The sequence below is a fragment of the Candidatus Poriferisodalis sp. genome (assembly GCF_965198245.1).
In the GTDB taxonomy this organism is placed as follows: Bacteria; Actinomycetota; Acidimicrobiia; order Acidimicrobiales; family Poriferisodalaceae; genus Poriferisodalis.
In genome coordinates this window covers 55,440-515,620 of sequence record NZ_OZ240249.1, presented here as the reverse complement: position 1 = coordinate 515,620, position 460,181 = coordinate 55,440, and the positions used below count along the sequence as shown (strand labels likewise).

Here is a 460,181-nt window from a genome sequence, read left to right as displayed (position 1 = left end):
GAAAGCCGCCCTTGCTGACACCTGCTGCCATCGCGACTCGATCGAGCGTGAGATTGGCAGCTCCGTCGGTTCGGATGACCTCGATGGCGGCCTGCAGGATTCGCTCGCGGGTCTGCACGGCGCGTTCCTGCACCGGACCCGATCGCGATCCGACCCGATCGGCAGCGGGTTCCGAGGCAGTGCTGCCGGCGGTTGCCGCATCACGGGGGCGAGATCGTGCCACAGTCAGCACAGCGTATCGACACCCCGAACCCGTCCGGCTGGACGGTAACGCGGCTAGCGGAGGCGCCCATGGATCGAATTGTCTCGGTCAGTGGTCTCTGGAAGATCTTCGGCAAGAAGGTCGATGCAGCGCGCGACCTGGCCTCCACCGGCGCTGAGCGAGAGCAGATCCAGTCCGAGACAGGCTGCCTCGTGGCGGTACGCGACGTGAGCTTCGAGGTGTCCGCCGGCGAGACCTTCGTGGTCATGGGCCTGTCAGGCTCCGGCAAGTCCACGCTGGTGCGCTGCATATCGCGCCTCATCGAGCCCACCTACGGCGACATGGAGGTGTGCGGAACGGTGCTGGCCGACGCCGGCGAGGCGGAATTGCGCGAGCTGCGCCGGAGCAAGATGGCCATGGTCTTCCAGCACTTCGGCTTGTTCGGGCACCGGCGGGTCATCGACAACGTCGCGTACGGGCTTGAGGTGCAGGGCGTCGGGCGTGACGAGCGCCATGAGCGGGCACGGGAGGTGCTCGCCACCGTGGGCCTCGACGGCTGGGGCGACCACTATCCACAGCAGCTCAGCGGCGGGATGCAGCAACGCGTCGGACTGGCGCGGGCCCTCGCAGTCGAGCCCGAAGTGCTGTTCTTCGACGAGCCGTTCTCGGCGCTCGACCCGCTCATCCGGCGAGACATGCAGGACGAGCTGGTGGCCCTGCAGCACGAGCTGCAGCGCACGATCGTCTTCATCACTCACGATTTCGCGGAAGCGCTCCGCCTCGCGGACCGGATTGCCATCATGAGGGACGGGGCGTTCACCCAGGTCGGCACTCCGCTCGAGATCCTGACCCAGCCGGCCGACGACTACGTCCGGGCGTTCACGCAGGATGCGCCGATCGCGAAAGTGCTTCCGGCAAGCTCGCTGATGCGACCGCTGGACGACGCTGTGGTGGAAGACGACTGGCCGCGCACCACCGAGACCGCCACGCTCGAGACGGCACTGCCGCACCTGCTTTCGGAGCACCGACCGGTCTTGGTGTGCAACGCCGCTGGTGACCCCGTTGGGGTACTGCACCAGGACGACGTGGCAGCCATCTTGGAGCGGAACTTGAGATGAGTCAGACGGCCGAGGCTGCCACGCCTGCGGGGGCTGCGACGCCGCCCGTTCGGCGTCGATCGCCAGTCGCTGTCGCCATGGCCGCAGCATCTGTCGCGCTGGTGATCGTCGGCTTCGCCGCCTCAGTGGGGGCCTTCCCAGAGTCGTGGAATCTCGGGCTGGCCGACCCGATCGATCGAACCCGGCGCTGGCTCATCAACAACCAGACCTCGCACTGGCTGTACTCGGTGCTGCTGAACCCCGTCACCGATCTGGCCGACGCCGGCATCCGGCGACTCGAAGCGATCCTGCGGTGGTTCCCCTGGTACGTGTACCCGGTCTTCTGCGGCCTCGGTCTGTGGCGCGTGCGCGGCCGGGTGGCTGGGGCACTCGGCTTCTGCGGCGTGGTGCTCATCGGCATGACCGAGCTGTGGCAGCAGGGCTTCGCCACTCTGGCGCTGATGGGCGTGGCGGTGTTCCTGTCGTTGCTGGCGGGCATCCCGCTGGGCATCGCCGCTTGGCGTAACGACCGGTTCGCAAGCGTGCTGCGTCCCACGCTCGACGCCATGCAGACCATGCCCGGGTTCGTCTACCTCATCCCGTTCGTGCTGCTGTTCGGCATCGGGCGGGTGCCCGCGCTGGTTGCGACGGTCATCTTTGCCCTGCCGCCAGTGGTACGGCTGACCGATGTCGGGCTGCGCAACGTGCCCCACCCGATGGTCGAGGCGTCGGAGGTGTTCGGTGCGACCGAGCGTCAGACGCTGCGTCTGGTGCAGATCCCTGCCGCCCGCCCTGCCATCTTGGCCGGTGTCAATCAGACGACGATGCTGGCGATGAGCATGGTGGTGATCGCCGCCTTCATCGGGTCCGGCGGTCTCGGCCAGGACGTGCTGCGAGCCATGCGCGACATCGACGTCGGCGAGGCCTCGGAGGCAGGCATCGCCATCGTCATCATGGCGATCATCCTGGATCGCTTCTCTCGAGGCGTTGCAACACTGGGTGAGCGCGGCCGCGGCCACGGAACCATCGCTGTGCGCGCTGCAGATCTGCAGGCAATCCGCTGGCTGGCTGTGGCAGCAGCACTGGTGGCAGTGGTCGGCGGGCTCGTCGGCCACAACAAGTTCCCCGAGTGGCTGCACTGGCACTTCTCGCCGTACGTGAATGACATCACGGCGTGGGCCCGCGACAACCTCTACGACATCGGCTCGTCGGGCATTGGCACCGGGCCGCTCAGCGACTTCATCACCTTGTACATGGTGACGCCGCTGCGCGAGCTGCTCTCATCACAGATCCCATGGCCGGCCATGATCGGCCTCGGCGTGTTGGCGGGCCTGATGGCGCGTGGGGTGACGCTGGGCCTGGGCATTGGCATCGCGTTGTTGGGCATCGGCTGGTTGGGCATGTGGGAACTGTCGATGGACACGCTGGCCCAGACGGTGGTGGCGGTAGCGGCCACGCTGGCGATCGGCATTCCGCTGGGCATCTGGGCCTCGCACAGCGACCGGTTCCAGAAGCTGGCAGACCCGGTGCTGGACTTCCTGCAAACGATTCCCAGCTTCGTCCTGCTGGTGCCGGTCATCACGCTGTTCCACGTGGGGCGCATTCCGGGCATCATCGCCTCGGTGGTGTACGCGCTGCCGTCTGCGGTGCACTACACCGACCTCGGCCTCCGGCGAGTGCCTGCAGAAGTTCATGAGGCTGCAACCAGTTTTGGCGCGACCCGCGGGCAGCGCTTGCGTCGCGTCGAGCTGCCCTTGGCTGCGCCCGAGCTGATGGTGGCGGTCAACCAGGTGATCATGCTGGTGCTGGCCATGGTGGTGATCGCCGGGCTGGTCGGCGGCGGCGGCCTCGGCCTCGAGACCGTGAACGCACTGCGCCGCAGCGATGCGGTGGGGCGCGGCTTCGAGGCCGGCATCGCGATCGTGCTACTGGCGGGCATCTTGGACCGACTCACCCGCGGCGTCGCCGATCGCCTCCGCCCACCCGCTGCCACCTGAATCGGCTGCTTGCGAGACTGCCGAAACTTGAAGTCCGAGTGCCGGGCCGGATCTGGGCAAACCGTGGCAAGCCCCCACTCGGAAAGGGCTACGGTGCCGTCATGACCGGTTCGCGTCCACGTCCTCGCAACGCCTCACGCTGGCGATCGATGATGCGGAGGGCGATGGCCGCATGCGTGCTGGCCCTGCTGGCGACGGCCTGTGTCGACATCGAGATGGATTTCGTCTTCCGGGACGACAAGTCGGGCTCGTCGGGTATGTCGATGCGCGTCGACGAGGCAGTTCTTGGCTTTGCGGCCCTCGGCGAGGGCGGCAGTTCCGAGGACCTCTGCCAGCAGATGGCGGACGATGCCGGTTTCGACAACCCGCTGGGCTTGAGCGACATCGACGTGGAGCAGAGCGTTGACGTCGGCATCGAGGACGGGGACTGCGTCATCACTGCCCTCGCCACCTGGACGGCCGATGCAGGCGACGCCGTCCTAGCTGAATTGACCGAGGAGGACGGCCCGAGCGTGCGTCGCTTCGACGGCGGCGGATGGCGCTTCGAACTCGACATGGGCACATTCGAGGAGGAAACCAGCGCGGCGGACTTGTCCCAGATCACGGCGATGGGCTTCGACGCGCCCACGATGACGTTCTCGGTGACGCTGCCCGGCGATGCCGTCGAGCACAACGCCGACACGGTGAGCCAGTCCAAGTACACGTGGGAACTCCCCTTCGACGCACTGGATGAGCTCCCCGAGTCGCTCTATGTCGAGACGGCACCCGGCGGGGGTGGGCTCGGTCCAGCGGCGATCGGCGGGATCATTGCCGGCGTGGTGCTGGCCCTCGCGGCGCTCGTCACGCTGCGCAGGCACCGTGAGGCCGGAGCGGCCGAATCAGTAGATGCCGAACCGGATTCCGAACCGACCGACGGCCAGGATCCCGAGACCGCAGACGAGGCCTCCGATTCTGACGAAGCCAGTGACGACGCAGCCAATGGCGACAGCCTCGAACCCGACGACGGGGACGATGACCCCGCGGGGCGCCCGACGGAGACCTAGACGACCTGCACACCGATGTCGTCATAGTTCATTTCTATTGTGACTACATGACTTGCTAATGTAGTCACATGAGCACTGACATCGGCATTCGAGAGCTGAAGGCGAAGCTGTCGGAATGCGTGCGGCGGGCCGCCGGTGGTGAGCACATCATCGTCACCGATCGGGGGCGACCCGTCGCTCAGCTGACTGCACTGGACGATGCGACGCTGGACGACATGGCCCGCATCGAACAAGGCGTCGCCGAAGGCTGGATCACTCCTGCCAAGCGGCGCGGAGGGCTCGGACCAGTAAGACCCGTTCCGTCCAGTTCCGGACTCACCATCGCCGAGATATTTGATGAGGACCGCGGCGACTGATGCTCTACGTGGAGTCCAGCGCGCTGGCGAAGCGCTACGTCGCTGAACGAGACTCTGATGTCGCTGTTCGGTTGATGAACGCCGAACAGGTACTGCTCACCTCGCGTCTCGCCGAGATCGAAGTACGACGCAACCTTGCGCGCCTTCTTGGTGGAGCAGACCTCACATCAAAGCGCCAAGAATTTCAAGTCGATCTTCAGGCCTTCGAAATCGTCGAGCTTGATGGCGCGACGTTCGATGATGCTGCGCACATCGCTGAGGAAACGCTGTGCCGGTCGCTCGACGCCATCCACCTGGCCGCTGCCCGTCGAGCGAGCCCTGCTGCAACCATGCTGACGTTCGACCGGCGCCAGGCCCAAGCAGCCCGCACCATCGGCATGGCCGTCCTCGGCGCCTGAATCCGACCTGGCGCTGGCTGGTCTCGCGCAGGATGACGAACCAAGCTTGCGCAGCGTGAGCCCGTTGCTGTCGCAGCGTTACTTCGTGACCGCAGGAGGGACGTAGCGGGCATCGGGGCTGAGGCGGGATGCCAGCACGACCGCCACGAGAGCGAGCGGCAGCAGCCACGCCAGTGCAACCCGGATGTCGCCGGTGATGTCGCCCAGGATTCCCACGGCGGGTTTCGCAACGGCGGTCATCAAGCCAGAGACGCCGAATATCACGCCGATGCCGGCCCCGGTCTGCGTAGGCGGCGCCAGCCGGCTGGCCATTGCCATCGAGACCGGGAACAGGCTGAACGTGCAAAACGAGATGCCGCCGAGGGCGACCAGCGAGAGTGCGCCGCCGGTGAGCGCGAACAGCGCCACGAACAGCGTGGTGCCCGACGCGGCGATGATCAGCACTGTGCGGCCGCCGGCTCGGTCGAACGCCAAGCCCCCCAGCGGTTGGGCGACAACGCCGACCAGCAGGATGACGGTCAGGATGACTCCGGCATCGTTGGTGTCCCAACCCTCGTCGACGAGCATCTTCACCGAGAAGTTGATGAAGCTCATGCCCACCATGGCCACTGCCCCGAACGACATCGACAGCACGAGCAGCGGTTTGTTGAAGGCACCGCGCAGCCGTACCGCCGGTGCGGCCGGAATCTCGCGAAGTCGCCATTGCAAGGTCGCGGCCGCGATCACCATCGGTATGGCCAGTGCCACCATGGTCAGCCGCCAGTTCAAGACCGAGACCGCCAGCACCACCGCCGCCGGCGCCGCGAAGTGCCCGAACGATCCGCCCCAGCCGTGGATACCCAGCATGCGACCACGCTTGTCGGGGTAGGCCGAGACGATGAACGCCGTGGCCTGCGGGTGGTAGGCGGCGCCGCCGAGGCCGCAGAACAGGCTCAGCATCACGATCAACCAGAAGCTCGGCGACGCTGCCATCCCCAAGAACCCCACGGCCCCGATCACGAAGCCGAAGACCAAGATCCACCGCCGCCTGCCCCGGCGGTCAGCCTCGCCTCCCAGCACCGGCGAGAGCACACCAGTCAGCAGGGTGAACGCGAACGACAGCACGCCGAGGTCCGTGTAGCTCAAGCCGAACTCGTCGGCCAGGGCGGGAAGGAACGCGGGCAGCACCGTGACGTAGAAGTCGTTGATGGCATGCACCCCGACCAACACCATCAACACAGTCCGAGGCCGAACGGCAACCTCCTCGACTGCTACGTCACGCACGATCGCGGACGCTACGCCACGGTTCGGCGGTATGTGCCCGAGCGCGATGCAGAGGTCGGGCTCGCGGAACTTGCCGAATCCGCGTGGCGGTTAGAGGAAGGCGGGGACGAAGACCAGGCTGACGATGGTCATCACCTTGATGAGGATGTTCATCGCCGGGCCTGAGGTGTCCTTGAATGGGTCGCCGATGGTGTCGCCGACCACGGCCGCCGCATGGGCATCGGTGCCCTTGCCGCCGTGGGCGCCCGCCTCGATGTACTTCTTGGCGTTGTCCCAGGCGCCGCCCGAATTCGCCATGTAGATGGCGATGAGGAAGCCGGTCACGACCGCGCCCGCCAGGAAACCGCCGAGTGCGTTGACGTCGATGAAGCCGATGACGAGCGGGAGCACGACCGCCAGGCCGCCCGGCAGGAGCATCTCGCGCAGTGCCGCCTGGGTGGAGATGTCGACGCAGCGGCGGCTGTCGGGCTTCACGCCGGGCTCGCCCTCCCGCAGACCCGGGATCTCGGCGAACTGGCGACGGACTTCCACGATCATCGCCTGAGCGGCCCGCCCCACCGAGGACATGGTGAGCGCCGCAAAGATGAACGGTGTCATGGCGCCCAGGAACAGGCCGATCGTGACCGCAGTGTCGTTGATGTCCAGGAAGACCTGATCGCCGGCGGTCAGGCTGAACGACTTGAACAGCGCCAGTGCTGTGACGGCGGCCGAGCCGACGGCGAAGCCCTTAGCGACCGCAGCGGTCGTGTTGCCCAGCGAATCGAGGCTGTCGGTGACGCCACGCACCTCGGGCGGCAGCTCGGCCATCTCCGCGATGCCGCCGGCGTTGTCGGCAATGGGGCCGTAGGCGTCCACGGCCACGATCACGCCGGTCACTGACAGCATGCCGATGGCTGCCAACGCCACGCCGTACAGCCCGATTTCGTTGCCGGCGTCGCCGAAGGCGAGCCCGCCGAACCAGTACGACAGGCCGATCATCGTCACCACGAGCGCGACTGCGGGCAGCGTGGAGAGCTTGCCCTGTGCAATGCCCTCGATGGCGACGGTGGCTGGGCCCGTCTCGGACTGCTTCGCGATGCCCTTCACGGGCCTGTAGTGCTCGGAGGTGAAGTACTCCGAGGTGAAGCCGATCGCCCAACCGCCGAGCAGCCCGACGATGATCGTCAGCGCCAGGAAGATCGGGGCGCTGAGTTCGGGGGCACCGGCGCTGGTGCCGAAGGTCGGGTTGCCGCTGAACAGCACCAGTGTGCCGACGATGGCGAACACCACCGTGAGCGCCATCGCCACGTATTGGCCGGTGTGCAACTGACCCGACAGGCTGCGGCCCTCACGCCCGCGCACGAACAGCGCGCCGACGATCGAGGCGATCATGCCGAGCGCTCCGATGAGGATCGGGTACATGAGAAGCGCTTCGGCATCGCCGAAGCTGCCCACCAAGCTGTCGCCGTCGAGGAAGACCGGCACCAGCAGCGAGGCAAGTACCACCGGCGCCACGATCGACCCGGCGTAGGACTCGAACAGGTCCGCACCCATGCCGGCCACGTCGCCCACGTTGTCGCCGACCGCATCGGCAATGGTTGCGGGGTTGCGGGGGTCGTCCTCGGGAATGCCGGCCTCGACCTTGCCCACGAGGTCGCCGCCGATGTCAGCGGCCTTTGTGTAGATGCCGCCGCCGATACGGGCAAACAGCGCGATCGAGCTGGCGCCCAGTCCGAACGCGGCCACCACCTGGAAGGCCTGGTCGACCCCCAGCCACTTCACCCACAGCAGGTAGTTGAACGAGATGCCCAGCAACGCCAGGCCGGCCACGCTGAAGCCCATGACCGCGCCGCCCTTGAACGCCAGCGGCAGCGCCTTGGCGGCCCCTTGGCGGGCCGCGTTGGCCGTGCGGGTGTTGGCCGCCGTGGCGATGCGCATGCCGACAAAGCCCGCAACCGACGACAGCACCGCACCCATGAGGTAGGCGAAGCTCGCCGCCGGGCGACCGTCGATCGGCACCACGAGCAACAGCACGAACATGGCGGCCACGAAGACCGAGACCCACTTGTACTCCCGACGCAGGAACGCCATGGCGCCCTCGCGGATGGCGCCGCCGATCTCGCGCATCAGATCGGTGCCTGGGTCCGCCCTCAGCACGACCTTGGCGAAGTAGTAGGCCAGCAGCAGCGCCAGCCCGGAGGCGATCAAGGCCAGATACGGAACAGCAGTCACAGAGACCTCACGGTGTCGCGTCGGGTTTGGGGCAACAAGGGCGATCGAAGCACGATGGGCGAGGCTAGCTATTGGCGGCTGGAGACTCCGGCGGCGCGCTGCGGTCGCTGAGCATGCCGGGCGGCGCCTCGTCGGGATGATCGCCGGCCTTGCCCGACAGAGCCAGCAAGATGAGTGCCGCAATGCCCGCGCAGGCCGACGCGGCCAGGATGCCGATCTTGGCGAGATCGGTGATGCCATTCTCGTCGAACGCCAAGCCCGTGATGAAGATCGACACGGTGAAGCCGATGCCCGCGGCGAAACCCATGCCGATGAACTGCGGCCAGTTCATCCCTTCGGGCAGGTTGAAGCCGAATCGAGTTGCCACCCAGGTGAAGGCTGTGATCCCCACCGGCTTGCCGATGACCAGGCCCGCCGCTACGCCCCAGGTGACCGGCGAGCCCGCAGCATCGGAGATCGTGTCGCCTGACAACGGCACGCCAGCGTTCGCGAGGGCGAACAGCGGCACGATGAGAAATGCCGTGAACGGGTGGAACAGCGTCTCCAGCCGTTCGGTCATCGGCACTGATTCCTGCACCAGGAACGATGCCTGGTGGACTTGCTCGATGCTGGGATGTTCCGGCAGATCGTCCACCACGTCCTGGGCCTGCCCCCGTCCGAGCAGCGGCCTCGCGGGCGTCAGCAGGCCCAGCGCCACCCCTGCGATGGTGGCATGGATACCGGACTCGAGCGTGGCGTACCAGACCACCAGGCCGATCACCCAGTAGACCTCGAGGGCCCAAACCTTCATCGCCGTCAGCAGCCTGATAACCACCAAGAGCGCAACGGCGAACAGCAGCCACCTGAGGTTCAGGTCGCTCGTGTAGAAGATCGCGATGACGGCGATGGCCCCGATGTCGTCCACGATGGCCAGCGTCAGCAGGAACAGCTTGAGCATCGGCGGAATCCGCGAGCCCAGCAGCGCCACCACGCCCACCGCGAAGGCGATGTCGGTGGCCATCGGGATGCCCCACCCAGAGGCCGCTTCGCCGGACGGATTCAGCATGAAGTACAGCAACGCCGGCACGACCATCCCGCCGATGGCGGCAATCGCCGGCAGCGTCGCGGCTCGCACGCTGGCGAGGTAGCCAGTAACCAGCTCCCGCTTGATCTCCAGGCCGACCACGAAGAAGAACAACGCCATGAGTGCGTCGTTCACGAGCTCCTCGAACGTCAGCGGGTGCAGCTGAAAGCTGCCGATCGTGATGTCGATGTGGGTGTGCCAGAAGTCGAAGTACGTGTCGCTCGCGGATGAATTCGCCCAGATGAGTGCTGCCGCGGTGGCCAGCAACAACAGCACGCTGCCGGCTACCTCGCGGTGGACGAATTTCAGGATCGGCCGCGCCAGGAAGCGGGCAAGCCGGCTGTTTCCGCCTGCGAAGGTTTCTCGCTGGTACAGGTACTCCGGTCCAGCCATACGGGCGCTCAGGATACGGCCGCCGCGACGGGGGGTTTGCCGCCGATCCGCCCAATCGGTGTCTCGTTTGCCGATGTTCAGCCGACGGAAAGACGTTGCATGGCGTCCTGTAGCTCGGCGGCCACCTCGAACAGTGTCTCGACCCCGGTGTCGGCCAGCGTGGCGCCGATTTCAGGGCTCGTCACGACCAGCAACAAACTGCCCCCAGCGCCCTGACAGCGCCGCTGAGCGTCGAGCAGCACGCCGAGGACCACTGGTGCCAGCACGTCCACATCGGACAGGTCGATGATGAGCCTCGGTGGCGATCCCGCGGCGGCCAGCGCCGAACGCACGGCACTGTCCAATGACCCAATGGCCCCCAGATCGAGTTCGCCACGCGGGGTCACGACGACGGCACATGAACCGTCTGGCGCGCTGACTGTGCGCTGCGAGATGCCGGGGATCAACCCAGCCCTCCAAGCCGTCCGCCCGGAGGCGGCTGGGTCATGGGCCCTCGGTCCAGCTCACGCAAAGCGAGGCATCACCTTGTCGCTGATGAGTTCGAGCGACGCGTTGATCTGATCGGCCGAGTGGATGCCCTGTGGAACCAGGAAGAACGCCTCGTCGATGCCGAGCAGCGTCTGCGCTTCTTCGATTTGGCGGCTGATCGTGTCGGGGCTGCCGACGAGCTGCAACGGCATGCCCTGACCGAACTGGATGGCCCACTGATTCCAGAACCACTCCATGTCAGCGAACTGGCGCCACGCCTCCTCGTCGGTGGGCGCGCACACCGCCACACCGCCCCAGCCGCACTCGTGCCCGCGGGGCTTCTCGACTCCGTGGCGGGCGGCCTCTTCCCGGTACGCCTTCCAGAGCGCCTCGCAGAAGTCCATCTTGTCGCTCAGCACGATCGGTGTGCCGCCGTAACGCGCCCAGAACACGGCCGAGCTCATCGACATCGTGAAGCCGCCGTACAGCGGCGGGTGCGGTGACTGCAGTGGGCGCGGGGCGATGCCGATCTCACGGATGGTCATGTCGGTATCCACGCCGGCGCCGTAGTCGGAATACACGGTGTGGGTGTGCGGGTTGAGGTTGTCGTTGGGGAAGCGCCAGAACTCGCCCTCATAGGAGAACGTGTCGTTGCGGAGCGCCGTCAGCACCACATCGACGAACTCCTCGAAGTACCGGCGGTTGTACTCGTCCTCGTAGGTGCCGCGGTTCCACTTGCCGACCGCGGCGAGGTCGGGACGGATCTTGAACTGGTCCACCCAGCGGTGCTGGTAGCCGCGCACCGCCCCGAAGCACAGCCGCCCGCCGGTCATGTGGTCGAGCGTTGCCACCTGCTCCGCCACCCGCAGCGGGTTGTGAGTGGTCGACACGTACCCGCAGGCAATTGGCCGCAGCCGGCTGGTGTGCTGGGCGATCCAGCTGGCCATCAGATTCAAGTCGTTGGAGATCTCGAAGCCCTCGATCTGCAAATGGTGCTCGGGGTGGCCGAAGCCGTACCAGCCGGTCTCGTCGGCGAAGTGTGCGATCTCGGCAATCTCGCCGAGCATGCGCTGGTAGTAGTCGTTGTTGAGCCCTGCGAGGCCGGCTTCCAGCTCGTGGCGGCGGCCGATCGTGCAGTACATGAACAAGCTGAACTTCACCCCGGCCCCCGTCGGCTCGACCCGCAGCCGCCCTGCGCGACCGCTTCGCGGAGTGTAGGTGAGCGCACTTCGGCACGGCCCGGCGTATGCCCCCTGGAGGTGTCAAGACACTGCTGCGTGTTCGGCCACTGCATGAGCGCTCGTTCAGGACTAAGTTCTTCTTCGGTTATGGACAGCACCGACGCAGCCTCCGGCGGTCTAGGCGCAGCCGCCGGCAGCTCTGCCGAGTCGGGCCCCACAGACAGCACCGTCGCCACTGAAGCCGACGAGAACAACGGCAACGGCAATGGCCGTCGGATCCGCAAGGGCGAGCGCAGTCGGATGCGCATTCTGGATGCTGCCGCGCGCCTGCTCTCGTGCCACGGCTACGCCGCCACCACCCTCACCGACATCGCCGGCGCCGCCGAGATGCAGGCAGGCAGCCTCTACTACCACTTCGACTCGAAGGACGCGATCGTCGAGGAGGTGCTGCGTGTCGGCATCGACCACGCCCGCGAGGCCATCGATGCAGCGCTTGAAGCCCTAGGCCCCGAGGCGAGGGGCTCGGAACGACTGGCGGAAGCCATCGTTGCCTATGTCAACTGCATCGTCGCCGAGAGCAGCTTCACGGTGGCCAACATCCGCTGCTACAACGAATCGCCCCCGCACACCCGCGACCAGCTGACCAGCGCCCTACGCGAGTTCACGAACCTCTGGGTGGGCCTGCTCGCCGAAGGTCAGTCCGACGGCTCCCTGCGCGCCGACACGAACGCCAAAGTTCTGGCCCGGATCATGATCTCGGGCCTCAACTCCCTGGCCAACTGGTACCGCCCCGGCGGCGAACTCCGCCTAGAGGACCTAGCCCGCCAATTTGCCGACATGGTCCTGGGCGGCCTCACCCCGGCACGCGCCTGAACTCCGAGTACTCGCTCACACCAGTAGCGTCCGCTGGTGCAATTCCCCATCCGGCTCGCGCTGCTGCTGCGACCGACGGTCAAGATCGGCATCCTGCTCGCGGTCGGCTTCAGCGTCCTCGCCTTCGTTTCGACGCCGTTCCTGTTGCCGGAGATCACTGATCACTACGGCATCAGCCTCGGCGTGGCCTCCTTGATCGGCGTGTTCCAACTGGGCGGATTCGTGGTGACCTCATGGGGCGCCGGTCGCTGGCTGCAGCCACGCGGGTGGGTGTTCGTCACCAGTCTCGGGGCAGCCGCGGCGGCCAATCTGGCTTCGGCCGCCCTGCCCGCGTTCGCGATGCTCGTGGCGTTGCGGCTCCTCAGCGGTCTCGCACTGGGGCTTGTGGCCTGGTACGGATGGGTGCAGGCCTTCGGCGACACGCGCCGAATGGACGATGTGGCGGTGACGGGCCCCATGGTCGGGCTGATCGCGGCACCGCTCATCTCGGTGCTCCTCACCGCTGGCGGCGCTCGGCTCGTGTTCGGGGCGCTGGCGGTTGTGTCACTCGTCCCTCTGGCGTTCGGTTACCGAAGCGAAGTGGACCATCTCCCCAGAACGGCCAAGCGCAACCGTGCCGTGCCCGCCGCCCGGATCCTGCTGATCTGTCTGGGTCTGTTCACCCTCGGCGGCTCTTCGGTCTTCGTGTTCGCCGTGGTCCTGGGAACCGCCAACACATCAATGTCAGTGACGGTGATCGCCGTCGGCTTCAGTCTCAACGCCCTGGTTGCGATCCCGGCGGTTCGATGGAAGGCCCCCCGCAAGTTCCCCAGCCCCCCGATGGCAGCCGCGGCGGCGTGCGTGATCCTCATCGCGACATCAGCGCATTCGTGGTTGTTCTTCGGTGCGCTCGTGGCGTGGGGCTTCTTTTTCTGGCTGGCGATACCGGGAGTGTTCGAAGTCCTGGCCAGCCGGTCCCGCTATCCCGAAGAACGTGCCGGCGACGCCCAAGCAGTCATGGCCGCAGGCCGCGCCGGCGGACCGCTGCTGGGCGGCCTGCTGATCGACGGCCTCGGCACCACCGCGCTGGGCGTCGTGGGCGCAGGGCTCGTCCTGATCGCTGCCATCGGTGTCTTCACCGTTCGCAACGTCGCCCCACCCCTGCCGACCCCAGACGACACCCAAACAACGCTCGGCTCAAAGACATAAGGGGGCGCGGGGGCGGCGGTGTCCGCGCGCAGTCATGCAGCGCCCCTGCGACCCCGCGCCCCAGCAAAGGCGCTGCGTCTGTTTGAAGCACGGACGCCGCCGTCGCCGTGCCCCCGGGAGAACGGCCGCTAGAGCCGGCCGCTGGTAATCAATCGACGACGGTGCTCAAGAAAATCCACCAGCACGTAATCACCAAGATTCTGAGGACTGGTGAAGAAAGCCCGCCCCCCGTTCATCTCGGTCATCTTCTCCACGAACGCCCGCAAGTAGCTGTTCGGGTCGAGCATGAACACATTGATGCGAATGTCCTCACGGGTCGCCCGCGTTACCTCCAGCAGCGTGGCCTCGATGGTCTCGCGCACCGGCGGGTAGGCGAAGTATGGCCGGCCGTCGCGGGCGAGGTGGGCGGTCGGCTCGCCGTCGGTGATCATGATGATCTGCTTCGAACCGGTCTGGCGGGCCAGCAGGCGTCGGGCGATCATGAAGCCGTGCTGCATGTTGGTGCCGTAGGCGAAATCCCACGACACCTCCGGCAACTGGGCGGCCGTCAGCTCCTTCGCCGATTCGGCGAAGCCCACGATCCCCAAGTAGTCGCGCGGGAACTGCGTCGAGATCAGCGAGTGCAGCGCCATCGTGACCTTCTTGGCCGGCAGGAAGTTGTCGCGCATCGGCATCGACAGCGACAGGTCCAGCATCAGCACGGTTGAGGCTCGCGAAAGCAGCTCGGAGCGTTCGATCTCGAAGTCGTCCGGTGTGAGCTGCACCGGCGTGCCGGTCCCCTGCCGGGCGACGGCATTGCGCACGGTTCGCTCGATGTTCAGGTTGAACGTGTCACCGAACTCGTACTGCTTGGTCTCGTAGGCGAATTCGTGGCCGACGCCCGACTTGCGCACCTGGTGGCTGCCCACCTTGTCGTCCATGAGGCGGTTGAACAGGTCGCCGAGCGCGTTCTGCCCGATGCGGCGAAGCGCCCGCGGCGTCAGCTCCAAGCGACCCTCGGTGTGCTGCGCAAGGCCTGACTCCTCAAGCATCCGGGCCATCTCGCTGAGTCGTTCCAGCGCCTCGGCGGACTGGTTCCCCAGCAGCTCGCGGACCCGCTCGGGATCCACCTCTGCAAGCGCAGACGGGCTGACAGCACCCTGCAGCATCTCCGACAGCGCGTCCAGATCTCCGAGCTGGCCCATCACGTCGGCCGCCTGGGACATCGACAGCGGATCGTCGCCGCCGAATTGGTAGTTGCGATCCCAGCCCATGTCGGGAAACGCCTGCTGGAGGTTCTGCGCGAGTTGCTGGGCCTGCCATTGCAGATCCATGTCGTCCATGAGCTGGGCGGCCAGGTCGGCGAGCTGCTGCCGCTGGGCCGGGGTCATCGAGTTCAGCATCGAGGCCATGGCTGCCATGCGCCTGGCCATGATCTCCAGCAGCTCGTCAAGGCTCCGGGGATTCTCGGGAAAGAAGTCGCCGTAGCGGTCCATGAAGCCCTCGAAGTCGGGCTCGGTGCCGCGGGCACGCTGTTCGAGCATCTGGTTGAGCTCGGCCATCATGTCCTTGGTGCGGGCCAGGTCTTCGGGGCTCATATTGCCCATCGCCCCGGTCATCTGGTCGAAATAGCTCTGGGCGACTTCCTGGCGCAGCCGCTCGACCAACTCGTTGAATTGCTCGCGGGCCTCCGGTGAGACGAAGTCGTAGTTCTGCAAGCCGCGCATCTTCCCGGCCAGGTCCGGGGGAAGCATGTCGAGCTGCAGGTTGCGCCCGGCTGCGCTGGACTCGGCGATCTCTTGCCGGCGCTCATCGCCGCTGTCGGCTGCGTCCTGTGAGAATTCCTCCAGCGCTTCGCGCTCGGTGTCGGTGATCTCGTCGAGCTCGCGAGCGATGTCGTCGTACACCCCGCCGAGATCGAATTGCTCCAGCATTTCCTTGCGGCGTTCGCGCAGGCGCTCGATCATCTCGCGCAGGCCTTCGAGCCGGTTGCCCTCGGCGTCGGTGAAGCCCTGCTGCATGAGCCGGCGCAGGGCGGCGTTCAGATCGCCGTGATACAGCAGGTCGTCGGTCATCTCGGCGAACAAGCTGTCCGCGTCGAAATCGAAGCCGGTCTGGGTGCCGTCCCACGCGGAGTAGCGGAACCGGGCGCCCTCGCGACGGGCCCGGCGCCAGCGGATCTTCACTGCCTTGCCCCGTCGGCCGCAAGCGCAGCCACGCGCCTCGGGAATGCAGAACTCCCCGGCATGAGCATCACTCTGTCACGGTCGCAGCCCTCGCAGCGACTCAGCCCCGCGAGCGGTATGTCGCCCGGGCGCCCACGTGCTCCTTGTTGAGCCGCTTGGACAGGTGCAGTCCCTCCAGCACCAGCTCCACGGCCGAGGCGAGCACGGCGGGGCCGGCTCCTTCACCCGACGGCGGATCGGTGGCCGCAGCAACCAGCGATTCCGCAGCGACGGCCAGCGCTTGGTTGCCGGCGAGCAGCTCCATGTAGGCCTCTGAGCCGAGGTCGTCGCCGGTGTGCACCACCTTCCCCTCGCCGAAGCTGGCCACTACGTCGCTCAGCTCGTCGGGCGAGAAGCGGTTCTTGAAGACCTCCAGCACCGCTGCACGGAGCATGGTCTCGACGATCTTGCCGTCTCGGCCTTCCTCCATCGACTCGATCTCGATCTTGCCCGCGGTCGAGCTCATGAGCGATTCCAAGTCGCTGACTCGGGGCACCACGTGGCGCTCGCCTCGCTGCAGCGCCCGGCGGGTGGCGTTCGCAACCAGCGTCTCGCTGTTGGTAACCGTCATGCGCACCGACACGCCCGAGCGCTGGTTGACGTGGCTGCTGGAACGAGCCACATGGCTGAACGTGGCCACGATCTCCGACATGAAGTCGGGCAGGGTGACCTTGACGCCGCCATCGAAGTCCGCGAGGTCCAAGGGGCGGGCCTCCGCCGCCGCGATGTCCATCTCGGTGTCCACATCAAGGGGGTAGTGGGTGCGGATCTGCGCACCGAAGCGGTCCTTGAGCGGCGTGATGATGCGGCCACGGTTCGTGTAGTCCTCAGGATTGGCCGTCGCCAGCAGCAGTACATCCAGTGGCAGGCGGATCTTGTAACCCCGGATCTGCACGTCACGTTCCTCGAGCACGTTGAGCAGGCCCACCTGGATGCGTTCGGCAAGGTCGGGCAGCTCGTTGATGGCGAAGATGCCGCGGTTGGTGCGCGGCACCAGTCCGTAGTGCAGCGTCAACTCGTCGGACAGGTACCGGCCCTCGGCCACCTTGATGGGATCGACCTCACCGATGAGGTCGGCGATCGAGGTGTCGGGAGTGGCCAGCTTCTCGCCATAGCGGATGCTGCGGTGCGCCCACGCAATCGGAGTGTCGTCGCCGTGCTCGGCAACGAGGTCGCGGGCGTGACGGGAAACCGGGTTGTAGGGGTCGTCGAAGATCTCCGAGCCCTCGATGTAGGGCATCCACTCGTCCAGCAGGTCCACCAGTGAGCGGATCATGCGGGTCTTGGCTTGGCCCCGCTCGCCTAGAAACACCACGTCGTGACCAGCCAGCATGGCGTTCTCGAGTTGGGGCAGCACCGTGTTCTCGTAGCCCAGCACGCCCTCGAACAGCGGCTCGCCCGCTGCGACGGCCTTCGCGGCGTTCGCACGCATCTCGTCTTTGACCGGTCGGGAGACCCAGCCGATCTTGCGCAGTTCGCCGAGCGTCGTGGGTTGGGTCATGGCGGCAACCTAGTGGTCTGCTGATGGACAGGCGCGGGGACTGTCGCGCCAAGAGCTCCGGCAACGACCGGTACCGTCACGACGTGAGCGTCGAATGGTCGCTGGACGGCGACTGGCTGGTGCGAGCAGCGGGGCACGGCGAGTGGCGCACGGTGGCCGACCGCACGCTCGACGAGTCCGGCTGGCAGAAAACTGCCACTCCCGGCCGGTGGTGGCTCGATCCCGGCCTCGGCGGAAAGAGCGCAGTTCTGTACCGGCGGCGCTTCGATCTGTCGCCAGATCTCGAGTCTCAACTCCGCAGCGATGCGAACTCCGACGCTCGCTGGTGGTTCGTTGTGAGCGGCTTGTGCGAGCTCGGCCACCTGTGGCTCGACGGCACGTACCTGGGCGACCTCAGTGGGCGCCACGCCGAACACGCCTTCGAGGTGAATCAACTGCTGCGCACCGGCCAAGAGCATCTGCTAGCCGTTGAGGCTGCGCGCGGAAATGTTCAAGTGCCCCAGGGCGCGGACGCGCAGGTGTGGATCGAACAGACCGGCCCGGCGCGCATCGAACGCGTCCGTGCGCTGGTGATCGAAGCCAACTACGACAGGGCAGTGCTGCGCATCGCCGCCAACGTGGACAGCTCCGGCACTCACAGATGCGAAGTCACGACCGCCGTGCTCCCGATCGGCGTCCGGCGTGCCGGCGCCCCAGGTGCTGACGCAGCAGGTAACAGTGCGGCGTTGGGCAACGGCCTGGCCAAGTCGGAACCGGTCCTGGCCCGCGGGCGCAACGAGCTGGAGTGGCTGGTGGCTTTGGAACGACCGACGTTGTGGTGGCCGGCGGGCATGGGCGCCCAACCGCAGTACCGCATCGACATCGACGTCGCTGTCGACGGGTGCTCCAGCCACGCCGTGCAGCGCTCAACCGGCATCCGGACGGTGGCAGTTCGAAGGGGCGAGTGGTTCGTCAACGGAGAGCCGTACCGGCGAGAAGCCCCCGCACTGGTAACGGTGGAACACGACGTCGCCCATCGCAGTACCTACGAAGCTGCAGATGCCGCCGGCACGCTGCTGTGCCAGCAGTTCACGCTCGAGCCCAACGTGTTTGTCGGCGCAGAGCGTGGTCTGCGCGCGCTCGCCATGCGGGGATCTGCGGCCGCTGTCGAGGGGGTCGGCCACCATCCCAGCGTGGCCGCCTGGCAGCCGGTGCAACCCTCCGGCGGGCGGCGCCGTGCACCGTGGATCCGTCCATGGGTCGAACGCACCCTGCGCCACGTCATGCGTTCCGCTGATCCCACCCGCCCGGTGCACTCGGGGTCGGGCCCGTAGCTCCCCGCTGTGTCCCCAGCAGGGCGAACCTGGCGCGCTCGGCGGGGCCGGCCAACTCCAGCCCGCCGACAGTGAGCACTGCAGCAGGCGCGCAAGTACCGTACGGCGTTGGCGCGTCCGGCCAGCGGGTCGCGCCCTGCAACCTCAGCCGCGCTGACCGGCTGGTTGCACGCAATACTGGGTCGCCGCACCACGCCACCCCCAGGAGGAGCACATGGCGCCGACTGCCACGCAGGCCGCCGGGTCTGCACCGGTGTTCAAGACCAAGCGCCCGCTGCCGTTCCCGCTGAACATCTACCAATCAGCAGTCGGCCGCAAGTGGGTGATGGCGTTGACGGGCATCGGGCTGCTGGGCTTCGTGATCGTCCACATGATCGGCAACCTGCACCTCTACGAGGGCCCCTCGCGGATGTACGAGTACGCCGAGACGCTGCGGGACCTCGGCGGCGGTCTGCTGCCTCGCACGCTGCTGCTGTGGATCATGCGGGTCGGGCTGCTGGCCATGTTCCTGGTGCACCTGCACTCGGCGTACACGCTGAAGGAACGCAGTCGGCTGGCCTCCGACCGGGCCAGCTTCGTAGGGGGCACCAAGAAATACGAGTCCAAGCGTGACTACATCGCCGCCAACTACGCCTCGCGCACCATGCGCTGGACGGGTCCGATCGTGGGCCTGTACGTGCTGTTCCACGTTGCCGATCTCACGTGGGGTTGGTGGTTGGGTGACGCCTACGTGCGGGGCAACCCGTACCACAACGTGGTCGAATCGCTCTCGTCCATCCCCGTGGCGATCATCTATGTCGTGGCCAACTTGGCGCTGGCCATCCACATCTTCCATGGCACCTGGAGCATGTTCCAGAGCCTCGGCGTGAACAATCCGCGCTACAACGGTTTGCGCCGCAACCTGGCGACGGTGCTGGCCGGCGTGATCCTCGTCGGCAACATGTCATTCCCGATTCTCGTCCAAGCGGGCCTCGTCGACGAGGACAACGCCAAGTGCAGCAGCGTCGATCTTGAGTGCTTGGCCGACAAGGCGGAGGCACATTAGATGCAGCGAAGAGGCGGAGGCTCACTGGGATGGCTTCTGAGAGGGCTGACGCGGCGATGAACGGTTCATCGAACGGCGTGCTCGACGACCAGGTGCCCGATGGGCCCATGGCAGACAAGTGGCAGAACCACAAGTTCTCCATGAAGTTGGTCAACCCGAACAACAAGCGCCGCTTCGAGATCATCGTGGTGGGCACCGGACTGGCGGGCGCCTCAGCGGCAGCGTCGCTGTCTGAGCTGGGCTACCGGGTGAAGGCGTTCACCTTCCACGATTCGCCCCGCCGGGCGCATTCGATCGCTGCACAGGGCGGCATCAACGCAGCGAAGAACTACGCCAACGACGGCGACTCGGTTCACCGACTCTTCTACGACACCGTCAAAGGCGGCGACTACCGCAGCCGCGAGGCGAACGTGCACCGCCTGGCCGAGGTGTCGCTGAACATCATCGACCAGTGCGCCGCTCAGGGCGTGCCGTTCGCACGCGAGTACGGCGGGCTGCTCGACAACCGCAGCTTCGGCGGCGCGCAGGTCAGCCGCACCTTCTACGCCCGGGGCCAGACCGGCCAGCAGCTCCTGCTGGGCGCCTATCAGGCACTCGCCAAGCAGGTCGCAGCCGGTGCGGTCGAGCTCTACACCCGCAGCGAGATGCTGGACCTGGTGACCAAGGACGGTCGGGCCTGCGGCATCGTGACTCGCGACCTGGTCTCCGGAGAGATCGAGGCCCACTCCGCGCACGCGGTGGTGCTGGCGACCGGCGGGTACGGCAACGTCTATTACCTGTCCACCAACGCCATGGCGTGCAATGTCACCGCCGCTTGGCGGGCGCACCGGCGCGGGGCGTACTTCGCGAACGCCTGCTACACGCAGATCCATCCCACCTGCATCCCGGTCAGCGACGAGTTCCAGTCGAAGCTGACGCTGATGTCGGAGTCGCTGCGCAACGACGGCCGTATCTGGGTGCCCGAGACGATGGACGACGCTCGCTCACCCGACCAGATCCCCGAGTCCGACCGCGACTACTACCTCGAGCGCAAGTACCCGGCCTTCGGGAACCTGGTGCCGCGCGACGTGGCGAGCCGCAATGCCAAGACCGTCGTGGACCAGGGCAAGGGCGTCGGACCGCTGCGCAACGGCGTCTATCTCGATTTCGCCGGGGTCATAGCCCGCGAGGGCAAAGCGGCGGTGGCGGCGAAGTACGGGAACCTCTTCGACATGTACGAGCGCATCACCGGGGAGAACCCCTACGAGGGGCCCATGCGCATCTACCCGGCCACGCACTACACGATGGGCGGTCTGTGGGTCGACTACCACCTCATGACCACGGTTCCGGGCTGCTACTCCATTGGCGAGGCCAACTTCTCCGACCACGGGGCCAACCGGCTCGGGGCTTCGGCGCTGATGCAGGGCCTGGCGGACGGCTACTTCGTGCTGCCCTACACCATCGGCGACGACCTGGCTGGGAGGCTCGGCGAGTCGGTGGTGCCGCTGGGCGACCCGGCGTTCACCCAGGCGGTTGCCGGGGTCACCGATGCCACCCAACGGTTCCTGTCGATCGGCGGCACTCGCTCGGTGGACTGGTTCCACCGGGAGCTGGGCAAGATCGTGTGGGACTGCATCGGTATGGAACGCACCCGGGAAGGCTTGCAGAAGGCCTTGTCCGAGATCCCAGCGCTCGAGGCCGAGTTCTGGGCGGATCTGCGGGTACCGGGATCGGGCGCAACTTTGAATTCGGGTTTGGAGAAGGCCGGCCGGGTCGCCGACTTCTTCGAGCTGGCCAAGCTGATGGCCCGCGACGCGCTCGTTCGCGCGGAGAGCTGCGGCGGGCACTTCCGGACCGAGCACCAGACTCCCGAGGGCGAGGCGCAGCGCGATGACGAGAACTTCGCGCACGTCGCCGCGTGGGAATGGAACGGGCCCGACGAGACGCAGACCCGTCACACCGAGGAGCTGGACTTCGAAGTGGTGGCACTGACACAGCGGAGCTACAAGTGAGCGGGACCAACGGCCAGCCCAGCCAGTCCGGCCAGCAGAGCCACGGCGGCACTCTGAACCTCAAGTTGCGCATCTGGCGGCAGGACGGGCCAGACGCCGCAGGTCGGTTCGAGGCCTTCGATGCGCCAGACGTCAGCGAGGACATGTCGTTCCTAGAGCTGCTCGACATCATCAACGAGCGGCTCATCGACGAGGGCGGTGTGCCGATCGAGTTCGACCACGACTGCCGTGAGGGCATCTGCGGAACGTGCAGCCTGATGATCAACGGCCGGGCGCACGGTCACGAGGCCGCCACCACGGCGTGCCAGTTGCACATGCGGAGGTTCTCCGACGGCGATGTCATCACCGTGGAGCCATTCCGGGCGAAGGCGTTTCCGGTGGTGCGCGACCTGGTAGTGGACCGCAGTTCCTTCGACCGCATCATCGAGGCGGGCGGCTACATCTCGGTCAACACCGGCGCAGCCGGCGACGCCAACCTCACCCCCGTTCCCAAGGAGGCCTCGGACACATCGTTCGACGCTGCGGCGTGCATCGGCTGCGGCGCCTGTGTGGCCGCGTGCCCCAACTCGGCGGCGCAGCTGTTCACATCAGCGAAGCTGGCACATCTCAACCTGATTCCCCAAGGCCAGCCCCAGCGATGGGAGCGCACCGAGGCCATGGTCGAGACGATGGAGCGGTACTTCGGCTCGTGTACCAACCACGGCGAGTGCACCGAAGCCTGTCCGAAGGAGATCAGCCTCGACTTCATTGCGTTCATGAATCGCGACTACGTCAAGGCCAAGATCAAGAACCGCAAACTGGACGGCCAGAGCTGAGCCCGGCCACCGCGGTCCGGTGCGACGCATCGGGCTGACTAGCGTTCCGCATTCGTGAAGAGAGATCGCGGTCCCGCAATTCCGACTTCGACGGCAAAGCGTCGCAATCGGCGTTTCAAGCCAGCAGCGAAGGTAGTGATGGCCCTGGCGGTCTCGCTAGGCGTCCTTGCACCAGCGGTGCCGTCGGGCGCGGCAAGTTCGCCATCGAATCTTGCACGCAATGGGCCCAACCTGACGCTCGTCGTGGCCGGTTGCCCGGGCCCAGCCGACAACGCGGTCGCCGAGGCGCTAGCTCATCACGCCCGCAACGCAGCGAAAGTGTGCATCGATCCCGGCGGCCTGTCGCCCGAGACCGCCGCCCTCATAGCCGACTTCGCGCCAGACCGCGTGCAGGTCGTGGGCGGCGAGGTTGCGGTGCTGCCGGCGGCGATGGATGAGTTGACCACAGCGGCGCGTGCGGCATACCGCTGGAGCGTGGTCGAGCGCCTCGGCGGTGCCACCCGGATCGAGACCGCAGCGTTGGCTGCCCGCGTTGCACTGGAGCGCCCTGAGGTCGTCGGGCTGGACACGGCCACCCTGATTGTGGCGAACGGCTGGAACGGGACCGATGTCCGCACTGCAGCAGACGTGGCCACCCAGACCGCAGATGCAGCCGTCGCATACGCATCGCCGCGCACGATCGCAGACGGCTTGCCGGACGCAACCGCCTCCGTGATCGCCGACTACCGCCCTGCGCGTGTCGTGATCGTGGGCCGTGCCGATGACGTGGGCTCATCCATCGAAACGGCGGTTAAGGCGACGCTGGATGCCATCGGATCGACGATCGAGATCGAGCGGATCGCCGAAGCAGGAGAGCCTCGCGTCGCGATCCCCGAAGCCTCCCCGTCAGATGAGCAGGCGCGCGCGATCTTCACTGCCATCCAGCGAGGAGTGCCGCGCCCCGCTCCCGTGAGTGGAACGTCGCTGCCGGTCCTGGCAATGAGCAAGGCGCGAGGCCCCTCCGGCGAGGGCGAACGCCTCTGGACGGCGCGCGCCGACGGATCGGAACGGCAGCTGCAATCCGAAGACCATCGCGGCTGGGCATGGCATCCGAATGACGGTCGTTTGAGTTGGTCCAATGTCGACGGCCATCTGAGGGTCGCCGGGCTCGCCGGTGACGAGCAGGTGCTCTTCGAACCGGGCGGATACCCGACGTGGTCGCCCGACGGCCGCCACGTGGTCGCCTTCAGGTTCATCGACACCGATGGCGACGGTCGTTCCGACAGCATCGAAGCGCACCTCGCCGCGGCCGATGGCAGCCGACTCCGCCGCATCGGCCACGTCGATTACCGCACCTTCCTCTTCTCGGATCTATCGCTCGCGAACTGGTCGCCCGACGGGCGACGCCTCGCGTACGTGGAGCTGTCCACCGATCCCGAATCGGGGGAAGAGACATCGCACGCGCGTATCGACACGGTGGATGCACGCACTTCCCCCGTCACTCTCGGGGAGGACGTCACGTTCCTGGGCTGGTCACCTGATGGTCAGCGCATCGCGTATGCCACGCCAAGCGACTGTGACGGCAACGAGCGGAACGAGAGCCAGAACCTCTGGATCGCGAGCAGTGATGGCAGCGACGCCCGCGATCTGGGCTTCATCGACCGCATCCAATGGCGCCTCCTGCATCTCTGGTCGCCGGACGGCAGCCACCTCGCGTACGAGTCGCTCGATCCGACGGACTGCTCGATGCGACTCAGGGTGCAGACCGCAAACGGCGACACCAACGTGCTCGAGCTGCCGGTCGGTAGCCGGTTCATGGGCTGGTCACCCAACAGCACCCACTTCGCCTACGGCATCACAGTCGGCACGGCCGGCCGGGGCGTCCCGCTGCGGGAGCACGCCTGGGTGGTGCGACGCGACGGGAGCGACCTGCGTGAGCTGGGCGAGATCCGGTCAAACGTGAACGGGGCGCTGCTGTGGTCGCGCGACGGTAACCATGTCGCGTACACGCAGGTGCTGCGCGATGCGGACGGCAACGTCCTCGGCACCCGGCCCATGGTCCAGCAGTCCAACGGAATCGGCGGTGCTGCGGCCATCGAGGGGAACGGCAACGTCCTCGGATGGTCTCCGGTGGACAACCGCCTCGCCTACGTCGCGCACTATGACGAGCACGGCGACGGCGTGATCGATCGCCGGGCACTTCAGTTGCACACCGCCGGATCACTGGGTGCCGAGCTCACGCTTGTCCACGAACTGCCTGATCTCACGCTCGGGGCGCGCTGGTCGCCCGACGGCGCCTACCTCGGCTACGGGTCAGGCCCGACGGAACTCATCTTGGACTGGTTCATCAACCGCCGGCGAGGCTCTGATGGGTGGGTCGTGTCCACCACTGAGCCGCGTTGGACGCTCCGAGTGGTCACCGACCTCGCTTGGGGCGCTTGGCAACCCAGCTGAGGGCGGCATGTTGCCGGGAGCCTTTACGGCGTGACTGATTCGAGGCGGAAAACGGTGCCCGCTGCGCTGAGCACGTAGAGCTCGCCGCCGGCGTCTTCGCCGAAGGACACCAGCGAGTTGCGCGGTACCGACACGCCCAGCTCGATCCGCTCTGGTTCGCCGCCGGGTCCCCGTACCAGGCCCCACACCTCACCCGTGCAGTAATCGCCGAACACGTAGGTGCCCCACAGGGCCCCGAGGGCGTGTCCCCGGTAGACGTAGCCGCCAGTGACTGAGCAGCCCTCGTCGTGGCTGTAGGTGTAGACGGGGAAGACGATGTCGGCGGGAGTGTCGGTACCGGCACCGTTCCCACTGAACTGCTCGTTGCCTTCGAACAGCGGCCAGCCCAGGTTGGCGCCCGGTGACCATCCGTCGTCGGCTGGCAGCACATGGATTTCCTCGATGCGGTCCTGGCCGACGTCGCCGATCCACAGGTCGCCGCTCTCGCGATCGAACGAGAACCGCCACGGGTTGCGCGCGCCGTAGGCCCACACCTCGGGCGCTCCCCCGCTGGTGGCGAACGGGTTGCGGTTACCAATGCCGTAACCCCTCCCCGAGGCAGGGCTCGGATCGATGCGCACGATGGTGCCGAGGAGCGTGTCGCGATCCTGGCCCTGCCCGAAGACGTCATTCGCGCCGCCGCCGTCGCCGAAGCCGATCCACAGCTGCCCGTCGGGTCCAAACGTCAGGTCGCCGCCGTTGTGGTTGCACGCAGGTTGATCCAGCGCCAGCAGCACCTTGCTGCGGTCGGTCTGGGGGATCTCGCCCTCCATCGGCATCACCGCGATCCGGCTGTTGCGAGCCGTGTCGGTATAGCTGAGGTACAGGAGCGAGCCGTCGGGAGCAAACGCAAGGCCCAGCAGCCCGTTCTCGCAGCCCTGGCTGACCCACGTGCTGACGTCTGCGGCCAGTTGCGGTGCGGCGCTGGCATCGGCAGGGTCCAACAGCCACACCTGCCCAGTCAGCGTGGCCACGTACCGCTGGTCGGTGCCGGGCCTGGCGACCAGCGCGATCGGCGAGACGATCTCGGCAACGGGCACCAGTTCGAACCGGGTTTCGGCGAGGGATCGCGTCGTCGGAGCAGCGCTAGTTGGTGCGCTCGAAGTCGCACTCGGTTCCGTGCCGGACGCTGCAGGCGCAGTGCTGGTTGCTGCAGGCGCAGTGCTGGTCGCCGGCGCCGGGACCGTGCGCAGGGCGGGAGGCGCAGTCACCGCAACGCTCGGGTCGCCTGCAACACCCGGCTGCTGCTGATCGGCCGAGCCGCCAGGATCGTCGGCTCCGGAGCCGCATGCTGCGGCCAGAAGCACCATCACCGCAACCATCGCTGCTGCACGCACCGGCCTCACGACCGCGACGGTACCGACGCCGTCCTCTTAGCCTCACGGCGAGACGCATCGAGTCGTGAACGAGGCGGAATTCGGATGAGCACGACGAGCAACGTGATGAGCTGGGCAGCCTTCGCCGAGGCCTGCGGTGAGCTGGCCGGGCGGGTGCAGGAGCGTTTTGAGAATCACCAACACGCCGTGATGGCGACCATCCGTCGCGATGGCTCGCCTCGCATGTCGGGCATGGAAGCGCCGATCCGTGACGGGCATCTGTGGCTGGGCATGGAGCAGACCTCGGCAAAGGCCGCCGACTTGCGACGCGACCCGCGCCTCGGCCTGCATTCAACGCCCGATGACGAGGACTTGGCGGCAGGAGATGCGCGGATCGAGGGCAGCGCTGTGCCGGCGGACACGGACCAGCTCGTGGTCTTCGTGCGTGGGCATCACCACGAGATCGATGACTCGGTCCGCTTGGCGCTCTTCACCATCAACATCGCCCGAGTGGTGCTGGTACGCGTTGAGGACAGGCACCTGGTGGTCGAGACCTGGACGCCGTCCGGTGGCCTGACCGAGCGCAGGATCAGCTAAGCCAGTCCAGCTAGGCCAGTCCTGTTTCGGAGGCAGGTTCGCTCGCGGTCTTCCGCGCAGACGGGCCACTCGCAGCGACGCGTAGAGTTCCAGCGAGGAGGCAGTTCATGGGTGACTGGTGGCAGGCTCTGACCGGCGATCTGCAGATCTTCTACGCGATCGCCTTCATCGCCAGCTTCTTCCTGCTGTTGCAGATCGCGCTGCTGGCATTCGGCATCGGAGGTGACGTCGAATTCGACGTTGGCGACGAGGACCCGGGCAGCGGGTTCCTGTCTGTGCGGACGTTGACCGCATTCTCGTTTGCGTTCGGCTGGACGGGCGTCCTCATGAAGCAGGCAGACCGCTCCACAGCCCTGTCAGTGGGCGTCGCCATCGCCGCCGGCTTCGCAGTGTTCATTGCCGTGGGCTTGCTGTGGCGCTCGTTCGCGAAGCTCGGCGAGAGCGGTTCGATCGACTACCAGTCCGCAGTAGGCGCGCACGGCACCGTCTATCTCACGGTTGCCGCGAACCGTGCCAAGCCAGGCAAAGTCGAAGTGATGGTGCAGGGTCGACTGCGGGTCATCAACGCCCTGACAGAGTCCGACGAAAGCCTGCCGGCGCAGACTGCCGTCACCGTCATCGGCGTCGTCGACCCTTCGACGGTCCTCGTAGCGCCTCACTAGCCTGACCTTCCACACCAAGCAGACATAGAGGTAGCTATGGCCGTCATCGCACTCGCAAGTGGCCTGTTCGCCATCCTGCTGATCGCCCTGCTGTGGATCTCATCGCGCTTCAAGCGCTGTCCATCCGACCGGATCCTCGTGATCTATGGACGCGTCGGAGGGGAAGGTGAGTCGGCGAAGTGCCTGCATGGCGGCGGCAGAATGGTGTGGCCAATCCTGCAGGGCTGGTCCTTCTTGGACCTCACGCCGATTCCCATCGAGATCAAGCTGCAAGGCGCTCTCTCGCAGCAGAACATTCGGGTCAACACGCCAGCCACGTTCACGGTCGGGGTCTCCACCGAGCCAGGCGTCATGCAGAATGCCGCCGAGCGGCTGCTCGGTCTGACTCTGCTGGAAATCGAGAACCTGGCCCGCGACATCATCTTCGGTCAGATGCGCGTGGTGATCGCCACCATGCCGATCGAACAGATCAACACCGACCGCGAGCAGCTCATCGTCAACATCACCGAATCGCTCGAGCTCGAACTGCGCAAGGTCGGGCTGCGCCTCATCAACGTCAACATCCAGGACATCACCGACGAATCTGGATACATCGACGCCCTCGGTCGCGAAGCCGCGGCCCGCGCCATTAGCGAGGCCAAGGTCAAGGTGGCCGAGCAGGAGCGCGACGGCGACATCGGCGCCGCCGAGGCGCAACGCGAGCAGCGCATCCGAGTGGCACAAGCCAACGCCACGGCTACCGAAGGCGAGAACGAATCGCACGTGGTGATTGCTGAATCGGCCAGCGAGCGGCGCCAAGCCGAAGCCGAAGCTGAACGCGCCGCCAACGCCGCTGAACGCGTCAGCCAGGCCCAGGCCGAGCAGGAATCGTTCATGGCTGAGGCAGAAGCCGAGCGGGTGCGAGCAGAGCGCGACAAGGCCGCGCAGGACGCCGACATCGTGGTGCCGGCCCAGGTGGAACGCGAGCGGGTGCGGACGCTTGCCGAAGCCGAGGCTGACCGGATCAGGCTGGTGAAGGCCGGCGAGGCCGACGGTCAGCGGCTGCTCATGGAGGCTGAGGCGCTGGGCTTGCTGGCATTGCTCAGCCGCCGCGCCGAGGGCTTCGGTGCCCTGGTGGCCGCCAGCGGCGGCGCGGCGCCCCAAGCAGCGCTGCTGATGATTGCCGAGCAACTGCCGAACCTCGTGGCCGAGCAGGTGAAGGCCATCTCGAACCTCAAGATCGACAAGATCACCGTGTGGGACTCGGGCTCGGGCGGCGACGGCCAAGCCGGTACAACCGCCAACTTCGTATCCGGCCTCGTGGGCGCTCTGCCGCCGTTGCACGAGGTGGCAAGCCAAGCGGGTATCAAGCTGCCGCAGTTCCTCGGCGAGATCGACGATGCCGATGCACTCGATCGGCTGCGCGAGCTGGCCGACCGGCTGCGTCAAGATTCAGACGACGAGGGCGCCGAGTAGTACGTCGCGGCCCGTCGCCCGGCGCCGCTAGGCGCGGTCGGCTCAGTGAGCGGGAGTGTCGGCTTCGGGCAGGCGGCGCTCGTGCAGCTCCACGGGCGGCTTGCGTGACGCGCGATTGCGCTTCATTCGCAGGTTGAGCGCCTCCACCATCACTGCGAAGCCCATGGCGAAGTAGATGTAGCCCTTGGGAATGTGGAAGTCGGCGCCCTCAGCCACGAGCGACATGCCGATGAGCAGCAGGAAGCTGAGCGCCAGCATCTTGACGGTGGGATGGCGGCTCACGAAGCGCATCACCGGACCTGAGGACCACAGCATCACGCCGACGGCGATGACGACGGCTGCGATCATCACGCCGACACGGTCGGCCATGCCGACAGCGGTAATGACCGAGTCCAGGCTGAACACCAAGTCGAGCAGCAGGATCTGCACGATCACCCGAGCGAACGACCCCGCTGCGCTGGCCTCGGGGCCGTGGTCGTCGTCGCCTTCGAGCTTGTGGTGGATCTCGAACGTGGACTTGCCGAGCAGGAACAACCCGCCGCCCAGCAGGATCAGGTCGCGCCCCGAGAGCTCGTGGCCGAACACCGAGAACAGGGGCGTCGTCAGCCGGACGATCCACGAGATGCCCAGCAGCAGCAGCACCCGCATCCCCATCGCCAGCGACAGTCCCACAACCCGCGCACGGTCGGCCTGTGAACTCTTTCCGCCGCCCGCTGTGTCTGATTGAGAGCCGTCAAGACGGCTCGCCAAGATCGAGATGAAGATCACGTTGTCGATGCCGAGCACGATCTCGAGCACCGTCAACGTGACCAGCGAGATCCAGATCTCAGGATTCGACACCCATTCCACGGGCGCCCACGCTAGGGCGAGGGCGCGACGCGCCTGTCGCACTCAGCGTGTGCGGGGCGGGTGGCGACGCTGCGGAATTGTCCGGCAATGTCCTCGGTGCCCAACTGCAAGCCCGCAGCGCTGGCCGGTCGAGCGCACGCGCAGTGGGCATCGCTCCCACCACGCCCCGAGATCGACGCTCTCGACGGCGCCCGAGAAGTCGTTGCTGTCTTTGGTCGGCAGAAACGGATCTTCTGCGATCTGGCCGAGGAGTTGACGTGCGCTGTGCGGATCACACATTGTCGAGGACATGACGTCGTACATTTCGAAGATGCGGTCGGCGTCGTAGGCACGCAAGCGCGTACCGACGCGGCGGCTCCGTGTAATGCCAGCTTCGGTCAGGCGACGAAGCGCGTCTGCGCACCGCCGCTGCGAGAAGCCGGATTCCGACGCGAGGATCTCTGGCGTCAGCGAGGGTTGCGACGCCAGCAGACTCACTGCAGCCAGTGCCGCAGAGCGCCCGGTGCGCTGCCCCACACGTTCGCGCCAACGGTTCTGCAGGCGTGATACGACGTCCGAATAGGAATTCGCCGCTTGGCACGACTGGTTCACAGCAGTACTGACCACCTCGAGCAGCGGGATCACGGCTGCGGATCTGCGCACGTCATCGGGCGCCCCGACGTAGCTCTGATACGCGGCGAGCGACCGCAGGTAAGCATCACGGTTCTGCGACAGCGCCAAGCTGACAGGCGGCATGAACCCCTCCGCGGCGCACCGATGCTTCAACGCTGCGTACAAGAGGGCTCGGCCTGCACGGCCGTTGCCGTCGCCGAATGGATGAATCGTCTCGAATTGAGCGTGCGCCACCACAGCTTGCAGAACCGGCGAATGATCGCCGGTTCTGAGGTAGGCAACCAGGTCTTCCATGAGCGGTCGGCATTCATCGGGCGGAGGCGGCACGAATTCGCCATCGAGCGGATGCCAGTCATTGCCCCCGATCCAGTTCTGCGTCGTCTTCAGGACGCCGCCGAGTCCCGGATTCGGGGACGAGTTCATCAGCACGCGATGGGCATCGCAGAGCAGCTCGACGGTCAATGCCGCCGGCTGGGCCAGGATGCGCAGTGCTTCTGCCGTTGCTTCGATGTTGCCAATCGCCTCGCCGACATGGCCCCGACGATGAGGTGGGGCTGGGGACGCCTCGGCGATCAATGCGTGCACGACCCGCCGGGCCTGCGGTGTCACTCCCTCGATTCGCGACGAGCCGAGCGACTCCGCCCAGAAGAACATGCTGACCGAAGCAGAATCCGGTGCAAGTATTGAGGCGGTCGCAACCAGTTGCCGTTCGGCATCTGCAACGAGTGCCGCCACATCGGCTGGCAGCAACGGATGCCAGCAGGTCAGGCGGTGAGGGACATAGGCGCGAAATGTTCCCGGCCGCTGGTCGACAACCCGGGGCGCCGCCGGATTTCCTGGCCACGACTCTGTGCGAAGAAGGCCCATGATGGCGACTCGCTCCCGCTGCTGGACATGCCGCTTACCGCGCCAGTCCTATATGTGTTTGACGCGTAAAAGAGCTTATCGTGTCATATGCAGCAGGAATGTGGCGCAACAACGGCGGTCGCCACAACGGATCAGTTTCGTTGCTCGCTCCCATACTCGACAGGAGCTTGGGCGGCCCACCACCCATGGAGGCGGCGGCGGACCTCGTCGTCGCCCAGCTCGCCTTCAGTCCGGCGCAGCTCCATCAGGAAGTTCATGGCCTGGCCCACCTCGGGCCCGGGTTCCAAGCCCAAGTGGGCCATCACCTCGTCGCCGTTCATCTCGGGACGCACCTCGGCGACGGCCTGCTCCCGGGCCAGCCGGGCGATGCGAACCTCGAATCGGTCGAGCGCATCGTGCAGCGCCTGGATCCGCTTCACATTGCGCGATGTGCAGTCGCTGCGCACCATGTCGTTCAGGTCGCCGAGCAGCGGCCCGGCGTCACGGACGTAGCGTCGCACCGCCGCATCGGTCCAGCCGGTGTCGTAGCCCTTGAAGCGGCCCGACAGGTGCACCAGCCGGGCCACCTCGTCGGTGAGCTCGCGGCTGTAGCCCATCTGCGGCATGCGGCGGCGAGTCATCTTGGCGCCCACGGCCTCGTGGTTGCGGAACGTCACACCACCGTGGGAGAACGAGCGCGTCAGCGGCTTGCCGATGTCGTGAAAGAGCGCCCCGAGGCGCACCCGCAGCCGCGGCGGGCTCTGGGCCACGACGGCGATCGTGTGCGCCAACACGTCCTTGTGGAGATGGATCGGGTCCTGCTCGAGCGCCAACGCCGGCAGCTCGGGCAGGTGCTGATCGGCCCAGCCGCTGTCGACCAGCTCCCACAAGCCCTGGCGCGGATCGTCGACCACCAGGACGCTGTTGAGTTCGTCGCAGGGCAGCACGGCACCGTCGTCGAACTCCAGCTCGTCGGCAGCGAGCTCGTCGACGCTGTTCTGGTCGTCAGCGCCCGGCGCGCTGTGCGGCGCGCGGTCCGGTGTGCTCATCCCTCCATGATGCAGTGCTGCGAGCGCCCGTCCAACCATGTTTTCCGGGGGTTTTGCCACCTTGCCTCGCGAACGCTTCGGCGATACCGGGATCGCGCCTGCGACGGGTCTATGTTCGACAAACGGGTCGCTTCGGACAACATCAAGGAGCAGCGTGGCAGCGTCGTTCGTTCACCTGCACACCCACACCGAGTACTCCCTGCTCGACGGCGCGGCGCGCATCCACGAAGTCGTGGCTGCAGCGGTCGCCGACGGCCAGCCGGCGCTTGGCATCACCGACCACGGCAACATGTACGGAGTCCTGGACTTCTACCGCTCAGCCAAGTCGGCGGGCATCAAGCCGATCATCGGCACCGAGGCCTACATGGCGCTCGACAGCCGCCACGAACGGCCCAGCCGAAACCGGGCCAAGAACAGCAAGGTCGACGACTCGGGCGACGACGGCGAGGGCGAGAAGCTCTACTACCACCTGACGCTGCTGGCCCACAGTGACGCCGGCTACCGCAACCTGCTCAAGCTGGCCAGCCGGGCCTTCCTCGAGGGCTACTACTACAAGCCCCGGATGGACTGGGAGATGTTCGCCGAACACGCCGACGGTCTGATCGCCACCACCGGATGCCTCGGCAGTGTGGTGCAGCAGGCGCTGCTGGGCGGCGACTACGACGAGGCCCTCCGCCGTGCTGGCCGCCTGCAGGACATCTTCGGGCGCGATTCGCTCTATGTCGAGCTGCAGGACCACGGCATCGGTGCCCAGCGCGACTGCAACCCCCAGCTGCTGCAGATCGCCCACGATCTCGGTGCACCCCTGCTCGCCACCAACGACCTGCACTACACCCAACAGGGCGATGCGCTGGCCCACGATGCGCTGCTGTGCGTGCAGACCGGGGCGCTGCGCAGCGACCCGGACCGCTTCAAGTTCCACGGCGACCAGCACTATCTCAAGTCCGCCGCGGAGATGCGTGCGCTGTTCGGCGAGCACCCCGAGGCCTGCGACAACACACTGGCAATCGCCGAGCGTGCCGAAGTGAACATCGAGTTCGGGCGGATGCTGCTGCCCCACTTCGAGGTGCCCGAACCGCACGCAGATGCCGACGCCTTCTTGAAGCACCTGGCGTTCGAGGGAGCGAAGCGGCGTTGGGGCGCCAACGTGTCTGAAGACACCGCCGCTCGCATCGCGTACGAGCTGAAGGTCATCTCCGACATGGGCTTCAGCAGCTACTTCCTGATCACCTGGGATCTCATCCGCCATGCCCGCGAGAACGGCATCCGGGTGGGGCCTGGACGCGGCTCAGCGGCTGGCTGCGCCGTTGCCTACTGCTTGGGCATCACCGATCTCGACCCCATCCAATACGGTCTGCTCTTCGAGCGATTCTTGAACCCGGCGCGCATCTCGATGCCCGACATCGACATCGACTTCGACGACCGTTACCGCGACGAGATGATCCACTACGCGGCCCAGAAGTACGGCCACGACCACGTCGCGCAGATCATCACCTTCTCCACCATCAAGGCGAGGGCGGCGGTGCGCGACGCCGCTCGGGTGCTGGGCAAGCCGTACGCGCTCGGCGATCGCATCTCCAAGGCGATGCCGCCGCTGATCATGGGCCGAGACACCCCGCTGGGCGCCTGCCTCGAACGCGACGACAAGCACACTGACGGCTACGCAGCGGCGGCTGAGCTGCGCACCATGTACACCCACGAGGACGAGGTGCGTGAGGTGGTCGACGTGGCCCGCGGACTCGAGGGCCTCATCCGGCAGGACTCGGTGCATGCCGCCGCCGTAGTGATCAGCCCCGAGCCGCTGACCACGTACCTGCCGATTCAGCGCAAGCCCGAAGCGGGGACCGACCCCGACGAGGCACCCATCGTCACCCAGTTCGACATGGGCGGCGTCGAAGACCTGGGCCTGCTGAAGATGGACTTCCTCGGTTTGCGAACCCTGTCGATCATCGACGAGGCCTTGCGACTGGTCGAGCGCACCACGGGTGAGCATCTCGACATCGACTCGGTGCCGCTCGACGACTCGGCCGCCTTCGAGCTGCTACGGGCCGGCGACACGATGGGCGTGTTCCAGCTGGAGTCCACGCCGGTTCGCTCGCTGCTGCGGTCGATGCAGCCCAACCGGTTCGAGGACATCTGCGCGCTGGTGGCGCTGTACCGGCCCGGCCCCATGGCGGCCGACATGCACAACAGCTACGCCCACCGCAAGAACGGCCGCCAGCCGGCTTCGCCTCCTCATCCCGACCTGGCCGAGCTGCTGCATGAGACCTACGGGCTGATGATCTACCAAGAGTCGATGATGCGGGTGGCCCAGGAGATCGCCGGGTATTCCATGGCCGAAGCGGACGACCTGCGCAAGGCCTGCGGCAAGAAGAACCGCGAGCAGATTGCCGAGCACCGCGCCAAGTTCGTGGAAGGCAGCGTGGCGAAGGGCTACACGGCCAACCTCGGCAAGCAGCTGTTCGACATCATCGAGCCGTTCGCCGACTACGCGTTCAACAAGAGCCACGCGTTCGCCTATGGGCTCATCGCCTACCAGACGGCGTACTTGAAGGCCAACCACCGCACCGAGTTCCTGGCCGCCGTGCTGACGGGCTCCAAGCGCAACATCGACAAGGCGGGCGTGTACCTGGCCGACTGCCGCCAGCACGACATCGACGTGCTCGTACCCGACATCAACCGCTCCGAGCTGGACTTCGCGGCCGACGGGAGCACGATCCCGTTCGGGCTGTCGGCAGTGCGCAACGTGGGCGAGAAGGTGGCGACGCCGATCATCACCGAGCGCACCGCCAACGGACCATTCGTCGACTTCGAGGACTTCTGTATGCGGATGCCTCGCGAGGTGCTGAACCGCCGGTTCACCGAGTCGCTGATCAAGGCGGGTGCATTCGAGTCGTGCGGACACTCCCGGACCGGGCTGCTGCGGGTGTTCGAGCAGATCATCGAGGCGACTCAGCGACGGCGGGAAGAGGCTGCCGCGGGTGTTCAGTCGCTGTTCGGCGGCGGGAACGGCTCGTCGGATGCGACTGATGGCCCGAGCTTCGATGAGCGCATCGAGGTTCCTGATATCGAGGCCTCCGAGCGCGAGACGCTGGCGTGGGAGAAGGAGTTGCTGGGGCTGTACGTGTCGGATCATCCGCTGCGCGGCGGTGAGGCGCAGCTGCGGCGCGTCGTGACGTGCTCGGTGGGCGGTCTCGGCGAGCTGCCGCCCAACCCAGACGGCGGGCAGCAGTGGGTGACGCTCGGCGGTGTCGTGCAGAGCCTGCAGCGTCGCTATACGCGGGGCGGCGAGCCGATGGCCCGCTTCATGCTCGAGGATCTCTCCGATTCGGTGGAGGTGACGCTGTTCCCCAAGGGATTCGCCGCTGCGGGCGAGGCGCTTGCCGAGGACGCCGTGGTGCTGGTGCGCGGCCGGCCGGACCGTCGCGGTGAGGGCGAGACAGCGTTTCTGGCGACCGAGGTGGAGACCTTCGATTTGCGCAAGGGACCAGTGCCCTTGTGGCTGAACGTCGAGCGCGTCGACATCGACGACCGCTGGCTGGCGTCGTTCGAGCGGATGCTGTCGGAATACCCCGGCGACCAGCCCGTGCACATACGCGTCGGCGACTCGGTGGTGAAACTGCCGGAGTCGCGTTGGGTGGATGCGAGCACCCTGGCTGGACCGATGCGCGAACTGCTCGGCGCCGACGCCGTACGCACCTAGCCGGCACAGCCAGCCAGACCTGCTGAGGGCTAGATCCACTCGGCAAAATCCCTCAGCCATGACGAAGTCAGACCACTAGCCTTGCCCGGTGGCTGCGCTTGCGGCCTGCCCCCGACCGCGGCATCGGCCGCCCAACAGTTTCTTCAGGAGAGCTCATGAGCGACGCCGATACCCGCAAGGTCGACGAAACGTCGCTCCAGGATCCGTCGAAGATGATGGTCCCGTTCGCGAAGTTCAAGAGCTTCCAGTTCGCGGACAAGCTCTGGGTGCTTGGTGGGTTGCTCTTCCTGATCGTCCTGATCAACATCGTGTTCTCCGGCGGGGGCGGGGGCTAGCCGCAGCCCCGTGTTGCCTGCCCGATGAGGCTGGTCCAGTGAGCCCAGTTCCAGTGAGCCCAGTCCCAGTGAGCCCAGTCCCAGTGAGCCCAGTCCCAGTGAGCCCAGTCCAATGAGCGCCGGCAGCGAGGCCCCCTCCGCAGCGATCACCGTGGTGCTGCCCGACGGGCAATCCCACGAACTTCCCGGCGGTGCCACTGGTGCTGATCTCGCCGCGTCACTGGGGCGGCGGGCTGCGAAGGATGCGCTGATCGCGGTCGCCGACGGCGAGCAGCTTGATCTGAACCGGCCCTTGCCTGATGGTGCTTCGGTGTCGCTGGTGTTCCCGTCCTCCGACGACGGACTTGAGGTGCTGCGCCACTCCACCGCGCATGTGCTGGCCCAGGCGGTGCTGCGGCTCTACCCGGGCGCGACGTTCTCGATCGGGCCGCCGATTGCCGACGGCTTCTACTACGACTTCGACCTGGGTGTCGACGAGGTTGGCCGGCCGCGGACATTCTCCGACGACGACCTCGAAGCGATCGAGGCTGAGATGCGTGCCATCGTGGCGGCGCGCCAGCCCTTCATTCGCGCCGAGGTGGACCGGGCCGCTGCCGATGAGCTGTTCGCCCAGCACCCCTACAAGATCGAGATCCTCGACGGCGAGGCCGACGACCCGACCTCTGGGCCCCAGGGCGGGGTGATCACCACCTACCGCAACACCGACGAGTTCGTGGACCTGTGCCGCGGCCCGCACGTGCCCGACACCGGACGGCTCGGCCACTTCAAGCTGATGCGGGTAGCGGGCGCGTACTGGCGGGGTGACGAGAACCGCCAGATGCTGCAGCGCATCTACGGCACAGCGTGGGGCTCTGCTGGTGAGCTGGCTGCTCACTTGGAACGGCTGGAAGAAGCCGCCAAGCGTGACCATCGGCGGCTCGTGACCGAGCTGGATCTGCTGAGCTTCCCCCCCGAGCTGGGCGGCGGGCTGGCCGTGTGGCATCCCAAGGGCTCGGTGATCCGCAAGATCATGGAGGACTACAGCCGGGATCGGCACGAAGCGGGCGGCTACGAGTTCGTGTACACGCCGCACTTGGCCCACGCCCGGCTATTCGAGACCTCCGGGCACCTGGACTTCTACGCCGAGGGCATGTATCCGCCGATGGAGATGGACAACGGCGCCTACTACCCCAAACCGATGAACTGCCCGATGCACTGCTTGATCTTCGGGCAACGCCAACGTTCGTACCGGGAGCTGCCGCTGCGGCTGTTCGAGCTGGGCACCGTGTATCGCTACGAGCGGTCGGGGACGCTGCACGGGCTGATGCGGATTCGTGGATTCACCCAGGACGACAGCCACCTGTACATGGCGCCCGAGCATTTGGGCGACGAGATCGAACGGTTGCTGGATTTCGTGCTGTCGGTCTTCGGCGCGTTCGGCTTCGAGGATTTCACCTTCAAGCTGTCGACGCAGGATCCCGACAAGTTCGTGGGCACCGACGAGGGCTGGGATCGGGCGACGGCAGCGCTGCGGGAGGCCTTGGACCGGCGCGGCCACGACTATGTCGAGGCCGAGGGAGAGGCGGCGTTCTACGGGCCGAAGATTGACATCGACGTGCTGGACGCCATCGGGCGGTCATGGCAGCTGTCGACGATTCAGCTCGATTTCAACCTGCCGGAACGTTTCGATCTGCGATACACCGGCGCCGACGGTGAACTCCACCGGCCGATCATGATCCACCGGGCGCTCTTCGGCGCAATCGAGCGGTTCTTCGGTGTGATGGTGGAGCACTACGGGGGTGCGTTCCCGCCGTGGCTGTCGCCGGTGCAGGCAGTGGTGCTGGGCGTGCGGGCGGACCACGATGCGTTTGCCTCGGAGGTGGTCGCGCAGCTGGGTGAAGCCGGATTCCGGGCCGAGATGGTGCCGGCGGACGATCCGTTGGGGGCGCGGATTCGTCGGGCGAAGCTGGAGAAAGTGCCGTATGTGCTGGTGGTTGGTGACGACGATGTGGCGGCGGGCACAGTGGGCGTGAATCCGCGTGGCCAGCCGGTGCGGCGCGATGTGCCGCTGGGCGAGTTTGTCGCGAAGCTGGCCGACGTGGTGGAGCGCAAGGCTGCTGATGTGAGTTCGGCGGCCGCTGCGGCCGGTGGCTGAGGCTCGGGCGGGCTGAGGTGCAGGCACTGGTCTTCGAGCGCAAGGAGCTGCGGTTCGCGGCGGCCATGGCGGCGGGCAAGCTGAAGCCTGGCTCGGGTGCGGGCGTTGGTCCGCTGAGTTTGACCGAGATGGATCCCCCGGAATTGCCCGGCGGTGACTGGCAGTACGTGCGCACGGCGCTGTCAGGCATCTGCGGTTCGGATCTTGCGACGGTGGACGGGAAGGTGTCGCGCTATTTCGAGTCGCTGGTGTCGTTCCCGTTCGTGCCAGGCCATGAAGTGGTGGGTCACATCGACGACGGCACCCGGGTGGTGCTGGAACCGGTGCTGGGGCCTGAAGCTCACGGTGTTGCACCGCCGTGGCCCGATGCGGCGCCTGCCGACGGCAACGACTACGGCCACCTCATCGGCGGCGACATCGAAGCCGGGTTGCAGACAGGTTCGTGCGCGTCGACGGGCGGCGGCTGGTCCGAGACGTTCGCCGCACACCAGTCGCAGCTGCATTCGCTTGGTTCGCTGGAACCTGCGGAACTGTCGGACGAGGCGGCGGTGATGATCGAGCCGACCGCTGCGGGCGTTCATGCTGCGCTGCGGTCGGGAGTGACCGAGGGCGGGACGGCGGCCGTGATCGGTGCCGGCACGATGGGTCTGGTTGCGGTGGCCGCGCTGCGGCAGCTGACCGGCGTGGCGGCGATCGTGGTGGGCGCTCGCTACAGCCATCAGCGCCGGCTGGCGCGTGAGCTAGGGGCCGACCTGGCGGTGTCGCCCGACGAGCTGGGGCGGGCCGTGCGCCGGGCCGCTGGCACCAGGGTGATCGGTGAGACGCTGGGCTCTGGGACGCACGTGACGATCGACGCGGTGGCCTCGTCGTCGTCGCTGACCGATGCCATTGCGATCACCCGACCGCGGGGTCGGGTGGTGGTGCTGGGCATGCCGGCTTCGGTGGAGCTGAACTTGTCGGCGCTGTGGCACCGCGAGACCGAGATGGTGGGGGCCTACTGCTACGGCACCGAGCCGTCGCTGGACGGGGGTCACACTTTCGAGGCTGCGATCAAGCTGGTGCGCGACAGCGACCTGGGCCGGCTGGTCTCCGAGCTGTACCCGCTGGAGGAATACCGGGCTGCGCTGGAGCACGCCGCGAGTGCTGGTTCCCGCGGCTCGACCAAGATCGCCTTCGATTTGCGCGAGCACTGAGCTGGGCGCCGTTCAAACGGCTTGAGGCCTGTACTCGTTTGTAAAACAGTCAGCTCAGTGGAGCACTTGCTCGACTTGGACCTACTCGACAACGATGATCCGTTCGAAATCACTGATCAACTGCCGCACTTGTTCAAGCACGGAACGCTGAAGCCATGACTCCCGCCGAGGAGTACCAGTTCTATGCCCGACCGGAGAATCAGGTGCCCCAGGGGCCGCCACAGCGACGCACGGCGACACTGTCCGACCCTGTAGCCGTGCGCTTTTCTCCACAGGTGCTCGAACAGGTGAAGGCAGCGGCAGCGGCTGAGGATCGTTCGGTGTCCTCGTGGGTGCGTCGAGCGGTCAATAGCGCTCTGGAAGCTTCATCCACCTTGTATTCGCAGGTTGCGACCGGGGATCCGGCAGGCCGCATCGAGCATCGCTGTGGTGAGCTCGACCAAGTGCGTCTCGGCCAGCAAGCGTTCGCAGCGACGACGCGCCTCTACGTCTTCCTCAGCGACCGCTCGTTTGGCCTCGGTGCGCAACAAGGCGCTTGATACCAGGTGCCGCTGTGATGGCCATCGGCGCAGAGCATCGGATTCTGCTTCGGTCCTGATCAGTTTGACGAAGGCCGACGCGTCGAGGACCCAATCCTCACCGTTCATCTCGGCGCAACTCTTCGAGACGCTCGCTAAACGCTGGCTCGCCTGCAGGCGCAGCCGGCAGCGGTGGAAGATCCTCGATTGCAGCTGACAATCCCTTTGCGCTCCGGGTGATGAGCCCTCGTGCCGCCAAGCGGCCCAAGGGGTCGTCACGGTGCGGCAACGGCGTTGATCGCTCAAGCACGCTCAACCATTGAATGAGCAAGTCAGCCTTCGGATTCCTCAGAGTTCTATTGGTAAACCCTCAGCGCGGTATCGGTCCCGCTGCACGAAGGCACCGTTAGCGTGCGCCGCTCAGCCTTCGATTGCAGCTTGGGGAATTCGCAACCCCGCTGCGGCGGAGGCTGATCACGTTGAAGACCACCACCACCAACCTGGGCTACGGCCCTCCATTTTGAGGAGCGCCGCCCCCGTGCGAGACACAGTCCCCTTACGTCGCCTCCTGGTGTTGGCCGCGGGCTTGGCCGTCCTGCTCACACTGGCAGCGCCACCTCCGCACAGCCTGGCTCTCAGCGCCGACTCGCAGGACAGCACCACCCCGCAGTGGGTGACCACCGGGGGCAGCGTGCTGTGGGAAGCCGATCTGACGGTGGGAGGCGACGGAGATTCCGTCGGGTACAGCGAGACCGTGGGCGGCTCACTCACCGATACCGATTTCTCGTGGGGGGAAACGGACTACGCGGTGACGAGCGTCTTGCTTGTCCAGCCGGGATCGGACTCGGGCACCGCAAGCGTGAGCATGAGCTTCGATCCTGAGCTTCCAGAGGGATCCGGCTCGTTGCGGCTGCAGATCGGCGATGTGGGGTTCAACCTCGCGGACGGAAGCGTCGACGCTGGCGAATTCACATGGCCCGACGTCGATGCCGACTGGGAGAGCGGCGACATCGTTGCTCTCAGCCTTAACGAGCTTCCCGAGAATCTCGAGCCGCGGGCACTGGATGGCCGGCGAAACAACCTGGTCAACCCCACGTGGGGAATGGCGGGCACGACTCTTCTCAAGAAGGCATCCAATTCCTACGCCGACGGTGTGTCGACGCCGACGACATCGCGACCGAACGCTCGCACCATCAGCAACCTCGTGTTCGCCCAGCACACCTCGGTGCCGAACTTTTCACAGGCCAGCGACATCGTGTGGCAGTGGGGCCAGTTCCTGGACCACGACATCACGCTGAGCCTCGACAACACCGCTGAGCCGCTCCCGATCGCTGTCCCTGCGGACGACCCGGTGTTCGATCCCCTTGGGACCGGCGAGGCCACCATCGGTCTCAGCCGCTCGGTCTCCGATCCCGAGACTGGGACAAACGCAGAGAATCCTCGAAGGCAGGTCAACGCGATCACCGCGTTCATTGACGGCTCGCAGGTGTACGGCTCCGACAGAGTTCGAGCTTCCGCTCTGCGCACCAACGACGGCACGGGCAAGCTCAAGACGTCAAGCGACGGCCGATTCTTGCCGTACAACGACCAGGGTCTCGGCAATGAAGGCGGCGCGCACCGCCCGACGCTCTTTGTTGCAGGCGATGTGCGAGTCAACGAGCAGATCGGTCTCACGGCGATGCACACGCTGTTCGTCCGCGAGCACAATCGCCTCGCGGGCATCATCGCCACCCAGAATCCTGACCTGAGCGGCGATGAGACCTACGAACTGGCCCGCAAGATCGTCGGCGCTCAGATCCAGAACATCACCTTCAGCGAGTTCTTGCCGTTGCTGTTGGGGCCCGACGCCTTCGACGCCTACTCGGGCTACGACCCAGACGTAGATCCGACTATCGCCAGCGAGTTCTCGGCGGCGGCGTACCGGGTCGGCCACACCTTGCTGTCGCCCAAACTCAATCTCCTTGACGCCGACGGGGAGTCAGAGAAGATCAGTCTGGCAAGTTCGTTCTTCAGCCCTTCGTTCTACAACGGTCATGGCATCTCCGAAGTCCTGCGCGGCTTCGCTGCTCAACAGGCCCAAGATGTCGACTCGCAGGTCATCAACGAAGTCCGGAACTTCCTCCAGCGCGAGCCACACGGCATCGCCTTCGACCTGGTAGCGCTGAATATTCAGCGGGGTCGCGATCACGGCGTCGGCGACTACAACACGGTGCGCAGCGCCTACGGCTTGACTGCAGTGGAGAGCTTCGCCGACATCTCGTCGGACCCAGATGTCCAACAAGCGCTCGAAGACGCCTACGCAGACGTCGGCGACTTGGACCTCTGGCCCGCTGCGCTGGCAGAAGACCACGTGCCCGCAGCAGCGGTCGGCGAGACGCTCCGTGCCGTCATCTCCGACCAGTTCCGCCGCCTCCGCGACGGCGACCGTTTCTGGTTCGAGAATGACGCCTACTTCACGGCGAACGCCGATCTCTTGGCGGAGGTTCGCAGCACCACCCTGGCGGACATCATCCGCCGGAACACCCCCATCGACGACGAACTCGACGACAACGTCTTTGTCGTCGCAAGCGACACGGCACCCGAAAGCGACACTGAGTCCGACACCAACGCGGCGCCCGAGAGCAAGACAGAGTCCGACACCAACGCGGCACTCGACATCAATACGGGATCCAACACCAACACGGGCTCCCAACGCAACACGGCGCCGCGACCTGCCCCGACGGTCGCCGCCTATGTTCCGCCGCTCTGCTTCTACTAGGAGACAGCCGAACGGGGCCCATGAGTTCACCGCGCCGTTGACGCTCGTTTGCTCGTAGCTGCGAGGCTGTCCCGGTGACGGCGCTGCGACAGACGACGGCCAGCCGGTTGACCTCGGAGTTCGTGGGCACCGGGTTCCTGCTGCTGAGCGTGGTCGGCTCGGGGATCATGGCCGAGCGGCTGAGCCCGAATGACGTCGGGCTGCAGCTGCTGGAAAACTCGATCGCGACTGCGGGTGCATTGGCGTGCCTGATCCTGCTGTTCGGGTCGACGTCAGGAGCGCATTTCAACCCCGCGGTGACGCTGTGGGCGCGGCTCGCAGGCGACCTGGACAACCGGATGGCCGGGTTGTACGTGGTGGTGCAGACCGTCGGCGGGATCCTGGGCGCCATCGCGGCCAACGTGATCTTCGAGCTCGACGCCGTGTTCTGGTCGACCCAGGACCGGATCAGTCCTGAGGCGTTCCTGTCGGAGATCATCGCCACGTTCGGGTTGGTGATCGTGATCATCGGCGTGGTTCGCTCGGGCAAGGAGCAGTTCGTTGCCTTCGCGGTGGCCGCCTACATCGGCGGCGCCTACTTCTTCACCTCATCGACCAGCTTCGCCAACCCGGCCGTGACCGTGGCCCGCATGTTCTCCGACACGTTCGCCGGCATCGCACCTGCCAGTGCTCCGTTGTTCATCGTGGCGCAGTTCATCGGAGCGCTGTGCGCCATCGGGGTGGCGCGGGTGACACACCCGGCGCGCTGAGCCTGCGGACGTTCGGGCCGGTCGCTACTGCAGCGTCTCGGTGAATTCGCGTGCGAGGTAGGTGAGGATGATGTCGGCGCCGGCTCGCTTGATGGCGGTGAGGTGCTCGACCGCAGTGGCGTCGCCGTCGATCCAGCCGTTGGCAGCTGCGGCCTTGAGCATCGCGTATTCGCCCGACACGTGATACGCCGCCAGCGGCAGGTCGAAACGGGCCCGGGCGGCGGCGATCACATCGAGGTATGCCAGCGCCGGTTTCACCATGACGATGTCGGCGCCCTCGGCAATATCCAACTCGATCTCGGCCATGGCCTCGCGGGCGTTGGAGGGGTCCTGCTGGTAGCCCTTGCGGTTCCCGCCACCGCGGATGGTCACGTCGACGGCGTCGCGGAACGGCCCGTACTCGGCCGACGCGTACTTCGCCGAGTAGGCCATGATCGGCAGGTTCTCGTGGCCGTTGCGGTCAAGGGCCTGGCGGATCGCCCCTACCTGCCCGTCCATCATCCCCGAGGGTCCCACCATGTCAGCGCCCGCTTCGGCCTGGGCCAGCGCCACCCGCTGGTACAGCTCGAGCGTGGCGTCGTTGTCAACCTCGCCGTCGTCGGTCAGCACGCCGCAGTGTCCGTGGTCGGTGTACTCGTCGAGGCACAGGTCGGCGATGATCGCCAGTTCCGGACCGTGGTCGTCTCGCAGGTTGGACAGTGCCACTTGCACGACACCGTCGGGGTTCCAGGCTTGCGAACCCACAGCGTCCTTGCGGGCGGGCAGCCCGAACAGGATGACGCCGCTGATGCCGAGGCCCGCCAGCTCGTTGACTTCCTTGCGCAGCGATTCCTGGGTGTGCTGCACCACGCCCGGCAGCGACACGATGGGCTGCGGCTCGGTGGCGTCCTCGCGCACGAACAGCGGAGCGATGAGATCGGTGGGGGTGACGGTGGTCTCGGCGACGAGGCGGCGCAGTGCTGGGGTGCGGCGCAGGCGGCGCAAACGGCGAGCCGGAAAGGTCACCCCGTCATGCTATTGGCCGATGATGGGCGTAGGTTCGGGAGCGTGGAGATCGGGTCCGAGGACTGGTGTGAGGCGATGTCCGGGGTGCTCGCGGAGGTGGAGCTGCCGGAGGTTCAGGCCACAGTGGAGCAGCGGATCGGCGACGGCAATGGCGGACCGGTCGTTGCCTACCGGCTGGTGATCGACGGCGGGCGAGCGCACTTGGAGCCAGCGCAGGGTCTTGACGACGGCGACGACGGCGTTGTGGTGATGAGCCAGTCACGAACCACCGCTGAGGCCGTGCGGCGAGGCGAGCTGGGCGCGTTGGCTGCGCTTCAGGCGGGGCTGATCAAGGTGAGCGGCGATGTGCGGGTGCTGATCGCGGCCGCTGAGGCGTTGGCAGCGGTGGATGCTGCGTTGGGGCAGACGTTGGCTGGCGGCGACGGGAACGGCGCAGCCGACGGACGCGACGGCGGCGACAGGAATGGCGCTGCGGATGGACGCAGTGATGGCGGCGGCGGCCCGCCCGATGACGCCGGCGGCGACGGGAGCTGAGACGCCGTGCCGGAGATCCCCGAGATCCGGGCGCACGCAGAACGATTGGAAGCGCTGGCCGCCGGCGAGGTACTGCAGCGCGTCGAGCCGCTGTCGTTCACGGCGTTCAAGACCGCCAGCCCGCAACCCAGCGCGGCGCTGGGACGGCCGCTGCGCAGCGTCGGCCAGCGAGCCAAGTACTTGCTGCTGCGGTTCGCTCCCCCGATGCAGGATCCGGCCAGCGGGGGAACCGGCGGTGGCGCGGGTCTCGGCGACGACGGGGACGACAGCGACGACAGCGACGACAGGGGCGACGGGGGCGATGGTCTGACGTTCGTGGTGCATCTGATGCAGGGTGGCCGTCTGCGGGTGCTCGAACCGGGTGCGAAGCGGCCGCGCCGTCCCCGCGACGGCTTGGCGCGGTTCGAGTTCGACAGCGGCCTGGGGCTGATGCTCACCGAACCAGGCACGCAGAAGCGGGCCGGCGTGTGGGTGCTTGAGGGGGATGTGGCCAACGCCGAGCCGATCGCCGGTCTGGGGCCCGAGGCCACCGAGGTGGACCCGGCGGGCATGGCCAAGCTCATGGCGACCCATTCGGGTCGCCTGCACAACTTCCTGCGGGATCAGCGGGTGATCTCGGGGCTGGGGCGGTGGCTCGCGAACGAGATCTGCCATCGGGCGAAGCTCTCGCCATTCGCCGCGGTGGGACGGCTTGACGCCGACGCCGTGGGGCGGGTGGTGGCGGCCATCGAAGCGGTAGTCGAGGAGTCTCTGGCCTTCGAACGAGGGCGCCCGGAGATGAGCCGTTCGGCCGAGCGGCCCTCGGCAGTGCACGGCCGCACGGGGGAACCCTGCATGGCCTGCGGTGACGTAGTGCGGGCCGTCGAGTACCGCGACTACTCGGTCCACTACTGCGCCGGCTGCCAGACGGGCGGGCGGGTGCTGGCCGACAACACCACCAGCAAGTTCCTGCGCTGACGGCAGACCGCTCGGGCCCCGGTGTGTATCACGGTGCCGGTTACGCTCCTGCGCCATGAGCGAACCTGACGTATCAAAGCTCGGCCTTGCGGCCGACGGACAAAGACTTGGACTGTCGGCCGATGAGGTGCTGCAGAGCACCCGCGCGGTGCGCAAGCGGCTTGACTTCGACCGGCCGGTGCCCGAATCGGTGCTGCGGGAATGTGTCGAGATCGCCGTGCAGGCGCCGACGGGCTCGAACATGCAGGGCTGGCACTTCGTGTTCGTCACCGAGCGAGACAAGATCGAGGCCATCTCCGCGCTGTACAAGAAAGGCTTCGACTCCTACCGCAACAGCCCCATGTATGCGGGCCGGGTGGCGTCGGGTCTGGGCGCCCAGCGCGAGGCGCAGCAGGCTCGGGTGACCTCGTCGGCTGAGTACCTGTCGCAGAACATGGGTCGCAGCCCGGTGCTGTTCATCCCGTGCATCACCGGCCGCACCGACGATCCGCGGATGATGGTGGGCCAGGCGGGCTCGATCATCCCCGCGACCTGGAGCTTCATGCTGGCCGCACGTGAGCGGGGTCTGGGCACCTGTTGGACCACGCTGCACCTCGGCTACGAACGCGAGGCGGCGGAGATCCTGGGCATCCCCTACGACACGGTGCGGCAGTACGCGCTCAGCCCGGTGGCGTACACCCTGGGCACCGACTTCAAGCTGGCCACCCGGACCGATCTTGACTCGGTGATGAGCTGGAACGCCTGGAGCCGCTGAGATGGCCGCGAAGTCGCCGTCAGAGCTGTTCGACCTGTCGGGTCGGGTGGCGGTGGTCACCGGCGGGTCGCGGGGCATGGGCCGCGAGATCGTGCTGGCGTACGCCCGCGCCGGCGCCGATGTGGTGATCGCATCGCGCAAGCTCGACAACTGCGAGGCGGTGGCCGAGGAGGTGCGTGCCGAGACCGGGCAGCGGGCGCTGGCGGTGGCGTGCCATGTCGGCTACTGGGAGCAGAATGATGCCCTGTGCGAACGCGTCTACGACGAGTTCGGCCACTGCGAAGTGCTGGTGAACAACGCCGGGCTGTCGCCGCTGTATCCGTCGCTGTACGAGGTGACCGAGGCACTGTTCGACAAGGTGATCGACGTGAACCTGAAGGGCCCGTTCCGGGCCTCGGCGGTGTTCGGCAAGCGCATGTTCGAAGCGGGCGGCGGCTCGATCATCAACGTCAGCTCGGTTGCTGCGGTGGCGCCGTCGCCGAACGAGACGGCGTACGGGGCAGCGAAGGCGGGCATTCACGCCATCACGCAGTCGTTCGCCCGGGAATACGCCCCGTACGTGCGGGTCAACTGCATCATGCCGGGGCCGTTCCTGACCGATATCTCGAAAGCCTGGGACATGGATGCGTTCAACGAGCGAGCCGCGACAGAAATCGCCTTGCAGCGAGGTGGCGAGGCCGACGAGGTGGTGGGTGCGGCGCTCTACTTCGCATCGGAGGCTTCGAGCTACACCACGGGCTCCGTCCTGAAGGTCGACGGCGGCACGGCTTGGGCGACCAGCTGATCGCAGCACTGGCCGAGCCGGCGACGGAACTGATCCGCCGCCGCGCAGTCCGCGACCAACAGACGAGCCGCAGCTTCAGGCCGCCGCTTCGAGGATGGCGGCGCAGTGGCCGACGCGGGCGGCAATCAGCTCGATGAGGCGTTGGGCGAAGTCTTCCGCTCCGCAGTCGGCGATGGCTGGATCAGCCGCTGCCTCAGCGACCGCAGCCGGTAGACGGCTGGCGAGGTCGGCAACGCGTGCGACAACGTCCTCTGCATCGAGACCGAGCCCGCTCGCAGTCTTCTGCCACGCGTCGGAGCGATCGGCCCGCGTGAGCCGGTAGCCGTCACCGATCTTCATGGCCAAGTTCACCTTGTGGCCCTTGGAATCGTCGTACGGCAGGAACGATGCGACGTCGAACAGCGGCGCCAGTCGCGCCCACGAACCGTGCAGGAGCAGCGCGTAGTTCTTGGCGTGGGCATCGGTGCCGGCAATCAGCCAGTTGAACGCGAGCGCATCGACGAAGCGCCACACGTCATCGGCGGCCAGCCGGCCCGGCACCACGGAGCGCAGCACGCCCGCAACGTCCTCAGGCCCTGGCCCGCCGTCGGATTGGTACTTGTGATCGGGGTGAACCGACAGAGCTTGGCAGAGGTCTTCCTGATGAAGGCGCTCCACATGCCCGCCACGCCAGACACGGTCGAATCGTTCAACCACTATCGCTGTCTCGTCTTCGAAGGTCACCAACGACGTCCGCACTGCTGGGAGATCCGCATGGGATGCCGCGGCGAGGCAGAGGTGCTCGTTGACCTGGCTCCAGCGATACTCGGCAATCGCGGGCTTGATGATGTGCGTGCTCGGCAACGAGCCGATCGCCCGGTACCACTGCCCGTCACTGCGGTGCAGCGCTGTCTTCGCCTGGGCCCCGCCGAGGCTGAACTGTCCGCGGAAATCACTGCCGAGCCACAGTGCGCGATTGGCATGCAGATCGCGCAGCCGCAGGGCGATGTCGGCATCGCTCATCAACTGCGCCTCGGCCACACGCTCCGACAGCGCGCCGATCTCCGATGGCGGGCACAGCTGCACGGCACCGGGACAGTCGCGGCCGATCGGCGTGCCCAACAGCGAGAACGGACTTGCACTCGACACCGAGAACTCGCGGCCCCAGCGGCGCAGCACTTCACGGTCATCGGGCAGCAGGCCCCATAGCCACGGCGTCACCACGTTGTTGTCGTGCTCGGCCGAGGTCAGCGGCATCGCCGCGGAGATTGGCGTGGCAGCAGGGTCGGCACGGTAGCTGTCGTCGTAGCGAAGCATCAGCTGGCCAGAGGCTGCGCGATGCAGTTCGGCAGCAATCTGCCCACGCAACAGCACAGCGAGAACGCTGTCAGTCATGGTGAACGGCTGACGGCTCGGAGGCGGAGCGGCTGGTACTCCAGTTATCGATGTACCGGTTGAGATCGAATCCGCCGCTATCAATGTCAGCACCGATACGAGCATCGGCATCGGCCGGAATGAGGCCGAAGCCCAGACCCAGTGCGATCGTCACGCGTAACACCCCGTCCAAAGACACCGTCGGCTTGCCGTTCTCGAAACTCGACAGCCACGGGCGGGCCACGCCAGCCTCGCCCGCCAAGGTGCGCTGCGACCAGCCGCGCTCCTTGCGCGCCGCCGCGATGGCTGCTCCGAGTTCTCGGCTGGTCAGCAGCGGGCGCGCTGCGTTCGTGGTCTCCATACAAGAACACTCCCGATTTGTCTTTGTTCGCTGACATAATATATATGTCTTCGTTCACAGACAAATACTCATTGTCACCGAGAAGGTGCTCCAATCCGCGCACCCTCTACGCTCTGCGCACGACATACAAGAGATGCATGACTGAATGGAGTTCCTGACATGACAACATCACACTTCGGTCTCCCCAGCCCGGAAAATGCCCAGATTGTGTTCACCGTGCTGAACACCCTGCGGAAGCTCCACCATGTGATGGGAGCGGACTACTCCCGCGAGTGGTGGTCCACGCGCAATGCGGAGCTGGATAGCCGAACACCGTCGGAGGCTGTCATCGCTGGCGACCACGAGGCTGTCGCCCGATTAGTCGATTCGTACCTCGATCCCAGCTTCGTCTAGCGGCCAAGCCACATCTGCACCCGAGGCATCGGTCGGCAGGCCAGCCGAAGTCGTTGCGGCTACGTTGAGCGCCGCCGCGGGCCGTGCGCGGGGAGCATTGGAGGATTGCTGTGGGGACGACGAAGCGACTGTCGACATTGAACCGGTCGATTGAGGGCCGGGTGGCGCTGATCACCGGCGCTGGCATGGGCCAGGGACGGGCGACGGCGCATCTGTTCGCCGACGAGGGCGCGCACGTTGCGGTGACCGACCTAGGCCAGGCCGAGGTGGACGCTGTGGTAGCCGAGATCAACGACGCCGGCGGCTCGGCCGCGGGCTGGACCATGGACGTGGCCAACCGCGACCGTGTCAACCAGGTAACGGCCGAGGTGGCCGAGCGTTTCGGCGGCATCGACCACGTCATCAACAACGCCGGCATCTCACGGTTCTCGCCGATCGATGCCCCCGAGTACGAGGACAACTGGGCGATCTCGCTCGAGGTGCTGCTGACAGCGCACACCTACACCGTGCGGGCGGCGCTGCCATACCTGCGCCAGTCCGACGCAGCGCGCATCGTGAACATTGCGTCCACCGAGGGCTGGGGCGCCACGAAGTTCGGCTCGCCGTACACGGCGGCCAAGCACGGCGTGATCGGGTTGACGAAGTCGCTGGCAGTGGAGCTCGGCCGTGAGGCCATCACGGTGAACTGCATCTGCCCCGGGCCCATCAACACGGCCATGACCGCAGAGATCTCAGAGGAACACAAGACGATTTTCGCCAAGCGCCGCACCGCACTGGGCCGCTACGCGGAGCCCGAGGAAGTGGCCCACGGCACGCTCAACTTCTGCCTGCCCGCCAGCCAATACATGACCGGCGCCGTGCTCCCCGTAGACGGCGGCCTGCTCATCAAGAACGCCTGAGGTCAACGCAAGCACCGTGGCTCGAGCTGTGGGTCTTGGTGACCCCGAGCTACTGGGTGAGGGTGACCGTCAGCGACTGAGGCATGCCGTCGGCGTCGAGCGTCAGCGTGCCCGACAGGGTGCCGCGTTCGGCGAGAGGCAGAGGCTCGGTGGGTGTGGCGGTGAAGACGCCGGTCATCGACAGCGACCCATCGCCGTTGTCGCTGCCACGGGCGGCCAACCGCATCTCGGCGGACACACCGTCATCGCCGGGGGCGAATACCAGCAAGGCGCTAAACCGCCGCTCGTCCACCGCAGGGTCGGCGGCCTGAAGCGAGGCGGTGCTGGGCACCACAACGGCCACCGACTTGCTCATCGTGTCGGTCTCGACGGTCTCACCGTCGTCGGTCGTCGTGGTTGTCGTGGTCGTCACCGTCAGTGACAACGTGCCTGAGACGTCGTAGCGGTCGGCACCGGATGGCGTGAAGGTCAGCTCGGCGCCTTCGACATTGCTCGTGGCGACGGCGGTCACGACGGGTTCGCTAGCGGTGCTGCTTTCGGTCTCGCTGGCAACCTGACCAACGGCGACGCTCGACGTCTCAGACTCGGTGACTGTTTGATCGACGACCTGGCTGCCGCCTTCCGACTCGGACACGTCCGGCGTAACCGCCGTAGCCACCGACGAATTGGAATCAGCCGAAGTGGAATCGGCAATCAAGGAGGTGTCGTCGTCCGTAACCGTTACGAGCGGAGCCTCCTCTTGCACGACAGCGACAACCGCAGTCTCCTGCGGCTCGACAGCGACAACCACGGCCTCCTGCGGCTCGACAGCGACAACCGCAGCCTCCTGCGGCTCGACAGCTGTGGCCGCGGCCTCCTCCTGCGTGACGGATGCGGCAGCGACGACGGCCGGAGTCACATCAGTCTTCGCAGCGGCAGGTGCCGACTCGACCACCGGGGGCTGTTCTGCGGCGGGCACGACGACTGGGGCGTCGGGCGGCGGCACCTCGACGGCGAGCGGGGTGAGCACTTCGATGACCGAGTCGGGCAGCACCCGCTCGGCCGCCTTGTGGACGGTTGAATCGGCCGTCGGTGAGATCACCGCTGTGGCAAGCCCAAGGCCCACCGCAGCTTTGGCAACCATCGGCACACCGACGGTTGCAGCGTTGGCGACGGCGGCGGCAGCACGCGACGCCACGGGCGCTGTTTCAGTCAACAGCGGCATCGCGGAACCGACTGACGACTGTGCGGCGCCGGACCCATGGCCCGCAACCGCCGAAGCAGCCCGTTCGCCGCGGCGAAGCAGCCCGACGAGTGCCACCGGAACAAACGCCGCAACACGCAGGGCAGCACGCAGCGCCGAGCGCGCACGTGATACTCGAGCACGGGCATTGTCTTCGCTCACGCCGGTGGCCTTCGCCATCTCGTCGTACGAGAGCTCTTCCACGAAGCGCAGCTCCAGCGCCTCGCGGTACGGCTCGGACAGGCCTTCCACCGCGTCGGCGATGTCGGAGAGATCGATGTCCAGCCCCAACTCGGTTTCGACGCTGGGTGTCGGCTGCAGCGCAGTGCCGTTGACGGCTGCGCGTTCGGTCTTCTCGCTCTCGCGGCGACGCCGGTTGCCTTCGTCAATGCAGACGTTGGCCAGGATCCGGTGCAGCCACGGCTTCACCCGGTAATTGCCGTTGAACCGCGGCATGGCCCGCAGGGCACGCACCAAGGTCTCCTGGACAGCGTCCTCGGCAGATTCGTGGCAGCTCAGGCGCCGGCGCGCGTGATTGAGAAGCTCCGGCCGGTACTCACGCACCAGTTCAGCAAACGCTTCGTCGTCGCCGGCCTGGTACGCGATGACCAAGTCTCGATCTTCGAGTCGAAGGGCCATGGCGGTTCTCAGGGTCGCTGGCAGAGGCCCGTACGGCCTCCTACAACTCGAATGCTACCGCAGCCCCCCCGCCTGGCTGCCGTCACATTTCGAGCGCGTCAGTCGTTGGAGTCGACCTGGATCGTGCAGCGGCGCAGCATCATCAAGCCGGTCAGCAGCCGCCGTCGCGGAACGGGTCGGAATCCGCCGCAGGGAAGAGTTCCGGGTCGAGCGGGAATCTGATCCATTCGTCGGAGCAGAGGCCGCCGAATTCAGGCGCAAGGTTGATGAGCGTGCGCAGAGACGGACCCTTCAGCCACGCAGCCCAGAACTCCTCGCCGGTGGTGATGTTCTTCGTGTACCAATCCGGCACACGGCCGGCCAGGCCGTCCAACACCACCTGTTCGTCTTCGAGCGACGGCCGCGCGCCCAGCGACGGGCAACCGGTGCCCGAGTAATACGTCAGCCAAGCATGCGGCACCATCAGATGGGTCACGGTGTCGGCCAGGATCTCGGTCCCCGGGTCACCCCAGTAACAGTCGGGATACTTGTTGGCGAAGTAGAGCTGCACCGCTCCCCACGCCTTGCCCGGCGCAAGACCGGTCTGATGGTCGTACACATGCACCAGTTCGTGGACGAGACCGCCGAGGGACATCTCGGACATGTTCATCTCGACCGCACTGCAGGTGAGGTTGGAAGTCCGGATGTCGCATTCGTGCCAGACGGTGCCGCCGAATCCCGATTCTGAGACTCGCGTCTTGTTTCGAATGGTGTCCCACGCCTTCTTGAGCCACGGATGGTCGGTCTGCCATTGCAGAGCGACCTGGTCCCCCCATGTCCGCAGAACCTCGAGCGACGTGATCGCCACGTCAGCGGCAGGAATCGGGGCGAATTGCTGGGCGCGGACCGGCCGCAGGCGCTTCGCGGTGGTGCCGTCGCCGAGCTGCCCGACGCTGTTGTCCCCCCAGCAGGACACACCGCCGTCACGATGCAGCGCGCAGGCATGCGCCGGAATCGGTTCCGAGCTCATGCTGATGCCCACGTCGACCGCGTCGTAGACGCCAGCGATGCGCCTCGGCGCCGACCGGCCGGCCGTGGTGCCGTCGCCGAGCTGCCCGACGCTGTTGTCCCCCCAGCAGGACACACCGCCGTCACGATGCAGCGCACATGCACTCGCATCTCCCACCGCCACCGAGACGACGCCCTGCAGGCCCTCGACTTTCTGGGTCTGGAACGTGTCGTGGTCGCGCCAGCAGAACACCTCGCCGGCGGTGGTGACCGCGCATGACTGGTTCAAGCCCACCGAGACCGATGTGGCCGGGGGGATACCCCTGACGTCGACCGGAGATGCGTGGCGCACGACACCCCAGCAGGACACGCCGCCGTCACGATGTACTGCGCAGAACGTCTGCCTGCCGGCAGAAATGGCAGCCACATCGGCCAACCTCGGGAATTGCGACGGCGTGAAGACGTTTTCGATATCCAATGAGGCGCCGGCCTCGCCCGCGAGATTGGAGCCCCAACACGACACCGAGTCGTCACGGTGCACCGCGCAGGTCGTATCAAGGCTCCCGGCAACGGCGACAGCATCGGTGATTCTCGGGACCTTGACCGGCACGTAGTGGTTGGCACTATTTCCTTGTCCGAGCTTTCCGCTGCGTCCATTGCCCCAGCATGAGACGGTCCCGTCGGCATGCACGGCGCACGAGTGGGTTGTGAGGTAGCCCGTGGTGTCAGCCGCGCCGAGAGCAACGACGTCGGAGAGCCCGGCCGTGGTCAAGCGCTCACGGAATCCATCGACGCCCCAGCAGGTCACGCTGCCGTCGAGGCGCACTACGCAGGTTCGGCCTCGCGAGACGTCCAGAAACGTGTTGTCACCCCGGGGTCCATCGGGAACCTGGTACGAGGCTGTGGAGACGGTGTCGGCGGGGCGGAGGTACGCGTCGATGGCTGCTTGGGAGACTGCTGACTCGCCGCCGAACACCCGCAGGTCCAGGGTGTCGGCGCTCGCAGAGGCCCGTGCGGCATCGAGGAACCCGGCCACCTCGAGCGGAATGGACCCCGGAGACGTGAGCAGCAGCGGAGCACACAGTCGTCCCAGCAACGGTGCCGCGCTGAACGAATCGAACGGCACGCGGGCTCTGGCCAGACCGATCTGCTCGGTAGCGAAGCATGGCTCGCCGGCCGCCTCGCTGTAGCGGCCCCGCACCAACTCCGCAGCCAGCACGGCGGTGTCGAAACGGGTGGCGCCCGCCAAGCGCGTCACCGAGATCCCCAGAGCCGTAATCGAATTCTCCACCGCTTCCGACAGCGCCCCGCGGCCGCCCATCAGCACCACATGATCGATTCCCGCCCCCGACAAGTGCGCTTCCACGCCGGGGTGCAATCGGTCCCGCGGCGTCAGCAGCACCGGATGGCGCCCACGTGCCGCGAACGGCCCCGCCACCAACGCATCAGCGAACACCTCGCCGCTGGCCACGATCGCCGTAGTGCCCTCGCCGGGCATGACCCCCGGCGTCACCCGCCGGGCCGCGACCACACCGGTGCCGTACCGGTCGGCACGGCCCACACGCTCCACCGAGACGTCCAAACCCTCCAGCGCGGAGGTCACCGCTGCACCCACCGCGTCGGCACCGCTGACAGTACCCACCACCACCACGCTCGACACACCGGTGCGCCTCAGGAACGCTGCCGCATCGGCACGCAACTCCCCCGGCGGCGTCATCAGCACCGGAGCGCCCAACGCACCCGCCACCGGTGCGGCCACAACCGCATCAGGCCAACTCCGGCCCGACACCATCACCACCGACTCCAGCTGCCCACCGGCCTCGCTGGCATACGCCTCTGCCACCAGCAGAGACGTGTCATAGCGATCGGCCCCGCCATAACGGGTCACCGCGACTTTCGCCAGCACCTCCTCCTGCGCGGACTGAGCCCCGACAGCAGATGGCAGCACCGGCAACACGACCGTCATGGCGGCCGCGCACACCGCGCCGACCACTTTCCGGAGCACGCGCGGCAGGCTAGTTCGTGTCAGATGCGCCGTGATCTCGCGTGAATCAGTCTTGGGGGGTGATGGTGACGGTGTGGGTGTCGCCGTCGTCGGCCACAACGGTGATGGTGTAGCCGCGCAGCGTCACCGACTCGCCGGCTTCGAGCACCGGGAAGTCGTCGACCTGGCCGCTTCCGGTGTCGCCTGCGATTTTCGCGGGCAGCTGCCCCGAACCGAGGCTGGTGTCGACCGTGTACACCAGCACACCTTCAGTGATCAGGGCCGGATAAGTCGTGCTCGCGCCCGTCTCAGGTACCTCGAAGAACCTGCCCGCGTCGTATCCCAGCTTGCGACGGCTCTCCACGACGATGACGTCGTGCGTGCTCAGCGGCACAGCAGCCATGGCCAATCCATTGCCTGGCTGGGCGATAGGGGTGAGCGTCACGACAGCCTCAGGTGAATTCATACAGCGCACCTGTGACTCGGTGAGCCATCCCAGTTGCCAGCGACTCCACGCCAGCATCTCTCGGACACGCAACTGCCAGAGAAATCCCGTCGATCGGACGCCATCCGGAGAACTCCACTCATGGGCCAAACGCGAGTCCTGCGGCGAGGTCAGAAAGAAGCCGTTCAGACCCATCAGCCCCAATGTGACGTCTACCCGCGCATCGTCGGAATCGGGGTTGACGTCAGGCTGAGGCCGTAGCTCCGGGTCGTACGCATACATGTCGAGCAGCCCGAGGTTGTGCGCAATTTCATGGGTTCCGACGCTCCCCCATTCCGAGGGCTCGCGGGGCTCACTGCTCTTGACCGTATTCACCCGCGTGGTTGTCACCGTCACGCCGTCGGCAGTGGCTGAACCCGTGGCATTGCCGCCGCCGAAATGACTGCTGGGGAACACGTTCAGTACGAGATCCACCGAAACAAAGTCGAACTCGTCGTCGGCGAGCGCAACCGCATGCGTCGAAGCTGCAAGGGTCAGCGCTGGCCCGAACACTGTTTCGCCCAGATATGCGGTCGAGGGCTGCTCGGCTCGTAGCCAGCGATGCAGTGGGACGAACTCGACATCGAGTTGACCGAGACTGCTCGATTCGAAATAGTCCTCGATGTACGGGAGGTTGAGTTCGGCTTCGACTTCGGTGCTGTGGTCAGCCTGCACGTCGGGGAAGTCCATGAAGAGGACAGCCACTCGCAGCGTGCCTGTCGACGGAGCGGCCCAGCTCGGAAGCGGAAATCCTGCCGTCGTACCGGGTGTTCCGCGGGGTCGACATGACTCGCTTCCGTCGGGAACAGGATCGCCGCGTGCGCCGATGGTGAAGACCCGGTGCTTGCCGGAGCGGTCGATCGTGTGAAAGGCGATCAGCTGTCCGTCGGGTGACCAGCGGGGCGCCAGGACCGCACTGCCCTCTTCGGACTCATAGACAGCCTCCTGCAGCCGACCCCTGACGTCGGCGGTGAACAGTGTCTGACGGTCATTTCCGCTGCGAACGAATGCGATCCGTCGGCCGTCGGGCGACCACGACAACCCGCCCCGCGTTACGACGCCGGAGACGATCAGAAGCGGATTCGAACCGTCGGCCTCGGCCACCACCACGGCGGAACCGGTGATGAAGGCCAGCTGCGAACCATCCGGCGAATACATGGGATCGTCGTTGTGTGCGCTTCCGCTGGTCAGCTGTTCGGCGTTCGTGCCGTCCGGGGCCATCCTCATCACATGCCTGCTGCCGTCGGAGAAACGATCGAAGACGATCAGCTCCCCAGTGGGCGACCACCGGGGAGAGGCGTCGATGACGTTTCCCTCGGTGAGCTGGGTTGCTCCTGTGCCGTCGGCGTTGACCTTCCAGATGTGTGCGACCCAATCGTCATCGTCTTGATACCCGCCTACATAGGCAATCTGAGTGCCGCGAGGCGACCATGCCGCTGAGTTCAGATAAACGCCGGCATAGGGCACCAGCCGCTGCTGGTTCGAGCCGCCGTTGTTCATGGTCCACAGGGAGCCATTCTGGGTATAGACGAACTGACCGCAGTCGGGTGACCAAGCAGGGTCCTCGGCATTGAGCGAGGTGACGAGTTGGCGGAGCTCGTCGGTGTCGGAACCGCCGCACGTACCGGCTGGCAGCACCGTGAGGCCGCTCCCAGCGGCGAGGTGTGCATAGAGGTACGAATCGACGGCGGAGCGGGAGACGGCTGCGTCGCCGCCGAAGATGCGCAGCCCGATCGTGTCGTGCTCATCGCGGGCCGCGTCCAATATGGCGGCGGTTTCTGCGCGCATCGCATGCGGCTCGGTGAGCAGCAGCGGAGCGCACAGCCGTCCCAGCAGCGGCGCCGCGCTGAACGAGTCGAACGGCACCCGCGCTCGGGCCAGGCCAACCGTGCTGCCGGAGAAACACGGCTCGCCCGCCTCGTCGCTATAGCGGCCCTGCACCAGCTCGGCGGCCATGACTGCCGTGTCGTAGCGGGTTGCGCCCGCCAAGCGGGTCACCGAGATCCCCAGGTCCGTGATGGAGGCTTCCACCGCCTCCGACAGCGCCCCGGTGCCGCCCATCAACACCACGTGCTCGATTCCCACGGCCGACAGGTGCGCCTCCACGCCCGCGTGCAGGCGGTCTGGCGGCGTCAGCAGCACCGGATGACGCCCACGCGCCGCGAACGGCCCCGCCACCAGCGCATCGGCGAACACCTCACCGCTGGCCACGATCGCCGTGGTGCCCAAACCGGGCATCACACCTGGGGTCACCCGCCGAGCCGCCACCACACCGGTGGCGTACCGATCCACCCGGCCCACACGCTCCACTGAAACACCCAAGCTCTCCAAGGCCGCGATCACCTCTGCACCGACCGCGTCGGCCCCATCAGTGGCTCCCACCACCACCACGCTCGTCACGCCTGTCCTTTGCAGGAACGCCGCCGCGTCGGCGCGCAGCTCCCCCGGCGGGGTCATCAGCACCGGCGCACCCAATGCGCCCGCCGTCGGCGCTGCCACCACCGCATCGCGCCAACTGAGGCCCGACACCATCACCACCGAGTCCAGTGAGCCTCCTGCATAGGCAGCCACCGCGTCAGCCACCAACAGGGACGTGGCATACCGATCGGCCCCGCCATAACGACCCACCCACACGCCCGAGTCCTCAGCCGCCGAGACGGTGGCCCCCGCCGGAGAGGGCAGAACCAGCACAGCAGCGGCCACGACGGTCGCACACACCGCCAGCGACCGTGCACGGATCACGTTCAGCAATGTAGTGGTCGCTGTTGACCAACCCATTTGGAACGCCGGTCGAGATGGCTTACGGTGCAGCCCAGCGGCGTCGACAATTTCGCCACCAAAGACGACATCGCCCATTTCGGAGTAGCGCTTCCAGTCGGCGCCGGGGTAGTGCGCGAGCGAACCCTGTGCGGCCATCATCAGCGCAGCGTGCTGGGTGGTTGACGAGAACCCGCTGTTCTCCGTGACGGTGGTCAGCCCCGCCCTGCGGCGGTACCAGTTGACGCGCTGGATCATGCCGTCGCGGAATTCCCGACTGATGGTTCCCGCAACGCAGTCCGCCACATCGCCGGTGTAGCCCCAGTCGGGCTTCTCACGGTCGAACTCGGCCTCATATGCCGCGAGCACCGCATCGCGATCCCACGTGTTGATCCCGACTGCGATGGTTTCCCAGTACCCGGTTCCCCAGTATCTGGTTCCGCGTTCTCGTGCCAAGTAGTTCGACAACGCGGCGGTTGACACCGCGGCCTCGCCGCCGAAGACGTGCATCTCGAGAGGCTCACCGCCTGAGGCGGCATGAAATCGAACCTGGTCGAGATGTACGGCGGTGGTCGCTGGCCCACCGCGGGATCGGCAAGCAACAGTGGTACGCACAGCCGGGCCAGCAGCGGCCCAGCGCTGAACGAGTCGAACGGCACACGGGCCCGGGCCACGCCGATCCTTCGAGTTGTACAGCACTCCTGCCCTGCAGCGTCGCTATAGCGATTCCGGACGAACCTTGCAGCTTCGATCGCTGGGTCGTAGCGCGTCGCTCCTGCGAGACGTGTTACCGGCAATCCCAAGTCGGTGATTGACTCCTTGATCTCCTCGCTGATTGCCGCGGTGCCGCCCATCACGACTATGTGCTCAACATCCCATTGGTACCGCAGACCGAGATGAACGCCACTGCTCAAGCCCTCCGGCGAGGTGAGGAGTATCGGGTGACCGCCACGAGCAGCAAATGCCCCGACCACGAGCGCGTCGGCGAACACCTCGCCGTTGGCGACAATGGCGGTACGACCGAAGCCAGACATGACGCCAGCGGAGCCGAGGCGACCGGCCACCGAGGCCGAGAGGCTGTACGGGTCAGGTTGAGTGACCAGGTGGATCTCGACATCGGGCAGGTACGGGCTGGCTTCATTCGGGTCATACAAAGCGGGAGTTTCGTTCGATAGGTCACTCAGCGCACCCCCCGGGAATGTGCATGCGCCTTATGGTTGTATTTCGGATGTACACAGCCTCGTCTGCTGGGGTGGATTGCTAAGAGGCCGCTCGGATCGGTGACGTCTCGGAATGTTGCTGTCACGCTTTCTTTGTGCAATTTTGCCGTCTGTGGCGGCATTTCTGCGCAAAGTCCGGGCCGTGGGGCTGCCGGACGTCGCCACCTATCCGCTCACGCTCTAAGTTGCCATTTTCTGGGGGCACGGTGAAATTGCGCGAAGGCACGTCACGCTTCAGACGGCTCAGACTTCGGCTGCTGGCGACCGTGACCGTGTGGGCGCTCTGCGCTGCTGTGTTCGGTCCAGCTGGCCTGGCGATGAAGGCGGCGTCGGCTTCCGAGGGCGGCTCGGACGGAGCCGGACCCGTGCTGGTGGTGGCGAATGCTGCGTCGCTGTCCGATGTTGGCACTGCTGCGTCGCTGGTAGCTGCAGGTTTGGGCGATGCCGTGGTGTTCTCCGAAGCAACGGACGCGCTCGGCAGCGGTCCCGCCGGCGTGGTGTCACAGCGGGCACCGGCGCGAGTGCTGCTGGTTGGTGGTGCTGCCGTGCTCTCTTCTTCTGTCGAGCAACAGGTGCGTGCGCTGGCGCCGGGCGTGGCCATCGAGCGGTTGGCGGGCGATGATCGGATTCACACGGCTGCGCTGGCCGCCGAGCGGATCTTGGACGGCAGGGACGCGGCGACGGTCGTGATGGCCAATGGCTGGTCGCTGTCAGATGTGGGCACTGCCGCCTCCGCAGTGGCGTCGGGCAGGGGCGACGCGGTGTTGTATGCGCAGGCCGACGCATTGGGCGAGCCGACTCGTGCCGTCTTGGAGGGGCACCGTCCATCAGCGGTGCTGATCGTTGGCGGCGCGGCGGCGCTGAGTGATGGGGTGGCCGCCGAAGCAGAACGCGCCGCAGGTGGCGTCTTGCCCCGGCGGCTGGGCGGCGCGACACGCGTCGAGACCGCTGCATTGTCGGCGCGTGAAGCGTTCGACGCAGGAGCGACGGTGGCGGTGATAGCTGACGGCTGGTCGCTCAACGACGTGGGGGTGGCTGCGGCGATATCCGCGTCGATGGACCGGAGCGCTGTGCTGTACGCAGCCGATGGCGACCTCGGTGATGCAGGCGCTGATCTCTTTGCCGACCGACCGCCGAGCGCTGTGCTGCTTGTCGATGTCAGCGGCAAGAACCCGTACGGCCTTCTGCTCGAAGTCGCCGGCTTGGTGCCCGATGCTGCAGTGGGAGTGATCGCGGACCGGGTGCAGTCCGCCGATTACCGCCGCGACGCTGTAGCGGACGCGTCGGCGTCAGTGACAGCGCTTGGGGGCGAGGCCGAGGCGGTGCCCTTGGCGGGACGCATCAGCGTGTCCTGGCCCGAAGGGGAAGCTGTGGCCGACTCTTCCCAGCCCGGTTACGAGGTTCAGTGGCGCACCGCTGTGACGACTTACAACAGCACTGACCGAGTGGTGGTTACCACCACCTCGTTCGACATCGACGGCCTGAACGACGGCACTGACTACACGGTGCGGGTCCGTCCCGCGGCGGTCGACGTGCTCAGCGTCGCCGGCGCGACGGTGACGGCTGCCGCAGAGGCCGCCCCGACCGCACGGGTCGTCGATGGCCCCGCTCCGGTCGATGAGTCCCTGGAGGTCTCCGCGCTCGACGGCCCATTGAGCGTCGAGCTCACCGGCGAGGAGGTGTGGCCGGTCACGGTCGAGATTCCTGTCGACGCTGCCAAGATCGAACCTGGCGATTCCGTCGGTCTGTACTACTACGACGAGAACCTCGAACTGTGGTTTCCCGAACCCAGCGCGACCTACGACCCGCAACGGTCGACGGTGACCGCGCAGGTGTATCACCTCACCATTTTTAATCCCTTCAAGATCCCTGCCAACTGGATCGCCGACCGATGGAACCAGCTGACGGGCTTTGCGCGGCAGAGCTGGGACACCACAACCGGATGGCTGCGCGCGGGCTGGCACCGCACCCAGGACTTCATCTTTTCCGATGTGCCCTCGCTGGCCGGGCAAGTGCTTGCGCACGCCGCCGCCGTGGGCCACCACCTGCCGCCCTGGGTCATTCGCGTTCTTGAGCAAGCTCGCGACCTCGGTGCAGAGGTCGTCGAGATATACGTGCAGGCGATCCAAGAGGTGTTTGAGACACGCATCGACCCGCCCAAATGCGACAGCGCGTCACCCGATTGGGTTCACGGCATCGATGTCGAAGCCGACGACGGCAGGAACGACCCAGAGGACATCCCGTTGCTCGTCTGCGGGGAGACGACGACTCCCATTCCGACGACACGCGACGACTTGCGCCTCAAAGTGGGAATGAATCGCGGATTTGCGATGACACTGTCTGCGTACGCGCCCGACGGAACACACCAGCCCATCCGCAGTCAGCACGCCGCGTCCGAAGTGCTCACGTTCGCCGGATATGAAGGAGGTGCATCATCTACCGGACTCTCGACATGGGCCATCAACCAACTCGTCGAGTTCTTCGACACCGGCGAGGTCATCCTGCCCGGCGGCGAAGTCGCCCTGATCCACGCCCCCCAAGCGGGATTCGGCGAACACGGCTCGCTCACATTCCGTGCCGAAGCCGATCACCTGCACGCAACACTCGACGCAATCGCATTCGGTCTCGACACGCTGGCGTCCACATTCGGCAATGAGCAACTGGTCAAATTCTTGGCTGACTTCAAGGACGGACTCTCGTGCATCAAGGACGGCATCCTCGCCGACAATGACGACGTGATCGCCAAAGTTCGCAGTTTGTTCTTCGACTGCCTCCCCATGTATGCCAAAGACGCTCTCGGCAGTACATTTGGGAAATTCTTGGATGCCGGATCGATCCTGTACAGCGGCGCCAGCCTGCTAGTGAACTACGCAGAAATGACCCGGTACACCTTTACTGGCGACACTGAAGACTTCACCGTCACACGCACCAGCGGTGCACCAGGAGAAGGATCGGAAACCGACACCGAATCCGATGACGACCCACTGGCCTCGTACCGCACGGTGTCCGCCGGAAGTGTAGGGAGCTTCTTTGGGCCAACGGGTGGAACAGACCTTGGGGGCGTTTGCATGCTCCGTGCCGACAGCCACGTCGATTGCCGCGCTATCGGGAACGACCTCGCTTCCCTCGACGAATCGGTCCGCACCCAATTTGTCGACATGTTCAACGCCCCCGATGGTCCTTTCACGGAGGTCGGTGTAGGCACCCTGACTGCGTGCGGCCTGCGGCTGAACGGCAGCATCGCATGCTGGGGCTCCCACCACCCCGGTCAAGTGCGAGGAATTCCCGATGGCACGTTCACGACCCTCGACATGGCCGGGTCTCAGGCTTGTGCAGTCCGAAGCGATAGAGAGATCAAGTGTTGGGGTGAATTCGCCATCCTGTCCAATGAGGATTACGGCCAAGCAGAACCGCCAGCAGGGGCGTTCACTGATATCGCTGTCGGCGCATACCACGCCTGCGGCATTCGCGTCGGCGGCTCAGTTGTGTGCTGGGGCGCCCCGCCGTCGCAGTCCGACGTCCTGCAAGTGCCGTCTGGCAGCTTCGAGGCGATTGCTGCCGGGCACTTCTATACCTGCGGTCTGCGCTCGGACAGTACTGCTGAGTGCTGGGGATCAGAAGACTCCGGCATGCTGACATCCCCACCGCCGGGGCCGTTCACGACGATTTCCGCAGGAGTGGGCCATGCCTGCGGTCTTCGACCGAACGGCGTCGCCGAATGCTGGGGCTACGGGTTCCATGGCGAACCGGACGCACCCGCGGGCCGGTTCATATCCGTCAGTTCAGGCGCCTCGTTCTCGTGCGGCATACGCGTCGACGGGACACTTCAGTGCTGGGGCCGCTTCCAAAGCTGAGTGGTGACTAGGTGTCGCGCTGAACGAAACCGCACTACGAATACCTGCCAGGGCTAGCTGCGTGGGAGCGTGGTGATTTCGGTGGCCACCCAATCGGTGCAGGGAACGTCGTCGCGCCAGCTACATGTGCGAATCGCGATTGTGTAACGAGTGCTTGGGTTGAGTCCGGTGATCACCCGATCGTCGCCGTAGCCAATGTCGCCTTGAACGAAGACGTCACCCCGCTCATCGGTCGGGTACCACTTGAACGCGTAGTAGGGGTATTCTTCTGGTGGATTCCATTCCAGCTGCACCTGTGTGTCGGTGATGCCGGATATGGACACCGGATACGACCTGGGCAGTGGCGTCAATGACGAGCGGGAAGTGAAGGCAGCGGTACCCCATTCACCGCATGGCTGCGTTGGATCACCGCACGCTCGGACCTGAACCGTGTACGTCGAGCCAGGCTCGACGCCGTAAGCAGCTTCTATATCGTGTTCGACATCACGGCCATAGACCCAAGATTTCTCACGACCGGCTTCTTGGTATCGCCAATAGTACGAACGCGCTCCTGGTACAGGATCCCAGGCAAACTCGAGCCAAACATCCCCAACATCTGCCAACCGGAGCGATGGCGGACCGAGCATTGACATCGCCGACGGATTCGAGAAGGTGATCACGGCCCACGCACTGCATACGTCGACGGCTTCAGGCTCTTCGCAGTAGCGCACCTTGAGCGTGTATGTCTTGCCGGTCATCACCGAGAGACTCAACAGCTGAAGATTCGATCGATGCAGGCGATCCGTGCGTAGGCCTGAACTCGTTTCTCCATCGGTGTATTCGTATTCAATCCTGTACTGCAGGTCAGGATCCAGGGTTGTCCACGGTTCCAGAGTGCCCAACATGACAGTGGCGGTTGACTCGTCGATTTCTTGAAGAGCGACGCTATAGGGGGGAGGGATGGCCGGCTCGGCGGCTGTTGTGAAAGTAACAGTTGTTTCCTCGCTGTCATCGCACGACAGCACGACAGAACTGCAGGAGCGGATCTTTATGGAGTACGTCGATCCTGGTTGCACGTTGAATCCGGTACCATAATCTGGCGCGATGTGCCTGTGCCATGCTCCGCTAGGCAATTCGAGCAGATAGCTCTTGGCCCCAGGAACGGGCTCCCAAGTGAGGAGATACCACCCGGCACCCGACGCTACAGAAACCGCCTCTGGTGGCGGAACCGTCGACGACGTAGATACGCTCAGGGTATTCCAACCCGCGCAATTCCTTGCACTCAACGTTCTTGAGCAGGCACGGACTTGAATCTCGTATTCGGTACCCTCATCGAGATCCGTCAAGACAGCACGAGTATCGAAATAGCGGTTGCGGCCCCATGCCCGCTGCACGAGCCTTAATCCGTTGGCAGTGTACGCAATCTCATATTCAACGTCGGCCGAGTGCTCTTCTCTGAAATTGGCGTGGCTCTCGGTATTCCAAGCGAGTTGTATTGTCGTGTTGGTGATGGTTTGTGTCCGTATAGGGCCGAAAGACGGCGGTACTGGACCGATATCGAAACTGTACGTGCTACGGTCTCCCTGTCCGTACTTCGTATTCGCGGTGACCGCAATTCCGTACTTGCCCGGCTCCGCTGCGGCTAAGTCGAATGTATGGAGTCTCGATTCTGGGCCCTTCTCGATGCGACAGTGATTGCTCGTCGAATGAGCGGGATTCCATCTGGTTCCAGTGCATGAAAAATCGCCTTCGGAACTGATCTCGACTGTGTATCCAGATATCGCAGCATCATCACTGAAGAGCGGCGGTTCCCACGCGACCTGGTACCCGTCGGCGTATTTCCGTCCGATGGACGTTGATCGCGGTGCGGAGGGAGTCAGGCGTTCGCAAGGTTCGGCATAGTCCGGCACGGGCCAGTCTAATTGATCGTATTGATAGCAAGCCAATCTGGGCTCCTCATAGAACACAGACCTTGCGCTTGAATCCTCATCAAGAAATACATCTCCTAGACGTACGAGCTTGAGGTGGTGAAGCCCCAAGATAGAGTGGCCCAATTCATGAACCACGCTTCTAAGAAAGCTAGCCTTTTCGGTCCAGCCATCGTATGTGGCGGCGAAAGCAGGACCAGATGAGAGCCTGGCGTAGCCAGCAATGAAGTCAACAGGTAGGTCTACAACAATCAAAACTTGACTCGTGCCGGACTGCTGTTTGGCCGCCTGTGCACATGGTTCTATGCCCTCGGTACGAGCATCAGCAATAGATAGCTCATCCCATGCAATATCGTCAGTCAGCACAGAACTAGTTCTGAACCTGAGTGTCATCTGCCGAGAAGAGAGGCGCTCAAAAAATCCATCCAATTCATCATTCAATCGTTGGACGAGTCGGTTCAGGTCCCCAGATTGATACTTGCCTTCCTCAGCACAGATGAAGGTTGGGATTGTCCAGTCGCCGTCGATCCGCATGGGCATGGGAAGAAACTGAGGAGACTCTAGGACATCAGAGTCTTCATTCGGTTCTGTTGCGTTCGAGTCAGTTGAGGCCGAATCGGCTGAGCCCGGATCGGACGGGTCCGCAATCCTGAGGGCCTCGGCACCGACGGCGTTGGCCGTGTTCCAGCGGTTTAAGCCTGAGATGCGGACCATGTTGCGCCCGAACAGTTTCTCGTTTGGCACTGCCTTTGTGCCACCGACGATGTAGCCCCCACCAGATGCTGCGTCGAGGCGCGCTCGCTGTTCTCCGGGCATGATCTTGTCGCGGTGTCCGGCGAGGATGATGCAGTCGGTGCCGATGACGCCTGCGAGGGTGACGGCGCTGTAGAGATCCGACTGGGCCGCAGCGTCGGACGCAACCACAATCGGCGTGTCGAAATGACAAGACGTCCGGGGGTTCTCGGCGCCGAGGGACGCGTCGGCTCGCGGTGGCTGACCGCCGGCTTGAGCGATGGCTTCTCGTCCGACGAGACGCGCGGTCTGCCACCGGTCGACGCCTGCGATGCGGACCATGGTACGACCCGCGAGCTTGGAGTCGGGTACTGCCGCAGTGCCGCCAACGATGTACCCCTCAGCGCTCGTGCGGTCGAGAAGGGCCTGCTGATCGGCGGGCATCGGCTCGTCACGCGGTCCGGCGAGGATGATGCAGGAGGTGCCGACGACGCCTGCGAGTGTGACGGCGCTGTAGAGATCCGACTGGGCCGCAGCGTCGGAGGCAACAACGACAGGGATGGCAGTTCTAGGGAAGGATGCGCCGCAGTGGACAAAAAATGACGGCGGCGGCACCACCGCAGCATGCGTCTGTGCTCCGGCGGGAGGACCCGCCAACAGGCCGACGATCACCACCGTTGCCGCGCCGAACCAGCGAAGCGAACCAGCCGATCGCACACCGGCCACCCGTCCTAGAAGACTGATCCTGCCGGCCATGCCGTGTCCCGCTCGGGTGGGTCCATTAGGCGGTGCCGATTCCTTGGCGCATCAACAGTAGTGCTTGGGTCGGCAACATCGCCTTGGCGAGAGTTTCGATCTGCAAGGCCGCCGTCAGCACGGCCGCGATGAGTCAGCATCAGCCTCGGCTCTCCGAACCGCCCCAGCATTCGAGCTCGCCGTTGGCGCGGATGGCGCACGAGAATGCTTCGCCCGCAGCTATGGAGATGAAGTGGCCCGCTGGCACGTCGAGTTCGGCGTAGATGCCGTAGCCCCAGCACTCCACGGTTCCGTTGAGGCGGATCCCGCAGGCATGAGACCGCCCCGAAGAGATGGCTGTGAAAGTTCCCGTCGGGGGAATTGTCACCTCGTGTCCCGCGACTCCAGGCCATCCCCAACAGTCGACGGTGCCCTCCGAACGCAGACCGCAGGTGTAGTCGTCTCCTGCGGCAATCCCCATGAAGCTGCCGGACGGCGGTCGCAGATACTCAAAGGGGTTCGGCTCGCCGCCCCAGCACTCGACGTTGCCGCTGACGCGGATGCCGCAGGTGTGGGACCAGCCGGCTGCTACATCGGTGAATGCTCCCGCCGGCGGGTCTGCTTGGCCATGTTCGTTGCCGAAGCTGTCGGCCCAGCACTTGATGGCACCGTCACTGCGAACGGCGCATGAGTGCCCGCGGCCCACGTCGAGCGACGTGAACGTGCCCTGCGGCACCTCTGGTATGCCGCCATACGTCTGACCACTGTAGAGGTCGCCCCAACACTCGATCGTGCCATCGGGGCGCAGGCCACATGACCCCAAAAAGCCAGCATCGACAGCGGTGAACGGACCATCGGGGATGTTCCTCGCCTGTCCTGGACCGCTGCATTCGACGAAGCCGTCGGATCGCAGCACGCAGATGCTGATGTTGCCCGAAGCATGGGCGGCGCTGACGGCGGTGTAGGAGGTCGACGACTGGCTGCCGTCTGCTGTGCCGCCGGAGGTCGAAGAGTGCAGGGCCGGGCGAGCGGAATAATTCTCACAGCCCCCGAGCCGCCTGAGCGGGACCGAGGCCGCCGAGGGTTCATACACGCCGAAGCACCACGTCAGCGACTGGCCCGTTCGGACGCGGAACGTCGCCTTCCACTCGCCAGGCTCCAGGGCTTCGTTGGCTATGAGGAAGATCCTGTTGCTCGCCGCGTGGACGGTGCACAGGTTGCCGTCGAGCGTGCGGAAGTGCTGGCCGCTGGCGCCTCGCAGTTCGGCCGTTGCTCCCGCAGCGAAACGAAAGCTCGTCGGGAACAGGATGATCAACGGCAGCCCAGCACTTGGCCGCTCCTGATAGCCAGGGCAGTGGTCCAACGGATTGGGGCGCTCGCCGGTGAAGCGTGTGAGCGGCACCCAGTTGCCAGCCCCGGGAAACACGACGGTTTCTGAATACGTGCTGCCGGATCGTCCGCGATTCACATCGAGTCCGTGGTCGAAGCGGCCATCAGGTCGTTCAGAACGACCGAGCGCAACCCTTTCCAACAGCGGATGCAGCATCGCTGCTCCGTGGAAAGGCGCTCGCATCCAACTGTCGATCCCGTCGGCGTCAGTCCGGTTCGCATACGAAAGATTCGAGCTCTGTCCAGCGCGATGCCCCTCGATGGTGAAGTGCAGGCTGGTGGGGTCCTCGCGATGATGGCTCGACGCCTGGGCAGGGTCTCCGAAGGGGCCTTCTATTCGAAGGTACTCAAGGTGCTTCACGATGCCCGCGGACCATTCGGAGTTCTCCGTGACCAGCAGCAGGCCCGACGCGGCGCGGTAGGCGTTGAGCCGATCGAGCCAATGCTCAGGCAGGGGCTCTGGCACATGAGTTCGGGCATCGGCGGTCGGCACGTCAGCCTCTGAGTCGGCCTGGATGAAACGGAACGCCGCATCGGCTGCTGCAAGCCCGGCCGAGACGGCGACGTCGAGGCTGCCCAGGCGTCGAACCTCCGCTTCCGGCGCAAGCCCGGCGATTTCGGTCTCGATAGCAGCCGCCAGAGCCTCGAGCGCCCCGACCAGCGTGACGGTGCTGGGTCGGTGCTCACGCAGCAGCTCCGCCGTGGCCGTTCCGAGGGCGTCGGAAGACGCCGCATAAAGCACAGCGCTGCTGCCGTCGGACGCAGCCAGTGCCGCCGCGATCCCGACGTCGGTCTCGGACCAGCCATAGGCCACGACCGCGTGGGTCGCTCCAGCCTCGAGCGCACGCTGAGCTGACAGCGCTGCGGTGTCGACGCGCGTCGCGCCCCCGAAGCGCTCCACCGTTGCCCCCGGCGCCAGGGCACGGATCTCTTCCGCGACGCTCTCAGCGAGCGCGGCCGCTCCGCCGACCAGAAGCACTCGACCCGGCTGCGACTCCCTCAGCAGCTCACGGGTCGGTGCTCCTAGGTCGTCGCTCTCTGCATAGAGCACAGCGTCGCCGCGGCCGGTCGCAACTGCCGACGCCGCAGTCCCCACATCGGACAGCGACCACCCGTTCGCGACCACGAGCGTCGGTGCGGTGGCGCTGGTGAGCGAGCCCGCAGCGGCACGGGCCGCTGTGTCGATCCGATCCGCACCGGCGTGACGCGAGGTCGCCACTCGTGGCACCAGACGCCTCAACTCGCCTTCGATGGCCGGAGCCAGTGCGGCGGTCCCGCCCACCATGACCACACGGTCAGGGGCGAACCTGGCCACCACAGCGGCGGACCGCTCACCCAGGGCGTGAGCGGATGCGGCGAACACCACGGCGTCGCCCCCACCAGCGGCTACGAGTGACGCAGCAGTGCCGACATCAGACAATGAACCGCCGTTGGCAACGATCAGGGTGGAGCCCGTGTTGGCTTGCGCCGCCGACGGCACCGCGAGCATGGATGCAGCCAAGGCGGTCGAACACACCGCCACGCAGAGCCCCCGAAGCACGCGTGGCACGTGACTAGGCCTCGGTATCGGGGTCTATGACGCAGGTCATGTACTCGTATGGGTCTTGGACGGTGCCCTCGACGCGCACGCCGCTGATGGTCACTGTGTAGCAGTGTTCCCCGTCGGCCGGCTCTTCGTGCTGGCCCGAGTTCGTGTCGCCTGCGACTGCCCACACGATCGTTGCGTCGGTCAGGAGATCCGCTCTCGCGATGATCTCGATATTCACGGGACCGGACTCATCGGCCATAGCAACCGTCGCCCCGGAGACATCAGGCTGGCACTGCCAAAGGGCTCGCTGGCTGCACTGCCATTCGAGCGCCGCCAGACCGAAGGACCACCGTCCCCACACTGACGTGTACGGGACATACCCGGGCGGAGGCCATGCGACAAATCCACGCTGCTCCCGAACCTCACGAGTCGACGACCGAGGCCCGAACACATACAGGGCATTGCTGGCCCTGTGGACGCCGCGCGCGTCGGGGACATCGCCAGTGCCGATCATCGTCTGCTGCGGCAGCAAGATCCACGTGCGGTGCCCCACCCTCAGGTTGTTGGCACCGGAGTCCTGGATGTAGCCGTCGATGGAGCGCACACCGGAGAGGCCGAGGAAGAGGTTGCTTGAACGAGCCCCCAACGCACCCGTTTCGGAGTAGCACTTCCAGTCGGCGCCGGGAAAATGCGAGAGCGAGCCCTGTGCGGCCATCATCAGCGCGGCGTGCTGGGCGGTTGACGAGAAACCGCTGTTCTCCGTGACGGTGGTCGCCCCGGCCATGCGGCGGAACCAGTTGATGCGCTGGATCATGCTGTCGCGGAATTCCTGGCTGGTGGATCCCGCTACGCAGTCCGCCACGTTGCCGGTGTAGCCCCAATCGGGCTCCTCACGCTCGTACTCGGCCTCATACGCGGCAAGCACGGCATCGCGATCCCACGTGTCCAATCCGACGGTGCCGGCCGACCGGCCGTCGGTCACCGTGACGGCCAGAGGCTGCGATCGCTCAGTGCCGTAGCCGAGCCGGTCATGGGCCACTTGTTCGGGCACGCGGACCACCACGGTTCCGGGCGACGTCGCAACCACCGTCACTCGATAACTCACGCCGGATCCCTCCAGCGCGGTCGCGTCGGCGTTGACGGCGTCGAAGTCGTCGACCTCCAGTCCGCTCACGGCGAGGGGGAACTTCACGTCCACCTCAATGGAAGTGCCGATGCCGACAACCCAAGCAGCGTCCGATGACAGCCACGGCGCAAGGCGCGGTGCGCCGTCGCGACGGGGCACCTCCAATTGCCCCCGGACGTTCTCGCCCCAGCACACAACGGTGCCGTCGAGGCGCAAGCCGCAGGTGTGCTGGTAACCAAGGCTGACCGCGCGGTAGGCACCGTGCGGTGCGTTCAGCTGACCGCTGTAGCTGGTGCCCCAGCACTCCACCGAGCTGTCCATCCGGATGCCGCAGGCATGATTCACGTTGGGAACGACAGAGCGGAACTCGCCGGACGGAACCTCAAATGGGTGGTCGCCTTCGTAGCGCCGGCCCCAGCATTCCACCGTGCCGTTCGGCCGAATGCCGCACGAGTCGTCACCGCTGGAGGCCGCAGCCACGGAGACGAACGCTCCCGCGGGTGCCACCGTCTCGCCGCCGTCGTCATCGCCCCAGCATTCGATGGTGCCGCCGGGTCTCAGGCCGCACGCATGGTCTCGCCCGACGGATATCTCGGTGAAGGACCCAGCGGGAACATCGTTCACGCCGCTGTATGTGCTGCCCCAGCACGCCACCGTGCCGTCGGGTCGCAGGCCGCACGAGTTGGAACTCCCGACTGAGACTGCGACAAACACGCCCGACGGTGCCGCCGGCCCGTCTCTGCCGTCGAACAACCAGCAGGTGACAGTGCCGTCTAGCCGCAACCCGCACGAATAATTCTGTCCAACAGAAAGCGAGGAAAACGTTCCGGCAGGGGCCACCGCGTTGTCCCGACCGTTGTTGCCCCAGCACTCCACCGTGCCATCGGGCCCGATGCCACACGCAAACGACGAAGCGGCACTGATCGCGACGAAGCGCGGTTGGCTCGCAGGCGCAGCCGCTCCCAGTGCGTGCAGCGACGCATGTGCGGCGGTGGTGATGCGGGTCAGCGGCAACTTCGACGGGACCAGCGACATCAGGTGCGTCGTGTCGGCGTCGACGGCTCCGACCAGGAAGACGTGCTTGATCGCGTGCTCGGTGAGCGCCGTCTCGGTCGCAGCACCAAGCGAATCCGGCTCGGTATACAGCACGACACTGTCCGGCAATGCCGCCGCCAGACCGGCTGCGACGCCGACGTCGGGCAGCGACCAGCCATTTGCGAGCACCGCCGTCGTGGCACCGCCGTCCAGGGCGTGCTGCGCGACGAGCGCCGCTGTCTCCACCCGGGTCGTGCCGCCGAGCCGCTCCGTCTGGACGACCCCCGCAGACCCGGTCGCGCTGGCCAGAACATCGGCCGACACCGCCGCGGCACCGCCGGCCACCAGTATGCGAACCGGCCGATGTGTGGCCAGCACCTGGCGGGTCGACTCGCCAAGTGCGTCCCGGCTGGAATACAGCACTGCGTCTGCAGCACCCGACGCCACCGCGGAAGCCGCCGCGCCCACATCGGGCAACGACCAGCCGTTCGCAAGCACCACCGTGACCGACCCAGAGCCCGGCAGCGCTCGCGCCGCCGCCAACGCGGCTGTATGTATGCGATCGCTGCCGGACAGCCGGTCGATGTCGACGCCTGCCGCCAGGGAGCGCAGCTCGCTCACGACTCTGGAGCCGACGGCACTGGCGCCGCCCACCACCAAGATGCGGTCCGGCTGCTGCTCCGCGATGATCGAAGCTCCGCCCGCGCCGAGTTCGTCCACCGCCTCGGCGAGAACCACGGCTTCGCCTTCGCCCGCAGCCGCCAGCGATGCCGCAGTGCCCACATCAGGCAGCGACGTTCCCAACGCCACCACCAAGACCGATCCGCCGACATTCTGTGCTGCTGCGGGATGCGTCGCAACCGGTGGCACCACGGCAAGTGCGCCGCTGACCACGAGGCATCCGACCGCCGCAACAGCGCTCCGGCGCAGCCGTTTCACATCACTTCGCCTCTGACCGGAACTCGGCCCCGAACGGGCCGCTTGCAGAACATCATCAGCTGTTGCGGGTGATCGTGACGGTATGGGTGTCGCCGTCGTCGGACACGACGGCGACGGTGTAGCCGCGCAGCGTCACCGACTCTCCGGCTTCCAGCAGCGGGTAGCGGTAGAGGTCGCCGGCAACGCGAATCGGCAAGTAGCCCGATATGCGCGCAGCGTCGACGGTGTAGACCAAGACGCCAAAGTCGCCAGATCCCTGATTGTGGCTGTCATATCCGGTCGGACGTCTGCTCTCGACGACAAGAGCCCCTTGAGCGTTGAGCGGAACTGCCGCCATCGCTACGCCGTCGCCGGGCCGCGCAACCGGGGACAGCGTCACCTCGGCCGACCCATCAACGATGCAGCGAACCTGCGAATCGAACAGCCATCCCATTTGCCAACGGCTCCACGCGAGCGGCTCAGGCCACCATCCCCTCACCTGTCCTCTCGCCTGCTCGGGTTCGCCGGTTGGATGCGTTTCACTGCTGCGAGAGACTGGGGCATATGACTGCAGACCCATCAGTCCGAATTCAACCTCTCTGAACTGCTCGTCGTCTGGCAGCGTTCGCGTCGGGCGGCGCCCGTAGGGGTAGAGGTCGACCAATCCGAGGTTGTGCGCGATCTCGTGGGCGGCAACATATCCCCAGTCGTCGAGCGGTTCACGACGCTCGGGCAGCGGAAACGTGTTAACCCGCGTAGTCGACACCGTCAAGCCGTCGGCTGTGGCTGAACCCAAGGCATTGCCGCCGCCGAAGTGGCTGCCGGGAAAGACCGTCAGTACGAGATCCACCTGGGTGAAGTCGAACTCTGGGTCGGCCACTTCCACCGCGTGCTCCGAGGCAGCCCCGACCAAGCCAGTTGAGACAGCTGTCGGGCCCATGTATGCCTCGAAGGGCTGCTCCGCCCGCAGCCAGCGATGCAGCGGCGCGAACTCTACGTCGAGCCTGCCGTAGCTGACCGCCTCCAGGTAGTTCTCCGCCCACTGCAATCCGAGCCGAGATTCACGCTGGGTGGAGTGCTCCGCCTGAGCGTCGGAGAAGTCCATGAACAGCACACCGATGCGAACGACTCCCGTGGTCGGCACGTCATCCTGGACCGGAAAACCTGCGGAGACGCCGCCAAACCCCCGGGGGCGGCATGTGCGCGCCGACGCCGGGACCGAAGTGCCCCGTGCACCCGTAACCGAGACGGTCCCTCCAGCCGAGTAGACGAGACGCTTACCGTCTGGTGACCAATCAGGCACCGAGGAAGCGCCGGCCGCGGACGTGACAACTTCTTCTTCGAGGCCTTCGATGTCGGCAAAGAAAACGGAGCCTCCTTGCGCGGTGTAGCGCATGAAGGCGAGCCGTTGACCGTCGGGCGCCCAAGAGAGGCCCCTATCTGCCCAAGCTTGATAGGCCACCGGACGCGCTTCTGAACCATCGGGCGCGATGACAGCCACGGTGCCGCTCTCGGCGATGAACCCAATCCAGTCTCCAGTCGGCGACCATCGAGGCGACCCATAGGTCAAGAACTCGCATCCCAACGATTCAAGATTCGCCCCTAACCCCGTCAATGGGACAGGTCGGAAGCCGGACGACGACATGACGAGGAGTTCGTATTCGTAGTCGAAGTCGGCTGCCGCAACAGTGCTGAGGTGCCTGATGCGCCTGAACGCGAGGTGCCCTGAGTCCGGCGACCAAGACGGCGAGTCGTCATAGACGGCACCGAACGTCAGTTGAGCAGCGCCGGTGCCATCGGTAGCGACCGACCAGATATGCGCGCCGCGGTCAAGACCCACTCCCACGGCGAAGCTGTACGCGATCTGGTCGCCGTCGGGCGACCACTCCAGATCGGTGATGCCGCCCTGCTCATGGCGGACGAGCATCTGCTGACCCGTGCCATCGGCGTTCATCGTCCATATCTGGTCGTAGGTGTGGTAACCGATCTTGGTGCAGTCCGGGGACCATACGGGTTTCGACGCCCGCCCATCAAGGACCTCGACGGGCCCATCAGTGATCTCGCCGCCACATCCGTCCACAGGCCGTGTCCCGACCACGATGCCGGTGAAGCTTGCAACACGCTCAGCCTCGAGATATCGCGTGAGACCTGTGGTGGAGACGGCCGCCTCACCACCGAAGACATACGCCTCAAACGATGAGGAACTGCCGGCGGCAGTCCGTCCTCGGGACCAGTCGAGATGGGCGGCCGTCGAGGCAGGAATGCCACTGGGGTCGGCGAGCACCAGCGGCGCGCAGAGGAGTCCCAAGAGCGGTCCAGCGCTGAACGAGTCGAACGGCACCTGTGCCCGAGCCACGCCGATGCGGCGTGACGTAAAGCACTCCTCGCCAGCCTTGTCGCTATAGCGATTGCGGATGAATCTTGCTGCCTCGATCGCTGTGCCGTACCGCGTCGCCCCCGCAATACGAGTCACGCCGATCCCGTCTTTGAGTACGGACTTCTCGACTTCCGCGCTGATCGCCGCTGTTCCGCCCATCACGATTACGTGCTCGACGCGTCCGGTGAGCAGCGCAGCACGAGCACCGCCATCCAGTTCGTCCCGCGGGGTCAGCAACACCGGATGGCCGCCTCGTGCGGCAAACGGTCCAGCTACGAGCGCGTCGGCGAACGCTTCGCCATTCGCAACTATGGCCGTGCGGCCAAAGCCCGGAATGATGCCGGCCTCGCCCATCTTCTTGGCCACCACGCCAGAGGTGTAGTACTGGTCGCCGCCGATGATGTACTCGACATCGATGCCCAGGTGGGCAGTGAGGGCTACGTCGACTTCGAAGCTGATGAAGCCGTCGGTTCTGTAGGTGCGCAGCAAGTGCACTGTCGACACGTCCACTCGTTGCAGGAACTCAGCTGCGTCATCCCGCAGCTGATCGGGCGGTGTCATGAGCAGCGGTGCCCCGAGCTTCGCGGCGTAAGGCGCTGCTACGACGGCAGATGTCCAACTCTCGCCGGACACCAGTACGACTGTGTCGAGCTTGCCACCCGCCTCGCGCGCATAGGCCTCGGCCACAAGCAACGACGTGGCGTAACGGTCAGCGCCGCCGTAGCGAGTGACCGTTACGTCGGCAATCGATGGCTGAGCGGCTCGTGCGGCTGCGGGTTCCGGCATCGCAAGCACGGTGGCGGCCACGACCATTGCGATCACTGCCGCGGCAGCGCCCCTGCGCAACTGTTGGCCGCTCTTGCCCCGGTGGCGAAACACTCCGGTCGCGCTCATCGTGTGCCGAACGCTGGTTCAGCTTGTGGGGTGAAGTGCGAACTGGGTTGATGCTGTGGCTGCGGTCACGTAGGTGACCGTGGCCTGGGGTGCGAGTTCGGCGATCCGTGTCCTCAAGGCGCGGTTGGCCGGCTCGACCGTGTTGACGAGCACGATGTGCGTCGGCTGGTGCTCGGTGAGCAGGCCAGCGGTGATGTCGCCCAGCTCGCTCTGTTCGGTATACAGAACAGCGGCGCCGTCGAGCGCTGCGGCCAGGGATGCGGCGATGCCGACATCGGGCAGCGACCAGCCATTCGCGATCACCGCGATGGCGGCGCCTTGTCCGAATGCGTGCCGGGCTGACCCAGCAGCAGTCTCGACCCGTGTGGCACCGCCCAGGCGCTCGGGTTGCGTACCGCCTGCAGCTTCCTGTGCGGCAGCGGCGACTTCGGCACTCAGCGCCCTGGCCCCGCCGACGATCAACACCTGCGTGGGCCGGTGCTCATCGAGAACGTCCCGGGTGGAGTCCCCCAGAGAGCCCGCCTGCGCATACAGCACCGCGTCGGCACGGCCCGCGGCCACAGCGGACGCCGCTGTGCCCACGTCGGACAAAGACCAGCCGTTCGCGATCACCACCGATGGGTCCGTCGCCTCAGCGAGCACACGCTGGGCGGCCAACGCAGCGGTGTGGATCCGGTCGGCGCCCGACAGGCGATCCACCTCGACCCCAGCAGCCAGACGGGAGATCTCATCCGCGACGCTCTGGGCGAGCGCGGCGGCTCCCCCGACGAGCAGGACCCGCCCGGGCTGCTGCTGAGCGACCACCTCGGCAGCGGCATTGCCCAGCGAGCCAGCCGACTCGGCGAACACCACCGCATCACCCAGTCCCGCGGCCACCAACGAGGCTGCTGTGCCGATATCGGACAGCGATCCGCCGTTGGCGACGACCAGCGAACTCTCCGAGGTGCCCTCGCATTCGAGCTCCAGCACCAAGCCCAGACGAGGCGGCGGAACCACCAACTCGGCCGTCTCGACGTACGCCGTCGCTGAATCCCCCGGGGCATGACAGCCCGGCGCTTGGGCACGCACCTTCCACAGCCCCGCTACCACGTCCCAGCGGAATTGCCCGTCAGCGCCGGTCACATCGGGGTTCGTGCTGTTGACCGTGGGATCCATCAGGGCCGAGCCATCGGCGACAGCCTCAAAGTCGGCCACCGCCGTGTCGGGATCTTCTCGCATCAAGGTGACGGTTGCGCCTTCGATCGGCTTGCCGTGCTGGTTCTGCACCACCCCCGACGGGTCGATATAGATGCTGAATTCGACCGTCTCCGTGGTTCCTGCACAGTTCATATTGATCGTCACGTGCCCTCGGCCCACTGCTTGAAGCTCGCTGGCGGACGCGATAGAGGCCACGTAGGTGCCTGATCCCGCGGGCTCTTCGCTCATCCCGTGCCACGTCGACTGGCCCGACTCGATGTCCGACACCCTCAATGACGCGTTGCCGTCCATGCAACCTTGATGGGTGATGGTGATCGCGTCGCTGGAGCGGAAGCTTGGAATGCCCCCTTGAGCCGATGATGCACCGGTGACGTCGGTGCCCACTGGAGGCGCCACGGCCCGCGGGATGGCCGTCAGGTTGGCATCGATGCCGCTCGTCGCAGCGGACACTGCGACGGTCACCGGACCGGCATCGCTCAGTTCTGCGCGTCCGTCATAGTACTGCGCTACATGCCAGGCAGATGAGAAGTGCACGGAGTACTCACCCGCAGCAGCGGCGAGTCGATACGTCCCGTCCAAAGCAGTCATCACAGACAATGCCTGCCCAGAACGGCCTGACGGTGCTACAGCGACCCGCGCATCACCCACGGGCGAGCCGCCGGAGGTGACCGTGCCGGTGATGTACCCGACGCTGAGACGGGCATCGACATCGGTTGTCATCGTGGCGTCGACAACCGATATGGATTCACGCGTTTCAATCCCTCCAGGCGGGAATCGGTTACGGACCCCGCCAAACGAGACCGAATAGTCGCTCGCACTCATCAGCGGCGAAACGTAGAAGCCGTCCCCATCTGTGACGGCATCGTACGAATATCCGGAGTTCCCACGGAAGATCACCGGGAAGCCCGAGATCGGTTCACCCGAGCTGTCAGTGACGACGCCGCTGATTCTGCCCCCGGCAGTGACGACAACGTCGACTTGTTCACGGCCGCCTTCGGGCAGGGTCAGCGACGCCGTGACGCTTCCGCCGCCGCGCGGGTAGACGATCACGTCATAATCGTCTGCGGGCACATCCACAACTTCGGTCGAACCCGACGAGGCCGTCCGCGACGACAGGCAATTCGGGATGGCGTCGGAGTCCTCGGAGTTCGATCTGCACACCGATACCGACGCGCCGGGAACCGGAAGACCCAGCGCATCCACCACTCGCACAGACACGGTGCTGGCAAGCGACAGCTGTGCGTCGACATCCGACCGGTGCTCACCAGGTCGACCGGACATGTAGGCCGCCCCTCGCCATGGACTGAGCCTGTCGTCGTACCACTCGGGCGCATAGCGTCCGTCAGCCGCGAAGAAGCGGATCTGGAATACGCCAGATGAGCCACTGCAGCGGCGGAAGCCATACGTCCCATCGTCCGAGGTCAGTGCTGCGAAACCACCGCTCGCAATACCGCCAGGACTTGTGGCGATGCGGATGCCCCCCAAGCCGGTACCCGAAGTGTCGGTGACTCGCCCTGACAGCGCAGCCCTCTTCGGCAATTCGAAATCTACGTTGACATCTTGGCCGTTCGAAATCGTCGCGAGCGTCGGAAAATCTCGATGCGCCTCGTCAATGAGGTCGTATAAGGGAGTGGAGTAACACGTCGCTCCGGCGTACGGTTCCGGAAGATCGCTGGGCAGTACCAGCATGACCTCTCCATCGGGCAGAGCGGGTGTGGCAAAGCTGCCGTCATCGCCGATCTCGAGCGGATAGCGCAAGAATCCGAACTTGCCCTGACTCAGGCTCTCCAGCTTGATTGAGATTCCGTAGACGCCGACAGGCGGCGCAGCGCCGTCCGCGAGGATGCGGCCCGACAACTTGCCGCCGTCAGCGAGCGTGCCATCCACTCCAGTGGTAGTGGCCCATTCGCTGTCAACGTTCAGGACTGCCGGTGCGACGTTGCCAGAAAGATCCCAGGCGAGGATGAGTGGTTGGTCCCAGCGGTCGGAAGGTTCAGCGACGGTGACCGACCAGCTGCCTGATGAATCAGTCACGTCCTCCCCCATGAGCTCGGAGCGTGAGATGCGGGGACGGAGCCGATTGCCCGTCAGATCGACTTGCTCATCACCGCAAGCAAAACAGAAGATGCTGACGGTGATCCCGCTGACCGCGCTGCCGTTCTCGCCGGTAATCGTGCCTGAGTAGGTGTGCATGTCCCCGGGCGCCGCGCCTGCCTGGGGCATACCTGCGGCGACCATCGCGACGATTGCCAGCACTGCGAGGAACCGACGGGAGCGCACCAATACAGACCAACTTGAATTGCGTGCCACGGCGTTTGCTCTCGTTGAGTTCATGACACTTCCTCGCTAGAGCAGGGTTGAAGCGCCGACCCTAATCGTGTGTACAGCGCGATTCGAATAACGCTCCGAATCCGCGGCCGGTCGAATCGCCGCAGCCCATGGATCGTCAGCTCGTGTCGATCACATCGAGAAACGCGCGGGATTCGGAACGTTCGGGCATCAAGTACTCAGCACGCTGCCAATCCGATCGGGCGGACTCGACATCGCCGAGGCGATGAAGAGCGATGCCTCGCCTGAGATATGCATCGCCGTTCGCAGGTTGGCTCGCGATCAGCTCAGAAAGCGCATCTCTCGCCTCAACCGCATGCGACTCCGACCCGGTGAGACTGTGAGCCTGCAGAAGAGCGTCGGCTAACGCCAACGACACCAGCTCGTTGCCCCGGCTTCGATCTGCTCCGTCGCGCAGCCGCTCCACACCGCGAAGCACGATGTGTGCGTCGGGCGTCTCCGCCACGAGTGCACCTATCAGCACATAGCTCGCGTCGTCAAACGGGCGATGCGACGCCGCTCGGTCGAGCGGTTCGAGTGCGCCCGCAAAGGTCGGCGATTTCAACGCCTCGCTGTACAGCCGGTCGTTGCGCAGCAATGAGCCCGCATTGACGATCAACGCAGCGCAGACTGCGCCCGCTGCCACAGCAACCGCCCGCGGCATGGAACGCACGGACACGCCGGTTCCCGCAGCAAGAAGCCCGATCAGCAGCCACCACGTCATGTCCACTGCAGGATGAGCGAAGAACACCTGCTGCTGCAGGGCGTACGCCGCAATGCCCGCGCCGAGCGCGGCGCTGAACACATTGCCGCCGCGAATCGCCTTGAGCGCCGCTGCGGCGATCAAGACCAATCCCGTCACGAGCAGCACAGCGGCGACTGCGCCGTATGAGACCCCGAAATCCAGGACGCCGCTGTGGGCGCGATCCACGGTGGCGGCGCGGCCAATCTCGCGGGCGGCCTCATCGCCGACATGCTCCCCGAAGGCGACGATGAACATCTCGGGGCCGACTCCGACAAGCCAATGCTCCCGGATCGCCGACAGCGCGACTTGCCAGATCGCTGCCCGCTCGCTCAAGTCTGCAAGCGCCGCCTGCCACCTGCCGGTGAAGAGCGACGCCAAGGCCCCAACAGCCACCGCCGCCGCCAATGTCCAGCGCAGATGACCCCGCAGCCGCAGCAGCGCCACAACCAGGGCGACGATCGCAGCCGAGACCCAAACGCCGCGGGTTTGAGACGTCCACGCACTCAGTACTGCCAGACCTGCCGCCGCTGCGCCGGCGATGCGCCACCGGCCAACCCGCGTCATGGCCACAGCGGCCACCGGCCCCAGGAGCACAACGAATCCGCCGAGCACTGCCGGATTGCCCAGCGTCGAACGCACGCGGCCCCGGAACTCGATCAGGTCGCTGTCAATCTCGAGGCCCGCGAACTCGAACGCCCCCAGCGTCCCCACTGCCAACACAGCCACCACGGCAACCTGGACCACAGACCCATCAGCGGCATCACCGAAGCTGCGCCGCAACGACAGTCCCACCACGAACGCCACAGCGAAGCCAAGCCACGCCAGCAATCCCTCCTGGCGCAGCGGAGCGCCCAGCATCGAACGCAACACTGAGTCGCTCGCGATGCTCGCGGCTACGACAAATCCTCCCAGCGCGACACCGCCCCACAGCAGGCACCCTCGAGGCACCACCAGCATCCCGCCGCGACCCAGTTGGACGACCAAGAGCAGGGTTCCGCCAGCGGCAATCAGCACCTTGGGAGACAGGTAACCGCTCCAGCCCCAAGGATCGAACGCCACCCCGCTGCCCACAACCACCAACGCCAGCCCAGCCACGAGCGACGCCGGCAAACGCTCTGCACGCTGCGAGCCGTGCCCGTCCGCAGCACTGTCGGGGGTCTGAGTGAGGCTCAGGGATTCGGGATTCCGGCGACGCCTCGTTCGTTCGCGCATCGAGCCGGACGTGCGGTCAGCCTGCGACGAGCGCGTCTGTAACGAGGTGTTCGGGGACGGCGCCGGCTACTCGTTCCTCGGTGCCGTCGGCACGAATCAGCACCCAAAAGCTGACGAACTTCACGTCGAACTTGTCCCACAAGCGGGCAGGGTCGTCGGGAAGATGGGGAATGTTCTCGAGGCCGAAGCCGCTGACGAATTGGACCATGTCGTCGCGACTGTCTTTGCCCGGTATGCCGATGAGGGTCAGGCTGTCCCCGTGCTGTGCTTTCAGCGCTGCGACCGCAGGCGCTTCTCCTTGGCACTCCGCTCAGAGCGGCGACCAGAACCACAGCAGGACATCACGACCGGCGAGCGACGAAACATCGAACAACTCGCCGTTGAGCCGATGCGCCGCCAGCTGAAGCACTTGCTCACGGTCCTCGACAAGGACCGCAGGTGTTTCCTCGGGCGAGTCGCTCGCCGTCTCGGACTCAGTTGACACCTCATCGTCGGACGGCGTGTCGTCGACTGCTGCTTCCTCCTCTGAATCCGGAAGCGAATCGTCGCTCGGGACCTCATCGTCGTCCGCAGGGCTGACGGCGACCATGTCTCCGTCGTCAACGTCGAAATCCTCGGCGTCCTCGACGTCGTCGGGCTCATCGACGATTGTCTCGACAACATCTGTCTCGACGCCATCGCCGAGATCATCGGAGTCTTCGGGTTCGGCGACACGCTCATCTGTGTCCGCTGTTTCGTCTTCCGATGCCTGATCGGGATCTGACTGATCCTCCACGCTGACCTCGCCAGTCACAGCGACACCTTCAACCGGCACCGTGTCGTCGGCACTCGTCGTCGGAACGTCATCACCCACATCGGAGGGCTCTCGCCCGTCACTACTGCCGCAGCTCAGGAGGACAGAGCCACAAGCCAAGATGCCCGCAGCGACCAAGGCTGAGCGCCTCAGCCGAGGCATTGGTCGCGCACTAGCGGCTGTCACCAGAGCAATCCCACGTATTCCACACCCCCGTCAGCGTTGATCGCGTACGAGTGAATCCAGTACAGCGATTGTGCAATGTGCGTGAACCGGCCCTGCGCCGGATACGTGAATTTTGCACCCCAGCAGGCGATGGTTCCGTTGCTCTTGATACCGCACGTATGAGCATTGCCAGCCGAGACCGCTGTGAACGTGCCCCCCGGCGCGTCGGACTGGCCCCAATCGTTGTTGCCCCAACAGGCGACGGTTCCGTCAGTCTTGATCCCGCACGATTGGGCGTGACCGGCGTAACTCGGCCCCCCGACCGAAAGCGCTGTGAACGTGCCCTCGGGCGCATCCAACTGATTCGATCGGACGTCAGTGCACTCCCATCCGTCGGCCCCCTGCTGGCACGAGCGGTGCTGATTGCTGCCCCAGCAAGCGACCGTCCCATCGGTCTTGATCCCGCAGGAGAGGTCTCTGCCGGCCGAGATCGCCCTGAACGTGCCATCCGGCGCGTCCGACCGGCCCTGAAAGTTGCTGCCCCAGCAGGCGACCGTCCCATCGGTCTTGATCCCGCAGGAGTGGTACTGACCCGTCGAGATCGCCGTGAACGTGCCGTCGGGTGCGTCGGACTGGCCTTGATAGTTGCGGCCCCAACAGGCGACCGTCCCATCGGTCTTGATCCCGCAGGAGTGGTACTGACCCGTCGAGATCGCCGTGAACGTGCCCTGAGGACCGAGTTTTCCAGATTCGCTGATCCCCCAGCATTCAGGGCTACTAGCCCCAGGAGGAGTCCAACACGTCGTCGAAATTGTGGTGAACGTGCCGTCAGGCCCGTCCAGCTGTCCGTACCGGTTGTTCCCCCAGCACGTGAGTACGCCGCCGGATTTGAGTGCACATGCGTGACTCTGCCCGCCTGAGATGGCGACGGTTCGGGTCGGGTGCCCCGTGCTGAGAGCGTCAGCAACCAGGAGCTCTGGTACAGGCGACCCGGGGAGACTTGGTGCCACAGTCCCGTCGGCGCGGATCAGTGCCCACGTATCCCAGCCGTACCGACCCCAGCTCTCGAAGAACAGGGGCAGGAGGCCCCCAGGGTTGATGATGTGGGGGATTTGTTCGAGGCCATGCTCGCTGATGAATCCTGTGAGATCGGCGTGGTCGAAGTAGCCGGTGACGCCGACGATGGCCAGGTTGTCTCCGTGCTGTGACTTGAGCGCTGCGACCGCAGGCGCGTGCTTCTGGCAGCCGCCTCAGAACGGCGACCAGAACCACACCAGCACGTCGCGGCCTGCGAACGCCGAAATGTCGAGCAGTTCACCGTTGATCTGCGTGGCGGCGAGCCGTCGCACCTTCGAGCGATCCTCCGCCGGATCGCTCTGGGTGTCGTAGCGGCTGAGCAGTATGCGGCCGTGTGCGAGCAGGGCGGCCTCGGAGGCGATCTCGATCCGGTCGGCACCGGTAATGCGGGTCTGGGGGGTGTCCAGCGGGAGCCGGCCCAAGTCCTCAGCGAGCCCATCGGTGAGCACGGAGTTGCCCACCAGCACCACCTCGGAAGGAACGAGCTGATCCAGCGCATGCGAGCGCGCTTCGTGCGCGTCGGCGGAAGAGAACAGCACGCTTCCGCCCAGCGCAGCCGCAAGCGGCGCGGCCACGCCGACGTCTGGCGTCGACCAGCCATCAGCGATCACCACAGGCCGCCCGGTGGGAGCGTTCCCGTACAACGCAGCCCGGACTGCGGTGTCTATGCGGTCGGCGCCAGCGAACCGCTGCGTGGGAACGTCGGGCAGCAGCTCCGACAGCTCCGTGTCGATGTCGCCCGACAGCGCCCCTTCGCCTCCGACGATGATGACCTGAGACGGAACGAGCCGCTCAAGGGCTGCGATCGTCGCCGCGCCGACCGTGTTCGTCGCTGAGTACAGGACGCTGCCGCCGAGCCTCGCCGCCAGCGGCGCGGCGGTGCCCACATCCGACGGCGACCAGCCATTGGCCAATATGACTGGTCGGTTCTGCGGCACCGCAGGGGCCAGCGCCGCAGCACGCGCAGCAGTATCAATCCGATCAGCGCCGCTGAGCCGCTCCACTGTCGCATCGGGCAGGTGGCTCTTGACCGCGGCCTCCACATCAGCGGACAACGCCGCAGCACCACCCACCAAGACAATCCGCGACGGCGCCAGCCTGCCCAGAGCATTCACCGTCGCAGCACCCAGCGACTCCGTCGACCCATACAGCATCACGCCATCAAGGCGACCAGCGAGCGGCGCAGCAGCACCCGCATCAGGAGCCGACCACCCATTCGCGATCACCACCACACCAGAACCGCTCGACTGCGCCGACACAGCACGAACCGGCGACAACCCGGCTGCCACCAGCACCGCGATGCACAACCCAGCCACCACCCGCCGCAACGACCTGGCACAGCGAGGCGAAGCGCCGCGGCCGTTCATCACCACCACACGACGTATTCCACGACTCCGTCAGCGCTGATCGAATACGAATGCCCGAAATACGTTGGCACCGCAACGTGCGTGAACTGGCCCGGCGGAATCCGCTTCACCGGCTGATAGCTGCGGTTGCCCCAGCAGGCGACGGTTCGGTCGGTCTTGATGCCGCACGAGTGCTTGTAGCCAGACGAAATGATCGTAAACGTGCCCTCGGGCGGGTCCGATTGACCTGTTTCGTTGTCGCCCCAGCAGGCGACGGTTCGGTCGGTCTTGATGCCGCACGAGTGCTTGTAGCCAGACGAGATCGTTGTGAAGGTGCCCTCGGGCGCATCCGATTGACCCGAGCCATTGCTGCCCCAACAAACGACGGACCCGCCGGACTTGACACCACACGAATGCTCATGGCCAGACGAAATTGTCGTGAACGTGCCCTCGGGCGCATCCGATCGGCCCTCGCCATTGCTGCCCCAGCAGGCGACGGACCCGCCGGACTTGACACCACACGAATGCTCATGGCCAGACGAAATTGTCGTGAACGTGCCCTCGGGCGCATCCGATTGACCCGAGCCATTGCTGCCCCAACAAACGACGGTTCTATCGGCCCTGATACCGCAGGAAAATTCGTTGCCGGCCGAGATCGCTGTGAACGTGCCGTCAGTTCCGAGCGGTCCCGACTGGCTCATGCTCATGCACTCGCGCCAGTACCCCCCGCCGGAACATGCGGGCGAGATCACGGTGGTGAATGTGCCCTCAGGCCCGTCCAGTACATCGCTCCCGGTTTCCCCCCAGCACTCGACGGTGCCGCCGGGCTTGAGGGCGCAAGCATGATTTCTCCCTGCCGCCAGGGCGACGGTTCGGGTCGGGCGCCCAGTGCTGAGGGCATCAAGGATCATGAAGATCGGCACCGCTGTCGTCACGGGTACTGTCACAGTCCCGTCAGCGCGGACAAGAACCAACGATCCTGAGTAGACGGAGGTGCCCCCCCTTGGGTGGGTGAAGAATGGGCCGCTCGCTCCCAGAAGGTGGGGGGTGTCTTCGACCCGTCGGCTGAAGCCCAAGAGGTCGTCGTGATCGACACCGCTGCTGAGGAACGGGGCACCGATGATGGCCAGATTGTCTCCGTGCTGTTTCTTGAGCGCTGCGACCACAGGCCTCTGACGAAGGCAAAGGCCTCAGAACGGTGACCACAGCCACAGCAGCACATCGCGTCCGGCAAACGCCGAGCGGTCGAACGGCTGGCCGTTGATCTGAAGCGGACCGACTCTGTTTCCTTCGTCGTCATATGTTGTGCGACCTATGTTCCTCAGGCTGGGGCGATCCTCGACTGGGTCGCTTGGGGGGTCGTAGCGGCTTACGAGTACGCGGCTGTGGGCGAGCAGGGCGGCCTCGGCGGCGATCTCGATCCGGTCAGCGCCGGTGATATGGGTCCGCGGCGTGTCCAGCGGGAGGCGGCTGAGGTCCTCGGCGAGCCCATCGGTAAGCACGGAGTTTCCGACCAGCACCACCTCGGAAGGAACGAGCTGATCCAACGCATGCGAGAGCGATTCGTGCGCGCCCTCGGACGAGAACAGCACGCTGCCGCCCAGCGCAGCCGCCAGCGGCGCCGCCACGCCGACGTCGGGCGTCGACCAGCCATCCGCGATCACCACAGGCCGTCCGGTGGGAGCGTTCCCGTACAACGCAGCCCGCGCCGCGGAGTCGATACGGTCCGTGCCCGCGAACCGCTGCGTGGGAACATCGGGCAGCAGCTCGGACAGCTCCGTGTCGATGTCGCCCGACAGCGCCGCGGTCCCTCCGACCAGGATCACCTGGGATGGCGCGAACTGCTCAAGCGCCGCGGCAGCCGGGCGCCCCAGCACATTCTTGGCTGCGTACAGGACACTGCCGCCAAGCCTCGCCGCCAACGGCGCCGCGGTGCCAACATCGGACGGCGACCAGCCGTTGGCCAAAATGACCGGACGGTTCTGCGGAACCGCCGGCTCAACCGACGCAGCACGCGCCGCGGTGTCGTATCGATCAGCGCCGCTGAGACGCTCCACCGTCGCATCGGGCACCAGCCGGCGGACCTCAGCCTCCACATCAGCGGACAACGCCGCAGCACCACCTACCAGAACCACCCGCGACGGCGCCAGCCTGCCCAGAGCATTCACCGTCGCCGAACCCAGCGACTCTGTCGAGGCATACAGCATCACGCCATCAAGGCGACCAGCGAGCGGCGCAGCAGCACCCGCATCAGGCGCCGACCACCCATTCGCAATCACCACCACATCACCCGAGCTGCTCGACTGCGCCGACGCCGGATGAGCCGGCACGAACACACTCGCCACCAGCACCGCGACACACAACCCGGTCGCAGCCCGTCGCAGCGATACGACGCGGCAACCCGACGCCGGCCGCATGCGCATCATCGCCACTCCCAGCTCGAAGCTGCACCTAGTGCCGCGCCGATCCTACGCCAGGACCGTGCTGAGGCTGTTGCCTGCCACATCTTCGCCAACAAGATCCGGCAAGTAAGTGCGAAGCCAGCCTGCTAGCTGTTACGGGTGATGGAGACCGTGTGCGTGTCATCGTCGTCCCCGGTGACGCTGATTGTGTAGCCCCGCAGCGTCACTGAATCGCCCTTGGTCAGCACCGGGAAGTCTTCGATCTGGCCGTTGCCGCTGTCGCCAACGAATTTGATCGGCAAGGTTCCCGTGTCGAGCAGCGTGTCGACCGTGTACACCAGCACCCCGGCCGTGATGAGCGTCGGGAATTCGGTACTTGCGCCGTCGGGCGCCGTGAAGCTCCGGGGAGCGTCGTAGCCGAGCTGCCGGCGGCTCTCCACCACGATCATCTCGTGGCCGTTCAGCGGCACCGCCGCCATCGCCGACCAGTCTCGTGGCGCAGCGACAGGCCCCAAGCGGACCGTTGCGATGTCCTCGGTGATGCAACTCACTTGGGAGTCCGCGAGCCATCCCAGCTGCCACCGGCTCCACGCCAGCATCTCCCTCGAACGCAGGGATGTCGCGAAGCTGGACCCCTCAGTGCCGTCGGGGATTCTCCAGGTGTGCCTCAGCCGCTCGTCCTCCAGCTCGGTCATGAAGTGGCTCTGCAAGCCCATCAACCCCACGTCGACAAACACCCACACGTTGTCGGAATCGATTTCGGGCAGTTCGTGAACCTCGTCGTCGTAGGGGTACATATCAAGCAAGCCCAAGTTGTGAGCAATCTCGTGGGCGCCCACATAGCCCCAGTCCTGCAGCTCGCCGGGCTCGTCCAACGGCTTGGTGTTCACCCTGGTCGTTGTCACCTCGACTTCGTCAGCAGTGACAGAACCGAGTGCATTGCCGCCGCCGAAGTGAGTGCCGGGGAACACAGTCAGTACCAGGTCCACCGTCGAGAAGTCGAACTCGGCGTCGGCCAGGGCAACAGCGTGCGCGGACGCTGTGCCCACGAGCGCGGGCCCGAATGGGGTGGGTCCGATGTACACCTCCGAGTCCTCCGCTGCACGCAGCCACCGATGCAATGGCACGAACTCGATGTCGATCTTCCCGTAGCCGACCGCCTCGAGGTAGGTCTCGGCCCGAGACAGCCCGAGTTCGGCTTCTTCTTGCGTGGTGTGCTCGGCCGGCGCGTCGGCGAAATCCATGAACAGCACGGCGACGCGCACAGCCCCGGCTGTCGGCACCAAACCGGGCAACGGGAATCCTGCCGTCGTTCCGCTGAGACCCAAGGGGCGGCACTGCGCAGCACTCGAGACCGTCGCCGTGCCATTTGCCCCGGTGACGTAGATGGATCGCTCGTTGTCGGCTCCGACCCGGGTGTAGGCGACGCGCTCCCCGTCCGGTGACCAGCGAGGAAGGATGCCTCGGTCAGCTTCGTCGACCAGCACCGCCTCGGTGGGATCGTCGAGCCTGACCACCACCACCGAACCGGTTCGGTCTGTGTCACCCTCAACGGTGCTGCGGCGGGCGAATGCGAGACGGGTGCCGTCGGGCGACCAGGCAAGGCCTCCGTCGGGATGCACGCCGCCAGCGACCCTGCGGTTGTCGGAACCGTCAGGCGCAACGACAGACGCAAAGCCGTCGCTCGCGAGATACCCGACCTTGGTGCCATCGGGCGACCACACCGGGGCGCTGTCCCACGCGTCGCCGGCGGTGAGCGCACGTCGACCCGAGCCGTCAGCCCCAATGACAGCGATGTAGCGATCGCTGTCAGTGCGATGACCGGCATCGCTGCGGCCGCTGCCCCAGTACCGGCTGAAGGTCAGCTTTGCGCCATCGGGCGACCACGACGGCTCGTCGTCCCACACGTCGCCACCAGTGAGCTGCGTGTGACCGGTGCCGTCGGAGTTCACCAGCCAGATGTGCGACACCCACCTGTCGTCCAGGTAGTCCGTCCGCGCATAGGCGATGCGTGTGCCATCAGGCGACCACGACGGCGCGTACGACGTACGGGCGTCATAGCGAGTGAGACGCCGCAGATCGGTGCCGTCGTTGCGCATCAGCCACAGCGATCGGTCATGAGCGAACACGACGTGGGTGCAGTTCGGCGACCAGGACGGGCTGCTGCCGCCCAGCGAGCCGAGTTGCTGCGATGCGTCGCTGGCGCTACCGCCGCAACCGCCCGGTGACGGAGCCGAGCCGCGCCCTACGAACTGTCCCGGCGCGATGCCAACCTGACGGCCCGACGCGCCTGCTGCCCATGCCTCGCGCGTGCCATCCTCAGTCGCGACGAAGAACAGGATCCGGTGCCCGTCGGGCGACCACCGCGGATGGCTTTCCCGCCCGGGAACGTCGGCAAGCACTTCTTCGCTGGCGGTGTCGACTTGAACCAGCCGGATGGACGCATCCTCCCCGTCACGGCGAGTGAACGCAATCTTCGAACCGTCCGGCGACCACGACAGGCCGCCGTCCCAGTAGGCGTTGCCCGCTATGGCTCTGCCGCCGGATCCGTTCGTGTTGTGCACCCAGACCGAGTCGTAGGCGATGTAACCGATCTGGCTGCCGTCGGGCGACCACGTGGGGGCGTGGTCCCATGCGCCGCCGACTGTCAGGAACCGCTTGTTCGTGCCGTTGGCGTTCATGGCCACGATGTAGCGGTCGCTGCTGATGCGATCGCCTTGCGCATCGCGTCCCGTCCCGCTGATGCGGCTGAACACGATCTCGGTGCTGTCGGGCGACCACGACGGGTCGCCGTCCCAGACGTCCCCACGGGTGACTTGAGTCTTGCCGGATCCGTCGGCGTTCACCACCCAGATGTGTGACTCCCAGTGTTCACCCTGGTAGACCTCGCGTGCATAGGCAATTCGAGTTCCGTCGGGTGACCAGAACGGTTCATGGGAATAGCCGCCGTCGCGTTGAGTCAGTTCGCTCGGTTCGCTTCCGTCGTTGCCAGCGATCCACAGGCGTGAACGGGCTCCGTAGACGATCTGGCTGCAGTCGGGCGACCAGGCAGGTTCTTCGGGGTCGTTCTCGGTGACGAGCTGCACCGGCGCGGCATCGATCGCTCCCCCGCAGGTGCCTGCGGGCAGTCCGGCGGGCTCGTCGGCGGGTTCGACGGTGGGCTCGCCGTCGAGGTAGGCGTCGATTGCTGTCTGGGACACGGCTGCGTCGCCGCCGAACACCCGCAGGTCCAGCGTGTCGACGCCCGCGGCGGCCGTCGTCGTCCGTGCAGCGTCAAGAAAGCCCGCTGTGTCCAGCGGAATGGCGTGGGGGCTGGCAAGCAGCAGCGGGGCGCACAGCCGTCCCAGCAGCGGGCCGGCACTGAACGAGTCGAATGGCACGCGCGCTCGGGCCAACCCGATGCGTTCAGTGGTGAAGCACCGCTCGGATCCTTGGGCGTAGAGGCCTTCCACAAATTCCGCAGCCTTCACCGCGGTGTCGAAGCGGGTTGCACCCGCCAGGCGCGTGACGGAAATGCCAAGGTCCGAGATCGACCAGTCCACCGCTTCGGCCAGCGCAGCGGTGCCGCCCATCAGCACCACATGGGAGATCCCCGCCTCGGACAGGTACCGGGCCACTCCGGCATGCAGTTCGTCACGCGGGGTCAGCAACACCGGATGCGGCCCCCGTGCTGCGAACGCACCCGCCACCAGAGCATCGGCAAACACGTCACCGTTGGCAACGATCGCCGTAGTGCCGAAACCGGGCATCTCGCCCACCGACTCAATCTGCCGCGCCGCAACCACACCTGTGGCGTAGCGATCCACGCGGCCCACACGCTCCACCGTGATGCCGAGGCCTTCCAGCGAAGTCACCACCGCGTCGCTGACGGCGTGCGCACCCCCCGTGGCGCCGACCACCACCACGTCGGTCACACCGGTGCGCTGCACGAACGCCGCCGCATCGTCGCGCAGCTCCCCGGGTGGGGTCATCAGCACCGGCGCACCCAACGCTCCCGCAACCGGCGCAGCCACCACCGCGTCAGGCCAGCTCAGGCCCGACACCATCACGACGTGCGTCAGCGAGCCGCCCGCATCGGCCGCGACCGCATCGGCCACCAGCAATGAGGTGGCATAGCGATCCGCGCCGCCGTAGCGGGAGACCGCAACCTTGGCCAACTGCTCTTCTTGGGCGGTTTGGGCCGCTGCAGACGTCGGCAACCCAAGCACGCCCCCCACGACTGCGACGACCAGCACCGCTCCGGTCAGTGCACGCCGCATCTGGCCGAACGTAGTGCCCAGCGACAGGACGCTGTCCCGCAGCCTGGCGGGACGGCGGTCAGGAGTTGCGGGTGATGACCACGGTGTGGGTGTCGCCGTCGTCGGCGGTAACCGTGACCGTGTAGCCCCGCAGGGTCACCGACTCGCCGACTTCGAGCACCGGAAAGTCGTCTAAGTGGCGGTTGCCATCGTCGCCGGCAACACGAATCGGCAGCTCGCCCGAGCCGATCGCCGAGTCGACTACGTACACGAGCACACCCTCGGTGATGAGCCGGGGGATCGTGGTGCTGGCGCCCGTGTCGGCCACTTCGAAGAACTGGCCGGCGTCTCTGCCCAACTTGCGGCGGCTCTCGATCACGATCATCTCGTGGGTGGTGAGCGGCACAGCAGCCATCGCTACACCGTCACCCGGCTGCGCGATCGGCGCCAGCTGCACGGTCGTGTCAGGCGCATCGACGCAACTCACCTGCGAGTCGCCCAGCCACCCGAGCTGCCACCTGCTCCAAGCCAGCACCTCGCCCAGACTGAGATGCCTCGCGTAACTCGTCGAAGTGCTGCCGTTGGAGTGCTTCCAGATCTGTCGCAGGCGCTCATCGTTCTGCACAGTGGCGAAGGTGCTCGCCAGACCCATCAATCCGATGTTGACAAAAACCAACACGTTGCCGGAAGCGATTTCGGGCGGCTTGCCGCGCTCGGGATCGTAGGGGTACATGTCGAGCAAGCCCAGGTTGTGCGTCATCTCATGGGCACCGACGTATCCCCAGGCTGTCAGCGACCCCGACTCGGCGCGCCGATGGGTGTTCACCCTCGTCGTCGAGACCTCGACGTCATCGGCGGCGGCAGAACCACCTGCGTTGCCGCCGCCGAAGTGACTCCTGGGAAACACCGTGAGAACCAGATCCACCGTTGAGAAGTCGAACTCGTCGTCGGCCAAGGCAACAGCGTGTGCAGAGGTTGGACTCGAGAGGCCCATCCCGACCGCCAAGCGCCCTATGTAGGCGGTCGAGTCCTGCTCGGCGCGCAGCCACCGATGCAACGGTACGAACTCAATGTCGATCTTTCCGTAGCTGGCCGTCTCGAGGAACGTCTCGGCCCACGGCAGACCGAGTTCTGCCTCTTCCTGCGTCGTGTGCTCAGCCTGCGCGTCGGAGAAATCCATGAAGAGCACAGCCACCCGCACCAATCCGGTCGAGGGAACCCCCCGATCCGGCAATGGGAATCCCGCTGTTGTGCCGCCCGAGCGACCCCGCGGTCGGCACTCGCGAGCGCCGTCTGGCACCGGCGTGCCTGCAGCCCCGGATACGCCCACGCGCCATATGTTGCTGTAGCGGGCGTTGTCAACGTCTGCATCGGTGGGAGCGGCGACTCCGTCATACGCAATTCGCTCGCCGTCAGGCGACCATCTGGGGTTCCTCTGCTTGAGCAACCCATGTCCGATGACGTCTTCGGAAGGGCCATCGACCTCGACTGCCACCACGTGACTCTCGCTCCAACTGCCTCGCACATAGGCGATGCGCGTGCCATCGGGTGACCAAGACAGACCGCCCGCCGCAAGCGCGCCGGCGGCTACAACGCGAGGGTTGAGGTCGTCGGGTGCGGTGACCCACACCGCACCGGCGGAGAGATAGGCGATGAGGCTGCCGTCGGGCGACCACGCAGGCAAGCGCGCCCCGACGGCGCCCTCGGTGAGCACGGTTTGATCGCTGCCGTCGGCGTCCATCAGGATGATGTAACTGTCCCCCCAACGGCCGCCTGCCTCGATTTCGTCGTGTCTCCAGCGTTCGAACGCGATCTGGCCGTTGTCTGGCGACCATGTCGGAAAGCTGTCGCTGACATCACCCTGGGTGAGCTGCATTCGTTGCGTCCCGTCGGTGTTGACCACCCAGATATGCGACTGCGACCTAGTCGGCTGGTCGTAAGTGACCGATCGGGCGTATGCGATGCGGCTTCCGTCAGGCGACCACGACGGTCCCGAGGCAGACTCGCCATCGAAGCGGGTGAGGGGACGAAGGCCCGAACCGTCATTGCGCATCAGCCACAGCGAACGGTCCCGGACGAACGCAACATGTGTGCAGTCGGGTGACCATGCGGGCTCGCTGGCAGCGTGGGCCATCTCGGTCAATTCCACAGGGCCGTCGCTGGAGGTTCCACCGCACCCGCCGGCGGTTGGAGCCGCACCGCCGCCCACGAACTGCCCCATCACGGTGCCGACTTGGGTTCCCGATGCGCCAGCCACCCAGATGTGCGTCTGGCGGTCGGCGTCCACCGCTTGGAACGCAAGGCGTTGCCCGTCGGGTGACCAGTGCGGGCTCGACGGTTGCCCAGTCACGCCTTCGATCTTGATGTCGCTGAGGCTGGCGAGCTCGATCAGGTGGAGGGCAGCTGCACCGTCATCGCTGCGGACAACCGCAATGCGAGAGCCGTCAGGGGACCACGACAGGCCGCTCAAGGAGACGCCGCCGGCGATGCCGCGTCGATGGGATCCGTCGGGCGTGACGACCCAGACGTTCTGTCCGGCGATGTACGCGATGAGGGTGCTGTCGGGCGACCACTCCGGCGAGCTCTCCCACAAGCCTCCCGCTGTCAGCGCTCGCCGGCCCGAGCCGTCAAGTCCCATGACGGCGATGTAGCGATCGCTGTCGGTGCGATGACCGTTCTCGTCGCGGCCGCTGCCCCAATAGCGGCTGAACGTCAGCTTCGAGCCGTCAGGCGACCACGACGGGTCGCTGTCCTGCACGTCGCCGCGTGTGAGCTGCGTGTGGCCGGTGCCGTCCGCGTTCACCACCCAGATGTGAGACATCCACCGCTCGTTCTCGTAGAGGAGGCGCGAGAAGGCGATCCGTGTGCCGTCGGGCGACCACGACGGTCCCGAGATGTGGCTGTCGTAGGTAGCGAGCCAGCGCAGGTCGGTGCCGTCGTTGCGCATCAGCCACAGCGACCTGTCCCGGACGAACACCACGTGTGTGCAGTTGGGTGACCATGACGGGCCGTTGCCGCCAAGCGGGCCGAGCTGGCGCAATGCGTCGCTGGAGGTTCCGCCGCAGCCGCCCACCGACGGAGCCGATCCGCGCCCCACGAACTGCCCCGGCGCGATGCCGATCTGGCGGCCTGACGCGCCCGCAACCCACACCTGGCGTGTGCCCTCTTCGGTGGAGACATAGAAGAGGATGCGCTGGCCGTCGGGCGACCACTGCGGATAGCTCTCGCGCCCGGGCACGTCGGCCAGCACTTCGGTGCCGGCGGTGTCGATCTGAACGAGACGTATGGACGCGTCGGTGCCGTCGACGCGGGTGAACGCAAGCTTCGTGCCGTCGGGCGACCACGACAGACCGCCATCTGAATAAGCGTTCCCAGCTACGGCCCTGCCGCCGGATCCGTCTGTGCTGCGGACCCAGACGGAGTTATTGGTGACATACGCGATCTGGCTGCCGTCGGGTGACCACCTGGGCGCATGCTCCCATGTACCGCCGACGGCCAAGAACCGCTCGTCGGTGCCGTCGGCGTTCATCGTCACGAGGTAACGATCGGGCTCGATGCGGTGGCCTTCGGCGTTGCGTCCCGTCCCGCTGGTGCGAGTGAACACGAGCTTGGTGCCGTCAGGCGACCACGACGGGTCGTCGTCCCAGACGTCCCCGCGGGTGATCTGCGCCTTGGCGGTGCCGTCAAGGTTGACCACCCAGATGTGGGACTCCCAATGGGTCTGCTGGTGGACTTGGCGGGCATATGCGATCCGGGTGCCATCGGGCGACCAAGCGGGTTCATAGAAAAAGCCGTCGTCGCGTTCGGTCAGCTCGCTCGGTTCGCTGCCGTCGCGGTTGGCGATCCACAGCCGCCAGACCGCCCCATAGACAATCTGGCTGCAGTCGGGCGACCAGGCTGGCTTCTCAGGGAAATCCTCGGCAATGAGCTGTACCGGGGCCGCATCGATCTGCCCGCCGCAGGTGCCAGCGGGCAACTCGGTGGGCTCGGCCTCGGGTTCGACGGCGGACTCGCCGCTGAGGTAGGCGTCGATCGCCGCCTGGGACACGGCTGCGTCGCCGCCGAACACCCGCAGGTCCAGCGCGTCGGCGCCCGCGGCAGCCGTTGCCGTTCGTGCAGCGTCCAAGAAGCCTGCCGTGTCGAGCGGAATGGCGTTGGGATCAGCAAGAAGCAGCGGGGCGCACAGCCGTCCCAACAGCGGACCGGCACTGAACGAGTCGAACGGCACACGCGCCCGGGCCAGGCCGATCCGTTCGGTGCTGAAGCACCGTTCGGTTCCACTGGCGTAGCGGCCGACAACGAAATCTGCTGCCTTCACTGCGGTGTCGAAGCGGGTCGCACCCGCCAGGCGCGTGACGGCGATGCCGCTCTGAGAGATCGACCAGTCCACCGATTCGGCCAGCGCACCGGTGCCGCCCATCAGCACCACATGTTCAATTCCGGCTTCGGACAGGTAAGCAGCCACGTCAGCGTTCAGTTCACCCGGAGGCGTCAACAGCACCGGATGCCGTCCGCGAGCAGCGAACGATCCTGCCACCAGCGCATCGGCAAACACCCAGCCGTTTGCCACGATCGCCGTGCGGCCCAATCCCGGAATGTCACCTACCGAGGAGAGATGGCGCGCAGCCGCCACCCCAGTCCTGTAGCGATCAGCTCCCCCGACGCGCTCGACCGACAGCCCCAGGTCTGCGAGCGAAGCCACGACAGCCTCGCTCACCGCGTGGGCATCACCGGTGCTGCCCACCACCACCACGTCGGACGCGCCGGTGCGCTGCACGAACGCCGCCGCATCGTCGCGCAGCTCCCCAGGCGGGGTCATCAGCACAGGCGCACCCAGCGCTCCCGCCACCGGCGCAGCCACCACCGCGTCAGGCCAGTTCAGGCCCGACACCATCACGACATGGCTCAGCGATCCGCCAGCATCGGCCGCGACCGCCTCGGCCACCAGCAATGAGGTGGCATAGCGATCGGCTCCGCCGTAGCGAGTGACGGCAGCTCTGGCCTGCCCGTCTTCGCCAGCAGTCTGGGCAGCGGCCGTCCCCGGCAGTGCGAGCATTCCCCCCACGAGCGCGACGACGAGCGTGGCCCCGCTCAGTGCCCGCCGCATGTGGCCGAACGTAGTGCCCAGCGCCAGGACGCCATCACGCGGGGGCCGAGCTGCGGTCAGGAATTGCGGGTGATGACCACGGTGTGGGTGTCGCCATCGTCGGCGATGACCGTGATGGTGTAGCCCCGCAGCGTCACCGACTCGCCGACTTCGAGGACCGGGAAGTCGAGGACTTGGCCGTTGCCGCCGTCGCCCGCAACCTTGAGCGGCAGTTGCCCGCCGCCGAGCCAGGAGTCGACCGTGTACACGAGCACACCCTCGGTGATGAGCCGGGGGAACGTGGTGCTGGTACCCGCATTGGCGTATTCGAAGAACCGGCCGGCGTCGTAACCCAGCTTGCGGCGGCTCTCCATCACGATCATCTCGTGGGTGTTGAGCGGCACGACGGCCATCGCAACGCCGTTGCCTGGCTGCGCGATCGGCGCCAGAGTCACCGTGGTCTCGGGCGCATCGGAGCAACTCACCTGCGATTCGCCTAGCCAGCCCAGCTGCCAACGGCTCCACGCCAGCATTTCCTCGGTGACCAAGTGCCGTTCGTAGCCGGTTGATCGGCCCCCGTCGGAGGACTGCCAATCGTGCGCCAGGCGGGGATCGTGCTCGGCGGCGAGATACCACGACCACATGTTCATGCGCCCCCACTCCACCGCGACCCAGGCCTGGCCGCTGGGCGCAGCGGCACGGGCATGTGCGCTGCCGTCAGCCGGATACAGGTCGAGCAAGCCGAAGTTGTGCACGAGTTCGTGTGCGACGACGTTCCCCCACTGCAACGGGGGTCGCTCGGCTTCGAGGTGCGAGAAGTTGATGACGGTCGGAGTCATCGACGCCCCGTCTGCGGTGATCGGCCCACTGGCGAAGCCATTTCCGAACCAGCTGCTCGGCAGCACGATCATGACGGCGCCGATCCCGGCAAAGTCAAAGTCGGGGTCTGCAGCCGCCACCACATCGCCGATGATCTCGATCGGAACCCCGGTCAAGTCCCGACCTCCGTAGCTCAAGTAGTCGTCGACATCGGTGGCTGATCGAAGCCACCCATGGCGCTGTACGAATTCGATGTCGAGCCAGCCGTAGCTCACGGCTTCGAGGTATGCCTCCATGTACGGCAATCCGAGCCCGGCTTCTTCTTCGGTGGTGTGATTCGCTGGCGCATCTTCGAAGTCCACATAGAGCACTGCGATCTGGAGCGTTCCCGTGGTGGGGGCTCCCCAGCTGGGCAATGGGAACCCAGCGGTGACTCCCGAGAAACCCCCCGGGCGGCATTGATTGGCGCCACCTTCGACCGGATCGCCGCTGGCGCCGGCGACATAGACGCGATGGACGCCGCCAGCTTCGATGGTGTGGAAGGCGAGCAGATCGCCATCGGGTGACCAGCGTGGCGATAGCACTTGGTCCGAAGATTCGAAGACGGATTCCTCGTTGAGCCCTGTGAGGTCAGCGATCGAGAGCGTCGCAACGCCGTCGCGACTGCGAATGAACGCAATCCGTTTGCCGTCGGGCGACCACGACAGCTCTTCGTGGTTGGAAACGGGGGTGATGATGTAGCGAGGATTCGTGCCATCGGCGTCGATGACCACGATGGTGTTGTTCGCGACGTAGGCCAACTCGGTGCCGTCGGGTGAGTAGACGGGACCAAAGTTCCACCGCCCTTCGGTCGTCAGCACTTCAACCTCGGTGCCCGTACGGGTCATCCGTGTCACCTGCTTACCGCTGTCGTCAAAGCGGTCGAAGACGATGAGTTCACCGTCAGGCGACCAGCGAGGGGACGCGTCCACGAGGGCTCCGGTGGAGAGCTGGGTTGGGCCCGTTCCGTCGGCATTGACGGTCCAGATGTGGGCGACCCAATGGTCGACGCCCTGGTAGCCCCGGACGTAGACGATCTGGGTGCCGTCGGGCGACCAAGCAGCGGAAAAGAGATGCGCCCCGACGTCGGGCAGGAGCTGCTGCTGGTCGGTGCCGTCGTTGTTCATCGTCCACAGCGAGCCGTTCTGGGTGTAGACGAGCCGGCTGCAGTCGGGGGACCACGCCGGGTCTTCGGCATTGGTCGAGGTGACGAGCTGACGCGGCTCATCGGTGATGGAACCGCCACAGGTTCCTGCAGGCAGCACCGTGGGTTGCGCGGCCTGCTCATCGACGAGGGCCTCTTCGTTGCTGAGGAAGGTGTTGAGGGCGGCTTGTGAGACGGCAGCCTCGCCGCCGAACACGCGCAGACCCACGGCGGCATGCGTGCTGCGCGCCGTGTCGAGAAATGCCGCTGTGTCGGCGGGCACTTCGGCGGGATCAACGAGCACCAGCGGGGCGCACCGCTGGCCCAGCAGCGGCGCAGCACTGAACGAATCGAACGGCACCCGTGCACGAGCCACACCGATCGTGCTCGTAGCGAAGCAGGGCTGCCCGGCAGCATCGTCGTAGCGGCCGGTCACCAACTGTGCGGTTTGTACCGCGGTGTCGTAGCGGGTTGCACCTGCCAACCGGGTCACCGATGCTCCAAGCTCGGTGACTGCGCTCTCCACGGCTTCGCTGAGCGCAGCGGGGCCGCCCATCAGCACCACATGGGCGATCTCGGCCTCGGTCAGGTAGGTGGCCACCTCGGCGTGCAGCCCGGCTTTGGGGCTCAACAGCACCGGGTGCTGCCCGCGGGCAGCGAACGGGCCTGCCACGAGGGCGTCGGCGAACACCTCGCCGCTGGCCACGATGGCAGTGCGCCCCAATCCACCCATGTCGCCAACGGAGGACAGGCGGCGTGCAGCCGCGGCCGCGGCCGCGTAGCGGTCCGAACCGCTGACCCGCTCGACGGTCACGCCCAATCCTTGGAGCGCTGTCACGACCTCGTCGCTCACCGTGTCGGGCTGACCTTCGGTGCCCACCACGATGACGCTCGACGCCCCCACTCGCTGCACGAAGGCTGCCGCGTCATCTCGCAGCTCACCCGGCGGCGTCATCAGCACCGGCGCTCCCAGCGCACCTGCGATGGGAGCAGCCACGACAGCGTCAGCCCAGCTGAGACCCGACACCATCACCACGGCATCGACCGAAATGCCGGCGTTGGCCGCAAACGCCTCGGCCACCAACAGCGATGTGGCGTACCGATCTGCACCTCCGTATCGAGTAACGAAGACCGCGCCCTGATCGTCGTCGCCAGAGGCCGCCGACGCCGCCGTGGGCAGCACCAGCACTGTCCCGACGAGCACTGTCGCCAGCAGTGCCGCTGTCAGCAACCGCCGCATTCGATCGACAGTACTGCCGGTTTCTGCCCCGGCAGCGAGCGGCCACTGCTGCATAGGGCCAGACGCAGCCTGAGTCAATTCTGGCCGTCGAGCCGTGTCTCGAGCCGAGTCAGCCGGCGGTGGCCGCGGCCTGTTCCTCGCCGACTCTGGGAATGCCCAGGTCGTGATAGGTGGCCATCGGGAAGTACGGCACCGAGCGCTGCGCGAACTCGCGGGCTGCGTCGTCGCCACGGTCGGCAAGTGTCACCGCAGCGACCACTTCGGCGCCGGTGGCCTGCACCACGTCGAAGGCTTGCAGGATCGACCCGCCGGTGGTCACGACGTCGTCCACCAGCAGCACATGATCGCCGTCGCCGATGCGCGCCCCCTCGATGCGACGGTCAGTGCCGCGCCCCTTGGGTGCCTTGCGCACGATGAACCAGTTGGTCTCGCTCACCAGCGCGATCGCAGCGGCGAGCGCATCGGCCCCAAGGGTCAAGCCACCGACCGCGTCGAAGCGGACCCCGGCCTCGGCCACTCGCTCCCAGATCGCTTCAGCAGCGAGCCGCAGGTCTGCCCCCGCTGCGAGCGCTTCCTTGCCGTCGATGAAGTACCGCGACCACTGTCCCGATGCCAGCTGGACCGGTGCCGGCAGTGTCGTGAGACCGCCGTCCCGCAGGATCTCCAGCAACTGGTCCGATTTGGCGCTGCTCATGGGTGTGGCTTCGCTCCCTCGCCCCTGCCGAGACTAGGGGGCGGGAGCGGGGAGGCTGTTGCGCAGCAACGCGTCGCGGCTCGAGATGCCCCGCAGCTTCCCGACTGGGTTCAGGCTCTCGTCGACGTCTTCAGTGGCGGGGTCGTCGGGCGTCTGGCCGCGAGCGATGCCTGCGGCGATCTCGATCGTTGCGCGCCGGAAACTGACGAGCTGCCCGATCGTGTGGTCCGGATCAGCAGTCGTGAAGCGGAACACCACCTGGTCGTTCGGCAGCCTTTTCGTGGTCTCGACGCGGTCAGGCGTCGGGGGCGGGTCGTCTGCAACTTCGCCATAATCCTCAATGAGAGCGCCGAGGATGTCGTCGATCACCTCGACCACCCCGTCGGCATCACCGACATCGGTGACAGAGACGACGTCAGGCTCGGTGTCGATGATGAATTCGCTGACGTAGTCGGTGAATTCCACCAGGAAACTGACCGAGCTCACGCCGCCTCCCAAGGTCGGCATGCCAAGGAAGTCACTGTCGTCATCGAGCGACACGGGCACACTCTCGTCAATGCACCCGTTGACCAACTCGGCCAGGAAGTGACGGGTGAACGCGCTGTTGCTGCTCAGCGCTCGCACGAAATCCCCGTACGTCAACTCGGGCGGCTCGCCGTCTTCAGAGTCGATGAACCGCAGCAGAATGACGCGGCCAGGAGTGTCGATCCACACTCGTATCGCCGGATGACTGGTGCGCGAGACAGCGCTCGCAGTCTCGCCGAGTCGTGCCGAGGCCCGGGCGCTGTCGAGCAGCCAGCCATTGCCAGCGGCGCCCCCAGCGCTACCGGTCCACTTGCCGACGATGTGTACCGAGTCGTCCAAAGTGACCTGGGCGCGTTCGCTGACCTCGGCAATCGCGTCGGGCGTCGTGGTGGTGGCACTGTCGTCGACGCCGGGATTTGCCGGCCCGATGCGCACTTCGGCAATGCCGAACGCTGCGGCGGGCGCCTTCACCCGTGCCCGGAGACGGCCGCTGCGCAGACTGTCAGGCCCGCTCACTGCGCCGCCGCGCAAGTCCACGACGTCGTTGAAGGCCAACTCGTACGCCGCGCCGGGAGCAATGGGCTCGGAGCTGCTGTCTCCGGCGTACCCGTTGGGCGCGGTGAGCGGCAGCTTATGAAAGGCGAGTCCGAGCAGACGCTCGGCGCCGACAAACTCTGGCTCCCCGACATCGACGTCGATGTCGCGGCTCGTCAAGATGCGAATACGACTCGGGTCCAACGAAATGTCGGTGCCGTCAGACTCAGCCGGGTCGTATTCGAGAGCGAAGCGGAGTTCGCTACGCCCCGCTAACGCGATGATCTCCATGTCCAGCATGGGGGCTCTGACTCGCGGCGTCGGCACCGTGTATCTCGTGCCTTGCAACGGGCGCCGATCTTCGTTGACCGCAAACCAGTCATCGGTGGATTGCATTTCGATGACATCGCCCGCTTGCAGCGGGTGGGGCAACCTGACAGTCAGCGATGACACCGCGTCGCACGCATCGGCGGGACGAGAGCTCGTCAATTTCTGTTCGACGATGAGCGCTGGTATGTCGTTGACATACAGCAGATCGCGCATCCGGCCCTCGAAATGCCCACCTTCGATGCGAATCGCTTCGGTGAAGGTGATGTGAAACGAGTTCTCTTCCGCGACGGCCGAGATCCGCCCGGTGAGCGTTCGAGACGTGGTCGCTGCTCGGATCGCCAGTCGCACCGACGCGTCGCTGATCGCCGACGTGCCCCCGATTGCAACGACTTCGACGTGCGTCTTGAGCTTGTCGACCGTTGTCTTGGTGGTGCGCAGGAAGCTCGAGATCGACGAGTTCAGACGGCTGCCGACGAACAGAAGCGGAACCGGACCCGATCCGTTGAGCCCGAGGCCCAGCAGCGGTGCAGCAGCTACGGCATCGATCGCTGAGCCGGTGCCGGCCAGCGCCACAAGGTACGTAGCAGGATCAAGCTCGGGGTCGCACGTCTTGGTCATCAGCCTGGCGACTGCAGCCGACATGGTCTCAGGGGAGTTTGCCGAGATCCGTTCGGTGGCATCCACGCCGGCGGCAACGAGTTGGCCGATCACGTCTTCGGACACGACGGTGGTGTTGCCCACAATCACGACCCGGTCAATGCGCAAGCTCTCAAGGGCTTGGGTGGTGGCGGCCGGCACGGATGCGCGCTCGGTGAGCAGCACCGGCAATTCGAGCGCATAGACCAACGGTCCGGTGGCGACGATCTCGCCGAGGCGCTCGTCGCTGGCGTTGGCGAGAAGCGCCACCGTGTCGTTGGTGCCACACCAGTTGGTGATGGCATCGAGTTCAGCGGCGATAGCCGCGGCCGTGGCGAATCGATCCTCGCCAGCAATGCGTCGAACGGTTGGCTCGGGCTCCAACACCGCCACTGCATCGAGCACCACCTCGGACACCGACGCGGGCCCGCCGAGCACGATCACCGCTGACACCTGATGGTCTTCGATGTAGTTGGCAACTCCGCGGTGCAGCTGCGTCGGCGGTGTCAGCAATATGGGGGCCGTGTTCCGGGCGGCAAGGCCAGCAGCAACTGCGCCGTCGATCGGCGCATCACCTGATGCCAGGATGACGGTAGGCACCGAGTCCAAGCCGCCTCGTTCGCGGGCATAGCGCTCGGCGAGGCGCAGTGCGGTCTGGTACCGGTTGGCGCCGGCGAACTCCCTCACGCCGTTTTCAGTTGCCGACGCGGTGCGATCGGCTGGGTCGACCAGCAGTTCCGCAGCAGTATTCGCCGCCTGTGCAGGCGCGGAAGTGACGAACGCCAGCGGGAGCGTCAACAGGCACCACGTCATGACGACGGCAGCGAAGCCGATGAACGGCCGACTGCGATTCTCCACCGTCCCCCATTCCTCATACGAGGTCGACCGGTCGCAATCGACAGCGGACTACTGCAAGTTACTCATTATAAGGTGAAAACGATGAACGTCGCCAAGATTCGCCAATGATCGTAACTGTGTGACAAACGTTGTGGTCACTGATCATCACCGCCGGGCGTCACGGCCGCGTGAAGCGGTCGAAGCGGTGTTCGAGCGAGTAATTGCCGTTGAGGTCGATGGCGGCTCCGTCGCCCGCGAGCAGTTCAGAGTTCAGCCCCGGCAACGCTGTGAGATCGTTTGATTGGACGCGGGCCACGAGCGTGCCGTCCCGCACGCCGGCGGCTGTGTCGCAGTTCGCTCCGCCAGCGATGATCGCCGGATTTCCGCCGGGCGCAGCCTCGAACGTCACACCAGCGGCGGCAGCACCGCGTCCGTCGAGGGCGTAGTCGGCGACGGCATCGTTGTCTGCGTCGATCTCCAATCGGCCGGGCACGACGAGCCCCTCGCCGGCATCGCAGTCGAGCACCGGCTCGGACCAGACCACGGTGATATCGACACTGCTCAAGCCGCCGCTCAATCGCGCCGGGTCGAAGTTGCCGTTCAACGTGAGCGGTTCGGTGTCGGTGGATTCGACCCCGTCGGCGAGCTCAGCGGTGAACCAGGCTCTGAAGCTCGGGTTTCGATTGAGATCGGCCACGATGGCCTCCACCGTGCGACGCTCGGCGGCTTGCACGCGCAGGCGCCCGCCGTTGTTGGTACGAGTGATGGTGACCACTGCAATGCGTGTCGGGAGCCAGCGCGGTTCCGACACGATCTCCAGGGTCCAGTTGTTGCCGGTCGCTCCCGAAGCCGCTCCGAACGACCTCGCCGTCACGGTGAGGGCGTCGCTCACGACGCTGCCGTCTCGCAGCACATCGACCGAGATCGCCGCCACGGCACGCCCGCGGGGTCGTGAGACCGTCACCGTGGCTACCTCGGGCGGGGTGTTGTCGCCGACCGCTCTGATGGAAGCGCGGTTGGCCGAGTTCCCCGCCAGGTCCTCTACTGCGCCAGCCTCGATGGTCAGGCGATCGCCCGCACGCAGCACGCCGCCAAATGATGCGGGCACTGGCACTTCGAAGCTTGTCGCGCCCTCGGTCACCTGCAGGATGACCGTCACAGTCTCCCCGCCGGGTCCTTCCCGCTTCAGCTCGGCAACTCCCGAACGCAGCCTCACTGCCTCGCTGGCCGTGACGAGCACCGCGGGAGCATTGTCATTGGCGACAAGCGAAATCGTCGGTGGAGTCCGGTCTGCATCGACGTTTGCGACCATCCGCCGAACCACGCGGCGGCCGTCTTTCTCGCCGATGAGGTCGGCGCGAATCTCAATCTCCTCTTCGGCCACCAGTGGACGCTCACAACCGACGGGTTCCACCGAATTCGGATACTGCTGCGCGCCCGTGAACACGATCGTCGCCGCCGTGGTGGTGGTGCCCGAACCCGCATCCACCTCGACATCAGAGGGTCCAAACGCCACGTGTGAACGGCGGTAGTTGGTCGGGTTCTCGGCGTGAGAGGTGCGCACCGGCTCATCAAAGCTCACCTCGAGGAAACAGCGGCCCTCCACGCCAGCGATGTCAGCCGAGATCTTCGGGAGCGTGCCGGCCGCGACGGCCAGCAAGGCAGTGAACGACGTCACAGCATTGGAACCGCCGAACACGGTGAGGTGCAGGTTCCCGTCGCTGTCGCCGGGAGCGAACTCGTCCGAGGCCAGCAGGCCAGCGACCGTCTCGGGCACGGAGTTCCGCTCGGTGAGCAGCAGGGCTGCGCAACGTTCGCCGAGCAGCGGACTGCTGACGAGGGCATCGGCTGCCCGCCAGCCATACGCGATCCCGAACTCGAATCCATTGAAACACCGTTGGGACGAATCGGGGCCCAGCAGCTCTTCAGCAATCCGGGTCGCCGTGGCGAACCGGTCTGGGCCATACAGCCGGCTGACGGTGATACCGAGATCGCCGATGTCGTACTCCACCCAGGGGCTGACCGCTTTGGGACCGCCGAGGATGACGACGTGCTCGGTCTTGCTGTCGATCAGGAACTGCTTCACGTCGGGATGCAGGTCGAGATTCGGCGTGAGCAGCACCGGATGGCGGCCTTGGTACGCCAGCGGCCCCGCTGCGAGGGCGTCGGCGAAGACCTCGCCGGTTGCGATCAGCGAGGTGCGCCCCAGGTTGCGGTATCTGCCAGGCGTACCTGCCGGCGAGCCGACGAGCGCCGCCACGGCCGTTGCCGTGCGGTAGACATCGTCGCCGGCAACGCGGCTGACGGTGAGGCCGAGCGCTCGCAGATCGGAAGCCACGTCGTCGGAGACCACCTCGGTGTCACCGAGGATGATCGCTTGCCCGAAGCTGTTCGAACTCAAGAACGTTGCCACCGCCTCGGGCAATTCCTCGGGCCGGGTGAGCAGCAGGGGTGCGCCGTGCTGCCTCGACAGCGGCGGTGCCGTCAGCGCATAGCCGAAGTGCTCGTCGGCTCCCGAGGTCACGATGACGGTATTCGGCCGTGCACCTGCGTCAGCGCGCTCGCTGACGTACACCCCGGCGATGGCGACTCCAGTCTCGTAACGGGTCAGGCCCGCCAGCCGGGAGAACGAAGCGTCGGTCGCTGCGGCGCCCACCGGCAAGTGAGGGGCAGTGCCGGCAAGCACCAAGGCGCACAGCAATGCGGACGCCCACCTGCGGCTGCGGCGCCGAGCCGCGCGCAGGCGTGCCGTGCCCGCACGGCGTAATCCTGCCGCGGGTACATCAGGCAAAGTTCTATCCACTCTCGGGCCTCCAGCGACACCGTCTCGTCAGCGCACGCCCACTCAACCACACCGGCCGTCTGGGGCGAGGGACTTGATGCAGGAGGCCTGGGCGCCTAGGGGCGGCGGAACTTCACACCCGTCTGGGTGGCGTTGTCATTGTTGGCGAAATCGGTAGCGGCGCCCAGCCGGACCGTGGCCTGTGACTCGGTGTTGGGCAGGTTGTCGACGCTGGATGACTCGATGCGGGCGACGAGCGTGCCCGAAGGGACGCCGGGCGTCTCGTCGCAGACGGCCCCCTCCTCACCGAGCGAGGCCGGATGCTCATCGTCGGGCACGATCATCACGTCGCTGTCGCTGAAGGCGTGACCGTCGAGCGAGAAATCGGCCTCGCCGTCGCCGTCGACGTCGATCTCGATGCTGCGTGGGGTGACAGCACGCCGGGTCGGGCCGCAGCCGTGCACCGGCTCGGTCCACAGCACCCCCAGGTCGACGATGCTGGCGCCGCCTTCGAATGACACCCGGCCGCGGGTGTCCGCCGGTCTGGCTGAACCCTCGCCGCTGTATGTCAGCGCACTGAACCGGGAGCTGAACGCCCGGTCGCCGTTGAGGTCGGCGACCAGATCGTCAGCGACGGCGTCAGCCAGCACCACCACCAGGATCCGGCGGCTCGACTCGGACACACGCACTGCGCTGAGCTGCGACGGCGACCAGCTCCGGGGATGCGCGTCACGCACATTGACGTCGATCTGCCACTGGTTGCCCGCAGCGCCGTCGACTGAGGTGCCGACATTCGCCGAGATCAGGATGGCATCGGCCGTCCGCCCGCCGGCGTCGACCGCACTCAGCGTCACCGCTGCCTGTCGCGTGGCCACGAACTCGGTCACCGTTATGCGTGCCACCTGCGGCGAGGTTTCGTCGTGCTCCACCGTTCGGCGAGTCGCGCGGCTCTCGTTGCCGGCCAGATCCGTGGCGGCCCGGCTGGCGATCGACACCCGGTCTCCGGCGCGTAGCTCTGCGTCGAGCTCCTGGGGAACTTCGACCGCGAACATGGCGACCCCGGATTCGACGGCAGCCGGGTAGGTGACCTCAGGGACCCGGTTGCGCTCGAACAGGATCTCGATGTCGGACGCCGACAGCGGCTCGCTGCTGTGGACCCAAACCATGCTGGCACCCTGCGGGGCACTGATCTTGAACGTCGGGCGGCTGTTGTCCGACAAGATCGAGTAACTGCCTTGCGCGACCGTGCGATCGCCGGCAGCCGAGCGAATCGCACGGCTGGCGACACCGATCCGTTCCCGCTCCTGCAGCGGAGCGAAACAATCGGCAGGCACCGCGCCGCCCGGGCTGACAATTGCCCCCGAGAAGGTCACGGTGGCGCGTGCGGTGGTGAACCCCGAGCCGGCGTCCACGCTGCCGAACCGACCCTGGCCGGTGGAGTAATTCGAGAAGTTCGCAGCATCGGAGGTCAGGACCGGTTCGCTGAACTCGACGGTGAAGTGGCAGCCGCCTTCCATCCCGCTCACGTTGGCACGTAGCTCGGGCAGCTGTACGGCCTCGACCGCCTCGGTCACCGCTTGGTCGGCCACTGCTCCCACGCCGCCGAACACGTTGAGACGGACATCGCCGTTGATGTCTCCGGTGACGTAGTCGTCCGATCTGAGCAGGTCTGCCACGCTGGAGGGCAGCTCGTCGAACTCGGTGAGCAGCAACGGTGCGCACAGCTCTCCGAGCAGCGGCCCGCTTACGATCGCATCGGGCGAGCGACGCCCGTACGCCAGACCCAGCTCGGCGCCGTCGAAGCACTCCGCCGGCGTGTCGACCCCCAGCAGTGCCTCCGCAATCCTCACTGCGGTGCCGAACCGATCCGCGCCGCCCCAGCGCGTGATCTCGATGCCCAATTCGATGATGGCCTGTTCCACGCCGGTGCTGACGGCCGCCGCGCCTCCCAGGATCACCACGTGCTCGATGCCGCTGGCCTCGAAATACAGCTCGGTGGCCTCCGGCAGCTCAGCGCTGCGCGTGAGCAGGATGGGGTGATTGCCCCGGTACGCGAGCGGTCCGGCTGCGAGCGCATCAGCGAAGTTCTCGCCGGTGGCCAGCAACGCCGTGCGTCCGTCCACCGAGAACTCCCCCGGCGTTGCGCTCTCGCCGACCTGTTCGGCGAGGGCGGCTGCGGTGCTGTAGGGATCCGCGCCGCCGATGCGGGAAACCTCGATGTCGCCGAGCAGACTTAACGATTCCTCCACCGAGCTGTTCACCACCGACTCGCCGCCCACGATGATCACCGTGGCGATGTCGTTGTCCTCGAGGAATGTCGCGACCGAATGGGGAAGTCGATTCGGCCGGGTCAGCAGCAGCGGTGCATGGTGCAGCCTCGACAGCACGGGAACCGGCACAGCATAGGCGAAGTGTTCGTCGGCACCCGATGTCAGGATGACCGTGTCTACGCTGGAGCCCTCCGCGAGGGTCTCGACGTCGTCGATGTACGCCTCCGCAATGTCGATGGCCGTCTCGAACCGCGTCAGGCCCTCGAGGCGCCGCGATTCTGCGTAGGTCGCAGCCCCTTGAGCAGGGCTGTGCGCAACGGCGAGCACGCCGGCAGCCACAATCAGCGCGACGAACGCACGTGCAGCCCTCATCGCGCGGTGAGGTGTTGGGGCGTCGTGAGCGAACATGATCGTTGCAGTGCTGCGGACCTCAGCGGAACTGCCCGCAGAGGGTTGCGGCGGCATGGCGCCCCGCAGCCTCTCGGCCACGGTACCGCGCCCTCGCGTTCAGGGGCCGCAACCCGCCGCGACCGAGTGAGGATGGCCGTTACGGGGCGGCGTTGATGAAGGCGTCGACACGCCAGGCGACCGTGTCGTCGTCGTTGGTGGGATTGTGGGTGTTGATCGACGCCATGAAGCCCCCTGCGCCGTAGCCCCCGTCGGCGGTTCCGGCCACCAGCACGCCTGCGGCGACCTCCGGTGACGCCTCGGGCTCGGGCCCGAACTCGTCGCGCAGCCAGGTCCCTGAGCGCAGCGTGCTCACCCCGCGCAGCTCCCAGGTGCCGACTACGAACAGGGCCTCGCCGTCGGCCACGCCAGTCACGGTGCCCAATGCCGTTTCCACCGACCACAGTGCAGTGAACTCATCGGGGGCTTCCTCGCCGATGCCCCGGGTGATCTCGACCGACAGGAACGCATCGGTCACATCCTCGCGCCGGGGCGGCAGGTGCGCATCCACGTTCATGTTGGTTGCACGAAACGACCACCGGGTTGTTCCGCCCAGTGACGGATCCACATCGCCCGGCAGGCCCACATGCAGCGGTTCGGCCCCTTCGATCACGTCGGTGAGCCGGAACCGCCGGTATTCGTCGGCCACCAGCGCCACCGGCAGCGACGACCGCCCGTACGGCCCCACCGCACGCACCATCACCGGATCGTTGCGGGGCAGCTCCACCGCCAGGCATCCGGGTGCCCCGTCGCCCTCTGTGCGGGGCACGCCGTCGTTGTCGAGGCGGTACCAGCCGAGCGCAGGCAGGTCGCCGACCATCGTGGGCGCTCGACCCTGTGCCGTCTCCACCACCAGCCAGCGGGCCTCCTCGTAGGTCGCCCGGGGCAGGCACAGCAGGTGCCGGCCCGTGGGCACCGCTGCCGAAGCCGAGCTCGACGCACTGCCCGCCGAACTGTGCCCGCCGATGTTGCCGGTCTCGTCAGCCCGGTAGTACACGGTGCCGTCGAATGAGAGTCCGGTCGCAAACGCCCCCACCCCGCGCCTGGCCCGAGACGCCTTCTCGATGCGGCTGGGATCGTCACGGTCGGCGACCTGGGAGCCCACCAGCACCGGCAGGGGCGGCTCGGTCGAAGGCGCTAAGCGGCCGCTGACCAGCGAGGATGCCTGGGCAAGCAGGCTGGGGCTGATCACCGATGGCCCTCCGAACGCCACCACGAAGCCGGGATCGAAACAGGCTCCAGAGTTCAGCGCTGCGCCGTACTGTTCGGGATCGGCCGCCCCGTTGCGGCCGAGGCCGCCCACGGCGTCGACGCATCGCCGGCGCTGGGCGAATGCCCGCAGCAGCAGCTCGTACACAGGCTCGGGCAGCTCGTCCGCGCCTACGGGCACCAGCAGGATCGGCACTGCCGAACGCTTCGGCCGTGGCGAGACCGTATCGCTGAGCCCACGCGAGGACGCCCGCGCCGCCTCCACCGATCCCGGCTCGAGCGCCGTCACCGGGCCTACGAAACGCTCGACCACGTACGGCGTCTGTTCGGGCGAGGGTGCCGACGCAGCACCGCACCAGGCGCTTGCTCCCAGCGCATCGGGCCAGCCTCGTGCGCCAGCACCGCTCCCGCTTGAAGCCACCAGACACACGGACGAGCGAGCGAAGTATTCCCCCACAAGGGTGGGCCACCACCCACCGAAGTGCTGGGCCATTGCGACGCTGGTGGCGTAGCGATCCGAGCCCGACACCCGCAGCTGCTCGGCCCTGGCGATCTGCGCGGCCAAGTTGGCCACCGATTCAGGGATCTGCGACGTGCCGCCGAGCACGATCAGGTTCTCGACGTCGAGCAGGCTGAGCGCCACGGCCGTCTCGTCGGGCAGCGTGTCGCTGCCGTCATGCAGCAGCACCGGCACTTGCCAGAAGCTCGTCCACCAGCCCGCCGCCAGCGCATCCACCCCACCGGTGAGCACCACCGTGCGTCCCAGCAGCTCGCAGTCTCGGGCTCTCGGCCGCCATTCGACCACCGAGTTCGCGTAGAAGGTCATGACGGCATGGCCATCGGCTGCCGAGGGGTCGGCACAGCCGTCGACGCCCGCGGGTATCGGCGCGGTGCCGAGCGACGTCGCCACCGCGGCTGCGGTGCCGTAGCGGGTTACGCCGCTCACCCGGAACACCTCGCTGTAGCCGATCGACACCAGCTCGGTCTCGACAGCGGCCGGCACCGCCGCCGGCCCGCCGACGATTATCGCTTGGCGGGCTGCATTGCAGCCTCCCCGGCGCAGATCCTGGACGGCCAGCCGGGTCGCATGGTTCAGCGTCGTGGCGCCTGAGCGGGCCGAACCGGTCAGCAGGATCGGCGCGGCAAAGGTGTCCACCCGGTTGAAGCCCCCGATGGGGTCGAAGAGCGGGTCGCTGGCGGCGACCCGGCGCAGGTACGGCTCACTGGATCCGCCCGTGGAATCGGACAATGCGGCGGCGGTGAGTGCATCGGCGGGCGAGTCCGAGGCCACCACGATCACGGCCCGCGGGCACACGCCCAGGCCCCACCAGCCGTCGGCTGCCGCCAGGCTGCGGCCGTCGCCGGAGGTGGCATCGGCGGAATCGAAGGGGAACCCGCCGCGGCCGCGCATCGTGAGCGACACGGCCAGGGCCGTCTGGAAGCGATCGGGGCCGAAAATGCGCATCGCATTCGGCCACGCTTCGATCTGGGGCGCTGCCAAGAACGAGCTGGGCCACTGGCTCGGCGCCACGGGCCCGTCTGTCGCCTCGGCGACATCGGTCTGACCGCTTGCGGGAGGCAGCGCCAGCAACGACGCCAGCATCAGGCCGGCAGCCAGCGCCGTCACCCAGCGAAACCTTCGGCGAGGAAGCATCATCACGAGACGACAGTCTGGCGCGGCGGTGTCATGAGCCCGTCCCGGCCAGAGTGAACGCGTTGCACGCTGCCCTACCGGGCGTCGCAGCTCTGCTGCAATTTGTCGTATGCGGCAACGAACCCGTCGATCTCTGGGAACACGATCGCCTGTACTTCCCCGTCGAAGTTCGTATAACCGAAGACAAGCTCGCCTGATCCGTTCAGTAGATCGCTGACGAACTCATACCCCTCGCTGCCGGAGACGATGGCCCGGTTGTCGTTCGTCGGCCACCACAAGGCATACGCGAACGGCGCGTTCTTGCCGCCAATGCGGTAGCCCACGGGCACCCGGCCGTGCAGTTCCCGGTTCGAGAAGTTGATCTGACCCGAAATGTACGGCCCACGGAACTCGTCGAACAGCGGGTTCCAAAAATCCACTCGTACCTCGTCGTGGCACCATACGACCAGGACGGGTACCAGGTCGTCCCATGGAGACGCGAGGGAGTGCCGTTCCGCAGTCGTCTCCAGGATGATGTAGGGGTTGCCGGAGTTGCTCCCGATTCCGTGGCTCCAACCGCCTTCGTCAGCGACGGGGTCGTCGCCTGGGTCGTCGCCTGGGTCGTCGCCGATGTCACCGGCCAGCAGGGCAGCCACGTCGACTACGGGAGCCAACAAGCCGAGGGTGCCGATGATGTTCGACCCGTCGTTTGTTTGGGCCAGGGCCAGCGCTGTTGCCACGCCGACGAGCTGGCGCTGATCGTTGAACGCTGGTCCTCCGCTGTTGCCGGGGGCGATCTGCGTGTCGGTCTTGATCCAGGTCACGCCCCTCTGCTGTGTGATTCCCGAATAGCGCCCGGTGGTGAGCGTCATCGTCTCACCCCCGATTACCGGGTACCCCAATGCAGTGATGAACTCTCCGGCTTGTAGCGGTTCCGTTGCGATTGCGACCGCCGGCAACGCCTCTGCGTCCGGCCCCAGCGCCAGCAGGGCCAGGTCGCGCGTCTGCACGGCGCGCTCAAGCGTCACGGTCACGTAGCGGGGTGGCGCCTGCTCGAATGTGCCGCCGACCCAGGCCCTGATACCGGTGCACGCTCGGTTCCGATCGTCGAACACCACGTGATGGTTGGTGACGATCTGGCGGCCGTCCCCCACGGCGAACCCCGAGCCCGATTTGGTCGGCTGGTCGGAGCTGTCGAGACACTGCACCAGCACCACCGAGGCGGCCACCTGCTCCCAAGCCTGTGTGCTGCCTGCCGAACCAGTCCCGGTCGACCCGGTCGAATCGCTCGACTCGGTCACGCGACCAGTCGCCACGGTGGCGAGCGCGCCATCGCTGACCGACGACGCCGAACCGATAGCGGTCACGGTCAATCGGGCTGAAGTGCCCACCGCGAGCAGCCAGTCCCGTCCGAACGCCGCAAGCGATTCCGGCACCGGGGTGCTAGCTGGAGGCGCAAGCAGCAGCGGCTGGCATCTGCCACGTACGGCTGAGGCTGCAAGCCCCCCGTAGGGCGACTTGCCGTTGGCCACGGCGACGTCGGTCACCGGATGGCACCCAGGCGTGCTGAACGACAGCCGAGCGATCATCGCCGCCGTGTCGTAGCGGGTTGCGCCGGCCACGCGTTGGGTTGCAATTCCGAGGCCCTGCACTTGTGATTCGACGCCGGCCGAGACAGCCGCGGTGCCGCCCAGGATCGTGACTGACGCGATATTCCGGTTCGGGTCGGACAGGAACCGCTGCGCCTCGGCATGCAATGCGTTGGGTGTGGTGAGGATGAGCGGGCTGCTCGCCGACACGCTCGGAGCAATCGCCACAGCGTCTGCGAAGTTGACGCCCGAGGCCAGATAGACGGTGCTGAGCGACATCGGGGCGAAGGCCCGAGCAGCACGCCGGGCGGTGTCGTAGCGGTCCGCGCCGACAATCCGATCCACCCGGTAGCCCAAGGCACGCAGCGACTCGGCCACCCCTTCGGACACGGCGGCAGGGCCGCCCAAGATGATGACTTTGGCGTTGGGATTACTGGCGCACGGCTCGAGGTACTCCCGAGTGGCCGCTGGCAGGAACGCCTGCTTGGTGAGCAGCAGCGGCCGGTCAAGCGCAGTCCCTGCCAGCGCGTCAGGCCAGTTCTCACCCGACGCCAGGGCCACGCTGTACGAGCCGCCCGACGAGTCGCACGTGCCGCCGGCAAGGGCCGCCGCAAGCTCGTAGTCGCTCGCAGCCTCTACCCGTACCTGCGCGACCTCAGCGCTCTGTGCACCCGACGGTCCTGGTGTGAGCAGGATGGATCCCAGCGTCGCGGCGCAGAGAATGCTGAGTGCCGCCGACCGCCGCAGGCGAGTCCATCGGACCGCTGCCATCACACCGCTCTCGCTCTCCACGGGACCACTTGCAGTGCCGGTTGCCGCTCAACCACGCGGATACGCCACTGCGTGCTGAGGCTAGGCCGGACCGCACCACGGCCCTGCATCGCGTCACGAGACGCGAAACCCCGCGAGACCGCCTTCAGCCAGGCGCCGGAGTCGAAGTCGATGCCGCCGCCCCTGATCCGCTCTCGGCATACATGAGCCTGGCGAATGCGATTTCACAAATTAGGACATGGGTACAGGGTGCGCTCGGCTACGATGTGTTTGCCTCGCTGCCCGGCTGATGCGGCGGTTGATCTGAACCGAAACGTGCGCTTTGTTGCGCCGCGGTGCCCAGCGAGGTCTGATGTCCGCACCAGTCGAAACGACTGCCGTTATGAGTTCACCGGCCGAGTCTCAGGGCGCATCCGCTCCCGAGCCCAGCGTCTCAGACGCGGACGCGTCGGCTTCGCCCACCGGCGGTCAGGCAAGTGTGGCGATGCAGCCTGACTGGCCACGATCGGAAGGCCGAGGGCGCAGGCCAGTGTCACCCAATGTGATCATCAGCGTGCTCGGCGGGCTGTTGACAGCGTTGCTGTCAGTGTTCGGAGGGCTGCTGGTATGGCAGCTCCACGCACTCGGGGACAGCATCAACAGCCTTCGTACCGAAATGCGAGCCGAGATCGGCAGCCTTCGCAACGAAATGCACACCGAGATCGACGGCCTACGCGCCGAGATCGGCAGCCTTCGCAACGAAATGCACACCGAGATCGACGGCCTACGCGCCGAGATCGGCAGCCTTCGCAACGAAATGCACACCGAGATCGGCGGCCTACGCGCCGAGATCGGCAGCCTTCGCAACGAAATGCACACCGAATTCGCCAGCGTGCGCGCCGAGATGCAGGCCGGCTTCCGTGAGGTCAATTCCACACTCCTCGAGCACACTGATCGCCTCGCCCGCCTCGAAGCCGCTCACGGTCTGCCACGGTCGACGACACAGCCCTGACCGGTCGAACGACGACCCACGGCGAACAAGCAGCGATGAAGGCCGCACCGAGCAGGAGCGCGGGGTTGCCGCCGGCTAACGAGTCAGGTCAGGCTTGGTGTGCCAGGCGCCGGCCAGGTCGACCAGGACGTATGTGCTCGAGAGCTTGTCCCAGATGTTCTGGTTTCGGCGGTCCCAGAACGGCATGAACAGCAGAACGCCCAACGTCAGCAGGATCGCAACCTCCGCGACAAGACCGGCGAGGACATAGCGCACCCAGAACATCCTTGCGAATCCAACGCCTGCGAGCAGCGGCAGTTCATCGCCGACTGTCTGCTGAGGAAGTGCGCGTGCGCTCGCCACATTCGGCACCAGGCTTGCGGCTGCAGCCAGCGATCACCAGATCGAAGTGTTGGGCACCGACCACTGATTCGGCTGACTGCGAACTCGGCATCGAGCAGCTGACTAGTTGCGGATCAAGCGATCGACCAGGGAATCCACCTGGAAGGATGCCCAGCAGGCTTGCGCGAGTTCGTGCCCATGGTTGCGCCATGTTGCGTTCACAACCTTGAGTCCCTTCTCTTGGATTCGCTCAACAGCAGGCACGAAATCCGAGTCGCCGGAGACGAGTACTGCGACCTGAAGCACACCTTCCCATGCCAACGAGAGAAGATCCGTAGCGATCGCGGCGTCGACTCCCTTCTCTGGAGCTCGCTTGAACGGAGTACCGCACTGCGGACACTCACCGGTTTGAGTCTTGCAAGAATTGCACCAGATACCGCCTGTTCGGATCCGACGCTCACGCACCTTTACCCGGAAGCTCGGTTGGCGATCAAGGAAGTTCGTGAGCCACTGGCTGAGTCTTGCGTCGCTCTCGCCCGACTTAACGCTTGCGTACACAAGGGTCTCGTCGAGCGCTAGGGAATCGGAACCACCAGCAGCTTCGAGGCGCCTAGCGGCCTCTTCCACCAGGACGCGTGGCAGCGCCGTCCAGTCGCACTGCGCCCTATTCGTGCGTTCGTTCCAATTGATCTGAAAGTTCCAGTAGTCGACGAAGAGACGAGTTCCGAGTCGCATCGTGGCTCCCAAGATTTGATGACCGGGCACCAAGAGAACCGCCACTGCGAGCAGCAGTGTGCCCAATGCCTGACAGTGAAACGAAATACGGGGAGCGGCAACTACCGCCCCCCGGGGGTTTCATACAGGCAACTCAGCAATAGCTGACTGCCTGGGGATCTAATGGCTGTTTACCCTACCATCGCCTGCTCCTAGCACGGAAGCCGTCCTTGGCGGGGCTACCCGGGGGGCTTGACGTTGCTGCTGCGGGCGATGCGGACTTGCGAGCGGCCGTTCTTCTCCTCGTCGTCCTCGGGCTGGGCGTAGCCGGTGGCGATGGCCGGCACCGGGTCGGCAGTCTCGTCGGCGTTCGTGTCCGGATCGTCAAAGACAGCGTCTCGGCCGGCGACCGTGGTCACCAGGTCACGCACCTGCGGGAGCATGGCCGCGTCGGTCGTGCGCGCCTCGTAGCGCACCACCATCCCCGGCCCTACGAACGGCTCCGGCGCGTCCAGGTCAAGCGCAGCCCGAACGACGAGGTCGCTGACGGCGCCGCTGCGCTCGACGGTGTCGGCCAGGATGTCCTCCAGCAGGCCGTCGTCGTCGACGCTCTCCAGGTACCCGTTGAAGCGTGCCTCGATGGCCACCTCGGTCACCCCGCCCACCAGAGATGCCGTGATCTGCCGGTCGTTGGTGCCGAGCGCCAACTCGGTGCTCAGGGCCGTCTCGCAGCCCCCTGCGGCATCGCGGGGCAGCTTCATCTCGAACATTGCGTCGGCGTCGAGGTTGGCTTCCATTGCGGCTTTGAGGTCTCCGTTGGTGGCTTTGCCATTGTTGAATCGCACGAACACGGTCGAGTCGCGCTCGACGACCCGCACCTCGATGTCCGAAGCCCCCGTTGCCGTCCACGTGCTGGCCACGTCGAACACGAACGACCAGTCATTGCCCGCAGCGCCGGCTGCGGCACCGCTGGCCTTGGCCACGATGTCGATGGTGTTGCGCGAGCCCCCGATCGTCCTCGGCACCGTGGCTGCGGCGTGGCTCGGGTACTTGGGGTTGCTCATGAGCACCGTCGTGATTCGTGGGTTCTTGTGCGCCGCAATGGCGACGAAGGAACGCTGCGCGTTCCGGTTGCCGTCGACATCTTCGACCGCTCCGCTGCGAATCGTGACGCGGTCGCCCCTCTCGAGCTCTTCGCTGAAGATCAAGTTGCCGGTCCCTGGTTCCACGGACACCGTGTTGGTGCTGCTCGAGCTACGCAAGACGACGCTCTCTTCGTTCACCGGGCCGCCGTCGGACACGGTCACTTCGGCGACGAACCGACCAGCGATCATAAAGACGTCAACTGTCGGTCGGATCCGGATCACCGGAGCTCGGGGCACGGTCACAGATGCCGTACCGAGCCGTCTTGCATCGGTGCCGGCACCGAGCTGAGCACCGGCCGCCACCGAGACGACGTCGCCCGTCTTCAGTTCGCTCGCGAAGCTCACCCTGACCTGATCGGGATTGCAGACGTCGTCGACACCTGTGTGCGTCACAGCGTTGGAAGCGGCAAGGAGTGCAGGAGCGCCGTTCAGTTCGATGATGTCGCGGATGATCTGCGTCAGCGAGGTGCCCTCGGGGTTGATGTCGTCGCTGAAGTAGAGGATCACGGCGCGGTCGCCGGGTTCGGGCACGTCGTTCGCGTCGACGACGCCGTCGTTGTTGCGGTCCGTGGTTGCGCCGATCTGCACGGTCAGATCCGGGGCAGCGGCGGCGGCAGCGACCGCCGCCTCGACCACGCTCGCGCTCACCGCGCCGGTGCCGCCGATGGCCACGATGTTGAGGTTGACTTTCGTGCCGTCGCTGTCTTCTTGGGGTGTTTCGGCCAGGTACTCGCTCACCGATGCGGGCAGCGTGTCGCCCACGAGCAGCATCGGCACCAGTGCGCCGTCGTCGAATGTGGCGGCCAGCACTGGGGCGGCCGCAACGCCGTCGGGCAGCGCGTCGCTGTGGACCAGAGCCACGGTGTCGCCGGAGACGGGTTCCAGGTCGTCGGCGCAGTCGTCGTGCGCCAACTCGGCGAGCGCCACGGAGGTTCCCGCTGCGCCGTCGCCGGCGACGCGGCCAACCGTGTCGACGCCGGCGTCGGTCAGCGCCTGCTGGACATCGGCGGACACTGCTTCGGTGCCGCCCACGATCACCACGTGTTCGATGTCCTCGGTGTCGATGAAGCCTGCTGTGGCCGTGGGCAAGGCATTGGCCTGGGTCATCAGCACCGGCAGCTGAAGGCGGTAGGCGACCGGGCCGACCATCATGGCGTAGGCCAGTGACACGTCGCCGCCGTTGACAAGGATTGCGCTGGCGGCGTCGCTGCCGCACCACGACGGGATCTCGTCGAGGGCCGATGCGATCGCTGCGGCGGTGGCGAACCGGTCAGCCCCCTGGATGCGGCCGACCGTGGGCTCGTTGGACAGCGCTGCCATGTCTTCGAGCACCGAATCAGCAACGGCACCTCGGCCGCCAAGAACGTGAATGGTGCCGACGCCATAGTCCTCGATAAAGGAAGCCACTTCGCTGTGCAGGGTGTCGCCAGGTGTCAGCAGCACCGGTGCGTCCCGGAAGCCGGCCAGGCCAGACACCGACACAGCATCCACCAACGTGACACCCGAGGCGACGAAGGCCACCGGCACCTGACCGCTGCCGCCCTTGCCGGTGGCGAAGTTCGTGGCGAGGCGCAACGCGGTGTCGTAGCGGTCGCGGCCGCCGAATTCTCGGGCGTCGCCTTCGCCGTCGTCGTCGGTGTCGACGAGCACCTCGCTCGCCGTATTGGCGGCATGGGCTGGGGCAGCGGCGACGACCGCCAGCACCGTGGCGCACAGCAGCGCGGCGGCGACCGCTGCGAGCGAGCGACGGCGAAGTCCTGAAGAGGGTTGGGTCACAGTTCCGAGCCTCCTGTTCGGCGCGGCTCCCGGTACGACCGCAGACCAAGGCCGTCGAATGGTTGGACGAGAAGTCCTGCTCGCGGGTTTCCGGCAATGCTACTTCCGCCCACGAACCCAGAACCATCGCCGGCCGAGCCTCAGAACTCGATTGTTCGCCGCGGAGGGGGTCAAGTACGGTTGGCCCATGGCACCGCAGTCAGGTACAGCTGCCGCGAAGCATAAGAAGACGGTCGCGGCACCCGTCAGCACATCCGAGTCCACCCCAGATCCCGACGGTGATCTGGAAGCAGACAGGTTCACGCGCTACGAGACGTCAGGGGCGTTCGTGGCATCGCTTGAAGAGCGTTCCTGACATTCCCCAGTGCCAACACATGACGTGGTGGCCTGCGACCTATGGTTTGTTCAATCCGGCTCGCCGACGCTTGATCTCTTGGCGAATCACGGACTGGGCGTTGAACCGGGTCTGAGGCTCCAACATCAGCTTCGTCGGGTGATCACTCGCTCGCCGTCTGGGCGATCAACGACCATCCAATCCGAGCGTGTCTCAGTCCGCCAGCTGGAACTCCAGCGGTCCAGCAGCTCTTCGACACTCAGATGTCCCTGCACGTGCTCGAGGATGTCTTCGCCAAGGCCAGCGCGAAAGAGATCGGCGGCAGTGACGGTGTGTTGCTCAACGAGAGGCATCATCAGCCAACCGACAGCTTCACCGACAGGTCCGACTTCCTCAAGAAGTTCGAGAAAAGCGGCGAGCTTGCTCAAGGACCTCAAACGTTCAGGTGCAAGCGCACCACCAGAACGCCACTTGCGTACAGCCGAGATCGAGACCCGGCACAGTCGGGCGATGTCCGTCCAGCCGAGACCACGATCGATCGCCAACTCTGCGAGCAGCGCCTCGCTGCCGTGCTGTGCCTTCGTGTTGGTCAGAAGGCCCAGAGCGGACAACGGCGGTGCACGCCGGATGGGTGCCTCACGAGAGCTGAGGATCCGTCTTGAACTCACATTTGTCCAACGCGTACACACCCAGTAGGCCTCATTCAGGTCGGCAATAGCCTCCGCTGCAGAAGCCGTGCCGATCCCGGGCATGAACCCTGAGCCAAGCTGCCGAGATCTCGCTGAGGTCTGATCGGTGATGAGCGTCATGGCTCCTCCCTGAACAATTCCCGCGCACGATCGGTGATCGAGCGCTGGAACAGCTTCCCTATCGGCTCGTGCAACTCGTCGAGCACCGTAGCGACAGGTTCAGTGTCGAAGTCGATCATTTCGGAACCGCTGGTGTCGCGATACGAGTCAACATCAATGACAAAAAAAGGTCCCTCGGGCGGCTGCGTTCGTCGGCGCAGTGGCTTGTCCCCGACGACTCCCGAACCGACCATCGCGGCATACCGGACGAGCATGTGGTGGTTGCCGTTGTGGAGCACGGCCGCGGTAGTGAAGCCGTCTGGTGACATATCGGGCACCATCTTCAAGTGGCTGAGGACGTCGGCTGCGACCCAGTCGCTCCACTGAGACGCATCGGTGATGGGTTCGGGAACGCGGATCTCATCGATGTAGCGGAGGCCGACGCGCTCGACACCCGCCACTCGCGCATCGCTGGCAACAACATCGATTGCATGCATGACCAAGGACCGAAACTCTGGCCACTCGCTGTACGAGGTGGTTTCGATCGACAGGGACGTTCGGGTGAGCACGACCGAGGACGTGCGGTCGCGGTTCGAGAATCGCAAGAAGCGTTGGGTCTCATCGCCATCATCTGTGTCCTCGTCTGCCCATTCCACCGTGCCCGTGGCGGGAAGGGGCAGTAAGTCCGCAAACTGCTCGACCAGACGGCTCAGTGTGTCCTCAGCCGTCAGGCGCGGCACTAACCCTGATTGTTCATGAGTCGGGCGGGTTTGGGTGTGTGAGTCCGCGGAAAAGCCTCTCTGATCTGCGACGATGCGTGTTGTCGACACACGCAGTGTGCAATTCAGAGAGGCATCTCCGAGGTGAAACTTAGCAGTGTGGCAAATGCGCGTCTGGCAGGCGGCGGAGATCGGGTGGCGTGGGGCGCGGGGCTGTTCGCTTTGGGCGGTTTCGCGGACCGCGTCGGGCTGACTTCGGCGCTGTCGGCGGCGGTTCCGCGGCGCGGCGAGCGCGCTCCGGTCTGAGGTGTTTCTGACTCTTCGCGACGGGTTGGGGTTGGGTTCAGACTGCGTCGGTGGGTTGCTGGCGGGTTGTGGTTGGTGAGAGTAGTGGTCTGGGTCATCGTTGGCTCCGGTGCCAGGCTCGGCGTTGTTGGTCGGCGGTGTGCATCCCGTGCTGGCGGGCGGCGCGGATGGTGTCGCCGCGGCCGTCGTGTTCGTCGTTGGGGGTGACGTAGCCGATGGCTTCGTGCAGCCGGACGCTGTTGTGGTGGGCTCGGATCCGTTCGAGTTCGGCGGTGAGCACGGTCGGGTCGGTGATCGTGGTCAGGTGGGGGTGCTCGCGTTTGGCGTGGCCCCACAGCGACTCGATCCAGGCCTGGTCGGTCGGTGTGGAGGGGCGGCCGAAGTGTTGAGCGATCGAGCACAGGGCCATGAACCGGCGGGTCTCGTTGGCGCGCATCTCGGTGCCGTTGTCCGAGATCGCCAGCAGCAACGGGATCGTGGTGTCGTCGGGCGGTTCGGCGTCGGGGTCGTCGAGGCGTGCCCGCAGCTCGTTGGTGAGCAGCCCTTCGTTGTCGAGACCGCGGCTGAACAGGACCCGGGCGGCGACCGAGTCGGGGTTGGCTGTGAGGTGGGTGGAGATCCATTTGCGGCTGACGAGGTCGACGATCGCGTACGCGTGCTTGGCGGCAGCGCAGCGTTCGAACTGGGAGCCGTCCCAGCACCACAGCTGGTTCGGGCGCCATTCATGCCAGGCCGGCCACGGCGTCTTCACGCTGCGCGCGGGCCGCGGATCTCCTTGCAGGGCAAGGCCGTGACGGGCCAGGACCCGATCCACTGTCGATGGCGATACCCACACTCGCTGTTCGTAGGAGCCGCGGTGGGCGAGCTTGCGGTGCGAGCGGTCGATGTCGCCCCAGTCATCGAACAGCGCCAAGATCTCGGCCTCTTCGCACTCGAGGAGCCCATGGATCGGGTTCCCGCCCGCAGCGAGATCCTCGAGGCGGCCGGCGGCTCGGCGTTGTCGCCAGCGCCACACCCTGGCCCGGTCGACCTCGAGGGCCGCGCAGGCCCGGGTGAGACTCCAGCCGGCGCGCACAGCGTCGTCGATCAAGCCGAGCAGCGCTGCTTTGGCGGCCCCGTCGACGCGGGCGGGGATCGGGCCGCTCATCCCCAGTGCGATTTTCCCCGCAGCACCGCCAACTCGACCGCCTGCTCGATCACCGTGGACTGGAGCCGTTCGACTTCGGCGCGCAACGCGGCCGCCTCCGACGCCTCGGCGCGGGACTGGCGCGGCCGGCCCGGCCTGGAGGCCTGCAAAGCGGCGATCGCCCCGTCGCGAGCCACAGCGCGCAGCCGAGCGACCACCGAGCGATCCACCCCCGCCTCGGCCGCGGCGTCCGCTTGGGAAATCTGCCCCGACAGCATCCGCACCCACAAGTCGTACTTCTGCTCCGCTGTCAGCATCCGCTTCGGCTCTCGCTGCATCGACGTCATCGTTGACGGCCTCCATGATCAAGGCCAGCCACCATCTCAGATGCAACCTGAAAGAACCAGAATCCCGTCGCGTTAAGTCAGACGCAACACAGGCGGTGAAGCCTTGTTGGTGCATCTGTTGTTGGTGCTGGCCGGAGGCGGGGAGGCGTGCACAGATATCGAGCATCTGCGGTCTCAGCGGGACCTGTTCGGGCCGGTGGGGTCGCACTCGACGCTGTATCGGGCACTGCGCGGCATCGACGGCTCGGGACTCGGGGCGCTGTGGGGCGCCGCGGCCACGGCGCGCGGCGAGGCGTGGTCGAAGCGCCGCGGCTCGGGTCCGTTGGTGCTCGACATCGACTCGACGCTGGTGGAGGTCCACTCGGAGAACAAGCAGGGCGCCGCGCCTCATTACAAGGGCGGGTTCGGTTTTCATCCGATGATGTGCTCGACCGGCGACGGGGAGCCGCTGTGGGTCAAGCTGCGCCCGGGCAACGCCGCCGCGAACGACATCGCCGATCACATAGAAGTGCTCGACGCTGCGATATCGGTGCTGCCCGCAGCCGACGCCGCGGGCCACCGCGCAGGCGACGCCGCGGCGCTGGGGGGACGCGAGACGGTGCTGCGGGTCGACGCCGGCGGCTGCTCGGCGCGTATCGCTGAGGCATGCCGGGACCGCAACATCACGTTTTTCATGTCGGCTCGGGCCACCGCGGGCATCGACGCCGCGATCGCGGCTGCCCGCTGTGATCCCCGACGCTGGAGCGCCGCGGTGGCGAACCCCAAACAGCGCCGCTCCAAGGCCCATGTCGCGGAGCTGACCGATCTGGTGGACCTATCGGGCTGGCCCGAGGGGACACGGCTGATCATCCGACGCGAACCGCTGCACCCGGGCGCGCAGCGCAGCCTGTTCGACAGCGACAACTTCCGCTACTGGGGATTCCTCACCGACGCCACAGCCGGCCCAGCGCGGCTCGACAAGCTCATGCGAAAACACGCCGACGTCGAAGACGCCGTCGCCCGTCTCAAGGACTCCGGGCTGGCGCGCATGCCCTTCACCGCCTGGGACGCCAACAGCGCATGGGCAGCACTGTGCACCATCAGCGCAGCGCTCGTGCACTGGTTCTGTGTTGCGTCTGACTTAACGCGACGGGATTCTGGTTCTTTCAGGTTGCATCTGAGATGGTGGCTGGCCTTGATCATGGAGGCCGTCAACGATGACGTCGATGCAGCGAGAGCCGAAGCGGATGCTGACAGCGGAGCAGAAGTACGACTTGTGGGTGCGGATGCTGTCGGGGCAGATTTCCCAAGCGGACGCCGCGGCCGAGGCGGGGGTGGATCGCTCGGTGGTCGCTCGGCTGCGCGCTGTGGCTCGCGACGGGGCGATCGCCGCTTTGCAGGCCTCCAGGCCGGGCCGGCCGCGCCAGTCCCGCGCCGAGGCGTCGGAGGCGGCCGCGTTGCGCGCCGAAGTCGAACGGCTCCAGTCCACGGTGATCGAGCAGGCGGTCGAGTTGGCGGTGCTGCGGGGAAAATCGCACTGGGGATGAGCGGCCCGATCCCCGCCCGCGTCGACGGGGCCGCCAAAGCAGCGCTGCTCGGCTTGATCGACGACGCTGTGCGCGCCGGCTGGAGTCTCACCCGGGCCTGCGCGGCCCTCGAGGTCGACCGGGCCAGGGTGTGGCGCTGGCGACAACGCCGAGCCGCCGGCCGCCTCGAGGATCTCGCTGCGGGCGGGAACCCGATCCATGGGCTCCTCGAGTGCGAAGAGGCCGAGATCTTGGCGCTGTTCGATGACTGGGGCGACATCGACCGCTCGCACCGCAAGCTCGCCCACCGCGGCTCCTACGAACAGCGAGTGTGGGTATCGCCATCGACAGTGGATCGGGTCCTGGCCCGTCACGGCCTTGCCCTGCAAGGAGATCCGCGGCCCGCGCGCAGCGTGAAGACGCCGTGGCCGGCCTGGCATGAATGGCGCCCGAACCAGCTGTGGTGCTGGGACGGCTCCCAGTTCGAACGCTGCGCTGCCGCCAAGCACGCGTACGCGATCGTCGACCTCGTCAGCCGCAAATGGATCTCCACCCACCTCACAGCCAACCCCGACTCGGTCGCCGCCCGGGTCCTGTTCAGCCGCGGTCTCGACAACGAAGGGCTGCTCACCAACGAGCTGCGGGCACGCCTCGACGACCCCGACGCCGAACCGCCCGACGACACCACGATCCCGTTGCTGCTGGCGATCTCGGACAACGGCACCGAGATGCGCGCCAACGAGACCCGCCGGTTCATGGCCCTGTGCTCGATCGCTCAACACTTCGGCCGCCCCTCCACACCGACCGACCAGGCCTGGATCGAGTCGCTGTGGGGCCACGCCAAACGCGAGCACCCCCACCTGACCACGATCACCGACCCGACCGTGCTCACCGCCGAACTCGAACGGATCCGAGCCCACCACAACAGCGTCCGGCTGCACGAAGCCATCGGCTACGTCACCCCCAACGACGAACACGACGGCCGCGGCGACACCATCCGCGCCGCCCGCCAGCACGGGATGCACACCGCCGACCAACAACGCCGAGCCTGGCACCGGAGCCAACGATGACCCAGACCACTACTCTCACCAACCACAACCCGCCAGCAACCCACCGACGCAGTCTGAACCCAACCCCAACCCGTCGCGAAGAGTCAGAAACACCTCAGTTCCAGACACAGCGCCTCACCGGGCCGCTCGCCAAAGCGGCACCCAAACGGCTCCGCTGGCAGCTGTGGCACCTGCCCGCGCTCGTGTGCGAAACCGGCCGACGCGTCAAGCTGCGGCTCCCCACCGCACACCCCGGCGCCAAAGCCCTGCTCGCCGCCCAGCACCCCAACTGAGCACCCCGCACCCCCAGCCGCCCACAGCGCCGCTCACCCAGCGGCCGGCCCGCCGCGCCCCCACACCCATGCCGGGGACCCCACACCCGCCCAGCGACCACCCCAACAGCGCCAAACAACACCCACCGGGTCCCGCCAAGCCGACAAACCCGCCCCGCACACCGAAAACACAACCCAAAACGCCGATCAGGCATTCTCATGAACAATCAGGGCTAACGGGAACCGGATTTCGCAGGTGACGTACACCAGCGGCGCGTTTGTGTACACCTCACGCGTGTAGCCCATCTGCCAGAAACTATAGACCGATACCCAAACTCGCACCAGAACATGTACTGAGACTGGCACCAAGCGTGACAGGACGACCTGCGGCCGCGAGATGCGTTCGAGAGGTGGGTGGGGACGCGAGGAGCCCCGGGGCCGAGACCCCGGGGCTCCTTCTCAGTTTTTGCTGTCCCGGTCGGGCGGGCAGGCCACCCGACCGTTCAGTTCAACTGTGCAGCTAGCTCCTAGCTGGCCAGCGGGTCGTCCGGAGCATCGACGCTGCTGCTGCGCCCGATACGGACCTGCGAGGAATCGTTCTTGTCCTCGTCCACGGTGTCGCGCTTGCCGTCCGGGTCGTGGCCTTCATCTGCCGCGTAGCCGATCGCGATCGCTACTACCGGATCAATGTCAGTATCAGAATCGAGTGCATCGCCAGCGGTGTCTGTTGTGCGCACGTCGCCAGCGTGGCCGGCATCCGTGTCCACGAGGTCACGCAGCTGCGGCAGCATGGCCGCACTGGTGGTGAGCGCCTCGTAGCGCACCGTCGTGCCAGGTGCATTGAATGTTCCCGCCGTCGCGTTGTCGGACAGTCCGAGCGCTGTTCGGACTCGACCAACTGCAACGGCCCGAACTTCTTCCAGCGGTACACCTTCACCCTTGCCCTGCACCCGGCTCGCAGTGCGGTCCAGCACGTCTGCGAGCAGTTCTGAATGATCAGTGGTGCCCGGTGTGTTGCCGATGGTCTCGACGTAGCCGTTGAAGCGGACTTGGATCGCAACCTGGGTCTGGCCCATGATGGCGGCATCGTCATCATCTAGGGCACGCAGTGCCGGCTCCTGCCTGCTGTTCGTGTCGATGCTCAGGTTGTTGTTCTCGGTGGCACCGCAGACGCCGTCCTCATCCGCGGGCAGACTCACCTCGAACATCGCATCGAATGCGCTGTTGTCCTCGAGTTCGGCCTTCAGATCGGCGAACTTGGCCTTGCCGTTGTTGAACCGCACGAACACGGTCGCATCACGGCTGTTGACCCGGACATCAATGTCGGTCGCCTTCTCGTCGTCATAGGTGCTGGCCACGTCGAACACGAAGCCCCAGTCGTTGCCGACAGCACCAGCCGCGGCACCATCCTTCTTGGCCGAGATCGTGATCAGCGTCTCGGCGCCCGTGAACACAGCGGGAACCGTGTACGCCGCCTGGGTGAGAGGCTTCAAGCTGCTCATCAGCACCGAGGTGATCCGCGGACTCTTCTGCGGGGTGACTGCAGTGAACGAACGCTGGAGGTTCTTGTTCTCGTTGTCGTCCTCAACCGAACCGCTCTTGATCGTCAGGCGATCGCCGGCGTGAATGAGGTTGGTTGCGTCAGCATCTTCATTGACGACTGCCACAGTGCCCGACTTCGCTCCAGCCGTCCAACCAACTGCTCCAAGTGTGCTGCCGCGCGAGGAGCTGAGCTCGAAGTCGTTTCCGTCAAGCACGAAGTCGAGCGCCAAGTTGTCCTCGGTAACGCTCACCAGGAAAGTTGTCTGGCCGACGATGCCGATGGCGCTCACGGCAGGACGTGTGCGGTCTACCACACGCGCAGGCACTGTCACCGACGTACCGCTAATGGAACGCAAGTCCACATTGGCGCCGAACTTCAGGCTGGTTGCAACGATCGAAATCGTGTCGCCGGGCTTCAGCTCGCGTGCGAGGTTCACGGTGACCGTGTCTGGATCGCAGTCCGCAATGCTGCTGTTGCCCCCAGCATGTGCGACCGGAGTTGCGGCGAGCCGTGCTGGAGCACCGTTGATCTCCAGGATGTCACGCACCATTGATTCGAGGGCTGTCAAATCGTCGATGACGTTGTCGCTGAAGTGCAGGTCAACGGACTTGTTGCCAGCCTGTGGGGGATCATCGGTCTCGTCACCGTCATCGTCGAGGTCGCCACCAGTAGCTGCGATCTTCACCGTGAGGTCATCCGAGGATGCAGCTGCGTCAAGCGCGGCGCTCATCACGCTTGCGCTCACCGCACCGGCGCCGCCGATGGCCACGATGGTCAGGTTGACCTTGTTGCCGTCGGAGTCGGCCTGCGGAGTGGCGGCCAGGTAGTCGCGCACCGCGGCGGGCAGCGTGTCGCCCACGACAAGCATCGGCACCAAGAAGCCATCAGCAAAGTCGCTACTGCTGGACAGCACAGGTGCTGCAGCAACGCCGTCAGGCAGTCCGTCCTGGCTCACCAGCGCCACCGTGGAGGGTGCCGTCGGAGTGAGGTCGTCCTTGCAGTCACCGGTCAGCAGCTCGGCCAGCAAGACCGAGGTGCCCGCCGGCGTATCGCCAGCGATGCGCTCCACGGTGTCAACACCGGAGTCGCTGAGGGCAGTGGCGACGTCGTCGGAGACGGCATCGGTGCCGCCCACGATGACGACATGCTCAATGTCCTCACCCTCGATGAAGTCCGCTGTACCCGCCGGCAGCTCGTCGGCTGTGGTCATCAGCAATGGCAGCTGCAAACGGTGAGCGATCGGGCCGACCATCATGGCGTCGACCAGCGACATGTCGCCGCCGTTGACCAGGATGGCCGCAGGATCCTCGCCACCGCACCAGGCAGCGCCGCCGCCCAGCTTCGACGCTGCAGCAGCAGCAGTCGCGTAACGGTCGGCGCCCTCGATGCGGGACACCGTGGGCTCGTTGGCGAGCGCTTCGATGTCTTCTGCGACCTCGTCGGACACCGCACCGGCGCCACCGAGGATGTAGACGTTATCGACGCCGTAGTCCTCGATGAAGTCGGCCACGCGGCCGTGCAGGCTGTCGCCGGGCGTCAGCAGGATCGGTACGTCAAGAAACCCGGCAAGACCGGCGACCGATACGGCATCGACCAGCTTGTGGCCAGACGCGACGAATGCAGTCGGGACGGTGTTGAGTCCGCCCTTGCCTTCAGCGAAGTCCTTCGCAAGGCGAAGTGCAGTGTCGTAACGATCACGGCCGCCGAACTCGCGCACAGGCGCAGTGTCAGCGTCGCTGTCGTGATCGACAAGCACCTCGCTAGATGTGTTTGCGGCTTGAGCAGGAGAGCCTGCAACGACCGCAAGCACCGATGCCATGAGCATCGCCGCCAGGATCGCTGCGAGAGAGCGCCTGCCCCGCCGCTTATGAGTAGTGTTCAAGGTTCTGTTGCTCCCTGTTCCACTCCGAGACGCCGAAATCGGGCCACGAAACGGGTGCAAAGCACAGGTCTAGGACTCAGAAACGCGAGGGCGTTCGGCGGGCGTTCCCCGACAATTGACCCGGGCCTTTTGAGGTCGGCCGGGGAACACCGCGGGAACGGCGCAGCGCCGCGTTGCGACAGTCGGAGCCCGGTCGGCTCAGCGCGTGCTGTGCGTGGCTGCGGCTATGGGTGCAGGGCGAACGGGTTGAGGAATTGGCGGCCCCACAAGCGTTCGCGGTCGGCCTGAGACAGTTGCGCGGCGTCGCAGACGTCTTGCCAGTGCTCGGTGATCGTGTCGATGTGGCTGTCGATGATGGCTTGGGCTTCGTGGGTGTCGAGGTGGAAGTTGTGGGCGTGCTCGGCGCAGCGGGCGGCTTGGCTGAGGCGTTCGCCGTTGGGGCCATAGGCCATTGCCTGGTGGGCCTCGCCTCCTGTGCGCTGTTGGGGGCAGATGTCGTATGCGGGTGTGAGGGTGAGCTCGCGGCCGTTCCAGAAGGCGGAGTGGTTCTTGGCGTGGTCGTCGGTGTTGCTGACGAGGATGTTGAACACGATCCGGGAGAACAGCTCCCGCAGGGTCGCGTCGGGGGAACCGAACCGGGCTCGGATCGAGTCGGCGAGTGCGGCATATGTCGCGTAGCGGCCGGCGATTCCGTGGGCGTCGTGGAGGTCCAAGATGGTCAGCGCAGAGATCATCATCCGGCGTTTGCGCGGCGGTGAGCGGTCGAAGCGGCGCACGAGCAGCACGTCACGGCCGGCGGCGGCGGCGAACTCGACCCGGGCGGTGTCGATCCCCGCGCGGCGGGCGAGTTCCATCGCGATGTACTCGGCCTTCACGACGGGGTAGGTGTCGCGAGAAGACGTGAACTTGGCGATCACGCCTGTGCGTTGGTCGCGCAGTGCGACCTTGGGACGCGCACCGCCGATCGAGGTGCCGTGCAGCAGCGCCCGCTCCAGTGCGGGCGGCAGCGGCTGGCCGTCTTCAACGCGCTGTGCGGCCTCGGCGAGCTGGCCGAGATCGGCGCCTTCGCCGCTTCGAGGGGTGTACTCGGTCGCGCTCGCCTGGAAGTCGAGCGCGCCGGCTCGGTCCGAGCCTGATTCGAGCAGGTACGCGAGCTCGGACAGATCGGTGTCCGACGCCCGCAGCCGGTACTCGATCACTCGACGTCCCCATGCGTCGGGCGCGGCATCGGCGATGCACCCCGGCAGCGTTCCCGAGGTGGGCGCGATCTCGCCGCTGCGCAAGGGCAGATCCGGCAGGTACAGCGCGATCGCGTCGGGATTGGCCAAGTAGCTGCGCCCGTAGGCGAAGGTCACCGCGGAGAGTGTCAGATCCTCTGTGTAAGGGGGTTGGTCTGAGAGTGTCGTGTCGGTGATGGATGCCGAGGCGACAGGAAGGACCGCAATGACTGAGAATTATCGAGAGAGGCTGCCGGCGAGGCCGGCGGCGGACACGACGCCGCTGGTGCCTGAGGGGGCGCTGGACGCGGTGATGGAACGCGTCCGCGCCGAGGGCGCCGAGCTGCTGGGCGCGGACGGGCTTTTGACCCAGCTCACCAAGGCGGTGCTCGAGCGGGCGCTGGCGGAGGAGCTGACCGATCATCTGGGCTATGAGAAGGGCGACCCTGCGGGAGCGGGGTCGGGCAACTCGCGCAACGGCGTCACGCCCAAGCGGGTGCACACCGGCGTCGGCACCGTGGATGTGGACGCTCCCCGGGACCGCAACGGCTCCTTTGAGCCTCGGATCGTGCCCAAGGGAACATCGCGCCTGGAAGGGTTCGACGACAAGATCATCGCCTTGTACGCCAGGGGCATGACCGTGCGCGACGTGGCGGCCCATCTGGCCGAGATCTACGGCGTGGAGGTGTCACATGACCTGATCAGCCGTGTCACCGACGGGGTGTTCGACGAGCTCGAGGCGTGGCGCAGCCGGCCCCTCGATGCTGTCTATCCGATCATCTTCATCGACGCGCTGAACGTGAAGATCCGCGACGGCCACGTCGCCAACCGGCCCGCCTATCTCGCCGTGGGCGTCGATCTCGACGGCCGCAAGCATGTGCTGGGCATCTGGATCGGCGACAGCGACGGCGAGGGCGCCAAGTACTGGCTGGGGGTGCTCACCGAGCTGCGCAACCGAGGCGTCCAAGACGTGCTGATCGTGTGCTGCGACGGCCTGCGAGGCCTCCCCGACGCGATCGAGGCGACCTGGCCCGCGGCCACCGTGCAGACCTGCGTGGTGCACCTGCTTCGAGCCTCGCACCGCTACGTCACCTGGAACGACCGCAAACAAGTCGCCAAGGAACTGCGGCCCGTGTACGCCGCCGTCGACGCCCAAGCCGCCGAGGCGGCGCTCGATGAGTTCGAAGCCGGCATCGGCGCCAGATACCCCGCCGTGGTCAGCCTGTGGCGGTCGAGCTGGGAACAGTTCATCCCGTTCCTGGACTACCCCCCAGAAGCCCGCCGGGTCATCTACACCACCAACATGATCGAGTCCATCAACCGCCAGCTCAGAAAGGTCACCAAGAACCGAGGGCACTTCCCCAACGAGCAAGCCGCCCTCAAACTGCTCTACCTCGCCGTGAGGAACATCACCACCAACAGAGGAGGACCACAAGGAACAGGAACCATCGGATGGAAACGCTGCTTGAACCAGCTCGCCGTCCGCTACCCAGGACGACTCCCGCTCACCTAAAATGACCAACCGACCGGCCCGCTTACACAGAACATCGGACACTCCCTCACCGCGCCGCTGCCGTGATCGTCGAGACGCCCGGCGACGACGGGCTCGTCTGCGTCCGGAAGCCATACCCAGACATACACCGTTGCGGGGTGCTGCATCGGTTCAGAAGTCGTCGTCGACTGCACGGCGGCGCGTTCGGGCGGGCAGCACAGCGAGACGCGCGTCGACCAGCTCTGCCTCCCGGGCACGCACCGACGCGTCATGGCTGAACAGACGCACGCCGACTAGCGCGGCCGCTTCGAACGCTGTCCCCAGCGCTACGGTCGGGTCGCCTCGCTCGACCTTTCGCATCGTGACCTCACTGGTGCCGACGCGCTCAGCGAGATCCGCGAGAGTCCACCTGCGCTCCCGCCGACCGAGCGCCACGCGGCGCCCGAGCAGTCGGGCAGCTTCCAAGGTGACCTTGCTCCGCGGCCTCTTTGCTTCCATGGTCGATATTATAATATCGTTTACAGGCATTTACCATCGGTAAATTACGTATTCTGCCAGCGACGGCCGACGTTCCCCGCCGGATCGGGGCTCAGCAGGTCCTGCGGGCTGATGGCGGGGATCGGCGATCGCTCGTAGTCCCTCAGGTTCCGTGTGACGATGCATCGGGCGCCGCACGCACGAGCGGCTGCCACCTGCAGAGCGTCCTCGAAGTCGTCCATCGGGAGCCCGGCGGCGTACCGAACCGAATCGGTGTCTGTAGTGGCGACGCTGACGAACGCAACGAGCTCAGTCACGAAGTCGCGCGTCCGGATATCTCCCTGCGCGGGCGCGACGAGGTAGCAGAGGTTCGATACCGAATGCCACGCGATGGCGGCCCGTTCGAAGCCCAGCTCGATCCGCTCGAGCACCTCGACTGCGGCCGCCGTGTGCGGATCGCGGTCGAGAGCGACATCGATGAGCACATCGGTGTCCAGCAGGATCATCGAAGATACTTGCCGGCCAAAGCCGCATAGCGGGCATCATCCCGCTCCGCTGGACTGAACCGGCCACGCCAACGCGACGCAAACGACGGCTCGCCTTCGTCAATGACCTCGCGCAAGGACATCTCGATCAGCGACGACAACGACACGCCCTGCGCACGCGCGTGGCGCTTCGCCGCGGGAACGAGGTTCGAATCGACAGTTATGGTGAGCTTCTGCTTCATTGCTGACGGCGCCTTGCCTGGATGTCGGCACAGCATATACGGCACCGTTGACTACGTACACGTATATCGCTCCTCGGCACATGATGCCGCGGCTTGCGCTGGAGCAGGGAACCAGCGTGCAGCGGACGTGGGATTCCAGCCCACAAGTGAGCACAGACGCGAGGAGCCCCGGGGCCGAGACCCCGGGGCTCCTTCTCAGTTTTTGCTGTCCCGATCGGGCGGGCAGGCCACCCGACCGTTCAGTTCAACTGTGCAGCTAACTCCTAAGCCTCAGGAGTCGGCGGGACCATCACCCCGCTGCTACGACCGATCCGAACCTGCGAGGCAGCGTTCTTCTCGTCGTTGTGTGTCTCGTCGGCTTCGGCTTCGGGTGCGTAGCCAGTGGCGATAGCCGCAACGGCATCGGCGGCCGTGTCCGCGTTGTCGGTCACGGCGTCGGCACCAGCCGCCGTGGTCACGAGGTCACGCACCTGCGGCAGCGCTGCTGCGTTGGATGTGATCGCTTCGTAGCGCACGGTGGTCTTCGGGCCGACGAACGTCGCCGGGCTGCCCAAGGTAAGGGCGCCGGTGACGTCGGCCGTGGCGGCCAGGCCGTTGTCACGGTCAACGACGTCCTTGAGGATGTCCTCGAGCAATCCAGTGTCGGTCACTTCCTCCACGTAGCCGTTGAAGCGAACCTCAATGGCAACCTGAGTCATGCCGCCATCCAGAAGGCCGGTACCGATCTGACGGTCGTCGTTGCCGATATCCAGCGGCTGGTTGAGGGTGGCGTTGCAGCCAGCATCATCAGCTTCGTTGGGCGGCAACTTCACGGCGAACATTGCGTCGAAGGCGCTGTTGCCCTCAAGGGCAGCCTTCAGATCGCCGAACTTGGCGTCGCCCGTGTTGAACCGAACGAACACGGCACGGTCACGGCTGTTGACCCTGACGTCGATGTCGACTTCAGCGTCTGGATCAGCCTCCCACGTGCTCGCCACGTCGAACACCATTGACCAGATGTTGCCAACAGCGCCAGCCGCAGGGCCGTCGGCCTTGGCGGTGATGCTGATGCCGGCATCGCCGGTGACAGCTGCTCCAGCAATCTCCGTCGGCACCTCAGTTGCAGCCTGAGCGCTGTGCTTCAGGTTGCTCATCGTGACCGCAGTGATCCGCGGGCTCTTGTGCGGGGCGATTGCCGTGAACGAACGCTGCAGGCTCTTGTTGCCCGCGGCGTCCTCGATTGCGCCACTCGGGATGGTGACCCGGTCGCCAGCTACCAGAGGATCAGTGAAGTCCAGGTTGCCGTCCGCGCCAACCGACGCCGTCTTGTCGTCGCCAGCGGTCCTGTTCCTGAGCGTGACTTCGGTGCCTACGGCCAGCTGTGGGTCGTCCATAGAGACGGTGACCTCAGCTGTCTCGCGGCCAGCAATCATGATGGCGCTGATCGTCGGACGGGTCCGGTCCGGAGCCGGAGCCGGAATCGTCAACGATGCCCCACCAACGGTCCGCTGGTCGCCAGAGGCGCCCAGCTTGAAGCCGCCAACCACCGACACGGTGTCACCGGCCTTCAGCTCACTCGCGAAGGTCACTGTCACCTGATCGGGGTTACAGGGGTCGTCACCACCTTCGCGCGTCACCTCATCGTCCTCGGCGAGCCGTGCAGGCGCACCGTTCAGCTCCATGGCGTCACGGATCTTGCCTTCCAGCGCATCCTCGCCAATCACGTCGTCGCTGAAGTACAGGTTCACGGCCGTATCGCCGGGTGCCGGTACGTCGTCGGCGTCGATGTCGCCGTCCTCGTTCTTGTCGGTGGTGGCACCGATCTGCACGGACAGGCCATCAGCCGAGGCTGCTGCTGCAAGCGCAGCGTCCACGACGCTCTGGCTCACCGCAGCAGCGCCGCCGATAGCCACGATCTTGAGGTTGACCTTTTCTCCTGCGTCATTCTCGTCAGGCGTGGCAGCCAGGTAGTCGCGGACCGAAGCGGGCAGCGTGTCGCCGACCACCAGCATCGGCACCAGATCCTGGTCAGCAAAGGTGCTGGTCAGAACCGGTGCGGCCGCAACGCCGTCAGGCAGGCCGTCCTGGCTCACCAGGGCAACCATGTCGGGCGAGACAACAGCGAGATCGTCCGAGCAGCCATCGTGGGCCAGCTCGGCCAGCGCGACCGAGGTGCCTGCCGGCGTGTCGCCAGCAATCCGCTCCACGGTGTCGACACCGGAATCGCTCAGCGCAGTGGCAACGGCGTCGGAGACGGAATCGGTGCCGCCCACGATCACGACGTGCTCGATGTCCTCAGCCTCAATGAAGTCCGCAGTTGCCATCGACAGCTCGTCGGCTGCAGTCAGCAACAGCGGCAGCTGCAGGCGGTGGGCGATCGGGCCGACGGCCATGGCCTCTACCAGCGACACATCGCCGCCGTTGGCCAGGATTGCCGCTGGGTCCTCAGCACCGCACCAGGCTGCGCCGCCGCCAAGCTTCGACGCTGCAGCAGCAGCGGTCGCGTAGCGGTCAGCGCCCTCGATGCGGGACACCGTGGGCTCATTGGCAAGGGCTTCGATGTCCTCTGCGACCTCGTCGGACACAGCACCGGCACCACCGAGGATGTAAACGGTTTGGACGCCGTAGTCCTCGATGAAGTCAGCCACGCCGCCGTGCAGGCTGTCGCCTGACGTCAGCAGAACCGGCGCATCCAAGAAGCCGGCAAGACCGGCAACCGACACGGCATCGACCAGAGCAAGGCCCGACGCCACGAAGGCGGTCGAGACATTGCCGAGACCCTTGGCCCTGCCGAAGTTGTTGGCAAGGCGAAGCGCAGTGTCGTAACGATCACGACCGCCGAACTCGCGTACTGCCGCGGTGGCAGCGTCGTCGTCGTGATCTACGAGCACTTCGCTAGATGTGTTTGCGGCTTGTGCAGGAGAACCCGCCACGACCGCAAGCACCGATGCCATAAGCATCGCCGCAAAGATCGCTGCGAGAGAGCGCCTACCGCGCCGCCTCGTTCGAATAGTCAAGGTGTTGTTTCTCCCTGTTCCACGCATTCATGAGCCATCTCGTGGAACGAGGCTCCTAAAGCCGCAGGTCGGTCGGCAGGGAAATTGATAGTTCGCGCGGGTTTGGACCCCCTTTGGGACTCTGGACCCCCTAGTTCTTGGGGTACCGAGGTGGGGAACAGTCAGGGCAACTCCGTGGCACAAACCGGGCGGCTCATCGCATCAGAGGTCGAACTTGCCGCTCCGGGCAAGCACGCCGATGGCGGCGGGCTCACGCTCGTGGTCAAGCCCTCAGGTCGGCGCTCGTGGATCGCCCGGATCTCCGTCGACGGCAAGCGCCGGGACATCGGTTTGGGCCCCTACCCGGCGGTCGGCCTCGAAGATGCCCGCGAGAAGGCCGCTCGGCTGCGTGCCGATGCTGCCGACGATCGCCCGGCGAAAGCGCCACGCGCCCGCGATGTGCTGACCTTCGCGGAGGCAGCGTCTGCGGTTCATGCGCTCAACGAGCCGAGCTGGCGCAACGCTCGTCATGCTCAGGAGTGGCTCGACTCGCTGCGGCGCCACGCCGCTCCGCTGCAGGATCTGCCTGTCGACCGCATCGCCCGCGCCGACGTCCTGGCGGTACTGCACCCCATCTGGCAGGACAAGCCCGCCACGGCTCGCCGAGTCCGCCAGCGGATTCGCAAAGTGCTGGCCTATGCCATGGCGCTGTATGAGCACATTCCCTCGAATCCCGCCGGCGACGGCATCGAAGCGGCCCTCCCGCCGATTCCCAGGATCCGCCGCCATCAGCGGGCACTCGACTACAGGGACGTTCCCCGCGCACTCGAGAAGTTGACCTCATCGGGCGCCAGCGAGGCTGCGAAGCTCTGTCTTCGGTTCCTTGCGCTCACCGCAACACGGTCAGGCGAAGCCCGCGGTGCCCGGTGGCCCGAGATCGACGAAGGCAACGCAGCATGGCGCATCCCCGACGAACGCATGAAATCAGGCACTGAGCACCGTGTCCCGCTGAGCCCCCAAGCGCTGGAGGCTCTCGACGGCGCCCGCCGACTGGACGACGGGTCTGGGCTGGTCTTCCCCTCACCGCTCAAGTCCGGACATCCGCTGAGCTGGCAGACACTGCTGAAGCTGCTGCGCACCAACGAGCTCGACTGCACCGTGCACGGCTTCCGGTCGTCGTTCAAGACCTGGGCCATCGAGGCCACCTCGACACCGTGGGCGGTGAGCGAGGCTGCACTCGCCCATGTCGTGGGCAACAGCACCGAGTCCGCGTATGTGCGCGGCGACCTGTTCGAACAGCGGCGTGTGCTCATGGCCGCCTGGGCCGACTTCATCGCGCCAAAGCGCGGCTCCTCTCGTGCGAAGAAATAGAGGGTGCTCTGCTGTCCCACGGCGGACGATCACGTTGAGAGCCACCCCATGCTCATGAGCCAGGAAATCGTCTGATCCGTTCGTGTTCATCGATGTAATGCAGAATGCGCAGCCACCGACAAGAGCGGGAGAAGATCGGCCAAAATACGCCCTATCACACCGGGCTGCCCGTCTGTACACTGCTTTGCACCGAGCGCTTGACTCAGAACGCGCGGGCTTCGCCACGCGGGATACCGCACCGCTGGGCCCACCGACGAGTCGGCGTTGTCACAAACTGCGGCGACGCAGGGTTTGACTAGGTAGACGGGAAAACTTCCCGTCTTGGAGAACCCAGAACAGGGAGAAACAGAACCTTGACTACCACTCAGAGGCGGCGGGGCAGGCGCTCTCTCGCAGCGATCCTGGCGGCGATGCTCATGGCATCGGTGCTTGCGGTCGTAGCGGGCTCCCCAGCCCACGCCGCAAACACATCTAGCGAAGCGCTCGTCGATCACGACGACGACGCCGATACCCCGATGGTGCGGGAGTTCGGCGGCCGTGATCGTTACGACACTTCGCTTCGTCTTGCGAACAACTTCGGCGATGCCACGGGCCTTGGCGGGGTTCCGAGCGTGTTCGTCGCATCGGGCCGGGCGCTGGTTGACGCAGTGTCGGTTGCCGGTCTTGCCGGTTTCCTTGATGCGCCGATCCTGCTGACGCCAAGCGACAGCCTGCACGGCGGCGTGGCCGACTTCATCGAGGACTACGGCGTCGGCACCGTCTACATCCTGGGCGGCGCTGGTGCAGTGTCCGACATGGTGGCCGAAGACATCGAGGCACTCGTGAATGAGCCTACGGTGTCCCGCATCGCGGGTTCGGACCGCTACGCGACCGCTGCTGCTGCAGCAGCGGAGCTGGGCGGCGGCGCCGCATGGTGCGGCGGCGAGGATCCGGCGGCATTGCTGACGAACGGCGGCGACGTGTCGCTGGTCGATGCCATGATGGTCGGCCCGATCGCTCACCGTCTCCAGCTGCCGCTGCTGCTGACCGCAGCCGAAGAGCTGCCGATGGCAACTGCGGACTTCATCGAGGCTGAGGACATCGAGCATGTCGTGATCGTGGGCGGCACCGATGCCGTCTCCGACGACGTCGCCAACGCGCTCAGCGACGCTGGCGTTGACACCGTGGACCGCATCGCTGGCGACACACCAGCAGGCACCTCGGTCGAGCTGGCCGGACTGCTGACCGGTGACTGCAAGGACGACCTTGCGCCGACGTCAGCTGACACGGTTGCGCTGGTGAGCCAGGACGGCCTGCCCGACGGCGTCGCAGCTGCACCGGTGCTTTCGAGCACCTCCGCCGGTTATGACGACGGCGACCTGGTCCCGATGCTGATTGTGGGCGACACACTGCCCGCAGCGGTGCGCGACTACCTGGCTGCCACGCCAGAAGCAACGGCCGCTGGCAAGCTGAACCTGGAAATCGTGGCGATCGGCGGCACTGCTGCTGTGAGCGACAGCGTGATGCAGGCCGCAGTTGCGGCAGCAGCTTCGGCTGATGCCCTGTCAGTGCAAATCGGCAACGGCGGCGAGGACTCCGATACTGCCCTCGACGATGACGTTACGCCCGACGACCGTATGGACGTCAACAAAGACAAGAAGATGAACGCGGACGACGCGCCTCAGGTCGACAACGACAAGATCGTCTTGTACTTCAGCGACAACGTCGACAACACCGATCTGGCAGACGCGATCCGCGACATTCTCGAGATCAACGGTGCCCCGGCACGGCTGGACGACGTCTATCACGGCGCGGGTGCCAGAAGCGCTTGCGACCCCGACACGGTGACTGTGAAGCTGTCGAACAAGCTGAAGGCCGGCGACACCGTCTCGGTAGTGGCCGGAGCGAAGCTCGGCTCTGATGCTGACCAGCGCAAGGTTGGTGCGACATCGGTGACGATCGCTGCGCCACCGGCAGACCGGACACGTCCGACGATCAGCGTCATCATGATTGCTGGCCGCGATACGGCTGAAGTCACCGTCTCTGAGGGTGACCCGCGGCTCGCTGCGCCAGCAACCGGCGAAGACCCGATCGTCACGATCCGGAATGCCACCGCAGGCGACACCAAGACTGTGGTCATCGGTGCCGACGGCCACCTGGACTTCCAGACCACCGATGCGAACGGCGACGCCACCGGCACAGCGGCCGATCTGGCTCCTGGTGACCGTGTGACCATTGCTGCTGGTGCGATCGTGGACACATCCCCGAACAAGAACAAGAACCTGCAGCGCTCGTTCACGGCCATCAAGGCGCAGGCGACCCCGCGCATCACATCGGTGCTGATGAGCAACCTGAACCACAGCAAGCAAGCTGCGGCTGCGGTGCCTCACAGCCTGACTGGTGGTGCTGGCACAGCGCCCGACGACGGCGATGCAACCACTCCCGACGACAGCTCGATCGACGCTCCGGACATCTGGATCGCTGCCAAGGCTGACGGTGCCGCTGCTGGTGCAGTCGGCAACCTGTGGTCGGTCGTGTTCGACAAGACCAGCAGCTACGACGACGAGAAGGACCTCGACATCGATGTTCGGGTCAACAGCCGCGATCGGACCGTGTTCGTGCGGTTCATCAACGGCAAGGCCACGTTCGGCGATCTGGCGGCTGAACTCGAGGCCAACAGTGCTTTCGCGGCGATGTTCGAGGTGAAGGTCGACACCGACCCTGACACCATCACCGGCGACAACGTTGGCAAGTGCGGTTCGGCTGCGACCAAGAAGGAGCTGAGCATCGAGACCCTCGTCCGCGGCGGTCCCGTGCGAGGTGATTTGGCCGATGACAGCGCCGCGTGGTCGATCAGTGCGTTGGCTGGCGGCGAGACCAAGGTTGCGATCCAGGTGACGTTCAACGCCTACATCAGCGCAACCGGCTTGAGTGGCACCGAGAACAACGAGCTGCTCGAAGACATTCTGGCTGCAACGGCTGAACGCGCCGGGAAGGCTGGAGTCGTCGACGCTCAAGCAGCTGACGCCACGTCCCCGAACCATGGCCTGACCGACGAGGTGCGAGCTGATCTCAATTTGGCAGCGCTGGATAACTCGCCCGATGACCCGGGTACGGCGGACACGGACGAGAGTGCCGACAACAACTATGTGTTCTCGGACCCTGGGACGACTGTCCGCTATGAGGCGACGACGAGTTCGGCGATCATGCTGCCGGCGTTGCGTGACCTCGTGACCACAGCGGCGGGCGCTTCGGAAGTCACCGACGACCCGAACACGACGGAGGTCGAGACTGACGCTCGTGCGGCAGTTGCGCCGGTCGCCCTTGGCTACGCAGACGACGCGACCACAACCATCAAGGTTGATGAGAGCATGAACACTCGCTCGCAGGTCCGTATCGGGCGCAGCAGCAGCGTGAAGGCTCCCCAGTAGGAGCTAGCTGCAGAGTTGAACTGAACGGTCGGGTGGCCTGCCCGCCCGATCGGGTCAGCAAGAACTGAGAAGGAGCCCCGGGGTTTCGGCCCCGGGGCTCCTCGCGACTCCGCCCTCGTCGCTGTTGGCACTTGACCCTGTGGAAGTTGAAGCCCATCAGCTAGGAACGCCGACACAAGCACTGAACCGCTGGCTGACTCCCTCAACCACCGTTGTGCTCGGTGCCGATCGGGTTCGCAAAGCGCGGCCTGGACAGCGGTCTCGTAGCATTTTGACCATGCGGTCACCGAATCGACAACGTCCCCGGCAACGCACTCGAATCGTCCCGCCAGGCACCGATCTGGACGCATTGGCAGACCGTGTTCGCTACGTCGGCAGCCCTGAGCACAAGGACATGCCGACATTCGCGGGCCACCCCCGTCCTCGCAGCGACGCGTCCATCTGCCCCCGGGAGCACAACGACGCCGAAGTGGTCACGGATTGGCTTCGTTCCGCCGTGCGCGCTGGCTCGACCGGTGGGCCATGGGAAGACGGCTACCCGCGCTATGCGTGGCACCGACTGGACGACACGGTTTTCGAAGCGCGGCTCGTCAACAAGGGCGACGGTTCGTACAAGGGCTACCCGCTCAGGCCAGACGAGTGGCCCCTGCACATGGAGAGGCCCCGATGAACGCACTGCGCTTCGATGTCGAATGGCTTGATGGCACCGGCATCAAGGGTCCGGAACTGGCAGCAACGTTCGCTTCATTACGCATTCAAGCCGACAATGCGGTGCTGACCCGGGTTGACGACAAGCGAGCGCGGACACTGCGTGACGCTGTCTATGTCCCTCTCTATCCCATGGCCGAATGGCTGGTGTCGAATTGGTGGTTCCTCGCCTATGAGGCAGAGAATCTCCTCAACCGAACTGATCGGGCGTTCGCTCAGCGCCACAGTCTGGTGACCGGTGCAGAGGGCTACGCCTTCCCCGATGTGCGATTCAGCTCGGCTGGCCGACTGACGCACATCGTATGGAGCGACCGGATGTCGGAGTGGAACGAGCTCGAGTTTCGAAGTCGCGGCTCGATAACGGTTGATCGTGACCAGTTCGTGCAGGACTGTTCTGATTTCGTTGACATGGTGGTGAGTCGACTCGCGGCATGCGGCATCACCGCCACGCATCTGCAGTCAGAGTGGGCGGCCATCGAGGCCACTGATGCCGACGAGCTGGCGTTCTGCGCGACCGCGGCAGGACTCGGCAGGGATCCCTACGACCTTGACGAGCCGCAGAAGAGCCTCGTGCTGCAGGTCGGAGAGTTGCTGGGCGATCTGCGAGAGGAAGCTCTGCCCGCGTTGGGTCCCGACGAGCCGCTGGCGGCGTGCACCGCGATCCACAAGGCCATGGAGCAGGCGGTGCCCAATGAGGTTCGGCTTGGGGCAAGTCTGCTGCATTCGGGCGACCTGCCTCACCATGCGAGCCGTCCGTGGCAGGCGGGATATGAGCTGGCGCGGCGGGCCCGTCAGGTGTTCGGCCTCAACGGTGAACTCATCGCCACGACAGCAGAGCTAGCGGAGGCAATTGGCCACGATGTCGCGACGCTGAACCGGGCCACCCGGCCCGTCCAATCTCTGGGTGCGCTGACGTCGATCGATGGAGTGGTGAGGCCCCGAGACTCGCAGACGGTGTCATTCGGGTTGAGGGCGGCCGGGGAGACCAGTCAACGATTTCTGTTTTGCCGTGCATTGGCCGAGGCGCTGACAACCAGCAACGACGCTCTGCTCACGAGAGCCAACACTGAGCGGCAGCAGCGGAACCGAGCCTTTGCAGCTGAGTTCCTGGCCCCATCCGCGAGCTTGGCGGAGAGGATTACCGTTCAGTTCGTCGATCAGGACCTCATCGCCGATCTTGCTGACGAGTTCGGCGTGTCCTCCTACGTGATCGGACACCAGATCGAGAACCACGGCATCGCCGAGCTCGTGGCGGCGTGACCGAAGTCGCGTTACAGATCGCGGCGGGCGGCGCTGACTTTTGCTGCGGTCGGGCGTGTGTTCGGCCGTTCAGGCGGTGATGGAGTCGCAGCGTTGAGTGATCGCTGCCAGCAGGCGGGTGGTGATGCCGCTGGACCTGTTGTCGGGGGACAGCGCGTCGATCTCGGCTTGTAGGCAAGCGGGTGTGTTTGCTGCGAAGCGCTGTATCTGTTCGGCGGCCCAGCGGGCGTCCACGCCGATGTCGCGGGCGAAGCTGCGCCAGTCCTCGCTGCGATCACGCTTGCCAAGGACCCTGCCGAGCGCACTGCCAACGCTGCCCGAGCCGCCATGGGCGCAGTCGACCGGCTTGTCACCGTTCGCATGCAAATCTCGAAATTCCACCGATCGTTTACAGCCCTCCCGCGTGCAACCGAACGCAAGGACCGTTCCCAGTCGGCAAGGACCAACATGCGTGTCATGTTCTTGGGGTGGCAGCGCCGGCGGGGATGGCTCGCACCGACGTGGCGCGGTTTTGGGCGCTTTCAGGGCATTTTTTGGGTGCGTACGGGGTACTCGTGGGCACGGACGGGTGCTGGCGGGACGCGAGGAGCCCCGGGGCCGAGATCGAGCTCGGCGGATTCGAGCTGCTGAACCGCGCCGCGGCGTGTCAGCCGTCGGCGTCGGGGAAGAGCGGGACGCCCATGGCGCGGGCTGTGTCGTTCATTCGGCGGCCGTAGCTGGCGAGTTCCACGGTTTGGCCTGCGTCGCGCAAGAACTCGCATGTTGCCAGGTGCAAGGCGTCGAGCGTGCGCACGCTCGACGGACCCGGGAATGCCTCCAGCGCGCGTGCGAGCACCGCAGGCACGAGCTCGACGAGTCCCAGCCGGCCCAGCAGCGCCCGAGCGGCCTCGCCGTGGGATTCGGCCAGTCCGCGCCCGTGCAGCTGGGTCCAGGTCTCGTACTCGGTCAGCCGGCTGGACACGAGCGTGTGGCCCCACAGCGATTCGGGCGGCACACGGTCCTCACTGAATAGCTGGGCGAGCACAACAGAGGTGTCAAGGTAGATCACCGGTCGGCTCTGGCCGAGTCGAGGTCCGTGAGGATCTCGCTCAGCGGCGCGGTCGGCTGCGAAGGCGGAGGCTCTGTCGCCGCCACCAGGCCTGGTCTCAGCACGCCGCTGCGGACGAGATCTGCCAGGAAAGCATCTGCTACCAGCGGGCTGCGGGTCGGCTGCGGCGGCCCCATCTCGGCGACGACGCGGTCGCGGTCGGTCACCAGGATGGTCTCGCCGCTGGCCGCCAGCCGTACGTACTCGCTGAGTCGGCTGTTGAGCACCTTGATGCCGACTGACCGCATGAAGACAAACATAACAGCCGATGAAGCAACATGTAGCTACTTTGTTCAAGCCCCGAGCGGAGCGTGGTTCAAGCTGTACGGCGAACAGAAGCTCGTCCTCGTCCCGCAGCGGAGCGGCCTACAGGAACGTCAGGTTCGCGACGAACAGCGCCACGATGAACCCGATCACGGTGTAGTGGTGCACCTTGACCGACCGCAGGTCTTCCTTGCGCTCGACGCGGTCCGCCTCGCGCAGTGCAGCCGCCTCCGCGCGGTCCGCTTCGCGCAGTGCGCCCAGGCTTGAGGCTGGGAGCTTTGCTCTGCTCATACAATGTGATTGACCAAAATATTTGTCATTGATATTCTTCGTGCATGCCAGGCGAACGAGACGTCCTGACGCCTGAGGCTCTCGGTTTGGCACTGCGTGACGCCAGACGCGCCGCCGGGCTGAGCCAGAGCGAAGCCGCTGAACGCGCTCAGACGACTCGTGCCACGATCAGCGCCGCCGAACGTGGCCAAGGCGGTCTCCTTGTCGCTGCCGGTCACGCAACGCCCCTATAGCGCTGCACGCAGTCAGCAGCACGTCACCTCGGCATTCCTGCCGCAAAGACCGAGTGGCTGTCCATCGGCGGCATCCAAACCGTCGTTGTGGAGCGGTATGACCGCACGTTCGTGAACGGTTCCGTTGAACGACTGCACCAAGAGGATTTCTGCCAAGCGCTCGGCGTGGAGCCGCGGAAGAAATACCAGGTCAAAGGCGGGCCGGGCATCCAGCAGGTATCAGCACTGCTGCGTTGGCACTCATCATCTCCCGACGAGGACGTCGAGGCGTACCGGGACGCGTTGATCTTCAACTGGGTGATCGCCGGCACCGATGCACACGCAAAGAACTACAGCGTGATGCTGGGCAACGACGGCGACATCCGGCTCGCCCCGCTGTACGACTTGGCCAGCGGGCTTCCGTACGCCGCGGACGACGAGGCGATCAAGACGCTTCGCCTTCCACAACGCATCGGCCGGGGATACACCCTGCAGCGCGCAGACCGCAGATCAGCGTGGGAAGCGACAGCCGACGCATTGCGGATGCCCGCCGAGGATGTGATCGAGCGCGCAGAACAACTCGCTGAGCTGATCCCGGCGGCGTTTGAGAAATCCGTCAGCGCGCTTCCGGCAGAGTCCCAAGACGGACCGACGGTCACCTCGCTGCTGCGGCGCCTGTACCTACGGTCGCGGACATGCAGCAAGGTCAGCACGGTGACTGAGGCTGACTCGGTGTAGGCCGAGATGAGGGCACAGCGCCGTCGTCACGTAGGGCGTTGAACTGCCACACCATCAGGCACCGAGGGCTGCGACGGTGATGGCGATTGTCAGGAACGCGACCGTGGCGGCGCCCTCAAGAGAGCACCGGTGCTCTACCCCGGTGATTCAGCCTGGGTCTTGCACGGATTGCGGCGCGGGCGCTGGCCGATTGGGGTCGCAGAAGGGAATGCCTAGGCGCTCGAGCGTCAGATCGTTGAGGTTCTCGCCGATGGCCTGCCCGGCTGTCCACGACGGCTGGCCGGCAGTCGCTTCTGTGTACGCCGAGATGAGGGCGCAGCGCACCGCATTGCCGCCTGGGGTGTCGTCCAGGTTGACCGCACTGAGCGAGGTGAGGCTGGTGAGCACAGCAACGGGATCGCGGCGGCTGACTTCGGCGAAGCGCCAGTTCGCAAGGAGTGTCAGCGACATGGCGAGGACCAGGGCGGCCGCAACGAGGCTGCGCACGATCCGGTTGGTGGCGTGGCCGCGCAGGGCAAGGTCGAGCACGGCCAGGCCGGCCGCTATGACCAGCGACCACGCAACCTGGGTGAGCAGCGTTTCCCGCCAGGCCTGACCGACGGGAGGCTGACGCTGCTGCGCCCACGCCGTCAGGCCGGCGACCGACGCTGAGAGCACCGCCAGCGATCCGCCAAGCAGCAGCAAGACACCAGCAAGCCGTCCCGAACTGCCAGCTCCTCCCCCTGCCGCCTCACTGCTGTGCAACGTGGCCAAGGTGTCCGGGACGGGACGCTGCCACGCTGCTGCCGCCGCCAGAACGACAATCCCGACAACCACGAGCGCCATCAGGGCATTGGCGGCCAGATCGGCCAACCCGAGTTCCACCCCGGCATCACGGGCGAGATCGGCGTTGAAGTCCCAGCCGACAGCCGGAAAACCGGTCAACAGCCGCGGCCAAGCAGTGCTGAAAGCGTCCGCAGACAGGCTGAGGTCCGAGCCCTCATAGCAGCCGCCATCGGAACACTGGAATGCGATGGCGATGCGGATCGGAACGAACACCGCCGCGAAGCCCGCCGCCTGAGCGACCCATCGCCTGGTTGCTGCCGTGGCAAGCGCTGCCCGAAGTGTCATTCGCGACGCGAAACAGCGCGCCGCCAAGAACACCGCAGCGATGAGCGGTGCCAGATAGGCCAGGTCGTAGAACATCGCGGCGAGCGCTCCCGCGCTGACCATGGCGGCGTACTCGTGCCAGCGAAGCGGTCTCGCTCGTAGATCGCGGTCGCGACTCGTCGCCACGGCGACCCACACAATGAGCACGGCCGAACCGATCAACGTGTGCGGAAACTGGGCGAGCGCCCCCGAGGTGCCGTTGGCGATCAGCACGGCGCCAAGCGCCAGCGGGTACAGCCCCACCAGCGAGGCGTGCTGCTGCACGCCGGCAGATCGCGCCAGTGCCGAGACCATCGCTGTGGCACCGAGAGCCATCACCGCCACCAAGGTGAGGCGCAGCGCGCCCAGGACGATGTGAGGCGCTACGGCGGTGGCCTCCCCGGCTTCGTAGACGAAGCCGTGGACGAGCATCTCCCAGAATCGCCCGACCGGCCGGAAGTTCCCCCCCGAGAAGAAGTTGTCGGTGCCGCGGGCGGCATCCATCGCCGCCCTGAAGGGGTTCGCGTCATTGGTGAGCACCCTCAAGTACACGCTGCGGCGCTCATCCGCGACGAATGCGAGCCCTGCGAGCGGAAGCACCACGAGCACACTCGGGACCCAGCGACAGCAGCGGCGGATGGTCCGGATCAGCGAGCTCATGTCAGCAGAATGCCGGGCCTACCGTGGGTGTGCCCGCGTGCTGGCCAGGCTGGGAGCAGCGATGAAGCGACCACGAGCGACGCTGATCATGGTGCTCGCCGTTGCCGCCGCTCTTGCAGCCTGCACGTTTCAGGCAGGCGCGAACGGTCCGAACAAGATGAGCTATGTGGTGGTGCCCCACCCCGATGACGAAATCCAAGCGTGGTCGCTCATCGAGAACTCCACTGGCAACTACAAGGTCTTCATTGTCCTGAACAGGGGTGAGCAGACGTTCTATTGCGGCTCGCCGGGATACGACGAAGGCACTGGCGAGATACCGCCGGATCCATGGCCGCAGGGCAAGTGGACACCGTCGTGCGAGTCCGCTCGCACGAACTCGTTCTTCGGCTTCATGGAAGCGATGGCACGCACCGACAGCGCGCTTCCGGCTTCCTTCACCTACGCAGGGGTGAAGGGCCCCTTCGACTCCTTGGGAACCGAGGTATGCCGCTTCGACGACGGCGACTGTGTCAGCGATCTCACTGCTGAGGTCTGGACATCGCACGTTGCCGCTGTGGTGTGGTTCAACCTCGGCGACGGCGATGTGACCGCCGACGAGGTGAAGTGGGCGATCACGACGGTCCGTGACAACCGGACCGCCCTGGGCATCAACGACACGTTGCGAAACCACAACCTGATCGGCGCTGGCTACTGGAACGGCACCTATCCCGGCTGTTCCGACTACGCCCATGCCGACCATGGCGCCATGCACGAAGCGCTGTGGAACACCGACTTCGACGTCGGATATCAGGCCGCTCCGACATGCGAGAACGACCCGAACGTGACTCGCATCGAAGAGGTGACCTACGAACACTTCCATGATGCGTTCGAGATCTCGGGAAACACGCGTGTCGGCTGGCACCCCGTCCACTACGGATGGCTGCTGAGCGGCGATCCGGGTTACTGGCCCGGCGACTACGAGAGCCAAGACATCGAGTTTCATCGCATTCAGCACTTCTGGATCCGGTTCCGCTAGGAGCCGGGCTCGGGAATTTCAATCGTCGGAGGGAAGCAGTACGCCAAGCCGTGGCGCCCGCCCATGAAGCGATCGAGTTCGTTGCGCATCCGCCAGCCGGTGATCCACACCTTCTCGGGCGTCACCTCGCGGTATCCGCCCGAGAGCGCACAGCGGATCTGGTCGCCCGTTTCGGTGGTGTCGACATGGATGGTCGACGTTGCGATCAGGCTGGTGAGTGCCGCTGTGGGATCGCGACGGTCGACTTCGGCGAACCTCCAATTCGCCAGCAGCGTGAACGCCACGCCGATGGCAAGCACAGCGGCTACGGCCGCCCGCAGCGCCCGGCGCGTGCGTTCAGATCGCGTTGCGAGGTCGAGCGCCGCGAGGCAACCCACAATGATCAGCGACCAGGCCACCTGGGCCAGCTGCGCCTCTCGCCATGCCTCGCCGATCGGGAGATCACGCCGTTGCATCGAGGCCGACAGCCCCGCGAGCGTTGCGGACAGGACCGCCATGAAGGCTCCGAGCCCGATGAGCGCAGCAGCGAGGCGCGCGTGGGTTCCGCGGGGTTGTTCGGGGGTGGGCTGGTCGGCGGCGGATGTCTCAACGGCCGGGACGGGGTCTGGGCGCCATCCGCGGGCCACAGCAGCGACCGCGAACCCCACGATTGCGGCCAGCATGAGGAACAGCAGCACGTTGGTGGCGAGGCTGGTGATTCCTGCATCGACGCCGAAGAGGCGGGCGAGCTCGGCGTTGTAGTCCCAGCCGACCGGCGGCAGCCCCGTCGCCAAGCGTGGCAGCGCCGTCTCGAACAGCTCGGGCGAGACGCTGAGGTCCGAAGCGGAGTAGCACTCACCCGGTGCGCAGCGCCGGGCGATGTCGATGCGGACGGGAATGAACACGGCCGCAAAGCCGCCGCTCAGTGCTGCCCAGCGGCGCACCGCCGCCGTGGCGAGAGCCGCTCGGAACGGCAGCTGCGCGACAGCCACTCGGGCGGCAAGAAAGCCGGCTGCGACGATGGGCGCCAAGTAGGCGACGTCGTAGTACAGGACGAGCAGGGCGCCGAACGCTGCCATCGAGGCGTATTCGCGTTTGCGCAGCGGACGCGGTTCGAGATCGCGGTCGCGAGCGGTTGCAAGCGCCGCCACCAGGATGAGCACGACCGACCCGATGAACGTATGCGGGAACTGTGCGAGTCCGCCGATGATGCCGTTCGCCACCACCACCGTGCCCACCACCAGCGGGTAGAGACTGACGAGTGACCGGTCGGCCGAGACGCCAGCCGAGCGAACCAGCGCACCGACCATCTTCGCCGCGAGCACCGCCAGCAGCGCGACCACGATCACACGGACCACGCCGAGGACGACGTGCGGGGTAAGGCCCGTCGCTTCGGCGGACTCAAAGACGAGTCCGTGGACCAGCACTTCGGTGAATCGCCCGATCGGCCGGAAGTTGCCGATATTCAAGAAGTTGAAGATGCGCTCTTCGACGTACTGCGCTACGCCGAACAGGTTGACGTCGGTGTAGAAGACCTGTTGGAAGAGGTGGAGGCGCTCGTCGGACTTGAGCGACATGCCGAGCAGGGGAAGCACGACCAGCACGGCTGGGCCCGCAGTGACGAGCAAGGTGCTGCGGCGGGTTGTCTGCGCGGTGCGGGTCTTCGTGAACGTCGTCATGAGGCGCTCGCTTCGGGGGTGGTGCTGGGTGGATCGTCTGCGGAGGCGACTGCCGGGTCGGCCGTGGGGTCGGCTGCTTGGTCGCAGTAGGGCACGCCGTTGCGTTCAGCCGTGATTCGGTTGAGGTCGGCTCGGAGTTGTTCCGCGGCGATGTGGCTTTCGGAAGCGGACGCCTCGCGGTCGGCGTAGACCTCCAGCAGCAGGCAGCGGACGGCACTCGGCGACGCTGGGTAGTCGACACCGTCGGTGCGCAGGGGCCAATCGTTCAGCTCTGCGATGCCGGCCGCGCTGTCGGCGAGGCCCATGTTCACCGTGGATGCTGAGATCAGGGTGGTGACCGACGCGGTCTCGTCGTACCGGTCGATCTGGGCGAGCTGCCAATTCGCGACAAGCGTGAAGCCCGCAGCTACTGCGAGTGCGAGCGCCGCAACTGGCTTCAGTACATGTGCGGCGCGGCGGCGCAAAAACAGGTCGAGGCATGCGAGGACTGCGGCTGCGATCAGCGACCATCCGACTTGGGCGAGCAGCGTGTCGCGCCATCCCTGCCTGACGGCGTGGCCGAACGGGAGCTGCTGCACCCTCCACGACAGACCTGCGTACAGCGCGGCGGCGCCTGTGATGGCCGCGCCGAACCCGCCGAGAGCCAGTGCGAGGCGGAGTTGGCGGGGCATGAGCTGGCGAGGCGAGGGGCCGGCAGTCGAGTCGCCCGGGGGCGTCTCGCGGCGCCCTTGCAGAACTGCTGCGATCGTCAGTGAGAGCAGAACCAGCAACGCGACGATGAGCATCGAGTTGGCCAGCACCTCCCCGAACCCGAGGTCCAGACCGGCGGCATCGGTGCGGTCGTTGTTGGCGATCCAACCTGCCAGTGGCAGCGCCGACCCCAGCCGTGCCGCGGCAGCTCCGATGGCGTCGGGCCCGAAACTGAGGATCCAGCCGTCGCTGCAGGCGTAGTCCGCCGCGCAGCGCTGTGCGATGGCAAAGCGGGCAGGGACGAAGACCACAGCGAATCCGGCCCACAGCGCAACCCACCGGCGAACTGCTGCGATACGCAGAGTTCTCCTCGGTGGCAACCCCGAGGCCACGCTGCGGGCGGCCAACAAGGCAGCCGCGACGAAGGGGGCCAGGTAGGCGAGCTCGTCGAACGCGGCTGCCGCTGCGCCCATGGCCGCCATGGAGGCGTACTCATGCCAGGCGACCGGTCGAGGGGCCATGTCCCGGTCGCGACTGGTTGCCAGCGCCACTGCCAACACGACCGCCACAGCGCCGATGGACGTGTGGGGGACTTGTGCGAGGCCCCCGCCGAGGCCGTTTGCCACCAGCGCAGCTGCGAGCGCCAGCGGGTACAGCCCGATGAACGATGGGTCGGCGTGTGTGTGCGCAGAGCGCTGCAGCGATTCGATCAGCTTGAACGCGAGCACGGCAACGAGGCCCACCATGGCCAGACGCACGGCGCCCAGAGCAGCGTGCGGTGCCAGGCTGAGGGCGTCGCCCGCTTCGATGGCGAGGCCGTGCACGAGGAACTCGACGAAGCGGCCGATGGGGCCGAAGCTGCCCTCGTCGAGGTAGTTCCCGGTAAGGCGCCAGGCCCGCCGTGCCGCCTCGAGCGGGTTGGCGCCAGTTGCGCCGGCATTGAGGTAGATGCTGAGCCGGTCTGCAGATTGCAGTGCGAGTCCGGCGAGCGGCAGGACAACGAGCACGGCCAGCCACGTCGGACGGAGCCATCGTCGGCGGCGCCTATTCGTGTCGAGTTCAGTTGCGGCCGATGAACGGGGACGAGTTGTTGACATCAGCCGATGTGTGACACGTTGTGCTTCACGGCTAGAGCGCCAGGTACAGCCGGCGGCGATGCAGGGTCCCGACCACCAGGAGAATGACGCACGCGATCACGGCGGCGTACGCCTCGTGCACCGCTGGCGCACCGACCGGCAAGATGTCCTCCATCAGCCGGGTCTCGATCGATCTGTCGCCGATGTGGATGGATCTGCCGGCGTGGAGCAGGACACGCTCGAACAGGTACACGATGATGGCGTTGCGGCCAAACGCGATGATCGGCCAAGTGATGCGGCGCCGGACCTTGTCGCCTGTGGGGCTGTTGCTGGTGTCGATCAGCAGATAGATGATGCAGACGACAGCGAGCGCTGTGCCTGACACCAGCAAGGCGAACGATGGGGTCAGCAGGCGCTTGTTGGCGGGCGCCCACGCAGATGCGGCGAGTCCAGCCAAGAAGCACAGTGAGGCGAGCGTGCCGATTCGCAGCAGCGTCCCCGACCGGTCGGTCTGGCCGATGCGCCGGATGACCATGCCGGCCGAATAGCCGTAGAGGACGAACGCCGACGATGCGACGGAGAGCACCAGGCCTTCGGGATCCCATCCGGCTTGACCAGTCCGATACACGTGGTTGGTGCTGAGAACGGCGGAGTCGAAGCTGAGGTACGGGCTGCAGCGACCTAGCGGCTCGCACGAGATGAGGTCGAGGCCGAGGCCGTACAGGAAGATGACGGTGGTTGCCACGGCGATGAGCAGCCACATCTTGTCTTCGCCGAACATCGCTCTGCTCGCGAGCACGACAGCCGCTCCGCAGGCTCCCGCGATGCCGATCATTTGCAGGACGCCGGTGAAGCGCAGGTCCGTGATGTCGAACCATGACGTGCCGTACGCGTTGTAGGCGATGCCGAGGACAACGAGGAGGATGAGGCGGCGGATCAGGCGGCGGTAGGTGGCTTGTTTGGATGGGTTTCGCAGCAGGAACGACAGGCTCAGGCCGCTGGTGACGAGGAACGCCGGGAAGATCCAGTCGTTCATCGTGATGCCGTCCCACTCGGCGTGGCGCAGGAAGGCGAAGTGGTCGCCGACGGCGGTGCTGGGCGTGAAGACCATGCCTATGAGGAGGAGGCCTCGGAAGGTGTCGACTGATGCGAACCGGGCGCGGCGTGGTGCTTGAGGGATGTCTGGTCGTTCCGGGCCCACCGGGTCTGCGGGTGCGGCTGTTCGGTCTGGTTCGGCGGGGGGCGGTTGCTCGCCTGTGGGCGGATGCTCGTCGGGATCTGTCTTCACGATGAGCCAAGCCTCATGATGAACCGAGTCGAAGAGGTCCCCATCTGGACAGTGCGACCGGAGATGCAGCCCGCGGCAGCATACCTGTGGCTCCACTAGGGGTGGTTGACGTGGCGCTGTTCGTGGCCAACCTGACGATCCTGTAGACCACCCTGCTCAGGCTCGGGCACGGTCAGGATTGATTGGCTTCGATCGCCGCGAGGGCGTCTTCGAGGGATTCGACGCCGACGACTGTGACTGAGGGCTCGGCAACGGCGACTGCTTCTTCGACTTGGGAGGCGGGCACCAGGAAGAGATCGGTGCCGGCTCGCACGACGGCATGGGATTTCTGGGGCACACCGCCGATGGGCCCGACCGTGCCGTCGTGGTGGATGGTGCCGGTGGCGGCCACATCGAGGTTGCCGGTGAGCGGTTCGGGCGTGAGCGCGTCGATGACCGACAGCGTGAATGCGAGGCCCGCTGAGGGGCCGCCGATGTTCTCGACGTTGAGGGTCACGTCGATGGGGAGCTCGGCGAACTCGACATGGGTGGTGACGATGACGCCGAGGAGTGCGACTCCGTCACGATCGGCCAGGGTGACGGTGACGGTGCGTGTTTCACCGTCGGGGTCGAGGGCGGTGAGTGCCGCTTGAGTGCCGGGTTCGTTGGCTTTGATGGTCTCGGACAGCTGCTGCGCCGTCATGATGGGTGTGTCGTCGACCGATTGGATGATGTCGCCTGTGCGGAGGGCGTCCTCGGCCGGGGCGTCGGACATGACCCGTTCGATTCGCGCGCCGACCGGCGTCATGATTTCGTAGCCGAGGTGCTCGAGCGCGATGGCCACGGCGACCTGTGTCGACTGGTCCATCTGGAGGCGGCCGTCTTCCCGGTTCTCGCCGATGGTGCGTTCGCCGAGGATGTCCTCGATGTCGACGACCTCGAGGGCGCCGTCGAGCCAGCCGCCGATCACTTCGAACAGCGACGGGCCGAAGCTGGTGCGGACGCTGACGAGGCTGATAGAGGCGTCGGAGGCGTAGGCGGGGTGGTCGTTGACATGGACGAACTCCTCGATGTCGGACGTGCCGCCGGGGGCGATGACTGCTTTGCTGAGCAGGCGGGTGGTGAAACCGCCGATGATCAGCAGCGCGAGAACGATCTGCACGATGACGACGGTGATGCTTGCGCGTGAGTACTGCCTGGGGCGCGGGTGGCCTGAGGGGGTGGGTTCAGGGTGGGGTTCGGGCTCGTCGGCGGCGTCGGGAGTCTTCGGGTCGGCGTCAGGGGCCGCAGGCGGTGGCGGCGAGGCGAAACCCGGGTCGTCGAGCGACCCGGCCAGTGCGCGCCAGCCGATATCTGCGTCGTCCTCTTGGGGATCGTCGCCAGGTTCGTCTGCCGGTTTACCGCCGGACGCATCGGTCACAGGCGCACAGCGTGCCATGCGCCCTTGTTGGGCCATGCGCGGTTCGGCCGGTCAATGGTGCATATTGGGCCCATGGAGTTCGGGCCCACGAAGTCGGGACGCTGGCCGTACAAGCCGACAGCGATCTGGCGCAGGCTGGTTGCGGTTGTCGGCTTGGCGGCGTTCACCGCTCTGTGCGCTATGGCGCTGGTGGCGTTGGTGGCCATTGGCGCGGCCGTGGGGGCGCTCGTGCTCGAAGCGCTCATCGGATGAGTGGCGGTGGGCTCGGCGAGGCGGCGGACGATGCCTATGCACGCCGGCTCGAGGCGGTAGTGGCCGGGCACCGGGGCGAGGCTGCGGTCGCCGAGCGGCTGCTTTCTGACAGCGCGGCGGCCGTGCGAGCGGCGGCGCTCGGGGCGCTGGCGCGCTGCGGTGAGCTGCAGGTCGCCCAGGTCAGGCGGGCGCTGGGGGATGAGGCAGCGGCGGTGCGGTGCCGTGCTGCGGAATTGGCACCGGTCGAGGTCGAGCTTGTGGGGCTGCTGAGCGATCCGGATGCGTCAGTCGTGGAGGCTGCGGCGGCTGCGCTCGGTGAGCGTGACCGGGATCCTAGGCCGGTTGAGGAGCTGTGCCAGGTTGCCCGTGGGCACGATGATCCGCTGTGCCGTGAGAGTGCTGTCGCGGCGCTGGGTGCGATTGCCGCGGGCTTGGATGCTGACGCAGGCCCCGATGCTGCCCAGGCGATGGCGCTCGAAGTCCTGTTGGCCGCCATGGAGGATCGTCCTCAGATCCGGCGCCGGGCGCTGCTAGGCCTGCACCAGTTCGACAATGACCGTGCCGTCGACGCCGTGCGAGCGGCGCTCGAGGACCGTGACCGCCAGGTGCGAGCCGTCGCCGGCGAATTGCTCGGCGTGCCTGTCCACTGACAGCGCTGCCGGATTCGTGCCCTGCCCTGCCCTGCCTGACCGCTGACCCGCCGACCCGCCAGCGCACGAAGCGCTGCATCTGTTTGAAGCACGGATGCCCCCACTCCCATGCACCGACATACGGGACACAAGCTCGTCTAGCCGCGGGTGCTGAGGCGGTCTCGCAGTTCCTCCACGAAGCGTGTTGCGTCGTAGAGGAGTACTTGGCGCAGTCCGCGGGCGTCTGCGCCGACGTCGCTGCGTCCGTAGAGACGGAGCGTGCGCAACGGACCGCCGCCGACCGGCTCGGAGATGTCCATGCCGAGGCGGGCCACGCCGGGCAGCGTGTTGCGATCGGGATCGACCGGCTCGACAAGTCCGGAGAGCTCCACCAGTAGCTCACGGCTCACGTCGCCGCCAGCGAATGCGTCCTCCAGCAGTGCGTGCAGGCGCAGCTGCGACAGCCATCCAGCCCGCGTGCCCGAGACAGGCTGCGAGCCAGAGGCGAAGCTTGCCCAGTCGGCGGCGAAAGCGTCCATCACAGCGGACTGGCCGGCCGTCCACGGCGGCGCCGGGTCGATGAACAGCTCTACCTGCGCCGGCAGTTCAAGTTCGCCAGCCAGGGTGGCGCGCCGCACCACGGTCAGGTTCGGTGGCAGCTGTTCAAGCACACCGGTCGCCCTCGGCTCGGCAACCTCGACCAAGACGTAGCGGCAACGTCGGTCGGCGACCGCATCGGCGACGTCGAACACAGATGCAGACAGGTCGAGCACCTCGATCTCGCCCACGTCGAGGTCGAGCATCGCCGGCACCGTCTCACGGGCCGCGCCCGCCACATGGGCCGCTGCCGCAACCTGACTGCCCAGGTGTGAGCCGTCCACCACGACGCACCAGGTCGCCCCCGGACCGCTCGCTCGGAATCGGTCCAGCAGGGCCACCGTGGTCAGCTCCACCGGCGTTGTCGATGTGAGCACCCAGGCCAGGTCCTCACCGCCGAGCGTGGCCACCGCGGGCACGGCCGGAAGGGGCAAGTGCGTGAGCGAGACGTCAGACGAGACTTCGGATGGAGCGCCGGACGAGGTGCGACCAGGCCTGGTGAGCTCGGCCGTGTCGACGCCCGCGCTCACGTAGGCCAGCGCTGCTATGTCCCACCCCTCGAGCGCGGCAGCGGCCGCTTCAACATCGCCTAGGTCCCTCACCGACAACTCGACCGAGTACAGCTGCGCCACCCCGCCACGAGCATTGACCCCAGCCCAGTAGGCCCGCACGCCGGCGAGCGCCGCACGATCCGCCTCGGCGGCTGGGCCCGACAGGTCAACCAACACACCCAAGGTCAACGTGCCTACGTCGAAGCCGTCGGCGGGAGCCGGTTGCGGCCGGAACGTTGGCTCTGGTTCAGAAGGCGATCCCGAGCAGCCCGCGACCGCCAGCAACATCAATGCGGTCGCCCAGAAGACAGCCCGACGCACCACCCCAGCGGACGCCACCGCTGCGGACGGTCCGCTACCGGCCGGGAATGGTGTGCGAGGCGTGCAGCGCTTCGAAGTTCTCGAGCGCTCGGCCCGCACCCAGCACCACCGTCTCAAGCGGCGACTCCGACCGCAGCACCGGCACCCGAGCCTCAGATGCGATGCGTTGGTCCAGCCCCCGAAGCAGAGACCCGCCGCCGACCATCAGGGCACCGGTGTGAATGAGGTCCTGTGCCAGCTCCGGCGGCGCCTCGCCCAAGCACTCCAGCACGGCCTCCACGATGAGCTCCACCGTGTCTGCCAGCGCCGATCGCACCTCGGTCGGTGTGATGAGGAACGTGCGGGGCAGCCCCGTCGTCAGGTCGCGCCCCTTCACTTCGGCGTCGAACTTGTCGTCGATCGGCCACGCCGACCCGATGCTGATCTTCAGTTCCTCGGCGGTGCGCTCGCCGATGGCGATGCCGTGCACACGTCGTGAGTAGTTCATCAATGCAGTGTCGAAGTCGAACGACCCCACCCGCACCGCACGCAGCGACACCATGCCGCCTAGCGACACCATCGCGATCTCGGCGGTGCCGCCACCGATGTCGATCACCAGCGAGCCGGTGGGCTCGTGGATCGGCAGGCCGGAGCCGATGGCCGCGGCGATCGGCTGCTCGATGAGCCGGACGTCGGACGCACCAGCTCGACGCGCAGCCTCGATCACCGCACGCCGTTCCACCGGCGTGATGAGCGACGGCACGCAGACAGCGACACGGGTCCGGCCGAAGCGGCCGACACCGACGCCTTGGAGGATGAGCCGGATCATCCGCTGGGTGATGTCGAAGTCAGTGATGGCACCGTTGCGCAGCGGTCGTGCAGCGATGATGTAGCTGGGCGTGCGCCCGATCATCTGCCACGCTTCGCGCCCGACCGACAGCACGTCGCCCGAACGCTCATTGAGAGCGATGACCGACGGCTCGTTGAACACGATGCCGCGTCCCCGCTCGTACACCAGCGTGTTCGCGGTGCCGAGATCGATCGCCAGGTCACGAGCCAGGACGACGCCTTTGATTGCGAGATGTGACCCGTTCGTTGCGTGGAGGCACGATTGGAGTCTGGACCTCCACGAGCCGCACTGTGCCCTTGAACTGGGGCGCAGCCTGCGGGGGCTCCGGAGCTGTGGGGGCGGTCAGAGCAGCGCCAACTGTGCTGGTTACGCGGCGGCCAGCATCACGACGCACGGCACCAGGACGGCCATCGGCTGCCGGGCTTGAGACGGGCCGTCGATTCTGATCTTGGTCTCGGCCGCTCCCCTGTGCGGGTAGGAGGCGAATACTGGAAGTCGGCGACCGTGCCGAGCGCGCCGAGGCCTGCGCCGCATCAGCCGGCGACCGTGCTGAACCAGCCGACGACAGTGCAGAGCCCGCCCCGGGCTGAGCCGAACCAGCCGACGACCGCTCCGAGCGCTGCGTCGCATCGGCCGGCGACTGTGCAGTACCGAAGCCTGGCTGGGTTGAACTGGCCGGAGGCTCCGTCGTTCGGGCCGGCGGTTGCACGGCTTCGGGTCGTCGGGCCGGTGCATGCCTGCGTGGATCCCGTCGCTGCCAAGCGGGATCGTCCAGTTCGTCGCTGAAGGGTGGCAGCAGCGGCAACGAGTACTCACGTTCGATCAGCCGGACGCTGGCAGTCGTGGCCCTGGGGCGAACTACGCCGATTGTTGTTGTCTCGGGCCGTTGGGTGCGCTGCCGCCGCCGACCGCGCCGGCGCCTTCTGCCCCTATCGTTCCCAGCCGTCCCAGCGTCAGACGCCGCGCTGTCCGCTGCGCCTCTTGTTCCCGCGTTGTCCGCCGCCGCTTCAACAGCCGAATCACTCGCGTCGGCCGGGTCAGCGCCTCGTGCGCCCCTCAGCCGCCGCATCATCTGCACCAGCCCCGGTGTGCCCAATGATCGCCCACCCGACGATCGGGGAGCAATCGACGCCAACCTCCGCCGGAACGGCTCGGTTTCGTCGTCGGTCACACGCTGGCTCTTCAAGCGGGCGCCCACACCCAGCACAGCCATTCCCAACAACGGCACCACTATGGCGATAGCCAGAAACAGCAGCGGGCTCATGACCCGGGCACTTGCGCGATCGGCTGCGACTGCAAACCCCAGTCGGTTCCGCCGTCGTGATGTTCTTGCTTCCAGATCGGCACCGTGGCCTTCAAGGTATCGATACCGAACCGGGCGGCTTCGAATGCTGCATCACGATGCGGAGCCGAAGCGGCCACCACCACCGAGCTCTCGGTCAGGCACAGCGTCCCCACCCGATGCAACAGCGCCGCCTTGCGCACGCTCGGCCACCGCTGCCGCATCTCGCCAGCGATGTCGGCAAGCCGCGCCCCAACCTCCGACTCGTACGCCTCATAGACCAACTGCGTAACACCCGTGCGGTGCTCGGCATGGTCACGGACTGTGCCCGAGAACAGCACCACCGCCCCAGCCTCCGGGTCGAGCGCCCAGTCATAGATGGCCGCGATCGGCAGCTCCTCGGGCGTCAATTCCACCCAAGTGTCGTGCTGCGGCGGCACCATCATCATCGCAAAGCGTAGGAGCGCCGGAGCCAGGCCGCGGCAGCCCACCCTCCGGCCACCACAGCAGCCCCTGCGCCGACCAACATGGCGTGCTGGCGCTGGCGCGCATTGAGGTCGTCCCAGGGCATTCCGACGTCGGCAATCACGTACGCCTGAGCACTGCTGTAGCGGGGCGTCCAGCCCTCCGCACGGAGCCGATCGTTGGCCACTACCCAGCTGTAGCGGGTGTACGGCAGCAGTCCTTCGGGGGCGGAATGGCCGACCCGGCTGGCCACGTAGCGGTCGAGCCGCTTGGGCAACGGCATGGGCAGGCGGATCTTGGGCCGAGCCCCCAGCAGGGCCCGCAGCTCACCGGGCGACAGCCAGCCGTCAGGGGCCACGTTGAACACGCCCGACAGGCGGCGCTGCGTGGCGAGCACCACGGCGGACGCCAGGTCGTCCAAGTGCAGGAACTGCACTGGCGGATCGTCGCTTCCAGTGCGAATGGGCGCTGCGGCAAGCATCGCCTCGCCGATCGGCCCCCCGATGCCGCTCGAAACCACAGGCGCCGGCCGCAGAATCGCCACCGTGCGGGCTGGATCAGCATCACGCCAGTCCAGGACCGTGCGTTCGGCATCGGCCTGGTGCACGGCGAACGACGACTCGAGATTCGGCCGCACCGGCACGTCCTCCGAGATCGGCGTCGGATGGTTCGGCCACGCCCCGTAGACGGCGGCGCTCGACACCAGCGTCAGATGTTTGACCTCGTCCGCAACTGCGAGCACCCGGCGCAGACGATCCGTGGTCACCTCACGTGTCAACCGCAAGTGCACCAGTACCTCGGCGCCGAACAGGTCATCCCCGCCAGCCGCGCCGGCCGCGCCGGCATCGTCGATATCCACGACTTCGTCGAACGACTCAGCCAACCACTGCAGCACCCGGGCGCCGATTACGCCGCCCGCGCCCGTCACCGCGATACGTGGGGTCATATCCCTACGATGCCCCAGCCGGTGCGCCCAGCCCTACCATGCCCGATCCCGGCGACGCCCTCGGCCTGTTCGCCCAGCCGTACCATGCCGTTGTGGCCCCTCCCGACGACGACGACAACCCGTTTTCGGGCATCCCGTTCCTCGGCGACATCGCCGCGCTCCTGGGCAATGACGCAAACCTCTGGGAAGGCGCCCGGCAGGCCGCCAACCAACTCGCCACCGGCGGCAAGATCGAACACAACGTCGACCCAGTCGTCCGGCACCGCCTCAGCGAGATCAGCCGGGTAGCAGAACTGCATGTGGCGCATGTCACCAACCTCGATCCCACATCCGGCGGCCGTCCCCCACGCACCGATCCTGTCACCCGCTCGGGGTGGGCCAACGACGCCCTCGAAACCATCCGCCCCCTCATGGATCGCCTGTCCGAACGCCTGGCCAGCGACCAAGACCGCGGCCAAGAACACAGTCAAGAACACAGCATGGACCCCTTCGCCGGCCTGCTCCGCATGATGAGCCCGATGACCGTGGCCATGACCGCCGGCATGATGGCCGGCCACCTCGCCGCCAAGGCATTCGGCAACTCGGACCTCGGTGTGCCCCGCCAGCACGACCGGGTGCTCATCGTGCCCGCCAACATCACCGACTTCGCCGGCGAATGGAGCCTCGATGTCGACGACGTGATGCTCTGGGTTGCCATCCGGGAGCACGCCATGCACTCGGTGCTGTCGGTGACACACGTCCATGCCGAGCTGGACAGGTTGCTGCACCGCTACGTGGATGGCTTCCGCCGCAGTGAGCCCACCCTTGACGACCTGGACCTCGACCTCACAGCACTCGCCGACGGCCCGGATGCATCCCAGCAGATGAACACCCAGTTCCAGCGCATCTTCGGCAACCCCGAGCTGCTGCTGGGCGTGTCACGAGATGACAGCCAGAACGACACCGTGCAACGGCTCGAGACGCTGCTGAGCGTCGTCCACGCCTATGTCGATGATGTGGTTATACAGGCGGGGCCCCGGCTCATCGGTGGCTTCGGCGCACTGAGCGAGGCCGTGCGGCGGCGCCAGGTTGCCGCGCAGGGAACCGACTTCGCCGACCGACTGCTGGGAGTGCGGCTGAGCGCCGAAGCCCGCGACCGGGGCGACAAATTCGTTGCCGGCGTGACCGAACGAGCGGGCCGGGAGGGCTTGGCCCGCCTGTGGGAACAAGGGGCGCTCCCGACACCCAACGAGCTTGCGGCGCCCGGCCTGTGGCTAGCCCGCCTCGATCTGCCGCTCTAGCCCGACGTTCTTGCGGCACCTCGCCTCTGGCTGGCCGGCCTGTGGCTGGCCCGCCTCAACCTGCCACTTGACCAGTTACCACGGCGAGTCACGACGTCTGATTCTTGCGGCGGATGCGGGTCCGCACGCGGGTGGCGATGACCTCCGAAGGAGGACGCCGGCCCCGAGCCAGCGCCCACAGCCCCCCGAGGTAGAGAACCACCGCCACGGTGGCGGCGATGCCCAGCAACATCACCCCGGCTCGCAGCGGCAGGATGCCGTTCGGCGCAACCACCGGCACCAGCGCGCCGATCACCCACATCAGCTGGAAGCGGGTCTCGAAGCGGGCAAACGTGCGGCCATGGTCCGCAGGCGCCTCGTCGCGCTGCACGATCGCGTCGAAGCACAGCTTCCCCAGAGCGGACATGAGTCCAATCACCATGGCCAGCCCCAGCACCGATACGCGATCGGGCGCCGTCACCACATAGAACGACACAACGGCTGCCAGCAGAAGGGTGCAGGCGAGCAGGACTTCTTCACGGATGCGGCGTCGCAACCAGGGCGCGGACACGGCGCCCACTAACTGGCCGACAGCACTCGCCGTGAACATGAAACCGAACCACCACGGCGCCGCATCGTTGGTACGCAGCCAGAACGCAATAAGAAACAGCGTGAAGCCGGTCATGGCACGCACGACGCCCATGGCCGAGCCCGCCAGCAGCATCCCGCCCCGTCGCGTCGCAGCGGGAGCCTGTCTCGGCACCGCCGGCGGGCCTGGCTTCCGCCGCCCGCCCGGCTCGTCACCTCCCTCGTCGCCCCACGGCCCGGTGTAGAGATCTGACGGCCTCCGCCGACGGGGACCGCGCGGCTCGGAATACGGGTCGCTGTGGGGACGGTCGTGACGAGGCACCGGTCCCGGTTGAGGCACCTGAGGCACATGGCCCGCCTCGCCGGGGTGCGACCGCGGCGGCCGCACAGCCGTGCGGGGCAGCCGGGCAGCGGGGAACGTCATCAGCACGAAGACCACCGACGCCAGCACCAGCACCCAGCGCGAAGAGATCAAGCTCAACAGCACGCCCGGCCCAGCGGCAAGCGCACCCCCCAGCCCGCTCAGCAACATCAGCTTCGAGTTCGCTTCCACCAGGTCGCGTTCTTCACGCACCAGCCCCGGCACCACCGCGCTCTTGGCCACGTGGTACGTCTTGCCCGCCACCAGCGCACCGAATGCCTCGGGGAACAGCAGCAGCGAGTCGAGGTGGCGCACCATCAGCAGCGCCAGGACTGCACGGGCAATGCCGGCACCAATGATCATGCTCCGGCGCCCGCCGCGGGCACGATCCACCATCGGCCCAATAAGCGGCCCGACCACGGCGAACGGCGCCATGGTCACCAGCAGGTACAACGCCACCTTGGGCCGCGCAGCAGCCGGATCCAAGTTGAAGAACAGCGACCCGGCCAGCGCAATCGCGATCAGCGCATCGCCTGCGGCGGACAGCAGGTGCGTGCGGGCGAGCCAGGTGAACGGTTGCATCAGCCCGCAGTCATAGGTGGCTCATGAGGTGTCGGGCCTCGCCGCACTCCGCTCGTAGCGATAGCCCAAGCCGCGAATGGTCGTGATCCGCTGCGGATTTGACGGATCGTCCTCGATCTTGGCCCGCAGCCGCTTCACATGAACGTCAATCGTCTTGGTGTCGCCGATGTACTCGTAGCCCCACACGTTTTGCATGAGGCTGTCGCGGGTCACCACCCGGCCGGCGTTCTGCAGCAGGTAGGCCAGCAGCTCGAATTCCTTCAGCGCCAGGGAAACCAGCTCGCCGCCCACCCGCAGCTCATGTCGATCGATGTCGAGCGTCACGTCGCCCTCGATCAGACAGATGGTGTCGCCCTCCGGCTCGACCGGCTGGTCCGAGGCGCGCCGCAGCACCGCCCGCATGCGAGCCACCAACTCACGCAGCCGGTACGGCTTGGTGACATAGTCGTCAGCACCCACCTCCAGGCCCACGACGGCATCGATCTCCTCGCCACGAGCGGTCACCATGATGAGCGGCACCCGTGACGACTTGCGGATCTCCCGGCAGACATCCAAGCCCGACATGCCGGGCAGCATCACGTCCAGCAACACCAGATCGGGCTCGGACTCGCTGATCTCAGCCAGGGCGGCCCGGCCGTCAGCGGCAGTGCGCACCTCGAAGCCCTCGCGCCGCAAGCCCACGGTGAGGGCCTCGGTGAAGGACGGCTCGTCGTCTACGACCAGTACCGATGTCGTCATTGTCCTGCCTGGTTGCCTCAAGAGTTCTGTCAAGAGTCTTCGGGAGCGGGGAATCTCAGTGTGAACGTGGTGCCGACGCCCTCACGCGTATGCAGCATCACCTCGCCGCCATGATTGGCAACCACGTGGCGCACGATGCTCAGGCCCAAACCGGTGCCGCCGGTGGCACGGGCACGAGCTTTGTCGACCCGGTAGAAGCGCTCGAACACCCGCTCGGTCTCATCGGCGGGAATGCCGATGCCCTCGTCGGCAACCACGATGTCCACCCATGTCTTGGCTGCCTCGGATGCGTGCGCTGTGTCAATCAGGTCATCCAGGTCATCCGACGAGTCAACCGCATCTAACGCCTTAAACGCATCCGAGGGTCCGATCCGAGCCACCGCCGCGTCCGCATCGGCCAGCACCGCTGACGGCGGCCCGTCGTCGACCGAACGGGGAGCCACGCTCAACCGCACCTCCGAGCCGGGGTCGCTGTACTTGATGGCGTTGTCGACCAGGTTGCCGACCGCTCGCAACAGCTGCCCCCGGTCGGCGTGCAGCACGATGCTCGGATCTTCGCCTTGATCGACCGCCGGCCGCGCCAGCGCCACGTCGTGCTTGCGGGCGTGCTCGGAGTACTGGTGCGCCACCTCGCTCAGCAGCGGCACAACCGGCACCGATTCCCGCCGCATGGAGCCCTCCAGCTCGACCCGGCTCAGCTCCAGCAGGTCGTCGATGATGAGTCGCACCCGCTCAGCCTCGGCGCTGATGCGGTCGACGAGCCGAGTGCGTACCTCCGCATCGCCCTCTTCGGCCAGCGTCTCAGACAGCAGCGCAATGGCGCCCACCGGCGTCCGCAGCTCATGGCTCAGGTTGGCCACGAAGTCACGGCGCACGTCGTCGACCCGCGCACCTTGAGTCCGGTCCGCAATCACCGCCACTGCGCCCAGAGCGTGGCGGTCGCTCGCCACGGGATGGGCGCTGATCTCGATCACCCGCGGCGGCGGACCGGTCAGCTTCACGATGCGGGAGCGAGCGTGCCCGTCCCGGGCCGCCTCGAGCAACTGGGTCACCCCTGCGCCCACCAGTGCCATCGCGTCGCGGGCCGACATCATTTCGTCGGCCCGCGCATTGCTGGCACACACGGTGCCGTCCTCGTCCACCAGCACCACGCCCACCGAGAGCTCGTTCATGGCCAGCTGCCAGCGCGCCCGGTCCCGCTCGGCCAGGTTGGCCGTCATGGCGGCTGTCGTGGCAACCGACTCCAGGTGGGTGATCCAGTCATCCAGGCCGTAGTCGTCGAGACGTGGTTCGCCGGGACGCAACCCGTCGGGCTCGCCCTCACCAGAAAAGCGGTGCGCCACACGGCCGAGCCGCTCGGAAGCCGACGTCCGCGCCCGCACGCCGATGATGACAACCAAGATCAGCGCAATCGCCAGCGCGGACGCAGCCGCCACCAGCGCAGCGATCACAGCGTCTCGCCCTGCTCCCGTCGGGCCCGGGCCCGGTTGGCCCCCGTATGCTCGGGCAGCTGGCCGGTCACCAGGAACTCGACGCGCTGAGCGATGTTGACGGCGTGGTCGCCGATGCGTTCGTAGAAGCGGCCCACCACGGCCAGCTGCACGGCCTGCTGGGTGTCGATCTGGCCCGCATTGCGTGATGCGAACACCGCGTCCAGGTACTGGCCGTGCAGGTCGTCGAGCACGTCGTCGACGTCGTTGAGCACTGAAGCCAATCCGGCGTCACGCTCGGCGAAGGCATCCATGGCCATGGCAGTGAGCCGCACCGCTTGCTCCCGCATCCGGTCGAGCAGGCCGCGCACCCGAGGCTCCAGCTCGGCGCCATGCAAGCGGGCAACCGCCTTGGCGATGTTGGTGACCAGGTCGCCGCTGCGCTCGATCTCTGAGATCATTCGCAGGTCGGTCAGGATCGTGCGCAGGTCGACCGCCACCGGCTGCTGCAGTGCCAGCAGCTGCACGCACTTCTCCTCGACCTCCAGGCTGAGCAGGTCGAGCTCGTCATCGGCGGTGATGATCTGGTCGGCCCCGCCGATGTCGCCCGCGAGAAGCGCTGCGGTCACCGCGGAGATGCCCTCGGCCACCATGCCGCCCATCTGCACGAGATCGGCACGAACCTCGTCCATCAACTGATGGAACTCGGTTCGTACTTCTTCGGTCATGGGTGCAGTGTGGCGTATCTGTGTCGCCTGGCTGGTGAGTGTCCCTAGCCGACCCGCCCGGTGATGTATGCCTCCGTGCGGGGGTCGTCAGGGTTGGTGAAGATCAGGCTGGTGGGTGCGTACTCGACAAGCAGGCCGGTGCGATGGCCCATTTCGTTGGCCTGCACCGAGAAAAACGCCGTCATGTCGCTGATGCGAGCGGCCTGCTGCATGTTGTGCGTCACGATGATGATCGTGTAGTCGGTCTTCAGCTCGGCGATGAGCTCCTCGATGCGGCCGGTGGCGATCGGATCGAGCGCAGAACAGGGCTCGTCCATGAGCACGACGTCGGGCTGCACCGCAATGGCCCGGGCAATGCACAGACGCTGCTGCTGGCCGCCCGACAGCCCGTAGGCGGACATCTTCAGACGATCTTTCACCTCGTCCCACAGTGCCGCCCGCGTGAGCGAACCCTCGACCACGTCGTCCAGATCGGACCGCTTGACGCCCGCAAGCCGCGGCCCGTACGCAATGTTGTCGTAGATCGACTTGGGGAACGGGTTCGGCTTCTGGAACACCATGCCGACCCGCCGACGCACCTCCACCGGGTCGACCTCGTCCTGGTACAGGTCGACGCCGTGGTAGTTGATGGTGCCGAGCACTCGGGCGCCCTCGATGAGGTCGTTCATGCGGTTGAAGCAGCGTAGGAACGTCGACTTGCCGCAGCCCGAAGGCCCGATCAGCGCCGTCACCTCATGTTCGGCAACATCGAGCGTGACGTCGCGCAGCGCCCGAAAATCGGTGTAGTACACGTCGACACCGGCGCACTCGAATACGGTGCTGGCCTCGAGGCGCTGGCCGGTCAACGCCGCCGTCGCCGCACCGCTCACGTCGATGCGCGTGGGGCGTGCCGGCGGTGCCATCACTTCGGGCACTGGTACGTCGGACTCGGGGGTCATCAAGGCCTTCTCGGGATTCACAGAATCATCGTCACTTCACGGGGGTCGTCAAGGAGGTTCTACTGCATCTACCACTGCTTTTCGAAGCGGTTGCGGAGGTAGATAGCGAGGCCGTTCACCGCCAGCACCAAGACCAAGATGACGACGCTGGCCGCAGCGGCGTTCACCCCCCAGTCTGCGCCGGGCAGGCGAGCGAAGCTGAAGATCTGCACCGGCAACGCCGTGTAGGGGCCGGTGAAGGTCTCGAGCATGTTGGCGTCGCCGAAGCGGAGGAAGCCGGTGGCGGCGCCGACCAGGATCAGCGGCGCTGCCTCGCCAAGGGCGCGCGCCAGCGCCAGCACCGTGCCAGTGAGGATTGTGGACAGCGCGGCCGGCAAAACCTGACGTGAGAGCACCTCCCACTTGGTGGCACCCACACCGTACGCGGCTTCGCGCAGCGAAGACGGCACGGCCTTGAGCGCCTCGACCGAGGTGATGACGATGATCGGCAGCACCATCGCGGCCAGCGTCATGCCGCCGGCGATGACCGACTTGCCCTGCGTGAAATCTTCGAGCGCCTTGACGAACACCGCGAGGCCCAGCAGGCCATAGACAATTGAGGGCACGCCGGCCAGGTTGCGGATGTTCAGCTCGACGATGCGGGCGAAACGGGAGCCCTGGGCGTACTCGACGAGATAGATGGCGGTGGCCACACCGGTCGGCACGGCGAAGACGCCCGTGACCAGCGCCACCTGCAAGCTGCCGATGATGCCCTGCCAGATGCCGGCCTCTCCAGCGGAGCGCTGCGAGAAACCGTGGGTCAGGAAGTACCAGAGGTTGCCCGACAGCACGTCCCAGCCGTCCACGATCATCACGGCGAGCAGCACCGCCAAGAAGGCCGTCGCGAACACGGTGGCGCCGATGAGCAGCCACTTGAAGACGGCCCCGGTGACATCGGCACCGCGGCGGCGGCGCAGTACGTCGGCTGCGTCGATGGCGATGCCAGCGGGGGTGGTCAGTACTGCCATGTCAGGGCCTGTGCTCTCAGTACCTGTTCTGCAGCCGGCGGACGATCACGTCGCCTGCCATGTTGAGCACCAGGGTTATGACGAACAGCAGGGCGCCCAGGAAGTAGAGGCTCTGGAACGCCAGGTCGTTGCCGGCGACCTGGTCGGTGCCGAGGCCCAGCGCAGCCATGGCCGAGGTGATGGTGCCGCCCGATTCGAGAATCGACATGTTGAACAGCGACGTGTCGCCGCCGCCCGAAGCGATGGTGACCACCATGGTCTCGCCGATCGCACGGCTGAAGCCGACGATGGTGGCGGCCATCAGGCCCGACATGGCCGCCGGCAGCACTACCCGGACCGAGGTGGTGACCTTGCGAGCGCCGAGACCGGCGGAGGCCTCCCGCAGCGCCACCGGCACGGCTCGCAGCGCGTCCTCAGCGATCGAGGCGATGAGCGGGATGACCAGCAAGCCGACTGCGATCCCGGCGGCAAGCTTGTTGAAGAAGTTGATCTGGTTGAAGAAGTTGCTGAGAATCGACGGGGTGATGAAGCTGATGGCGAACACGCCGAGCACCACGCTGGGGACGCTGGCCAGCAGCTCGAGCGTGGGCTTCATGACCTTGCGCACCTTGGGGTGCGCGTACTCGGACAGGTAGATCGCCGCGCCGAAACCCGAGGGCACCGCCACGGCCATGGCGATGACCGAGATCTGCAGCGAGTTGACCAACAGCGTGCTGAGGTCGAACAGGCCGCGGCGGGGGAACCAGCCGATGTCGGTGAGCTTGGTGAACTCCACCTGGCTGATGTAGGTCCACGCCTGCGAGGCCACTGTCCAGATGATGAGCGCGCTGACCAGCACCGTGACTGCGGCCGCGCCCATGAACAGCCAGCGGGCGGTTTGCGAGCGCAGCCGGCGCATCGGCGATGTCTGAAAATCTGCTGCGCTGAGCGTGAATCTGTCCGGCGTGGGACTCATGCGGCGGAGCTCATGCGGCGGGACTCATATGGCGGTGTCTTTGGTTCCCGGAGGTCTAGAAGTTCTTGCCCGTGGTCAGGTTGGTCCAGTTGCTGCGCGACTGTTCCAAGTCGGTCGAATCCAAGTTCACGTAGCCGGCCTCGACCACGTAGATCTGGCCCTCGTCGCTCAGCATGAAGTCGACAAATGCCTTGATAGCCGGGTCCGACGCCTGCGCGGCGTCAATGTAGGTGTAGAGGAAGCGGGCGATCGGGAATTCGGCCGAGGCGATGGTCTCGGGCGTCGGGGACACGCAGCCGTCGCCGTCATCGATCTCGAGCAGCTTGACCACGTCGCGGTTCTCGTCGGCGAACGCGAAGCCAACCCAACCCAGGCTGGAGTCGTTGCCGGCGATGCCGTCGATGATCACGTTGTCGTTGGCCGACGCGTTGTAGTCCGGACGCACGGCGAAGTTCTCATCGGCATGACCCTCTTCGACGCGGCTTTCCCAGACGTCTTCGAGGGCGATCTCGATGAAGCTGTCGAAGGTGCCCGACTCTTCGCCGGGGGCGAAGATCTCGAGTGCGCCGCCACTGAACGGACCGGTGCCGCCCAGCTCAGCGTTCAGGCTGTTGGCGTCGGTCCAGGAGCTGAAGCCGGTGGACTCGACGCCGACCAGGCTGTAGACGTCTGCGAAGTTCAGGCAGTCGACGGTGTCGTTGGCGGCTGCGGTGATGACCGAGATGCCGTCGATGCCGACGCGCAGCTCGATGAACCCGATGCCGGCCTCAGCAAGGCATTCGTCTTCGGAGTCCATGATCTGGCGCGAGCTGTTCCAGATCGGAACCTCGCCGGCGCAGGCGGCCTTGTGACCGTCACCTGAACCCGGGCCCGCCACCGAGAAGGCCACATTCGGGTTCTTCGCCGCGAAGGCCTCAGCGAGCAGGTTGGTGATCGGCTCGACCGTGGAGGATCCGGTGACGCTGATCGATCCGCTGCTTGACGCCGCGCCGTCTTGGCCCGACGAGTTTTCGGCTGACAGGTCGTCGTCGCTCGAGCTGCACCCGGCAGCGAACAAAGCAAATGCAATGAGCAGGGCCACGGCCAGCTTCATGCCGCGGCGCAGTGACGAGCAAGGGTCTGCCATGGCAGCGAAAGCTACGAAGACCCGGTGAAATCGACGGTGGCTGCCGGTGAACGACCGGAACGGATGCCGTGAACAACCCGTGAACGCGAGCGAGGGCTACAGATCTTCCTCGTCTTCTTCGGGCATGCCGAGGTCCCAGTGCAGCTCGTAGTTCTCGCGTTCGGCGTCGCGCACGACCCGCTCGCGGTTGCGGCGGAATTGCGGATCGTGGGGCGGGAGCAGCTGCAGGCGTGCGTTGGTGCGGCGGCGGAATTCCTCGACGGCCGCCTCTTCGCCGTAGATCCCCGCAATCTCCCAGTGCGGCGCGACAGGCCCCAGATAGATGATGCGTATGCCGACCTCGGGCGGGAGCTGTTCTGCTTCGGTGGCGATGTCGGACACAAGCTTCCTTGGGTGTGGATCGGCGCTCGACAAGGGTACCGACGTGGTTGTGGCAAACAGGTCATGAACACCACATGAAAATTCGATGAAAGTCGGCGATCTCCGGAACCAGACGCGCGTGTATGGCGTTGGTTCTCGTGATGAGGATGTATGACGATGGCCTCGCCAGCCGGGGCCTCAACAACGGAGCTTTTCTGGTCGGTTCGATCCGGGCGGCAAGGCAGAATCCCGAATCGAGCGATCTGCCGACATTGCAGGTTGCTTCTGTCCACGAGCCAAACGGCCCTGGCTCGGAGAGCCTGGCCTCCGACTGGGTCACTCGTCGCAGCTGTGCCGATACCGACCCGAACGTCTTCTTTCCCAGCGATGGGGCCGGCGTGATCGCCGCTCAGAAGGTGTGCGCAGAGTGCCCGGTGAAAGACCCGTGTCGGGAGTACGCACTCGCCAACAACATCACCCACGGAGTGTGGGGCGGGACTTCGGAGCGGCAGCGCCGCCGGATCCTGCGGGATCGTCGTCGTGCAGGCAAGTCCGCTCGCGCCGCCTGAGCGCGAGCTACGTCAAGAGTCTTTGGGCTTGGAGTCGCTCGACGAACTGCTCGACGAACTGCCGCCAGCCGCCTTTTCCTCGTCGCTCACGCCATCACGGAACTCGCGCTGAGCCTGGCCGAGCGAGCGAGCCAGCTTCGGCAGCTTGGCTCCCCCGAACAGCACCAGCACGATGATGAGCAGGATGAGCAGTTCAGGCGGTCCGAGCGCGATTGCCATCACGCTCGCAAGCGTACCAGCGCTCAGTCAAACCAATAACCGGGCTGGCAGGCCTCGACACGTCAGCCAGCTGCGGCGCGCCTCGTCAGGGCTCGTTGGCGGCGTACTCGGCGGCGCTCTCGCTCGCTCATGCCGCCCCAGATGCCGAACTTCTCGCTGTTGCGGAGTGCGTACTCGAGGCAGTCATCGCTGACAATGCAGCCGCGGCAGACGGCCTTGGCCTCGCGGGTGCTGGCCCCGCGCTCGGGAAAGAACAAATCCGGATCGACGCCGAGACAGTTGGCCTGATCCCACCAGTTCCCTTCTGGTGCTTCGAGCGCTTCTTCAGTTGCGAATGCCATCGTTCCTCCCGGCAGTCCCTCGACAGGCGTTCCCGACATCGGTTGCAGCTGCAATCTCGTCGCCGAGATTCCTGACCTGTAATTACAGCTGTGTGACTTGCCATTGAACCCCATGGGTGTGACATGCGCAAGCGGCAATTTCGCGCTAGCCCCCTCGGCGTTCGTCGGGCATGGCGGCCGATTCGGACAGATCGACGTCGCCGATCAGGACACCGACCAGCGGAACCTGCGTGGGTGAGCGGTAGCGCACGGTGACGCGCACCAGGTCGCGGGCGGTTTCTCGCTCGACGTCGAGCCGTCCCGAATCAAGCGGGGTTGCGGCGATCACCGCGCTGCGGACGGCGTTCAGCGACGGCTCTACCGCCGCAATGCGCGCGCCGACCCGGGCCGCATGTGACACCAGCACCGCGTCGCGCGCGACCAAGGCCGTCTGGACAATGCACATGAGCAGCAACACCAGGAACGGCATGAGCAGGGCCAACTCGACCGTGGCCTGCCCGTGCTGGTGGCGGCCTGGGGCGCGTGGGCTCAGGAGATGGCCTTGGTGAGGTAATTGAACACCGCGTCGAGCAGGCGGCCGATCTTGCCGGTGGTGGTGGCCCAGGCCGTGACCGCCGCCACCAGCAACGCGATGGCACCCGTGAGCAGGGCGTACTCGGCGGTGGTCTGACCGGCCTCGTCGGCTTGACCGACCGGCGTGAGCCGGTGGGTGCGACGCACCGGCGGCGGGCGGCGGGCCACAGCAGTCAGATGGGCGGTCGGATGAGAGGTCGAGAATTCCGTCATCGGAGCTCCTTTGGGTTTCTGGTTGGTTTGGGGGCGAAGCGGGTGGCGGGCATCAGGCACCGAACGCAGCGACAAGCACCGGCACGATCGCGATCAGCCCGAGCGCCGGGAGCACGCACAGCACGAGGGGGAACAGCAGCAGCACCGGCAGGCGCCGGACCCTGCGCTCGAGACGCCGGCGGACGTCGGAACGCAGCTCCCGCCCGAGGCGCTCCAACTCGGGTGCCAGCGGAATGCCAGTACGCATGGAGCCGGTGACCGCAGCGGCAAAGGCCCGCGCGCGGGGCCCACACGCGCGGCCGAACTCGTCCAGCGCTTCGTCAAGCGGCCGATGGGGCGCGGTCAGTGCGGCAAGCCAGCGGCCTGTCGGGCTCGCAGCGTCACGGTGGGCGAGCGCGAGCTGCAGCGATGCCATGATCGAGAGCCCCGACGCCAGGGCCACGTTCATCACGTCGACGATGGCTCCCAACTCCGCCGCCACGCGATCGGGGTGCGGAACGTCGCTACGGCGCGACCGCGCCAGGCCCAGCCAGCGGGCCGGGTGGCTGGCGAGGGAGTCCACCGTGATGAACGCGCCCCCGGTGTGCCGCGCCGTGGCTGCGAGCAGCATCGAGCGGCGGCGTGCCGGCTCGGGCCGGGTGATGAAGCCGCCCCAGCACACAGCCGCAGCAGCCAAACCGCCCACGACGACGGGATTGGTCAGCACGACGCTCTTGAAGATGGGGCTGTCCGCAAGCGGGCCGATGACAAATGCGGCATCGAGAACTGCCGTGCTCCATACCCCGGCCAAGTGGCCCGTCATCGCATGGCCCGTCATCGCATCGCCCGCGCGACCGTGGCGCGCATCCACGTCACGCCCGCCAGCTCTGCCAGCGCCGCCGCGCCGCTGCAGAACCAGCCCAGAGGTGTGGACGTGAGCACTCGGGCGGCAGAACCGCCTTCGGCCAGCAGTGCGAGCGCGACCGCCCACGGCAACGCCGCCACAACCCAGACCGAAGCGCGGGCCTGCGCTGCGTGGACGCGAGCCTCGGCGGCTATGTCGGCTCTCGCCCGGACCGTCGCAGCGACATGGTCGAAGAGCTGCGGCTGCGCCCCCACCCGGTCCGAGGCCAGCGTCACCGCCGTCGAGAGCAGCGCCGCCTCGGACGTCTGCTCGCGTACCGCCCATCGCTGCACGGCGCGGCTCAGCGTGACCCCACGCTCGTGCTCGGCCGAGACCTGATCCAACGGCGGCGACATCGGGCCATCCCCGGCGGCGGCGCGCAGCGCCTGCAGCAGCGTGTCTCCGCCTCCCAGCCGGCGCGACACCCCAGCGCAGTAGTCGCCCATGTGAGCCGACCGGGATGCGACCGCCGCCCGGTCGCGTCGCCGTTGCCGGCGCTTGCGGAGCCACTGGCGCAACGCCGGTGACGTGATCGCGCCCACGCATGCCAGCACCAGTACGAACAGCACGCTCAGCCGCTTTCATCACACGGCCGCAGCCACGCGCGCCGTCATGTCCAACCCAGCAGTTCGCTGCAGCGAGCCGTCGTTTCGCACCTCGTAGATGGCTATGACCGTCCGGCGCCCCTCGGGAGCGCGACTCATGTGAATGAGACCGTCGAGGACCGACGCGATGTGCGCGCCGACGTCGCCGACTGCGCCACCGGTTCGAGCAAGCTGTTCGAGCCGCCACAGCGCATGCGCGGGATCGTCGGCGTGCAGGGTTGACACCGAGCCGCGGTGGCCGGTCGTGAGGGCTTGCAGCAGCGCCGCTGCTTCGGGGCCGCGCACTTCGCCGATCACCAGACGGTCGGGTCGCATCCGCAGCGCCGCTGCCACCAACTCGGCCATCGTCACCGCTCCGACCCCGTCGACGTTCGGCGGCTGGCCTTCGAGGCGCACCGTGCTGACGCCCAGCCGGGGCAGCTCCGCTGCTTCCTCGACGACAACGAGGCGCTCCCGGTCGGCGACCGTGGCCAGCAAACTCGCCAGCAGAGAGGTCTTACCGGTGCTGGTGGGGCCGAAGACGATCAGATTGGCTCGTTCAGCCACAAGACGATGCAGATATTCGACATCAGCCGGACGTGCCAACTCGCTGAGGTGGCGGACGTCGGCGGGGAAACGGCGCAGCGTGATGTACGGGCCGTCCACCGCAACCGGCGGCACGGCGATGTGGCAGCGCGTGCGGTCGTCGAGCCGTACGTCCACCATGGGAAGGCGACGGTCGACGCGGCGCCCCGTCGGCCCCAGCAGGTACTCGACAAGGCGGTGCACCTCGGCGGCGCTGATCGAACCCAACGTCGACAGGCGGCCGCGCCGCTCGATGACGATCGGGCCGGGGCCGTTGATCATCACCTCGGTCACCTCGTCATCGCCCCAGATCTGCGCGAGCGGGCCGATGCCCGCAAGGCGGGCCAGCACTTCGGACACCAGCTCGGCAGCGTGGTTGCGGTCGAGCAGCGGTGCCGCGATGTCCACAGCGGCCGCGACGTCACGGGCCTCGGGCGCCGGCGTCGGCAGGAACCGTTCGTGGATCTCCTCCACAAAGGCTCTGCTCGACGGCGCCCTGCTTGCCGGATGTCGCCCCACAGTCCGCGCCATGCGATTCACAAGAACGCATCCAGCGATCGCGCCGACTTCGCGCAACGGTCGAGCAGCAGTCCCGCATCGGCCCAACGCGAGATCGAGCGATCGACCGCCACGACGGCATCGGCATGACGTCCCAATGCGGCCTCGATGTCGGCGAGGCCCAGCGCACGCTGCGTGTCGGTCAGCACGATCACGTCGTCAACCTCAGCCACGACATCGCGTGCACGGTGCAGCGCCTGGTAGCAGCAGGTCATCGTGAGCAGCCGCCGCACTCGCGGCCCCTCCACCCGGTCGAGCGCCGCCCGGCCGCGACCCGCGTCGATGATGTTGACCCGTGGCTTGCCAGCGAGCAGCGACCACAGGGTTCCGAGCCGAGCGTCGTCGATCTCGCCGCTGCCGCGCGGCAACAAGCTGACCCCGGGCGCGACATCGACCGCCAGCGCCGACGCCGCGCCCAATGACAGTTCTTCCGCCGCGGTCCACTCGGCGATTCCCGGCAAATCGGGCGCTGTGCCCAGCACCACACCGAAGTCGCCGGTGAGATCGACCAGCACGACATCGCGACCGGCGCGCTTGGCACTGCTCGCAGCCAGCAGGGCCGTCACGGTATTGCCGACACCGCCCTTCGCACCCACATAGGCATAGATCATTGATGCTCCTGAAAATCAGAGAAAACACATGAAATTCATAATGAGATATGACCTTGGCCGATACCCAGGGGCGCGATCAATTGATTTTCCGACGAGCACGAGTGGGCTTGGCCGCTGGCGCGGGGCGCGAAGGTGGGCAAAGATGACCGACGGAGGTGTCTGAGCGCCTGGTGGGCTCCCCCGCCTTCAAAGCGGGCGGGACGGGTGATCCCCGTCCGGCGGGTTCGATTCCCGTCCACCTCCGCCAATCGAGCCGCGCGCCGTGTTCGGAAAATGTGCGCGTAGCATTCGCTGAGCCGATGACTTCGGCCCACTCGTCACAGAGGACGATGCACCATGAAGAAGCTGTTGCTCGCCGTGATCGTCGGCGCCCTGATTGTCATCGTGGTTCGGCGCCTCAGCGAGGCCTGAGCCAACCGCCGCGCCCGTGGGGGCGCGTGCCGCAAGAACCAGACCGTCGCCGTGAGCTAGCGCTGCCGGCTTCCCGCGCCGTCAGGACCTGCTGATCGCACTTGCAGCGTCACTGGATCGAGCACGGCCAGGCTGCCCGGCTCGCCGTTCGCTGCCAGGCCCACCACCTCGGTCAGCTCCGTCCGCCCCGTGTCGAACAACGACAAGTGACCGACGTGCCAGTGGCCGTGCACGACCAGCCGGGCCCCGGTGCGCCGAGCTGCCGTGCGTACCTGGGTGCTGTTCGCCTCGCCGATCTGGGTATCGCCTCGGCGTGCGAACCCCGATCCCTCCCCGACGAGTTCGCGGGCGGGAACGTCGTGGCACACCAGCACGTCCAGCGGCTCGTCGCCCAACGCGTCGAGGTCTCGCCGGCTGATCGTCTCTCTCGGGAACCAACGCCAGCCCCGCTGGCGATAGTGCCAGCCGGGCGACCACGCACCGCCCAACGCGCCGAATCTCGTGCCGCGCCACGTCCAGCGTGAGCCTCGAGCAGCCCACCACAGCATGGGAGCAATCAGGATCGGTTCCGTCGGCCCCCACAGCCCGTCGGGATCGGGATCGAAGCCGCCTGGCGAGCGCTGGCTGCGGTGCGGCGCCGCCCGCGACGCCAAGTCCCCGAGGTGCTCATGATTCCCGTCAATGAAGACCCATGGCACGCCGCCGCCGGCCACCGCCTCGCACATCTCGGCACTGCGTTCGTCGCCTGGGCGCCACCCCAGGTCGCCGACCTGCAGCACAACCGCGCAGCCCTCGTCGAGCGCTGCGGCCGACACCCGAGCCGCGACCTCGGCATTGCTGTGGATGTCCCCGCAGAGCAGCACCTGATGCACGGGTGCCGCTGACAGGTTGTCGAATGCTGACAGGTTGTCGAATTCAGGGACTGCTTCGGCGCTTGCCATCGACAGCGGCGTCCGGTGCCGACGCTTCCGGTGCGGAAGCTGCGCTGCCTACACCGACAGCAGGTCGCGAGCGCCCGTGTCGGTGCTGGGATGGCGGAGCTTGGACATCGCCCGCGCCTCGATCTGGCGGATGCGCTCGCGGGTGAGCTGGAAATGCTCGCCCACCTCCTCGAGCGTGCGGGGCTCGCCCCGGTCGAGGCCGTAGCGCAGCTTGAGGATCTCGCGTTCGCGCTCGTCCAGCGGCGACAGCAGTCGCACGATCTCGCTGGGCAGCAGCGTGGTGGCCGCCACCTCGAACGGCGACTCGGCCGCGCGGTCCTCGACGACATCGCCCAGCTCGGCGTCGCTGTCTTCGCGCAGCGGCTCCGACAGCGACAGCGGCTCGGCAGCGAACCGCAGCGCCTCAGTCACCTTCTGCTCGGGCATGTCGACTTCGATCGCCAACTCGCCGAGCGTGGCGGGACGGCCGTACTTCAGCTCGAGCCGGGAACGGGCCTTCTGCAGGCGCGCCAGCGTGTCGCCCGCGTGCACCGGCAGCCGGATGGTGCGACCGGTGTTGGCAATGCCACGGGTGATCGCCTGGCGGATCCACCACGTCGCATAGGTCGAGAACTTGAAGCCCTTGCGCCAGTCGAACTTCTCGACCGCGTGCATGAGGCCCAAGTTGCCTTCCTGAATGAGATCGAGCAGCGGCAGCCCCGATGCCTGGTACTTCTTCGCGATCGACACCACCAGCCGCAGATTCGACTGGACGAACGTGCGCTCGGCGCGGGCGCCTTGCTGCTGGGAGCGGATCAGGCGGCGGCGCTGGGCGCTCGACAGCTTCGAATTCGCCAAGGCGCTGTCGGACTCGAGGGACTCCTTGGCGGCGATGCCCTTTTCGATCTGCTGGGCGAGCCGGACCTCGTCGTCCTTGTTCAGCAGGGGGTACTGGCCTATATCGGTCAGGTACAGGCGGACGAGATCTTCCTCGTCACGTTCGACCCTCTCTTTGGCCACTACACCACCTCGCTGGTCGTCCCCCGCTGCTACCAAGCCGGTAGCCGCCACAGCGTCCCCCGGTGACGGCGCAGCGTACCCACGTCCATCGCCGATACCTCCGCGCGACACGTCGCGCTCGAGTGGTGGGGTTGGGGGGTGAGCGTAGGGTTTGGCTTATGGCTCGGGTGCGTTTGGGGTTGGCGCAGTTGAACCTTCGGCTAGGGGACCTTGACGGGAACGCGGAGATGGTTCTGGCGGCCTACGACGAGGCTGTGGAGCTGGGCGCGCAGGTGGTGGTGTTCAGCGAGCTGACGGTGACTGGCTACCCGCCAGAAGACCTGTTGCTCAAGCCGGCATTCGTGGAGGGCGCTGCACGGGCGCTGGAGCGGATCGCTGAGGGCACGGGGAAGGTGCCCGCGGTAGTGGGCTTCCCTGAGGACAGCGGGCAGGCCGGCCCGGTGCGGTTGTGGAACTCCGCTGCGATGTGCTGGGACGGCGAGGTGCGCGGCGTGTTTCGCAAGCATCTGCTGCCCAACTACTCAGTGTTTGACGAGCAGCGCTACTTCGTGTCCGGCACCGAGGCGGGACCATTGCTGGAGATCGGCGATGTCCGTGTCGGTGTCTCGGTGTGCGAAGACCTGTGGGGGCCGCCGCGGACTGCTGACGCCGCCACCGACGACGGTGGGCTGCCCTCGATCATCGGGGGCGAGGCCGACACCAGTCCGGCGCTCGCGCAAGTTGCCATGGGCGCGCAGCTGTTGGTGAACCTGAACGGGTCGCCGTACCGGCGCGGCAAGCAAGCCGACCGGGAGGCGGTCGCTCGGACCCGTGCTTCGGCGCTTGGCGTTCCGGTCGTCTACGTCAACCAGGTGGGCGGGCAGGACGAGCTGGTCTTCGACGGCAGCTCGTTCGTGACCGACGCGGACGGCAGCGTCGTGTGCCGGCTTCCCGCCTTCGCCGAAAAGGTTGCCGTGTGCGATCTGGACATCGGAGATGCCCAGCGTTCCCCATCGCCCGGCGATGACGGGGCGCAGAGCGTGCTGGCGCCAACGCTGGACCCGCTGGAAGAGGTGTGGCTGGCGCTGGTGGTTGCGACGCGCGATTACGTCCGCAAGAACGGCTTCACCGACGTTGCCGTCGGACTGTCCGGCGGCATCGACTCGAGCGCTGTGGCTGCCATCGCCACCGACGCACTGGGCCCCGAACACGTCCACGGCGTCTCCATGCCGTCGCGCTATTCGAGCGACGGATCTCGCACGGACGCCGCCCAGCTCGCCGCCAACCTGGGCATCGACTTCAGAACCGTGCCAATCGAGCCCGCGCACGCAGCCCTGGCCGGGATGCTCGAGGGCGCCAACCCCGGCGACGACAGTTCAGCCGCCGACCGAGCTGCCGACGTCGGCTCAACCGCCGACCGAGCTGCCGACGTCGGCTCAACCGCCGACCGAGCTGCTGACGTCGGCTCAACCGCCGACCGAGCTGCCGCAGATCTCACCGATCAGAACCTTCAGAGCCGCATCCGCGGCGTGCTGCTGATGGCGCTGTCAAACCGGTTCGGCTGGCTGGTGCTGACAACCGGCAACAAGACCGAGACGTCGGTCGGCTACACGACGCTGTACGGGGACACCGCCGGCGCGTACGCCGTCATCTCCGACGTGCCCAAGCTGGTGGTGTACGAGCTGTGCGAATGGCGCAACCGACAGGGCGACGGCGAGCGCATCCCGCAGGCCTGCCTGACCAAGCCGCCGTCAGCGGAGCTGCGGCCCGACCAGCGCGACGACCAGAGCCTGCCGCCCTACGAGCTGCTGGACCCGCTGGTAGAGGCCTACGTGGAAGGCGACCTCAGCGCCGCCGAGTTGATCGACGTTGCCGAAGAGCTCAGCGCCGACGCCGAGCTCGTGCACCGCGTGACACGGCTCGTCGACATCGCCGAGTACAAGCGCCGTCAGTCGCCGCCTGGTCCTCGTATCACAGCGAAGAGCTTCGGCAAGGATCGGCGCATGCCGATCACGAACTTCTACCGCTAGGGCGTCAGATCAGGCGAGAACTTCGCCGATGGTCTGGCTCAGCAGCGCAGTCACCACGTAGGGATCGGCGTTGGCGTTCGGCCGGCGATCCTCGATGTAGCCCTTGCCTTCCTGATGGACCTGCCAGGGGATGCGCACCGAGGCGCCACGGTCGGACACGCCGTAGCTGAACGTGTCGTAGCGCTCGGTCTCGTGCTCGCCGGTCAGGCGCAGCTCGATGCCGTGGCCGTAGCCGACGATGTGCTCCTCGGGCTTGCCAGGGGCGCCCAGCGACTCGGCCGCCTTCACCACTGCCTCGTAGTTCTCGCGCATGGCCTTGGTGGACACGTTGGTGTGCATGCCGGCGCCGTTCCAGTCGCCCTGCATGGGCTTGGCAGCAAGGCTGATCTCGATCTGGTGCTCCTCACCGGCGCGGTACAGCAGGTAGCGAGCCAGCCAGATCTCATCGCCCACGGTGAGGGCGTCGACCGGGCCGATCTGGAACTCCCACTGCCCGGGCATGACCTCGGCGTTGGTGCCCGAGATGGCCAGGCCCGCGTCGATGCACCAGGTGGTGTGCTGCTCGACCACATCGCGGCCGTGGATGCGCAGCGCACCGACACCGCAGTAGTAGGGCCCTTGGGGACCGGGGAAGCCGTTCGGCGGAAAGCCAGAGGGCCACTTCGTGACCGGGTCGAGCATGGTGTATTCCTGCTCGAGTCCGAACCAGAAGTCTTGATCGCCGTACTTGTCGAGAATTGCCCGCAGCTTGGCCCGCATGTTGGTGGGGTGCGGCTCCAACGTCTCGGGCAGGAGGGTCTCGCACATCACCATGATGTCGTTGCCGCCGCGCAGCGGATCGGGGCAGGTGTAGACGGGCTGCAGCACGACGTCGGAGTCGCTGCCTTCAGCCTGGTTCGTACTGGAACCGTCAAATCCCCAGATGCCCGGCTCTTCGCCGTCGGCAAGGACCTTCGTCTTGGAACGCACTTCGACCGTGGGCTCGGTGCCGTCGGTCCAGATGTACTCAGCCCGGTAGGTCACAGCATGCTCCTTCGCTGAATGTGATGTGAACTGAATCGGATGTGAACTGAATCGGATGTGAATCAGGGGTGGATCGGGTGAGGCCGGTGAGCCTGGGAGCCCGCGCATAGCTGGCTCGGTCGGCGGCTGACACCAATATCCGTGCGCACGATACAAACGAGCCAGGGTTTCCGGGCCATTGCTCAATTGTGAACAACGCGTGAAGCTGGCTCTGGTGCCTGGTTTTGGCCTCATATCACCGCCGACAATGGGGGCTCAGCCACTGGGACCCTGCCGGTCCTCCACCGAGGACTCTGCGACCCACTGAGCCGAGCCGGAAGGGGAAGGCCGCCATGGAACGACCGCAGGACTACGTGCTGCGCCGCGTCACCGAACGGGGCGTGCGACTGATCCGTCTGTGGTTCACCGACGTGGCCGGGCAGCTCAAGTCATTCGCCATCTCGCCGGCAGAGCTGGAAACGGCCTTCGAGCAGGGCATGGTGTTCGACGGGTCATCCATCGAAGGCTTCAGCAGGATCGCTGAGGCCGACATGGTGGCCCAGCCCGATCCGGAGACGTTCGAGCTCATGCCGTCGCGGACCAGCGATGATGTCTCGGCCCGCATGTTCTGCGATATCACCGCTGCCGACGGCACGCCGTTCAGCGGCGACCCGCGCGGCGTGCTGCGACGGGTCATGGACCGGGCGCGCGCCGCCGGTTACACATTCTATGTCGCACCCGAAATGGAGTACTTCCTGTTCGAGCCCGAACGGGCCGACGGGCGCCCCGTGCCGCTGGACGGGGGCAGCTACTTCGACCTGACCACCGCCGACATCGCGTCGGACATCAGGCATCGCACGCTGAGTGCGCTCGAGGCGATGGGCATACCCGTCGAGTACTCGTTCCACGAGGACGCGCCGTCCCAGCACGAGATCGACCTGCGCTACGCCGATGCGCTCACCATGTCCGACAGCGTGATGACATTCCGGCTGCTGGTGCGCGAGATCGCTTTCGAGCACGGCGTGCATGCCACGTTCATGCCCAAGCCGCTGGCTGGGGTGCAGGGCTCGGGGATGCACACCCACCTGTCGCTGTTCTCCGAGGGGCGCAACGCCTTCAGCGACCCCAGCAGTGCGGACGGGCTGTCCGACGTGGCGCGGGGCTTTGTGGCGGGGTTGCTGGCCCACGCACGCGAGATCACCGCCGTCACGAACCAGCTCGTCAACAGCTACAAGCGGCTGATTGCGGGGTACGAGGCGCCGGTGGGGATCTCGTGGGCCCGCAGCAACCGGGCGGCGCTCATCCGGGTGCCGCCGACACGCAACGAGGCGGAGGAGGCGACGCGGGTCGAGTACCGGGCGCCGGACCCCGCGTGCAACCCGTACCTGGCGTTCGCCGTCATCTTGGCCGCGGGGCTGAAGGGCATACAAGAGGGGTACGAGCTGCCGCCCGAGACACCCCCGTCGATCACCGGCTACAGCGACCACGGCGGACCGGCCTACGGGCACAACCTGCCGGCCTCGCTGGACGAGGCGCTCGACGAGATGGAAGGCAGCACGCTCGTGGCCGAGACGCTGGGCCAGCACCTGTTCCGCTGGTTCTTGCGCAACAAACGGCGAGAATGGTCGGCGTACCAGACCCAGGTGACCCAATTCGAATTGGACAACTACTTTGCCGCTGTGTGAACTGTTGAGTGACCATGTACGCCGTCCACCCCGCCTCCGTGAGCGCCGAGCTAGCGCAGTTCCTGGATCTGGGCGGCTACGCCTGGAAGCCGGTGGCCAGTGCGGCCGACGTGACGGCGGCCGCGCCGTCGGAAGGTTGGACCGGAGCGATCATCCGGCTCGACAGCGGAACCGTGGACGGCGGGGGTGGCACCGATGCTGCCTGGGCGGTGGCGCGGGCGCTGCGTGAGAACGCGTCGGCCACGCTGGGAGTGCTGATGCTGGTGCGCGGAAACGCGCTTGACGAATTGACAATGCGCGACGAGCTGTTCGACGACTTCTGCCTGGACCCGTTCCACCCGCGCGAGCTGGAGGCCCGCCTGGCGCACTTGGCAGCCGCATCGAGTGGCCCCTCGACCGAGATCATCACCTACGAGTCGCTGCGCATCAATCTCGACACCTACGAAGCGGTGGTGGACGAGCGTCCGCTCGACCTCACCTACATGGAGTACGAGTTGCTGCGCTTCCTGGCTTCTCAGCCGGGGCGGGTGTTCACGCGTGAAGCGCTGCTGAACCAAGTGTGGGGATACGAGTACTACGGCGGTGCCCGCACGGTGGATGTTCATGTGCGGCGGCTGCGAGCCAAGCTGGGCGAGGAGAATGCCAACCTGATCCAGACCGTGCGATCGGTCGGCTACCGGCTCGGTACTTACCGCTGGCGCTAGCTGGCTAGAAGTTTGTTTCGACGAGGGAACTGCCTTCGTGGCGGGCTTCAGCATCGTCTCCGAGGAGCTTGCCCAACAGGGCAGCTACGGCGGCCAGTGAGATCGTGATGATGAACGGGCTCAGCAGGAGCACGATCACGATGAGGATGCCGCCGAACATGGGCCGCAGCGTAGTAGGCGGGCGGGCCGGGTCAGGGGGCTATTCGGGCAGGTGCGCGATGGCTTCGATCTCGACTTCGGCACCGAGCGGCAGGGCTGCCACGCCGATGGCGCTGCGGGCCGGGCGATGCTCGCCGAAAGCCTCGGCGTAGATCGAGTTGACCAGCGAGAAGTTGCCGATGTCGGTCATGAAAACCAGGCATTTGACGACATCGTTGAGCGTGCCTCCGGCCTCGGCGAGGGCCTCTTCGACGTTTGCAAGAACGGCGCGGGCCTGGGCCTCGACGCCATCGACGAGCGCGCCGTCCTGCAGGCCGATCTGGCCTGAGACGAACACGAAGTCGCCGGCTCGGTACCACTTCGAATAGTGAGCGATAGGTGCAGCCATCGGTATGCCTTCGTTCCCTGGTGATCAGTTCAAGAGATGCTGCCGGCGTTGGACGTGATGTGATCCAGCGTGATGAAGACGGCCAGGCGACGCTGGCGGGCCATCACCCGGTCGTACTCGTCCCAGTCCTCGTGGTTGCCGCCGGCCGAGCGGAACACCTCCCGCAGCAATTCGGGGATGTCGGCGTCGGTGACGCCGTCGGCGGGATCGTCGAGGCCGATCAGCTGCGCTTTGCCGTGGACAGCCACCCAATCCCAGCGGTGGCGGAACGCGACCGCTGCCCGGGGGTCTTCGCGCAGCAATCGAGCCTTGCGAGCCTTGCCCGCCACCACGCAGGCGACGCTGGTCTCACCGGTCACGGGGTCGTCCATGACCCCGGCGTTGATAATCGACACGTGCGGGTTCCCGCTCGCGTCGAGACAGACGAAGCTGCAGAGTCCGTCCTCGGCCGCGCTGAGGCGGCGGAGCTTGTCAATTGCTGATTCAGCCATCGCCGGGTGACGCTAGCGCGGCGCTGTCGCGTCCGGTGGGGAGGTGGGGCGGGACGCCCCGGCTGAGCCAGGTGGCTGCTGCTACTGCTGCGAATATTGCTTCGCCCGCTGGGACGGGGGGCTGGTTGGAGGGTTTGATCGTGACTTCGATGTTGGGGGTGTCGGCGGAGCGGGCTATTTCGAAGCTGCGGATGGTGAGGTCTTGGACTTCGCCTTTGGCGTCTACTGACAGGGACTCGGAGGTGACCCAGCTCCAGGCCATGTGGGTGGCGCCGATTGCGTAGCTGCGCAGGGTCACGTTGTCGAGGGGGTCTCCAGCTTCGATGTGCACTTCGATTCCGGTTGGACCGACCGTTGCCTGGGCTGTGGCTCCTGCGGGAGACGTGATCTTGATCGTGGCGGTGCCGCTCGTGTGGAGTGGTTCGCCGGATTGCAGCCGCTCTAGCGCTGTGGCCAGCATGTTTGCTTCGGCCCAGACTGCGGCGCGTAGTGCGAGCGAGGTTGGGGGGCCCGGCACTTCTACTTCTTCGATAGTTGCTGATGGCAGGACGGCTCGGAGGATGTCGGCGGCGCCGGGTGTTCTTGCTATTCGGATGATTCCGGTTCCGTCGGCTCTGAGGCCTGCAGCTAGCGGGGGGCGCTTGGGGCCTCGGCGTACTGCATCTTCTCGTGACCACAGCGCGCAGACTGGCTGGCCGAGTTGGGCTGCGAGCTGCCGTGCCTCGTCTTGGACCGGCGACGATGTCTTGCCTCCGAATGCACCGCCGTTTGCCAGCGGATCGGATGCTTCGCCGCCGGGCACGCACCATGCAGCGTCGGTTTCGAGGTAGCCGGGCTCGGTCCAGCAGGTTGCCAGGCGGACGTCCCATGCTTGGCCAGCCGGCGGGTCGGGGATCTCGATGGGCGGGGCAGGTTCAAGCGTGCTGCGGCGACCCTGCACTTTGGCGGCCTGGCGACGCGCCTCGGTCAGGGTCTCTGCCGCAAACCAGTTGCCGTCTGGTCTGGCAACCGCAGTGAGCGTGCCTGGGGGTGCTCCGTCGGCGCCGAAGTCGAGCCCGCCCAGCACACTGACCGGCACCGATCGCTGCGGGCCACCGGTCTCGATGCTGGCGCGACGGGCGGCGGCCTCTGGGTCACGTGCGGGGACCTCGGCGGGTGGGGACGCGGCATGGTTGGCGGCTTCGCGGATGGTCTGCCAGCCCGTGCATCGACACAGGTGCGCCGCCAGCGCTTTGTCGACCGTCGTGCGGTCCGACAGATCGGCGCCGCGCCGTTCGTGGCCCACGAAGCGACACACAATGCCTGGTGTGCAGAAGCCGCATTGGGTGGCGCCGCATGCAAGAAATGCCTCCGACCAGCGTTGTCGCTCTGCGGGGCTCAGTCCCGCGGCCGTGGTGATCTGCCGACCGGCCACCCGGCGCACCGGCGTGACGCAGGCCATGCGGGGCGCGTCGTCGACCAGCACCGTGCAGCAGCCGCACTGACCCTGAGGACTGCAACCGTCGAGGACCGCCTCAATGCCGAGACGGTCGCGCAGCACGCCGAGCAGCGTGTCGCCGTCGTCGGGAACTTCGACGGAGCGGCCGTCGACGACGAACTGGATCGTGTCGCTGACGCGCGCCTGGCCTGGAATCGCTCCAGGTTCGGGCTCAGTACGGCTCAGCTGAACGAGCTGCCGCAGCCGCAGGTGCGCTGCGCATTGGGATTGTCGATGGCGAAACCCGATCCCATCAGGCCGTCGGTGAAGTCGAGCGTGGCGCCTTCGAGCAGCTGCGCGCTCATCGGATCGGACACCACCTTGATGTCGCCGTACGACTTCGACATGTCGTCGGAGGCCGTCTCGGAATCGAAGAACATCTCGTAGCTGAAGCCCGAGCAGCCGCCCGGCCGCACCGCGACACGCAGCGCCAGCATCGGCTCGCCTCCCGACTCAGACAGCTCCTGAGTGATGAGTTCGTGGACCTTCTCAGCGGCGGTATCGGTCAGCGTGATCACAACAGCGACTCCCGGATCATCCCGGATCGGGCAAACCTTCTCAGGCCGATGCTAGTGCCATCGGGCCGAAGTGCACAGGTGTGGCTTGAAACTGCGTGCAGCAGGCCGAAGGAGCCATGCCCGCCGCAGCAGGCACCGGCCTGTGGGGCCACCCGCAGCGGCGTTACCCTGCCTCAGCGTGAGCACGTCCACCGATGCTCCCGCGAATGACGAGGCGATGATCGCCATCCTTCGCGGTGTCATGGACCCCGAACTGGGCGACAACATCGTCGACCTGGGCATGGTGCGCAACGCCTATCGCGAGGGCAGCACCGGGCATGTCACCGTGGCACTGACCACCGCCGGCTGCCCGTTGCGCGCAACGATCAAGCGGGACTGCGAGACGCGGGTCGCTGGACTGCCCGGCATCACCAACGTACGGCTGCACTGGGACGAGCTGAACGCCGCAGAGAAGGCGCGGGTGATGAAGCGTGCCCGGCGCACCGCCCGCGACAACGCCACACCGAGCCAGGTGCCCGCCAGCGCCCGGGTGCTGGCGGTGGCGTCGGGCAAGGGTGGCGTGGGCAAGTCGTCGGTAACGGTGAACCTGGCGACGGCGTTGGCTTCACGCGGCTTCGTCGTCGGGGTGATGGACGCCGACATCTGGGGCTTCAGCGTTCCCCGGATGCTGGGCATGGAGGGCCGCCTCGGCGCCCGCCCGCCCGCTGAGGGCGAAGAGCGGGGCAAGATTCTGCCCGAAGAACGGCCTGCCGGTGCCGGTCTGCTGAAGGTCGTCTCGACCGGGCTATTGGTGGAGACCGAGGAGACCGCCCTAATGTGGCGGGGTCTCATGCTCGCCAAGGCCGTCGAGCAGTTCTTGCACGACGTGGACTGGGGCGAGGTGGACTACCTGCTCATCGACATGCCGCCCGGCACCGGCGATGTTCAGATGGCGCTGGCCCGCCTGCTGCCTCAGGCCGAGATGCTGGTGGTGACCACCCCCGCGCTCAGCGCGCAGAAGGTGGCGGTGCGTGTGGCCGACATGGCTCGTCGCAGCCACATGCCGATCGTCGGCGTGGTGGAGAACATGAGTGCGTTCGTCGCACCTGACGGGCAGCGTTGGTCGTTCTTCGGCGAAGGCGGCGGCGAGCGCCTGGCCGCTGATCTTGGCGTGCCGTTGCTGGGTTCGATACCGCTGGAGCCCGCCGTGTCCGCTGGCGGTGATGCTGGTGAGCCTGTGACTGGCAATGGTGCTGGTGGGCCTGCCGCCGATGTGTTTGAGCGGATCACTGAGCGGTTGGTCAGCGAGGTTTGCCCGCCCGTGGACATGGGTACCTGCACTGCTCGTCTGGAAGGCCCGATCTCCGTCACGCTCAGCTCCCGCCGCAGCTAGGGCATGGGCAGACCCCACCCCTGGGAACTCATCGTCTAGCTGAGGGTTTTCTTCTTCCAGCGGGCCTGTTTGAGGCTGTTGTCGCCGGTGCAGATCACCTTGGGCGCTGTGGTGGTGCCATAGGTCCAGCAGGTGTGCCAGTAGCCCGCTGACACGGAGCGGGCGTTGTCGGGCTGTGCCCGGCGGGGCGCGTTGTACCGATCGCGCTGAGGATGATGATGGGCTTTGCCGGAGTCGTTGAACCATGCCCGGTTGCCCCAGCACACCAGCATCCCGTCATCGACCACCGCACAGGTATGCCATACCCCCGCATCCATCGACACATAGGACAGCATCGTGTCGCTGTGAGCACGATCCGCCGGCGCCTGCCCGTAGTCGTTGTTGCCCCAGCACTTCACCGCACCGTTGTCCAACAACCCGCACGAGTGAAACCCGCCCGCAGACACCAACTCGAAATGACGGCCGGTGCCCGCCGAAGGCACCGACGCGTCGCTGTCCGACAACGCGTAACCGCCCGAACAGCTCACCTCGGTATCCGAACCGCTGCCCCCCAAAGCGCACGAGTGATATCCACCAGCAGACACATGAGCCACACCCGGCGCCGGAACACCCGACACCACCACATCGCCGACGCGGTAGGTGTAGATCTTGGTGTCGGTCTCATCGACGACGAACATGGTGACCCCGTTGGACCAGATCCCTCTGGCGTTGTCGTTGTCTTCGTGGAGCTCGAACTCGAGCGCGGTGACGCGTTCGCCGCCGTCGAGGCTGACCGCCCTGGCGGTGGAGTCGCCGACCTCGACGCCCCACATCGTCTCCCCGTCGGTGAAGACCCCGTTCTCTGAGAATTCCCCGAAGCCCAGCCCGCGGTCGAGGTCGAGGGTGCCGTACTCGTTCACGTTGAGCGTGGCGGGGTCGTCGAACAGCCGGAACGCATGCACCGAGTCGCCCTCTCCCAGGCCGCTGCCGCTGCCCGAGACCCACAGATAGTTCCCGTCAGTCGCCAAGCCCCGGACCGACGTCACCCCGTCCGACCACAAACTCCGCGGAGCCGCATTATCCGAATGCAGCGACACATCGGAATAGCGGGTGCGGTCGAGATCGTCGACTGTCTGTGTGGAGTTCAGCAGCGGCGGGGGATCGATGGTGACGATGCTGCGGGCAGCGACCGGATCGTCGCCGGTGTGCTTGTCGGGGCTGTCGATCACCGTGACGGCCTGACGGGGGATCACATCGTCGGTGTTGCCGCCGTCATTGTTGTCGTCGTTGCTGTTGTCAGGTCCGGGTGGCGGGGGGGGGGGGGTTGATCGCTTTGACGCGGTACACGTAACGCGTGTCGGCAGTGACGTCGGTATCGGCGAAGGTCGTGTCCGCAGTGCCGGTGTTGTGTTCGATGACATCGAAGCGGCCTATCTCGTACACGTCGCGCAGGCGGCGCAACACCTGGTAGCCGCTGATCGACGCATCGCCGGGGTCGTCCCACCCGATCGTGACCTAATTGTGGGCAGCGGACACCACCCGAAGCCCGGTGGGCTTGCTTGGAACAGCCGGCGAGTCGGCCGCAGCGGGCACCGCCAAGGTGGTCGCCGCAAACACCAACACGACAACCGCGAGCGCGTTGCGCCGCAGCGGGCGTTTGTCGGGTTCTCGAGCAGCCACTGTCATCCCCTCTGACACCACCTGAGGTGACTCGCAGATCAACATGAACTGCGTTCATGTCATGAGGCCCCGCAGAGTACTCCCCCAACGGCCAAGAGGCCGTCGGCTGGGCGTACGGGTGAGTCGCTCGCACACACCAGTGGCTGCTTGGCTCTCACCTGAGCCCAGCCAGCCACCAGAACGCCGACACGCACCGATAATCGCTGGTCTCCGCCGCAACCCGGTGCCTACGGTCGCGCCGTGCCGGGAGCGGCCCGGCATGAACCAGTTCGACTGGCAACGATCGGAGGTCATGGTGTCTGAGCAGAATCGGTCCCGGCTCTACGCTTGGTTCTGTGAGCAAACCGACGAGCCGCTCGCGGAGTATCTGATGTCGTGCCTGGCGCCCGCGCCGCTCAGCGACCTCGCCACCAAGGCCGACTTGGAGCGCTACGCGACCAAGGACGACCAGGCGGCCGGGCTCGAAAGGCTCGGCGACCGGATCGACCAGAAAATCGATCGTCTCGACCAGAAATTCACTGCACTGCGCGAGCAAGACCGCGCCGAAGCCACTGCACTGCGCGAGCAAGACCGCGCCGAAGTCACTGCACTGCGCGAACAGGACTGCGCCGAGCGCATCAGTGATCTGCGCTCGCTCAAGGCCCACCACTACACAGTGATCGGCTTCATCGTGGCGCTGTTCGTGGCCAACCTGACCATCCTGTAGACCGCCCGCGGTGCATCGGGGCAGGGGCGACCCGCGCCCCCAGGCGCCACCCTCTTGGATGTGGCGGCGCTACGGCGTGGAGCCGGGTGGGGGCGGGTTGGCGAAGGCTTCTTCGTAACCCTCGTCGCCTGGTAGCAGTGTCAGGAATTCGCCATTGGGCCGCACGGCGATCGCTGGCAGCAAGGCTGGGATATCGATAAGGCCGTCGGCCCAGGCCAGGAGGTCCGCGACCGTGTCGACTTCGAGCATTGGCTCGAGGTTCTTGTAGGTCGGGAAGATCATCATGAACTTGCCTTCGGCGTGTTGGGCGAAGGCCTCGGCGGGGCGGATCCAGGTGCTCTCGACCGTTTCGCTGCCGTCGTGGAGCGGCTCTTGGCGCTCGGGAATGTGGGCCATGAAGAAGCAGGTGTCGAAGCGGCGCGTCGGGCCGACCGGCGTGATCCAATGGCTCACATAGCGGAGTTCGTCGAGTTCGAGCACGAGTCCTTCGTCTTCGCACATCTGCGCTAGCCGCAGTTCGCCGCTGTGGACTTGCCGACGCAGCGTCTCGAACCTCTGCGCTGTGGAAGGTTCGTCGAATGACACGTGGTCTTTGCCATTGCGGGCCAGCAGGACACCGGCTTCCTCGAAGCACTCTCGGACTGCGGCCACCCAGAACGCGAGGCCGCCATGATCGACGCCGATCATCGCTGAGGCCGTCGCATTGTCGAGGCCAAAGCAGACCGACTCCAGACCCGGGTCGTCGCGGTCTTCTACGTCGACAGCGCCACCTGGGAACACGAATTGGCCGGGGACGAACTCGCTGCGCGGGTTGCGCCGCGGCATGAACACCTCGAGACCGTCGGTGCCGTCGCGAACGAGCACCACGGTGGCCGCCTGCCGCAGCGGCGTCTCGGCGGGTGCAGCAGGATCAGTCATCTCGGCTCCAGTTCTCGCAAGGCCCCCGGGGACGTTACCGACGGGCGTGTGAGAGGGCGGCGGTAGTGTCCGGGCGATGAGGCCGCCGTCGGTGAACGACCTGGCGCTGCGGATCGCACATGTGGGCCTGCCGCACCCCTTGCTGGTGATCGCCGCCCGGGCAGCCATTGCCGCCGGCGATCCCGACTCGGCTGCTGACGAAGCGCACCGTCTGCGGCGCAGCCTGTTGGGGCCAGCGATCAACGCCACCGGTGTCTTGCTGCACACCAATCTCGGCCGGGCTCCGCTCGGTCAACAACACGGTGGGGCGTCGCTCGGGTTGGAACCTGACGAGGACGGACCGGTGCGGTTCAGCAACCTGGAATTCGATCTCGCGTCGGGACGCCGCGGTTCACGCACCTCACACGCCTCGCTGCTGCTCGCGACCCTGACCGGCGCCGAAGCGGCACTCGTGGTCAACAACTGCGCCGCAGCGGTGACGCTGGTGCTGGCGGCTCTGGCCCGTGACCGCGGCGTGGCGGTGTCACGGGGAGAGCTGGTCGAGATCGGCGGCGGATTCCGGGTACCCGAGGTAATGGAGCAGTCGGGCGCGCGGGTGGTGGAGGTGGGCACCACCAACCGCACCCGTGCAGCCGACTACCGGGCGGCCGTCGAGCGGGACGACATTGCGCTGCTGCTGAAGGTGCACCCCTCCAACTACCGCATCACCGGCTTCACCGAAGAGGCCGACGTGGCGGACCTGGCCAAGATCGGGCCACCGGTGGTGTCCGACCTGGGATCGGGCCTGCTGGACGAGCGCTGCCCGTGGCTGGGGACGCGGCCCGACTGGCTGGCCGGTGAGCCGGGTGCGCGCCAGACACTGGCAGCGGGCGCTGCGCTCGTCACGTTCTCCGGCGACAAGCTGATGGGCGGCCCGCAAGCCGGAATCATCTGCGGCAACGCCGATCTGGTGGCCGCCTGTGCGTCGCACCCACTGATGCGGGCTTTCCGGCCTGGCTCGCTGGTGCTGGATGCGTTGCAGTCGGTGGCGCTGGCGTACCTGCGTCGCGATGCCGATGCAATCCCGTTTTGGCGCATGGCCAAAGTGCCGGTCGACGAGTTGGCCCAGCGGGCCGAAGCGCTCGGCGTCGGCCAGCCAGCACGCACGACCGCACTGGCTGGCGCGGGTTCGCTGCCCGGTCAGGAGATCCCGTCTGCGGGCATCGAACTCGACGGCGACCACGCGGCTGCGCTGCGAGCGCACGATCCACCCGTCATTGCCCGCGTCAACGAGCAGACCACTGTCATCGACCTGCGCACCGTCGATCCCGCCGACGACGCCGTCGTAGCCGCCGCCGTCCGGCAAGCGCTCAGCCTGTAGCACCAGACCGCCTCAGGTGAGGTGCCTTCATTCGGCTTCAGGGAATCTGAACCGATTCTTGACGCCAATTGAACGCAGTTCTTACGCCGCCCCTTCAGCCTGACAAGAACGGCAGCCTGCAGAGACGCGATCAGCGTGTTGCGTGAGCGTTCAATGCGCGGGAATTCATGAAAGTGGCTGAAGCTCTGCATGCCAGCATGACGAGAGCCGCACTCCGGAGAGTGCGGCTCTCGTGGGCCTAGCGCTGGTGCGCCGAGCTGGTTTGATACCCCTGCCTCGGACGGTTCGATTCCGTCTAGGTCCACCAGCGACCTTACGGTCGCGCCAACAAGCTACACAAGCCGATTACCGCAGTCGGCCAACCGGCGCCCGCCCTCGCCGCGGCATTCGGCAACATCCGGCCTTGGCGGGGCATGCTGGCGGCGTGCACATTGTTGGCACCGCGGGGCACGTAGACCACGGCAAGTCGACGCTGGTGCGCGCCCTCACCGGCACCGACCCCGACCGGCTGGCCGAGGAGAAGGAGCGCGGGCTCACCATCGACCTGGGGTTCGCCTTCTGCACGCTGCCGTCAGGCAGGCAGGTCAGCTTCGTGGACGTGCCCGGGCACATCCGCTTCGTGAAAAACATGCTGGCCGGTGTCGGGGCGGTGGACGCCTCCCTGTTCGTCGTAGCTGCGCCCGAAGGCTGGAAGCCGCAATCGGCAGAGCACCTGGCGATCCTCGAACTGCTCGGCATCTCGCACGGCGTGGTGGTGCTCAGCCAGATCGGCCTCGTCGACGACGAGCTGGCCGAGCTGGCCCGGCTGGATGTTGCCGAACACGTCGAGGGCACGTTCCTCGAGGATGCACCGGTGGTCGCCACAGACGCCATCGACGGCACCGGGCTCGACGAGCTGCGGGCCGCGCTTGACGACCTGTGCGCTGCCACACCCACGGCAGCCGACCGGGACCGGCCCCGCCTGTGGATTGACCGCTCGTTCGCCGCAACCGGAGCGGGCCGGATCGTGACTGGCACCTTGGCGGGCGGTGGGGTGTCAGCCGGCGACGAGCTGCAGACCGCACCGGGCGGCCGGACGGCCCGGATCCGAGCAATCCAGACCCAGGGCGCTGCAGTCGAACGCATCGGACCGGGACATCGGGTGGCGCTCAACCTGACCGGTGTCGATGCCGACGATCTGGGCCGCGGCATCGCGCTCGTGCGGCCCGGTCAGTGGCACCGCACCCGCAGCATCGACGTGGAACTGAGGGTGCTGGACAGCCTCGGCAGCGATGTCACCCGTCGGGGCGCCTACGCCTTCTACCTCGGATCGGGTGAATGGCCCGTGCGGCTGCGAGTGCTCGGACCCGAACGCATCGCTCCCGGCGAGACCGGCTACGCCCGGTTGCACCTGCCGGTCGCGCTGCCGCTCGTGCTCGGCGACCGCTTCGTGCTGCGGGATTTCGGCCGGGGGCAGACCATCGGCGGCGGCACCGTGCTCGATCCCGATCCACAGCTGCGAGCTTCGATCGCCACGCCCGACGCCCGGCCCGAGCGCATGCTTGCCGAGCGCGGCTGGGTGGAGGCGGCGCAACTCGAGCGACTGACCGGCGAACGCGTTGAGCCCGTACTGGGCGATTGGGTGGCGCCGCCCGAACTGCTGGACGCATTGCTTGACGACCTGCGAGACCAGGTCGAGCGGGCCGGTCCCCTCGGGCTGGACCTGGCTGCACTCGACGAACGACAGCGTCTTGCCATCGACACCCTTGACCGGATCGTGATCGACGCCGGGCGCGCCCGGCGGGCGGACGCGGTAGATGTGCTCGCCGACCATCCCGTCATTGCCGAGCTTGCAGCGGCACCCTTCTCACCGCCGGAGCCGAGCGGTGTCACCCAGCAGGAGCTCTTGGCACTGTCGGGGCGCGGCGACCTGGTTCACACGGACGGGATCTGGTTTGCCAACTCTGCCATCAAGGCCGCAGCCGAGCGGATAGCGGGCCTGCTGAGCGCACAGCCGGACGGCATCACCGTGGCCGAGATCCGCGAAGAACTGGGCACGACACGCAAGTACGCGCTGCCACTGGTGGGGTACCTGGACCGGACGGGGGTGACGCGTCGACGGGGGGACCTTCGCATTGCCGGGCCGCGACTGCCCCCGGTATCTGATTGACGCCAGTGCAGGACTGAACCCGCGCTGGCGCGCAGCGCCAGCGGCTGGTGGCTGGTGGAACTGTGGGGGACTGCTAGCTGACGTCAGTGCGCACTAGCAGCATGTTGCGGCGCTCGATCTCATTGCGCCCGCCCCAGATGCCATGCGCCTCACCGACGTCCAGTGCGTGATCGAGACAGTTAGCGATCACCGAACACTGGTTGCAGATGGCTTTCGCTCGCGCCTCGCGCTCAGATTTCTCGTCGCGCCGCTCAGTGCGGGGCGGCGGGAAGAACACCGCCGCCTGAGGTCCTCGACAAGCTGCCCTGTCCTGCCACTCCTCGACCAACAAAGCGCTCATATGTCCCCCTTGTCGGGAGGGACACTAGAGGACAGAAATTCACTTGACAAGAGGGAAACGAAACCTCATTCGGTTTCGGAAACCGGCGCATCAGCCCGTTTCTTGCGCATCTCGCGGTAGTCCACCGCCGCACCTTCGAGCGGTTCCACCTGCAGCACCACCCCGCTGAAGCCGCTGACGCGCAACGGTTCACCCACCTGCAGCGGTGTCAGCCGGTTCACTCGGGCCCGCCACTGGGCACCGTGAACTTCGACAGTGCCGTCGGGATCGATGTCGGTCACCGCAGTGCCCTCAACTCCGACCAGCCAATCCCGGCCCACAGTGGCGGTGCCGTACCGGGTCCGGACCAGCGCAGGCATGCCCGACAGCACGAATACGCCGACCATCACGAGGCCCACGACCAGCGGGATCCAACTCATCGAGTACTGGCCGAACAGCAACAGCGAGCTGACGAGCAACGCCACGCCGCCCACGGCAGTCCAAAAGCGCGGCACGCCCGTCTGGACGTCCACAGCGAACGCCACAAAGGCTGCGATGAGCAGTGCAAGCGCCCATGGTCGAATGTCAAGTGTCCCCAAGCCGAAGGCCGAGAGCAGCCCGCACACAGCACCCACGACCGCGGCGACGCCGATGCCGCCGGTGTAGAAGTCGAGTAGCAGCAACGACAACCCGGCGAGCAGCAGCAAGTAGGCGACCGCCGGGCTAGCAGCGGTGTGGAACAGGCCGTCGAGCAGCGGCAGCTTGACGAACGACACGACCACATCCGGGGCCGGGGCCCGCCGCACCACACCGTCGTCGCCGGTGACGTTCTGCCCGATCGGCGGCAAGTAGCCCGCATCCGACATGGCGAAGATGAACTCGCCGATCGAGGGAGCCGTGCTGTGGGTGAGGCCCTCGCCCATGGCAGATTTGGCGTCGAAGTACCGGACGCTCGTGCCCGAGTGAAGCCCATCGTCGTCGTGACGGTGGAACCGCTCGGCATCGGGTCCATGGGCATGAATGAGGCCCTGCACTGCGGTGAAGTCGCCGATCCGACCGCCGGGCGCGATCGCGGCGAAATCGGCCATAGTGACCAGGTGGGCAGCGCCTCGGAGCGCCCGCGCGCCGCTGGGTCCGACCCATACCCCCACCGGCAGGTGCGCGAGGCGCACATTGTCGAGCAGTTCGACGAGCTCGGTGTCATCGAGCGTGGTTCCGGCACTGTCAACCTGCAGCACCACGCCGATCGCATGACGTCCTTGCGCGGTGACGATCTCCCGCTTGATGTACGACGCCATGATCGGATCGATGAGGCTGTTGACCTCGACCACGACGATCTGTCGGGAACCGTCGTCGCCCACGATCTGGGGGTTCTCGGTGTCGGGGCTATGGTCAGCCGGCTCGTCGTGAGCGGACGCCGGGGAGACGGCCAGGCCCAACACGCCAGACAGCAGCAGCGTCGCGGCCGCGAGGCGCGCGGACCAGCGGCGGCGATTCTGACGTGCGTTCACCCAGGCTCCCTGGATCGGCAACGGCCCGAACTCTAGGAGCGCTGCCCAGATGTGCGACGCAAGCCGGACCGGCCGCGACACGACGCCCAGCAGTGCAGACCCCATTACCCTGCGCCATCGTGACCGACGTGCTTCTGGCCACCGATGCAGACTGGGTCGTCGAAGAGGTGGCCGCCGCACTCTCCGGGGCCGACGTGACCTTCCGGGTCGTGCGATCAGGTCACGAGGTCCGGCCCGCGGTCGAGGCCAGCACACCTGACCTGGTGATCCTGGACTTCCAGATCGGCAACATGGGCGGCATGGCCACGTGCTTGGACTTGCGGCTCGAATCCGGCATGGGCAGGCTGCCGCGGGTGCCGGTGCTGATGCTGGCCGACCGGGAAGCCGATGTCTTTTTGGCCCGGCGTTCTGACGCCGATGCGTGGCTGATCAAGCCGCTCAACCCGTTGCAGCTGCGGCGCACCGCGCACCAACTGCTGGAGCGCGACGCCGCGAGCGCCACATAGACGACCGTACATTCCGGTAGCGCTTGCGCTTGCGAGACCGGTAACTTCGGCCGGAGCGATCAGCCAGCGGTGATCGCAAACGGGCAGTGGCGCAGGTTGGTAGCGCGCTTCGTTCGGGACGAAGAGGTCGTGGGTTCAAATCCCGCCTGCCCGACAGGTTTATGCGAGCGTGAAGCTACGCCACGCTCGCGACAATAGAAAGGCGTGATGCAATCGGACGCAGCGCGGCGGGTGGGCTTCCTCGGGCTGGGCAACGTGGGCGCCAAGCTGGCCGGCTCCCTGCAGCGCAACGGGTTCGAGCTGGTCGTGCGCGACCTGGATCCGGCTGCGATGGCGCCATTTCTCGATGCCGGTGCGAGCGAGGCCTCATCGGGAGCTGAGCTGGCCGAACGCTGCGACGTGGTGATCACCTGCCTGCCGACGCCCGCTGCGTCAGCAGCCGTGCTCGAAGCTCGCGATGGCGTGCTAGCTGGGTTCGCCTCGGCCGCGTCAGCGGCAGCCGGATCGGCCGGATCGGGTTCGAAGATCTGGGCCGAGATGAGCACCACCGATCACCACGAGGTCCGCCGACTGGGAGCGCTTGTGGAAGCCGCTGGTGGGGCCGCCATCGACTGCCCGGTATCGGGCGGCTGCCACCGGGCCGCCACCGGCAACATCTCGATCTTCGCCGGCGGCGAGCGGCACACCTTTGAGGCGATGCTGCCGCTGCTCACAACGATGGGGCGCCGCATCCTGCACACGGGAGCGTTGGGCTCCGCATCGATTCTCAAAGTGGTCACGAACTACCTGGCCACGGCCAACCTGGTCTCGCTGTGCGAGGCCTTGGTCACCTCCCAAGCGGCGGGAATGGACCTGGCTACCGCGTATGAGGCCATCCGCATCAGCTCGGGCAATTCGTTCGTTCACGAAACCGAGAGTCAGGTCATCCTGAATGGCTCGCGGGACATCAACTTCACCATGGACCTGGTGTGCAAGGACATCGGCCTGTTCGCCGACATTGCCGCTGAACAGGGCCTGCCGCTGGAGCTATCGCCGGTGTTGGTGGACATGTTCGCCGACGGTGCCGCTCGCTACGGTGACCGGGAGTGGTCGCCGAACATCATCCGACGGCTCGAGGAAGCCACGGGGCGGACCATCACGGCACCCGGCTTTCCAGCCGAGATCGTCGACGACGAGCCTGAGGTGCCCGGCGCCGAAGTGGTGGTGCGCCGCGGCGAATAGGCGTGCCCGCAGCGGAGGCGGCAGGGCCCTCTGCTCCGGGAATCCAGCAGGTTCCAACCTCGCAGAGTTCCCTGCCGCCTCCGCAGCTATGGCGTTTGTGCCTATCCGCTCGCGCCCTGGGCAGCGGCGAGGACCTCGGCGATCTGAATCGCGTTGAGCGCCGCTCCCTTGCGGAGATTGTCACCGACCACAAACAGTGCCAAGCCGTGTTCGACGGTGGGATCGCGGCGGATGCGACCCACGTAGGACGGGTCACGGCCCGCTGCGGTGAGCGGTGTGGGCAGATCGGCCAGCTCGACACCCGCCGCATCGGCCAGCAGCTCGGTGGCTCGCTCGGGCGAGATCGACCGCTCGAAGCGAAGGTTCAGCGCAAGCGAATGCCCGGTGAATACCGGCACCCGCACACAGGTGCCCGATACCGCCAGATCACCGATGCCCAGGATCTTCCGGCTCTCGTAGCGGAGCTTCTGCTCTTCATCGGTTTCGCCGCTGCCGTCGTCAACGAAGTTGCCTGCCTGTGCCAGCACGTTGTGAGCTATCGGGCCGGGGAACTTGTCCGGGGCCGGGTGGGTGGCGGCATCGCCGTCGAAGGTGAGCGCAGCGGCACCCTCGGTGGTTGCAGCCAAGGCACGGTCGAGCTCGTCGACGCCGGCGAGGCCCGCGCCCGACACCGCCTGGTAGGTGGCCGCCACCATTGACACCAAGCCGGCCTCAGCGTGCAGCGGCGCCAGCACGGGCATTGCCGCCATCGTCGTGCAGTTCGGATTGGCGATGATCCCCTTTGGCGCGTTGAACACCTCGGGGGCGTTCACCTCCGGCACCACCAGCGGGACATCGGGGTCCATGCGCCAGGCCGAAGAGTTGTCGATAACCGTTGGGCCCTGTGAGGCGACGTGCTCGGAGATTGCGAGCGATGTGGTCTTGCCTGCCGAGAGCAGGGCGATGTCGAGACCGGTGAAATCGGCTGCTGCAGCGTCCTCAACAGCGATCTCGGATCCGTTCCACGACAGCTTGCGGCCGGCTGAGCGGGCTGATGCGAACAGCCTCAGCTCGTCGATCGGGAAGTCCCGTTCGGCGAGGATGTCCCGCATGACGCCGCCTACCTGGCCGGTGGCTCCCACGATTCCTACGCGCATGGATCTGAGGCTACCGAGGTCGGTTCAGCGGGCTTCTGCGATTTTCTCGGCTGGTCAGTCGAGGCCGAAGGCTGTGTGCAGGGCCACTGTGGCTCGGTCTACGTCTGCTTCGGCTACTACGCAGGAGATGCGGATCGGCGAAGTGGAGATCATCTCGATGTTGATGTTCTGCGCTGCCAGCGTCTCGAACATGGTGGCGGCCACTCCCGGATGGCCGGCCATGCCGGCGCCGACGAGCGAGACACGGGCGATATCTGCATCAGTGTTCGTCGATGCGAAGCCCACCGTGTCCACCATGCCCTCGCAGATGGATCGCACCTCGTCGGCGCTCTCTGCTGGAACGGTGAACGAGATGTCCGTGCGGTCGTGGTCGCCCACGTTCTGCACGATCATGTCGACGTTGACCACAGCGTCGGCCAGCGTGCGGAACACCTTGGCGGCGATCCCCGGTTCGTCGCGGACGCCGACCAGTGTGACCTTGGCCTGCGACGTATCCGGCACGATGCCGGTCACAATCGGCTTTTCCATTTCTCTCGCGTCCATGTCTGACTCCGTGTCGACGACCCACGTTCCCGGTTCCCATGTGAATGCCGAGCGCACGTGCAGGGGAACGCCGTAAGTGCGGGCAACCTCGACCGAGCGGGCGGCCGGCTTGGGGCAGCCCATGGCGGTCATCTCGAGCAATTCATCGAAGCCGAGACGTGCCAGTTTCCGGGCACTGGGGCACACCCGTGGATCTGTGGTGAACACCCCCGACACATCGGTGTAGAGCTCGCAGGCGTCGGCGCCGAGACCGTGCGCCAGCGCCACCGCGGTGGTGTCGGAACCGCCGCGGCCCAGGAACGTCACGTCGTTGTCGGTGGACACCCCCTGGGCACCCGCCACGACCGCGACACGCCCGGCCTCGAGCGACTCGGTCACTCGCTTCGGGGTGACCGACAAGATCTTGGCGTTGCGGTGGTTCGTGTCGGTGAGAAACCCCGCTTGGCTGCCGGTGAACGAGTCCGCCGGGACGCCCACGTCATGCAGTGCCATGCACATGAGCGCGATCGCCTTGCGCTCGCCCGCCGTGATGAGCATGTCCATCTCACGGCCGGCTGGCTCATCGGAGATCTGCGTCGCCAGGGCGATGAGCTCGTCGGTCTCCGAACCCATGGCGCTGATGACCAGCACGATCTCGTCGCCGCGGCTGCGGCAGTGCTTCACGTGGTCGGCAATCTCACGCATGCGCGCGGCTCTGGCGACCGACGTTCCACCGAACTTCTGCACGACCAACGGCACGCCGAGCGAGGGTACCGGGGGGTCTTTCCGCGACCGCCTCTGCGGGCCACTGAGTGGGCATCGGTAGTGTGACCGCCGGTACTGGTCAGGGGCCACCTTGAGCCCCGAGATTGCGCCCGCCCTGTGCGGGCCGAGACGATTGCGCCCGCCCTGTGCGGGCCGAGGGCACGGAGAGCGCCGCTCATGAGCAGCGAGAAGAGACAGCGCCAGCGCGAGAACCGCATGCGTGCGGTGGCCCAAGCCGAACGCGTCAAGAAGCGTTCCACCGTGGCCCGCAAAGTGATGCGAATCGTGCTCATCGTGGCAGCCGTGCTGGTGGCGCTGTGGCTGTGGAGCAACTTCACCGGCGATGACCCCGACGACAGCGGTGACAGCGCAGTGGTCACTGACACCGAGGCGCCCGACGTCACCACGTTCGAGACTGACGAGCCGAGCGATGAAGCGCCGCCGGCCACCGAGGCTGAAGCTGAGACTGAGGTCGACGACAGCCCCGACGACACCGCGGCCGCTGCGCCAGAGCCGACGGGCTGCCCTGCTGTCGACGGCAGCGACGGCCCCCGCAACCAATTCGACGGGCCGCACCCGCTCTGCATCGACGTCGAGGCGATGTACGCCGCGACCTTCGAAACCAGCATGGGCGACTTGACGATGGTGCTCGACCCGGTGCTCGACCTCGACAGCGTCAACAACTTCGTGGTGCTGGGCCGCTGGGGAGCCTTCGACGGGACGCTGTTCCACCGGATCATCGCTGGCTTCGTGATTCAAGGCGGCGACGTCCAACTGCAGTACGGAACCGGCGGTCCCGGCTACCAATTCACCGGCGACTTCCCCGAAGAGGACTGGTACCGGATCGGCTCGGTTGCGATGGCCAACCGCGGGAATCCGGCCACCAACGGCTCCCAGTTCTTCGTCATCACCGGTCCCGACGGCGCTTCGCTACCGCCCCTGTACTCGCCGCTCGGCCACGTCGTCGACGGCATGGACGTCGTCTTGGCAATCGAGGGCGTCGAGACCGACCCAGCCGACGCCCCGATCGACGAAGTCGTGGTGCACAGCGTGACGATGTCCGAAGCGACCGACGCTCAGATCAACGCGTACATCGATGCGCGCAGCTAGCCCAGAGCGCAGTCGGCGCGCCAGCGCGTCAAGCGGCACTTCGACCAGATCACGCCTAGGCTCGCGCTGATGCAGCGCCAGTCAGAAGACGGCCCGACGGAGCCGGCTGCGTCGGGATGGTCATTCCCGCCAGCGTCGACAGCCGATGAGAACGGCCTTGTGGGAGCGGGTGCCGACCTCGGAGCCGGCACGCTGCTGGGCGCATACCGGACGGGCCTGTTCCCGATGCCGCTGGGTGACACCGTCGGATGGTGGTCGCCGGACCCACGCGGCATCCTGCCGCTCAGCTATCTCCGAGTCAGCCGCTCGCTGCGTCGGGCTTGCAGGCGCTTCGACATCCGCATCGACACCGCCTTCGAGCAGGTGCTGGAATCGTGCGCCGATCCCTCCCGTCCCCACGGTTGGATCAGCGACGACATGGGAAACGCCTACCGGGAGCTGCACGAGCTGGGGTGGGCGCACAGCGTGGAGACCTGGCTCGACGATGAGCTCGTAGGCGGCCTCTATGGGGTAGCGATCGGCGCCCTGTTCGCCGGCGAGTCGATGTTCCACACCGAGAGCGACGCCTCCAAGGTGGCACTGGTGGCACTGGTGGATGCGCTCAAGGTGACCGGCGGCGCGCTGCTGGACGTGCAGTGGACGACACCGCACCTGGCGGGGCTGGGATCCGTGGAAGTCGAGCGCGCGGCGTACCTGGAACTTCTGGCCGAGGCCATCACCCGGCCGCTGCCTGAGATCTGGCTGCGCCCGATGGTCTTCCGCATGCTCGACGGCTAAGGCCGATGACTGCCTCCGATTCGCCACGGCGCTCAAGGCCGTGGCTGATGCGCACGTACTCGGGGCACTCCACGGCACGGGCGTCCAACGAGCTGTACCGGTCGATGCTGGCCAAAGGCCAGACCGGACTGTCGGTGGCCTTCGACCTGCCGACACAGACCGGCTACGACCCTGACCATCCGATGGCACGCGGCGAGGTGGGCAAGGTCGGCGTGCCGGTGCTGCACCTGGGCCACATGGTCCAGCTGATGGACGGCATCCCGCCCGAGGCCATGAACACCTCGATGACCATCAACGCCACGGCGCCGTGGCTGCTGAGCCTGTACATCGCCAACGCGCAGAACGCCGGCGTGCCGTCCGAGGCCCTGCGAGGCACCACCCAGAACGACATCGTGAAGGAGTACCTCAGCCGGGGCACGTACATATACGGCCCCGAGGCCAGCCGGCGGTTGACCGTTGACGTCGTTGCGTACTGCTCGCAGCACGTGCCGCAATGGAACCCGATCAACGTGTGCAGCTACCACCTGCAGGAAGCCGGCGCCACGCCCACTCAGGAGATCGCCTACGCGCTGGCGACCGCCATCGACGTGCTCGATGCCGTGCGCGACAGCGGCAAGGTGCCGCCTGATCGCTTCGACGCCACCGTCGGCAGCATCTCGTTCTTTGTGAACTCGGGCATCCGGTTCGTGGAGGAGGTCTGCAAAGTGCGGGCCCTCACCCAGATGTGGGACCGGATCTGCTCTGAGCGCTACGGCGTGGCCGACCCGAAGCTGCGCCGGTTCCGCTATGGCGTGCAGGTGAATTCGCTGGGCCTCACCGAAGCCCAGCCAGAGAACAACGTGGCACGCATCACGCTTGAAGCTCTCGGCGTGACGCTGTCGCAGCGGGCACGGACCCGCTCATTGCAGCTACCCGCGTGGAATGAAGCGCTGGGGCTGCCGAGGCCATGGGACCAGCAGTGGTCGCTGCGAATCCAGCAGGTGCTGGCACACGAGACCGACCTGCTGGAGTACGGCGACATCTTTGACGGCTCGGTTGTGGTGGAGGGCCTGACGGCCGAGCTCGTGGCGTCTGCGCAGGCTGAGTTGGATGACGTGCTGGGCATGGGCGGCGCCTTTGCGGCCATCGAGGAACTGAAGCGGCGGTTGGTTGCGAGCCACACCGAGCGCGTACGGCAGATCGAGAGCGGCGAGCTGACCGTGGTGGGAGTGAACGAGTTCACCGAGACCGCCCCGTCGCCGCTGGAAGGCGACGAGTCGATCCTGCGGGTGGATCCCGAGGTGGAAGCCGAGCTCATCGCCGATCTCGAACGGTGGCGGGGCACCCGAGACTCGAACCGGGTGGTGGCAGCGCTCGACGACCTGCGGGTTGCCGCGTCGGGCGATGTCAACATCATGGGGCCGACCATCGAGGCCGCCCACGCCGGGGTGACGACCGGCGAGTGGGCGCAGGCGCTGCGCGAGGTGTTCGGGGAGTACCGGGCACCGACGGGCTTGGGTGGCGTCGGGGCCGGCAGCCCTGCTTCGGTGAGATCGGGGCTGGCATCGGTGGCGGAGCGTTGCGCCCAGATGGCGGGCGGGCCGCCACGGGTGCTGGTGGCCAAGCCGGGACTTGACGGCCATTCCAACGGCGCGGAACAGGTGGCGGTGGCAGCGCGCAACGCCGGCATGGAGGTGGTGTACGAGGGGATCCGCCTGACGCCGGCCCACATCGCTGCGACTGCCCGTGACGAGGACGTCGACGTGGTGGGGCTGTCGATCCTGTCAGGCAGCCATCTCGAGCTGGTGCCCGAAGTGCTGGCGTGTCTCGACGCCGAAGGCGTGAGTGCTCCAGTGGTGGTGGGCGGGATCATTCCGCCGGCCGATCATCAGATGCTGCGCGATGCCGGCGTGGCCGCCGTCTATACGCCGAAGGACTATGAGCTGTCGGCGATCATGGCTGACATCGCCGAATTGGCCGAACGAGCCCGCGCCAGCTCGGCCTGACCGCATCCTCACACGCGACCAGGACTGATTTCGATCAACCGCAGCACCGCAATTGTCTCCGTGCACATGTCTCGGTCGATGCGCTGGATCCGCATGGCTCTGCTGCAAGTTGGATCCGCAGAGCGCCGCTCTCCGGGGTCATACAGTCGGTGCCGATCGTCGGCATACCGTTTCGCGTTGTGAGGCGCCGTCAATTGTCACAACAGCCTCGGGAGACGAGTCAGGTCTGGCTGATCTACGACGGCGAATGTCCGATGTGCAACAACTACGCCCAATACCTGCGGCTGAAGCAATCAGTGGGAGAGTTTGTGCTGGTTGACGCCCGCCAAGGTGGCCCGATCGTCGACGAGGTCCGAAGGCTGCCGCACGATCTCAACGACGGCATGGTGGTCAAGATCGGCAACCGGCACTTTGCCGGTCACGAAGCGCTTCATGTGCTTGCGCTCCTGTCCGAGGACCGTGGTGCCTTCAACAAGTTCAACCGGTTGGCGTTCAGTTCGCCGTTGATCTCACGCGTCACGTATCCAATGCTGAAGTTCGGACGATGGGTGCTGCTGAAACTGAAGGGTGTGGCGCCGATCGCGCACGAACGCTGAGTGCTCGTTTCGCTCCCAGCGTTGCCGGGCGAACTCAGGGGTCCGGCCAGGGATCGGACGCGACGCAGCGGCTGATGTCGGCTGCGCGGTGTTGTGACTTGTCCAGCCCGGCTATTCCAGCGCGTTGCGGACCTGGCTGACGGCTGTTGAGGAAACAGCCGCCAATGGGGTTCGCACGTCGTGGCGTCAGCCGCTCGGTGACAGTCACCGCCACGGTGATCTCATCAGAGAACTCGCCGTCGGAGACCGCCACCACGATGTCGTACACATTGTCTGCGCCTGCATCTGCAGGCCGTTCGAAGCTGGGCGGTGCGACGAAACTCAGGCGGCCGTCGTCGATGCGGAACCGCTGCGCGTCGTCGCCTGCCAACGACCACACGATGGGGTCGCCCTCGGGGTCGGATATCTCGAATGAGGCGATCGGCGCTGTCGACCCTGCTCCGACATCGACTGCCCGAGGCCCGCTCACGATGGGAGGCTCGTCCACATCCACGATGTCGATATTCAGGTACGTCAGTGCAGCCGCGCCGGACGGGTCGGTGACCCTCACGGCGACGATGAGCCGGGCGAAGTACTCGTAGTCAAGCTCCAACGCTGTGCGCAATTGACCGGTCTGCTGGTCGATCGTGAAGGCGGCGCCGTGGAACAGTCTCCGCGGCCGCGTGTAACTCAGCACATCGCCGTCGGGATCGGTCGCCTGCACCGGATCGCCCACGAGCGTGCCGATCGGCGACCACGACACCTGAACGGGCTAAGAGGCCGCGCGGATAGGTGACGTCTCGGAAAGTTGCTGTCGCGCCTTCTTTGTGCAATTTTGCCGTCTGTGGCGGCATTTCTGCGCAAAGTCCAGGCCGTCGGGGCTGCCGGGCATCGCCGCCTATCCGCTGCGGCTCTAAATCTCCCAGTTCCACGTCACCGATGCCGTCTCGACGACGGCGTAGCGCGCAATCGTGCCCAACGTGTGCTCATCGACGACCAGCTCACTGTCGCCGCTCACCACCGGCGTCTCGTCCACGTCGGTCACCAGCACCGCGACGGCGAACGAGCCCGTCAGGTTGCCGTCGAAGGCTTCGATGACGAGGTCGTACGCGCTGTTGCGGTCCCGATCAGCGGGCATCTCGTGGTCCGGTGGGGAGAGGAAGCTCAGCGCGGCGCCGTGGATTGTGAACTCGGCAGCGTCTGCGCCCGACAGCCGCCACTCCACTGCAGCACCCACGGGACTTATGGGTCCGCAGGGTCGTTCGTGACGCGGATGCCCGACGCTGCGAGATTCAGGATCGCGTCTAGGGGTCGGGCCAGGGATCAGCGCCGTTGCGGCCAGCGTCATCGACGCCGGCAAGGCAGTCGTTGTCGGCGCCTTCGGGGCGGCCGGTCCAGCGGACTCGGCCGGGGGTCGCGCTGAGCCGGGCAACCACGTTCTGTTGCACCAGCCCGTCGACCTCCACGAACACGCCGCGTGCGGTGGCGTGCGGGTCGTCGGAGAGTTGGCTCATGTCGAGCACCGGTGCTGCTGCGGCCTGCGCTTCGTCGAAGGCTTCCACTGCTTCGGCGAGCGTCCGCTGGCACACCCACTCGGCCATTGCCGTGTCCAACTCGGCGCGGTGGGCCATGCGCCCTTCAAAGGTCGTGAAGCGCTCGTCGTCTCCCACGCCGATTATCGCCATGACCCGGGCGGCAACTGAGTCGCTCGAGGTGCTCACGGCCAGCCAGCCACCGTCGGACGCCTGGTAGGTGCCACGGGGGACGCTGTAGGGAATACCCGATCCCAGACGGGGCTGCAGGTAGCCCTCGGTGTGCCAGGCGGTCATGAGCGGGCCCATCACCTGCGACATGGACTCGAGCAGGTTGACATCGACAACCTGACCGACGCCGCTGCGGACGGCCGCCAGCGCGGCGAACGCGCCCGCGAGTCCTGCGATCTCATCGGTGAGCGCAACCGGCGGTAGCAACGGGGCGCCGTCGGCCTCGCCGTTTATCGAGGCGAAGCCGCTCATGGCTTCCGCAAGGGTGGCGAAGCCGGGACGGTCGCAATACGGCCCGTCTTGGCCGAAGCCGGTCAGCCGGACGATCACCAGTTTCGGATTGGCTTCAATCAGCTCGTCGGGAATCAGTCCGAGTGCTTCGAGCTTGCCGGGCCGGAAATTTTCCACCAGCACGTCGGCCACGCCGAGCAGGCGGCGCAGCAGCGCCAGGTCGTCGGCTGCCTTGAGGTCGAGGGTCACGCAGCGCTTGTTGCGGTTGACGAGCCGCCACCACAGCGTTCCGCCGTCGTGGTCGCGCCAGCCCATGTTGCGAACGGTGTCGCCTCCGGGTCGCTCCACCTTGACGACGTCCGCGCCGAAGTCGGCGAGGTAGCGGGCACAGTGCGGCCCTGCGAACACCGAGGAGAGATCGACCACCCGCAAGCCTTCGAGCGGCATCGACCCAGATTTCATCGGGCGATGCTGCCACGCATTGCTCGCGCCATGCCGACTGTCAGGGCTGCACACGCAAGAACAGAAGCTCTAGAGCCGCACCATCCAAATTTATTTTTTACTGAAAAAAACAAAAGCAGTGTTTCGATTCCTATTCAGAGTTATATTTTTCTACCTCAAAAGATAAGATCGAGACGATGTCTGATCGAGGCTTTTCTTTTCTCCCGCCTCCATCGCACGATGCTGAGATCGAATGTGTCCTGGCCGCACTCGCCGCAGGGGACGCTGATCCAGACGCCCTCGAAACCCAGGTCATCGACCTCAAAGAGGAAGCAGGACGACGCTCCGGGTCAAGCATCCTGCCAGGCGAGCCGCGGAGCGACATCGTGGCCAAGCAACTCGCCGCCGAGGCAGCGTGCTTCGCCAACACTCGAGGCGGTGGGGTCATCATCGTCGGGGTCGACGATGCGACCGGTGACCTCATCGGCGCCGCGAGTGACGTCAATTGGCTACGCACCCGCCTGTACCAGCTCACCGACCGCAAGGTCACCGTCGACATCCACGAAGTCGAAGTCTCGGGGGTGAGGCTGCTCGTCATTGCCGTTCCACAGGCAGTCGAGCCTGTGCCATTCGAACGCAGGTTCCAGCATCGGCGAGGAGCTTCCTGCGTGCCTGTCACTTCAACCGAGCTGTTGCAAGGGCTGTTCGCCGACGCGGCCGCCGACCCATCGCATCGCGAGTCGAGAATGACCTTGCGCGATGTGTCTGACGGCGCAGTGGCGTCGCTGCGAAGACGTCTCGCGGCTTCTGACCATAAGAAGTCATCGCTCGACTTGCGCGACTTGCTCGCGCGGCTCGGTCTTCTCTACGGGGATTCAGGCTCGCTCAACCTCGCAGGTGAGATCCTGCTCGGCCAACGAAGCTCGCCCGCCCTCGACTACACGCATCGACCGGTACCCGGTGGACCGTCCGATGTTCGGGTCCACCAGCCCGGCCTCTCGTTGCTCGAGGAACTCGATCTGGTCGAGGACGCATACACACATCACAACCCGTCTCGCGAGCTCACTATGGGTCTCGGCATCGTCCGCGTGCACGCCATACCAGAGCGATCATTGCGAGAGGCGATCCTCAACGGTGTTTGTCACCGTGACTGGAACCAATCGGATCCAACGGTGATCGAGCACATCGGCAACGAGCTTCGCGTCACCTCACCTGGCGGTTTCATCGGCGACGTGGTCGCTGAAAACATCATCACCCACCCTTCGCAGCCGCGCTATCGGACGCTCATGAGTGCTGTGCGACAGCTCGGCCTCGCGGAGCAGGAGGGCGTTGGAGTCGATCGGATGGTCGCCGATCTCATCCGAATTGGCAGCGATCCGCCTCTCATCGAGCTGACCGAACGGCCCGCCGTGCGTGTCGTCCTGCATGGACGCTCAGTGGACGCCTCCCGCTACCAGTTCTTCGCCGGCCTTCGGATGACGACGGCGGACAGCGCGCCGTCCCCCGAGACCGCAGGCGACGACGTCGATGTGGCGTTGCTCGTTTGGCGCGCATTGAATCCAGCGACTGCTTTCCTCACCGCCGAGTCATGCGCGCCTCTGCTGCAACGTTCACCCGCCGACGCAACCCAGGCTCTACGCCGCGTCGCCGGTTATCGAACCTCCCGCAAGCCACCGTTGCTATCGCCGATTCCGGTTCCCTCAAGTGCGCCCCCCGCATGGTGCCTCTCGCGTTCCGCACGTCGAGACTTGGGTGCTCGGGCGGCGCGCCACGCCGCAGCGACAGCGTGGGTTCGGGAACGCAAGCGCATCTCGTCGGCCGAGTACGAGGCAATTGCTCTGGTCAGTCAGCCAACGGCGAACACTCACCTCCGCGCTCTCGCCGAAACGGAGGGTTTGATCCCGAGTCGGCCCTCAGGTCGAGGACCTGGCTTTCACTACCACTATCCGGGCTAGCGGTAGTGGACGGCGGGCCAGGAAGAGGGGGCGTGCCACTGCCGGCCGCTGAAGCGCCACTTGCTGGGCGGGCCGCCGTGCGCTGGAGCCGGGGCGGGACGAGGCCACAGCAGCTCGAGCGCGGCGACAATGGCGGCGGCTTCCTCCGCGCTCGCCGTGGGTGTGATGGCCACGTGCGATGCGCTGATGACGGACCCTGTCACCCGTCCCTCGCTGTGGCCTCGTGTATCGCAGAGTTCGCTGTGTACATCTGTGACTCCGTCACAGTGGGATGTTGCCGTGCTTGCGGCGCGGCAGTTCCTCGCGCTTGGCACCGATCATGTCGTATGCGGAAATGACCTTCTGGCGGGTCTCCGCGGGATCGATGACCGCATCGATGATGCCGCGCTCGGCTGCGATGTAGGGGTTTGCGTACTTGCGGCTGTATTCCTCGACCAGCGCTGCCTTGCGGGCGTCCGGGTCGGCCGCCTGCTGCAGCTCGCGCCGGTTGAGGATCTCCACCGCTCCCTGCGGGCCCATCACGGCCAGCTCGGCGGTGGGCCAAGCGAAGCTGACGTCGCAGCCCACCGACTTGGAATCCATGACCACGTACGCGCCGCCATAGGCCTTGCGGGTGATGACCTGCACCCGCGGCACGGTCGCCTCGCAGTAGGCGTACAGCAGCTTGGCGCCGTGCCGGATGATGCCGCCGTGCTCCTGGTCGACACCGGGCAGGAAGCCGGGCACGTCCACGAACGTGAGCAGCGGGATATTGAAGGCATCGCAGAAGCGCACAAAGCGGGCGGCCTTCTCCGAGGACTCGATGTCGAGCACGCCGGCCATCACCATCGGCTGATTGCCGACGACGCCGATCGAACGGCCGTTGAGCCGAGCGAAACCGCACACGATCGAGCCGGCCCAAGCGGCGTGGTACTCGAAGAACTCGCCGTCGTCGACGACGCCGGCAATGATCTGCTTCATGTCGTAGGGCACGTTGGAGCTCTGCGGCATGAGGTCGCGCAGCTCCGAGCACAAGCGGTCGGCTTCGTCAGTGGGCTCGACGGTGGGCGGCGCATCCAGGTTGTTCGACGGCAGGAACGACAGCAGGTAGCGCACATCGTCGAGCACTGCCTTCTCGTCGGCGGCCACGAACGTCGCCACGCCCGACTTGGTGCTGTGGGAGCCGGCACCGCCGAGTTCCTCGAGGGTGACGTCCTCACCGGTGACGGTCTTCACCACGTCGGGTCCGGTGATGAACATGTGGCTGGAGTCGCGCACCATGAAGATGAAGTCGGTCATGGCGGGCGAATAGACGGCGCCGCCGGCGCATGGTCCCATGATCACGCTGATCTGCGGGATGACGCCCGAGGCCAGCACGTTGCGGCGGAAAATGCCGCCGTAGCCGGCGAGGGAGACCACGCCTTCCTGGATGCGGGCGCCCGCCCCGTCGTTCAGGCCGATGATGGGAGCGCCGACCGATTCGGCAAGGTCCATGACCTTGTGGGTCTTCTCGGCGTACACCTCGCCGAGGGCGCCGCCGAAGACGGTGAAGTCCTGGCTGGCAACGAAGACCTTGCGGCCATTGATGTTGCCCCAGCCGGTGATGATGCCGTCGGTGTAGGGGCGCTCTTCGAGGCCGACGTCGTGGGCCCGGTGGCGGGCGAGCATGTCGAGCTCGTGGAAGGTGCCCTGGTCGAAGAGGTACTCGATGCGCTCGCGGGCCAGCATCTTGCCCTTGTCGTGCTGCCGCTGGATGGCGCGCTCGGTGCCAGCGTTCAGCGCCTCGTCGCGACGGCGGGCCAGCTCTTCCAGCCGCTCGGCCATGGTCGGCTCAGACATCTGGCAGAGCCTACGAGAGCAAGCCGCTCCCTCGCCGCTGGTGCGACTTCAGGAGCAGGCGACAGCGACTTCCAGAGCCGTGCAGATCTGGCGCATGCGCTCGTCGCTGAGGCGGCCCAAGCGTTCCACGAGATGTGCTTGGGGAGTGCCTTCGATTGAATCCAGATTGACCGCTGACACTTTCGGTACCGGATCATCTCCGGGCTCGAGCACGACTTCGCTGGACAAACCTCGGATCGATGTCGTACACGGCGCAACAACTGCCGTAGCGAGGCGTTCCAATGCTGAATCACGCAAGAGCACTACGACCGGCCGGCGTCCGATGTGCGGCGATTCGAGCCACCAAACCTCGCCCCACTGAGGACGAACAACAGTCACGGCGTGGACTCGTCGATGTCAAGTTTCTCGCGACGGGGCGGGTCTCCCCACTTCGCCGTGATGAAAGATTCCAAGTCGCCCCACTCGTCCGGCGTATTCAGGGGAATACGGTCGTACACCTCGTACTCCGCGTCGATCTCGGCCTGCCGGTGACGGTCGGTCAGCGCTTTGAGGGCCGCGTCCATCATCGCTGCATCACTGTCCCAGGCTTGGAGCCCGCGAGCTTGGTCAAGAAGGGCATCATCGACGGTAGTGCTTACTCGCTGCCGCATGCCATGAACATAGCATTTCTATGGCATAAGCGAAGCCCGCCGAACGGCTCGACGTAGACGCCGCCATGACAACAGTCGAACCGGACGGGCCGCGCGGTCAGCAGACATGGATGTCGGGAGTGGGCCTAAGCTGCGGGCATGGAACTGGGGTCTGTTCATCACGTTTCGATCAACTGTGCCGACGTGGACGCCGCGGCGCCGTTCTACACCGACATCCTGGGCATGAAGCAGCTGGATCGGCCGGACCTCGGCTTCAACGGACGGTGGCTGCAAACGCCCGGCGGCGGCGAGGTGCACCTCATCGAGGTGCCCGACTGGGTGCCTCCCAAGGGCCAGCACTGGGCGTTCAAGGTGGACGACATCGACGCCACCGTGACAGAGCTGCGCGAAGCGGGCGTGAGGGTCAAGGACCCTGTGCCGCTGCCTGGAACCACCGCTCGCCAGACGTTCTTCTTCGACCCGGCCGGCAACATGATCGAGCTGAATCAGCCGGCCTGAGAGCCCGCTCGGATAGTTCGCTGCTCGGGAAACGACTGTCACGCTCTTTGCGCAAATTTGCCGTCTGTGGCGGCATTTCTGCACACAGTTGAGCCAGACGGGGCTGGCGAACATCGCCGCCAATCCGCTAGCGCTCTAGGTCACGGTCGCAATTCAGTCGGTGCGGTACGCCGCGAGATTCATCACGCGGTCGAAGAGTGCCCCGGCGCCGATCTGCTCGCAGAGGTCTTCGAAACCGCGGTGCGGGCCGCGCCATGCCAACTCGTCGACACTTTCTGACACCGGTGCATCGGTGCGGACGGTGGCGATGCGGCGGAACAGCAGGGCCAGATCACGCTCGGCAGCAAGCGTTGCCGCAAGGCCGGCGGCGCCTCGGACCTTGGGCACCCAGTCGGTGTGCGAGTCCGGAATCTCCCCGATGTGGCCGTAGTGCGACAGCATCACCGATGTCGACTTGGCGCCCCAGCCGCGCAGGCCCGGAAAACCGTCGGCGCTGTCGCCCACCAAGCCCAAATAATCAGGGATCGACCCGGGGCTGACGCCGAACTTCGCTTCGACGCCGGCCGTGTCGAAGACCTCATCGGCACGGCGATCCCACTGGACAACCCTGCCGCCCACGCACTGGCCCAAGTCCTTGTCCGGCGTGCAGATGAACACTTGCTGGACGCGGTCGTCGTCTGCGGCCATCGCAGCACCGGCGGCCATGGCGTCGTCGGCTTCGAACTCGATCATCGGCCACACAGCAACCCCCAGCAGGCGCAGCGCATCTTCGGTGGGATGGAACTGCGCCAGCAAGTCCGGCTCGATTCCTGAGCCGTCCTTGTAGCCGGGCCACAGATCGTTGCGGAACGACTCCACGACATGATCGGTGGCCACCGCAACGTGGGTGGCGCCTCCCTCCAGCAACATCACGATGTTGCCGAGCACACCCCGCAGTGCCCCAATCTCGGCGCCGTCGGCCGAATCGCGGCGGGGAACGGCGAAGAAGTGGCGGAACAGTTCGTAGGTGCCGTCGATCAGGTGAACGTCGAACTGACCCGCGGCGGGCGGCGGTCCGTGCGCTCCCTCCATGGACGCGACCCTAGGAGGCCACCAGCCAGGGCACTGCCGCCACAGCCCGCTCTAGAGTTGGCGCGGCCGACCGCCCAGGGGTGACCCCGGCGGCCAGCAGAGCAAACACACGAACACGGCCCACGACGACGCACAACACTGAGGGGACGACATGAAGGTTCCGTTTACTGTTTCCGACTTCCTGTACCGGGCCGAGAACGTCTACCCGGACCGGGTGGCGCTGGCTGACGAGCCCGAAGCGCCCGGCGGCGGGCTCGGCGAGATCACCTACGCACAATTCGGCGAGCTGGTGCGCGCCCAGGCTGCCAAGCTGGACCAGCTCGGCATCTCCCACGGCGAGCGGGTCGCGATGGTGTCCCAGAACGCCGGACGGCTCATGACGTCGTTCTATGGCGTGTCGGGCTACGGCCGTATCTTCGTGCCGATCAACTTCCGCCTCAGCCACGACGAGATCAGCTACATCGTCGATCACTGCGGCGCCACGATGCTGCTGGTGGACCCCTCAATGGAGGACACCTGCAAGGACATCGACATCGAGCACTTCGTCGTGATGGGCACCGACGCCGACGACCAGATGTACGCGACTGGGGTCGAGCCGGCGCCCTGGACGCCCGACGAGGACGCCACCGCAACGATCAACTACACCTCCGGCACCACCGCCCGCCCCAAGGGCGTGCAGCAGACGCACCGGGCGCTGTGGGTGAACGCCACCACGTTCGGCTGGCACTCGGGCGTCAGCGACCGTGACGTGTACCTGCACACGCTGCCGATGTTCCACTGCAACGGCTGGGGCATGCCCTACGCCGTGACCGGCATGGGCGGCAAGCATGTCGTGCAGCGCGAGGTGCGCGGCCCCGAGATCCTGCGCCGCATCGAAGAGCACGGCGTCACGCTCATGTGCGGCGCGCCGGCGGTGGTGGCCGCTGTGCTCGACGCAGCGGCCGACTGGGAGGGCCCAATCCCCGGCAGCGGACGCGTACGGATGGTGGTGGCGGGCGCCCCGCCCCCCACGCGCACCATCGCCCGGATGGAGACCGAGCTGGGCTGGGAGTTCATCCAGATCTACGGCCTCACCGAGACGGCGCCGCTGCTGACCATGAACCGCTGCCGGCACGAATGGGACGACTTCGATCCCGACGAGAAGGCCCGCAAGCTGAGCCGGGCGGGCGCCCCGGCGATCGGGGTCAAGATCGACGTCGACAACCAGGGCGAGATCCTGGCTCGGGCAAACGTCGTGCTCGAGGGCTACTGGGAGCAACCCGCGGCGACCGCCGAAGCCATCACCGACGGCTGGTTCCACACCGGTGACGGCGGCACGATGGACTCAGAGCACCACGTCACCATCTCGGACCGCAAGAAGGACGTGATCATCACCGGCGGCGAGAACGTGTCCTCCATCGAGGTGGAGGACGTGCTGTTCAACCATCCGGCGGTGACCGAAGTGGCCGTGATCGGCGTGCCCGACGAGAAGTGGGGCGAGACCATCAAAGCGCTCGTGGTGATCGACGCTGCAGTTGACACAGCGACCGAGCGCGAGCTCATCGATTTCTGCCGCGACCGGATGTCGCACTTCAAGTGCCCCACCAGCGTCGAGTTCCGCGAAGAGCTGGCCCGCACGGCCACCGGCAAGCTGCAAAAGTTCAAGCTCCGTGCCCCCTACTGGGAAGGCATGGAGAAGCTGATCAACTGATTTTCCGCTAGAGGGGCTCCACGCCGCCTTCAGCTCGGCGGCGCTCGACGAAGTCGGTGAGCTCAGCCCGGATGGCGTCGTCCATCGGAGGCTCTTCGTAGTCGGCGAGTAGCTGCTTCCAGATGCGGTTCGCCCGCTGGGTGGCGTCGAGCGCACCGTCCTCGTACCACGTCTCGAAGTTGCGCCAGTCCGACAGCATCGGCTCGTAGAAAGCGGTGTCGTAGCGCTCCAGCGTGTGGGCAGAGCCGAAGAAATGGTTGGCAGGTCCGACCTCGGCAATGGCGTCGATGGCGAGCGAAGCGTCGTCGATGGAGATGGGCCGCAGCACCGCTCGCAGCATCTGGATCATCTCGGCGTCGATGATCACCTTCTCATAGGAGGCACACAGACCGCCCTCGAGCCAGCCCAGGCCGTGCAGCACGTAGTTGATGCCGCCGACCACGCATGCCCACAGCGACATCTGCGACTCGTAGGTGGCCTGCGCATCGGGAGCGTTGGAAGCGTTCGCGTTGGAGGCACGCAGCGGCAGGCCGTAGCGGCGCGCCAACTGGCCGCTGATGATGGTGGCCTTTACGTACTCGGGCGTGCCGAACGCCGGCGCCCCTGACCGCATGTCGACATTCGAAGTGAAGCTGCCGTACACCACCGGCACGCCCGGGTTCACGCACTGCGCCAGCGTGATGCCCGCCAGCGCCTCGGCATTCTGCAAGGTGAGCGCTCCGGCAATCGTGATCGGCGCCATTGCACCCGCCAGCGTGAACGGCGTGTACACGACCGGCTGGCCGTGCCGGGCCAGCTCGATGGCTCCTTCGAGCATCGGCCTGTCGTACACGAGCGGCGAGTTTGCATTTACGACCGTATGGATGGACGGCTCTCGCAGCAGCGTGTCATGGTCGATGCCGCGGGCGATGCGAGCGATCTCGATGGCGTCGCTGACACGGGACCGGCCCAGCGAGTAGCAGAAGCCCGGCTTGGTCGACAGCGTGTACATGGCCGAGACCGCGTCCAGATGGCGGGTGCGCACTTCGAGATCGATCGGCTCGACGGAGTGGCCGGTGCAGGTGTCGGCCGCATCCAGCTGCTGCTGCAAGCGCAGCATGTTGCAGTAGTCGACGTAGTTGCCCGTGACCCGGCCACGATCCAAGTCCGACACGTTCGGCGGGCTCCCGACCATGCCGAACACGACCCAGTCGTCGCCGAAGATGACGCTGTTGGCGGGGTCGCGCGCATGCAGCGTGAAGGTCGACGGCGCCAATGCCACCGATTCGGTGACCATTTCGGGCGGGAAGCGGACCCGCACGCCATCATCGGACGTCGCGCCCGCCGTGCGAAGGATCTCCACCGCTTCAGGCAGCAGGAAGTTCATGCCGATCTCGGACAGCACCCGCAGCGATGCATTGTGGATGCGCTCGACTTCGTCGGCGCTGATGAGTTCCAGCGGCTTGAAAATGTTGCGTGCCTGCTGCCGGGGTGCCGCAGCAGCCGCGACCGAGTCCTGTCGCCTACGGCCTCGACGCGTCATGTCGCCTCGCCACTGTGTGGAAGCGCTCAGTGGAAGCGCTCAGTGGAGGCGCTCACTGTCGTGAGCCGAATTGCACAGCTCACCGTCTCGAACCGTACGGTCCTGTATGGAACGCGTCAAGGAAGTCTGCGCATCTCAGGAATGCAGTCCTGTGAGAATCGCTGTCCGCTCCTGCGTGGTTGGCGCGCGACCCACGTAGATCTCGAAGTAGTACGTGCAGGATTCGATCCGAGCGTCCATCGGCACGTCCACCTCGAGCTCGTACCAGCCCATCTGCAGGTAGTACATGGTGCGGGCCCGGTGCAGGGCCATCGTCGAGTCGGGAACCTCGGGAGCAAGCATCGCCATGAGCGCTTCGACCCGCCGCTGGTCGGCCTCGCGCAGGCGCTCCCACAAGTCGGTATTGCTGCGACCCCAGTGGCGCACCGCCACCTCGAGATGCGGGTCGAATCGTTCCATGGAAAGCCAGCAGCGCATCAAGGCGATGTAGCGCTCGATGATGCCGCCCTCGCGGGTCGCGGCCGCGATGATCGTCCCGGAGTTGGTCTCTTCCCACACTTCCAGCAAGCGGTCGAGCAGGGCCTCGTGATTCTCGAAGTGCCAGTAGAAGCTGCCCCGGGTGACACCGAGTTTCTTGGCGAGCGGCAGGACCTTCACGGCGCCGATGCCGTCGGTGATCAGCGTCTTCAATGCTGCCGCCACCCAGTCGTCAGCGCTCAAGCGCACCCGCTCAGCCATCGAGCCACCCTAGCCAGCGTCCAACCGTTCGATAGTGGGAGGCCTTACGGATCGACAAAGCGAGCACTCTTGGAGTCATCACTCTCACAATGCGTCTACGCTGGGACCGTGCGAGTCGAGGATCTGGCGATGGCGCATTCGGTGAGCGTCGACACCGTGCGCTATTACCAGAAGATCGGGGTGCTGCACCCGCCCGCCCGTCAGGGCCGCGTGGCACAGTACGACGAGAGCCACGAGCGACGGCTCGGTGAGATCCGACGCCTAGCTGAGGCGGGCTTCTCGCTGGCGCAGATTCGACGGCTCGGCGACGGCCACGACGACCCGATGCTGCTTGCGCTGGGCGGACGCCACGGTGACACCCTGGCCTTCGACGAGTTGGTGCAGCAGTCCGGGCTCGAGGAAGAACTCGTGCGGCTGGCGACCGACACCGGCCTGGTGCGACCGCTGCACCCCTCCGTGGGCGGCGATGACGCGTCCTCGACTGCCGATGCCGGCGGTGCCGCGGACGACGCGCTCTACAGCACAGGCGCGCTGACGATGCTGCGCGCGGCCGCAGAGCTGCTCGCCGCCGAAATGCCGCTCGACGATCTCATCGGCCTCGCGCTGCGGCACGCATCGAACATGGAAGCTGTCGCTGCGGACGCGGTCGGGCTGTTCGCTGACCGCTTCGCAGACGTGCCCGCGGCACAACGCGCCGATCTGGCCGCTCGCCTGATCCCGCTGGTCACCGATCTGGTGGCACAGCATTTCCGCGAAGCACTCGTCGAACACGCCACCGAACGGGTCCTGGCCGGCAGCGACCATGAGTCGGCGGGAAGTACCCCCTCGGTGGTGACGGTGGCAGGGCCGAGCGCACCCGCCGCAGCGGGGTTCCGCCGCGGCGCGTCAGCGGGCCTGCGCGGCACCCGCACCCTGACATTGGAATGCCGGGAGCTGCCCGGGGCGCCCGATCCGCTGGAGGTGTTCGCCGCAGCCGAGGGGTCGCAACGGGTGTACTGGGCATGTCCCGACGACGATCTGGAGTTCTGCGCCCTCGGCAGCGTCTTCGAAGCCAGCGCTGAGCCGGGCGCTGGACGCTGGGTCTCCGTTGCCGAGGCGCTGGGCCTGCTGGATGTCACCGTGACCGGCGACAGTGGTCATCCGATCGGACCACTGCTCGCCGGCGGCTTCTCGTTCAGCGCAGACCCGCCCGAGGCCCCTTCGGCGTGGGAGGCATTCGGCACAGGCGCCTTGACGCTGCCCGAGCTGCTCTTGGTGCGCCACGGCGGCCGGTCCTGGCTGACATCAGCGCCGGGTGCCAGCGTGTGGCCGGTCATGGCAGCCGTGCACAGCGCTGCGGACCCTGAACTCGCGGACACGGCAGCCAGCGATCTGAATGCGGCTGCACTTGCGTTGCTCGGCAGCAGCTATCAAGCCGACGACAGCTATGTCGCGCTCGTGCGGCGCGCACTGCGCAGGATCGCCGAGGGAGGGCTCGACAAGGTCGTGACGGCTCGCGAGCTGCGCATAGCGTCGCGCCTCGAGCCCATCGCAGTGCTCGACCGGCTGCGGACGCGATATCCGTCCTGCGCGTCGTTCGCATTCGGACGCGGGTCGCAGACATTCTTCGGCGCCACGCCTGAACGGCTGGTGCAATTCGACGGCACACGGCTGCACACCGACGCCCTGGCCGGCTCGCGGCCCCGCTACGGCGATCCGGCACGAGACCGGGAACTCGGGGCCGAAATGCAACGCGATCCCAAGGAGCTGACCGAGCACGCGATGGTGGTCACCGACGTGCGCGACACGCTGCGTGCGTGCGGTGTGGCGCTCGATCCTCCCTCGCCGACCGGCGTCATGGAGCTGGCGCGCATCATGCACCTCCATACGCCGATCACCGGACGTGTCACGGCGGGCTCAACGGTGCTGGAACTCGCCGGCGCACTGCATCCCACGGCGGCAGTCGCGGGACTTCCACGGCGCATTGCCCGCGACTGGATTGAGCAGCACGAAGGCTTCGACCGTGGCTGGTACGCAGCGCCGGTCGGCTGGACGACGCTGGACGGGCACGGCGAGTTTCGCGTTGCACTGCGCTGCGCGCTGACTAGTCCGACCGAATCCAGGTTGTTCGCGGGCGGTGGCATCGTGACTGGCGCAGATCCGAGCGCTGAACTGGCCGAGACCGCCACCAAGCTCGAAGCCCTCCTGTACGCGCTCGAAGGCGACTGAACCACAGCATGCAGATCTCCGAGCACGATTCGGCATACGTGGCTTGCCGCTCGCTGTGCGAGGGGCTGGTCACAGCCGGCGTCACCGATGCGGTGGTGTGCCCGGGTTCGCGGTCGATGCCGCTGGCGCTCACCGTCGACGCCACTGCCGGGTTGCAGACGTGGGTCAGGATCGACGAACGATCCGCTGGCTTCTTCGCACTCGGGCTGGCGAAGGGCTCCGGAAAACCGACGGTGCTGGTGTGCACGTCGGGCACCGCAGCCGCCAACTACCTGCCAGCAGTCGTCGAGGCGCACTACTCGGGCGTGCCGCTGGTAGTGCTGACTGCTGACCGGCCGCCGGAGCTGCGCGGCTGGGGCGCCGGCCAGGCCATCGACCAGCACTCGCTGTATGGCAGCCACGTGCGCTGGTTCTGCGAGACCCCGGTGCCATCGGAGCTGCCGCCTGATCGAGCGACACGGTGGTTCGCTGTCGCAGCGGCGCGGGCGGTCCAGCAGGCGGCTGGGCTCAATCCTGGACCGGTACATGTCAATTTGCCGTTTCGTGAGCCATTGGAACCGTTGGAGCCGAATGGCTTTGCTTCTTCGCCTGCCCCTCCCCTCCCTATGCGCACACGCGTCGACACAGGCGGTCTTGGCGAATCAGCGGGCGCTGTGAATGCGCTGGTGGAGTTCGCTGAGCGTCGCGGGCGAGGGGTGGTGGTCGCGGGTCCGATGCATGACGGTGATCGCTGGGTGGATGCGGTGGCGGAGTTTTGCCGGGCTACGGGGTGGCCGCTGTTGGCTGAGCCTTGCTCGCAGCTTCGGCGTGAGCTGGATGGAGTTGTGGTGACGGATCATCACGACGTGTTGCTCCGGACGGCATGGGCTGACGCCGAGCCGCCCGGAGCAGTGCTGCGCGTCGGCGGAGCGCCCACATGCAAGTCGTTGCGGCTCTGGATTGAGCGGCATCGTCCGGCGTTTGCACTGGTTGACCCGGCGCGCAGCTGGACCGATGCCAGCTTCAACGTCACGTTGCACCTGGGGGTGGGGCCCGACGTGCTGGCCGAAGCGGCCGGACAGCTGTCCGGGCCCGGTGCTGGATGGGCGCGGCGATGGGCCGAAGCCGATGCACGCGCAGGCGCAGCGATTGACGGCGTGCTCGATGCTGAACCCTTGCAGGAAGCGGGCGTGGCTCGGCAACTGGGACGCAGCCTGCCCGCGGGCCATGCGCTGTACGTGTCGAATTCGATGCCGGTTCGAGACGTCGACACTTACCTTCGTGCTCGCCCCGAACCGTTGGCAGCGCACGCCAGCCGGGGCGCCAGCGGCATCGACGGCGTGATCTCGGCAGCGGCCGGGGTGGCGGCGTCGGGCACACCTACCACCGTGCTGGTCGGGGATCTGGCATTCCGCCACGATCTCGGCGGCCTCGTGGGAGCGTTCGATCCAGCACCGGCGCCGATCGACCTCACGGTCGTCGTGGTCGACAACGGCGGCGGGACGATCTTTTCGTTCCTGCCCGCGTACGGGGTTGTCGACGCCGACGCATTTGATCGGCTGCTGACGACGCCGCCCGCTCGTCGCAGTGCAGAACTCGCCGGCGGGCTGGCAGCCGCCGTGGGCTTCGGGCACCACCACGTTGCGTCATGTGCGCAGCTGCATGACCTGTTGGCTGCGACCCACTCGGGCTGCGGCGTACGCGTCATCACGATCGACATCGACCCGGACGCCAACCGCGACCAGCACCGGCGCCTCGCTGCTGCCGTCGAGCTGGCTACAGCGGGCGCCGAACCGGGCTCGCAGTGACGTCTGCGCCCGCAGCGCTGCAGCTCGCCACCACGGTCACCGGCAGCGGGGCACCAGTCATCGTGATTCACGGATTTACCGGCAGTGCCGCTGCGATGGCGCCATTGGTGGACCGGCTGAAGGGCTACCGGCGCGTCGCGGTGGACCTCGTCGGGCACGGCCACAGCCCATCACCGCCAGATCTGGCGTCCTACAGCCTCGAGGCCACGGCCGAGTTGCTCGCCGAACTGGCGGCCGCGGCGCCTGATGGACCGTGCCACGTCGTCGGCTACTCGATGGGCGGCCGGGTGGCACTTGCCCTCGCCACGACGCACCCGGAGGTCTGCCGCTCGCTCAGCCTCATCAGCGCCACCGCCGGGCTGGCGGACGCCGCAGCGCGTGCGAAACGCCGCGAAGCCGACGAAGCGCTCGCCGATCAGATCGACGAGCTCGGCCTGGCGCGCTTCGTGGACGACTGGGTTGCCCTGCCGATGTGGGACACGCTGCGCGCTCGCCTCGACCCCGACGAGTGGGACGCCTCCATCCGCCAGCGCATGAAGTGCAATCCCGCGGGTCTGGCGAACTCGCTGCGTGCCGCGGGAACCGGCTCGATGACGCCGCTGTGGGATCAGCTGGTTGGCATTGCGGTACCGACACTGGTGGTGTGCGGTGAACTGGACGCCAAGTTCGTCACCACCGGCCGCAAGATGGCCAGCCTGCTCCCCGACAGTGAGCTCGTCGTGCCCGATGGCTCAGGTCATGCCGTCCATCTTGAAGACCCTGACAGGTGCGCAGCGGCTATCCGCCAGCACCTCGACGCTCACTGACCCCGGGCATTTCACGGGGAGCGGGCAAATCAAAGGCGCCGGGCAACAGCTCACTGACTGTGGTGTGCTCGTTCACGGCGCAATCCGGAACACCGGCCTCGTGCAACAGCTGCCGGCAGCGGCCGCAGGGGGCGAGCAAGTTGCCCTCAGGATCGGTCACCGCCACGGCCACAAGGCGACCGCCCCCGCTGCGATGCAGGTCGCTGACCATACCGCATTCGGCGCAGAGCGTCAGCCCATAGGACGCGTTCTCAACGTTGCATCCAGACACGATTCGCCCGTCGTCAACGAGACCGGCCGCTCCCACAGAGAAGTTGGAGTACGGCGCGTACGCCATGCGGGACGCGTCTTGGGCCGCGGCACGCAGCTCAGCCCACGGGATGTCGGCTTCTCTCGGCATCGGTGGTGCGTCTTCCCCCTCGGATGGTCGATGAGGGTATGCCCCGCACAAAGCAGAGGGGCAACGGTGCCGTCTGCCCAATAGCTTCAACCCGGTGCAGGCGACCTTGGGGGAATTCGAGCTGGCGCTCGCACAGCCGTTGCTGACGGCCCACGGCCCGATCACCGTTCGCCGTGGCATCGAGGTGCACGTGGGCGACCACGCCTGCGTGGGTCGAGGCGAGGCAGCGCCGCTGCCTGGATTCGGCGTAGAGACCTACGATGAGGCGCTCGCAGCGCTCGAGCGATGGGCGACCGATCCCGAGGGCGATCCGCCGAGTGAACCATGCGCTGCGGCTGCTGTCGAGTCTGCGCTGACGCAGCTCGATGCCGAGATCGAGGGCGTGACCTTGGCCACGCTTCTTGCCGGGAAGACGCCCGCCCAGCGGCGCATCGCCACGCACGCACTCGTCGCTGACCTGGATCCAGAAGCCGCCGCGCAGCGGGCCGCGCGCGCAGCAGCGGCTGGCCATGTGGCCGTGAAGCTCAAGGTTGCGGCGAGCGATCCGAGCGGTAACGGGGTGTCCGTCGCGTCGGCCGCGGACGAGTCTGCGCGCATCGCCGCCGTGCGCCGTGCGCTGCCGGCCGGCGTGGCGCTGCGATTGGATGCGAACGGGGGCTGGGACCGTTCAACCGCGATCAAAGTGCTGCGTCGCGTCGGCTACCTCGACATCGAGTTCGTGGAAGAACCCACGCCACAGCCTGCGGACTGGGCGCAGATCAGCCGCACCGTCGGGCTGCCCGTGGCGGCCGATGAACACCTGCGAGACCCGGATGCGCTCGACCGGCTCGTCGAGGTGGGCGCTATCGAGGTGGCGGTCCTCAAGCCTGCCGTGCTGGGTGGGCCGCACGCCACCTACGACCTGTCCCGCCGAGCGTCGATGCGCGGTGTGCGTTCGGTGGTGTCGTCGTTCATCTGCGGTCCTGCAGGTCTGCGGGTCGCCCGCGACACGGCGGTAGCTGTCGATCCACACGGCGTGCACGGCATTGGCACCGCGACGCTGTTCGCCGACCCGCTGCCCGAAGATGTCACGCCTGCTGGCGGCTACCTACCCGTGCCCACCGAAGCCTCGACCGGCGGCGCCTGAACCCTCGCTAGATGCGCCAGCGTTGGGTCTTCCCGAGCGGGGTCTTGGGCAGCGTGTCGACCAGCTCGATCGCGCGCGGTGCGCAGTAGGCGGGAAGGTGGGACTTGACGGCGTCGCGGAGCTCGTCGACCGATGGAGGATTGGTGGGGTCAGCGGGGACCATCACGGCAGTGACTGCTTGGCCCCATTCGGGGTCGGGACGGCCGACGACGGCGACTTCGGCGACACCGGGGTGCTGGGCCAGGATCCGCTCGACTGCGACCGGCCAGACCTTCTGCGCACCGCTGGTGATCATGTCGTCGACTCTGCCGAAGACTGAGAGGCGACCGTCGTCAGCGACGGCTCCGGCGTCGCCGGTGCTGAACCAGCCGTGGTCGGTGCGGGGATCGGTGCCGTCGCGGTAGCAGCGCAGCAGCATCGGGCATCGCAGTTGGACCTCGTCGCCGACGGCGCGCAGCTCGACGCCGCGTAGAGGCCAGCCCTCGTAGACCACGCCGCTGAACGTCTCGGTCAAGCCGTAGGTGGCGACGGTGTTCTGGGGTCGCTCGGCGGGCATGGCCGAACCGCCGAGCAAGATGGCTCGGAAGGCTGACGCTTCGGTGCGTTGCAGCGCTGTCGGCACGAGTGACGTCAGCGTTGCTCCCCGCCGGGCGGCGTCGGCGACTGCTGCAGCGTCGAAGCCGTCGTGGACTTCGCAGGGGGTGTCGGTCAGCAGTGCGCGAACCACAACGGACAGCCCGCCAACGTGCGCGAGCGGCAGGCATGCCAGCCAGCGGTCGGTGGTGGGATCCACCTCGAGCGCGGAGCTTGTGGCCATCGCGTTTGCTTCGATGGCTGCGTGGGTGAGGACCGCGCCCTTTGGTTCGCCGGTGCTTCCGCTGGTGACCACTACGAGCGCGTCGCCGGGCTCGACGGCCCAGCCGCCGCGGCGGCGGTGACGACCGGCGGCATCTACGACGATGCTGGCTCCCATGCGCTCGACGAGCGACTGCTGTGCTGCCGCTGGCAAGCGCTGGTCAACCGGCAATACGGCGTCGCTGGCGTCCCAGGCGCGCTGCAATTCGGTCACGAAGCGATCGCCTCCGCCCAGCGACAGGGCCACCAGTCGATGCACGGCGCGGACGCTACCGGCGGGTGTCGGGTGCGTCCGCCGGATTTCTCCCGCGAGACTGGTCCGCGACATGACTGGATCCGATGTCGGTGGGACAATCCCATCGCCGACGCCAACGCTGCGCTGGACCGGCGACAGCATCGAGATCATCGACCAGACGCGACTGCCCGCCGAGCTGGCCCTGATCGATGTGCGAGACACGGCGACCGCGATGGATGCCATGGAGCGGCTCGCAATCCGGGGCGCGCCCGCACTCGGTGCGTTCGGCGCTCTCGCCGTCGTCGTCGGATTCGACGAAGCGGCGCCTCGCTCGCTCGACGAGGCTCGATCGGTACTCGAGCGTCTGCGCACTCAGATCGGCGATGCCCGTCCGACGGCGGTCAACCTGCGCTGGGCGGTCGACCGTACGATCGACACAGCGCTCGGCACCCCCGCCGCGACAGACACAGCAACCTTGCGAGAGCGATTGCTTGCCGAAGCGCAGGCCGTCGGAGCCGAGGACGCCGAGGCGTGTGCAGAGATCGGACGCCTCGGGCGTCAGGTCCTCGCTGACGCGACCAACATCGCGACGCATTGCAACGCAGGCCGGCTGGCCACCGCTGGAATCGGCACTGCGCTGGCCACCGTGTACGCCAAGGCCGCAGCTGGCGAGCCGGTTCGGGTACTGGCGTCAGAGACACGGCCGCTGTTGCAGGGTGCACGACTGACGGCGTGGGAACTGACCGACGCTGGCATCGACGTGTCGGTGGTGGCGGACAGCGCGATGGCGTCGCTGATCGCCGCTGGCGAAGTGGATGCGGTGATGGTGGGAGCGGATCGCATCGCTGCGAATGGCGACACCGCCAACAAGGTCGGCACCTTCGTCCATGCGCTCGCCGCCGCCGATGCGGGCATCGGGTTCTACATCGCCGCCCCGACCACGACGATCGACCCGGAGGTGCCGTCAGGCGAGCGCATCGCCATCGAGCAGCGGGATCCCGACGAGGTGCACAGCGTCGGCGGGCGCCGACTCACGCCTGCGGGCGCGGGGGCGGTCAATCCGGCGTTCGATGTGACGCCGGCCCGCCTCATCACGGCGATCATCACCGATGCCGGAGTCCTGCGACCGCCGTATGGCCCCTCCATCGCCGCAGCCCTGGCAGCGACCCGGGGTCCCCGAGGGAGGGCCGATTGATGCAGAACCGTTGGGATGCTTCCGAAGCAGAGCGCTGGGCCGCATTGGGCGATCTCGGCGAAATCACTTTCGGGTCACGCTTGGTCGGTGCCGACCCGGCACTGGTGCTCCATGGCGGCGGCAACACGTCGATCAAGGGCACGAGCCGCGACGCCTGGGGTGAACCGGTGCCGACGCTGTGGGTGAAGGGCAGCGGCTGGGACCTCGGCACCATCGAACCGCCCGGCTTCGCGCCGTTGCGACTCGATCCTGTGCAGCGACTGGCGGAGCTGGAGCAGCTGAGCGATACCGAGATGGTGAACCAGCTGCGCATCCACTTACTCGATGCCAGCGCACCGAACCCGTCTGTGGAAGCCATCCTGCACGCGCTGCTGCCGCAGCGAGCGGTCCTGCACAGTCACGCCGACGCCGTTCTGGCGCTTACCAACACTGGCGCCGGCGATGCCCGCGTGCGCGATCTCTGGGGCGACCGGATCGTCGTGGTGCCATATGTCATGCCGGGGTTCGACCTTGCCCGTCGCTGCGCCGTCGAATGGGCCGCGCAGGCGCACGACGGCACCGAGGCCATGGTCCTGGCGAACCACGGGATCTTCACTTTCGGTGTGACGGTGCGCGCTGCCTACGACTCGATGATCGCCTTCATCAGCGAGGCCGAGCAGTGCCTCGCCGATGCCGGGGCGCCTTCGTTCGGCGGCAGCGATGCGGGCGAGACGGGTGCCAGCAGGGCGCGTGGCATCAGCCTTGACACGGTCGAGGCGGTAGCGGAGCTGCGAGCAGCGATCTCAGCTGCGGCCGGCACGCCGATGCTGCTGCGCGCCGTGCACGACGAACGAGCCGCGGCGTTCTGCGCCCGAGACGACGTGGCATCGGTGGCGCGCCGGGGACCGGCGACGCCCGATCACATCATCCGCACCAAGCAGTTCCCGATGGTGGGCCGCGACGTCGGCTCGTTCGCAGCCGACTATCGCGAGTACTTCGAACGCAACCGTGCACGGCATGACGAACCCGGCGCACACACGACACTCACGATGCTGGACCCTGCGCCGCGGGTGGTACTGGACCCTCGGCTCGGGCTGTGGACGGCGGGCCGGCGAGCCGGCGACTGCGACATTGCTGCCGACATCTACCTGCACACCATCGATGTGATCTGTGCCGCCGAAGCGCTGGGTGGCTACGTGGCGCTCAACGAAGCCGACCTGTTCGATGTCGAGTACTGGGAGCTCGAGCAGGCCAAGCTGGCTCGCTCCGGAACGCCGGCGGGGTTGGCGGGCCAAGTGGCGCTGGTGACGGGCGCTGCGTCGGGCATCGGGCGCGCTGCAGCGGACGCACTCGCGGCCGGCGGCGCTGCGGTGGTCGGCATCGACCTGGCCGAAGCACCGGACGCAAGCACCGGGACGGCGCGACATCACGCCGTCACCGACGTCACCGATCCTGGCGCTGTCGCGGCAGCGGTGACAGGCGCCGTGGAGCGTTTCGGGGGCATCGACATCGTCGTGGCAGCAGCCGGCATCTTCGGCCCTTCGGCACCGCTGGGCAGCCTCGCCGACGATGCGGGGCTGGGAACTGCCTGGCAGCAGACCTTCGACATCAACGTGAGCGGGACGGCGAACACGCTCGCAGCGGCACACCGCGTTCTGCGGCACTCGCCCGCTGGCGGCCGTGTCGTGATCGTCGGCTCGAAGAACGTGCCCGCGCCGGGCAAGGGAGCCGCGGCTTACTCGGCATCCAAGGCTGCGCTCACCCAGCTCGCCCGAGTCGCGGCACTCGAGTGGGCTGCCGACGGCATCACTGTCAACGTCGTGCATCCCGACGGCGTGTTCGATACGGGGCTGTGGTCCGATGAGCTCATCGCCGAGCGAGCTTCCGCCTACGGGTTGACGTCGGAGCAGTACCGGCGACGCAACCTGCTGGGCCGCGAGCTGGCCTCAGCCGATGTCGGCGCGCTCATTGCCCAGATGTGCGGTCCCGCCTTCGCCCACACCACCGGCGCCCAGATCCCCCAAGACGGCGGCAGCGACCGCGTCATCTAGCTGCCGGTTGCAGCGACCGCTGGGGTGGCGCCGGCCATGAGCAGGCCGATCTCCTCGCGGGTGGTGGTGCGGGGGTCGACGGTGGCCACAATGCGGCCCTCGTACATGACGGCAATCCGGTCGCTGAGGGCCATCACCTCGTCGAGCTCGGCTGACACCAGCAGCACCGCCGTGCCCTCGTCGCGGCGTTCGCGGATACGGCGCCAGATGAACTCGATGGCGCCGATGTCGATGCCGCGGGTGGGCTGAGCGGCGATCAACAGATCGATGTCGTCAGAGAACTCGCGGCCCACGATGAGCTTCTGCTTGTTGCCGCCCGAGAGGCTGTCCGCAGGCGTGTCCACACTCGGGGTGCGCACATCGAAGGTCGCGACGACATCTTGGGCATGTGCATCAATGCGGTCGCGGTGCAGCATGCCGCCTGCCGAGAACGGACGCCTGAAGTAGCGGTTCAGCACTGAGTTGTCGGCCACCGAGTAGGAGCCGATGAGACCGTGCTTGGCCCGGTCCTCGGGAATGTGACCCACGCCGATGACCGTGACCTGGCGCGGCCGCGCTCCTGAGGCATCCCGGTCGCTGATCGACACGTCGCCGGCAGTCGCGTGGCGCAGACCAGTGATGGCCTCCACCAATTCCCGTTGGCCGTTGCCCTCCACGCCGGCCACGCCGACGATCTCACCAGCACGCACCGTGAGCGACAACTCGTCGACGGCGCGCTGGCCGCGGTCGTCGTCGGCGCAGAGGCTGCGGATGTCGAGCACGACCGGTCGTGCGTCCTCAGAGGGCTCAACAGCGGGCGACTGCGTCCCGGCAGGCTCGGATTCTGGTGTTGCAGCGGCCGTCGCGATCGGGCCTGCGACCGCGACGACACCCGACTCGATGCGGTCGCCGCTCAGGTCCACAGCCCGACCGACCATCAACTCGGCCAGCGCTGCCTCGCTGGTCTCCGCCGGCGTGGTCGTGCCCACCACCTTGCCCTCGCGCAGCACGACGATGTCGTCGGCTGCAGCCATGACCTCGCGCAGCTTGTGGGTGATGAACACGATGCCGACCCCCTGGTCGGTCAAGCCGCGCAGCACGCCGAGCAGGTGGTCGGTCTCCTGCGGGGTGAGCACGGCCGTGGGCTCGTCGGCGATCAGCACGCGGGCGTCGCGGTACAGCGCCTTGAGAATCTCGACCCGTTGCTGCGCACCCACCGGCAGGTCCTCGACTGGGGCGTCTGGGTCGACGTGCAGGCCGAAGCGCTCCGCCAGCTCCAAGACGCGTCGCCGGGCCTGGGCCAGATCGATCATCCCGAACCGGTGTGGCTCAGCGCCGAGCACGATGTTGCGCACGACGCTCATCGGGGGCACAAGCTGGAAGTGCTGGTGCACCATGCCGACACCCCGGGCGATGGCGTCGTGCGGGCTCGACAGCTCCACCGTCTCGTCGGCAATCACCACCTCGCCCGCATCGGGCCGGTGCAGGCCGAACAGCACGTTCACGAGGGTGCTCTTGCCGGCGCCGTTCTCGCCCAGCAGCGCCAGGATGCGGCCCGGTCGCAGCTCGACCGACACGTCGTCGTTTGCCACCACGGCGCCGAATCGCTTGGTGATCCCCCGCCCTGCCAGCAGCACCTCGGGGGGGCGCTGCGCAGCAGCCGCATCAAACCCAGGCTGCGCGCCGTTCGCCGCAGATGCAGCCATCACCGAACCTCGTAGGGCTGACCGAGCGCGGCGGGGTCGCGCATGTGCCCGAACAGGCCTGCGGCGGCCACCACGATGATCGTCACCACAAACGGCAGCATCCCCACGAACTGCGCCGGAATATCGAAGGTGTCGTTCAGCTGGAACTGGTTCTGCAATGCCGTGGTAAAGCCGAAGAACAGGGCCGCGGCATAGGCGCCGAGCGGCGTGCGGCGGCCGAAGATCATCACGGCAAGCGCCAGGAAACCGCGGCCGCCCGACATCGCACGGCTGAACGTGCCGACGGCCTCGAGGGCAAGGTATGCGCCGCCGAGACCGGCCAGCCCTCCCGCCAGGGTCACGTTCAGATACCGCAGCCGGATGACGTCGACACCGACCGTGGCAGCGGCGCCGGGGTGCTCGCCGATGGCAGTGGTGCGCATCCCCCACACCGACCGCAGCAGCAGCACGTGCAGCACGACAACCAGCACGAGCGCGACGTAGGTGAGCGGCGGGCGGTTGAACAGCGCCCTGCCGACGACCGGCAGGTCGGCCAGCGGCCCGAGTTCGATCGCCTGGTACTTGAGCTGGCCGAGCGAGCGCCCGCGGTCGTAGAAGAACGACGTGAGGCCGAGCGCGGCGATGTTCAGCACCGTGCCGGCGATGATCTGGTCGGTGCGCAGCCCGATCGACATCGCGGCCAGCATCCAGCCCATCGCGAGCCCGGTGGCCACGCCGGCCACCACGCCCGCAGCGAGCGATCCGACGACCGACGCCACCGTGAACGCCGCGAACGCCGACATCAAGAACTGCCCCTCGATCCCGATGTTGACGATTCCTGAGCGCTCGCCGAGCATCCCGCACATCGCTCCGAGCACCAGCAGCGTGGCCGCACGCACGGTCCCCGACAGCACAGCAGTGGTCTGCGGACCGTTCCAGGCGTAGAAGCCCCACACGCATACGACGACCGCAACTGCTCCCGCCACAGTCCAGATGCGCGCCGGACTCCAGTGCCGCTGCACAGCGGCCCCCGACGACGCCTCGATCACCGTCATCGGCCCCAACCTGCGCCCAGGGTGAGACGGCGGTCATCCGCGTCGCGCAACCGCAGCAGCCAGCGCACAATCATCGGCGCAGCGACGAACAGCAGGATCAGCGCCTGAATGACATCGATGATCTCGGGTGCAACACCCGACTCGAACTGCATCTTGGCTGCACCGGCTTCCATCACCCCTACGAGCAGGCCCGCGGGGATCACGGCCACCGGATGTGTCCGCGCCAGCAGTGCGATGGTGATGCCCTCGAAGCCCAGGCCCACGTTCACGCCCGCTTCGAACCGCCCGTCCACACCCAGCGACTCGACAGCGCCGCCGAGGCCGGCCAACAGCCCCGACACCGCCATGACCGACGCGATGATCCACCCCACCGAGATGCCTGCGTACCGGGCAGCGTGACGGTTGGCCCCGACGCTGCGCACCTCGAAGCCGTACGTCGTGCGCTCCAGCAAGAACCAGCACACCACTGCGGCGGCCACGGCCAGCAAGAACCCCGCAGGCAGCCAGCCCCAGGTGGGGATGACGGCCGAGTCCTCCACGAGCGGGGTGCGGGCAATGATATTCGAACCCGACGTGTCCTGCCAAGGATTCGCCGCCAGCCAATCCGTGAGATTGCCGGCGACGAAGTTGAGCATGATCGTGACGATCACCTCGTGTGCTCCCGAGGTGGCCTTCAGCACGCCCGCGATCGCACCCCACGCCGCTCCCGCAGCGCCGCCGACGAGCAGCGCTAGGGGCAGGTGAATCACCAGCGGCAGACCGTCGATGCCAAAACCGACACCTGCCGCGAATGCAGCGCCGACCAGGAGCTGACCTTGCCCGCCGATGTTGAACAGGCCCGCCTTGAAGGCGAATGCGACCGCCAAGCCGCCGAAGATGAGCGGTGTGGCCTTCTGCAGAGTGCGCAGCACCGCATCGGCGTCACCCAGCCCGCCGAGAACCAGTGCCCCGTAGGCACTGAGAACCGAATGGCCCTGCACTTTGATGAGCATCGCGCCCAGCACGAGCCCGAGCACGACTGATGCCAGCGGTACTGCTGCGGCGCGCAGGACCGTGCGAGCCGTGACCCGGGAGGCTGGGGCCCGCCGGGTCGCGGCGGCCTCGGATCCGGTTGTCTGATCTGTCTCAGCGGGCGCCGATGAGCCAGCGGACGCGCTCACGGCGAGGTGAGGTGTCCGCGGCCCACGGCGACCGACTCAGTTCGTGCCTCGCTGGCTCAGCCCGGTGGCCAGCCGGTGTCGATGCTTCCGTCGTTCAGGCCCACCAGCACGTCGTCGAGCGTGGCACGCATGTCATCGGTGACGACATCGTCGAAGTCATGGAACGGAGCCAGTCCGACCTCGCCGAGGTAGTTGCCACCAGTGAACTCACCTGCGCTGGCTTGGGCGACCAGGTCGGCCACACCCGGGGTGATGAGCTTCATAGCGCTCGTCAACAAGCACGGCTGCGCTTCGGGCACGGTGTTCCACTGGTCGGTGTCGACGCCCACGCAGTACGCGCCGTCTTGCGAGGCGATCTCGATGAGCGCCCCGTTGCCGGTGGCACCGCCTGCGCCGAAGATGATGTCCGCGCCCTGATCAAGCGCCTGGCGTGCAGTGGCGGCACCCCAGTCGGGGTCGCCGAAGGCCACGTCAAGGCCGCCAGGGTGATACGTGGAAATCGTCTGCACGCCTGCGTTGGTGTAGCGCGCACCGTGCTCCCAGCCTTCCTTGAAGGCCACCACTGGCGGGACCAGGTCAGTGCCCAGCACGGCGCCCACGATGTCGGTCTCGGTGAGCATGCCTGCCAGCGCGCCCGCTAGGAAGCCCGACTTGTCCTCCGGGAAGATCAACCCCGCAAGGTTCGGCAGCGTTTCTCCCTGGAACTGGTCGACACCGATGAAGAAGATGTCCGGGTTTGCCTGTGCCGCAGCGATGGTGGCGTCACCGAGGCCGAAGCCGACGGTGATGATGACGTTCGCACCGTCCTCGACGAACAGGCCGATGTTGTTCTCGTAGTCCTTGGCCTCTTCGGTCTCGATGTAGTTCGCCTCGACACCCAGTGCAGCAGCGGCTTGCTGCGCGCCTTCCCATGCCGATTGGTTGAAGCTCTTGTCGTCGACCTTGCCGGTATCGGTGACGAGTCCGATCTTGAACGGCTCGGCGTCGTCCATATCGTCGGCAGGCTCTTCGGCCGCGGCCGTCGTCGCCGGTGCCGCAGCGGTTGTTGCCGCGGGCTCGTCGCTGCCCGTGCATGCTGCGGCGAATATCGCCAGTACAGCGAACACGATCGCGAATCGTTTGGTGAATACGGTCATGAGGTCCCTCCCGTGAGCGCAGGCGACGGAAACCGGTTCGTACGCCTGCGCCCCGTGTCGGGGAGCCTATTCCTCGACGAGTTCGACGAGCGTGCCCAGGTTCCCCTTGGGATGCACGAACGCAACGGTTGTGCCGCGCGAGCCCGGACGGGGGGCCGTGTCGATGGGCACGGCACCTGCGTCAATCATCGCCCCGAGGGCCGCTGCACAATCGTCCACCCGGTAGCCGATGTGGTGGAGGCCTTCGCCCCGGCGGTCGAGGAATCTGGCAATCGGCGAATCGGGACGGGTCGCGGCGGTGAGCTGGATGTAGCTGTCAGCCACCTTGATCAGGGCTTCTTCGACACCGTCAGAGTCCACGGTCTCACGGTGGGCGACCTCGGCTCCGAATGCCTCGGCGTAGTAGGCGACTGCCGCATCAAGGTCCTTCACGGCGATGGCGACATGGTCGATCTCGGTCAGGATCATCGGCTCGGCACTTTCTTGTCGGCGGCTTCGAGTGGCAGCGGCTTCAGGCGTTGGCGGCTTCCAGCGATGCAGCGTGGCGCGCGAACAGCGTGATCTTCTCTTCCCCGATCTGTTCGCGCTTGTCGGGATCGGTGATGCCTTGCCCGGGCCCGGACGCCAGGCACAGCACGCCGAGCTTGCCCTCGTGCAAGTTGCAATGCACCTGCCACGCCGCAAGACCGGTCTCGTCCAGCGTGTACGTCTTGGACAGGGTCGGTTGGATGCGGCCCTGTCCGATGAGACGGTTCATCGCCCATGCTTCGGCGTAGTTGGCGAAGTGGCTCGCGACGATCCGCTTGAGCCGCATCCACAGGTGACGGTTGTCGTACTCGATCATGTAGCCGCTGGTGGCGGCACACGTCACGATCTTGCCGCCGCGCTTGGCGACGAACACCGAAGCCCCCATCGTGGATCGGCCGGGATGCTCGAACACGATGTCGGGGTCGTCGCCGATGAGGCCCCGCACCGTCTTTCCGAGGCGGCGCCATTCGCGCTCGTCCTGGGTGTTCTCGTCGGCCCAGAAGCGGTAGCCGTCGGCGCTGCGGTCGATGACGTGGTCGACGCCGAGCTGGTGGAGCAACTCGACCTTGTCGGGTGAGCTGACCACGCCGATCGGCACGCCGCCGCCGTTGAGCACGAGCTGGCAGGCATAGCCGCCGAGCCCGCCCGAGGCGCCCCAGACGAGCACCGAGTCGCCCTGTTTCATGCGAGCAGCGTTGTCGCCGACCAGCATCCGGTACGAGGTGGATGCGCACAGCGCATTCACGGCCGCTTCTTCCCAGCTGAGATGCGTCGGCTTGGGCATGAGCTGGTTGGCCTTCACCACCGAGAGGTCGGCGAGACCGCCGAAGTTGCTCTCGAAGCCCCAGATCCGCTGGTTGGAGGCCATCATCGAGTCCTCGTGAGCGGCTGGGTCCTGGTCGTCGACGTAGTTGCAGTGCACGACGACCCGGTCGCCGGGACGCCAGTTGCGCACCGCCGAGCCGACCTGCAGCACCACGCCCGAGGCGTCGGAGCCCAGCACGTGGTAGTCGAGCGCGTGACGGGCGCCCCAAGGGCTCTCGCGGCCGAGACGGTCCAGGAAGCCGAACGTCGGCAGCGGTTCGAAGATCGAGCTCCACACGGTGTTGAAGTTGATCGAGCTGGCCATCACCGCCAGGTACACCTCGTCAGGAGCCAGCCCGGGCGTCGCGACCTCGCCGATGTGCATGGCCTCGCGCGGGTCCTTTTCGGCTGAGGCGCGGCCCTCAAACATCGTTTGCTCATTGCGCAGTACGTGCGCCGCCCTGAAGCTCTCCGGGATCGGCATGGCCTCGAGATCGGGACCGGACGCACCGGCGGCGATGGCATCAGCGAACTGCTTCACGAGCCCGAACGCTAACCGTGCGGCGCGACGTCGCGAGCCGCCGCCGGCTCCTCGCAACGGTAGCGTCGAGAGCCGTTTCGTATACTCGCCGTTCATACATCCGTGTCTCGGCGCAGGGGCTGTGGGCGCGGGCAGAAGCGAAGGGGTCGCGATGGCTGGTTCTGTGATCGTCGGGGGCGCTCGGACGCCGATCGGCAGGTTCAACGGCGCGTTGGCCGGCCTGACGGGCGCCCAGCTCGGCGGCGTTGCCATCGAAGGAGCGCTTGAACGCTCAGGCATTGCTGCTGGCGATGTCGACTACGTCGTGATGGGGCAGGTGTTGCAGGCGGGCCAAGGGCAGATCACGGCCCGGCAGGCGGCGACCGCAGCGGGCATTTCGATGGAGGTGCCGGCCATCACGGTCAACAAGGTCTGCCTGTCCGGCCTGAACGCCATCTACATGGCCGACCAGATGGTCGCGGCGGGCGACGCTGACGTCGTCGTGGCAGGCGGCATGGAATCGATGACGAATGCCCCGTACCTGCTGCCCGATGGTCGCAACGGCATGCGCATGGGATCAGGCACCGTGCTGGACGCGATGATCCACGATGGCCTGTGGTGTGCCTTCGACGACCGGCACATGGGCGACGGCACCGAGCGGGATGCCGCTGGTGCGGGGATCTCACGCAGCGCTATGGACGAGTTCTCGGCGCAGTCGCACGAGCGTGCCGCGTCGGCTCAGAAAGAAGGCCGCTTCGACGACGAGATCGTCGCGGTCAACATCCCTCAACGGCGGGGCGAGCCGCTGGCAGTGCTCGATGACGAAGGCATTCGGCCGGGGACGACCTCGGAGAGCTTGGCGGCGCTGCGTCCTGCGTTCGCAGCGCAGGGCGCGGTCACGGCCGGCAACGCATCACAGATCTCCGACGGCGGCTGCGCGGTCGTGGTCATGTCTGCCGAAGCAGCCGAAAGGCACGGCGTCGAGCCGCTGGCTGAGGTCCTCTCGTACGGCATGGTGGCTGGGCCTGACACCTGCCTGCTGAACCAGCCGGCGAATGCCATCCGTCGGGCGCTGCAGCGCACCGAACTGGGTGTCGAGGATCTGTCCTTGTTCGAGATCAACGAGGCCTTCGCCGCGGTAGCCGCGGCGTCAACGGCTGACCTGGGCGTGTCGCCCGAGATCGTGAACCCCAACGGCGGTGCGGTGGCGCTCGGACACCCCATTGGCATGTCGGGTGCCCGGCTGGCACTCACGCTCATCGGTGAGCTGCGCCGTCGTGGCGGCGGGCTCGGCGCCGCGGCGCTGTGCGGGGGCGGCGGCCAAGGCGACGCCGTCATCCTGCGGGCTGCCTAGAGGCTGAGCCGCGGTAGCACCTTGGTCGCGACGCACAGCGGCCACATAGCGGCTTCGACGGCATCGGTAACTGCCGGTGCATCCGCGCCGGGAACCTCGAGGTAGATGCGGCTGGCTCCGAGCAGTTCGGTGAGTCGGGCGAACGGGGCCGGGTCGACGAGCATCGCCCCCACGACGGCTGCGGGGGCGGTGGCAATGGCCAGCAGCACGCCGCACGGATCCACAAACACCGCAGCGACGCCCCCCGGGTTAGCGCCGGCGCTCAGGCACAGTGCTCGGGCGTGGCATGGTCCGGTCACCATCACGCGCTCATCGGGCGACGGTCGGAACACCGCCACGGGCAGGTCCGGGGCAACTCGGTCGTTGGGGTTGTGGGCAGCCATGACACTCCTCGAACGCGCAGTTCGAATGCGCAGGCCGCCGGGGAAGTGCCGCCCGGAACCTAGGCAGCTACCGCAAGCCCGTCCAGCGATTTACGCCGAGATCTACGGAGTGAGGGTGCGGCGGTTGCGCAGCGCTCGTTCGAGCGTGAGCTCGTCGGCGTACTCGAGGTCGCCGCCGACGGGCAGGCCGCTGGCGAGTCGGGTCACTTGGACGCCGAGCGGTTCGAGCTGTCGGGCGAGGTACATGGCGGTGGTGTCGCCCTCGATGTTGGGGTTGGTACACACGATCAACTCCGTGACCGACTCGCTGTCGAGACGTGCGAGCAGTTCGCGGATGCGCAGCTGCTCGGGGCCGACGCCTTCGAGCGGGTTGAGCGCCCCGCCGAGCACGTGGTAGCGGCCTCGGAAGCCGGCTTTCTCCATGGCAATCACGTCACGTGGTTCCTCCACCACGCAGACCATGCCGTTGCGTCGGGCCGGGTCCTCGCAATGGGCGCACGGGTCGGTCTCGCTGATATTCCAGCACTGACCGCAGAATCCGATACGGTCCTTGGCTGCGGTGATGGCTGCCGCCAGGCGGTGGGCGTCGGTCGCCGGTCGCTTCAGCAGCCAGAAGGTGATGCGCTGCGCACCCTTGGGACCGATGCCGGGCAGGCGGCTGAACTCGTCGATCAGGTCTTCGACCGCGTCGTCGTACACGTCAGTCCCTGCTGCCGGTGGTCTGTCGCTGGTGTGGTTCCCGTCGCTGTGCGCAATGGAGACGTCGCCCGCTGCCGGTCAAGGCTGTCAGGTTGTGCCCTCGTCAACGCGGACCACGACCGAGCCGGGGAAACGGTCCACGATCTGTTGCACCTTGGACTCCTGCGATGAGGCCGATGAGCCAGTCTCCTGCGACACGGACTCCTGCGACACGGACTCCTGCGACACGGACTCCTGCGATACCGCTGATGCGCTTGCGCTGCCGGTCTCGGACTGCTGCGCGGTGCCTCCCTCGGGTGCACTCGCAGCCGGAGCAGCGTCGTGTGAGGGCGGAGGCGAGGCGACCTCGGCCGGTGCCGTTGGCACGGGCGGAGGCGGAGGAGCGTCGTCGTGTGCCGTCGAGGCCGGACCAGCCACGTTGCCCGAACCGCTCACTTCGAGGCGGACCGTCTGGTCGAGCACTTCCGAGAGGACTGCTTCAACCTCGTTGCAGCGGCGTTGGGCCTGATCAACAGGCACGCCTTCGCTGAGCCGCACGGTCACCACGTTGCGGTCGTGGGCGAGGACGTTGGCCTCGCGGAACAGTCCCGCGGCGACGGGACGCAGCCGCTCAACGATCTGCGTCTCCCAGATGCGCTGCAGATCCGCAGTCGTCATCGCTGACGCAGGTGTGCGCTCAGCCGCTTCGGGTTGCGGTTCGGCTTCGGTGGGCGACGTGGGAGGTGCCGCGGCCGGCGGCACCGAAGCAGCGGGCGGCGGAGCGGGCGGCGGCGGCGGTTGTGCAGCGACCCGGGGGGCGTCCAGGGAAGGCGGCGCCTTGGTTGCCGCCATAGCCGCCCGGGCGGCCGCGGGACCGCCAGCGGGAGGGGCAACCCGACCCGTCGGGCCCCGCGCCGGTGCCGCAGACGCTGGCACAGCCGCCGATGGTGCGCCCGAACCCAGCACCTCGTCGGCGAGCAGGCCCACCAGCGCGGTCTCCAGCGTCAAGCGGCGGTCGGCTGATTGCGGCATCTGCGCCAGCGCACTGCCGAGGGCCTCAAGAGCCCGTACGTTGGCTCGGCGACCCATCGCGTCGCTCAGCTCACGCGCCGACGCGATATCGGCAGGAGTCAGCTCGGCGGGCTCCACACCGGCACCCGCCAGGAACATGTCGCGCAAGCGGCGCGCCGTGCGCTCGGCGAGGTCCCGGGCGTCGACACCCGCCGACGTCGCTTCGGCCACCGCGATCAGCGTCGCCGCGAGATCGGCATTCGCCAGTGCCTGCACCAGTGCGTTCACGTCGGTGCGGTCGTCGGGGATGCCACCGGCCGCCAGCACGGTGTCGAGCGCGGAGAGCGCGTCACGCACGGATCCGCCGCCGCGATCGGTCACGTAGTCCACGACCGCGTCGTCGACTGGCGCTCCAGCCGCCTCGGCGATGGCTCGCACGTGCGGGGCCATCTCGTCCGCTCCGACCAGCGAGAGCTCGAACTGCTGGGTGCGGCTGCGGATGGTGGGCAGCACCTTCTGCGGATCAGTCGTGGCCAGGATGAACACGACGTGGGGCGGCGGTTCCTCCAAGGTCTTGAGCAGCGCATTCGAGGCCGCCGCGGACAGCATGTGCACCTCGTCGAGCAGGTACACCTTGCGACGCCCGGAGCTGACCAGGGCTGCCTTCTCGGTCATGTCGCGGATGTGGTTGACCGAGTTGTTGGACGCTGCGTCAAGCTCGATGAGGTCCAACGAGGTGCCTGCGGCAACGGCGGTGCAGCTGTGACAAGTGCCGCACGGTTCGCCGTCGTCGCCGAGCGCTTCGCAGTTGAGCGCTTTGGCCAGGATGCGTGCGGTCGAGGTCTTGCCGGTGCCGCGGGGGCCGCTCAGCAGGTACGCGTGACCGACGCGGTCCTCGCGGACGGCATTGCTCAAGGCCCGGACCAGGTGAAGCTGTCCGACTACCTCTGCAAACCGCTGAGGTCGGAACCTCCGGTAGAGCGACTGGTGCGGCATCTCGCAGCGATCCTAAGAGCTACAGCGGAGACGTGACGAAGCGATTCGGACGGAGGATCTCTGAGGGTGGCGGATCAGCAGATTCATTGGTTAGCGTTTGGTGTGTGTCGCCGTCTGACGTGGCGGCCGGGTCCTGTGCAACGGCGACCCGTGAACCGAGTCAGGGCCGGGAGGCAGCAGCTCTCAGCGGACCTCGTTGTGTGCCGCAGATCACCTGGCCGCCTCGCCAGACGGCGACACGTCTTTTGTTGGAGAGTTGCCAGAGTGGACGAATGGGCTCGCTTGGAAAGCGTGTGAGGTCTTCATCGGCCTCCGTGGGTTCGAATCCCACACTCTCCGCGTGTCAGACTCAGAATTCATGACCGACAGCAGGTCGCGCGGCATCGAGACCAAGGGTTACGAGCCGGACTTGCCCATCTCGGTGTCGACGATTCTGGACTGGCCGCCGCGGCCGATAGCAACGCTGCGGCACATCGCCACGATGATGCTTCCGCAGGGAATGCTCTGGGTGGCGATGTCCGCGGTGGTGTGGAACTTCTTCACGCCGTCCCTCGAGCGCATGGAGAGCTTGAGCCCCAGGTGGATCGGTGAGATTTACCTCCGCAACGTGGTGGTGTTCACGCTGGTCGCGGGAACGCTGCATGTGGCCCTGTACGTCCGGCGGGTCCAGCAGCAGCGCTACAAGTACAACCGCCGATGGCTCAGCACCACGAACCGATCGTTCCTGTGGAATAACCAGACCCGGGACAACATGTTCTGGTGCTTGGTCAGCGGCTGTGGCGTCTGGTCGGCCTACGAGGCACTCACCTTGTGGTTCTACGCCAACGACTGGATCCCGTCGGTGTCCTGGGGCACATGGTGGCCGTACATCTGCGCGCTGACCGTGATTGCGTCTCTGTGGTCGGTGACTCACTTCTATGGCATCCACCGGGTGCTGCACATGCGCTGGGTCTATGACCACGTGCACTACCTGCACCACCACAATGTGAACACGGGTCCGTGGAGCGGGCTGTCGATGCACCCGGTCGAGCACATGATGTACCTCAGCATGATCGTGCTGTGGTGGGTGGTGCCCGCTCACCCGTTCATCCTGATCCTCACCTTGCTGTCCAACAGCGTCGCAACGGCGTTTTCCCACTCGGGTTTCGAGCGCTTCGAGATCGGCAAGCGCTCCGGGCCCACCATGGCTGGAGCCGACTACTTCCACCACCTGCATCATCGTTACTTCGAGTGCAACTACGGCAATCGGCCTGTGCCGCTCGACAGGCTGTTCGGCACCTTCCACGACGGCACGCCCGAGGCCCACGCCCGGATGCGCGAGCGAGCCAAAGCCCGCCGCGGCATAACGACTGCATGACGCCACGAAAGAGCGGCACACTCTCGGTGTGACAGACGAAGCAGCCATGGAACTGGCGTTGGAACAAGCCCGGCAGGCTGCGGCGGCTGGGGAGGTGCCCGTCGGCGCCGTGGTGATTGTCGATGGCGAAGTGCTCGCGGCACGCCACAACGAGCGCGAGACCACCAACGACCCCACCGCGCATGCTGAAGTGCTGGCGCTGCGCGACGCAGCCGCCGCCGTCGGAGACTGGCGACTGTCAGACGCAACGCTGGCGGTGACGCTCGAACCGTGCCCGATGTGCGCCGGGGCAGCCCTGTCAGCGCGGGTAGCCCGGGTGGTCTTCGGGGCCTATGACCCCAAGGCCGGCGCTGCTGCCACGCTCTACAACCTGCTCGTAGACCCGCGCTTCAACCACAACTCTGAGGTGATTGGCGGCGTGCTCGAAGCCGAGTGTGGCGGGCTGCTCAGCGAGTTCTTCAGCAACCACCGCTGAGTTCGCAGCACCATCCAGGAGTCCGAGGAACCCTTCCCCTCAAGTCACCCGGCGGTACCCGAAGCGAGCGTCGCGGCGGGCCTGCGGTTCTGCGTCACCCGATGGCTGGGTCAGAGTCCGAGCAGGTCAGCGATGAGTTCTCGAATCTGTTGCAGCGCGACGGGCCCGGTGTTGGCGCCCGTCGTCTCGACGACGCGGTCGACGCTGAGGGTGGTGGGCAGGTGCGCTTGGGCGACACCGAAGCCAGCGATGTCAACCTCGCTCAGCCATCCTCGTTTGGTCGTCGTGCACGGTACGACCACGATCGCGTGTTGACGGAACTCGAGCACATCATCGGAGGTGACGACGATGGCCGGTCGGACGAATCCGGGCTCGCCCCTCGCCGGCGTCCCGAAATCGCAGCGGACGACATCACCCGCTTGCATGCGCGACATCGCTCGCAGACGCATCGAGCACAGCCTCGTCGGCGGCATCGAGCGGGGCACTCGCGAGCTGAGCTCCGATGATGCGACGACGTTCGCGCCGGATCAGCTTCTCGATCTGCGCGTCGAACGTGAGCCCCTCACGATCGGCAAGCTGACGCAAGGCATCCCGGGTCCGGGCCGAGACCTTGATGGTAGTCGAATCAGGCATACCGCAAAGTATGCCTCCTCAAGCTCGTCATGCGCGCTCTGAAATCGCCTTGATTTCGGCTAGCAGCACCCGGGTCTCGGCTACTACGTCATCGGGGAGCTGACTGATGCGGACTCACCAACGCTCGAACGTTCCCATGTCGCTCTCGAAGGCGACGAGATCGTCGCGGCGCGCCACAACGAACGCGAGACCACAAACGACCCCACCGCCCATGCCGAAGTGCTGACCCGGCGAGACGCGGCGTCCGGCGCGGGTTCGCTCATGGACGGTCTGCTCGCGGGCGTGCTCTAGAGTATCTTGGCGTCTCATATTTGTGTGACGGTGCCTCACCATTGGCCGCGCGCTGAGCACAAGCGCTGCACGACGAAAAATCCGAAGGCGGTAGCAGCCGTGTCGCAGACCCCCCCCCCCCCGTAGATCGCGCCGTTCGGGCAGCCCCGGCGAACCCGGGCCGATGAGCCCGCCCGGCGCGGTGAGACGCGCCGTTGTGGTGGGCGCTGCGGTGGCGCTGGCGGCCTCCGTGGTCGTGGCTGTCCCCGCCTGGGCCCAGAACCACGAGGTGGCCGCGACTCCCGCAGCGGTCGGCGACAGCCCCCCGGCGAGGCCCCACAGCCTCGGGGCCTCCGCCGCCCACGACGAGGTCACCCTCACCTGGACGGCGTCAACGGACCCCGCCGTCACCCACTACGCGATCCTTCGCCGCGACCGCGACGCGGACGCAGTGGGCGTCTTCCGCGTGATCGAGGCCGACGCCGGCCCCGACACCAGCTACACCGACACCTCGGTATCGGCGTCGGGCAGCTATGTCTACCGGGCCAAGGCGGTCAGCCCCACCGGGGTCAGCCAGTGGTCCGGCTACGTCAGAGCCGACACCCCGCCCGCGCCGCAGCCCGAACCGGTGCCCGAACCGCCGCCGCCGGTACCCGACACGACGACACCCGATGAGGAATCGTCTCCCGACCTGGCTCCCAATGGACCAGACGACCAAGAGCAGGCAGCGGCGGAGCACCAAAAGGACGCAGACTTGGAGTCCGTGGAGGTGGCGCCCAGGGTCGCGGTGTTCACCGACGCCGACTCCGAAGTCCCCCGCAACTGGGCCCTGGCGCCCGCCGGACTGGCCGGCGGCGACCGGTTCCGGCTGCTGTTCGTCACCTACGCAGGCCACGCCCCGACCTCTGACGACATCGACGACTACAACACCTACGTCCAGTCCCAGGCCAACGCCTCCAACGCCCACTCCGCCATCAAGCCGTACAGCTCGGGGTTCCGCGTCGTGGGCAGCACCGCCGACGACGACGCCCGCGACAACGCCTCGACCGCCTACACCAATGCCGACAAGGGCGTGCCGATCTACTGGCTCAACGGCTCCAAGGTCGCCGACGACTACGAGGACTTCCACGACGGGGGCTGGGACGACGAGGCCAACCCCCGGGGCCGCAACGGCAACAGAGCGCGCTCCAACGTCCTTTGGATCTGGACCGGAAGCAACAACGACGGGACCGAAAAGCGTTTTACTGACGGCAGAGTTTTCTATTTCGGCGCGACCAACGTCTCCTTGGGACGGCTCAACGCTGCGGGTGGTCCCCTCGATGCGGGGGACCACCCCGAACTGGCGAGTCATGATTCCCGCAGCTCCACCCAGCAGCGCTATTACGCCCTTTCGGAGGTGTTCACGGTGGGCGGCAGCGTGCCGGTGTTCACCGATTCGGACCCCGCGTCGCGCAGTGTGCCGGAGAACTCCCGCGCGTTGACCAATGTGGGCGACCTGGTGGCGGCCACCGATGCGGATGTCGGCGACTCGCTGACCTACACGTTGGGCGGCGCCGATGCGGCATCGTTCGGCATCGGGTCGACCAGCGGGCGGATCCTGACCAAGGCGGGGGTGACCTATGACCACGAGACCCGGTCCCGCTATTCGGTGGTGGTGTCTGTCACCGACGGCACCTACAGCGCTTCGATCACGGTGATGATCACGGTGACCGATGTGGACGAGCCGCCGTCGGCCGCGCCGGGCGCGCCCACGGTGACAGCGACGGCAAGCACAAGCCATCTGAGGGTGTCCTGGGCGGCGCCGGCCAACACCAGCCACCCGATCAACGACTACGACGTGCAGTACCGCACCGACGGCACCGGTGCCTGGATCAACTGGCCCCACGACGGCACCGGGCTGGGCGCCACGATCGCGGGCCTGGCCGCCGGGACGGCCTATGAGGTGCAGGTGCGCGCGCGCAACGTCGAGGGCGTCACCGGGTGGTCGGCGTCGGGCCGTGCCACGACCGCCGCGGCGACCACTGTGCCGCTGAACTGGGAGCTCAAGCCCGACGGAGCGGCCGCGGGCGGCCAGTTCCGGCTGCTGTTCTTGACCCACCAGACCTTCCGTCCGACGTCGGGCGACATCGGCGACTACAACGCCGAGGCCCGGCGCAACGCCAGGGCGGGCCATCGGGCGATCAGGCCCTACGCGTCGGGGTTCACCGTGGTGGGCAGCACCGACGACGACGACGCCCGCGACAACACCGGTACCACCTACACCGCCACCGCCAAGGGCCTGGCGATCTACTGGCTCAACGGCAACAAGGCGGCCGACGACTACGAGGACTTCTACGACGGCACTTGGGACGACGAGGCCAACCCCACGGACCGCTCCGGCAGCGTCGCCTTCCCCACCAACGGCGTGGTGTGGACCGGCAGCGACAGCGACGGCACGGCGGCGAGCGCGGCGTTCGGCGACAGCAGCGTCGCTTACGGCCGCCTCAACGGCGCCGGCGACCCCCTCGACGCGAACGCGAGCTTTTCCAATGTCAACCACCAGAGCCGGCCCTACTACGCCCTGTCGGAGGTGTTCACCGTGGGCAGCACCGCGAACAGCGCGCCGGTGTTCGCCGACACCGCGCCCGCAGCGCGCAGCGTGGCCGAGAACCCCGGCGCCGGCGCAGACGTCGGCGCCCCGGTGGCGGCCAGCGACGCCGACGCCGACGACACGGTGCGCTACAGCCTGCGCGGCACCGACGCGAGGTCGTTCGCGATCGATCCGTCCAGCGGCCAGATCCGGACCAGGGCCGGGGTGGCCTACGACTTCGAGGCCAAGGCCGCCTACTCGGTGCAGGTGCGCGCCTCCGACGGCACCCACACCGCCACCAACACCACCGACATCGCAGTGACCATCACCATCACCGACGTGGCCGAGCCGCCCGCCGCGCCCCGGGCGCCCCGGGTGCGCACCGTCGCGGCGAACACCGACCGGCTGGCCGTTCACTGGACCGCCCCGGCCAACAGCGGCCCCCCGATCACCGACTACGACGTGCGATACCGGCTCGGCGACACCGGGGCGTGGACCGACGTGGCCCACACCGGCACCGGGCGCACCGCGACCGTCACCGGGCTCAGCGCCGCCAGCATCGACGACGTCGCAGTGCAGGTACGCGCCACCAACGAAGAGGGCACCGGCGCCTGGTCCAGGTCCGCCCGGCCGCTGTATGACATCTGCGGACGCACCGCGCAGGTGGCCGCGGCGATCCTGGCGGCCACGCCCGGCGGCGACACCTGCGAGTCGGTCTCATGGCAGGACATGGCCGCCATCACCGAGCTGCGCATCCGGGTGACCGGCACCCAGACGCTGAGACCAGCCGACCTCGACGGGCTCGCCAGCCTCGAGCGCCTCGACCTCAGCGGCAGCTACCTGGGCGCCCTGGCCGGCGACACATTCGACAACCTGCCGGGCCTGGTCGAGCTGGACCTCAGCGACGCCGGCCTCGACACCCTGCCCGACGGCATCTTCGACAGCCTCACCGGCCTGATCGAGCTGGATCTCAGCCACAACCGCCACCTGCGAGCCGGCAACTGGCACCCAGACATCTTCGGCCGCCTCCACAGCCTCGAGACCCTGCGCCTCAACAACATGTCCTACCGGGGACGAGGCATCAAATTCGTCAACAGCACCTTCTACAACAACCTCTTCGACGGCCTCGACAGCCTGACCGAGCTCGACGTGCGGCCCAGCACCCCGCACCTGGGCGCCCCCCTCGCGTTCGTGCCCCTGACCAGCCTGACCACCTACAACGGCGCCCCCTACGTCCGACCCGCCGACGCTCCCCGGAGCCTGACAGCCGCCATCAGCGACATCGCCGGATCGGTCATCGTCAGAGTCAGAGACGACAGAGGCCGCCTCACAGGCGAAAAAGCCAGCTTCTGCAAGACCGTCACCCTCACCTGGCAGCCCCCCGCCGGGACGAGCGGCATCACCGGCTACAAAATCATGCGCACCCACTACGGCCACCCCGTGATCAGCCAGCGCAAACCCAACACCGACCACCGCCGCTACGGCTACGACATCGCCACCACCGACGCCAACACCACCACCTATGTCCACGAACCCCTGCGGCCCGGCGCCGCAGGCCACAAATTCACCTACTACATCGGCGCCGTCACCCCCGACGGAGTCGGCTTCCCCGCGGTAGCGAAAGTCAGCGCCCCCATCAAGATCCGCTGGAACTCAACCGGGACCATGACCACAGGACCCGACGAACTCCCCTGCCCCATGCTCCAATAACACACCCACCCGCGACCCACCAACACGGCCGCCTCGCCCATAGGCGCGGGACGGTCGCAGCGCATCAACCTCCTCGTCAACTCTGCGGAATTCATGTGCCCCCTGCCGCAATGAGCAGTACCGCTGCTCACGAGTCGACGCTTCCACCCAGAATGGACTGGGGAGCGGCTGTAGCGTCACGGATCCGCGCGTTCGTTCGCAGTACCATTGATCCCGGACCACAGTTGTGTCGAAACCTCGACCGTGCCGTTCGGTCGAGCCTGGTTGGGGAATGCCGAGCGAGACATCCACCTGTCGAATGAGGAGCCGTGGTAGTCCGACAGTGATATTCAGTGGATTTGTCGGCATCCTGCGACAATGTGGATCGGGAGCGCACATGACTCGACTGGACAAATTTCTGCGTGCGCCGCGGCCAAGTGGCTCCTTCAGCCTTATGGCATGCTGAGCGCGGTGTCCCAAGTTTCCAGCCCACGCCCGGACTACAGACATCCACCGGTCACCGAAGTGGCATTGGCTGTCCAGTTCGCCGAACCTCTGCCGATTGAGGCTGATGGGATCGAGCACATGTCCGAGGTCTGGGCGGACATGGTGCCCGTCTCCTCAATACGCGAACCTCTGCCGCCATTGAACCCTTACGCCGGTTCGGAGGAAGACGCAATGGCGTCCCCTCCGACGGCGAGGCTGTGGCTGACTGACGACACCGGGAATCGAGTGGTGCAATTCCAATCCGATCGGCTGACGGTGAATTGGCAGAAGAGCGATGCGCGCGACGAGTACCCACGATTTGAGGCGATTCGGGAATTCTTCGTCACTGCTTGGCAGCGGCTCACGGTTCATTTGGAGGCAGACGGTCTTGGAGCACCCGAGCCGAACGTTTGCGACGTGCTGTACGTGAATCGACTGGGCGAAGCACAGGGTTGGTCTGGGGTCAGCGATACTGCTGCCCTGCTTGCCCCATGGAACGGATCGCACAGTGACGACTTCCTGCCCGAACCAGAGATGACCGCGATCTACCTCCACTATCATCTCCCGACCTTGGGCTGGCTCAACGTTGAGGCTTGGGAAGCCGTCGATGACGAAGAAAACGGACTACTCGCCTTGTACCTGCAGAGCCGCGGTCATCTTCCAATCGAGGACAGCAACTTGGATGGCGCTCTTGCGTTCATGGATACGGCGCGGGAGTGGATCGTTCGCGGTTTCACGTCCGTGACAACAGCGCACGGACACCGGATATGGGGAAGGTTTCAGTGACCTCTATCACGCAGGAACATATGCAGCAGCCCGCTGCGGGGGTCTGCAGCCACTGCTTGACGCCCGCCTGGAGCGTTCGTTCGGACAGTGAGACCGCAACACGGATCGAGCGCAGCATCCCGGCGTGGTTGCCCGCTGTCGAGCAGCGGCTGCGAGGATTCTTGGAATTGCCGGAGAATTGGAATGGATACGGCGAGCAACGCATCAACCATCGTGCTGTCAATGGGGCGCTCGGATTGCTGGAGTCGCTTGGTCCGCACATCGCCAAACCCATCGCCTCGCCACTGCCTGACGGCGGTGTGCAGATGGAGTGGATACGTGATCGCTTCGAACTGGAAGTTGAAGTCCGCGCAGGTATGCCACTGGCTCTGTTCTTCGTCGATGGCGATGGCAACGAAACTGACCAAGACGACGCGTCTAGAGAGGAACTGCGCCTCCACTTGGCGTCGATGGGGTACCAAACCCGTTGAACTGCTATGTCGATCTTGACGACGGCGAGGTCTTGTGGCGCAGAGTTCACGAAGACCACTATGAAGAAGGACGCGTCACCAGCGCGGCGTTCAAGGGCTTCGACTTGTCAGTTGATCGAGCCACGATTCAGGAAGACCGGTCTGCCACGTTGAAGGAAGGCGTGGGTGTGGCAGCGTTCACGGCGGCTGAGGCACGCCGCCACGATCAGCAACCTGTGGCGGCACCCAATCCGGGAGAGCCAGCACACGCTCTGGTGCGAGGAAACAAGACGAGGAACATAAGTCGCGCTCTCGCCAGACTTGCCCGGTTCATCCCACGTGACGAGTTCTTGCCCTAGCCGAGAAGCGTGTGCCCTGAGATTCGGACGTCGCCGGTCACGTCGAGCGTCTCGCAGATGACCTCACCTGCTGATGTGAGTCCTGCTCCGAACGATGCGGAATTGCAGCGAAGCTCTTTTTCGCCGAGCCGCACAGGTCCGGCGACTTCGACTCGTGAGAGCGGAACCAGTCGAAGGGATCGTGAATGCCGTTGCCATTAGGTGAAGACATGAGAACCTCCGTCGGTCAGTGATGTAGCTCGGTACGTGAGTCGCGTACCGGAGCTGGGGACCCTCTCGTCGACTTGGACGACGCGCAAGACCCAATTCCCGGACTCGTGCGCGGCAGATTCCGGGGTGCAGCGGAGCCGTGATCGCCCGGGATTACGACCGACTCGGCACCTCGCTCGTTAACGTCTCGGATAGGTCATCCGGATCGAGGCGGCTCGCGCCTAACGGGCGACACCCTCAAAGTTGGACCGAGAATCTGCCGAATTCATTTCTCCGCGATGCACGAATCTGATGACTCACCGCATAACAGAATAGTCAGTGACTATAAAACTGCTGGTCAGAGCCATTTTTCGGTGTTTGAATGGCGGAAGGTGTGGGATTCGAACCCACGGTGACCCGAGGGCCACAACGGTTTTCGAGACCGCCCCATTCGTCCGCTCTGGCAACCTTCCGCAGCGCACCCTATCGACGCTGACCACGGTGACCGCCTAGCCTGCGCCACGACTCTCAAGCTGTAAATCGGTCGCGGCGAGGGTGATTTCGTGACAGCCTCAGGGTCGTGAGCAGCGCTGTTGAAGGCTTCGAAGCCGTGGCCGGCGACGACGCCCCCCAGCCCGATGGCACCTGGTCGGTGTCGGACCTCGCGGCTGCCATCGAAGAGACGATCCGGCGGGCCTTCAGCTCCGAGGTTTGGGTGCGCGGCGAGATCATCGGCTACTCGCAGGCGGCGAGCGGCCACATCTACTTCAACCTCATCGAGCCGGGCATGGGCAAGGACCGCCGGGGCGCGCGCATGCGGGTGGCGCTGTTCAAGGGACGCCAACGATTCGTGAACCGGGATCTGGCTGCCGGAGGCGGGCTGACGCTCGACGACGGCATCGAGGTGCGGATCCGCGCCGAGGTCGAGTACTACGCAGGCAGCGGACAGGTGCAGCTCATCATGAGCGGCGTCGACCCGCACTTCACGCTCGGTGTGCTGGCCGCCGACCGCGAGCGCACGCTGGCCGAACTGGCTGCCTCGGGGCTGTTGCGGCGCAATGCCGCCGTGCCGCTGCCGCTGGTGCCGCTGCGCGTCGGCCTCATCACGGCGGCCGGAAGTGCAGCACACGCCGACTTCGTCCACGAGCTGACAGCGAGCGGCTACGCGTTCGAGGTGTTGCTGTGCGACGCCCGGGTGCAGGGCGTCACCGCCGAAGCCGACCTTGTCGCGGCACTGCGCACGCTCGGGAGCGCCGAGGTTGACGTCATTGCCGTTGTGCGCGGCGGCGGCGACCGCACCGACCTGCTGGCATTCGACCTGGCCAGCGTTGCGAAGGCCATCGCGACGTGCCCGCTGCCGGTGTTCTGCGGGATCGGCCATGAGATCGACACCTCGGTGGCGGACCAGGTGGCACACACGGCTGCCAAGACGCCGACCGCGTGTGCCGCCGCCCTCGTCGCCCATGTCGCCAGCTTTGACGCACGCCTGGTTCGGGCACGGCGCGAACTCCATCGGACTGCCCGCTCCCGGGCAGCCGCAGCAGCAGCTCGCTTGGCGGCAGCTCGTGGAGCCCTCGGTCTGCTGGCCGAGCGTCGCCTGGGCCGACCGCGTGCTCGCCTGGGCCAGGCACGGCTGCGGCTCGCACACCGTGCCGAACGGCGAGTATCGGAGGCGTACGCCCAACTGCGTTCAGCTGCGGCCGTGATTGCCGCACTCGCGCCACAGCGGACGTTGGCTCGCGGCTTTTCGATCACGCGTGCGGCCGACGGCACCGTCGTGCGTTCGATGCCCGCTGCCGGAGCCACGATCACCACCCAGACGCTGGATGCGGAGTTCGCCAGCACCGTGAACGCACCGGCTATCGACCCGACCGACCGGGGGACAGACAACCCATGACAGACCCTGTGACAGATGAAGGCGAGCTCGGCGGCTACGCCGAGTCCATAGCCGAGATCGAATCGATCCTGGCCAGCCTCGAGGACGACGATGTCGACATCGACACGCTGGCATCGAAGGTCGAACGAGCCTCGCTGCTGATCGCGCACTGCGAGCAGCGGTTGCGGGCCACCGAGCTGTCGTTGCAGACGATCCTGGCTCAGCACGAATCGACGCCGTCGGACAGCGACGGCCCTTGAACGGCCGCAAGGCGTTGCAGGCATGAGTGGACCGAGGGAGTTGGTGGGCGCTCCCCCGGTCCACCTGCGCGTCACGGGCCGGTGGAAGACCCGGAGCGCACGCTGGTGCCGCTGCGGAATCTGCTCAGAATGAGTGACCGCAGCGGCGTGTCCAAACCAACGAGGAACCTATGAGTTCACCATCGCATTGTCAAGATAACGGCGGCCGAAATTCCAGTAATTCCAGGGAATTTCGACATGGTGCGTGGCCGTCGCCGCTGCGGGCGGCTGACGTTGCCGCGGGTGCGGTGCGAAGGACCGAATCACGCATCGCTGGCGGCTGGGCCTATTGGGTGGAAGAACGGCCTCTCAAGCGCGGGCGAGGCACCGTGGTCCGCGTGCGGCTCGACGAACCCGGCGCTCAGCCCGCCGATGTGCCCCATACGGCGGAAGCGGACATCCGCACTTCTGTCCACGAATACGGCGGCGGGGCTTGGCTTGCGTTCACGGCACCTGATGGCGGCCATTTCGTGCTCGGCAGTTGCATGAGCGACCATCGGATCCGGCTGTTCGATGTGACAGGTCGCAGCGAGCCGCACGCGGTGACCCCTGAGCCTGACACTCCCAGGGGGCTGCGCTACGCCGATCCGGCACTCGTGCCAGATCCCCAGCGCAACGCTGACAGCGACAGCTTCGATCCGGTCAGCGTGTGGGTGCGTGAGGCCCACACCGACGGCGGCCATGAACCCCGCAACGAACTCGTCGCGGTCCGCCTCGACGGAACGGTGAGCGTTGTAGCGACGGGTGCCGACTTCTACTCCTCACCCCGGTCGGCGGCCGACGGCAACACGCTCGCGTATCTCAGCTGGGATCACCCGAACATGCCGTGGGACCACGTCCGCCTGCATCTCGTCGACCTCCGTGACGGCATGCCGGTGCCGGGCAGCGATCGGGTGCTGGTCGACGGCCCTGCACTGACCCAGCCGGCCTGGAGCCCCGACGGCGACCTCCATATCGTCACCGATGTCGATGGGTGGTGGTCGATTCACCGCGTGGATACCCGCACGGGTGCCACCGAACCGGTGCTGGGTGACGCAGCCCTCTGCGAGAGCAGCCGCGAATTCGGGGTGCCGGCGTGGGTGTTCGCGCAGGCCACCTACGGCTGGGATGGCGGCGGCACGCTGTGGTGCACCTGGACCTCGAGCGGTGTCGGGCACCTCGGCGTCATCCGCGACGGTCACCTCGAAGAGATCCCGAGCGGGTTCACAGAATTCGGGAGGCTGGCGGTGACTCCAGGCGGCACGGTCGTCACCGTGGCCGCCAGCTGGACCCGCCGAGCCGCGATCGTGGAAATCTCACCCGACGGCGGGCATCGTCAGCTCAGCGACGCCGAGCAGTCGGCGCTCGAACCCGGCGACGTCTCGGTTCCGCGGGCGTTCACCTTCGACAGCGACGATGGTCGCCGGGCGCACGCGTTCTTCTTCCCGCCCAAGAACTCGGCGGTCAGCGATCGAAAGGGTGAGCCGCCGCTCATGGTGTTGAGCCACGGCGGGCCAACGGGTTCGGCTCGCAGCTCGCTCGATCTGGGCATCCAGTACTGGACCACTCGCGGCATCGCCGTCGTGGACGTGAACTACGGCGGCAGCACTGGCTACGGCACCGGCTATCGCAACCTGCTGGCTGGCCAATGGGGCATCGTCGATACGCAGGACTGCATCGCTGCAGCGCTTCATCTTGCCGGCGAGGGCAACGTTGACCCGCAGCGCCTGGTCATCAAAGGCGGCTCGGCGGGCGGCTACACGACGCTGTGCGCGCTCACGGGCAGCGACGTGTTCGCTGCGGGCATCTCCCGGTACGGCGTGGCCGATCTCGAAGCGCTGGCTCGCGACACCCACAAGTTCGAGGCCCGCTACCTCGACGGGCTGATCGGCCCATACCCGCAGGAGGCCGAGCTGTACCGGGAACGCTCGCCGATCTGGCGAACTGGCCAGCTGCGTACTCCGATGATCGTGCTGCAGGGCACCGAGGACCGGGTTGTGCCCCAGAGCCAGTCCGAGCAGGTGGTGGCGGCCCTGGCAGACGCAGGCGTGCCGCACGCCTACATGGTGTTCGAAGGCGAGGGGCACGGCTTCCGCCGCGGACCCAACATCGTGGCTGCGCTCGAAGCCGAGCTGTCGTTCCTCGGCCAAGTGCTCGGCTTCGAACCCGCAGGCGACATCGCCCGCGTCGAGGTGCGCGAGGGCCACCAGTAGCGTCGCCCAAGAGGTCGTGACATGTACCACTTCGCGCGCACGCCGCGCTGGCTGGCAGGCCACGCGCTCGCTGGCGTGCTGCTGGCGATCTTCCTGATCGCTGGCTTCTGGCAGCTCAACCGGCACGGCGAGCAGCGCGACCGCAATGCCGCGGTCGCCGAACGCCAGGACATGCGGGCGCTGGACGCCGACCGGTTCTTCGAGGCGGTGCTCGATGCCGGGCTGCGAGCCGAATTGGAGTACCGCTTGGTGAGCCTGCCGATCGCCAGGTTTGATTTCCACGAAGCGGTGCAGATCCGCAACCGCAGTCTCGACGGCTTGCCAGGTTGTCACTTCGCCGTGCCCGCCGCGGCAACCTCGAACGACAGCGCTGAGCCGCTCGGTGTTCTCGTGGTCGCAGGGTGGTTGCCGCAACGCGCATGTACGGCGCTGCTCGATGGCGAAATCGCCGTCTACGCAACTCGGCTCCCTTTGGCCAGCCAGATCGACGGCCGCATCCGTCTCAGCCAGGAACGCGGTTTGCTCGGACCGTCTGACCCAGCACAGGGACAGCTGGACTCGCTGGCGCGGACGGACGTCGGGCGAATTGACCAGCAGACCACGCTCGACCTCGTGCCGGTCTATGTCGAGGTAGTGAGTGCGGCAAGCGCAGACGGTTCCTCGATCCCACTCGGCGAGAGCTTGCCTGGCCTCTCGGTGCCCGTGCCCGTGCCGCCGCCCGAGCTCGCCGCCGGTCCCCACTTGGGCTACGCGCTGCAGTGGTTCAGCTTCGCTGCCGTCGCCATCGTCGGCTACTCGCTCGTGCTGCGCCACCAGGCCCGCAGGGGCGAATCAGAGCAGATCGCCGACGACTGAACTCGACAACCGAAACTGTGTCAGCCGACCACGCTGTCGGTGTTCGCAGGCGAAATCGATCGCTGACCCCGGGACGGCTGGCAGTACCGTGGCCGTATGCGTTTGGGGGGGGCGGAGATACCCGACGAAGTGGTGTCGGCACACCGGGATGGATCGCTGGTGCTCTTCATAGGTGCGGGCGCTTCGTTGGATCAGCCATCGAACCTGCCGTTGTTCCATGATCTCGCAACTCGCATCTCTTGTGAACACGATCCCCAAGGCCCGGTCCCCGAGAAGGGCCATGAAGACAGTCATTTGGATTCGTTGCAGCATCAAGGCGTGGACGTGCACTTGCGGGCACAGCAGATCATCAGTTCCGAGGATTCCAAGCCGAACGAACTCCACCGAGCGATCGTGAACCTGGCAACGACCTCCCCTCGGACGCGAATCGTCACCACCAACTACGACAGCCATCTGTCGAGTTGCCTTCCCGACAGCAGTGACCTCGACTCGTTCACCGCGCCCAACGTGCCCGCAGGATCCGACTTCTCAGGCATCGTCTACCTGCACGGAGACGCTCAGCGCAGCTCGGACGACCTCGTCGTGACGGCCTCAGATTTTGGACGCGCCTACTTGAGTGAAGGCTGGGCCTTGAACTTCGTCAAGAAGCTCTTTGCCGAAACGACTGTACTGTTCATTGGGTACAGCCACCGAGACACTGTTATGGGCTATTTGGCGCGCGGCCTGCCGGTCACCTCGCGGCGCTTCATGCTCCATTCGTCTGAGTCAGACGACACCTGGTCAGCCCATGGCATTCAACCGATCTCATACGGAAGCCGCGGCGATCTTCCCACGTTGCTTCAACATTGGGCGAGCAGGGCGTCGATGGGCAGTCTCGACCACGCTGCGCGAGTACGCGAGATCGTACGAGGGGTACCTCCGCTTAACCCCGAGGACGAGTCGTACCTCGCCGAGATTGTCGGCCATTCGAATCGGTTGCATCACTTCACGAATGCAGCTCGGAACTTCGCGAGTCCTATCCAAGGTGCCGCGTGGCTGCGCTGGATGGCCCCGCGCCCTCAGTTCACTGACCTCTTCAACTCGCTGTCCCCCCGGACCGAGCTCAGTCGACGCCTCAGCCATTGGTTCAGCGATGCCTTCATCGGTGATCCGAGCTTGATCGGCGAAGCCCTGCAGATGCTCAGTCACCAAGGAGCGGCCTTCAGCGACGATCTCTGGGAGCAGGCCGTCTGGGCTGTGCACGGGCTCAACCAACCGAGCGAACACGCTGCAACGTGGGCGGCGCTTCTAGCTCAAACGATGCCGCCCGGTGGCCAATCGCACCTCTCGCTCCTGCTGAGCGGCGACAGTCCGTCATGGGACGAGGAGGCGTTGCTTCTGCTCTTCGAACGGCTCACAGAGCCCGTGCTCTACATCGAACCAGCCAGCCGACTGGCGTTGGGACCGGCCTCGAACGTCGGTATGGACGGTACAGATTGGTGGTTCACGCGTACATGGGAACAGCTCCTTGAGCCGCGGCTGGATCAGCTGGCACCGGACCTACTGCGCATCGCCGACCGGCACTTGCGGCACGCTCACCGTCTTGTTGTCTCCGGTGAACCGGACCCCGTGTGGTGGGATCGTCTGAGTCGCTTGCGTCATTCGATTGCACCGCATTGGCAGAATCTGCCGCGCAGAGAAAGCGCCAATCGGCTTGCAGGGATCGACCCACTTATCGACGTTGCCCGAGACTCATTGCGGCAGCACGCGGCGAGTGCCTCGCCGGAGGCCGCCCACTACATCAAGTCATGGCTGGCGTCGGAGATTCCGCTCTTGCAGCGGATCGGCCTTGATGGCCTCGCTCGGCAGACCGATCTCGCGGCAGATAGCAAGATCCAACAGCTCATCGACAGCGGGCTGGTGCTCGAATATTTCGCACGCCACGAGGTTTGGGCCCTTCTCGAAGCTGTTCTTCCAGAGGCAGCGGAAAAAGCGGTCGAAGCTATTACTTTGCACGTAGCGCCAAGCGGTGAAGCGTGGGAACGAGACTCTGCCGCCACCGCGGGTCGCATGCTCCTGTGGATCGTGCAACACGCAGTCGACGCACCTCGGGCAAGAGTGACATTGGCAGAGCTGCGCGCATCTTTCCCGGACGTGGTTTCCGTAGATGACTCAGTCGACCTGCTCCAGCGCAAAGAGCCGGACATGGCATCGGTTGTCGAGAAGTCAGCGGCTACTCCGCTCCTCGACCCAGCGTTATTGCATTCGGCTATCCAGCACTCACCAGGACTGGCCGTCGACTGGCTCCGCGGCTACGTGCAGGGGCCTGACGAGCCGCCCGCGCTGTACGAGCGGACCGGCGCGCTCGCAACCGTGATCTCGCAGTACCCCGACGATGGCCTAGCCGTCATTGACTACCTGATGTCGTCCGAGTCGCCGAGCGCCGAGGCAGACCAGCAGCTCGCGCACACCGTCTTGGGCACATGGCTCAAGGAACCACCGACTGGCGACGATCTGGTCCAAATCCGAACTCGAATTGGGGTGATCTGGGACTCCGGCACCAAGATGTGGCTCGCCGACACCGGCATCTACGGCGATAGGATCACCTGGTTGGATCATGCGCTCAACCACTGGGCAGGAGATCTTGCGAGACTCCTGATGCACTGCGCGTACATCGAAGCCAATGCTGCCGGTGCAGCCCGACACAGGCTGCCCGATGACCTGAAGCGCTCGGCGACATCGATGCTGCAGCACCACAGTTTCGCCGGCAACTGTGCGCGTGCAGTCTTGATTGGAAGGCTCGACTTACTGCACTTAGTGGACCGGCAATGGTCGCGAACGGGACTGCTGCCACTGCTGGACCCGACGTATGACGCGGAGCGCGCCGCGCGGTACTGGGAGTGCTTTGTGCTGCAGGGTCAGCGAACCGTTGGAACGCTCGAAGACGGTCTCGCCGACATGTTCATTCGCATGCTGCCGCATGTCGAACACTTTGAGGATCACGCGCGCCGCACGTTCTTTGAGCATCTCGCCGCAATCACATGCTTTGACGGTGACTACATAGACCACGTCGAATGGCTCGCCGACCTGACGCGCACCGTCAGTATCGAGGTTCGCGTGGAGTGGATGAAGCATGTCAGCGGGACGCTCTCTCGCTTGACCTCTGACGAAGCCGATGCTCAGTGGACGGCATGGATGCACACGTACTGGGAGCGTCGTCTCAACAGCCACCCCTTCGCGCTCACAGACGGTGAGGCAACCGAGATGGTGCACTGGACGGTGCAGTTGGCCTCGTGCTTTCCCGAAGCAGTCAAGCTTGCGACCCTTCATCCAGCCACGTTCAGAGCCAACTCCCGGCTCCTCTACAACCTGTACAGACCCGAGAAACGAAACGAAGACGTCTCCCGGCCCGACCTCGTGGCGGAGTATCCGCAATCGGTGGCAGCATTGCTCACGCACCTGCTGAGAAACGCAACAGGCCGTCCCAACCACACGCACTTCCTGCCAGAGATCACTCACAAACTCAAGAAGCAAGTTGATTTCACAATCGTCAAGCCGCTACTCGAAGCAGCATTGGCGCTCGACCTCATCCGAGACCACGATGCGCAGCCCACGGACTCCGGAGATGGTGAACAACCGTCTCCGTCCGTGAGTTCACGCTGATCGCCACAGTCACCGGCACCCGTCCATGACGGCGGTCGAGGTCTTTCTGCATGAGGCTGTGTCGTCGTGGCTGCGTGCACTCTCGAATGCCAGTGGTGTCTCATTTCGTAACGAGCAACCTGCAGACGGCATAGAACGTCTCGTCCTCGAACTCGAACAGCGCGGTCGCGGACTCTCGACGCCTCAGTCCAAGTCCATCCGAGGCACCGAACTTGACCTTCACGAACTGCGGTGGCCTGACATGAGCCGCGGTCGCGGACCCAAGAGCTATAGCGGCGTCCCGGTCGTTCGCCTGCTGTATGCCTACTGCACAGCGCCAAGCGGAGAGGTAGCACTCGTCGTGCTCGCAGGGAACAAGCTTGCAAGTACGGACCCCAACGCTTGGTACGACGACAATGTCACGGAAGCCAAGCGGCGTCTACACAACTGGTGTGACGAGAATCCGCCCTACCAGCCCATAATGAAACGCGATACCCCCGGTACGGCGTCATGAGCGTCAGCACTCGGCAGTTGCTGGCCTGCCGAGGGTCGCGTAGTCGGGCACCATCTCTGCTACCGCCTCGGTCAGCGCAGCCCGAGGCGCTGTCGGCCGCCGCTCGGCTTCACGAGCAGCTCTCACGATTCGAGCATGCAGCGCGGAATCCGGATCGAAGGCCGGCACCGGGACATGCTTGAGCGGATTGGTGTCGAAGTGAAGCTTGGAGGTCTTTGACTCTCGCCAAGCATCTTGCAGACACTCGGCATTGAGCACACCCGTCAGGTACAGCGCTTCTTCGACCGAGGCGGCGACGAACCAGTAAGACTTGTCATCGGCCACGAGGCGGGCTGGTCCCCGGCATGCCCGCAGCGAATCCCCGGACTTGTTGTAGAACACCTTGCACTTGTGCTCGGACGCTCCAGCTGCAAGCTGATTCGTGAGCGTGCGCTGAAAGTCGACGTTTTCTGACAATGTCGTCCCAGCAGTCTTGGCCCGATCACGCGCGTAGCGGGCTTCAGCAATTGTCCAGTACTCGTGCGTCCGCGGCAATGACGACCGAAACTCAGCATCGTTCAATGCCATGACCGCGCGGCGATCCTTGGAGAGCGGCGCAATGAGCCAAGCATCGGGTGAGCACACGAACGGCGCAAGCGTCTGCGCACGCAACGTCCTCACCAGCGCCGTGGTCTCGACGACGGTCTCGTAACTCACGCCCTTCCAAGGCAGCTTCGTGGACGCTTTCGTTCTCACCGTGACCGTGTCATTGTGACCCGGCTGGATCGGATCAACCACCAAGCAGAGGCCCAGCGGTGATGCCACGGCACCGCGACGGAATCGCCGCGCGTACGGCGATGGCCTGCTCTCGCGGCGCTCGACTTTGGTCACGGTCGGGATTTCGGGGTCACCCGAGTAACGCAGCAACATTGCGTCGTCCCATTCGGGAGCGCCCTCACGAAGCCGCCGGCCAACGACGACACAGGTGCCGTTGGGCGCGTGTCGGAATGGTGGTGGCTCCACATCATCGAGACTTGCCACATAGTCGAAGCCGACCCTCGTAGCGCCCCAGTTTCCCGAGCGCCATGCCTTCCATGTCTGATTGATGAGTGCACTGCCTGGCAGGACAAGGCCGAAGGATCCACCGTCTTCCAAGTACAGATCGGTTGCGCGCGCCGAGAAAACCGACGCCAAGTCGCCCTTCGCCGACCACCTGGCTCTCGGTCGCAACCCATACCGCTCACTGAGCGTGGCCAATTGATCTTTGCGCATTCCGGCAGGTGTGTCGTTGGCGACCAGCCACGGCGGGTTGGCGACAATTGCCATCACTTTGTTGCGAGCCAGAGCGGACGGTGCAACTTGATTGCCGATATACCAGCGCCAGACATGATCGCCTTCGTCGGCCACTGCATCGGAAAGCTGAGCCACTGCCCCGCTGAGCATGGCTTGAGTCTCAGCATCTGCCACAGCCAGGCTGCGTTCTCCTACGGCCGCGTCAACAAGCGTGCGCACGAGCAAGTCGGCGTGCGGAGACTCGATGACCGCAGCCGGGATGTCGATGCGCTGACCTTGAGCCGAAGTCAGACCGAGCGTTCCCTCCAAGTTCTTCTGCGCTTGCTCTGAATGCAATAACGCATCGGCGAGATAGACGCGTAGTGGCACCGCCGCGCCAGGAGGCAGTGCCGTTGCAAGCGTCGCCTTGGCCATCTCGACGGCTACGGGGTGCACGTCGAGTCCGGTCACCATTACAGCCACAATTTCCCTGGTTCGTCCGACCAACAGCGGGTGCGTGGAACGGATGCGTTTGGCGACCGCTCTAGCTGACCAGAACAGAAATGTGCCGGAACCGCAGGCCGGGTCGAGAATCGAAAACGCCCGCTCTGCCGCCAAGTCGGAAGCTGACTCAGTTTCGAGTGTTCGAGCTGCCGATCCGATCGCAGCATCCAAGCGGGCGGGATCCTTCACGAGCACCTGATCCACAACATCAGCAGCTAGCCAATCCGGCGTGTAGTACTCGCCAAATTCCTTGCGGTCGTCGCGGTCGATTAGATCGTGATACAGCTCCTTCAGCAAATCTCGGTCTGCGGCACGCCAGTCGTATTGAGACACGCTATTGGCTAGGCGCTCCAAGAGATCGATGCCCGCATCGAAGTCGCCTAGCCACGCGCAGAAGCCGTCTGCGACAGCCTTGGGCAGTTCATCGATGGCCGAGCCATCCTGTGCTGCAAGCACGATCATGCGGGCCGCCACGACGAGCATCGTGTGCTCAGCGAAGTTGTGCGCCTGACCTATTGCACCTGGTCCGACCAAGCCAGACCCCTGAAGCGTGCGCCGCCACAAACCGAACTTCGTCTCATAGAACGGTTCAGTTTCAACCGTCGGCAAGAGTACTCGGAGCTCGGCCAGAAATGGATCGAACAGTTTCCGCAATGGCGACGGAGGCGCCGGCGCGCCGCGACGTTCTGGAGGGGCCAGATGCTCGACGACGAACTGGCGGAAGGCGTCCAAGTCGTCCGTGAAGACCACCCCTTGAACATGCCGCAACGCGACGAGATTGTCCGCGCCAGAGGATTCGCCAGCCGCAGGGGCCTGCCATTCCCAGCCCCACCACGCGCGGCCGTCCGTCAGGAATCCCCGCCAAGGCCGCTGACCGCCGAGGTCCAGCCGGCGATCGGCGAATGCTTCGACGTAGCGAGCGACTTGACCGAACTGTGTCTCGGTCGTTCCGGTTCTGAGTTTCGCCGGGCCTGCTTCACCGCGGGCCTTCGTCTCGATGACGACGCGGTATTCGTGACAAACGAGATCAGCCGCGCCGGTTCCGGCTCGCACTTCGAGCGAGTACTCGCCAGCGTCGAGCTCTGCCAGCAGATTCGCCAGCCTGCGGCGGATGTCTTGCTCGCCTGCTGCACTCAGCAGCGCTGCCATCTGCTGCCCTACACGATCTTGGCTGGACATGCCATTCCTCTCGGTGATGCGATGGGTCCTCAGTCGAGCATCACTCTCGCGCCACGGTGTGACATTCAAGTGGGCACGGTATCGGAGCGCAGCCGCTTGGATTGGGACGACGCCCGATCACGAAGAGACCATGCTTCGCCGCTGGTTGCGACACGCAGCTGACAACGACAAGTTGTACGGAAGTCTGGCGAGAACGGCGAGTCGGTCAAAGTGTCGAGGAGGTACGGGTTGACAGTTCGGGCGCTCGAGAGCGCGTACATGGCTCTCGAAGAGGCGTACAACATCCTGCGAGGCGCCGTCGACAGCCAGCTTCTGAAGCTTCACGCGGCCAGAACTCTTATCCACCAAGACGCAGAGCGCGTCACCGACGAGGCCATACGTGATGACCTATCTTTCGGGCAATCGCTGGTCCCCGCCACCCATGTGTTTGGCGGGTCCGACTACGAAGACGATGGCGTGGCGTGCGACGCAGCAAAGCAGATGCTGGTGGCGACAGCCCGCGCTTTGCAGCTCCTCGCATCAAACGGATGCGCTGTCGAGACGGCACGAGTTGTGGGCCGCATCGCAGATGTTTGCAAGCTGGCGGAAGAGGATCTGACAAGCGTCATCGATCTGGTCCAAAGCGAAGACGCGCAGGCACCGGCGGCCGGCGGCGAAGTTCCCTTCGCCGCAGAGGAACTTGAGTATCGGTGGCAGGCCGTCGCACAAGTGCTCGAGGGCACCGAGGCTCGCCAGGGCGAATCAGAGCAGATCGCCGACGACTGAGTGCCCTAGCGGCCGATGGCCTTGGCCATGCGGGCGGTGGCCTCGTCGAGCATCGCTGGCGAGGTGGCGAAGTTGAGGCGCACATGGCCTGCGCCCTCCGGTCCGAAATCCAAACCCGAATTCAGGTACACCCCGCCCTTGTCCAAGAACACCGCGGACGGATCGTCGCCGAGGCCGAGTTCGGTGCAGTCGAACCAGGCCAGGTAGGTGGCATCAGGCGGGCGGTAGCGGACTTCGGGCAGACGCTCCGCCAGCAGATCGGCCAGCAGGTGGCGGTTGCGGTCAAGGCCCGCGACCAGCTCGTCGAGCCAGTCGAGCGCGTCGGTCCAGCCAGCCACGGTGGCCACTTGGCCCAGAATCCCGATGCCGCCGATGAGCCGCTTCGGGATGTCCGTTATCACCGGGCCGTAGCGTGATGACGCCGAATGCAGGAACGCCATCCGCAACCCCGCCATGTTGAAGGACTTGGTGGCCGCGGTCACGGTCACCGTTCGCTCCGAGGCCAGCTCGCTGACCGACGCCACCGGGATATGTCGGCGCGGCGCGTACACCAAGTCGCAGTGGATCTCGTCGGAGATCACGACCAGGTCGTGACGTTCGGCGATATCGACCACGGCGGCGATGTCGTCGGCGTCGAGCACCATGCCGCACGGGTTGTGGGGCTGGCACAGGATGACTGCGGTCACATCGGGGGCGCTCGCCGCTGATTCCAAGTGGTTGAGGTCGAGATGCCAGCCGTCGTCATCGCAGATCAGCGGGTCGGGCACCACCCGGCGGCCGTGTCCCTCCACGCTGGAAAAGAACGGCGGGTAGGCCGGGGTCTGGAAGATCACCCCGTCGCCGGACTCCGTGCAGTAGGTGATCGCCAGCTCGAGACCCTGGATGACGTCGTGCACGCGCACCGTGTCGGCCCCCTCGACCTGCCAGCCGAACGCCTCGCCCATGCGCTTCGCAAACACGTCGAGCACCGGGATCGGCTTGTCGTAGAAGTCGTAGCCCAGCCCGCCGGTGTCGACGCGTGCCTTGACGGCGTCCAGCACAACGTCGGGCAGCTCCAAGTCCATGTCGGCAACCCAGGCCGCCAGCACGTCAGGACCCTGCCGGCCCCACTTGATTCCCGGGCGGTTGCGAACTCGGTCAGCGTCCAAGTCGAAGATCACGGGGCGACCCTATGCGGCGAAGCGCCGCCGGGGCCCAATAGAGGCCCCTGTGGGGGACCTCGGGCTTAACAGAGCCCCCTGCGTTCAACCTCGGGCTCAATAGAGCCCGAGCATGCGGCCGGCCAGACCGACGACGGCCACGACGAGGACCGGGCGGATCACCCGCTCCCCGCCGCGTACGGCCAAGCGGGCACCCAGCCAGCCGCCGACGGCGAAGCCCACGGCAACGATGACGGCGAAACCCCAGTGCACCTGGTCGTTCAGGATGAACACCGGAACCGCCACGGCAGTCAGCACGGCGATCACCACCACCTTGACCGCGTTGGCATTCACCAGGTCCAGACCGGCGTGCGACAGCGCAAGCACCAAGATGAGGCCGACGCCCACCTGGAATGCGCCGCCGTACAGGCCGATCGCGAAGAACACCACAACGGTCAGCGCCCTCGGCCACACGATGTCGTCGCCACGCGCCTTCGGTGGACGCAGGCTCAGGATGAGCAACGGCACCATCAGGATTCCGAAGATGCGCTCGAATGCCGTGTCGCTGAGCAGGTTCGAGACCGCGTATGCACCAATCAAGGAGCCGACCAGGCTCGGTATGAGCACCGGCACGGCTTGGCCCAGACCCGATACGCCTTCACGGCGAAAACCGGCCACGGAAGCCACGTTCTGAGTCAGGACGCCGATGCGATTCGTGCCGTTCGCGACCAACCCGCCGAGGTCTCCGACCACCGTCAGCAGACTCACGGTCAACAACGACCCGCCGCCCGCCATGGCGTTCACCACGCCGGCCACCACGCCCGCACCAGCCACCAGCGCAATTTGCAGACTGTCCATCAGGACGAGCCCATCAGCCCTGCGTCTGTGCTGCGGGTCCGGGTGCCAGCTGGGTTGTCTGCTGTCGCAACAGGTGGTCGGCCAGCACGAGGCAGACCATCGCCTCCACCATCGGCACCGCCCGGGGCAGCACGCACGGATCGTGGCGGCCCCGAGCCGCCAGCACCGTGGGCTCACCGGCGCTGGTCACGGTCTTCTGCTCGCTCGCGATGGTGGCGGTGGGCTTGAAGGCGACGCGCAGCACGATGTCGGCCCCGTTGCTGATGCCGCCCTGGATGCCGCCGCTGCGATTGGTGACGGTGACCGGTCGCCCGTCGGGCCCCGGTGCGAATTCATCGTTGTGCTGGCGTCCGGTCATCAGCGTCCCGGCGAAGCCGCTGCCGATCTCGACGCCCTTCGCCGCCGGCAGTGACATCACCGCGCCGGTCAGCTCGGCGTCGAGCTTGTCGAACACGGGCTCTCCCAGCCCAGCCGGAACCCCACGCGCCACACAGGCCACGACGCCTCCCAGCGAGTCGCCGTCGCGCCGGGCCGCCTCGATGGCCTCGGTCATCCGGACCGCAGCGGCGGGATCGGGGCATCGGGTCGGGTCGGCCTCGACGTCGTCACGCATCAGCGCCGCGGGATCAACGTCGGCGTTGATGTCGCGCACCGAGCTGACCCAGCCCAGCACCTCGGTGCCGACCGTCGAGAGAATCCTGCGGGCGACGGCGCCTGCCGCCACCCGGCCGACGGTCTCGCGAGCAGAAGCCCGGCCGCCCCCCTGCCAATTGCGGATTCCGTACTTGGCCTCGGTGGTGAAGTCGGCGTGGCTGGGCCGGTACACGGCTGCCATGTCCGCATAGGCACCCGGCCGGGCATCGGTGTTCGCCACCGTCATGCCGATCGGCGTCCCCAGCGTCAGGCCCTCGAAGACACCCGAGTGGATCGTGACCCTGTCGGCTTCATCGCGCTGGGTGACCAGGCGGCTCTGGCCGGGACGGCGGCGATCCAGATCGACCTGCACATCGGCTTCGTTCAGCTCAATGCGCGCGGGGCAGCCGTCGATGATCACTCCCAGCGCTCCGCCATGGGATTCGCCGAAGGTGGTGACCGCGAAACGCTCCCCGAACGTGCTGCCGCCCATGGCAGAACCCTACGGCGGCGGTTGGCGCCCGACGCCGTTCTTTTTCCCGTGCAACCTGGGCGTGTGCCGCTCAGTCCGCCTTGTCGGAGTCGCTGTCGCCATCGCTGGGCCCCGACTGGCGCTGCTCGGCCAGGAACCTCTGGAACTCCTGTGCCAGATCGTCGCCGCTGGGCAGGTTTTCTTCGGCAGTGCGATCCGCTTCGGCTTCCAGCTGCTGGATGTACGACACGATCTCAGGGTCACGCGCCACTGCCTCGTTGACCCGCTGCTCCCAAGCCTGCACGCTGGAGTCCAGTTCGCTGTAGCCAGTCTTCACGCCGGTGACCGTCTCCACATGGGCCAGCAGCGCTCTCGTGCCCTTCGGGTTCGGCGGCCCGGCCACATAGTGCGGCACTCCCACGCGCAGCGACACCACCGGCAGCGACGCCTGGTCGAGCACGTCATGCAGCGTGCCGATGATGCCGGTTGGACCCTGGTAGGTCGGCCGGTCCAGACCCAGCCGGGCGGCCAGCTCGGCATTGGCCGCACTGCCCTTCACCGACGCGGTCCGCGAATGCGCCACGCCCGCGACCATCGCCCCGAGCGTCACCACCATCTCGCAACCCAGCTCGCTGGCGATCTCCACGACACCGGTGCAAAACGTGCGCCAGCGCATGCGCGGCTCGATGCCCGACAGGAGCACGAGATCGTGCGGCGGGGCAGCGGGCACCACATGGCACTCGATCTCCGGCCAGCGGATATGGCGCTCTCCGGTGGATGTGATCTCGATGTGGGGTCGGCTTTCCTGGAAGTCGAAGAATTCTTCTGGGTCGATGTGGCAGACGCGCCGGGCTTCGCTGCGGTCGCGGATCCACGACAGCGCACCAGTGGCGCACTCACCGGCGTCGAACCAGCCCTCGAACGCCACCAGCAGAAGCGGATGAGCCAGCTTTGGCGCGCCATCCCAGACGACTATCTGCCGCTTCGCGGCGTGATCAGCCCCATCGGTGGCATCACTGTGACCCATGACATCACTATGGCCCATAATCGACCCGATCGCGCCAGGAATTCGCGCTCAGTCAGCCCACCGCAGCAGCGAGATGCGCTCGGTTGATCCCAGCTCGATTGATTCGAGCGCCTTGTTCGATGCGAGGTACAGCCGGCCGGCGATCACTGCGCTCCCGGCAACTCGCGCCTCGTAGTCGACGTCGTACCAGCAATAGCGTTCGAAGGGGCCGACTTCCTCAGTGCCGTCGGGGCGGACCGTGATCTCTCGGGATTCGCGGCACTTGCGCAGCGGCGGGTCCGCATGACTGAAGCGGCCGAATTCAGACAGCTCGTCGTCAACGGTTGTGAGCGCCACGGCACCGAGAAACGGAGGATCACCTTCGTTCTCGTCGTTCGGGTACTGGTTCATGGGCAGCACCGCGAGACCGGTTGGGGGCCAGTACAGGAACGCGAGCGCATCGAATTCCACCTGGCTGCGGCCACCCGGCGCTGTCCACTGGGCGATGCGTTTGGGCCGATCCAAATCAGAAATATCGAACAGCGACACCTGGGTGCCGAGAGTTCGGCCTTCTTCGTCGGCGTCCTGGCCGACGCCGAGCAACCGGTCGGCGCCGACCGGATGCAGATAGGCCGAATAGCCGTGAATCTTGAGTTCGCCCCGCACCGTCGGCAAAGCTGGGTCAGTCAGGTCGATGATGTACAGCGGATCCGTCTGGCGGAACGTCACCACCGCAGCGATGTCACCCAGGTACCGCACCGCAAAGATCCGCTCGCCGACGCCGAGCCCGCCGATCTGACCGACTTGGGACAGGCCGCCGGCGTCAACGGCGAACACCGTCACGAGGCTCTCAGAGTCGGGCCCACCCTCGAAGCGCCACGGCGGGATCGTCGTGGTCGCGATCCTCAGGTGGCCCTCATGGGAGGACATCGAGTACTGGTTCAGCGCGGTGCCGGTCACCGTCGCCGACCCGACGTAGTGGCTCGAGAGCACATCGCCGGTGTCGAAGACGTGGATCTCGGTCTCGGCGAGCGTGCCGTCATCGGGACCCTGTGGCTGGGTATGCCAGTTGAACCATCGGGTCGTCGTCACGTACAGGTGCTCCGGCGAGGCGTACACGGTGCTGCCGTCCGACATGATCGACGTAGTGTCCAACGACCCCTCCAGGCCGTCTGCAGCGATGTCGATCGTGGTGACGCTCAGCGTGCCCGGGCCTGAGTAGTGAGCGGGAGCCCAGACGCGGTCGCACTGGACAAGGCGACCGAACACAAGGGTCGCGCTGGCGGAATCGGACAAGTTGTAGCGCGGAAGCCAATGATCGACCGTGGTGCTGGCGACGACCTCCCGGTTCGTCTTGGCTGCCTGCTCCTCAGCGGTTCTGCCAACCTCTCGCGGGACAGCCCACGGGATGGCACGCGGCCTCGAGCTGGTAACGATGCGCACAACGCCCTCGGTCATTCGGGCGCTGACGTAGTTGCCTTCGATACTCAGCCGCCGCACGATCGACGGGGTCGAGCCAGCCAAGTCGATCTCGACAACCTCGGTCGTGGGGCCCCAGTCGGGTTCCGGCGCGACAGGAATCGCTGCGAGGGCACCGTCAGCATCGCGCTCGAGCGGCACGATGACGTCCCAGCGCGATGAGAACACGAACACCCGATTACCGTGCAGCAGCAGTCTCGAGCCCCAGTGATCGCCGAGCGTCAGCGACGCGACCAGCTCAGGCTCAGCGCCGGTCACGTCCACGACATGCACCCGGTTCTCGCTCGCGAAGACGATTCGCTCGCCGTCGGTCTTGAGCACGTCGGGTTCGTCGATGCCCGCTTCTTGCACGTTGGAGGTGCTGAAGTCGACGCCTGCCTGCAATGACGCGAAGTCGCCCGAGGCCGCTTCGTCAACGGCAATCGCGCCCTCCTCGAGGCGCTCCCCCTCGATGCCGAAGCCGTCGCCAAGGCCCCACGGGCCGACGGCTTGCGCCGCGTTCGCATGGACATAGTCGAGCAAAGGGCCACAGTCGCTGAACCGCTCCAACGACGCAGTCTGTGCGCCGTCCGCCTCGCGCTGGCGCCTCAGCCGTTCCTCCGCCTCGCGACGCCTTCGTTCCTCTTCGACGCGTTGTCGCTCTTCTTCAGCCGCAATGCGTTCCTGCTCAGAAACCTCGCCAGACGAATCGTCATTGACGCCGGCGTCTCCCGCAGCAGTGTCTAAAGCGTCATCGCTCGGCATCTCGGCGTCGGGGTCCTCAGTAGTGGGCGCGTCAGGTTGCTCACCGTCGGTTGCCGTCGACGGGCTCGTTGTGGGCGCAGCGGAATCTCCGGCCGGAGCATCGGCGGAGTCGCTGGTGCAAGCGGCCGCAAACAGCCCCGCGGTGAGGAGCACGATCAGCAGTCGGCCAGACATCGGCTTCGATGCATGACGCATCTTCGAGTGGGTCATCACAGAGACAGAGTCATTGCGGCGGATTGACGTTCCGACGCCATCGTTACAGTTCGGTGTCAGCGATCCGGACGCAGCGACGACCCGCTGAGTGGTCCGGCCGGGTGGTCAGGCCGGGTCAGGGTCATTGCCGTCGGTGTCGTAGAGGCCGTTGCGGCCGAGCCGCACGAGCAGTTCCTCGGTGCTCCACGGCAGCATCGTGGCGCCGCAGCGGGCATCTCGGTAGTGCTGTTCGAGCCTGCCCGGTCGCAGCAACGACCGGCCGCCGCAGGTGCGCAGTGCCAGCGACGCCATCTCGGGGGCGCTCTCCATCGTGGTGATCGTCGCCACCTGGGCACGGCGCAGCTGTTCAGGGCCGGGGTCCGCGCAGATTTCGCCGAGCACGCGGTAGGTCATCGCCTGCGCTCGGTCGTAGATGAGCTGCAGCTGCGCCCAGCCGGTCTGCTTGATCGGGTGATCCCGAGACGCCTTCACACCGGACTCGCCGCGCAGATAGGTCCGCGTGGTGTCCAGGATGGCTCGCATCAGCCCCAGGTAGCTGAACGACAGGCTCATGTAGAACTGCGGGAAGCGCGACACCATCGCGTTGAACATCCCGGGTGGCAGCACTTCGTTCGCAGCCGGCACGAACACGTTGTCCATCAGCAGCGTGCGCGAGTCGGTGCCGCGCATCCCCAGCGGATCCCAGTCGCCCACGATCTCGACGCCTTCACCGTCGGCGGGCACGCCCAGCAGGCGAAGGTGGGGATCGCCCTCCACCACGGCGAGCACGTTGTGCCGGTGTGCCGCGCCGCTCAGCGAGGCGAAGATCTTGCGGCCGGTCACCACATAGCCGCCGTCGGTCACCACAGCAATGGTGCTGAAACCTGCGCGAGCCCCCGGTGCCTGTCCCTCGGAGAAGGGCTGGGAGTGGATGGTGCCGTCGTGGATCATGCCGTGCCACAACTGCGGCCGATTCGCTTCGAGGTGGGCAGCCATCCGCCCGTCGGGATCCAACGCGCGGCCGTTGGGGCCGGCGAGCAGCGATTCCGCAATCGGTCCGGCCAGCAGCGCCGTCGCGGTATGCATGTTGAACGTCAACGCGGTCGTTGCGCAGTGCCGTCCCATCTCCTCGGCCACCAGCGCGTAGCCCACGAAATCCGCGCCGAGGCCGCCGGCAGACTTCGGGACGCACAGGCCCAAGAACCCGGCGTCGGCCAGGTCAGCCCAGTTGCGATGCGGGAAGCTGGCGTCGCGGTCGTGCTCTGCGGCACGCTCGCCAAACGCAGGACCCAATTTCGCCACCCGGGCGACCAATTCCGCTCGGTCGGGCGTCAGCAGTACGTCACTCATCGCTCTCACCCTTGCATTTGTCAGCGTTTGCTCCCAAGCGGTGGTGGGCCGTAGCCCCCGCCGCCCGGTGTGTGGATCTCCATGACATCGCCCGCATCCACTTCGACGCGGGCGCACCCAGCCAGCTCAGTCACGGCGCCATCGGATCGCTCCAGCAGATTCCGGCCGAGGGCGCCGGGCCGGCCGCCGGCGACACCGAATGGCTCGATCCGCCGACGCGAGCTGAGCAGGTTGACCGTCATTGCCTCGCCGAAGCGCAGCCGGCGCACCACGCCGTCGCCGCCCCGGTTCGCCCCTGCGCCGCCCGAGCCCCGCCGCACCTCAAACCGCTCCAGCAGCACCGGGTGGCGCTGTTCGAGGATCTCAGGGTCGGTGAGACGGGTGTTGGTCATGTGGGTATGCACCGCATCGGCGCCGGGCCGGCGCGCAGTGGCCCCCGCGCCACCGCAGATCGTCTCGTAGTACTGGTGCTGCGCATTGCCCCAGATGAAGTTGTTCATCGTGCCCTGCGAGGCCGCCACCACGCCGAGGGCGCCGAACAGCGCATCGGTGATCTGCTGGGACGTCTCGACGTTGCCGGCGATGACCGCTGCAGGCGGATGCGGCGACAGCATCGAGGGATCAGGCACGACGAGTTCCAGAGGGCGCAGGCAGCCCGCATTGAGCGGAATGGCGTCGTCGACCATGCAGCGGAACACGTACAACACCGCCGACCGGCAGACCGCCGTGGGTGCATTGAAGTTGCCAGGGTGCTGCCCGCTGGTCCCGGTGAAGTCGACGACAGCTCCCCGTGCCGAGCGATCCACCGAGATGCGAACGCAGATGACGCTGCCGTCATCGAGTTCGAGCTGATAGCTGCCCCGATAGTTGCTATTGCCTAGAGCGTCGATCACCCGCCGCACCATCTCTTCGGCGTTGTCGGCGACATGGCTCATATAGGCGTGCACGACCTCGAGCCCGTAGTAGTCGACGATCCGTGCCAGCTCGGCGGCGCCGCGCTCGCAGGCGGCGACCTGGGCTCGCAGGTCGGCGATGTTCTGATCGGGGTTGCGGGCCGGCCACGGGCCGCTGGCGAGCACGTCGCGGACCTGCTCTTCGAGAAAGCGGCCCCCGGCCACGATCTGGAGGTTGTCGAGGACGAGCCCTTCCTCGTCGATGGTGGTCGAGTCAGCGGGCGCCGAACCGGGCACGCAGCCGCCGATGTCGGCATGGTGGCCGCGGGAGGCCACATAGAAGATCCGATCCGTGCCTGAGGCATCGAACACGGGCCGCACGACGGTCACGTCAGGCAGGTGGGTGCCGCCGTTGTACGGGTTGTTCAGGACGTACACGTCACCGGGCGACATCGTCGGGTTCTGGGTGATGACCGTGCGGATGGACTCGCTCATCGAGCCCAAGTGCACCGGCAGGTGCGGCGCGTTGGCGACGAGCTGGCCGGCGGTGTCGAAGAGCGCGCAGCTGAAGTCGCGCCGCTCCTTGATGTTCACCGACACCGCGGTGTGCTCGAGCACAACGCCCATCTGCTCGGCGATGTTCATGAACAGGTTGTTGAAGATCTCGAGCTGCACCGGATCGACGCTGGTGCCGATCGCGACCCGTGACGGTCGAGCCACGACACGTTCGAGCACGAGATCGCCGCGGTCGGTGATCGTGCCCTGCCAGCCCGGTTCGATCACGGTGGTGGCGTTCGGTTCGACGATGACCGCGGGGCCAGCCATGACTGCTCCGGGGGCCAGCGCGGTGCGGTCCCAGAAGGGTGTGTCGTACTGAGCACAGCCCGGCGGGGCTTCCGCGCTCATATAGGTGGGGTGCGTGGCCAACAGCGCCTCACGGTCACCCTCGGGCGGAGTCGCCGGAGGCGGATCGACTGCCTGGCCGCGGGCTTCGATGTGCAGTGCGTCAACCACCAACGCCTGATCTGGTGCGCTGAACCCGAATCTCGTCCGGTGTACTGCTGCGAATTCGCTCGCTACCTCGTCGGCTGAGCCCAGAAGCACTTCGAGCGTCGTGTCAGAACCGCGGTAGCGAACTGCCAGACGCCCGGTGACATCGATGCGGTCCTGCGACACCCCCGCAGCGGCCACAGCCTCGACTGCGGTCGGGCTGGCTGCGGCGAGCCGCCGATGCAGCGCGTCGATGAGCTCGCTGTCCAGCGAGGCCTCGATCGGCTCAGCGCGCAACTCGGTGACGTCAGCCAGCCCGATGCCCAGCGCGGACAGCACCCCAGCGTGGGGATGGATGAGGATCGTGGTGATGCCGAGCCGATCTGCCACCCGGCAGGCGTGCTGGCCGCCGGCGCCGCCGAAGCAGACCAGCGTGTAGGCGGTGATGTCGTGGCCCCGCTCGGTGCTGATCTTGCGGATCGCGTTGGACATGTTCTCCGCCGCGATCTCGCCGTACCCGAAGGCCACCTCGGCAGCGATGCGCTGCACGCCGGTGGCCTGCGCGATCTGGGCGGCCAGCTCGGCAATGCCATCGGCGGCGGCAGCCACGTCGAGCGACTGCGTCCCGTCAGGGCCGAACAGCGACGGGAAGAACTCGGGCCGGATCACGCCCAGGGTGACGTTAGCGTCGGTGAGGGCAAGCGGGCCGCCGTTGCCGTAGCTCGCCGGTCCGGGGTCGGCGCCGGCCGATTCGGGACCGACACGCAAGCGGCTGCCGTCGAAGGTGAGCAGCGACCCGCCTCCAGCCGCCACCGTGTGCATGTCGATGATGGGAGTGCGCACGCGGATGCCCGCCACCTCGGTCTCGTTGGCCCGCTCGAACTCGCCGGCAAAGTGCGAGACGTCGGTTGACGTGCCGCCCATGTCGAAGCCGATGAGCTGGGAGAAACCCGCCGCCCCGGCGGTGCGCGCCATGCCTACGACACCGCCGGCTGGTCCCGACAGCAGCGCATCGCGGCCGGTGAATCGACGAGCATCGGCCAGGCCGCCATTCGACTGCATGAACTGCAGCTGCGGACCCTCCGCCGACGCCACAGCGTCGCTGTTTCCGATCCTCGACGCCACAGCGTCGCTGTTTCCGATCCTCGACGCCACAGCGTCGCTGTTTCCGATCCTCGACGCCACAGCGTCGACGTAGCTGCGCAAGATCGGCGACAGGTAGGCGTCCGCAACGGTGGTGTCGCCCCGGGGGACGATCTTGACGAGCGGGTCAACCTCATGGCTGACCGAGACCTGCTCGAAGCCGATTTTGCGGGCTGCAGCGGCTAAGGCCGCTTCATGATCGGGGTAGCGATAGCCGTGTACCAGCACGATCGCGACTGCAGTCATGCCGCGCTCACGTGCCGCAGTCATGCCAGCGACGGCAGCGGGCAGGTCCAACTCTCGCAGCACTGTGCCGTCGGCAGCGATGCGCTCAGAGACCTCAAGCACCTCGGCGTAGAGCATCTCGGGCAGGACGATGTCGAGCTTGAACAGGTGCGGGCGGGTCTGGTACCCGATGCGCAGCACGTCGCCGAACCCTGCGGTCGTCACGAACAGCGTCGGCACGCCACGCCGTTGCAGGAGCGCATTGGTGGCGACCGTGGTGCCCATCTTCACGGACCTGATCCGCTCGGGTGGCAGCGGTTCGCCCCGCGGCACGCCGAGCAGGTCCGCGATGGCGGTGGTGGCAGCGTCGTCGTAGCGGCGCGAGTCCTCGCTCAGCAGCTTGTGCGTGACGAGGCTGCCGTCGGGACGGCGGGCCACGACGTCGGTGAACGTGCCCCCTCGGTCGACCCAGAAGTCCCAGCCATCCGGCGATTGGCTCATCTGTTGACCCTAGGTGTCGTCACCTCAGCGGTCCGCGGCACGGCTGTTGTCTCGCTCAGTCGGGAACGACCGCTGTAGCGATGATCTCGACCATGGCTGCGGGCTCGAACAGGGCGGTCGTGCCGAGCACTGCCATCGCCGGGAAATGACGATCGAGGTGCTCGCGGTGGGCGGCACCCACCCCACGGCGGTCGTCACGGTACGCCTGCACGTCGGTGGCATACACGACGAGCGACACGATGTGGTGGGCTTCGCCGCCGGCGTGTGCCAGCGCCTCGACGACGTTGCCCAGCGCCACGTCGTACTGCTCGGCGAACGTGTCGCCGACGACGGTTCCGGTCGGGTCCGAAGAAATCTGCCCGGCGATGTAGACGGTTCGCCCGTCCGCGGGGACGACGGCGTGGGCGAAGCCGGGGGACGGCGCCATGGAATCCGGACTGATCAGCCGGTGCGGTGTGGTCATGTCATCGTCCCTTCCAGTTCGGCGTTTCCGAGGCCCCGAACGCACGGTGGAACTCGGCATGATCCTCGGTGCGCATCAGCAGCGCCTGGGTCATGGCTTCGAACTCGATCGCTGCAGCGAGGCTCATGTCGGCCTCGCGGCTGATCAGCAGCTTCGTGGCCCGGTACGCGAGCCGAGGCCCGTCTGCGAGCCGGCGGGCGAGCGCGGTGCACTCCTCGAGCAGGTCGTCGGGATCGACCACCCGGTTCGCAAGCCCGATCTCGACTGCATCGGCAGCAGAGACAGGATCGCCGAACATGAGGATCTCGGTGGCGCGGCCGTGGCCGACCAGCCGGGGCAGCAGGTAGGCCGAGCCCATGTCGCCTCCGGAGAGGCCGACCTTGGTGAACAGGAAGCGGAACGTAGCCCCCCGCACACAGATGCGGAAGTCCGACGCCAGCGCGATCACCGCGCCGGCCCCGGCGGCAGTGCCGTTGACGGCCGCAATGATCGGGATCGCGCACTCGCGCATGTTCTGAACGACTGCACCGGTCATGTGAGTGAACTCGAGCAGGCGGGCGGGATCGAACCTCACCAATTCGCCGATGATCTCGTCGACGTCGCCGCCAGAGCAGAAGCCCCGTCCCTGACCGGTGATGACGATGGCGTCGATGTCGCCGCGCAGCGGCGCTTCCCGGAACAGGTCGCGCAGGTCGGCGTACACATCGAAGGTGAGCGAGTTGAGCGTTTCCGGGCGCTGGAGCGTGATCGTGGCAACCCGGTCATCCACAGAGACGTCGAAGTGCTCCCAGACATCGGTGAACCCAGCAGATGCGCGGAACGTCATGTCGGCGCTCCGTCGAGCACGATCTCTTGACCGTTGCGGCCTGACTCCACAAGCGCCATCACTGCGTCGACCACCTCGACAATCTCGATGATCCGTCCATGGGGTGTGGCCTTGGCGAGTGCCGCCTCGGCATCCGCGAGGTTCTTGCCGGTCTTTTCCGCGATGTTCGCGATGGTGGCAACGGTCATCTCGGTGCGGACGAAGGTCGGGCACACCGTGTTGGCCGTGACACCGGTTCCCGCAGCCTCAGCCGCAACGACCCGCATCAGGCCCATGACGGCATGCTTGGACGCTGAGTATGCGGCGATGTACTTGTCGCCCTCGACGCCGGCGGTCGACGCAACGGTCACGATCCGGCCAGCGCCGCGCTCCAGCATCCCGTCGATGATCGCTCGGGTGCACAGGAACGCCCCGGTCGCATTGACGGCCAGGCTGTGATTCCACTGTGCGAGCGTCGTGCGCCCCAGCCGATTCGACGACGAGATGCCGGCGTTGTTGATGAGGATGTCGACCGGGCCGATGTCGGAGAATGTCGAGGTCACCTGCTCTTCATCGGTCACGTCGCAGATGCGAGCCGCGATGCCCGGCAGCGGCTCCGCGGCCTCCGACGTCGCCAGCGCGGTGACATCGTGGCCAGCAGCGGCGAGCCGCAGGCTGACGGCTCGACCGATCCCGCGTGTGCCGCCAGTGACCACGGCCGTGCTCATGGCGTGCCCCCGCTGCGATTCAGTCGACCAGGCAAGCCCCGGTAGTTGGCGGCGATGTCGGGCATCGTCAGAACTATACTACGTTCTTGAATATCGCAAAATGTCCGCTATTTCCCAAATGCATCGAATCCGTATGCGCTGATGTCGTGCTCGAAAGCTGGTGACGTGGCAGCTGTGGCCTCGCCTGAACGGATCCGGCGGTTGCCGACAAGCCGGGAGCGGACACCCCGATGAAGATTGCGTGCATCGGCGGAGGCCCGGCCAGCCTCTTCTTCAGCATCCTGATGAAGCAGCAGGATCCGAGCCACGACATCACCGTGTACGAGCGCAATCGCCGCGGCGACACGTTCGGGTTCGGCGTGGTGTTCTCCGACGAGACCCTGGCCAACATCGCCGAGTCCGACTCATATGCCATCGCAGCAATCGAATCGGAGTTCCGCCATTGGGGTGCGATGGACGTCTACTACCGCGGCCGGACCATCTCCTCCGACGGTCACGGCTTCGCCGCGATTTCTCGGGTGCGCCTGCTCGAGATCCTGACCTGCCGGGCGACCGAGCTCGGCGTCTGCGTCAAGTTCGAAACCGAGGCTGACGTCGACGCCTTGAGGGACGACGTCGACCTCGTAGTTGCCGGCGATGGCATCAACAGCGGCACGCGCTCGCGCTACGCATCCCAGCTGCGGCCCACGATCAGCCAGGGATCCGCGAAGTACATCTGGACAGCAACCGACGCGCCCTTCGACCGGTTCACGTTCATCTTCGAAGATCTTGTCTTCGAAGACATCAGACACAGCGAAGATCTTGTCTTCGAAGACATCGGACACAGCGAAGACACCCCGCACAGTGCGGTGCAGGCGCACATCTATCCCTACAACGACACGCGTTCGACGTTCATCGTCGAGATGGCCGAAGCAACCTGGGAACGGGCACAGCTCGGCGGCCACGACGCCGGGTTGGCCCTTGGCGAATCCGACCAACATGCCCTGGAGTGGTGCAGCCGGCTCTTCGCCCGCCACCTCGGAGGACGTCCGCTTATCGGCAACAACTCAAAGTGGATCAGCTTCCCCCGAGTCTCGTGCGAATCGTGGGTGGTGAACAACGTCGTACTGCTGGGCGATGCCGCCCACACGGCCCATTACTCGGTCGGCAGCGGCACCAAGATGGCGCTGGAAGACGCCATCGCACTCGCCGACGCCATGGCCGCGGCCTCCGATGTGGCCACCGCGCTCAAGAACTTCGAGGCGGAGCGACGGCCACAGATCGAGAGCTTGCAGCGGGCCGCGGCGACCAGCGAGGACTGGTTCGCACACGTCGACCACCACCGCCAGCGTCCCTTCGAGCAGTTTGCCTTCTCGCTGTTCACGAGGTCGCAGCGGGTCACTTACGACAACCTGCGCGAGCGGGACGCCGGCTACCTCGACGAGACCTTGCACTGGTTCGCATCCCAGCAGCCGCCCTCCGCCCGGCCGTCGACGCCGGGCACACCGCCGATCTTCTACCCGTTCGCGCTGCGTGACGTGACGTTCGGAAACCGCATTGGCGTGTCGCCGATGGCGCAGTACAGCGCTGTCGATGGCATGCCGAACGACTGGCACAAGGTGCACCTGGGCAGCCGCGCCGTCGGAGGCGCCGCTCTGGTGATGACCGAGATGACCTGTACGTCGCCCGAGGCCCGCATCACGCCTGGATGCACCGGGATCTGGAACACCCCCCAGGCCGAGGCCTGGGCCGGGATAACCGGGTTCGTGCACACCTTCACCGAAGCCAAGATCGGCCTTCAGATCGGCCACGCGGGACGCAAGGGTTCAACAAAGGTGCCATGGGAGGGCGAAGACGTACCGCTCGATTCCGACAACTGGCCGCTGGTGTCAGCCTCTCCGCTGCGATACCGCGGCGGCAGCCAGATGCCAGCGGAGATGTCATACGAGCAGATGGACGCCGTACTCGACGACTTCGTGGCTGCAACCCATCGAGCAGCCGACGCCGATTTCGACTTGGTGGAAGTCCATGCTGCGCACGGCTACCTCCTGTCGTCGTTCCTGTCGCCAGCGACGAACCGGCGCGGCGACGACCACGGCGGCACGCTCGAGAATCGGGCGCGGTTCCCGCTGCGTGTCATCGAAGCGGTGCGGGAGGCCTGGCCCCACGCCAAGCCGCTGTCGGTGCGGGTCTCGGCCACCGACTGGGTGGAGGGCGGGTTCAGCCGCTCCGAGGCCATCGAGCTGAGTCACATGGCAAAGGACTGCGGCGTGGACATCATCGACGTCTCGACCGGTCAGGTTGATCCCGACGGCGCGCCGGCGTATGGGCGCCTGTATCAGACGCCGTTTGCCGAGGCGATCCGCAACGCGGTCGGCATCCCGACGATGGCAGTGGGTGCCATCTCCAGCATCGATGACGTCAACACCGTGCTCATGGCCGGCAGGGCCGACATCTGCCTCATCGCCCGCGGGCATCTCGTCGACCCCTACTGGACCCTCAACGCCGCGATCGATCTCGGGCGCAGCGAGCAGCCGTGGCCCATCCAGTACTGGCCCGGCCGCACGAGCCGCCGCCGCGAACAGGTGCCAGACGCACTCATCGACCGCGACCTGCGCTGACGGCGATGTTTCCCGCTCTTGTTCCCAGTCCCTATTCGAGACGGGCTGACGGGCCGCTCGGGCCGCGGGCTAGCGGCGTGCAGCTGCGTCGAGGGTTTCCAGGTAGAAGCGGTGCGCGCCGGGCCGAAGCTGCCGATGGAGTCGCATGAACACCTCACGCGCTTGTTCCGCGAGCCAGTCCGGGGGTGTGACCGAGCGAGGCAGCCCGGGGTCGGCGTACGGCAGCGGCCGCCAGGCGCTGATGTTGTTCATGTGAGCCACGAACGCGTCGCGGTCCCCCCCAGGTGATGCGACCCACGACTCCGAGATGGGTCGCTGAGCGGTCAGATACTCCCCGTACAGCTTGTTGATGAGGTCGAGATCCCACGCCGATGCCGCAATGTGCTCGCTGTTCGCGTCGGCTCGGAATTCGCCTTCGAAGAACGACACGTAGTCATCCAGCTCGCTCCGCTTGAGCATCGTGCGAGCCTCTTCCAGCAGCGAAGCGGGGGCGATCCACGACGCAGCGGGGCCGGGTGCGAATCCGAGACGGGCGAGCCTGGACCGGATCAGGTACCGCTTGCGGCGTTCGGTCTCGGGGATCGAGAACAGCACCAGCAGCCACGAGGCGTCGTTGCGTCTGGCTCCGTTGCCAAAGATGCGCTGATCGCCTGCTTCGAGGATCTCGCGCCCATCCGCGCTCAACGCATAGCCAGCTTTGCCATCCACTCGCTCAGGCACCAGCAGGCCTGAACGCTTCATGCGAGACGCGGAGGACCGCACGGCCTGCGCGTCGATCCCGAGCTCACGCATCAACGCGATGAGCCCGCCGACCGCTATCGGGCCCCCGTACTCCCGAGCGAACAGCCCGTAGGTGTCGAGGATCCGGTCTCTTGGCGACATCGTCTTCGAACCTGGACGCTAGGCGCCGGCCAGCTCAGCCAGCTCAGCCGGCTCTGTCAGCTTTGCCAGCGCCCGCCGCTGGAGCTTTCCTGTCGGCGTCTTGGGTAGTGGCTCAGCGCAGAAGGTGATCCGGCGAGGGTACTTGTAGGGGGCGATGGCGGCCTTGGTGTGGTCCTGCAGTTCGCCCGCGAGTGCCTCCGTCGCTGCCGAGGGGTCGCACAGATGGACGAATGCGTGCACGACCATGCCCCGTTCCGTGTCGGGCGTGCCGATCACGCCCGCTTCGGCGACAGCCCCGTGGCTCAGCAACGCTTCCTCCACCTCTGGGGCGGCGATGTTGTAGCCCGAGCTGACGATCATGTCGTCGGCGCGGGCTTGGTACCAGAAGTAGCCGTCGGCATCGCAGGTGTAGACGTCGCCGGTGAAGTTCCAGCCGTTCTGTACATAGGTGGATTGGCGCGCGTCATTGAGGTACCGGCAGCCGATCGGTCCCTTGACCGCGAGCCTCCCGGGCTCGCCTGGCGACACCGGATCGCCGTCGTTGTCGAAGATCGAGGCTTCCCACCCGGGCAGCGGCTTGCCCGTGGCACCCGGCCGGATGTCGTCGTCAGATGCCGAGATGAAGATGTGCAGCAGCTCGGTCGAGCCGATTCCGTCGATCAGCCGCAGGCCAAGCTCGGCTTGGACGTGTTCGAACGTCGCCCGCGGGAGCCACTCGCCGGCCGAGACGGCGCGCCGAAGAGACGACAGGTCCGGGCGAGGCTCCAGCGCCAGCATCGCTCGGTACGCAGTCGGGGAGCTGAAGCACACGGTGGTTCGCCGCTCGGCGATCAGATTCGCCAAGGCTGCGGGGCCCGGTTCCTGGCAGAACCAGGTGCACGCTCCTACTCGCATCGGGAAGACGACTTCTCCTCCCAGCCCGAAGGTGAATGCGAGCGGCGGGCTGCCGACGAAGACATCGTCGGGTCGTGCTCTCAGCAGCGGCGCGAATGCGTCTGCAATCACCAGCAGGTCCCGGTGGAAGTGGGCGGCCACCTTGGGGACGCCGGTGGTGCCCGAGGTGCACGCCAGCAGCGCTGGATCCGTCGCCGCAGTGTCTATCGCAGTGAACTCCGCCGACTTGGCCGCAGCCGCAGCCGCCAGATCGCCTGCCGGCCCCCAGATGGCGATCGGGCCATCAGTCACCTCCTGCAGCTCTGCTTCCAGACCCTGCGAGCACAACCCGACCGCGGGTGCGCACTTGGCGTACACCTGCGCAAGCTCCTGGGCGCGCAGCAGCGGCATCGTGGTGACCGCGACGGCGCCGGCCTTCAGCACGGCGAACCAGGCAGCCACCATCCAGGGAGCGTTGGCCCCTCGAAGCAGGACCCGATTGCCCGGCACGATCTCGTAGTCCTCCACCAGCACTGCAGCGATCCGGTTGGCGCAGTGGTACACGTCGGCGTAGGTCCACATGTCGTCGCCGAGTCCCATGCAGGGCCGTTGGCCCCACCCCTGGGCGATCGCGCCGTCGAGCAGGACGGCTGCAGCATTCAGCCGGCTCGGGTACGAAAAGAGCGGCTCGGACAAGGTGATCTCGGGCCACTGATCAGCCGGCGGCAGGCCATTGAGTACGAACCGGTCAACGTGCGCGGTCTCGGTGCTCATCTCCAACCACAAAATGCCGCTGACGTGACGATCACTAATCGCACGCTATATCTGGGAGACGCTCCGCGCAAGCAATTCAGGCCGATTTCGCGGCCGGCGGAAAGGTGTTCGGCCCGTTAGGCCTTGGCCTTGGCCTTGCGGAAGCGGGTGCCGTGAATGATGCCGCCGTAGTAGTTGAACGCCTGCCGTGCGGTGGGCTCATCGAACGGGTAGTCCGCACCGATCTGAGTTGCAGCGGCCAGCCCGGTCACGAAGCAGGTCTCCTGACTGTTGATCAGCGTGTGGGCACCGCAATACCAGCTTCGCCGCTTGCCCTGGATGAGGCGGAACAGCGGGACCAGCAGTGCCACATGGCGAACGTCGTGCACGATGTGCTGGAACCACCAGCGCTTGACGATCTGCTCGTCATCGATGCGAGTGATCGGGTTGTACGTCACCAAGCAGGGTCGCTCGGATTCTTGGGCCCACGGCTGCTGGTTATGCATGATGTAGGTGATCTCGTAGTTGTCCGGTCTGGCGCCGTACTGGACGATGTGGTTGCTGCGTGTACGCAGCGCTTCGACCTCGTCGTCGGGCAGCACTGTCGAGTCTGAATGCACCACCACATGGTTGTGGAGCTCGCTTTCGTAGCGAATCGATGACAGCAGGTAGCGCTCCAGCATCGTGGGCTTGTCCAGCATCATCAGCGTCTGATTCGCATTGCAAGCGAAGATCACCTCGTCGAAGGTCTCGCGGGCACCGGCCTCGTCCTCGACCTCGACGCCTGACGGCTGCCGGTACACCTTGCGGACCGGCCGGTTCAGGTAGATCTTGTCGCCGAAGTCAGCCGACAAGTTCTCGTAGATGCGCCGCGTTCCCTGGTCCCAAGTCTGCATGGGCGTTGCCGTGGAGATGTCGAAGAACTCGAGATAGCGCGCGAAGAGCGCCGCCGGCATATCGAACACGTTCGTCGCCATCAGGAAGTTGACGAACATCGGCTTGAGGATCTTGTACCTGAAGTCGGCGGAAAACCCGCCCATGTTCAACACAGTCCGCATGCTGATGTAGTTGAACGGGTTGAGCGCGTTCGCGAACTTCGACCTCGCGCGGGTCAGACGACCGAATGAATGCAGGCGTTTCAGCAGGCGCTGGAACTTCGCTATCTCGGGCTGCAGCTGATCCCTGATCTCGGAGTCGAAATCATGGGCGTAGATGCCACCGCGGTATCTCACGCTGTAGTTGAACTCGGTGTCCACGAGATCGATGCCGAATCGCTCCAGCAACAGCACGACGTGGTCGTACACCGACGGGATGCACGCGGTGACGGAGATGTCGAACGGGATGGTGCTGCCGTCGGCCTGCGGCATATCGGCCGTGACTGCGTTGCCGCCGACCTGTTCGTTGGCCTCGAACAGCCGGAAATCGAAACGGTCCGGGTGGTGGTGCAAGGCCCACGCGGCTCCCAGCCCCGATATGCCCCCGCCGACAATTGCGATTCTGCGCTGCATCGTCATGCTCCGCCGGTCAGCATGCCGCGGGCTAGCTGCCATGCCCCTCAGCGCGCTTGGAGGGACTCGAACCCCCAACCTTCTGATCCGTAGTCAGATGCTCTATCCAATTGAGCTACAAGCGCTGATCCTCGCCGGAACCGGGCCGGACGGCCCGATGGCGCCCAGACAGTCTAGGAGACGGTACCTGTAGGGCTTCAAGAGGTTTCCCCTCAGGTCGGGAGGTCGTCACGGTCGGGCGGATCAGCAGCGGCCAGCAGCCCAGCCGCCCGTGCGACATCGGCTGGCGTGCAGCCAAGGGCCTCGGCCGCGGCTACCACGTCGGACCACTCCGGTTTGCTGCGGTGAGGGCCGTGCTTGACGCTGACGGCGTGCCCCTCGACGTGCACGGTCGATGTGTGCCGTTCGAGCGCTGTGCGCACCACCGGGCGTGCGCGAAGACCCAGCGTGCCGGTGAGCCGTGCGCAGAGGTCGGCAAGACGGGTCACGTCTTCGGCTCGGCACAGCGCCATCAGTGTGTGCGCCGGGCGGCCCTTCTTCATCACGATCGGGGCGGCCCAGGCGTCAAGCGCTCCAGCGGCCAGCAATTCGTCCAGCGCATGGCCCAGCACCTCGCCCGAGACGTCGTCGAGGTTGACAGCCAGCTCGACCAACTCTTCGGTGGCGTCGGCTCCCTCGAGGGCCCCCATGGCAGCGGCCAGCTGTGGCGTGGTCTGATCGGCCTCGGCCCCGATCTCGGCGCCGATCAGCACGCCGGTGACGTTTGGACGCCCCGGCAGCTCCCGGGTGCCTGCGCCGAAACCGGCGCAGGCGAGCGTCATGGCCGGTGCCGGCCCAAAGTGCTCAGCCAAGGCGGCAACGATGGCGGCGCCTGTGGGCGTGGTGAGCTCCATGTCGATGTCGACGCCGACGATCGGGCGTCCTGCCAGCAGGTTCACCACCGCGGGCGGCGGGTTCGGCAGCACGCCGTGGGCAGCGTTGATCGTGCCCTTGCCCACCGCGACCGGGCCGCAGCGCACTGAGTCCACTGCGAGCGATTCGAGAGCTGCGCACACGCCGACGATGTCCACAATGGCGTCGAGCGCGCCGACTTCGTGGAAATGCACCTCTTCGGCCGCCATGCCGTGGATCTGGCCTTCGGCTTCGGCCAGCGCCCCGAACACCGCAAGAGCCCGCTGCCTGACGCGCTCGGCGAGCGGTGCTGCGATCAGCAGCGCCCGGATGTCGCGCCAGCGGCGGTGGTGATGCCCCTCGGGGGCATCAACGATTGCCCGCGTTGCGGCGAGCTCGTTCCGCCTGACCCGTTCGGTGTCCAGTTGCCAGCCGTCGAGGCCAAGCGTCTGCAGTTGGGCAACCACATACCCCAGGTCAGCGCCCGCATCGAGCAATGCGCCAAGCGCCATGTCGCCTGCAATGCCCGAGACCGGGTCGAACCACGCCACGATGCCTCCCGACGCGGGCGATCCAGTGCTGCCGGCGGGGACAGTCTCGACGTTCGCCGGCTCACGCGCCTCAGCAATCCGCGGGCTGGCCGACGGGTTGTCGTGCATTACTCGGATCCGCCGTGGGAGCGGGCAGCCAGCTCCAAGATGCGCATCGCAGCCATGGCGGCACCGAATCCGTTGTCGATGCCCACCACGGTGATGCCTGCAGCACACGACGCATGCATGGCCAGCAGCGCGGTGACACCTTCGAGAGCAGCGCCGTAGCCGGCACTGGTCGGCACCGCGATGACGGGTGCGGGCGTCACACCGGCGACTGCGGTGGCCAGCGCTCCCTCCATGCCTGCCACGACGATGACTGCGTCGGCTGCGGCCAGGGTGTCGATCTCTTCGAGGAACCGATGCAGCCCGGCCAGACCGATGTCGCACACCAACGCAGCACTGATGCCGAAGGCGCTGAGCACGGCCAACGCCTCGCACGCCACCGGACCGTCTGCGGTGCCGGCCGAGGCCACCACCACTCGTTCAGTGCGAGCGTTTCCCACCCGCCACACCACCGTCGCCAACGCCGTGCTGTCAGCAGAATCTGGACCTCGATCATCCGGCCGATGCGCCGTCCCCCCTGGGCACGCCGCCAGCGCGGCGGTCACCTGGTCGGGCTGTGCACGCGTCATCAGCACCGGTCCCGAGCCCCCGCTCAGCATCTCCGCCACTATCCGAGCGCACTGAGTGGGCGATTTGCCCGGCCCATAGACGGCTTCGGGATGACCGGTCCGCAGTGATCGGTGATGATCGATGCGCGCCCCGGCGACCTCGGCATAGGGCAGGCGGCGCAGACGCGCTAGCGCTTCGTCCGCAGGCACCGTCCCGTCACGCACCTCGGCCAGCAGATCGGCGAGCTGTTGTGCGTCCATTGGCTGCCGTTCTACCTGCTGGGATGTCCTGACGAACCCTCGAAGGCCGTCGGTGCGCTCACGGTCACCCTTGCGGCAACCGATCCGATCTCGCTGGCACTGCGCGGGGCGTCACTCGGCATCACCTGGATCGGATGCTGAGCTATCTGACCTGTTGCGATTCCTACCGTATGTGCACTTCTCTCCCATAACGGATTTTACGTATCAAACCTTTACAAATTGCTAGGTTTTGATACTTTGAATCTTGTGACTCGCCGGACCGTGACGCCAAACAATCTTGCCGATTGGTTGATTGGGCAAGGCCGTCATTTTGTCACTTCCCGCGACGCTGCCGATCTGTTGAATATCGAACCGTCTGAGGTTTGGGCGAGTCTGAGTCGTGCACGACAAGCACGCAAGATGACTTCAGTCACCAAGGGTGCCTGGGTGCCCGTACCACCGGAGTTCCGGGACGCAGGAGCGCCACCGCCACTGCACTACATCCACCCGCTCATGCGACACCTCCGTCACACTTACTACGTAGGATTCCTTTCCGCAGCAGCGATCTACGGAGCCGCGCACCATCCTTCCATGATCCTGCAGGTGGTGGCCTCGGCGCGATTGCGTGATCGGCAGATCGGCGGAAGCCGTATCAGCTTCATCCAGCGAGCTGCCACTGACCAACGCGCTACGCAACAGTCCAACACGCCGACAGGACGGGTCACGGTGTCGACATCGTCAACGACCGTCTTGGACCTCGCCGACTCGCCGGGCCGAGGCGGTGGCGTATCGAACGTCGCAACGGTGATTGGTGATCTCCTCATCTCACGCTTGCTCGACATCGAGTCGCTGCCGGCAGCAGCGGCAGCTTTCCCGGCTGCTGCGGTGCAGCGCGCCGGTTACCTGCTGGAGTACATGGCCGTTGAGACGGGTGTCGAGACTTCGGTAGCAGATGTGCTCGACGAACTCACGCTCATGTCGAGCACGGATTGGGCGCCGCTCGTACCCGGCGGGCCAGGTGATGGTGCACGCGACCAACGCTGGCGGATAGTGGTGAACGCGGCAGTGGAGCACGACCTGTGATCACACGTGCCGACATTGCTCACTGGCGAACACAGGTCCCGTGGGTGAGCGCCGAGCACGTCGAACAGGACCTCGTGCTCTCCCGACTCATCGTCGAGATCGCTCGACATCCGTTGCTGGGTCAGGAACTGGTCTTCCGGGGCAGCACCTGCTTGCACAAGCTCTGGCTCGACCGACCTTGGCGCTACAGCGAAGACTTGGACTACGTGCGGCGCTGCGGCGGCGGGATCGGCGGCGTCTTGGATGCCATCCGGGAAATCGCCGAAACAGTCGGCTTCGACGACGTTCGCACTGACACCCGGACGCAGCACCCAAAGGCCCGGCTGCGCGCACGGTACGAGAGTGGCGGACCGTTTCACGCGAAGGTCGAGATCAACACGTTCGAGCGTTCTCCAGCACGACCAATCGTCACTCGACCCTGTGTCGTGGACAGCCCGTGGTTTCGAGGCGCATCAGATGTCCCGACCTTCTCCGCACCGGAAATGATGGCCACGAAGATCCGGGCGCTCTACCAGCGCAGCAAGGGTCGCGACCTGTTCGACCTCTGGCTCGCCGTGAACCATCTCGGTCTTGATCCCGGGGACATTGCAGCCTGCTTTGACACGTACCGTCCAGACGGCTGGTCGGCGGCCCGAGCCATGGACAATCTCGACCAAAAGCTTGAGACTTCAGCGTTCGCATCGGATCTCGCTCCATTGGTTGCCGAGTGGCCAGCGGGCTCTTCCATCGACGCCGGACGTGCTGCGGCAGAAGCCATCATCCACGCGATTGATGCCCGCTCCGAGTCATAAGCGTCAGGCACCGGGCGTATCCTGCCCCGATGGCTTCAGCCGGCTCTCCATCAGGTGTTCCGAGCGTGCCGCCCTCGACGCGGATCGGCTACATGGGCCCGCACGGCACTTTCACCGAAGCTGCCCTCGCCACCCAGTCTGACCTGTCTCAGGCCGCGCTCGTGCCGCTGATCTCGGTCCCCGAGGTGCTCTCTGCGCTTGACGACGGAGCGGTCGACTACGGGTTCGTACCCGTCGAGAACGCCATCGAAGGCGCTGTCAACGTCACCCAGGACGCGCTCGCGTTCGACTTCGACTTCCTCATCCAGCGCGAAGTCGTGGTGAACGTGCAACTGGACCTGATGACACTGCCCGGCACGGCCACCGCCGATGACCTCTCGGCTATCCACACGGTGCTGTCGTTCCCCGTGGCCATTGCCCAGTGTCGAGCGTTCCTGCACGGCCAACTCCCCAATGCTGAAATCGAAGCGGCCACCTCGACCGCCCTCGCGGCCCGTCGCATCGCTGAAGAACAGTCGGTCGGCGTGGCCGCAATCGCCAGCCCGACCGCGGCCCAGATATATGGCCTGGAAACCGTCGTGGAATCAATCGAGGACCACCGCGACAACCAGACCCGCTTCCTGCTGCTGGCGAAAGGCCAGGTGCCGCCCGCCAGCGGCAACGACAAGACCAGCATCGTGGTGTTCCAGAACCACAATGAGCCGGGCAGCCTGCTCGGCATTCTCATGGAGTTCGAGGCCCGCCGTCTCGACCTGTCCCGGCTGGAATCGCGCCCGACGCGACGGGGCCTCGGCGAGTACTGCTTTCTGCTCGACTTCGAGGGTCACATCTCCGACGAGGTGGTGGCGGACTGCCTGCGCGCCCTCAAGATGAAGCAGCGCGACGTGAAGTTCCTCGGTTCGTTCCCCACGGCGAACGGCAACTCGTCGGGTCGCGAGCGAGTCACCGAGGAGGCCTGGACCTCGTCAGATGACTGGCTGAAGTCGCTGCGCCGCCTCATTCGCTGAGCAACGCCAGCGTCACCGCCGGATTGCTCGAACGGCGCGAGGCCGGCGGCGGGCTAGACCCAGGGGCAGTTGGAGTTGCGGTCGCCGAACGTGGCGCCGGTGCGGTAGCGGTCAAGCGTGAACGGCTTGAGCTCTTCGGGCTTGTCGCCGTGCACCATCATCTCGGCGGTGAGCTTGCCCACCCCGATCATCTTGAACCCATGGTTGGAGTCGGCGATCACCCACGCGTTGTCGGCCACATAGTCGAACACCGGCACGTTGTCGGGAGTGAACGCCCCGATGCCGCCATTGCGACGCTCCTTGAAGAAGGGCCGCACGTTCTCCAGGCGCTTGAACAGCATGCCCAACGTCGCGCAGTAATAGTCGGCGAACCATTCCTCGGCCTGATACGCGTCGTTCAGGTGGCCGTAGGGCTCCACGTCGGCTCGCGGCCCGATCTTGATCGGGATCGTCCCGCCTTGCAGGCCGGGCGCGCCCACCCGCTCCGCGGCATAGCGCGTGTAGGAGTAGAAGTGGTCCTTGAGGAACCTGCCGTCGTCGGAGTACACCGGCGTGTTCATGAGCTCAACATGCAGCACCGGCGAGTCTTTGTGCTGGGCTGTGCGGAAGTCGACACCGGGAGGCAGCAGGACCTCGCCCTCCAGCAGACGCCAGTAGGTCCACATGTCCATCTGGTCCTCGACATGGCCGTCGGGGTACAGCACATCGAGGTGCGAGGGGCCGCCGAGCCACTCCCAGTGCGTCGGCGTCCACGCCCCTGCGCCCACCACCACCTGCTCGCAGGTGATCGACCCCTGGTCGGTCTCCACTGCGGTGACCGAGCCTGAGTTGTCGAGCTGGTAACCGGTCACGGTGGCGCCGTACACCCGCTGCACACCCCACTGCCGGCACTTCTGGTCCAGGCCCCACACCGCCATGTGGGTGCCGGCGTACCCGGAGCGGTGCTCGTGCAGCACCACGTCGCAGTTGTCGGTCTTGAAGTCGGGCCACAGGTTGGTGAGGAAGGCACGGGCCTCCGCACCGGTGTGAACGTCGGAGGGGTAGCCGCTGGCTTTATGCGACGCCTGCAGCTTCAGGTAGTCCTCGGTCTGGTTCGCCTCGCCCACTGACACGTAGCCGACCTGCTGGAAGCCGAAGTTGACGGGGTCGGACTCCCACACCTCCACGCTGGCCCGCAAGATGGCGTGCAAGGGTCCGGTCATGTACATGTTGCGGATGCAGCCACAAGCCAGCCCGGTAGCGCCCGCACCCGGGCCTTGCTTGTCGATCAGCACCACGTCACTGCCCGAGCCCTTGCCGGTGCGCTCGAGGTACATGGCCAGGTGGTAGGCGCTCGACAGCCCGTGCACGCCTGCGCCGACCACCACGAACCGAGCGTGGCTCGGCAATCCCACGGCGTCGAACACCGGGATGACGGCCGGGTTAGCCGCTTGCCCGTCTACCTCTGGCGGCAGGGGCCGGTTGGCGAACGGATACCACTGGTTGTGCTCCGTCGGATTGGGGACGGGGGGGTTGGGAATGTTGCTGGTCATGTCTTTTCCTCTTGTGCTTGGGGATCAATTCGGGTCATCGACGGTCGGGAGCCGGTAATCGGCCCCCAGGGTCCGCCAGATCAATGGGACGCCCGGCCGGTAGGCGAGGTGGTGGCGGCTTGGCGCGTCGAGAATGGTCATGTGGGCCGGACCGCCGCTGGTGAGCCGCCCGACGTCGGTCCGGCCTAACGCCATTGCCCCGCCAACCGTCACCGCGGCGATGGCCTCGTCGATCGTCATGCCCATGTCGCGCACGGCCATGGCGATGCAGAACGACACCGACGTGGTGTAGCTCGAGCCCGGGTTGCAGTTCGAAGCCATCGCCACCGTGACCCCGGCGTCGATGGCCCGCCGGGCGTCGGGGTAGGGCTGGCGGGTGGAGAAGTCGGTGGCCGGCAGAAACGTGGCGACGGTGTCGCTGCCGGCCAAGGCGTCGATGTCATCATCGGAGAGGTAGGTGCAGTGGTCCACCGACGAGCAGCCCATCTCGACGCCGAGCTGCACGCCCGGCCCGTGGCCGAGCTGGTTGGCGTGCAGACGCAGCCCCAGTCCGGCGGTCCGACCCGCCTCGAGCACGGCCCGGGACTGGTCGGCATCGAACGCGCCGGTCTCGCAGAACACGTCGATCCAGCGGACGCGGTCCGCGACCGCGTCCAGCATCGGCCCGCACACCAGATCGACGTATTCGTCGGCCCGGCCCTGGTACTCGCTGGGCAGCAGGTGGGCGCCCAAGAACGTGGCCTCCGGGCTGGCCTCGGCGGCCAGTGAGGCCAACTCGGTCTCAGAACTCACCGACAGCCCGTAACCGGTCTTGATCTCGACCGTGGTGGTGCCGGCCCGGTGCACTTCGACCAGCCGCTGGCCAAGCGAGGCCGCCAAAGCGTCCCGGCCAGCGTTGCGCGTGGCGTCGGTGGTGACCCGGATCCCGCCCCCGTCGTAGGGCTCGCCCGCCATCCGCCGGGTGAACTCCTCGGCTCGGTCGCCCGCAAACACCAAGTGGGTGTGGGAGTCGACGAATCCGGGCAGCACGCACCGGCCGCTGACGTCGAGGCGCTCATCGGCGACAGCCCCCGACGGACCCACCGCCAGCACCGTGTCGCCGTCGATGACGACCGACGCATTGGTCACCACGCCCAGCGGGCCGTCCCCCAGCTCGGGGTCGTTGGTGATCAGCTCGGAGATGTTGTCGATGACAAGAGTCATGGTGCGGTGACCTCCGTGATGGCCGAAGCCAGACCGGCGGCGACGGCGACGGTCGTGTGCCGGCCGTCACGCACGACTGTTCTGCCGCCCACGACCAGGTGGTGCACATCGGCACTGGTGGCCGCGAAGATCGTCGCGGCCAGCGCGGTCTCAGCGTCAGCTCCGGCCATGCGCACCGAGTTGAGCCCCACCGTTACGAAGTCGGCCAGCGCGCCCGCCTCCAGCGTGCCGCCTTCGGGCCAGCCGAGCGATCGGTAGCCGCCCGAGGTGGCCATCGAGGCCAGGACATCCACATCAAACACGCCGCGGTCGTTGGTGGCGGCCCGCTGGTCGAGCTCGACCATGCGTGCCTCGGAGAGGATGTCGACGGTGGCGTGGGAATCCGAGCCCAGGCACAGACCGGCCCCTGCTTGGGCCAAGCCGACGCTCGGTCCGGTGCCGTCGGCCAGATCCCGTTCGGTTGAAGGGCACAGGCAGCAGTGCGCGCCGGCCTCGCCGATCATCGCTTGGTCGCGCTCGTCGGCATGGGTGGCGTGCACCAGGGTCGTGCCTGGCCCCAAACCTTCGGCTTGGGCGATCACGTCGATCGGTGTCAGGCCGTGGACGCCGAGGCACTGCTGGTTCTCCGCCGGCTGCTCGGAGGCGTGGAAGTGCAGAGGGGCGCCGCGCGCTTGGGCCCAGTCCGCGGCCACCTTGATGGACGGCGGATCGACAGCCCTCACCGAGTGCACCGCCGCGCCAACCTGCACCATCGGCCCCGACACCGTCGAAGCCAGGCCCTCGACCCGGTCGACCCACCGGTCGGCGCTGCCGTCGCTGAATCGGGCCTGGGAGGGCCGCAACGGCTCGTAGCCGCCGTCCAGAGCGGGGTCGAGCCCGCCATGGAGATACAGCGTGTCGAGCAGGGTCAGACGGATGCCGGCGTCGCGGGCCGCGGCCACCACCGCTTTGCCCATGGCGTCGGGGTCGTCATAGTTGTCCCCGCCGGGGTGGTGATGGACATAGTGGAACTCGCCAACGATGCCGATGCCGGCCAGGGCCATCTCCGCGAACGCCGCCCGAGCCAGCCGGTAGTAGCAGTCGGGGTCGAGCCGGGCCGCCACCCGGTACATCAGGTCGCGCCACGTCCAGAAGTTTCCCCGCCCGGCGTGGGTTCGGCCCCGCAGGGCCCGGTGGAAGGCGTGGCTGTGCGCGTTGGCCAGCGCCGGCAGGGTCAGGCCCGCCAGCGGCACGGCACCCTCCGGTCGGACGGGTACACCTCCACAGACTGCGGTGATGCGGTCACCGTCGACGGCGATCACCACCCCCTGTGCGGCCCTGGGTCCCCCGAGCCAGGCCAGCTCGCACCAAAAGTGAGTGGTCATGTGCCGACTCGCTCGTTGAACCGGGAGATGCGCTCGATGAACGCGTCGCGGTGGTGCTGTTCGAACTCGTCCCAGGTGCACAGGGTGGAAGGGTCGGCCCGGTCGGTGATCAGGATGCCGTCGAGGTGGTCGCACTCGTGCTGCCAGGTACCCGCGGTCAGGCCTCGTGCTCGAGTGCAGTGTTCGGTGCCTTCGCGGTCGAGGTAGCGGACCCCGAGATTGACCGAGCGGACCACGTCACCCCGCAGCGGCACCGAAAGGCAGCCCTCGTTGATGACCACGGTCTCGTCGTCCAGTACCTCGAGCTCCGGGTTGATGGCGACGGTCAACTCAATGGGCGGCTTGTAGGGGTAGCGGGGGTTCTCGTTCACTTCGATGACGACGATCCGGGCCGTCTCGCCGATCTGGTTGGCGGCCAGGCCCGCCCCGTTGGCGTAGCGCATCGTGTCGATGAGGTCGTCGACGATGCCCTGGGTTCGCTCGCTGGCGATCTCCGCTGGCGGTACGGCCGCAGCCGGTGCCCGCAGCGCCGGATGGCCGATGGAGTGGATATCCCGGACGGTCATATGTCCCCCGCCTCTGTCGCCCAGGCCTACTGCGCGGCCGCCGGAGCGGCCGGTATCTGAACGCCGCGCTCGGCGGCCACTTCCCACGCCCGGTCGTAACCGGCGTCGGCATGGCGCATCACGCCGGTGCCCGGGTCGTTGAGCAGCACCCGCTCCAGTTTCTGAGCGGCCAGGTCGGTGCCGTCGGCCACGCTCACCTGACCGGCATGGATCGACCGGCCGATGCCCACCCCGCCGCCGTGATGGATGCTCACCCACGAAGCTCCCGACGACGTGTTGACGAGCGCGTTGAGCAGGGGCCAGTCGGCGATGGCGTCGCTGCCGTCTGCCATGTCCTCGGTCTCGCGATAGGGAGAGGCCACCGAGCCCGAGTCGAGATGATCGCGTCCGATGACGATCGGTGCGGCGATCTGGCCCGACCGGACCATCTCGTTGAACCGCAGCCCCAGCCGGTGACGCTCGCCGTAGCCGAGCCAGCAGATCCGCGAGGGCAGGCCCTGGAACGCGACCCGCTCGCCGGCCAGGGTGATCCATCGCTTGAGGCCCTCGTCATCGGGGAACTCGTCGAGCACGGCCCGATCAGTCGCGGCGATGTCGGCCGGGTCGCCCGACAGCGCAACCCAGCGGAAGGGTCCTTTGCCTTCGCAGAACAGGGGCCGGATGTAGGCGGGAAGGAAGCCCGGATAGTCGAAGGCGCGCTCGTAACCGCCGAGCGCGGCTTCGGCCCGCAGGCTGTTGCCGTAGTCGAACACCTCTGAGCCGGCGTCGAGGAAGCCCACCATGGCCTCCACGTGGGTGGCCATGGCCGCTCGGGACCGGCGCACGAGCTCGTCGGGCTGATTGCGCCGCAGCTCGTCCGACGCCTCGGGTGACAGGTCGTTGGGAACATAGGTCAGCGGGTCGTGCGCGGAGGTTTGGTCGGTGACGATGTCAGCAGCGACGCCGTCGGCCAGCAGGCGCGGCATCACGTCGGCAGCGTTGCCGACCAGTCCCACTGACAGCGGACGGCGCGTCCGTACGGCCTCGGAGCATCGGCGGAGCGCATCGGCGTAGTCGTCGGCGACCACGTCGAGAAAGCGGGTCTCCACCCGGCGAGCGGCCCGTTCGGGGTCGACCTCGATGCACAGGGCAACCCCCCCGTTCATGGTGATTGCCAGCGGCTGAGCGCCGCCCATCCCGCCCAGCCCGGCGGTGACGGTGAGGGTCCCTGCCAGCGATCCCCCGAAGCGTCTGCGGGCGATGGCCATGAAGCACTCGTAGGTGCCCTGCAGGATCCCCTGGGTGCCGATGTAGATCCACGACCCCGCCGTCATCTGGCCGAACATGGTCAGGCCGAGCTGCTCCAGCCGGCGGAACTCGTCCCAGTTGCCCCATTCCGGGACAAGGTTGGAGTTGGCGATCAGCACCCTGGGCGCCCATTCGTGGGTGCGGACCACTCCCACCGGTTTGCCCGACTGCACCAGCATGGTTTCGTCGTCGGCCAGATCTGTCAGCGTCGCGATCATGGCGTGGAAAGCGGGCCACGACCGCGCCGCCCGACCGGTGCCCCCGTACACGACGAGATCGTCGGGGCGCTCGGCCACGTCGGGATCCAGATTGTTCTGCAGCATCCGGAAGGCGGCTTCCTGGGGCCAGCTCCGGCAGGTCAGCGCAGTACCGGTGGGGGCTCTCACTCCGCCCCGAGGGGCGCTGGCGCTGTGCTGTGTGCTGCCGGGCATAGAGGACCTCGTGCCTGCAGGGTGGGTGGTGTGTCGCACGCTACCGAATCTCGGCCTAGTCTGTCAATATGCAGCAAGAGATTTCAGTTACTGAAATAATTAGCGAAACTGCTTCTGCGTCTCCACTGCACAGATCGCGCTCGGCGGAGCGCGTGCTGGCGTTGCTTGACACCGTGGTCACCAACGGCGAACTCAGCCTGACTGCAGCCGCGGCCCGAACGGACATGCCGGCCAGCACGGCTCTGCGCCATCTGCGGGTCCTGACCGACCGCGGCTATCTCGTCAGGGGCAGATCCTGGCTGTATTCCGTGGGTCCGGCGTTCGTGCGCACCGCTTTGGCGTCGTTGCAGTCCGGCCCCTACGCCCGGCTCAGGGCGGCAGCCCAGCCAGAGCTTGAAGGACTGGTCGAAGCCACCGAGGAGTCCGCATACCTGGCCGTGCGCGACGGCGACTCCGCCGTCTACATCGCCACGGTCGAAAGCCGTCGGGCCATCCGCCACGTCGGCTGGGTGGGCCGGTCGGTCCCCATCGACGGCACCGCGGTGGGCGCGGCACTGCTCGCCGCCCCGTTGGCGCGCGATGCCCGCCCCGTGCCCCTCATCAATACCGGCGCCATCGAGTCCGACGTCACCGCGGTCTGCGCGCCGATCCACGGTTTGGGGGGGCCGGTAGCGGCTCTGTCGGTGCTGGGTCCGGCGGACCGGCTCGTCGGCAGCCGCCTGCAAACCGCGTCCGACGCCGTGACCGAAGCGGCCGTCGCCACATCGGCTGCGTTCTCGTCCGTCGAGGCAGCCCTGACGTGACGGTGGAACTCGACGGCGCAGGCGTCACCGTCTCCGACGTCGTCGCGGTTGCTCGCCATCGCGAACAGGTTCGCCTCAGCGACGCCGCCCGGTCCGCCATGGCCACGGCCCGCGCCATCGTCGAGGCCCTCGTCGATGGCGAGCCGGTCTACGGGATCTCCACCGGCTTCGGCGCCCTGGCCAACACCACCATTCCCGCCAGCCGTCGGGCCGCTCTGCAGCAGTCCTTGATCCGCTCCCATGCCGCCGGGATGGGCCCGGCGGTCGAGGCCGAGGTGGTCAGGGCCATGATGTTCCTCAGGGCCCGCACGCTCGCCTTGGGAACCTCCGGGTCGAGGCCGCAGGTTGCGGAGTCGCTGGTGCGTCTGATCAACGCAGGCGTGGTGCCTGCGGTCCCCGAACACGGCTCACTGGGAGCCAGCGGCGACCTTGCGCCGCTTGCCCATGTTGCGCTCGTGCTGATGGGCGAAGGCGAAATCCTCACCGACGACGGGGGCACGATTGACGGGGCCGCGGCCCTCTCGGCAGCGGGCATCGAGCCCTTGGTCCTCGCTGAGAAGGAGGGCCTGGCCCTGACCAACGGCACCGACGGGATTCTGGCAATGCTCTGCCTGGCCGTCCACGATCTAGCCGGCCTGCTGAGGGTCGCCGACATCGTGGCCGCCTGCAGCGTCGAGGCTCTGCTGGCCACCGATCGGGCCTTCGCCGCCGACCTGGTGGCGCTGCGGCCCCATCCCGGCCAGCAGGCCTGCGCGGCCAACCTCCGGGCCTTGTTGGCCGGCTCGCCCATCGTGGCCAGCCACCGCCTCGACGACGACCGGGTGCAGGACGCCTACTCCATCAGGTGCACGCCCCAGGTTCACGGAGCGGCCCGCGACACCCTCGACTTCGCAGCAGGCGTGACCGATCGGGAACTGGCCTCGGCCATCGACAATCCGATGGTGCTGCCCGACGGCCGCGTCGAGTCGTGCGGCAACTTCCACGGAGCGCCGGTCGCGCTGGCAGCCGACTACCTCGCCATCGCCGCGGCCGAGGTCGGCGCAATTGCTGAGCGCCGCATCGACCGACTGCTCGACCCAAGCCGTTCCCACGGTTTGCCCCCGTTCCTGGCTGATGATCCGGGCGTGGACAGCGGTCTGATGATCGGCCAGTACACCGCGGCCGCCCTGTGCGCCGAGAACCGGCGCCTGGCCGCGCCAGCCGCAGTGGACTCGCTGCCCACCTCCGCCATGCAGGAGGACCACGTGTCCATGGGCTGGGGCGCGGCTCGCAAGCTGCGCCTAGTCGTCGCCAACCTGCGCCGCATCCTGGCCGTCGAATGGGTGGCGGCTGCCCGCGGCATCGAGCTGCGAGCGCCCTTGGCGCCCGCGGCGGGGACCAACGCTGCGCTCAGCCTGCTGCGGACCATGGTGCCCGGCCCGGGTCCCGACCGCTGGCTGTCGCCCGAGCTCGCCGCAGCCGAACAGATGCTCGCCGCCGAGGCTCTGGTGCCCGCGGTAGAAACAACCACCGGTCCCTTGGCCTGAAACACCTCTGCGGAGGGAGGGGGATTCGAACCCCCGGAGGCTTGCGCCTCAACGGTTTTCAAGACCGTCGCAATCGTCCATCCGCACGTGGTGTCCGCCAGCCGTCGTAGGGGCCTACCTTGGGGACATGGACGGCCGCGGCGTTCTCGATGCCCGTGCCCAGTCAGCACGATGGGCGCCGCATGAGACCACTACCGGCGGGGCGCGGCCCGAAGACACGTCGCCTGAGATATGGCATCGACTCACCAACACATGGGAGTCCATGACTCCTGCGCAGCGGGTTGCGCTTGCCGCTGCGATGTCGGCGGCTATCGAGACTTCGACCCGAGCAGGCATCCGGATCGACGAACCAGACGCCGACGAAACTCGCGTCCGTTTCCTCGTGGCGCAGCGCCGATACGGCACCGAAGTGGCAGATGCCGCATTCGGCGCCGACGGTCGATGGCCGAAGTGACTGACCCCATCACGCTGGCACTGCGAGTTGCTGCCATTCTCGACGAGCACGACATCAGTTACACATTGGGCGGCTCACTCGCGAGCTCGATGTTTGGCGAGCCGAGAGGCACAATCGACATCGACATGGCAATTCGCTTGGAGAGCCAGCAACTCGACGATCTCGTGGGTGCGCTCGACATCGAGTTCTACGTGCCCATCGAAGCCGCTCAGCGTGCGGTCGCACAGAGCACGTCGTTCAACCTCATCGACGAGACCGGCTTCAAAGTGGACCTCTTCGTGCTCGGTAACAGCCTGTTGGACCGGCGCCAACTCGAACATCGTCGACACATCATGGTGCGCGACGATCCGCCGCAACACTTGTGGGTCACCGCTCCCGTCGAACAAGTCCTGCGCAAGCTGGAGTGGTACCAAGCGGGCGGGTGTGTTTCGGAACGTCAATGGCGTGACGTCGTCGGCATCCTGCGGGCACAGGGCACAGCGCTCGACCTTGCCGACCTGGTCCACACAGCCGCATCGATGGGGCTTGGAGAGCTTCTCGTTGCGGCTCTGGAAGATGCCGAGATCAGCACCTGAGGCCCGCGCCTACGCCACAAGCAGTCGGACGGCGTGGTGTGGATCCTGATGGGGTCGCGGCTCGCCGCGGAGTCCGGCGAGCGGAGGGAGGGGGATTCGAACCCCCGGAGGCTTGCGCCTCAACGGTTTTCAAGACCGTCGCAATCGTCCACTCTGCCACCCCTCCGCAGGTCAAGCTACCGGCGGTCCCGCGCCTGCCGCCGTGTGACTACTCGCGTCTCGCAGTCCACCGAGATGGTGCAAGTGCGAATTTGCGGGCCGTTCAGGTGCCAAATTGCCGGGCATCGCGGGAACTTTCCGCTCGGGGGTATCTTGTGGCGGTGCTCCGGCCGCCAGCGGCTGGTTGCGCACGGAGAGGTGGCCGAGTCCGGTTGAAGGCGCTTCCCTGCTAAGGAAGTAACTGCCGCAAGGTGGTTCGTGGGTTCGAATCCCACCCTCTCCGCACCCGTGATTTCGTCATCATCAAGCCGCGCGCCCGCGCGCTAGCCGGCTTGCATCACGGGCAGAACTTCGGTCTCCAGGAGCCGTCGTGCAACGGTGCCCTCGGGGGAGCCATAGACCTTCTCGTTGAACTGGCCCGACAGCAGGACCTTGTCGATACCCAGGGAACGCTATTACACGGCTTCTTGATGCGCCCAGACGCTTCGAGTTCTCGGCGTCGGGCTCGCCGGTGCAGGACTGGTACGGCGATGACCGGTTGATCGTTGTAGAAATGCAGCGGCATGAGAAACCGGCTGCTCCGCTTCGCCACGTATGTCGCCGTGGGCGTCGTCACCGGCCTGATCGTGGCCGCCGTTGCCGTGCTGAGCGAGAAGGTGCTGCTCGAACGGGTGCTGCATCTGCCGCCGTGGCAGCGAGTGCTGGCGCCGGCGCTCGGACTGTGGGCTGCGGTGCTGATGCTGCGCTGGGCCGATGCCGGTCGCCGGCTCTCGCCGTCCACCTCGGAGGAGTACATCCGGGCCTTCCACGACCGCACCTACCCGATGCGGTTCCGCGACCTGCCCTTCCGGCTGGCAGCCGGCATCGTCACCATCGGGTCCGGAGGCGCAGTCGGGCTTGAAGGCCCGTCGATCTATGCGGGTGCCACGGCGGGGAGCGCGATACAGCGCGTCGCCCGGCGTCTGTTCCGCAACCGGGAGGGCTACGCGCTGCTGGTGGCCGGTGCCGCGGCAGGCGTCAGCGCCATCTTCCAAGCGCCCGCCACCGGGGTGCTGTTCGCCCTCGAAGCGCCCTACAGAAGTGACCTGGGCCGCCGGGCGTTGCTTCCCGCACTGCTCTCGAGCGCCTCTAGCTACGTCGTGTACGTGCTGGTCACTGGCTTCGACGACCGCCCATTCGAAATCGGCACCGAAATGGTGAGAGTCGGATTCGGCCGCCAGGAACTGCTGGGAGCAGCCGTCGTGGGCGCCCTGTGCGGGCTCGCAGCGTCAGCGTTCTGCCGCATTCTGGGAGCCGCCAAGCGGATTCAAGAGTCCGACCGGCCCTGGTGGCTGGTGGCATTGTGCGGCGGCGGGGTCTTGGTGGGCCTCGCCGTGCTCTGCGAGTTTCTGTTCGAGGCGCCGCTGTCGCTGGGCCCGACCGCCGAGGGTCAGCTGGTGAACTGGTCGCTCAATCCCGAAGAGTCGCTCGTGCTGTTGGGAGCACTGCTTGCGGTGCGCGTCTTGGCCACATCGACGGTGCTCGCATCGGGCGGCGTGGGCGGCGTGTTCATCCCGCTGGCCGTGTTCGGGTTGATCGTCGGGCGCCTGGTCGGCGGCTGGATTGAGCTGGGGCCCGAATCGCTGGCGTTCTTCCCCTTCATCGGCGTGGCAGCCTTTCTAGCGGCGGGCTACCGCACCCCGCTGGCAGCGGTGATGTTCGTGGCTGAGTCGACGGGTGCGCCCGCATTTGTTGTGCCCGCCTTGGTAGCAGTCGCAGTGTCGCAGGTGCTCATCGGCAACTCCTCGGTGTCCCAGTACCAGCGGGACAGCCGCACCGGGCACCTCGAGCGTCGCCTGGAGATGCCGGTCAACTCCGCCATGTCAACCGATGTGCCCACGGTGAGTGCCGACGCCCCGCTCTCCGATTTCGTGTGGGGCATCGCGCTGCCTCGCAAGCAGCTCGAAGCCGTCGTGGTGGGGCCCGAACGGAACTTCCTCGGTGTTATCCGGCTCAGCGATTCCCGCCATGTGGATCGCAATGACTGGATGTCGGTCACGTGTGGCGAGGTGATGACGACCGACATCGAGCCGGCACGCCCGTCGTGGACACTGCGCGAGGTCACCGAAGCGATGGCTGATGCGGAGATCGAGCTGTACCCCGTCATCGACAGCGGTGGGCGGATTGCGGGCGTCGTCACCGAGAACGCCATCGTCAAGCTGGTGGACTTCCTCAACGAGACACAGGGCGGCCGGTGAGGTCGCCTCGACAACGCAGGGCAGATGAGCGAGGCCGATGATGAGTGAAGCTGCGTCCGGAACTGGGGCTGACGCTGGGACCGGATCTGATGTCGGGTCTGGCACCGGGACCGGCACCGGGCCGATCGGGCTGCTGGAAGGCCTGGCGACCACCCGGGCCATCCGCCGCTACCTGCCCGACCCGATCCCCGACGAGGACCTCGCATCGATCCTGTGGCATGCCAGCCGGGCGCCCAGCGGCTCCAACCGGCAGATGTTCCGCTTCGTCGTGCTGCGCGACGGCCCGAGCGCGCAGCAGGTGAAAGCCCTGCTCGGCCAGAGCTTCCGCGACGGCTGGAATGCGAAGCGCTCCGGCGACGGCTACGCGGAAGGTTCCGGCGCCGCCGACAACTCGCCCAAGGCCCGCATGGCCCGCACCATGCAGCACTTCGTCGACCATTTTGAGGAGACGCCGGTGGTGATCCTGGCGTGCCTAGTGCGCTACCGGCAGCCCACCTACGCCGAGGGCGGATCGGTGTACCCGGCCGTGCAGAACCTGTTGCTGGCGGCCCGGGCGCTGGGATACGGCGGGGTCATCACCGGTTGGCACCGCGATGTCGAAGACGAGCTTCGCGAGCTGCTCGGCATTCCGGAGGGCGTGGCGATCCATGTCACGATCCCGCTCGGCCGGCCCGCTGGACGCCACGGCCCAGTGCGGCGACGGCCATTGCGCGAACTCGTATACGAGGACCGCTGGGAGCAGGATGCGCCGTGGGCCGTCGACCCGCCCGACACGCACTTCACCTCGGCAGGTCCGCCGCCCGGCTCACCGGTCTGAGCCAGCGCTCACTCTTTGCGCAAAAATGCCGCCTGAGACGGCATTTTTGCGCAAAGAGTGAGGCAGAGCGGTACTGGCAGCAGTCGCGGCGGCGAGGCCGGACCGCTCAGACAGTCTCGGCTGGGCGGTCGGTGTGGCTCCACTGCGACCACGACCCGATGTACACCTGCGGGCGGCCCAACCCGGCGCGCTCCATGGCCAGCGCGTCCATGCAGGCGCTGACGCCTGAGCCGCAGTACACGACGGCGTTGTTGCCGACGCTCTTGGCGGCAGCTGACGCCGGGGTCTCGACGCCCTCAGCCTCGTAGCGAGCGCGCAGCGTTTCGGGGTCAGCGAATTGACCCTCGGGACCGAGGTTGTCGGTTGTCGGCACATTGACCGCGCCGGGAATGTGCCCGGGGCGCGGATCGACCGGCTCGGTCTCGCCGCGATAACGGTCGCCGCCGCGTGCATCGATGAGCACGACCTCGGGGCTGGCGCCGGCGCCGGCCGCTCCGTCAATATCGACGAACGCCCCTTCCGGCCAAGCCCGCACCGGGCGCTCGCAGGCTGCTCGCGCATTCGGCGCCGTCTCAGTGCTGCCAGTCCACGATCCCAGCCCCCCGTCGAGCAGTGCGGCATCGTGGCCGAGCACTCGCAGCATCCACACCATCCGACCGGCAGCGGTGCCGTTCAGGTCGTCGTAGGCAACGACCGGGTCATCGGGGCCGATGCCGAGACTGCCGAGCGAAGCCGCAAAGCTCTCGGCACCGGGCAGCGGATGCCTGCCGTGGGCTGGAGCGCCATGCGCAGACAGATGCTCGTCCAGGTTCACCCAGATGGCCCCGGGAATGTGACCGGCCAGATAGGCCTCGTGGCCCGATCGCCCGTCGAGGTACCAGCGCACATCGCAGAGCACGATGTCGTCGCGGTTGGCAATCTCCTGCGCACCCACAACAGGCGGAAGCGGCGTCATAGCTGCTGGGGACGTCAGCCCTGACCGAACATCATCAGCCACTGAGCCTCGCTGCTTGGCTTGAAGACGTAGTTCATCTGGCGTGTCTGGCCCATGGTGGCGCTCGGCTCGAACGAGTACCGGTGCCCGGGAAACAGCACGGTCTCATCGGGCACCTTGGCGAGCGTGTCGTGCAGCGAGCGATACATCGCGGCGGGGTCGCTGCCGGGCAGGTCCATGCGGCCGCAGCCGTCGAGAAACAGCGTGTCGCCGGCAACGAGCGCCCCTGCCACCAAAAAGCACTGGCTGCCAGGTGTATGCCCTGGCGTGTGCAGCAGCTCGATGTCGATGGCCCCCACCGACACGACGTCGCCCGGCGCGTGCAGTTCCATGTCATCGACGGAGATGCCCGTGGTCTTGCGCACCAACTCCGCCTCGGGTGCCTGCAAGTGGATCTTGGTGCCCTGGCGTTCGAGCAGCTGGGCGACGCCCTCGATGCTGTAGCCCATCATGTTCCCACCGACGTGGTCGGCGTGGAAGTGCGTGGCCAGCACACCGGTGAGCGCCATGTCGTCTTCGGCGAGCATGTCGAGCAAGTCATCCACGGCGTAGGCCGGGTCCACCACGACGGCCTCGTGGGTCTCCCGATCACCGATCAGGTAGGAGAAATTCACCATCTGGCGGGCGATCGGGTCGCTGATGGCGAAATCCTGACCCGACAGCAGCTGGCGGAAATAGAGCCTGCTCTCGGTGGGCGGTGGCGTCACCTGCGAGTCCTCGGACATAGCAGCGCACAGTACTGCGGCAGGCCACGAATCGTCTGCGGCGACGGGCATCGCACCGAGAGTTGCCCGATGTCGGATGCGTGTCTGTTCGGCGACGATCCGGGCGGTTGGCTGGCCCGTCTGCCGCAGGCGCGGCAGTATTCGCCCATGAGCCAAACGCCTGTCTCGCTGTCGGACTTCTACGAAATGGACGAGTTCCTCACCGATGAGGAGACGATGATTCGCGACACCGTCGCCACCTTCGTGGCCAAGGAGTGGGATCCGATCGTGGGCGACCACTTCGAGGCGGGCACCTTCCCCATGGAGCTGATCCCGACGATCGCCGACATGGGCCTGCTTGGCATGCACCTCGACGGATTCGGCTGTGCGGGCGCCTCGGCCATGGCGTACGGCGTGGCCTGCCGGGAGCTGGAGGCCGGCGACAGCGGGCTGCGCAGCTTCGTGTCGGTGCAGGGGTCGCTGTGCATGTTCCCCATCTGGCGTTACGGCTCCACTGAACAGAAAGAGGCGTGGCTGCCTCGTATGGCCGCCGGCGAGATCATCGGCTGCTTCGGGCTGACCGAGCCCGACCACGGCTCCGACCCGGTCTCGATGACCACCCGGGCGGTGCGTAGCGGCGACACCTGGATCCTCAACGGGGCCAAGCGGTGGATCACCAACGCCGGGCTGGCCGACCTGGCCATCGTGTGGGCCAACACCGACGACGGATTCCGGGGTTTTCTGGTGCCCACCGACTCACCGGGCTTCGAGGCCCGCAAGATCCAGAACAAGCTCTCGCTGCGGGCCTCGGTGACCGGCGAGTTCTACATGGACGACGTCGAGGTGCCCGAGTCGATGCGGCTGGGAGATGCGCTGAGCATCGGCGCGCCGCTGAGCTGCCTGTCAGAAGCCCGCTTCGGCATTGCCTTCGGGGCCGTGGGCGTGGCCCGCTGCTGCTACGAGGCAGCGCTGGACTACCAGCTCGAACGCCCCCAGTTCGGCAGGCCACTGGCGAGCTTCCAGATCAGCCAGATCAAGTTCGCCGACATGCTTACGTCGATCACCAATGCCAACCTGCAGGCCATGCGGCTCGGGCAGCTGAAGGAACAGCACCGGCTGCGACCGCATCACGTCTCGATGGCGAAGCGGCACAACTGCCGGGTGGCCATCGATGTGGCCCGCACGGCCCGGGCGATGATGGGCGCCAACGGGGTCTCCACCGAATATGCGCCGATGCGCCATGCAGCGAACATGGAATCGGTCATGACCTACGAGGGCACCGAGGAGATCCACGGGCTGATCCTCGGCCAGCAGATCACCAACATCCCAGCGTTCCGCTGACACCACCGCTGACATCACTGCAGACACAAGGAGCACGCTATGACCGCCAACACTGACCACAGGTTCCGCCGACGCCGGGGCGCCATGTGGCAGTTCATGTTGGCGGCGCTCGCCCTCACGTTGCTCGCTGCGGCGTGCAACGGCGGAAGTGATGATTCCGACGCCACATACACCGAGGATGTACCTGCGGCGTTCCCCGCCGCTGACATGGCCGAAGGCGACTTCGACATGGCCGATGACGACATGGCCGAAGAGGAAACGGCCATGGAGGAGGAAATGGCCGCACAGCCCGCTTCTCTCACGAGCGGTGGAGCTGCTGCCCAAGAAGAATCGGGCTCGGACTCACTGGCTGGGGCACCGCCGGTTGTACCCGCCGATCTGGGCCGCGACATCATCTACACCGCCTGGATCTCGGTGGAAGCAATCGATGTCTCCGCTGCTGCCGCCGAGGCGACATCGATCATCGAGAGCGTGGGCGGCTTCACGTTCGCCCAGCAGACCTCCACCCGGGGCCGTGCGCACACGACACTGACGTTCAAGGTCCGTCCCGACCAGTTCGCCAACGCACTCCAACGCCTCTCGGGCGTCGGCGAACTGCTCGAGCAGAATGTGAGCGCCGAGGACGTCACCGACATCGTCGTCGACCTCGGCAGCCGCATCGGCACCGCAGAGATCAGTGTGGATCGGCTGCGCGAGTTCCTCAGCCGAGCCGAAGACGCGAAAGGCGTCGCCGAGCTCGAACGCGAACTCTCCGACCGCGAAACCAACCTCGAACGGCTTCGAGGTCAGCTGCGATCGCTGCGGGATCGAGTCGATCTGGCCACGATCACGTTGAACATCGACGAGGCCGCCGCGGCAGTGCCCACGTCTGCACTGACGATTCGGGCGTGGCTGAGCACCGGCGACGAGGACCCCTGCCTCGGGTTCACCGAACTGGTGGCACCGCCCGAAGGCGACGTGAAGTTCTGCTTCGAGCTGGAGAACAAAGGCGAAACGACGCTCACCGATGTGCGGCTCAGTTCGGATGCGCTTCGCTTCGCCATGGGCGACCTGAGCGTGGTCGAGGGCACCGACATTGAACGCATCGAGCCTGGCGACCGCGTGGTCACCACCCTCACCGAGCCTGTCAGCGAGGGTCGCATTGCCGGCCGTGTCGCCACCCGCGGCCTCGACGTCGATGTTCAGTTACGCGCCGTGCCGGTGACCGACGACGGCGACGATCTGGCACAGCTGGCTCGCACCGTCGGGCTGCACCTGTACGTCGAAGAGGACGACTCGCCGCCCGGCTTCGGCGATGCGCTGAGCGGCGGCTGGGATGCGCTCGTGACCGTGGGCAACGGCGTGCTGCTGATCATCGGCGCTCTGCTGCCGTTCCTGCCGGTTATCGCGATCGCGCTCTGGGTGGCGTGGTGGTGGCTGCGTCGCCGCCGAGCCCGCCGAACTGTCACGTCAAGCAACTCCGGCGGGGTCTGATTCTTCGAAGAGACCGTCAAGAGCCCTCTGCGACACCGGACAAATTCGGACGTCCTTCGTGATGTCCGTTTATGTCCGATCGTTGCGGGCCAGACTCGCTGCATGCAGGTAGAAGCCGTTCTCACCACGGGCATCTACTGCCGAGCGGACTGCTCGGCACAGCCACTGCCGCACAACGTGACGCACTACTCCAATCCGGTGGCCGCCGAGGTGGCTGGTTTCCGTCCGTGCCTGCGTTGCCATCCAGAACGCCGCGCCGGCTCACTGGCCGATCTGGACGTGCCCACGCCGGTCGGAGCGGCACTGCTGCGCATCAACGACGGCTTTCTCGATCACCACGACGAAGAGGCACTGGCGGCCCACGTGGGCTACAGCGCCCGTCAACTGCGGCGATTGTTCGAGCACCATGTCGGGGCGACTCCCACAACCATCGCCCGATCGCGCAGGGCGCACTTCGCCCGCTGCCTGATCGACGACACCGATCTGACGTTCGCCGAGATCGCCCGAGCTGCGGGCTTCGGCGGGCCGCGCCAGCTGCACAGGGCCATTACCTCGGTGTTCTGTTTCACGCCTACAGAGTTGCGGTCGAAGCGGCGCCGAGGCGAACGGCCTCGCCTCGACGGCGGCCTCGTGCTCGCATTGCCGTACCTGGCGCCATTCGACTTCGAGGCGTTCATCTCGCACCAGGCCTCCAGAGCCATACCGGGTGTCGAGGCCGTCACCGGTGCTGGCGGCTCAGCCGCTTATGTCCGCAGCTTCAGCGCGTATGGGCATGCCGGCATCGTCGAGGTGACTGTGCCAACAGACGCCGCCCCCATGGCGGCCGTGCCAACAGACGCCGCCCCCATGGCGGCCGTGCCAACAGACGCCGCCCCCATGGCGGCCGTGCCGGGCGACGGCGAACAGCTGCAGATGCGGCTGCATCTGCCGACGTACGACTCGATCATCGACGCCGTGAGCCGCGCAAGGGCCTTGCTCGGAACCGACACCAATCCTTCGCCGGCTGCAGCTGCGCTCGCCGACGACCCGCTCATCGGGCCACTCACGCGCTCCGCACCAGGCTTGCGCGTGCCGCGCTCGTGGGACCGCTTCGAGACCGCCATCCGCATCGTCGTCGCGCAGCAGATCTCGCTCGCCGCGGCGTCTACGTTGTCCGGCCGGATCACACAGCGCTTCGGCACACCGATTGATGCGTTATTGGAATGCTGCGCAGGTTCACCTGCGCGCATCGAGCACGGCGAAGACGTTGCGGTGCCACTGACTCACCTCTTCCCGGACGCAGCGAAGCTCGCTGATGCCGGAACCGCAGGGCTCGCGGGGCTGGGGTTCACCCAGCGACGAATCGACACCATCGTCGGCATCTCCCGCGCAGTCGCCAGCGGCGACGTGGACTTGAGCGCCACTGACACCCTCGAAGCCACCGTGGCCCAGCTCTGTGAACTGCCCGGCATCGGGCCCTGGACTGCGCATCTCGTCGCGATGCGGGTGTTCGGCCACGACGACGCATTCCCCGCCTCCGATCTGGGCCTGCGCCGGGCGATAGAGCGCCTGGTGGATCACCCGATGCAACCACGGGAAATCGACACGGTGGCCGAGCGCTGGCGCCCCTACCGTGCGTGGGCTGCACAGCATCTCTGGCACGCCGCTGCGGGGTCCGGTCCAACCCAGTCCGGCCCGACCCCTCGCTGACCTCAGTCCCGACCCAGGAAGGACCCTCATGAACCCATCGCATTCCCGTCCCTGCAACACCGACACCGTCGACGCCCCAGCCGACAGCGCGGACATGCACTGGCACACGACCATCGACAGCCCGATCGGACCATTGGGCTTGGTGGCAACCGAACAGGGGTTGCGCGCCGTGTCGTGGCGGGGCGAGGAGACCTCCGTCAAGCTGCCCGACGACATGATCGAAGATCCCGACCACCCGATCCTGCACCAGGCCGCGCAGCAGCTCGACGAGTACTTCGACGGGAAGCGCACCAGCTTCGACCTGCCGCTCGACTTGCGAGGCACCCCGTTTCAAGTGGCGGCGTGGCGAGCACTCGGCGACATCCCCTACGGCAGCACCCGCAGCTACGGCGAGCAGGCGTCGCTGATCGGCAGGCCGAAAGCCGTGCGGGCCGTCGGCCAGGCGAACGGCCGCAATCCGGTGCCGATCGTGCTGCCGTGCCACCGGGTTATCGGCGCCAACGGCTCGCTCGTGGGCTTCGGCGGTGGCCTCGACCTCAAGACACAATTGCTCGAACACGAGGGCGCACTCGACTGAACAGATCGGCTGAACAGCAGTCCGCTGGCCACACCCCGCACCAGCTGCCACCACGCCGCCGCCGCAGTGCGCGAGGAGGGACTTGAACCCTCACACCCTTGCGGGCACAGGCACCTGAAGCCTGCGCGTCTGCCAATTCCGCCACTCGCGCGTGGGGCGATCAGGCTATCGGGCGAACCTGCGCTCCTACACTGGGCCGTCGTGGTTGGCGCCAGCTTGATCGGCAGCGACGGACAGTGCCACGAACTGCGGCATTCGACCGTCATCGGGCGGCGCGACGACTGCGACATCGTGCTTGACGGCCCAAAGGTCTCACGACGACACGCTCAGATACGCCAGGACGCAGACGGCTTGCTCCTGGTGGACCTGGCCAGCGTCAACGGGACGCTGTTAAACGGGATCGAGATGACCAGCGAGCGTCTGGCCCACGGTGATGTCGTCATGATCGGCACCCACGAACTGCGGCTGGAGCTGAGCTGATGTCCGAGCAGCTGGTGCGGCTGCTCGCGCTGGGCGTGCTTGTCCTGCTCTACCTGTTCTTCTTCCGGGTGATGCGCGCGGTGTGGGCCGGTGTGGCGACACCCCGCAATCATCTCAGCTGGAGATCGCTGCTTGCGCTGCGAGGCGACGGGCCCCCCAACGGCAACGCCGCCCCGCAGCCTGTGGCTCTCGTCGTGCGCTCGCCGTTGAGCGCTCAGGGCGAACGGCACCTGCTGGCCGACACGCTGACCATCGGACGCAGTGCCGAGTGTGACGTGATCATCTCCGACAGCTACTCATCGCAGTCGCATGCCCGCCTGTACCGCAACGGCGCCCAGCACCTGCTGGAGGACCTGGGATCGACGAACGGGACCTACCTGAATCGCCAGAAGGTCGCCAACGCCACCGTTGTGCGCATCGGCGACTACGTGCAAGTGGGCTCCACCGTCTTCGAGGTCAGCGCATGACAGAACCCCGCTGCGCCCACATCGCGGACTGGCCGCGCCCTGCGTGCGCTGCACTCGGCTGTGCCGCTGCCCCCCAAAGCCGCGAGACTGGTCCGCTATGAGTGCCCCCGCCCGCCAGATGCGCATCCGCTGGGGCGGAGCGTCCGACCGGGGCCTGCGCCGAGCCGAGAACCAAGACGCCATGTACGCCGACATCGGTCTGTTCGTGGTGGCCGACGGCATGGGCGGCCACCTCGGCGGCAGCGTCGCATCCAGCCTCGCTGTGAAGACCGTTGCAGCCAACTCCCCTTCAACGCCACCGGAGCTGCTGGCGGCCGTCCGCCACGCCAACCAAGTCGTGCACCATCGCTCGACAGCCCATCCAGATCTCGCTGGCATGGGCACCACGTTGTGTGCCATCGCCGTGGTGCAATGCGACGACAGCCGGGTGTGGTGCCTGGTCAACGTCGGTGATTCACGTGTCTACCGCTTCCAAGGGGGCGAGCTCTCCCAGCTGACCGTCGACCACAACTTCGTTGCCGAGATGATCCGGGCCGGCGATCTCACGGTCGCGCAGGCCGCCGACCATCCCCGGCGCAACACGCTCACTCGCGCCATCGGCGTGGAGCCAGAGGTGCTGATCGACGACTGGATCCTCGACCTCACCGGCAATGACCGCTTCCTGCTGTGCACCGACGGCGTCACCAACGAACTGCACGAAGACGAAATCGCCGAGCTGCTGGATTCTGATGAGCATCCATCAGAGGTGGCACGCGCGCTTGTGCGTCAGGCCAACGACTGCGGGGGACGCGACAACTCCACGGCGCTGGTGGTGGACGTCGACATCGAAGGGATCGAGATCGCCCCGACCGCTCCCGACGCCGAAGTCACACGGACGGGCGACAGCACCGAAAGCACGCCCAAACGGCGCGGCTGGCGGCGTTCTCGCTCACGCTGAGGCCACCGCTGCGCGCGCGACGCCGCACCGAGTCTGCGCTCGCAGCAATGGCGAGCGTGGTGGTCTGTGCTGCCTTCGCGGTCGCCGGCATCGGAGTGTCGCGCAACGGCGACACGGGATCGCTGTGGGACACGGCTGTCTGGCTGGGAATCGTGCTCCTCGGCGGCGCGGCAACGCGTGTCGCGATCAGGCGATGGGCTCCGAACAGCAACGAGATTCTCTTCGGCGTCGTCGGTTTGCTCATCGGCATCGGCTGGGTTTTCGTGGTCCGGATCGATCCGTCACTGGCACAGGGCCACACGTTTGCGGTGCTGGCGGGATTCGCGGCCCTCGCGGGGACCTTGGTCGCCATGCGTCGCGTCGACTGGTTCATGCAACGCCCAGGCACCTGCGGTCTCATCGCCGCAGTGCTGGCTGGGCTCGGCAGCTTCGCCAGCGGGATCGATGTGTCCGGCGGCGCCTACGACCCGGCCCGGCAGTGGCTGAGTCTCGGATCGCTCAACGTGCAGCCATACGGCGTGGCCAAACTCGGCGTGGTCCTGGCAGCCTGCGGGCTCACGGTCGCCGCCCCGCGGTGGCTGCCGGCTCGCTTGGTGCCTCACCGCCATGCCGTGGGTGCAATCGTCGCTGCGGTCGGAGCGTGGACGCTGCTTCTCACCCAAGGCGACCTCGCGTCGTCGGTGTTGATCTTCGCAGCGGCATGGTTGCCGCTGTGGCTTGACGGCGACGATCTCGTCGGCAGCGAGCTGCCGACCGTCGCTCGGTCAACGCGCACGCGCGCACTCGGCGGCGTGATCGCCACCTACGGAGTCGGCGTCATCGTGCTCGCCTCGGTATACGACTGGCTGTCCGCACAGATGCGCCACTGGCAGGACCCGTGGTCCGTGGGCGAGGGGGCATCCACCGTCGAGGCGGCGTTCGCTATCAGTGCCGGCGGGATCAGCGGCGCGGGCCCCGGTCTCGGCGCTCCGCAACGGATCGCGGCGGTTCACAGCGATTTCGTCTTCGCCGTCATCGCCGAGGAACTCGGCATTCTGGGCGGCGCAGCGCTGCTGGCTGCGTTCATGCTGCTCATCGGGGTCGGCGCTGGAATCGCCCAGGGGGCACGGAGCACGCATCGGCTGCTCGCTGCCACGGCAACTGCCGTGATAGGGCTGCAGGCGCTTGCCACCATCGCAGGAGTGCTGCGGCTGCTCCCGCACACCGTCGGCGCCCTGCCGTTCGTGGCCCATGGACCTGCGGCGCTGGTTGGCAACTGCATCGCCGTCGCGATGCTGCTGGCAATTTCGGATGTCAGCGGCAGCTTGCGACTCGAGGAGAACGCGCCGAGGGCGTCCGAGCCGGCGCAACTCCGTATGCCCCGCCGTCCGGACGACGACTCAGCGGCGGGGGACGCTCCGACGGGCGAACTCCGTGCCCCCACCGCCAGGCCAGCGCGTCGCAGACGCCGACCCGCGAGCGATCCCTCCCAAGGCGAGCCTCAACAGCTTCCACTGGGTGACCCGTGAACCGGCGCATCACACGGTTGGCCGTCGCGCTTGCAGTGAGTTTCGCTGTGCTCGTGGTGCAGCTCACCAACATCGGCTTTCTGCGCGCCGACGAGCTGCGTCGTCACGAACTCAACACACGTGCAGCGGCGGCCGCCATCGGTTCGGCGCGCGGTGCGATCATCAGCGCGGACGGCGAGACGATCACGCCCGACATCGACCCAGACGACTCCGGCGCAGTGCAGGTGCGCACCTACCCACACGGGTCGCTCTACGCCCACATCGCGGGCTACCTCTCACCCGCTGCGGGCGCGAGCGGTCTCGAGCGCAGCTGGGATGGTGAGCTGTCAGGAAACGCCCTTGATGTCGCCGTGACACAACTGGCCGACCTGTTCGTCGACAGCGGTCGCGTCGGCGACGTGATCTTGACGGTGCACCACGGTGTGCAGCTCACCGCGCGCGCTGCGCTCGGAGATCGTGACGGCGCCGTCGTTGTCGTGGACCCCGCGACCGGCGCCATTGTGGCGATGTGGTCGCGTCCCAGTTTCGACCCCAACGCGCAGGTCGTGCTGTCACCCGATGCAGTTGCAGCCAGTGCCTCGCCGCCGGTGGCACGCGCCTACCAACGCCACTACGCCCTCAGCGCCGACGCCGTGGTCCATGCGACCGGCGACGAATTGCTGGGCGGGGCGCGCCGGCAGCTGGGTTCGACAGGCATCGATCTGCCCGGCGAACCGGACGGCGCCGTCTTCGGCGAAGGGGTGCCCCTGACACCGCTGCAGCTAGCCCTGGCCGCTGCTGCGATCGCCAACAGCGGGGTGCGGATGCGCCCTTATGTGGTGCACCGTGTTGATGCGCGCTCGGCCTCCCGCTCGGGCGAGGGCGAGCCGCCCACCCCGGATGCATCCGCACAGACAGCGCCACGCAACGCCGGTCGCATCTTCGAGATCGCTGATGCAGCTGGGCTGCTGGCGCGCATGGCAGCACAGGCGCAGCTCGCTTCGATCGGCCTCGCACCGACCGACGGCGTCGAGCTTTCCGCAGCGGTCGCGACTGGCCAGCTGCTTGATACAAACGGCGACCGCGAGCGAACCGGCAGTTGGGCGGTGCTACTGGCCCCAGCAGATGCACCCACGGTCGCCGTCGCAGTGCTCATCGAACCCGACGCCAGTCTTGACGTGGGCGACCCGCAGGCCGGCGGTACCTTGGCAACGATGATCGCTGCGACCGCAGCGGAAGCCGCCCTAGCGCTGCGGGCAGTCCCGACCTCATTCGAAGTCGGCCCGTAGCCCGAACCCTGCAATCACCCCGCCGGCACGACGGCCCGACCTGGCAGCAATTGCCCTTTGCCCATGGCAGACACCGACAACCCAATCTTCGGCGGCCGCTACGAGCTGTTCAGCCGTATCGCGCGGGGCGGGATGTCCGAGGTGTTCCTAGGCCGCGACCGCCTGCTCGATCGGCCTGTCGCCGTCAAGGTGCTGTTCCCCGAGTTCGCGACCGACTCGTCGTTCGTCGAGCGGTTCCGGCGCGAGGCCCAAGCCGCAGCGAACTTGAGCCAGCCGAACGTGGTCGGCGTGTACGACTGGGGCAACCACGAGGGCACCCACTTCATCGTGATGGAGTACGTCGAGGGACGGAGCCTGGCTGAGGTCATCCGCAGCGAGGGTCCGCTGCACCCCGATCGCGCCGCCGACATCGCTATTGACATTGCCGCGGCGCTGGCGTTCGCTCACAGCAACGGCGTCGTACACCGCGACATCAAGCCGGGCAACGTCATGGTTACCCCGTCCGGCCAGGTAAAAGTGGCCGACTTCGGCATCGCACGAGCGCTCGGCGGTGGTTCTGACGACCTGACACGCACCGGTTCGGTGATGGGCACAGCCACGTACCTGTCGCCCGAGCAGGCCCAGGGGCACGAAGCGGACCCGCGCAGCGACGTGTACTCGCTGGCCGTCGTGCTCTATGAGGTGCTCACGGCGGGGCCGCCGTTCACCGGCGACAGTCCGGTGGCCATCGCCTACAAGCACGTGCAAGAGGTTCCGGTCCCGCCGTCGCGCTACAACGCCGACGTTCCCCACGAGCTCGAAGCCATCTGCCTGCGCGGGCTCGCAAAAGATCCCGATGCCCGATACGGCTCAGCGGCCGAGCTGCGTAACGACCTGCTGCGGTTTCGGGCAGGCCAGCCGACCCATGCCTCAGCGGTCGATGTCACGGCGTATTTCCCTGCGGTGACGGCCGCCGCACCACCGGCGGCACAACAAGCACCCGCGCCCGTCCAGGCCGCACCGCCAGCTACCCCGCCTACGCCCCCGTACGGCCACACGCAGTACCCGTCGCAATACCCGCAGGGCCCGCCTCCCAGCGCCGTCGAGCCGCCGGACCGCACGCCGATGTGGATCACGCTGCTCGTCGTGTTGCTGCTGGTCATCGCCGGGCTGGTGTTCCTGTTGGTCAACGACCGGGGCGAATCGGGAGTCGTGACCGAGCCCGAGAGCACTTCCGACGTGCGGTTGCGGGTGCCCAGCGTGGTGGGCTTGCACTTCGCCGAAGCCGAGCGCGAGCTCGCCGATGTCGGCTTCGATCACGTCAGCATCGAGTTCTCCGAACGCGATGACGTCGACGAGAACGTCGTCTTCCAGCAGAACCCCCGCGCCGGGCTGCTGCTCGCCGAGCCGAACGATCCCGACAACCCGGTCACCCTGTTCGTCGCCGCGCCACGCACCTTGGTCCTGTTGCCCAATGTGGTCGGGCGAACGTATGAAGAGGCTGAGGCGCTGCTGGTGGCGGCCGGCTTCAGCGTCGAGCGCATCGACGTGCGCAACGACAACCTGGCGATCGGGCTCGTGACCGAGCAGAGCATTCCGAGCACCGAACAGCGCCCGGCAGGCACGATCGTGACGCTGACGGTCTCAGCAGGCCGGGGCGAGGCGGAGGTGCCGCGCCTGATCGGGCAGACGGTCGACGACGCCAGGGTCACGCTGGCCCGCCTCGGGCTCGTCGACCGGGTCGAGCGGGAGTTCTCCACCGAGTTCAGCGTGGGGAGCGTCATCCGCAGCAGTCCCGAAGCCGCCGCGGCGGTAGAACGGGGCAGTGTCATCACGCTTGTTGTCTCCGATGGACCTGAAGAACTGGTCGTGCCGTCGCTTAACGAGTTGGGCACCACCGATGTGAATGCCGTTCAAGCGGCGCTCGAGACGCTCGGGTTCCGAGTGCGGCGAGCGGAACGCGAGAGCGAGAACCCTGACGTGAATCCAAAGATTGTTCAGGAACTCGACCCCATGCCCGGAACCCGACAGATCGCCGGATCTGAGATCATCATGTTTCTGCTGAAGCCGCCCGTCATTGCCGTCGTGCCGAGCTTGCAGGCGATCGGAACATTCGAGCCCGACAAGGTGGCCGCCGCCATGGCTGAGTTGGGTTTCACCGTCGATCAGCGAACGCAGCCGGTCACCCAAGGCGACCCGGCTGACGGTCAGGTCATCGCATTCGAACCCGCCTCGGGCACCGACATCAAGCTTCACTTCGACACGGTGACGCTTGTAGTTGGGGAAGCGACGATCAGTGCGCCTGAAGTGTCGCCCGACAATGACGAGCAATTGCCGAACGGTAACTCGAACGACTCATAGTCACGGCTCGGCCGCGCCGCAGGCAGGCAGTACACCTCGCCATGTTCTCCCAGACAGACCACTAGGTTGATCGGCCATGGCCCGGCCCCGCAAGACCAGCCGTATCACTCCCAAGGGCACGCGACCTCAGAACGCGCCCGCCCAGCAGCACAGCGCAAGTAGCCATGGCGAACAGAGCGGCTCGTGGTTCGGCTGGCTGATCGTGGCGCTGCTCGGGGCCGGCACGGCGGTAATCGTGGCGAACTACATGAGCTGGTTGCCCGGCAGTCCCACGAGCGCGTGGATCGCCGTCGGCCTTGGCATCGTCCTGGTGGGCATCCTGTTCGCGACGCGCTGGCGCTGATCGACTGCCGTCCGGTCCGTCGCCAAGGCCGCAAGACCCCAAGACCGAGAATTACATCGATGTGACTTTCCCCAGCTTGTGGAAAACCTGTGAACTGGGGCGCTACTCGTCCGCGTTGGCAATGAGATCCATTTCCTCGCTACAGCAGCGGGGCGGATCCGGGTTCTGCACCGGGGCGCGCGTCATGCGCATCTCGGTGCCGCACAGGCTGCACCGGTAGGTGAGCCGCACACGGCGTAGCTCCCCCGGCGGGGGCGGCGGCGGGATCGGCCGCGAGAACGTCGCCATCATCCGCAGGCCAAGCCGGTACACAATGAAGATGAACACCAGCGACAGCGGCACAGCCAGCCACAGGCTCACGCTGTCAAGCTACTGGCGCTTATGCGAAAGTGTCCTCATGCGACCGAGTGGGACTGAGCCTGGGGACTTTGTCGAGTACGACATGGACCTCTACGAGGCGCAGCGCCGCAGCGCCATGCGTGCTGCGCTGGAGGCCAGCCGGGCCGAGCTGTCGGCGGAACTCGGCATCGAGCTGCAGGTTGCCAGCGAGGGCAACGAACTGGTGCTTGTCGACTCCGAGGGAGTGCGCTACCGGGCGACTCTGAATCACCATGGCCGGCTCGTGCTCACCGCAGCGCGGGGAGCGAGCCTGCTCTAGCGGGCGGGGGTGGCTCGGAAGGCTCGTTCGAGCAGTGATGCCGGGGCCGGCGCCGGCTCGGACTCCGGCTCGGGCATTTCAGCGGGCTCGGGGCGTGACCGGGGCTCGAAGAGCGGTGGGGCACCAGCGCTCTCGGGGGTTCTTGCGCTTGGGCTGGATTGCGCCATGACCGGTTCGGACTCGGGCGCCCGACGATCCACGAACTCCCAACCGACCGGAACTTTGATCCGGTCCGCATGGGCCCGGCACAGCGGGACGATGATGTCGCGGTTGCGAGAGGTGCCAGCGATCGTGGCGGCATCGAGGTCATAGAGCCAGGCTCTCGTCTGGGGTACCTCGTAGCCCAGCCCCGCGGTGGCCATCTCGGTGCACATCCCTCGAACACACTGCAACATGGCATTTCAAGGTACCGGCGCGCCCCCAACGGGTCGGGGATAGGGACGTCGCTCCGGTGCTGAACATGCGATCTCGGTAGGGTTCTCTGCACCAGAAGCAGGCACGCAGCTGGCATGCACACGAGGGGAGCCGCTGTGGTTGGCGGAGCATTGAAGTCAGCGAGCATGGACGATTTCGACCTGCGGATGTCGACTGGGGTCGAGTCGCTGTATGAGGCCGTGAAGACGTTCATCCGCGACGAGGTCGATCCCATCACCGAAGAGTTCCATCGCCTCGGCGAGAACCGTGAAGAGCGCTGGAGCTGGGGGGACGGGCAGCTCGAACTGCTGGAAGTTGCCAAGACCAAGGCACGCGAGCAGGGCCTGTGGAATTTCTTCCTGCCCGACGCCGAGACCGGCCAGGGCCTCAGCAACCTCGACTACGCCTACATCGCCAACGAGCTCGGCAAGAACCGACTGGCCTCGGAGTGCCTGAACTGCTCCGCGCCTGACACCGGCAACATGGAAGTCCTGGAGCGTGTCGGCACCGCCGAACAGAAGCAGCAGTGGCTCGAACCGCTGCTCGCAGGCAAGATCCGCTCGGCCTATGCCATGACCGAGCCGGCCGTGATGAGCTCGGACGCAAAACAGGTGCAGACCAACGCCGTGCTCGACGGCGAAGAGTGGCTGATCAACGGCGAGAAGTTCTACATCTCAGGGGCAGGCGACCCGCGCTGCAAGATCATGATCACCATGGTCCGCACCAACCCCGACGCGGACACCTACAAGCAGCAGTCGCAGATCCTCGTGCCGATCGACACGCCGGGTGTCGAGATTCTGGGGCCCATGCATGTGTTCGGCGCCGACGACGCTCCGCACGGGCACATGCACATCCTGTTCAACGATGTGCGCGTGCCGAGAGACAACGTGCTGCTCGGCGAGGGCCGGGGCTTCGAGATCAGCCAGCTGCGTCTTGGCCCCGGGCGCATCCACCACTGCATGCGCTCCATTGGCGCTGCCGAGAAGGCCATCGAGATGATGGTGGACCGGGGCCTGTCCCGTGAGGGGTTCGGCAAGAAGCTCATCAACCTGGGCAAGAACATGGAAGTCGTCTCGCGCTCACGCATCGAGGTCGAGGCCATGCGGTTGATGGTGCTGCGGGCCGCGAAGGCCATGGACACCCTTGGCAACGCCGAGGCCCGCGTCTGGGTCAGCGCCGTCAAGGCGATGGTGCCCGAGAAGTGCTGCGACATCATCAACGAGGCCATCCAGATGCACGGCGCGGCCGGCGTCTCGCAGTGGTTCCCGCTGGCGGAAATGTGGCATAGGCAGCGCACGTTGCGTTTGGCTGATGGTCCCGACGAGGTGCATCACCACATGGTGGCCCGCGCCGAAGTGCGTACTCGTGAGTCAGAGCGGTCCATGGGTCTCGCTGTCGAGCACACGCTGGACGGGCCGCGTCAGCCAGCCATGGCCTTCTCTGGCCCCTAGCCGGCCAGCGGCTTGCGGGCGTTCACCCGGGAGCACGTGGGCTCTTAGGCGTGGGTGGGGTCGCCGAGGTCTCGCAGCGCCCAGTCGCGGAGCTCTACTTTTCGGATCTTGCCCGAGGGCGTGGTGGGCATCTCGTCCACGAACACGACGTGGCGGGGGATCTTGAAGCTGGCTATGCGGCCGCGGCAGCGTTCGAGGAGGGCATCCTCAGTGAGGTCGGGTGGGGCTGTGGCGGTGCGTTGCACGAAGGCCACCGGCACTTCGACGAGGCGGGGATCGGGGTAGCCGACGACGGCGATCTGTTCGACGCCGTCGACATCAAGCAAGTAGCCCTCGACTTCGGCTGGTGAGACATTCTCGCCGCCCACTTTCAACATGTCCTTGTGACGGCCGATGAAGACCGCGTGGCCGTCGGGCCGCATCCGGGCAATGTCGCCGGTGTCGAGCCAGCCGTCGTCGTCGAGCACTTCGGCGGTGGCTTCGGGGCGGCGCCAGTACTGCTCCATCACCGTGTAGCCCCGGACGAACAGCGCCCCAGGAACGTCGGGCGGGCATTCTTCGCCGGTCTCGGGGTCGCGGATCTGGAACTCGATGCCGTCCATCGGGTAGCCGGAGGCCTCGGTGCGCTGTTCGACGCTGTGGGTCGGGTGGCTGCAGCTCACGAACGCCCACGACTCGCTCATGCCCCAGCCCGAGATGGTCGGGCAGAACACCTCTTGTGCCCGTCGGGCTACGGGTGTGGACGACTCCATGCCTGCAGCCAGCGTTCCCATCCGCAGGCTGGACACGTCGCGGGATTGCTCTTCCTGAGCCCGCAGCAGGTCGCCCCAGTGCGAATCGAACCCGTGCAGGACCGTGCCGCCGCGTGACTCGACCTCTGCCAGGACCGCCGCAGGGTCGAAGATGTCGAACAGCACCTGGCAGCCGCCGGAGAGCACCGCTTGGATCGACACCTCGCCGAAGCCGAACAGGTGGAACAGCGGTAGGTAGCTCATGTGAATGTCGTTGGCGGTGTGGCCCAGCAGCATGGCGCGCTCTCGGCTGTTGCGCAGGGGGCGGTGGGTGTGCACGACGCCCTTGGGGTGCCCTGTCGTGCCCGAGGTGTACGCCAGCATCATGCGGTCGTCGACGGTCACGTTGGCTGCCCGTTCGGCCAGCTCGGCGTCGGAAACGCTCTCGCCGGCGGCCAGCAGGTCGCCCCAGCTCAGGGTGTCCGCAAGGCTGTCATCGCGGGGCTCGCCGGTGAACACGAGCTGCTCCAGGTGCCCTGCCTCAACGATCCCGGGGTAGGCCTCGCACAGCATCTCGCGGTAGTCGATCGGCCCTGAGCGGTCGATCGAGATCATGAACCGACTCTGCGACTGCGCCACCGTGTAGGCGACGTCGTCGGTGCGGTAGCGGGTGTTCAGCGGCACGATGCAGCACCCCACTTTGGGAATCGCGTACTGGAGCCACAGCCACTCGGGCAGGTTGGTCATCCAGACGGCCACGTGGTCGCCTCGCTGCACGCCCAGCGCCATCAGCCCCTTGGCCACCCGGTCCACCTCGGCGGCGAAGTCGGTGTAGTCCCAGCGCTGCGAACCGAAGACCACCGCCGGGCGGTCCCCCCACATGCGGGCCGCACGGTCGACGGCGTCACCCAGCAGCAGCCAGTCGTATGTCGCACCCTCAGCCATCGCCGCAGCGTAGGCCAACGCTCCGGTGACACGCCCAGCCGGTGGGCCGTCCCGATGAGTCACTACGGACGGGAAGCGGTGGTGGGGGGTACGTTGAGCGGGTTCGTGCGTTCGTGGGCACTGGTGGGCCGAGCCACCTGCAGCCCGAAGGAGTGGTGCCGCCGTGGAATTCGACCTGATGACGGGGTCCTCAACGTGGACTGAGGCCGCCGAGTTGGCGGAAGCGGTCGAGGGCGCCGGTTTCTCGGGGATGCTCTACACCGAGACTGGGCAGGTGCCGTGGATGCAGCTCGCCGCGGCCGCCATGGCAGCCCCGAGCCTGACCTTCACCACCGGCATCGCGGTCGCGTTCCCACGCAGCCCGATGGTGTCGGCCCAGCTCGCCTGGGAGCTCGCCGGCGAGACCCGTGGCCGTTTCCGGCTGGGGCTCGGCAGCCAGGTCAAGGGCCACGTCGTGCGGCGCTACTCGTCAGAGTTCGATCGCCCTGCGGCGCGCATGCGCGACTACGTGCTGGCAGTGAAGGCGTGCCTGCGGGCGTTCCGGCGGGACGAGAAGCTCAGCCACGAGGGCGAGTTCTTCAACCTCAGCCTGCTGCCGGCCCAATGGATGCCACGCAGGCACAACTACGGCGACGTCAAGGTCGACATCTCCTCGGTGGGGCCGATCATGAACCGGGTGGCGGGCGAAGTGGCCGACGGGGTGCACGTCCACCCGATGCACACAATGCACTACATCCGCGAGCGGCTGCTGCCCGAGGTGGCCCAGGGCGCCGAGCGGGCCGGCCGCGATGTCGCCGGGATTGACCTGATCGTTCCCGTCTTTGCGGCTCCCGGCGACTCGCCAGAAGAGCTGGCACCGCTGATCCGGCGTGCCAAGACGCAGGTTGCCTTCTATGGCACCACCCCGAACTATTCGTTCCAGTTCACCGATCTGGGGTACGAGGGCGTCACCGAGAAACTGCGCGACCTGATGCGCTCGGGCGACATTGCCGGCATGGCCGACGTCATCACCGACGACATGCTCGAGCACTTCGCCGTCGTCGCACCGTGGAACGAGATGGGCGATCGGCTGAAAGACCGGTACGGCGGCACTGCGGCCCGGGTGGTCATGTACTTGGCCGAGGAGCAGATCCGCAAAGACCCAGACATGGTTCACAAATGGGGCGCGGTGGCGCAGGCCACACGCTCCTGAACGCACCTACAACGCAGCGTTTGGCGACAGGAGATGACGTGACTGACGACGGCAACGTGGACCGGGTGGCCTTGGTGACCGGCGGCGGCCGGGGCATCGGGCGGGAGATCTGCTTGGGATTGGCCCGCGCCGGACGACGGGTTGCCGTGACCGACCTGCGGGTGCCCGAGGCCACCGACACAGCCGCGGCGATCAACGCTGAGAGCGGCAGCGGCCGTCATGGGGGCGGCGAATCGAACAGAGCAATTGCCGTGGCGATGGACGTCGCTGATTCTGATTCGGTGGCTCAGGGTCTGCTGGCGGTGGCCGACGAGCTCGGCCCGGTCGAGGTCCTCGTCAACTGCGCCGGCTGGGACGAGCTGAAGCCGTTCGGTACAACAGACGAGGATTTCTGGGACCGCATCATCGAGCTCAACTACAAGGGCCCGTTGCGGACCACGCATGGATGCCTGCCCGCCATGATCGAGGCGGGCTTCGGCCGGATCGTGAACATCGGCTCCGACGCGGGGCGGGTGGGTTCGTCGGGCGAGGCCGTCTATGCCGGTGCCAAGGGCGGAGTCATTGCCTTCACGAAGACCATTGCCCGCGAGGTGGCGCGGCGTGGCATCACCGCGAACGTGGTCTGCCCCGGGCCGACTGACACGCCGCTGCTGGCAGAGATCGCCTCGGCCACCGACACGAGCGACAAGATCATCGGGGCAATGGCCCGGGCCGTGCCCATGAAGCGCATCGGCCAGCCGCACGAGGTGGCATCGGCTGTCGTCTACCTGTGCAGCGAGGAGGCCGGGTTCATCACCGGCCAGACCCTGTCGGTCAGCGGTGGCCTGACCATGGCCTAGGCCGACGGCAGAGACGGCCCCCCAACGAGGGCTAGGCGCCGTAGTTGGGGTCGCGGCGTTCGGCGAAGGCGCGGAGGCCCTCCTTCGCATCGGGGGAGGCGAAGGCTGCACGGGTGTACTCCTGGTAAAGGCGCAGGCCGTCGGGCAGTGACATCTCGCGGCCGCGCAGCGCCAGTTCCTTGGTCATCCGGATTGCTGCAGGGCCGTTCGCAGCGATCTGGTCGGCGACGCCGCGGGCCGTCGACTGCAGATCCTCGGGAGCGGTCATCTCGCTGACCAAGCCGACTCGCAGCGCCTCAGCGGCATCGATGAACGATCCGGTCAGCAGCAGCCGCATCGCATCCGACGAGCCGATCAGGCCCGGCAGCCGCAGCGCCCCGTAGCCGTGCAGGATCGCCCAGCGCACTTCGGGGCAACCGAACTGCGCGGTGTTGTCGCAGACGCGGATGTCGCAGAACAGTGCCAGCTCGAGTCCCCCGGCCAGGCAGTAGCCCTGGATGGCCGCAATCGTGGGCTTGGCGGTCTCCAGCCCGATATCGAATCGGTCTGGACGCCACGGCATCCACCCAGTCCGGTCCGCGAACTCCCCGAGATCGTGTCCGGAGGTGAACGCCCGGCCGGTCCCGGTGACGATCGTGCAGCGAACCGCGGGATCGGCATCTGATGCCAGCAGCGCCGCACCGATAGCTTGGTACATCTCGTCGGTCATCGCGTTTAGCTTGTCCGGTCGATTCAACGTGATCGTCGCCACGTGCCCATCGACTTCGTAGGTCACCTCGTCCATGGCCAGCTCCTCGCTCGATTGGCGAAATGCTTGCACGATCAGCATGCGAGTGACAACGGACAGCGGCGCACGTGCGAGAAAATCGTCGTGTGGCGAATCCCGGCCGCAGTACGTTGGCCGTGCCGGCCATGACTCCCGAGACGGCTCCGCAACCGCCAACCGGCCGATGAGGGGCCCCGACCGATGACAGCCACACTGAACGACCTGGTGAAGTCCAAGGGCTACGTCGTGGCCGACGGCGCGATGGGCACGCAGCTGTTCGCCGCCGGGCTGTCGTCGGGGTGGTCTCCCGAGGAATGGAATCTCAGCCACTCCGAAGAGGTACGCGCGGTCCACCGGGGCTACCTGCAGGCAGGTGCAGACCTGATCGTGACGAACAGCTTCGGCGGCAACTGCTTCCGGCAAAGCTTGCACGGCTTCCAACGGCGGGTGGATGAGCTGAACCAGGCCGCCGCGCACATCGGCCGGCTCGAGGCCGACACTGAGATGGAGCGGTCAGGTCGGCCGGTGCTCGTCGCCGGCTCCATGGGGCCCACCGGCGAATTGCTGGCGCCGCTCGGCACCATGGAGTTGCAAGCGTGCGAAGCCGCTTTCGCTGAGCAGTCCGCGGCGCTGGCGGCAGGCGGGGTCGATCTGCTGTGGATCGAGACGATGAGCGCTCTCGACGAGGTCGAGGCTGCGGTTCGAGCAGCGCGTTCGATGTGCGACCTGCCGGTCGCCGTCACCATGAGCTTCGACACCGCTGGTTGCACGATGATGGGCGTCACCGGCAAAGAGCTGGTCGATCGGCTGGGGGCGCTGGAACTCGCGGCCATCGGCGCCAACTGCGGGAACAACGTGCCCGACACCGAGGCCGCGGTCATTGCCATTGCCAGTGCCGGCAGCGGCACGCTCACCGTTTCCAAGCCGAACGCAGGGGTGCCCATCTGGCGCAAGGACGCGCTGGTCTACGACGGCACCCCCGAGCTGCTCGCCGCGCATGCGCACCGCGCACACACAGCAGGCGTCGGCGTGATCGGCAGCTGCTGTGGCAGCACACCGGCTCACACCGAGCGGATCGTCTCGGTGCTTGCGGGCGATGAACCGCCGCCTTCTGTCGAGGTGGTCCTCAACCCACAAACGGCTCTCGATGAACGCTTGGTCCGCCGACGTCCCCGCCGGCGTCGGAACCACGGTTGACGCCGGCCAGATGCCGGCGCATCCACCCGTCGACTCCGAATGCTCGCGATCACAATGACGGCCGACCGTGACGTCGAGCTGACCGATCCGTGGCAAGCGATCGAGGCCTGCTACGAAGCCGGCTGGACCGACGGGCTGCCGGTGGTGCCGCCGACCGAGCCGCTGGTCGACGCCATGGTGGACGGCGGTGTGTGGGATGCCAGCGACGTACTTCTGTGCGAACCCGCACGCGGACTCAAGGTCACCGCTCGCAAGGCCGCCGCCAACGCTGTCATGGCCGGGTGCCTGCCCGAGTACTTCCCGGTTGTAGGCGCAGCCCTCGCGGCCATCGGCGACCCGTCCTTCGAGTTGCACGCCGTGTCGGCCAGCACCGGCGGCGCAGCCATCCTCATCGCCGTCAACGGGCCGATCCGTGACGAGATCGGCATCCACTACAAGGAGAACCTGTTCGGTCCCGGTTTCCGGGCGAATGCCACGATCGGTCGCACCGTGCGACTGGTGCTGCGGAACTGCCTCGCCGCGATTCCCGGCAAGCTCGACAAGAGCACCCAGGGCTGGGCCGGCAAGTACGCGATGTGTTTCGGGGAAGACGAGGCAACCAGCCCGTGGGAGCCGTACCACGTCTCGCTTGGCTACTCGCCCGACCAGAGCACGGTTACCGTCATGGCTGCCGAATCGGGCCACAACGTTCTGAACCATGCATCGCCCGATCCCGAGGGATTGCTGGGCACATTCGCCGACACGATGTCTGCGTTCGGGTCGCTCAGCTCAGGCCGCTCACTGATCGTCTTCGCGCCCGAGCACGCTCGCAAGCTCGGGGCGGCCGGCTGGAGCCGCGCACAGGTGCAGGAGTACCTGTTCGCCCACGCCACCCGGACCTACGCCGAGGTGAAGCGTGGCGGCAAGGTTGAAGCTGCCGGCAATGTCACCGGCTTCCATCCCACCCACTGGATGGAGACCGACCCGACGGTGCAGCCCGGCGACGAGGACATCTCGGTTCCCCGCGGGACGTGTCCCGACGACATCGCTCTCATGGTCGGCGGCGGCGATGCCGGCGGCCATTCATCGTTCTTCCCGACATGGAGCCGGGATCGTAGCGTCCCGCTCATCACCCAGGAGATACTCAGGCCATGACCGTCACCCTGGTCGACCCGACGCTGCCCGCCGCCAGTTCGGGCGCCGCGCTCGCGCCGCGGCCGGACTCGCTAGAGGGTGCCGTCGTCGGGCTGGTGAGCAACGGCAAGACGCACGCCCCAGGGATCCTCCAACGTGTCGCACAGAACCTCATCGAGACACACGGTGCGCGCGATGCGGTGCTGATGCTCAAGCCCACCGCCAACCTTCCCGCAGCCCCCGAGGAGGTCGAGGCGCTAGCCGCCGACGTGACGGCGATCATCGCCGCCATCGGCGATTGAGGCAGCTGCTCGTCGAGCAGTGTGCTCGACGCCATCCACTTCGAGGAGCGAGGCGTGCCCGCCGCGGCCATCCTGACCGAGCCGTTTGCCACGACCGGCCGAGCGATCGCCGAGCTGACCGGATTCGCTGACTACCCATTCGCCACGGTTCCGCACCCGATCGGCAGCCTGACGCTCGACCAGGCAATGGCGGTTGCCGATGCGGTGATGCCGGCCGTGCTGGGCCTGCTCACCAACGCCGGTGCTCAGCCGGCCAGCAACCGCGAACTGATCGGCACCGACGTGGCGGGATCGCCAGCAACCGGTTCCGCTCTTGCCGACGTCGTCGAAGAACTGGCCGCAGTCCTGCGTGCGGATCGTGCCGACCTCACCGCCTCCGTCGCAGGACGCCACATCACCCTTCGCCTCCACATTCCCGACGAAGCCTGCGCCGAGTGCATCCTGCCCGCGTCGATGCTCGTGCCCATGTTCGGGCACCGCTTCGACACTGAGCTCGGCGCCGGCTGGTCAATCACGCTCGACGACCCCAGAGAGCACGAGCACCGGGACCCTGCACCGGGCTGATCGTCCCCGAACCCGTGGTTTCCGCGTCCGATCTAGGGTGACGGCATGAACGGTCAGCTGCTTGCGGGTACCACCAAAGGCGTCTTCGTCATCGACGACGCGGGGTCCACACAGACGCTCGAAGCTCGCCATGTCCGCGACCTCGTCAACCTCGACGGTCGCGTTCTCGCGGGATCGGCTGCGGGGCTGCACACCAGCGAGGACGGGGGTCGCATCTGGTCTGGACCTCAGCTCGAGGGCCGCGAGGTGTGGCAGATCCGCGCCGCGCCCGGTGGGCGGCTCTACGCCAGCACAGAGCCTGCCGCCCTGTTCCGCAGCGACGACCGGGGGGCGACGTGGTCCGAGATCTCCTCGTTCGCCAACCTTCCCGAAGCCGCTCGGTGGTGTGTGCCGGTCGAACCTCCCCAACCGGGACGCGCCCGTGCCCTCGTGATCGACGAGGACGACCCCGACCGCATCTGGGTGGGCGTCGAGGTCGGCGGGGTGGCCCGCACCACCGATGGCGGCCAGAGCTGGACGGTCGACCTGCCCGGCGGCAACCCCGACATCCACATGATGTTCGCCCACCCAGCCGAGCCCGGTGTCCTGTTCATCAGCACCGGCTATGGCCGCTTCGACGGCGTCGCCGAAGAGCTCGAAGGCAACGCCGGCGTGTTCCGATCCGACGACTTCGGCGAAACCTGGTCCTACGCCTGGAAAGGCGTCACGCCGCGCTACTCGCGACCGCTGTGCATCGACCGCCGTGACCCCTACAGCGTCACCGTCGCGAGCGCTCCCACGGCGTTCTCGCACTATCGCGATCCCGACGGCGGAGCCCATGCAGCCCTCTACCGGTCTGACGACCACGGCCAGTCGTGGCGGCCGCTCTGCGATGAGGCCCATTCGCCGTCGCCTGTCAATTTCCATGGCCTAATCGCCGACCCCGACAACGTGAGTGGCGTCCTCGTCGGCACCGACACCGGCGAGGTGTGGCAGGTGTCCGAAGATGCCGAGTGGACCGAACTCGGGTCCGGCCTTCCCCTCGTCTGGTCGCTGGCGGTGGTCTGAGCGCCGACTGCGCGGCCGGCAGCAGGCACCGGAAACGCACGACAGGCACCGGAGGATTGGACCAGTGCAGGACCGCTACGGTCTCGAACTCAGCACGTCCTCGGCGGCGGCTCGCGACGCCTACGTCGAGGGCATCGATCAGATGCTCTCCGCGGAGGCCGGCGTCGAGGATTCACTTGCCGAGGCGCTTGAGGCCGACCCGAATTTCGCCCTTGCCCACGCGGCACTGGCCCGCCAGCACCAGGTCTATGCACGCGTTCCCGAAGCGCAAGCTGCGGCGGCGACCGCTGTTGAGTTGCGCGGCGGGACCACGGCGCGGGAACAGCGGCACATCGAAATCATCGATCTTCTCGTCACGGGCAAGGTGCCCCAAGCGCTGGAGCTGATCGGTCGCCATCTTGATGACCATCCACGAGATGCGTTCGCACTGGCGCCCGCGTGCGGTGTGTTCGGTGCCATCGGTTTCAGCGGCCGCATCGACAGGGAAGCCGAGCTGCTCAGGTTCCTGGAGCCGCTGGCAACGCACTACGGCGACGATTGGTGGTTCGCGACCGTGCACGCCTTCGCACTGATCGAGCAGGGGCAGTGGGACCGGGGTCGACGGATGGCCGAACGCTCCCTCGAACAGCGGCCCGCCAGCGCCCATGGCGCGCACACGCTGACCCACGCACTTTTGGAAGCCGGGGCAGATAACGAGGCGATCGGTTTTCTGGACGGGTGGATTGCGGACTCGGATCGGGCGAGCGTGCTGCATTGTCACATCTGGTGGCACTACGCGTTGTTGCACATCGCCGCCGGCGACGACGAAGCCGCGCGGCAGGCCGTGCGCGAGAACTGCTTCCCGGGGGCGACGACGAGCCCGCCGATCACCGTGTTCAGCGATTCCTCGTCGTTCCTGTGGCGTTCGGAGCTGGCAGGCAATGCTCGGGATGTCGACGCCTGGGAGCGGGTGCGGGAGTTCTACGAGGCGAAGTTCCCTCGCCCCATCGTGTTCGTCGATGCTCACGTCGGACTCGTCTATGCCGTGTTGGGGCAGACCGAGCAGTTGCAGGCGTGCATCGCCGAGCTGCAGGAACTCGGTGAGGGCGGCCTGCTGCCTGCGGGGACAACCGGGGCGACACTGGCCCGGGCTTATGGTGCGTTTGTCGACGAGCGGTGGTCGGCGGTCATCGATCTTCTTGAGCCACTGATCCCGCAGGTGGTGCGGATCGGCGGCAGCCGAGCACAGCGCGACCTCATGACCAACACGCTGCTCGCCGCGTACGTCAAAAGCGGGCGCATTGACGAGGCACGAGCCTTTTGTGAGCGCGTCGTCGACCGCCGCCCCACACACCCGGTCGCTGGTTTCGAACTCTGCTGATCAGCGGTCGTGAGACCGCCGCTCAACGGCCATGGTGGACGAGGGAGTGCCAACTATTGGCTATTGCGACGACGTCGGCTCAAACTGACAGCGAGAACGATGCCCACGGCAATTCCTATTGCTATGCCGGCGCCGATGTTGCTCATGAGCGCTCCTAGGCCTACGCCTGCTCCAGCTCCTATTGCGATGCCTAGACCGAGGTTCCGGTTCGCGTCCATGCCGTGCTCCAGCCGACGGGTAGTGCCACGCTACGCCCTGTTGATCTGGTGGAGCTGACGGGACTCGAACCCGTGACCCCCTGCTTGCAAAGCAGGTGCTCTTGCCATCTGAGCTACAGCCCCAACGAGTCGAAGGGCTGCGAGGGTACCCGCCAGCGTGCCGCGCGAATCCGTGCCAATGCAGCGAAACCGACGGGCCGGGCTGGCACAGGGCAAGCTTGGGGGCTGGTGGGGGGCACATCGAATCTCAGCCATCCGGATGAACCGGAGGACGCGTCGGCCCCATGGTCGATCGCGGCTGCGGCGTTCGCTGCCAACTTCGTGACGTTCGGGATTCTCTTCTCGTTCGGGGTGTTCCTGACGCCTATCGCCGACGACTTCGGCACAACCACCGGGCCCGTGGCAGCGCTGTTCTCCACGGCCATCAGCACCTACTACCTCGGCGGTGCGATCGGGGGTCGGATCGGCGATCGTTTCGGCGCTCGGCCGCTGGTTGCGGTGGCGGCGCTGGCCATGTCAGGCGGTCTGCTGGGGACCGCCTGGTCGTCGGCGCTGTGGCAGACCTACGCGGCCTTCGGCGTGCTTGTCGGGCTGGCCACGGGGTTCTGCTACCCCTCGATGATCGGCCTGATCGGACGCAGCTTCAGCGAGCGGCGGCGGCCGGCGGCCATGGGGTTCCTGCTCGCCGGCGTCGGCACGGGGACGCTGGTGATGCCGTGGCTGGGGCACCAGTTGATCTCGGCGATCGGTTGGCGGCAGACGTATGCGGTCCTGGCTGCGGTGGCTTTGGTGTCCATCGGCTGGGCTGCGACACGGGGCGACCGGGTTCGCACGTCGAGCGCCCGACTGATGCGTGTGACGGTGCTGGCGCGGTCGCGCCGCTTCCTGCTGTTTTTTGCCGCAGTAGTTGCGATCGGGCCGGGTTTCTACGCGCCGGTCGCGTTCTACAACGACTACGCGGTAGACGCCGGGGTGGCGTCCGGCTTGGCCGCCGGGTTGATTGGCATTTCCGGGGCCACGAGCGTCGTCGCCCGTCTGGCGTGTGGGGCGCTGGGCGGCCGGGTTGATCCGATGTGGCTGTGCCGGGCCGCGTTCGGCTGTCTGACTGCTGCGCTGGCGATCTGGTGGATTTCCGGTGGCAATGCGGCGGTCCTTGTCGTCAGCGCGGTCACCCACGGCGTGGGTTGGGCGGTGTGGGTGACAGCCACGCCGTCGGTGCTGGCTGAGTGGTACGGCGTGGAGAACCTCGGCGGTGTCATCGGCATCTACTACACGGGCCTGGGGGTGGGCGGGCTGGTCGGCCCAGCGGTGTGCGGATTCGTGATCGACGCCGCTGGCTTTGGGCCCGCCATTGCGCTGGTCACCGTCACCAGCCTGGTTGCGCTGGGCCTGCTGGCGCTGCCGATGCGGGAGCGGCCGGCACGGCTCGACTGAGACCGGTCTGCTAGGAAACCCCGCATGAACATGCCTGCCATTTCCCTGGCCGCAGTGCGCGGCCGTCGTGCGCGCACCCTAGAGATCGCCGCCGAGATCGAGCAGCGCGGCTTCAGCGGCATTTTCTGCCCGTCGATGGGCGACCCGGTGGCGCTGTGCCAGTCGATCGCCCAGGTCACGAACGAGATCGTCTTCGGGACGTCGGTGCAGCCGATCTACTTCCGCAACCCCGTCGACATGGCGTCGACTGCGGCGTTCATACACGAGATCTCCGGCGGGCGGTTCCGGCTGGGCATCGGCGTGACGCACGGGCCGGTGCACGATCGTCTGGGCATCACCCCCGGCAAGCCGCTGGCGGACACGCGGGACTACATCGCCGCCATGGAGGCGGCTTCACAGCAGCACGGCGAGCTGCCGCCGATCGTGCTGGCCACGCTGCGCCGGCGCATGGCCGAGCTGTCAGCGGAGATCAGCTCGGGGGCGGTGTGGGCAAATGCAAGCTGCAACGACTTCGCCAAATCGGTGGCGCACCTCGGCGATGCCGGCGAGCGGGACGATTTCTTTGTGGGGAACATGATTCCGACCGTCATTGACGACGACCGGGCTGCCGGGGCGGCTCGCAATCGCAAGACGCTGGCCGGTTATGTGGCGCTGCCGAACTACCGGAACTACTGGAAGCAGGCCGGCTGGGTCGATGAGATGGAAGCTGTCGAGGCCGCTACTGCCGCCGGCGATACGGCGGCGTTGCATCGGGCGATGACCGACGACTGGCTGTCGAATGCGACGCTGTACGGCTCGGCTTCCCAAGTGCGGGACGGCGTCGAGGCGTGGTTCGACGCCGGGTGCAAGACTCCGATCCTCGTGCCGTCGAGCACGAGCGGCGGCCAGCTCAAGGCGCTCGAGGAAGTCTTCGACACCTTTGCCTAAGAGGCTGAGCGGATAGGCACAGATGTCATAGCTGCGGAGGCGGCAGGGAACTCTGCGAGGTTGGAACCTGCGGGATTCCCGGAGCGGAGGGCCCTGCCGCCTCCGCAGCGGGCACGCTCCGTCCCGTAACGTCGCGAGGCGCGCCGTTACGCTGCCGGGCATGCATATCGAGCTGTTCGGATTCGACACCAGTCCTGCGCGTTTCGAAGCCAGCATCCGCGACGCCGCGGAGCAGGGCTTCAGGCGCTACTGGACCCCGCAGATCTTCGGTCACGACGCGTTGACCACCATCGCGGTGGCCGGCCGTGATGTGCCGGACATCCGCATGGGGACCGCGGTGGTGCCCACCTACCCGCGCCACCCGATGATGCTGGCCCAGCAAGCGCTTACCACCCAGGCCGTCGTCGGCGGGCGGCTGGACCTGGGCATCGGCCCGTCGCACAAGCCCGTGGTGGAGGGCATGTGGGGCTACTCGTTCGACCGGCCGATTGCGCACATGCGCGACTACCTGACGATCCTGACCAGGCTGCTGACGGACCGGCGCGTCTCCCACGGCGGCGATGCCGTGGTTGGGCGTGGCGAGATCACTCCCCCGGCCGCGGACGCGCCGCCCGTGTTCGTCGCGGCGCTCGGCAGCCAGATGCTGCGCCTGACCGGCCGCATGGCCGACGGCACGTTCACCTGGATGACCGGTCCGGCGACGCTACGGGATCACACGACGCCGACCATCAGCGAAGCGGCCGCCGAGGCTGGCCGCGCCGCGCCGCAGGTTGTGGCCGGCTTCCCGGTGTGCGTAACTGACGACGCCGACACTGCCCGGGCCCGGGCTGCCAAGGACCTGGTGGTGTACGGCACCCTGCCGAGCTACCGGGCAATGCTCGATCGGGAGGGTCTCAACGGGCCCGAGGACATCGCCATTATTGGCAGAGCCACCGAGGTCGCCGACCGCATCAGCGCCCTGGCCGACTGCGGCGTGACCTCATTCTCCGGCTCGGCCTTCGGCACCCTCGACGAGCAAGCCGACACCCGTGAAACCCTCATCAGCCTGCTCAGCTAGTCACTGACGGACCGCGTCGCGCTCGCTTGTGGCTTCGGGGGCGGGGCGCAGGCCTACCAATAGTGCGGCTAGGGCTGCTAGGCCGACGACGATGCTGGTCCACACGTTGATGCGCAGGCCGCCTAGCTCGGTGGCGTTGTCGATGCGGAGCAGTTCGATCCAGACACGCCCGGCGGTGTAGCCGAACACGTATGCCGCGAACAGGTAGCCGGTGCGCAGGCGGGGCAGCGCTTTGGGAACCACCCAGACGAGCGTCGCTGCCAGCGCCAGGTTCCACAGGGCTTCGTAGGCGAACGTCGGATGAAACGTCTCCTCGAGGCCGTAACCGGCGACACGATGTGCCTGGTCGATCTCAAGTGCCCACGGAAGATCGGTGGGGCGCCCGTACAGCTCCTGGTTGAACCAGTTCCCCAGCCGGCCGATGGCCTGAGCCACGGCGAGCGCCGGTGCCAGTGCGTCGAGCATCGTCGGGGTGCTGTGCCCGCCGCGGCGCAGCATCCACACCGCAAGCAGGACGCCAGCCGAGATCCCGCCCCAGATGCCCAGGCCGCCCTGCCAGATCTTGGGAATGTCTCCGAGGCTGTTCCGATAGCGATCGAAGTCGGTGATGACGTGGTACAGCCGGGCGCCGAGCAGGCCGGCCGGCACAACCCAGACCGCGATCGTCCCGACAAGATCGCTCGCGGCGGCCACGTACGAAGCGTCTTGGCCAGCGATGGCCTGGCGCCAGCGGCGGCTGGTGATCCACACCGCAACCAGCACAGACAAGCCAATGGCAAGGCCATAGGCTCGAATGTCGAGCGGTCCGAGCGAGATGTAGCTGCGCGATGGACTCGGGATCGCCGCGAGCGCATCAGCGATCGAAAAGAGGGGGCCAACAGCCATGACGCAGCAAGGGTACGCACAGTGGCTGGAAGCAGAGGGTCGGCGGCTCGATGAGATCGCCGCCAGAGCCGAGACCACGCCCGGCGACTGGCAGCGGCCCATCCCGGAGTGCCCTGGTTGGGACCTCGAGGGGCTGATCGGGCACTGCGCCGGAGTGTGGACGTTCGTCGGCTCCAGCATCGCCGCGGGCGGCCCCGTCGACCGCGACAGCATCATCCAACCCGACTGCACGCTGTCGCAGTGGCATGCAGACGCCCTCGCCCGACTCACTGCCGAACTCGCCGCTCGCGACCCCAGTGATCCTTACTGGAGCTTCAACCCCCGAGACCAGACCATCGGGTTCTGGCAGCGACGCATGGCCAACGAAGCCGTGATGCACCGCTGGGACGCCGAATCCGCCTTCGACGGCACGCCAAATCCGATCGAGCCCGCCGCGGCCGTCGACGGCATCGACGAAGTCTTCGACTTCTTCCTGCCGGTGCGTCAACCGTCGGTCTTCGCCGGCAACGGCGAGACCATCCACCTGCACGCCACTGATGCCGACGGCGAATGGGTCATCACCCGCACATCCGAAGGCCTCGAGGTCGCCCATGCGCACCGCAAGTCGGATGTGGCTGCCCGGGGGCCAGCGCAGGACTTGATGCTGTTCGTGTGGGGCCGCATCGGTCCCGAGACACTCGAGACATTCGGCAACTACGAACTGCTCGAGGACTGGCAACGCGAAGTGCGCATCTGATTGGCTGGGGCGGCGGAGCTACAGGCGGGCGCCCTCATAGGCAGCGGCGCGCACGCCCCGTTCAGCCAACTCTGCGAGCCACGGCAGCGGATCGTCGAGCATCCCAAGCCCCCACGCCCCCGAGGGCAGCTCGTCGGCCAGCGCCCATCGCGTGGCAGTCGCGGCCACCGCGGCAGCCGCTGCGCTCGGATGGTCGATGACGCCCAGGACATCGGTGCAGTGGCGGCCGTCCCGCGTGCCTCGCAGCTCGACGCGCACTCCCCCAGGCCCGCCTTCAGGGTGGGGTGGGCGCAGCATCGGCAGCATCGCAGTCAGGCGATCGCGGCGGGTGCCCGCAACACGCGCCGTCACCCGCTCGATGTCGTTGAATGCCGGCACCAGCAGCAGCGCGTCCGAGAGCGCAGCCCGGTAGCAGTCGTGCGCTCCGAGCGGATCGGGAAACCACACCAGCTCCCGGCCCGAGCCGCCCCGGCGGCGGCGCCAATCCCCATCCCGCCAGTCGACCGAAGTCCCAGTCCGGGCCCGGTGCAGTTGCCGCTGGGAGGCAGGACCTCCTGTGCCCACACGAGCAATGTGAATCTCGGTCACCACGTCGAATTGCGCGGCACCGTGGCGTGCCAGCAAGCAGCTGTATCCGGGCGAGAATCCCGCCCCGACCACGACGGACTTCTTGGCGTTCTTGGCTCGCTTGTCCAGTGCAAGCAATTTCTCCACATCGGTGACGGCACCCGACAGCGACACCACGTGGGCGCCGCGCTCGAGGGCCTTCTCCGCCAGCGCGGTGTGGCCCCCGCTCGGCAAGCTGAGCACCACCACATCGACTTCGGGCAACGCGCCCGGTTCCACCACCTCGACATCCACGTCGAGCAATTGTGAGGCAAACCCACGCAACCGGGCGGGGTGGCGCGAGCCCAGCACTAGGCGATCCATATCATCTCGTGAGGCCAGCTGCCGCGCGATGCGCTGACCGACCGCTCCCGCACCAATGACTGCAGCCGAGCTCATCGGGAAATCACCCCATCACCGCAGGTCAGGCCCAGACAGCTCACGCCAGCTGCCCTCACGGCGAGGCATGTCTTGGGAAGAACGCAGCCGCAAGACGATGGTGACCAACCCGCCGACGACGCTGGCGAGCAGCACTCTGCGAAGAAAACTCATCATGACTGCTTCGGTCTGTGTGGGGCTAGATGGAATCGAACCAACGACCTCACCCTTATCAGGGGTGCGCTCTAACCGACTGAGCTATAGCCCCGCGAAGTCGCTCACACTACAGCCCGCTTGCAGGCACATCCAAGTGCGAATTCCCCTCCGGTGCTCAGCGAGCTGGCGGTCGGCGCTCGTCCTCGAGCACCGTGACACGCACGCCGCCGGTGAGATCGCTGATCAGGTTGAACATAATTGCCATCACCACGTTGAAAGCAACACCGACGGTGGCGACGATGAGACCGATGATGCGGGCGCGCTGGTAAATGACCATGCCATCGATCGCCCAGCTCTCGTACGAGCCCACCTCGGTGATGAACGATTCCACCTTGTCGACCAGACCCGACCGCTGAGCCGCGTTCCACAGCAGCACGCCCGCGGCCAGCACCGCGACATACAGGCAGGCGTATAACAGCACCGACACCTTGAAGACCGACCAGGGATCGATGTGGCGAAGGATTCGATGCGTGCGCCGCACTCGGGCCCGGCGCTGGCTGAGCCATTTCCAGCGAACGGGCTCCGTTTCCTCTGCGGGGGGCGGGCCATCGTGGCCCGGCGGCGCGTGGGTTGGCGCAACCTGACCCGGCTGCACATGGGTTGGCGCCGGCGGAATCTGGCCCCGCGGCGCGGGCGGAATCTGAGGGGGGGCAGCTGGACCAGGCGACGGCGCGTCGGGCGCCCGAGCGCGGCGGCGTCGGGCGCGACCCGCTGGGGTAATGCCCAGCGCCTCAGCAAACAGCTCGTCGGTGGGAGTTGGTCCGGACGGCTCCGGCGACGGCGGCGCCTCACCAGATGTCCCCTCGGCCACGCTTCGCAGTGTAGGAGTCAGCCGTCAGACAGCCCGTCAGGGGAACCGGGAAGCACGCCGGGCAGCGGTGCCAGCGGCAACGGCAACGGTACCTGTGCCGCCGCGGCTGCCGAAGCGCGCTGGCCGTCGATCTCCACGACGACCTCGACTTGCACAGTGCTGCCACTGACGTGGAGATCAAAGGCAAGCAGCGTCCCGCCGGCATCGCGAACGGCGGTATCTGCTGCGCCGTCGTCGGGCAGCACACCTTGGGGAACCTCGCTGAGATCCGCCACAACCAGCGTCGCCAGGGCTGCCGCGTCGGCAGCGGCCTGGGCCCGCGAACTCGCCAGCGCAGCATGACCCCAACGAGCGACGAGGCCCAATCCGACCAGCAGCCCAAGCGCCAGAAGCGCCACCGGCAACGCGGTCTGACCGCACTGGCTCTGCCGGACAGGCGGGGCGTCAACAAGCACAGCCGAAGTCATCGAGCGACGTTACGCCGGTGAGCTCTCCTCATCCGAAGAGATTTCGCCAGGTTCCGCGTCAGCATCATCGGGTTCGGGCACATCGACCTCGGGGTCGACAGGGGCAATCGCCACCACGGACTCGCCGTCGCCCAGGGCCATCGCCCGCACGCCAGAAGCTGCTCGGCCTTGCTGAGAAATGTCCAACACTCGAGTCCGGATGAGGACACCGCTCGACGACACCAGCAGCACCTCATCGTCGGGACCGACCAGCCGCGCACCCACGACATGAGCTTCCGCGTCCGGCATCTTCACAGCGATCATGCCGAGACCGCCACGTCGCTTGCACCCGAACAGCGCCGCAGCGGTGCGCTTGGCAGTCCCGGTGCTCGCCACAACCAGCAGGTCACGCTTATCGTCGGGCGACAGCGCATCAGCAGCAGCCACTGTGTCGTCACCGCGCAGGCGCATGCCCCGAACGCCAGCTGCAACTCGACCCATCGAACGCACATCGTCTTCGGAGAACCGGATGGCCCGACCCGCTCGCGACACGATCATCACGTGGTCGTCGCCCGAAGTCTCGAGCACACGGACCAACTCGTCGCCGGCTCGCAGGCTCAACGCAATGAGGCCATTGGAGCGAATGTTCTCGTACGCGCTCAGTGCAGTCTTCTTTGCCTGACCTTGGCGCGTGATGAACATCAGGTACCGGTCCGAGGGGAACTCCCGTGCCCCCACCACCGCCTCGACGCGTTCGCCGGCGGCCAGCTGCAGCAGGTTCACCAGCGCGGTCCCCCGCGCGGTGCGGTTCGTAAGCGGCACCTCGTAGGCCTTCAACCGGTGCACGCGGCCGCGGTTGGTGAAACACAGCAGCCATGCGTGTGCAGTTGTCAGCATCACACGGTCCACGACATCGTCGTCCTTGAGCCGGGCGCCTTGCACGCCACGGCCGCCACGACCCTGGGTGCGGAACACGTCAGGTGAAGTGGCCTTGACATAGCCCTCACGCGTGAGCGTCACCACCAGCGGCTCGTCGTCGATCAGGTCTTCGGCGTCCATCTCGCCCGGATCGGTGACGATCTCGGTCCGCCGGGGAATCGCGTGATCTGAACGCAGCGCGCTCAGCTCGTCAATAATCACCTGTCGCAGTCGCGCATCGTCGCCGAGGATGGCTTCCAGCTCGGCAATGGTGCGTGTCAGCTCAGCCAGCTCGTCGGTCAATCGGGTGCGGCCCAGCCGGGTGAGGCGGCTCAGCTGCATGTCGAGAATGTGGTTCGCCTGCTCGCCACTGAACGACATCGGCTCAGCGCACAAGCCCTCAAGCGCTGCAGCACGATCCGCACTGGCGCGTATCAGAGCGATGATCTCGTCGATCAGGTCCAGCGCTCGCAGCAGGCCTTCCACGATGTGCGACCGAGCACGCGCCACGTCCAGGCGATGCTGACTGCGCCGCGTCACCACCTCGATCTGGTGGTCGACATAGGCGACCAACGCACTCCGAAGGTTCAGCGTGCGTGGCACCCCGTCGGTGAGCGCCACCATGTTGACCGCAAAGCTGGACTGCAGCGGCGTGTGCTTCCACAGGTTGTTGAGCACCACATTGGCTGGCGCTGACTGCCGCAGCTCAATCACGAAGCGTGTCTTGCCCTTTGCGGACTCGTTGCGCAGCTCGGTGATGCCGTCGATGACCTTGCGGTTCACCGCATCGGCAATCTTGCGTTCGATGCCCTCGACGGAGGTCTGGTACGGGATCTCGGTCACCACGATGCTCGACCGTCTGCCGTCTTCGACGATCTCGGCCCGGGCGCGCATCTTCACCGAGCCGCGGCCCGTCGTCATTGCCTCGCGTGCGCCAGCTCGACCCAGCATCTGGCCACCCGTCGGGAAGTCGGGTCCGTGCACGAACGCCATCAGGTCCTCGACGGTGGCGTCGGGATGGGAGATGAGATGAATCGTGGCGTCGATGATCTCGCCGAGGTTGTGCGTGGGGATGTTGGTCGCCATGCCGACCGCGATGCCCTGACTGCCGTTGACCAGCAGGTTCGGAAAACGTGACGGCATCACCAGCGGCTCGGTGCGGGAGCCGTCGAAGTTGGCGGCAAAGTCCACCGTCTCCTCGTCGATGCCCTCCGCCATTGTCATGGCCAGGTTCGTCAGGCGGCACTCGGTATAGCGGTAGGCGGCAGGCGGGTCCGACGGCGAGCCGAAGTTGCCGTGCGGGTCGATCAGCTTGTTCGCCAGGCTGAACGACTGGCCCATCCGAACGAGTGCGTCATAGATCGAGCCGTCGCCGTGGGGGTGGTAGTTGGCGATGACATCGCCGACCACGGTGGCGCACTTCTTGTGGGGACGGTCCGGTCGCAGGCCGGTGTCGAACATCGACCAGAGGATCCTGCGATGCACCGGTTTCAGGCCGTCACGCGCGTCTGGCAGTGCCCGGGACGTGATGACCGACATGGCGTAGTCCAGGAAGGACTGCTCCATCTCGGTCTGGATCTCGACATCCACCACACCGGTTCCAGCGCCGGTGTCACCGCTGTCGGGTTGGTCATCGCTCATGGGGTATCGGGCCGGTGATCCATCGCTGTGCTGGGCCTAGACGTCCAGGAACCGCACGTCGCTGGCGTTGTTCTGGATGAAACCCCGGCGGGCTTCCACGTCGTCACCCATGAGGATGCTGAAGATCAGGTCCGCTGTGGCGGCTTCCTCGAGCGTGACGCGCAGCAGGGTCCGGCGAGCCGGATCCATCGTGGTGTCCCACAACTCCTGGGCGTCCATCTCACCGAGGCCCTTCAGGCGTTGGAACTCGTTGCGGTGGTTGGTCCGCTCGGCAAGGAAAGCCGTCTTTGCGCGATCGTCCTTGAGGTACACCGTCTCGGACCCGACCTTGGTGGAGTACAGCGGCGGCTGGGCGATGTACACGCAGCCGTACTGCAGGAGATCGCGCATGCGATGGAAAAAGAACGTCAGCAGCAATGTCCGGATGTGGCTGCCGTCGACGTCGGCGTCGCACAGCAGGATCACCTTGCGATACCGCACCCGGTCGACGTCGAATCCGCCCTCGCCGGTCGCGCCGTCGACGCCGGCACCGATTGCCGAGATCAGCGCGCCGATCTCGTTGTTGTCGAAGATGCGCTCGGGGCGGCTGCGCTGAACGTTCAGGATCTTCCCCCGGATCGGCAGGATTGCCATGGTGGCAGGGTCGCGTGCCTCCTTGGCCGATCCCCCAGCCGAGTCGCCTTCGACGATGTACAGCTCGGACTCGTCGGGGTCGCTGGATGAGCAGTCGGTGAGCTTGCCGGGCAGGCCGGCGCCCCGCAGCGCCGACTTGCGCACGGTGTTGCGGGCCTTCTGGGCGGCGATTCGGGCCCGGCGAGCGTCGACCGCCTTGCCCACCACTAGCTTGGCCTCGCTCGGGTGTTCCTCGAACCATTCGCCGAGCCCGCTGTAGGCGGCCTTCTGCACCAGGCTGCGCATTGCGGTGTTGCCCAGCTTGGCCTTGGTCTGGCCTTCGAATTGTGGCGACTCCATACGGACGCTCACCACCGCTGTCAGCCCCTCGCGGATGTCGTCGCCCTGGAGGTTCCCATCGTCGGGGCGCAGCATCTTGCGATCGCGGGCGTAGGCGTTCACTGCCGAGGTCAGCGCAGAGCGGAACCCCTCAGCGTGCATGCCTCCCTCAATCGTGTTGATGCCGTTGGCGAAGCTGTGAATGCCATCGGTGTTGAAGCCGTTGTTCCACTGGAAGGCGATCTCCACCTCGTCGCCGGCTTCTGCCGCCGACAGGTAGCCGACACCGTCGAACAGCGCCTCGGACGATTCGTTCAGGTGCCGCACGAAGTCGCGGATGCCACCCGGGTAACAGAACTCGTGGCGTGCGGGCTCGGCCCGTCGCTCGTCGGTGAAGCCGATGCGCAGACCCGCGTTCAGGAACGCCATCATCTGCAGCCGCTCGGTGAGCGTCTGTGCCCGGAACTCGACATGATCGAACACCGTGGAGTCGGGCCGGAAGGTAATGGTGGTGCCAGTGTTGGCATCGGGCGAGGGGCCGATGTCGGTCAGCTTGCCGACAGGCTCGCCGCCGTCACGGAACTGCAAACGCCAACGCCGACCCTCGCGGTCGATGATGGCCTCCAGCTCCGAGGACAAGGCGTTGACGACCGATACGCCGACGCCATGCAGGCCGCCGGACACCTTGTAACCGGCACCGCCGAACTTGCCCCCTGCGTGCAGCACCGTCAACACGACCTCGACAGCCGACTTGTCGGGATACTGCGGATGGGCCTCAACGGGAATACCTCGACCGTTGTCGAAGACGCTGCACGTTCCGTCTGCCCGCAGGGTCACCTCGATGGAGGTGCAGTGCCCTGCCATGGCCTCATCGACGGCGTTGTCCACCACTTCGTAGACGAGGTGGTGGAGGCCTCCCGGGCCGGTCGAACCAATGAACATCCCGGGGCGTTCACGCACTGGCTCGAGGCCTTCGAGCACCGTGATGGCATCGGCGTTGTAGTCGCCTACGACTGGGTTGTTGGGCGCTGGCGCGCTGCTACTAGGCGCTGCCGCGCTGTCATCGGGCGCATCCGCGCCGTCGACTGGGGTCGCCGCGTTCGGCGTCAAGGTGGTGTCAGTCACTGTGCGAGTCGGGGTCTGAAGCGCGGCATGGATCAGCTCTGTCTCCAAGTCCGGGCCCTAGTGTCCAACGGCACCCTTCCTAACGCTTCAGTCTACCGGAGAGCGAGCCATTTTCGGTGCCAAGACGTCAGCAGAAAGAGAAACAAAAACGCAGGTCACACTGGGTTTTTTGTGCTATCCGCCAGGACGCACACGCAGGTGCAGTTCTGAGATGGTCGCAGCACCGGCTTTAGCGTTCAATGCGGCCAGAATCCGGCTTGAGTGATAGCGCAATTCCGTCGCCCAGGCGGGGTCGTCGACGATCACGATCAAGCGGCCGGCTTCGAGCCGCTCGGGCTGCGCATGAGCCGCAATCGCCTCACCTACGGCTTGGGCCCAACGCTCGCCCAGGTCGATCGCCCGGCCCCGCGAACCGAAACCAGAGGTGACGGCCCGCAACGAGTCCTTGATCGGCCGAGGCTCGCGCCCAGTGCAGCCGCGGCGACGTCTCTTCATCGGATGCCCATGCTCGCACGCCTCATGACGCAAACCGATCAGTCGGTGCTCTCGCTGGCCTGAGCGTGTTCAGGAATCGCCTCGCCGTCGCGGATCTGGATGTGGCGGCGAATCTCGATTCCGGGCGGCACGTGCCCGGTGGCCGACGTCACCACGGTCTGTGCGGAAGGAAGGCAGCCGACGAGGCGTTGAGCGCGGCCCTCATCGAGTTCGGAGAAGACATCGTCGAGCAGGATGACCGGTTCGATACCCCCGATCTCTGCTGTGTAGCGGTGCTGCGCCAGTCGCAGCGCCAACGCAATGCTCCGCTGTTCTCCCTGCGAGGCGTGCGTCCGTGCCGGCAGCCCGTCCAGGAAGATCTCCATGTCGTCGCGGTGTGGGCCCACTGTGGTGGTGCCACGCCGCAGATCGTCCGAACGCGCCTGATCCAAGGCGACGGCGAGCGTGCCGTCGCGCCACGGGGCTGCGTAGGACAGCTCCAACTGAACTGCGGTCCCGGCGAGTCGGTAGTAGGCGTCCTGTGCAGGAGGCGCCAGTGCAGCGCACAGGGCGGCGCGGCGGGTCGCAACCGTCTCGCCAGCAGCAGCGAATTGTGCATCCCAGACCTCCAGCGTGGTCAGGGCTTCGTCGTCGAGACGCGTGCCGGCCTGCTTCAACAGGTTGTTGCGTTGGCGCAGAATCCGTTCGAAATCGAGGCGCGCCGGCCGGTACTCGCGATCGGTGGCGGACAGAACGTCGTCGAGCAGCTCCCGCCGCACGGCTGGGCCGCCCGCAGGGATCGACAGGTCCGCTGGGCAGAACACCACGGCACTGACCACATCGGCAAGATCGCGCAGCGACCGCACACGCTGGCCGTTCACCTGGGCCCGGGAACGCCCCGCCGCCGCAATCTCCATCTCCACTAGGTACTTCCGGCGCTCCCGGCGAATCTCGGCGCGCACGTAGGCCCGCTCGCAGCCGGCGCGCACGAGAGTCTCCGCGCTCGCCCCGCGGAACGAACCCGAGCCATCCAGCATCGCGATGGCCTCGAGCAGGTTCGTCTTGCCGTGCCCGTTGGGCCCGACCACGAGCGTCCGCGCCTCGTCAAGCGACAGCTGCGTAGATCGATGGTTCCGGAAGTTCTCGATGGTCAGCCAGGCAACGATCACAAGAGCTGGCTCTGCAGGCGGTGCTTGGGCTGACTACGACACCCGCACTGGCATCAGCAGGTACAGAAACTCGCCATGGCCAGGCGTTCGAAGCACGGCGGGCTTGAGGGCATCAAGCCGCACGAGCTCAACGGTGTCGCCGCCGGCCGCATCGAGCCCTTCGATCAGGTAGTCAGGGTTGAAAGCGACCGTGGTCGGCGTTCCCTCATACGTGGCGTCGACTTCCTCGCTCGCGCTCCCGACGTCCTGAGAGATGACCGTGAGCTCGATGCTGTTTTCGCGCAGCTCCATTCGCAGCGGCGCATTCGTGTCGCGTGCCAGCAAGCGGAGCCGGCGAGCCCCGTCGAGCAACGCGGCACGGTCTACCTCCAAGCGATTGTCGTGCGAGTCGGGGATCAGCGGTTCATAGCTGGGAAAGTCGCCCGCAATGAGACGGCAGGTCACCTGGGCGGTTTGGAACTCGTCGGAGACTTCGAAAGTGACCTCACGTTCGCCCAGTCGCATGGTCACGTCCTTGCTGGCATCCAAGATCCGTCCGAGCTCCTCGAGTGCTCGAGACGGAACGAGCACTTGCTGGCCTGGCGCCAGGACTTGAGCCTCAGGCAGGTCGCGCAGTGCCAAGCGGTAGGAGTCGGTGGCTACCAGGCGCAGTCCGTCTCCGCGAGCTGCCATGAGCACTCCAGTCAGGATCGGGCGGGCGTCGTCCGAACTTGCAGCGCGGACAACTTGCCGGAAAGCTTGCGCCAAGTCACCAGCAGGAACAGTCACGCTGTCTCCAGCTGGCTGAGGCAGTGCCGGGAAATCGGCTGCCGGCAGGGTCCGTACGGAGAACTGCGCACGTGCACCGGTGATCTGCACTTCGTCCTCGGTCACTTCCAGGCTGATCTCGCCGATAGGTAGCGCCCGAGCGATATCGGTGAGGAGGCGAGCTGGGACGACCGTCTCACCTTCGGTCTCCACCGGAATCCGCAGCCGGGTTCGCACGGTCAGATCCAAGTCGGTTCCCGTGACCGTGAGGCCCTCGCCGTCAGCACGCAGATGCAATCCGGTGAGTACGAACAAGCCGCCCCCGCGCGCATTGACTCCACGGCTGGCCAAGGTCAGCTGGTCGACCAGTGCATCTCGTTCAATGCGCAATTTCACGGGCGGTTCTCCTTGGCCGTACGAGACCGGTGAGACAGACAATCCTCAATGTGATGGTTGAGACTTATTCAGTAATGGTTGTAGAGGCTGTGAATTGTGGACAGTAGGCCGTTGTCGCAGATCAGCGCCATGTGGCCGTCAACAGTCTTGCTTGCCGCGTTCACAGTTACACCCTCCCTTTTCCTGTATCGATGACGCGGCGGTGGAAAAGTACGACTTTTCCCGAGGTCTGTCGAGAACTTTTCCACTCGTTGTCCACAACGTGTGGAGACACCCTAGATCCACTTGCCAGCCGCACAGCGGACAGCCGATGTCCAGTCAGCCTCAGGCGGCTCGAACCCGCGCGATGAGCTGTGCTACCTGGTCGTACACCTTGCGTTCTGAAGGCAGGAGGCTGTTGATCTTCTTGACCGCGTGCATGACGGTGGTGTGGTCGCGGCCGCCAAACACGCTGGCAATGGCGGGGTAACTCAGGTCGGTGAGTTCGCGCATCACGTACATGCTGATCTGGCGTGCTTTGACCAGGCCCTGCTGGCGACCTTGGCTGGTGAGCTCAGTCACGCCGTAGCCGAACATGTCCGCGGTCATGTGCAGGATCCGATCGGTCGTGATGGGTTTCTCCTGCGGTTCGCGGACGTCGCGGAGGATCTGCTGTGCCATCTCGAGCGTGACGGTGCTGCGGGTGAGACTGGCGTAGGCGGTGACGCGAATCAGCGCGCCCTCGAGTTCACGGATGTTGTTGATGATGATGTAGGCGATGTGCTCGAGGACCTCGTCGGGCACATGCCTGTGTTCGGTCTTCTTGCGCAAGATGGCCACCCGGGTCTCAAGATCGGGCGGTTGAATGTCGGTGATCAAGCCCCACTCGAATCGGCTGCGCAGCCGGTCTGACAGCGTGGCGATGCTGCGAGGCGGGCGATCTGAGGAGATCACGATCTGGCGGCCCGCGACGTGGAGCGAGTTGAAGGTGTGGAACAGCTCTTCTTGCAGGCCTTCCTTGCCTTCCATGAACTGGATGTCATCGAGCAGCAGCACGTCGAGCTCGCGGTAACGCCGCTTGAACGCCGGCGTCGTGTTCGTACGGATTGCCTCGATGAACTCGGAGAGGAAGGTCTCAGTAGAGACGTACCGGACACGATGCTCGGGCAGGGTCGTGCCCAGGAAGTTCACGATGGCCTGCAGCAGGTGGGTCTTGCCGAGACCCGTGCTGCCATGAATGAACAGCGGGTTGTACGCGATTCCGGGAGTCTCAGCTACCGCGAGCGCCGCGGCTTGGGCGAACCGGTTGCTGCTGCCGGTGACGAAGCTCTCAAAGGTGTAGCGGGGATTGGTGATGTCGACGCCCGGCACTCTGCGCGGCGTTCCTGCGGTACCGGGTGACGCAGTGTTACTGGCGGCGCTCTCGGCGACCGGTGCAGGCTGGGCAGAACCGGTCGCTGGGTGCCATGTCTCGTCCTCGCTCAGGACGAAGGCACCGTCGTCGGGTATTGCATCGACGTCGTGCGGGTCAGCGTCGGTGCCGTTGGCGCTGTCGAGATCTTCGAGCTCGGGACGGGTCTCGATCTCGTAGGTCTGCGGGCGGACGGGCAGGCGCTCGAAGGCGGCATGAAGCATGGGGATGTATCGCCGCTGGATGCGATCCCGGATCATGTTGCTCGGCGCGATCAGCACAGCCAGCTCGCCGTCGATGTGCAGCGCCTGCAGGTGGCGGAAGTAGCCCAGCCAGAGTGCGTCCGAGACGGTCGTACGGAGGATCTCGCGGCACTGCGACCACAACTCGTCGGTATTCGCCCGCGCGTTTTCGGCCGTTTCTGATGACTCCTGTGAAGTCGCATGAGATTGCTCGAATGAGGCCGACTGCTGTGAGATATGGGGTTCGTCGTCAGGCTCGTGTGCTGTGGCACCCGCCTGCGGAGAACTCACCACAACAACCTCGTTCGCCTGCGGCCGTAGTACACCCGGGGAACCCGTTGTTCTCCTGCGGGCCACCAAGCGGCATCCGTGAAAGGAACTTATGGCCGCGCACCCACTGTCGCAAGCGCGCGTTGGTGCACCGCCATCATGTCCGAGATGACGCGGGCTCGACAGTTCATCGACAGGCCCATGACACCCGCAAACAGGCAGGTGACATGGGTGTTTGCTGCCCCCGCAATCTGCCCGACCGCAGCCGGTGATGTACCGGCACAAGGTGTTGCGCGCGAATAACGCGCGCGAATGCGCGCGTTAACACCCGCGTCGACACGCGCGTCTTCGTGTTCCCCGTACCCCGGTGCCGCCTTGTGCCAGCACCCGTAGGCTGTCAACGCTCTCGGGTCGACACCCGGGCACGCTCCGGTCGCCGCACCGCATTTCACGGACCTGCCCGCGGCCTGAACCTCCAGGAGGCTGCAGCGTGAAGCGCACGTACCAACCCCACAACCGCAGACGAGCACGCCGGCATGGCTTCCGCCATCGCATGTCCACCCGCGCGGGCCGGGCAATTGTGAATTCTCGCCGACGCAAGGGCCGGCAACGGCTGAGCGCCTGATCGATTCGTGCCGCAGCAGGGCCGACTTCGCAGCGCTGCGACGCGGTCGTCGCTTCGACAGCGAGCTGCTGTGGATGTCCTTCACAGCCGACGCCAGGCTGGCACGGCCCCGTGTGGCGTTTGCGCTCAGCCGACGCGCCGGCACCGCGGTGGCGCGCAACCGGGTGCGTCGACGCCTGCGGGCGCTGTTTCGCGAACACGCGGACGACTTGGTGCCAGGCCGCTATCTCGTCGGCACGCGCGGAGCAGTCTCGGCGGTGACCTATCGGCGCGCCCGAGCCGAGCTGGCGAGGTTGCTGGAGATAGCGGGGGCCTTTCCGAGAACCAAGAGCACGCCGACGTGAAGACTGGGCCCGTCGCACGAGCGCTGATCGCTGTGGTCAGGTTCTACCGCGCACTCCCCCGCTCGAGGCAGCCGTCGTGCCGCTTCGATCCGACGTGTTCGCAGTTCGCACTCGATGCCGTGCGGGCCTGGGGTGCGGTACGCGGTGGTTGGCTGGCCACCCGGCGCGTCTGCCGCTGTCATCCGTGGGGCGGTTGGGGCTACGACCCGGTACCGGGGAGGAGCGGCCAGGATCGCCGTGCGGATGCCGCTACTGGATCCTGGGAGCACTGATGTTCGATTGGGCTGATCCGATATTTGACGGCATCGCCGGTGTGCTGGCGTGGTTCTACTCGCTCGTCCCCGACTACACGTTCGCTATCTGCATGCTGACCCTGGCGATCATGCTGCTGTTCACCCCGCTCACGTTGCGCGGTGCCCGGACGATGACCAAGACCCAGGCACTGCAGCCGGAGCTGGCTCAGCTGCGCAAGAAGCACACCGGCGACCGCCAGAAGCTCAACGAAGAAACGATGAAGCTCTACCAGGCGAACGGGGTGAGCCCCCTGGGCGGGTGCCTGCCGAATCTGGCCCAGATCCCCATCTTCATCGTGCTGTACCGAGTCATTTGGAACCTGCGCATACCCGAACAGAATCCAGTCGACAAACCTTTTCCCCGAAATCTGAGTCCTGATTCGCAGCTTTACCAGGACATCGTCGACGCAGGCGGCGAAATGCGGTCCTTGGGGATGGACTTGTCGGAGGCAGCGAAGGACGTAATCCAGTCTGATTTCGTCGAGGGGCTCCCCTATCTGGGTCTCGTGGCAGTGACCTTCCTGCTGGCCTGGCTCCAGCAACGCCAGATGGCGGCTCGGCGCGGTGGCGCGGCCATGCCGAACCGTCAGATGGAAATCATGATGAAGTACATGCCCTTCATGCTGCCGGTGTTCAGCTTCTTCGTGCCGGCGGCGTTGGTGCCTTACTTCATCGTGTCCAGCATCTATCGGATGCTGACCCAGGCCTTCATCCACGCCACGATGAAGCCGGCGAAACCGCTGGTCACGCCCGAGTCCTCTGACGATGTCATCGAGGCTGAGACGGTGTCGGAGCCTGAGCCACCGCGACCGGTGTCGAATCAGCGGTCACGCAAGGCGCTTGACGCTGAGTCGGCCCGTCGAGCGGCTCGCGAGCAACGCCGCGCAGAACGTCGGTCGGGCTCACGCAACTCGTCGCACGACAACGCGCCAGAGCCCGCGCTGCCGGAACCTTCGGAGACTCCTTCGGTCCGCCGGACCCGTTCATCGGAGGAGCGGGTCACCGATGCCCGCAAGCGGTCACGCCGGGGCGGAACCGGTTCGCGTCGGTACCAGACCTCTGAACGTGGCCGCAAGCGCCGTCGGGGCCAGGCTGAACCGGAGTCAAAGCCCATCCAGAGTCGCCGCACCTCAGGAGACGGCAGGACGCGCAATCGTCGCAAGCGATGAGTGCGACGGCGATTTCTGCGGGGAGCTAGGGCTGCGTCATGGAGTGGATCGTGATGACGGGCCCCACCGTTGACGAGGCGCGTGAGCGTGCCCTCGATGCGCTCTCGGTTGCCGCCGAGGACGTCGACATCGAGATTTTGGCGGAGCCAACGCGAACTCGCTGGGGATTCCGGCGCGAGCCCGCTCGCGTTCGAGTGCGGGTGCGCCCGACCGGTCCGCCGCCGCGCGTGGCCGACGCCCGGCGAGACCGTCGTCGTCCGCGCCGCCGATCCGGCGGGGGACAACGTCCCCGACAGCGGGGGAAGGGCCAAGGTCAAGGCCAGAACCGCGGCGGCCGATCATCTCGACGGCGATCCCGATCAGGCAACCGCGGCAACGCGTCGAAGCCGGCGAGCTCGGCGTCGTAGCGACGGCCGGCCTGCGGTGCCGATGTCTGTCAGACGACCAGCTCGTGTCGCCGCTTGGCGATCGTGAACTTGAGCTTCCTGTTCGGCGACAACGATGGAAATGAGCTGATCTTGAGCTTGTAGCTCGCCGGCGCCACTTCAAGCTCGAAATAGTGTGCAAGCATCAAGAGAGCGAGCGCGAGCTGCATCTCAACAAGATGGGAGCCCAGACAGCCGTGCGTACCGAGACCAAACGGGGCATACGCCGTCGTCCGGTGCTCACCGCGTGACGGTAGATATCGGTCAATGTCAAATGTGTGAGGGTCGGGAAATACCTGACTCATGTAGTGGGAGGCCGTCTGGGCGATGAAGACTCTGGATCCGATTGGCAGTTCATAGTTTTCTACGACGCAGGAATTCATAACATTCCGAATCGACATCGGAACAATCGGATACAGCCGGAAGCACTCCATAATGAAACGGTGAGTAACATCGATTGAGGACGGGTTGATATCCTTCGGATTCGGATCGCCGTGCTCAAAAAGCGCGTCTGCCTCTGCTCGGATCTTTGCATAGATATCTGGACGTGAAATCATGGCGTAGACCATGAAACACAACTCATCTCCGCTGTAGGTGCTTGCCAACAATGGTGCCGAGAAGATGAAACGCAGATTTGATTCGGGCAGGAAGACCGGGTCGCTTTGGTGCAGACTCAGCACATCATCGGCGTGGTCTCGGGGACACCCTTCACGCTGAGCAGCTGTATGAGAATCCAGTACGCGGTCGCGTAGTATGTCGATGGCCTTCGCCTTCTTCTTCATGCCGCGAGTCTTGAGTAGGAATTTCGGCATGACATTGACGACTTGGGTCATGAGCGCTCGAATCTTGTATGCGACCAAATCGTCGAAGAGGTCCTGCGCTTCTACGCTTATGAGTAGCGGCGTCAAGTGCGCATTGACGAGACGACGGCACATGGTCACGGCGCGCCAAGAGTCACCGACGCTCCAGTCCTCCATATGGTTGCGTATGTCATTGCACACTTCGCCGATACGTTGGTCCAGTCGTGCACGGGAATAGCTCGATCGGAGGGCTCGCCGCATGCGGAAGTGATCAGCGCCATCGAGCGCTGGCAAGAGGCCAGAGGCATGATATGCGCTCTCCAAGCCCCGCAGGTAGTCACCTGACCCGAGGTACATGCGTCCATATCGATGTACCCACCGATTGACCTGAGGACCGACGATGAAGGTCATAGGTCCCCCATAGAGAGGGGCTTTGACCTGAAAAACAGGGCCGCACTCTTCGGCGAAGTCGGCAAACGCCGCTGGAATGTTTCCGTTTCGCAAGTGCCGATTCATTAACATTCGTCGCAGTGGCAGAGTCGGGATCGACTTGGTCAGAGGCGATGCCTGTGATCTTGGACTGACCAAATTCTGCGCAACCGCATCGGCGATTGCTCTGCCAATGAGGTCCATATGAGAGAGGAGCTGGATTCTTTGCTCGGCGTTCTCGTCAAGGTCAAAAACGAACCGCAAGACATCACAGGTATTGACCAGAGCGATAATGATGATGTCCCGCGGATGAGGAATGTCATCACCAAAGATCAATTTCTCGATACGGGGCTTGATGAACTCGACTGCTGTGTCTTCGCCGTCCCCAGCGAACAACTCGGATTGCCGAGCTCTAGGCGCTAGCGTCCAGAAATCGCCGTCATGGTACTCAAGCACTCCGAGAGAAGTGAGCCGATCCAATGTCAGATCGATCATCATCTCGGCGCGTGATGCGAGCTTTTCGACCCAATACTGAGCGTTATGTTGCTGGGTCTCGTTTGCGATCTGAAGCAGGACGAGATCTAAGACCGGGCTTCCTGTCGGAGTCTCGTCCAACAGAATCAGCGATTCCATGTCAGTATCGACGCGCGTCTGTAAGGAGAGTTCTGCGAGCGCGGCGCCAGCAACGGCACAGTTCAAGTTCCAGCCAGGAACCTGATGGAAATAGCCGCTCTCCTCGTTGAGAAGCATGAGCACGAGTTCTTCAGGCAAGCTGAGCGCTTGGGTTGCGGCAGTCTTGGTGGAGTGAATCGTCACGTTGCGCTTCCCGTGGGTGATTGGGGGTAGTCTGTGGTACGTGCGTTTGTTACGACGTCGGCAAGTATAGAACCTTGTGCTCCAGCGGTGATAGCGCGCCAGTTATCCTGCCCGAGCCCATAGCTACTGAGGAAATCGGCGGACGTCGACATGGGCAAGGAGCATGGAGTTGTGCCGACCGGGGCCTCCGATCGAGCGAACACTAGTTCGCTTCCACCGTTTCCCGAGGGTTGGTACTTCCTTACCACGCGGCAAGCGGTGGAGAAGTCGAAGCTCGTCGAGCAGACGTGGATGGGCCAGAACATCGTCATCTGGTGCGACGAGAGCGGCCGTATCAGCGTGGCCAAGTCGGTGTGCCCCCATCTTGGATCGCAACTGGGTCCAACTGCAGGGGGACGTGTGGTCGATGGCCGGCTCGTGTGTCCCTTCCATGGTTTTCAGTACGACGCAGACGGGCAGTGCGTCGTTACCCCATCTGCGGCTCCCGCTCGATCCACGCGGCTACGTGTCTTCGAGACTCGGGAGTTCAACGGGGGGGGGGGGTTGGTCTTCGCCTGGTGGGGGATGGACGGACGTCCCCCGCAATGGCACCTCCCCGCCGAGCCGTCGGATGCAGGTGAGTGGAGCAACATCCAAATCCGGACAGTGCGTTTTCCGGGTCATCCCCAGGAGACGAGCGAGAACTCGGTGGACATCGCCCACCTGAGCTATGTCCACGGCTACGGCAATGTGACGAACGAGATACCGGTGTCGATCGACGGTCCGTACCTCGAGAGCCGTTTCGGCTTCTCGACCACCCGCAAGATCGCCAAGATTGCGAGACTCAACCTCGAGGTAACAGCCATTGCGCGGGTCACTGGCCTGGGCTACTCGTATGTGGAGTTCCAGGAGCTCTCCATCGGCATAGATGCACGACTGTGGGTGTTGGCCACGCCTGTGGACGGCACGCTGATCGACATGTCGATCATCTCGCAGGTGCGTGAGATTCGCAGCCCGAAGCGACGAATTGCCGGCTTGGGATTCCTGCCACGGCGAATGCGCGCCCCCATCATGAATAAGTTCGTTGCGGACCTGCAGATCCAGGACGTGCATCAGGATGTCGTCGTCTGGAGCCGCAAGCAGTACGTGCCGCGCCCGAAGCTCGCTCGTTCTGACGGCGAGGTGATGAAGTACCGGGCGTACTGCGCCCAGTTCTACCCCGATCTGCGCCAGTGTGAGTCGACGGCTCGCTGACGCGTGCCCGTAGGCTGAGCGTTCCTGAGGGCGCGACAACGATTCCAGCGAAGCGCCCGCGAGCAAGCACGCCAGCAGTGCATCGGGCCAGATGTCGAGGGCCCCACCAGAGGAGACGAAGATGACAGTCGAGACAACGACAACAGAACAACAAGTCATGGTGCAGGAGTTCCTGGATGGCTTGGTCAAGGCCTTCGGTATCGATGCCACCGCAGTGCCAGTTGCGGCGGATGACGACAGCTTCGAGATCAATCTCGAAGGTTCGAATGAGTCGTTGGGACTGCTCATCGGCCCACGAGGGCGCCATGTGGTCGCGCTGCAGGAAGTCGCCAAGACCATGCTCCAGCGCCGGCTGCCAGGCGAGCGCCGGGCCCGGGTGAGGGTTGATGTGGGCGGCTACCGCCAGCGGCGCCGCGAAGCGCTCGAGGCGTACGTTCGTGAGCTCGCCGGAGCTGTGGCGGAGGCTGGCACTGAGCGCGGACTCGAGCCCATGAACGCGGCCGATCGCAAGGTCGTTCACGACACCGTCAATGAGATCCCCGGCGTCGACACCATTTCGGTGGGCGACGAGCCGAGGCGGCGCGTCGTGCTGGTACCCACCAGTTCGAGCGACGCGGAGTAATCGCGCTCACCAATCGGCGCTCACCAATCAGAAGAGCGGCCGCTTCCGGATCTGCTTCCACGTCCGGGGATACGTCGGGTTCGGCAAAGACTGGCGTTCCATCACGGCGAATGCGGGCGTCGTGCTGGTATGCCGCACGAAGTGCAACCCGAGTTGGGCAAGGGGTTCGGCCGGCCAACGCTGATCGTTGCTGTTGGGCGGCTCGCTGACGACAAGCCTGCCCCCGGGACGCAGCAGGCCCACGCTGCACTCCGCAACCGCAGCTGGGGGACCGAAAGCCCTGCTCACCACACCGTCATAGGCATAACGGTGCTCGGGACGATGGGCCAGTTCTGCGGCGTCCCCGAGTGCGAGGGTGACCCGATCACCTATATCGAGGTCGCCAATTACCGTGTCGAGGAAGTCGATGCGGCTCTGTGAGCGATCCAGCAGTACGAATTCGACGCCGGGTTGCTCCAGAGCCATCAGTAGGCCGGGCACTCCCCCACCGGTTCCCAGATCGCACCAGCGTTGACCAAGCTCGGGTTGAGCTGCTTCTGCGTGCGCTCTCGCATGTTCCACATGCGTGAAGAGATCACCCGGGCCGAGGAAGCCCTGGTCCTGGCTGCGAACAAGGATGCTGAGGAGGCGTTCATCGACTGGTGCCATGACAAGAGTCACGGTACTTCGGAGGTTGCGTGAATCTGTGAGGCATCTCGCTGCGGCACCGTTCGTTTCCCGCTCTTGTTCGCTGCGCTCGCGGGTCGCTCGGGCCCCTGGGACGTTTCACGTGAAACATTGCCGACCTCAGCCCTTGCGAATGGGGCCAACTGGCGTACCCTGAACTCCGATTGTCGGCGGATGGAGACCGAATGGGTCGGATCATTGCGGTGGCGAACCAAAAGGGCGGCGTTGGCAAGACCACCACGGCAGTCAACTTGTGCGCAGCACTCGCCGACCTTGGTCACAACACACTGCTCGTCGACATGGATCCGCAGGGAAATGCGGCTACCGGTGCAGGCATCGATCCACGCGTGTTCGAAATCTCGATGTACCAGGTCCTTCTTGGTGCAGCAGAACTCACTGAGTGCATCCGGCCCACCGGAATTGACGGCTTCGAAGTAGCACCGGCACGCTTGGAAATGTCTGGCGCGGAGATCGAACTCGTCTCAGCATTCAGTCGTGAGTTGAAGCTTCGGCACGCACTCGCGCCGGTTGCCGACGACTACGACTACATCTTCATCGACTGCCCGCCGTCGCTCGGACTCTTGACCGTCAACGCGTTGAGCGCGGCCACCGAAATCCTGGTGCCGGTCCAGTGCGAGTACTACGCGCTCGAGGGGCTCGGTCAGCTGCTCCACAACGTGGAGATGGTGCGGGAAGGACTGAACTCGGCCCTCGTCATCAGTGCCATCGTCATGGTGATGTACGACGCTCGGACGCGACTCGCTGCAGAGGTGGTCTCCGACGTTCGCCGGCACTTCGGGGACCGAGTGTGCCGGGTTGTCGTCCCTCGGACGGTGCGCTTGTCGGAAGCCCCGAGTGTCGGGCAACCGGTGACGGTGTACGCACCCAAGAGCCGAGGCGCCATTGCCTACCAGGAACTTGCCCGAGAGATCCATGAACGCGGCGACCCGCACCAAGCTGCAGCGGACCGCGCTGGTGACGGGCATGCCGATGGACTCAGTGATCGGAGAGAGGTCGCCGAGCAGTATCGAATCGCCGAAGGAGCGCCGACATGAACGCCCAGCGAGGACTTGGACGAGGGCTCGGCGCGCTGATTCCGACCGGACAGTCGGTGTACCGCGAGGTTCCGCTCTCGGCTGTCGAAGTCAATCCCCTGCAGCCCCGGCAGCATTTCGAAGCTGCGTCTCTCGAGGCGCTCTCGGACTCGATTCGTCAGATTGGGGTCCTCCAGCCGATCGTCGTGCGAGAGACCGGCATCGTCGGACGCTTCGAGATCATCGCGGGCGAACGCCGCTGGCGGGCAGCGCGCAGCGCAGGCTTGGACACCATTCCGGTTGTCATACGAGCTGCCGACGACGAGACCAGCCTGACTCATGCCCTGATTGAGAACGTCCACCGGGCAGATCTCAATCCCTTGGAAGAGGCGGCTGCGTACCGGCAGCTCATCGATGATTTCGGGGTCACTCACGACGAGCTCGGCCGCCGCATGGGCCGCAGCCGAGCAGCAGTCACCAACTCGCTCCGGCTCCTGTCATTGCCGGTGACCGTGCAGCGCTACCTTCTGGACGGCGAGCTCTCAGCTGGCCACGCCCGAGCGTTGCTGGGCTGCGACGATCCAATCGATCTCGAGCTGTTGGCAGAGCGAGCGGTGGATGAGGGCTGGTCAGTGCGCACCGTCGAGGAAGCGGTCCGATCCCTCAGCGCGGCGCCTGAATCTGAATCCTCGCCGGAGCCGCCAGCCGCAGAAGCCGGCGAACCGGAGCGCGCAGCCGACGCCGACCGCCCAGCTGGAGTGCTGGAGGTCGAAACCGCCCTGGCCGCCGCTTTGGCAACCTCTGTCGAAGTCCAACTCGGGCGCCGAGGGGGTCAGATTGTCATCAGATTCGCTGATTTGACCGATCTTACCCGGCTCTACGAGGCGATGAGCCTCAACCTTCAAGCATCACTCGAAAGTTGAGTGCCTCGGGCTGCCGAGTTCAGACTTCAGGTCGAACGGGCGCTCTCGCCCAGATTCGTAGCCTCAATCTGAACTTGTTGTCCACTAACTGTGGACAACCTGGGGACAAAGGGCTGTTCGCGCAGCGCCTAGGCAACAGGTAGGTCGGTGAGCAGGTCGCGAGTCGACTGAGCAACGATGTCGGCAACCTCCCGGTTGCGCTCGAGCAGCACGTCAATCCGCTCGAACCTGCACAGCACCGCTGGCATGGCGCTCTCACGCAGCATCGGTAGGCCCATGCCGTTGGTCGGAATGGCACCGAACATTGGTTCGAGCTTGTGCGCGATGTCAACAGCGAGCTTCTGACCTGCGCGGCTCACAAAGTGACGACCCTGGAAGAAGCTGATCGAGGGCGCCGCAGGCTTCACTTCGAAACCGATGTAGACAGCCGCGCCGAAGCGGTTGACCTGTGCGGCTTGCGCCGACCAGTCGGGATGGTGAACGGTCAGCACCTCGGCGCCGTTGCGGCCGATCTCGCGCCTCACCGACGCCGTGACCGGTTCGAGCCCGCCGGCTTCTCCCACAGCGATGCGGCGTCCCACCAGCTGGCCTCCGGCGGACTCCAGGCGCTGGCTCTCAGTGATATGCGCCACGACCGACGCGTCGCCGAGCGGTCGTACCAACCGTTGCAGCGTCTGCAAGGTCTGCCCGCCGCAGACGCCGTCACCTCCGAGACCCATGTTGAGCTGGAAGTCCGCAAGCGCTGCAGCGGTCAGCGGGCCCCAGATTCCATCGATCCGTCCGACTGTGAAACCCAGTGTGCTGAGCATCCGGTGCACTTCAGCAACGTCGTCACCGCGCAGGTGCGGGGTGCGCAGGTACAGCAGGCGATCTCCGAGTCGCTGACCCGCCTCGATCAGCAGCGACCACGTCTCAGGACCGCAGATGCCGTCAACATCGATGGAGCGCTGAACCTGGAATGCCTTGACGGCAGCGGTGGTCGCCGAATCGAATGTTCCGGTGATGGGGCCATGCCAATGGCCCGTCGCGTTTAGCCGGTGCTGGAGGTCTCGTACGTGCGGACCTGCTGCGCCGATGCCGAACGGTCGGATCAGAGGAATTCGCCGATCTCAGCAAGCAGGGCGTTCTTCGGCTTGGCGCCCACGAGACGCTTTGCCGGTTCGCCGTCGGTGAACATGATGAGCGTGGGAATGCTCATCACCTGGTAGCGCATCGCCAGGTCAGGACTCTCGTCGACGTTGACCTTCGCGACGCGGATGTTGTCGTTCTCAGCGGCGATCTCTTCGAGGATGGGGGCGATCATCTTGCAGGGCCCGCACCATTCGGCCCAGAAGTCCACCAACACGGGGCTGTCGGCGCTGCCGACGGTCTCGTCGAATGTGCTGTCGTCCAAGGTGGAAATGCCTTCGGCCATCGCCGGCTCCTCATCTCGTGTTTGCCGCGAGGCTACCTCTCGGTCTGGCTCGACGGCGGTTCGACCGGCGGTCGTCAGTGGCCCTGGGATTCGAGCCAACGCTCGGCGTCGATGGCCGCTTGGCATCCCGAGCCGGCGGCCGTCACCGCCTGACGGTAGTAATCGTCTTGCACGTCCCCGCAGGCGAAGACGCCGGCGATGTTGGTGCGCGCGCTGCCGGCCTCGGTCACGAGATAGCCGTTGGGCTTGAGGTCGAGCCAGTCTGCGAACAACTCCGTATTCGGCTGGTGTCCGATCGCGATGAACAGGCCGCTGACATCGAGCGCAGAACGCTCCTGGGTCACGGTGTCGGTCAGCGTGACGCCTGCGAGCTGCTCATCACCCCGGATTTCGACCACCTGACGATTCCACAAGAACTCGATGCGCTCGTTGGCGAACGCCCGGTCCTGCATGATCTTCGAAGCCCGCAGCTGGGCGCGCCGGTGCACGACGTACACCTTGGAGGCGAATCGGGTCAGGAACGTGGCCTCCTCGAGCGCGCTGTCGCCGCCTCCCACTACTGCAATGTCCTGTCCCCGGAAGAAGAAGCCGTCGCAGGTGGCACAGGTGGATACCCCGTGGCCGATGAGGCGTTCCTCGTTCGGCAGGCCGAGCAGCAGGCTCTGCGCTCCCGTCGACACGATCACCGTGCGGCTGCGGTAGCAGTCGCCACCGACCCAAACTGAGAACGGTCGTTCGCTAAAGTCCACCTTCGTGGCCTTGGCAGTGATGAACTCGGCACCGAAGCGCTCCGCCTGGGCCCGGAAGCTCACCATCAAGTCGGGACCCATGACGCCGTCGGGGAATCCGGGATAGTTCTCCACATCGGTGGTCAGCATGAGCTGGCCTCCCGGCTGGTCGCTGGTGGAGGACGGTTCGCCCTCGATGACGAGGGGCGCCAGCCGGGCGCGAGCGGTGTAGATGGCAGCAGTCAGGCCAGCGGGTCCACTTCCGACGATGATGACGTCGCGCGGCGCGGCGCCGTTGCCGCTCATGTCCCCCTCGCCGTGCGTGGCCGCCGCTTGGACCACGCCCATGCGCCAGCAAGGCCGAACGCGCCGCTCGCAATCAGGTGCGCCGACCACACCTCGCCCGGCACGACGATGTCGAGCGCTCGGATGGCTGCGATTGCGACGAGCACCACGACGCCGACGGCTCCGGTGGCGATGACGATGCCGTACACGAGTGCTCGAACAGCCGTGACCAGCGGTCCGCTGGTGCGGGCGCGTACGGCCTCGACCGCGTCCACGAAGCGAGCGACCGCTGCGTCCACGTTGTCGTTGTCCGCCTCGTGAGCGTCCGCCGTCGAGCTGCGGCGCCCCCGCCTGGAGATCATCGGCGGAAGCCTACGAGAACGATTGGAATGCCGAACCCGATCTTGCTCGCTGCGCTCGCGGGCCGCTCGGGCTCCGGCCTCGTGCCTCGGCCTCTAGGGCGTGACGGCACCGGTGCTGGGTGGCGCCTCGGCGGTGACGGCACTGGTGCCGATTTCGATCCGGAAAATGGTCACCCGGTGCCCGCCGCTGGGCAGTTCATCACCGAGATCGGTGATCCACACGAGCACGGCCGCGGCGTCGGTGGCGGGCACGGCCGCAGCGGTCGAACCGGTGATGTCCTGCGCGACGGCCAGGGGGCGGCCCCAGTCGATCAGCGTGCGATTGCGCTCGTCCGATGCGTACACCTCGAAGGACCAGCCCACAGTGGGGGAGTCGACGGCCACGCGCTCGATCCGGAGCGGCTCGTCGCCTGCGAGCACGACAATGAGTCCGACACCGTCTTTCAGGCCGCCGAAGTCGCGCGAGCTGTAGCGCGCCGTGCTCCATCCGGTCGTCGGGTCGCCATCGTTGATGAAGATCAGCCGTTCGGGATGCTCGACCCGGTCGTCACCGGCGGGATCGAAGTCGGTGATGGATTCGAGCAGGATCGGCGTGCGGCGGACTTGGGTCGTTGTCGGTGCGGGCACGATGGCAGGCGTCGTCTGCGGCGCGACGGTCGCGGTCGCGGCCGGGGCAATCGTGACGACCGTCGGTGCGTCAGGATCCGGGACTGTGGTCTCGACCGATGGCGTGGCGTCTTCGCTGCTGCGATCAGCCGGCTGCTCGATGAGCAGTGCAATGCCAACCAGCGTCGCAGCAGCGGCCACGAGTACGCCAACAGGGGCTAACCAATGCCGCTCCGCCTGCCACACCGAGCTGCGGTCCGTGCGCACGCCGTCGGATATCGGCAAGTCGTCCACGATCGACCGCAGCGCGAGCAGCATCGACGGAACGTCGGGCCACGGATCAGACGCACTCATTGCCCGTGCCAGCACAGGCGCCACGACGTCAGGAACGACGGAGTCGAACTCCCACGTCCCGTCGGGACGCCGCTGGGGCGCCGCCCCGACGATCAGGCGATGCGCGAGCACAGCGAGCGACACCAGATCGGCTCGCCGAGTGGCCGGGATCGTCACGGCGTCGTCGGTCGGCGGGCCGTTGAGAATGACCCATCCCACCTCGGCGCGCCACCCGATGTAGTCCGCGTCGACGCCGCCGTGAGCGAAGCCCGCACTGTGCAGGACGGCCAGCGCCTCCGTTACTGCAATGACGATGCGGATTGCTTCGGGCGCGGCGAGCCGCCTCGTGTCTCCGTTGGGTGCCGTGAGCTCGTCGACGAGCAACCCCGTGGGCAGCTGCTCGGTGACGATCGCGAAGTGGTCTGCTTCGTCGTAGGTGTCGAGGATGTGCAAGAGACCGTGGTGTTCCACCCGCGCAAGCGCCTTGGCCTGCAGGCGCAGCCGGTGCCCGATCTCGCTGTCGGCGTCGGCGCGGCGAATGGTGACGGGTCGGTTGAGCGTGCGGTCGAGCCCCGACCACGTCTCGACAGCCCCCGGCTGCAGCAGCTCGCGCCGTTCGTACCGTTCGCTCGAGGCGGTGTCGGTCACTCCTGGCGCGGCGCGGACTCTCGCTCGATGAAGACCACACCGATGGTGCCGACACCCGCGTGCGCGCCGACCACGGGGCCGATCAGCATCACCATGGGCTCAATGTCTGTGAGCGGCGCGATCCGTGCCACGAAATCGTCGATGTCAGCGCAGTCCGCATGCATCACTGCGAGCTGGGAAATGTTGGCGCTCTGCGCCGACACCAAGTCGACCAGATGCGTGAGTGCCCGAGTGCGCGTCCGCTGTTTGCCCGCAGGTTCGACGCGGCCCTCCGTGACCGTGATCAGCGGCTTGATGGACAGCACCGAACCGAGCAGTGACTGCGCCGCGCCGATCCGGCCACCCTTGCGCAGGTTCTCCAAGGTATCGAGGGCGGCGTGAACGCGGACCCGCTGCGCGGCCGCGCGCACAACTTCGGCAATCTCGGCCCCGCTGGCGCCGCCCGAGGCGAGCTGCGCCGCGCCGATGACGAGCAGGCCGAGGCCTGCGCTCACGGAGCGGCTGTCGACAACGTGGCACGTGATGCCGTCCGGAGGCTGCGATGCAGCTTGTTGTGCTGCTTCGATCGTGGCGGAGAGGTCGCCGCTCAGCGTGACGACGACGACCTCGCTCGCGCCGGCGTCTGCAGCGCGTTGATACGCCTCGGTGAAGGAACCGGGAGAGGGCGCGGCAGTGGACGGCAGATCATCGCTTGCTCTGCAGCGTTGCCAGAAATCGGCCGTGCTCAGCTCGACGCGGTCGGTGAACGTCTGCATGCCGAACCGGATTTCCAGCGGGACGATCGTGATGCCAAGTTCTGTGGCTACGTCTTCGCTGAGGTCGCAGGAGCTGTCGGTGATGATGTGCACCGGGGTTTGCGCTGTCATTGCGTCACGCCTCCTTCGTTGTCGTCAGTAGGCGACTGAACTGTGTCGTCGCCCGTGGTGCCGCCCGCGTTGTCGTGCGGGCGCTGCCGCCGGTTCAGTACGAGTCGGGACAGTTGCGAAGTTAGTGCTCTGGCCGCGGGCAGCCGGAGTGCGAGCCCGCAGCCGAGGTGGAAACCCGCCATGACCAGCACCGCGACGGCAGCTCGCAGTACCGAAGGCAGGACCTCCAGTGCCAGCGCTGTTGGGAGGCCGACGACGAATGCCACGGCGGCCGGCACCAGATGACGGCCGAGCGAGCCCCCGAACAGCCGCTGGTTCGGCCAGTCAGCTTGGCGTGGCAGCCCGGTTCGCGCGGAACGGCGCTGCAGGAGAGCTCGGCGCAGCAATCCCAATTCGACCCAAGCACCGACTGCTGCGCCGATGGCCAGACCCACGGCGCCCAATCGGGCCGGCAGCGCGGGATTGGAGCGGATCTTCGAATCCAGCAACGACCAGGTGGATTCCAGCGAAAACAGATTGATGTCGCCGAACCCGGTGAGGGCACCGTCGACGACGAGCACCCGGTCCAGTGGCAGCATCACCGCAGCGCCGATGGCCAGCGATACGGCCAGCCGGATTGCTGCGATGGTGGCGGCCGTGCGCGTGTCGCGGGCAGCAAACAGGACGTTCTGGCAGAGCCGCGAAGCCACCAGCGGCACCAGACCCACTGAGTAGGCGCCGAGCACCAAGGCGATCAGGGTGATGTCGTCGTTTGCGATCGCGTTGCGGAGGCCGGCCAGATTGAACACCGTGTCGGTGAGGGGTTCTCCGGCTGCGAAGTAGATCACCACCACGCCCGAGACAGCGAAGGCGGTGGCGCACAGGCGTCGAGCTGTGCGCTCTGCAATGGCTACGGGATCGCGGACCCGGCTCAACTCGGTCAGCTCGGCCGCGGCGATGCTGGTGCCGATCAGGCTCAACGGCAGCAGGTACAGCGTCTGTGCAGCGGCCATTGCTGCCGCCGCCCCCACGCTGAGCAACGAAGCCAGGGCGAGATCCAAGAATGAGGAAATCTGCAGCACACCGCGTCCAGCCACCGCAGGACCGAACCGCTTGATGACACCTGTCGTCTCCCGCTCGCGCCAGCCGAAGTTCAGCGCGATCTGGGGGTCTGCTCGCCAGACGCCCCGCAGTTGCACCAGCACTTGGGCAGCTGCGCCTGCGGTGACACCCCAGGCCAGTGCTGTTGCGCGGTCGGCGCCCGCAACTCCCCACGCGAGCACGCCGATGAGTACCGCAATCTGGGTGGCGTTCCACACCACCGGCGCTACATAGGAGAGGAAGAAGCGTCGGTGGCTGTTGAGCACGCCCAAGCACCACGCGCTCAGCACCGCCAGCGCTGTGCCGCACACCGTGATGCGCACGAGGGTGACGGTCAGCTCGAAGCGTTCACCGACAAAGCCCCAGGCGATGAGCCGCACCAATGGCCGTGCGGCGAAGATGCTGATCAGCGCCGCGGTGGCCGTGATCGCCACCAGGAAGGTTGCAATCGCGCCGGCGAGCCTTCCCGCGGCACGCTCATCGCGTTCGGTCAGCGAGCTGTAGGCCGGGACGAACGCCCCCGATAGCGCACCTTCGCCCAGGAGGTTCTGCAGGAAGTTCGGGATGCGCATCGCCGCAGCGAAGGCATCGCCGATGGTGCCGATCCCGAGGACGTTGGTGATGAGCGCCGTGCGTGCAAGACCTGACAGGCGAGAGACGCCGATGCCAGCGGCAGCTGCCCCGGCGCCCTGCGGTTGGCGCATCTTCGCGCCCGGTCGCTGCCCGCTCAGCCGGCGAGCCGCAGTTCCACCTGTTGGCGAGCCTCGTCCTCGGTGACGTCCATGCTGATGGACAACTCCGAAACGAGGATCTGCCGGGATTTCTCGAGCATCGACTTCTCGCCAGCCGAGAGACCCTTGGCGTTCTCACGAAGCGCGAGATTCCGCACCACCTCGGCGACTTGGTAGATGTCGCCGGACTTCAGCTTCTCTTGGTGATTCTTGAAGCGCCGACTCCAGTTGGCCGGCTCACGCACGTCTTTCTTGGCGAGCAGCTCGAAGAGATCCTCGACGTCGTCGGTATCGATCGGCGGCCGCATGCCGACTTCGTCAACCATGTCGGTGGGGACCTTGACGGTCAGATCGCCGTGAGCGGTCTTGAGCACCAAGTACTCGCGGGCTTCGCCGAATTCGTCGCGCTCCTCCCGGGCTGTGATCTCCGCTGCACCGTGGTGGGGGTAGATCACGCGGTCGCCAAGCTCAAACTTCATCGTCACCTGCTCCGCCGCCGGCTGCTGCGGGAGCCCGTAGAGGCCCGCGCCGGACAGCTAGAAGGATGCCAGAAACTCCCACTGCTGCCACTGCCGGGCCCGACTCAGTGAGCGGACGCCATTCAGGCTGCCCAGGCGTGTCCCCTGATCAGCCGGGGCCCAGCGGATAGCGCCGGATGAGGTGGTTCCAGCCGCACTTGGGGCAAACCTCCACCTCGTAGGCCACGAAGTTCCCGCTTCGCTGTGCGACGCGTTGGAGTTCTGCATCTGAGAGGACGCACTTGCCCCCGCTGCCCATCCGGGGGCCGAAGACATAGCCGACAATGCGCAGGTCACCGTCGGGGCACAGTGGGCAGCTGCGGCCCAGCGGCGGTGCTGCGTTGCGAGCAGCCCGCAATAGGTCGGGGTGCGCATCGCAGGCCTCGGCACGTGAGACCACACCCGCCTCCACGTCGGCAAGCAGCCGCCGCCGCCTGAGGCGGTAGTCGACCGATCCGGGCACGGCCGGAGCGGGCTCGGGTGCAATGTGAGGCTGGAGCGTCACGCGGCTCACGCTAGTGCGCGGCTTCAAATGCACCCGTCCCCTATTGCGGCCGACGTCGATCCCATTCCGCGAGCAGCTCGCAGGCACGTTCGGGGCTCAACGGGCCGTGTTCGATCTGCTGGTGACGCAGCCATGCCAGAGCCTCACCCACCACGGGACCCGACCTCCCAAGCACCTCCATGACGCGGTGGCCGTCCACGGGGAGGCGCCTGAGGGCTTCGCCTTCGGCTGCTTGGACCTCCGCCAGCAACCTGACGAACGTCTCGCTCAGCAAGCCGTCCCAAGCGGTCACGGCGGCGGCGGCGTCGTCCAGCTCCGGGCCATGATCCGCGACCAGTCGACGCGCAACCGGTCGCCAGGCGTCGGATCCGCCAACACCCGACGCTGCCGCGTCAGCGGAAGCCGTCTGGAGCGCACGCGCAGCCCGAAGGATCGCGATGGCCCCCTCGATTGTCGCGCCCCTGATACGAAGCGCGGACAGGCAGCGCGCCGCGGTGGCCTCGTCGTCGCAAACGAGTCCGAGCAGGATCGCCCAGCGAATCTCGACTCGCTCGTCGAGGTCGCCGACGGCGTCCAATCCCGGAGCCGGAACGGCAGTGCCGGACAACTGCCACGGCGGCAGCAAGTCGCCCAACAGGCCCGTGTCGGCGAGGAATCTCACTCCGGCGGCAGGCCGCGGCAGCTCCAGCAGTTTGGTGAGTTCTGTCCCAATGCGCTCACGCGACACGATGGCCAACCGCGGACGCATGTCGCGGATTGCCCTGACCAATTCCTGCGTCGGGGTGAGCGCGAGCTGCGCGCTGAATCGAGCCGCTCGCAGCATCCTCAGCGGATCATCGGAGAACAATCCTTCTGGCTCTGACGGCGTGCGCAAGACACCGTTCGCCAGATCTGCCAATCCGCCGAACGGGTCGTACAACGTCCAGCCCGGCATCTCGATGGCCATGGCGTTGACGGTGAAATCGCGCCGCCCCAGATCGGTCGCGATGTCGTCGGAGAAGCGCACGTGCGGTTTGCGCGAACCGCTGTCGTAGGACTCGGCTCGATGCGTGGTGATTTCGACTGTGGTGTCTTTGCGGCGCGCACCGATGGTGCCGAAGGCTTTTCCCTGTTCCCACACCGTGTCCGCCCAGCCAGCGACCAGTTGCGCGATCTGGTCGGGAATCGCGTCGGTCGTGATGTCGATGTCGCCGGTGAGCCCATGACCGAGCAGCGTGTCACGCACAAGCCCGCCAACAAGGAAGAAGCGATGCCCTGCCCGGGTGAAGGCCGCTGCAAGCGGACCGATCTGCCCGCTCAGCTCTCGCCGGTCATCGTCGCTCAGCGTTGGTGTGCCCGGCCGGGGTGCTCGGGCCGGGGTCGATCCCACCACTCTGAGGGTACAAATCGACCGCGCCCAAGTTGGCAACCATGTTGGCCCGCACGTTCGCTGTACTCTGCGCCGCGCGAGCGACATGGACCGCCCCAGCCTTTCCGGCACGCCCACCTCGTCGGGATCGCCGACCTCGGGCGCCCCCCCAGGAGCTGCCCGCGAGCCGGTCCGGTCGGTCCGAGGTGCTCGGGCGACGCCGGCCCCTCAGCGCTGGGCGCGGCGGCTGTTGTGGCTGATATTGGCGCTGGCGATTGGGGTGGGCGTCGGCAGTCGAGTGTTCGACAGCCTGCGGTCGCCACTTGCCCATACGGAGGTGGTGCCGAGCGTGCTCTATGACCGCTATGGCACGCCGATTGCCGAGATCGGCCCGAGCGTCGCGCACGCTTCGCTGGGCCTTGAGGACATGGCGCCTGCACTTGTCGACGCCATCGTTGCGGTGCTTGACCCGAGCTTCTTGGAGCGCGATGGCGTCGATGCCACGTCATACGCATCCTCGCTGCGGCGGGTCTTCGATGAGCCGGACGCTCCGGGTGACGGTGACGGTTCCGATGACGGGATCATGCGCAGGTATCTCGACACCGTCCATGACGACGACCCCGGCGCGGTCGCCGAGGCGCGCATGTTGTTGGCAGAGCTGCGGCTGGGCCGCCAGCTCAGCCGACCAGAAATCCTTGAGCGCTTTGCGAACGTCGTGTACCTGGGCCGTGGCGCCTACGGCGTGCATGCCGCCGCCGCTGTTTGGTACGGCATCCCGGCGTCCGATCTCACGGTGACCCAAGCGGCCTACATCGCTTCGCTCATTGACGCTCCCTGGGGTGTCGACGCGACATGGGATCGTCCCGACGACCCGTACCGACCGGCCCGACTCGGTCGTGACCGGGTACTGGTGGCCATGTACGAGCACGGTGTTCTCACCTCCGACGAGTTGGCAGCAGGGCGATCGGTGCCGGTCGAGTCCGACGTCCGCGCGGCTGGCTCGGACGCACTGGGGGCTGCGGCGGGCGGGTATGTTCGGATGCTCGTCGCCGACGCCGGCCTCGTGACGGCGGTGGGGGAGGCGTACTTGCGGCTGGTCGAGCGGTACGGCACTCATCGGGTCGTCACTGCCGGCCTGCATGTCACGACCAGCCTCGACCTGCCCGCCCAGCGTGCCGCTGTTGCGACGGTACGCGATCAGCTCGGTCCCGCAGCCGGCGCCGACGTCGTCGTGCTGGACCGCAGCGGCGACGTGCGCGTGCTCGTGAGTGTCGCTGCCGCCGAGCCGGCAAACGACGTCGATGTTGTGTCCAGATTGCGCCCACGGCCACTCGGCGATCTCCTCGGCTCGGCCGCGAGCACCCTAGGTCCGTGGATCGCCCCGGACATCTCCACTGAGGTCATCGCTCAAGCTGCCGACGTCGCCCAGGTTGCAGCAGCGTTCAGCATTGTCGCCACCGGCGGGGAGGAACGCACCTCCCGGATCGTGCTGGAGGCAGGTGATGCAGCACCGAGTCGATTGCTGCGAGACCGCGACATCGACCGTTGGCTGATGAACCGCAGGACCGTCTTCGAGGCGGCCGTGGTCTCGCAGCTGCGTGCGGACATGGACACGCTCACTCTGCCGTCAGGTGTCACAGCGCTCGGACGAGCGGGAATCTCACCGGAAACCGGCGATGCATGGTTCGCGGGGTGGACTTCCCACTACACCGCTGCGGTGCGCATCACGTTGAACTCGCCACGCGACCCGGTCGATGCCGCCTCGCGGGCGAGCCAGCTGTTCGCGGCAGTGCTGGATCCCCTGCAGTACCCGCCCGCGACACCGGGAGACTCAGGCTGAACGTGGTCTCGCGGCGCCCCAGGACTGCCGCCCGGCATGAGGGGCAACGGTTCGAAGCCACAGTCGTGACAGAAAATGCAGGTGTGATCGACGAGCGTCGGGCCTAGCGTTGCGAGAGCACCACGGGCACTGCGTGCCCGTTCGGCCACAGGCGTCAGTGACGCTTGCCGCAAGTCCGCTCATTGGGGCCGGGCTCGCAAGGTGGGTGCATCAACCAGTCCCTGCCCCGAAAGGGGCCCCGCCCCGGCGGGTCCACAGGAGGTCGCCCCCAATTGCGCGTGTACGAGCTCATGGTCATCTGCGATGGTGACCTGGAAAATGCTGAAGCCCGTAAGGCCATGGATGATGTCCAAGGCCGGATTTCGGAGATCGGCGAGGTTGCCTCGTTCGACTTCTGGGGTCTGCGCGATTTTGCGTACGAGATCAACCATAAGACACGCGGCTATTACTCGGTCATCGAGCTACGGGCTGAGCCCGGAGCGATGGACCCGGTAGAGCGATACCTGCGGATCGCGGACGAAGTCGTCCGCCACAAACTCATCCGACTCCCCGACGACGAAGCGCAGCGACGCGGATTGATCGACGCGGGGTCGACCAACAGCCACTAAGCGGAGGCGTCATGGCTGACAACACCATCACCGTGGTGGGCAATCTCACCCGCGATCCCGAACTTCGATTCACCCAGACCGGCCGCGCCCGGGCAGTGCTCGGCATGGCCGTAAACCGGCGGTGGATGAACCGCCAGACCAACGACTGGGAGGAGCAAGTCAGCTTCTTCAACGTCGTCTGCTGGGCCGAACTTGCCGAGAACGTCAGCGAGTCGCTGGCCAAGGGCAACCGCGTGGTCGTCACCGGTCGGCTCGAGCAGCGCAGCTGGGAGACACCGGACGGCGAGCAGCGCAGCGTCGTCGAGATCGTCGCCGACGAGATTGCACCATCGCTGCGCTGGGCGACTGCCGAAATCACACGAATCCCACGGGGACCGGCAGGCGAAGCTGGCGGGATCCGCGAGCGTCGCGGCAGCGCCCCCGCTGGGGAGGCCAGCGACAGCCCGCCGCAGCACTCACCTGAGGAGGAGCCCTTCTAATGCCACCACGCAAGCGAACCGGTCGAGCGCGCACCAAGGATCTGCGCAATCGTCCGCGCCGGCGCAAGGTCAGCCCGCTCACGACGTCTGGTGCGACCTACGTCGACTACAAGGACGCCGAACTGCTCCGGTCCTTCATCTCGGAGCGAGCCAAGATCCGCGCCCAGCGAGTCTCTGGGAACAATCGCCAGCAGCAGCGCGAGGTGGCGCGTGCCATCAAAACCGCTCGGGAGATGGCGTTGGTCGAGTACGCGCGCCGGCCGATGACGCAGCGACGCGGTGACAAGCGACGCGGTCAACGCACGGGCGACGACCGCCGGCCGCCCTCCGACCGGGCAGATGGACCTGTGGGCGACGAGCAGAAAGACCACGACAACGGGGTTGAAGAGCTCCTCGACGATGTCGTTGAACAACTGCCAGCGGCGGTTGACGGAGAGCAAGCATGAAGGTCGTGCTGCGCAGCGACGTCGACGGTGTCGGCACCGCAGGTTCTGTCATCGACGTCGCCGACGGGTTCGCCCGAAATCACCTGATACCTCGTGGGCTGGCCTTGCGAGCGGCGGACGGCACTGTCAGCCAGGCTGCCGCCATGGCTCGGGCACGCTCCGCGCGTGACCTGCGCGAGCGCGAGACGGCCGAGCGTCTCGCACAGCAGCTGGTCGAGGACGGTGTGACGATCGCGGCCCGGGCGGGATCGGGTTCGCACCTGTACGGATCGGTCACCACCAGCGAAATTGCCGTTGCGATGACTGCGCGTACGGGCGTTGAGATCGATCGGCGCAAGCTGACGCTGCCCGCGCCGATCCGGACCGTGGGTTTGCACGAAATCTCGGCGCAGTTGCATCCCGAGGTGGCATTCACGTTCAACGTCGAGGTCGTCGCGCTCAGCTAGCGCTGCGCCGGCTGGCCGGGCCTGCGCCCGGGTTCGCCGGCGTTCGTGTCACACCCCTGCGGTCAACTGAGGGCATGGCCAAGCCTCGGTACAAGACTTGTGGACAAGTCGCCACTTGTGCACAGGCAATAGCGGTGAATTCCACCGGAATTCCACGCCTTGTGCCCAAGCGTTCCAGAGGGTACGCACGGCAAAGTAGTCGACAGTGAGTCTCGCCGAGCTGCCGACGGACATTGCGCGCCGACCCGGTGGCCGGGTCCCGCCGCAGAACGTCGATGCTGAGGAGTCCGTGCTCGGCGCGATGCTGCTCTCGAGCGATGCCATCGGCGCTGCGGTCGAGCGCCTCGGTGCCGACCATTTCTACGTACCGGCGAACGGTCTCGTGTTCGAGGCGATCGAGGCGCTCTATGTCACCTCCGAGCCTGTCGACTGCCTAACAGTCGCCGATCAGCTTGAACGCACCGGCAACCTCGCTGCCGCCGGAGGCCCCGAGCGCCTGCTGACACTCGAAGCCGCCACGCCGACGCTGACCCACGTCGACCGTTACGCGCGCATCGTGGAGGACACCGCGCTGCTACGGCGCTTGATCTCGGTCTCGGCCGAGATTTCCGAATTGGCCTACAGCCGGCCCGGTGACACGGCCGCTGCCATCGACCAAGCGGAATCCTTGGTGTTCAGCGTGGCCGAGCGCCGCATCATCGACTCCACCCAGTCGTTGCACGACTTGTTGGATGAGAGCCTGGATCGGCTGGAGGAGCTGTACGAACGGGGCGATGCATTCTCCGGCCTGGCGACCGGTTTCAACTCGTTGGACCGCATCCTGGCTGGCATCCAGCCGTCGTCGTTGGTGGTCGTGGGCGGCCGACCCTCGATGGGCAAGACAGCGTTCGCACTGACGATGGCTTCCAGCGTGGCTCTCGAACTGCAAGAGCCAGTGCTGCTGTTCTCGCTGGAGATGAACCATGCCGAGCTGACGGGCCGGCTTCTGGCCTCTGATGCCCGCGTCGATGCCACCCGCGTGCGTACGGGCCAGCTGCGCGCCGAGGAGTGGAATCGCATCACGCGCAGCGTGGGCCGCTTGGGCGACGCGCGGATGTGGATCGACGACAACCCGAACGTGACCGTCACCGAGATCCGTGCCAAGGCCCGCCGGCTGCGCAGCCGTCTGGGCGGCTTGGGACTCATCGTGGTCGACTACCTGCAGCTCATGAACGGTCGAGCGAACGCCGAGAACCGCCAAGTGGAGATTGCAGAGATCTCACGCGGCTTGAAGATCCTGGCCCGAGAGCTCGAGACTCCGATAGTGGCGCTCTCGCAGCTGAGCCGCAACCTGGAGTCCCGCGGCGACAAGCGGCCGATGCTGTCTGACCTGCGCGAATCAGGCTCGATCGAGCAGGACGCCGACATCGTGATGTTTATCTACCGCGACGAGGTCTACAACGAAGAAACCACTGAGCGAGGCATGGCCGAGATCCTCGTTGCGAAGCACCGCAACGGACCGACGGGCACGGCGCGGTTGGCGTTCATGCCGCAGTACACGCTCTTTGCCGACATGGCCCACGAGAACTGAACACCGTGTTTCTTGGCGAAGATCTCATCCCGTACCTGGTCTTGGCGCTGGGTGGAGCGCTGTTCGTCGGCAACGTGGCAGCCATGGCGCGGCCGCGGCGTGCTGGCGAAGGAGGAGAGCTGGTACGGGCGCCAGCGCGACGCGCCGTGCCGCTAGCGCTCGTGGGATTCGTCGCGGCCATCTGGGGGCTCGCGACCCTCCTGTGGGGGTGAGTGAGCGGGTGAGGGGAATCGAACCCCCGTTATCAGCTTGGGAAGCTGAAGTTCTGCCATTGAACTACACCCGCGGACCGACGCCAGAGCCTATTCAGTGCGGGCATCTTGACGGTCGTCCTGAAAGGCTCGGCGGTACTAGCGTCGCCCGTCGGCTCACCACAGGGGTGAAGCCGGGAGCGTGCTGCAGAGGGGGACTGCGGTGATCCTGTCAGACCGGAGCATCCGTGAAGCCCTGGAGACCGGCCGCATTGTCATTGAACCGCTGGGCGATGCAGCAGTGCAGCCCTCATCGGTGGACCTGCGGCTGGATGCCAGCTTCCGGGTCTTCCGCAATCACACTCGCCGGGTCATCGATGTCATCGAGGACCAGACGGACCTGACCGAGGAAGTCGAAGTTGCCGCGGGTGACGCGTTCATCCTGCATCCCGGCGAATTCGCGCTGGGCTCCACCCTCGAGCGAGTGGCGGTGCCAGACGACCTCGTCGGGCGCATCGAAGGCAAGTCGTCACTCGGGCGTCTCGGCCTGCTCATCCACACCACAGCGGGATTTGTCGATCCTGGCTGGGACGGCTATCTGACGCTCGAATTATCCAACGTGGCCAACCTGCCGATCACGCTGTACCCCAGCATGAAGATCTGCCAGATCAGCTTCATGGAGATGACCACACCGGCCGAGCACCCATACGGCGCTGAGCTGCTGGGGTCCAAGTACCGGGGCCAACGCGGCCCGACCCCCAGCCGTTACCACGAGAACTTCCGCTCCCGCCGCCTGCTGTAGGCGTTGGCGGGTGCCTCGGGGACTCAGCCCTCGCCGGCTTCGAGGGCGTCGATCAGGTGGATGGAGATGTCGGCGACCTTGACCTCGTCGTCTTCGACCCCGTGACCCTTTACTCCGTCGTCGATCATGATGAAGCAGAACGGGCACGCCGTCGCGATGCGATCGGCGCCGGTGTCGAGCAGTTCGCGCGAGCGCTCGTCGTTCACCTTGGTGCCGATGGTCTCTTCCATCCACATGCGAGCGCCGCCCGCACCGCAGCACATGCCCTTGGTGCCGTTGCGCGGTGCTTCCACGATCTCGACGCCGCTCAGGCTGCCGATGACATTGCGGGGTGCCAGGTAGATGTCGTTGTGGCGGCCCAGATAGCACGAGTCGTGGTAGACGACCCGCTCATCCAGCCGCGCACCTGAGAGGTCCAAGCGCCCGTCGGCTACCAGTTGCTCCAGGAATTGCGCGTGGTGGATGACCTCCCAGCTGCCGCCGTATTGCGGGTACTCGTTTCGCAGGGTGTTGAAGCAGTGCGGGCACTGCGTGATGATCTTGCGGACGCCCATGCCGTTGAGCGCAGCGATGTTCTCCGATGCGAGCATCTGGAAGAGGTACTCGTTGCCGGACCGCCGGGCGCTGTCGCCGGTGCAGTTCTCACCCGGCCCCAGGATGGCGAAGTCGACCCCGGCGCGCATGAGCAGCTTCGCCGTAGCCACCGAGACGCGCCGGTTCTTGTCGTCGAATGATCCTGCGCAGCCGACCCAGTACAGGTACTCGTGGTCGAACGCGTCGTCGGGATCGACCACCTCGACGTCGAGCCCATCGGCCCAGTCGGCCCGCTCGCCATTGTTCAGGTTCCACGGATTGGCGTTGTTCTCCATGCCGCGGAATGCGCTGCCCAGCTCAGCGGGGAAGTCGCTTTCCATCAGCGTGAGATAGCGTCGCATGTCGAGGATCTTGTCCAGGATCTCGATATTCACCGGGCAAGCCTCGTCGCACGCCCGACACGTCGTGCACGCCCAGAGCTCGTCATGGGTGATCCGCTCGAACATCGAATCGGCTGACACCGTGATCTCGGCATCGGTACCGATGGGCGGCGTCACCGTGCCGTGGGAGCCAGTTGCCGCCATGATCTCGCCCGTCTTGAGCACGATCTCGCGGGGATCGAGCGGCTTGCCCGTGGCGTGAGCCGGGCAGACGGCGGTGCATCGGCCGCACATGGTGCACGCGTCGGTGTCGAGCAGTTGCTTCCAGGTGAACTCGTTGGTCACCGACACACCGATGGTCTCGATGTCTTCGGCCTCCATGAGGTCCGGGACCATGCGCATGGCGCCCTTGGGCCGCTCGCGGTCGCGCAGGTACATGTTGAGCGGCGACGTGAACATGTGCCGCAGCATGGTGATGGGCAGCATCGCCAGGAACGCCATGAAGCAGCCCACGTGGGCGATCCACAGAGCTTGGTGCCAGCCCCTGATGTTGGCGAGGCCGTCGAACGCTGCCGACAGCGGGTAGCCGATGAACGACCACTGCTCGTAGGCGGGCCGGCCGTCGATGACGATCCGCATGGCCTCGACCAAGAACCCGGTTGCGCCCAGCCCAGCGAGCACGATCAGGATGACCATGTGTTCGGGCCGGGACTTGATCCGGATGCGATACGGCCGAGCCGCGTACCGGCGAACGATCGCCCACGCTGCGCCGACCAAGAAGATCAGCCCGGCCAGATCGCCGACGAAGCTGAATCCTTGGTACGTGGGGCCGACGAGGAACTTGGCCACCGTGGGCAGCTGGTGATTGATCTCGAGCGTGGTCGTGACGGCCAGCAGCACGAGGAAGCCGTAGTAGAGCAGCGCGTGCATGACGCCTGCCGCAGGGTCGCGCAGCAGCGTCTGCATGAGCACGCCGCCGCGGTAGTCATGCAGTCGACGGCGGGCGTTGGCCACCGTGGTGGAACGACGGTCGGGCGCGCCGCGCTGCCAGTTCCGCGTGCGCTGAGCGAAGTTCCACGCCCCGTAGATGATCAGCACACACGTCAAGGTGTAGAACGCGAACTTGACCCCGCCCGGCACGTTGCCGAACACCTCGCGATGCGCGGCATCGGTGTCTTCGTGGAATCCAAGGGCTGCCGCCGCAATGCCCGAGGCAGCGGTGATCGCAGCGAATGCGATGCCGATGCCCAGTACGAGCTGGTGCGGCCGGAGGGGTGGCTTGCTCACGCTGGCGAAGCTAGTGGACGCCCCCGCGGGTACCGGGAGCCATAGACGCCTGCGGCGTCGAAGGGCTCACGAGGCCGCGAGAACGCTGTGAATGCTGGGACAGCTCAGCCGTAGAGCTTGCGGTTCGCCTTGCGCAGGCGGGCAGCGAGCTCTGACAGCAGCTTGTGCGCGACCGACGGAGTGCTGTCGATGATGCCCTTCAGCGCTCGGCGCGACAGCATGATCGCCTCCATGTCGGTGGCAGCCACCACTGATGCGGTGCGCGGCCCGTCGTCGAACAGCGCCATCTCACCGATGGTCTCGCCTTCGCCGATCTCGGCAACCTTCCGGCCGTTGCGGCGAACTACAGCGGTGCCGTGCACGATCACGTAGGCATAGCTGGCAGCGGCACCGCCGCTGCCCTCCTCGACAATGTTGTCGCCGGCGGTGTAGTCGACCTGCTCAGCGGCACGTGCGATGTGCTGGAGTTCCTTCTTGCTGCAGTCGGAGAAGAGATCGATCTCACGCAGACTCTCCACACGATTCGCCACAGACATATCCCGCTCCTTGCCAGAGTGGCCGATTGCGCCGGAACCCTGAGGTCCTGCAAGCGCCGGACCGTAGCACGCGCCCGGCCCCCAAGACGCGCCAGAGGTTAGCGCTTGCGTCCGAAGTACAAAGAAAAGCCTCGCAACGATTCTGGTTGGCATCGGGTCTGACGCTGGGAATTGCTTGCGCATGCGCGCCGTTGAGCAGGTTGCGTGCAATCGGGCACGCGGCGTGCGACCCTTGGGGCAGACGGCCCAACCGAAGGGCGCAGTCGGGAGGGCCCAATGGTTGAGGCGTCGGTCGCAATGGTGACGGCAGTCATCAAGCCGCATCGTCTGGAGATGGTGCTCGAGGCACTCCGGGATCTCGACATCACAGGACTTACGGCATCAGAAGTACGGGGTTTCGGCCGTCAGGGCGGGCACACCGAGACCTACCGAGGCACCGAGTACCACGTCGACTTCATTCCGAAAGTTCGGATCGAGGTTCTGGTCGCCACCGAGCTGGCTGAGCGGGTCGTGGATGCCATCGTGGAATCCACCCGCACCGAGCGCATCGGCGACGGCAAGGTGTGGGTCACCTCGGTGAACAGCGTCGTGCGCATTCGCACCGGTGAGCGGGGCATCGACGCTCTCTAACCGTGATAACTGGGGACGTTGCCGCTTAGCGCAGGTAGCGGTCTTCGACCGAGCACACTGTCGTGACCTTGAGGTCGGCGCCGAGTTCGTACACCAGAGGAACCCCGGTTGGGATGTTGAGTTCGGCGATCTCGGCGTCGCCGATCCCGTCGAGGTGCTTGACCAGAGCCCGCAGGCTGTTGCCATGGGCGGCCACGAGCACGGTGTGTCCCGACTGCAGGTCGGGGGCGATGCCGTCATACCAGTAGGGCAGCAACCGCTTCACGACGTCCGCGAGGCACTCGGTGCGCGGCACGTCGTTCGCAGCCAAGCCTGCGTAGCGCGGGTCGCCGGCGACATCGAACTCATGGCCAGCGGGCATCAGCGGGGGAGGCACGTCGTAACTGCGGCGCCAGAGATGGACTTGGTCGGCACCATGCCGAGCCGCCATCTCTGACTTGTTCAGTCCCGTGAGCGCTCCGTAGTGCCGCTCATTCAGGCGCCAATGACGACGCACCGGCAGCCAGCCGCGGCCCATCACGTCGAGCGTCGTGTTGGCGGTCTGGATGGCTCGCTGCAAGAGCGACGTGTGGACGACATCGGGTTCGATGCCAGCTGACGCGAGCGCAGCGCCGGCGGCCCGAGCCTCGGTCTGGCCTTCGTCGGTCAAACCGACGTCCCACCAGCCGGTGAAGCGGTTCTCGAGGTTCCAAGCGCTCTGGCCATGGCGCACGAGCACGAGCGTGTACCTGCGGGCACCCGGCCGGCGTGAGGCGTGCTGATCGACGGGTTCGCCCAGTGCCGATGCCATGGGCGTGCACGGTAGCCCGCAGCCGTGTCCAGGGAAATGCCCCGACACGACGCTCCTTGACAGCCTTCGGGTGCCCCGAGTCCGAAGTGTCACTTAAGTAAGTTGCTAGCGGGACACTCAAGTTATATGCTTGCCGCAGTCAACCTATCGACATTCCGGCCCGAACCGGCGTCGGAATGACTCATTACGAAAGGCACAACGATGCCCAAGGCTGTCGGAATCGACCTGGGAACCACGAACTCGGTGGTGGCTGCCATGGAGGGCGGCGAGCCTGCCGTCATCGCCAACGCCGAGGGCGATCGCACGACGCCATCCGTCGTGGCCTTTGCCCGCAACGGTGAGGTGCTGACCGGCGAGGTCGCCAAGCGGCAGGCGGTCACGAACCCCGCCCGGACCGTTACCTCGGTCAAGCGGCACATGGGCACCACATGGGGCAAGAACATCGATGACAAGAACTACACACCGCAGGAGATCTCGGCCCGCGTACTGCAGAAGCTGAAGCTCGACGCCGAGCAGTACCTCGGCGACACCGTGACCGAGGCGGTGATCACGGTGCCGGCGTACTTCGACGACGCGCAGCGGACCGCCACCACCGAGGCCGGCAAGATCGCCGGGCTCGACGTACTGCGCATCATCAACGAGCCCACGGCTGCCGCGCTGGCGTACGGCCTCGACAAGGAGACCGTCGACCAGACGATCCTGGTATTCGACCTCGGCGGCGGCACCTTCGACGTGTCGGTGCTCGAGATCGGCGACGGCGTCTTCGAGGTGAAGTCCACCGCAGGCGACACCCACCTCGGCGGCGACGACTGGGACGCTGCGGTGGTGGCGTGGCTGGTGGCGTCGTTCAAGGGCGATCACGGGGTCGACCTGAGCACCGATGCCATGGCATGCCAGCGGCTGCGGGAGGCAGCCGAGCAGGCCAAGAAGGATCTGTCGTCCAAGCAGACCACCCAGATCAACCTGCCGTTCATCACCGCAACCGACAGCGGTCCGCTCCATCTCGATTGCGAGCTGACCCGAGCCAAGTTCGAAGAGCTGACCTTCGACCTGCTGAAGCGCTGCCGGTCGCCGTTCGAGCAGGCCATCACCGACGCAGGCCTCGCAAAGACCGACATCGACCACGTGATCCTGGTGGGCGGCTCCACGCGTATGCCTGCCGTGCAGAAGCTGGTGACCGAGCTCACTGGCCGCGAGCCCCACAAGGGCGTGAACCCTGACGAGGTGGTCTCGGTCGGCGCGGCCATCCAGGCCGGGGTGCTGAAGGGCGATGTCACCGATGTCCTGCTGCTTGACGTCACGCCGCTGAGCCTCGGCATCGAGACCAAGGGCGGTGTGATGACGCGGCTCATCGAGCGCAACACCACGATCCCCACGCGCCGGTCAGAGATGTTCACCACCGCTGAAGACGGCCAGCCGTCAGTGGAGATCCACGTGCTGCAGGGCGAGCGGGAGATGGCTGCGGGCAACAAGACGCTGGGCAAGTTCCAGCTGGTGGGCCTGCCGCCGGCACCGCGGGGCGTGCCGCAGATCGAGGTGGCATTCGACATCGACGCGAACGGCATTGTCCACGTCTCTGCGAAGGACAGCGCAACCAGCAAGGAGCAGTCGATCACCATCACTGGGCAGTCGGCCATGTCGCCCGATGAGATCGAGCGGATGGTGTCCGACGCCGAAGCGCATGCCGCCGAGGACGCTCGCCGACGTGAAGAGGCCGAGGTGCGCAACAACGCGGACACGCTCGTGTACCAGACCCGCAAGCTCCTCGATGAGCAAGGTGACAGCATTGCTGCGCAGGACAAAGAACCAGTGGAGTCCGCGCTGGCGGCTGCCAGCGAGGTGCTGGAGAGCGACGACCTCAACGCGATCCGGTCGGCAACCGAGACGCTTGCTGCCGCCAGCGGCGCCTTCAGCCAGAAGCTGTACGAGACAGCGGCCGCGACCGCCTCTGGGGGCACTGACGGTGCCGGATCCGACGACGATGTCGTTGACGCGGAGATCGTGGACGAGGAGAAGTGAACCCCTCAGCGTCCCAGCCGGCTCCGGCCGCCGATGAGCCCGCGCCGCATCTTGACGGCAGCGAGCACCAGATGCCGAACGATGACGTTGCCGACGAGACCGCGCGCATCGATGCGGAGGCCCCCGAATTGACGTCCCAGCTCGAGGCCGCGACGGCTGAGCGTGACGACTATCTGGATCAGCTGCAACGCCAGCGAGCGGAGTTCCAGAACTTCCGACGACGGGTCGAAGCGGAGCGACGCCAACAGGTGTCCGCTGGAGTCAGTCGTCTGGTCGAATCGCTGCTGCCAGTGCTCGACGGGTGCGACGCGGCCACTGCGCAGGGCCACAGCGAAGTGGCAGCCGTGGGTCAGGCGCTCATGGTGACTTTGGGCAAGGCAGGTCTCGAACGCATCGACGCAGTCGGGGAGCCGTTCGATCCCACCCAGCATGAGGCCGTGACCATCGAGGTGGCACCCGAGGAAGATTCTGGTCCCGACGAGGACGGCTGCGGCAATGGCGAAGCATCCGGTGAGACAGCGGGGCCCGATGGTGCGAGTCCGACCGCATCCGACGACCCCTCCGACGAACGCAACGACCACTACCAGGTGGTGACCGAGGAGTTGCGCAGCGGGTTCCGTTTCGACGGTCGCGTGCTGCGTGCCGCCATGGTCAAGGTGCGCACGGCGTAGGGGACGACGATGGACCCACGACGCGAGTGGTTCGAGACCGACTACTACGCGGTCTTGGGAGTCTCGCCCGATGCGTCGGATCCCGACATCACCAAGGCCTACCGGAAGCTTGCACGCAAGCACCACCCTGATTCGAGCGATGGCGACGAAGAGCGCTTCAAGCAGATCTCCGCGGCGTACGACGTCATCGGGGACTCGGAGAAGCGGGCCGCCTACGACGAGGCCCGTCGCATGGGTCCCGCCGGGTTCGGTCCCCAGATGGGCGGCTTCGCATCGGGGCCCGGCGGCTTCAGCATCCGCATCGAGGACTTGGGCGACCTGGGCGGCATCTTCGGCCACTTGTTCGGCGACGGCCGTGGGCGAGCGGGCCGCGGGGATCCGATGCCGATGAGGGGACAGGACCTCGAGACGCGCGTCGGCGTCTCGTTCCGCGACGCGATCGAGGGCGCGATCACCGAGGTTGCCGTGCCGGACCCGTCGTCGGGCGGCATGCGCAAGGTGAAGGTACGCATCCCTGCCGGCGTCGACGATGGCGGCAGGATCCGGCTGGCCGGCAAGGGATCGCCGGGTTCAGGCGGCGGTCCGAATGGCGATCTCTTCGTGATCGTCGACGTTGCGCGCGATACCGATTTCGGCCGGGACGGTCGCAACTTGACCGTCAGCGTGCCGATCACCTATCCAGAAGCAGTGTTCGGCGCGGACGTGCGAGTACTGGACTTCGGTGGGAACTCGGTCACGCTGCGGATCCCGCCGGGGACACCGTCGGGAAAGACCTTTCGGGTGCGCGGCCGCGGCGTCAAGACGCGCCGCGGCACCGGCGATCTGTTGGTGAGCGTCGAGATCGCGGTACCAACGAAGCTGTCTGCACCCGAGCAGTCTGCCGTTGAAGCGCTGCGCGACGTCACCGACTTCGAGGGAGGCTCGGGCCGGCGTCAGCGCAATGCAGATCCGGAACCGGCCACGCTCGCAAATGGCGAGCCGTCAGCCAACCGCTCCAACAGTCACGCCACCAGCGGCGACAGCAACGCTGCTGGGGAGACCGATACGAACTCCGATACCGCAGGAGTCACGCCGTAGGACTCAGGCCTCAAGGAAAGCTGCCATGAGCAACCAACCCCGCCCCAACCAACCAAGCCGCAAGCCATCGGCATCGGAACGCAACCGGGCGCTGTACGTCATCTCGGTAGCGGCCGAGCTCGCCGGGGTGCATGCTCAGACGCTGCGGATCTATGAGCGAAAGGGTCTGTTGGCGCCGGCGCGCACCTCAGGCGGCAGCCGCCGCTACAGCGACCGCGACATCGCCATGCTCAACCGCATCAGCCAGCTCACCAGCGAGGGTCTCAACCTCGCCGGCGTCAAGCGAGTGCTAGAGCTGGAGGAGCGTGTGGCGTTGCTGGAACGCCGGCTGGCCGAAGTCCAAGCCGAGACAGCGGCCCTCGTGGCCGAGACACACCGCCAGTACCGGCGTGACCTGGTGCCACTGCAGCCGACTGATCTCATGCGGCGACCCGGTCCGGGGCCGGCCACATCCACCTGAGGCTGCGCCGATGCTGTTCCCGATTCATCTTCCTGGGCTCGACCGGCGTCGGGAAGACCGAGCTGGCGCGAGCGCTGGCCCAGGCGCTGTTTCACGACGAGCGTGCGATGGTCCGCATCGACATGTCCGAGTACCTCGAAAGGCACTCCGTCAGGCGGCTACCGCCGCTTCGGAGGCCCCCGAGGACCCTCAGCCGCTGTCACAAACCTCCTGAAGGGCACTTTCGACAGCAAAAACCGGCTGACGACGGGTGCGCGCTCGTAGGCTGGTTCAGTGACTGGCTTGGTGACGACTCGCCGACTTGCGCCCGCAACGGCGACCGGGCTTGCGGACACCCTGGCGAGGTAAGAAGTGCCCGGCTCGATCGTCGTAGGAACGCAGTGGGGCGATGAGGGCAAGGGCCGCATCGTCGACATCGTCGCCAAGGAATGCCAGCACGTCGTTCGCTACCAGGGCGGCCACAACGCCGGGCACACAATCGTCGTCGACGGCGAGACCTTCGCCCTGCAGCTCATTCCCAGCGGGGTGCTGTACGACCATGTGACGCCGATCATCGGCAACGGCGTGGTCGTCAACCCGTGGGTGCTGATCGACGAGATCGACATGCTGGCGCGCCGAGGCGTCGACTGCAGCCGGCTGATGCTGAGCCCCGCTGCGCACCTCGTGCTGCCGTACCACCAGATCGCCGACGAACTCGCCGAAGCCCAGCGCGGCGACGCCAAGCTCGGCACCACCAAGCGCGGCATCGGACCTGCGTACGCCGACAAGGCGGCACGGGTCGGATTGCGCGTCGAGGATCTGCTCGAGCCGATGGCACTGCGCGAGCGACTGCTCAGCGTGCTCGCCGATCGCAACTCCTACTTGCAGCGGCTGTTCGACCATCCCGGCGTCGATCCCGATGAGCTGGCCGATCAGCTCATCACTGAGGTGGCGCCCCGACTTGGGCCGCTGGTGGGCGACACCGTGGGCTGGCTGCACGAGGCGCTGCATGCGGGCGAGCGCGTGCTGTTCGAGGGCGCCCAGGCCACGTTCTTGGACCTCGACCACGGCACCTACCCCTTCGTCACGTCCTCGAACCCGGTGGCGGGATTCGCGCTGGTCGGCTCGGGCATCGGTCCTGGCGCCATCGACCAGGTCATCGGCATCGCAAAGGCGTACACAACGCGGGTCGGTTCGGGACCGTTCGTGACCGAACTGCACGATGAGATCGGCGACGAATTGGTCGAGCGTGGCGCCGAGTTCGGCACCAACACCGGCCGACGCCGCCGTTGCGGCTGGTTCGACGCCGTCATGGGTCGACAAGCAGTGCGACTCAACGCCTGCACCGAGATCGCGCTCACCAAGCTGGACGTGCTCGACGAGATCGACACGATCAAGGTGTGCGTGGCCTACGAAGTAGACGGCCGCCGCTACGACTACCTGCCGCACCTGCGGTCGCTGTGCGACCGTGCTGAACCGGTCTATGCAACGCTGCCTGGCTGGCAAACACCGCTCGACAAGGTGACCGAGCGGTGGCAGCTTCCCCGTCAGGCCGTGGACTACATCGTGTTTCTCGAACGCCAGCTCGGTTTGCCGATCCGGTACGTCTGCGTCGGCCCGGGCCGCGAGCAGTACATCCGCTTCGCGGCCTGAGTCGGGGAGCGTCGATGAGGGTCTGTGTGGTTGGCCAAGGTGGGCGTGAGCACGCGTTCGCGACCACCTTGGGCGCAACGGCCGAGGTGGTCGTCACGCCCGGGAATCCCGGCATCCCGGGGAGTACCGGGACACCCCCCACCAAGATCGATGCGGACCTGTACGTCATCGGGCCGGAGGGACCGCTGGCGGATGGCCTGGCGGATCGCCTGCGGGCAGACGGCCGGCTGGTATTCGGACCAGGTGCCGACGGTGCCGCGCTGGAGGGCTCCAAGGCGTGGATGAAGGAAGTCGTCAGCGCTGCGGGCGTGCCGACCGCGGCCTACGCCACCTTCAACGACGAGCCGGAGCAGCGCCGAGCAGCGCATGCCTACCTGGAGACGCTGTTCCCGCCGTACGTCATCAAGACCAGTGGGCTCGCTGCAGGCAAGGGTGTGCTGGTCACCGACGAGCTGGCGGAGGCCCACGCAGACGTCGATGCCAAGCTCGACGGCACTGCGTTCGGGGATGCCGGCCGTCGCATCGTCATCGAGGAGGGGCTGCGAGGTCCCGAGGTGTCACTGTTCGCACTCTGCGATGGCCGCCGTGCGGTGCTACTGCCCACAGCCGTGCGCGACCACAAGCGCCTCGGTGACGGCGACACGGGGCCGAACACCGGCGGCATGGGCTGCGTCTCGCCGCTGGCAGATGTCGATGGGGCAGCCTGCAAGGAGCTGGCCGCGATGGCCTTCGAGCCGACGCTGGCCGAACTGACCCAGCGGGGCGTTGACTACCGCGGTGTGCTGTACGCGGGCTTCATGCTGACGCCCGACGGGCCGCGCCTGCTGGAGTTCAACGTCCGGTTCGGCGATCCCGAGGCTCAGGTCACGTTGCCGCGCATTGAGAACGATCTCCCTGGATTGCTGGCGTCGGCTGCAACGGGCGAGCTAACCGATGAGGTCGTCGTGTCCGACGACGCCATGGTGTGCGTCGTCTGCGCCGCTGCGGGCTACCCGGTCGCACCCCGTACCGGCGACGTCATCGAAGGCCTTGAGCGAGCGCGCGAGGTCCCCGGCGTGACGGTGTTGTGCGCAGGAGTCGCGGAGGCGGACGGCCGGGCTTCTCCGGGGGGAACCCTGGTGACAGGAGGCGGCCGGGTGTTGAACGTGTGCGGACGTGGAACCGACGTGGCGACGGCGCGTGACCGGGCATATGAAGCTGTTCGACGCATCAGCTGGCCCGGCATGACCTACCGCACTGACGTCGCTGCAGCCGAAACCCTCCTCGTCGCTGGCGACCGCTGATGGCTGTGCACGCGGGTGTGGTTCGGCGCTGCGAGCGCGGACTCCGATATCTCCCTCTTGGGTACTCCGGGCGGCGAGACTTGGATCGATCCGTCACTGTTTCATTCACCGGCTCATTCGCCGGCAGGCAGCGGGCCTACCGCCGCGCAGGACACGTCAGGGGAGCACATCGATGAAGGTCGCAATCTTGATGGGTTCGCCGAACGATGCGCCGAAGATGGAAGCCGCTGCCGCGATGCTCGACCGGTTCGGCATCGGCCACGTGACCGAAGTGATGAGCGCCCATCGCACGCCAGCAGCCGTGGCGGCGTTCGCTTCGGGAGCACGGGACGCTGGCTTCGCTGCCGTCATCTGCGGCGCGGGAATGGCGGCTCATCTCGCTGGGGTCGTGGCCGCACACACGACTCTGCCGGTGATCGGCGTGCCGCTCAGCGGCGGCCTCGCCGACGGCCTCGACGCGCTGCTGTCAACCGTGCAGATGCCGAAGGGCATTCCTGTCGCGACAGTCGCAGTCAACGGGGCAGCCAACGCTGCGGTGCTCGCCACCGAGATCATGGCGGTGAACGATGAGCGGCTCGCTGATCGCCTGGCAGAGTTCCGCGTCGCGGGTGCACGGTGAGGCTGACGTGAGCAGAGCCGAGGTCCCCAACTTTCTGGCGACGCGCTACGCCTCTGCGGAGATGGCCGAGCTGTGGTCGCCCAGCCACAAGGTCATTCTCGAGCGCCGTCTGTGGATCGCTGTGCTCGAAGCCCAGCGCGATGCCGGCGTCGACGTTCCCGATGGCGCGCTGGAGGCCTACCGCGAGGTGGCCGACCAGGTTGACCTCGAGTCCATCAACGAGCGCGAACGGGTTACGCGACACGACGTGAAGGCGCGCATCGAGGAATTCTGCGCGCTGGCCGGTCACGAACAGATCCATCGCGCCATGACCTCGCGGGATCTCACCGAGAACGTCGAGCAGTGCCAGGTGCGTGAAGCGCTGCAACTGGTCACCGAGAGGATGGTGGCGTTCATCATGCGCGTTGGGGCCCTGGCGACCGCCCACCGCGATCTCGTGATGACCGCCCGCACCCACAATGTGCCTGCGCAGGCCACCACGCTGGGCAAGCGGTGGGCCAACGTCGGCACTGAGGCGCTGGTGGCCACCGAACGCCTCGAAGATCTGACCGCCCGCTACCCGCTGCGCGGCCTGCGCGGCCCTGTGGGAACGCAACAGGACCTGCTCGACCTGCTGGGCGGCGATGCCGAAGCAGTCGACCGTGTGGAGCGCCGCATCGCCGACGAGCTGGGCTTCGCCCGTGTGCTGGGCTCGGCTGGTCAGGTCTATCCCCGCTCGCTCGACCTCGATGTCGTCGCTGCACTCGTGGGCGCCGCCGCCCCGCTGGGCAACCTGGCGCTCAGCGTGCGCCTGATGGTCGGACACGAGCTGGTGACCGAGGGCTTCGCAGAGGGCCAGGTGGGATCGTCGGCGATGCCGCACAAGATGAACACGCGCTCGAGCGAACGCATCAACGGTCTGGTGGCCATCCTTCGAGGACACCTGACGATGGCATCGCAATTGGCGGGCGACCAGTGGAACGAGGGCGACGTCAGCTGTTCGGTGGTCCGGCGCGTGGTCCTTCCCGACGCCTTCTTCGCACTCGACGGGGCACTCGAGACAGCGTTCAGCGTCCTGGACGGCTTCGGCGTGTTTCCCGGACGCGTCGCCGCCGAACTGGACGAGTACCTGCCGTTCCTCGCGACGACTCGGTTGCTGGCCGCGGCGGTCGCGGCGGGTGCTGGCCGGGAGCAAGCGCACGAACGCATCGGCGCCCACGCGACCGCTGCAGCACTGGCACTACGCGAGGGAACGGCCGACCACAACGACCTTGCCGAACGCATCGTCGCCGATCCCTCCCTGGCGCTCAACGCCGACGACGTCGCAGCGGCGCTCGCCGATCCGGCCTCGTTCAGCGGCCGCGCTGCCGAGCAGGTCGATGCCTTTGTGGCAGCTGCCAGCGAAGTAGCGGAGCGATACCCCGCTGCCGTGACCTACACAGGGGGCGAGGTGCTGTGAGCCTCGCAGCTCTGAGCGCACCGAACAGTTGGATCTCGAAGGGAGCACAGTGAGCGAGCTTGAGTTGATCCACCGCGGCAAGGTGCGCGAGATGTACCTCGTCGACGACAGGCACCTCTTGATGGTCGCAAGCGATCGCATTTCGGCATTCGATGTCGTCTTCACAGAACCAGTGCCCGACAAGGGCCGCGTGCTGGCCGCCATGACGGCCTGGTGGTCGCACTGGCTCGGTGACATAGCGCCGACCCACGTGGTCTCCAGCGATCCGGCCGACTTTCCGGCGGTCGCACGTCGGAGCGAGTGGATCGGCCGCTCGCTCCTGGTCCGCCGGGCGCAGATGCTGCCGATCGAGTGCATTGTGCGCGGCTACATCACAGGTTCGGCATGGAAGGAATACCTGGAGCACGGCACGATGCACGATGAGCCGTTGCCGGCTGGCTTGCTCGAATCGCAACAGCTTCCTGAACCAGTCTTCACACCCTCAACCAAGGCCACTGATGGGCATGACGTGAACATCTCGTTTGTCGCGGCCGCCGACTTGGTCGGAGCCGAAGCGGCTGAGGCCGCGCGCCGGATATGCGTCGATGCGTACAGCACGGCGGCCGCCCATGCGTTTGAGCGAGGCATCATCATCGCTGATACCAAGTTCGAGTTGGGCTTCGTCGACGGCTCGCTGGTCATCGCCGACGAGTGGCTGACACCCGATTCGTCTCGCTTCTGGCCCAAGGATCACCACAAGCCCGGCGCAACGCCCCCGTCGCTCGACAAGCAGCCGGTTCGGGATGCCACCGAGGCCACCGGCTGGAACAAAGAGCCACCGCCCCCGCCGCTGCCCGACGATGTGGTCACTGCCACACGCGCTCGGTACATCGAGGCGTACGAGACATTGACCGGCGAGTCATTCGACGACTGGGTGGCACGGCCAGGCGTCTTGGCGGAAGCCACCGCTTCATGAAGCGCTGGGACGTCTTGGTAGAGGTATCGCCTCGAGCTGAGATCGCTGACCCGGCCGGATCCACGATCGAACGCGCATTGGCGGCGCTGGGTTTTGACGGCGTCAGTGGCGTCAGGGTCGGCAAGGCCATCCGCATGGAGCTCTTGGCGGCAGACGCGGCCGAGGCGCGGACGGTGACGGAACAGATGTGCGACCGCCTGCTGGCGAATCCGGTGATCGAAGATGCCCGTATCGGATTGCGTGTGGCAGATCAGGATCACGGCTCGTGAGCGTCACCGTCGGCGTCGTTCGATTTCCGGGCACGAATTGCGATCTCGACACACTCGATGCGTTGGAGGAGTTGGGGACGAAGACCGAACTACTGCGAAGTGACGACACGTCGCTGCAAGGTGCTGACGCAGTCGTGATACCGGGAGGATTCGCGCACGGCGACTACCTGCGAACCGGAGCAATCGCTCGATTCTCGCCGATTATGGACGTAGTGGCCTTGTTCGCGAGCGCTGGTGGTCCCGTCGTCGGCATCTGCAATGGATTCCAAGTGTTGACCGAAGCAGGCCTACTCCCCGGGGCTCTGCGTCCGAATGCCGGGCTCTCCTTTCTGTGTCAACCGCAGCAGGTCGCCATGGCTTCCGTGAATCATGTGCTCGGGCATGGGTTGGCACTGTCGGAAGAAATGAGCATTCCGATCAACCACTTTGAAGGCAACTACGTATGTGATCCCGTGACTTTGCAGCGTTTGCACGACAACGACCAAGTAGTGATGCGGTACGTCGGCAACCCGAATGGATCGGTGGACGACATCGCCGGCATCTGCAACGAATCGCGCAATGTCGTGGGACTCATGCCCCACCCAGAACGCGCTACGTCCGAGCTATTGGGCTCAACAGATGGGACCAGGCTGCTCGAGGCGTTGCTGCACGCGGCAAGCACCTGCCAGCCGACGAGCGCCACATGGCTTGAAGAGGAGTAATAAGTATTATGACCCAAACTTCTTGCGCTGTGGCAGAGGTGGTCTGAAGTGTCAGCCGCCCCGTGTGATTCCAGCACGGACCAGCATTTCTGCTGGGACGCCGAATTCACGCCAAGTGGCGTACTGGATTCCCTTGCGTTGCCCGTAGTTGGCGGCGTGGGTGACGAAGCCCTCTTCGACAGAAGCCATATCGGGTTCGACCTGCAACGCCTCAATAGCCGCTTCAACGTCCCGGCGTTCTTGCATCAAGAGCAGGCGCTTGATCGGCTTTGCCTCGGCAATCTGGGCATCGATTGCGTCCTTCTTGGCATTCAACGACTCGGCGCTCTGCCGGCGACCTGGCCGCGGCCGATGCGTTTCGAGAGCCTCAAGATAGTCGCGCACTGCAGCGGCTTCGATGCGCCCAGCAGCAATTGCAGCCTTGTGCTCGTCGGACATTGTTCGTTCGCTCATGGTGCTTGTATAGCACGTTCGCAACCCAGTTATATGTCCCAGAGTCGATGTGGCTGGTTGATGTGACTGCAGTGTCTTCCACTTCTTCGAGCATTCATGTGGCGCTCGGTCTCACTGACCCCGAATACAACCGCATCTGCGAACTTCTGGACCGTGAGCCAAATCATCTTGAGCTCGCGATGTACGCAGTCATGTGGTCGGAACACTGTTCGTACAAGTCATCGCGTCGGCATCTTGCTCGTTTGCCCACCGAGGCGCCGTGTGTGCTCGTCGGTCCGGGGGAGAACGCGGGGGTAGTCGATGTGGGCGACGGGATCGCCGTTGCATTGCGCATCGAGAGCCATAACCACCCTTCTGCTATCGAGCCGTATCAAGGTGCAGCAACCGGAGTCGGGGGCATCTTGCGCGACATCTTCACGATGGGCGCGCGACCTATTGCCTTAGCCGATCCCTTGCGCGTCGGGCCACTTGACGAGCCACGAAGCAATTGGATTGCCGAGGGAATCGTCAGCGGAATATCTGGTTATGGCAATAGCGTCGGTGTGCCCACCATTGCGGGCGAGTTCGTGTCGTGTGAGACCTATCGCGACAATCCGCTCGTCAATGTGGCCGCACTCGGGATCATGCCGACTGAGCGTCTCGTCTTGGGTCGTGCGACCGAAGTGGGCAGCTTGGCTGTCCTGATGGGCGCGAGCACGGGTCGCGATGGCATTGGGGGCGTCAGCGTGCTGGCGTCTGCGGGCTTCGACGAAGGCGCCGACGACGCAGCCAAACGGCCGAGCGTTCAGGTCGGCGATCCCTTCGAGGAGAAACGTCTCATCGAGGCGTGCTTGGAGATGCTTGATGCAGGACTCGTCAGCGGAATCCAAGACCTTGGTGGAGCCGGGTTGACCTGCGCCGCGAGCGAGACAGCTTCACGGGGCGGGACCGGCATGGAAGTTGATGTCACCGCGGTGCCGTTGCGCCAAGTCGGCATGGTCCCGTCCGAAATCATGACGTCGGAATCTCAGGAACGAATGCTGGCGATTGTCTCGCCGGGCAACGTTGATCAGGTGAGCGCGATCTGCGAAGCGTGGGAAGTGACGGCAACGGTCGTCGGGCGTGTGACCGGCGACGGGATGCTGCGTGTGCGCGACGGTGTCGACGGCGAGATCCTCGCCGCGATTCCTGCCGCCACACTGCACGACGACGCACCGACGTATGACCGGCCCATGCGGCCGCCCGCCGACATGGCGGCACGCCGGGACGTCGACCCAGCCGCCGCCTCGGGCGACGCCAGCCCGGGCGAGTGCGCGGAGGATCTGCTGGCGATGCTGGCGGATCCGCGCTGGGTGTACCGGCAGTACGACCATCAGCTGTTCTGCAACACGGTCGTCGGTCCCGGCCACGACGCCACGCTGCTGCGACTGCGCGACCCCCGCTCCGGCACGCCCACCGGCCGGGGCCTGGCGGTCTCGGTCGACGGCAATCATCGCTGGTGCGATGCTGATCCTGGCTGGGGCACTGCCATGGTCGTGATCGAATCGGCGATGAACCTTGCCTGCGTCGGGGCCGATCCGCTCGCGCTCGTGAACTGCCTCAATTTTGGCAATCCGACGCATCCCGAGGTGATGTGGCAGCTGTCAGAGGCCATTGACGGCATGACCGAAGCCTGCGATGCGCTGGGTGTACCGGTCGTCGGAGGCAACGTCAGCCTCTACAACGAAACCAACGGCATCAATATCGCTCCGACGCCGGTGGTGTGCATGATCGGTGTCCACCCTGAACTCGTGCGGCGGCCGGTCCCCGACAGCTTGCGAGCTGGAATCGAACTCGTGCTCCTGGCTGCACCCGAGGTTGCGCCCGGCAACATTCGCGGGCCGCAAGCCCCCTCGGCGCAGCCGGTCCCGCTCGGCGGCAGCCGGTGGGCATGGGAACGCCGCCACTGCCGAGACGGGGCGCTGCCGGTGGTCGACCTCCCCGGTGCGGTCGCAACCGCCCGCTTCGTGGCCGCAGCGGTGCGGGACAAGCTCCTCCAGTTCGCCCACGATGTCTCTGACGGGGGGATTGGGTTGGCCATTGCAGAGATGTGCTGCCGCGGGGGCGCAGGCGTGCAAGCCCGGATCCCGCCGCTTGGAGCATCTGCGCCCGCGGTCCGTACGTTGTTCGCAGAGCCACTGGGTCGCGTCCTGGCGGCCGTCGAAGGGGGTGACGTCGAACGCCTTGCGCGTGTGGCTTCGTCGGCGGGCGTCGAGTGCCGCCGCCTTGGCCGGTTCGGCGGATCGAGGGTGCAGATCGGTCGCCGTGGGGAGCCCGGCTACGACATCGACCTTGCGCTCGCCGACACCGTCGCCCGGTGGCGCGGCGCCTTGCCCCAATCGTTCGCGGGGCCGATCGATGGAGCAGCGGCATGAGCGAGGCTCCCGACGAAGGCGTGGATCTCATCAAGCCGCGCGAGGCCTGCGGTGTCTTCGGCGTGTACCTGCCGGGCGGACCGGTCGCTCACCTGTGCTACCTCGGGCTGTACGCGCTGCAGCACCGCGGGCAGGAATCAGCCGGCATCGCAGTGTCCGATGGCACGCACATCACGGTGGTGAAGGACATGGGCCTGGTGGCCAGCGCCTTCGACGACCGCGTGCTGGCGGGCCTCGAAGGCGACCTCGCCATCGGTCACACCCGCTACTCCACGACGGGTTCCAGCTCGTGGCGGGCGGCGCAGCCGTTCTACCGCGGTCTCGATGGAACCGAGTTCGCCCTGGGTCACAACGGAAACCTCACTAACACGGCTGAGCTGGCGACCTCGTCAGGGATGCTGGACGGCGTCGTCACCAGCGACAGCGACTTGGTCGCCGAGCTGATCGCGCAGCGCGTCACCGCTACCCCGCAGACAACCCGCACCCGGCCGCGCGAGGCGGTGACCGAAGCGCTGGCACACGTACTGCCCAGCCTGCGCGGCGGATTCACGTTCGTGGTTGCCGATCGCGACCGCTTGATCGGGGTTCGCGATCCGCACGGCATCTGGCCGTTGTGCGTCGGGCGCCTCGACGGCGGTTGGGTGCTGGCTTCGGAGAATCCTGCGCTGGAGGTTGTCGGGGCATCGTTCGAGCGCGAGATTCAGCCGGGCGAGATGATCATCATCGACGCAGCCGGGTGCCGCTCACTGTGGCCCTTCGCAGGCGGCGGAAGGGCTGGCGAAGGCGCGCCCTCGCGCCTGTGCGTCTTCGAATTCGTGTATTTCTCGCGTCCCGACACCACTCTGGCCGGACAGAACGTCCACGCTGCACGCCAGCGCATGGGGGCCCACCTGGCGACCAATGCACCAGTCGAGGCCGACTTGGTCATGCCTGTACCCGAATCGGGCATTCCCGCAGCACAGGGCTACGCACGCGCCAGCGGAATTGCCTACGGCGACGGACTGGTCAAGAACCGCTACATCGGTCGCACGTTCATCACTCCGAACCCGCTCGTCCGGTCGCTGGGTGTACGAACGAAGCTGAATCCGATCAGCTCCAACATCGACGGGCGACGGCTCGTGGTGGTCGACGATTCGATCGTGCGGGGCACCACCACTCGATCCATAGTGGACCTGCTGCGCGGGGCTGGCGGCACCGAGGTGCACCTGCGCATCTCCTCGCCCCCGTACCGCTGGCCGTGCTTCTACGGCATGGACACGGGCACGTCCGATGAGCTGCTGGCGGCGAACCGCGATCTGGAACAGATCGAGGCGTTCCTGGGGGTCGACTCGCTGTCCTACCTCAGCCTCGACCAGCTCATCGAAGCAACCGGCGTGCCGGGCGGCGGTTTCTGCCATGCATGCCTGACGGGCGCATACCCGGTCGAGATTGGCGCTCAGGCACGAGCGGAAGTCTTCGGCGGCGGCACCAGCGAGCCCAGCCGCTCGCTCATCGCGACGGGCAGCGTGCAACCGGCTGCCGTCGCGGGATCCGTCGCGGGATGACAGACGAACCTGTCGCCACGCCTGCCGGCATCACCGCGGCCAGCGACACGGGGCCGTTGACGTATGAGACAGCAGGGGTGAGCATCGCAGCCGGCGACGAAGCGGTCCGCCGATTGGCGCCGCACGCTCGCAGCACGTTCCGGCCAGAAGTGCTGAGCGACATCGGGGCCTTCGGCGCGGTCACGGCGCTGCCGGACGGCTTCACCGAACCGGTGCTGGTGAGTGCGAACGACGGTGCTGGCACCAAGCCGCTCATCGCCGCGGCGCTTGGCCGCTGGGACACCATCGGGATCGATGTGGTGGCCATGTGCGTCGACGACATCGTCACGCTCGGCGCGCAGCCCTTGCTGTTCCACGATCAGATCACTGCGGGGCGACTCGAGCCCGATGTCGTCGAGGCGATTGTGTCCGGCTTGGCGGCCGGCTGCCGCAGCGCCGGCTGTGCCCTGGTCGGTGGTGAGCTAGCGGAGCATCCCGATGCGCTCGCACCTGGAGAGGTTGACATCGCCGGCTTCGCTGTGGGTGTAGCCGAGCGCGCGCGGCTGCCTCGACCGCTCACCGGGGAACCCGTTGTGCTCGTTGGGCTGGTATCGGGCGGGTTGCGATGCAACGGCTACAGCCTCGCCCGCCGCGTCCTGCTCGGCAGCTCGCCCGAGCCGGAACTGCTCGATGCGCCGGCATGGCCAGGTGCCGATCGCACGCTGGGCGACGAGCTGCTGGCGCCGTCGGCGATCTACGCCCCGACGGTGCTCGCGCTCTTTGCCGAGTGCGATGCACGCGGGGCCGCCCACATCACGGGCGGGGGACTGGCCGCAAACGTAGCGCGCATGCTGGGACCCGCCGCCGACGCCGTGATCCAGCGCGGCACCTGGCCGGTGCCGACCATTTTCAGCCACATCGCCAGCACCGGACCGGTGATGCCGTCGGAGATGGAACGCGTCTTCAACCTGGGGATCGGCATGGTGGTTGCCGTGCCGCCTTCACAAGCAGATGCTGCGGTCGCCACGGCTCACGCTGCGGGCTACGAGGCTTGGATGATCGGCGAAGTCGGGCCCGGTACCGGCACCGCCTGCCTCGTCAACCCTGATACCTAACCGGCGCCCAATACCCTGCCAGCGCTGCAGCCGCGCCAGGAGCACTGATGACTGCCACCGCAGGGTCTCGACCCACCGCCGCCTTCTCCGCCACGCTCGAGGTCGAGCTTGCCCACGTACCGGGCACACTCGGCCGGCTGTGCATGGCCATCGGTGACGTCGGGGGCAACATCCAAAGCCTCGACGGCTTCACCATCATGCAAGGAACCCTGACGCAGCACATCGTCGTGGACGCTTCCAGCGAGGCCCACATCGCCCAGATCTGCGCGGCGGTGAACGGCCTCGAAGGCATCACGGTCATCTCAGCCCTCGACCGCACCTTCGAGCTCCACGCCGACGGCAAGCTCGAGACGGTCAGCCGCATCCCGCTGCGAAATGCCGACGACCTCTCCATGGCCTACACACCCGGTGTGGCCCGGGTGTGCCGGGCAATCGTGGACGAACCCGAGCGCGTCCACGACCTGACCATCAAGGGCAACACGGTGGCGATCGTCACCGACGGCACAGCGGTGCTCGGTCTCGGCGATATCGGTCCCGCCGCGGCGATGCCGGTGATGGAAGGCAAGGCGCTCCTCTTCAAGGAATTCGCCGGAGTGGATGCCTTCCCGATCTGCCTCGACGTCAACGAGCCCGCCGAGATCGTCGAGACGGTCATCCGGCTCGCACCGACCTTCGGCGGGATCAACCTGGAAGACATCGCAGCGCCGGGCGCATTCGAGGTCGAGGAAGCGCTGCGCGCCGCGCTCGACATTCCGGTGTTCCACGACGACCAGCACGGCACCGCTGTGGTGGCTCTTGCGGCACTCGAAAACTCGGCGCGCATCGTCGGCAAGGAGACGGCGAATCTGCGCTGCGTCATCCTGGGCGCGGGCGCCGCGGGCGTTGCGACGGCCAAGATCCTGCTCGGTGCGGGCATCGGCGACGTGATCGCGTGCGACCGCAAGGGCACCATCCATCCCGGACGCACTGACTTGAATCACTCCAAGGCGTGGCTGGCGAACAACACGAACGTCGATCGCGTGGAGGGGTGGGTGTCCGACGCGATGGCGGGCGCTGATGTGTTCCTGGGTCTGAGCGGCCCCGGCCTTGTCACGCGCGCCGACGTCGAGACGATGGCCGAGCGGCCGATCGTGTTCGCGATGGCCAATCCGGATCCCGAGATCCTGCCTGACGCCATCGCCGACATCGTCGGGGTCATGGCGACGGGTCGCAGCGACTATCCCAACCAGATCAACAATGTGCTCGCATTCCCGGGCATCTTCCGCGGTGCATTCGACGCTGGCGCCACGGACATCACCGAGAACATGAAGATTGCGGCTGCCGACGCCATCGCGGCAGCGGTGTCCAGTGACGATCTCAGCCCCGATCTCGTCATCCCCACCGCGTTCGACCGCTCAGTCGTTCCGGCAGTAGCCACAGCCGTCGCATCCGCAGCCCAAGCCGACAACGTCACACGCCGCTAGACGCCCGGCGAGGCTTGTCGCGACGGCACCTGTCGAATTCAGCGGCCGAGGGCGAAGCCCTTTCGGCCGCTTGTGCTCGTGGTCGGGACCGGCGTCGATCCGGTGACCTCACGCTTTTCAGGCGCGCGCTCTGCCAACTGAGCTACCCGACCGCGGTCCCGACGGGATTTGAACCCGCGACCTCTGGCTTGACAGGCCAGCGTGAACTCCAGACTTCACCACGGGACCAGCTGCATTGCTGTGTGCTTGCACCAACGTGGAGACCGGAATCCCTGCCGATGCAAGAGCAGCAACGATAGCCACCTCGATCAGCAATCAGCGCCGATTTCGACGTGGTCGTCCAGCCATCGTGTGGCCGGTGTGCGATCATCGGCGACCTCTGGTAATGAGCAATGAGTCGGTGACACCCCCTGCCTATTCTGGTCGTATGGCGGACGAACAAGCGCGCGCTCAAGCAGCGTCCGGCGTAGCGCGCCCGCGTTGGTCGCTGCACCGTGGTGATGTCCTCGATGTCTACGTCGAGTGGCCGCGACCTGCACTCATCATGTCCGACGGTGCGTACGGTGTCGGTGGGTTTCCTGGTGATCCGCGTACGCCATCAGAATTGGCAAATTGGTACGCGCCCCATATCGAGAATTGGTCCAAGTTCGCTCACCCGGCTACGACGCTGTGGTTCTGGAATACGGAGATCGGCTGGGCGAATGTGCATCCTCTGCTGGATGAAGCCGGATGGGATTACGTCCAGAGCATCGTCTGGGACAAGGGACTCAGTCACATCGCTGGCAATGTGAATGGCGACACGATCCGTCAGTTCCCCGTGACCACCGAAGTTTGCGTGTTCTACCGTCGGCGACTTGAATTCGAGACGGCCGAGGGCGTCATGTCTGCCAAGCAGTGGCTTCGCCATGAGTGGCGACGAGCCGGCTTGCCGCTGTATCGCGCAAACGAGGCGTGCGGCGTTGCAAACGCAGCGACTCGCAAGTACCTGACCCAGGATTGGCTCTGGTACTTCCCGCCGCCCGAGATGCTGGAGCGATTGGTCGTCTACGCGAATCGCCATGGCGACCCGCAGGGCGCCCCCTACTACTCCGTCGACGGGGCTTCGCTCCTCACAGCATCGGAGTGGTCGCGTCTGCGTCACGTCTGGACTCATGTCCATGGCCTGACGAATGTGTGGCCCCGGCCGGCGTTGCACAGCGACGAGCGCTACAAGGGCAATGGCATCCGCTCCGCACCGCGTGTCCACAATCCAGGTCGTCACGCGGCCGTCCACCTCAATCAGAAGCCGATCGAGTTCATGCGGCGCATCATCACGGCGGCCACGCGCCCAGGCGATGTCGTCTGGGAGCCGTTCGGTGGCTTGTGCAGCGCCGCTGCTGCAGCAATCGCGTCCGGACGGCACGCATGTGCAGCTGAGCAGGTACATCACTTTGCCGATGTCGCTGAACAGCGGCTCTTGGAGGCATCAACTGCTCCACACGAGAACTTGTGATGCCCAGCGACGCCCGTGCCCCGCGCATGGACGAACCGACCCCGCCTGAGCCGGATCCCGACCATCGAATTACGTCTCTCGCCAACGGGGTTCGGGATGCGCTCACCGCATTGCCAATTCACTTCCAGTCGCCGACGATCATGGAGGGCCTCGATGCGACTGATCTGTTTGCGTTGAACACAGTTCTCGGCGCGACCATCGAGGTGCAGGTCGTGGAGGCGCTGAATCGAATGCGCGAGGTCTGGGATCCTGAGGGCGAGTGGCCGCTGCATGAATTCGTCCGGCAGGCGCAAACGTTCCCCGATGTCCTCTTGCGTCGCCGCAGTACTGAGGGCATCGACGACGTGGCGATGGGAATCGAGCTGAAGGGCTGGTACCTGCTCGCGAAGGAGGCCGTGCCGAGTTTTCGATACACCGTCACGCCGATGGCGTGCAGCGAATGGGATCTTCTCGCTGTGGTGCCGTGGTGCCTATCGAATGTGGTGTCGGGCAAGCCTCGCGTCCTGGCGCCCGGCATCTGGTCGGCTCGTTATGCCGCGGAGTATCGCAACCACTGGTGGCAGCACATTCGAAGGGCGCGCAGCGATACGACAATTCGGATGCCTACTGGAGTCGTGCCCTATAGCGGCCGTGATCACACGGTTGACGAGCCGGTGTCCGACAGCGGCCACAACTTCGGCAGGATCGCGCGCATCGGCATCATGGACGATTGGATTGACGACGCAATTCGGCAGCCCTTGGCGGGGATTCCGGCTCGAGATTGGACAGCGTTCCTGCGAAAACACACCGACGACAGCGATCCAGAGACGGTGTGGTCTCTCTTGAGCACCGAGGCTGCTGAAATGCTCGCCGGCGGCAGCGCAGCACGCGCCGAGGAGGTCGTAGCCACCCTTCGACGCTTGGCGGTGCTGCTAAGCACCGACTGAGTCTTCAGACGAGGCGCGCTCCACGTTGTGAAGTCACTGGGCAACTCACGTCGCCGGGCCATACACTTCGTTATAGATGTCGTTGAGCAGTCGTCCGTCCTCAGAGCGCCAATAGCGACTCGGGGCAACGTTTCGATCCAATCCGAGCAGAGCGGACGTCAACGGCGATAGGTGGAACAAGTCATCACCCACGTGCAGGCCCTCGTAGTCGCCATCTGATAGGTGCAGCAACCGCACTTGCCGCTGATCGGCGACCTCCACTATGACGCCTGCATCGTTTTCGTAGACGAGGCGCGCCCCCGGAGTGAAGCCGAGTTCAACGAAATCGAGTCGAGGACGCCGAAGCCGTTCGCGCGATCGTCTATCGGCCGGAGACTGTTCGGCATCCACCTCGGCACGCACGTCCTCGGTGATATCCATAGCGCTAATGAGTCGCAGGATGGCGATGGGCTGCTCAGGAGCAATCTCAAAAAACTCTCGCTTCGGATGCACGCGCTGAGGACTGAACGCTTGGTGGAGTGCCTGCTCCACAGCCACGGGATCGTCGCTCACAGAAGCGGCGTACTCCATCTCGAACGGCACCGGCACGCTCGTGTTGAACAGCGAACTGATGCGACTCTGCGGATCATCCTGAGTTGTGCTGCCGATCTTGACAATGCCGGGCATGGCAGGGTTGGTCGCGACATACACGTATCCGGCGCGCACTGATGTCTCGAGTGAGGCTTGACTCTCAACGCTGGCGACACGTGAGTCAGCGGACGCGCTGTTCATGTCTTGGACCGCCTTTTGCCGCTCAGACGAGAAATTGCCATAGTTCAGTTTGGGCACCCTACGCCATCGTCTTACGCAGACGGCCGGCGAGATCACCGCGCGATGACACCGACACTCCCTCGCCGCCGCACCACTCGGACAGGGCACGCAGTTCGGCTGCCAACGCCTGGAGAGCGTCTGTCTCAGCTTCCCCGTCGCTGGGCCACGACCCTGGTTCTGCCCAGGAAGCGGGTACTTCCAGCATGTTGCGCTGTCGATCGAAACGGACATCGAGACGTGCCACCAGCGCGTCGTCGTGCAGGAACGGCAGTACGAAATAGCCGTACTGACGCTTCGCCTTGGGTGTGTAGATCTCGATCCGGTAATGGAACCCGAAGAGGCGGTCAGCACGCGGGCGGTACCACACCAGGGGATCGAACGGACTGAGCAGCACCGACCGGGACCGCCTGCGGCCACGCTTCAGCGCGGCAGGCACATAGCCAGGACGGTCCCAGCTTTCGACTGTCGCTTCGAGCAGGGTGCCCTCTTCGACTAATTCGCGAATGCGCATCCGCGCAATGCGCTTCGGCAGCCGGTGATAGTCGATCAGATCGTCTGCAGTGGCAATGCCGAGGCAGCTGGCGGCTTGGCACAGCAACGCTCGGTGAGCGTCCGGCTCATCAATCTCGCGTGCCAGCACATCGTCGGGCAGCACACGTTCGATCATGTCGTAGCGGCGAGTAAAGCCGACCCGCTCCGCGACGCCCACATGACCGCACCAGAAGAGCCATGCCAGCGCTATCTTTCCGTTGCTGCGTGTGCCCCATGGCCCCCGCACACCGGGCCCCCAGCCCAGCGCTGCGTCCAGTTCCGCCGATGATGCTGGTCCATTGTCGGCCAACCATGCCAATGCCTCCTCGATGCGGCGTGGTTCATCGCGCCCGAAGCGCGCATAGCCGCTCCACATCTCGCCTCGCTCGCCGCGCTGCATGCGCCAGCGATACAGCGGCCAGTCGCTCACCTGAACGAACGATGCCTCATGGCTCCAGTACTCGGTCAAGCTGCGTTGGTCCGCGCGGCGGGTGTACGCGGCGCGTTCCAGCAGTCGCAGCACGCTGTCGTGTGTGCCGCCGAGCCGGGCCCGCAACACCAGCAGGTGTGAGCGTGCCAGCACGCTGACGGCGTCGATCTGCAGCAGACCCATGCGATTCATGGCCGTGCGCAGGTGCCGGACATCTCCACGGCCGGCTGGCAGCGGTGCCGCCAACCCCTGGGCGCCAATGGCGAGGCGCCGCGCTGCCCGCAGGCTCAGGCGCGCCGGCCGCGCTTGTGTCATTCGAGGCCGGTCGGCGCATCGCATGACGATGCGCGTAATCAGAAATCTCCGGCGCCGCTCAGCGTTCTTCTCTGAAGATGACGTGGCGACGAAGCACTGGGTCGTACTTGCGCAACTCGATGCGGTCGCGGGTGTTCGTCTTGTTCTTGCGCGTCGTATACGTGTAGCCGGTGCCCTCGGTGGACTTCAGCCGGATGACCGGCCGCTTGTCGCTCTTAGGCATCAGATCTTCTCCCCGCGCCGGCGCAGATCAGCAACCACCGACTCGATGCCGCGCTTGTTGATGGTCTTGATGCCCTTGGCGCTGACCGTCAACGTCACCCAGCGGTGCTCGTTGGGCACCCAGAAACGCTTCCGCTGAATGTTCGGCTTGAACCAGCGCTTCGTGCGACGGTGCGAGTGGGACACGTTGAAGCCCGAATGCGGCCGACGACCGGTGACTTGGCAGATGTTGCTCATTCCCAGCATCTCCAGGCGGGTGGGCTTGACAGCAGCGCACAAGGCTACCGAGCTGCCGGCGCGCGTCGTCGTGCTAGTTGGATTGCAGTTGGGGGAGGATCTCGCGGCCGACGCGTTCGAGTACTTCGTAGCGGGGGTCGAAGTTCGGCAGGATCATGATCTGGTCGAGCCCGCGCTCGCCCAGGTCCATCAGGCGCTCGGTAACCACCTCCGCAGTGCCAACGATGCAGGTGGCGTCGATGAACTCGTCGGTCAGGAACTGAGTTTCCTCCTGCAGCACCCAGCAGTTGTGGCCGGCGTGGATCCGCTGGTGGATGCGTTCGGGGTCGGTGTCGTCGAGCATCGCGCAGTACTCGTCCCAGATGGCTTCCAGCCGGGCGCCGGGAGCACGCCCGTATTGGCGGTACTGGTCGTAGGAGTAATGCACCGAGGCCATCGCGAACGCTCCGGCCTCGTGGTACACACGCTCGCGCTGGCTGGCCAGCGTCTCGCCGTCGTCCAGCACCACGATGGTGGTGAGCGAGCACATCAGGTAGTCGCTGCGGTCAATCGTGCGGCCCGCCTCGGCGGCGCCGGCTTCGATGTGTTCCCACACGCGTGCGGTGGCTGATCCGTCGGGCGGCACCGACAGGACTGCGCCGTCACCATACTGGCCCGCGAGACCCAGCGAACGGGGCCCGAATCCCGAGATGTACAGCGGGATCGGGTCGTCGAAGTTGACGAATCCTGCGTCGGGCATGAGGTGGCGGATCGGCTCGGCGGTGCCGCCGAAGTGGTGAATGGCCTCCTCGCCGCGCAGCAGCGGCCGCAGCGCCGCGAGATACCGGTCGAACTCGGCGATGCGCTGCGGTTTGTGCCCCATGATCCGCATCGCTGTGTTGCCCGTGCCGATGCCCAGGAACGTCCGGCCCGGAGCCAGCGCGTTGATGGTGGCGATCGAAGCGGCCGTCACAGGTGCGGGACGAGTGCCGGAGACCGATACACCGGTGCCGAGCTGCATCGTGCTGGTCCGCTCGGCCGCGAGTGCCAGCGTGGCGTAGCAGTCCGACCACAGCATGTGGCTGTCGGCGAACCAGGCATGGGTGTAGCCGAGCTCTTCAGCGCGCGTGACGTACTCCAGGTCGCCGATGCGCGATGCGATGCAAATCCCCAAGTCCATGATGAATCCTCGTAGTGAGTTCTGTTGGCCCGACAAGCACGCCGCGGGTGGCGCAGACACGCTAGACACGAACCGTGGCACAGGACAGGGCTGCGTGTTCGCAGAAGGGGTCTTCGAAGAAGGGGTCCGCAAGGAAGGACCAGAAGAACATCCCCTCCGAGGCGTCGGCAAAGCCTCGCCGCCGTCACGTCGAGTGGGGTCGCTATTCCAACGCTCCCATGGACCGGGCAGCCGGTGGCGTTGTGTGCCACGAGGGCTCGGTGCTGGTGGTGCACCGTCCTCGCTACGACGACTGGTCGCTGCCCAAGGGCCACCTCAAGCGCGGCGAGACCTGGGCCGAGGCGGCGCTGCGAGAAGTCCGTGAGGAAACCGGAGTGCGCTGCGTGATCACCTCGGCGCCATATCCGGTCAGCTATCTGATTGGCGATCAGGTGCCGAAGGTGGTGCTGTTCTACGCAATGACACCGGCGAAGATGCCGAAACGGCTGAAGGGCGATCCCGGCGAGGTGGACGAGGTGGCCTGGTGGGACATCGCAGATGCTGTTCGGGCGCTGAGCTACGAGATCGAGCGCGACGCCTGCTCAGTGCTCACCATCGGTCACCTGCGTCGCCGCAACTCCGCCGCCGGATAGGCGGCCATCGCCAGGGCCCGGCGGCATTCTCATGGGATTCTCACCGTCTGGATTCCAGAATGAGGCTGTGGACCCCGACCGGCCGGGCGGCAACGGTCCCGCGGCAGCCGTCGTCGACGACGATCAGCGGATCCGCGCGGCATTGCGTCGCGCCCTGCAGATCGAGGGCTATTCGGTGCTCGAGGGTCGCGATGGCCTCGAGGGAGAAGCGTTGGCCGGCAGAGCTGACGTGATGGTGCTCGATGCCACCATGCCGAACCTGGGCGGCTTCGAGCTGTGCCGCCGCTTGCGTGCTGCTGGGAGCCGGTTGCCGATCCTGCTGCTGACGGCCCGGGGCTCGACCGTCGACCGGGTGGAAGGACTCGATGCCGGAGCCGACGACTACCTGGCCAAGCCGTTCGCGCTCGACGAGCTCCTGGCACGGCTGCGGGCGCTGCTGCGCCGGGGTACTGCCACCGAGGCCTCTGGAGACGATGAGCGGCTGGCCTGTGGCGACATCGTCATGGACACGGCCAGCTACGAGGTGACGTGTGCCGGCGAGCCGGTGACACTGACGCACACCGAGCATCGGCTGCTGGAACTGTTCCTGCGCAACCCGGGTCGCGTCCTGACGCGTGACGAGATTTACGACACGGTGTGGGGTTACGACACCTCACTCGCCTCGAACTCGCTGGAGGTGTACGTCGGCTACCTGCGCCGCAAGCTGGCAGCAGCGAACACTGGCACTGATGGGCGCGGACCCATTCGCACGGTGCGCGGCGTGGGATACGTCCTGAGGAACTCGTGAGCTTTCGAACACGTCTGGGTCTGCTGGTGGCCGCTTCGGTAGCGGTTGCAGTGTTGGCGGTGTTGGGGGTCATGTTGTGGATCGCGCGCAGCGAGGCCCGCTCGGCGATTGACGAGCAGCTCGAGGAACGTGCGCACGTCCTAGTGACTGCTGACGGCCGCTTTCGCCAGAGCGTCGGTGTTCGCGCGTTTGGCAAGCACGTCCCCTATGACGTGCTGGTCCAGGTGATCGGTCCCAAGGGAACGGTGAGATACATCTCTGACGACGTGATTCCGGTCTCGCCCGGCGACCTTGAGGTCGCCTCGGGCCACGCGGCGACTCATTCCGCCGATGTCGCCACCGACACGGTGAGGCTCCGGGTGTTGACGGTCTCGCTCGGGCCACGCGGAGCACTCATGGTCGCCCGGCCGCTGAGCGAGTTCGACCACTACGCCCACGGAGTGCGTGAGGCGCTCGCAGTAATGGCGATCGCTGGCGTCGCTCTCGCGGGTTTGCTGGGCTTCCTTGTGGCTGGCCGCGCAATGGGCCCGGTGCGTCGACTGACGGCTGCGGCACAGAACGTCGCACAAACCCAGGATCTCGACCAGCCCATCGAGCCCGAGCGTGACGACGAGCTGGGCGAGCTGGCGCGCAGCTTCAACGCGATGCTCGAAGCACTTGCCCTGTCGCGCGCCCAACAACAGCGGTTGGTGACCGACGCCGGCCACGAACTTCGGACGCCGCTCACCAGCATCCGTACCAACATCGAGCTGCTGTCGCGTGCCGAAGCCACAGAGGACTCCGACGGGGCGGCCGCGGTGCTCGATTCCAGTGAGCGCCGCCGGATGCTTGACGATGTCCAGTTGGAGCTGGATCAGCTCACCGAGCTGGTGGGTGAACTCGTCGAGTTGGCCACTGATCAGCGGGCCCAAGGCGAGCCGACGCCCGTCGATCTTGTCGACATTGCGGCATCGGTGGTGGAACGGCACCGTCGTCGCGCCGAGGTCGATTTCGTGACCGACTTTGAGTCGTGTGAGGTGGTGGTCAACGTGGCGTTGGTGGAGCGTGCCATCAGCAACCTCGTCGACAACGCCCTCAAGTGGTCACCGCCAGGCGAGCCCATCGGGATCAGCGTTGCCCATCGCGAAGGACAGGCGATCGTTCAGGTGCGCGACCGCGGTCCCGGAATCGACCCCACCCTGCGGGAGGTGGTCTTCGAACGCTTCTACCGGGCTCCCGAAGCCCGCTCGCAGCCCGGTTCGGGCCTCGGGCTGTCCATTGTCGACTACGTCGCTCGCATCCACGACGGCTCCGCTGCCGTCATCAACACCGAAGGCTCTGGAGCCACCGTCGAACTTCGTCTCCCGCTGGCCGGGCGCGGCTGAGAGAGTCGCGGATTCGCAGCACCCCCAACGGGATTCGAACCCGTGCCGCCGGCGTGAAAGGCCGGTGTCCTAGGCCGCTAGACGATGGGGGCAGGGCACCTCAGGCTACGCGCCGTATCAGAAACGGCCACGCTGAAGAGCTACGAAGACCGGCCGGCTCGGGTGCTCGCTAGCTGCGGGGCTCCGTCGAGACGTGGCTGGTGCCCCCGCCAGCAGACTCGGATGCCGCCTCGGCCGGCATGCCGAGGCCGACGATGCGTGCGAGACGTTGACCGTTCTCGATCGAAACGGCGCACAGTTCGGAGATGTCGGAGTGCATTTCACCGCGCAGACCACCGATCGTTCGCTGCTGGTTCCACACGATCGCAAGCACTGCAACCGCTGTGCTGATGATCTGCGTGACGGTGCCTGCCTCCATTTCTGAATCCTATCACAACCTGGCAGTGTGTAGACATATGGAAATAATTGAAAATAGTTGAAAACGTTGATCTGCGTGCGTGCGAACAGCGGCCCAATCGGTACGAGAGCACTCGACACGCCCGACTTGAACAGCAACGGTGCTGCTCCGGCGTAGTGATTGCTGGACGTTCGATGTAGGAAATCCAGCTACTTGGGCGTAGGAGTCATGGGCATCTGGGCGAAGAGGCAATGTCCAGTGGACAGCTGCGGTTGCGCACGGCTTGCTGGGTGTAGCGAATCGTTCAGCGTCGAGCTAGCGGTGCGCGGCGTCAATGAGTTCGGCGAGCAGCCCGCCGAGGTAGTGGTATCGCAGGCGCGGCCGCTGGCCGGGATCGTGCGGGTCGACATCAGTCGGGTCATCTTCCTCGGAGATGTTGAGTTGGGTGCCGAGGACCAGGCGCAGCTCATTCAGACCCTGTATCCAGGCGGTCACCTGGGCGTCGTTGAGGTGATCAGCTTCAAGCGTGCCATCAAGCAGATCGAGGTGATCAAGCCGCTCGGCCAGTAGCTCGTCGCGCATGAGGCGCTGGTAGTCGGCGTCGCGATCGGGATCGCTCAGGTAAGCCGGCGGGAACAGGCGCCGGAGCGAGGGATCCAAGCCGTCCCCGCCGTCGCGTGCTGGCGTGTGATCTAGCAAGTTCCTGCGCAGCTCTCCCACCATCTCGGCAAGGAGTCGCCGCTCCCAATCGGCGAGATGCACGCTCACCATGGATCCGCGAGCTCCGAAGCGCGTCTCGGTCACGAGGTCACCGTCGTCGGGCCACCGTTCGGGGCCTGCCAGCAGCGTGCAGCGTGCACAGCTCAGTTGTCCTTCTGCATGGTGGCCCACAGGCCGTACTCGTGCAGGCGGAACACATCGAGCTCGGCTTTCTCGCGCGTCCCCCAGGCCACCGCCGCACGGCCCTTGTTGTGCACGTCCAGCATCAGCTCGGTCGCCTTGGCCTCGCTGTACCCGAACAGCTTCTGGAACACATACACGACGTAGCTCATCAGGTTGATCGGGTCGTTCCAAACCAGAACCACCCATGGCACATCGGTGCTGTGTTCGTCCTCGGTCGTCGGATCACGGATGACCTCTGGGTCGGCGACGGCCGGAGCATGCGGGCTCACGGCATCATTTTGCGAAGCCGCGGGACACGATGCCAACCGATTCGTCGACCGGCGGCTGTGCTGAGAGGGTCTGCGTGGACGCAGGCTGTGTTGAAGGGATCCCGGTTGCCAGCACCAAGCGGGTCATGGCGATGGTTGCCAGTGTGGCGCCGGCGACATGCAGCGCAACGAGCAGCACTGGCAGTTCGGTGAAGTACTGCACGTAGCCGATGGCGGCCTGTACGGCCATGACACCGATCACTGTGCGCACCCTCCGCCCCAGTTGCGACGCACATGCACCGAGCGCACTGCCGCGATGCGCGATGGCCACGCGCCGCACGCGGGCGCCGAGCACCAAGGTGACGACGGCCAGGATCACCACCGTGATGCCGTGGATGCGCGCTACCGACGGCAGCGCCAACTGCAATCGCTCGACGTGCTCGTCACCGCCGTGGGGGCCCGTGCCGGTCACCACGGTCCCGGTCCACAGCGCTGCCGCGGTCAAAGCCGCCGCGAACCAGGCATGCGCCCGGATGGGCGTACCAAGCGTAGGGCTCGGGTTCCCTTCAGCCAGCGGTTCGATGCCTGCCCGGTGCCCCAGGGCGACCGCTGCCGCCACCAGCACCTGCGATGCCAAGAAATGCGACATGACGATCGGCGGCGACAGATGCGTCAGCACGGTGACCGCACCGAGGCCGATCTGAAATGCGACGCCCACAACCAGTGCAAGCGACCACCAGATCAGGTCAGCCCGCCGGGGATCCCGCCACAATGACGCGCCCACGGCCAAGGCAACCGCCACAGACACCAAACCGGTCACGATGCGGTTGCCGAACTCCACCCAGCCGTGGAAGTCCGCAGCCGGCACGAACTCGTCGGGCTCACAGTTCGGCCAATCGCTGCAACCCAGCCCGCTACCGGTGAGTCGGACCAGCGCGCCGGTAATCACAATCGCGACGAGCGCCCAAAGCGCCCAACGGGCAACCAGCGCGAACCGCTCAGGAGTTACGTACGGCCGGCGCCCCCCGACGCGCGCCTCGCGCAGCAAGCTCACGCCGAAACGCTAGAGGCGACACGTACGCTCACAGCAATGCTGGCGACGTTGCGCCCATCACTGTCTGCATCAACATTGCGGGGATACGTCGCGCTCACGAAACCGCGCATCATCGAACTGTTGCTGGTGACAACGGTGCCGCCGATGTTTGTCGCCGAACGTGGCGTGCCCAGCTTGGCGCTTGTGGTGTTCACCGTCGTCGGCGGCACGCTGTCCGCGGCAGGTGCCAACACTTTCAACATGTACATCGATCGCGACATCGATGCGACGATGGCTCGCACGGCGCACCGGCCGCTGGTCGTCGGCACCGTGACGCCACGCGCGGCCCTGATCTACGGCGTGGTGCTCGAGGCGCTGGCCTTCGGGATTCTGTGGTGGGGCGCCAATCTGCTGGCAGCGCTGCTGGCGCTGGTGGCCTGCCTGTTCTACGTGTTCGTGTACACGCTGTGGCTGAAGCGGACATCCGCCCAGAACATCGTCATCGGCGGGGCGGCGGGCGCAGCGCCGGTGCTCGTCGGCTGGGCGGCCGTGACGGGCTCGCTGTCGCTTGAGGCCTGGATCGCTTTCGCCATCGTCTTCTTCTGGACGCCGCCGCACTTCTGGGCGCTGGCAATTCGCTATGCCGACGACTACGGCGCTGCCGACGTGCCGATGCTGCCGTCGGTAGCGAGCGAGCGCTCGGTGCTGGTGCAGATGACGCTGCACACGGTCGCGGTGATCGCGCTGTCACTGTGGTTCGCCGTGGCCGCCGAAACAGGAGCGCTGTACTTGGTGGCAGCAGTGTCTGGGGGTGCCGCATTCGGGTGGCAACTGCTGGCGCTCTGGCGCTCCCTGCACCTTGGTACCGCAATGCGCGTCTTCCACAGCTCCATCGCATACCTCGGCCTGCTGTTCGTGGCGATGGCAGCCGACGTGATTGTGCGGTTCGGCTGGTGACGGGGTTGTGGCGGGGCACCGGCGTTCAGCCAGTGCGCAAGACCGCCGCGATTTGGTCGCAGACAATCTGGTTGAGGAGGCCGCGGGTCGCTAGAGTGCCCCGTTGGTGTCGCCCCAAAGCGGCGCTGCCAGCCGAGTCCGGGAACCACTTCGCCGCATGACCGACGCCACTACCGAAGCTGAGCATTCGGAAGGATCTGCCGTGGCTTCACAGGCAGAAGACCCAACGGCGTTCGGCTGGCTCAATACCACCGACCACAAGCGCATCGGTCGGCTGTTCATCAGCTGTTCCCTGCTGTTCGCTCTGGCTGGTGCGATCACCGACCTGCTAGTGCGCATCGATCTGGCCTCAGCAGACGGCCACACCATTCTGAATTCCGACACCTTCGTGCAGGTGTTCACGTTCACGCGGGACGCTTTGGTGTTCGGCATGCTGATCCCGCTGTTCCTGGGCATTGCGATGTATGTGGTCCCGCTGCAGGTGGGTGCCCCCAACGTGGCATTCGGCCGGGCAGCAGCGCTGTCGTTCTGGGGCTGGTTGGTCTCGTTCGGTGTCCTCGTTGGCGCGTACATCTCCAACGGCGGGCCCGCCGGCGGCTGGGCAGACGGCGTCGATCTGCACTTGCTGGCCGTCGCCGGGCTGGTGATATCGCTGCTCACCGGCGCTATTTGCGTTGCCGTCACCACGCTCACCATGCGGGCGCCGGGCATGTACATGGACCGCACGCCCCCATTCGCCTGGTCGGCGCTCGTCACGGCGTCGATGCTGGTCGTCAGCCTCGGCGTGGTGCTCGGCCAGATCGTCATTCTCTATATCGACCACCGCTACGGCCGCGTGTTCCTCGAAGGCAACTACGGCATCTGGTCCCGTATCGACTGGATGTACCGGACGCCGCAACTGTTCATCTATGTGGTGCCGGTTCTGGGCGTGGCCGCCGAGATCATGCTCGTCGCAGCCCGGCGCTGGGTCTTCGAACCGCTCGCGCTGTACTTCACGATGGGCCTCGTCGGGCTCTTCGGATTCGGCGCCTGGGCCAATTTCGGCATCACCAACGAGGGGGCCGACATCGTCGATGGCCTCGAAGGCATCGTGCTGGTCGGCCTGTACGCCGGTGCGCTGGCGGGCGTCTCCGGGTTACTGGCGCTGCTGGGCTTCACCGTGTGGCAGAGCCGCAAGTGGCCGCGCCCCAATACGGCAGTGCTGGCTGCATTCGGCGCCGGCAATCTCGTGGCGGTCGCCGCGTTGATCGGTCTGATCGGCGCTGGCGTGGATTGGCTGCAAATCGCTGGCCGAGGCATTGACGGGAATGCCCCACTGCGCTCTACCACTTGGGTCACGGGCCAGCAGAGCCTGCTCATCTACGGGGCAGGACTGCTCGGCGCGCTCGCTGCGCTGCACTGGTGGGCGCCCAAGATCTGGGGCCGGCGCTTGTCTGAACTCGCCGGCTGGGCCAGTTTCGCGTTGATCGGAGGCGGCGCCTTCCTGGCGTGGCTCGGCCCGACGCTGTCGGGCGCCTTCACCGAGCAGCCGCAGTTTGTGTATCACGCGCCGAACGAGACCACTGACTACGCCCACCTCGTCGACGCCTCCGGCGCGGAGGGCCTCTCGGTACTCGGCGCGATTGGCGTGATCGGTGTGCTGGCCGGGTTGGCGCTCGTGGTCCTGAACCTCTTGGTCTCGGTTGCCATGGGCAATGGAGCCGAGGCCGAAGCAGACCCATGGGGCGGGCTCACCCCCGAATGGCTGCTCGACTCGCCGCCCCCGCTCGGCCCCGCTGAAGCATTGCCTGAGCTCACATCCGGCACGCCGCTGCTCGACGCGGAACTCAACGGCAGCGTTGCTGCTGGCGAGCGTGAAGCGACCGAGGTGCCAGCCTGATGCCAGCGTCTGTCGCCAGCCCAGCCACCACGGCCAGCACCGTTGATGTCCCCCAACCTGGCCGCTATGTCGTTCCAGGCCCACCGCCCCGCCCGCGCAGCCAGCTTGTGGCCACGGGCTTCGCGATTGCAGCCGGGGCAATGGCAATCGCCGGCGCACTGGGCCACTACATGGCCCGGCGGCACGCCTCGGGCATGGACCCGGGCCACGAGTGGCTGGCCGGCCACTCTGTACCGAGTCCCCAGCTCGTCTATGCCCTCATCACGCTGCTCGTGTCAGTAGTGACCGCGCACTGGGCGGTGTGGGCAAGCGGCCGCGGCGAACGCGGCCACACCTGGGTGGGCATGGCCATCACGCTGGTGATGGGTTTCGCCTTCTTCAACATGGTGATGTTCAGCCTGAACCGCATGGAGATAGAACTCGGTTCGGGCGAGTGGGCAAATCTCGCGTTTGCGGTGACCGGGCTCTCGCTGGCCATCCTGATCGTCGGGATGTTCTACCTCGGCCTCATGACACTCCGGTCGCTCGGCGGCGGCGTGGGCCGCGACCGTTCGACGCCGCTGGGTTCAGCGGTCTTCTTTTGGGACTTCGCCGTGCTTGCGTGGGCAGCCACCTGGTACGTCGTGTACGTGGTGAAGTAGGGGATCGATGGTCGGCATCGCCAGCAGGTACTTCGCCGGTCGCATCGCGCTGGCCGCCGCAGCAGCGGTGGTTGTCGGCGTGCTCACCGGCATGGACGAGAGCACGGACGGCACGGGCAATGTGGTCATGTACGCCACCATCGTGCTGGGTGTCGCTGCTGCGGCATTTGCGCTGCTGTTCGCCCTGGCCCTGACGGTGGGCGACGGCGACTCGCCCGACCGGGAGCACTCGCACGACTACCGACCGACACCGGCCTACTGGCCGATCATGGCTGCGGTGGGCATGGGCGTGCTCATGGTCGGCTTGGTGACGGGCTCCCTGCTGACCATCGCGGGCGTGGCGCTGCTGCTCATTTCCGCTGTCGAGTGGACGATGAGCGCGTGGGCCGAGCACCTCTCCACAGACGCAGAATCGAATGCGGTCGAGCGGGCCCGGTTGCTGCGGCCCTTTGAGATCTCGCTCTATGGCGTGCTGGGCATCGGCGTGCCGGTGGTGCTGGCGTCCCGGATCTTCCTGTCGGTGAGCAAGACCAAGGCGAGTTTGGCGGCAATCGTGATTGCAGCGATGATCCTGGCCTTCGCGTTCGTGGTGTACGCCAAGCCACAGATCAGGCGTTCGGTGATGGCCTCGACGCTGGTGCTGGGCGGCGTTGCACTCATCGTGGCGGGCATCGCTTTTGGGGTGAGAGGTGAGCGCGAGTTTCACCCGGAGGGCGGCGCCGAGATCGCTGGCGATCACGGCGAACCTGGCGAGGAGAGCTCAGGCGAGTCGGACGAGTCTGGCGATACCGGCGGGGGGCACGAGTGATGGGCGGCTTCGCTCGACGCTGGCGCTTGGTCGCGTTGGCACTGCTGGGGCTGATTGCAGCAGGCTGTGCCACCGGTCGCCTCGATGCCACCAAACCGGTCGGGGAGAACGCGCAGCAAATCGACGGCCTCATGCGCCTGTCGGGCTGGATGGCCGTCGGTGTCGGCATCTTGGTGGCGGCTGCGGTTGCCACGATCATCGTGAAGTTCCGGGCCAAGCCCACCGACGACCCCGACGACCTGCCCCCGCAGATCCACGGCAACCGCAAAGCCGAACTTACGTGGACGATCATCCCGACGATATTGCTGATCTTCCTGACGGTCTACACACTGCCGACGGTGTTCGCGCTTGCCTCGCAGGGCGACGGAATCACGATCAAGGTTGAGGGCCAGCAGTGGTGGTGGCAGTTCAGCTACGACATCGACGAAGACGGGCAGTACGACATCGTCACTGCGAACGATCTGGTCATCCCCACCGGCGAAGAGATCAACCTCGAAATCCATTCCAACGACGTCATCCACTCGTTCTGGATCCCCCAGCTGAACGGCAAGAAAGACGCTGTGCCCGGGCGTGTGCACGATTGGCGGATCAGCTCCAACGAGCCGGGCATCTTCTACGGAGAGTGCGTGGAGTTCTGCGGCCTGAGCCACGCCAACATGCAGATGCGGGCCATTGCGCTCGACCCCGACGATTTCGATCGCTGGGTGCAGCAGCAGTACGACGGGCAGACACAGGCCCGAGACGTCGCACCCGCCGAGGGGACGCCCGAAGCCGCCGGAGCGACGCTGTTCGAGACCCACTGCATCAGCTGCCACGTCGTCGACGGTGCGTACGAGAGCGCCGCCGGCGGCAATGCGAACCTCCTCTCAGGTCTCGCGCCGAACCTCACCAACTTGATGGGCCGCACGGCGTTCGCCGGGGCGCTGTACGACACGTACCTGCCCGACGGCAGCCTCAACATCGCCGAGCTTCGTGAGTGGGTGCGCAATGCGCCGAACATGAAGCCGGCCCGAGCCGACAACCAGCAGGGCATGCTGGACTTCTCCGAGGTGCTGACCGATCAGGACCTCGACAACCTGGTGGCATTCCTGAAAACCCTCGGCAGCCCGCCCGTGCTGCCCCAATGAGCACGGCCCGGGCTTAGGAGGACGACCCGATGGCAATCATCACCGATCGCCCAGACGGTGAAGCACCCGGTACCGAGCTCGAGGTAGCCGGCGATGCCCCCCACGTCACCGACGACTCACCGCGCACCGGCGTCTTCGCACGCCCCACTCATGCGACGGGCTGGCGCTCGTGGCTGTTCACGGTGGACCACAAGAAGATCGGAATCATGTATGGCGCAGCCGCCATGTTCTGGTTCCTCGTAGGTGGTATCGAGGCCGGGCTCGTCCGCCTGCAGCTGTGGGGGCCGGACTCCGGGGTGTTGAGCGCGGATGCGTACAACCAGCTCTTCACCATGCATGGCGTCACCATGGTCTTCCTGGTGATCATGCCGCTAGCGAACGCGTTCGCGAACTATCTGGTGCCGCTGCAGATCGGCGCCCGAGACGTGGCCTTCCCCCGGATGAATGCCCTCGGACTGTGGATCTTCGCCTTCGGCGGAATTTTCTTGAACCTCAGCTGGTTCCTCGGCGGTGGCGCTGACGGCGGCTGGTTTGCCTACGCACCCAATACCGGGCTGGCGTTCAGCCCCGGGAACGGCATGGACTTCTACGCGATCGGCTTGCAGATCGTCGGCATCGCCTCGCTGCTGGGCGCGCTCAACCTGCTCGTGACCATCCTCAACATGCGCTGCCCGGGCATGTCGCTGCTGCGCATGCCGGTGTTCACCTGGATGATCCTGGTGGTGCAGTTCCTGCTGGTCTTCGCACTGCCGGTCATCACCGTGGCACTCGTGCTGCTGACCTTCGACCGCACCTTCGATTCGAACTTCTTCGACGTGACCGCGGGCGCCGATCCGCTGCTGTGGCAGCACCTGTTCTGGATATTCGGCCATCCCGAGGTGTACATCCTCGTCCTGCCGTCGTTCGGCATCGTGTCTGAGACGCTGCCGGTGTTCAGCCGCAAGCCGCTGTTCGGCTATCCGATCGTGGTGTTGTCTGGTGCCGCCATCGGCTTCATGGGCTGGGGCGTGTGGGCGCACCATATGTTCACCTCCGGCATGGGACCGGTCTCGGTGGCGGCGTTCTCAGCAACGACCATGTTCATTGCGGTGCCCACCGGCGTGAAGATCCTGAACTGGATCGCGACCATGTGGGGTGGCAAGGTCCGCTTCACGGTGCCGATGATGTTCTCGGTATCGCTGGTCTCCATGTTCACCATCGGCGGCCTGTCCGGGGTCATGCACGCCATTGCGCCCGCCGACACCCAGCAGACCGACACGTACTTCATCGTGGCGCACTTCCACTACGTGCTCTTCGGCGGCGCGCTCATGGGCCTGTTCGCGGGCATGTACTACTGGTGGCCCAAGGCCTTCGGTTATCACTTGAGTGACCGTCTCGGACGCTGGCACTTCTGGCTCGTGTTGGTGGGCTTCAACCTCACCTTCGGGCCGATGCACATCGTTGGCCTGCAGGGCATGGCTCGGCGCCACAGCGTCTACGGGGAATTCGACGGATTCGAGTTCTGGAACAAGGTCGCCACGATCGGCTACTTCATCATCTTCATCTCCATGGTGATCTTCGCCGTCAACATCTTCCGGACGTGGGGCCGCTACCGCCAGGGTCTTGAGCCGCCCGCCGAGGCCGACCCGTGGGACGGCCGCACGCTCGAATGGGCGATTCCTTCGCCGGCACCCGAGCACAACTTCGACTACGTGCCCGTGGTGAGCGATATCGACGACTTCTGGCACAAGAAGTACCAGCATGACGAGAACGGCAAGCTGCGGCGGGTTGCCTTCGGGAACGACATCGCCCAGCTTGGCGACCAGCACCCGCACCTGCCGTCGCCGTCGTACTGGCCCATCGTGCTGGCCATGGGTCTCCCGCTGATCGGCTTCGGGCTGATCTACAACCTCTGGATCACCGGCATCGGCCTGCTGCTGCTGGTCGGCTCGATGTTCGGCTGGACTCTCGAGGCGCCGACCGATCCCGACGCGGGGCATAGCCACGGGCACGACGACCACGGCCATGACGGTCGCGACGACGATCATGACGGCGGTCCCGACGGCCACGCTGACGCGAACGGCGTGCTGGCCGCCAGCGCGCCGAATGGGGAGGCCACCGGTGACTGAGACCGCTGAAGCCGCCGTCGAGCCAGTCGATCCTGACGAGCCGCAGATCGCGTACCCGCGCACCTCGTGGGACGACTACGAGATGGTGCCGCCCACCACGAGCCTGTCCAACGAGAAGATGACGATGTGGGCCTTCCTGGGCTCGGATTGCCTGCTCTTCGGTGCGCTGATCTCGACGTACCTGCTGCTGCGCAACCGCAAGCCGCCGTCGGGCGACGCCCCGTTGGCGGCGGTTGATCTGTTCGACATCCCGTTCACGTCGGTGAGTTCGTTTGTGCTGCTGATGAGCTCGCTCACGATGGTGATGGCGGTGTCGGCGATCGGCCGGCGTGAGATGGAGCGCTGCAAACTGTGGCTGATGAGCACTGCTGCGCTGGGCGGGGTGTTCATCGCCGGGCAGGTGTACGAGTTCACGAGCTTCTACCGGGAGGGACTCGGGTACACGGTCAGCATCTCGTCGTCGGCCTTCTACACGCTGACCGGCTTCCACGGCGTCCACGTGTCGCTGGGCATCGTCATGCTCGTCACGCTATGGGTGCTGGTGAACCGTGGAATTCTCGGGCCTGACCGGGCGGAAACCGTCGAGATCATCGGCCTGTACTGGCACTTCGTCGACATCGTCTGGATCGTGATCTTCGCGGTCGTCTACCTGATCCCCTAGAGGCTGAGCCGCTAGGCGAAGCCGTGGCCCGAGCGGCCCGTGAGCGAAAGCGAACAAGAGCGAAAGATGACTGGTTCGACAATGGGAAGATTCCCTTATCCGGTCGGCCTCTTAGGAGTGCAACGATGAGCACCGCCACCGAAACCGCCCCCGAAGGGGTTCACGACGACCACGGCGAGCATGACGACCACGAACACGGCCTGAGCGACTTCGGCTACATCAAGGTCGCCCTGCTGCTGGCTGTGCTCACCGCAGCGGAAGTCATGACGTACTTCGTGGACTTCGGTCCGGTGGAGGTTCCGGGACTCCTCATCTTGATGGTGGCGAAGTTCTGGATCGTCGTCGCGTACTTCATGCACCTGCGATTCGACAACAAGCTCTTCACTTGGCTCTTCGTGGGCGGCTTGGTGCTCGCGGTCGCCGTCTACGCGGCGTTTGCCACGTCGATGGTGTTCTGGACCGACCCCGCCGGCTGCGACCTCAGCCCCAACGCGACCTGCTGATCGTCGTCCAGCGACACGGTTCCTGAGTACAGCCGCCTCGTCAGACGCGGTTGAGCCGCTCTATCGCCGAAGCGGTGTAGTCGCCATGGGGCCCGTCGTGGCTGAACACGTACGCGTTCGTGCGGTTCGCATCGCCCGCCACTGCAATCACGAACTTCGACGGCTCGGACACGATCGGCACCAGCCGGTCAGGATCCTCTGAGATTGCGAACTGCGGCGGCAGCTTGCCGGCGGCGACGATGTCGGTGAGCCGGGGACGACCCGCCGTCAGGTTTGTCCATTCGCCGATGAGCTTCTCGAAGCGCCACGCCGGGATGCGGGCGTGTTCGAACAAGGCCTCAGCCAAGCGCGCCTTGGTCCACCCTGCCGCAGCGCAGGTGCGTGCCAGGATTGGCGACAGCACCAGCAACGGCCGGTAGTGCAGGTGGCCAAGGCCGTACAGGTGGCCGAGATCCCAGCCGGTGATGCGAGCCAGTCCGTCGCCCAGGTAGGGCACGATCTCGTTCGGTGTCGAGCCGAACACGCTGCCGACGATCGCGCCGCTGTTGAAACGGGCCATGGTCAGCACGTCGTCGTCGGGGCCGAAGTCGAACTCGGAACTGACGGGTTTCCAGCCGATGTCAGCCAGCGTCGCGGCGTCCTCGCACAGCACGACCCGGAATGTGTTCCCGAAGGTGGACTTGTCGTGTTCGGTTGCGGTGAAGCCGAATACGTTGCGCTGGTAAAGCCGCAGCCACCGTCCGACGCTGGTGTTGGCGCGCACACCGTCGCGCAGCGCGCCGACACCGGAGTTGAAGCCGAGTTCTGCCGCCCGCGGACCGTTGAGGATCATCAGCGCATCGGCGCCGGTGGTGTTGCCGGAGTGCTCGGCACCGTAGTGCGGGTCGGCCAGGATGCGCGCAGCGGCGAGCAACACCGGAAGGTGCCGCGGCTCGCAGCCCGCCATGACGGCGTTGGTCGCCACCGACCACACGGTCATGGCACGGCCGGTCGTGCGAGCGAGGCCCAGCGATTGCTGCGGATCGAGGCCAGAGCCAGCCAGGAATGCCTCGACACGGTCGCGTGTCGGCGGCACGATCGGCAGGCCGTCGGACCAGCCTCGGCTGGCGAAGACGTCGTTGATCTCGTCTATGGATCCGCTGGCCACCGTGTCGTAGGGAGCTGTGTCGTCAGGCGCTGGGTCGTAGGGGAGCGGATCGCCCTGGGAGGCCGCGCCGTTCGTGCCGTTGCTGGCCGCCGACTCGCCGGTGAGCCCCTCGATGACTGCGTCGACGGTGTGAGAAATGAAGTTGGCCGCCATCTCGGCGGCGGACTGGGCATCGACGTGCCCCACGGTGAGGGCCACTGGCAGTTCGTCGAAGCCGTGTCCTCGCGCGGTGGCGATGGCTTGGCCGTCGAAGCTCTCGCACACGACCGAGACCGATGGCACCCCGGCGGCCTCGGCCACCACTGATGCCCGCGCCACGGCGGGCGTGCAGCTGCCTCAGCAGCCCATGCCCGACACCACCGCATCCACCGCTCGTGAACGCAGCGAATCGGGCAGGCGGTCGATCACAGCGGCTTCATCGGGGCCGTGGGTGTTGCCGAACGTGTCGTAGCCGATGAACTCCACGTTCTCGTAACGGTTGGCGAGCTCGCGCTCGAGGATCGGGAACAACTCGTCGCCCCGGAACAGGTAGTCCCACAGGAACCCGATGCGTTTGCCGGCCAGCGTGTCGAGCCGCGGCGCCAGTTCCCGGTGTTCGATTCCCGAATGGGATCCAGGCCAGACGACGTCGTAGGAGGGTTCCATGGATGTCCCTTCGCAGTGGGTGAATGCCACAGTTTGCAGTGTGGCTCGCGTCGCTGGGTAGCTTCACCCGGCGTGATCGATCTTCGGCGGCTCCGTGACGACGCTGCGTATCGCGACGGCGCGATTCGCAAGAGCGCCGAGCCCAGTCTCATCGACGAAGTGCTCGCGGCCGACGAGACGTGGCGGTCGGTGACCCATCAGGCCGAGCAGGCGCGTGCCGCCCAGAATGCCGCCTCGCGCGAGATCGGCCGTGCGGCACCCGACGATCGCCCGGCCAAGATCGCCGAGGCGGGGCGCCTCTCCGAAGAGGTGGAACGCCTTGAGACCGAAGAGCGCGCAGCCGCGCAGCGTCGCACCGAATTGGCGCTGCGGGCTCCGAACCCTGCGGCGGCCGATGTGCCCCCGGGTGGCGAGGAGGATTTCGAGACGGTGCACGAGGTGGGGGAGTGCGGCGAGCCGCCTGCCCACGATCACGCCGAGATCGGAGCGTTGGCCGGCCTCGTCGACTCGGAGAGCGGGGCCCGCAACAGCGGCTCGCGGTTCGCCTACCTCAAGGGCGCCGCAGTGCGGTTGGAGTTCGCCCTCGTGCAGTGGACGATGGACTTGCTGGAGCGAGACGGCTTCGTCCCGGTCGCGCCGCCGGTGCTCGTACGCGAGGAGATGATGATCGAGGCCGGGTTCTTCCCCGCAGACCGTCACCAGGTGTACGAGATCGCCGGCGACGATCTGTTTCTCATCGGGACATCTGAGGTTGCGTTGGCTGGCCTGCACCGGGGCGAGCGCTTGGCCCGGGCTGAGCTGCCGCTGCGTTATGCCGGGTTCTCGTCGTGCTTCCGCCGCGAGGCCGGCACCTATGGCAAGGACACCCGCGGCATCTTCCGGGTGCACCAGTTCGACAAGGTCGAGATGTTCTCGTTCTGCGATCCGGACACCAGCTGGGACGAGCTGGAGGCACTGCGAGCCATCCAGGAGGAGATCGTCGGCTCGCTCGATCTGCCCTACCGGGTCATCAACGTGGCGGCCGGCGACCTAGGGGCAGCAGCGGCCAAGAAGTACGACCTCGAGGTCTGGCTGCCATCGGAGCGGGCGTACCGCGAGGTCACGTCGTGTTCGAACTACACCGACTACTCGGCTCGTCGCCTTGGCACCCGCTGGATTGATGACGACGGCACTGGCCTGGTCCACACGCTCAACGGCACGGCCTGCGCCATCGGCCGCACCCTCGTGTTCATCATGGAGAACCACCAGCGCCCCGACGGTTCCATTGCCGTGCCTGAGGTGCTGCACCCCTGGCTCAACTTCACCGAGATCGGTGCGCCGGCCTGAGGCTCCGACCAGCGGCAACCGTCAGGGAATCTTGGCCACGAACCACATGGGATCGCCCTCCGATGGCGTGACCGATGCAATCACGAAGTCGCGGCCCACAGCGATTTTGACGCTGACTGGCTGCGTCTCGAGCTCGAACGCGTCCATCGCGTCCTGCCAGTTCCAGTCGACGCCGTTATTCGACCAACCCATCCACTTTGTTCTTGACGCATCCCCGTAGTGGAAGTGACGTGCGCGCATCGCCCCCGACACGACGGACAGATCCTCCATGGTGAACGTGACCAGATCCTCCCCGGTATCAGGCGCTTCGAATGTCACTTGGTACGCCTGATCGGCGCCGGTCTCGCGAACCCCGGACGGTGTCTTCCCGGAGTACGCATCAGCCCACACATACACGGGCGCATTCTCGGCGCTATCCCACAGCGTTATGCCCCCCATGGGTTCGCCAAGGCGCAACTCGTAGATCCCCTTCGCGACCGTTCCAAAGGGACTGCCGACGGCGTTGACGGGGTCGATGCCGAACAGCAACCGGAACTCTTCGACGGGTTCTGCTACTGCAGCGAATCCTGCTCGCCCGGCGTGAATTCCCGGGCCGGACACATGTGAGAACTGGATGCCGTCGAGCGTGGCCACGGGGGTTGGCGCTTGACCGCACCGCATCTTGGTCAGCACGTTGCGAAAATGGACTTCCGAGAGCACGGCCCAGGCTTCGCCATTGGCGTCGATTCCCGAAAGCGGGAAGCCGAAGTTCGGGCTGGCCGGGTACAGCTCGCCCCACTCGCGAGCATCCGGTGATGCGAGGTAGCGCCATCCGCCTGGTTCGTCGCGATCAACAGCGACAACGAAACCGTCTCTAGTCGCCACTCCGTGGGCCGATCCGCTGTTCAGCTCAGATGCGACTTCGAGACCGTACTGATCGCCTGCGTACAGACGGATGTAGCCGAGGTGATTGGCGTCGATGTGCTCCCAACGACCAATGATTTCCTTCTCCCGGTCGGCCAGGTCGAGATCTTCAAGAGAGAGCTCGACGTGCACGTAGTTGCCCTCCGCATCCGAAGACCGGACCAGTGCCATCACCGTGTCTTCCCGGAAACCGCCGAAGACAACATCGTCACCGGGTTCGGCAAGGCCATGTTCGACGAACGGATCGCGCACTTGCATTTCGGGCCGTACGACGGACATGAGCACAATGCGGTTTCCCGACACCATGAGATCGACCGTGGCGATGTGCTTGTCCCGGAAGAGGGGCGGTGTCTGTGGATCGATGGGTACCTCAGTCCAGGTCGCGCCCCGATCGTCGGAAACGACCACGCGGTCAAGATCAAACCGGTTCTCGTCACCGACCTCGTCACCGAGTGCGCGTCCGGCGATCACCCAGCGATTGCCAGAGACACCGATGTGCTGGGGCTGGACGTTTGGCGGTAGGGCGAGTTCTTCCCAGTCTGTGCCGTTCGATGTCACCAGCAATCGTCGGCGTCCGCCGTCGTTCACCCTGACGAAAACGAGTCCGTCTGGCGCGGTCATGAAAGCCGAGACGAGGTTGGTGCGCCACAGGGTGCCATCGTCTCGCATTCGAGTTCGGTAGAACTGATCGACTGGTGGATCGATCTGCGTCCACTGCAGCGCTGGTTCGGGTGACAGGGTTTGGCGCATTCCTGCTGGGGCGGCGGATTCGATCGATCCGGCTGGAGTCTCTACACCGCAAGATCTTGGCCCCGAATCGAAGAATTGGAATGCATCGTCGCCTGCGGCCAACACGGTGGCACCGATGAAGACGGCGACGACGATGAACGCGGCCACGATCATCCGCAGGCGCGACGGCCGCCGCTGTGTACTTGGCGGATCTGTGGCGCCACTGGACGTCCCATCAGCGGTGGCGTCGGCCATGCGGTCGAGACTAGATGCGCCCTCTTGGATGGTTGATGCGCGCTAGACGAGCGTGAGACCGGTGTAGGCGGCCGCGGTTGCGCCCGTGATCGTCAGCGAGACGTAGCCGAGCGCCAGCACAGGGCTGGCCCTGCTGAGTCGTGCACTTTCTCCGAAGATGCCCGACACGGTGGTGAGAGCACCGAGACCCGCGGTGCCAACGATGGTTGCGGCGGCGCCCGAGGTGCCTGCGAACAGGCCCAGGACGAAGGCGCCCGCGATGTTGACCAGCAGCGTCCCGCCCGGCCCGAGCGCAGTGCTCGTTCGCCAGCGCAGCACGGTGCCTGCAGCCGCTGCGACGCTGAAGCCGACGATGACCGCGACCGTCGTCATGGCCGTGCCCGCTGGACGAGAACTACCGCTCGGCCTGTAATGAATGCCCCGGTGCAGGCTGCAACCGTCAGGCCGAGCCATGCACCGGCACTCCCGACCCGACCGTCGTCGAGCAGCCGGGCCAGCTGAAGTGCGAGCGCAGACATGCTGGTCAATGCCCCGCAGAAACCGGCCGTCAGCCAGGGTGATGGCGCAGCAGGGCTTCGGGGAGTGCTGCGGGAGCCCAGCCGAGGGTGACCTTGGGCATGTGACCGTCCGGCGCGAGCTACAGCCCATCCGATGAGGCCGCAGCCCACGACGTTGACCACGAGCAGAGCCCAGTCGTCATGAATCTGTGTGGCCACAGCCCACCTGCCCGCGGCACCGACGATGCCGGCGACAGCGACTGTCCATGCGATGCGGCGTCGCATCGGGAATCCCTCAGCCGGCGAGCGACGGTTCGGGCACCAGCTCGCGACTATCGCCTGCCAGGCCGTCGGTGGGCGACCATGCGCGAGCTGCCGCTGCCAGGCCTTCGATGAGCGCTTCGTGATGGGGTACCCGGCCGGACCCTCGGAATCCCGTCCACATCGGGCTCTTGCCGCGGATGCGTGGGGGCAGCTCGATCTGCACGCCGCCTTCGCGGGGCAGGTTACAAGGGTTGCGCGGATGCTGGCCCGCCAGGGAGCGGGGGATGTCGTCGAGACGGTGAAGGATCTCGTAGTGCGGCAGCCGCCCGATCAAGTGCACGGCGACGTGGGACGCCAGCGTGCGATTGCGGCCGCCCAGCAGCACCGCTCGCAGCAGGCGGGGGCTGCCGAAGCCATGGACGGCGACCACCACGTCGACATGGTCGAGGAACTGGCGCAGCACCGGAGAGTCAGTTGGGTCGAAGCAGTGGCTGGGCAGGTGCCACTGGTCGTCGGGGCCTTGAAGGCAGGCATACACCGAGGCGCCGCTGCGTTCGGCGGCCGCCGTGGCGATGTCGTCGGTGACCTCCTCAAGCCATCCGCCATGGAAAGCCATGAAGCCGAAGCGCGAGCGCAGCTGCAGCACCTCGGTCACGCCAGGCCGACCCAGCAATTCGGCGAAGGGCCGCTCGGCGTCGAGAAGCGTGCGGTCCTTCAGGTGCAGTGCCACGGTGGCTCAGTTCAGCATCTCGGCGGCACTGCCTGCTTGGTCCGTCCCAGACAGCTCATCGACGTCAGATGTCGCTGTCTCAGCGCTGTCGCCACGACCCGTCATCAGCATGGCCATGCCACCGACTGCAAGCACGATGCTCATGACAAGGCCCAGTCGCACGCCGCCCACAGAGGCGACCCAGTTGCTCAGGCTGCTGCTCCAGCGCTCGACGGTCACCACGAGTCCGTCTCCGCTGCGGTCAGTCAAATCGTTGATCCAGTACCAGATCGTGAAGGCACCTGCTGCAATCATCAGCACCGCGGCGATGTTGTCGGTGTGGCGCATCAGCACGCGCAGCTTGCCGAGCAGCCAGCCGCGAGCCAGCGCCAGGCTGACTGCCAACGAGGTGAGCACCATCCCCATGCCCAGCGCATAGAGCACGAACGACACGATTCCGCCCACGAAGCTGTCGTTGCCAGCCGATGCGGTAACCACGACCAGGAACGTCGCCAGCCCGCACGACACTGAGGCCACGGCGTAGCTGACGCCGAACAGGAACAGCGAGCGCACATCCCGACCGGAGGCTCCTCGCTCGAATTTTGGCAGATACGCCGTCAAGCGGAATCCGGCGAGCATCGCGACGCCGAGTGCGATTAGCGCCACGCCGATGACGATGGCTGCCCATGGCACGTAGTCGCGCAGGGCGCTCAGCCCGGCCGACAGCGCGATGCCGACGATGCCGAACACTGCGACGATGCCGGTGGTGACGACGGCGCCGGTGGCCAGCGCCCGCCCGACGCCGGCGCGGGAACTGCCTTCGGAGGCTCGGCGGTCGATCCCCAAGAAGAACGACAGGTAGGCAGGCAGCATCGCGAAGCCGCACGGGTTGACCGTTGCGACGATGCCGGCCGTAAAGGCGAAGGTGAGGCGTGCGCCGTTCACAAGCGGTTCCTGCGCGGGAGAGACCCGACTGGTGTCACTTCTGCCATCCGACTCATCATTGCGCCCCTCACGGCATCCTCATAGCCCGAAGTGCTCTTCGGCTCGGCTGGTGATGTCGTCGAGGGTCAACAGGCCGCTGTGAGTCTCGAGAATCTCACCGTTGGGGGAGACAAAGACCGTTGTGGGCATGCCCAGTCCGCCGAAGTCGATGAACAACTCGCCCTCGTCGAGCCCAGTGGGATAGGTCACGCCGCGTTCGGCCACCGTGGCGACGGCATCTTCGAGCCGGTCGTTGGCCGCGAGGCCCAGCACCGCAACCGTGGCCCCGTGGGTATTCCAGAAGCGTTCGAAGTCGGGCATCTCGGTCACACACGGCGCACACCACGACGCGAAGAAATTCACGATGAGCGGGCAGCCCGCATAGCCGGCGAACGCTGCCGGTCGTTCATCGAGCGTCACGAAATCCAAGGCGTGAACACCGCCCAGGCTCGAGTCGACACTGTGTTGCGAGGGATCGATGTCACTGCACGCCGGAGGCGATTCCGCCGCGGCGGCCACGGTCGAAGGGGATTCAGTCGCGTCGAGCGCAGCTCCCTCGAAGATGGCTGAGTCGTCCGGGCCGGTCCGATCGGTGTCGTCCCCGGTATCGCCGCTTTCCACCTCGGCTTCCATCGCTACCAGCGAGGTCATCGCGGGCCGAGCGCCGCCCGCGAGCAGGAACACCGTTGCACCCAGCGCGTACGCACTAAGCACGCCAAACAAGATTCCGCGCCATTGGTTCTTGATGAAGAGGCCGATTCCCCGCTTGGAGCGATAGCGGAATGGTGCTGCGAGCAAACGTGTCAGTCTTGTGCGCCAACGCGGCTGCGGACGTGACTCCATGCAGCGGCGAGGCTACTTGCGCTTGTTGAGGCGCCAGTTTCAGGACAGGTGACCGTGGGGCCACTCAGTCAGCAGCCGTAATCGCCGCCGCCTGACGGCCCGCCCCGGGGCTGCCAGCCGCCCATTTCGGGCAACCTCAGGCCACCGGGGCAGGCCGTGTCCGATGGGCCTGTCAGGGGACAGGCCGTCTCGAGGACGCGCCTGAGCGGGGGAAGACTCAGGCGCGAACCAGGTCGGGAGGCAGTGGCACCTCCTCGATGATCAGCTGCGGCCGCGGCCGTTTGGGCGGTCTGCCGCGTGGGCGTTTGTCTCTGCAGACTTGGCCGTTCTCGAAGAGCTCGCCGCCCCACACGCCCCATGGCTCGTGGCGCGCCTTGGCGGCCTCGAAGCACTCGTTCATCACTGGGCAGGCCGAGCAGATGGCCTTGGCCCGAGCGATCTCGTAGAAGTCCTCCGAGAAGAACAGCGGCGTCAGGGTTCCCACGAGGTCGCGGCAGCGGCCCCGAGCGCGCCAGGCCTCATTGGTGAGGCTCGGTGGGTTGTCGATGATGAGTTCCAGCATGTGTGTGCTCCTCTGTGATGCCGGCTTGGTGTGGTGGTCTTCGCGCTTGCGCCGAGAACGCAGAACGGCCGCCGGGTTGTCCCGGCGGCCGTTCGGAGAGTTCTGGTGTCTCAGTGGACTACATCAGACACTCCGAAGGCCGCAGGCGGTGGCGCTTGATGGGTGGCGTCGGGTGGGTACCGAAAACGCGCACGGCGTGCCGGAACACCGTCGGCATGGGGCCCGTCGCAGTGCGGCCGCAGATGGCCATGCCGCGCTCGCGGCACCACATGACGGGCTGCTGGCCGCAGCGCGCGCCGAGTGCAGGCACCCGTACGCAGCCGTTGCAGGCACGCGCCGTGCTGTAGGTGCCGAAGTCGGACATCCGGAGATCCAATCGAGCCAAAGGTCGGGGCAGGTGATCAGCTGCGGTCACCCGACGATACGCCGCAGCGCCGCCAAGAGCACCACTTCGCTGCGGGTCGTGTCAAGTTATTTTTGGCCCGTGGCGCAAGACTGCCCGCGCGGAGCGGGGCTTCGCCGTGCGCGGGCGCTCAGCTGAACTCGTATTCGAGGACGTCGTCGGGCCGGCGGGAAACGTTGACTTCGCCGATGTAGCGGAGGTGCTCGAGGTGGGCGAACGTCTCTGACTCGGCCATAGGACCCCACGAGCGCTCCTTGAACAGCTGCTTCATGAAGTCCTGCACGGGCGCACGTCCGAGCCGGTCAGATGAGGAGCGAAGCAGGTCCAGGCGCTCGTTGTGGTGGCGCTTGATGTCGTCAACGCGACCCGCGAGATCAGTGAAGGGCTGGCCGTGAGCCGGCAAGCCGATCGTGACGCCGTCGAAGGTGGCGACTCGATCGAGGCTGGAGAAGAAATCCTTCAGCGGATCACGCGCCGTCGTGATGCCTGAGATGTGTGGTGTGATCGTCGGCAGCACATGGTCGCCGCAGATCATCAGCCCACCCTCAGGATCGAACAGGCACAGATGGTCGATGGTGTGCCCGGGCGTGTGGATCGTTACGAATTCGCGCCGCGCCAGCTTGATGCGGTCGGCGTCCTCCACGCGATGGGTGGGATGCGGCGTGGCGAACCAGCGACCGCCCCAGCCGTTGCGCATCGCGAAGTACCCGACCTTGGCGCCCAGCGGCATCTTGTAGTGCTGACCGCCCCAAGGCGTGGGTCCGCCCGGACCGGTATCGCGACCGCTGTACACCGGGTCGGCGACAAGTTCGTTGTTCTCGCCGTCGGACGACACCGCTTCGAGCGCTTCTTCGTCCTCATCGGCCGTGTCCCACCACAGCCGGAACCGTCGATGGGTCACCAGGTCCGCGCCGAACTCGCGAGCGAAACGCCCCGCTGCTCCGAAGTGGTCCGGGTGGCTGTGGGTGACGATGATCGAGTGGACTCTCTCGGGCGGAACTTCGGCTTGGGCCAGCCCTGCCATCAGTGCCTTCCAGTTCGCCGGACCGGGCAGACCCGGATCGACGAGGGCGGCACCGCGGTCGTCGTCGAGGATGTAGCAGTTGACGTGCCCGAGGCCCGGCATCGTCATGGGCAGCTGCAGCCGGCGTACGTCCGGTGCGACCTCAGTGATTTTGCCGTCGGGCGGCAGCTGCTCCTCGCGGGTGGGGCGCGACACGGGCTGCAGGCTAGCGAACCCCTCGAACCTTCTAACGAGCGTTCGATTCTGGGTCAGGGCCCGGTGTCAGGTCCGGCAACTGATCCGGCGGCAGGCTCGGTCACGTCCGACATCAGCCACTGCTCGCGGTAGAAGCGAAGCTCGTCAATGCTCTCAAGCACATCGTCGAGGGCCCGATGCTTGGTGGTGCCGGCACGGGACCTGCTCAGATCGGCCCACGCCTCGGCGACCTCAGGCCGCCAGCGCTTGGCGAGCTCCTTGACCGACGACACGTCGATGACCCGATAGTGCAGGTGCTCTTCCAGCGTCGGCATGTACTGGTCCAAGAAGCGGCGGTCGGTCCCGATCGAGTTGCCGCACAGCGGCGCTGTGCGGGGCTCGGGAACGTGCTCGGTCACGAACGCGAGTGTGCGTTCTTGCGCTTCGGCCACGGTGAGCTGCGAAGCCCCGATCTCATCGAGCAGCCCGGTGGCCGTGTGCATCTTGTGCACCTCAGGGTCCATCGCGTCCACATCTGCCTGCGGCGCTCCGATCACCAGCGACGGGCCCGCGGCAACGACGGTGAGCGAGTCATCGGTGATGACCGTCGCGATCTCCACGATGCGATGGCGGCGATGATCCAGCCCGGTCATCTCGAGGTCTAGCCAGACCAGCACGGCTGCATCGTAGGCACGACGGAGGGTGCTGGCCGTTCTAGCGTGCAGGTGATGAAGGGCCTGTCTCGCACGAGACTGTCGCGCCGGAGCCCGGGGCGACGGCTCACGTCGTCCGGTCTTGAGCCCAGCGAGCGGCTCCTTGCAGGCCTCGCTGTCCTCTTCATCATCTTGGTGGCCGGCACGACGGGCTATGTGTTGCTGGGGCTCGACGTGCTGGACGCGCTCTACCAGACGGTCATCACGATCTCGACGGTCGGCTACGGCGACCCCGAAAACGTGGGCGGCCGGTACCAGCTGTTCACGATCGGCCTCATCCTGCTCGGCACCGGCACCTCGCTGTACACGATTGGTGTCGTCATCGAGATGCTGTTCGAGGGACGGCTCGACGACCAGTTCAGGAGGCGGCGCATGCAGCGCTCCATCGACAATCTCTCCAGTCATTCGGTCATCTGCGGCTATGGCCAAGTAGGCCGGGCAATTGCTGCGGCTATGGACGACGGCGGCACAGAAGTCGTGGTCATCGACCGGGATCCCGACATCAGCGATGAGGGTCGCTTTCTCGTACTCGGCGATGCCACGAACGATCGCATCCTGCGTGACGCGGGCATCGAGCGCGCTAAGTCGATGGTGCTGGCGCTCGATTCCGACGTCGACAATCTCTACGTTGCTCTGAGTGCCCGGTCGCTGTGCCCGGGGCTGTTCATCGTGGCCCGGGCGAACTCGGCGGGTGCGGTGCCGAAGCTGCACCAGGCAGGAGCGAACCGCGTGATCAACCCGCACCAGATTGGCGGTTCGCGCATGGCCGCGATCGCCTTGCGACCTGGCGTGGCCGGTTACTTCGAAGAAGTCCTCCGCCGGACCGACCAGGACGTACGTCTGCTCGAGCACCGAATTCCCGAGGGCAGCCGCTTCGTGGGCCGGCCCCTGTCAGAACTCCAGCTGAGCCAGCGCACGGGCTGCGGCATGCTGGCACTCCATCGTGGCGGCCGCTGGCTCACCAACCCCCAAGGTGGCCATCAGCTCGCGGTGAACGACGAGCTTGTCGTGCTGGGCACGGACGAGCAGCTCAGCTTGGCGCTTGCGTTGTTTGAGAACGAATCGCCGCCAGGCGCCTGACGGTCACGTCGGCCGCGCATCGACCTTCCAAGCACCCGGCCCAGCGCGCTCGGCAAACGATGCTGGCTCAATCGGCTTGGCTCAATCGGCCACGAGGTGCAGCCCCCGGCGGGCCTGCTCGATGCGCTCGTAGCTCTCGCTGTCTGCGAGGTAGCGACGCTTCGCAAGCCGTGCCCGAGCGCGCCGCCGCCGGGCCTTCGCCGCATCGGCATCGACAGCGATACTCCTGGTGGCAATCGCGGAGGCGAACACACGGGCGTGCGGCCCCCGTGCCGCGTGACGAGTCGGTGTCTTCGTGTCGGGATCGACCTCGAACTCGAACTGCGAGACATCGAACAGCGTGAGCGGCGGCTGCGTCGGTGGCTTCGTCGTCATGGCGTCATGACTACTGAGGGGGTGTGACGGTCATGACGGCAGGGACCGCGGGTAGCTTCAGCGTCCCGAGTGTCCGAAGCCTCCGAGACCCCGCTCGGTCTCGTCGAGTGCGTCCACCTCGTCCCATTCGGCCCTCTCGATGCGCTGGATGACTAGCTGCGCGATCCGATCGCCGCGCTGGATCTCGTACGGCTCGGTGGGATCGGTATTCAGCAGCAACACGCGCAGCTCATCGCGGTAGCCGCTGTCGATCAGGCCGGGCGAGTTCACGCATGTGACCCCGTGCCGCAACGCCAGCCCGCTTCGGGGCTGCACGAAACCCGCATAACCGGGCGGGATCGCCACGGCAATGCCCGTCGGGACCATGGCCCGGCCCCCGCCCGGGGCGAGCGTGACCGTCTCAGCGGCAAGCAGGTCGCATCCCGCGTCACCCGGCTTCGCATAGGCCGGCAACGGAAGGTCCGGGTCGAGGCGTCGTATCGGCACAGCCACCACGGCGAGCACTGTAGGTGAGGCTCCAGCTACTGCCGTGGTCGTTGCGGTAGGCCGCCCGGGGCTCGAACCCGGCACCTTGGGATTAAAAGTCCCCTGCTCTACCCGATGAGCTAGCGGCCCGACGTCCGCAGGCACCGATGCGGCGCTCCGGCACTCGTGTCGAGGCTACTGGCGAGGATTCTCGCTCTAGCCTGACGTCGGTGCCCGAAGAGTCGTCTCCACTGGTCTCTGCGCAAACTTCGCCGACGGGGTCGGAGCTGCTGAACGACGCTGAGCTCGACGCCATGGAGGACGACCTGGCACGAGCTGAACGGACCTTGGGCCTGCTGGCGGACGCCGATGTCGACCCCGCAGCTGCAACGGCCTGGCTTGTTGAGCGCTGACGACAGATCGCGAGCGCGGGCCGAAGCAAATGGGCGCAGCTACTCGATCATGAGGTCGACGTCGGAGGACACCAGCTCGACTCTGTTGCGGGGCTCGAGCTGATCCCACGACCACTTCGCATCTGCAGCGGCTCCGTCAAGCCAGAACCATCGTCCTGCCAGGTTCGGCACCCGCTCGTCGCCGAGACCGACGCGGGCATCGATGGTCTTGAGCACGCCGGCGTGTCCGACGAGCAGCACCCGGCCGCAGACCGACAGGTGTCGCTGCAGCGTCGGCAGCAGACGTCGGGCAATGCTGTCTTCTGACTCGAAACCGGGCGGCCACCGCCGGGCAGCGACGTCGCCCGGCCAGCCCTCGTCGATCTCGGCCCGGGTGAGGCCCTCCCAGGGACCCGCGCTGCGCTCACGCAATGATTCGTTTGCCACGACGTCGCTGACGCCGAGCTGCTTCGCGATGATCTCGGCGGTCCGGCGTGCCCGCTGCAGGTCGCTGGACACGATGAGGTCGAATGTCGGCAGATCGAAGGCCCCTCGACCGGTGTGCAGGTCGCGACCACCCATCACGGGGGTGCGCCAACTGTCGTCCGCAGCTGCGAGCGCTGTTGCCAGGGCGTCGGCGGCAATCTCCGCTTGCCGTTCTCCGAGACCTGTCAGAGGTGGGTCGGCCTGCCCCTGCCAGCGGCCGCGCAGATTCCACTCGGACTGGCCATGGCGCACCGCCAGCAACTCTGAATGCTGTGTCACGGCGCCTGACCGTAGCGGGCCGTCAGAGAGACGATCGGTAGCATCGCGGCGATGCCGACGGTGACGATCCGCTTTTTTGCGGGGGCACGCGAGGCGGCCGGCGTCGGCAGCACCCAGACCGAGGCGTCATCGGTCGCCGACGCGCTCGACTGGGCCAAGGCGAACTTCGGCGAAGGTTTCAGCGCCGTATTGGCCGCCAGCCGCGTCTGGCTGAACGGCGAACCTGCAGATCCCGAGTCGCGTCTCAGCGCCGGCGACGAGATCGCCGTTCTGCCGCCGGTGTCGGGCGGTTGAGCGGCGGCGGCACGGTGGCGACGCCTCCCCGAGCACCGGCGCACATCCCGGCAGCCGTGCTGTGGATCGGTCCCGCAGCGGCCTTACGTGACGCCAGTATCGGTGCGGGAATCCTGTGGTACGCCGCGCAAGTGGCAGCCATCTGGGCAGGGGCGTTGACGTTTGGGCTGTTCATGACGGCGATTGCCGTGCTTGGTGGCTGGCAAGCAGCGAGCGTTCGCGGCCGCGCCGACGCAATGTCCCAGCCGCACGGCGATGACACACCTGCCGCGCCGGCCACGCTCGAGGTGAACCATCGATTGCCGGCTGCCGCGCTCGCTGGTGCAGTTGGATTCGCGGGCGTCCTCGACACGCGGCTCGCGGGCGCGGTGCTCGGAGCGGCGGTCATTGCCAGCTTCATCGTGGTCGGGGCGTTGCGAGCCAGCCGCGGCAGCGCCGGCGCGACCGCCAGAGAACATGCACTGCCACCGGCTGTTCTGGCTCGTGCAGGGCTGTTGATTCGCACCTGGATGCACGTCGGGGTCGCCGCCGCGTGCTCGGCAGCGATTGCTCGGTACTCGCTCGGTGCGACCCTGGTGCTGGTAACTGCTGCAGCTGCCTACGACGCGGGCGCTCACCTCACAGCGGCGGGGCGGCCACCGGGAGTGCGGGGCCCGTTTGTGGGACTGGTCGCAGCCGTGATCACCATCTTTGCGCTGACCGGTCTGAGCGTGCCGCCGTTCGCACCCTCTGACGTCATCGAGTTCGGTGTGCTTGCCGCGCTGACACTGGCGATCGGACCCGCCGTAGCCCGGCCCATGACGGCCTTCGCGGCGCGGCCGCGGCGCCGGCTGGCGGATTCGCCGAACTCCGCGAACCAAGCACCGGCCGATTCCCGAGCAGGCCAGCGCCCCCGAGCGCGTGAACGGGCGTGGCTGCGACTGAGTGGGGAGTGGGCAGTGCGCAGGATCGATTCGCTGAGCGTGACCGCGCTGGTTTGGATGTGGGGGCTGGGTCTGCTTGCCATCTGAGCATTCGAATCGGCGCGAACCGGGCGAGACCGCTGACACTGCCGACCCGTTCGTGCTGGACGGGCGATCTGCGTAGCGTTGTCAGCTGTGGCCCCCACCGCATCGGACGATTCCGGGTATCCGGCGACTCGGCTACCCCGCAGCGATGCCCCGGATCGGCGGGCATCTCGCGAACCTGGACGCGTCTCATCGGTAGCGGTGCTGTGCATGCACACCTCGCCGTTGCACCAACCCGGCAGCGGCGATGGCGGCGGTTTGAACGTCTACGTGCGTGAACTCACCGCGGCGTTGGCGCATCTCGGCGTCGAGTGTGACATCTACACCCGGCGCACCGATCCGTCACAGCCCGATGCGGTGGATGTGGAACCCGGTGTGCGCGTCACCCATGTCGATGCTGGCGCTCCCTCGCTCGACAAGGACGACCTGCCAGCGGTGGTCGCAACGTTTGTTGACCAAATCGCCGAGCATCTCGTTCGTCGACCGGTCGACGCCATCCACGCGCACTACTGGCTGAGTGGCATGGCGGGACACGAATTGAAGCATCGCCTCGACGTGCCCCTCGCGGTCACCTTTCACACATTGGGGCGCGTCAAGACGAGCACCGGTGATGCCGAACCGCGCCACCGCGGCGATGCGGAACAGCGCATCATCGACTGTGCCGACGCCGTGTTCACCTCGGGAGACGCCGAGGCCAGCCAGCTGCAGTCGCTGTACGACGTTCCGTTTGAACGGGTCCATGTGCTGACCCCCGGCGTAAACAGGGCCATGTTCGCGCCCGGTCAGCGCCACGCGGCGCGGGCGGCGATCGGGCTTCCGCCCGGACCGGTGCTCTTGTTCGTCGGCCGTCTCCAGCCGCTCAAGGGCGCCGAACTGGCCGTTGAGACCCTTGCAGCCACAAGAGTCGCTTCTTCCGAAGGAGCCCAGGCCCAGCTGGTCATCGTGGGAGGACCCAGCGGTCCGCAAGGCGAGTCCACGCTGGCTCGGTTGAGGGCCATGGCTGACGATCTGTCGGTCGCTGACCATGTGCGGTTCGTCGAGCCGCTCCCGCATCACCTGCTGTCGACCTACTACCGAGCAGCCGATGTGTGCCTGGTGCCGAGCCGCTCGGAATCGTTCGGCCTGGTTGCGCTCGAGGCCGCTGCCTGCGGGACACCCGTGGTCGCGTCCGATGTGGGCGGCCTGCGCGACAACGTCGTCGAGAGCCAGACCGGGTATCTCATCGCCGGCCGTGACGCCGACGCGTACGCCCGCCGGGTCACCGATATCCTCACCGATCCGCTGCTGGCGCTGCACCTCGGCGATGCCGGCTCTCGCCGCGCGGAACGCTTCAGCTGGCGCGCGAGCGCGACTGCGGCTCTCGAAGCACTTGACACCGCGGCGCGCCGCGAACTCGTTGCCTGCGTGTGAGTCATCCGGGCACCAACTCATGACCCGTTGCCCGGCCACCGACGCCGAACTTGATCAGCTCGAAGCTCGCATGGATGCCTGGCTGGCGCAGTGGGCTCGCTCACAGGCCGAAGGCACTCCCGACGAGCGCCCCATGTTGATTGACGTGACCCGGGACGATGCAGTGCCGCGCCGCTGGTACATGCGCCTGGCCGGGGAGTCCCGCGACGTGATTGCCATTTGGCTGACGCTGCGTCAACGCACGTTGGCCTACGAGTCCTACGTGCTCCCAGCTCCTCCGCAGCGACCAGACCAGGTGGCCGACTTCGTCCTGCGCCGCAATTACGCGCTTGTGGGCGCCCAGTACGGCATCGGCCCCGAAGATGCGCTGTACCTGACGGGTGAGCTGCCGACGCATTGCGTCGACGAGGACGAATTGGATCGGATCGTCGGATCGCTCTGGGCGTACATCGAGCGCGATTTCACGACGCTGCTTCGCCTGGGCTTCCAGAAGTAGATCCCGAAATTCATTTGACGACTTTCATTGTCTTCTGATTGATTCAGTGCTTGCCGGGGCATTCGCCAGCAGGCATGCAGGGAAGTGCCCCACTCACGGCGAGTGCCCCGGCACGGTGCGTTCAGTCGCCTCGCGAGATCCCGAGGCTTGCCCGAGCCCGACACTTGACGGTGACGACATCGGAAGCCTCGGCGGAAGAGGTTCTGATGCGGTCCGGTACCGTGACCGCATGGCTGAGGTGGTCGAACTGCTCATCGTGGGCGGCGGCAAGATGGGCGAGGCGCTGCTCGGCGGACTGCTCGCGGCCGGTCGCAGCGCTGAGACAATCTGCGTAGCCGAAGCGATCTCGGCTCGCCGGGAGGAACTGGCGGGCCGCTACGGCGTGTCGACCTCGGACGACGTCGTGGCTTCTGCCGGCGTCATTCTGGCGACGAAACCCGACGTGATCCCGGCTGTCGCGGGTGCCGTCACTGCCGTCGGCACCGACCGCATCCTCTCGATTGCCGCCGGGGTCACTCTGAGGTCACTGGGCAATGCTGCTGGCAGCGGCACTCCCATCGTGCGTGCGATGCCCAATACGCCTGCGCTGGTGTCGCAAGGTGCGGCGGCAATCTGCGGAAACGACCAGGCAACCGATGCGGACTTCGCATGGGCCAGCGAGATCCTCGGCTCTGTGGGCAGCGTCGTGCGAGTTTCCGAGCACTTGATGGACGCCGTCACTGGCCTGTCTGGCTCCGGTCCGGCGTACGTGTTCCTTGTCGTCGAGGCGATGATCGAAGCGGGCGTGCTCATGGGCCTGACCCGCCCGGTGGCGACCGAGCTGGCCAACCAGACCTTGCTGGGCGCCGCGACGTTGCTGGCCGAAGGGCGTTCGCCTGCCGACCTGCGGGCCGACGTGACCTCGCCTGGCGGCACGACCGCGGCCGGGCTCCGCGAACTGGAACGCCATGGCGTACGGGCCGCGTTTGCTGCGGCCGTCGAGGCGGCGACCCGCCGGTCGGCCGAACTCGGCAAAGCGTGATCGAAGGCCGAACGAGGACCGGCGAGTTGAGATGACGGGCTTCGACACCGTCACCTGCCTGAGCGATCTGGGTACCGCAGACGAGTCGGTGGGCGTCATCCATTCGATCCTGCGCCAGGCCGCGCCTCACGCGGCTGTCATCGACCTGTGCCACAAGATCGACCCGGGCGACACGCGCACGGCAGCGCTGATGCTGGTGCGCAGCGTGCAGCATCTCGCCCCGGGCGTTGTGCTGGCATCGGTGGGTCGGCGACTGGACCGACCCGCAATAGCGGTATCGGTCGGCGGCGGTCAGTCGATGCTGGTCGGCCCTGACAATGGCGTGCTGGCTGCAGCCACTGCAGCGGTGGGCGGCGCGGACGCAGCGGTCCGGATCTCCGACGACGGCGACGCGGACCACCAAGCGGTGCTGCACCCGGCCCGTGACGTGCTTGCACCCGCAGCGGGCCGGCTCGCAGCAGGGGAGCCCATCGAGGCGCTGGGATCACCGGTCGACCCGGCGTCGTTGCTGCCCTCGCTGGTTGCCGTGCCACGCATCTCCGACGACGGCTCGGTGGCCGCAGAGGTCCTCGCGGTGACGCGCTGGGGCACGGTGCAGCTCAACGTGGACCGCGACACGCTGGCACCCCTCGGCCAGCAGCTCGTCGCGGAATGGATTGCCAGCGCCAGCGTCGGGGTTTCGGCGGCGGCCAACTCCCAATCGGTCGAGCTGGCTGAGCCGGGCACCGCAGGCACGGGCAGCCTTGCACTGTCGGATGATCCCTACGGCCTGCTCGAGCTCACCGTCGCGGGCGGGAGCGCACACCATCTCGGCTTCGATGTGGGAACCGAAGTGCGTCTGCGGAGGGTGACATGAGACCCCGCACCGCCCTCGTGCTGGCCATGCTCGCTGCACTCATCCTGCTCACGGCCACGATCCGGTTGGTCTTTTTCTTTGCCTGAGCGCTTCAAATCCATATTTCTTACGCGACATTTGCCCGATCGCGTGGAAACGGGGTGTCTGATCGGCGAGACTGTGCAGGCCGCATTCCCGACCCCGGGGTAGTCCTCGTGTCCATCGTTGTCATGGGCGTGAGCCACCGCAGCGCACCTCTCGAATTGTTGGAGCGGTGCACGGTTGCCACCGCCGACGTGCCGAAACGACTTGGTGATCTCGCCGGCTGCCCCAATGTCAGCGAAGCCGTTGTGGTGTCCACCTGCAACCGCACCGAGGCCTACGTCGTTGCCGAGAAGTTCCATGCGGCCTTCGGCGAACTGCGCGACTTCTTCTGCACGCTGTCGGGCGCGGCGCCCGCCGAGCTGTCCGACCATCTCTATGTCCTCTACGACGACGACGCAGCGCGGCACCTCTTCCGTGTGGCCAGCGGCTTGGAATCGGCGGTGCTCGGCGAGCACGAGATCTTGGGTCAGGTGCGCACTGCGTGGGACACGGCGCGTGCTGAGGGCACCGCAGGCACGGTGCTCAACCAGCTGTTCCGTCACGGCATCAGCGCCGGCAAGCGCGCACGCACCGAGACCGGGATCGCACGGGGCACCGCTTCGGTCAGTCACGCAGCGGTCAGCATGGCCATCGAGTACCTCGGCACGCTCGAGGGCTGCCGGGTGCTCGTCGTGGGTGCGGGCGAGATGGCCGAGGGCATGATCGTTGCCGTCGCGGCCGCGGGCCCGGCCGCGGTGCAGGTGGCAAATCGAACCTCGTCGCACGCCGAGTCCCTGGCCGCGCGTGTCGGCGGTCACCATCTGCCGCTCGGGAACCTCGAAGACGCCCTCGTCGAGGTCGATCTGCTGCTGACCTCGACCGGAGCGACGTCGGTCATCGTCGACCACGCCAGCGTGGGAGAGGTCATCGAGCGACGTGCCGGACGCCCCCTGCTGATCGTCGACATTGCCGTGCCACGCGATGTCGACCCGGCCGTGGCTCGCATTCCGGGTGTCACCCTGCTCGACATGGACGACCTGTCACGCTTCGCCGACGCGGGCCAGATCGGCAGGCAAGCGGAGGTGGCGGCGGTCGAGTCCATCCTGGCCGCCGAGACGGAGCGATTCTCTGGGGACCGCACCGCCCGGGAGATGGCGCCGCTCATCGAAGCGCTGCGCGGCAAGGCAGAAGCGGTGCGCCAGCGAGAAATCGAACGTGCGCTGGCCGCGCACCCCGAAATCGACGACGACGCTCGCGAAGCGCTCGAACGTGCGACAACGGCCCTCGTCAACAAGCTGCTGCATCAGCCCACCGTCGCCCTTCGGTCTGCGGCGGGCAAGGCCAAGGGCGACCGGCTCGCCGACTCGGTGCGCGACCTGTTCGATCTGTAGAACCTGAACGCGTGAGGATCGCGACACGATCGAGCCCGCTGGCACTATGGCAGGCGCGCGCCGTCGCGACAGCGCTGACGGCAGCCGGATCATCCCCTTCCGACATCGAGCTGGTGCCGGTCTCGACGAGCGGCGATCTGGATCTGTCCACACCAATCTCGCAGATGTCCGGTCAGGGTGTCTTTGTGACCGAGGTGCAGACGGCGGTGCTCGATGGACGGGCCGACGTGGCGGTGCACAGTGCGAAGGACATGCGCTCAGAGCCGACCCCGGGCTTGACGCTGGCGGGCTGTCTTGGCCGAGGCGACGTGCGCGATGCGCTCGTGGGTCTGGCTCTCGACGCGATTCCCCGAGGGGGAGTCGTCGCGACCGGATCACAACGACGCGAGTGCCAACTGGCGGCGCTGCGGCCCGATCTGCGTTTCGCCGGCCTGCGCGGGAACATGGCCCGCCGCATCGCCGCCGCGGAAAATCCAGACATCGACGCCGTGATCGTTGCCGCAGTGGCGCTGGAGCGTCTCGGCGAGTCACACCGCATTGCGCAGCGATTCAGTCCCGATGAGCTCGTTCCCCAAGTCGGGCAGGGCGCCATCGCAATCGAGCATCGGGACGGCGACGTTGCCACCGCTGCCGCAGTTGCGGGGATCATCGACCAGATCACAACACGTTGCGTGCATGCAGAACGCTCCTTTCTGCGAACGCTCGGCGGTGGTTGCGAGCTGCCCACCGGGGCCTACGCCACCACCGGCGCTGACGGGAGCATCGAGATGACGGCACTGCTGGCAACACCCGACCACTCCGAGATTGCGCGCGCCTCTGGCAATGACCTCGACGGCGAGGCGCTCGGCGATGCGCTCGCACGCGAGCTGCTCGCTCGGACAGGGACAAGCGGTGACTGAGAAGCGTCTCGACGTGCTGGCCGACCGCACGGTCGTCGTGACGCGGGCGTCGCACCAGGCCAGCGGGTTGGTTGAAGTCCTGCGCCGTCACGGCGCACGTCCGGTGGTTGCCCCAGCCATAGCGGTGGTGCCGCCGCTCGATGGCGGCCAGCCGCTCGACGACGCTCTGCTGAGGCTCGAGCAATTCAGCTGGGTCGCTTTCACGTCACCGAATGCGGTCGCAGCAACGCTCGCCCGTGCCGATCGTCGCGGTGTGCGGAAGCGCTTCGCACGGGTCCGCGTCGCGGCGGTCGGACCCTCGACGGCAGCGCGCATCGAGGCCGAGCTGGACCGTCCGGCCAACCTTGTGCCCGACCGCAACGACGCAGTCGGGCTTGCCGCGGCCTTCGGAGATCCACGCCCGGGCGATGCGTGCTTCGTGCCGCACTCCGCGCAGGCCCGCCCTGAACTCGTCGACGGCTTGACGGCCCGCGGCTGGAATGTCACGGCGGTGAGTGCGTACCGCACGGTCACACCGACGCTGTCGGACCATCTCATTGCCGATGTGGCCACCGCAGATGCGGTGATCTTCGCCTCGCCGTCCGCGGTGGGGGGCCATCTGAGCCAGATCGGCGAGCGAGGGGTCCGCGGCAAGGTGGTCTGCATCGGCGATACCACGGCCGCTGCGTGCGTCGAATCCGGTCTGTCGGTGGCGGCCGTCGCCAGCCGTCCCTCCAACGAAGGTCTCGTCGAAGCAGTCGCGGCGGCCCTGCGCGCTGGTGAGCATCCGGCGAGCTCGTGAGTGCGCCGGCACCCCTACGCTGCGAGCCGTGACGGACCCGCATCCAACGAACGCCGGGTTGTTCGACGCGGCCCGGCGCGTCATTCCGGGCGGCGTCAACTCACCGGTTCGTGCCTTCGGGTCCGTCGGCGGCACGCCCTACTTCGTGGCATCGGCCAGCGGGCCGTACGTGACCGATGCAGAGGGTCGGCGGTACATCGACTTCGTGCAGTCCTACGGGGCGATCATTCTCGGCCATGCCGATCCGGCGGTCACCGAAGCGGTGGCATCTGCCGCGGCGGAGGGCACTGCCTACGGAGCGCCCACGGCGCGCGAGGTGTTGCTGGCCGAGCGCATCGCCAGCGCGGCCCCAGGTGTGGAACAGGTGCGGCTGACCAGCAGCGGAACCGAGGCCACCATGACCGCTGTGCGGCTGGCACGGGGATTCACCGATCGGTCCCGCATCGTCAAGTTCGCTGGCTGCTACCACGGTCACGCTGATTCGCTGCTGGCCGCAGGCGGGAGTGGCGTTGCCACGCTCGGGCTTTCGGGCTCGGCCGGGGTCCCGCCGAGCGCGGTGGCCGACACGGTGGTTGCGCCATACAACGTCGTGCCCGCACTCGACGAGCAGATTGCTGCGGTCGTGGTCGAGCCAGTGGCAGCGAACATGGGCCTGGTGCCGCCGGCGCCAGGCTTCCTGGAGGGCCTGCGGCAGGCCTGCGACGAGGCGGGCGCGCTGCTGATCTTCGACGAGGTCATCACCGGATTCCGTCTCGGCCCTGGCGGCGCGGCCGAGCGGTACGGGGTCGCGCCCGACATCTCGTGCTTCGGCAAGGTCATCGGCGGCGGCTTGCCCATCGGCGCGCTCGGCGCGCGTACCGAGATCATGGAAACGCTGGCGCCGACCGGTCCCGTGTACCAGGCAGGGACACTGTCGGGGAACCCATTGGCGACTGCAGCGGGGCTGGCAGCTCTCGAACAGCTCACGCCGGCGGCCTATGCAGAGCTGGAAGCGCGGGCCAGCCGATTTGCCGACGGCGCGCGCGACGCGCTGGCCGACGCTGGCTTCGATGCCGCGGTGTGCCAGGTCGGCACACTCGTCGGTCTTTACTGCGGCGCGGGGCCCGAACCGGGCTGGGTGCCGGCGGACTACGACGACGCTTGCACCACCGACGAGCAGGCCTATGCACGGCTCCACGCCGAGTTGCTGACACGCGGCGTGGCGTTCGCCCCTGGTGCCTACGAGGCGATCTTCGTCAGCCTCGCCCACACCCCCGACATCATCGAAGAAGCCTTGGCTGCCATCGCCGCTACTGCTACTCCAATCTAGGGTTGGGATCGCAAGCAAATGGACACATTCGAATCAACCGCGTCCAAGTTCGAGTCGTTCATTCGGCAGAATTGGAAGCCCGGTCAAGCTGAGCAGGCAGAAGAATATCTGCAACATGTGATACACAATCTCGAAAGATTAATCATCGGGAGTGTAGTTGGTAGCTTCTGTCGGTACCTAAAGCAAAACCTCACGCCCGCCGAGTATGCTTCATTGCCGTCACTTAGCCGTCAAGTGTTGCAAGGAAGATCGATACATTTCCGTAGCGATGACGAGCGAAGGCAAAAACTAGAGGTAGAGCAGCAGGAACGGCACCGACGGGAAGCGACCAGACGCCGAGAAGCAGAGGAGCAGGAACGACTGCGGCAACAGCGACGCCAGCGAGAGTTCGAGGATGCAGCAGCACGGCTGGCTGAGGTTCGGACATTGCGAGGTAAGCTTGACGCTCTTCGTGGTGCTAGCAACGGCCATATTCGTTCGCTGGAGTGCACAATCGAGAAACGGGTCCACGATGACTTTCTCGAATTCGATAAACATGTAAGCGAGAATTGGTCGTCGTTGCCGCGCATTACTCGGTTCTATCGACGCGAGAGGGCGAACTTCGTTAGTCGTTGGGCGGAGCGGAGCCATGGTCTGTCGCTGGACAATGAGCAGGGAGCGGCTGTCGGTGCAGTAACCGGCAATGTTCTGGTGACGGCGAGGGCTGGCTCCGGAAAGACACGGGTACTGACTGCGCGTGCGCTGTTTCTGCACAAGCACTGCGGAGTGCCGGTACATCGCATCATGTTGTTGGCATTCAATCGTCGCGCGGCATCAGAGATGGAGAGGCGCTTGCGGGCGTGGCTTGGCGATGACATTCCCCATGTGATGACGTTCCATGCCCTTGCGTACGCTCTGGTACATCCGTCGGAAAAGCTGTTGTTTGATGACAAGGATGAAGGCAAGCAGCATTTGAGCGAGGTGACTCAGCAGGTAATCGACGAACATGTGAGAGATCCAGGCTTTGCGGGTCGAATCCGGGACTTGATGCTTGAACACTTCAAGGCGGATTGGTCTCGAATTGAGACTGGCGGCTATCATCTGTCTGGCAACGAGTTTCTCGATCATCGGTACTCTCTTCAGCATGAGACGCTCAGGGGCGATCGGGTCAGCAATTTTGGTCAGAAAGTCATAGCGAATCTGCTGACCGAGCATGACGTGCCGTACTGGTTCAACGGAACGATTCGCTGGGGCGGCCGGCGGCTGCGAGCCGATTTCTCCGTTCCACGCGACCCACAACGGGATCTGTACATCAGGTTCGCCGATTCGGCGCACAGCGACGACGATGCTGCTTGGAAGAAGCTCGCCGATGCGGTCAAGGCCGGCAAGTTCAAGGGTGCGCTGCTGGAGTACGGTCCCAGCGAACTGCAAGCGCTGGGCAAAGCGGGATTCGCCCAGCGTTTGTGCGATGATTTGCGAAAGCACGGCCTGAAGCCCCGACGCCTCGATGCAGACGAGCTGTGGAAAGCAGTACGCGATCGCGCGGTCGACAGCTTCACTCAGGCCATGGTCAATTTCGTTGGGCGGTGCCGACAGCGTGCATGGTCCCTTGAGGAATTAGATCAGCATGCCATTCAGCGCAAGATGAACGAGGACGCATCAGACTACGAAATCAAGTTCTACCGTATCGGACGGCATGTGTATGCGGCTTACTTGGCACGGCTGGAACGTGACGAGTTGGAAGACTTCAACGGCCTCATGCTGAAGGCAGCGGAGAAGGTCAAGGGCGGGACGACCCGGTTCGAGCGCAAGGGAAATGCCGGCGACATCAGGGACATCGATCATCTGCATATCGATGAGTACCAAGACTTCTCGCGATCGTTCTACGAGCTCACGTCTGCCATGCGCCAGGCAAATCCCGACATGACGGTCTTCGCGGTCGGAGACGATTGGCAGGCGATCAACGGCTTCGCAGGATCTGATCTCGTCTACTTCCACAATTTCGACGAGCATTTCCCCCATGCTCAGCACTTGTCGATCACGCAGAATTATCGCTCGCAGAAGCAGATCGTCAACGCCTCGAACGCTCTGTTGGCCGACGATGACGAACTCGCCGAAGCTGTCAACAAAGATGATGGACTGGTGGGAATTTGCAACTTGGACAAGTTTGACCCAACGCCGTTGGAACGTGAAGCTCTGCGTGCGCGTAAACGCAGTAGCAGTTCGGGAGCTGACGAGCACGAGATCGCTGTGGCGAGAATTGCGCAATGGCTTGCCCAAAAAGGCGAAGTCGCGCTGCTGAACCGGACCCGGGACCCCGATGCGCTCCCCGGCCGGACACCGAAAGCAGCCCAGGTGGCGCTCCGAGAGTCCATGATCGAGGAGCTGCGTGATCACATCATTGTGGACACAGCCCACAGCTACAAAGGACTCGAATGCGATTCGGTGGTCATCTTGGATGCAGTCGCGAATCACTATCCCCTCATCCACCCACATTGGATATTCGGCCAGATTTTCGGCGACACGCTGGCATCCATCGAAGCTGCCGAATTGCGCCTCTTCTACGTGGCAGTCAGCCGAGCAAGACAGCGACTGATCATCTGCACACAGCACGCTAAGCGTAGCCCGTTCCTCGACATGGTCCAAAAGGCGTGCAGCTTCCCAACACTCGACGTCGACGCGCTGGAGCCCATAGCGCGCGAAACGTCAGACCGTTGTGAAGTACGAGTCTTCGGCTCGTTCCCCGTGAAGGACCAACTCAAGCGCGACGGCTTCAATTTCGTCGACCACGCTGACTGGAGCCGACGCTATTGGTGGCGCGTGATGCCAAGGGAAGAAGTCAACGAGGACTGGATCACCAAGGCCCCATGGAACAACGGCTCCGTGCGCATCGAAGTGTACGACGACAAGAACAACCTCGTCTGGCCATCCGAAGGCAACGACAACGCTGCCAGTCTAGCGCAAGCTGACCCCTTCTAACCCACCGGCAACTTGGCAGTTGCGGACGAGGTGCGTACGACATCCTCGACAGCGGATGCTTCAACAATCGGCGCCATACGAGTTGCGGGTGCCACACCGATCCTGTCTCGGCGAGATACGCCTCGGGCCCAGTGGTGACCACGATTGCATCGAGCAGTTGGTCACCGACTCTGCCAGTGAGCGAACGCGTATGGCGGATGTCGTCGTCGTTCACGAGGGCGGAGAGCTTGGCTGCGACGGCGGCGACGCCCAGGTGCTATTGCGCTAGGCCCTCTTGCCAGACGCGGCGGGCGAAGTGGTCTGCGGGGATGATGTCGATGCCGTCATGGGTGCGGCGTGGCCGGTCTTCGAGACAGACCAGCATTCGGGCACTCAACTCAGGATGCTCCTCGGCGAGTGTGCGCATCCCCCGAAGATGGCGTGTGGTGACAGTGGTGGTGGCCTTGGCTTCGATCGCGACGCGCATGTCGCCCACGATGAAATCCACCTCGATGCCGCTGGGAAGCCGCCAGTAGCTGAGCTCCTCGCCGGTCTCGTGGTACGCCGTCATCGCGCACAGCTCGTGGAACACCCAGTTCTCGAACGCCTTGCCGTACGCGTCGGAGCCCCGCTCGACGGTGCCGCGGCGGGCGAGCCGATTGACGACACCGACATCTTCGAAGTACAGCTTGGGCGCCCCGGCCAGACGGCGCTTTGCCCGTCGCCGCCAGCGCGGCAGCCAGCGGGCCAGCAGGGTGTCGGTGAGGATGCCGAAGTGGGCCTTGGCAGTCGGCCCCGAAACGCCGCATTCGCGGGCGATATTGGCGAAATTGACAGGGTCGCCGTCGCTGAGGGCGGCGGCGTCGAGGAAATCGGAGAACGCCGGCAGATTGCGCACGAGGCCCTCCGCGGCGATCTCCTGCCGCAGGTAGTCGGCGATGTAGGCATCCAGCAGGCGGTGGGGCCGTTCCGATTCGTACATGCGCGGCAGATACCCGTGGTTGAGCATCCGGTCGAGGCTGAACGCATCGCCGAGTTCGCCGGAGGTGAGGCCGCGGAGCTCATAGCGCAGCGCTCGCCCGCCGAGCAGGTTCGCCGCACCGTGACGCACTCTTCGTGCACTTGACCCGCATAGCGCGAAATGCAGCCCGTGACGTTCGATGAGCCAATGCACTTCGTCGAGCAGCGCGGGCACCTTCTGGACTTCGTCGATGACAATCTGGCGGGTCGGGTCCGGGCCGTGAGGGCCGGCCGCTTCCAGTTCCTGTCGCAGCCGCTCAGGTCGGGTTGCGTAGCGGCGGAAGTCGTCGGCCTTGAGCAGATCCACCCACACGCCATCGGGGTACTGCTGGCGCAGCAAGGTGCTCTTTCCCGCCTGCCGAGGTCCCCACAGAAAAAAAGTCTCGGTGCCTGACGGCGGCAGCGTCAACTTGCGCCCATACATTGCCTTTAGATTATCATGACAATCTAAAGCGTCAATTTCACCGATGTCTGACCGTACGTATGCGTGCGGCAGTGCATACGACGAGGCATCGCCCGAGCCTTGAATCTGCGCGACCGACTCGCATAGCGTCGCCGGTCGTGACCCCGCCTGCCGTTGCCGGTCTGCCGAGTGTGCGCCTGTCGCCGGATTACAGCGACTCATTGCGCCGCCTTACTCGCGACGAGCAGCATCAGGTCAACGCTGCGGTGATGCTCTACTTGGAGAACCCGGCACTGCCTGGGCTGAAGCTCAAGAAGCTGCGCGGCAAGAGCCCGGCCGATCAGTTGTGGTCGATGCGTGCATCCAAGGAGCTTCGCATCCTGCTGACGCGTCACGGATCGGTCGCTCACCTCGTGTATGTGGACCACCATGACGCGGCGTACAGCCGCGCCGAGACCATCGGAGCGCCGCCGCCCGCACCGGTAACGCCGGAATCGGCAGGCCGCGTGGTCTCCGCCGACGGCGACGGAAAGCCGGTGCCGACGAGCCGCCATGACAAGCCAAGGGCGGCGGATGTGTCGGAGAAGTCGGAGACCCCGTTTGAGGCAACTCAGCGGCCTCTGCTGTGGATGTGGCCCGTCGAAGACCTGCATGAGTATCTCGAGGTTCGTAGCAGCGAATCGGCTGGAGGGGCTCAGAGTGATCAGTTCGTCGCAATCTCGGAAGCGCAGGCAGCGGCGCTGGTCGGCGCGACGGAAGATGACGTCGAGGACGTGCTGCTGACCGGTTGGCCAGGCGATGCCAAGGCGTCGGTGCGCGCAAATCTGCTCGACTTGCTTGTCGATCTGTCCGAGATGTCCCCGCAAGACTGGCGCGAGGCAAGGCTGACCGACGACGAGACGGCCGCGGTTGAGCGGTTTGCCAGGGACATCACTGAGCAAGGGGCGGCGGCGGCGCTGTCGGCCGAGCTTGGCACCGAGGAACTGCGGCATCTTGCGGCCGCACCCATTGAAGATTGGATGCTTTTTCTGCACCCCGATCAACGCGAGATCGTCGAACACAGCTTCGCTGGCCCAGCTCGCGTCAGCGGCTCGGCCGGCACAGGGAAAACCACGGTGGCGCTGCATCGTGCAGCTTGGCTCGCCAAGCACCCGCCTGAGGCCGACATGTTCGGCACCGAGCCGCTGTCGATCCTGTTCACCACCTACGTGAAGACCTTGGTGCCCGTTCTCGAGGCGCTCTATGGGCGGCTGCCCGGCTCGGTGCCCGACGCTGTCACGTTCACCAATATTGACCTGCTTGCAGCCGAGTTGTGCGAAGAAGCTGGTGACCTGGGCAATTGGAACGGGGCGCAGAACGAGAACACCTTTGCGCTCGCCAAGAAGGAGATTGTCAAGCCGGGCACGCCGCTGCACGAACTGGGCTGCTCTGACGGCTACCTGCGCGAGGAAATCCAGCGAGTCATCATTGGCCGCGGTATCGACGACCTCGACGGCTACCTGAGCATCGACCGGATTGGTCGCGAGATGCCGTTCCGGCGTTCCGTGCGGGAACAAGTCTGGGAGCTCTGCTTGGCGTGGCGCGACCTTATGGACGCGAAAGGACTGGAGCACTTCGAAGACCGGATGCGACGCGCCCGCGACTACGTCCGCTCGCTGACAGAGCCGCGCTATCGCACGGTCATTGTGGACGAGGCGCAGGACCTGACTCAGACCGGCCTCGAACTGCTGTGCGCGCTCGTAGCTCGTCGGGTTCCGACGACTCAGGGACCGCCCCACCACGAGTTGGGACGGGATTCCGTGCTGATTGCTGGCGACGCGGCGCAGCGGGTCTACGCAGGCGGGTACACCCTGCGAGCTGCCGGGGTAGACGTGCGCGGTCGCAGCCACAATCTCGGGCGCAACTATCGCAACACACGCCAGATCATCGAGACAGCCATCGCGTGCGTCGGCAGCTTCGCTGTCGCCGACCTTGAGGCCGAACAAGGAAGCGGGTCGGTCGTACGCCGTAGTGACGCCGAACGCGACGCGGCGACCGATGGCGTGCGGCCCAGGCTGGTCATAGCCGCCAACAAACCAGGTGAGCGTCGCTGGGTCGCTGCTGAGATCGCACAGCTACGGGACGCCAACGAGGAACTCGCCCTGAACGACTTCGGCGTGTTCGCTGCCCAAAACGACGATGTCGACGCTGCCCTCAACATGCTGAAGAGTTCGGGCTTGGAGGCTCAGAATCTGAAGAACTCAACGCTTGGCGGCGGTGGAGTCAAAGTCGGCACGCTTGACCGGGCGAAGGGTCTCGAGTTCAAGGTGGTGTTTCTTCTCGGCATCTCGCACGGAGCGTGGCCGTTCACCGCGAACAAGGGCCTCCACCCAGGCGAACGGACCGATGCCGAGGCACTGGCAGCATCCAAACTCTTCGTCGGCATGACCCGCGCCCGCGACTTTCTCTACGTCGTGTGCAGCGAGAAGCCGCACTCGCTCATTGACCATGGCCGTGACCATTTCGAGACGATCCGCGTCCCGGCTGCCTGACGGTTCACACGTCAGTCGTTCGGTGGGCTCAATTGCTTGATGATCCGCCGGGCGAGTCGTTCATTGATCTCGTTGTGGCGCGGCACCGCCTGTTACGTGCTGGTCTCGGGGTTCCGATACCAGTCGTGCTTGGAACCGTGCCGAACCAAGACCGATCCTGTCGCACGGATCCGCCGGACCAGCTCGGCCCGCTTCACGCCAGCGTGAGGTCGGCGACGCGGCGCACTCCAGGCAATTCACCGCTCGTCAGATCCACGTGGAGATCGCGCAAGTGCTCCTTGAGGTCGTCCAACGTCTTGCCTTGCGTCCAATAGTCAGGGAATTCCTCGAGGTAGCCGAGCCACCACCCGTCCTCTTGCCAGTAGACGATCTTCGTGGTCCGCACGCCCGCATCTCCCAGCTGGCCGTTTGCGTTGAACATAGCGCCCGTGGAGCGCTAAACCCGGCGCGGAATCGGCGCCGGCCGCGGGGCTCAGGTGCGGTCTCGCCAGAGCCGCGCCAGCGAGGAGGCCGCTCGGTAGATCTGCCTGTCCGCGCGAGGACCATCGGGACTCGCCAGCAGATCGTTCGAGACGCGCATGGCCAGGTTCCCCATCCGGGGGGAGCGGATCGCCAGCTGCGTCAGCTTTCGCATCAACCCGGGCTGGCCGAGCGCACGCAAGGCCAGATCGGCGTGCTCGGTGGTCACACGGTTGTCGTCACGCGGGCTTCGCACCAAGCGAGTCCCTTGGCGGAGCTGCTTCGCGAGCACGGTGCGCACCCGGTGATCGCGCCGGCCATCGCGGTGGTACCCCCGCTGGACGGCGGCCAGCCGCTCGATGATGCACTGCTGCGGCTCGAACAGTTCAGCTGGGTTGCATTCACGTCACCCAACGCGGTCGCGGCGACGCTCGCTCGCGCCGACCGTCGCGGAGTGCACCGTCGCTTCGCGCGTATTCGTGTCGCAGCCGTCGGTCCTGCCACCGCCGCCCGCGTCGAGGCCGAATTGGACCGCCCTGCCAACCTCGTGCCCGACCGCAATGACGGTGCTGGCCTCGCTGCGGCCTTCCCCGATCCACGACCGGACGACGCGTGCTTTGTGCCGCACTCGGCCCAAGCCCGCCCCGAACTCGTCGACGGACTGCGAGCACGCGGCTGGACGGTGGACGCGGTCAGTGCGTACCGCACGGTCACGCCCACACTGTCGGACCATCTCATTGCCGATATGGCTGCCGCGGATGCGGTGATCTTCGCTTCGCCCTCGGCGGTGCACGGGCACCTGACCCAGATCGGCGACCGACCGGTCAGCGGCAAGGTGATCTGCATCGGCCGCACCACTGCGGCTGCGTGCGCCGAGGCGGACCTGCCCGTGGCAGCCGTTGCCAGCCGCCCCTCCGACGACGGTCTCATCGAAGCAGTGATTGCTGCTGGGAATGGCTGATAAGAGCGCTCTGCAACACTGGTGCCGTGACTCGCACGCCAGAAAATCATTCGAACCCCATAGACGCCGCGCGTGAGACTCCCCGCCGCGGACGACCGATGCCGTCGTTCCGCGTTGCAAGCAAGAGGAGGCTCACCATGGGCGCAACACATGTGTCTGTCATCGTCAAGAACCCGGCCGACCCCGATCGGACGTGGGAAGGCGAGTTCTTGGTGGACACGGGGGCCATCGATTCCCTCGTGCCGCGCCAGCACTTGGAGTTCATCGGCATCACGCCGAGAACCACGCGCACCTTCGAGCTCGCCGACGGCACCTCGAAGGAGTTCGATGTTGCCCACGCTGAGTTCGAGTTCATGGACCAGACCGTCTGGGGCTCGGTGATCTTCGTAGACGACGACACAGAGCCGCTGCTCGGCCTGACAGCGCTCGAATCCGCCGGCATCGAGGTGGACCCGCGGAACCAGCAACTGAAGCGATTGTCCGCTGTCCGCCTCAAAGCCCTAGCGCCTGCCTGAGCTTGCCGCCGCCACCGCCGCTTGCTGGCCTCAGACCCCGAATTGCTGCGACGCCACCTCGGTGCGTGGCAAGATTGCGCGGTGTGGATCGGCTCCACCCGTCAAACCGCAGATTTCGAGGGACCACCCCACGGGAGGATTCCGGCGTTGATGGACGACCTGGTGCGCTTCGTGCAGCGCAGCGACGTCCATCGTGTGGTGCACGCCGCCGTAGCTCATGCTCAATTCGAGACGATCCATCCCTACGCCGACGGCAGCGGCCGGGTCGGACGGCTGCTGATCCATCAACTCCTCGGTGCCGGGTCAGTCACCGTGCCGGGCGAGCCCGCGTCTGGGTCGCGCATGAAGTCATCGATGCCGTCGACGCCATCAACCGCATGGCCCCCCGACGCCACCTGAACACAAGCGAAGCCCCGATGCCCTAGCGGTGCATTGCTGGGCCAGCTTCCGGCGCTCCATGTCGATGCGCGATGTCAGGGACCCGAGAGGCTGCGTCGCCTGATTTCGCATGTGCCCGCGGTGCGGCTTGGTCGCGGCAGGCCGGCAGCGATTCATCCGGTAAGCGTGGCGTACGCTGCGAGGCCGTGACGGAGCCGCACCTAACGAATGCAGCGCTGTTCGAGGCAGCCCAGCGTGTGATTCCCGGCGGGGTCAACTCGCCGGTGCGTGCGTTTGGTGCCGTTGAGGGCACTCCGTACTTCGTGGCACGGGCCGAGGGGCCATACGTCTTCGATGTCGAGGGTCGGCAGTACATCGATTTCGTGCAGTCTTATGGGGCGATCATTCTTGGCCACGCCCACCCGGCTGTCACCGAAGCGGTGGCATCAGCAGCGGCCGACGGCACCTCCTACGGAGCGCCCACAGCGCGCGAGGTGGCGCTGGCTGAGCGCATTGCCAGCGCAGTCCCGGGAGTCGAGCAGGTCCGGCTGACCAGCAGCGGCACCGAGGCGACAATGACCGCCGTGCGGCTGGCGCGAGGTGTCACCGGCCGGCCGCGCATCGTGAAGTTTGCCGGCTGCTACCACGGCCACGCCGACGCCTTGCTCGCTGCTGGCGGCAGCGGAGTCGCCACGCTCGGGCTGTCGGGCTCGGCCGGGGTCCCGCCGAGCGCGGTGGCCGACACAGTCGTTGCGCCCTACAACGTCGTGCCGGAACTCGATGACCAGATTGCTGCGGTGGTCGTCGAGCCAGTGGCAGCGAACATGGGTCTGGTTCCGCCCGCGCCCGGCTTCCTGGAGGGCCTACGCCAAGCCTGCGACGCAGCGGGAGCGCTGCTGATCTTCGACGAGGTCATCACCGGTTTCCGTCTCGGCCCGGGCGGCGCGGCCGAGCGCTACGGGGTGACGGCCGACATCTCGTGCTTCGGCAAAGTGATCGGCGGCGGACTGCCGATCGGAGCGCTCGGAGCACGCACCGAGATCATGGAGACGCTTGCGCCGACCGGTCCCGTGTACCAAGCCGGGACACTGTCAGGGAATCCGCTCGCCACAGCGGCGGGATTGGCGGCTCTCGAGCAGCTCACACCTGCGGCCTACGCGGAACTGGAAGAGCGGGCTGGCCGGTTCACCGACGGCCTGCGCGAGGTCCTCGCGGCCGCCGGCTTCGATGCCGTCGTCTGCCAGGTCGGCACACTGGTCGGCCTGTACTGCGGCGCGGGCCCCGAACCAGGTTGGGTGCCGACGAACTACGACGATGCCCGCGTCACCGACGAGCAAGCCTACGCCCGACTGCACGCCGAGCTGCTGGCCCGTGGCGTGGCGTTCGCGCCTGGTGCCTACGAAGCGATGTTCGTCAGCCTCGCCCACACCACCGAGGTCATCGACGATGCTCTCGCGGCGATCGCCGAGTTCGCCCCCCGTGGAACGACGGCAGCGTGATCATTGAAGTGTACGACGAGACCGACAGGCGCATCTGGTCGTCAACAGATGGTGGTGATGCGTCAGCATTGGCGTCCGCCGACCCGTTCTGATTTACCAGTCCCCGTGTCGCCCGACAATGGCGCCCGCTTCGAGGTCGTTACCTTCTCAGTCGTGACGGGCGAGCCTGTGACGCTCGTGGCGGGGAGCAGGGTGGCTGTCCGTCGCTGTTGCGCCGCGGCCTTGCGTATCATTGCACACCGATGTTATGATGCGGTGATGCGCACCACCGTCGATTTGCCCGACGACCTGCACGCTCTCGCCCGCGAGCTGGCCCATCAGCAGCACAAGACCCTCAGCGGGGTCATCGTGGAGATGCTCCGTAAGGCCACCGGTACCGGAAGCGCCACCCGTGACTCATCCCACGAAACTGGGTGGCCCACGGTAAACCTCGACCGACCGATCACCATCGAGGACGTCAGGTCGCTCGAGGACGAATGGTGAAGGTGGCGCTGGCGGACAGCAATCTGCTGATCGCACTGACGGTGCCGAGTCATGTGCATCACGGCAGGGCGCACTCGTGGCTCGCGCAGCATCAAGGTGCGGTTGCCACATGCCCGATTACCCAGGGAGCGCTGTTGCGACTGTTGATCCGCGAAGGCAGATCTGCAGAAGCTGCTCTCACGGCACTCGAAGCCATCTCACGGCAACCGAATCATGTCTTCTGGCCCGACAACCTCGGCTACGGGGATGCGTCACTGCGTGGGGTCATCGGCCACCGGCAAGTCACCGACGCCTACCTTGCGGCGCTGGCCGAGCACCACGGTGGCGTTGTCGCGACCCTTGATCGCGGCCTCGCGCTGCTCCGCCCCGACGCGACGCTGCTGATCGGGGCCTGAGCGCACGAACCGAAGTCCTTGCCGCATCGAGCACGGCTGGCAACAACGGGTGGGCCTAGCCTCATCGCTCGTGTCGAGCACGACGGTGCATGTCGCCCGCGATCTGCGCCTCGGAGCAACGAGCGAGCTGGTCCACGCCGGTCATCACGACGCGGTCTATGAGCGGGCTGAGCGCATCAGGAACCTGCCGACTTCGCCGCCACCGACCGAGGCGATGCCTGCAAGCGAGCCGGTTGAAGATGGCCTTCCGTCAACAGAACGCCACGCCAAGACGGACCCGTATGTCCAAGAGCCTCAAGAACACCTGCCGACGAAGGACGAGGTCATTGGCCGGGAAACCACAACATCGCCTTGCGACTCTCGCTGCTCGAACTCTTGTTTGAACTGCACGATGTTCATCCTGACCCATGGCGCCGCGATCAGCTAACCGCGGCAGAGCAAGCGGCTGTCGAGCAGTTCGCTCGAGACATCACCGAGCGTGGTGCCGCGGCCGCGCTTTCGATCACGCTGAACGCCGACGAAGTCAAGCGCCTCGCCGAAGCTCCGATCGAGGACTGGATGATCTTCCTGCACCCCTCGCAGCGCGACATCGTCGAACGCGACTTCACTGGCCCTGCCCGGGTAAGCGGCTCAGCGGGTACCGGCAAGACCACCGTGGCACTGCATCGAGCGGCTTGACCAGCTCGCGGACCGCCTATGCCAAGAGATCGACGAGCATTGCGGTGGCCCGCAGGCGAGCGTCAACATCTCACAGTCGAAGAGCGCGTTCGCGCGGGCGAAGCGCGACGTGGTTCGCCCCATCGCATGGCGCGAAATGATGGAGGACAGGGGTCTCGAACACTTCGACGACCGCATCCGCCGAGCACGTGACTACGTGCGGTCGCTTCCGCAGCCGTGGTACCGCGCCGTGCTTGTCGACGAATCGCAGGACCTGACCCAGATTGGCCTAGAGCTGCTGAGCGCGTTGGTGGCCGAACGCGTCCCTTACGAGACCGGCGAAGGGCACGGCTTCGTGCTTGGCCACAACTCGCTGCTGATTGTCGGCGATGCCGCCCAGCGTGTCTATTCCGGAGGCTTCGCACTGAGTGATGCGGGCATTGAAGTTCGAGGCCGCAGCGAAGTGCTGGTCGTCAACTACCGAAACACGCGTCAGATCATCGAGGCAGCCATGGCCTGTACCGGCGCGCACCGCCTGATACGCGCCGATATTGGGGCGCGATACCAGTCGTGTCTTGAGCCATGCCGAACCAAGATCGAACCTGTCGCGCGGATTCGCTTGATCAGCTCAGCCCGCTTCACGCCAGCGTGAGGTCGGCGACGCGGCGCACTCCGGACAATTCACCGCTCGTCAGATCCGCGTGGAGATCGCGCAGACGCTCCTCGAGGTCCTTCAACGTCTCGCCTTGCGTCCAATAGCCAGGGAATTCCTCGAGGTAGCCGAGCCACCATTCGTCCTCTTGTCGGTAGACGATCTTCGTGGTCCGCACGCCCGCATCTCCCAGCTGGCCGTTTGTGTTGAACATGGCGCTCGTGGAGAGTTAATCCCGACGCGGAATCGGCGGTAACCGCGACCTCCCCGACAGCGCGTCCTTGCGTCCGGTCATCTCGCCGGTCACAACCGGAAGTCCCGCCGCTGGCCCGCCATTCTGAGGCCCAAGACTGCGAGCGCACATCGGGACCGATGGTGGACAGTTCAGGGGCGGAGGTGGGTGATGGGGACGACGGCTATGCCGTCGTCGGTCTCGAAGGCTCGGCCTACCGCTGTGACGACGATGAGGCGCGAAGGTTCGCCGGCGCGTCGGGGGTCGACCCTGGCGCGCAAAGAGCGCAGCGATGTGATCGCTGCTTCGATGGCGGCGGTACCGCCGAGTTTGATCTCGACGGCGGCCCAGTCGCCGGCACCTTGCGTGATGATCGCATCAGCTTCCAGGCCCTTGCTGTCGCGGTAATACATGACATCGGCATCGAAGGCCCCGGCGTAGACACGAAGATCTCGGATGACCAGAGACTCGAACAGCAAGCCGAGCGCTTCGAGATCAGCGACCAAGCCGTCCGGGGAGGCCCGCAGTGCGGCGGTCGCGAGGCACTGGTCGACGAAGTAACGCTTCGGTTTGGAACGAAGCGTTGCCGTGCTGCGCAGGTGCGTTGACCATGCTGGCAATGGCTCGATGACGAATGCGTCGGTCAGCCTGTCGAGGTATCGGCTAACCGTGTCGCGATCTGACGGCCCGCCAAAGCTCGCGGTGTCGTTGGCCAGAGTCGTCAGCGACGCTGATGTCGCTTCGTTGCGGGCGAGCGACGTGAACAACGCAAACATCTTGTGTGGGTCGTGAGCCGCGGTGTCGCCCGTCACCAGGTCGATCTGAGAAAGGTCGTGCAGGTAATCGCGCAGGCGCGCCCGCGCATCGAGTGGATCCATCGTGACGAGACGCGGAAAGCCGCCGCGGCAGATCAATTCCCCGATGCGGGTGAGATCCGCTTCGCAAGGATCGGCTGCGCAGATGTCGCCAGCGAGCAGGCCCGCCAGCGAAACGACGCCGGTCGAGTCACCGGACTCCCACAGCGACATCGGGCGTATTCGCAGCCGCGCGACGCGACCCGCTCCGCTGTGATCGGTGACCGCAACGACGGGTTTCACTGAGCCGGTCAAGATGAACTGGCCGCTCGCACCTCGGTCGTCACACGCGTGACGCATCGCGTTCCACAGACCGTCGACCAGATGCCACTCGTCAAGCAGCCGTGGCGTGTCGCCGACGAGAAACGAAGCCGGGTTGACGGTCAACGCCAGGCGCGTCGCTTCGAGTTGGTCGAATCGCACCATGCTGTTGGCGAACATCCGGCCGGTCCATGTCTTCCCGCACGCACGCGGGCCTTCCACGACCACAGCCGGTGCGGTCCGCAGCAGCGCTCGCATCTGCTGGTCGACGACTCGGGGAACATAGTCTGCGGGCGCAAGCGGAGTCGTTTCCATGCCGCAGAATATACCTTATGAGTACCGCAAAATATCCCATTTTTGTGCCGCAAAATAGACCAGGGTGATGACGATGGGATAGGGGATGGTGAGGACAGTCTGGGGTGGTCAGGTGCGGTCTCGCCAGAGCCGCGCTACCGAGGAGGCCGCCCGGTAGATGCCGCGGGGGCCGATGGGACCAGCCTTGCTCGCCAGCAGGTCGGTCGAGACGCGCATGGCCAGGTTCCCCATCCGGGGGGAGCGAATCGCTAGCTGCGTCAACTGCCGCATCAGTCCGGGCTGGCCGAGCGCGCGCGTCGCCAGCCGGCCGAGGTGGTGGTACCGCTGCCAGCGGGCAGCCAGTGCGGCCTCGTAGTGCCGCAGCTCGAGGCCGTCGTCGTCGTCGAGTGCTCGGCCGATCACCTCAGCAGCCAGCCGACCCGTTGTCAGCGCCGGGCCGATGCCATCGCCGCTCCAAGGGTTGACGCTGCCGGCCGCATCGCCGGCCACCACCCAGTTCGGCCCCGAGCGCGGCCGCACCGATCCTCCCATTGGCAGCCTGCCACCCGCCGGCGCGCAATGCGGTCCTGCGGGGTCAATCTCCCAACGATCAGGAATTTGGGTGGTCCACTGCTCGAAGAGGCGTTCGAGCGAGATGGCCTCGTTGCCGTAGTGATGGCTGAGCAGGCCCACGCCCACATTCGCGGTGCCATCGCCGACCGGGAACACCCAGCCATAGCCCGGCAATTGACCGCCTGCATGATCGGTGAGTGCGAAGACCGACTCGATCCACGGCTCGGCATGACGGGGCGTGGGGTAGTACGCGCGCATCGCCAAACCCTGCGCGTACGTCCGGGTTCGCACGGTGCCGAGCGCCCGGCCGAAGTTCGAGCGCGGCCCGTCAGCGATCACCACATAGCGGGCATGCGCGACCACCGGCCCTTCGGGCCCACTGCCCGCGCCGGTGGCGATGGCAGTGCATCCCCGCAGGTGACCATCGGTGATGAGCGGCGCCGTGACCTCGGTGCCCGTCAGCACGCGTGCCCCCGCAGCTTGCGCTCGGGCGGACATCAGCGCATCCAGCCTCGGTCGCCGCACGACGACGCCGTAGTCAGGCCACTGTTCGCCCTCCGGCCAAGGCACCTCGAGGCTCTGGCCGTGGGCGGTGATGCGCAGCCCACGGTGCCGGTGCCAGCGTGCGGCGCCGGGATCGCAGCCGATGTCGAGGAGCTCGCCCACCGCGACCGGAGTGAGCGCATCGCCACACACGCGCTCGCGTGGATGGCTCGCGCGCTCGATGAGCACGACGTCACGCCCCGCGCGTGCCGACCAGTAGGCGGCAGCACAGCCAGCAGGTCCGCCGCCGACGACGAGCACGTCGCACGCCAGTGTCTGGGTCACGGTGTCTGGGTCACGATGTCTGGGTCACGGCCGCGGTGCCCGGCGGAACGGGGCCCGGCAGGTGCGCCGCAGCGCTGGGAACCGGGCCTTAGTGGCCGCCGCCACCCTCACCGGAATCGGAGCCGCCGCCACGGTGTTCCCACTCGGCGTCACGCTCAGCCGCGATCTCGTCGCTGATCTCTTCACCGCCGATGATCTCGCGGACATAGCGCGCGACCGAGTACAGCTGGTGCTCGCTGAGCACCTCGCCAAATGCAGGCATGTTGGCCGCGTTGTCGGTGCCGCCGGCTATGTGAGCGCCGCCTGGGCGGTTCGGGTCGCCATAGGCCTGCCCCAAGCCGATCCCCTCAGAGCCGACCGAAATCCACTCGATGAACGCATTGTCCAGGCTGGGGAACGTCAGCAGCACCTCGCCGTTCCACAGCGGTCGGCCCACGGCACCGCCTTCGGAACCGGAGCCATCGCCGCCATGACAGCTCGCGCAGCGCACTGAGTATGTGCTCGCGCCTTCGGTAATCGCCGTGATCGGCTCGGGCGGCGGCTCGGTCAGCTTCACGTACACGAACGCCCACAGCGGCAGGCAGAACAGCACGGGCAGCACCCAGATCGGAATCCGGTGACGGGTCTGGGCCGCGACCACCCATGGGGCGTCAGGCGGCGGTGCGGGTTCGATTTCGAGCTTCGCGGCCTCGCGTGCCGCAGCGATCATCTCAGCCTGGCCCGGCGCTGCCGCCGGAGCTCCAGCGGCCGCCGGCGCCGTCGCAGCAGCGGCGCCAGCGTCCCCGCTGCCGTCGTCCTCGAGCACCCCCAAGGCAATGCGACGCTGTCGCGAGCGCTCCAGCAGGTACTCGGGAACATCGGTCACGGGATCCTCCGCGGGGTTTCCCCCAGGGGTTCTGGCATTGCCGGCGGGGCCAAGTTCGCAGGGCACGATACGCGCCCGAGCGCACCGAGGCGCAAGTCTGCCACGCAGTCACTCCAATGGCGCAGTAGAAGTCAACTCGGATTGCGGTGACGGATTGCGGTGACACGGTGGCGACCGCAGGCTGTCGTGCTAGAACATCACGCGCCATAGCCGGGGTGCCGGTAATCTTTGACCCGGTCTCGTTGCGGCTGACGTACTCGGTACAGCATCGAATGCGCCAGCTTGCAGCGGTCCTGACACGCCGACGACCGAACGCGGGAGGAACGAAAGAGTGGTTGCACTCATCACCTCGATCCTCGTCACCGCTCTGATGGTTGCGGGCTTCATGTGGTACGGCAAGCGCCGTCCCGCTGACCGTCCCACCACCTGGGGCGAGGCCATGTTGGGGGCGGCCTACGTGTTCATGATGATGCTGCTGGTCTTCGGGATCGTGCCCGACCGCTGGATCCGCCTCACCGACAACGAATGGGGCTGGTCGGTCGAACGTTTCCTGGTCACTGAGGGACAGTTCATGACGTCTCCCATCACGTTCCCGCCGATGCGCATCGACCTCAAGAAGGTCAGCGACACCGTGGTCGTGATCGAGCACCTTGCGGCCCTCGTCGGCATTCCGCTGCTGTCGAAGTGGTGGCAGCGGCGTGACAAGGCCCAGCTCATCGCCGAGGCGACCTCGGATTACGGTCGTCCCCTCATCAAGGGCAACTGAGAGAGCGAACCGATGGCTGCGAACGACGCGAACCCGCCGATGCCCAAGTTCCGGGACGATTACGTCCTGCATCAGGTCGATGCCGCGTACCTCGATGCGGCGGTCAAGCCGAAGCAGTTCATCAATATCGACCAGTCCGAGTGCATCCAGTGCGAGGGCTGCGTAGATATCTGCCCATGGAAGTGCATCTGGTACGTGTCCACCGAGGCGGTCGACGAGGCCGTCGGCGTGGACCTGCCGGGGCTGGATCCCACCGACAACGCCATCTTCATCATCGACGACGACGTGTGCACCCGCTGTGCGCTGTGTGTCGACCGCTGCCCGACCGGCGTGATCACGCTCGGCAGGGTCAGCAACACCCCTCCGCCGTCGGGCGATGTCCACGGCCGGACCCACACCCACGGCTACGCCTACGGAATGCGTCTGTAGCGCGAGCCCCGATGCTTGAACTGCTGCGACAGCGAAGGACCCGGTCGACCTAGATCGAACACATATGGCGAACACTCTCGAGTCCCCCAAATCCAAGCCGAACCTGCCGCAGCGTCTGCAGAACGCGCAATCGCAGGCGGCCGATTGGATGCAGGACAGCCAGTTCTGGACGTCGGTCTTCCGCCCCGGTTCGATCTTCCGCAAGGGCTACACCGACAGCCCCCGGAACCGCTCGTACGTAGTCATGAACAGCGTCCTGTACCACCTTCACCCGGTGAAGGTAAAACGGCACGCGGTGAAGGTCAGTTACACGCTATGTCTGGGCGGTCTCAGCTTCTTCCTGTTCATCCTGCTGACGATCACGGGCATCTTCCTGATGTTCTTCTACCGACCTACAGATACAGCGGCTTGGGCGGACATCGAGAGCCTCCACACGCAGGTTGCGTTCGGCCTGCTCGTACGAAACATGCACCGATGGGCTGCGCACCTCATGGTGCTGACGGTCTTCTTGCACATGGCGCGGGTCTTCTACCACGGCGCCTACAAGGCACCCCGGGAGTTCAACTGGGTCGTCGGCGTGATGCTGCTGCAACTGACGTTGCTTCTCAGCTTCACGGGCTACTTGCTCCCGTGGGACCAGCTCTCACTGTGGGCGGTGACGGTGGGCACGAACATGATGGGGTTCACACCCGTCTTCGGTGACCAAGTGCGCTTTGTGCTGCTGGGGGGCCAGCAGATCGGAGCGGAGACGCTGCTGCGGTGGTACGTGCTGCACGTCTTGATGCTTCCTTTTGTGATCGTCATCTTCATGGCGATCCATTTCTGGAGAGTGAGAAAGGACGGAGGTATATCGGGACCCCTGTAGGAACCCTGAACGTCCCGCAACGAACGCCATGACCGAGATCCCCGAACACCTCCTGAGGCGCAGCGCCGAAGCCAAGGCACGCGCCACCGGCGCGCCCGCGCCTGGCGACGCCGCGTCCTCGGCTGCCGCGCAGCCCGATGACGACGACGGTGTCACGATCCCGCGCTCACTGCTGGAAGCCAGCCAGCAGCCCGGCGGCGCGCCCGCTGTTGCGGGCATGGCCGCGGGCGGCCCAGCAGCTGCCGGCGGGGGCGTGGCCACCACGCTGCCGCCCCTCATGGCGGGGCCGGCGGGCAACACCCACCGCCTGCTGACGGTGGTCAAGTCGGGCTCGATCCAGGATGTCAAGGCCAGCCCGGGCGACAAGGTCCATGTCTGGCCGCACTTGCTGGCAGCAGAATTCACCGCCGCGCTATTCATCACGGCCTTCACGCTGGTCTTCTCGCTGTTCATCAACGCGCCGCTGCTGGAACTCGCCAACCACAACGAGACGCCCAATCCCTCTAAGGCGCCCTGGTACTTCCTGGGCCTGCAGGAACTGCTCACGATGTTCGATCCGATGATCGCCGGCGTGACGATTCCCGGCGTCGCTCTCGTGCTGCTGGCCTTCGCTCCTTACATCGACAAGAACCCGTCCATGCGGCCGGAGGACCGCAAGTTCGCCATGTCTATCCAGACGATCCATCTCATGTTCTGGGCGGTGCTGGTGATCATCGGCTCGTTCTTCAGGGGGCAGGGCTTTAACTTCACCTACCCGTGGGACACCGGTCTGCACGGCATCTTCCACCTGTAGGAGCACGTCGGCATGTCCACCGGAACGATTCTCGCGATTGCCATCCCGGTCATCGTCGTGCTGGGTGCGGTGGTCGCGTTCGTCTCGCTGCGTCGCCGGGATGCCACCGGCCTGGGGTACCTGTCGCGCGAGACACGTCGGCGCGACGAGCTGGCGGCCACCGCGGCGGGCGAGGCCGCGGCGGGCGATGACGCCGGCGCGTTCGGGGCCAGCTCACAAGCCCGGGAGCTGGAACGCTCAGTTGCACTGGAGCGCCGCCCGGCACCCGTGGCGGTCGCCGAGCCTGAGCTGCCGCAGGACTGGGCACCTCCGCCTCCCAGCGAGGTGGGCGTCACGCGCCGGCAGTTCCTGAACCGGTCCTCGGTCATTCTGATGGCGACCGGTCTGGGCACCTTCAACGCCGCCATGATCGCCTTCCTGTGGCCTCGTCCGACGGGCGGCTTCGGCTCGAAGGTCAAGATCGGCACGATCGCATCGGTGGACGAGGCCATCGCCTCGTCGACCCCGGCGGCCAACTTCTCGTACTTCTCCGAGGCGCAGAGTTACATTCAGCCGTACCCGACCGACTCGGCCACGCAGGCCGCAGCCGAGCCCGTGTATTCAGGCGCCGTGCTCGATGCCATAAAGCTGGGGTACGTCGCACTGTGGCAGAAGTGCCCGCATCTCGGCTGCAAGGTGCCGGTGTGCGGCAGCTCGCAGTGGTTCGAGTGCCCCTGTCACGGCTCGAAGTACAACCGCGTCGGCGAGAAGAAGTCTGGCCCAGCGCCTCGTGGCATGGATCGGTTCCCGGTGACCATCGAGGGAGGCAACGTGTTCGTTGACACCGGGAGCGTGTCGCAAGGACCTGCAATCGGCACCGACACCACGGGGCAAGGCCTCGAGGGGCCGCATTGTGCATGATGTGAGCGGGCCCGGAGCCCTTCAGTTGCTGGCCGCAAGCACGGAGCGTTCGATCGCGATCGTGCTCATGGCGATTGTCGTTGTCGGCTGGGCGATCTATGTCTTCGTCAACATTCGCCAAGCCCAGGCGGAGGTGGGCAGCGAGATCGAGCTGGCGCCCAATCGCGGCCGCATGCCCGACGACGAGGAACTTGAGGGCCGCCGGCTGGAGAAGGTGCAGGCCTTCGGTGTGCTGATGCTGCTGATCATGGCGCTGGTCCTGCCGATCTACTGGATGCTCGAAGGCGGTCGCCGTTCGGGTGCCGTGACCTCGTTCTCCGAAGCGGCCGTGAGCCGCGGTGAAGTCGTCGCAGCTGCGGCGGCATGCACCGATTGCCATGGCGCTGATCTCGGCGGCGCACGTTTCGCACCAGTGGTGCTCGACATCGGCCACCAGTTCTCCGACAAGGACTCCTTCAACATCAACACGACATGGGAGGCCCCTTCCCTCGACGACGTGTTCACGCGTTTCGACACCGATGCCGAGACGTTGGACGAAGTCAGCGAGGTGCGGCAGATCATCGTCTATGGCCGAGGCGTAATGCCGGCTTGGGGCCTCGAAGGCGGCGGTCCGTACAACGACCAGCAGATTGACGATCTCGTCGCCTGGTTGTGGGACGCGAGGATCGGTAAAGAAGACGAAGCAGATGACGAAGACGATGACGAAATCAATGAAGCGGCGAACGCTCGGGTCACGGCACGGTTTGAGGCCGCGAGAGCGTCGGAAGAGTATGAAGGAGCATCCGACGGCAAGATCCTGTTCGACCTGCACTGCGCCCGCTGCCACACGCCGCGCTGGCCAGGCCGCGGACCCGCTCAACTTCCCAACAACGGCGGCACGGTCATGGTCGAGCCTGGACCTGCCGGGGCCGGACGCTACGGTCCGGCGCTCAACGGCGTGAGCCTCGAGCGGCTGTTCCCCGACATCGAAGAACATGTCTCGTTCATCTCCGACGGCGCTGCCGACAACGTGCCGTATGGAGAATTCGCGCGATTGGGCAACTACGGAATGCCCGGTTTCAAGAAGGTGTTGGACGAAGAGGACATCCGGAAGATCGTTGAGTACGAACGCAGCCTCGACCCCGAGAGCCAGACTGCGGTCGGCTTCGACCTGCTGCATGAAGCGGGAGACGACGAATGACCGCCTCACACCTTCTCGGGATCGTCCGCTGGGATCCGGTTCTCACCGGCTACCTGGCCGTCATCCTCGCCGTGGCCGTGCTGTGCGGTTCGGTGTACCTGCTGCTGGCCACCAACCTGGGAGTCCGGCTCGGCTTCTTGGTCGCATGGACCGGGCTGTGGGGCTGGATGCTGCTGATGTCCATCGTGTGGTGGGTGTTCGGCATCGGATGGATCGGCGGCCAGCCCGGCTGGAACGTGCTGCAGGTGACCTCCAATCCCGCAACGGTGCTCGTCGACGAAGTGCAGCAGCTTGAGGGCATTCGTGTCGATCAGCCACCCCCCGGCTGGATTGAGATCGTCGTGAAGGACAAATCGGAAGAAGACGAGGAGGACGAAGACGTCGTCGTCGTAATCGTCGATCCCGAGATTGTCCAAGCCCAAGCCTTCGCCGCTGACGCCCGCTCAGCTGCCGATGGCAGTGTCGTTTGCAACGATGCCGACCCGCGCCGCCTGCTGGCGGTGAATTCGTGTTTGTTCTCAGCGGCGGATGAATTCAAGACGTACCGGGTGCTGATCCGAGGCGGCGAGCGATATCGGCCCCTCGGCATCCCCGACAACGTCATCACGCAGTACTTCCTGCCGAGTAGAGGTCAGCCGCACTACGCAGTCGTGCAGATCCAGCCTTACCGGCCGAGAGTCGAGCTTGATCCGAACCTGTTCGACGACGAAGGAAAGATCGTCGTCCCAGATCCCCAGATCGACCAGAGCGAGCCCGTGTACTCGGTTGTACTGGTGCGCGATCACGGCAACGTGCGACTGCGTCCGGCTTTGCTGTCGATCTTCGCCGCGCTGCTATTCGGCTTGGGCTGCTATCACCTGCATCGACGGGACCAGGCGATCTGGGCGGTGCGCGAAGCTGCGGGCCAGTGACCGGCTGGCCTTTCTTGGGCCAGACTGGGACCGGCATCGAATCGACGACACGCTGAGGAGGTCAGGGGCATGAACAGCGGCTTGGCGGAATACCTGCCGGTGTTGGTGCTCGGCGTGCTCGCTGTCTTGTTCGTGCTGCTCAGCATCGTTGCGTCGCGCTTGCTGGCACCGCAGCGCAGCACCAAAGCCAAGCTCGCGTCGTACGAGTGCGGCATCGTCGACCAGGCCGCCATCCCGGAGCGATTTCCCGTCCGCTTCTACCTCGTGGCGATGCTGTTCATCATGTTCGACATCGAGATCGTCTTTCTGTACCCGTGGGCGGTCGCGAACGCCAGTCTCGGTCTCTTCGGCTTCGTAGCGATGCTGATCTTCGTCGTGATCTTCTTCCTGTCGTTCGTCTACGAGCTGGCGATGGGCGGGCTGGAATGGGGCCCGCGCAAACGCCGCGTCCTTCCTCTGCCTGCCGCGACCCGCAGCGGGGTGACCGCTGTGCGCACCGTCGGGCTGACGGGACGTGAGCACGTGCCGGCTGGCGCCGCATGGAGCGGCGCCCCGCAGCATGGCAGCGGGACGGGAGCGGGCTGATGGCGGGCATCGACGACCTCAAGGCGAAACTTGGCATCGACGACGGCCTGGCAGGACTCGGGCACAACGTCTTCACCGCACCGGTGGAAGAACTGGTGAAGTGGGCGCGTCGCCGCAGCCTCATGCCCGCCACCTTTGGGCTGGCGTGCTGCGCGATCGAGATGATGGCGACCGGTACGGCTCACTACGACCTGGCTCGCTTCGGCATGGAAACGTTCCGAGCGTCGCCCCGCCAAGCCGACCTCATGATCGTGGCTGGACGCGTCAGCCAGAAGATGGCACCGGTGCTGCGGCAGATCTACGACCAGATGATGGAGCCCAAGTGGGTGCTGTCGATGGGAGTGTGCGCATCCAGCGGCGGGATGTTCAACAACTATGCCATCGTGCAGGGCGTCGACCAAGTCGTGCCGGTCGACATATACGCGCCCGGCTGCCCGCCGGGTCCTGAAACGCTGCTGCACGCCATCCTTGCCCTTCACGAGAAGATTCGCACCGGCGAGCTGACCCAGCGACGCGCCGAGCGCGGTGGCGGAGCTGCAGTGGCCCTGGCGGCACATGGAGTGCCGCAATCGGCGCAGGCGCATGGGGTTGGACAGTCGAGCGCCGTGGTATCGCGCTGATGGCAGACGAAGGCGTAGAAGCCGACGACACAGCGCTGCCCACAGAAGCGGCTGAGCAGCCGACGATGTTCGGCGTGCTGTGCACTGACGAGCGCGGCCAGCAGGTGCTGTACCCAAGCCGCGACGAGTACCTCGACGTGGTGGGAATGGCCGCCGCCGATGGTTTCGAACTGTGCATCGACGTGTGCGCCGTCGACGGGCTCACGAATAGAAGTCGAGCCTTGCCGTCCGGCATCGAGCCGGAACGCTTCGAAGTGGTGGTGAACCTGCTGGATCTTCGCGGTCGGCGCCGATTGCGCGTCCGCACCCAAGTGCCTGCGGACGATCCGCAGGTGCCCTCGGTGGTCGGTCTGTATCCCGGTGCCGAGGCACCCGAACGAGAAGCCGCCGACCTGTTCGGCATCGGCTTCAGCGACCACCCTGATCCGAGCCGCATCCTCATGCCGCCGGACTGGGATGGCCACCCTCTGCGCAAGGACTACGCCATCGGCGCGATCCCAGTGCAGTTCAAGGCGGTGGAAGGTCGATGAGCGCCACGACGGCCACCGCCACCCGACGGCCGGCAGATGCTGTGCTGCGCATCTCCGAGGAGACCGCGTTGGCAGCTGCCGATGTTTCATCGGCGCAGGCAAGCACAGCCGATGTCGATGACGAGACCATCGCTGCTCAGAGCGGCGATGAGCCGATGCTCATCAACATGGGACCGCAGCATCCGTCCACCCACGGTGTGCTGCGCATCGCGATGGAGCTGCAGGGCGAGACCGTGCTGCGATCCAAGCCGATCATCGGCTACCTGCACACAGGGATGGAGAAGACCGCCGAGGATCTCACCTACCTGCAGGGGCCGACGAACGTCACCCGCATGGATTACGCCTCGCCGTTGTTCTCCGAATTGGTGTTCTGCCTCGCGGTCGAGGATCTGCTGGGAACAGAGATCCCGGATCGAGCCACTTGGATTCGCATGCTCATGTGCGAGCTGAACCGCATGAGCTCGCACCTGCTGTTCCTGGCGACGAAT

Annotated in this window: 402 protein-coding genes, 16 tRNA genes, 1 other RNA gene and 7 pseudogenes (2 of these 426 cut by a window edge); 207 read left to right on the top strand and 219 right to left on the bottom strand. The window is 66.3% G+C overall.

What is annotated here, in order from left to right:
• Positions 1-223 carry the 5' end (the start) of a TetR/AcrR family transcriptional regulator gene (locus ACOCMM_RS02440; protein WP_419551612.1) on the bottom strand. Its footprint begins 470 nt before the window's first position, so only the first 223 of its 693 coding nucleotides appear in the window; the start codon lies at positions 221-223; its stop codon lies beyond the left edge, outside the window.
• 68 nt (positions 224-291) lie between these two features.
• Here ACOCMM_RS02440 and ACOCMM_RS02435 point away from each other — a divergent pair, with 68 nt between their 5' ends.
• From ACOCMM_RS02435 to ACOCMM_RS02415, 5 genes are all read left to right on the top strand, one after another.
• Complete coding sequence (locus ACOCMM_RS02435) at positions 292-1,320, top strand: quaternary amine ABC transporter ATP-binding protein (protein ID WP_419551611.1); 1,029 nt, start codon at positions 292-294, stop codon at positions 1,318-1,320.
• Entirely contained in the window at positions 1,317-3,296 is a 1,980-nt protein-coding gene (locus ACOCMM_RS02430) for an ABC transporter permease (protein ID WP_419551610.1), read from the top strand. The genes ACOCMM_RS02435 and ACOCMM_RS02430 overlap by 4 nt, the downstream gene beginning before the upstream one ends.
• 101 nt (positions 3,297-3,397) lie before the next feature.
• Complete coding sequence (locus ACOCMM_RS02425; RefSeq protein ID WP_419551609.1) at positions 3,398-4,339, top strand: hypothetical protein; 942 nt, start codon at positions 3,398-3,400, stop codon at positions 4,337-4,339.
• Positions 4,340-4,407: 68 nt separating this feature from the next.
• Entirely contained in the window at positions 4,408-4,695 is a 288-nt protein-coding gene (locus ACOCMM_RS02420; protein ID WP_419551608.1) for a type II toxin-antitoxin system Phd/YefM family antitoxin, read from the top strand.
• The gene (locus ACOCMM_RS02415) at positions 4,695-5,093 is read left to right on the top strand and encodes a type II toxin-antitoxin system VapC family toxin (RefSeq protein ID WP_419551607.1); all 399 of its coding nucleotides are present in this window, start codon (positions 4,695-4,697) and stop codon (positions 5,091-5,093) included. The genes ACOCMM_RS02420 and ACOCMM_RS02415 overlap by 1 nt, the downstream gene beginning before the upstream one ends.
• A gap of 78 nt (positions 5,094-5,171) precedes the next feature.
• On the opposite strand, the gene ACOCMM_RS02410 is transcribed toward ACOCMM_RS02415, so the two are convergent.
• The 5 genes from ACOCMM_RS02410 to ACOCMM_RS02390 all read right to left on the bottom strand — a co-directional run bounded on the left by ACOCMM_RS02410 (position 5,172) and on the right by ACOCMM_RS02390 (position 11,651).
• Positions 5,172-6,356: an MFS transporter gene (locus ACOCMM_RS02410; protein WP_419551606.1), complete on the bottom strand. Its 1,185-nt coding sequence runs from the start codon at positions 6,354-6,356 to the stop codon at positions 5,172-5,174.
• 90 nt (positions 6,357-6,446) lie between these two features.
• Complete coding sequence (locus ACOCMM_RS02405) at positions 6,447-8,567, bottom strand: sodium-translocating pyrophosphatase (protein ID WP_419551605.1); 2,121 nt, start codon at positions 8,565-8,567, stop codon at positions 6,447-6,449.
• 64 nt (positions 8,568-8,631) lie between these two features.
• Positions 8,632-10,023 carry a Na+/H+ antiporter NhaA gene (gene nhaA / locus ACOCMM_RS02400; protein WP_419551604.1) on the bottom strand — a complete coding sequence of 464 codons (1,392 nt, stop codon included), beginning with the start codon at positions 10,021-10,023 and terminating at the stop codon, positions 8,632-8,634.
• A gap of 77 nt (positions 10,024-10,100) precedes the next feature.
• On the bottom strand, positions 10,101-10,409 hold the full coding sequence (locus tag ACOCMM_RS02395; protein WP_419551603.1) for an STAS domain-containing protein: 309 nt from the start codon (positions 10,407-10,409) through the stop codon (positions 10,101-10,103).
• Positions 10,410-10,526: 117 nt separating this feature from the next.
• On the bottom strand, positions 10,527-11,651 hold the full coding sequence (locus ACOCMM_RS02390) for an LLM class flavin-dependent oxidoreductase (protein ID WP_419551602.1): 1,125 nt from the start codon (positions 11,649-11,651) through the stop codon (positions 10,527-10,529).
• Positions 11,652-11,819: 168 nt separating this feature from the next.
• Between ACOCMM_RS02390 and ACOCMM_RS02385 the strand changes: the two genes are divergently transcribed.
• Entirely contained in the window at positions 11,820-12,545 is a 726-nt protein-coding gene (locus ACOCMM_RS02385; RefSeq protein ID WP_419551601.1) for a TetR/AcrR family transcriptional regulator, read from the top strand.
• 36 nt (positions 12,546-12,581) lie between these two features.
• Positions 12,582-13,733: an MFS transporter gene (locus ACOCMM_RS02380; protein WP_419551600.1), complete on the top strand. Its 1,152-nt coding sequence runs from the start codon at positions 12,582-12,584 to the stop codon at positions 13,731-13,733.
• A 128-nt stretch (positions 13,734-13,861) separates the two neighbouring features.
• Here ACOCMM_RS02380 and ACOCMM_RS02375 read toward each other — a convergent pair whose 3' ends face one another.
• Entirely contained in the window at positions 13,862-15,898 is a 2,037-nt protein-coding gene (locus tag ACOCMM_RS02375; protein ID WP_419551599.1) for a vWA domain-containing protein, read from the bottom strand.
• A gap of 100 nt (positions 15,899-15,998) precedes the next feature.
• On the bottom strand, positions 15,999-17,438 hold the full coding sequence (locus tag ACOCMM_RS02370; RefSeq protein WP_419551598.1) for a magnesium chelatase: 1,440 nt from the start codon (positions 17,436-17,438) through the stop codon (positions 15,999-16,001).
• 83 nt (positions 17,439-17,521) lie between these two features.
• On the opposite strand from ACOCMM_RS02370, the gene ACOCMM_RS02365 reads away from it, so the two are divergent.
• The 5 genes from ACOCMM_RS02365 (at position 17,522) to ACOCMM_RS02345 (ending at position 25,035) form a co-directional block, all read left to right on the top strand.
• The gene (locus ACOCMM_RS02365; protein ID WP_419551597.1) at positions 17,522-18,751 is read left to right on the top strand and encodes a hypothetical protein; all 1,230 of its coding nucleotides are present in this window, start codon (positions 17,522-17,524) and stop codon (positions 18,749-18,751) included.
• A gap of 214 nt (positions 18,752-18,965) precedes the next feature.
• Positions 18,966-19,796, top strand: a complete 831-nt coding sequence (locus tag ACOCMM_RS02360; RefSeq protein ID WP_419551596.1) for a succinate dehydrogenase cytochrome b subunit — start codon at positions 18,966-18,968, stop codon at positions 19,794-19,796.
• Between the two features lie 29 nt (positions 19,797-19,825).
• Positions 19,826-21,787 (top strand): fumarate reductase/succinate dehydrogenase flavoprotein subunit, encoded by a 1,962-nt coding sequence (locus ACOCMM_RS02355; protein WP_419551595.1) that lies wholly within the window; start codon positions 19,826-19,828, stop codon positions 21,785-21,787.
• Positions 21,788-21,840: 53 nt separating this feature from the next.
• The gene (locus ACOCMM_RS02350) at positions 21,841-22,602 is read left to right on the top strand and encodes a succinate dehydrogenase/fumarate reductase iron-sulfur subunit (RefSeq protein WP_419554806.1); all 762 of its coding nucleotides are present in this window, start codon (positions 21,841-21,843) and stop codon (positions 22,600-22,602) included.
• 54 nt (positions 22,603-22,656) lie between these two features.
• The gene (locus ACOCMM_RS02345) at positions 22,657-25,035 is read left to right on the top strand and encodes a hypothetical protein (protein WP_419551594.1); all 2,379 of its coding nucleotides are present in this window, start codon (positions 22,657-22,659) and stop codon (positions 25,033-25,035) included.
• A gap of 23 nt (positions 25,036-25,058) precedes the next feature.
• Here ACOCMM_RS02345 and ACOCMM_RS02340 read toward each other — a convergent pair whose 3' ends face one another.
• A complete protein-coding gene (locus tag ACOCMM_RS02340; protein WP_419551593.1) occupies positions 25,059-26,420 on the bottom strand; it encodes a PQQ-dependent sugar dehydrogenase in 1,362 nt (453 codons plus the stop codon).
• Positions 26,421-26,495: 75 nt separating this feature from the next.
• On the opposite strand from ACOCMM_RS02340, the gene ACOCMM_RS02335 reads away from it, so the two are divergent.
• The 3 genes from ACOCMM_RS02335 (at position 26,496) to ACOCMM_RS02325 (ending at position 29,104) form a co-directional block, all read left to right on the top strand.
• A complete protein-coding gene (locus ACOCMM_RS02335; protein WP_419551592.1) occupies positions 26,496-26,987 on the top strand; it encodes a pyridoxamine 5'-phosphate oxidase family protein in 492 nt (163 codons plus the stop codon).
• 107 nt (positions 26,988-27,094) lie between these two features.
• Positions 27,095-27,649, top strand: a complete 555-nt coding sequence (locus tag ACOCMM_RS02330) for a hypothetical protein (protein WP_419551591.1) — start codon at positions 27,095-27,097, stop codon at positions 27,647-27,649.
• A gap of 36 nt (positions 27,650-27,685) precedes the next feature.
• Positions 27,686-29,104 (top strand): flotillin family protein, encoded by a 1,419-nt coding sequence (locus ACOCMM_RS02325; RefSeq protein WP_419551590.1) that lies wholly within the window; start codon positions 27,686-27,688, stop codon positions 29,102-29,104.
• Between the two features lie 42 nt (positions 29,105-29,146).
• Here the strand turns inward: ACOCMM_RS02325 and ACOCMM_RS02320 are convergent, their stop codons facing one another.
• The 3 genes from ACOCMM_RS02320 to ACOCMM_RS02310 all read right to left on the bottom strand — a co-directional run bounded on the left by ACOCMM_RS02320 (position 29,147) and on the right by ACOCMM_RS02310 (position 32,460).
• Entirely contained in the window at positions 29,147-29,953 is an 807-nt protein-coding gene (locus tag ACOCMM_RS02320) for a TerC family protein (RefSeq protein ID WP_419551589.1), read from the bottom strand.
• Positions 29,954-29,995: 42 nt separating this feature from the next.
• Entirely contained in the window at positions 29,996-31,432 is a 1,437-nt protein-coding gene (locus tag ACOCMM_RS02315) for a Fic family protein (protein ID WP_419551588.1), read from the bottom strand.
• Positions 31,433-31,563: 131 nt separating this feature from the next.
• Positions 31,564-32,460 (bottom strand): HDIG domain-containing metalloprotein, encoded by an 897-nt coding sequence (locus ACOCMM_RS02310; protein WP_419551587.1) that lies wholly within the window; start codon positions 32,458-32,460, stop codon positions 31,564-31,566.
• A 154-nt stretch (positions 32,461-32,614) separates the two neighbouring features.
• On the opposite strand from ACOCMM_RS02310, the gene dnaE reads away from it, so the two are divergent.
• From dnaE to ACOCMM_RS02275, 7 genes are all read left to right on the top strand, one after another.
• A complete protein-coding gene (gene dnaE, locus ACOCMM_RS02305; protein WP_419551586.1) occupies positions 32,615-36,163 on the top strand; it encodes a DNA polymerase III subunit alpha in 3,549 nt (1,182 codons plus the stop codon).
• 155 nt (positions 36,164-36,318) lie between these two features.
• Entirely contained in the window at positions 36,319-36,498 is a 180-nt protein-coding gene (locus ACOCMM_RS02300; RefSeq protein ID WP_419551585.1) for a hypothetical protein, read from the top strand.
• A 112-nt stretch (positions 36,499-36,610) separates the two neighbouring features.
• Positions 36,611-38,632 (top strand): threonine--tRNA ligase, encoded by a 2,022-nt coding sequence (gene thrS, locus ACOCMM_RS02295; protein WP_419551584.1) that lies wholly within the window; start codon positions 36,611-36,613, stop codon positions 38,630-38,632.
• Between the two features lie 17 nt (positions 38,633-38,649).
• Positions 38,650-39,825, top strand: coding sequence for a zinc-dependent alcohol dehydrogenase (locus tag ACOCMM_RS02290; RefSeq protein ID WP_419551583.1), 1,176 nt, complete (start codon positions 38,650-38,652; stop codon positions 39,823-39,825).
• A 155-nt stretch (positions 39,826-39,980) separates the two neighbouring features.
• The gene (locus ACOCMM_RS02285) at positions 39,981-40,364 is read left to right on the top strand and encodes a hypothetical protein (protein ID WP_419551582.1); all 384 of its coding nucleotides are present in this window, start codon (positions 39,981-39,983) and stop codon (positions 40,362-40,364) included.
• A gap of 517 nt (positions 40,365-40,881) precedes the next feature.
• Positions 40,882-43,101, top strand: a complete 2,220-nt coding sequence (locus ACOCMM_RS02280) for a peroxidase family protein (protein WP_419551581.1) — start codon at positions 40,882-40,884, stop codon at positions 43,099-43,101.
• A 74-nt stretch (positions 43,102-43,175) separates the two neighbouring features.
• Positions 43,176-43,850: an aquaporin gene (locus ACOCMM_RS02275; RefSeq protein ID WP_419551580.1), complete on the top strand. Its 675-nt coding sequence runs from the start codon at positions 43,176-43,178 to the stop codon at positions 43,848-43,850.
• Positions 43,851-43,874: 24 nt separating this feature from the next.
• Here ACOCMM_RS02275 and hemB read toward each other — a convergent pair whose 3' ends face one another.
• The gene (gene hemB / locus ACOCMM_RS02270) at positions 43,875-44,855 is read right to left on the bottom strand and encodes a porphobilinogen synthase (protein ID WP_419551579.1); all 981 of its coding nucleotides are present in this window, start codon (positions 44,853-44,855) and stop codon (positions 43,875-43,877) included.
• A 42-nt stretch (positions 44,856-44,897) separates the two neighbouring features.
• Here hemB and ACOCMM_RS02265 point away from each other — a divergent pair, with 42 nt between their 5' ends.
• The 4 genes from ACOCMM_RS02265 to ACOCMM_RS02250 are packed head-to-tail and all read left to right on the top strand — an operon-like array spanning position 44,898 to position 47,884.
• Positions 44,898-45,389, top strand: a complete 492-nt coding sequence (locus ACOCMM_RS02265) for a hypothetical protein (RefSeq protein WP_419551578.1) — start codon at positions 44,898-44,900, stop codon at positions 45,387-45,389.
• A 6-nt stretch (positions 45,390-45,395) separates the two neighbouring features.
• On the top strand, positions 45,396-46,346 hold the full coding sequence (locus ACOCMM_RS02260; protein WP_419551577.1) for a DNA-formamidopyrimidine glycosylase family protein: 951 nt from the start codon (positions 45,396-45,398) through the stop codon (positions 46,344-46,346).
• A gap of 55 nt (positions 46,347-46,401) precedes the next feature.
• A complete protein-coding gene (locus tag ACOCMM_RS02255) occupies positions 46,402-47,100 on the top strand; it encodes a nitroreductase family protein (protein ID WP_419551576.1) in 699 nt (232 codons plus the stop codon).
• A 1-nt stretch (position 47,101) separates the two neighbouring features.
• Complete coding sequence (locus tag ACOCMM_RS02250) at positions 47,102-47,884, top strand: SDR family NAD(P)-dependent oxidoreductase (protein ID WP_419551575.1); 783 nt, start codon at positions 47,102-47,104, stop codon at positions 47,882-47,884.
• Positions 47,885-47,959: 75 nt separating this feature from the next.
• On the opposite strand, the gene ACOCMM_RS02245 is transcribed toward ACOCMM_RS02250, so the two are convergent.
• Together ACOCMM_RS02245 and ACOCMM_RS02240 are read right to left on the bottom strand one after the other, a co-directional pair.
• On the bottom strand, positions 47,960-49,258 hold the full coding sequence (locus ACOCMM_RS02245; protein ID WP_419551574.1) for a type II toxin-antitoxin system HipA family toxin: 1,299 nt from the start codon (positions 49,256-49,258) through the stop codon (positions 47,960-47,962).
• Positions 49,251-49,598, bottom strand: a complete 348-nt coding sequence (locus ACOCMM_RS02240; RefSeq protein WP_419551573.1) for a helix-turn-helix domain-containing protein — start codon at positions 49,596-49,598, stop codon at positions 49,251-49,253. Before ACOCMM_RS02240 ends, ACOCMM_RS02245 begins: the two co-directional genes overlap by 8 nt.
• 159 nt (positions 49,599-49,757) lie before the next feature.
• Between ACOCMM_RS02240 and ACOCMM_RS02235 the strand changes: the two genes are divergently transcribed.
• Together ACOCMM_RS02235 and ACOCMM_RS02230 are read left to right on the top strand one after the other, a co-directional pair.
• Entirely contained in the window at positions 49,758-49,991 is a 234-nt protein-coding gene (locus ACOCMM_RS02235; RefSeq protein WP_419551572.1) for a hypothetical protein, read from the top strand.
• A 110-nt stretch (positions 49,992-50,101) separates the two neighbouring features.
• Positions 50,102-50,890, top strand: a complete 789-nt coding sequence (locus ACOCMM_RS02230; RefSeq protein WP_419551571.1) for an SDR family NAD(P)-dependent oxidoreductase — start codon at positions 50,102-50,104, stop codon at positions 50,888-50,890.
• Positions 50,891-50,939: 49 nt separating this feature from the next.
• Here the strand turns inward: ACOCMM_RS02230 and ACOCMM_RS02225 are convergent, their stop codons facing one another.
• The 4 genes from ACOCMM_RS02225 to ACOCMM_RS02210 form a co-directional block, all read right to left on the bottom strand.
• Positions 50,940-52,751, bottom strand: a complete 1,812-nt coding sequence (locus ACOCMM_RS02225; protein WP_419551570.1) for a sigma-70 family RNA polymerase sigma factor — start codon at positions 52,749-52,751, stop codon at positions 50,940-50,942.
• 151 nt (positions 52,752-52,902) lie between these two features.
• On the bottom strand, positions 52,903-55,743 hold the full coding sequence (locus tag ACOCMM_RS02220) for a cell wall-binding repeat-containing protein (protein WP_419551569.1): 2,841 nt from the start codon (positions 55,741-55,743) through the stop codon (positions 52,903-52,905).
• Positions 55,744-55,789: 46 nt separating this feature from the next.
• Positions 55,790-58,984: a cell wall-binding repeat-containing protein gene (locus ACOCMM_RS02215; RefSeq protein WP_419554805.1), complete on the bottom strand. Its 3,195-nt coding sequence runs from the start codon at positions 58,982-58,984 to the stop codon at positions 55,790-55,792.
• A gap of 233 nt (positions 58,985-59,217) precedes the next feature.
• Entirely contained in the window at positions 59,218-59,997 is a 780-nt protein-coding gene (locus tag ACOCMM_RS02210) for a cell wall-binding repeat-containing protein (protein WP_419554804.1), read from the bottom strand.
• Here ACOCMM_RS02210 and ACOCMM_RS02205 point away from each other — a divergent pair.
• Together ACOCMM_RS02205 and ACOCMM_RS02200 are read left to right on the top strand one after the other, a co-directional pair.
• A complete protein-coding gene (locus ACOCMM_RS02205) occupies positions 59,905-60,138 on the top strand; it encodes a hypothetical protein (RefSeq protein ID WP_419554920.1) in 234 nt (77 codons plus the stop codon). The two genes, ACOCMM_RS02210 and ACOCMM_RS02205, sit on opposite strands and share 93 nt — an antisense overlap.
• Before the next feature lie 251 nt (positions 60,139-60,389).
• Entirely contained in the window at positions 60,390-64,037 is a 3,648-nt protein-coding gene (locus ACOCMM_RS02200; RefSeq protein ID WP_419551568.1) for a cell wall-binding repeat-containing protein, read from the top strand.
• A gap of 53 nt (positions 64,038-64,090) precedes the next feature.
• Here the strand turns inward: ACOCMM_RS02200 and ACOCMM_RS02195 are convergent, their stop codons facing one another.
• From ACOCMM_RS02195 to ACOCMM_RS02145, 11 genes are all read right to left on the bottom strand, one after another.
• A complete protein-coding gene (locus tag ACOCMM_RS02195; RefSeq protein ID WP_419551567.1) occupies positions 64,091-67,432 on the bottom strand; it encodes a fibronectin type III domain-containing protein in 3,342 nt (1,113 codons plus the stop codon).
• A 139-nt stretch (positions 67,433-67,571) separates the two neighbouring features.
• Positions 67,572-70,289, bottom strand: coding sequence for a cell wall-binding repeat-containing protein (locus ACOCMM_RS02190; protein WP_419551566.1), 2,718 nt, complete (start codon positions 70,287-70,289; stop codon positions 67,572-67,574).
• Positions 70,290-70,353: 64 nt separating this feature from the next.
• Positions 70,354-73,428, bottom strand: a complete 3,075-nt coding sequence (locus tag ACOCMM_RS02185; protein ID WP_419551565.1) for a cell wall-binding repeat-containing protein — start codon at positions 73,426-73,428, stop codon at positions 70,354-70,356.
• Between the two features lie 55 nt (positions 73,429-73,483).
• Positions 73,484-76,678 carry a cell wall-binding repeat-containing protein gene (locus ACOCMM_RS02180; RefSeq protein ID WP_419551564.1) on the bottom strand — a complete coding sequence of 1,065 codons (3,195 nt, stop codon included), beginning with the start codon at positions 76,676-76,678 and terminating at the stop codon, positions 73,484-73,486.
• An 18-nt stretch (positions 76,679-76,696) separates the two neighbouring features.
• Positions 76,697-80,155 carry a cell wall-binding repeat-containing protein gene (locus ACOCMM_RS02175; RefSeq protein WP_419551563.1) on the bottom strand — a complete coding sequence of 1,153 codons (3,459 nt, stop codon included), beginning with the start codon at positions 80,153-80,155 and terminating at the stop codon, positions 76,697-76,699.
• A gap of 166 nt (positions 80,156-80,321) precedes the next feature.
• Entirely contained in the window at positions 80,322-82,160 is a 1,839-nt protein-coding gene (locus ACOCMM_RS02170) for an O-antigen ligase family protein (RefSeq protein WP_419551562.1), read from the bottom strand.
• Between the two features lie 16 nt (positions 82,161-82,176).
• Positions 82,177-82,368, bottom strand: a complete 192-nt coding sequence (locus tag ACOCMM_RS02165) for a hypothetical protein (RefSeq protein WP_419551561.1) — start codon at positions 82,366-82,368, stop codon at positions 82,177-82,179.
• Positions 82,369-82,470: 102 nt separating this feature from the next.
• Positions 82,471-83,013 (bottom strand): hypothetical protein, encoded by a 543-nt coding sequence (locus tag ACOCMM_RS02160; RefSeq protein ID WP_419551560.1) that lies wholly within the window; start codon positions 83,011-83,013, stop codon positions 82,471-82,473.
• A gap of 122 nt (positions 83,014-83,135) precedes the next feature.
• A complete protein-coding gene (locus ACOCMM_RS02155; RefSeq protein WP_419551559.1) occupies positions 83,136-84,128 on the bottom strand; it encodes an RCC1 domain-containing protein in 993 nt (330 codons plus the stop codon).
• Positions 84,129-84,368: 240 nt separating this feature from the next.
• Positions 84,369-85,562, bottom strand: a complete 1,194-nt coding sequence (locus tag ACOCMM_RS02150) for a cell wall-binding repeat-containing protein (RefSeq protein ID WP_419551558.1) — start codon at positions 85,560-85,562, stop codon at positions 84,369-84,371.
• Entirely contained in the window at positions 85,562-86,488 is a 927-nt protein-coding gene (locus ACOCMM_RS02145; protein ID WP_419551557.1) for an RCC1 domain-containing protein, read from the bottom strand. The genes ACOCMM_RS02150 and ACOCMM_RS02145 overlap by 1 nt, the downstream gene beginning before the upstream one ends.
• 60 nt (positions 86,489-86,548) lie before the next feature.
• Between ACOCMM_RS02145 and ACOCMM_RS02140 the strand changes: the two genes are divergently transcribed.
• Positions 86,549-86,743, top strand: a complete 195-nt coding sequence (locus tag ACOCMM_RS02140) for a hypothetical protein (RefSeq protein WP_419551556.1) — start codon at positions 86,549-86,551, stop codon at positions 86,741-86,743.
• Here ACOCMM_RS02140 and ACOCMM_RS02135 read toward each other — a convergent pair.
• From ACOCMM_RS02135 to ACOCMM_RS02090, 10 genes are all read right to left on the bottom strand, one after another.
• Positions 86,732-87,967, bottom strand: a complete 1,236-nt coding sequence (locus ACOCMM_RS02135; RefSeq protein ID WP_419551555.1) for a cell wall-binding repeat-containing protein — start codon at positions 87,965-87,967, stop codon at positions 86,732-86,734. The genes ACOCMM_RS02140 and ACOCMM_RS02135 overlap by 12 nt on opposite strands.
• Positions 87,968-88,089: 122 nt before the next feature.
• Complete coding sequence (locus ACOCMM_RS02130; protein WP_419551554.1) at positions 88,090-92,202, bottom strand: cell wall-binding repeat-containing protein; 4,113 nt, start codon at positions 92,200-92,202, stop codon at positions 88,090-88,092.
• Between the two features lie 58 nt (positions 92,203-92,260).
• Positions 92,261-97,288, bottom strand: a complete 5,028-nt coding sequence (locus tag ACOCMM_RS02125) for a cell wall-binding repeat-containing protein (protein WP_419551553.1) — start codon at positions 97,286-97,288, stop codon at positions 92,261-92,263.
• A gap of 56 nt (positions 97,289-97,344) precedes the next feature.
• The gene (locus ACOCMM_RS02120) at positions 97,345-100,509 is read right to left on the bottom strand and encodes a cell wall-binding repeat-containing protein (protein WP_419551552.1); all 3,165 of its coding nucleotides are present in this window, start codon (positions 100,507-100,509) and stop codon (positions 97,345-97,347) included.
• 109 nt (positions 100,510-100,618) lie between these two features.
• Complete coding sequence (gene pyrE, locus ACOCMM_RS02115) at positions 100,619-101,203, bottom strand: orotate phosphoribosyltransferase (protein ID WP_419551551.1); 585 nt, start codon at positions 101,201-101,203, stop codon at positions 100,619-100,621.
• A gap of 33 nt (positions 101,204-101,236) precedes the next feature.
• Positions 101,237-104,086 (bottom strand): cell wall-binding repeat-containing protein, encoded by a 2,850-nt coding sequence (locus ACOCMM_RS02110; RefSeq protein ID WP_419551550.1) that lies wholly within the window; start codon positions 104,084-104,086, stop codon positions 101,237-101,239.
• A gap of 157 nt (positions 104,087-104,243) precedes the next feature.
• Positions 104,244-106,856, bottom strand: a complete 2,613-nt coding sequence (locus tag ACOCMM_RS02105) for a cell wall-binding repeat-containing protein (protein ID WP_419551549.1) — start codon at positions 106,854-106,856, stop codon at positions 104,244-104,246.
• A 107-nt stretch (positions 106,857-106,963) separates the two neighbouring features.
• A complete protein-coding gene (locus tag ACOCMM_RS02100; protein ID WP_419551548.1) occupies positions 106,964-109,606 on the bottom strand; it encodes a cell wall-binding repeat-containing protein in 2,643 nt (880 codons plus the stop codon).
• A gap of 58 nt (positions 109,607-109,664) precedes the next feature.
• Positions 109,665-112,430, bottom strand: coding sequence for a cell wall-binding repeat-containing protein (locus ACOCMM_RS02095; protein ID WP_419554803.1), 2,766 nt, complete (start codon positions 112,428-112,430; stop codon positions 109,665-109,667).
• A 71-nt stretch (positions 112,431-112,501) separates the two neighbouring features.
• Positions 112,502-114,766 carry a cell wall-binding repeat-containing protein gene (locus tag ACOCMM_RS02090; RefSeq protein ID WP_419551547.1) on the bottom strand — a complete coding sequence of 755 codons (2,265 nt, stop codon included), beginning with the start codon at positions 114,764-114,766 and terminating at the stop codon, positions 112,502-112,504.
• A gap of 529 nt (positions 114,767-115,295) precedes the next feature.
• Here ACOCMM_RS02090 and ACOCMM_RS02085 point away from each other — a divergent pair.
• Positions 115,296-115,757: a hypothetical protein gene (locus ACOCMM_RS02085; protein WP_419551546.1), complete on the top strand. Its 462-nt coding sequence runs from the start codon at positions 115,296-115,298 to the stop codon at positions 115,755-115,757.
• 75 nt (positions 115,758-115,832) lie between these two features.
• Here ACOCMM_RS02085 and ACOCMM_RS02080 read toward each other — a convergent pair whose 3' ends face one another.
• From ACOCMM_RS02080 to ACOCMM_RS02070, 3 genes are all read right to left on the bottom strand, one after another.
• Positions 115,833-116,099: a hypothetical protein gene (locus ACOCMM_RS02080; RefSeq protein ID WP_419551545.1), complete on the bottom strand. Its 267-nt coding sequence runs from the start codon at positions 116,097-116,099 to the stop codon at positions 115,833-115,835.
• Positions 116,100-116,201: 102 nt separating this feature from the next.
• On the bottom strand, positions 116,202-116,813 hold the full coding sequence (locus ACOCMM_RS02075; protein WP_419551544.1) for an NYN domain-containing protein: 612 nt from the start codon (positions 116,811-116,813) through the stop codon (positions 116,202-116,204).
• A gap of 218 nt (positions 116,814-117,031) precedes the next feature.
• Positions 117,032-119,713, bottom strand: coding sequence for a cell wall-binding repeat-containing protein (locus ACOCMM_RS02070; RefSeq protein WP_419551543.1), 2,682 nt, complete (start codon positions 119,711-119,713; stop codon positions 117,032-117,034).
• Between the two features lie 187 nt (positions 119,714-119,900).
• Here ACOCMM_RS02070 and ACOCMM_RS02065 point away from each other — a divergent pair, with 187 nt between their 5' ends.
• Entirely contained in the window at positions 119,901-120,068 is a 168-nt protein-coding gene (locus ACOCMM_RS02065) for a hypothetical protein (RefSeq protein ID WP_419551542.1), read from the top strand.
• 125 nt (positions 120,069-120,193) lie between these two features.
• Here ACOCMM_RS02065 and ACOCMM_RS02060 read toward each other — a convergent pair whose 3' ends face one another.
• Positions 120,194-120,856, bottom strand: coding sequence for a hypothetical protein (locus ACOCMM_RS02060; protein ID WP_419551541.1), 663 nt, complete (start codon positions 120,854-120,856; stop codon positions 120,194-120,196).
• Positions 120,853-121,575, bottom strand: coding sequence for a TIGR04255 family protein (locus ACOCMM_RS02055; protein ID WP_419551540.1), 723 nt, complete (start codon positions 121,573-121,575; stop codon positions 120,853-120,855). The genes ACOCMM_RS02060 and ACOCMM_RS02055 overlap by 4 nt, the downstream gene beginning before the upstream one ends.
• A gap of 138 nt (positions 121,576-121,713) precedes the next feature.
• Here ACOCMM_RS02055 and ACOCMM_RS02050 point away from each other — a divergent pair, with 138 nt between their 5' ends.
• Complete coding sequence (locus tag ACOCMM_RS02050) at positions 121,714-121,860, top strand: hypothetical protein (protein ID WP_419551539.1); 147 nt, start codon at positions 121,714-121,716, stop codon at positions 121,858-121,860.
• Positions 121,861-121,954: 94 nt separating this feature from the next.
• Here ACOCMM_RS02050 and ACOCMM_RS02045 read toward each other — a convergent pair whose 3' ends face one another.
• Both ACOCMM_RS02045 and ACOCMM_RS02040 read right to left on the bottom strand, forming a co-directional pair.
• On the bottom strand, positions 121,955-123,007 hold the full coding sequence (locus tag ACOCMM_RS02045; RefSeq protein ID WP_419551538.1) for an integrase core domain-containing protein: 1,053 nt from the start codon (positions 123,005-123,007) through the stop codon (positions 121,955-121,957).
• Entirely contained in the window at positions 123,004-123,324 is a 321-nt protein-coding gene (locus ACOCMM_RS02040) for a helix-turn-helix domain-containing protein (protein WP_419551537.1), read from the bottom strand. The genes ACOCMM_RS02045 and ACOCMM_RS02040 overlap by 4 nt, the downstream gene beginning before the upstream one ends.
• A gap of 118 nt (positions 123,325-123,442) precedes the next feature.
• On the opposite strand from ACOCMM_RS02040, the pseudogene ACOCMM_RS02035 reads away from it, so the two are divergent.
• From ACOCMM_RS02035 to ACOCMM_RS02025, 3 genes and pseudogenes are all read left to right on the top strand, one after another.
• Positions 123,443-124,387 (top strand): annotated as a pseudogene (locus ACOCMM_RS02035) (transposase); the annotation flags it as partial.
• The gene (locus ACOCMM_RS02030) at positions 124,361-125,908 is read left to right on the top strand and encodes an integrase core domain-containing protein (RefSeq protein WP_419554802.1); all 1,548 of its coding nucleotides are present in this window, start codon (positions 124,361-124,363) and stop codon (positions 125,906-125,908) included. The pseudogene ACOCMM_RS02035 and the gene ACOCMM_RS02030, both read left to right, overlap by 27 nt.
• The gene (locus ACOCMM_RS02025; protein ID WP_419551536.1) at positions 125,905-126,180 is read left to right on the top strand and encodes a hypothetical protein; all 276 of its coding nucleotides are present in this window, start codon (positions 125,905-125,907) and stop codon (positions 126,178-126,180) included. The genes ACOCMM_RS02030 and ACOCMM_RS02025 overlap by 4 nt, the downstream gene beginning before the upstream one ends.
• Before the next feature lie 506 nt (positions 126,181-126,686).
• Here ACOCMM_RS02025 and ACOCMM_RS02020 read toward each other — a convergent pair.
• Together ACOCMM_RS02020 and ACOCMM_RS02015 are read right to left on the bottom strand one after the other, a co-directional pair.
• Entirely contained in the window at positions 126,687-129,584 is a 2,898-nt protein-coding gene (locus ACOCMM_RS02020) for a cell wall-binding repeat-containing protein (RefSeq protein ID WP_419551535.1), read from the bottom strand.
• A gap of 224 nt (positions 129,585-129,808) precedes the next feature.
• Positions 129,809-130,939 (bottom strand): type II toxin-antitoxin system HipA family toxin, encoded by a 1,131-nt coding sequence (locus tag ACOCMM_RS02015; protein WP_419551534.1) that lies wholly within the window; start codon positions 130,937-130,939, stop codon positions 129,809-129,811.
• Between the two features lie 88 nt (positions 130,940-131,027).
• Here ACOCMM_RS02015 and ACOCMM_RS02010 point away from each other — a divergent pair, with 88 nt between their 5' ends.
• Positions 131,028-132,314, top strand: a complete 1,287-nt coding sequence (locus ACOCMM_RS02010; protein ID WP_419551533.1) for an IS256 family transposase — start codon at positions 131,028-131,030, stop codon at positions 132,312-132,314.
• Between the two features lie 150 nt (positions 132,315-132,464).
• Here ACOCMM_RS02010 and ACOCMM_RS02005 read toward each other — a convergent pair whose 3' ends face one another.
• The 4 genes from ACOCMM_RS02005 to ACOCMM_RS01990 form a co-directional block, all read right to left on the bottom strand.
• Positions 132,465-132,791, bottom strand: a complete 327-nt coding sequence (locus ACOCMM_RS02005) for a helix-turn-helix transcriptional regulator (protein ID WP_419551532.1) — start codon at positions 132,789-132,791, stop codon at positions 132,465-132,467.
• 44 nt (positions 132,792-132,835) lie between these two features.
• Complete coding sequence (locus tag ACOCMM_RS02000) at positions 132,836-133,276, bottom strand: type II toxin-antitoxin system VapC family toxin (RefSeq protein WP_419551531.1); 441 nt, start codon at positions 133,274-133,276, stop codon at positions 132,836-132,838.
• Positions 133,273-133,497 carry a DUF6364 family protein gene (locus ACOCMM_RS01995; RefSeq protein ID WP_419551530.1) on the bottom strand — a complete coding sequence of 75 codons (225 nt, stop codon included), beginning with the start codon at positions 133,495-133,497 and terminating at the stop codon, positions 133,273-133,275. Before ACOCMM_RS01995 ends, ACOCMM_RS02000 begins: the two co-directional genes overlap by 4 nt.
• 263 nt (positions 133,498-133,760) lie before the next feature.
• Entirely contained in the window at positions 133,761-136,436 is a 2,676-nt protein-coding gene (locus tag ACOCMM_RS01990) for a cell wall-binding repeat-containing protein (protein WP_419551529.1), read from the bottom strand.
• A gap of 231 nt (positions 136,437-136,667) precedes the next feature.
• On the opposite strand from ACOCMM_RS01990, the gene ACOCMM_RS01985 reads away from it, so the two are divergent.
• The 4 genes from ACOCMM_RS01985 (at position 136,668) to ACOCMM_RS01970 (ending at position 143,221) form a co-directional block, all read left to right on the top strand.
• The gene (locus ACOCMM_RS01985) at positions 136,668-137,843 is read left to right on the top strand and encodes a tyrosine-type recombinase/integrase (protein ID WP_419551528.1); all 1,176 of its coding nucleotides are present in this window, start codon (positions 136,668-136,670) and stop codon (positions 137,841-137,843) included.
• A 353-nt stretch (positions 137,844-138,196) separates the two neighbouring features.
• A complete protein-coding gene (locus ACOCMM_RS01980; RefSeq protein WP_419551527.1) occupies positions 138,197-141,253 on the top strand; it encodes a cell wall-binding repeat-containing protein in 3,057 nt (1,018 codons plus the stop codon).
• 277 nt (positions 141,254-141,530) lie between these two features.
• Entirely contained in the window at positions 141,531-141,923 is a 393-nt protein-coding gene (locus ACOCMM_RS01975; protein WP_419551526.1) for a hypothetical protein, read from the top strand.
• Positions 141,920-143,221 (top strand): ImmA/IrrE family metallo-endopeptidase, encoded by a 1,302-nt coding sequence (locus ACOCMM_RS01970; protein ID WP_419551525.1) that lies wholly within the window; start codon positions 141,920-141,922, stop codon positions 143,219-143,221. The genes ACOCMM_RS01975 and ACOCMM_RS01970 overlap by 4 nt, the downstream gene beginning before the upstream one ends.
• Before the next feature lie 69 nt (positions 143,222-143,290).
• Here the strand turns inward: ACOCMM_RS01970 and ACOCMM_RS01965 are convergent, their stop codons facing one another.
• The 4 genes from ACOCMM_RS01965 to ACOCMM_RS01950 all read right to left on the bottom strand — a co-directional run bounded on the left by ACOCMM_RS01965 (position 143,291) and on the right by ACOCMM_RS01950 (position 144,863).
• Positions 143,291-143,602, bottom strand: coding sequence for a hypothetical protein (locus tag ACOCMM_RS01965; protein WP_419551524.1), 312 nt, complete (start codon positions 143,600-143,602; stop codon positions 143,291-143,293).
• A 265-nt stretch (positions 143,603-143,867) separates the two neighbouring features.
• A complete protein-coding gene (locus tag ACOCMM_RS01960) occupies positions 143,868-144,269 on the bottom strand; it encodes a PIN domain-containing protein (protein ID WP_419551523.1) in 402 nt (133 codons plus the stop codon).
• A complete protein-coding gene (locus ACOCMM_RS01955; RefSeq protein WP_419551522.1) occupies positions 144,266-144,556 on the bottom strand; it encodes a type II toxin-antitoxin system Phd/YefM family antitoxin in 291 nt (96 codons plus the stop codon). The genes ACOCMM_RS01960 and ACOCMM_RS01955 overlap by 4 nt, the downstream gene beginning before the upstream one ends.
• A 118-nt stretch (positions 144,557-144,674) precedes the next feature.
• On the bottom strand, positions 144,675-144,863 hold the full coding sequence (locus ACOCMM_RS01950) for a hypothetical protein (protein ID WP_419551521.1): 189 nt from the start codon (positions 144,861-144,863) through the stop codon (positions 144,675-144,677).
• A gap of 44 nt (positions 144,864-144,907) precedes the next feature.
• On the opposite strand from ACOCMM_RS01950, the gene ACOCMM_RS01945 reads away from it, so the two are divergent.
• Positions 144,908-145,096: a helix-turn-helix transcriptional regulator gene (locus ACOCMM_RS01945; RefSeq protein ID WP_419551520.1), complete on the top strand. Its 189-nt coding sequence runs from the start codon at positions 144,908-144,910 to the stop codon at positions 145,094-145,096.
• Between the two features lie 21 nt (positions 145,097-145,117).
• A pseudogene (locus ACOCMM_RS01940) lies at positions 145,118-145,813 on the top strand (HipA domain-containing protein); the annotation flags it as partial.
• Between the two features lie 147 nt (positions 145,814-145,960).
• Here ACOCMM_RS01940 and ACOCMM_RS01935 read toward each other — a convergent pair.
• Complete coding sequence (locus ACOCMM_RS01935) at positions 145,961-147,601, bottom strand: hypothetical protein (protein WP_419551519.1); 1,641 nt, start codon at positions 147,599-147,601, stop codon at positions 145,961-145,963.
• Between the two features lie 61 nt (positions 147,602-147,662).
• Between ACOCMM_RS01935 and ACOCMM_RS01930 the strand changes: the two genes are divergently transcribed.
• Complete coding sequence (locus ACOCMM_RS01930) at positions 147,663-148,616, top strand: hypothetical protein (RefSeq protein ID WP_419551518.1); 954 nt, start codon at positions 147,663-147,665, stop codon at positions 148,614-148,616.
• Here the strand turns inward: ACOCMM_RS01930 and ACOCMM_RS01925 are convergent.
• The 4 genes from ACOCMM_RS01925 to ACOCMM_RS01910 form a co-directional block, all read right to left on the bottom strand.
• Positions 148,613-150,274, bottom strand: coding sequence for a hypothetical protein (locus ACOCMM_RS01925; protein WP_419551517.1), 1,662 nt, complete (start codon positions 150,272-150,274; stop codon positions 148,613-148,615). The genes ACOCMM_RS01930 and ACOCMM_RS01925 overlap by 4 nt on opposite strands.
• Complete coding sequence (locus ACOCMM_RS01920; RefSeq protein ID WP_419551516.1) at positions 150,271-151,971, bottom strand: hypothetical protein; 1,701 nt, start codon at positions 151,969-151,971, stop codon at positions 150,271-150,273. Before ACOCMM_RS01920 ends, ACOCMM_RS01925 begins: the two co-directional genes overlap by 4 nt.
• A 121-nt stretch (positions 151,972-152,092) precedes the next feature.
• Positions 152,093-153,328, bottom strand: coding sequence for an acyltransferase family protein (locus tag ACOCMM_RS01915; protein ID WP_419551515.1), 1,236 nt, complete (start codon positions 153,326-153,328; stop codon positions 152,093-152,095).
• Between the two features lie 172 nt (positions 153,329-153,500).
• Complete coding sequence (locus ACOCMM_RS01910) at positions 153,501-154,727, bottom strand: PDZ domain-containing protein (protein ID WP_419551514.1); 1,227 nt, start codon at positions 154,725-154,727, stop codon at positions 153,501-153,503.
• Between the two features lie 72 nt (positions 154,728-154,799).
• On the opposite strand from ACOCMM_RS01910, the gene ACOCMM_RS01905 reads away from it, so the two are divergent.
• Positions 154,800-154,979, top strand: coding sequence for a hypothetical protein (locus ACOCMM_RS01905; protein ID WP_419551513.1), 180 nt, complete (start codon positions 154,800-154,802; stop codon positions 154,977-154,979).
• Complete coding sequence (locus ACOCMM_RS01900; RefSeq protein ID WP_419551512.1) at positions 154,976-155,629, top strand: HEAT repeat domain-containing protein; 654 nt, start codon at positions 154,976-154,978, stop codon at positions 155,627-155,629. Before ACOCMM_RS01905 ends, ACOCMM_RS01900 begins: the two co-directional genes overlap by 4 nt.
• Before the next feature lie 137 nt (positions 155,630-155,766).
• Here the strand turns inward: ACOCMM_RS01900 and ACOCMM_RS01895 are convergent, their stop codons facing one another.
• The 4 genes from ACOCMM_RS01895 to ACOCMM_RS01880 form a co-directional block, all read right to left on the bottom strand.
• Positions 155,767-157,095 carry a hypothetical protein gene (locus ACOCMM_RS01895; protein WP_419551511.1) on the bottom strand — a complete coding sequence of 443 codons (1,329 nt, stop codon included), beginning with the start codon at positions 157,093-157,095 and terminating at the stop codon, positions 155,767-155,769.
• Between the two features lie 16 nt (positions 157,096-157,111).
• Entirely contained in the window at positions 157,112-158,116 is a 1,005-nt protein-coding gene (locus ACOCMM_RS01890; RefSeq protein WP_419554801.1) for a rod shape-determining protein, read from the bottom strand.
• Positions 158,117-159,166: 1,050 nt separating this feature from the next.
• Positions 159,167-159,637: a molybdenum cofactor biosynthesis protein MoaE gene (locus ACOCMM_RS01885; protein ID WP_419551510.1), complete on the bottom strand. Its 471-nt coding sequence runs from the start codon at positions 159,635-159,637 to the stop codon at positions 159,167-159,169.
• Positions 159,634-160,599, bottom strand: a complete 966-nt coding sequence (locus ACOCMM_RS01880) for an NAD-dependent epimerase/dehydratase family protein (protein ID WP_419551509.1) — start codon at positions 160,597-160,599, stop codon at positions 159,634-159,636. The genes ACOCMM_RS01885 and ACOCMM_RS01880 overlap by 4 nt, the downstream gene beginning before the upstream one ends.
• Positions 160,600-160,691: 92 nt before the next feature.
• Here ACOCMM_RS01880 and ACOCMM_RS01875 point away from each other — a divergent pair, with 92 nt between their 5' ends.
• Positions 160,692-161,879, top strand: coding sequence for a zinc-dependent metalloprotease (locus ACOCMM_RS01875; protein WP_419551508.1), 1,188 nt, complete (start codon positions 160,692-160,694; stop codon positions 161,877-161,879).
• Positions 161,880-161,967: 88 nt separating this feature from the next.
• Here the strand turns inward: ACOCMM_RS01875 and ACOCMM_RS01870 are convergent, their stop codons facing one another.
• From ACOCMM_RS01870 to ACOCMM_RS01830, 9 genes are all read right to left on the bottom strand, one after another.
• A complete protein-coding gene (locus ACOCMM_RS01870) occupies positions 161,968-163,389 on the bottom strand; it encodes an MFS transporter (RefSeq protein ID WP_419551507.1) in 1,422 nt (473 codons plus the stop codon).
• Between the two features lie 21 nt (positions 163,390-163,410).
• Positions 163,411-164,127, bottom strand: a complete 717-nt coding sequence (locus ACOCMM_RS01865) for a response regulator (RefSeq protein ID WP_419551506.1) — start codon at positions 164,125-164,127, stop codon at positions 163,411-163,413.
• A 29-nt stretch (positions 164,128-164,156) separates the two neighbouring features.
• A complete protein-coding gene (locus ACOCMM_RS01860) occupies positions 164,157-165,578 on the bottom strand; it encodes a sensor histidine kinase (protein ID WP_419551505.1) in 1,422 nt (473 codons plus the stop codon).
• Positions 165,575-166,285 carry a phosphate signaling complex protein PhoU gene (gene phoU, locus ACOCMM_RS01855; RefSeq protein WP_419551504.1) on the bottom strand — a complete coding sequence of 237 codons (711 nt, stop codon included), beginning with the start codon at positions 166,283-166,285 and terminating at the stop codon, positions 165,575-165,577. Before phoU ends, ACOCMM_RS01860 begins: the two co-directional genes overlap by 4 nt.
• Before the next feature lie 44 nt (positions 166,286-166,329).
• On the bottom strand, positions 166,330-167,187 hold the full coding sequence (gene pstB / locus ACOCMM_RS01850; RefSeq protein ID WP_419554800.1) for a phosphate ABC transporter ATP-binding protein PstB: 858 nt from the start codon (positions 167,185-167,187) through the stop codon (positions 166,330-166,332).
• A gap of 104 nt (positions 167,188-167,291) precedes the next feature.
• Positions 167,292-168,230: a phosphate ABC transporter permease PstA gene (gene pstA / locus ACOCMM_RS01845; RefSeq protein WP_419551503.1), complete on the bottom strand. Its 939-nt coding sequence runs from the start codon at positions 168,228-168,230 to the stop codon at positions 167,292-167,294.
• Positions 168,231-168,246: 16 nt separating this feature from the next.
• Complete coding sequence (pstC, locus tag ACOCMM_RS01840; protein ID WP_419551502.1) at positions 168,247-169,185, bottom strand: phosphate ABC transporter permease subunit PstC; 939 nt, start codon at positions 169,183-169,185, stop codon at positions 168,247-168,249.
• A gap of 55 nt (positions 169,186-169,240) precedes the next feature.
• Complete coding sequence (locus ACOCMM_RS01835) at positions 169,241-170,311, bottom strand: substrate-binding domain-containing protein (protein WP_419551501.1); 1,071 nt, start codon at positions 170,309-170,311, stop codon at positions 169,241-169,243.
• A gap of 96 nt (positions 170,312-170,407) precedes the next feature.
• Positions 170,408-170,692, bottom strand: a complete 285-nt coding sequence (locus ACOCMM_RS01830; RefSeq protein WP_419551500.1) for a hypothetical protein — start codon at positions 170,690-170,692, stop codon at positions 170,408-170,410.
• Positions 170,693-170,832: 140 nt separating this feature from the next.
• Between ACOCMM_RS01830 and ACOCMM_RS01825 the strand changes: the two genes are divergently transcribed.
• Positions 170,833-171,240, top strand: a complete 408-nt coding sequence (locus tag ACOCMM_RS01825; protein ID WP_419551499.1) for a WhiB family transcriptional regulator — start codon at positions 170,833-170,835, stop codon at positions 171,238-171,240.
• A 12-nt stretch (positions 171,241-171,252) separates the two neighbouring features.
• Here the strand turns inward: ACOCMM_RS01825 and ACOCMM_RS01820 are convergent, their stop codons facing one another.
• From ACOCMM_RS01820 to ACOCMM_RS01785, 8 genes are all read right to left on the bottom strand, one after another.
• Positions 171,253-171,459, bottom strand: a complete 207-nt coding sequence (locus ACOCMM_RS01820) for a Sec-independent protein translocase subunit TatA/TatB (RefSeq protein ID WP_419554799.1) — start codon at positions 171,457-171,459, stop codon at positions 171,253-171,255.
• Between the two features lie 62 nt (positions 171,460-171,521).
• Positions 171,522-171,800, bottom strand: coding sequence for a WhiB family transcriptional regulator (locus ACOCMM_RS01815; protein WP_419551498.1), 279 nt, complete (start codon positions 171,798-171,800; stop codon positions 171,522-171,524).
• Between the two features lie 145 nt (positions 171,801-171,945).
• A complete protein-coding gene (locus tag ACOCMM_RS01810) occupies positions 171,946-172,332 on the bottom strand; it encodes a TadE family type IV pilus minor pilin (protein ID WP_419554798.1) in 387 nt (128 codons plus the stop codon).
• On the bottom strand, positions 172,329-172,586 hold the full coding sequence (locus tag ACOCMM_RS01805; RefSeq protein ID WP_419551497.1) for a hypothetical protein: 258 nt from the start codon (positions 172,584-172,586) through the stop codon (positions 172,329-172,331). The genes ACOCMM_RS01810 and ACOCMM_RS01805 overlap by 4 nt, the downstream gene beginning before the upstream one ends.
• Before the next feature lie 52 nt (positions 172,587-172,638).
• The gene (locus ACOCMM_RS01800) at positions 172,639-173,403 is read right to left on the bottom strand and encodes a type II secretion system F family protein (RefSeq protein WP_419551496.1); all 765 of its coding nucleotides are present in this window, start codon (positions 173,401-173,403) and stop codon (positions 172,639-172,641) included.
• Positions 173,400-174,038 carry a type II secretion system F family protein gene (locus ACOCMM_RS01795; RefSeq protein WP_419551495.1) on the bottom strand — a complete coding sequence of 213 codons (639 nt, stop codon included), beginning with the start codon at positions 174,036-174,038 and terminating at the stop codon, positions 173,400-173,402. The genes ACOCMM_RS01800 and ACOCMM_RS01795 overlap by 4 nt, the downstream gene beginning before the upstream one ends.
• Positions 174,039-174,053: 15 nt before the next feature.
• On the bottom strand, positions 174,054-175,169 hold the full coding sequence (locus tag ACOCMM_RS01790) for a CpaF family protein (protein WP_419551494.1): 1,116 nt from the start codon (positions 175,167-175,169) through the stop codon (positions 174,054-174,056).
• A gap of 5 nt (positions 175,170-175,174) precedes the next feature.
• The gene (locus ACOCMM_RS01785; protein ID WP_419551493.1) at positions 175,175-175,807 is read right to left on the bottom strand and encodes a hypothetical protein; all 633 of its coding nucleotides are present in this window, start codon (positions 175,805-175,807) and stop codon (positions 175,175-175,177) included.
• Between the two features lie 151 nt (positions 175,808-175,958).
• Here ACOCMM_RS01785 and ACOCMM_RS01780 point away from each other — a divergent pair.
• Positions 175,959-176,054 (top strand) — tRNA-Sec (locus tag ACOCMM_RS01780).
• 220 nt (positions 176,055-176,274) lie between these two features.
• Here the strand turns inward: ACOCMM_RS01780 and ACOCMM_RS01775 are convergent.
• Entirely contained in the window at positions 176,275-177,159 is an 885-nt protein-coding gene (locus tag ACOCMM_RS01775) for a metallophosphoesterase family protein (RefSeq protein WP_419551492.1), read from the bottom strand.
• A gap of 48 nt (positions 177,160-177,207) precedes the next feature.
• Positions 177,208-178,158 carry a sigma-70 family RNA polymerase sigma factor gene (locus ACOCMM_RS01770; RefSeq protein ID WP_419551491.1) on the bottom strand — a complete coding sequence of 317 codons (951 nt, stop codon included), beginning with the start codon at positions 178,156-178,158 and terminating at the stop codon, positions 177,208-177,210.
• A 158-nt stretch (positions 178,159-178,316) separates the two neighbouring features.
• On the opposite strand from ACOCMM_RS01770, the gene nadE reads away from it, so the two are divergent.
• Positions 178,317-180,167, top strand: a complete 1,851-nt coding sequence (gene nadE / locus ACOCMM_RS01765; RefSeq protein ID WP_419551490.1) for an NAD(+) synthase — start codon at positions 178,317-178,319, stop codon at positions 180,165-180,167.
• A gap of 9 nt (positions 180,168-180,176) precedes the next feature.
• Here nadE and glnII read toward each other — a convergent pair whose 3' ends face one another.
• Entirely contained in the window at positions 180,177-181,190 is a 1,014-nt protein-coding gene (glnII, locus tag ACOCMM_RS01760; protein WP_419551489.1) for a glutamine synthetase GlnII, read from the bottom strand.
• A gap of 332 nt (positions 181,191-181,522) precedes the next feature.
• Here glnII and ACOCMM_RS01755 point away from each other — a divergent pair, with 332 nt between their 5' ends.
• Both ACOCMM_RS01755 and ACOCMM_RS01750 read left to right on the top strand, forming a co-directional pair.
• Positions 181,523-182,854 (top strand): glutamine synthetase family protein, encoded by a 1,332-nt coding sequence (locus tag ACOCMM_RS01755; protein WP_419551488.1) that lies wholly within the window; start codon positions 181,523-181,525, stop codon positions 182,852-182,854.
• 38 nt (positions 182,855-182,892) lie between these two features.
• Entirely contained in the window at positions 182,893-183,558 is a 666-nt protein-coding gene (locus ACOCMM_RS01750; protein WP_419551487.1) for a winged helix-turn-helix domain-containing protein, read from the top strand.
• Positions 183,559-183,562: 4 nt separating this feature from the next.
• Here the strand turns inward: ACOCMM_RS01750 and ACOCMM_RS01745 are convergent, their stop codons facing one another.
• The 5 genes from ACOCMM_RS01745 to erpA form a co-directional block, all read right to left on the bottom strand.
• Positions 183,563-183,718, bottom strand: coding sequence for a hypothetical protein (locus ACOCMM_RS01745; protein WP_419551486.1), 156 nt, complete (start codon positions 183,716-183,718; stop codon positions 183,563-183,565).
• A 39-nt stretch (positions 183,719-183,757) separates the two neighbouring features.
• A complete protein-coding gene (locus ACOCMM_RS01740; RefSeq protein WP_419551485.1) occupies positions 183,758-184,105 on the bottom strand; it encodes a RidA family protein in 348 nt (115 codons plus the stop codon).
• Between the two features lie 29 nt (positions 184,106-184,134).
• Positions 184,135-184,596, bottom strand: coding sequence for a pyridoxamine 5'-phosphate oxidase family protein (locus tag ACOCMM_RS01735; RefSeq protein WP_419551484.1), 462 nt, complete (start codon positions 184,594-184,596; stop codon positions 184,135-184,137).
• Positions 184,589-186,136 (bottom strand): 2Fe-2S iron-sulfur cluster-binding protein, encoded by a 1,548-nt coding sequence (locus ACOCMM_RS01730; protein WP_419551483.1) that lies wholly within the window; start codon positions 186,134-186,136, stop codon positions 184,589-184,591. The genes ACOCMM_RS01735 and ACOCMM_RS01730 overlap by 8 nt, the downstream gene beginning before the upstream one ends.
• Positions 186,137-186,255: 119 nt before the next feature.
• Positions 186,256-186,591: an iron-sulfur cluster insertion protein ErpA gene (erpA, locus tag ACOCMM_RS01725; RefSeq protein WP_419551482.1), complete on the bottom strand. Its 336-nt coding sequence runs from the start codon at positions 186,589-186,591 to the stop codon at positions 186,256-186,258.
• A gap of 178 nt (positions 186,592-186,769) precedes the next feature.
• Between erpA and ACOCMM_RS01720 the strand changes: the two genes are divergently transcribed.
• Positions 186,770-187,963, top strand: a complete 1,194-nt coding sequence (locus tag ACOCMM_RS01720) for an Mrp/NBP35 family ATP-binding protein (RefSeq protein WP_419551481.1) — start codon at positions 186,770-186,772, stop codon at positions 187,961-187,963.
• Positions 187,964-187,998: 35 nt separating this feature from the next.
• Here ACOCMM_RS01720 and ACOCMM_RS01715 read toward each other — a convergent pair whose 3' ends face one another.
• The 3 genes from ACOCMM_RS01715 to ACOCMM_RS01705 are packed head-to-tail and all read right to left on the bottom strand — an operon-like array spanning position 187,999 to position 189,622.
• A complete protein-coding gene (locus ACOCMM_RS01715) occupies positions 187,999-189,195 on the bottom strand; it encodes an RCC1 domain-containing protein (RefSeq protein ID WP_419551480.1) in 1,197 nt (398 codons plus the stop codon).
• 43 nt (positions 189,196-189,238) lie between these two features.
• Positions 189,239-189,406 carry a hypothetical protein gene (locus ACOCMM_RS01710; protein WP_419551479.1) on the bottom strand — a complete coding sequence of 56 codons (168 nt, stop codon included), beginning with the start codon at positions 189,404-189,406 and terminating at the stop codon, positions 189,239-189,241.
• A 51-nt stretch (positions 189,407-189,457) separates the two neighbouring features.
• Entirely contained in the window at positions 189,458-189,622 is a 165-nt protein-coding gene (locus ACOCMM_RS01705; RefSeq protein WP_419551478.1) for a hypothetical protein, read from the bottom strand.
• Positions 189,623-189,881: 259 nt separating this feature from the next.
• On the opposite strand from ACOCMM_RS01705, the gene ACOCMM_RS01700 reads away from it, so the two are divergent.
• Positions 189,882-190,328, top strand: a complete 447-nt coding sequence (locus tag ACOCMM_RS01700; protein WP_419551477.1) for a hypothetical protein — start codon at positions 189,882-189,884, stop codon at positions 190,326-190,328.
• Between the two features lie 69 nt (positions 190,329-190,397).
• Here ACOCMM_RS01700 and ACOCMM_RS01695 read toward each other — a convergent pair whose 3' ends face one another.
• Positions 190,398-191,246 (bottom strand): NUDIX hydrolase, encoded by an 849-nt coding sequence (locus tag ACOCMM_RS01695; RefSeq protein WP_419551476.1) that lies wholly within the window; start codon positions 191,244-191,246, stop codon positions 190,398-190,400.
• A gap of 76 nt (positions 191,247-191,322) precedes the next feature.
• Here ACOCMM_RS01695 and selA point away from each other — a divergent pair, with 76 nt between their 5' ends.
• The 3 genes from selA to selB all read left to right on the top strand — a co-directional run bounded on the left by selA (position 191,323) and on the right by selB (position 194,755).
• Positions 191,323-192,606 carry an L-seryl-tRNA(Sec) selenium transferase gene (gene selA / locus ACOCMM_RS01690; RefSeq protein WP_419551475.1) on the top strand — a complete coding sequence of 428 codons (1,284 nt, stop codon included), beginning with the start codon at positions 191,323-191,325 and terminating at the stop codon, positions 192,604-192,606.
• Between the two features lie 234 nt (positions 192,607-192,840).
• Positions 192,841-192,913 (top strand) — tRNA-OTHER (locus ACOCMM_RS01685).
• 117 nt (positions 192,914-193,030) lie between these two features.
• Positions 193,031-194,755: a selenocysteine-specific translation elongation factor gene (gene selB, locus ACOCMM_RS01680; RefSeq protein ID WP_419551474.1), complete on the top strand. Its 1,725-nt coding sequence runs from the start codon at positions 193,031-193,033 to the stop codon at positions 194,753-194,755.
• A 73-nt stretch (positions 194,756-194,828) separates the two neighbouring features.
• Here selB and ACOCMM_RS01675 read toward each other — a convergent pair whose 3' ends face one another.
• The gene (locus ACOCMM_RS01675) at positions 194,829-195,095 is read right to left on the bottom strand and encodes a WhiB family transcriptional regulator (RefSeq protein WP_419551473.1); all 267 of its coding nucleotides are present in this window, start codon (positions 195,093-195,095) and stop codon (positions 194,829-194,831) included.
• 65 nt (positions 195,096-195,160) lie between these two features.
• Positions 195,161-196,585, bottom strand: coding sequence for an NfeD family protein (locus ACOCMM_RS01670; protein ID WP_419551472.1), 1,425 nt, complete (start codon positions 196,583-196,585; stop codon positions 195,161-195,163).
• A 119-nt stretch (positions 196,586-196,704) separates the two neighbouring features.
• Between ACOCMM_RS01670 and ACOCMM_RS01665 the strand changes: the two genes are divergently transcribed.
• The 3 genes from ACOCMM_RS01665 to ACOCMM_RS01655 all read left to right on the top strand — a co-directional run bounded on the left by ACOCMM_RS01665 (position 196,705) and on the right by ACOCMM_RS01655 (position 198,312).
• Complete coding sequence (locus ACOCMM_RS01665; RefSeq protein ID WP_419551471.1) at positions 196,705-197,091, top strand: response regulator transcription factor; 387 nt, start codon at positions 196,705-196,707, stop codon at positions 197,089-197,091.
• Positions 197,092-197,171: 80 nt separating this feature from the next.
• Positions 197,172-197,245: transfer RNA gene (locus ACOCMM_RS01660), tRNA-Pro, on the top strand.
• 53 nt (positions 197,246-197,298) lie between these two features.
• A complete protein-coding gene (locus ACOCMM_RS01655) occupies positions 197,299-198,312 on the top strand; it encodes an NAD(P)-dependent oxidoreductase (RefSeq protein WP_419551470.1) in 1,014 nt (337 codons plus the stop codon).
• Positions 198,313-198,413: 101 nt separating this feature from the next.
• On the opposite strand, the gene ACOCMM_RS01650 is transcribed toward ACOCMM_RS01655, so the two are convergent.
• Together ACOCMM_RS01650 and ACOCMM_RS01645 are read right to left on the bottom strand one after the other, a co-directional pair.
• Positions 198,414-199,448: an aspartate-semialdehyde dehydrogenase gene (locus ACOCMM_RS01650; protein WP_419551469.1), complete on the bottom strand. Its 1,035-nt coding sequence runs from the start codon at positions 199,446-199,448 to the stop codon at positions 198,414-198,416.
• A gap of 54 nt (positions 199,449-199,502) precedes the next feature.
• On the bottom strand, positions 199,503-200,729 hold the full coding sequence (locus ACOCMM_RS01645; protein ID WP_419551468.1) for an aspartate kinase: 1,227 nt from the start codon (positions 200,727-200,729) through the stop codon (positions 199,503-199,505).
• Between the two features lie 183 nt (positions 200,730-200,912).
• On the opposite strand from ACOCMM_RS01645, the gene ACOCMM_RS01640 reads away from it, so the two are divergent.
• The 4 genes from ACOCMM_RS01640 (at position 200,913) to ACOCMM_RS01625 (ending at position 205,203) form a co-directional block, all read left to right on the top strand.
• On the top strand, positions 200,913-201,845 hold the full coding sequence (locus ACOCMM_RS01640; protein WP_419551467.1) for a peptidylprolyl isomerase: 933 nt from the start codon (positions 200,913-200,915) through the stop codon (positions 201,843-201,845).
• A 69-nt stretch (positions 201,846-201,914) separates the two neighbouring features.
• Complete coding sequence (gene aat, locus ACOCMM_RS01635; protein ID WP_419551466.1) at positions 201,915-202,622, top strand: leucyl/phenylalanyl-tRNA--protein transferase; 708 nt, start codon at positions 201,915-201,917, stop codon at positions 202,620-202,622.
• Positions 202,623-202,627: 5 nt separating this feature from the next.
• Positions 202,628-204,607, top strand: coding sequence for a methylmalonyl-CoA mutase family protein (locus ACOCMM_RS01630; protein WP_419551465.1), 1,980 nt, complete (start codon positions 202,628-202,630; stop codon positions 204,605-204,607).
• A gap of 149 nt (positions 204,608-204,756) precedes the next feature.
• Entirely contained in the window at positions 204,757-205,203 is a 447-nt protein-coding gene (locus tag ACOCMM_RS01625; RefSeq protein WP_419551464.1) for a DCC1-like thiol-disulfide oxidoreductase family protein, read from the top strand.
• A 34-nt stretch (positions 205,204-205,237) separates the two neighbouring features.
• Here ACOCMM_RS01625 and ACOCMM_RS01620 read toward each other — a convergent pair whose 3' ends face one another.
• The 3 genes from ACOCMM_RS01620 to ACOCMM_RS01610 form a co-directional block, all read right to left on the bottom strand.
• Positions 205,238-205,945, bottom strand: a complete 708-nt coding sequence (locus tag ACOCMM_RS01620) for a cadherin domain-containing protein (RefSeq protein WP_419551463.1) — start codon at positions 205,943-205,945, stop codon at positions 205,238-205,240.
• 150 nt (positions 205,946-206,095) lie between these two features.
• Positions 206,096-206,419, bottom strand: a complete 324-nt coding sequence (locus tag ACOCMM_RS01615) for a hypothetical protein (protein ID WP_419551462.1) — start codon at positions 206,417-206,419, stop codon at positions 206,096-206,098.
• A 67-nt stretch (positions 206,420-206,486) separates the two neighbouring features.
• Positions 206,487-207,638, bottom strand: a complete 1,152-nt coding sequence (locus ACOCMM_RS01610; RefSeq protein ID WP_419551461.1) for a CaiB/BaiF CoA transferase family protein — start codon at positions 207,636-207,638, stop codon at positions 206,487-206,489.
• A 176-nt stretch (positions 207,639-207,814) separates the two neighbouring features.
• Here ACOCMM_RS01610 and ACOCMM_RS01605 point away from each other — a divergent pair, with 176 nt between their 5' ends.
• The gene (locus ACOCMM_RS01605) at positions 207,815-209,572 is read left to right on the top strand and encodes an RNA-binding domain-containing protein (RefSeq protein WP_419551460.1); all 1,758 of its coding nucleotides are present in this window, start codon (positions 207,815-207,817) and stop codon (positions 209,570-209,572) included.
• Here ACOCMM_RS01605 and ACOCMM_RS01600 read toward each other — a convergent pair.
• The 4 genes from ACOCMM_RS01600 to ACOCMM_RS01585 all read right to left on the bottom strand — a co-directional run bounded on the left by ACOCMM_RS01600 (position 209,569) and on the right by ACOCMM_RS01585 (position 212,040).
• Positions 209,569-209,775, bottom strand: a complete 207-nt coding sequence (locus ACOCMM_RS01600; RefSeq protein WP_419551459.1) for a hypothetical protein — start codon at positions 209,773-209,775, stop codon at positions 209,569-209,571. The two genes, ACOCMM_RS01605 and ACOCMM_RS01600, sit on opposite strands and share 4 nt — an antisense overlap.
• Positions 209,776-209,833: 58 nt before the next feature.
• On the bottom strand, positions 209,834-211,375 hold the full coding sequence (locus ACOCMM_RS01595; protein ID WP_419554797.1) for an acyl-CoA carboxylase subunit beta: 1,542 nt from the start codon (positions 211,373-211,375) through the stop codon (positions 209,834-209,836).
• A gap of 63 nt (positions 211,376-211,438) precedes the next feature.
• Positions 211,439-211,768 carry a type II toxin-antitoxin system PemK/MazF family toxin gene (locus ACOCMM_RS01590; RefSeq protein ID WP_419551458.1) on the bottom strand — a complete coding sequence of 110 codons (330 nt, stop codon included), beginning with the start codon at positions 211,766-211,768 and terminating at the stop codon, positions 211,439-211,441.
• Positions 211,765-212,040 (bottom strand): DUF2191 domain-containing protein, encoded by a 276-nt coding sequence (locus ACOCMM_RS01585; RefSeq protein WP_419551457.1) that lies wholly within the window; start codon positions 212,038-212,040, stop codon positions 211,765-211,767. The genes ACOCMM_RS01590 and ACOCMM_RS01585 overlap by 4 nt, the downstream gene beginning before the upstream one ends.
• Before the next feature lie 138 nt (positions 212,041-212,178).
• Here ACOCMM_RS01585 and ACOCMM_RS01580 point away from each other — a divergent pair, with 138 nt between their 5' ends.
• Positions 212,179-212,538, top strand: a complete 360-nt coding sequence (locus tag ACOCMM_RS01580) for a VOC family protein (protein ID WP_419551456.1) — start codon at positions 212,179-212,181, stop codon at positions 212,536-212,538.
• Between the two features lie 153 nt (positions 212,539-212,691).
• Here ACOCMM_RS01580 and ACOCMM_RS01575 read toward each other — a convergent pair whose 3' ends face one another.
• Positions 212,692-213,609 (bottom strand): 5'-3' exonuclease, encoded by a 918-nt coding sequence (locus tag ACOCMM_RS01575; protein ID WP_419551455.1) that lies wholly within the window; start codon positions 213,607-213,609, stop codon positions 212,692-212,694.
• Between the two features lie 151 nt (positions 213,610-213,760).
• Here ACOCMM_RS01575 and ACOCMM_RS01570 point away from each other — a divergent pair, with 151 nt between their 5' ends.
• A complete protein-coding gene (locus ACOCMM_RS01570; RefSeq protein WP_419551454.1) occupies positions 213,761-215,299 on the top strand; it encodes an AMP-binding protein in 1,539 nt (512 codons plus the stop codon).
• A gap of 7 nt (positions 215,300-215,306) precedes the next feature.
• Here the strand turns inward: ACOCMM_RS01570 and ACOCMM_RS01565 are convergent, their stop codons facing one another.
• Complete coding sequence (locus tag ACOCMM_RS01565; RefSeq protein WP_419551453.1) at positions 215,307-216,821, bottom strand: trimethylamine methyltransferase family protein; 1,515 nt, start codon at positions 216,819-216,821, stop codon at positions 215,307-215,309.
• A 135-nt stretch (positions 216,822-216,956) separates the two neighbouring features.
• Entirely contained in the window at positions 216,957-217,559 is a 603-nt protein-coding gene (locus ACOCMM_RS01560; RefSeq protein ID WP_419551452.1) for a TetR/AcrR family transcriptional regulator, read from the bottom strand.
• 108 nt (positions 217,560-217,667) lie between these two features.
• On the opposite strand from ACOCMM_RS01560, the gene ACOCMM_RS01555 reads away from it, so the two are divergent.
• The 3 genes from ACOCMM_RS01555 to menH are packed head-to-tail and all read left to right on the top strand — an operon-like array spanning position 217,668 to position 222,360.
• Complete coding sequence (locus ACOCMM_RS01555) at positions 217,668-219,767, top strand: isochorismate synthase (RefSeq protein ID WP_419551451.1); 2,100 nt, start codon at positions 217,668-217,670, stop codon at positions 219,765-219,767.
• A gap of 8 nt (positions 219,768-219,775) precedes the next feature.
• On the top strand, positions 219,776-221,554 hold the full coding sequence (gene menD / locus ACOCMM_RS01550) for a 2-succinyl-5-enolpyruvyl-6-hydroxy-3-cyclohexene-1-carboxylic-acid synthase (protein WP_419551450.1): 1,779 nt from the start codon (positions 219,776-219,778) through the stop codon (positions 221,552-221,554).
• On the top strand, positions 221,551-222,360 hold the full coding sequence (menH, locus tag ACOCMM_RS01545; protein WP_419551449.1) for a 2-succinyl-6-hydroxy-2,4-cyclohexadiene-1-carboxylate synthase: 810 nt from the start codon (positions 221,551-221,553) through the stop codon (positions 222,358-222,360). The genes menD and menH overlap by 4 nt, the downstream gene beginning before the upstream one ends.
• Here menH and ACOCMM_RS01540 read toward each other — a convergent pair.
• Positions 222,332-222,760 carry a cytidine deaminase gene (locus tag ACOCMM_RS01540; protein ID WP_419551448.1) on the bottom strand — a complete coding sequence of 143 codons (429 nt, stop codon included), beginning with the start codon at positions 222,758-222,760 and terminating at the stop codon, positions 222,332-222,334. The genes menH and ACOCMM_RS01540 overlap by 29 nt on opposite strands.
• A 94-nt stretch (positions 222,761-222,854) precedes the next feature.
• Between ACOCMM_RS01540 and menC the strand changes: the two genes are divergently transcribed.
• Complete coding sequence (menC, locus tag ACOCMM_RS01535; protein WP_419551447.1) at positions 222,855-223,886, top strand: o-succinylbenzoate synthase; 1,032 nt, start codon at positions 222,855-222,857, stop codon at positions 223,884-223,886.
• Positions 223,887-223,893: 7 nt separating this feature from the next.
• Here the strand turns inward: menC and ACOCMM_RS01530 are convergent, their stop codons facing one another.
• Complete coding sequence (locus tag ACOCMM_RS01530) at positions 223,894-225,000, bottom strand: class I adenylate-forming enzyme family protein (protein WP_419551446.1); 1,107 nt, start codon at positions 224,998-225,000, stop codon at positions 223,894-223,896.
• Between the two features lie 67 nt (positions 225,001-225,067).
• Here ACOCMM_RS01530 and mtnA point away from each other — a divergent pair, with 67 nt between their 5' ends.
• Complete coding sequence (gene mtnA, locus ACOCMM_RS01525) at positions 225,068-226,171, top strand: S-methyl-5-thioribose-1-phosphate isomerase (protein WP_419551445.1); 1,104 nt, start codon at positions 225,068-225,070, stop codon at positions 226,169-226,171.
• A complete protein-coding gene (locus ACOCMM_RS01520; protein ID WP_419551444.1) occupies positions 226,171-228,201 on the top strand; it encodes a bifunctional aldolase/short-chain dehydrogenase in 2,031 nt (676 codons plus the stop codon). Before mtnA ends, ACOCMM_RS01520 begins: the two co-directional genes overlap by 1 nt.
• On the opposite strand, the gene ACOCMM_RS01515 is transcribed toward ACOCMM_RS01520, so the two are convergent.
• The 6 genes from ACOCMM_RS01515 to ccrA all read right to left on the bottom strand — a co-directional run bounded on the left by ACOCMM_RS01515 (position 228,198) and on the right by ccrA (position 235,089).
• Positions 228,198-229,886: an ABC transporter ATP-binding protein gene (locus tag ACOCMM_RS01515; protein WP_419551443.1), complete on the bottom strand. Its 1,689-nt coding sequence runs from the start codon at positions 229,884-229,886 to the stop codon at positions 228,198-228,200. The two genes, ACOCMM_RS01520 and ACOCMM_RS01515, sit on opposite strands and share 4 nt — an antisense overlap.
• A complete protein-coding gene (locus ACOCMM_RS01510; RefSeq protein ID WP_419551442.1) occupies positions 229,886-230,920 on the bottom strand; it encodes an ABC transporter permease in 1,035 nt (344 codons plus the stop codon). Before ACOCMM_RS01510 ends, ACOCMM_RS01515 begins: the two co-directional genes overlap by 1 nt.
• A complete protein-coding gene (locus ACOCMM_RS01505; RefSeq protein ID WP_419551441.1) occupies positions 230,917-232,080 on the bottom strand; it encodes an ABC transporter permease in 1,164 nt (387 codons plus the stop codon). Before ACOCMM_RS01505 ends, ACOCMM_RS01510 begins: the two co-directional genes overlap by 4 nt.
• Before the next feature lie 56 nt (positions 232,081-232,136).
• On the bottom strand, positions 232,137-233,216 hold the full coding sequence (locus ACOCMM_RS01500; RefSeq protein WP_419551440.1) for a BMP family ABC transporter substrate-binding protein: 1,080 nt from the start codon (positions 233,214-233,216) through the stop codon (positions 232,137-232,139).
• A gap of 66 nt (positions 233,217-233,282) precedes the next feature.
• The gene (gene mce, locus ACOCMM_RS01495; RefSeq protein WP_419551439.1) at positions 233,283-233,684 is read right to left on the bottom strand and encodes a methylmalonyl-CoA epimerase; all 402 of its coding nucleotides are present in this window, start codon (positions 233,682-233,684) and stop codon (positions 233,283-233,285) included.
• A 43-nt stretch (positions 233,685-233,727) separates the two neighbouring features.
• A complete protein-coding gene (gene ccrA, locus ACOCMM_RS01490) occupies positions 233,728-235,089 on the bottom strand; it encodes a crotonyl-CoA carboxylase/reductase (protein ID WP_419551438.1) in 1,362 nt (453 codons plus the stop codon).
• 151 nt (positions 235,090-235,240) lie between these two features.
• Here ccrA and ACOCMM_RS01485 point away from each other — a divergent pair, with 151 nt between their 5' ends.
• Entirely contained in the window at positions 235,241-236,422 is a 1,182-nt protein-coding gene (locus tag ACOCMM_RS01485; protein ID WP_419551437.1) for an acetyl-CoA C-acyltransferase, read from the top strand.
• Here ACOCMM_RS01485 and ACOCMM_RS01480 read toward each other — a convergent pair.
• The 3 genes from ACOCMM_RS01480 to dnaX all read right to left on the bottom strand — a co-directional run bounded on the left by ACOCMM_RS01480 (position 236,419) and on the right by dnaX (position 239,490).
• Positions 236,419-236,805: a hypothetical protein gene (locus ACOCMM_RS01480; protein ID WP_419551436.1), complete on the bottom strand. Its 387-nt coding sequence runs from the start codon at positions 236,803-236,805 to the stop codon at positions 236,419-236,421. The genes ACOCMM_RS01485 and ACOCMM_RS01480 overlap by 4 nt on opposite strands.
• Before the next feature lie 102 nt (positions 236,806-236,907).
• A complete protein-coding gene (recR, locus tag ACOCMM_RS01475) occupies positions 236,908-237,504 on the bottom strand; it encodes a recombination mediator RecR (RefSeq protein ID WP_419551435.1) in 597 nt (198 codons plus the stop codon).
• Positions 237,505-237,591: 87 nt separating this feature from the next.
• The gene (gene dnaX, locus ACOCMM_RS01470; RefSeq protein WP_419551434.1) at positions 237,592-239,490 is read right to left on the bottom strand and encodes a DNA polymerase III subunit gamma/tau; all 1,899 of its coding nucleotides are present in this window, start codon (positions 239,488-239,490) and stop codon (positions 237,592-237,594) included.
• A 124-nt stretch (positions 239,491-239,614) separates the two neighbouring features.
• Between dnaX and ffs the strand changes: the two genes are divergently transcribed.
• From ffs to tadA, 4 genes are all read left to right on the top strand, one after another.
• Positions 239,615-239,713, top strand: an RNA gene (ffs, locus tag ACOCMM_RS01465) — signal recognition particle sRNA small type.
• 27 nt (positions 239,714-239,740) lie between these two features.
• Positions 239,741-239,829, top strand: a tRNA-Ser gene (locus ACOCMM_RS01460).
• A gap of 1 nt (position 239,830) precedes the next feature.
• Positions 239,831-240,847, top strand: a complete 1,017-nt coding sequence (locus ACOCMM_RS01455; RefSeq protein WP_419551433.1) for a sterol desaturase family protein — start codon at positions 239,831-239,833, stop codon at positions 240,845-240,847.
• Between the two features lie 28 nt (positions 240,848-240,875).
• The gene (tadA, locus tag ACOCMM_RS01450; protein WP_419551432.1) at positions 240,876-241,322 is read left to right on the top strand and encodes a tRNA adenosine(34) deaminase TadA; all 447 of its coding nucleotides are present in this window, start codon (positions 240,876-240,878) and stop codon (positions 241,320-241,322) included.
• 110 nt (positions 241,323-241,432) lie between these two features.
• Here the strand turns inward: tadA and ACOCMM_RS01445 are convergent, their stop codons facing one another.
• Both ACOCMM_RS01445 and ACOCMM_RS01440 read right to left on the bottom strand, forming a co-directional pair.
• Complete coding sequence (locus ACOCMM_RS01445) at positions 241,433-241,747, bottom strand: type II toxin-antitoxin system PemK/MazF family toxin (RefSeq protein ID WP_419551431.1); 315 nt, start codon at positions 241,745-241,747, stop codon at positions 241,433-241,435.
• Positions 241,734-241,955: a toxin-antitoxin system protein gene (locus ACOCMM_RS01440; protein WP_419551430.1), complete on the bottom strand. Its 222-nt coding sequence runs from the start codon at positions 241,953-241,955 to the stop codon at positions 241,734-241,736. The genes ACOCMM_RS01445 and ACOCMM_RS01440 overlap by 14 nt, the downstream gene beginning before the upstream one ends.
• A gap of 165 nt (positions 241,956-242,120) precedes the next feature.
• On the opposite strand from ACOCMM_RS01440, the pseudogene ACOCMM_RS01435 reads away from it, so the two are divergent.
• From ACOCMM_RS01435 to ACOCMM_RS01420, 4 genes and pseudogenes are all read left to right on the top strand, one after another.
• Positions 242,121-242,210: pseudogene (locus ACOCMM_RS01435) on the top strand (tRNA-specific adenosine deaminase); the annotation flags it as partial.
• Between the two features lie 199 nt (positions 242,211-242,409).
• A complete protein-coding gene (locus ACOCMM_RS01430; RefSeq protein ID WP_419551429.1) occupies positions 242,410-246,504 on the top strand; it encodes a fibronectin type III domain-containing protein in 4,095 nt (1,364 codons plus the stop codon).
• Between the two features lie 438 nt (positions 246,505-246,942).
• On the top strand, positions 246,943-247,755 hold the full coding sequence (locus tag ACOCMM_RS01425) for a TIGR04255 family protein (protein WP_419551428.1): 813 nt from the start codon (positions 246,943-246,945) through the stop codon (positions 247,753-247,755).
• Positions 247,756-247,775: 20 nt separating this feature from the next.
• Positions 247,776-248,225 (top strand): hypothetical protein, encoded by a 450-nt coding sequence (locus ACOCMM_RS01420; RefSeq protein ID WP_419551427.1) that lies wholly within the window; start codon positions 247,776-247,778, stop codon positions 248,223-248,225.
• Positions 248,226-249,135: 910 nt separating this feature from the next.
• Here ACOCMM_RS01420 and ACOCMM_RS01415 read toward each other — a convergent pair.
• A tRNA-Ser gene (locus tag ACOCMM_RS01415) sits at positions 249,136-249,225 on the bottom strand.
• 107 nt (positions 249,226-249,332) lie between these two features.
• Between ACOCMM_RS01415 and xseA the strand changes: the two genes are divergently transcribed.
• From xseA to ACOCMM_RS01385, 6 genes are all read left to right on the top strand, one after another.
• A complete protein-coding gene (gene xseA / locus ACOCMM_RS01410; RefSeq protein WP_419551426.1) occupies positions 249,333-250,649 on the top strand; it encodes an exodeoxyribonuclease VII large subunit in 1,317 nt (438 codons plus the stop codon).
• Positions 250,646-250,888 carry an exodeoxyribonuclease VII small subunit gene (gene xseB / locus ACOCMM_RS01405; protein ID WP_419551425.1) on the top strand — a complete coding sequence of 81 codons (243 nt, stop codon included), beginning with the start codon at positions 250,646-250,648 and terminating at the stop codon, positions 250,886-250,888. The genes xseA and xseB overlap by 4 nt, the downstream gene beginning before the upstream one ends.
• Before the next feature lie 377 nt (positions 250,889-251,265).
• Positions 251,266-253,119 carry a S9 family peptidase gene (locus tag ACOCMM_RS01400; RefSeq protein ID WP_419551424.1) on the top strand — a complete coding sequence of 618 codons (1,854 nt, stop codon included), beginning with the start codon at positions 251,266-251,268 and terminating at the stop codon, positions 253,117-253,119.
• Positions 253,120-253,140: 21 nt separating this feature from the next.
• Entirely contained in the window at positions 253,141-253,974 is an 834-nt protein-coding gene (locus tag ACOCMM_RS01395) for an SURF1 family protein (RefSeq protein ID WP_419551423.1), read from the top strand.
• A 96-nt stretch (positions 253,975-254,070) separates the two neighbouring features.
• Positions 254,071-257,616 (top strand): DUF4020 domain-containing protein, encoded by a 3,546-nt coding sequence (locus ACOCMM_RS01390; RefSeq protein ID WP_419551422.1) that lies wholly within the window; start codon positions 254,071-254,073, stop codon positions 257,614-257,616.
• A 25-nt stretch (positions 257,617-257,641) separates the two neighbouring features.
• Entirely contained in the window at positions 257,642-258,109 is a 468-nt protein-coding gene (locus ACOCMM_RS01385; RefSeq protein ID WP_419551421.1) for a hypothetical protein, read from the top strand.
• A gap of 3 nt (positions 258,110-258,112) precedes the next feature.
• Here the strand turns inward: ACOCMM_RS01385 and ACOCMM_RS01380 are convergent, their stop codons facing one another.
• Positions 258,113-261,043, bottom strand: a complete 2,931-nt coding sequence (locus ACOCMM_RS01380) for a hypothetical protein (RefSeq protein ID WP_419551420.1) — start codon at positions 261,041-261,043, stop codon at positions 258,113-258,115.
• Positions 261,044-261,271: 228 nt separating this feature from the next.
• On the opposite strand from ACOCMM_RS01380, the gene ACOCMM_RS01375 reads away from it, so the two are divergent.
• Complete coding sequence (locus ACOCMM_RS01375) at positions 261,272-261,808, top strand: hypothetical protein (RefSeq protein ID WP_419551419.1); 537 nt, start codon at positions 261,272-261,274, stop codon at positions 261,806-261,808.
• Positions 261,809-261,813: 5 nt separating this feature from the next.
• Here ACOCMM_RS01375 and ACOCMM_RS01370 read toward each other — a convergent pair whose 3' ends face one another.
• From ACOCMM_RS01370 to ACOCMM_RS01325, 10 genes are all read right to left on the bottom strand, one after another.
• Complete coding sequence (locus ACOCMM_RS01370; RefSeq protein WP_419551418.1) at positions 261,814-262,968, bottom strand: MalY/PatB family protein; 1,155 nt, start codon at positions 262,966-262,968, stop codon at positions 261,814-261,816.
• A gap of 96 nt (positions 262,969-263,064) precedes the next feature.
• Entirely contained in the window at positions 263,065-263,805 is a 741-nt protein-coding gene (locus tag ACOCMM_RS01365; protein ID WP_419551417.1) for a sulfite exporter TauE/SafE family protein, read from the bottom strand.
• A gap of 13 nt (positions 263,806-263,818) precedes the next feature.
• Positions 263,819-264,931, bottom strand: coding sequence for a chorismate synthase (gene aroC, locus ACOCMM_RS01360; protein WP_419551416.1), 1,113 nt, complete (start codon positions 264,929-264,931; stop codon positions 263,819-263,821).
• A 70-nt stretch (positions 264,932-265,001) separates the two neighbouring features.
• Entirely contained in the window at positions 265,002-265,937 is a 936-nt protein-coding gene (locus tag ACOCMM_RS01355) for a PAC2 family protein (protein ID WP_419551415.1), read from the bottom strand.
• A gap of 48 nt (positions 265,938-265,985) precedes the next feature.
• The gene (locus tag ACOCMM_RS01350; protein WP_419551414.1) at positions 265,986-268,313 is read right to left on the bottom strand and encodes a beta-propeller domain-containing protein; all 2,328 of its coding nucleotides are present in this window, start codon (positions 268,311-268,313) and stop codon (positions 265,986-265,988) included.
• Positions 268,314-268,457: 144 nt separating this feature from the next.
• Positions 268,458-269,681, bottom strand: a complete 1,224-nt coding sequence (locus ACOCMM_RS01345) for an acyl-CoA dehydrogenase family protein (protein ID WP_419551413.1) — start codon at positions 269,679-269,681, stop codon at positions 268,458-268,460.
• A gap of 20 nt (positions 269,682-269,701) precedes the next feature.
• Entirely contained in the window at positions 269,702-273,433 is a 3,732-nt protein-coding gene (locus tag ACOCMM_RS01340; RefSeq protein WP_419551412.1) for a hydantoinase B/oxoprolinase family protein, read from the bottom strand.
• A 55-nt stretch (positions 273,434-273,488) separates the two neighbouring features.
• On the bottom strand, positions 273,489-273,896 hold the full coding sequence (locus tag ACOCMM_RS01335; RefSeq protein WP_419551411.1) for a RidA family protein: 408 nt from the start codon (positions 273,894-273,896) through the stop codon (positions 273,489-273,491).
• 1 nt (position 273,897) lies between these two features.
• A complete protein-coding gene (locus ACOCMM_RS01330; RefSeq protein ID WP_419551410.1) occupies positions 273,898-274,722 on the bottom strand; it encodes an enoyl-CoA hydratase family protein in 825 nt (274 codons plus the stop codon).
• A complete protein-coding gene (locus ACOCMM_RS01325) occupies positions 274,719-275,429 on the bottom strand; it encodes an SDR family NAD(P)-dependent oxidoreductase (RefSeq protein ID WP_419551409.1) in 711 nt (236 codons plus the stop codon). Before ACOCMM_RS01325 ends, ACOCMM_RS01330 begins: the two co-directional genes overlap by 4 nt.
• Before the next feature lie 230 nt (positions 275,430-275,659).
• Here ACOCMM_RS01325 and ACOCMM_RS01320 point away from each other — a divergent pair, with 230 nt between their 5' ends.
• Positions 275,660-278,029, top strand: coding sequence for an FAD-dependent monooxygenase (locus ACOCMM_RS01320; RefSeq protein ID WP_419551408.1), 2,370 nt, complete (start codon positions 275,660-275,662; stop codon positions 278,027-278,029).
• A gap of 69 nt (positions 278,030-278,098) precedes the next feature.
• Here ACOCMM_RS01320 and ACOCMM_RS01315 read toward each other — a convergent pair whose 3' ends face one another.
• The 6 genes from ACOCMM_RS01315 to larB form a co-directional block, all read right to left on the bottom strand.
• Positions 278,099-278,911 carry a PaaX family transcriptional regulator C-terminal domain-containing protein gene (locus ACOCMM_RS01315; RefSeq protein ID WP_419551407.1) on the bottom strand — a complete coding sequence of 271 codons (813 nt, stop codon included), beginning with the start codon at positions 278,909-278,911 and terminating at the stop codon, positions 278,099-278,101.
• Positions 278,912-278,929: 18 nt separating this feature from the next.
• Positions 278,930-280,558, bottom strand: a complete 1,629-nt coding sequence (locus ACOCMM_RS01310; RefSeq protein ID WP_419551406.1) for an AMP-binding protein — start codon at positions 280,556-280,558, stop codon at positions 278,930-278,932.
• A 116-nt stretch (positions 280,559-280,674) separates the two neighbouring features.
• On the bottom strand, positions 280,675-282,045 hold the full coding sequence (locus ACOCMM_RS01305; protein WP_419551405.1) for an FAD-dependent oxidoreductase: 1,371 nt from the start codon (positions 282,043-282,045) through the stop codon (positions 280,675-280,677).
• Between the two features lie 51 nt (positions 282,046-282,096).
• Positions 282,097-282,170: transfer RNA gene (locus ACOCMM_RS01300), tRNA-Arg, on the bottom strand.
• Positions 282,171-282,257: 87 nt separating this feature from the next.
• On the bottom strand, positions 282,258-283,595 hold the full coding sequence (gene larC / locus ACOCMM_RS01295; RefSeq protein ID WP_419551404.1) for a nickel pincer cofactor biosynthesis protein LarC: 1,338 nt from the start codon (positions 283,593-283,595) through the stop codon (positions 282,258-282,260).
• Positions 283,595-284,401 (bottom strand): nickel pincer cofactor biosynthesis protein LarB, encoded by an 807-nt coding sequence (larB, locus tag ACOCMM_RS01290; protein ID WP_419551403.1) that lies wholly within the window; start codon positions 284,399-284,401, stop codon positions 283,595-283,597. The genes larC and larB overlap by 1 nt, the downstream gene beginning before the upstream one ends.
• On the opposite strand from larB, the gene ACOCMM_RS01285 reads away from it, so the two are divergent.
• From ACOCMM_RS01285 to pheA, 4 genes are all read left to right on the top strand, one after another.
• Positions 284,390-284,542, top strand: coding sequence for a hypothetical protein (locus tag ACOCMM_RS01285; protein ID WP_419551402.1), 153 nt, complete (start codon positions 284,390-284,392; stop codon positions 284,540-284,542). The two genes, larB and ACOCMM_RS01285, sit on opposite strands and share 12 nt — an antisense overlap.
• A gap of 258 nt (positions 284,543-284,800) precedes the next feature.
• Entirely contained in the window at positions 284,801-285,463 is a 663-nt protein-coding gene (locus ACOCMM_RS01280) for a type IV toxin-antitoxin system AbiEi family antitoxin domain-containing protein (protein WP_419551401.1), read from the top strand.
• Between the two features lie 44 nt (positions 285,464-285,507).
• Positions 285,508-286,254, top strand: coding sequence for a nucleotidyl transferase AbiEii/AbiGii toxin family protein (locus ACOCMM_RS01275; protein ID WP_419551400.1), 747 nt, complete (start codon positions 285,508-285,510; stop codon positions 286,252-286,254).
• A 29-nt stretch (positions 286,255-286,283) separates the two neighbouring features.
• Positions 286,284-287,261 (top strand): prephenate dehydratase, encoded by a 978-nt coding sequence (gene pheA, locus ACOCMM_RS01270; RefSeq protein ID WP_419551399.1) that lies wholly within the window; start codon positions 286,284-286,286, stop codon positions 287,259-287,261.
• A 53-nt stretch (positions 287,262-287,314) separates the two neighbouring features.
• On the opposite strand, the gene ACOCMM_RS01265 is transcribed toward pheA, so the two are convergent.
• From ACOCMM_RS01265 to hutU, 5 genes are read right to left on the bottom strand one after another with little or no spacing between them, the layout of a single operon-like run.
• Complete coding sequence (locus tag ACOCMM_RS01265) at positions 287,315-288,793, bottom strand: NAD(P)/FAD-dependent oxidoreductase (protein ID WP_419551398.1); 1,479 nt, start codon at positions 288,791-288,793, stop codon at positions 287,315-287,317.
• A gap of 24 nt (positions 288,794-288,817) precedes the next feature.
• Positions 288,818-289,996, bottom strand: coding sequence for an imidazolonepropionase (gene hutI / locus ACOCMM_RS01260; protein WP_419551397.1), 1,179 nt, complete (start codon positions 289,994-289,996; stop codon positions 288,818-288,820).
• Positions 289,993-291,360, bottom strand: coding sequence for a formimidoylglutamate deiminase (locus tag ACOCMM_RS01255; protein ID WP_419551396.1), 1,368 nt, complete (start codon positions 291,358-291,360; stop codon positions 289,993-289,995). Before ACOCMM_RS01255 ends, hutI begins: the two co-directional genes overlap by 4 nt.
• A complete protein-coding gene (locus ACOCMM_RS01250; RefSeq protein ID WP_419551395.1) occupies positions 291,357-291,926 on the bottom strand; it encodes a peptide deformylase in 570 nt (189 codons plus the stop codon). Before ACOCMM_RS01250 ends, ACOCMM_RS01255 begins: the two co-directional genes overlap by 4 nt.
• Before the next feature lie 26 nt (positions 291,927-291,952).
• Positions 291,953-293,644, bottom strand: a complete 1,692-nt coding sequence (gene hutU / locus ACOCMM_RS01245) for a urocanate hydratase (protein ID WP_419551394.1) — start codon at positions 293,642-293,644, stop codon at positions 291,953-291,955.
• A 152-nt stretch (positions 293,645-293,796) separates the two neighbouring features.
• Between hutU and ACOCMM_RS01240 the strand changes: the two genes are divergently transcribed.
• From ACOCMM_RS01240 to ACOCMM_RS01225, 4 genes are all read left to right on the top strand, one after another.
• On the top strand, positions 293,797-294,447 hold the full coding sequence (locus tag ACOCMM_RS01240) for an IclR family transcriptional regulator (RefSeq protein WP_419551393.1): 651 nt from the start codon (positions 293,797-293,799) through the stop codon (positions 294,445-294,447).
• On the top strand, positions 294,444-295,973 hold the full coding sequence (hutH, locus tag ACOCMM_RS01235) for a histidine ammonia-lyase (RefSeq protein WP_419551392.1): 1,530 nt from the start codon (positions 294,444-294,446) through the stop codon (positions 295,971-295,973). Before ACOCMM_RS01240 ends, hutH begins: the two co-directional genes overlap by 4 nt.
• A 127-nt stretch (positions 295,974-296,100) precedes the next feature.
• Positions 296,101-296,427 carry a hypothetical protein gene (locus tag ACOCMM_RS01230; protein WP_419551391.1) on the top strand — a complete coding sequence of 109 codons (327 nt, stop codon included), beginning with the start codon at positions 296,101-296,103 and terminating at the stop codon, positions 296,425-296,427.
• Positions 296,415-297,002: a hypothetical protein gene (locus tag ACOCMM_RS01225; protein ID WP_419551390.1), complete on the top strand. Its 588-nt coding sequence runs from the start codon at positions 296,415-296,417 to the stop codon at positions 297,000-297,002. The genes ACOCMM_RS01230 and ACOCMM_RS01225 overlap by 13 nt, the downstream gene beginning before the upstream one ends.
• 81 nt (positions 297,003-297,083) lie before the next feature.
• On the opposite strand, the gene ACOCMM_RS01220 is transcribed toward ACOCMM_RS01225, so the two are convergent.
• Positions 297,084-297,168 (bottom strand) — tRNA-Ser (locus ACOCMM_RS01220).
• Positions 297,169-297,353: 185 nt separating this feature from the next.
• Here ACOCMM_RS01220 and ACOCMM_RS01215 point away from each other — a divergent pair.
• The 3 genes from ACOCMM_RS01215 (at position 297,354) to ACOCMM_RS01205 (ending at position 300,215) form a co-directional block, all read left to right on the top strand.
• Positions 297,354-297,444: transfer RNA gene (locus ACOCMM_RS01215), tRNA-Ser, on the top strand.
• A 280-nt stretch (positions 297,445-297,724) separates the two neighbouring features.
• Entirely contained in the window at positions 297,725-299,398 is a 1,674-nt protein-coding gene (locus ACOCMM_RS01210; RefSeq protein WP_419551389.1) for a chloride channel protein, read from the top strand.
• Positions 299,399-299,435: 37 nt separating this feature from the next.
• Positions 299,436-300,215 (top strand): nitroreductase family protein, encoded by a 780-nt coding sequence (locus ACOCMM_RS01205; RefSeq protein ID WP_419551388.1) that lies wholly within the window; start codon positions 299,436-299,438, stop codon positions 300,213-300,215.
• 106 nt (positions 300,216-300,321) lie between these two features.
• Here the strand turns inward: ACOCMM_RS01205 and ACOCMM_RS01200 are convergent, their stop codons facing one another.
• Both ACOCMM_RS01200 and ACOCMM_RS01195 read right to left on the bottom strand, forming a co-directional pair.
• On the bottom strand, positions 300,322-301,170 hold the full coding sequence (locus ACOCMM_RS01200; protein ID WP_419551387.1) for a sulfurtransferase: 849 nt from the start codon (positions 301,168-301,170) through the stop codon (positions 300,322-300,324).
• A gap of 14 nt (positions 301,171-301,184) precedes the next feature.
• Complete coding sequence (locus ACOCMM_RS01195; RefSeq protein WP_419554796.1) at positions 301,185-301,934, bottom strand: MBL fold metallo-hydrolase; 750 nt, start codon at positions 301,932-301,934, stop codon at positions 301,185-301,187.
• Positions 301,935-302,081: 147 nt separating this feature from the next.
• Here ACOCMM_RS01195 and ACOCMM_RS01190 point away from each other — a divergent pair, with 147 nt between their 5' ends.
• The 4 genes from ACOCMM_RS01190 (at position 302,082) to ACOCMM_RS01175 (ending at position 306,993) form a co-directional block, all read left to right on the top strand.
• Positions 302,082-303,254 carry an acyl-CoA dehydrogenase family protein gene (locus ACOCMM_RS01190; RefSeq protein ID WP_419551386.1) on the top strand — a complete coding sequence of 391 codons (1,173 nt, stop codon included), beginning with the start codon at positions 302,082-302,084 and terminating at the stop codon, positions 303,252-303,254.
• Between the two features lie 39 nt (positions 303,255-303,293).
• A complete protein-coding gene (locus ACOCMM_RS01185) occupies positions 303,294-304,727 on the top strand; it encodes a DUF4349 domain-containing protein (protein ID WP_419551385.1) in 1,434 nt (477 codons plus the stop codon).
• Positions 304,728-304,829: 102 nt separating this feature from the next.
• Entirely contained in the window at positions 304,830-306,416 is a 1,587-nt protein-coding gene (locus ACOCMM_RS01180) for an AlkA N-terminal domain-containing protein (protein ID WP_419551384.1), read from the top strand.
• A gap of 94 nt (positions 306,417-306,510) precedes the next feature.
• Entirely contained in the window at positions 306,511-306,993 is a 483-nt protein-coding gene (locus ACOCMM_RS01175; protein ID WP_419554795.1) for a methylated-DNA--[protein]-cysteine S-methyltransferase, read from the top strand.
• Between the two features lie 67 nt (positions 306,994-307,060).
• Here the strand turns inward: ACOCMM_RS01175 and ACOCMM_RS01170 are convergent.
• A tRNA-Leu gene (locus ACOCMM_RS01170) sits at positions 307,061-307,144 on the bottom strand.
• Between the two features lie 50 nt (positions 307,145-307,194).
• Here ACOCMM_RS01170 and ACOCMM_RS01165 point away from each other — a divergent pair.
• The 7 genes from ACOCMM_RS01165 (at position 307,195) to ACOCMM_RS01135 (ending at position 314,336) form a co-directional block, all read left to right on the top strand.
• Positions 307,195-307,473 carry an FHA domain-containing protein gene (locus ACOCMM_RS01165; RefSeq protein WP_419551383.1) on the top strand — a complete coding sequence of 93 codons (279 nt, stop codon included), beginning with the start codon at positions 307,195-307,197 and terminating at the stop codon, positions 307,471-307,473.
• Entirely contained in the window at positions 307,473-307,940 is a 468-nt protein-coding gene (locus ACOCMM_RS01160; RefSeq protein WP_419551382.1) for an FHA domain-containing protein, read from the top strand. The genes ACOCMM_RS01165 and ACOCMM_RS01160 overlap by 1 nt, the downstream gene beginning before the upstream one ends.
• Positions 307,941-308,037: 97 nt before the next feature.
• Positions 308,038-308,877 carry a PP2C family protein-serine/threonine phosphatase gene (locus tag ACOCMM_RS01155; RefSeq protein WP_419551381.1) on the top strand — a complete coding sequence of 280 codons (840 nt, stop codon included), beginning with the start codon at positions 308,038-308,040 and terminating at the stop codon, positions 308,875-308,877.
• 47 nt (positions 308,878-308,924) lie between these two features.
• Positions 308,925-310,385: an FtsW/RodA/SpoVE family cell cycle protein gene (locus tag ACOCMM_RS01150; RefSeq protein WP_419551380.1), complete on the top strand. Its 1,461-nt coding sequence runs from the start codon at positions 308,925-308,927 to the stop codon at positions 310,383-310,385.
• Positions 310,382-311,653 carry a penicillin-binding transpeptidase domain-containing protein gene (locus ACOCMM_RS01145; RefSeq protein WP_419551379.1) on the top strand — a complete coding sequence of 424 codons (1,272 nt, stop codon included), beginning with the start codon at positions 310,382-310,384 and terminating at the stop codon, positions 311,651-311,653. Before ACOCMM_RS01150 ends, ACOCMM_RS01145 begins: the two co-directional genes overlap by 4 nt.
• Before the next feature lie 63 nt (positions 311,654-311,716).
• Positions 311,717-313,993 (top strand): Stk1 family PASTA domain-containing Ser/Thr kinase, encoded by a 2,277-nt coding sequence (gene pknB, locus ACOCMM_RS01140; protein ID WP_419551378.1) that lies wholly within the window; start codon positions 311,717-311,719, stop codon positions 313,991-313,993.
• A 76-nt stretch (positions 313,994-314,069) separates the two neighbouring features.
• Positions 314,070-314,336 carry a cell division protein CrgA gene (locus tag ACOCMM_RS01135; protein WP_419551377.1) on the top strand — a complete coding sequence of 89 codons (267 nt, stop codon included), beginning with the start codon at positions 314,070-314,072 and terminating at the stop codon, positions 314,334-314,336.
• A gap of 102 nt (positions 314,337-314,438) precedes the next feature.
• Here ACOCMM_RS01135 and ACOCMM_RS01130 read toward each other — a convergent pair whose 3' ends face one another.
• Positions 314,439-314,696, bottom strand: a complete 258-nt coding sequence (locus tag ACOCMM_RS01130; protein ID WP_419551376.1) for a hypothetical protein — start codon at positions 314,694-314,696, stop codon at positions 314,439-314,441.
• Positions 314,697-314,733: 37 nt separating this feature from the next.
• On the opposite strand from ACOCMM_RS01130, the gene ACOCMM_RS01125 reads away from it, so the two are divergent.
• A complete protein-coding gene (locus ACOCMM_RS01125) occupies positions 314,734-314,994 on the top strand; it encodes a hypothetical protein (protein WP_419551375.1) in 261 nt (86 codons plus the stop codon).
• Here ACOCMM_RS01125 and ACOCMM_RS01120 read toward each other — a convergent pair.
• Positions 314,991-315,389: a DUF3499 family protein gene (locus ACOCMM_RS01120; protein WP_419551374.1), complete on the bottom strand. Its 399-nt coding sequence runs from the start codon at positions 315,387-315,389 to the stop codon at positions 314,991-314,993. The two genes, ACOCMM_RS01125 and ACOCMM_RS01120, sit on opposite strands and share 4 nt — an antisense overlap.
• 186 nt (positions 315,390-315,575) lie before the next feature.
• Between ACOCMM_RS01120 and ACOCMM_RS01115 the strand changes: the two genes are divergently transcribed.
• Positions 315,576-316,859 (top strand): acyl-CoA dehydrogenase family protein, encoded by a 1,284-nt coding sequence (locus ACOCMM_RS01115; protein WP_419554794.1) that lies wholly within the window; start codon positions 315,576-315,578, stop codon positions 316,857-316,859.
• Between the two features lie 44 nt (positions 316,860-316,903).
• Here the strand turns inward: ACOCMM_RS01115 and ACOCMM_RS01110 are convergent, their stop codons facing one another.
• The gene (locus tag ACOCMM_RS01110) at positions 316,904-318,535 is read right to left on the bottom strand and encodes a class I adenylate-forming enzyme family protein (protein ID WP_419551373.1); all 1,632 of its coding nucleotides are present in this window, start codon (positions 318,533-318,535) and stop codon (positions 316,904-316,906) included.
• Between the two features lie 163 nt (positions 318,536-318,698).
• Between ACOCMM_RS01110 and ACOCMM_RS01105 the strand changes: the two genes are divergently transcribed.
• Positions 318,699-319,727 carry a TIGR03617 family F420-dependent LLM class oxidoreductase gene (locus ACOCMM_RS01105; protein WP_419551372.1) on the top strand — a complete coding sequence of 343 codons (1,029 nt, stop codon included), beginning with the start codon at positions 318,699-318,701 and terminating at the stop codon, positions 319,725-319,727.
• 38 nt (positions 319,728-319,765) lie between these two features.
• Positions 319,766-320,566 (top strand): SDR family NAD(P)-dependent oxidoreductase, encoded by an 801-nt coding sequence (locus tag ACOCMM_RS01100; RefSeq protein WP_419551371.1) that lies wholly within the window; start codon positions 319,766-319,768, stop codon positions 320,564-320,566.
• 31 nt (positions 320,567-320,597) lie between these two features.
• On the opposite strand, the gene ACOCMM_RS01095 is transcribed toward ACOCMM_RS01100, so the two are convergent.
• Positions 320,598-321,395: an enoyl-CoA hydratase/isomerase family protein gene (locus tag ACOCMM_RS01095; protein ID WP_419551370.1), complete on the bottom strand. Its 798-nt coding sequence runs from the start codon at positions 321,393-321,395 to the stop codon at positions 320,598-320,600.
• Between the two features lie 138 nt (positions 321,396-321,533).
• Here ACOCMM_RS01095 and ACOCMM_RS01090 point away from each other — a divergent pair, with 138 nt between their 5' ends.
• The 5 genes from ACOCMM_RS01090 to ACOCMM_RS01070 all read left to right on the top strand — a co-directional run bounded on the left by ACOCMM_RS01090 (position 321,534) and on the right by ACOCMM_RS01070 (position 326,915).
• Positions 321,534-322,529 carry a homocysteine S-methyltransferase family protein gene (locus tag ACOCMM_RS01090; protein ID WP_419551369.1) on the top strand — a complete coding sequence of 332 codons (996 nt, stop codon included), beginning with the start codon at positions 321,534-321,536 and terminating at the stop codon, positions 322,527-322,529.
• 54 nt (positions 322,530-322,583) lie between these two features.
• Positions 322,584-323,663 (top strand): hypothetical protein, encoded by a 1,080-nt coding sequence (locus tag ACOCMM_RS01085; RefSeq protein ID WP_419551368.1) that lies wholly within the window; start codon positions 322,584-322,586, stop codon positions 323,661-323,663.
• Positions 323,660-324,508, top strand: a complete 849-nt coding sequence (locus ACOCMM_RS01080; protein ID WP_419551367.1) for a UGSC family (seleno)protein — start codon at positions 323,660-323,662, stop codon at positions 324,506-324,508. The genes ACOCMM_RS01085 and ACOCMM_RS01080 overlap by 4 nt, the downstream gene beginning before the upstream one ends.
• Positions 324,509-324,553: 45 nt before the next feature.
• Positions 324,554-325,555: a WD40/YVTN/BNR-like repeat-containing protein gene (locus ACOCMM_RS01075; protein WP_419551366.1), complete on the top strand. Its 1,002-nt coding sequence runs from the start codon at positions 324,554-324,556 to the stop codon at positions 325,553-325,555.
• Positions 325,556-325,619: 64 nt separating this feature from the next.
• Positions 325,620-326,915, top strand: a complete 1,296-nt coding sequence (locus ACOCMM_RS01070; RefSeq protein ID WP_419551365.1) for a tetratricopeptide repeat protein — start codon at positions 325,620-325,622, stop codon at positions 326,913-326,915.
• Between the two features lie 264 nt (positions 326,916-327,179).
• Here ACOCMM_RS01070 and ACOCMM_RS01065 read toward each other — a convergent pair.
• Positions 327,180-327,256 (bottom strand) — tRNA-Ala (locus ACOCMM_RS01065).
• A gap of 105 nt (positions 327,257-327,361) precedes the next feature.
• On the opposite strand from ACOCMM_RS01065, the gene ACOCMM_RS01060 reads away from it, so the two are divergent.
• From ACOCMM_RS01060 to ACOCMM_RS01050, 3 genes are all read left to right on the top strand, one after another.
• On the top strand, positions 327,362-328,567 hold the full coding sequence (locus ACOCMM_RS01060; protein WP_419551364.1) for an MFS transporter: 1,206 nt from the start codon (positions 327,362-327,364) through the stop codon (positions 328,565-328,567).
• Between the two features lie 24 nt (positions 328,568-328,591).
• A complete protein-coding gene (locus ACOCMM_RS01055; RefSeq protein WP_419551363.1) occupies positions 328,592-329,494 on the top strand; it encodes an LLM class flavin-dependent oxidoreductase in 903 nt (300 codons plus the stop codon).
• 160 nt (positions 329,495-329,654) lie between these two features.
• Positions 329,655-330,551: a TIGR03564 family F420-dependent LLM class oxidoreductase gene (locus ACOCMM_RS01050; protein WP_419551362.1), complete on the top strand. Its 897-nt coding sequence runs from the start codon at positions 329,655-329,657 to the stop codon at positions 330,549-330,551.
• On the opposite strand, the gene lgt is transcribed toward ACOCMM_RS01050, so the two are convergent.
• Positions 330,552-331,436 (bottom strand): prolipoprotein diacylglyceryl transferase, encoded by an 885-nt coding sequence (gene lgt, locus ACOCMM_RS01045; protein ID WP_419551361.1) that lies wholly within the window; start codon positions 331,434-331,436, stop codon positions 330,552-330,554.
• On the opposite strand from lgt, the gene ACOCMM_RS01040 reads away from it, so the two are divergent.
• The gene (locus tag ACOCMM_RS01040; protein ID WP_419551360.1) at positions 331,435-332,172 is read left to right on the top strand and encodes a maleylpyruvate isomerase family mycothiol-dependent enzyme; all 738 of its coding nucleotides are present in this window, start codon (positions 331,435-331,437) and stop codon (positions 332,170-332,172) included. The genes lgt and ACOCMM_RS01040 overlap by 2 nt on opposite strands.
• 18 nt (positions 332,173-332,190) lie before the next feature.
• Here the strand turns inward: ACOCMM_RS01040 and ACOCMM_RS01035 are convergent, their stop codons facing one another.
• The 11 genes from ACOCMM_RS01035 to dnaA form a co-directional block, all read right to left on the bottom strand.
• Entirely contained in the window at positions 332,191-333,177 is a 987-nt protein-coding gene (locus ACOCMM_RS01035; protein WP_419551359.1) for a Gfo/Idh/MocA family oxidoreductase, read from the bottom strand.
• A gap of 15 nt (positions 333,178-333,192) precedes the next feature.
• The gene (locus ACOCMM_RS01030) at positions 333,193-333,330 is read right to left on the bottom strand and encodes a hypothetical protein (protein ID WP_419551358.1); all 138 of its coding nucleotides are present in this window, start codon (positions 333,328-333,330) and stop codon (positions 333,193-333,195) included.
• Between the two features lie 20 nt (positions 333,331-333,350).
• Positions 333,351-333,424, bottom strand: a tRNA-Ile gene (locus ACOCMM_RS01025).
• Positions 333,425-333,487: 63 nt separating this feature from the next.
• Positions 333,488-334,183: a DUF3566 domain-containing protein gene (locus ACOCMM_RS01020; RefSeq protein ID WP_419551357.1), complete on the bottom strand. Its 696-nt coding sequence runs from the start codon at positions 334,181-334,183 to the stop codon at positions 333,488-333,490.
• 17 nt (positions 334,184-334,200) lie between these two features.
• On the bottom strand, positions 334,201-334,650 hold the full coding sequence (locus ACOCMM_RS01015; RefSeq protein WP_419551356.1) for a pilus assembly protein TadG-related protein: 450 nt from the start codon (positions 334,648-334,650) through the stop codon (positions 334,201-334,203).
• Between the two features lie 9 nt (positions 334,651-334,659).
• Positions 334,660-337,188, bottom strand: a complete 2,529-nt coding sequence (gene gyrA, locus ACOCMM_RS01010) for a DNA gyrase subunit A (RefSeq protein ID WP_419551355.1) — start codon at positions 337,186-337,188, stop codon at positions 334,660-334,662.
• Positions 337,189-337,224: 36 nt separating this feature from the next.
• Positions 337,225-339,264, bottom strand: coding sequence for a DNA gyrase/topoisomerase IV subunit B (locus tag ACOCMM_RS01005; RefSeq protein ID WP_419551354.1), 2,040 nt, complete (start codon positions 339,262-339,264; stop codon positions 337,225-337,227).
• A gap of 174 nt (positions 339,265-339,438) precedes the next feature.
• The gene (locus tag ACOCMM_RS01000; RefSeq protein WP_419551353.1) at positions 339,439-339,759 is read right to left on the bottom strand and encodes a DciA family protein; all 321 of its coding nucleotides are present in this window, start codon (positions 339,757-339,759) and stop codon (positions 339,439-339,441) included.
• Between the two features lie 38 nt (positions 339,760-339,797).
• Positions 339,798-340,907: a DNA replication/repair protein RecF gene (gene recF, locus ACOCMM_RS00995; RefSeq protein ID WP_419551352.1), complete on the bottom strand. Its 1,110-nt coding sequence runs from the start codon at positions 340,905-340,907 to the stop codon at positions 339,798-339,800.
• Between the two features lie 33 nt (positions 340,908-340,940).
• Positions 340,941-342,050, bottom strand: coding sequence for a DNA polymerase III subunit beta (dnaN, locus tag ACOCMM_RS00990; protein ID WP_419551351.1), 1,110 nt, complete (start codon positions 342,048-342,050; stop codon positions 340,941-340,943).
• 324 nt (positions 342,051-342,374) lie between these two features.
• Positions 342,375-343,973 carry a chromosomal replication initiator protein DnaA gene (dnaA, locus tag ACOCMM_RS00985; RefSeq protein ID WP_419551350.1) on the bottom strand — a complete coding sequence of 533 codons (1,599 nt, stop codon included), beginning with the start codon at positions 343,971-343,973 and terminating at the stop codon, positions 342,375-342,377.
• A 469-nt stretch (positions 343,974-344,442) separates the two neighbouring features.
• Here dnaA and rpmH point away from each other — a divergent pair, with 469 nt between their 5' ends.
• Genes rpmH through ACOCMM_RS00960 form a run of 5 tightly spaced genes read left to right on the top strand, consistent with a single transcriptional unit; the run spans position 344,443 to position 346,790 of the window.
• Positions 344,443-344,577: a 50S ribosomal protein L34 gene (rpmH, locus tag ACOCMM_RS00980; protein WP_419551349.1), complete on the top strand. Its 135-nt coding sequence runs from the start codon at positions 344,443-344,445 to the stop codon at positions 344,575-344,577.
• Complete coding sequence (gene rnpA, locus ACOCMM_RS00975; protein ID WP_419554793.1) at positions 344,574-344,921, top strand: ribonuclease P protein component; 348 nt, start codon at positions 344,574-344,576, stop codon at positions 344,919-344,921. The genes rpmH and rnpA overlap by 4 nt, the downstream gene beginning before the upstream one ends.
• Positions 344,918-345,193, top strand: coding sequence for a membrane protein insertion efficiency factor YidD (yidD, locus tag ACOCMM_RS00970; RefSeq protein ID WP_419551348.1), 276 nt, complete (start codon positions 344,918-344,920; stop codon positions 345,191-345,193). Before rnpA ends, yidD begins: the two co-directional genes overlap by 4 nt.
• A complete protein-coding gene (yidC, locus tag ACOCMM_RS00965) occupies positions 345,193-346,383 on the top strand; it encodes a membrane protein insertase YidC (RefSeq protein ID WP_419551347.1) in 1,191 nt (396 codons plus the stop codon). The genes yidD and yidC overlap by 1 nt, the downstream gene beginning before the upstream one ends.
• Before the next feature lie 38 nt (positions 346,384-346,421).
• Positions 346,422-346,790 (top strand): Jag N-terminal domain-containing protein, encoded by a 369-nt coding sequence (locus ACOCMM_RS00960; RefSeq protein WP_419551346.1) that lies wholly within the window; start codon positions 346,422-346,424, stop codon positions 346,788-346,790.
• Between the two features lie 29 nt (positions 346,791-346,819).
• On the opposite strand, the gene ACOCMM_RS00955 is transcribed toward ACOCMM_RS00960, so the two are convergent.
• Complete coding sequence (locus ACOCMM_RS00955) at positions 346,820-348,853, bottom strand: cytochrome P450 (protein ID WP_419551345.1); 2,034 nt, start codon at positions 348,851-348,853, stop codon at positions 346,820-346,822.
• Between the two features lie 150 nt (positions 348,854-349,003).
• Between ACOCMM_RS00955 and ACOCMM_RS00950 the strand changes: the two genes are divergently transcribed.
• Entirely contained in the window at positions 349,004-350,086 is a 1,083-nt protein-coding gene (locus tag ACOCMM_RS00950) for a Rieske 2Fe-2S domain-containing protein (protein WP_419551344.1), read from the top strand.
• Between the two features lie 121 nt (positions 350,087-350,207).
• Positions 350,208-350,708, top strand: coding sequence for a protein jag (locus tag ACOCMM_RS00945; protein WP_419551343.1), 501 nt, complete (start codon positions 350,208-350,210; stop codon positions 350,706-350,708).
• Positions 350,709-350,735: 27 nt separating this feature from the next.
• Here the strand turns inward: ACOCMM_RS00945 and ACOCMM_RS00940 are convergent, their stop codons facing one another.
• Positions 350,736-351,269: an RsmG family class I SAM-dependent methyltransferase gene (locus tag ACOCMM_RS00940; protein WP_419551342.1), complete on the bottom strand. Its 534-nt coding sequence runs from the start codon at positions 351,267-351,269 to the stop codon at positions 350,736-350,738.
• A 290-nt stretch (positions 351,270-351,559) separates the two neighbouring features.
• Here ACOCMM_RS00940 and ACOCMM_RS00935 point away from each other — a divergent pair, with 290 nt between their 5' ends.
• Together ACOCMM_RS00935 and ACOCMM_RS00930 are read left to right on the top strand one after the other, a co-directional pair.
• A complete protein-coding gene (locus ACOCMM_RS00935; protein WP_419551341.1) occupies positions 351,560-352,429 on the top strand; it encodes a ParA family protein in 870 nt (289 codons plus the stop codon).
• Complete coding sequence (locus ACOCMM_RS00930; RefSeq protein ID WP_419551340.1) at positions 352,426-353,331, top strand: ParB/RepB/Spo0J family partition protein; 906 nt, start codon at positions 352,426-352,428, stop codon at positions 353,329-353,331. Before ACOCMM_RS00935 ends, ACOCMM_RS00930 begins: the two co-directional genes overlap by 4 nt.
• Before the next feature lie 128 nt (positions 353,332-353,459).
• Here ACOCMM_RS00930 and ACOCMM_RS00925 read toward each other — a convergent pair whose 3' ends face one another.
• The 11 genes and pseudogenes from ACOCMM_RS00925 to ACOCMM_RS00875 form a co-directional block, all read right to left on the bottom strand.
• Positions 353,460-354,140, bottom strand: coding sequence for a peptidoglycan-binding protein (locus ACOCMM_RS00925; RefSeq protein WP_419551339.1), 681 nt, complete (start codon positions 354,138-354,140; stop codon positions 353,460-353,462).
• Between the two features lie 147 nt (positions 354,141-354,287).
• Positions 354,288-354,335: pseudogene (locus ACOCMM_RS00920) on the bottom strand (hypothetical protein); the annotation flags it as partial.
• A gap of 86 nt (positions 354,336-354,421) precedes the next feature.
• The gene (gene trxA, locus ACOCMM_RS00915) at positions 354,422-354,745 is read right to left on the bottom strand and encodes a thioredoxin (RefSeq protein ID WP_419551338.1); all 324 of its coding nucleotides are present in this window, start codon (positions 354,743-354,745) and stop codon (positions 354,422-354,424) included.
• A 74-nt stretch (positions 354,746-354,819) separates the two neighbouring features.
• Entirely contained in the window at positions 354,820-355,779 is a 960-nt protein-coding gene (trxB, locus tag ACOCMM_RS00910; protein WP_419551337.1) for a thioredoxin-disulfide reductase, read from the bottom strand.
• Complete coding sequence (locus ACOCMM_RS00905; protein WP_419551336.1) at positions 355,776-356,120, bottom strand: hypothetical protein; 345 nt, start codon at positions 356,118-356,120, stop codon at positions 355,776-355,778. The genes trxB and ACOCMM_RS00905 overlap by 4 nt, the downstream gene beginning before the upstream one ends.
• A 93-nt stretch (positions 356,121-356,213) precedes the next feature.
• Positions 356,214-357,707, bottom strand: coding sequence for a hypothetical protein (locus tag ACOCMM_RS00900; protein ID WP_419551335.1), 1,494 nt, complete (start codon positions 357,705-357,707; stop codon positions 356,214-356,216).
• Positions 357,704-358,573, bottom strand: coding sequence for a DegV family protein (locus tag ACOCMM_RS00895; protein WP_419551334.1), 870 nt, complete (start codon positions 358,571-358,573; stop codon positions 357,704-357,706). The genes ACOCMM_RS00900 and ACOCMM_RS00895 overlap by 4 nt, the downstream gene beginning before the upstream one ends.
• Entirely contained in the window at positions 358,570-360,357 is a 1,788-nt protein-coding gene (gene murJ, locus ACOCMM_RS00890) for a murein biosynthesis integral membrane protein MurJ (protein ID WP_419551333.1), read from the bottom strand. Before murJ ends, ACOCMM_RS00895 begins: the two co-directional genes overlap by 4 nt.
• A 23-nt stretch (positions 360,358-360,380) precedes the next feature.
• The gene (locus tag ACOCMM_RS00885; RefSeq protein WP_419551332.1) at positions 360,381-360,863 is read right to left on the bottom strand and encodes a CarD family transcriptional regulator; all 483 of its coding nucleotides are present in this window, start codon (positions 360,861-360,863) and stop codon (positions 360,381-360,383) included.
• Between the two features lie 148 nt (positions 360,864-361,011).
• Positions 361,012-361,407, bottom strand: a complete 396-nt coding sequence (locus ACOCMM_RS00880) for a DUF5318 family protein (protein WP_419551331.1) — start codon at positions 361,405-361,407, stop codon at positions 361,012-361,014.
• Between the two features lie 40 nt (positions 361,408-361,447).
• On the bottom strand, positions 361,448-362,776 hold the full coding sequence (locus tag ACOCMM_RS00875) for a CCA tRNA nucleotidyltransferase (RefSeq protein WP_419551330.1): 1,329 nt from the start codon (positions 362,774-362,776) through the stop codon (positions 361,448-361,450).
• Positions 362,777-362,861: 85 nt separating this feature from the next.
• Here ACOCMM_RS00875 and ACOCMM_RS00870 point away from each other — a divergent pair, with 85 nt between their 5' ends.
• The 7 genes and pseudogenes from ACOCMM_RS00870 (at position 362,862) to ACOCMM_RS00840 (ending at position 368,356) form a co-directional block, all read left to right on the top strand.
• Positions 362,862-364,595 carry a transglycosylase domain-containing protein gene (locus ACOCMM_RS00870; protein ID WP_419551329.1) on the top strand — a complete coding sequence of 578 codons (1,734 nt, stop codon included), beginning with the start codon at positions 362,862-362,864 and terminating at the stop codon, positions 364,593-364,595.
• Between the two features lie 278 nt (positions 364,596-364,873).
• A complete protein-coding gene (rpsF, locus tag ACOCMM_RS00865) occupies positions 364,874-365,203 on the top strand; it encodes a 30S ribosomal protein S6 (RefSeq protein WP_419554792.1) in 330 nt (109 codons plus the stop codon).
• 11 nt (positions 365,204-365,214) lie between these two features.
• A complete protein-coding gene (ssb, locus tag ACOCMM_RS00860) occupies positions 365,215-365,682 on the top strand; it encodes a single-stranded DNA-binding protein (protein ID WP_419551328.1) in 468 nt (155 codons plus the stop codon).
• A pseudogene (rpsR, locus tag ACOCMM_RS00855) lies at positions 365,682-365,933 on the top strand (30S ribosomal protein S18); the annotation flags it as partial. The gene ssb and the pseudogene rpsR, both read left to right, overlap by 1 nt.
• 191 nt (positions 365,934-366,124) lie before the next feature.
• A complete protein-coding gene (gene rplI / locus ACOCMM_RS00850; RefSeq protein ID WP_419551327.1) occupies positions 366,125-366,574 on the top strand; it encodes a 50S ribosomal protein L9 in 450 nt (149 codons plus the stop codon).
• Between the two features lie 205 nt (positions 366,575-366,779).
• The gene (dnaB, locus tag ACOCMM_RS00845) at positions 366,780-368,144 is read left to right on the top strand and encodes a replicative DNA helicase (RefSeq protein WP_419551326.1); all 1,365 of its coding nucleotides are present in this window, start codon (positions 366,780-366,782) and stop codon (positions 368,142-368,144) included.
• A gap of 5 nt (positions 368,145-368,149) precedes the next feature.
• Complete coding sequence (locus ACOCMM_RS00840; protein WP_419551325.1) at positions 368,150-368,356, top strand: hypothetical protein; 207 nt, start codon at positions 368,150-368,152, stop codon at positions 368,354-368,356.
• A 3-nt stretch (positions 368,357-368,359) separates the two neighbouring features.
• Here ACOCMM_RS00840 and ACOCMM_RS00835 read toward each other — a convergent pair.
• Positions 368,360-368,430 (bottom strand) — tRNA-Gly (locus ACOCMM_RS00835).
• Between the two features lie 128 nt (positions 368,431-368,558).
• Between ACOCMM_RS00835 and dcd the strand changes: the two genes are divergently transcribed.
• A complete protein-coding gene (dcd, locus tag ACOCMM_RS00830; RefSeq protein WP_419551324.1) occupies positions 368,559-369,137 on the top strand; it encodes a dCTP deaminase in 579 nt (192 codons plus the stop codon).
• A gap of 23 nt (positions 369,138-369,160) precedes the next feature.
• Here the strand turns inward: dcd and ACOCMM_RS00825 are convergent, their stop codons facing one another.
• Positions 369,161-371,338: a heterodisulfide reductase-related iron-sulfur binding cluster gene (locus tag ACOCMM_RS00825; RefSeq protein ID WP_419551323.1), complete on the bottom strand. Its 2,178-nt coding sequence runs from the start codon at positions 371,336-371,338 to the stop codon at positions 369,161-369,163.
• Between the two features lie 104 nt (positions 371,339-371,442).
• Complete coding sequence (locus ACOCMM_RS00820; RefSeq protein WP_419551322.1) at positions 371,443-371,874, bottom strand: Crp/Fnr family transcriptional regulator; 432 nt, start codon at positions 371,872-371,874, stop codon at positions 371,443-371,445.
• 276 nt (positions 371,875-372,150) lie between these two features.
• On the opposite strand from ACOCMM_RS00820, the gene ACOCMM_RS00815 reads away from it, so the two are divergent.
• Complete coding sequence (locus ACOCMM_RS00815; RefSeq protein ID WP_419551321.1) at positions 372,151-372,504, top strand: P-II family nitrogen regulator; 354 nt, start codon at positions 372,151-372,153, stop codon at positions 372,502-372,504.
• Positions 372,505-372,529: 25 nt separating this feature from the next.
• On the opposite strand, the gene gpmA is transcribed toward ACOCMM_RS00815, so the two are convergent.
• Positions 372,530-373,294, bottom strand: a complete 765-nt coding sequence (gene gpmA / locus ACOCMM_RS00810) for a 2,3-diphosphoglycerate-dependent phosphoglycerate mutase (protein WP_419551320.1) — start codon at positions 373,292-373,294, stop codon at positions 372,530-372,532.
• Positions 373,295-373,495: 201 nt separating this feature from the next.
• Here gpmA and dnaK point away from each other — a divergent pair, with 201 nt between their 5' ends.
• The 12 genes and pseudogenes from dnaK (at position 373,496) to purQ (ending at position 384,418) form a co-directional block, all read left to right on the top strand.
• Entirely contained in the window at positions 373,496-375,313 is a 1,818-nt protein-coding gene (gene dnaK, locus ACOCMM_RS00805; RefSeq protein ID WP_419551319.1) for a molecular chaperone DnaK, read from the top strand.
• On the top strand, positions 375,310-375,984 hold the full coding sequence (locus ACOCMM_RS00800; protein ID WP_419551318.1) for a nucleotide exchange factor GrpE: 675 nt from the start codon (positions 375,310-375,312) through the stop codon (positions 375,982-375,984). The genes dnaK and ACOCMM_RS00800 overlap by 4 nt, the downstream gene beginning before the upstream one ends.
• 9 nt (positions 375,985-375,993) lie before the next feature.
• Complete coding sequence (locus ACOCMM_RS00795) at positions 375,994-377,061, top strand: DnaJ C-terminal domain-containing protein (protein ID WP_419551317.1); 1,068 nt, start codon at positions 375,994-375,996, stop codon at positions 377,059-377,061.
• A gap of 25 nt (positions 377,062-377,086) precedes the next feature.
• Positions 377,087-377,521 (top strand): heat shock protein transcriptional repressor HspR, encoded by a 435-nt coding sequence (locus ACOCMM_RS00790; RefSeq protein WP_419551316.1) that lies wholly within the window; start codon positions 377,087-377,089, stop codon positions 377,519-377,521.
• A gap of 23 nt (positions 377,522-377,544) precedes the next feature.
• Positions 377,545-377,682, top strand: a pseudogene (locus tag ACOCMM_RS00785) (AAA family ATPase); the annotation flags it as partial.
• A gap of 190 nt (positions 377,683-377,872) precedes the next feature.
• Positions 377,873-379,153 (top strand): adenylosuccinate synthase, encoded by a 1,281-nt coding sequence (locus ACOCMM_RS00780; RefSeq protein WP_419551315.1) that lies wholly within the window; start codon positions 377,873-377,875, stop codon positions 379,151-379,153.
• Positions 379,154-379,179: 26 nt separating this feature from the next.
• Positions 379,180-380,436: a phosphoribosylamine--glycine ligase gene (purD, locus tag ACOCMM_RS00775; RefSeq protein ID WP_419551314.1), complete on the top strand. Its 1,257-nt coding sequence runs from the start codon at positions 379,180-379,182 to the stop codon at positions 380,434-380,436.
• A gap of 172 nt (positions 380,437-380,608) precedes the next feature.
• Positions 380,609-381,055, top strand: a complete 447-nt coding sequence (gene purE, locus ACOCMM_RS00770; RefSeq protein WP_419551313.1) for a 5-(carboxyamino)imidazole ribonucleotide mutase — start codon at positions 380,609-380,611, stop codon at positions 381,053-381,055.
• A gap of 7 nt (positions 381,056-381,062) precedes the next feature.
• A complete protein-coding gene (gene purB, locus ACOCMM_RS00765) occupies positions 381,063-382,493 on the top strand; it encodes an adenylosuccinate lyase (RefSeq protein WP_419551312.1) in 1,431 nt (476 codons plus the stop codon).
• A gap of 49 nt (positions 382,494-382,542) precedes the next feature.
• Entirely contained in the window at positions 382,543-383,448 is a 906-nt protein-coding gene (locus ACOCMM_RS00760; RefSeq protein ID WP_419551311.1) for a phosphoribosylaminoimidazolesuccinocarboxamide synthase, read from the top strand.
• On the top strand, positions 383,445-383,717 hold the full coding sequence (gene purS / locus ACOCMM_RS00755) for a phosphoribosylformylglycinamidine synthase subunit PurS (RefSeq protein ID WP_419551310.1): 273 nt from the start codon (positions 383,445-383,447) through the stop codon (positions 383,715-383,717). The genes ACOCMM_RS00760 and purS overlap by 4 nt, the downstream gene beginning before the upstream one ends.
• Positions 383,714-384,418 carry a phosphoribosylformylglycinamidine synthase subunit PurQ gene (gene purQ, locus ACOCMM_RS00750; RefSeq protein WP_419551309.1) on the top strand — a complete coding sequence of 235 codons (705 nt, stop codon included), beginning with the start codon at positions 383,714-383,716 and terminating at the stop codon, positions 384,416-384,418. The genes purS and purQ overlap by 4 nt, the downstream gene beginning before the upstream one ends.
• Before the next feature lie 51 nt (positions 384,419-384,469).
• Here the strand turns inward: purQ and ACOCMM_RS00745 are convergent, their stop codons facing one another.
• Entirely contained in the window at positions 384,470-384,871 is a 402-nt protein-coding gene (locus ACOCMM_RS00745) for a hypothetical protein (RefSeq protein ID WP_419551308.1), read from the bottom strand.
• Between the two features lie 71 nt (positions 384,872-384,942).
• On the opposite strand from ACOCMM_RS00745, the gene purL reads away from it, so the two are divergent.
• Genes purL through ACOCMM_RS00725 form a run of 4 tightly spaced genes read left to right on the top strand, consistent with a single transcriptional unit; the run spans position 384,943 to position 391,365 of the window.
• Positions 384,943-387,264: a phosphoribosylformylglycinamidine synthase subunit PurL gene (gene purL, locus ACOCMM_RS00740; protein ID WP_419551307.1), complete on the top strand. Its 2,322-nt coding sequence runs from the start codon at positions 384,943-384,945 to the stop codon at positions 387,262-387,264.
• Positions 387,261-388,808, top strand: coding sequence for an amidophosphoribosyltransferase (gene purF, locus ACOCMM_RS00735; RefSeq protein WP_419551306.1), 1,548 nt, complete (start codon positions 387,261-387,263; stop codon positions 388,806-388,808). Before purL ends, purF begins: the two co-directional genes overlap by 4 nt.
• Positions 388,805-389,902 (top strand): phosphoribosylformylglycinamidine cyclo-ligase, encoded by a 1,098-nt coding sequence (gene purM, locus ACOCMM_RS00730; RefSeq protein ID WP_419551305.1) that lies wholly within the window; start codon positions 388,805-388,807, stop codon positions 389,900-389,902. Before purF ends, purM begins: the two co-directional genes overlap by 4 nt.
• A 47-nt stretch (positions 389,903-389,949) precedes the next feature.
• A complete protein-coding gene (locus tag ACOCMM_RS00725) occupies positions 389,950-391,365 on the top strand; it encodes an NAD-dependent malic enzyme (RefSeq protein WP_419551304.1) in 1,416 nt (471 codons plus the stop codon).
• 79 nt (positions 391,366-391,444) lie between these two features.
• On the opposite strand, the gene ACOCMM_RS00720 is transcribed toward ACOCMM_RS00725, so the two are convergent.
• Positions 391,445-391,517 (bottom strand) — tRNA-Phe (locus ACOCMM_RS00720).
• 1 nt (position 391,518) lies between these two features.
• Positions 391,519-391,593, bottom strand: a tRNA-Asp gene (locus ACOCMM_RS00715).
• 199 nt (positions 391,594-391,792) lie between these two features.
• On the opposite strand from ACOCMM_RS00715, the gene ACOCMM_RS00710 reads away from it, so the two are divergent.
• Complete coding sequence (locus ACOCMM_RS00710; protein WP_419551303.1) at positions 391,793-392,857, top strand: DNA methyltransferase; 1,065 nt, start codon at positions 391,793-391,795, stop codon at positions 392,855-392,857.
• Between the two features lie 26 nt (positions 392,858-392,883).
• Positions 392,884-393,783 carry a hypothetical protein gene (locus tag ACOCMM_RS00705; protein ID WP_419551302.1) on the top strand — a complete coding sequence of 300 codons (900 nt, stop codon included), beginning with the start codon at positions 392,884-392,886 and terminating at the stop codon, positions 393,781-393,783.
• A gap of 45 nt (positions 393,784-393,828) precedes the next feature.
• On the opposite strand, the gene ACOCMM_RS00700 is transcribed toward ACOCMM_RS00705, so the two are convergent.
• From ACOCMM_RS00700 to ACOCMM_RS00680, 5 genes are all read right to left on the bottom strand, one after another.
• Entirely contained in the window at positions 393,829-394,554 is a 726-nt protein-coding gene (locus ACOCMM_RS00700; protein ID WP_419551301.1) for a GIY-YIG nuclease family protein, read from the bottom strand.
• A gap of 58 nt (positions 394,555-394,612) precedes the next feature.
• A complete protein-coding gene (locus ACOCMM_RS00695) occupies positions 394,613-395,869 on the bottom strand; it encodes a winged helix-turn-helix domain-containing protein (RefSeq protein WP_419551300.1) in 1,257 nt (418 codons plus the stop codon).
• Between the two features lie 58 nt (positions 395,870-395,927).
• Positions 395,928-396,092: a 50S ribosomal protein L33 gene (gene rpmG, locus ACOCMM_RS00690; RefSeq protein WP_419551299.1), complete on the bottom strand. Its 165-nt coding sequence runs from the start codon at positions 396,090-396,092 to the stop codon at positions 395,928-395,930.
• The gene (rpmB, locus tag ACOCMM_RS00685) at positions 396,092-396,328 is read right to left on the bottom strand and encodes a 50S ribosomal protein L28 (RefSeq protein ID WP_419551298.1); all 237 of its coding nucleotides are present in this window, start codon (positions 396,326-396,328) and stop codon (positions 396,092-396,094) included. Before rpmB ends, rpmG begins: the two co-directional genes overlap by 1 nt.
• A 73-nt stretch (positions 396,329-396,401) precedes the next feature.
• On the bottom strand, positions 396,402-397,487 hold the full coding sequence (locus tag ACOCMM_RS00680; RefSeq protein ID WP_419551297.1) for an LLM class flavin-dependent oxidoreductase: 1,086 nt from the start codon (positions 397,485-397,487) through the stop codon (positions 396,402-396,404).
• Between the two features lie 74 nt (positions 397,488-397,561).
• Here ACOCMM_RS00680 and ACOCMM_RS00675 point away from each other — a divergent pair, with 74 nt between their 5' ends.
• The 3 genes from ACOCMM_RS00675 to ACOCMM_RS00665 all read left to right on the top strand — a co-directional run bounded on the left by ACOCMM_RS00675 (position 397,562) and on the right by ACOCMM_RS00665 (position 400,270).
• Positions 397,562-398,119 carry an NUDIX hydrolase gene (locus ACOCMM_RS00675; RefSeq protein WP_419551296.1) on the top strand — a complete coding sequence of 186 codons (558 nt, stop codon included), beginning with the start codon at positions 397,562-397,564 and terminating at the stop codon, positions 398,117-398,119.
• A gap of 67 nt (positions 398,120-398,186) precedes the next feature.
• A complete protein-coding gene (locus ACOCMM_RS00670; RefSeq protein ID WP_419551295.1) occupies positions 398,187-398,906 on the top strand; it encodes a response regulator transcription factor in 720 nt (239 codons plus the stop codon).
• The gene (locus tag ACOCMM_RS00665; protein ID WP_419551294.1) at positions 398,903-400,270 is read left to right on the top strand and encodes a HAMP domain-containing sensor histidine kinase; all 1,368 of its coding nucleotides are present in this window, start codon (positions 398,903-398,905) and stop codon (positions 400,268-400,270) included. Before ACOCMM_RS00670 ends, ACOCMM_RS00665 begins: the two co-directional genes overlap by 4 nt.
• A gap of 19 nt (positions 400,271-400,289) precedes the next feature.
• Here ACOCMM_RS00665 and ACOCMM_RS00660 read toward each other — a convergent pair.
• The 5 genes from ACOCMM_RS00660 to ACOCMM_RS00640 form a co-directional block, all read right to left on the bottom strand.
• Positions 400,290-400,362, bottom strand: a tRNA-Glu gene (locus tag ACOCMM_RS00660).
• Between the two features lie 77 nt (positions 400,363-400,439).
• The gene (locus tag ACOCMM_RS00655) at positions 400,440-400,688 is read right to left on the bottom strand and encodes a hypothetical protein (protein ID WP_419551293.1); all 249 of its coding nucleotides are present in this window, start codon (positions 400,686-400,688) and stop codon (positions 400,440-400,442) included.
• A 294-nt stretch (positions 400,689-400,982) separates the two neighbouring features.
• Positions 400,983-401,471 (bottom strand): DUF2017 family protein, encoded by a 489-nt coding sequence (locus ACOCMM_RS00650; RefSeq protein WP_419551292.1) that lies wholly within the window; start codon positions 401,469-401,471, stop codon positions 400,983-400,985.
• Positions 401,472-401,530: 59 nt separating this feature from the next.
• Positions 401,531-401,800 carry an ATP-dependent Clp protease adapter ClpS gene (gene clpS, locus ACOCMM_RS00645; protein ID WP_419554791.1) on the bottom strand — a complete coding sequence of 90 codons (270 nt, stop codon included), beginning with the start codon at positions 401,798-401,800 and terminating at the stop codon, positions 401,531-401,533.
• Between the two features lie 43 nt (positions 401,801-401,843).
• Positions 401,844-402,872 carry a COX15/CtaA family protein gene (locus tag ACOCMM_RS00640; RefSeq protein WP_419551291.1) on the bottom strand — a complete coding sequence of 343 codons (1,029 nt, stop codon included), beginning with the start codon at positions 402,870-402,872 and terminating at the stop codon, positions 401,844-401,846.
• A 36-nt stretch (positions 402,873-402,908) separates the two neighbouring features.
• On the opposite strand from ACOCMM_RS00640, the gene ACOCMM_RS00635 reads away from it, so the two are divergent.
• The 8 genes from ACOCMM_RS00635 (at position 402,909) to ACOCMM_RS00600 (ending at position 411,535) form a co-directional block, all read left to right on the top strand.
• Positions 402,909-403,808: a heme o synthase gene (locus ACOCMM_RS00635; protein WP_419551290.1), complete on the top strand. Its 900-nt coding sequence runs from the start codon at positions 402,909-402,911 to the stop codon at positions 403,806-403,808.
• A 202-nt stretch (positions 403,809-404,010) separates the two neighbouring features.
• Positions 404,011-405,687 (top strand): cbb3-type cytochrome c oxidase subunit I, encoded by a 1,677-nt coding sequence (locus tag ACOCMM_RS00630; protein WP_419551289.1) that lies wholly within the window; start codon positions 404,011-404,013, stop codon positions 405,685-405,687.
• Positions 405,687-406,328 (top strand): cytochrome c oxidase subunit 3, encoded by a 642-nt coding sequence (locus ACOCMM_RS00625; RefSeq protein ID WP_419551288.1) that lies wholly within the window; start codon positions 405,687-405,689, stop codon positions 406,326-406,328. Before ACOCMM_RS00630 ends, ACOCMM_RS00625 begins: the two co-directional genes overlap by 1 nt.
• Positions 406,329-406,335: 7 nt before the next feature.
• The gene (locus ACOCMM_RS00620; protein WP_419551287.1) at positions 406,336-407,136 is read left to right on the top strand and encodes a hypothetical protein; all 801 of its coding nucleotides are present in this window, start codon (positions 406,336-406,338) and stop codon (positions 407,134-407,136) included.
• Positions 407,136-408,263 (top strand): cytochrome c oxidase subunit II, encoded by a 1,128-nt coding sequence (coxB, locus tag ACOCMM_RS00615; protein ID WP_419551286.1) that lies wholly within the window; start codon positions 407,136-407,138, stop codon positions 408,261-408,263. Before ACOCMM_RS00620 ends, coxB begins: the two co-directional genes overlap by 1 nt.
• Before the next feature lie 29 nt (positions 408,264-408,292).
• On the top strand, positions 408,293-410,371 hold the full coding sequence (gene ctaD / locus ACOCMM_RS00610) for a cytochrome c oxidase subunit I (protein ID WP_419551285.1): 2,079 nt from the start codon (positions 408,293-408,295) through the stop codon (positions 410,369-410,371).
• On the top strand, positions 410,364-411,032 hold the full coding sequence (locus ACOCMM_RS00605) for a cytochrome c oxidase subunit 3 (protein ID WP_419551284.1): 669 nt from the start codon (positions 410,364-410,366) through the stop codon (positions 411,030-411,032). Before ctaD ends, ACOCMM_RS00605 begins: the two co-directional genes overlap by 8 nt.
• A gap of 125 nt (positions 411,033-411,157) precedes the next feature.
• On the top strand, positions 411,158-411,535 hold the full coding sequence (locus ACOCMM_RS00600) for a cytochrome C oxidase subunit IV family protein (protein ID WP_419551283.1): 378 nt from the start codon (positions 411,158-411,160) through the stop codon (positions 411,533-411,535).
• 40 nt (positions 411,536-411,575) lie between these two features.
• Here the strand turns inward: ACOCMM_RS00600 and ACOCMM_RS00595 are convergent, their stop codons facing one another.
• Positions 411,576-413,327: a UGSC family (seleno)protein gene (locus ACOCMM_RS00595; RefSeq protein WP_419554790.1), complete on the bottom strand. Its 1,752-nt coding sequence runs from the start codon at positions 413,325-413,327 to the stop codon at positions 411,576-411,578.
• A 72-nt stretch (positions 413,328-413,399) separates the two neighbouring features.
• Here ACOCMM_RS00595 and serS point away from each other — a divergent pair, with 72 nt between their 5' ends.
• The gene (gene serS / locus ACOCMM_RS00590; RefSeq protein WP_419551282.1) at positions 413,400-414,653 is read left to right on the top strand and encodes a serine--tRNA ligase; all 1,254 of its coding nucleotides are present in this window, start codon (positions 413,400-413,402) and stop codon (positions 414,651-414,653) included.
• A 21-nt stretch (positions 414,654-414,674) separates the two neighbouring features.
• On the opposite strand, the gene ACOCMM_RS00585 is transcribed toward serS, so the two are convergent.
• The 10 genes from ACOCMM_RS00585 to orn all read right to left on the bottom strand — a co-directional run bounded on the left by ACOCMM_RS00585 (position 414,675) and on the right by orn (position 422,677).
• Entirely contained in the window at positions 414,675-416,540 is a 1,866-nt protein-coding gene (locus ACOCMM_RS00585; protein ID WP_419551281.1) for a hypothetical protein, read from the bottom strand.
• Positions 416,541-416,582: 42 nt separating this feature from the next.
• Entirely contained in the window at positions 416,583-416,912 is a 330-nt protein-coding gene (locus tag ACOCMM_RS00580) for a CrcB family protein (RefSeq protein ID WP_419551280.1), read from the bottom strand.
• Positions 416,909-417,322 carry a fluoride efflux transporter FluC gene (locus ACOCMM_RS00575; RefSeq protein WP_419551279.1) on the bottom strand — a complete coding sequence of 138 codons (414 nt, stop codon included), beginning with the start codon at positions 417,320-417,322 and terminating at the stop codon, positions 416,909-416,911. Before ACOCMM_RS00575 ends, ACOCMM_RS00580 begins: the two co-directional genes overlap by 4 nt.
• A 10-nt stretch (positions 417,323-417,332) precedes the next feature.
• Positions 417,333-418,031 carry a poly-gamma-glutamate hydrolase family protein gene (locus tag ACOCMM_RS00570; RefSeq protein WP_419551278.1) on the bottom strand — a complete coding sequence of 233 codons (699 nt, stop codon included), beginning with the start codon at positions 418,029-418,031 and terminating at the stop codon, positions 417,333-417,335.
• A gap of 6 nt (positions 418,032-418,037) precedes the next feature.
• Positions 418,038-418,955, bottom strand: a complete 918-nt coding sequence (locus ACOCMM_RS00565) for a cytochrome c biogenesis CcdA family protein (RefSeq protein ID WP_419551277.1) — start codon at positions 418,953-418,955, stop codon at positions 418,038-418,040.
• A gap of 78 nt (positions 418,956-419,033) precedes the next feature.
• A complete protein-coding gene (locus ACOCMM_RS00560; RefSeq protein ID WP_419551276.1) occupies positions 419,034-419,792 on the bottom strand; it encodes a TlpA family protein disulfide reductase in 759 nt (252 codons plus the stop codon).
• Between the two features lie 262 nt (positions 419,793-420,054).
• Positions 420,055-420,399: a WhiB family transcriptional regulator gene (locus ACOCMM_RS00555; RefSeq protein WP_419551275.1), complete on the bottom strand. Its 345-nt coding sequence runs from the start codon at positions 420,397-420,399 to the stop codon at positions 420,055-420,057.
• Positions 420,400-420,517: 118 nt separating this feature from the next.
• Positions 420,518-420,763, bottom strand: coding sequence for a hypothetical protein (locus tag ACOCMM_RS00550; RefSeq protein WP_419551274.1), 246 nt, complete (start codon positions 420,761-420,763; stop codon positions 420,518-420,520).
• Between the two features lie 169 nt (positions 420,764-420,932).
• Positions 420,933-422,021, bottom strand: a complete 1,089-nt coding sequence (locus ACOCMM_RS00545) for an MBL fold metallo-hydrolase (RefSeq protein ID WP_419551273.1) — start codon at positions 422,019-422,021, stop codon at positions 420,933-420,935.
• Positions 422,022-422,074: 53 nt separating this feature from the next.
• Entirely contained in the window at positions 422,075-422,677 is a 603-nt protein-coding gene (gene orn, locus ACOCMM_RS00540; protein ID WP_419551272.1) for an oligoribonuclease, read from the bottom strand.
• 51 nt (positions 422,678-422,728) lie between these two features.
• Between orn and ACOCMM_RS00535 the strand changes: the two genes are divergently transcribed.
• Positions 422,729-423,793 (top strand): potassium channel family protein, encoded by a 1,065-nt coding sequence (locus tag ACOCMM_RS00535; protein ID WP_419551271.1) that lies wholly within the window; start codon positions 422,729-422,731, stop codon positions 423,791-423,793.
• 81 nt (positions 423,794-423,874) lie between these two features.
• Here ACOCMM_RS00535 and ACOCMM_RS00530 read toward each other — a convergent pair whose 3' ends face one another.
• The 3 genes from ACOCMM_RS00530 to ACOCMM_RS00520 form a co-directional block, all read right to left on the bottom strand.
• Complete coding sequence (locus ACOCMM_RS00530) at positions 423,875-424,168, bottom strand: hypothetical protein (protein WP_419551270.1); 294 nt, start codon at positions 424,166-424,168, stop codon at positions 423,875-423,877.
• Between the two features lie 57 nt (positions 424,169-424,225).
• Complete coding sequence (dut, locus tag ACOCMM_RS00525) at positions 424,226-424,663, bottom strand: dUTP diphosphatase (protein WP_419551269.1); 438 nt, start codon at positions 424,661-424,663, stop codon at positions 424,226-424,228.
• Positions 424,664-424,710: 47 nt separating this feature from the next.
• Positions 424,711-424,783 (bottom strand) — tRNA-Lys (locus tag ACOCMM_RS00520).
• A gap of 80 nt (positions 424,784-424,863) precedes the next feature.
• On the opposite strand from ACOCMM_RS00520, the gene ACOCMM_RS00515 reads away from it, so the two are divergent.
• Positions 424,864-425,046 (top strand): hypothetical protein, encoded by a 183-nt coding sequence (locus ACOCMM_RS00515; protein WP_419551268.1) that lies wholly within the window; start codon positions 424,864-424,866, stop codon positions 425,044-425,046.
• Between the two features lie 39 nt (positions 425,047-425,085).
• On the opposite strand, the gene ACOCMM_RS00510 is transcribed toward ACOCMM_RS00515, so the two are convergent.
• Positions 425,086-425,790, bottom strand: a complete 705-nt coding sequence (locus ACOCMM_RS00510) for a histidine phosphatase family protein (RefSeq protein WP_419551267.1) — start codon at positions 425,788-425,790, stop codon at positions 425,086-425,088.
• Positions 425,791-425,841: 51 nt separating this feature from the next.
• Between ACOCMM_RS00510 and ACOCMM_RS00505 the strand changes: the two genes are divergently transcribed.
• The 10 genes from ACOCMM_RS00505 (at position 425,842) to ACOCMM_RS00460 (ending at position 435,317) form a co-directional block, all read left to right on the top strand.
• Positions 425,842-426,084, top strand: coding sequence for a MoaD/ThiS family protein (locus tag ACOCMM_RS00505; RefSeq protein WP_419551266.1), 243 nt, complete (start codon positions 425,842-425,844; stop codon positions 426,082-426,084).
• A complete protein-coding gene (locus ACOCMM_RS00500; protein WP_419551265.1) occupies positions 426,081-427,094 on the top strand; it encodes a hypothetical protein in 1,014 nt (337 codons plus the stop codon). Before ACOCMM_RS00505 ends, ACOCMM_RS00500 begins: the two co-directional genes overlap by 4 nt.
• Positions 427,095-427,181: 87 nt before the next feature.
• On the top strand, positions 427,182-428,501 hold the full coding sequence (locus ACOCMM_RS00495) for a glycosyltransferase (RefSeq protein WP_419551264.1): 1,320 nt from the start codon (positions 427,182-427,184) through the stop codon (positions 428,499-428,501).
• Between the two features lie 19 nt (positions 428,502-428,520).
• A complete protein-coding gene (locus tag ACOCMM_RS00490; RefSeq protein ID WP_419551263.1) occupies positions 428,521-428,997 on the top strand; it encodes a YbjN domain-containing protein in 477 nt (158 codons plus the stop codon).
• Positions 428,998-429,226: 229 nt separating this feature from the next.
• Positions 429,227-430,018, top strand: a complete 792-nt coding sequence (gene proC, locus ACOCMM_RS00485) for a pyrroline-5-carboxylate reductase (RefSeq protein ID WP_419551262.1) — start codon at positions 429,227-429,229, stop codon at positions 430,016-430,018.
• Between the two features lie 31 nt (positions 430,019-430,049).
• Positions 430,050-430,874, top strand: a complete 825-nt coding sequence (locus ACOCMM_RS00480) for an SAM-dependent chlorinase/fluorinase (protein ID WP_419551261.1) — start codon at positions 430,050-430,052, stop codon at positions 430,872-430,874.
• A gap of 140 nt (positions 430,875-431,014) precedes the next feature.
• Positions 431,015-432,328, top strand: a complete 1,314-nt coding sequence (locus ACOCMM_RS00475) for a glutamyl-tRNA reductase (protein ID WP_419551260.1) — start codon at positions 431,015-431,017, stop codon at positions 432,326-432,328.
• 11 nt (positions 432,329-432,339) lie between these two features.
• Positions 432,340-433,227 carry a hydroxymethylbilane synthase gene (gene hemC / locus ACOCMM_RS00470; protein WP_419551259.1) on the top strand — a complete coding sequence of 296 codons (888 nt, stop codon included), beginning with the start codon at positions 432,340-432,342 and terminating at the stop codon, positions 433,225-433,227.
• Positions 433,220-434,008, top strand: a complete 789-nt coding sequence (locus tag ACOCMM_RS00465) for a uroporphyrinogen-III synthase (protein ID WP_419551258.1) — start codon at positions 433,220-433,222, stop codon at positions 434,006-434,008. The genes hemC and ACOCMM_RS00465 overlap by 8 nt, the downstream gene beginning before the upstream one ends.
• Before the next feature lie 28 nt (positions 434,009-434,036).
• A complete protein-coding gene (locus tag ACOCMM_RS00460; RefSeq protein ID WP_419551257.1) occupies positions 434,037-435,317 on the top strand; it encodes a glutamate-1-semialdehyde 2,1-aminomutase in 1,281 nt (426 codons plus the stop codon).
• Positions 435,318-435,605: 288 nt separating this feature from the next.
• Here ACOCMM_RS00460 and ACOCMM_RS00455 read toward each other — a convergent pair whose 3' ends face one another.
• The gene (locus ACOCMM_RS00455) at positions 435,606-435,854 is read right to left on the bottom strand and encodes a hypothetical protein (protein ID WP_419551256.1); all 249 of its coding nucleotides are present in this window, start codon (positions 435,852-435,854) and stop codon (positions 435,606-435,608) included.
• Positions 435,855-435,875: 21 nt separating this feature from the next.
• Between ACOCMM_RS00455 and ACOCMM_RS00450 the strand changes: the two genes are divergently transcribed.
• A complete protein-coding gene (locus tag ACOCMM_RS00450; protein WP_419551255.1) occupies positions 435,876-438,275 on the top strand; it encodes a UvrD-helicase domain-containing protein in 2,400 nt (799 codons plus the stop codon).
• Positions 438,276-438,531: 256 nt separating this feature from the next.
• Here ACOCMM_RS00450 and ACOCMM_RS00445 read toward each other — a convergent pair whose 3' ends face one another.
• A complete protein-coding gene (locus tag ACOCMM_RS00445; protein ID WP_419551254.1) occupies positions 438,532-439,698 on the bottom strand; it encodes an ATP-binding protein in 1,167 nt (388 codons plus the stop codon).
• A 137-nt stretch (positions 439,699-439,835) separates the two neighbouring features.
• Here ACOCMM_RS00445 and ACOCMM_RS00440 point away from each other — a divergent pair, with 137 nt between their 5' ends.
• Entirely contained in the window at positions 439,836-442,208 is a 2,373-nt protein-coding gene (locus ACOCMM_RS00440) for a 3'-5' exonuclease (RefSeq protein ID WP_419551253.1), read from the top strand.
• Between the two features lie 193 nt (positions 442,209-442,401).
• Here ACOCMM_RS00440 and ACOCMM_RS00435 read toward each other — a convergent pair whose 3' ends face one another.
• Complete coding sequence (locus ACOCMM_RS00435) at positions 442,402-442,593, bottom strand: type II toxin-antitoxin system HicB family antitoxin (protein ID WP_419551252.1); 192 nt, start codon at positions 442,591-442,593, stop codon at positions 442,402-442,404.
• Between the two features lie 87 nt (positions 442,594-442,680).
• Positions 442,681-442,923: a hypothetical protein gene (locus ACOCMM_RS00430; protein WP_419551251.1), complete on the bottom strand. Its 243-nt coding sequence runs from the start codon at positions 442,921-442,923 to the stop codon at positions 442,681-442,683.
• Between the two features lie 12 nt (positions 442,924-442,935).
• Here ACOCMM_RS00430 and ACOCMM_RS00425 point away from each other — a divergent pair, with 12 nt between their 5' ends.
• The 8 genes from ACOCMM_RS00425 to ACOCMM_RS00390 all read left to right on the top strand — a co-directional run bounded on the left by ACOCMM_RS00425 (position 442,936) and on the right by ACOCMM_RS00390 (position 448,207).
• Complete coding sequence (locus tag ACOCMM_RS00425; RefSeq protein ID WP_419551250.1) at positions 442,936-443,628, top strand: uroporphyrinogen-III synthase; 693 nt, start codon at positions 442,936-442,938, stop codon at positions 443,626-443,628.
• Positions 443,629-443,765: 137 nt separating this feature from the next.
• Positions 443,766-444,143: a clan AA aspartic protease gene (locus tag ACOCMM_RS00420; RefSeq protein WP_419551249.1), complete on the top strand. Its 378-nt coding sequence runs from the start codon at positions 443,766-443,768 to the stop codon at positions 444,141-444,143.
• Positions 444,144-444,164: 21 nt separating this feature from the next.
• A complete protein-coding gene (locus tag ACOCMM_RS00415; RefSeq protein ID WP_419551248.1) occupies positions 444,165-444,542 on the top strand; it encodes a Fic family protein in 378 nt (125 codons plus the stop codon).
• A 185-nt stretch (positions 444,543-444,727) separates the two neighbouring features.
• Positions 444,728-446,020, top strand: coding sequence for a glutamate-1-semialdehyde 2,1-aminomutase (gene hemL / locus ACOCMM_RS00410; RefSeq protein ID WP_419551247.1), 1,293 nt, complete (start codon positions 444,728-444,730; stop codon positions 446,018-446,020).
• Positions 446,021-446,278: 258 nt separating this feature from the next.
• Positions 446,279-446,503, top strand: coding sequence for an antitoxin (locus tag ACOCMM_RS00405; protein WP_419551246.1), 225 nt, complete (start codon positions 446,279-446,281; stop codon positions 446,501-446,503).
• Entirely contained in the window at positions 446,497-446,898 is a 402-nt protein-coding gene (locus ACOCMM_RS00400) for a TA system VapC family ribonuclease toxin (protein WP_419551245.1), read from the top strand. Before ACOCMM_RS00405 ends, ACOCMM_RS00400 begins: the two co-directional genes overlap by 7 nt.
• A gap of 351 nt (positions 446,899-447,249) precedes the next feature.
• Positions 447,250-447,576, top strand: coding sequence for a hypothetical protein (locus ACOCMM_RS00395; protein ID WP_419554919.1), 327 nt, complete (start codon positions 447,250-447,252; stop codon positions 447,574-447,576).
• Positions 447,577-447,685: 109 nt separating this feature from the next.
• Positions 447,686-448,207, top strand: a complete 522-nt coding sequence (locus ACOCMM_RS00390) for a UvrD-helicase domain-containing protein (protein WP_419551244.1) — start codon at positions 447,686-447,688, stop codon at positions 448,205-448,207.
• On the opposite strand, the gene ACOCMM_RS00385 is transcribed toward ACOCMM_RS00390, so the two are convergent.
• The 4 genes from ACOCMM_RS00385 to ACOCMM_RS00370 all read right to left on the bottom strand — a co-directional run bounded on the left by ACOCMM_RS00385 (position 448,194) and on the right by ACOCMM_RS00370 (position 452,114).
• Positions 448,194-448,421, bottom strand: coding sequence for a type II toxin-antitoxin system HicB family antitoxin (locus ACOCMM_RS00385; RefSeq protein WP_419551243.1), 228 nt, complete (start codon positions 448,419-448,421; stop codon positions 448,194-448,196). The genes ACOCMM_RS00390 and ACOCMM_RS00385 overlap by 14 nt on opposite strands.
• A 170-nt stretch (positions 448,422-448,591) precedes the next feature.
• Positions 448,592-449,869: an ATP-binding protein gene (locus ACOCMM_RS00380; RefSeq protein ID WP_419551242.1), complete on the bottom strand. Its 1,278-nt coding sequence runs from the start codon at positions 449,867-449,869 to the stop codon at positions 448,592-448,594.
• 108 nt (positions 449,870-449,977) lie between these two features.
• Positions 449,978-451,249: a geranylgeranyl reductase family protein gene (locus ACOCMM_RS00375; RefSeq protein WP_419551241.1), complete on the bottom strand. Its 1,272-nt coding sequence runs from the start codon at positions 451,247-451,249 to the stop codon at positions 449,978-449,980.
• A gap of 88 nt (positions 451,250-451,337) precedes the next feature.
• Positions 451,338-452,114, bottom strand: coding sequence for a c-type cytochrome (locus ACOCMM_RS00370; RefSeq protein ID WP_419551240.1), 777 nt, complete (start codon positions 452,112-452,114; stop codon positions 451,338-451,340).
• A 331-nt stretch (positions 452,115-452,445) separates the two neighbouring features.
• Here ACOCMM_RS00370 and ACOCMM_RS00365 point away from each other — a divergent pair, with 331 nt between their 5' ends.
• The 11 genes and pseudogenes from ACOCMM_RS00365 to ACOCMM_RS00315 all read left to right on the top strand — a co-directional run.
• Complete coding sequence (locus tag ACOCMM_RS00365; RefSeq protein WP_419551239.1) at positions 452,446-452,880, top strand: hypothetical protein; 435 nt, start codon at positions 452,446-452,448, stop codon at positions 452,878-452,880.
• 12 nt (positions 452,881-452,892) lie between these two features.
• On the top strand, positions 452,893-453,309 hold the full coding sequence (locus ACOCMM_RS00360; protein ID WP_419551238.1) for a 4Fe-4S dicluster domain-containing protein: 417 nt from the start codon (positions 452,893-452,895) through the stop codon (positions 453,307-453,309).
• A 148-nt stretch (positions 453,310-453,457) separates the two neighbouring features.
• Positions 453,458-454,174, top strand: a complete 717-nt coding sequence (extP, locus tag ACOCMM_RS00355) for a selenite/tellurite reduction operon b-type cytochrome ExtP (protein ID WP_419554789.1) — start codon at positions 453,458-453,460, stop codon at positions 454,172-454,174.
• Between the two features lie 28 nt (positions 454,175-454,202).
• Entirely contained in the window at positions 454,203-454,967 is a 765-nt protein-coding gene (locus tag ACOCMM_RS00350) for a menaquinol-cytochrome c reductase cytochrome b subunit (RefSeq protein WP_419551237.1), read from the top strand.
• Between the two features lie 12 nt (positions 454,968-454,979).
• Positions 454,980-455,867 (top strand): ubiquinol-cytochrome c reductase iron-sulfur subunit, encoded by an 888-nt coding sequence (locus tag ACOCMM_RS00345; protein WP_419551236.1) that lies wholly within the window; start codon positions 454,980-454,982, stop codon positions 455,865-455,867.
• Position 455,868: 1 nt separating this feature from the next.
• Positions 455,869-457,047 carry a c-type cytochrome gene (locus ACOCMM_RS00340; RefSeq protein WP_419551235.1) on the top strand — a complete coding sequence of 393 codons (1,179 nt, stop codon included), beginning with the start codon at positions 455,869-455,871 and terminating at the stop codon, positions 457,045-457,047.
• Entirely contained in the window at positions 457,044-457,958 is a 915-nt protein-coding gene (locus ACOCMM_RS00335) for a hypothetical protein (RefSeq protein WP_419551234.1), read from the top strand. Before ACOCMM_RS00340 ends, ACOCMM_RS00335 begins: the two co-directional genes overlap by 4 nt.
• A 69-nt stretch (positions 457,959-458,027) precedes the next feature.
• Complete coding sequence (locus tag ACOCMM_RS00330; protein WP_419551233.1) at positions 458,028-458,543, top strand: NADH-quinone oxidoreductase subunit A; 516 nt, start codon at positions 458,028-458,030, stop codon at positions 458,541-458,543.
• Positions 458,543-459,041 (top strand): annotated as a pseudogene (locus ACOCMM_RS00325) (NADH-quinone oxidoreductase subunit B); the annotation flags it as partial. The gene ACOCMM_RS00330 and the pseudogene ACOCMM_RS00325, both read left to right, overlap by 1 nt.
• 121 nt (positions 459,042-459,162) lie before the next feature.
• Positions 459,163-459,693: an NADH-quinone oxidoreductase subunit C gene (locus tag ACOCMM_RS00320; RefSeq protein ID WP_419551232.1), complete on the top strand. Its 531-nt coding sequence runs from the start codon at positions 459,163-459,165 to the stop codon at positions 459,691-459,693.
• A protein-coding gene (locus tag ACOCMM_RS00315) for an NADH-quinone oxidoreductase subunit D (RefSeq protein ID WP_419551231.1) crosses the window boundary here: on the top strand, positions 459,690-460,181 show its 5' portion. The gene runs 822 nt beyond the window's last position; the window shows 492 of its 1,314 coding nt (coding positions 1-492); it begins with the start codon at positions 459,690-459,692; its stop codon lies beyond the right edge, outside the window. The genes ACOCMM_RS00320 and ACOCMM_RS00315 overlap by 4 nt, the downstream gene beginning before the upstream one ends.

What these genes read in the sequence shown, in the direction of transcription:
- ACOCMM_RS02435 (WP_419551611.1), top strand. Translation starts at nt 292, where the DNA reads ATGGATCGAATTGTCTCGGTCAGTGGTCTCTGGAAGATCTTCGGCAAG.
- ACOCMM_RS02430 (WP_419551610.1), top strand. Translation starts at nt 1,317, where the DNA reads ATGAGTCAGACGGCCGAGGCTGCCACGCCTGCGGGGGCTGCGACGCCG.
- ACOCMM_RS02425 (WP_419551609.1), top strand. Translation starts at nt 3,398, where the DNA reads ATGACCGGTTCGCGTCCACGTCCTCGCAACGCCTCACGCTGGCGATCG.
- ACOCMM_RS02420 (WP_419551608.1), top strand. Translation starts at nt 4,408, where the DNA reads ATGAGCACTGACATCGGCATTCGAGAGCTGAAGGCGAAGCTGTCGGAA.
- ACOCMM_RS02415 (WP_419551607.1), top strand. Translation starts at nt 4,695, where the DNA reads ATGCTCTACGTGGAGTCCAGCGCGCTGGCGAAGCGCTACGTCGCTGAA.
- nhaA (WP_419551604.1), bottom strand. Translation starts at nt 10,023, where the DNA reads ATGGCTGGACCGGAGTACCTGTACCAGCGAGAAACCTTCGCAGGCGGA.
- ACOCMM_RS02385 (WP_419551601.1), top strand. Translation starts at nt 11,820, where the DNA reads ATGGACAGCACCGACGCAGCCTCCGGCGGTCTAGGCGCAGCCGCCGGC.
- ACOCMM_RS02370 (WP_419551598.1), bottom strand. Translation starts at nt 17,438, where the DNA reads ATGACCCAACCCACGACGCTCGGCGAACTGCGCAAGATCGGCTGGGTC.
- ACOCMM_RS02360 (WP_419551596.1), top strand. Translation starts at nt 18,966, where the DNA reads ATGGCGCCGACTGCCACGCAGGCCGCCGGGTCTGCACCGGTGTTCAAG.
- ACOCMM_RS02355 (WP_419551595.1), top strand. Translation starts at nt 19,826, where the DNA reads ATGGCTTCTGAGAGGGCTGACGCGGCGATGAACGGTTCATCGAACGGC.
- ACOCMM_RS02335 (WP_419551592.1), top strand. Translation starts at nt 26,496, where the DNA reads ATGAGCACGACGAGCAACGTGATGAGCTGGGCAGCCTTCGCCGAGGCC.
- ACOCMM_RS02330 (WP_419551591.1), top strand. Translation starts at nt 27,095, where the DNA reads ATGGGTGACTGGTGGCAGGCTCTGACCGGCGATCTGCAGATCTTCTAC.
- ACOCMM_RS02325 (WP_419551590.1), top strand. Translation starts at nt 27,686, where the DNA reads ATGGCCGTCATCGCACTCGCAAGTGGCCTGTTCGCCATCCTGCTGATC.
- ACOCMM_RS02315 (WP_419551588.1), bottom strand. Translation starts at nt 31,432, where the DNA reads ATGGGCCTTCTTCGCACAGAGTCGTGGCCAGGAAATCCGGCGGCGCCC.
- ACOCMM_RS02310 (WP_419551587.1), bottom strand. Translation starts at nt 32,460, where the DNA reads ATGAGCACACCGGACCGCGCGCCGCACAGCGCGCCGGGCGCTGACGAC.
- ACOCMM_RS02300 (WP_419551585.1), top strand. Translation starts at nt 36,319, where the DNA reads ATGAGCGACGCCGATACCCGCAAGGTCGACGAAACGTCGCTCCAGGAT.
- thrS (WP_419551584.1), top strand. Translation starts at nt 36,611, where the DNA reads ATGAGCGCCGGCAGCGAGGCCCCCTCCGCAGCGATCACCGTGGTGCTG.
- ACOCMM_RS02285 (WP_419551582.1), top strand. Translation starts at nt 39,981, where the DNA reads ATGACTCCCGCCGAGGAGTACCAGTTCTATGCCCGACCGGAGAATCAG.
- ACOCMM_RS02255 (WP_419551576.1), top strand. Translation starts at nt 46,402, where the DNA reads ATGAGCGAACCTGACGTATCAAAGCTCGGCCTTGCGGCCGACGGACAA.
- ACOCMM_RS02250 (WP_419551575.1), top strand. Translation starts at nt 47,102, where the DNA reads ATGGCCGCGAAGTCGCCGTCAGAGCTGTTCGACCTGTCGGGTCGGGTG.
- ACOCMM_RS02245 (WP_419551574.1), bottom strand. Translation starts at nt 49,258, where the DNA reads ATGACTGACAGCGTTCTCGCTGTGCTGTTGCGTGGGCAGATTGCTGCC.
- ACOCMM_RS02240 (WP_419551573.1), bottom strand. Translation starts at nt 49,598, where the DNA reads ATGGAGACCACGAACGCAGCGCGCCCGCTGCTGACCAGCCGAGAACTC.
- ACOCMM_RS02235 (WP_419551572.1), top strand. Translation starts at nt 49,758, where the DNA reads ATGACAACATCACACTTCGGTCTCCCCAGCCCGGAAAATGCCCAGATT.
- ACOCMM_RS02225 (WP_419551570.1), bottom strand. Translation starts at nt 52,751, where the DNA reads ATGGCCCTTCGACTCGAAGATCGAGACTTGGTCATCGCGTACCAGGCC.
- ACOCMM_RS02215 (WP_419554805.1), bottom strand. Translation starts at nt 58,984, where the DNA reads ATGGGTTGGTCAACAGCGACCACTACATTGCTGAACGTGATCCGTGCA.
- ACOCMM_RS02210 (WP_419554804.1), bottom strand. Translation starts at nt 59,997, where the DNA reads ATGTCTGGCTTCGGTCGTACCGCCATTGTCGCCAACGGCGAGGTGTTC.
- ACOCMM_RS02195 (WP_419551567.1), bottom strand. Translation starts at nt 67,432, where the DNA reads ATGGCCGGCAGGATCAGTCTTCTAGGACGGGTGGCCGGTGTGCGATCG.
- ACOCMM_RS02190 (WP_419551566.1), bottom strand. Translation starts at nt 70,289, where the DNA reads ATGCTCGCGGTGCCGTCGGCGGCGCAAGCCAACACGGGCTCCACCCTG.
- ACOCMM_RS02180 (WP_419551564.1), bottom strand. Translation starts at nt 76,678, where the DNA reads ATGAGCGCGACCGGAGTGTTTCGCCACCGGGGCAAGAGCGGCCAACAG.
- ACOCMM_RS02170 (WP_419551562.1), bottom strand. Translation starts at nt 82,160, where the DNA reads ATGCGCGAACGAACGAGGCGTCGCCGGAATCCCGAATCCCTGAGCCTC.
- ACOCMM_RS02165 (WP_419551561.1), bottom strand. Translation starts at nt 82,368, where the DNA reads ATGGTCCAATTCGTCAGCGGCTTCGGCCTCGAGAACATTCCCCATCTT.
- ACOCMM_RS02150 (WP_419551558.1), bottom strand. Translation starts at nt 85,562, where the DNA reads ATGAACGGCCGCGGCGCTTCGCCTCGCTGTGCCAGGTCGTTGCGGCGG.
- ACOCMM_RS02135 (WP_419551555.1), bottom strand. Translation starts at nt 87,967, where the DNA reads ATGATGCGCATGCGGCCGGCGTCGGGTTGCCGCGTCGTATCGCTGCGA.
- ACOCMM_RS02130 (WP_419551554.1), bottom strand. Translation starts at nt 92,202, where the DNA reads ATGCGGCGTGCACTGACCGGAGCGGTGCTGGTCGTCGCAGTCGTGGGG.
- ACOCMM_RS02125 (WP_419551553.1), bottom strand. Translation starts at nt 97,288, where the DNA reads ATGCGGCGGGCACTGAGCGGGGCCACGCTCGTCGTCGCGCTCGTGGGG.
- ACOCMM_RS02120 (WP_419551552.1), bottom strand. Translation starts at nt 100,509, where the DNA reads ATGCGGCGGTTGCTGACAGCGGCACTGCTGGCGACAGTGCTCGTCGGG.
- pyrE (WP_419551551.1), bottom strand. Translation starts at nt 101,203, where the DNA reads ATGAGCAGCGCCAAATCGGACCAGTTGCTGGAGATCCTGCGGGACGGC.
- ACOCMM_RS02095 (WP_419554803.1), bottom strand. Translation starts at nt 112,430, where the DNA reads ATGATGCTTCCTCGCCGAAGGTTTCGCTGGGTGACGGCGCTGGCTGCC.
- ACOCMM_RS02090 (WP_419551547.1), bottom strand. Translation starts at nt 114,766, where the DNA reads ATGGCAGCGGTCCGATGGACTCGCCTGCGGCGGTCGGCGGCACTCAGC.
- ACOCMM_RS02075 (WP_419551544.1), bottom strand. Translation starts at nt 116,813, where the DNA reads ATGCGACTCGGAACTCGTCTCTTCGTCGACTACTGGAACTTTCAGATC.
- ACOCMM_RS02065 (WP_419551542.1), top strand. Translation starts at nt 119,901, where the DNA reads ATGGCACCGCAGTCAGGTACAGCTGCCGCGAAGCATAAGAAGACGGTC.
- ACOCMM_RS02060 (WP_419551541.1), bottom strand. Translation starts at nt 120,856, where the DNA reads ATGACGCTCATCACCGATCAGACCTCAGCGAGATCTCGGCAGCTTGGC.
- ACOCMM_RS02045 (WP_419551538.1), bottom strand. Translation starts at nt 123,007, where the DNA reads ATGAGCGGCCCGATCCCCGCCCGCGTCGACGGGGCCGCCAAAGCAGCG.
- ACOCMM_RS02040 (WP_419551537.1), bottom strand. Translation starts at nt 123,324, where the DNA reads ATGCAGCGAGAGCCGAAGCGGATGCTGACAGCGGAGCAGAAGTACGAC.
- ACOCMM_RS02030 (WP_419554802.1), top strand. Translation starts at nt 124,361, where the DNA reads ATGCCCTTCACCGCCTGGGACGCCAACAGCGCATGGGCAGCACTGTGC.
- ACOCMM_RS02025 (WP_419551536.1), top strand. Translation starts at nt 125,905, where the DNA reads ATGACCCAGACCACTACTCTCACCAACCACAACCCGCCAGCAACCCAC.
- ACOCMM_RS02010 (WP_419551533.1), top strand. Translation starts at nt 131,028, where the DNA reads ATGACTGAGAATTATCGAGAGAGGCTGCCGGCGAGGCCGGCGGCGGAC.
- ACOCMM_RS02005 (WP_419551532.1), bottom strand. Translation starts at nt 132,791, where the DNA reads ATGGAAGCAAAGAGGCCGCGGAGCAAGGTCACCTTGGAAGCTGCCCGA.
- ACOCMM_RS02000 (WP_419551531.1), bottom strand. Translation starts at nt 133,276, where the DNA reads ATGATCCTGCTGGACACCGATGTGCTCATCGATGTCGCTCTCGACCGC.
- ACOCMM_RS01995 (WP_419551530.1), bottom strand. Translation starts at nt 133,497, where the DNA reads ATGAAGCAGAAGCTCACCATAACTGTCGATTCGAACCTCGTTCCCGCG.
- ACOCMM_RS01990 (WP_419551529.1), bottom strand. Translation starts at nt 136,436, where the DNA reads ATGCTTATGGCATCGGTGCTTGCGGTCGTGGCGGGTTCTCCTGCACAA.
- ACOCMM_RS01975 (WP_419551526.1), top strand. Translation starts at nt 141,531, where the DNA reads ATGCGGTCACCGAATCGACAACGTCCCCGGCAACGCACTCGAATCGTC.
- ACOCMM_RS01970 (WP_419551525.1), top strand. Translation starts at nt 141,920, where the DNA reads ATGAACGCACTGCGCTTCGATGTCGAATGGCTTGATGGCACCGGCATC.
- ACOCMM_RS01955 (WP_419551522.1), bottom strand. Translation starts at nt 144,556, where the DNA reads ATGCGGTCAGTCGGCATCAAGGTGCTCAACAGCCGACTCAGCGAGTAC.
- ACOCMM_RS01950 (WP_419551521.1), bottom strand. Translation starts at nt 144,863, where the DNA reads ATGAGCAGAGCAAAGCTCCCAGCCTCAAGCCTGGGCGCACTGCGCGAA.
- ACOCMM_RS01945 (WP_419551520.1), top strand. Translation starts at nt 144,908, where the DNA reads ATGCCAGGCGAACGAGACGTCCTGACGCCTGAGGCTCTCGGTTTGGCA.
- ACOCMM_RS01935 (WP_419551519.1), bottom strand. Translation starts at nt 147,601, where the DNA reads ATGAGCTCGCTGATCCGGACCATCCGCCGCTGCTGTCGCTGGGTCCCG.
- ACOCMM_RS01930 (WP_419551518.1), top strand. Translation starts at nt 147,663, where the DNA reads ATGAAGCGACCACGAGCGACGCTGATCATGGTGCTCGCCGTTGCCGCC.
- ACOCMM_RS01925 (WP_419551517.1), bottom strand. Translation starts at nt 150,274, where the DNA reads ATGACGACGTTCACGAAGACCCGCACCGCGCAGACAACCCGCCGCAGC.
- ACOCMM_RS01905 (WP_419551513.1), top strand. Translation starts at nt 154,800, where the DNA reads ATGGAGTTCGGGCCCACGAAGTCGGGACGCTGGCCGTACAAGCCGACA.
- ACOCMM_RS01900 (WP_419551512.1), top strand. Translation starts at nt 154,976, where the DNA reads ATGAGTGGCGGTGGGCTCGGCGAGGCGGCGGACGATGCCTATGCACGC.
- ACOCMM_RS01885 (WP_419551510.1), bottom strand. Translation starts at nt 159,637, where the DNA reads ATGATGATGGTGCCGCCGCAGCACGACACTTGGGTGGAATTGACGCCC.
- ACOCMM_RS01880 (WP_419551509.1), bottom strand. Translation starts at nt 160,599, where the DNA reads ATGACCCCACGTATCGCGGTGACGGGCGCGGGCGGCGTAATCGGCGCC.
- ACOCMM_RS01870 (WP_419551507.1), bottom strand. Translation starts at nt 163,389, where the DNA reads ATGCAACCGTTCACCTGGCTCGCCCGCACGCACCTGCTGTCCGCCGCA.
- ACOCMM_RS01865 (WP_419551506.1), bottom strand. Translation starts at nt 164,127, where the DNA reads ATGACGACATCGGTACTGGTCGTAGACGACGAGCCGTCCTTCACCGAG.
- phoU (WP_419551504.1), bottom strand. Translation starts at nt 166,285, where the DNA reads ATGACCGAAGAAGTACGAACCGAGTTCCATCAGTTGATGGACGAGGTT.
- pstB (WP_419554800.1), bottom strand. Translation starts at nt 167,187, where the DNA reads ATGGCACCGCCGGCACGCCCCACGCGCATCGACGTGAGCGGTGCGGCG.
- pstA (WP_419551503.1), bottom strand. Translation starts at nt 168,230, where the DNA reads ATGGCAGTACTGACCACCCCCGCTGGCATCGCCATCGACGCAGCCGAC.
- pstC (WP_419551502.1), bottom strand. Translation starts at nt 169,185, where the DNA reads ATGAGTCCCACGCCGGACAGATTCACGCTCAGCGCAGCAGATTTTCAG.
- ACOCMM_RS01835 (WP_419551501.1), bottom strand. Translation starts at nt 170,311, where the DNA reads ATGGCAGACCCTTGCTCGTCACTGCGCCGCGGCATGAAGCTGGCCGTG.
- ACOCMM_RS01825 (WP_419551499.1), top strand. Translation starts at nt 170,833, where the DNA reads ATGAGGATGTATGACGATGGCCTCGCCAGCCGGGGCCTCAACAACGGA.
- ACOCMM_RS01820 (WP_419554799.1), bottom strand. Translation starts at nt 171,459, where the DNA reads ATGGCAATCGCGCTCGGACCGCCTGAACTGCTCATCCTGCTCATCATC.
- ACOCMM_RS01815 (WP_419551498.1), bottom strand. Translation starts at nt 171,800, where the DNA reads ATGGCATTCGCAACTGAAGAAGCGCTCGAAGCACCAGAAGGGAACTGG.
- ACOCMM_RS01805 (WP_419551497.1), bottom strand. Translation starts at nt 172,586, where the DNA reads ATGACGGAATTCTCGACCTCTCATCCGACCGCCCATCTGACTGCTGTG.
- ACOCMM_RS01800 (WP_419551496.1), bottom strand. Translation starts at nt 173,403, where the DNA reads ATGACGGGCCATGCGATGACGGGCCACTTGGCCGGGGTATGGAGCACG.
- ACOCMM_RS01790 (WP_419551494.1), bottom strand. Translation starts at nt 175,169, where the DNA reads ATGGCGCGGACTGTGGGGCGACATCCGGCAAGCAGGGCGCCGTCGAGC.
- ACOCMM_RS01785 (WP_419551493.1), bottom strand. Translation starts at nt 175,807, where the DNA reads ATGATCTATGCCTATGTGGGTGCGAAGGGCGGTGTCGGCAATACCGTG.
- ACOCMM_RS01775 (WP_419551492.1), bottom strand. Translation starts at nt 177,159, where the DNA reads ATGGCAAGCGCCGAAGCAGTCCCTGAATTCGACAACCTGTCAGCATTC.
- nadE (WP_419551490.1), top strand. Translation starts at nt 178,317, where the DNA reads ATGGCTCGGGTGCGTTTGGGGTTGGCGCAGTTGAACCTTCGGCTAGGG.
- ACOCMM_RS01755 (WP_419551488.1), top strand. Translation starts at nt 181,523, where the DNA reads ATGGAACGACCGCAGGACTACGTGCTGCGCCGCGTCACCGAACGGGGC.
- ACOCMM_RS01745 (WP_419551486.1), bottom strand. Translation starts at nt 183,718, where the DNA reads ATGTTCGGCGGCATCCTCATCGTGATCGTGCTCCTGCTGAGCCCGTTC.
- ACOCMM_RS01740 (WP_419551485.1), bottom strand. Translation starts at nt 184,105, where the DNA reads ATGGCTGCACCTATCGCTCACTATTCGAAGTGGTACCGAGCCGGCGAC.
- ACOCMM_RS01735 (WP_419551484.1), bottom strand. Translation starts at nt 184,596, where the DNA reads ATGGCTGAATCAGCAATTGACAAGCTCCGCCGCCTCAGCGCGGCCGAG.
- ACOCMM_RS01700 (WP_419551477.1), top strand. Translation starts at nt 189,882, where the DNA reads ATGAACCAGTTCGACTGGCAACGATCGGAGGTCATGGTGTCTGAGCAG.
- ACOCMM_RS01695 (WP_419551476.1), bottom strand. Translation starts at nt 191,246, where the DNA reads ATGACTGATCCTGCTGCACCCGCCGAGACGCCGCTGCGGCAGGCGGCC.
- selA (WP_419551475.1), top strand. Translation starts at nt 191,323, where the DNA reads ATGAGGCCGCCGTCGGTGAACGACCTGGCGCTGCGGATCGCACATGTG.
- ACOCMM_RS01675 (WP_419551473.1), bottom strand. Translation starts at nt 195,095, where the DNA reads ATGAGCGCTTTGTTGGTCGAGGAGTGGCAGGACAGGGCAGCTTGTCGA.
- ACOCMM_RS01655 (WP_419551470.1), top strand. Translation starts at nt 197,299, where the DNA reads ATGCAATCGGACGCAGCGCGGCGGGTGGGCTTCCTCGGGCTGGGCAAC.
- ACOCMM_RS01650 (WP_419551469.1), bottom strand. Translation starts at nt 199,448, where the DNA reads ATGCGCGTAGGAATCGTGGGAGCCACCGGCCAGGTAGGCGGCGTCATG.
- ACOCMM_RS01640 (WP_419551467.1), top strand. Translation starts at nt 200,913, where the DNA reads ATGAGCAGCGAGAAGAGACAGCGCCAGCGCGAGAACCGCATGCGTGCG.
- aat (WP_419551466.1), top strand. Translation starts at nt 201,915, where the DNA reads ATGCAGCGCCAGTCAGAAGACGGCCCGACGGAGCCGGCTGCGTCGGGA.
- ACOCMM_RS01630 (WP_419551465.1), top strand. Translation starts at nt 202,628, where the DNA reads ATGACTGCCTCCGATTCGCCACGGCGCTCAAGGCCGTGGCTGATGCGC.
- ACOCMM_RS01610 (WP_419551461.1), bottom strand. Translation starts at nt 207,638, where the DNA reads ATGAAATCTGGGTCGATGCCGCTCGAAGGCTTGCGGGTGGTCGATCTC.
- ACOCMM_RS01605 (WP_419551460.1), top strand. Translation starts at nt 207,815, where the DNA reads ATGTCTGATCGAGGCTTTTCTTTTCTCCCGCCTCCATCGCACGATGCT.
- ACOCMM_RS01595 (WP_419554797.1), bottom strand. Translation starts at nt 211,375, where the DNA reads ATGGCCGAGCGGCTGGAAGAGCTGGCCCGCCGTCGCGACGAGGCGCTG.
- ACOCMM_RS01585 (WP_419551457.1), bottom strand. Translation starts at nt 212,040, where the DNA reads ATGCGGCAGCGAGTAAGCACTACCGTCGATGATGCCCTTCTTGACCAA.
- ACOCMM_RS01580 (WP_419551456.1), top strand. Translation starts at nt 212,179, where the DNA reads ATGGAACTGGGGTCTGTTCATCACGTTTCGATCAACTGTGCCGACGTG.
- ACOCMM_RS01575 (WP_419551455.1), bottom strand. Translation starts at nt 213,609, where the DNA reads ATGGAGGGAGCGCACGGACCGCCGCCCGCCGCGGGTCAGTTCGACGTT.
- ACOCMM_RS01570 (WP_419551454.1), top strand. Translation starts at nt 213,761, where the DNA reads ATGAAGGTTCCGTTTACTGTTTCCGACTTCCTGTACCGGGCCGAGAAC.
- ACOCMM_RS01565 (WP_419551453.1), bottom strand. Translation starts at nt 216,821, where the DNA reads ATGACGCGTCGAGGCCGTAGGCGACAGGACTCGGTCGCGGCTGCTGCG.
- ACOCMM_RS01560 (WP_419551452.1), bottom strand. Translation starts at nt 217,559, where the DNA reads ATGGCTGAGCGGGTGCGCTTGAGCGCTGACGACTGGGTGGCGGCAGCA.
- menD (WP_419551450.1), top strand. Translation starts at nt 219,776, where the DNA reads ATGCAGATCTCCGAGCACGATTCGGCATACGTGGCTTGCCGCTCGCTG.
- ACOCMM_RS01540 (WP_419551448.1), bottom strand. Translation starts at nt 222,760, where the DNA reads ATGCCGAGAGAAGCCGACATCCCGTGGGCTGAGCTGCGTGCCGCGGCC.
- mtnA (WP_419551445.1), top strand. Translation starts at nt 225,068, where the DNA reads ATGACTGGATCCGATGTCGGTGGGACAATCCCATCGCCGACGCCAACG.
- ACOCMM_RS01520 (WP_419551444.1), top strand. Translation starts at nt 226,171, where the DNA reads ATGCAGAACCGTTGGGATGCTTCCGAAGCAGAGCGCTGGGCCGCATTG.
- ACOCMM_RS01515 (WP_419551443.1), bottom strand. Translation starts at nt 229,886, where the DNA reads ATGGCTGCATCTGCGGCGAACGGCGCGCAGCCTGGGTTTGATGCGGCT.
- ACOCMM_RS01510 (WP_419551442.1), bottom strand. Translation starts at nt 230,920, where the DNA reads ATGACGGTGATCGAGGCGTCGTCGGGGGCCGCTGTGCAGCGGCACTGG.
- ACOCMM_RS01500 (WP_419551440.1), bottom strand. Translation starts at nt 233,216, where the DNA reads ATGACCGTATTCACCAAACGATTCGCGATCGTGTTCGCTGTACTGGCG.
- mce (WP_419551439.1), bottom strand. Translation starts at nt 233,684, where the DNA reads ATGATCCTGACCGAGATCGACCATGTCGCCATCGCCGTGAAGGACCTT.
- ACOCMM_RS01485 (WP_419551437.1), top strand. Translation starts at nt 235,241, where the DNA reads ATGGCTGGTTCTGTGATCGTCGGGGGCGCTCGGACGCCGATCGGCAGG.
- ACOCMM_RS01480 (WP_419551436.1), bottom strand. Translation starts at nt 236,805, where the DNA reads ATGGCTGCCCACAACCCCAACGACCGAGTTGCCCCGGACCTGCCCGTG.
- dnaX (WP_419551434.1), bottom strand. Translation starts at nt 239,490, where the DNA reads ATGCCGCACCAGTCGCTCTACCGGAGGTTCCGACCTCAGCGGTTTGCA.
- ACOCMM_RS01445 (WP_419551431.1), bottom strand. Translation starts at nt 241,747, where the DNA reads ATGCAAGCGGGTGATGTCGTCCGCTGCGATTTCGGGACGCCGGCGAGG.
- ACOCMM_RS01440 (WP_419551430.1), bottom strand. Translation starts at nt 241,955, where the DNA reads ATGCCTGATTCGACTACCATCAAGGTCTCGGCCCGGACCCGGGATGCC.
- ACOCMM_RS01430 (WP_419551429.1), top strand. Translation starts at nt 242,410, where the DNA reads ATGAGCCCGCCCGGCGCGGTGAGACGCGCCGTTGTGGTGGGCGCTGCG.
- ACOCMM_RS01425 (WP_419551428.1), top strand. Translation starts at nt 246,943, where the DNA reads ATGCTGAGCGCGGTGTCCCAAGTTTCCAGCCCACGCCCGGACTACAGA.
- ACOCMM_RS01420 (WP_419551427.1), top strand. Translation starts at nt 247,776, where the DNA reads ATGCAGCAGCCCGCTGCGGGGGTCTGCAGCCACTGCTTGACGCCCGCC.
- xseB (WP_419551425.1), top strand. Translation starts at nt 250,646, where the DNA reads ATGACAGACCCTGTGACAGATGAAGGCGAGCTCGGCGGCTACGCCGAG.
- ACOCMM_RS01395 (WP_419551423.1), top strand. Translation starts at nt 253,141, where the DNA reads ATGTACCACTTCGCGCGCACGCCGCGCTGGCTGGCAGGCCACGCGCTC.
- ACOCMM_RS01390 (WP_419551422.1), top strand. Translation starts at nt 254,071, where the DNA reads ATGCGTTTGGGGGGGGCGGAGATACCCGACGAAGTGGTGTCGGCACAC.
- ACOCMM_RS01385 (WP_419551421.1), top strand. Translation starts at nt 257,642, where the DNA reads ATGACGGCGGTCGAGGTCTTTCTGCATGAGGCTGTGTCGTCGTGGCTG.
- ACOCMM_RS01380 (WP_419551420.1), bottom strand. Translation starts at nt 261,043, where the DNA reads ATGTCCAGCCAAGATCGTGTAGGGCAGCAGATGGCAGCGCTGCTGAGT.
- ACOCMM_RS01365 (WP_419551417.1), bottom strand. Translation starts at nt 263,805, where the DNA reads ATGGACAGTCTGCAAATTGCGCTGGTGGCTGGTGCGGGCGTGGTGGCC.
- aroC (WP_419551416.1), bottom strand. Translation starts at nt 264,931, where the DNA reads ATGGGCGGCAGCACGTTCGGGGAGCGTTTCGCGGTCACCACCTTCGGC.
- ACOCMM_RS01355 (WP_419551415.1), bottom strand. Translation starts at nt 265,937, where the DNA reads ATGGGTCACAGTGATGCCACCGATGGGGCTGATCACGCCGCGAAGCGG.
- ACOCMM_RS01350 (WP_419551414.1), bottom strand. Translation starts at nt 268,313, where the DNA reads ATGTCTGGCCGACTGCTGATCGTGCTCCTCACCGCGGGGCTGTTTGCG.
- ACOCMM_RS01345 (WP_419551413.1), bottom strand. Translation starts at nt 269,681, where the DNA reads ATGAGTGACGTACTGCTGACGCCCGACCGAGCGGAATTGGTCGCCCGG.
- ACOCMM_RS01340 (WP_419551412.1), bottom strand. Translation starts at nt 273,433, where the DNA reads ATGAGCCAATCGCCGGATGGCTGGGACTTCTGGGTCGACCGAGGGGGC.
- ACOCMM_RS01335 (WP_419551411.1), bottom strand. Translation starts at nt 273,896, where the DNA reads ATGACCACACCGCACCGGCTGATCAGTCCGGATTCCATGGCGCCGTCC.
- ACOCMM_RS01330 (WP_419551410.1), bottom strand. Translation starts at nt 274,722, where the DNA reads ATGACGTTCCGCGCATCTGCTGGGTTCACCGATGTCTGGGAGCACTTC.
- ACOCMM_RS01325 (WP_419551409.1), bottom strand. Translation starts at nt 275,429, where the DNA reads ATGAGCACGGCCGTGGTCACTGGCGGCACACGCGGGATCGGTCGAGCC.
- ACOCMM_RS01320 (WP_419551408.1), top strand. Translation starts at nt 275,660, where the DNA reads ATGAAGATTGCGTGCATCGGCGGAGGCCCGGCCAGCCTCTTCTTCAGC.
- ACOCMM_RS01315 (WP_419551407.1), bottom strand. Translation starts at nt 278,911, where the DNA reads ATGTCGCCAAGAGACCGGATCCTCGACACCTACGGGCTGTTCGCTCGG.
- ACOCMM_RS01310 (WP_419551406.1), bottom strand. Translation starts at nt 280,558, where the DNA reads ATGAGCACCGAGACCGCGCACGTTGACCGGTTCGTACTCAATGGCCTG.
- ACOCMM_RS01305 (WP_419551405.1), bottom strand. Translation starts at nt 282,045, where the DNA reads ATGCAGCGCAGAATCGCAATTGTCGGCGGGGGCATATCGGGGCTGGGA.
- larC (WP_419551404.1), bottom strand. Translation starts at nt 283,595, where the DNA reads ATGCACGACAACCCGTCGGCCAGCCCGCGGATTGCTGAGGCGCGTGAG.
- larB (WP_419551403.1), bottom strand. Translation starts at nt 284,401, where the DNA reads ATGGACGCACAACAGCTCGCCGATCTGCTGGCCGAGGTGCGTGACGGG.
- ACOCMM_RS01280 (WP_419551401.1), top strand. Translation starts at nt 284,801, where the DNA reads ATGACTTCAGTCACCAAGGGTGCCTGGGTGCCCGTACCACCGGAGTTC.
- pheA (WP_419551399.1), top strand. Translation starts at nt 286,284, where the DNA reads ATGGCTTCAGCCGGCTCTCCATCAGGTGTTCCGAGCGTGCCGCCCTCG.
- ACOCMM_RS01265 (WP_419551398.1), bottom strand. Translation starts at nt 288,793, where the DNA reads ATGACCAGCAACATTCCCAACCCCCCCGTCCCCAATCCGACGGAGCAC.
- hutI (WP_419551397.1), bottom strand. Translation starts at nt 289,996, where the DNA reads ATGACTCTTGTCATCGACAACATCTCCGAGCTGATCACCAACGACCCC.
- ACOCMM_RS01255 (WP_419551396.1), bottom strand. Translation starts at nt 291,360, where the DNA reads ATGACCACTCACTTTTGGTGCGAGCTGGCCTGGCTCGGGGGACCCAGG.
- ACOCMM_RS01250 (WP_419551395.1), bottom strand. Translation starts at nt 291,926, where the DNA reads ATGACCGTCCGGGATATCCACTCCATCGGCCATCCGGCGCTGCGGGCA.
- hutU (WP_419551394.1), bottom strand. Translation starts at nt 293,644, where the DNA reads ATGCCCGGCAGCACACAGCACAGCGCCAGCGCCCCTCGGGGCGGAGTG.
- ACOCMM_RS01230 (WP_419551391.1), top strand. Translation starts at nt 296,101, where the DNA reads ATGGACGGCCGCGGCGTTCTCGATGCCCGTGCCCAGTCAGCACGATGG.
- ACOCMM_RS01225 (WP_419551390.1), top strand. Translation starts at nt 296,415, where the DNA reads ATGGCCGAAGTGACTGACCCCATCACGCTGGCACTGCGAGTTGCTGCC.
- ACOCMM_RS01210 (WP_419551389.1), top strand. Translation starts at nt 297,725, where the DNA reads ATGAGAAACCGGCTGCTCCGCTTCGCCACGTATGTCGCCGTGGGCGTC.
- ACOCMM_RS01205 (WP_419551388.1), top strand. Translation starts at nt 299,436, where the DNA reads ATGATGAGTGAAGCTGCGTCCGGAACTGGGGCTGACGCTGGGACCGGA.
- ACOCMM_RS01200 (WP_419551387.1), bottom strand. Translation starts at nt 301,170, where the DNA reads ATGACGCCGCTTCCGCCTGTTGTGGGTGCGCAGGAGATTGCCAACCGC.
- ACOCMM_RS01195 (WP_419554796.1), bottom strand. Translation starts at nt 301,934, where the DNA reads ATGTCCGAGGACTCGCAGGTGACGCCACCGCCCACCGAGAGCAGGCTC.
- ACOCMM_RS01190 (WP_419551386.1), top strand. Translation starts at nt 302,082, where the DNA reads ATGAGCCAAACGCCTGTCTCGCTGTCGGACTTCTACGAAATGGACGAG.
- ACOCMM_RS01185 (WP_419551385.1), top strand. Translation starts at nt 303,294, where the DNA reads ATGACCGCCAACACTGACCACAGGTTCCGCCGACGCCGGGGCGCCATG.
- ACOCMM_RS01180 (WP_419551384.1), top strand. Translation starts at nt 304,830, where the DNA reads ATGCAGGTAGAAGCCGTTCTCACCACGGGCATCTACTGCCGAGCGGAC.
- ACOCMM_RS01175 (WP_419554795.1), top strand. Translation starts at nt 306,511, where the DNA reads ATGCACTGGCACACGACCATCGACAGCCCGATCGGACCATTGGGCTTG.
- ACOCMM_RS01160 (WP_419551382.1), top strand. Translation starts at nt 307,473, where the DNA reads ATGTCCGAGCAGCTGGTGCGGCTGCTCGCGCTGGGCGTGCTTGTCCTG.
- ACOCMM_RS01155 (WP_419551381.1), top strand. Translation starts at nt 308,038, where the DNA reads ATGAGTGCCCCCGCCCGCCAGATGCGCATCCGCTGGGGCGGAGCGTCC.
- ACOCMM_RS01150 (WP_419551380.1), top strand. Translation starts at nt 308,925, where the DNA reads ATGGCGAGCGTGGTGGTCTGTGCTGCCTTCGCGGTCGCCGGCATCGGA.
- pknB (WP_419551378.1), top strand. Translation starts at nt 311,717, where the DNA reads ATGGCAGACACCGACAACCCAATCTTCGGCGGCCGCTACGAGCTGTTC.
- ACOCMM_RS01135 (WP_419551377.1), top strand. Translation starts at nt 314,070, where the DNA reads ATGGCCCGGCCCCGCAAGACCAGCCGTATCACTCCCAAGGGCACGCGA.
- ACOCMM_RS01125 (WP_419551375.1), top strand. Translation starts at nt 314,734, where the DNA reads ATGCGACCGAGTGGGACTGAGCCTGGGGACTTTGTCGAGTACGACATG.
- ACOCMM_RS01120 (WP_419551374.1), bottom strand. Translation starts at nt 315,389, where the DNA reads ATGTTGCAGTGTGTTCGAGGGATGTGCACCGAGATGGCCACCGCGGGG.
- ACOCMM_RS01115 (WP_419554794.1), top strand. Translation starts at nt 315,576, where the DNA reads ATGTCGACTGGGGTCGAGTCGCTGTATGAGGCCGTGAAGACGTTCATC.
- ACOCMM_RS01110 (WP_419551373.1), bottom strand. Translation starts at nt 318,535, where the DNA reads ATGGCTGAGGGTGCGACATACGACTGGCTGCTGCTGGGTGACGCCGTC.
- ACOCMM_RS01095 (WP_419551370.1), bottom strand. Translation starts at nt 321,395, where the DNA reads ATGCTGATCGTGCAAGCATTTCGCCAATCGAGCGAGGAGCTGGCCATG.
- ACOCMM_RS01090 (WP_419551369.1), top strand. Translation starts at nt 321,534, where the DNA reads ATGACAGCCACACTGAACGACCTGGTGAAGTCCAAGGGCTACGTCGTG.
- ACOCMM_RS01085 (WP_419551368.1), top strand. Translation starts at nt 322,584, where the DNA reads ATGACGGCCGACCGTGACGTCGAGCTGACCGATCCGTGGCAAGCGATC.
- ACOCMM_RS01075 (WP_419551366.1), top strand. Translation starts at nt 324,554, where the DNA reads ATGAACGGTCAGCTGCTTGCGGGTACCACCAAAGGCGTCTTCGTCATC.
- ACOCMM_RS01055 (WP_419551363.1), top strand. Translation starts at nt 328,592, where the DNA reads ATGAACATGCCTGCCATTTCCCTGGCCGCAGTGCGCGGCCGTCGTGCG.
- ACOCMM_RS01050 (WP_419551362.1), top strand. Translation starts at nt 329,655, where the DNA reads ATGCATATCGAGCTGTTCGGATTCGACACCAGTCCTGCGCGTTTCGAA.
- ACOCMM_RS01040 (WP_419551360.1), top strand. Translation starts at nt 331,435, where the DNA reads ATGACGCAGCAAGGGTACGCACAGTGGCTGGAAGCAGAGGGTCGGCGG.
- lgt (WP_419551361.1), bottom strand. Translation starts at nt 331,436, where the DNA reads ATGGCTGTTGGCCCCCTCTTTTCGATCGCTGATGCGCTCGCGGCGATC.
- ACOCMM_RS01035 (WP_419551359.1), bottom strand. Translation starts at nt 333,177, where the DNA reads ATGAGCTCGGCTGCAGTCATTGGTGCGGGAGCGGTCGGTCAGCGCATC.
- ACOCMM_RS01030 (WP_419551358.1), bottom strand. Translation starts at nt 333,330, where the DNA reads ATGAGTTTTCTTCGCAGAGTGCTGCTCGCCAGCGTCGTCGGCGGGTTG.
- ACOCMM_RS01015 (WP_419551356.1), bottom strand. Translation starts at nt 334,650, where the DNA reads ATGACTTCGGCTGTGCTTGTTGACGCCCCGCCTGTCCGGCAGAGCCAG.
- gyrA (WP_419551355.1), bottom strand. Translation starts at nt 337,188, where the DNA reads ATGAGCGATGACCAACCCGACAGCGGTGACACCGGCGCTGGAACCGGT.
- ACOCMM_RS01000 (WP_419551353.1), bottom strand. Translation starts at nt 339,759, where the DNA reads ATGAAGAGACGTCGCCGCGGCTGCACTGGGCGCGAGCCTCGGCCGATC.
- yidC (WP_419551347.1), top strand. Translation starts at nt 345,193, where the DNA reads ATGTTCGATTGGGCTGATCCGATATTTGACGGCATCGCCGGTGTGCTG.
- ACOCMM_RS00960 (WP_419551346.1), top strand. Translation starts at nt 346,422, where the DNA reads ATGGAGTGGATCGTGATGACGGGCCCCACCGTTGACGAGGCGCGTGAG.
- ACOCMM_RS00950 (WP_419551344.1), top strand. Translation starts at nt 349,004, where the DNA reads ATGGGCAAGGAGCATGGAGTTGTGCCGACCGGGGCCTCCGATCGAGCG.
- ACOCMM_RS00945 (WP_419551343.1), top strand. Translation starts at nt 350,208, where the DNA reads ATGACAGTCGAGACAACGACAACAGAACAACAAGTCATGGTGCAGGAG.
- ACOCMM_RS00935 (WP_419551341.1), top strand. Translation starts at nt 351,560, where the DNA reads ATGGGTCGGATCATTGCGGTGGCGAACCAAAAGGGCGGCGTTGGCAAG.
- ACOCMM_RS00930 (WP_419551340.1), top strand. Translation starts at nt 352,426, where the DNA reads ATGAACGCCCAGCGAGGACTTGGACGAGGGCTCGGCGCGCTGATTCCG.
- ACOCMM_RS00925 (WP_419551339.1), bottom strand. Translation starts at nt 354,140, where the DNA reads ATGCTCAGCACACTGGGTTTCACAGTCGGACGGATCGATGGAATCTGG.
- trxA (WP_419551338.1), bottom strand. Translation starts at nt 354,745, where the DNA reads ATGGCCGAAGGCATTTCCACCTTGGACGACAGCACATTCGACGAGACC.
- trxB (WP_419551337.1), bottom strand. Translation starts at nt 355,779, where the DNA reads ATGAGCGGCAACGGCGCCGCGCCGCGCGACGTCATCATCGTCGGAAGT.
- ACOCMM_RS00905 (WP_419551336.1), bottom strand. Translation starts at nt 356,120, where the DNA reads ATGATCTCCAGGCGGGGGCGCCGCAGCTCGACGGCGGACGCTCACGAG.
- ACOCMM_RS00895 (WP_419551334.1), bottom strand. Translation starts at nt 358,573, where the DNA reads ATGACAGCGCAAACCCCGGTGCACATCATCACCGACAGCTCCTGCGAC.
- murJ (WP_419551333.1), bottom strand. Translation starts at nt 360,357, where the DNA reads ATGCGCCAACCGCAGGGCGCCGGGGCAGCTGCCGCTGGCATCGGCGTC.
- ACOCMM_RS00885 (WP_419551332.1), bottom strand. Translation starts at nt 360,863, where the DNA reads ATGAAGTTTGAGCTTGGCGACCGCGTGATCTACCCCCACCACGGTGCA.
- ACOCMM_RS00870 (WP_419551329.1), top strand. Translation starts at nt 362,862, where the DNA reads ATGGACCGCCCCAGCCTTTCCGGCACGCCCACCTCGTCGGGATCGCCG.
- ssb (WP_419551328.1), top strand. Translation starts at nt 365,215, where the DNA reads ATGGCTGACAACACCATCACCGTGGTGGGCAATCTCACCCGCGATCCC.
- rplI (WP_419551327.1), top strand. Translation starts at nt 366,125, where the DNA reads ATGAAGGTCGTGCTGCGCAGCGACGTCGACGGTGTCGGCACCGCAGGT.
- ACOCMM_RS00820 (WP_419551322.1), bottom strand. Translation starts at nt 371,874, where the DNA reads ATGTCTGTGGCGAATCGTGTGGAGAGTCTGCGTGAGATCGATCTCTTC.
- ACOCMM_RS00815 (WP_419551321.1), top strand. Translation starts at nt 372,151, where the DNA reads ATGGTTGAGGCGTCGGTCGCAATGGTGACGGCAGTCATCAAGCCGCAT.
- gpmA (WP_419551320.1), bottom strand. Translation starts at nt 373,294, where the DNA reads ATGGCATCGGCACTGGGCGAACCCGTCGATCAGCACGCCTCACGCCGG.
- dnaK (WP_419551319.1), top strand. Translation starts at nt 373,496, where the DNA reads ATGCCCAAGGCTGTCGGAATCGACCTGGGAACCACGAACTCGGTGGTG.
- ACOCMM_RS00795 (WP_419551317.1), top strand. Translation starts at nt 375,994, where the DNA reads ATGGACCCACGACGCGAGTGGTTCGAGACCGACTACTACGCGGTCTTG.
- ACOCMM_RS00790 (WP_419551316.1), top strand. Translation starts at nt 377,087, where the DNA reads ATGAGCAACCAACCCCGCCCCAACCAACCAAGCCGCAAGCCATCGGCA.
- purE (WP_419551313.1), top strand. Translation starts at nt 380,609, where the DNA reads ATGAAGGTCGCAATCTTGATGGGTTCGCCGAACGATGCGCCGAAGATG.
- purS (WP_419551310.1), top strand. Translation starts at nt 383,445, where the DNA reads ATGAAGCGCTGGGACGTCTTGGTAGAGGTATCGCCTCGAGCTGAGATC.
- ACOCMM_RS00745 (WP_419551308.1), bottom strand. Translation starts at nt 384,871, where the DNA reads ATGAGCGAACGAACAATGTCCGACGAGCACAAGGCTGCAATTGCTGCT.
- purF (WP_419551306.1), top strand. Translation starts at nt 387,261, where the DNA reads ATGAGCGAGGCTCCCGACGAAGGCGTGGATCTCATCAAGCCGCGCGAG.
- purM (WP_419551305.1), top strand. Translation starts at nt 388,805, where the DNA reads ATGACAGACGAACCTGTCGCCACGCCTGCCGGCATCACCGCGGCCAGC.
- ACOCMM_RS00725 (WP_419551304.1), top strand. Translation starts at nt 389,950, where the DNA reads ATGACTGCCACCGCAGGGTCTCGACCCACCGCCGCCTTCTCCGCCACG.
- ACOCMM_RS00710 (WP_419551303.1), top strand. Translation starts at nt 391,793, where the DNA reads ATGGCGGACGAACAAGCGCGCGCTCAAGCAGCGTCCGGCGTAGCGCGC.
- ACOCMM_RS00705 (WP_419551302.1), top strand. Translation starts at nt 392,884, where the DNA reads ATGGACGAACCGACCCCGCCTGAGCCGGATCCCGACCATCGAATTACG.
- ACOCMM_RS00700 (WP_419551301.1), bottom strand. Translation starts at nt 394,554, where the DNA reads ATGAACAGCGCGTCCGCTGACTCACGTGTCGCCAGCGTTGAGAGTCAA.
- ACOCMM_RS00695 (WP_419551300.1), bottom strand. Translation starts at nt 395,869, where the DNA reads ATGACACAAGCGCGGCCGGCGCGCCTGAGCCTGCGGGCAGCGCGGCGC.
- rpmG (WP_419551299.1), bottom strand. Translation starts at nt 396,092, where the DNA reads ATGCCTAAGAGCGACAAGCGGCCGGTCATCCGGCTGAAGTCCACCGAG.
- rpmB (WP_419551298.1), bottom strand. Translation starts at nt 396,328, where the DNA reads ATGAGCAACATCTGCCAAGTCACCGGTCGTCGGCCGCATTCGGGCTTC.
- ACOCMM_RS00680 (WP_419551297.1), bottom strand. Translation starts at nt 397,487, where the DNA reads ATGGACTTGGGGATTTGCATCGCATCGCGCATCGGCGACCTGGAGTAC.
- ACOCMM_RS00655 (WP_419551293.1), bottom strand. Translation starts at nt 400,688, where the DNA reads ATGGAGGCAGGCACCGTCACGCAGATCATCAGCACAGCGGTTGCAGTG.
- ACOCMM_RS00635 (WP_419551290.1), top strand. Translation starts at nt 402,909, where the DNA reads ATGCTGGCGACGTTGCGCCCATCACTGTCTGCATCAACATTGCGGGGA.
- ACOCMM_RS00625 (WP_419551288.1), top strand. Translation starts at nt 405,687, where the DNA reads ATGCCAGCGTCTGTCGCCAGCCCAGCCACCACGGCCAGCACCGTTGAT.
- ACOCMM_RS00620 (WP_419551287.1), top strand. Translation starts at nt 406,336, where the DNA reads ATGGTCGGCATCGCCAGCAGGTACTTCGCCGGTCGCATCGCGCTGGCC.
- coxB (WP_419551286.1), top strand. Translation starts at nt 407,136, where the DNA reads ATGGGCGGCTTCGCTCGACGCTGGCGCTTGGTCGCGTTGGCACTGCTG.
- ctaD (WP_419551285.1), top strand. Translation starts at nt 408,293, where the DNA reads ATGGCAATCATCACCGATCGCCCAGACGGTGAAGCACCCGGTACCGAG.
- ACOCMM_RS00600 (WP_419551283.1), top strand. Translation starts at nt 411,158, where the DNA reads ATGAGCACCGCCACCGAAACCGCCCCCGAAGGGGTTCACGACGACCAC.
- ACOCMM_RS00585 (WP_419551281.1), bottom strand. Translation starts at nt 416,540, where the DNA reads ATGGCCGACGCCACCGCTGATGGGACGTCCAGTGGCGCCACAGATCCG.
- ACOCMM_RS00580 (WP_419551280.1), bottom strand. Translation starts at nt 416,912, where the DNA reads ATGACGACGGTCGCGGTCATCGTCGGCTTCAGCGTCGCAGCGGCTGCA.
- ACOCMM_RS00575 (WP_419551279.1), bottom strand. Translation starts at nt 417,322, where the DNA reads ATGCGACGCCGCATCGCATGGACAGTCGCTGTCGCCGGCATCGTCGGT.
- ACOCMM_RS00555 (WP_419551275.1), bottom strand. Translation starts at nt 420,399, where the DNA reads ATGCTGGAACTCATCATCGACAACCCACCGAGCCTCACCAATGAGGCC.
- ACOCMM_RS00550 (WP_419551274.1), bottom strand. Translation starts at nt 420,763, where the DNA reads ATGTCCGACTTCGGCACCTACAGCACGGCGCGTGCCTGCAACGGCTGC.
- ACOCMM_RS00535 (WP_419551271.1), top strand. Translation starts at nt 422,729, where the DNA reads ATGAAGGGCCTGTCTCGCACGAGACTGTCGCGCCGGAGCCCGGGGCGA.
- ACOCMM_RS00530 (WP_419551270.1), bottom strand. Translation starts at nt 424,168, where the DNA reads ATGACGACGAAGCCACCGACGCAGCCGCCGCTCACGCTGTTCGATGTC.
- ACOCMM_RS00505 (WP_419551266.1), top strand. Translation starts at nt 425,842, where the DNA reads ATGCCGACGGTGACGATCCGCTTTTTTGCGGGGGCACGCGAGGCGGCC.
- ACOCMM_RS00490 (WP_419551263.1), top strand. Translation starts at nt 428,521, where the DNA reads ATGACCCGTTGCCCGGCCACCGACGCCGAACTTGATCAGCTCGAAGCT.
- proC (WP_419551262.1), top strand. Translation starts at nt 429,227, where the DNA reads ATGGCTGAGGTGGTCGAACTGCTCATCGTGGGCGGCGGCAAGATGGGC.
- ACOCMM_RS00480 (WP_419551261.1), top strand. Translation starts at nt 430,050, where the DNA reads ATGACGGGCTTCGACACCGTCACCTGCCTGAGCGATCTGGGTACCGCA.
- ACOCMM_RS00455 (WP_419551256.1), bottom strand. Translation starts at nt 435,854, where the DNA reads ATGTTTATCGAATTCGAGAAAGTCATCGTGGACCCGTTTCTCGATTGT.
- ACOCMM_RS00445 (WP_419551254.1), bottom strand. Translation starts at nt 439,698, where the DNA reads ATGTATGGGCGCAAGTTGACGCTGCCGCCGTCAGGCACCGAGACTTTT.
- ACOCMM_RS00420 (WP_419551249.1), top strand. Translation starts at nt 443,766, where the DNA reads ATGGGCGCAACACATGTGTCTGTCATCGTCAAGAACCCGGCCGACCCC.
- ACOCMM_RS00405 (WP_419551246.1), top strand. Translation starts at nt 446,279, where the DNA reads ATGCGCACCACCGTCGATTTGCCCGACGACCTGCACGCTCTCGCCCGC.
- ACOCMM_RS00400 (WP_419551245.1), top strand. Translation starts at nt 446,497, where the DNA reads ATGGTGAAGGTGGCGCTGGCGGACAGCAATCTGCTGATCGCACTGACG.
- ACOCMM_RS00385 (WP_419551243.1), bottom strand. Translation starts at nt 448,421, where the DNA reads ATGTTCAACACAAACGGCCAGCTGGGAGATGCGGGCGTGCGGACCACG.
- ACOCMM_RS00380 (WP_419551242.1), bottom strand. Translation starts at nt 449,869, where the DNA reads ATGGAAACGACTCCGCTTGCGCCCGCAGACTATGTTCCCCGAGTCGTC.
- ACOCMM_RS00360 (WP_419551238.1), top strand. Translation starts at nt 452,893, where the DNA reads ATGGCTGCGAACGACGCGAACCCGCCGATGCCCAAGTTCCGGGACGAT.
- extP (WP_419554789.1), top strand. Translation starts at nt 453,458, where the DNA reads ATGCAGGACAGCCAGTTCTGGACGTCGGTCTTCCGCCCCGGTTCGATC.
- ACOCMM_RS00350 (WP_419551237.1), top strand. Translation starts at nt 454,203, where the DNA reads ATGACCGAGATCCCCGAACACCTCCTGAGGCGCAGCGCCGAAGCCAAG.
- ACOCMM_RS00345 (WP_419551236.1), top strand. Translation starts at nt 454,980, where the DNA reads ATGTCCACCGGAACGATTCTCGCGATTGCCATCCCGGTCATCGTCGTG.
- ACOCMM_RS00335 (WP_419551234.1), top strand. Translation starts at nt 457,044, where the DNA reads ATGACCGCCTCACACCTTCTCGGGATCGTCCGCTGGGATCCGGTTCTC.
- ACOCMM_RS00330 (WP_419551233.1), top strand. Translation starts at nt 458,028, where the DNA reads ATGAACAGCGGCTTGGCGGAATACCTGCCGGTGTTGGTGCTCGGCGTG.
- ACOCMM_RS00320 (WP_419551232.1), top strand. Translation starts at nt 459,163, where the DNA reads ATGGCAGACGAAGGCGTAGAAGCCGACGACACAGCGCTGCCCACAGAA.